This window comes from Maribacter thermophilus, from assembly GCF_001020565.1.
Taxonomy (GTDB): Bacteria; Bacteroidota; Bacteroidia; order Flavobacteriales; family Flavobacteriaceae; genus Maribacter; species Maribacter thermophilus.
This window is the reverse complement of record NZ_LDAS01000001.1, coordinates 2,589,563-3,050,935: the sequence shown is the minus strand read 5'-3', so window position 1 is coordinate 3,050,935 and position 461,373 is coordinate 2,589,563. Positions and strand designations below refer to the sequence as shown.

Here is a 461,373-nt window from a genome sequence, read left to right as displayed (position 1 = left end):
CTTACTTTTTTGTTTTTTCTCGCATGCCCAAGGCAAAAAATCCGAACAGGATATTAAGCCCATTCCTAAAGCAAAATCTTTTGTAACCACCCACGAAGGTGTTTTTGGGGGCAAAAGCCTTAAATATAAGGCAACGGCCAAAGAAACCTTTCTTGTTAACAAAGAAGGAGATTCCATTGCAACCATTTGGTCTGTAGCCTATACAAAAACACCTGTTGGCGATATTACCAAAAGACCTGTAACCTTTGTTTTTAATGGGGGTCCGGGCTCAGCCTCTATGTGGTTGCACATGGGTTTTTTTGGTCCTAAGATCATAAAAGTAGATTCAGATGCTAAAAAAGACGACGGTGCCGCCCCATATAATTTAGTAGACAACGAGCACGCCTTGTTAGACCTCACCGACCTGGTTTTTATAGATCCCGTAGGAACCGGTTATAGCCGTTTGGTAGGTAAAGGAAAAGGGGAGGATTTTTATGGCCTAAAGGAAGATGTAAATTCTTTCGCTCAATTTATTCGCACATGGGTTACAGAAAACCAACGTTGGTACTCACCTAAATACTTGGCAGGTGAAAGTTATGGGACCACAAGGGCGGCGGCATTGGGAAAAGCCTTGGAGGGTTCTGGCCAAAATATGGCCTTAAACGGTATGATTCTTATTTCACAGGCCTTAGATTATGCCGGGTCTACCTCGGTTGCCAATAACGTTACTTCCTTTATTACCTATTTGCCCAGTATGGCCGCCACGGCCTGGTACCACAAAAAAGCAGGACAAGGCAAAACATTGGAAGCTTTTGCACAAGAATGTAGAGCGTTTACCTATAATACATATACCCCCGCCTTGTACAAAGGCGAATTGCTAACGGCAAAAGAAAAGGATGCCATTGCAGAAAAACTGGCTTATTTTACCGGTTTGGACAAAACATATATTCTACGTTCTAACCTAAGAATATTAATGAGGCGTTTTCAAAAACAACTGTTAGCGGACAAAGGTTTGGCCATTGGCCGTTTAGACGGGAGGTTTATGGGCGACGAGGCCGACAAGGTTTCAGAAGGCCCACACTTGGGCGATCCGGCAAGCTATCAAATAAGCGCGGCCTATACCGCAAGTCTCAACCACTATTTTGCTTCTGTATTACAGGTTAAAATGGATAGACCCTATATAACCTCTGGTGGTGGCTCCAATTGGAGATGGAGAACGGTTCCCGATGGCCAATATTGGGAGCCTATGCCTGTAAATACCGCCCCAGATTTAGGGGAAACCATGAGACGAAATACCGCAATGAAGGTAATGGTCGCCTGTGGTTATTACGATTTGATTACCCCTTTCTTTGATGCTGAATATACCTTTGCCAGAAACGGTATCGTAAAAGACCGTGTACAAATGCACTATTATGAAGCCGGGCATATGATGTATACCCACCAACCCGATTTAATTATGTTGAGCAAGGATATACGTGAATTTTTAACTGCGGAATAAATGTTTTCAAGACCTGTTTTTTATGCTTTCACAATGCTGCTTCTTAGCTGCACACAAACCAAAAAAGACACTAATGAGGTTACCCAAAAAGAACCTTTAAAACCCAACACCGGTATTTCCCTTGTTGTACTAGGTAATGTACAGGATGCCGGATCTCCACATATTGCATGTAAAAAGGACTGTTGTAAGTCGTTGTTCGATAGCGAGGATCAATCCAGAAAGGTCGTTTCTTTAGGTTTAATAGACAATCTGGAACAAAAAACATTTCTATTTGAGGCTACCCCAGATATGACGTACCAATTGCACAGCCTAAAAGAAAGTACCGATTGGGCCACGAGCGACATTCCCAACGGCATTTTTATTACACACGCCCATATTGGACATTATACCGGTTTAATGTATTTAGGAAAGGAGGCCACCAACGCTAAGGATGTTCCTGTATATGCCATGCCCAAAATGAGCGACTTTCTTTCTACAAATGGTCCGTGGAGCCAATTGGTATCCGATAAGAACATTAAACTTGTTGCAATAGAAAATGAACAGTTACTGCCCTTAACAAATAGTATACAGGTACTACCATACAAGGTTCCCCACAGGGACGAATATTCAGAAACCGTAGGTTTTAAAGTTATTGGCCCCAATAAATCGTTTCTATTTATACCCGACATCAATAAATGGAATATTTGGAAAACAGATATAAGGTCTATAATAAAAGAAGTGGATTATGCTTTTTTGGATGCTACCTTCTTCGATGCCAAAGAAATAAATAATAGGGATATCTCTGAAATACCCCATCCTTTTGTAATTGAAAGCATGTCTCTTTTTGATTCCTTATCTCCACAAGACAAAAAGAAAGTATATTTCATTCATTTTAACCACACCAATCCCCTTTTGGACGAACATAGTGAAGCGACCAAACTGGTAAAGGAAAAAGGATTTTCCATCGCAAGAAAAGATATGAAGTTTACATTATAAACCTTTATGGACAAAGAACTGCTTGAGCATATTTCAACATTGCTTGGTGTTGTTTTAAAAAAGGTGGCTCCTTTGTCGGGTGGTGATGTCTCAGAAGTATACCTTCTAGAGACCGTAACAGATCGTTTTGTGTGTAAAGTAAATACCCTTGACAATACCCCGTTATTACATGCGGAAAAAATAGGTTTAGAGGTTATCGCGGCTTCTAAGACCATAGCAGTGCCCAAAACATATGACTGTGATCAAATAGGAGAAAAAGCTTTTCTACTAATGGAATTTATACAAAGTAGAACACCCACCACCTCCTATATGGCCATACTGGGACGGCAGCTCGCAGCTTTACATAAGTCTTGTGGAGTGAAAATATTTGGGGGTGAAAACGACAATTATATAGGCAGTCTACCACAATCTAACAGTACCCATAACGAGTGGGCTTCATTTTACGCTCATGAGCGCCTAATTCCACAATTAAAAACAGCCGTGGACAATGGCCACCTACCATATAAACAAATACCTTCTCAAGAATGGCTTTTAAAGCGTTGTGAACAACTCTTCCCCAACGTTACACCGGCGTTGTTGCACGGAGATCTATGGAGTGGTAATTACCTAATAAGTGACGACGGTATTCCATACCTTATAGACCCTGCCGTTTATTACGGACATAATGAAGTAGACCTTGCAATGACGAAGTTGTTCGGTGGATTTAGTAATTCGTTCTATGATGCCTACAATGAGTACTTTCCTTTAGAAAACGGTTGGAAGGAAAGACAGGATATTTACCAACTTTATTATTTGTTGGTCCATTTAAATATGTTCGGACCCTCCTATAAACCATCTGTACTCCATATTCTATCTGCCTATTTTACCTAAAAAACAGCCTAGGGTTGTTTTTTCTATCAATTTCTACTGTCGAAGGTAAAATTTCGTTGTAGATTGATCAAAGCTTCGTCCTCTTCCTTGAAAATTCTATTCGTCCTTAAATAGCGATTCAAATTATATTCGTCATAATTATCGGCCTCTTTGTCCATACTGCTGATTCGAACCCTATCAGAAGCATGAATAAATTCGTTGTTACCGATCCACATGCCTACATGTACCACCTTCTCTGCTGTTGAATCGGTCGCTTTTCTACCAAAGAACAACAAATCTCCTTTTTCTAAATTGTCGAAATTCTTAACCGAATCTATGGGTTTGCCCGCATGTACTTGTTGTGATGCGTCTCTTGGTATTACTACTCCGTTTAAAAAATACACCGTTTTGGTAAAACCACTGCAATCCATACCCTTTGTAGAAGTGCCTCCCCAAAGATATGGAACCCCCATTAACCCTTTAGAGGTCTCCACTAGGGCATCTACGTTCTTTTCCAATCTGTTGAGCCAGCTATTATAATTTTCCGCTTCTTCCTTTTCTACATAAGCCTCCCTGCCATCAGGAAACCTAACTTTATAGAATGTACTATCCTCTTCGACCAATTCCAATATGTTTCCTGCGACAAGGTCTGAAACCCTCTCTTTACTCTCCTTATTCGTATATGCGTGGCCATAGGTATGGGTATATATTATTTTATTCTTGTGCTGCCAAACTTTCAATTCCTTATTGTCCAACATATAAATTTCACCGGCATTCACCCAGGCCAAATATTTATCGGGCGTTTGTATATAGTACCATCCGCCTTCTTTTTTTAATACTTTAACAGGTGTGCCCAATGTTGCTTGGGTAGATAATTCTGCAGAATGTTTTGGTGCACTCCTAAGATTGGCCACCGAAATAGTTATTAGGGCATTTTCTTTTCCTTTTAAATCTTTAGAAGGCAATATTCGAACACTGTCTATAAAATCTATATTCTTAAGCGATAGTGTTTTCTTTAGTTGATCCACAGCTTCCTTCTTATTGCTTTCTCCCCTTAAAATATAAGTCCCATTGTCATTATATGCTTCTATATTAAAAAGTGCTACTCGCTTGTCCGGCGCAAATTGGTTCTTTATTTGGCCTATATACATTTGTAGATCGTTATTGTTCACGGTCTTATCTTGACATGCAAAAGTGATCGTTAGCAACAAAAAGAGAAGGGTTCTTTTAAAAAACATATACTTTTTTTAGTAAAAATACAGAATAAGACCTGTTTTCAATAAAATTACTGTTGGATCTCATTATATAAATTGGCTAACTTAGCCACGCATGAAAAAACTCAAAGTAATAGAACTTTTTGCCGGAGTTGGCGGTTTTAGATTAGGTCTGGAAGAAACAGGTAATTATGAGGTTGTTTGGAGCAATCAATGGGAGCCCAGTACTAAAACCCAACATGCATCTATGGTATATGAAGCTAGGTTTGGTTCTGAAAACCATATGAATTCGGATATTTCTGAAGTACCAACATCAATAATTCCAGATGCGGATCTATTAGTAGGCGGATTCCCTTGCCAAGATTATTCTGTTGCTACTACTTTACAGAATTCGAAAGGGTTGATTGGCAAAAAGGGAGTGCTTTGGTGGAGCATTCATCGTATTCTTTCTGAAAAGAAAAACCCTCCAAAATATCTATTTTTAGAAAATGTAGATCGTTTGCTCAAATCTCCGTCCAATCAAAGAGGACGAGACTTTGCCATAATGTTGAAGAGTTTGGACGAGCTTGGCTATGCCATAGAATGGCGGGTCATAAATGCGGCAGAATATGGTATGCCGCAACGAAGAAGACGTGTTTTTTTTCTGGGTTACCACAAAACCACCCAACTTTATAAAGAATTAAAGAAGACCGATCCTTTGAAGTGGATTCATACCAAAGGTACATTGGCCAAGGCCTGTCCAGTACAGGATCCTGTGAAAAGTGTCTCTTCTTTTACACTGGAAAACGACCTGGTCACCATCTCGGAGACCTTTAACAAAAACAAAAAATTGTCTCCTTTTGAGAATACGGGGGCGTTTATTGACGGAAAAGTAGCCACCATAAAAACAACCGCTTCTTACGACGGTGAAAAAATGGTGTTGAGAGATATACTTCAAAATGGCGAAGTAACACCCGATTTTTATATTTCTAACGATGATCTACCTAAATGGGAGTATCTAAAAGGGGCTAAAAAAGAGGTAAGGACAGCCAAAAACGGATATACTTATAATTATAGTGAAGGGGGTATGGTGTTTCCGGATGCCCTGGACAAAGCTTCCCGTACCATTATCACAGGAGAAGGAGGCAAAAGCCCATCTAGGTTTAAACATGTAATCAAAAGTGACAAGGGGTTAAGAAGGTTAACCCCGATTGAATTGGAACGTTTAAACATGTTTCCCGACGACCACACAAAATTAGAGGGCATTAGCGATGCCAAAAGAGCCTTTTTTATGGGCAATGCCTTAGTCGTAGGTATTGTAAACCGTATTGCCATTACACTTCATGAAAAAATAAGCACCAGTTGAAAAGTCATTTTAAATCGGACTTAAACAAAGAAAAACGGCTGGCGCTGCTTATAGATTCTTATTATTTAAAATATATACAATATTACAACTACCATCGCATTGGCGACATTGAAAAACAACTTGAAGGTATCGATGTGTTGTTTACCAATAAAATATCTGGAAAAATATATGCCATCGATGAAAAAGCACAGTTAGATTACATAAACGAAGATCTACCCACTTTTGCCTTTGAAATAAGCTATTTAAAAAATAATATAGCTAAAAAGGGCTGGTTGTTCGATCTTTCTAAAAAAACAGATTTCTATGCGCTTATTACAGCTATATATGAAGACGAACCCGACACCTTTACTTCTTGTAAGATAACCATTGTAAATAGAAAAAAACTTATTTGTCTATTGAAGGAAAAAGGTGTTTCCGAATTGTCCATTTCAAAAAGATGGAGCCACAGTAAAAAACCCCACGGCAAAATAATATTAAATGAATTAGACTCTAGATCAGAAGGTTACATTTATTATTCTAAAAATAACAAAGTAGAAAAACCTTTAAACCTTGTTTTAAAGTTAGATTTTCTAATTAACAACGGTATTGCAAAACGATTGTGTTGATCCTTTCTTGGTTTTATATGCTAATAATCCTCTTTTTTACTATTAAAAAGCTGTTAATCAGCATGTTTAGTTTGGATTTCTCTAAAAATTTTATATCTTATAGATTATGGTAAAATTAGATAAATCAGAAAATACGGAATTCATAGAAAAATCTATTAACTATTTGGAAGCCACCGGTTTTGAGAACATCAAAGCAGATATGGAAGGCTATGAAAAGCCCAAATCTTATAGTAGAAAAGGTGCTGGTGATAAGATTACACCTGATATTGTAGCTATAAAAAATGGTAGAAAGTATTTCTTTGACATTAGTCTTAAATCAGAAAAACCAAGGTTGTTAAAAAGTAAATGGTTGTTTTTGGATACTTTGAGCAGAATGAACTCTAATAGGTTTAGAATTATAACTACCAAGGGCCATTATAAATTCACCGATATGATGTTGGAGGATATTAACCTTAGTAACAAAGAACCTATTAAAATATAGTATTCAGAATTTCTTACTTAATAAAAAGGCATCTAAAAGATGCCTTTTTTATTCCCATATCATGGCAATGTGCGGTATACCGTCCTCCAAATACTCTTCACCGGTCTCCAGAAAACCTAATGAGTTATAAAACTTGGTCAAATATTTTTGTGCCGATATCCTTATTTTCTTTTCATTTAAATGTTCGTGAACAGCTTTAATAGAAGTTTTCATTATATCTATACCATAACCGAACTTTCTTTCTTCCTGACTTACTACTACCCTACCTATACTAGCTTCTTCGAAATAGTCGCCAGGTCCAAAAATTCTTGTATAGGCTACTATTCTCCCTTCTTTTTTACCTATAACATGAAGGGCTTTTTGGTCCTTACCGTCTACATCTTGGTAAACACAATCTTGTTCTACTACAAAAACAGCACTGCGCAGTCGTAATATATTATACAATTCAAGAGTATCAAGTTCATCAAATGTCTTTATTGTTATTGTTATCATTAATCTTGAACAATTATTTTTTTACTATCGCATTTTCCAAATTCCGGTTGAATGTTCACATGATTAATACCGTGTTTATGGTAAACCTCTTCTTCTATCTGCTCTAATATTTCATCAAACTCTGAAATTCTTATATCCGAAGTAAAATCTATGTGTGCCTCTAAATGAACTTCATCTTCATTTAGTTGCCAAACATGAACATGGTGTACATTTTTTATATTATCTATCTTACAAATAGTGGATACTATTTGTTGTACTTGTATGGTATTTGGTGTAAACAGCATTAGTACCCTGGTTGAATCCTTTAAAAGATCATACCCCATATATATCAAGTAAATTGCAATGGCAAATGTAAGGGCGGGATCTACCCAATATAATTGGTAGAATTTCATTAACAACCCACCTATTAAAACTGCTACAGAAGCCATCATATCGGTAAGAAGATGTAAATAGGCAGATTTCATGTTCATATTGCTATCCGCGTCTTTTTTTAATAGAAAAACACTGAATCCATTCGCCGCAATACCTAATAATGATAACCATATTACAAGGTTAGACTCCACAGGTTCAGGAGCCATAAAACGCTCTATAGCCTCTTTCACCAAAATAATGGCCACCACAATTAAGGCAGCAGAATTTACAAAGGCAGCAATGATTTCAGCTCTCTTATAACCAAAAGTTTTATTGGCAGAGGCCTTTTTTTTAGAAAGAACGTTTGCTATATAACTAATAATCAATGAAAGTACATCACTGAAATTATGAAGCGCATCAGAAAGTAAAGAGAGACTACCCGAAATAACTCCTCCTATTACCTGTGATACCGTAATGAGTATATTCAAGAAAATGGAAATGACCAGATTCTTTCCTTCTACTTTGGGGTGGCTATGTGCGTGCCCATGATGATCGTGTGCGTGCCCCATGATCTAAGAATACTATTTACAAGGTATTTTTTCTATACGTCTTTCGTGCCTACCGCCTTCAAAATCAGTATTTAAGAAAGTATCGACCATGTCCAGTGCTTGTGGTAAAGAAATATACCTTGCCGGTAAGCTAAGAATATTGGCATCGTTATGTTCTCTGGCCAACGCTACTATCTCTTTGGTCCAACACAGGGCAGCCCTTACTTTTTGGTGTTTATTGGCAGTCATAGAGGCCCCGTTACCACTGCCACATATAATAATGCCATAGTCCACTTTACCATCTTCTACATCTTGTGCGACCGGATGTACAAAATCTGGATAATCCACACTATCGGTACCATCCGTACCATAATTAACAATTTCAATGTTCTTTGATTTAAGAAGGCCTATTATTGCAAGTTTATATTCGGTTCCGGCATGATCGTTTCCAATAGCTATTTTCATTATATATTTCTTTAGGGTAAACCATTTATAGTAAGCATTTTCAAATGTTTACATATACAAGCAAAGGTACGATATACCAATGTTCACAACAAAAAACGAACGGTTCACAACATTAATTTAATACTTGGTTATATTGATTGTTTATTAGTGGTACAAATACTGCCTATAAATGTCTGAAAAAATGTTGACAAAAAAGTATTTAAAAATTTGCAAGTACAGTTTATAATTCTTCTACGACCAAATTTTATAATTAGCTAAAAATGATATTAGAACTAATTAGTTTATTGTAAAGGAATATCAATAGTTAGTTAACATTAATTTTACTTTTACTTATCAAAAAATACATGTTGAAATAGGTTATCAACCTTTATTGATAACTTTTTTAATCTTCTGATTATCATCTAAATTTTGTGCTAATACTATGTCAATAACTATTAGTATCTAATAAAAGCAAGTAAACTTAAAATTAGTTTTACCAGATATTAACAAACAATCATAATCATCATTTTATTTTTAAATTTTAAAAAAAGAAACAGTATTATATTATATATGTTGATAACCTTGGTAGTAAATGTAATAGTGCATGATTCTAACCCTAGCACTAAATTATAATTCGTAATTTTCCAATAAATTAAGATTGAATGTCCAAGAGAAACAAGAAGACGAAAAACCATAAAAGAAACGAGATTACCAAAGGTATATTCACTGTACTAGAGAAAGAACCCAATAAAAGTTTTAATTATAAACAAATAGCTGCCAAAATTGGTATAACCGATGCGCAGGATAGAAATACCCTAATTAAAAGATTGACCCAATTAAAGGAGAAAAAGCGCATACAAGAAGTTGATAGGGGCAATTATAAGGTATTAGAAGACACTAAAACCTACCATGAAGGGGTCGTAGATATAACAGGAAAAGGTAACGCCTATATTATTATAGATGGTATGGACAGTGATGTGTTCGTGCCTTATAACAAGTTAAATAAAGCCTTCCACAAAGATAAGGTCAAGGTATTTGTGCACCCAAAAAGGGGAAGCAAAAAATTAGAAGGTGATATTGTTGAAGTTATAGAAAGGTTTAAGTCCACTTTCGTTGGTATTGTGGACATGCAAAAGAGCTTCGCCTTTGTGAGACCTACCGATTTTAGAATGTATACCGATATTTTTGTTTCACAAGACAAATTAAAGGGAGCCAAAGATGGAGATAAGGTAATAGTAGAATTATTGGAATGGCCCGATGGGGTAGATTCACCTTATGGCAAAATTACAGAAGTGCTTGGAAAACCTGGAGAGCATGATACAGAAATACATTCTATCTTGGCCGAGTATGGTTTGCCATATGAGTTTCCTGTAGAGGTGCAGCGTTTTGCCGATAGTTTGGATACGAGTATTAAAGAAGAGGAAATAAGAAAACGAAGGGATATGAGAGATGTTCTAACATTCACCATAGACCCTAAAGATGCCAAAGATTTTGACGATGCACTATCTTTTTCCATCCTTGAGAACGGTAATTATGAAATAGGTATTCATATTGCGGATGTCTCGCATTATCTGCAAGAAAATACGATACTTGATGATGAAGCCTATGATCGGGCCACCTCTGTATATTTGGTAGATAGGGTAGTACCTATGTTACCCGAAGTACTTTCAAACAATGCCTGTTCTTTAAGGCCCAATGAAGAAAAATATACTTTTTCTGCAGTGTTCGAAATAGACGATAACGCTATAATACGTAACCAATGGTTTGGTAGAACCGTAATTAACTCTAATGAGCGTTTTGCCTACGAAGAAGCACAATATATTATAGAAACTGGTAAGGGCAATATACCTAAAGAGGTCTCTATAAGAGAAGATGCATATACAGTTGATGAACAGGTAGTTGAAGCCACTCTAACAATGGATAGGCTGGCAAAGATCATGCGTGAAAAACGCATGAAGCAGGGTGCTATTTCGTTTGATAAGGTAGAAGTACGTTTTAACCTGAACGATAATAACGAACCTGTAGGTGTCTATTTCAAAGAAGCTAAAGATGCCAATAAACTGATTGAGGAATTTATGTTGTTGGCCAATAGAAAAGTAGCTGAATTTATTGGCAAACAAAAACCTAAAAAGACTTTTGTTTATAGGGTACATGACGATCCGGATGAGGATAAGCTGATGGCATTGAACGGTATCGTTTCTAGATTTGGTCATAAATTGGATTTTAAGGATAAAAGAAGTATCAGTGCGTCTTTGAATAAGCTTTTAGAAGACGTAAAGGGTCAAAAAGAACAGAATTTGGTAGATACTTTAGCTATTAGAAGTATGAACAAGGCCATTTATACTGTAGATAATATTGGTCATTATGGATTGGCCTTTGATTACTATACACATTTTACTTCGCCTATTAGAAGATATCCAGATGTGATGGTCCATAGACTTTTACAGCATTATTTGAATGGAGGAAATTCTGTAAAGGCTGATAAGTTTGAAGAAAAATGCAAGCATTCTTCCGATATGGAAGGATTGGCGGCCAATGCCGAACGTGATTCAATTAAATATATGCAGATCAAGTTTATGCAGGATCATCAAGATGAAGAATTTGTCGGGGTTATAAGCGGAGTAACCGAATGGGGAATTTATGTAGAGATTATTGAGAACAAATGTGAGGGTATGGTACGTACCCGAGATATAAAAGGAGATTATTATATCTTTGATGAGAAACAATATGCCATTGTAGGTGAACGTACAAAAAAAACATATCAATTAGGTGACGAGGTTGTTGTTATGGTTAAAAACACCGATTTAATAAAGCGTCATTTAGATTTCTCTTTGATCGGTAAAAGAGAGTAATTTTTTTTGGAACGTATTTTGATAAATAGGGGTAGTAAAATCAGGGTTTTAAACAAATTAAACCTATAAATTAGATAGATGAAGCATATTCTATTATTGTTATTCCTTGTATTAGGGCAGACGATAGAGGCTCAAGATACAGAGATTACCCAAAAGCTAGAAAAATTTGTTGAACTAAAAGGTTTCGATGGATTATCGATCAATCTTATTAGGTCTACAGAAAATAAAGCGGTTATCAAAGGTGAAAATGTAGATAAGGTGGCTATTGTTAATAACGATGGCGTTCTTAAAATTAGAATGCAGATAGTAAAGATATTCAGTGGATATAAGACCTTTGTAGATGTGTACTACACAGATGATATAAAGGTTATAGATGTTAATGAGGATGCCAGAATTACTTCCGAAGGCGTTATAGTGCAGGATGTTCTTGAGTTAAAGGCGCAAGAGGGCGGTGAAATTATGGTATCTGCGGAGGTAGAGCAGATGCTTATTAAATCTGTATCGGGTGGTGTTATTAAGGCTTCTGGCATATCTAACCTACAAGATGTTCAGATCAATACCGGGGGTGTTTATGAAGGAAAAGACTTTAAGACTAAGTTTTCCACTGTGAATGTAAATGCTGGTTCTAGGGCTGAAATTTATGCGAGCGATTACGTAAAAGCAGCGGTAAAGGCCGGTGGCGAGGTTATAGTGTACGGCAATCCTCCTAAATTGGAGGAGAAAACCGTGTTTGGGGGTAGTATTAAAAGAATGTAGAATTAGATGATAGAAGATATACAGGCGGCAATTCCATTAGGCTTTTTATTAAGTTTTATGATTGGGCCTGTTTTTTTTGTACTACTTGAAACCAGTGCCATAAAGGGGTTTAGGGCGGCAATAGTTTTTGATTTGGGGGTTATAGTCGCCGATGTATTGTTTATAACCTTAGCTTATTTTAGTAGTTATCAATTACTTGAGAACTTAAGTAACCAACCTGGTCTTTATGTTTTTGGCGGTGTTATTCTTTTGATATATGGTATTACCGTTTTTTTTAAACAAGGGGTAAAACAATCTTCCGAAGTACCCATTAAGTCTAAAAAGGGAGATTATATAAGTCTTTTTTTTAAAGGTTTTTTGTTGAATTTTATTAACATTGGTGTACTTGTTTTTTGGCTTGGTGTCATTATAATAGTAGGTCCTACCCTAGAGAACGAACCATATAGGATTAGGGTATTTTTTACCTCTATGATATTGGCTTATTTCGTTACCGATATTTTTAAGATTTTGTTGGCTAAACAGCTTAAGAGAAAATTGACCAATACCAGAATTAGTTTAATAAAAAAGGTCATTTCCATAATATTGATAATTAGCGGTATAGTTCTAATAGTTAAAGGTTTTTTACCTAAGGATAAATTTAATATTGAAAATCAAATAGAACATATGGCACAGTAAATTAAAAAAGGCCGGGAATACCGGCCTTTTTTAATTGTATACTGAAGATGGTTCTACGATTAGTTTTTATATTTTTCGTTCAGAACCTTTATAATTTCATCTGTTAGATCATTGGCATCTTTGCCGTAAAGAACACTACCACCGTCTCCACCACCTAAGATGTAGCTATAACCATTGGATTTTCCGTAGGCTTCAATTTCTTTTTTAACTTTAGAAACAACACTGTCCATTTCTGTTTGTCCGGCCAATTGTAGTTGTTGGTCTTCCATTTGTAGTTGTTGCCCAATTTGCTGCCCTCTTTGTTGAAAAGCGGCATATTCTTGTTGTGCTTTTGATTGCGACATCTTTTGCGCTCTTTCTTGAAAAGCTTGTGCTTCCATTTGAAAGGCTTGTGAAATACTATCTCTTTTTTTGGTCAAGGCTTCCGCTTTAACTTTGAATTTGGATTCAACATCAATTTTTTCTTGATATTCATCCATAAGTTTAACATTGTCTACAAAACCAATTTTTTCTTGTTGACAAGCACTCATTGTTAAAATTGTCAAACCAAGGATTATTTTTTTCATCTTAATGGTGTTAAAAGTTGGGCAAAAGTAACAAAGCTTTTCTTAATCACATATTTATGTGACCGTTATTATTTTTAGATAAAATCAATTATATCAATATTATTTATTCTTTTTACATTTAATATCAATATAAATGATTAAACTAGATTCTATTTAATGGTATTTAAGAGTGTTTTAAAATTTTTACTAGTATTTCTATTATACATCCTTAAAAAGCCCCTGTAAAGGCTTTAAATTAATTTTTTATCCTTTTTAACACATAAATTAAGGAAGAATATTCACCAGAGTGTTTTGCTTTTATGTTAGACGTAAAACCTGTAATAAATGCGTTAAAATATTTTGAAGAGTTATGTTTGTATTTTTCGGAAAGCAGAGATACGTAAAATGAATCGAATATCATGGGTTTAATGTCAATGACCGACATATTGTGCTTTTCAAAAATTTTAGATATAGAGGTTTTGGAAAAATGATGAAGATGACGTGGTACGTCATAGGCAGCCCAATACGGTCCATATTTTTTTGCATCGTACGATTTGTAATTGGGTACAGCAATAATCAAAGTACCATTATTATCTAGTAATGAAATTATTTTTTTTATCTGCTGGTGCAGGTTCGGTAGATGTTCCAAAACATGCCATAGTGTTATGGCGTCGTATGTATTGTCTATTTTAGATATGTCGGATTGAAGATTTATACCTTTAAGTGCAGCATTTTTTCTAGCAAGGTCGTTAGGTTCTATTCCGGTTATCTCCCACCCTTTTGATTGTGCCGATAAAAGAAAATCTCCGGTTCCTGCACCGATATCCAATAGTTTATTCGACTCTTTTTTATATATATTCAGTAGGTCAACCTTTTTATTTAAACTATATCTCTTAACTATTTGATAGATTTTATCTATAATAGTTTTCTTCTGATCAGAGTGCGAAACATATTCTTCGCTGTTATAATAGATATCTAAATTATCGGGAATAGGATGCGTTGATAGCATATCGTACTCCTTGTTATATAACAGGTCAAACTCTTGTTGAGTATTAAAATAATCTTTTGTTTTAAGATATAGACTCATTTTAGATGTGAAATTTATTAGGGCTTTTTTATAATTGTTCCACGTGGAACAATATTTTTATCTACCTAAGTAAACTAATAGAACACTGATATCGCTTGGTGTTACGCCACTAATTCTTGAGGCTTGTGAAATGGTAACAGGTTGTATTGCTGTTAGTTTTTCTCGCGCCTCAAAGGAGAGTGATTTTAATTTGGTATAGTCAAAGTTTTCCGGAATTTTTACGGCCTCCAGTCTTTGTAATTTATCTGCATTTAGTTTTTCTTTTGCGATATATCCAGAATATTTGACCTGCACTTCTGTTTGTTCCAATACCTCGTTATCTAGATTATGCTCGTTTGCATAGTGGTTAACTTTTTCTAAAGTTAGCATGTGTTCCATGGTTACTTTAGGTCTGGAAAATAGTTTGAACATTTTATCCGATTGTTTTATCAGTGATGAATTAACGGATTCTAATATGGGGTTTATCTCATCTGGTAATACACTGGTTTCTTTAAAGAAATTTACGAAGGCACTTGATTTGGACAATTTTTCTTCCATACGTTGCATTCTTTCTTTTTTTGCTAAACCTATTTCAAAACCCTTAGGGGTTAATCTTAAATCGGCATTATCTTGTCTTAGCAGTGTTCTATATTCTGCCCTTGAGGTGAACATTCTATATGGCTCTTCTGTTCCTTTTGTAATTAAATCATCTATTAATACACCTATGTAGGCTTCATCTCTTGCAAGGGTAAAGGGTTCTTTTTCGTTTATTTTTAAATGAGCGTTTATACCTGCCATCAATCCTTGAGAAGCGGCTTCTTCATAACCGGTGGTGCCATTTATTTGTCCGGCAAAATAAAGGTTGTTAATGAGTTTTGTTTCTAAGGTGTGTTTTAATTGTGTTGGGGGAAAGTAGTCATACTCTATAGCATAACCAGGCCTAAAGAACTTCACATTCTCAAAACCTACTACAGACCTTAGTGCCTTAAATTGTATGTCTTCTGGTAATGAGGTGGAGAATCCATTGACGTACACTTCAACAGTATTCCATCCTTCTGGTTCAATAAACATTTGATGTGAATCTTTATCGGCGAACCTGTTGATCTTATCTTCAATAGATGGGCAATATCTTGGCCCTATACTTTTTATTCTTCCATTGAACATTGGAGATCTATCAAAACCTTCTCGTAGTATATCATGTACCAGTGCACTGGTATGGGTCATATGACAGTCTCTTTGTTCTTTTAAAATAGGAGTGTTTGTATATGAGAATTTATAAGGTTTGTCATCACCTGGCTGAACGATCATCTTAGAGTAATCTAGTGATCTTCCATCTACCCTTGGTGGTGTACCGGTTTTCATTCTTCCGCTATCAAAACCCAAACTTGTTAATTGTTCGGTTATTCCTGTTGCAGCTTTTTCTCCTGCTCTTCCTCCTCCAAATTGTTTTTCACCAATATGTATTAAACCGTTTAAGAAAGTTCCGTTAGTTAGTACAACAGACCTGCCTTTGATGTTTACTCCAAGGGATGTCTTTACCCCTACTACCGTATCTTTTTCTATCAGTAGTCCAGATACCATTTCTTGATAGAAGTCTACATTCGGAGTTCTTTCCAAAGCCAATCGCCATTCTTCAGCAAAGCGCATGCGATCACTTTGGGCCCTTGGACTCCACATGGCCGGTCCTTTAGATTTGTTTAGCATTTTAAATTGTATGGCCGACTTATCGGTAATAATACCGCTGTAACCACCCAGTGCATCTATCTCCCTTACTATTTGACCTTTTGCAATACCGCCCATTGCAGGGTTACAAGACATTTGCCCAATGGTTTGCAAATTCATGGTAACCAATAAAGTTTTGGAGCCCATATTAGCTGCGGCTGCGGCTGCTTCTGCACCTGCATGACCACCACCTACTACTATAACATCATAAATTTCTTCGAACATAACTTACTTGTGTTCCACGTGGAACATATTTATTTTTTCTTCTTCTTTTTTACGCATTTCTTTAATATCCTCTTTTTTCTTGTCCTTGTATCCCATTAAGTGAAGAATACCATGGGCCATTACCCGCAGCAATTCGTTCTCAAAAGATACATTAAAGCGGATACTGTTTTCTTTTACTCTTTCAACAGATATATAAATGTCTCCAGATAGAACTTTTCCGCTTGTATAGTCAAAAGTAATAATGTCGGTATAAGTATCGTGTTGAAGATATTGCTGGTTGATGTTCAATAAATATGCATCATCGCAAAAAATGTAATTAAGTTCACCCGAACTGTATTCTTCGCTTTTGCAAATTGAGTTTATCCAGCTGCTGTACTTATCCCTTTCTGATAGTGAAAAATCAGTTTCATAATGAAAATCAATCATTGCCTTTAAAATACGCTTTTACCTTGTTTTGGAAATTTTGGCGCAAAGGTAAGGCTTGTCTATTTAAAATTTCTACCTCATTTCGATAATTCTCTAATAATGAGGGTTTAGTAATTATGGGGTTACTAAAGTCTTTTTTGTTGGTATTACTTTCCCTTTCTTGCTTTCTGCCTTGTTTTAAAGCGGCATTTTCTAGCTTAAGCAGTTCGTATTGTATATTGTTGGCTTTGTTGATAGTGCGTTGGGTTATACCATTTTCTAATAAATCATTTTGAAAATCCTCCATTTGTTTCGCTAACTTCTCTCCCAATTTACGATCACCTTCATTGAGCATGTTTTTCAATTGCTTTTCGAGTTCTTGTCGTATACGTTGTTGTTCTTGATAGATTTCATAAATTTCTTGCAATTCAGATTCTGTCATGCCGCCTTCTCCACCACTGCTTCCATTTTTATTGTTTGTTTCTTGTTTGCCGTTTTTTCCTTCCCCATTTTGACCTTCTCCATTTTTTCCGGTATTTCCTTTTTGAGATTGCTTACCTTGATTACCTTTCCCTTCTCCTTTTTCTCCTTGGCCAGCTTTTCCTTCTCCCTTCTCGCCTTCGTTTCCTTGTTTTCCTTCACTTCCTTTTTGGCCCATTTTTTCACCTATAGATTCTTGTTGTTTTATAATATCGGGCAGTTGAAATCCTTGTTGGCCATCTCCTTTCCCTTTTCCCATTTGCATGCTTTGTTGCATATTTTCCAAAACGTTTGCCAAGAAATCCGCCAGACTGTTAGAGGCGGTCAATACATATTTCTGATATGATATACCTTGGTACATTTGACCGTCGGCCAAACTTTCCAATGATTTGTCTATGTTATAATATACCTCGGTAATTTGTTCGTTTACAAATTCTGATATTTCTGCCTGTCGTAAAGACAAAGCAAACAAGCTATCATCTACGTGCTCAAATAATCCTCTTAATTCTTGCTGGTTTCTTACGGTTTCAGAATATTTTGATATTTCTCCCCTTTCCTGTTCACTTAGTATGTCATATAAGTTTTCTTGTTTGAACGAGAAGATTATTAGGTTGTCTAGAATTTGTCGTAACATTTCTGCATCTTCCGCAACGGATGAACCTCCACTTGCTCCTGCAGAACTTTCACTGAGTTCTTCACTCATTTTTTTCATTTTGTCCGCGGCTGATTTCTGACTTTTCTTTGTCTGTGAAGCAGATTTCTCCATTTCTTGTTGACTCTGTTGCTTGGCCGAATTTTGATAGTTTTTAAGTTCTTCTGTTGCCTTTTCTTGATCTTCTTCTATACCTTGTTTTTTGTTATTGTCAATCTTAAGTTCTATAGGTTTCTTGAGTTCTTTATTGTCTTTTTTAAGCTCATCCAGTTTGTTGCTTATTTCCTTAAATTCTTCGTTCAACTTTTCCTGCGCTTTTTCTGAATTGTTTTCGCCCATATTTTCTTCGGACAGTTTTTCTTGTTTTTCAGAAAGTTTTTCTAATTCAGTGGCTAGTTGTGATGCCTTTTCTGTTACATAATACCGTTTGGTCAGTTCTACCAATTGTTCCAGGCTTCTTTGTGAATTTTGTTGTTTTTTACCGAGCTCCTCTAATCGTTGACTTAGCTCTTCCTTGTTTATTTTCTCTGCTATTTTGTTAAGCTCTTCTATCAGTTTTTGGTTTTTCTTTGCTTCTATCTCTTGTCTCTCAAGGCGCTCTTGAAGTAATTTGTTCAGCTGGTTATCGGTATCGTTTTTTTCAAGATTTTCTTTTAATTCTTTACTGAACTTTTGCATCAGTTCTTCTTGCTGTTCCTGTTTTTTAAGAAAGTCCTTTACTTGGTTTTTATCGTTATAGTTTAGTGTGCTTTTTTCTTTTTGCAGTTCATTTATTTCTTTAAGAGCCTCTCTTTGCTGAGCCGCTTTTTCCAACGATTTATCAAAATTCTTTATTAAGGTCTGTTGTTGTCGTAAATCATTGTTTTTCAGTTTGTTATCGTCTAATATTTGATGGTTAAATACTTGACTTTTAACCGATTTTCCTTTGTGTATGTCATCGTTATCGGTTACTAAGAAGTAAAAGGAATATTGTTTGTTCTCTTCAAGGTTTAATCCAGAGGGAAACGTATAATAAAAGCGGCTAAAACTTTCTTTTGGCGAAATGAGGTTAACCACTTTTTTATCATCCGAATTGTCGTTGCTATAATATACCAAATCTATTTTTTGTAATCCATAGTCATCGGCTGCTTCACCCGAATAGTAAGAGACATTGGGGTTTAGGGTATCTATGACCTGTACAACCTTTACCGTTGGGTATGCGTCTTTTATAATCTGAAAAGAATAGTCTAGTTTTTCATAAGCTCTTATCTCTGCATTAGACGTGGTCAGTTGATATCTTAAATTAGAGTATATTCTTTTTGAAAGTTCAAATTCATTTTCATTTTTAGAAAACAGCAAGCTTGTATCTTTACTTATTAAATTAATTTCTTCGGTGTCTTCTCCCCTAATACGCCACGTAACCTTTGTGCCTTCTGGTATTATGGCGTTACCCGTACTTTTTAATGTTTCAGATGGTTTGTTTAGATACTTCGGATACTCTAATACAAGATTAAAGTTGGTAATTGCCGGTGCTTTTAGCGAGGTTAATGAGTATTCTCTAGACCATACCTCGTTGCCCTTGAATCTAAATGTAGTGGAGTGTATAGGTGGCGAAAGGGTATATTGATAGATTCCATTTTCTTCTTGTAGCAATATTTCCTTGTCGTCCAATACAACATAGACGTTTTCTGGGCGTATATTGCCAGTGGTAGAGACTTTAAAAGTAAAAGGTTCGCTTTCGATAACCTTTAAATCGGATGCTAACAATTTAAATTGAAAAGGGGCCGGCGGCTCATAGGCCATATCAAAATTGACCACTCTTTCGTAAGAACCAAAAAAAGAGGACCAATTTCCCGAAATCCACAAAACTCCTATGACCAATATGGGTATTATCGTGTATTTTAAATATTTATAGGCATCTTTAAAAGTAATGGCATTGCTAAACGGAATGGTTTTTAATTGCTGCGAACGCTGGTCTATACTGGCCAGTAACAATTCTGATTTGGTAGTACTGTCGGCAAGATCTAAAAGATTATATAGTTTATCCCCCACTTCGGGAAAATGCTTGCCTATCATTAAGGCAGCATCTTTGGTAGAAATCCCCTTTTTAAATTTAAATAGATAGAACAGCGGGGTTAAAATATATTTAAAAAGTAGAAATAGCTCCACCCCCACAAAGAACAATAACAGCATCAACCTTCCGGTTGAATTTAGCCAAAGAGTGTATTCTATAGCCAAGACAATTAAAAAAAACAAAAGGCCCAATGCTACAAATAAAATAATTCCCTTTACAAGTTCTTGGGTATAATGCTTTCGGATAAACTCGTTGAGTTTTTCTAATATGTTGTTGTAAGACTGCAAATTGTGTTTTTTATACCAAGATAACAGTAATTCGATTTTTCGATCAGAAAAAACTGTTAAAACGGTATTTTAGGCCACCCCTCGTCCATTATAGAACGATAGACGAAATAAAATTTATCTTTAATACTTTTCGTCAATCTTTTTAGCATACAGTGCTTTTTATACCTTTGCGGCATGACAAAAAAAGTTCGTGTTAGGTTTGCGCCCAGTCCTACTGGGCCATTGCATATAGGAGGGGTCAGAACCGCTCTTTTTAATTATCTATTTGCCAAAAAAAATGGCGGGGATTTTATTCTTCGAATAGAGGATACAGACCAAAATAGGTTTGTAGAAGGTGCGGAAGAATACATTATCGAGGCTCTTAATTGGTGCGGAATTAGATGTGATGAAGGTCCGTCCGCATCCGCAGCTACCGCTGATCAAGGAAAATATGGCCCTTACAGACAAAGCGAACGCAAAGATCTGTACAGAAAATATGCCGAAGAGCTTGTGGCAAAAGGAAAAGCCTATTATGCTTTTGATACTTCCGAGCGTTTAGATTATCACAGAAAAGACCATGAGGCCAAGGGTAAAACGTTTATATATAATTGGCACAACCGATTAAAGTTGGACAATTCTTTGTCGATGAGCCCCGAAGACCTGAAAAAAAGATTGGATTCGGGAGACGACTATGTAATTAGATTCTTAACGCCACCGGACGAAAAGTTACACCTGAAAGATATTGTGAGGGGCGATATAGAAATTGACACCAATATTTTGGATGATAAAGTCTTGTTCAAAAGTGATGGTATGCCCACTTACCACTTGGCCAACATTGTAGATGACCACCTTATGGAAATCACACATGTAATTCGTGGTGAAGAGTGGTTGCCTTCATTGGCCCTGCACAAAGAGCTATATGATGCTTTTGGTTGGGAAGCACCAGCATTTGCCCACCTACCACTGATAATGAAACCTGTTGGAAAGGGAAAACTGAGCAAGAGAGATGGTGAAAAAGGAGGGTTTCCTGTTTTTCCGCTATCGTGGAAAGAATCTGAAGGATATAGGGAAGCAGGATATTTTCCTGAGGCGGTTGTTAACTTTTTGGCTCTTTTGGGATGGAACCCTGGAACCGAACAAGAGATTTTTTCTATGCAAGAATTGATAGAAAGCTTTTCTCTTGAACGGGTGAACAAATCGGGAGCTAGATTCGACCCAGATAAGACCAAATGGTATAATCAACAATACATGCATCAAAAGGAAGATGGTACATTGGCAACTTCCTTTATACAAGAGTTAAAAAACAAGGGAATAGATTTTATTTCAGAGGACTACGTTAAAAAGGTTGTGGGCCTCGTAAAAGAACGCGCCACATTTATAGCTGATTTCTGGAATTTAAGCGATTATTTCTTTATTGCACCAAAGGAGTACAACGAAAAGGCCGCCAAAAAGCAATGGAAAGAAGGCACTTCGCAGATCATGCAAGATTTGGTAAATGTACTGGAGCCGATTTCTGATTTTTCTTCTGAAAACGTAGAAACCATCGTTAAAGAGTGGATATCTGAACAAGAACTGTCTTTTGGCAAGGTAATGCCTCCATTAAGATTAGTTTTGGTCGGCGACATGAAGGGGCCGCATATTTTCGATATCATAAGCATGATCGGTAAGGAAGAGAGTGTAAATCGAATTAAAAACGCCATTTTAGCTCTAGGCTAAAATGGCGTTTATTCATAAAAGCTATAAATTTTCTTTTAAGCGGTTTTAGGCGTCTTTATGGCGGGTTGTGTGTTGTATCTTCCCCGCCCCCTAAACGGCCTATTCTTTGTGCACAATGCATTTTTTCGCTAATAGCGTCAAGTTGTAGCTGTTCTTTTTATTTATCCTTTAGAACGCCTTGTACGGCCCTTAAATTACCATCGACGTCGGCAGGTAAGTCCAGGTCTAATATTTCGCATATCAAAGGATAAATATGAATGTTCTTGGTGGGCGGAATGGTATGACCGTTTTTAAAAGCAGGGCCATTGGCATAAAAAATACCGTGCATTTCTTTATATGTTGGATCGTACCCATGTACACCATAAGAAGTTTGAGGTTTTTTCTTCTTAGCTGCGATAGCTTCTTTCGAAGAAAAATAATAGCCGAAATCGGGAATAACCTGAATAGAACCCCAGTCCTCGTTTTTCGGTGTATATTCGAAACCAGGGGTCTCTTCTGTTTTATATACCTTAAAATGGTTTTCTTTTTGTTTTAAGGAAGCAACGATTTCATTTGTTTGGCTTTTATCCTTGGGAAGTATAAACACAATGGCCCCGTTGTCTATGGTAGTATAGAGGTCATCGTTTTTAATGTCTTCAACGGCAATATAATGGTCCTTATTCACATTGGCCATACCGTGGTCAGAGACTATCAATATGTTCACGGGAAGCCCTGTGGCATTTACCCCATTATAAAGGTCACTGAGGTTTTTGTCCAGTGTCATAAGTGTTTCTTTGAGTTTTTCATCGGCATTGGGGCCAAAACGGTGTCCGGTATCGTCCATGTCAGAGAAATAGAGCGTAATCAGGTGGGGTCTTTCTTTTGGCGGTAGATCCAACCATTTCAATGCCTGTTGTACACGGGCTTCGTTTTTTATGCTTCCGTCATACTTTCGGTAATAGGTAGGTTTTATACCCTGTATGTTGGCTTCTGTTCCAACAAAGAAGTAGCTGGCAGTGACCATTCCGGCACGTGAGGCTTGCACCCAAATAGGGGTTCCACCATAAAACTCACCATCTTCCACCATTTTACGGTCTCGGATCCTATACATCTGCTTCTTTTTATGGCTATAGAAGGTATTTGAGATAAGACCATGGTTTTCTGGATACATACCAGTGGCAATAGTATAATGGTTGGGAAAAGTTTTTGAAGGAAAAGAAGGTATCAGAGACTCGGCCTTTACCCCGGTTTTTATAAAGTTACTTAAAAAAGGAGGATTAAACCGGTCTACATAATCCCAACGGAAGCCATCCAAAGAAATTAAGATAACATAAGGTTTTTGTAAGGTAGTTTCAGAATTAATGGAGGTAACGGATGACCGAATGTTAGATGTTGATTTGCAAGAAGATAAAATAAGGGTGATGGCCATAAAAACCAACACAAAAATACCATGCTGTTTTCTCATTGGTAAGATTTTTCGAGTATTTAAAATTTATAAAATGAACATCAATAGATAAATGAATAAATATAGGAAAACCATTTACTTAATACCTGTAGGTCTATAATTAATCAGTGATAAATTTTTAGAAAAATTTTAGCGGAGAACTATAATCAATAATCCAGGTTGCCCAATACATTTATAAGGGTTACAAGGCCTATTAGCAAAATGAGGACCAAAGATATTTTCTTAAACTTGTCTTGTGGTATGTAGTGTAAAATTCGTTTGCCCAGATAAGTACCAAGAATACCGATACCTAAAAGAAAAGGGATGTAGATAAGGTGCTCCGTTGTTATATACCCGTTGTTGAAGTAGACGAACGTACGTGTAAAATCTATAAAGAAATCTATAAAGGCCGAAGTGGCAATAAAGACACTTTTTTCTAGATTAAAGGCGGCCATTGTTAATCCTCGGATGGCTCCTCCGGTACCTAGAAGACCTGCTGAAAAACCGGAAAGAGCACCGCCCGTAATGGCATTTTTCTTGTTGGGCGCAATTATCAAATCTTTTTTTATCAGAAAAAGAAGGCTTAGGCCAACCAAGAACAGGGCGAGAACAATTTCTAAATAAGTGCCGTCCACCAGTTTTGTTAAGAGGCCTCCTACAATTACGAATATTACCGAAGGAACCCCTATGTTAACCAAAAGCTTTTTGTCCAACCCTTTTTTGAACAATAGAATTTTACTCATATTACTGGCCAAGTGAAACAAGGCCGTTAGCCCTAGGACATAATGGAAGTCGAAATAGAAATTGCCAATGGGCACAAAAAACACGGAAGACCCGAAACCTCCAATGGTACCAATGATCTCGGCAAGTAGGGCCAAAATCAAAAATATGTAGTTTAATTTATCCATCATTAAAGGTTGCGGCCATTGTAATACTAAAGTACTGTTTTATTAATGGAAACGATGTAATTGACCGTAATTTCAGATCACCACTTTTCTTTTGTACAAATTGGTATAATTTTTTGTCTTTCTGATATAGAAAGTGTTAAATCGCACACCTATGATTTAACAGTACCCGAAGTGTATAACCTTATGGTCTTGAAAAATAAAGATTCAAGGGTTTTCATAGGTAAATCTTTATTGGGGTCTAGTCTAAAAATTTTCATTTTAGACCTGTTTCCTGCTTCTAGCTTTGTATGTTCTATATGTTTGCCATCAACAAACAGAATGTAAGGTTCGTTGGTTTTTTTGTCTATCCAGAGATAGCAAAAGGCCTTTTTCTTGAAACAAAAGCAGGGCATGCCGTATTTTTTTGTTTCACTGATATTAGAATTCATCTTTATAATCATAGACCTTATAGCAAGCAAACAACTTCTATTGGGTTCCGCTTGATTTAAATAGAACGCTTCATCATTAGGTTTCATACCAAAAGGTTTTTAAAGACATAAGGCTGAATAAACCAGTGTTTTTAAAGGCAGCTGTAACGTTATCATGCTTCAAGGCCTTTTCGTTAAAAGTAAGTAAATAATGTACACCTATGGACTGTGGGGTGAAAGCCTTATTAAGGAGGTGTAACAAATAACGGCGAAACACTACATATATAGAAACGATTTTGTACATTGAATCAATAACTTAAATACTTTATTATGGGTGGATTTATTTGGATTCCGATTTTTATCTTTTTAGGACTGGTGCTGTTGTCCTTTGTTTTTATCGTAAAGCAACAAACAGCTGCGATTATTGAAACTTTTGGTAGGTTTAGTAGTATTAGGCATTCAGGACTTCAATTTAAAATACCTTTTGTGCAACGGATCGCCGGGAGGTTGAGCTTAAAAATTCAACAATTGGATGTTATAATCGAAACCAAAACATTGGACGATGTTTTTGTTCGCCTTAAGGTATCTGTTCAGTATAAGGTTATTAAAGAAAAAGTGTATGACGCTTTTTACAAATTGGATTATCCGCATGATCAGATTACCTCATATGTATTCGATGTGGTAAGGGCCGAGGTACCAAAAATGAAGCTGGACGATGTTTTTGTAAAGAAAGACGATATAGCGTTGGCAGTAAAAGCAGAATTGAACGACGCAATGCTCGATTATGGATTTGATATCATTAAGACCCTTGTTACAGATATCGACCCCGATGCACAGGTAAAAGCGGCCATGAATAGAATTAATGCTTCTGAGAGAGAAAAAATTGCCGCTCAGTTCGAGGGAGATGCGGCACGTATTCTGATTGTAGAAAAAGCAAAGGCGGAAGCTGAAAGTAAGAGATTACAAGGGCAAGGTATTGCGGATCAACGTAGGGAGATTGCCCGTGGATTGGAAGAATCTGTGGAAGTACTCAATAAAGTTGGCATCAACTCACAAGAGGCCTCGGCGCTGATCGTGGTAACCCAACATTATGATACCCTGCAAAGCATAGGGGAAGAAACCAACACCAACCTTATACTTTTGCCTAATTCACCCCAGGCAGGCAGTGATATGTTAAACAATATGGTCGCATCTTTTACGGCCAGCAATATGATCGGTGAACAGATGAAAAAATCGAGTGGAAAAAAGACAACGGACAAAAAAGAATAATTGGTATAATTTAAACGGATAATTTTCTAAACACTCAACTATTGCAACCTGAAGGCTCGCGGTTTTTAAAACGCGAGCCTTTTTGTTTTGAAAATAGGGTCTATGAGTGTAAATCGAAAGAAAACACCCGTCAAGGTTTTTTCTAGCACAAGAATATACCAACAGGTCTAACTTTGGAAAACCGCGCTTAAAACGCTTTTAAAAAGGCGAAACAGAATTGACTAAGACAATAGACAACGGCTTTACCCATAGATATTGTTTATTTCAAAAAATGGCAATGGCAGCGCTGTTCAAAAGGGCTTTAATTCTTTTGTTGAATCTTGGCCCAAGAATCGCGAAGACCTACAGTTCTGTTGAAAACCAATTTGTCTGAAGAGGAATCCTTGTCTACACAAAAATACCCGATACGCTGAAACTGGAAACGCTCACCAACAGAGGCACTTTTTAAACTCGGCTCTACATAACCGGTAATCGTTTTTAGAGAGTCCGGGTTAATAAAATCCATAAAGTCTTTATCCTTATGGGTATCCGGACTTTCGTCGGTAAACAAACGATCGTATAACCTTACTTCTGCCGCAACGGCATGTTTTATAGAAACCCAATGTAGGGTGCCCTTTACACGGCGTAGACTTTCTGGCGTGCCGCTTCCACTCTTACTTTTGGGGTCGTAGGTACACTGAACCTCAACAATATCCCCTTCGGTATTTTTTGTACAACTCTCGGCCTTAATAATATAACCGTTCTTAAGCCGGACTTCTCCCCCTAATTTTAGACGAAAGAATTTTTTGTTCGCTTCTTCCTTAAAATCGGCTTTTTCTATATACAGTTCTTTAGAAAATGGAACTTGTCTAGAACCCAAAGATTCATCTTCGGGACTGTTCTCGGCCTCTAACCATTCCTCTTGTCCTTCTGGATAATTGGTGATGACCAACTTTAATGGATCTAAAACCCCCATAACCCTTGGGGTAATTTTATTTAGGTGTTCGCGTACATGAAATTCCAACAGCGAAACATCTATTAAGTTATCCCTTTTAGCGATACCAATGGTATCTACAAAGTTACGGATAGATTCTGGGGTATATCCTCTTCTTCTTAATCCAGAAATGGTGGGCATACGTGGGTCGTCCCATCCATTAACTATGTTTTGTTCTACCAATTGGGCCAGTTTTCGCTTGCTTACAACGGTATGGCTCAAATTTCTTCTAGCGAATTCACGTTGTTTAGGTCTTAACTTATCGGGTGAGGTAACTTGATCTAAAAACCAGTCATATAATTCTCTATGTGGCAAAAATTCTAACGTACAAAGCGAATGCGAAACCTGTTCTATATAGTCACTTTCACCGTGTGTCCAGTCGTACATCGGATAAATACACCAATCGGTATTTGTTCTGTGATGTGCTTTATGAAGAATTCGGTACATAATGGGATCACGCATTAACATGTTGGTAGAAGCCATATCTATTTTGGCGCGCAATACATGGGTGCCTTCTTTATATTCACCATTTTTCATTCCTTCAAAGAGCGATAGGTTTTCTTCGACAGATCTATTTCTAAAGGGACTATCTACACCGGGTTCTGTCGGTGTTCCTTTTTGGGCGGCCATTTCTTCTGAAGTCTGGCTATCTACATAGGCCTTGCCATCCTTTATTAGCTGTACGGCCCAATCATATAATTGTTGAAAATAGTCAGAAGCATACCGTTCGGTATCCCACTTAAAGCCCAACCAAGTTACATCCTGTTTAATCGCATCGACGAACTCTTGTTCTTCCTTTGCAGGATTGGTGTCATCGAACCTAAGGTTTACCGGGGCATCATAACGTAAACCTAGCCCAAAATTCAAGCAGATGGAACTTGCATGCCCTATGTGCAAATAGCCATTTGGTTCTGGCGGAAACCTAAAACGCAAATCATTTTTTGAATACCCGTTACTTAGGTCTTCTTCTATAATTTGCTCTATAAAATTTAAAGACTTCGATGTCTCGCTCATAGTTTGATTTTTGAAGCTACAAAAGTAGCAAAATTGGCTTAATACCTTGAATTAAAATGTGCTCACACTGCATTAAATCACTTTCACAACATTTTTAAACTTGCCTACAACAATAAATTCAGTGCCCCCGTTATATATGACATATTTGTTTTGAGTACTAGGTTTTAATGAATCGACCTTCAACATTCATAAACATAGGGGCCCAAAACTACACATCACTATGAAAAATTTTTACAAATCTTACATCTTAACCGTAACCTTTATGTTGATTGGCTTCCTACAGCTATCAGCACAAGCAATTGTAATTAACGCACCACAACCGGCAGATAATCCTAATTTGGCCGGTAATTCACCATGGACTGCCATTTGTGCAGGTAATTCTGGTTTTAACGAGTACTTTGTAAATATCACATGGGCGGGTACCGCCAATGCTGGTAACAAGTTTATTCTTGAACTATCGGATGCGGATGGAAATTTTGATTCGCCTACCGAATTGGCAACTATTACCGATAAGAACACCAACAACGATTTTGACGTTAGCTTTTCTATATCTACCACTACAAGGGGCAATGGATATAAAATGCGCGTTAGAAGTACCGACCCGGAAAAGATAGGTGCAGAGTCCGATGCATACAATATGTACTATATGGACGTTACCTCCAACTTGAACATAAGTGAACTTGGAGACGGGGTACCCCCGGGCAGCGTATGTTCTATGGATCCGATTACCTTGCAGGTAGACAACATAGAGAATCCAGAAACCTATCAGTATATTTGGTATAAAAGCGGAACGCTTCTTTCTGGGGAAACAGGACATACGTTAACGGTTTCCGAAAGCGGAATGTACAGCGCCTTTATTGATTATGGACCCGTTTGTACAGGTTCTGGTAATACAGATTCTAATATAGTGGACGTAACTATTGGGGGTGCCGGTTCTGGTATTGCTATAAATACGCCTACGAAAACAGCTCTTTGTAATACTGATACCGAAACACTTTCAATTGATACTACTGATTCTTCATGGAGTTATCAGTGGTATAAAGATGGTACTGCCATTTCGGGCGCCACTTCCACTTCGTATACGATAAATGCTTCAAATACAGGTTTTGAAGGCGATTATGCAGTGGAAATATCTGGAAGTGGTATTTGTACCGAACGGTCCGAACCCGTAACAATTACAAATGCGGATGCCTTCACCGTAACAAGAAACAATGCGGAGAATGTTGTGGTATTGCCATCACAATCTCAAGTGCTCTCTGTTTCCACAACTGCCGTGAACCCTACTTATAAATGGTTTAGAAACGGAGTGGAAATTTCCGGTGAGACCAGTAATTCACTTAGTATTACCCAAGAAGGGGAATATTATGCGCAAGTATCACAAACAGGTGGTAGCTGTGCGGTTACCAGTAAAAATTCTGAAACTACTACAGCGGTATTGCCCGATTCGTTTGAGATAGTATTGGATTATGCCGATAGTTATACGGCTTGTCAAACGACCAATATTGTCTTAGAGGTAAATACGGTGAACGCCATTACTACCGATGGGACAAAAACGGATGTAACAGCCGATCTAATAGACGCCTTTACCTACCAATGGAAAAAGAACGGTACGGACATCGCTGGCCAGAACGGAAAATCAATAAGCTTGGCTTCCAATTCAGAGAACGGGGATTATAGCGTTAATGCATCGATCGACTCTTACAACGAAACATCTAATACCTTAACAGTACAATTATTAACGAGTGAAACAGTTACTATAAGTAGTACCAGTACTGTTTACTGTAGTGCTAGTGATCAAGTTTCTATTACGGCATCTCTTGATCTGTCTTCTGAAAGTTTTCAATGGCAGCTAGATGGAAGTACTGTAAGTACCACAGATGAAACATTGATTGCCACGGGCCCAGGAACATACCGATTGGTTTTAGATAAGGATGGTTGTGATTTGGTTTCTAACGAAATAGTCGTTACTACCCTAGATGAAAACTTGATAACATTAGATCCTGCCGGGGAAATAATTATACCGGAAGGCACTTCCAAAACGGTGGTTGCCACTGGTGGTACGGCCTATAGTTGGATGGATCCAAATAATGTGGAAATAAGCACTTCTGATAGTGCAACGGTGACAGAACCAGGAATTTATACCTTAATTGCAAATATTGATAATTGTGAAGTAGTTAAACAATTCGAAGTATCCATTTTGGACACCTTTAAAGTGCCCAATGTTATCACTGTAAACGGTGATGGGATAAACGATCAGTGGATCATCCCCAACTCTTATTCTAACAAAGCGGATGTAAACGTTATCATCTATAACGAGAATGGGGAAGAGATTTTAAATGTATTTGATTATAAGAATAATTGGCCGCAATCGTCGACGGCATTTACCAAACAAAACATGGTGTTCTATTATAAAATAAGGAACGCCAGTGAAGTGCTGAAACAAGGCACGATCACAGTAATACGCTAAAATTAACAATGCTACCTAAAAAACGTATATTATTCATTTTTGTTCTAGTTCTACTTGGGCTTACAAAAGCACGAGCTCAGGACGATAACCCGTATTTTGGTTATGAGGTACCATCTCAAAACCTTCTGAAGTACAATAGGTTTTTGATCAACCCAACGTTTTCGACCGTAAGGGAAGATAAATCATACATTAATCTATTGCACAGAAACCAATCGGTAGAATTTGATGATAACAATCAAAACTACTTTTTAAGCTATAGTGGTCGTATTAGTGATCGCACGGGATTGGGACTAAGTTTGTATACGCAAAGATTAGGGGCATTGAGCAATTATGGCGTGTTGGCGAATTATGCGTATGGTATAAAATTAAGTGATAAAAGTAACTTTACCTTTGGTGCCAACATTTCTTACTACAATAGTGGTTTTGACGAAAGTAGGGCTACCACGGTAGAAGAAGACCCATTCTTAGCAGGGTTCCAAGACCAGAATCTTTTATCGTTTCAACCTGGTTTCAACTTGTCATATGGCAACTTTGATATTGGGGTCTTTGCTGAAAACCTATTTGATTATAATCTAAAGACAAGTGAATCCTTAACTGAATTTGCCGATAAGACATATTCCGGCCACTTACAATATACCCATCAGTTTAATAAGTCTTCTGGCATTTTAGAATCCGGTAGATTAATGCCTCTGGCACGTGTAAGAATGGACGGTGAGGATGATAAAGTAACCCTTGGTGGTAGTTTAATTCTAGACTTGCCCAAGCTTGGCTGGGTACAGGCAGGATATGATAGTTTTTATGGTGCCTCTGCAGGTGTCGGGTTTAACCTTAACCAAAGAATTTCTTTGGGGTATACCATGGAAAAAGGCTTGTCCAACAACTTTGATACTTTTGGGCTGACCCATGAGATTTCTTTTGCATACTCCTTTACACCAAACCTTACGGAAGACAGGGTGATGCTAGAAGACGATACCGACGACTTGGTACAAAATGAGTTGGAGCCCAAAGATGTAACTACCAATGAGGAAATTGAGGAGCTAAAAAGAAAATTGGCGGAGAACGATGCCATTATCGAGGAGTTGATGTTTAGGCAAGACTCCTTGGAAATGAACAGACAGGCAGATTTGGAACGTAGGTTCAATATGGTTATGAGAATGGTTCGTAACGAAACCAAGGGAGAACGCCCAGACCTTGAAAAAAGAGCGGAACAGATATTCCGTGGCAACAACAGTACACCACAGACAGATGTGGCCAGTACACGTAATGTGAGCAATGATGGCGGTGGAGCAACAGCGACTGCTGTAAGCAACCAAAATCAGGTTAAGAAGGATGCTGTTCCCAACACTTCTGTGGCGCAAAATACTCCTAAAAGAAACGTTCAAAAATCAAAACCAAGTACTACTGTAGTACAGGACAAGATTACAACTAGAAAATTTAAGGATTTACCGGATGTTACAGATGGCTATTATGTAGTAGCCAATGTGTACAAGGGAACCCAATACTTGGACAAGTTTTTAAACCAATTGGAATCTAAAGGAATTAATGCCAATTATATAGACAATCCCAACAATGGTTTAAAGTATGTATATCTAGATCGTTACGATACATGGGAGGAGGCTGTTGAGGCCCATAAGAACAATATGGACGGTGCCTATACGGGAAAAACATGGATTATGAACGTGGAGAACCGTTATACCAATGAAGCATATGCCGATAATGTGAACAAGCTAAAAGAGAAGGCTTCAAAGTACGATACCGAAACATTGCGTAAAAACGTTATTGCCAAAGATAACCTGGCCAATAACGGTGTTGAACCCAAAAATTATAGAATAGAAGGTATCGGGGCCGGTTATTACATTATTGCAAATGTATTTGCCAACCCTAAAAATGCCAATCGCTTTGTGGATCTGTTAAACTCTTATGGGCTTAGTGCAAGCTATTTTATCAACCCAGAAAATAACTATAGGTATGTTTACCTAAAACGACACGACTCTTGGAGCAACGCCCTTATTTCCTATTACTCTAAACTCAATAATGCCTATGATGATAAGATGTGGATTATGAGGGTCGCAAACCATGAGCGGCAAGTAACATAATTACTATATTTAAAATATTCTTTTCCAAGTTTGAAGGATTGGAAATAGAGGATAAAAGTCCAAAAACCATATGCGGTTTTTGGACTTTTTTGTTTGTATATAAAGAATAAAAAAACCTTGAAAAAGGATTTTGAACAATGGTTTTTGGTCTTAAAAACGAACTATGTCAAAAAAAATTTACTGCTCATAAAGATCATTTCACAACACATTAACATGTTATAACAACATTAAATTTTACACCTCAATAGTATGGGTAATATTTGTTTTGGAGTGTCCTGTTCAGACTTTTCGAAAATGATAAAGGGCATATACTCAATATATAACCGAGCATGATCAAACATATTTCTTCTATGAGAACACATTTTTTTAAATGTACCCTGTTTATACTTTTTTTTGGATTGGGTTCTTTTACCGTTTTTTCTCAGGTAAAGAAGAACTTTGAAGTTAGATATGAAGCAGATATACGCGGAGAGCTGACTTTTGTAGGTAACAGCATTGTAGGGCCGCATATAGATCCATATTGTACTGGTTTTTGGATATGGAAAACTTGTTATCCCGAACAATTTCCAAACGACCCTTATAATCTTACGGGTAATTCTTCCCGGGCCAATGATGACCTCGATATGCAATATATTGATATTGACGGGGATGCATCTACTTTTAGTTCCAGTAGTGCGACATTGGAAATACCCGATATTAGCTGTGCCAAGGTAAGATACGCAGGTCTTTATTGGTCGGCCGTTTATAAGAATTCGGATAGAAGCAATATAGATAATATTAAGTTTAAGGTCCCAGGCGGAAACTATCAAGATATTACGGCAGATGAAATCCTATTTGACGGTAATGGCGATTCCGATTTTGGTGATTATAGCCCATATGCGGCATATAAAGACGTAACATCGATTGTATCCAGTTTGGCAAACCCGAACGGGGAGTATTTTGTTGCAAACGTAAGAGCTAGTAATGGTGTTGGTAGAGATCTTAATATTCCTGGTGGAATATCTGGAGGTTGGAATTTGGTCATCGTATATGAAAACCCCAATCTACCTGGCAGTAAGTTTATCACTACTTTCGACGGTTATGCAGGTATAAAGTCGGCTGAAAGCGTAGACATTCCTATTAGTGGTTTTACTACGTTGCCAGCTCCATTTCCTGTTATAGCCAATATGGGCGTTGCTACGCTTGAAGGGGACAATAATATTCCTGGAGACGGACTTAGCATCGATGCTTTTGGTGGAGGAGTATTTAGAACATTGTCCGATGGTGAAAACCCGGCAAACAACTTTTTTAATTCCAGTATTACCTTAAAAGGAAATCCTGTCACAACAAGAAACCCAAACAGTACCAACACGCTTGGATGGGATTTGGATTTAATAGAAATACCTAACGACAATAAGGACGTAATTCCTAATGGTGCTACCAGTGCTGTTTTAAGAGCTTCGTCTAGCCAAGATAAATACGACATTTTCTTTACCTCCTTTGATGTGGAGATCATTGCTCCAAAGATTGTTTTGGAGAAGAAGGTATATACGCCTGGTGGGGTAGATATTACCGGGGAAGGAGTTCATCTTGGTCAGGTCTTGGACTACGTGCTTACTTTTCAGAATCTTGGTAACGATGATGGTACCAATTATACGATACGAGATGTATTGCCAGTAAACGTTTCTCCTCCATACGGTAGATCGTATTTTATAGATTCAGATTTTGATCTTCCAGATGATTTGCCAGAAGACGTAACCTATAGCTATGACCCAACTACGAGAGAGGTCACTTTTTCGGTTCCAGATGGATATATAGAAGAAGGTGACCCACCGTATTCTATTCGAATGAGGGTTCAGGTTGCCGAAAACTGTTTTGATTTTATAGATGCCTGTTCAGATCTGATACAAAACTTGGCCTATGGAACGTATAGCGGAGTTGAAAACAGTGCCGTGGTTACCGATGACCCTAGTGTAACCGATTTTGATGCTTGTGGATTTGTAGTTCCAGGGGCCACAAACTTTTTATTGGACGACCTCTCAGATTGTAACTTTACCCGAACGGTAGAACTTTGTGGGGCAAACGCATTATTGGATGCCGGAGATGGCTTTGACGACTATATTTGGTATAGAGATAACAACGGAAACGGGGAAATAGACCCAGGGGATACCGATATTACCAACGTAGATGGCAATCCCGATAATGATCCAAGTACAATTCTGGTAGATGCAATAGGAACTTATATTGTAGATAAAATTGCAACGGACCCTTGTAAAGGCTTTAAAGAAATTATTAATGTGGAGCCCTACGGCTCGGGTAGTTTGCCACATCCTATCATTGAGTTTTACAATGCGGTAAACAGTGATACCGATCCATCAAATGATATATCGGGCGAAATAGTGACCTGTAGTGTGGATAATGACCTGTTGCCAAAAATTTTCCTATGTGGTATCGATGATTCCCATCAATTACAGGTAAACATCGTTGATGCCCAGAGTATTGTTTGGGAAAAGCTGGACGAAGGCAGTTGTTCTCCATCTGGTGATGATTGTGCCAACAAGGCCCTTACTTGTACTTGGAACGAAGTAGGAAGAGGCAAGAGTTATGTGTTGGATTCCGAAGGCCAGTATCGTTTATCGGTTACGTATCAAAATGGATGTACAAGCCGTTTTTACTTTAACGGTTTTCAGAACAATCTTGACATAGAGTATGATTCCTCTGATATTATTTGTAATACGGATGGAAACATAACCATAACCAACCTTGGTAATGGATATGGCTATCAGTTGGTAGATGATATTACTAGTAATATTTTGGTTCCATTTAGTGCTAACAATGGGCCTAGCTTTGATTTTAGTACAGGAGAAAGTGGATCTTACAGGGTTGAGGTAACCCAACTGGACACTAACGGAGACCCTATAGACAATGCTTGTATTTTTTCAACACCAGTCATAGGTGTACAGGAAAGAGACGTAACCTATGCCGTAAACGTAACATCGGCAACTTGTCTTGCTGCAGGCTCAATTAACATTCAAATAAACAATGCCGAACCTGTTTATGAGTATGAAATTAGACTGGATGATGGCAGTAATGGAGGCCAAGGAACCTTGGTGGACAATGAAACGGCCCAAGTGGACAATGATTTCACCTTTGAAGGTTTAACCCCCGGAGATTATATCGCTATTGTCCGTACCGCAGATGGGTGCTCTTATAGTGAGAACGTTACCATAATCGACGAAAACGACCTTGAGGTGACCGCAAGGGTGTCTCAACATATTTCTTGTGAGGATGGTATCATAACAATGGAGTCTTCTGGAGGGGTAACACCACATAGATACGCTATTTGGTCTTATGTGGACGATGGCGGAAATACGGTTACATCGTATGCTTCCCCTGAAGATATTCCTTCTTCTGAATTTCAGACAAGTACCGATTTCAGTATTGCCGATGCGGGAGACTATACCTTTGTTGTTATAGACAGAAGTGGTTGTTTTGCATATTCCAATACGGTAACCATAGAGTTTCAACCACCAGCAGATTTTGACCCTACGACAGTAACAGATGTTGCTTGTTTTGGGGAGGCCAGCGGTAGTATACATTATAACCTGATAAATGATAATGGAAATGTATTGACCTTTACGCTATTAGATGAAAATGATGTAGAAATTTCAGAAAATGGATCGGGTAATTTCACCAATTTATCGGCAGGGGATTATAAGGTAATTATAAACCAAAGCAGGGGTAATATCTCTTGTGATTACGAAGATACCTTCACGATTGCCGAACCGACCAGCGCAATTATAGGCACGGCCCAGTTGGTTCAAGATTATACCTGTCTGCAAGAGGGTATTATCGAAGTGATTGATGTAAGCGGAGGTACGGCTCCTTACCAGTATAGTATAGACGGAATCAACTTTGTTCCGGATACTACTCCAAATGCAAATAGGTTCGAAAACTTAACCGACGGTAGTTATACGATAAGTATAAGAGATGCCAGCGGATGTGTTTTTACGGCAGCACCTATTGTTATTGATGCTCCCAACCCGCCTACTGATCTAACAATAGTAGAATCGCAGATTACATGTCCTGCAGAAACGGTATCGTTGAACGTTACCGCGGTTGATGGTACGGCACCTTATACATTTGAAATTATTGCGCCAACAATGATCAACCCTTCCAGTGCTTCGGGCAATACGGCCGATTTTGACGGTCTTTCAGCAGACACATATACGATAAGGGTTACCGATGCGGACGGCTGTTTTTATGACGAAAACTATACGATAGCTCCTATTGTTCCCATTACCATGAGTGGATCCACCTTAACACCTGTAAGTTGTTTTGGTGCCGATGATGGTAGTGTTCAGTTTACTATAAATTATCAAACCGGACAAAACTTTACATATACGGTTACCGGACCATCGGGCGTAGAAGCGACAGGAGGGGTAGAAGCCTCTATCAACCTATCAAATCTTGAAGCAGGTGATTATACCTTGGATATAGTGGATACGGATACTAATTGTACTTATTCGGAAACCTATACATTAGAAGGTCCATCGACCGCATTGACCGTTTCGGACTTAGCGGTTACCCAACCTACATGTTTGGCGAATGGTAGCGTGGTGATTACTGCGACCGGAGGATGGGGAAGCTATGAATTTGATTTAACAAACCCGGATGGTTCTGCCTTTGGGTCTAATACGACCGGAGCTTTTTCTGGTTTAACGCAACCTGGTACTTATAACGGTACTATTACAGATGCCAACAATTGTATTTTACCATTTTCTTTTGTGATAAATTCTTCCGTTGCTCCTGTTTTAGAGTTGATTCCGAACAGTTTTTGTTATGATGATGCAGTAGGTTTAACGATTACTGCCAATGTAACTTCTGGAGGAGACGGAAACTTTGAGTACAACATAAATGGAGGAGCTTTTTCTTCCAACAATATATTTGCAGGGCTTTCCCCGGGTACATACACCATAGGGGTTAGAGACGGAAAAAGCTGTACCGCTACAGAAACTATAACTGTTAATCCAGAGTTGAGCGTATTGGCAAGTGCCTCTCCAATTTCTGCCTGTGACACCGACACCGATATCGATATTACGGCAGCTGGTGGTGATGGAAATTATGTGTATGCCGTAGTAGCGGACGGGGATACTCCATCAACAGGAGATTTTTCTGCTGCTAACAATCCAGTTTCAGGCATAACCGCAGGCGATTACGATGTTTATGTTAGGGATAATAATGGCAACACCGGTTATTGTGAGGCGGTTTATGATATTACTATACAACAAGACGCCCCACTTGCAATTACTGTTTCGAATACGCCTATTCTTTGTAGTGGTGAGAATCAAGCAACCATAACTATATTGGCATCTGGTGGCGAAGCTCCTTACAGATATAGTATAGATAATGGTGCTTCTTACCAAACAGCAAATACTTTTAATAATCTTGGAGCCGGAACCTACAGTATTAGTGTAAGGGATGTGAATAATTGTGAAGTTACCCAAACCTATAACATTACGGAGCCATTTACATTGTCAGCTTCTGCTGCGGTAACGCAATTGGTAGAATGTAACCCAAGCGACGGTGCAGAGGTAAGGGTAACCAATGCCCAAGGGGGTACGGCACCATATACATATAGTTTTGATGGGGGGTCTACTTATGATACAAGTGCTATAGGTTTCCTTTTACCGGGAACACATACGGTGTATATAAAAGACGCGAATGGTTGTACCTACCCAATGTCGGTTACCATAGAACAGGCACCCACACCACCGAATGTAACGTTGACACCATCGGTAGATTATTCTTGTGAAGGCACTGGTATTGTTACCATTGCTCCTGACAACCCTAATTTGGAATATATCTACTATTTAAACGGAAGTGTAAATTCACCTTCAGATTCCAATGTTTTTACGGACGTACCAGTGGGAACGCATACCGTAAGGGTAGATTATATAAGTGCTACACCACCTGCTAAAAGTGAGCTTTTGAAGGAAGATTTTGGAACAGGTCCTAATGTTTCCATTCCTCAGATAGATTCGGCATATTATTGTTATGAATCTCAAGATGCTTCTTTGGGAACATGTACCGATGCCAATTTTGAGATTAACGATTTACAATATAGTGTTACCAATACCATTGTCGATCCTTTTGGCACTTGGGTAAGCCCTATAGATAATTCCGGAGATCCTAATGGTAGATATTTGGCCATTAATGTTGGCGACCCGGGTGTAAACACTATTGTTTATAGCAAGACCGGTGTTGAAATTATTCCGAACAGGGATGTAGAGGTAGAGCTGGACGTAATCAATTTGGTAAAACAAGGTACTAATATTATAGAACCAAATATTTTGGTAGAAATCGTAGATCCCTTGGGCAATGTTATAGATAGTGGTACTACGGGCCTTATATCTGAAAATACGGGACCCAACGATTGGAGAAGTGTTAGTATTCCTCCATTGGATCCTGGAGCGAACAGTACAATCGATATTGTTATCAGAACTATTGCTACCGGAACTAACGGAAACGATGTTGCCATTGACAATATTGAAGCATATCAAAATCCGGAACAATGTTATCAAACAGTTACTTTAGATGTAACCGTTGAACCAGGAAATGCTTTTGCCGCCAATGTAATAGGCTTTACAGATGTAGATTGTAATGGGGCCAGTAATGGAGACATCACTTTTGAGGTCGATAATTTTGGAACTGGCGGTTATGAATATAGTTTAGATGATTTTACTACGATATTGGGTAGCTCAACGAGCTCTCCAGCAACAATATCATCACTTTCGGCAGGTAGCTATACTATTTATATTAGAGATGTAGACAACCCTGTTGCGGGATGTACCGTAACAATAAATCAAACTATAGGGGAACCGGATGCCGTGGTTGCCAGTGCTTCTATAACACAAGAATATACTTGTGATAATGGAGGGGCTACCATAACAGCCAGTGCCACAGGAGGTACACCAGGGTATGAATATCAATTGGAAGATGATTTAGGAAATGTTGTTACCGGATACCAGCCCAGTACAACATTTAACGGTGTTGCGGCAGGCGATTATATTGTAAGGGCAAGAGACACGAACGGATGTTCAGACCCTATAGATACGGCTATTACCGTTGTTGCTCCTGTAACCCCGGTATTTACCCTTACTCCTGTTGCCTGTTATTCCGGCAACAATGATGGTAGTATACAGGTAGATGTAACCGCAGGTAATGGAGATTATCAGTTTAGCATTAATTCTGGGCCTTGGTTGACACCAACACCTAGTAACTTAACTACCTATACTTTTGAGAACCTTGGCAGTGGTACCTATACCATTGATGTAAGGGATGGGTATGGCTGTGCTCCGGCACAACAGAGCGTTACCCTTGAGCCACAATTAACGGCGATTGTAGACGTTACGAACATCAGTAATTGTGCGGACGGTGACATTACGGTTACGGCAACAGGGGGCGATGGTAGTTACGCCTATGCTTTTGTGCCTACCACTACAGACCCGACAGGGTTGTTTGGACCATCAAATTCATTTACCGTGACTGCGGGCAATGAAGGCACCTACGATGTATATGTAAGGGATAATTCGGCGAGCACGCCTTTCTGTGAATACATGGAAACTGTTGTGGTTGAACCAGCGGTACCGCTGACGTTTACTGCAACACCAACAGACCCGATATGTCATGACGGATTTGGTTCTATTGAGGTGGATATTACCTCGGGTAATATTCCATATACGGTACAGATTATCGATTTGGATAATGGAGGAGCTTCCAATGAAACATTGACAAATGTTTTGGGGGCTACCACTAACTTCTATAATCTTGCGCCGGGTAATTATACGATTAATGTTTCGGATCCCGATGGTTGTATGGTTTCACAAACTCCTGTGAATATTGCAAACCCTGATGAGCTTACGGCAGATTTTGAAGCGATTGTACCTTCAGGGTGTGATCCCGACCCTAATCAGTACGGGTTTAGATTTATCAACTACCCAGCCACCTTGGGCACTCTAGAATTTAGTGCAGACGGTGGGGCCTCATGGCAATCGAGCGATACCTTTGTTGGGGTGGCATATGCATCCGGAACCGAGGTAGATCCCGTAGTGAGGGTTGTTGGAACCAATTGTCGTTTAGATTTGACAAGAGAGACCATTCCATATCCTTTAGACGACCTTAATATCCACCTTACAGCAAATCTTGTTAGCTGTAATAATTTAGAGGTTACCGTACAGGGAACGGAAGGTTTGGCTCCATATCAATATACGTATACCGACGATCCGGCCAATTTTGATGCGGCTACGGCTACATGGACCGCTTTTACCCCCGGCAACCATGTATATTCTAACCTTGTTCCAGGACGCACCTATGTTTTTTATGCACGGGACAGCAGCCCATGTATGAGACAAAGTAGTGTAAATGTAAACGACGTGGTACCACCACCGGTACAAATAGATGCTGAGGTGACCCCAACCTGCGATGGGCTTAGTAACGGGCAAATAACCTATACCGTAACAGAAGACACCCCAGGAGAACTTGGTGGTACGTTCGATTGGGATTTTTATCGTATAGAGAGCACTTTGCCCCATACGCTTGTCCAGTCTGGTACTGTAGCTGGATTTGTTTCTGGTGACAGTTTTGTAGTGCCTACACCGGCAAGTTTGCCAGAAGGCGACTATTATGTGGAAATTAGGGGTGCGGCACCTAATAACTGTATTATTGGGGGAGAAAATGTACGTGTTAGGGAACTAGACCCCATTACATATACGCCAAATGTATTGGAAGACATTACTTGTGCCGATCCGGGAATTATAGAGATTCAAAATATTCAAGGTGGTGGAGGCACTTATAATTACACTTTAAGCAGTGGTAATTTCACAGCTGATATTGTATCAACATCTAGCCCTATAGAGGTTCCTATTTCTAATATAGTGGATGTTACGGCTTCACCATTTAATATAGACATTGATGTAACGGACCAATATGGCTGTACGGTGGCAACACAGACCGTTTCAATGAATATAGCCCAAAGTCCGTCTATCGATAACATATCGGTTTCAAATTGTGCAACACCGCTAAGTTTAACGGTAAGTGCTAGCGGAGGAACCGGAACATATTTGTACTCCATTGATGGAGGAACTACTTATGTGGATAATGGAGGTGTATTCAACAACGTTGCTTCAGGGTCATATACTGTGGCCATCATTGACACAAACGGTTGTACCGATACCGATACTGTCGAGGTACACCCTGTTTTAGAAGCTGATGTCAGTCTTACTAAATTATTGGATTGTTCTACGCCACAAGATGCAGGTATTACCATCGAGGTGACCCAAGGTTCCAATAATTATGATTATGAAATTTCCGACGGAACGGGAACAGTGGTAGCCAGGACCAACCTACCTAGCAACCCTTATGTTTTTAATACGTTGATACCAGAAGATTATACGATCACCATATATGACAACAGTACCTCGTCACCAGAATGTAGCAGGGTGTTTACGGTAACGGTACCACCAGCGGTAGTGCCTGTATTGTCTATTGATGCCTATACAAATGCCACTTGTTTTGGTGTTGCCGATGGTACCATTGCGGTATCGGCAGAGGATAGTGGTATAGGACCGTTTACTTTTGAGATTATTTCAGGTCCGGGAAGTGGGGCAACTTTCCCTATTTCGGCATCATCAAATACGGATGTAACGGCAGTCTTTAATGGTTTGGAAGGAGCTGTAGCTCCCGGAATTACGTATACGATAAGAGCAACGGCCGCAAATGGTTGTTTTGAAGATATCACCCAAGTTATTTTAGAACCAGAAGCTATAGGTAACGTAATCGCTTCGGTACAGGAATTTGTTTGTACCACCGGAAACAATGGAAACAGCGCTACCATCACTATCGATGAGACCCTTATTACAGGAGGTTCGAGTTCGTATGTTCGATACGAATTTATTGAAGAGGACGATCCAAATACAGCAACGGTAGAAGCACCGGTTGTTGTTCAAAATGGAACCAATCCTGTTTATACGGAAACTGATATAGCAGGAGGTAGTTATACCATCAATGTTTATGATAGTAATGGATGTATGGGTACTACTACAGCGACAATCGAACCGTTTGACGAGCTGATATCCGCAACGGCCAATATTACCAATACGGTAACTTGTAACCCAGGTTTTGATGGTGAACTCACCGTAAATGTAACATCTACATTAGGTGATTCATCTAAATTCGAGTACAGTATCGATAATGGGACTACCTATCAAGCTTCCAATGTATTTCCAGGTCTAGTTCCAGGAGCATATACTATTTTGATTAGACATGTAGATACAGGGTGTGTAATCTCGGCTACCCAAACATTGTTGGAGCCAAATACATTTACTATTGATGTGGTAAAAACCAGCGATGTCGTTTGTTATGGTACCGCTACAGGTGCTGTAAACTTTGAATTGGTCGATGCAACATACCCAGGAGGGTTTACTTGGACCATCTATGACACCAATGGTACTTTGGCGAATACAGGGGACGATACTGTCGTTACTTCAGGTACTGAAGCAACAAATGGCCCAACAGCCGATATTAGCTTACCGGCTGGCAGTTATTATGTTTCTGTTGTACAGGACAACAATCCTTTCTGTACAAATAAAGAGGCGTTCTCTATAAATGGCCCAACGGCCGATATTACCGGAGCTACCGTAGTAACGGATATTACATGTGTCCCTGGCAACGATGGTTCTATTACCATTACCAATGTAACCGGAGGATGGGGCGGCTACACCTATTATGTAGGTGTTGGAGCTCCTGCAACTATAGATTTTGTGTCAGACGCTTCGTTTACAGGGCTTCTTGCCGGTACATACCAAGCTTGGGCACGTGACTCAGCAGGTTGCGAAAGATTGATTCAAGATAATATTGTACTTGATGTTCCTGCACCGATCGCGGCTACACTACAAATAAAGCAAGAAAATTGTACAAACCTAGAAGGGGAAATTGAAGTGAGCCTGCCAACAGGAGGACAAGGAAGTAACTATACCTATCAATTAATATTGAACGGATCCGATTTCCGAGCACCTCAGAACACCAGGGTATTCTCTGGTCTGGGCGCAGGAAGCTATGCGGTTCGTGTTACAGATCAGTGGGGCTGTTCTTTTACTACTCCTGCAGAACTGTTGTACGAGGAAATGAACCTAACCGCAACTGTGGTTAAGACAATCGATTGTACCGTGAATTCAGGAGGAGAAATTACCATTAATGTAAACGGAGGCTCTACAAACTTGGAATACACGGTTACCTACCCTGACGGTACCACAACTGCTACCAATACGGACGGTATTTTTACAAACCTTGACCAATCTGGCCTTTATAGTTTCTTGGTAAGGGATTTGGATACTGACAGTCCTATATGTGAGAGAACCATTACACAACGTTTGGAAGACCCTGTTCTGCCAGTACTGTTAAACGCAACGGTTACCGATGTTAGTTGTTTTGGTGGTAGTGATGGTAGTATAACGGCCACTCTTGATCCCGCGACCAACACCGATCCGGATTATGAATATGAGCTTTATGCCATTTCTGATTTGGTGAATCCGATAGCAGGACCACAAAATAGTCCATTGTTTAGCAATTTGGCTGCTGGTGAATACCAAGTAAAGGTTATTTCGGCAAAAGGTTGTGAAGCAACTAAGAACGAAACGGTAAACGAACCACAAGAGTTGAGAATAAACGCGACGGCGACGGCATTTGATTGTGCCGCCGACAATAGTGTCAATACGGCTACGATTACTGTTAATGTGTTAGATGGAGCGACCACACCAGGTGTTTCTTCGGGTACGGGGCCATACTTGTTTAGTTTGGACAATAGTACGTATCAATCATCGAACACGTTCAATATTGTTGATGACGGAAGCGTGCAGACCATAACGGTATATGCTAAGGACGATAATGGATGTACGACGACGGATACCGTTACCATTCAGCCTATAAACAAGTTTACGGCTACTATAGCTACAGATGTAGAGATATCGTGTACGTATGCCGAAACAATAACAATTACTGTTAACGATAATGGGTTGGCACATAACTACTCGTATGAATTGTTACCGATTGGTAACACCAATGCGACATTACAAGGTACTACTGCCAATACGGCTACATTCGACTTGCTTACTACAGGTTCTTATACCTTTAGGGTTACCGATACGGACACGGGATGTTATTTTGACACCCCTGCGTACGATGTAGAGCCGTTCGATTTTATAGAGGCAACGGCAGTGGCAACGACACCTGTAACATGTTACGGTGATAATAACGGGGCTTTATCAATAGATATTGACGGATATTCGGGCAGCTACCAATATGAGGTACTCGACAATGCAGGAAACATCGTTATACCTGCCACCGCTGCGGATACAAGTGTCAATCCTAGAACAATAGGAGGGCTGACAGGAGGAAGCTACTTTGTGCGTATAACGGAAACATCGGTTCCTCTTTGTTCAGAAGACACCAATATGGTTACCATAGTGTCTCCAGATATGCCTTTATCGGCTACTGTAACACCTGAGGAAGAAGCTACTTGTACCGATGATAAGGGAGAAATTCTTGTTGAGGTCACAGGAGGGTATGCTCCTTATGATATAGAGCTTACAAATACAACTACTGGTCAGAACTATAGTTTTACAGATGTACAGTCTATGTTGTTTACCAATCTTTCTGCAGGTGATTTCACTGTTGAGGTGACAGATAGCGTAGGATGTCTTGTTAGTTATAACGAAACCTTGGTTGCAGCTACCCCGATCATAGCGAATGCCACACCTTTGGTTACCAACTTAGCGTGTTATGGCGACACAGGAGCTACTGTTTCTGCAGTGGTTACCAGTGGAGGTAGCGGATCTTATCAGTACCAGTTAAACCAATATGATGCTACCGGTACAACGATTACATCCACTACAGGAGCACAATTCAGCCCTGATTTTAACGATTTGGGAGCTGGCATCTATAGTGTTACCGTTATCGATGGATGGGATTGTGATGTGACCACCAATACGGTAGAGATCATTGAGCCTACTCTTGTACAGGCACAACTTATAAGAACAGATCCATTGACCTGTGCCACGGGGGTAGAGTTTGAACTATCGGCTACCGGAGGTAGTGGTTCTTATGAATATAGTACCGACAATGTGGTATTCTTGCCTATGACGAGCAATCCGATGCCTTTACCCGAAACAGGAGTGTTGTCGGCAGGTACGTACCAATATTATGTAAGGGACACTAACGGTTGTGAAGCGGTGTTGTCCAACGCTATTACCGAAGATATGATAGACCCATTGGATTTGGAGGTAGATCTTTCTGCAGCGGTGATCAACTGTAACGGAGAAAGTACCGCAAGTATATATGCGGAAGCGTCGGGTGGTTTGGGCAACTATGAATATGAGTTGTACACAGATGCCTCTTTATCCGCCGCCAGTAGAATATATGGGCCTCAAACAAGAGGAGAGTTTAGAAATCTACCGGCAGGAACATACTATGTCTCTGTTACCAGTGAAGATTGTACAACCTTGCCAGAAGAGGTTATCATAACAGAACCAACGCCATTGTCGTACACAGAAGACATCGTAAATGTTACTTGTGCAGGAGAAGGCAACGGAAGTATTACTGTTACCTTATCAGGTGGATCGGGAGGTTATCAATATGCGATTTCTCCAAATTTAAGTCAGTTCGATACCATTAATACATTTACCGATTTAGAGCCGGGCGATTATACCATTATCGCACAGGATAAAAATGGTTGTTTCGAATACTTGACCTATACCATTACAGAGCCTAGTGCCCTAATGGTAGAGGCAGAGGTGACGCCAGAAATATGTGTAGATAGTCAAGATGGAACCATAACCCTGAACATTACCGGAGGTACGGCCCCATACAGTACTGCATTGAACTCAAATGACGATGCCGATTTTGTTCAAGACAGGCTTAGCTTTATGAACATGGCAGCGGGTAATTACCTATTGTTTGTTAGGGACGCCAATGGTTGTGAGACCAATGTTGTTGTAGACATTGATACAGGTGTAAATTTAAATGCAACTATAGAACCTGTATATGAATGTACCGGAGATGTGCCCAACAACTATATCAATATTACGTTGGAGGACGAAAGTGTAATAGGGGATGTATTATATGCGTTGGATTCTGTAGACCCTTCGGCAATGCAGTTGAACCCAGATTTTACTAACATTGCCCCGGGGAACCATTATATAGCAATAGCGCATTCTAACGGTTGCTTGGTTACTATAGACTTCTCCATTGAAGCATTTGATCCTTTGACTCTAGGTCTGGAGCAACAAAATCTGAACGAGATTACTGCAAACGCCCTTGGAGGAAGACCCGAATACACCTATTATTTTGACGGTATTGACAATGGAAACGATAATACCTTCTTTATCTCAAGAACGGACACCTATGAAGTGAGGGTGGTAGATGAGAACGGATGTGAGACTATAGCGTCTATTTATATGGAGTTCATAGATATCGAGATTCCTAACTTCTTTACCCCAGATGGCGACGGTAATAATGATTTATGGATTCCTAGAAACATGGAACAGTATCCAGAGATACTAATCAAAATATTTGATCGTTATGGTAGAGTGGTTTCCGAACAATCCTACGATGCAGCAGGATGGGACGGTAAATATGATGGCAAAGAGTTGCCAACGGGAGATTACTGGTATGTAATCCAATTGAACGGAGAAACCGACGAACGTGAATTTGTAGGTCATTTTACCCTATATAGATAAAAGAATTTAACCTAAAACAACTATGCGAAACAGACTATTGACCTTGGCTCTTTTTGTTAGTGCCTTTGCCCTAAGAGGTCAGGAGCTTACGATTCCACAATTATCGCAATATTTGGCGGACAACCCTTTTGTGATGTCCCCCACTTATGCGGGAATCGGAGATCATGTAAAAATCAGAGTTAACGGTCTAACCCAATGGGTAGGTATTAAAGATGCGCCGGACACCCAATCTTTGGCGGCAGATATGCGGATAGGGGAAAAATCCGGTATTGGGGCCTTGTTGTATAACGATAGTAATGGTGAGACCAAGCAACGGGGAGCCCGTGTTTCTTTTGCCCACCACCTTACGCTAGATAGATATGAGGACGAGTTTTTGTCTTTCGGTATTTCATATAACTTTAACCAGTTTAGAATAGATATCGAGAATTTTGACGCATTGGATCCAAGCGTTACCGATGACAGGGCAACTACCAACCATAACTTTGATGTAGGGCTATTATATCGTTATGATAAGTTTTATATCAGTGCAAACGCATCTAACATACTAAACAAGGACCTTACCAAGTTTAATCCTGTTTTTGAACCTAATAGATTACGTAACTATTATATTTACACTGGATATAGGTATACAAAAAATAGAAGAAGTAACTTAGAGATAGAACCTTCGGTATTCTTTCAGTTGTTCGAAAGTGATGGTAGATCTGTTACAGACTTGAACGTTAAGTTTAGATGGTATGATTTTGAAGATTATTACTACGCAGGTGTTACCTACAGGTTCTTAAATGACCAAATAGGAGACCCTTTGTATATTGCCCCTATAGTTGGTTTAAAAAAGAACAACTTCTATTTTGGATACTCATACCAGGTAATTTTGAACGAGATTTTGGGTTATAGTAGCGGAACCCATGTGTTAACGCTTGGGGTAGACCTTTTCCAAGGTATCAGTAATTGTAGGTGTACCTACTAAAGTTTGCTTTCTTTGTTTTAAGTTTGCCGTTTTAACTTAGCTTTTATAATGGGAACTGTAAGTGTAGACAATATTAGGGTTTATGCCTATCATGGCTGTCTTTCGGAAGAAACAAGAATAGGAAGTGATTATTTGGTGAACGTAACCGTTAAAGCAGACCTTTCCCAAGCCTCTGTAACGGACGAATTAAAAGACACGGTAGACTATGTCCATATAAACAAAATAGTGGCACAGGAGATGGCTATACCCTCCAAGTTATTGGAACATGTAGCCAAAAGAATTGGAGATAGGATATTTGATGAAATACCGATGGTAAAAAAGTCAAAAATATCCGTTTCTAAAGTAAACCCACCTATTAACGGAGATGTAGAAAAAGTTTCGGTAAAACTTAGTTTTCACCGATAAAGAACAAGGCATTTGTTTCGTTAAATGGTTGTTTTGCGGTAATTTTATAATGCTAAAAAGGCATTGTGGCTGAATGGTTAGGCAAAACCCCGCAAGGGTTCTCATAGTGGTTCGAATCCACTCGATGCCTCTAGTTTTCTTAAAATTTGTTTTTCCGGTTCTTGATCCTGTTCTGCCTACAAGGATTACTAAGTTTTAAACAAACTCATTTTTCTGATAAGCCGAAAGAATTTATTTTACTAAATTTGCACTCGATTTAAAACGGCATCGTGGCCGAGTGGCTAGGCAGAGCTCTGCAAAAGCTTGTACAGCGGTTCGAATCCGCTCGATGCCTCAAAAAAAGCCTTCCTTTTTCGGGAAGGCTTTTTTTATTATGCCTGTAAAAGAAAAATCAGAAAAACCGTCGGAATAAAATAAACTACGATCGTTCTGGCTCCTTCATAGTCTTTGGCCACTCTTTGCCCAAACAATAACATCAGCAGTGCCAAAGAACAAAGTAATGCCCCGTAAAGAGCCATAGAGGTAGTACCCAAAGCTAAAATGTTATAGACGCCAATGGTACAGAGGATACCTGCAACCACTTCGGTTACCAAGACAATAAACAATAAAAGAGGAACAACATCTTTAAAGAACGTTTTAGAAAAATGCTCTTTTAACCAAGACACATTTCCTTTCCAATCAAAAATTTTGTCGATACCACTTTGAAAAAAAGTGATGATCAAAAATATCAGCAATACTATTTCTGCCGCATAGTTCAGAAGAGTTTCCATATAATTAATTGGTTTGAGTTGCTTTTTTATGTAAAAGTCTTGTGAGCCTAATGGATAGATCGGTAAATATCAACTTCGCATTCCCGTTACGCTCTATATGGTAAATGGCATTTTCCAGTTCTTCCGTAATCGTTACAATGTTGTTCTCATGTATAAAGGGGGCAAATTTTGACAACTGAAACCCATCAGCATGAATTTTCATATAGGCCAGTTCATCGACCCCATAATTTAGCAATAATGCCTGTCTCATTACCATAATGCAGTAATGAAGAAATTTTTTTTGTGTTTCCCTACCTGTTCTCGACAGTTCGTCGCTCCAAAGTATAAGCTCGTGAATAACCCCTTTGTTTCCTTTTGCCTTAAAGGCACTTCTTACCCATTGTACAAACCATTTTTCGAAAACCAAGTCTTCAGAGTCTTTGTTGAGCAAGTCCAGTGCTTTGTTGAAATTGCCGTTGGCCTCATGGGCGATTTGTGCAGCTTCTTGTGCAGAAGCGCCATTTTTTATCAAGGCGTCTGTTATGGCATTTTCCGCTAAAGGCGGAAAATGCAAGATTTGACACCGAGAGCGTATGGTTTGTATAATCTGTTCCTCGTCTTGGCACAAAAGCAAGAAAACGGTTTGCTCGGGCGGTTCCTCAATTAGTTTCAATAATTTATTGGCAGCGGATAGATTCATTTTTTCGGCCATCCAAATAATCATTACCTTATAACCGCCTTCATAGGATTTAAGAGACAGTTTTTTTACAATGTCCTGAGCCTCATCAACACCTATTTGCCCCTGTTTTTTTTCAATTCCGATAAGTTGGTACCAGTCAAAAAGATTTCCGTATGGCTGTTCTTTCATGAAATCTCTCCATTCCTGTATATAATTATCGCTTACGGCATGCGATTTTGCTTTATCGGTGTTGGCTACCGGAAAGGCAAAATGTACATCGGGGTGCGAGAATGAATTAAATTTTAAGTTACAAGAATCATTGCCCCCTTCATTTTCGCCGTTCGTATTACCACAAACCAAGTATTGGGCATAGGCCAGGGCCATGGGCAAAACACCACAACCTTCTGGCCCCACGAATAGTTGCGCATGTGGAACCCTACCGGCGTCAGTGGTTGTTACCAAGTGGTTTTTTATATGTGAAAGCCCTAAAACATCCTTAAAAAACATAGATCCAAATATAGTTGTTTTTAACCCATTTTCGAATTATCACATAGACATATAAATTAACCCGTCTTAGTTTTTTCTCCCCCTATTAATCTTTACATTTGCGACTTACTTAAAATCAAGATCTCATGAAAATACTGGACGACTATAATTTTGCAAATAAGAAAGCATTGATCAGGGTAGATTTTAACGTACCCCTTAACGAAAATTTTGAGGTAACCGACACTAATAGGATAGAAGCAGCGAAACCTACAATTATAAAGGTGCTGGAAGACGGCGGAAGCGCTGTTTTAATGAGTCACCTTGGAAGGCCTAAAGGAGTTAGAAACCCCGACCTGTCGTTAAAACATATATGCTCAAAAGTTTCAGAAATTATAGGTGTTGCGGTAAAATTCGTTGACGATTGTGTGGGAGAAAAGGCAGAAAAGGCCGTTGCGGAACTCCAAAATGGAGAAGTTCTTTTATTGGAGAATCTTAGGTATTATGCAGAGGAGGAAAAAGGAGATGAGGCTTTTGCCGAAAAGCTTTCCAAACTCGGTGACATTTATGTGAACGATGCTTTTGGAACGGCCCATAGAGCTCATGCATCTACAACGATAGTGGCAAAGTTTTTTCCGAATGCCAAATGTTTTGGATACTTATTGGCAAAAGAGATCGATGCCATCGAAAAAGTAATGAGAACAGGTGAAAAGCCTATTCTTGCCATTTTAGGGGGAGCAAAGGTTTCGTCTAAAATCACGATTATAGAAAACATACTTGACAAAGTAGACGACCTCATTATTGGTGGTGGTATGACCTACACATTCATCAAAGCACAGGGCGGACAAGTAGGAGATTCTATTTGCGAGGACGACAAAATGGATTTGGCCATGGATATTTTAAAGCAAGCCAAAGAAAAAGGAGTAAACGTACATATTCCTGTGGATGTACTGGCTGCTGATGCCTTTGATGCCAATGCAAAAACACAAGTGGTGGATGTAGACAAGATTCCTGCAGGATGGCAAGGGTTGGATGCAGGACCAAAAACATTGGAAAACTTCAAAAAAGTAATACTAGGAGCCAAAACCATTCTTTGGAACGGCCCTGTGGGCGTTTTCGAAATGGAAAAGTTCTCAAAAGGAACCATTGCCATAGGAAACTATATAGACGAAGCAACTAAAAACGGAGCTTTTTCCCTTGTAGGCGGAGGAGATTCCGTGGCGGCCGTTAAACAATTCGGCTTTGAGCACAAGGTAAGTTATGTGTCTACCGGAGGGGGTGCCATGTTAGAAAGTTTAGAAGGTAAGACCCTACCGGGTATTGCGGCAATAAACGAGTAGTAAGGGCGTTATCGATTAACGGGGCCAAGGAGAATATCCGCATTTTAAGAAATAAAATTTTATTCTAACGGAAAAATGTACGATTTTCGTTGGTCCCGCTAAGAAATTTTACGCTACTATGATCAAGTTAAAATTAAACTACTTTATTTTTTCAGGGCTTTTTGCACTGCCATTTTTTATGATGGCACAGGAAAAAGACTCTATAGTCTCAACTAAAAAAGAAAAGCTCAATGTTGAAGAAATGGTTTCCGATACCATTGCTTTACAGGCCGAAGAGGTGATAGCCCTTTCTACAGTCGATTCTCTTCCGGATAACGATTTTGTCTTGATCAAATCTCCATTGACCAAAAAGTACAATCTTAAGGATAACGAGGTAGCGGCAAAGTACGACAGCCTATGGATGAAAGAGTTGATAGCCAATGCGCCTCTTTTTGATGAAATATACGAGGAGGTAACTACCCTGGATCCTGATTCTACCTATGTTTACGACCTGGATACCGATACATTAAAACTTCGTTTAGAAAAATTAAATCAAAAGACGCCTTTTAATATTGCCTATAATCCATCGTTAGAGAATGTGATCAAGTCGTTCTTAACAAGAAAAAGGGGGCTTATGCAACGTATGTTGACAGCAAGCCAGTTCTATTTCCCTCTTTTTGAACAACAAATGGACAATTATAATATTCCTTTGGAAATGAAATATTTGTCCATCATAGAATCTGCGTTGAACCCCAAGGCAAGATCACGTGTTGGAGCCACCGGGTTATGGCAGTTTATGTACAGTACGGGCAAGATGTATAACTTGGATGTTACCAGTTATGTAGACGAGCGTAGCGACCCCATAAAGTCGACAGAGGCGGCATGTAAGTATTTGTCAAAACTATATGATATTTTTAATGATTGGGATTTGGCCTTGGCGGCATATAATTCTGGTCCGGGCAACGTTAACAAGGCCATTAGAAGGTCTGGCGGATACAAAAATTACTGGAACATTAGAAGAAACCTTCCTAGGGAGACGGCTGGGTATGTACCTGCATTTTTGGCCACCATGTATATTTTTGAATATGCAGAGGAACATGGTTTAAAAGGTAAAAAGGTAGAAAGACCTTATTTTGAAACTGATACGGTACATGTAAAAAGCTTGATCACCTTTGATCAAATTTCAGAACTGGTGGGCATAGACAAGGAAGAACTTAAACTTTTGAACCCTTCTTATAAACTAAACGCGATACCCTACATTGAAGGAAAGAATTATGCTTTGAGATTGCCTGTGGACGTGATGGGAAAATTTGTTGCCAACGAAGAGGCGATCTACGCCCATGTGGAAAAAGAGCTAAAAAGTAAAGAAAGTCCATTGCCACAACTAGTTAAGCAAGCGCAGGAGAATAGAATTCGTTATAAGGTGCGTAGTGGAGATTATCTCGGAAAAATCGCAGAACGTTATGGGGTTAGGGTAAGTCAAATAAAGAATTGGAACGGTTTAAGGGGAAATAACCTTAGAATTGGCCAGCGGTTAACTATCTACCCTAGAAGAAACGCTACGGCCTCGGTACAGCCCAAAAACACTCCTTCTAAAACCACTGTTACCAGTAACACCAAGGTTCATGAAGTACGCAGTGGAGACTCTCTTTGGACAATTTCTAGAAAATATCCAGGAATTAGTATTGAAAATTTGCGAGAATGGAACGGTATTAGTGGGAATAATCTAAAACCGGGCACAAAATTAAAATTGTGCGATTGTTCATCGTAAATTAGAGATACAAAATGAAAAAAATCAGTACACTAATCCTATTAACCTTTTTGTTTCTTACAGGATGTAAAGAAGGAAGTAAAAAATCTTATTTACCAGAGTCTATCGGGGCATATAATACGCTTACCGTGGTCATTGACAATGAACTTTGGAAAAGCGATGTCGGAGACAATATAAGAGGGCATTTTGCCGTGCCGGCACCAGGGCTTTCATGGGACGAGGCTCAGTTTACCATTACCCAGATACCACCACAAATTTTTTCGGGTTCGGTTCGTAATACCAGAGCCGTCCTATATGTTATGGAAGATTCCTTGAACATTGCGCACATGAAAAAGGATATGTACGCAAAACCTCAATTGGTAGGGGTTATCAAGGGGAGAAACAAAAAAGAAATCATCGACAACCTTAACGAGAAAGCTCCCGAATTTATAACTGATTTTAAGGAGTTGGAACTTGCAGAGGCCCAAAAGAGGTTTTTAAAATCGTTAAGTAAAGAAAGGGCATTACAAGAGAAGTTGGGTATTTCGCTAGACCTACCATCCATTTATAAAGTAGGCCGTGAAGAAGATAATTTTGTATGGATCGATAGACAGATACAGAAAGGGAATATGAACATAATTGCCTATAGCGTACCATGGGACACTTTTAGCAACGACTCCACCTTTGTTCAGGATATTGTAAAAATGAGGGATTCTATCGGAAAAATGTTTATTCCCGGAGAAGATATTCCAGGAAAGGATAACCATATGATCACCGAAAAGGCATTTTCTCCATATGTCTTTCCTGCCGAGGTTTCAGGAAGAAAAGCCGCCGAGGTAAGAGGAAGATGGGAAATGTCGGCATATCCAATGGCAGGCCCCTTTTTAACCTATATAATCAACGACAAGCCAAACAATAGAAAATTGATTTTAGAGGGCTTTACTTTTGCACCCGCCACTAAGAAAAGAGATTATATGTTTGAGTTGGAAGCAATATTGAAGACGGTTCGTTTTAATGAGCCGTAGTACAAGGATATAAAGTAATGAAAAAGGGCTCGAGATATATCTCGAGCCCTTTTTTTATGTTTTTTGTTTCAAGTTGGTGGGTGTGTCGGGTTAAATAGTATCAACCCATAAATATTACTGTCCTATAGGTTACTAAAGGAAAACCCTGTGGAAACTCTAAAAACCAGTGCATATGTAGCAGCTAGAATCAAAAGAAAACAAAACCACGAAAACAACTTAAAATAATGCTCTAAAATGAAGTTCCTCCAATTTTTAAAAGCCTCAACATAAATCTCTTTAATAAGTAAAAATTTCTCCATACCTGATAATTATTAGTTCTTATGAGGCAAATATCAAAGGATATGGATCAAATACTCAAAATATCGGTTTAAAGGTGCGTTTTTACTATGAAGAGAGAACCTTATTTTAAAAAATCTACGAACGGTAAAAATTTACGATTTATAGCACCCCAATTATGCGCTAGGTCTGTTTTATATTAGGGCTATAAGCTTAAACAAGACAGGTGGATGTCAAGTGTCCTTTCAAAAAAGGAAGCAGGATATAAGCAAAAAAGCCACTAACATTAGTGGCTTTTTTTGCTTAGTTGGTTTTGCGATTTTTTACATATCCACTATAATGAATTCAGATCTACGGTTTAGATAATGCTTTTCTTCAGAACAAGGCACTGATCCATTACACTTGTTCAATAGTTTTTCTTCACCATAACCCAAGGCACTTTCAATTCTGTCGGCAGAAATACCTTGTGATATAATATAGTCTCTTGTAGCCTTGGCTCTTTTATCGGACAAGTATTTATTGTAGACGGCACTACCTCGTGAATCTGTGTGTGATTCAATCTTAATAACCATTTCTGGATACTCGTTCATAACGCTTACCAGCTTATTAAGTTCTTCGGCGGCATCGTTGCGAATATTGTATTTGTCAAAATTAAAGTGGATCATCTCCGTCTTAAGTTTTTTGACTCCGTTTTCCAAGGCAATCATTTCGTTCAGTTTTCTCATTTGAACTTTTGTTGTAATCGTGTCGTTGTCTACGGTAGCAACTTCTATTTCCTCGTTATGGAAGGTATCTTGTATAGTTCTGACCTTGTATGTGGTATTTGGTTCTAGATCATTAAAACTAAAGCTGCCGTCCTCGTCCGTTACCATTTCTTTCAATTTTATGTTGTTTTCGTCTAGTAGTTCAACTAATGCAGAAGGCATAAGGTCTCCGGTAACAAGGTCGGTAACTACACCTGCAATGACATTTTGGTTTGTTGGTACTTCTTCTACCATTAATCTTTTAAATGAGTATATGTCATCGTCTCCTTTTCCACCAGCCCGGTTAGAGGCAAAATAGCCCATTTGGGTTTCTTCGTTTACGATATAAGAAAAGTCATCTTTGTTACTATTTACCGGTTGGCCAACATTTTTGACCTCCTCGAAACCACCTTCTTCATTAAAAGACACCTCATATACATCAAGTCCGCCCATACCAACATGTCCATTGGAGGAAAAATATAGTTTTTCTTCGTTTACGAATGGGAACATTTCCTTTTGTTCGGTATTTATACCGGGACCTAAGTTTCTAGGTTCTGAAAACTGTCCGTTTTCCAAGATATCTACAACAAAAATATCCGTCTCTCCAATACTGCCCGGCATATCGGATACGAAATACATTTTTTTGCCGTCCGGGCTAATAGCCGGATGCCCAGTAGAATAGTTGTCACTATTAAAAGGCACTTCCGTTGCTTCGGTCCATTCTCCATCTACTAAGGTAGATTTGTATATTTTTAAATGATTTACGCCTTTATTGTCGCGTTTAAGCTTTTTACCATAGTTGTTTCTGGTAAAAAACATAGTCGTCTTGTCTGGAGTAAAAGCCACTGAGGCTTCATGGTATCTGGTGTTTACCTTTTTAGAAAGCTTTCTTGCATTTACCAACTCTTGGGATTCCTTGTTTAATCTAGCCGTATATAGGTCTAGATAAGGTTGGTTGTTCCACTTATATTTTCTGGTATTAAAAATAGAAGAATCTGCAGCGGAGGTATACACGATCTCTTCGTCTGTATAAAACACTGGTGAAAAGTCAGAATAAATAGAATTGATGTTTAGGTTTTTAATTTCAAACTGATTGGAAGCACTTAACAATTGGTCTAGAACAGCCTCTCTTTTTTCGGTATTTTCTTTAGAAACGACATGGTCGATTTTCTTGTTATATATCCGCATTAGCTTCTTAGATTTACCATACTTACCCGTTCCTTTTAGGGTATGTGCGTATTTGAAAATATTTTCGGCGGATAGATCTTCCCCATAATTTTTATATAGTATGTCATACCATTTATAGGCCTGTTCCATATTCGTATTATAGTAGTGGGCATCTCCTGCTTTTTGAAGAACTTCGGGCGAGTAATTGTTAGGGTCTTTGTTTAGGGCCTGCTCATAAAGTTCTGCGGCCTCTGCATACCACATTTTGTTAAAATACTCATCTGCCTTTGCTATAAGTTTGCTTTTGCTGGAGGGTTTGTCGGTATAGTTCCCTAAAGATTCTGCAGTTGTAGTTTTTTCAGTATCATCAACCACTTCTAGCATATCATAAGTAACATCTTCTAGGGCAATTGGCTCCTTTGGTTGTTCACTATTAATTACGTTTAGGATCCAAACATCTTTTGTGTACCTATTATCAAATTCAGAATTACAATCGGCAATGGCTTTTTGCCTAGAAGAGTATTGATTCAGATACACATAATAAAGGTCGTTTTCAGGGTTTTGTATGTACCCGGCTTCAAAACCTTCTTTTTTTAGTTTTTTTACTTGTTTGTCCAACTTGTTGGCGTTACTGAAAATACTGGATATCACATAGTATCCATTCTCTACTCCTTTAAGGTTGGACAAGGTTCTTTGTGGAATTTCATTTTCGTTGACGGCTTTTAAAAAATTTCCGTTATCCGAATCTTTTATAGAAGTTGATGAGATATTGTTGGCTGTTAAACCTATGTCCGTTTCTTTTGACGACATATTGTCTTCAAAATTCTGGGCACTTAGATTAAGAGCCATTAGAGAAGCGCAAACAAATAGTATATTTTTCATGTTTTGGAAATCAATCGACAAATGATGCCAATAGGCGACTGGTTTATAACGCCCTTTAGCTTAATTCATTATCGAAAATAGATCTAAAGATGATTTTGATTTATTTTTTGTTGTGAAAGACTTATTTTTTGTCGTGTAGTCTCGATTCTGGCCTAAATAGCTATTATGGTCTATATGAATTATAGGAGAAAGGGGAAAGAATTCTACTAAGAGGTAAAATATTGAAAAGCAGGTTTTTGGGCACAAAAAAACGCTAATTTGAGTTAGCGTTTCTTGTAAATTTTAATAGAATACGGTGTTATTCCTTTTTTGTTTCTTCCGAAACCTCGTCTTCTTTAGAAGCGTCTTTAAATTCTTTTATACCACTACCAAGGCCGCGCATAAGTTCCGGTATTTTTTTTCCTCCAAATAGAAGAAGAACCACCAAGACAACGATTGCAATTTGCCATGGCCCAATTGCCAAAAATATATTTGCTATAGTCATATGAATATCATTTAACGGATAACAAATGTAAGAAAAAGTTATTAGTTTGTTGTTAATATTAACCTTAAGTGTTTTTTTATTTGCAATAATAAAAAAGGCGGAAATTTAAACTTTGGGTTTTAACGAAGACCAATACAACATACCACTTGGTATTATTGTCTTTGGTATTGTTGAAAAATATAGGACTATTGTAGAAGACAACAATCAAAATCAGGTTGCTCATTAGGTGTTAAATTAACAACAGGCCCACTAATATGTTAGGGAGGTGTTTTTGGTATGTTTCTGATATTCAAATCATTATGTAATTATTGATTGAAAGTTCGTATATTTAAAATAGGAGGGTTCTAAAGACGATAACAGAAACACTATAAAATTTAGCATACTTACTTGGTGAACAAGCGAATGCTTTGTTAATTTTGACTATAGGTTTTTAAATCTACGGTCATATATAATTTCATTGTAGAATTTGCCTAGTTATCGAAGTTTGGCTCTGCGAATGCCGTAAAGGCATTAAAGACCATAGAAAATAATGATAGAAAGCTGAATTAAAAGCAAGACCGGTTAGTGGGTGTGATTAAAACCAAAAGCGAATAAAAAACGTACGTAAAGAATACCAAGACTTTACTTGATGTAATAAATCATTTCAAAGAAGGTCTTAATTAAATTCTAAGCTTATCTTTGTTTGGATGGCCAAAAAAGTAAAAAAAAGAAAGGAAATAAAACGAAAGTTACTTCATAAGTATCGTTTGGTAATCTTAAACGAAAGTACTTTTGAAGAAAAGATATCGTTTAAGCTCAGCCGGTTGAATGTTTTTGTGACCGGATCCCTCTTTATGATTGGACTTATTGGCCTAACAATTTTATTGATCGCCTTTACTCCCCTTAGGGAATATATTCCAGGGTATTCATCTACAAAACTTAAACGGCAGGCGACGGAGCTTACCTATAAAACCGACTCTCTTGTAAGAACATTAAATTATACCAATAAGTATCTTGACAATATTCGTATGGTCTTAAGAGGAGACATAGAGAATAATGAAATAAATAGAGATTCTTTGTTCGAGCAATTTAAGATAGATCCTTCTTCCGTAGACTTGACTCCTATAAAGGAGGATTCCCTTTTGCGGGCAGAAGTTGCTTTGGAGGATAAGTACAATTTGTTCGAAAGATCTACGAGCAAGAAAAACCTGGTCTTGTTTCCTCCGGTTTCCGGTATGGTGTCCATGGGTTATGATTTAGAGAAAAAGCATTATGCGGTAGATGTAACGGCCCCTACAGATACTCCTGTTAAGGCGGTGGCCAATGGCACGGTTATTTTTTCGGAATGGACTGCAGATACCGGCTATGTAATTATAATAGAACACCAAGGAGGTTTGCTAAGTGTATATAAACACAACGGCTCTTTGGCCAAGTTTCAGGGAGCGGTCGTTCGTGGAGGAGAAGTAATAGCATCTGTAGGAAATACTGGAGAATATACTACCGGGCCCCATCTTCATTTTGAATTATGGGAAGACGGAAACCCTGTAAATCCACAGGATTTCATTGATTTCAATTAAAAACATGTCGTTAAAATCTGTAGCAGCCAAAGTTTTTGCGCAATTTATAGCCCGTAAAACATCAAGGTGGGCCACCCACCCTTTTGACACCCAGAAAAAGGTGTTTAAAGAATTGATCAATAAAGGAGCAAGAACAAAATTCGGAAAGGATCATGAATTTGTTAGTATCCATAGTTATGAGGATTTTGCCGCCAAGGTACCGATAAGGGACTATGAAGAACTTAAGCCCTATGTAAACCTGGTAGTGGAAGGCCAACCGGATATATTGTGGCCCGGTAAACCCATCTATTTTGCGAAGACCTCGGGTACGACATCCGGGGCAAAATACATTCCTATTACGCAAGGATCTATAAAAATGCAAGTGGAGGCATCCAGAAATGCCATTCTTAACTATATACATGAGACGGGAAGAGCGGATTTTGTGGATGGTAAAATGATATTTTTACAAGGAAGCCCCCTACTTGAAGATAAAAATGGAATAAAATTGGGCCGCCTTTCAGGAATTTCAGCACATTACGTTCCCAATTATTTACAAAAAAATAGATTGCCCAGCTGGGAAACTAATTGTATTGAGGACTGGGAGACTAAAGTGAACCAGATTGTTGAGGAAACAAAGGATGAGGATATGACGGTAATCGCCGGAATACCTTCATGGGTTCAAATGTATTTTGAAAGATTAAAGGAAAAGACCAATCGCAACATTGGAGAGCTGTTCCAGAATTTTGAACTTTTTATTTTTGGAGGGGTCAATTATGAACCCTATAGAAAAAAGTTTGAGGAACTAATAGGCAGAAGGGTGGCAAGTATCGAACTTTTTCCCGCAAGTGAAGGATTCTTTGCGTATCAAGATTCACAGACCGAGAAAGGAATGCTGTTGCTTTTGAACTCTGGAATATTCTATGAATTCATTAGGGTAGATGAATTTTTTAACGAAGACAGAAAAAGACTTACCCTGCAAGATGTAGAGCTAAACGTGGACTATGTCATGATCATTTCCACCAATGCCGGTCTTTGGGGATATAACCTTGGCGATACCATTAGGTTTGTTTCCTTAAAACCGTTTAAAATAATTGTTTCTGGGAGGGTAAAGCACTTTATATCCGCTTTTGGCGAACATGTAATAGCGAAAGAAGTAGAGGAAGCTATGATGACGGCGACCCAAAAAACCGATGCAAAGGTAAACGAGTTTACCGTAGCCCCACAAATAACACCCGTAGAAGGAGAGCTTCCCTACCATGAATGGTTGATAGAATTTGAGAAAATGCCTTCTGACGTAGATCGGTTTGTTCAGATTTTGGACGAGGCGCTGCAAAAACAGAACAGCTATTATTATGACTTGATAGAAGGCAAAGTGTTGCAACGTCTAAAAATAACTCCTATAAAAGAAGGAGGGTTTAGGGATTATATGAAGTCTATCGGAAAGCTGGGAGGGCAAAATAAGGTGCAAAGATTATCCAATGACCGAAAAGTGGCTGATAAACTGTCCAATTTTAAAGTAAATTTGCCTAAAAACTAAAACAGAATATTAATCGTAATTTTGTTGGATATCTTAATATGGACAAAGCAATTACACCCACCAGGGCCCAAGAATCTACAAATGCCATAGAACGCATGTACATTACCATGCGCCACCTTTTTAATAGGGGCTTTTATAAGCCAAACGGTGTTTCTGGTGAAGCGCTAAAAAATGCATTGCTATTGCTAAGGCCAGAAATATATGGCTCTGTAGGCGAAGAAAGAACAGAGCTTAATGGTCTTTTGTATGTGTTGGATAGGTTGCCAGAAGGTATAGAGCAGTGTAGGTTTATAAATCTTACTTCGGACGAGGGTTACGGCATCTCACATATAACCCCTATTGTTCCACCAAAAAGAAGGCGTAATTGTTATCGTATAGATGACGAACAGATGAATATTGAGATTACCAGGGGTCGTTCGGACATCTACGATATACTTACCCACTTGACCTTCCTTTTTATAGAATCTGAAAAGATTTGTAAAAAGGTACTTATTCCTGAATCCAACAAAACGGTCAGGGATTGGCAAAAACTGGAAAATGCAGTTAAAAAAGAAGAATTGGAACAGTCCGAAAAAGAGATTGCCCTGATTCATACCGCCAATATTCTTGGCAGGTCCTTCGAAGAAATATTGGACGTTTACAACAAACTTAGCACAAAGGAAAATCCAGAGAGATTCCTAAAAATTATTTATTGGCTTGGTAAATTGGCCCTTGACGAAGAGCTGACCGGAGAAAAAAGAGCTATTACCTTTACATCGTTACTACGTGAGCGTTTGGGGCATCACATTCATGGCGAGATATGGGCAACGAATATCAAGAACATACTTAAAAAGAACAATCTTTTAGACAGGCCTATCCATATTATTTCGGCCAATATGCACAGTGTCATGAATTCTCTTTTTGCCCAAAAGGCCTTAAAAGATGAATTTCCCGATTCCGAACCTATAGAAATTTACGAAGCTTTGAGCAGTGCTGGCAACGGACATCTTAGAGACAAGGTAAAAGCCGTGGCAGAAGAAAACGGTATGATATCCATAGACGACACTTCCGGAACAAACATAGATGTGCAAATATTCGACACTTCTAAATTTAATACAGAAGTTTGCTCGTATGAATTTTCCAGCGGCAAAGATGTGGAAAAACCTGTTATATTTGTTATGGACTATGCATTTGGGGAACAGGCTTTTGAAACGATAGATGAGCTTCTAAAACCATTTGGGAACAAGAAAAAGAACGAATCCTTTTTAAATGTTTTATCTGTATCCATAATGGGCAAGGCGGGTATTTTAGAAGGGGGAAAAGGAGATATAATGATTCCTTCTGCCCATATTTTTGAAGGAACAGCGGATAATTACCCGTTTAAGAACGAGTTGTGTGCAAAGGATTTTGAAGGATATGGATTAAAAGTATTCGAAGGCACAATGGTCACCGTTTTAGGAACATCGTTACAGAATAGGGATATTCTTGACTTTTTTCACAAATCTACATGGAATGTGATAGGTTTGGAGATGGAAGGGGTGCATTATCAGAAAGCGATACAATCTGCCTCTAAAATCAGAAAAAGTATTAGAGAAGATGTAAAGGTCAGGTATGCCTATTATGCTTCTGACAATCCATTGGAAACCGGTAGCACCTTAGCATCTGGTGGATTGGGGACTACAGGGGTAAAACCCACTTATTTAATTACGGACAAGATATTAAAACAGATATTTAACTCATAACATGGCAGATAACAAACCAAACACCACCCCTAGCTCAGATGAGATAGATTTAGGACAGTTGTTCAAAATGATAGGAAAAGTGATTAACCGAATAGGAGTCGCTTTTTTAAGGGTATTCCTTTATTTTAAAAAGAATGCACTTATTCTAATTGGACTTCTGGTATTAGGTTTGGCTATCAGTTTTGCACTGAGTTTATTGGTGGATGAAAAATTAAAGACTGTGACTATCGTACGACCTAATTTTGACAGTGAAGATTATATGTACGATGCCGTTGCTGAAATCCAAGCAAATATCCTAAGTAAAGACACCGTGTTTTTTCAAAAAATGGGTGTTTCTTTCAAGGACGTAGAAGGTTTTAAAATTGAAATACAGCCTGTTACAGATTCGGAGGAAACAAAGGAAGAGGCAGAGCAGGAGTTGGAGTACTTAAAAATACTTCAAAACTTCAAGGAAGAAAACTTTGTTGTGGATATTATACGTTCTGAACTGACCAAGAAAAGTATAATACCACATCGTATCATCTTTACTTATACCGATGCCAAAAAAGGACCTATAGCGGCGCAAAAGATATTGGCATATGTAAATAATAATGCCTATTACGAGAAATTGATTACGATTTATAGGGAAAATGCACAAACCCGTATAGAGGAGAACACCGCGCTTATTTCACAGATAGACAACCTTATCGACAATTACACAAAAACACTTGTACAGGATGCCATTGAAAGACCACAGGGGTCGGTTTACATGGAAAATGAGAGCGCCCTTAATATAGGGACCTTACTTTCTTTAAAAAACAGGTTTTTAAAAGAAATAGAAGAGAAGAAAGCTGAACTTACGGAACAAACCGAGATTTTGAGTATTATAAACATGGGGAATCCCCAAGTCTTTAGAAAACCGTTTTTTGCCAATAAGTTTTTCTTGATTCCTACGGCTTTGGTGGTATTATTTTTCTTGATATCCTTCATTCGTTTCTTAAACAAGAGAGCTAAAGAGTTGCAGTTATAGAAAAGCACAAATGTCCAATAGAACAATTCTGATAACAGGGGGAGCTGGTTTTATAGGCAGTAACTTTATTCCGTTTTTTTTAGAAAAACATGATACTGTTTCAGTAGTAAATCTAGATAAACTGACGTATGCAGGGAACCTTGGGCATCTTGAAGAAGTTAAAAATAACGAACGGTATAAGTTTGTTCAGGGAGATATATGTGATGCAGATTTGGTAAGGGCGATTTTTAAGAATGAGCAAATTTCGGATGTCATACACTTTGCCGCCGAATCGCACGTAGATAATTCAATTGAAGGACCGGAAACCTTTATTAAAACCAATATCAACGGAACTTTTACCTTGTTGGAAGGTGCGCGGGAACATTGGTTGGATAATTCGAATAGTGCAAAGAAAGGGTTTGAAGCATCACGCTTCCATCATATATCAACAGATGAGGTTTTTGGCAGCCTTGGGGAATCGGGTTTTTTTGATGAGAATACTGCATACGCCCCAAATAGTCCATATAGTGCATCAAAAGCATCTTCCGATTTTTTGGTGAGAAGTTACTTTCACACTTATGGACTTAACGTAATTACTACGAACTGCTCTAACAATTATGGGCCTAAGCAGCATGATGAGAAATTGATTCCGACCATTATACGAAAAGCCTTGAAGGGAGAGGAAATACCTATTTATGGCGATGGAAAGAATGTGAGGGATTGGCTATATGTGCAAGACCACTGTCTGGGAATAGATTTGGCCTTTAGCAAAGGAAAGATTGGAGAAACCTATGTCATTGGAGGAAATAATGAACACAGCAATATTTTCATAGCGCAAAAAATATGTACTATTTTAGATGAGGTGTACCCGAAAAAGACGGGGAACTATAGCGAACAGATCACCTTTGTCCGTGATCGTTTGGGGCATGATTTCAGATATGCCATAGATGCTACAAAGATCAAAACCAAATTGGGTTGGCAATCTAAGTGGAATTTTGACTCCGGACTTCGGGAGACTGTTTCGTGGTACATGAACAAATATCAGCAAGGTTAATCGTATGAAAGGTATCATTTTAGCAGGAGGATCTGGAACGCGCTTACATCCACTTACATTGGCAGTAAGCAAGCAGCTTATGCCTATTTATGATAAGCCGATGATATATTACCCTTTGGCAACGCTTTTATCGGCAGGGATACAAGAAATATTGATAATTACTACACCACAAGATATTGCCTTGTTTCAAAAATTGTTGGGCGATGGTAGCCAATTGGGCTGTAGTTTTGAATACGCCGTACAAAAGAACCCGAACGGATTGGCAGAAGCCTTTATTATAGGGGAAAATTTTATAGGAAAAGAAAAAGTGGCCCTTATTTTAGGGGATAATATTTTTTATGGTTCTGGTCTTGCCAAATTGTTGCAAGCGAACAATGACCCCGATGGAGGTATCATTTATGGATATCATGTACAAGACCCAAAAAGGTATGGTGTCGTTGAGTTCGATAAGGAAGGAAAGGCCGTTTCCATTGAGGAAAAACCTGAAAACCCAAAATCGAACTATGCGGTTCCGGGCATCTATTTCTATGATAACGAAGTCGTGGAAATAGCCAAGGGCATTAAACCTAGTCCAAGAGGAGAGCTGGAGATTACCGACGTTAATAAAGTATATTTAGCAAAGAAAAAGTTGACTGTAAGTATTTTAGATCGTGGCACCGCTTGGTTAGATACAGGAACTTTTAGTTCTTTGATGCAGGCATCACAATTTGTTGAGGTTATTGAAGAGCGACAAGGATTAAAGGTAGGGGCTATTGAAGAAGTGGCCTATACCATGGGGTATATTTCACGAAAACAATTGCATAAACTGGCCAAACCACTGTTAAAAAGTGGGTACGGCAACTATTTACTAGAGCTATAATTAGCTGAAAACCATAATATGAAAATTACGGAGATTGGCTTAAAAGGCTGTTATATAATTGAACCGACACTGTTTAACGATGAGAGAGGTGTTTTCTTTGAACTGTACCAACAGAAAAAGTTTGAAGAAGCTATCGGAAAAAAGGTAAACTTTGTTCAAGATAATATTTCTGTATCAAAAAAAGGGGTACTACGGGGGCTTCATTTACAAACGGGAGTTCATGCCCAGGCCAAGCTGGTGCAGGTAGTTCATGGTGAGGTAATGGATGTAATAGTCGATTTAAGGCCGAAAAGTGCCACTTTTGGAGAGTATTACAAAGTTATTTTGTCCAGTGAGAATAAAACATCTCTTTTTATACCAAAAGGTATGGCCCATGGTTTTATTACTTTGAGCAAAGAAGCTACGTTTATGTATAAATGTGATGCTTTTTATAATGCAGCATCAGAAAGTGGTATAATCTATAATGATAAAGACTTAAATATAGACTGGCAAATCCCTGTTGACTCCCCTATTGTTTCTGAAAAAGACAGACAACTTCCCACTTTTAAAGAATTTTTTAAATGAAATCCGTACTCGTTACCGGTGCCAACGGTCAGTTGGGAAGAAGTATAAGGGATATTGTTGCCGATTACCCTGATTTACAGGTTACCTTTAAAGGAAAAGATACGTTCGACATAGCAAACGATCAAGAAGTAAAGAACACTTTTGATTCTTATAAATATGACTATTGTATTAATTGTGCCGCTTATACGAATGTTGAACAGGCGGAGATAAACCCGGAACTTGCTTATAAAATAAATACTGAGGGAGCTAAGAATTTGGCATTGGCCTGCAAAGACCATAAAACGGTTTTAATTCATATATCTACGGATTATGTTTTTGATGGCACTAAAAGTGAACCTTATACGATTATAGACGAACCAAACCCTATCAATGAATATGGCAAATCAAAGTTAGAAGGAGAGGTGGCCATTCAAGAAATATTGAATGAGTTTTTTATTGTTCGTACGTCATGGTTGTATCATAAAGTGCATGGAAAGAATTTTTATAAGAGTATTATGGAAAAAGCAAGGTTGGAGGAAGTCCTACAGGTGACCGATGCACAAAAAGGTTGTCCGACGAACGCCAGTAATTTGGCTCGGTATATTTTAGAGTTGATTGCCCAAAATAATAAGGCGTATGGTATTCTTCATTATACAGATAATGAAGCAATGACCTGGTATGATTTTGCAAAAAGGATACTTGAGGAAAATAATCTGAGCCACAAGGTGCAACTTGAGAAAGCGAAGAATTATCGTACTTTTGCTATAAGACCGGAGAATAGCATTTTAAAGAGCTGAATATCAATACATGAAATTAAAAAAAAAGATTCTAATTGTTTTTGGCACTCGGCCAGAGGCAATTAAGATGGCACCATTGGTAAAAGAATTCCAAAAACATACTGATGAGTTTGAAACCAAAGTTTGTATAACGGCCCAACATAGGGAAATGTTGGACCAAGTACTTTCCTTCTTTGAGATTAAGCCCAATTACGATTTGGATTTAATGAAACCCAATCAAAATTTGTATTCCTTAACTGCAGATATTATAACAGGGTTAAAGCCTGTTTTAGAGGAATTTGTGCCTGACTATGTTTTTATTCATGGTGATACCACAACCACTATGGCTACTAGCCTTGCGGCCTTCTATTCTGGTGCAAAGGTTTGTCATGTGGAAGCGGGGCTACGCACCTTTAATATGAAATCTCCTTTTCCAGAAGAGATGAACAGATGTGTTACAGGGGTAGTTTCACAAATTCATTTTTCACCAACAAAAACATCTAAAGAGAACCTACTTAAGGAGAATAAACAAGCGGAATCAATTGTTGTCACTGGAAACACTGTTATCGATGCCTTACAGTTTAGCGTTGGAAAAGTGACATCATCAGGTTTTAAGGACGCCGAAATACAAGAGCTAGAAAAGACTATAAAGGGAAGCAAAAAGACAATTTTGGTAACCGGGCATAGAAGAGAGAATCATGGGCAAGGATTTATTAATATTTGTGAGGCCTTAAAACAACTTGCGCTAGAGAATCCCGACATTGAGATTATATATCCGGTTCACCTTAATCCAAATGTTCAAAAACCAGTTTACGAATTATTGGGACATATAGAGAACATAAAACTCATAGCTCCTTTGTCATATCCGGCATTTGTATGGCTTATGGATCGTTCCTGTATCATAATTACTGATAGTGGAGGGGTTCAGGAAGAGGCTCCGAGTTTGGGCAAACCAGTTTTGGTCATGAGGGATACGACTGAAAGACCTGAAGCAGTACTTGCCGGTACGGTTATCTTGGTGGGCACCAATAAAGAGAAGATTGTATATGAAGCTACCCAACTTCTCAAAGACGAGCAATTATACGCTAACATGAGTAAACTTCACAATCCCTATGGAGATGGAAAGGCATGTTATAAAATTGTAGAGCATATACGAAATATAGAATAGACGATTTTTTAAACAGTCTATGAAGTCATTTAATGAATACAACCATATGAACGAACCAGAAGTAGTAATGATAGGTCTTGGCTATATAGGCTTACCGACAGCGGCCTTAATTGCTCAAAACAAAACCTATGTTCACGGAGTGGATATTAACCCTAGTGTAGTAGAGACGATAAATAAAGGGCAAATACACATTATAGAACCAGAGTTGGACGGGGCAGTGGCCAATGCTGTAAAAGAAGGTTATCTCAGAGCGGCTACTACACCTGTAAAAGCAAATATTTATCTAATAGTGGTACCTACTCCTTTTAAAGCCAAGAACGAACCGGATATTTCTTTTGTTGAGGCGGCTACCAAAGCCATTTTGCCCTTGTTGAAAGAGGACGACCTATATATCATAGAATCTACCTCCCCAATCGGAACTACCGAAAAGATGGCGGATATGATTTATGAGACGCGCCCAGAGTTAAAAGATAAATTGAATATTGCTTACTGCCCTGAACGGGTATTGCCCGGAAATGTAATGTATGAATTGGTGCATAATGATAGGGTAATAGGTGGTGTAAATGAACGATCTACCGAAAGAGCAGTTTCTTTCTATTCCCAGTTTATAAAAGGAGACCTTCATAAAACTAATGCCCGAACGGCAGAAATGTGTAAGCTAGTTGAAAACTCATCACGTGATGTACAAATAGCCTTTGCCAATGAACTTTCCTTGATCTGCGATAAGGCAGACATCAATGTTTGGGAACTTATTAATTTGGCCAACAAACATCCAAGGGTTAACATTCTACAACCAGGCTGTGGGGTAGGAGGTCATTGCATAGCTGTGGACCCTTATTTTATAGTGGCCGATTATCCTATGGAATCAAAGATTATCGGTACGGCCCGGGAGATTAATAATTATAAATCATTTTGGTGTGCAGAAAAAGTTCAAACGACCAAATTACAGTTTGAGCTCCAACACGGACGAAAGCCGAACATTGCATTGATGGGCTTGGCCTTTAAACCCAATATTGATGATTTAAGAGAATCTCCCGCAAAATATATTGCTCAAAAAGTATTACAAAACGCCAATAATGAAGAGTACTTTATCGTAGAGCCCAATATCTCTGAGCATAGGGTATTTAAACTTACAGATTATAGAGACGCCTTGGAAAAGGCAGATATTATCGTGTTTTTAGTGGCACATAATGAGTTTAAAACCGTTGAAATACCAAAACACAAGGTGGTTCTTGATTTTTGTGGGGTCATAAAATGATTAAAAGAATAGCTGCTGTTGGAGTATTGACGGGTATTGGGCATCTTACCACCTTACTCGCTTTAAAATACATATCTAAGCTCGTTCCAGATTCTACGATAGCTTTTATTGGCGAGATAGACTCTTTAACTTTGTTAATTGTGTCTATAGTTGCTTTTGGTTTACAATTGTCAGCAACAAGGAATATAGCTATTAAAGAAGATTGGAAAAAGGAACTTTATGAAACCCAATCAGCGAGGTTCATGCTGTCAATCCTTTTGTTAGTATTTGGTTTTACTGGGTTTTGGTACACAAAAAACTTTATGTTTTTTATGGCTCCAGTCATTAGTTTAAACGCCGACTATGCTCTTTATGGAAGGGGTAAACCTATATTCGGATCTTTTGTAGCGTTAATTAGAGTACTTATTCCATCGGTAACTTTGGTGATTTCTTCCCTTTTTTTCAAAGACCATATCGTTTTATTTTTTGCTTTTAGTCTTGTGCTCACCTATTTAGTTGCTGGTATATTGGTCGCAAATTCTTTGGGTGTCGACTATTTAGTCCGACCAAAATGGAGGTATATTAAAAAATATATATCAAACTTTAATATTGGTATAGCTAGTTTTTCCTTGTTTTTTATTGGAATAGGAATAATAAATGTACTTTCTTATTTCTATAATAATGAAACTATCGCGATTGCCTATATTGCATTAAAGCTATATATGATTTTTAAGGGAGTCAGAAGAATAATTGTTCAAGCCTTTTTTAGCGATCTAAAAGACACTGGGATATCCCTTAGGGTAGATCTTTTGGCTGTTTTGGGAGGTTTGGTGTTTCTAAACTCTTTACTGTTTTATCCCAAGGTAATAATCCCATTACTGTTTGATGAAAAATTTGTTTCATATACTACCACTTTCTTAGTCTTGGGTGTGGCTGGTTTAATATCTTCGTTTACAACTAGTTCTGGCACGAGATTATTATTGAAAAATCAAGATAAGGAATATAGTCGAAATTTGATTGTAGCAGCTATTCTAACGATTTCTGGGGGAGTACTGTTTTGGTATTTAATTGGAAATTATTCTTATTCGATCGCTTTGTCAATTCTTTTAGGTGAAATAACAATTTCAACATTAAATATATATTCCTTGAAGGAGAAGGATTATTTAAGAAAAAGATTAATTGTTTTTATACCCCTCCTAATTATATCCCTAATGTTTATGATTGTTAAATGGTTGTTTGGAGAAAGTATCTATACATTTGTCTTTTCAACTATACTGTTCGGATTATCGGGTATCGCATACTCGAAATGGAAATTAATTTAACTAATTTAGAGAATGATAAATATTGTGATAACTCATGGTTATTCTGATTCAAACAAAGGAGATTTAGCAATAACCTTGGCAACTGTTTTAGGGTTGAAAAAGGCGTTTCCTGTTTCAAGGATAACCTTACTTTCTACATTTAGGGCAGAGGATCCTGATTTTTGGTACCATAACAGGAAAATGAAAGAGATGGGAATAGAAATAATTTCAGGAGTTCTTCCTACACCTTATATTGGGAATCAGGCTTCCTTTTTGCATAATATTCAAGCTGTTTATAGACTTATAAAGGACGTTGCTCAACTGAAAATATCGTTGTTTTCAAATTTTTTGGGCCAGATTCTTGGCGGGAGTCAGTATAAAGCTGTTCATGTACTCAAAGAAGCGGATTTGATCGTTGTAAAAGGAGGTCAATTTATTTATAATGACAAGGAAGATTTAAGAGGAAACCTTTTTTTATGGAGAACCTTACAACCTATAAAGGTGGCTAGGCAATTAAACAAAAAAGTAATTCTTTTAGGTCAAAGTATAGGTGGATTTGCAAGTAGCAAAAGTGAAAAGGTTGCAATCAAGTATTTGTCCATGTGTGATAGGGTAGTTGTACGAGAGAGCTTATCTTATGATTTGTTGGAGAGTTATGGCATTCGGCATCTAGAGCTGCAACCAGATTTGGCGTTTTATATTGAACAGGGAAATAAAGATTTTGATTTTTCAATGGCCAACGGGAATGAAATTTTGGGTATAACTATTGTAAATTGGACATTTCCAGAAAAGAGTAATCCGAAAATGGCAAAAGAAAGTTATATTGAGAACTTGATGGATAGTATTGAAGATGCTTCCAAGAAATGGGGACTTTTTCCAGTTTTAATTCCCCAAGTTACTGTCCGTCATCATGGAAAGAGTGATTTGGATTTAATGGAAAAAATACATAAAGAACTTAAAACAAGAGGAATTGATTCACTTGTTCTTTCCGAAGATTTTTCCGTTGAAGAAATGGTAAATATATATTCAAAGTGTAAATTGCTAATAGGAACACGATTACATTCATGTATACTGTCGGCAGTTGCTGGAACGCCTGTTATAGCCATTAGGTACCAAGGGTTTAAAACCCAAGGGGTTATGCAGCAGTTAGGTTTGGGTGAATTTGTTCATGATATTAATAATTTGAAATCAAATGGTATAAGTCGTGATATTAATATTATAATGGAGACTTTTGATATTCAAAAAGACAATATTTCAAAGAGAGTTACAGAATTAAAGGAAGATTTGGAGAATGTCTTTCATGGATTAAGGGACTGGGTATAATATTATAGTTTAACTATAAAGCAACTTTATTTTGCTTAGAAATAAACTTACTAAAAATTCTATATTTACCGGCTTATTGCTATTATTGCTCTTGGCAGTGTCACTGGGCAATCCAATTGTTCAACTTTTTGGGATTGTTTTGTTCTCCTCAATCTCTCTTTTGTTCTTGGCCAAATCAACCATAATTGATTTCAAAGCACTATTTTATCTGACTATACTAATCATTACTTTTTTTCAATTTTTATTTGTTTGGAGGGATGACTATTCCATTAACTATCTTATGAACACTGGGATTATATGTGTTATGTGGATTCTGATGTTGCTTGTTTCTTTGTCGATTGCAGCTTTGTTCAAGAAAATTTCCTTGGAGAAAATACATGTAGTTTTAAAACTTTTTTTTAGTCTTAATGTTCTGATTGTAATAGTACAGTATGTGAATATAGCAATACAAAAAAAATCAATTTTTCCTCATATGGTAAGTATGGGTGCTGGGGACTTTATCAAAGGAGTTTTTACCAATTCTTCGGTGTCCATGATAATTTTTTCTTTTTACACTGTTTATTTTTTTTATCGAAAAGAGAATAAATTATGTGTGGCAGCTATTTTATGTATGTTGGCGTCTACATATATGAGTGGAATAGTTATTTTTTCTGCCATTGTCTTTTTATTTGCGTTCCTCTATTTTTCGCCCATGTTAAAGTTGAAAATTCTTATTGGATTATCTGTTGGAATATTTGTCCTTGCGCTTATTAGTCCAAAAAACATTGAGTATGTGAAACAAAATTTGACTGAAAAATTGGTAAGTAAGTCAGACCCGTTACGAAAAATCGTTTCTTTTAATCAAACTGTAAAGTATTTTGGTTCGGACCTAAAAAGAGCTCTTTTTGGTGCAGGTGGAGGGAAATTCTCTTCTAGGACAGCTTTTTTAACCTCTGCAGATTACGTTAGTTGGTTTCCAGAAAAATATAAGTATATGTCAAAAGAGTTTACAGAAAACCATTACACCTTGTGGAATTCTGAATTGTTAAAACAACCATATAAAGATGGAACCGCCAATCAACCTTTTTCTTTTTACAATAAAATTTTTGGTGAATATGGTGTTGTTGGGGCTCTGTTGTTTGTAGTTCTTTATCTTGGAAAATGGATTAAGAATTTTAACAAGCTAACTTTTGGCAAACTTATTTTTATGTTGATGCTTTCCTTTTTTGTGCTGGACTATTGGTTCGAGTATTTTACAGTGATTGCTTTTTTTGAGTTATTTATGGCTCTAGACCTTAAAACAAAACGAAATGGACATACGGGAGAAAAGGCTTAATCTCGTCCAATACTACCTTTTAGTAGGCACTGGTATATCCCTTTTGGCACCAATGATAATCAACAATATCTTTGTTGTTTTGTTGCTCCTGGTTTCCTTTTTCAAACTAGTGAGGCATGAATATAAAATAAATATATTGGCAGGGTTGTTTGGCACTTTGTTTTTGTTGGCCTTAATTAGTTTACTTTATTCTTGCGATGTTCCAAATGGCTTTAAAAAACTGGAGAAATGGTTGAGTTTTATAATATTCCCTATAGTTTTCGGAACTATGAACCTTACTAAAAAACTGTTTCGAAACCTATTGTTGTCATTTGCTTTTGCAACGATCCTCATGGTACTGGTGGCCTTAATTATCGCAACATATAAATCCTGTGTAAATGGCTCAATATTAATATTTAACAAAGAGAACCTAGTCATTGAAAATTTTTTCAGATATCATAGATTAAGTCAAAATATTAATTTTCATGCAACATATTTATCTATTTATCTGGCATTTAGTTTATTTGTTCTAATTTATTATTTCTTTTGGTCTAGGGATCTTTTACCCTTGAAACGAAATCTAAAATTTTTTATAATACTGTTTGGGATTCTGGTATTGGTTTTGTTGGATTCGTTTGCTATTGTATTTGCTTTTTTTTCTGGGCTTTTCTTGCTTATGTTTTTTTATTGGGATATTGGGAAAAAGAAAAAATACCTCTTATTGGTTGTATTTGGAATATGTGTCGGGTTTGTTTTTTTTAATAAGGTCCGAGGCAAGGTCGATCAAAGTACTTTTCAGTTCTCTTACAGTGATTCTCCGACAAGTACACGATGGAATTCTTTAAACGTTAGATTGGCTAAATGGCAATGTGCCTTAGAGGTGTATATGGATAATGCTCCATTTGGGGTTGGTACTGGGTGTAATCAATCAAAATTGCGACAAAAATATACTGAAAAAGGATTTATTTTAGCTTTAAATGAGAACTATACATCGCATAACATGTACCTTAGGTTTTTAACTGAAAATGGGATTGTCAGCTTCTTTGTTTTTTTGACACTTTTATCATATGGTTTTTATAGGGCATATCGTAGAAAGAAGTATTTTTTATTCGTTCTTTTATGGTTGTTGGCGATATCAAGTATCACGGAAGAGGTCTTGTCAATAAATAAGGGAATTGTGTTTTTTGCGTTTTACATATTATTGGCAAATACTTATTTAAATGAAAACAATGGAAAAACACGGTAGACATAAGATTTTGTTCCTTGTTCAATTACCCCCGCCACTTCATGGTGCCTCTCAAATGAATCTATATATAAAGGAGAGTAAGAGAATAAATAGAGAGTTTGAAACAAGTTATTTACCATTGAATTTTGTGAATCGACTAGACCAAATAGGCAAGTTTTCTTTTAGCAAGGTTTTAAAAATGTTAATATTTCCATTCTCTTTACTGGTCCGGATGTTTATGTTCCGACCGAATATTGTTTATTATACCTTGGCGCCATTCGGAGGGGCTTTTTATAGAGATTCTCTTTTCATCAATATTATTGGTTTGTTTAAATGTAAAATAGTTGTTCACCTTCATGGCAAAGGTATAAATGAAGAGCTTAGATCAGGAATTAAAAGAGCGGTGTATTTGAGGACCTTTAAATATTTTGACGGGGTAATTTTGTTGTCTGATTTGCTGAGATACGATATTGAAAAAGTATATACTGGTAGAGTTTTTATTGTGCCCAATGGTATTCCAGATCAAGAAATTAGTATCATAGATGAAGTCTCTAAAAATAATAACGACGAAACACAATTGATATACCTTTCCAATCTTGTTAAATCTAAAGGAGTACTAGAGTTTGTTAAAGCGCTCGAAATTCTTAAATCTAAATCCTTGCCATTTAAAGCATATATCGTTGGTGGAGGAGCGGATATTAATATTGAAGATCTTCGAAAAAAAGTGAAAAAGAAGTTTCCAGATGGATCGGTAGCCGTTTTAGGGCCAAAGTATGGTCAGGAAAAAATCGATATATTACATACGTCTGATGTTTTTGTTTTCCCTACATATTTTAAGAATGAATGTTTTCCGCTTTCTATTTTGGAAGCCATGAAAATGGGTAACGCAATTATCTCGACCGATAATGGAGCTATAAAGGACATAATTGATGGATGCGGATTAATTGTAAAACAGAGAGACAGCGATTCACTATCGGAAGCTATAGAGATATTACTTAATGATGATAAATTAAGGGAAGATTATAAAGTTTTGTCAAAAGAAAAGTTTAAAAAACACTTTACTATTTCAATGTTTGAAGACAATCTGATTAATGTTTTTAATAAGTTATAAACTATCTGAGAAAAATTAATAGTTTCTATTTGAAATGGCATACAAGAAAAGACGTTATAAAATCAGTTGTAAGGTTCTTGTCTAACTGATATAACATAAAATAATCACGTAAATAAATCAGTGGTAATCAATAAGTTAAAAAAGAAAAAAGATAGAAAAGTAATCATAAAATGGGAGAAGTCGATTTATTTAAAGAATCTCCTTTTAAAAAATAGAGATAGTACAATGCGATTATGAAAAAGTTTATACTTAACAATATATCTCGGCTGCCTATTTTTATTAATAAGCTTTTACTAAAGTTAAACCGTTCTCCGAGTTTAATTTATGGTCAGGAGTACGCGAATTTTTTTAAAAGTCTACAAGAAGAAGAGGAGTATGACAATGAAAAGGATTTAATTAACCTTATTAATAGGAGCATTGATGATGTGCCTTATTATAGTAAGTATCAGAAAATATCTACTATTAAAGATTTTGAATCCCAGTTTGATTTTATAGATAAAGATGTGGTGTCGCGTAATTTTGATATCTTGAAATCAAAGACTATGAATGAAGATGATTATGAAATTGTTACTACTGGAGGTACTGGAGGAAATCCTTTAAAGCTATTGGTGCCTAGAAATAGATATATCGTCGAACTTTCAGTTATGCATGATATGTGGTCAAGAGTAGAGTTCAGACATCATACGCGCGCCGTAATAAGGAATAGAAAACTAGAAGAAAGTCAGGAATATATTATAAACCCAATAACAAAAGAAGTTATTTTTGATGGGTTTAGGTTAAATAGTAATTATTTTCAAAAAATTTACGATATAATAAAATTTTTTAATATTCAATATATTCATGCCTATCCTTCTACGGCGTATGAATTTTCTAGGTTTATTTATGATAATAAATTAGATATTTCATTCGTAAAGGCATTTTTATCGGGCTCAGAGAATGTATACAAATATCAAAAAGAATTTATAACAAAAAAACTTGGGGTTTTATTTTATAATTGGTACGGTCATAGTGAGAAATTGGTGCTAGGAGGATATTGTAGTTATAGTGATAATTATCATATTGAGCCGAGATATGGTTACTTTGAATTGATTGATAGAGAAGGGAATCCAATCAATACTCCAGGAAGAGTAGGTGAAATAGTGGGCACAACTCTTAACAACTACGGCATGCCTTTAATTCGATATAAAACCGATGATTATGCGGAATATGTTGGAAACTACTGCGAAAAATGTGGTAGGCGGGTGACTCTAATAAAGAATATTGAAGGGAGAAGGAACGGAAACAAAATTTATGGGGCAGATGGAAGTACTGTTACAACTACAGCATTGAACTTTCACGACGATTTGTATATGGCCTTGGCAGGACTGCAATATATACAAAATGAAAAAGGAGTTTTAGATGTTCTGATTATAAAAAATAATTACTTCACAGAAAACCATGAAAAACGGTTGAAGGATCATTTCAAATCTAAATTTTCTTTGGGTACCAGAGTAAATATAAAATATGTGGATAAACTAATAAAAAAACCAAATGGTAAATTTGTTGAATTACTCAGTACCGTTAAATAGATGGTTTTTTTGAAAACCATAGGTAGTTTTTCATTATCTAGAAAATAAGTAAAGGAACTTGGTTAAGTTGCTGTTTTTGTTCATTTTAAACATCAATTTTTTATTTCTTTTCCTTGTTAGTTAATAAACTGTATTGGTAATGAGATAATCATATCTTTGTGCTTCTTTAATAAAAGAATCCAACCATAGTTTTTTTAAGAAAGAAATTAAAATATTTATGAAACAAGTAATACAAAACTTTAAAACGGGTGAGCTTTTCGTGGATGAAGTTCCATTGCCTTCTATTTCAAAAGGTATGGTTTTAGTGGAGAATAAATTTTCTCTTATAAGTGCCGGTACAGAACGAAGTACGGTGAGCGTGGGAAAAGCTAATTTATTGGGTAAGGCCAAACAACGTCCGGATTTGGTAGCGCAAGTTTTGCAAAACATAAAAAAGGAAGGATTAAAGGCAACGTTAGACAAAGTAAAAACAAAGTTAGACTCCCTAAAGGCCTTGGGGTATAGTACGGCAGGAGTAGTACATGCATCCATGGACACAAACGGAATATTCAAACCAGGAGATAGGGTAGCTTGTGCTGGTCAGGATTATGCCTCCCACGCCGAAGTAGTTGCGATTCCTCAAAATTTATTGGCCAAAATACCGGAGGGAGTTTCATTTGAAGAAGCTAGTTTCACAACATTGGGAGCAATAGCATTACAAGGTGTAAGGCAGGCAAATCCATCATTAGGAGAGAATGTTTGTGTAATTGGTTTGGGACTTCTTGGGCAAATTACCTGTCAATTGCTAAATGCCAATGGATGTAATGTATTCGGCATTGATCTTTCGGAAAGGCTTGTTAAATTATCAAAAGAAAATGGAGCCTCTGAAGCTATGCTTCGAAATGACCATAATTTGTTGAGTGCTATTGAGAACTTTACCAATGGTCATGGAGTTGATAGTGTAATAATAACTGCTGCTGCTCCGTCGAACGATCCTATTGAACTTTCGGCTGAGATTAGTAAAAAAAAGGGCAAAGTTATAGTTGTTGGAGCCGTAAAAATGGATGTTCCGCGTGATCCTCATTTTTATAGGAAAGAACTGGAATTAAAATTGTCCTGTTCTTATGGCCCTGGGCGTTATGACGTCAATTATGAAGAGGAGGGCCATGATTATCCTTACGCATATGTTAGGTGGACAGAGCAGCGAAATATGGAGGCTTTTTTACAATTATTAGCCAAAAAGTCTATTAACCTAAAACCATTGATTACACATATATTCGATATTGAGGAGGCGGAAAAAGCTTACGATATAGTTTTAGGTAAAACTAAACAACCTCATATAGGTATACTTCTAGGTTATCCTGAGAATGAAGCTAAATTAAAATCGTTATATAATGTCAATTCGACACCAATATCTTCTATTAATGCTGGATTTATTGGAGCTGGAAGTTTTGCGCAAAGTTATTTGATTCCAAATGTAAAAGCAGGTAATGGGTCATTGGACACTGTGGTTACAACTAAAGGTATTACGGCTAAAAATGTGGCCGAAAAATTTGGATTTAACAAGGCTTCTTCTAATGCTTCTGATGTGTATTCTAACCCAGAAATTAATACCGTCTTCATTGCTACCCCACACAATTCACATGCGAAATATGTTATAGAAGGTATTAAGGCCAACAAGCACATATTTGTAGAAAAACCTTTGGCCATGAATTATGAAGAACTCGAGGAAGTCAAAAAGGCCTATAGTGGGGGGGCATCAAAACTAATGGTTGGTTTTAATCGTAGATTCTCTCCTATTGCAAAAGAAATTAAAAATCGATTTAAAGGAGCTAATGAGCCATTAGTTATGAATATTAGAGTAAATGCGGGCTATATTCCAAAAGATCATTGGACGCAGTTAGAAGAAATAGGAGGGGGTAGGATTGTTGGGGAAATGTGTCATTTTATTGATTTGATGCAATTTTTTACTGATGAGAAGCCTGTTTCTGTTTATGCTGATTGTATTTCTACCGATAATTCTAAAATTAAGGTTGATGACAACATTAGTGTTGTTGTTAAATTTAAAGATGGCTCTATAGGAAATTTGATATATGTTGCAAATGGGGATAAATCGCTACCTAAAGAACTAATCGAAATTTATTGCGCGGGAAAAGTTGGGATTATAAATGATTTTAGAGGAGGAGTTTTTCATAGTAATAATAAGGTAGAAAAGTTAAAGTTAAGTGGTAAAGGTCATAAACAAGAGGTGACTGCATTCATCAATTCTTTAATCTCAGAAGATAATGGTCCGATTAGTTTCGATTCTATATATGATACTACTTTGATTACCTTTAAAATTCAAGACAGTCTAAAAACAGGACTACCACAAATAATCTAATTAAAAAGATTTATATGTTAATTATGTCTTACGTTCATTAATCGTTAAAGAAATAAAAAATAAATGCGCGTAAAAAATGCTGCCAATATTAAAAATAGTTTTGAGGCCTTAAAATCATTTTGTGAGGGAGAGGAATTTAAAGGATGGGACCCTTATGATGGTCTAAATAGTTGGGTTATTCAAAAAACCCCATTAGGAAAATCAAGTTTAATTAGGTTGGCTTGGATTCAGTTGTTTAAAAGAAACCCCTTAAATCTAAGGTATATATTTGGAATAAAAAAAGACTACAATCCGAAGGGCCTGGGTTTATTTTTAATAGGCTATTGTAATCTATATAAAATTAAAGCGAAAGAAGAATATCTTGAAAAAATAGATTTCTTATCGAACAAAATTCTCGAATTAAATACTACTGGATATTCGGGTGCTTGTTGGGGCTATAATTTTGATTGGCAGGCCAGGGCATTTTTTCAACCCAAGTTTACCCCTACTGTTGTAGCAACGTCATTTATTGGAGAGGCCCTAATAGAGGCTTATAATATTACCAAAAGAAGTGAATTATTGAAAACAGCCATAAGTTGCTCTGAATTTGTTTTAAATGATTTAAATAAGACTTATGATGATGATGGGGATTTCACATTTTCTTATTCGCCCTTAGACAGTACTCAAGTATATAATGCAGGCCTTTTAGGGGCTAAATTATTAATTTTGGTTTATTCTCAAACAAAAAATGACGAATTATTGGTGGCTGCCAAGAAAGTTGTATCGTATGTATGTAAAAGGCAAACAAATGATGGGGCATGGTCGTATGGAACTTTGCCTTTTCATCAATGGATTGATAATTTCCATACGGGGTATAACTTAGAGTGCATATTCAGGTATCAAGAGGTATCAGGTGACCTAACTTTCAAAAACTATATTGATAAGGGTTTAAACTACTATTTGAATACCTTTTTTACAGATAAAGGAATATCCAAATACTACAATAATAAAACTTTTCCGATAGATATTCATGCTCCTGCACAGCTTATTGTTACTTTGAGCAAATTGGGTGTTTTAAAGAAAAATAGGGAGTTAGTGGATAGAGTATTGTTTTGGACGACAGATAACATGCAATCGTCAAAAGGATATTTTTATTATCAAAAGAAAAAATGGGTGACGTCTAAAATACCTTATATTCGATGGGCGCAGTCTTGGATGTTTTATGCCTTTAGTTATTATCAATTAGAATGCAATTTACATGCAGGAAATCAAGATTCTTAATACTTGCATTCACAATTTCTCAATGCAAGAAACCATACAAATTGTGGATAACACGATTTCTGAAGGAAGACAGTTACACCATGTAGTGGTTAATGCAGGAAAAATCGTGGCTATGCAAAAGGATATGCAGTTACGACAGAGCGTGAATGAAAGCGATTTGATCAATGCAGACGGCCAAGCGGTGGTTTGGGCCTCTAAAGTATTGGGGAAGCCTTTAAAAGAACGTGTGGCCGGAATAGACCTTATGACAAACCTTGTTGAGTTGGCATATAGAAAGAAGTACAAGATGTTTTTCTTTGGAGCCAGAGAGGAAGTGGTAAAAAAGGTTGTAGATAAGTATTCAAATGAATATTCTCCTGAAATAATTGCTGGTTATAGAAATGGATATTTTAAAAAGGAAGAAGAGCAATCCATCGCTAAGGAAATAGGGGAAAGTGGCGCGAACATTTTATTTGTGGCCATTAGTTCTCCTACAAAGGAAAACTTTCTGTTTGAGAATAGAGGTTTGTTGAATAAGGTGAATTTTATAATGGGAGTAGGAGGTAGTTTTGATGTGGTAGCAGGGAAGGTAAAGCGCGCCCCGGTTTGGATGCAAAATATGGGATTGGAGTGGTTCTATCGCTTTGCTCAAGAACCAAAACGGATGTGGAAAAGATATTTGGTCGGGAACACCAAGTTCATAGGGCTAGTTATAAAAGAATTCTTTGTCAAAAGGTAGGGTGCTTTTTCTAATAAGAGTTATAGAGTATATAGAATGGGATTCTATAATGCAGTTTTATCGTTTTATTAATATTTAGAATTATCTTCGTATTTATCTTATAATTTTCTGTTTTAGATAAATGTTTTCTAAAAACCACCGTTATTCTAATTTTGTTACACCCATTTCTTATGGGTTGGATTTATTGGTGGTGAACCTATTCACTAATTTTCTTCCCATAAATTTTCAAAACCCAATTATATTCCACAGTTATATAACCATTGCGTGGGTCGTTTTGTCATTTAAGAACGAGTTTTATGAAGTTCACAGGTACTCTAAGGTTGTTGTAATACTTCGTAAGCTATTTACACAATTTGTTTTTTTCTTCCTGATACTGTATGCCTATATAGGTTTTTTTAAACAACCGTTGATGAGTAGGCTGGCCTTAGGAAAGTATTTTCTTTTGGTGTTCGCCGGTGTATCTGTCTTAAAGTTTTTGAGCTATACACTTTTGATGAAATATAGAGAAAGAGTCAAGGGTAATATTAGAAACGTTGTGGTTATTGGCAAAAGTAAGAAGGCGAACCAGTTAATAGACGTTTTTAATGAAAGACGTGAGTATGGATATCAGTTTATGCGACAGTTTTCCACAAAAGATGCCAATTTCGATTTAATAAGTTGTTTCAGGTATATCGCCAATAATAATATCGACGAAATATACTGTTCGGTATCTGAATTGAAAAACGAAGAGATTGCAGCCTTTATAGATTTTGCGGATAATAACCTTAAGACACTTAAATTTTTGCCTGACAATAAAAACATCTTTTCCAAAAAATTGAAATTCGAGTATTATGATTATCTCCCCATACTTTCGTTACGGGATATACCATTGCATAATTCATTGAACGCCTTTTTGAAGAGAATGTTCGATATCGTTTTTTCTTTGATAGTTATTTTTGGAATCTTAATTTGGTTCGGGCCCATCTTGGCCTTATTGATCAGGTTAGAATCCAAGGGTCCCGTGTTCTTTATTCAAAAACGTACAGGATTCGATAACAATGAATTTTATTGCTTTAAATTCAGGTCTATGGCCATGAACAAAGATGCGGATACGCTACAGGCCGGCAAAAACGATATGAGGGTTACGAAAATTGGTAAGTTTATACGAAAAACCAGTATTGACGAACTACCTCAGTTCTATAACGTGCTTTTTGGAAACATGTCCGTTGTGGGTCCAAGACCACATATGTTAAAACATACTGATGAGTATGCCAGTAGGGTCGATAAGTATATGTTACGGCACTTTGTAAAGCCAGGTATTACCGGACTTGCCCAGGTAAGGGGATATAGGGGAGAAATTGAACAGGACAGTGATATTCAGAACAGAATTAAGTTTGATATATTTTACGTGGAAAACTGGTCTTTTTTCTTGGATCTAAAGATTATTGTGCAAACGGTCATTAATGCATTTAAGGGAGAGGAAAAGGCTTATTAAATAATATGAAAAGAATATTAATAACCGGTGCAGCAGGCTTTTTAGGTTCGCATTTATGCGATCGGTTTATAAAAGAGGGGTTTTATGTGATTGGTATGGACAATCTCATAACGGGTGATTTGGACAATATTTCGCATTTGTTCCCATTAGAGAATTTTGAGTTTCACCTTCACGATGTAACAAAGTTTGTACATGTTTCCGGAAAACTGGATTACATTCTACATTTTGCATCACCGGCTAGCCCGATCGATTATTTAAAAATCCCTATAAAGACCCTAAAGGTTGGTTCTTTGGGTACATTGAACCTTTTAGGGCTGGCTAAGGAAAAGAATGCTCGTATTTTGGTTGCATCTACCTCTGAAGTGTACGGCGATCCTTTGGTACACCCGCAGAACGAAGAATATTATGGCAATGTAAACCCAATCGGACCTAGAGGCGTATATGATGAGGCCAAAAGGTTTATGGAGTCTATTACAATGGCGTATCATCGCCATCATGGACTAGATACCCGCATTGTACGTATTTTTAATACCTACGGGCCTAGAATGCGTTTAAACGACGGCAGGGTAGTACCCGCCTTTATGGGGCAGGCACTAAGGGGCGAGGGCTTGACGGTATTTGGTGATGGCTCACAAACACGTTCTTTCTGTTATATAGACGATCAGGTAGAAGGAATATACCGATTGCTATTTAGCGATTACACAGATCCTATAAATATTGGAAATCCGCACGAAACTACGATTAAGGATTTTGCGGAGGAGATAATTGCCCTTACAGGTACCAGTCAAAAGGTAATTTATAAACCATTACCTAAAGATGACCCTATGCAACGGCAACCAGATATAAGTAAAGCGAAAAAAGTGCTGGGTTGGGAGCCGAAAACGCCGAGGTCCGAAGGATTAAAAATCGTATACGATTATTTTAAATCGCTGTCTCCACAGGAGTTACAGAAAAAGGAACATAGAGATTTTACTTCTAAATAGTTTTATAATACAGCAAAGTTTATTTTTGCCAAAATCATTCTTATGAACATTCTTATACTTGGCTCTGGGGGTCGTGAACATGCAATGGCTTGGAAAATAAGTCAAAGTCAAAATTTATCTAATCTATATATTGCTCCTGGCAACGCAGGTACTGCTGAATTAGGTGAAAATATACCAATTGGTGTTAATGATTTTAAGGAGATAAAAAAAGTAGTCCTTTCCAAAAATATAGAACTTGTTTTGGTGGGGCCAGAAGATCCTTTGGTGAACGGTATACACGATTTCTTTTTGCAAGATACCGAGTTGAGCAATGTTCCTGTGATAGGACCTCAAAAAATGGCCGCGACCTTAGAGGGTAGTAAAGAGTTCGCCAAAGAATTTATGATGAGACATAATATTCCAACGGCACGGTATAAAAGTTTTACGGCTGAAACTGTGGAGGATGGTTTTCGTTTTTTAGAAGAGTTGAGTGCTCCGTATGTTTTAAAGGCGGATGGTTTGGCCGCTGGAAAAGGGGTGGTTATTTTAAACGATCTGCAGCAGGCCAAAGACGAGCTTAAGGCGATGTTGGTAGATCAAAAATTTGGAACTGCCAGTACCACTGTGGTCATAGAAGAATTTTTGGATGGCATTGAGCTGAGTGTTTTTGTGCTTACCGACGGGGAACACTATAAGGTTTTACCAACCGCTAAAGACTATAAACGTATCGGCGAAGGTGATACGGGGCTTAATACGGGCGGAATGGGGGCCATATCGCCTGTTCCTTTCGCTGATGAAGTGTTTATGGACAAGATAGAGGAGCGAATCGTTAAACCTACCGTAGAAGGTCTTAAAATGGATAATTTACCCTATAAGGGATTTATTTTTATCGGTTTGATCAAGGTAGGGGACGACCCTAAGGTAATAGAGTATAACGTACGCATGGGCGATCCGGAAACAGAAGTTGTTTTGCCAAGGATACAGAACGATTTCATTGAACTTTTAAAAACGGTAGCTGCGGGAACCTTGAACGATGTAGACCTGAAAATAGATGAACGTTCTGCCACTACGGTGATGACCGTATCAGGAGGGTATCCGGGTAGTTATGAAAAAGGAAAGGAAATTTCAGGAATCGAATCTATAACGGATTCTATTGTTTTTCATGCAGGAACTACCTTAAAAGAAGGAAAAGTAGTGACCAATGGCGGTAGAGTCATGGCCATAACTTCATACGGGGACAATTTTAAGGATGCCCTTAAATTATCCTACCAAAACGTGGAAAAATTGGATTTCGACGGAATTAATTACCGAAAGGATATAGGTTTCGACCTATAAAAAGATGATTCCGGATTAAAGAAACGAATGAGAAGTGCTAGACTTGTCCTCTTCTCCGTTATCGTTGAACTTTTTCAATTGTAGCATCCAATAAACGAAAGCAACAGAGCCGATCAACATAAACAACCAATTGATTATGTTTGAAAAGGCCCAACTATCCGCGAACCTGAAAAAATCCAAAGGGGCAAACAATACGTTTACGAACAAATCCTCTATACCTTCAAAAAATGACTTCATCTTATTGTTATATTTACACCCGCAAAAATATAAAAATCATACATGATTTCAAGCATTTTTGGAAAAACTAAACCGATCAACTTAATTATTGTTGTTGGGTTTGTTCTTTTTTTCTATTTAATAGTTCAGAATTTTTTGTTCGAACATAGTTTTTTAGGTGACGATCCGTTACAGAAAATTCTTGTGTTGGGTTCACTTTTGTTCAGTGTTTTTGTCATAGATTTTATCGTAAAAAAAAACAAACTTACCGGGGCTAATTCCTATGCAGTTCTATTTTTTGCCATTTTATTGGTGTTCTTTCCAGAATCTTTGGGCGACGATAATGCGGTGTTTTGTAGTTTTTTTCTACTCTTGGCAACTAGGCGTTTACTTAGTATAAAATCGCTAAAAAGTATTAAGTTGAAGATATTTGACGCTAGTTTATGGATTTTGGTTTCCAGTATCTTCTACGATTGGGCCGTGCTATATCTGATACTGGTTATGGTCGCTATATATGTTTATGATGCAAAGAACCTCAAAAATTGGTTGGCCATTTTTTCGGCCATTCTATGTTTTTCAATGATCTTGGTTAGTATCGTTCTATTGTTGGACAAGACTGATTTTCTTACGGACCACTACGATTTTAATATAGATATCCAAGCAATTTATCCCATACATTGGACTGCGAGTATTAAAGTTTCACTATATGTATTCATTAACATTGTCTTGTCTATTTGGACCTTTTTAAAACTTAGTAGTGCGGGATTGGGAAAAATGATCACCATCAGATTGATTACACTATCTTTTCTTTTGGGTTTGATCGTTAACCTCTTGGTTGTTTCCCGCGATGGCAACGCAATTATGGTTACTTTTTTTCCTTCGATCATATTGTTGACAAACTACGTGGAATCCATCAGGAAAGAAAAATTTAGGGAACTTGTTTTGTTGGGCTGTATATTGGTCCCCATAGTAGTTTTCGTGAGCCGCCTTTTAATTTGACAATAAGGGGTATCTTTGTGTAAAATTCTGATTATGTTTAGCGAGTTTGCATTTGATATTTTTGAAAAGAGCATTGAAAAATATCACGAAAAGGATGATGTATACCAATCTTTCGAAAATCCGTACCCCAAAGATGATATAGCCCATTTGCTATATCGAAAAAATTGGATAGATACCGTTCAATGGCATTATGAGGATATTATAAGGGATCCCGATATTGAACCGAACGCAGCACTAGACCTAAAACGTAAGATAGACGCGAGTAATCAAGATCGTACGGATCTAGTAGAGTATATTGATAGTTATTTTCTTAAAAAATACCAATCGGTAGAAGTAAGGAAAGATGCTACTATAAACACTGAAAGCCCTGCTTGGGCTATAGACCGCCTCTCTATTCTTGCCTTAAAAATCTATCATATGAGGGAAGAGGCCAATAGAACCGATGCCTCTACCGATCATTTAGAAAAATGCAATTCGAAACTTGCAATTCTATTGGAACAGAAGAAAGACCTTTCTACGGCTATAGACCAATTGTTAGATGATATTGAGGCTGGTCGTAAATACATGAAGGTATATAAACAAATGAAAATGTATAACGATGAGGAACTAAATCCCGTCTTACGTGGTCAAAAATAAGCCTCAACATTTATTGGTCATTAGACTTTCTGCCATGGGAGACGTGGCTATGACGGTACCTGTCTTATTGGCTTTGACCAAAGAGTATCCCGAACTTAAGATTACTTTTTTAACGAAGGCATTTTTTAAACCTGTTCTCGAAGATATTCCAAATGTTAAGGTCTTTGTTGCGGACGTTAAGGGAAGTCATAAAGGTGTTAACGGTTTATGGAAGCTTTATAAAGAACTTCGTAAACTGAATATTGATGCTGTAGCAGATCTGCACAATGTATTGCGCAGCAATATTTTAAAAATGTTCTTTCGCTTTGGTGGAACACCCTTTGTACAACTGGATAAGGGAAGAGCGGAAAAAAAGGCTTTGGTCGCGGAAAAGGACAAAAAGTTTGAGCCCTTAATGCCGATGCACGATAGGTATGTATCGGTTTTTAAGAAACTAGATCTTGAGTTTGAATTAGACAAAAATTGTATACGCAAGCCTCGGTCATTGACAGAAGATATAAAGGCGAAACTAGGATTAAAACCTATTAAGACTATTGGGATAGCTCCGTTTGCCGCGTTCGAAGGAAAGGTATACCCATTGCCCTTGATGGAGAAAGTTGTTTCTGAGTTGAATGCCTTAGCAAAGTGTCAGATCTTACTTTTTGGAGGAGGGAAGAAAGAAGCGGAAATACTTGAGGGATGGGAGCATACATATGAGAATTGTGTATCTGTCATTGGAAAACTTTCCTTTAAAGAAGAATTAAACCTAATTGGTAATTTGGATGTCATGATCTCAATGGACAGTGGAAACGGTCATTTGGCGGCCATGTACGGTGTTCCCGTGATTACGTTGTGGGGAGTTACCCACCCTTATGCGGGGTTCTACCCTTTTGGGCAAGATGAGAGCAATGCCCTATTGGCAGATAGGACTCGTTTTCCCTTGATTCCTACTTCGGTATACGGAAACAAATTCCCTCCTGGCTATGAAAAGGCCATGGAGACGATTCCTGCGGAGAAGGTGGTTCATAAAGTACAGGAAGTAATCGGCGGGTAATAAGTGATTTAGGCACTTACTGTAATGGGGTGTAGGGACCTAAAATATTGTTTTAGTTGTGACATAAACCTGTATTTTTTGGCACTTGGGGCTGCACCGACCATCAATGTTCTAATACCGAAATAAGCACTCATTAAGTATGTGGCTACAGCCTCACAGTCCACATGCCGGTCTATATATCCATTGAATTTTCCTTTTTGAAGGGTAGATACCAAGTTTACTTCCCAAATAGCGACTACATCGTTTAAATGTTTCATGATGTTCTCGTTCTTTCCTTGAAATTCGGTAAGAAAATTACTTAGAATGCAACCAAAATCCATTTCATTATGTACCGCCGTTTCCAAAGCGTCTTCAAAACAGTTGGTAATTAGGTCCAATGGGTTTTTATGCCCCTCTATGGGTTCTATCAAGGTGCTATAGACCTTTCTTGCAAGTAGGTTTTGCACGATTTGAATAAAGAAATCTTCCTTAGAATCAAAGTGATAGTAAAAGGCTCCTTTAGACAACGAGAGTCTTTTTAAAATATCATCGATACTTGTATTGTAATATCCTTTGGTATAAAATAATTCCAGACCAGTGGTCTGCATATTGTGCATGGTGGCCATGCGTTTTAGATTTTTGTCCATGATTTCAAGATTTGGGTTACCTGACTGTTTGGTCTGTACAAAGAACTTAACTATCTCTGTCCTCATTTGCGATAAACGTTATAGCGAAAGAAATAATCGGTAAAAACCCATAATGTCTACCATATTCAGCTTAAATCGTAAGACAAACGAACCGACTGGTCGGTTTAGGTGCAATTTTATTGGTTAAACGACAAGGTTGCTAGGGGCTCTAAACCGTAAAGACTGGGTCTAATAGAGGTATGGAACTTTAGAAAGAAGAATTTTTACCAAAAGTGGTAATGGTCATCCTATTCTTTTTAGGGTATAGTACCGAAAGGTATGACGGCTTAATTGATGGTAGGCCCCCGTTATGATATAAACATCAATCGGGGGTCCTATTTTCATGTTAGGCTACAGTGCCTTGGCAGCTACTTCCAGAGCCCGCTGTACAGCCATAACAGTGTTGTGAAATAATAATATTTCTGTTATTTAACAGCTCTTCGTTATAATCTTTTATATGTTTTACCTTACTGGCTACTTTTAAATCTAACATTTGGTTAAAATCACAATCGTATAACCATCCGTCCCAACTAATGGAAATGGTATTGGTACACATTACGTTGGCAACTGCGGCAGGGTTGTAAGCTTCGACCAGGGCATACATATAATCCTCATAATTTTCGGAAGCGATCAAATAATCTAGAAAACGGGCAATGGGCAGGTTTGTAATCGCGAACAAATTATGAAACTGAATATTAAAATCCTCCATCAAGGCTTTTTTAAAGTCTTTTTCCAAAGCAGCCTGATTTCCGGGCAGGTAGGCGCCGGATGGATTATAGACAAGATCTAGGCGAAGGTCGCTATCTGGCATACCGTACCCTCTTGCATTTAGTTCTTGTAGGGCCTTGATAGATTTGTCGAATACCCCGTTACCACGTTGTTTATCTGTTTTTCCCCTTGTATAGTGTGGCATAGAGGAAATAACATGAACATTGTGTTTTTTAAAGAAGTCGGGCAGGTCATAGTATTTTTTGTTGGCCCTTATGATGGTAAGGTTCGAACGAACAATAAAATCTTTGATGCCCGCCTTGGCGGCTTCTTCTACGAACCATCTAAAATTTGGGTTCATTTCAGGGGCACCACCTGTGAGGTCAAGGGTATGGGCCCCGGTATTTTTAATGACCTCTAGACACTGTTGCATGGTTTCCCGGGTCATTATCTCCTTACGGTCCGGACCTGCGTCTACATGGCAATGTTCGCAAACCTGATTGCACATATAACCTACATTGATCTGTAATATTTCCAATTTCTTTGGACGCAAGGGAAATTTGCCGATCATATTGATCTTATCCTTAAAGTAGGGGAGCTCCCCTTCTGCAAAAATGCCACCGTTCAAGATTTCCAATTGCTTGTTGGAAACCGCTAGTTCATCTCCTTGTGCTTTTAACGATTTTGTAGCCATATTTATAATTTAAGTAGCCAATAATTTGTATTCGGAAGTGATGGTTATAAACCGACTTATCCCAAATACGGTTTGCTACATGGATAATTTGTTATACTTGTTCATCATTTGCACCCCGTGTACCAAGGTAGCTCCACTTTCAATGGCCGCTCCAACATGAACCGCCTCCATCATTTCTTCCTTGGTAATTCCTTTTTGTAAACCGTCTTTGGTATAGGCATCGATACAATAAGGGCATTTCACCACATGTGAAACCGCAAGTGCTATTAATGATTTCTCTCTAGCACTTAGTGCACCTTCTTCGAAAACCTTACCATAATAGTCAAAAAATTTAGTTCCGAGCTCTTCGCTCCATTCGGTTATTTTACTGAATTTTCTTAAATCCTTTGGGTCGTAATAAGAATCTGCCATCTTTTTTTGTGTTTTTGTTTTTATGTTGTTTTTTATTGATTGGTCCAAAGCAATGGGAATGCCTTGTCCCATTTTCTCTATTTCAGGAAGTATTTCCATATTGTCCCATATACCGGACGATAGCGTATCTGCATACGCTTCGGGCAAATGGTTTTTGTACATTAATTGTTGTGCGGTCAAATAATCATATTCAAAAGACCGATAAGTATATTTTAGTTTGCCTTTTTCGGTGTCCATTAGCACATACCATACCCTTGTCGTACCATCATTGGCAGGCATACCTATAACACCCGGGTTCAGCCAAATTTTATCGTCAATGGATTGATGAAAGGGAAGTCCACAGTGACCGGCAATGATCAGATCACTGCCCGTTTCTTCGAAACATTGTTTTTTACTTTTGTTCGCATTGGATTTAAAGATGTATTCCGATACATTTTTATAATTTCCATGAACAACGGTAATCTTTTTATTGCCGTAATCAAAACGGATATTTTCCGGTAGATTCGATATCCATTCCAATGAACTTTTCGATAAATGGCCTTTGGTATAAGGGAACCACATTTTAGAAAAATCATCGCATCGTCCTCCGGCCCTAAAATCACAACCACAATCTTCGCTGTCATTTGCCAGTTGAATTTCTACGTTGCCGGCAATGGATAGGGCTCCCCATTCTCTAAATAAGGAAACCGTTTCTTCTGGCTGGGCACAGTAACCGGTAATATCACCGGTGCAAATGCAATTATCCGGTGCTACGCCTTCCGTTTCCGCAATGGACATCAACTTTTCCAGGGCCTGCAAATTGCTATAGACACCACCGAAAAGCAGCATTTTTCCACTTTTTGAGCCTATATATTCTATTTTTTTATCCATCTAGGTATTAAATAAAGAGTTGTACAACATAAAATGCCCCATAGGTTGACCCATAGTAGCGCGGCATATTTGCCTGTCGTAAAAATGAGTGCTTGTGGAAACGTCTCAAAAACCAGTAAAAAACCGAATATGATACCACAAAATACACTCAAGTGAAAGCTAATTTTGGTAGTCTTGTCTTTCCAGAAAAGAAAGATGGGTGTCAAACCTATTACCATAGTGCCGCTAATAGTAGTAGCAGAGAGTATTTCTGCATCTAAAAACACGGGAATGGTGCCCACTACGGCAATTATGACCATAGACCATCTACCAAAGGACAAAGTGTGTCCAAGATTTAGGTCAACGGACAGTAATTTTGAAAACGATGAAAATGTAGAATCCAATGTAGAAGCCGCAGAAGTGATCATAATAAAGTTGATAACCAATAAAATGAAAATGCCCAGCGCTTTACCGACTTCTACCGCTGCCTGCCCGACCATGCCCTCTGATTGCGCATAGATGCCGATAACGCTGAAGAAAACAATACACGCGGCACCTATTAGACTGGCCCAAATAAAACTTTTTAAAGTTGTTTTAGGGGAGCTTATGAATCCCCTATCGGTTAGAACCGGGTCATGAAAGGGATAGCTGAAAGATTGCAATAGCGCCGCAAACAATAGGTTAAGCCCGGTTTCAAAGGACCAAACCCCTGAGTTTACAGCTTCGTTTATGGTCAACGATTCCTTTCCAAAAATATTGAACAATATTATCATTAATAGTATGGAGAACAATCCCATTTGGATAATATCGGTAAAGATAGAGCTACTCATACCTCCTTTTAACACATAGGCCAATGTGAGCAGGGTGAACAATAGGATACTTCCATAATAGGCGTTTGTGCCCATATTTCCGAAATAAGACCCAATGACCATGGTGTTGCTCCATACCTCGTTGAACAACCTGATGGCAATAAGAATAGAAAAAACCGAAACAGCCGTTTTCCCAAACTTGGAGGTTAAAAAATCATGGATGCTGCTGTAATTTCCATATACCCTCATGCGGTATATGATAATACCTGCAATAGCAAAGGAAAGATAATAGCCGGCATAGGCAACACCCCCTACAATACCAAAATCGAGTCCTAAATTGGCGGCGTTGGTGATGCTCTTGGCAAATATCCAAGAGATAACCAAGCTGCCCATGAGCATAAAGGCGTTAGGGGATTTTTTTCTTTGCACCGCTTTAAAAAACTGATTGGTATCTTTTGCAAAGGGGGAAAGCAGAAATAGCACCAAACTTGATGTTATTATGAGTCCCCATTGCCAAAGCAAGATATCTTTCATAGTTACTGATCTTTGTGCCACCAGACTTTTACGTTAATACTGTTGCCGTTGGTATTACTGGCCGCTATACTATAATTGGTATTGTTCAATGCTTCTTCTTCTGGTGGGTAGGGCATACGAACGGGAATTTGGTCATTGTTTAAACTGGCAGAAACCTGTTTTAATCTCGGAAACCCGGTTCTTCTATATTCTATCCAGCCCTCATAACCATTTATCATATTGGCGATCCATTTTTGGGTGATAATGGTTTCTAATGAATTTTGAGGGCCGTAAGCTCCTTGGCCGGTTAGGTAATTGGAAGGTAGTTCTACCTGCCAATAATTAAATGCATGCTGTACCCCGGTTTCATAGAGTGTTTGCACCTCAGCATCTATATATCCTTTTAGGGCGGCTTCGGCCAGTAGAAAATGAGTTTCCATACTGGTCATAAAATTGGCGTCCAAGAGTCCGGTGTTTTCCCTAAAAATGGTCCCCGTTAAAGAATAGTCGGACAAGGAAACAGTGGTGGCCGAGGCATCTATTCCGTTTAAAAGACCGTTATATTCATCTTCTGTTATACTGTTGGCAAAAGGTCTGTAGAGTCTGGAAATTCTAGGGTCGTTTAATTCGGATAAGATATCGTGTATGGTCTCTGACATTACAAAATTGTTAAAATCGCCAATGCGCAACCGGGCCAATCTGAAGTTGTTCGGTTCACTATCGCTGAAATCAAAAACGGCATTCTCGCTGTTACTGTCGATAAAATTTCCTTCGTTTACAATTAATCGTAACTCTTGTGAAACGTCTACCTTGGCAGAAATGCGCATCAGGTACTTAATACGTAAAGAGTTTGCAAAACGTAACCATCCTTCTAAATTACCATTAAATAGTATATCACCTTCCAAAGCAATGGTGCCATCGTAGTTTTGTAAGGCCTCAATGCCCTTTGAGAGATTGTCCATGATTCCGTTTTCACCTATATAAATAGATTCTTGCGAGTCGTATTTTGGGGTTACTGTTGTATTATCTCCCTTAAAGGCTTCGGAATAGGGAACATCACCGAATAAATCGGTCAGACCTGCCGTCATATAGGCCTTCATAATTCTAGCGGGACCTTCATAGACAGCGTATGCCGGATTTTCTTCGGATAGTTTAAGGATAATTTCATTATCCCTAAGGTTCTGGTAAAATATAGGCCAAGGGTTTCCGCCCAATTGTGGGGACTTTAAATTATGCCTATCAAAAAGATTAAAGTCCAATGCGGTGGTATACTGTCCCAATAAATTGCCCGCCGTAAATCCTTCATACGACATTTGCTCGCCATAATCATAGATTACCTGTCGTAACAATAAACTGGGTTGAACGTTTACGGGAGAGTTGGTGTTGGTGTTGATTTCCTCGAAATCTTGTGTGCAAGCCGCCAAGAACAATAAACCGATTATGATATATAGGTATTTCATGTTTCCTTAAAAATTAAAACTTGCCTTAAGACCATAACTACGTGTAGTCGCATATGACATATCTTCTACACCGCTTATAAGCGATTGCCCTTGTACGGCAAGCTGTTCGGGATCAAAATGAGGATTCTCGGTAATAGCAAATAGGTTTTTTCCTATGAGCGATAGGTTTAAACTGGTTTCTTGGTTAAAAAAGCTTAGTTTATCAAAAGTGTATCCGATAGAAAATTGCCGTAATTTTAAAAAGGAAGCATCGTAGACATTGTTTTCTTCATGGTTGCGGTCATAAAATTGACGGTAATAGCTTTCTGCCGATATAGCGACCGTGTTTTGGGTGTAGATCGGGTTTTCTGTAGATCCGGTATTTACCACGCCATCCGCTACAATACCATTCTCTGGTCGGTATGCGGTTTCGGCCAGTTGACCGCCAACATTTCCGAGGGCCCTAGTTCTGGATACAATAATGCCTCCTTGCCTCCAATCGAACAAGAAACCAAGATTCCATTTCTTGTAGTTGAAACGGTTAGAAAAACCTAGCACAAAATCGGGATTGTAATTTCCTAGTTTCTGTAGGGTATTATCGGGGATATAGTTGCCTTGGTCTGTCAAAACAAAATCCCCGTTTTCATTTTTTAGGTATCCCGTGCCATATAGATCACCTATGCGCCCCCCTTCTTCCACTTGTAAATATACCGTTTGGTTTTGGCTGTCGTATATTCTAGAATAAGCAAGGGTTAACCTACCATCGTTTTGTGGCAGATCTTCAACAATGGCTTTGTTCGTACTAAAATTAAAAGTGCTGTTCCATATTAGGTTTTCGGTAACAATAGGTGAAATACCCAGAATGATCTCTACACCTTTAGAGCGTACACTGCCCGCATTAACCACTTGTTGGGTGTATCCCGAAGAGATACCTATGGGCAGTGAAATGATTTGATCTTTCGTTAAGGAGTTGTAATATGAAATATCAAAACTTAATCGGTCGGAGAACAAGCGGATGTCGGCACCTACCTCGAAAGATGAGGTTTGTTCCGGTCTTAGGTTGGGGTTGGCGATGGTATTTTGATTGCTGAATGTAGGTTGGCCATTGTACGGTGTCTGTGCTACAAACGCTCCGGTTGTTTGGTATGGATCGGTATCATTGCCAACCTGTGCCCAACTGCCCCTTAATTTTAAAAAAGAGATATAGTTTGGTAGATCTGTTACTTCCGACACTATAAAACTAGTGGATACCGAAGGGTAAAAGAAAGAGGTATTGTCAACTGAAAAAGGTGTTGCCAAGGCACTGGACCAATCGTTACGACCGGTAATGTCCAGAAAAAGAAAATCTTTATATCCCAATTTTGCCAATCCATATAAACTATTGATGCGCTTGTTAGATTCAAATTCGAATACCTCAATAGGTGAAGCGGCATTCGATAATTTAAAAATCCCCGGCTGGGCCAAACTGGTAGTTTGTGATTGCGAGGTAGATGCTTTTTGGTCCAATCTATTGCCTCCGAAAGATATATCAAGACTTATATTATCGAATCTCTTCTTGTAATTAATAAGAAAGTCGGTATTTATTTCCCTGAAAAAGACGTCGTGTTCCGCATAACCCCCATTTTGAAACCTATTGGAGCTAAAGGCCCGTCTTAACCTACGTCTTTCGTTTGAGTAATCCATGCCGGACCGAAGTGAAATGGTAAGATGGTCCGTAATATCATAACTTGTAGAGATATTTCCAAAAACCCGGTCCCTATTAAAAGAATTTCGGTTTTCGTACATGGTAAAGAAGGGGTTATCAAAATAGGTGTAGTTAAATGAGTATTGCTGTACCCCTTCCAAACCTGGTTGCCAATAATCTCGTAAGCTTTCAATATTTAGGGATCTAGGCCCCCATCCTACAAGGGCATAATTTACGTTTTCTGAGCCATATCCGTTAGAGGGCCTATTACTGCTTTTAGAATTTACATAATTTATAAAGGATCCGATCCGTAGATTTTTGGCAGGTTTAAAATCTAAACGAGCACCGATGGTCTGCCTATCCAGGTCAACACCGGGTATAATGGATTCACTTCTCAAATCTGTAAAGGACAGCCTGTAACTTCCTTTTTCAAACCCCGAGGAAACCGCAATGTTGTTAATAAGTGTCGTGCCCGTTCTATAAAAATCTTTCAGGTTATCGGGATTGGAAACAAAAGGAGTGGGTGTGATGGGAAGATTATTGTAGAGCGAGGTGTCACCACCTCTGACAACGGTGCCGTCCGCCAATATCACAGGACTATCGAATTGGGGAATAAGGTTGCCTACATCCAAGCGAGGTCCCCAGCTATATGAAATTAAATCGTTGGTTCCACCCCCTAGACCATCTACAAAGGCAAATTGCCCTGCATTTCCTTGCCCATATTCATTTTGAAAATCGGGAAGTTTAAAGGCAGTATCCACAAAAAAACTGGTGCTATAACTAATGCCCATACCTTTGGTATTGCCACCGTCCTTTGTTTCTATGACTATAACGCCATTCGCCGCTCGCGTACCGTAAAGGGCGGCAGCGCTAGGCCCTTTTAATACCGATACTTCCTTAATATCGTCAGGATTGACCTCCATGGCCCCATTACCAAAATCAATTTCTTGAAATCCTGCGGCGGCCTCATTGCTAAAATTGAAGACCGAATTGTTGTTTATAGGAATACCGTTTATAATGAATAACGGATTGTTATTTGAAAAGGAAGCTTCTCCCCTAATGATAATTTTTGATGAGGAGCCTACTCCTGTAGGGCCTTGATTGATTGTCACGCCTGCCAATTTTCCGGATAGGTTGTCCAAGAAATTGACCGACTTTACTTCGGTAATTCCCTGAGCGTCCAAGCTTTGAACAGCATAACCCAATTCTTTGGTTTCACGCTTTAGGCCCAAGGCCGTTAAAACCACCTCGTTCAGTTGTTCCGATGATTCTAATAAGGTTACATCTATAATTAAACGGTCTTTAATGGAAATTTTTTGCGACGTGTAGCCCAATACAGAGAATTGCAAGACACCTTGCGTGTTGGGAACAGTTAACGAATAAACACCATTTTCGTTGGTAGTAGCCCCTATATTATGATCTAACAGAATAATATTGACATAGGGTATAGGATTTCCTTCGGCATCCTTTACGGTACCGGAAATAGTATCTTGGGCTAATGTGGGTGCGGTCATAACAATGGCCATGACCAACATTATAAATTTCATGAGGGAGGTTATTTCATTAGTAATTGAGGTAGCATTGGCTACCGAAGGTGATTCAATTAGGAATGAAATATGAAGGGAGATCCTTTGTTGTAAGGATGTTGAACAAAGACACTTGAAAAATGTTCTATAAAGAAAGCGACACTATGTTTTTTACGATATAATAGCGAGGCCAATATTTTTATTAAAGAAGAGGAGATAGAGCCTGTAAAGGCAGAAAGTCTTTTTATATCTTTTACCGTATCTAGATCAAGAAGAAGCTGTAAGCGGTAAACATCACAATTTTTGGTTGCAAGTTGTCGCAACAGACTGCTCAAAAGATTAAAACGCTGCCAAGGCAATTGTTCAAAGGATACAGGGTCAAAATTAGACTTGTGAAGGCCTATCAAATAAAAGCCTCCATCTAACGAAGGGCCCACTACCGTCTTTTGCGACCTAAGTGCAGATGCCGCTTTCTTTAAATGGCTTGTTTTTAGTTGTGGGGTATCGTTACCAATGGCAATGACCTTATCGAATCCTTTACTGAAAACTGTATTTATTGCATTGGTAAAACGCTCTCCGAAAGAATTGCCTATTTGTTCTTTTTCAGTAAAATGAAAGAAGGGAAAATTCGTTTTTTCAACGGTCTTAAGGGTGTTTTTGGTAAGGGCATCAAACAGAATTTCGCCATTTTTGACAGGCTTGTGTAGCAACTCTTCTGAAGAAGAATTCGCAAATACCAAAATGGCCGTACTTTGCATTAGTTTCTGTTTAAGTTTCCTTTTCCGTTTAAACTTACAATAAAAATCGACATGGATTTTTCCCCTTTCTGGATTTTATCTTTCTCAGAATATAAGAAAAAAAACCGTCAATCGACAAAATGACATGAACATACCGTTGGGTCGGTAGGCTTACGTTCTGACAACCTTGTTTTTTAAAAGGCGCCCCTTCATTCCTAATAAAAAGTCGACAAAAAGCACATTCCTTTCAAAATTCAACATATTTTTTTTGCAAACGGACCGTACAGTCTAAAAAAGAACTTAAAAAAGTATGAAATTTTAAAAAATTTTTAGCACTGACTGTGGCCCAACTGGCATAGGGATTGACATAATTTTGTAGTAAAAACAAAAAAACGAAGATAGATATGAATACAAACAAAACAAAGAGTGGAAGTTTAAAGGTTTACTTCTTCTCTGCCCTTATTGCCCTGGTCGTTAGTTTAGGGGTAATAGGGTTCAACAGGCTAAACCAAAAAGAAGAAGTAAAAGGTGTAACCACCGTAGAAACGGTAAAAGGAAAACATGTGCTTTATACGGCGGATGATGAGGGAAATATTAAACCGTTGGATTTTACCGATACATCTAAAAAGGTGCTGGATGCCGTGGTGCACATAAAATCTACCCAAATGTCATCTGGTTATGACAATAGTAGGGCAAGGGAACTCCCCGATCCATTTAAAGAGTTTTTTGGGGATATGTTCAAGGGGCAAACCCCAGAAATACAATCGCAACCTAGGGTAGGTACCGGTTCTGGGGTGATTATTAATGACAAAGGCTATATTGTTACAAACAACCACGTTATAGACAATGCAGATGATATTGAGGTTACCCTTTACGATAACGAGTCGTATAAGGCAACTGTCATAGGAACAGACCCAACTACGGATCTGGCCTTGATTCAGATAAAGGCAGATAACCTTAAGACCATGTCTTTGGTGAATTCAGATGATGTTGAAGTAGGGGAATGGGTGCTGGCAGTAGGTAATCCATTGGGTCTGAACTCTACGGTTACCGCAGGTATTGTGAGTGCAAAAGCACGTAATATAAATATTAACCAAGATCGTTTTGCGGTAGAAAGCTTTATTCAGACCGATGCGGCGATTAACCCGGGAAATAGTGGTGGAGCCTTGGTTAATTTAGACGGTAATTTGGTGGGAATCAATACTGCCATCGCCAGTAGAACGGGTACCTATACCGGATACGGCTTCGCAGTACCCAGTAACATCGTTACAAAAGTGGTCGAGGATTTGTTGAAGTACGGAAATGTTCAAAGGGGAATGCTGGGCGTTACCATCCGTACGATGGACAGTAATTTGGCCAAGGAAAAAGATGTTGATTTTGCCAGTGGTGTATGGGTAGAGGAAGTTGGTGAGGATTCTGCTGCTGATAAGGCGGGGGTCGAATCAGGAGACATTATTCTAGAAGTGAATGGTATTGAAACCCATACGTCACCAAGATTACAGGAAATCATTGCAGGAAAAAGACCTGGAGATAAGGTCACCTTATTGGTAAAACGCGATGGTAAGGAAAAAGAAATTGAGGTTACCTTGATGAATAGGGAAGGTGGAACCGGCATCATAAAGAAAGAGCGAAAAGAAGTGTTTAATCTGTTAGGTGCCGATTTTGAAACTTTGGATAAGGACTTGGCCAAAAAATTGGATATTGATGGTGGTGTGCAGGTGAAGAAGTTGTATCCAGGTACTATAAAAAGGCAAACACAGATGCGAGAAGGTTTTATCATTACCCATATCGATGGTAAACGTGTTAAAGAAGTAGGAGATGTAGCCAAAATACTCGAGAATAAAAAGGGAGGAGTTATGTTGGAAGGTATCTATGAGAACGGTGATAAATATTATTATGCGTTCGGATTGGAATCATAAGGGAGTATTTGGTTAATTTTAATGCCGTATAGGAAGAACATAATCCTATACGGCATTTTTTATAGTATGCACGAACCAGAAAGTAACATATCGCTGAGGTCAAAAAGAATAGGATTGGTACTATCGGGGGGTGGTGTTAGGGGCATGGCCCATATCGGGGTTATCAAGGCTCTGCAAGAATTTGGTCTTGAGGCGGAAATAGTGGCAGGCAGTAGTATTGGAGCACTTGTAGGGGCTTTATATGCAAACGATACCCCTATCACCGATATGATCCGTTTTTTTAAAGAGACCCCATTGTTTAAATATAACTTCTTTACGATTGCTAAACCCGGTCTCTTAGATACCGATAGGTATGAAAATATATTTAAGACCTATTTTTCGCAAAATTCTTTTGAAGAACTAAGAAGAGACCTATATGTAGTTGCGACCGACCTCGAGAAAGGGGAAGAATTATTTGTAAACCAGGGAGAGCTAATAAAACCTTTGTTGGCATCTGCAGCATTGCCACCGGTATTTAGTCCTGTCCACTATAATGGAGGTTTGTATGCCGATGGAGGTATAATGAACAACTTTCCATTAGAACCGGTTTTGGGTAAAGCGGACTTTATAATTGGCAGCAACGTGTCCATTGTTTCTAAATTGGACAAGAAGCATTTAAAAAACTCCATTCAGTTGACCGGAAGGGTTACAGGTCTTATGATCTATGCCATTAATAGAGAAAAAATAAGCCAATGCGATATGGTCGTTGAACCCAAGGATTTGGAACATATCGGAATTCTTGATAGAAAGGGCATAGAGAAGGCATATACCCTAGGTTATGAAAATGCCATTGAACAACTAAAGTTGTTGCTTCCTTAAGCTATTCTAATAGGTTTTTGCGTAAATGGTGACAATAATGCTACTTGACAAGATAGCTATACATCATCGTAATCAACCTTTAGGGTCGGTGTTGTTGGGTGTGCTTGGCAGGTAAGAACAAAACCTTCGGCAATTTCACTATCGGTCAAAATCTGATTTACCGCCATCTCTGCCTTACCTTCCGTTACTCTTGCAATACAGCTGCTACAGACCCCTCCTTGACATGAATAAGGGGCATCGATGTTTTCTTTCAACACAGCATCGAGCACTGTTGTTTTCTTGTCCATGGTCAGTTGAAACTCCTCATCGTCCAAAACTACCGTTAAAGAAGTTTGTCCGTCCGGTAGGGTAGGCAATTCTTCTTTGATTTCGGTGGCCGTAAACAATTCAAAGAGAATTTTATTTTCTTCAATACCATTTTCCAACAAGGTGTCTTTTACGGTATGGATCATTTTCTCAGGACCACATAGGTAAAAAGCATCAAAAGAGGTGCCCGCATGTTTGTTTTTTAGGGCATAGTTGACGGTAGAAGTGTCAATACGTCCGAATAGCGCCTTGTCTTCCCTTGTTTGGCTATTGGTGAAATAAACAAAAAACCTATTGGTATAATCAAGTTCCAGTTTTACCAAATCGGTATAGAACATAGTCTCTTCATAGCTTTTGTTTCCATACACCAAAACAAAGGTGTTTTTGGGGTTGTCATCCAAAACGGATTTGGCAATACTCATAATCGGTGTAATTCCACTACCGGCAGCAAAGGCGGCTATATTTTGCACTTTACCGGTCGGTTTAAAGGAAAATCTTCCTTCTGGGGGCATTACTTCCAGTACATCCCCTACCTGTAATTTTGTATTTGCATAATGGGAGAAACCTCCATTATCCACTTTTTTGATTCCTATGGTAATATTCTCCTTTTTCGGTGATGAACAGATAGAGTACGCTCTTCGAAGTTCTTTTCCTTTTATTTCCTTTTTTATGGTAATGTATTGTCCGGCAGTAAAAACAAAGGTCTGAATTAGATCTTTGGGTATCTCCAATGTTACTGCAACCGAATTAGGAGTTAGTTTTTTAATGCTTTTGACCGTAAGTGCATAGAAATCTGCCATAGTATCTTTTCTTAAATAGATAGTCTACAAAATTAAGCATTGGTACATCGATATAAAATGGAAAGCCTTAAAAATATATACCTAAATAATTTATGCATAAGAAATTTATGTATATTAGTGGAGTATGTTTGTTGAATTTAACGTGCAATAGCATTCAATAATGGCGAATTCTAAACTATATAAAGGAAGTTTATCTACGATCATCTTAAAATTATTGGATGAAGAAGGAAAGATGTACGGGTATGAGATTACCCAAAAAGTAAAGGCTATTACCAAAGGAGATTTAAAAATCACTGAAGGTGCCTTGTATCCGGCACTTCATAAGTTAGAGGCCGAGGGTCTGTTGGACGTTGAGGTGGCCAAAGTGGACAATCGTTTGCGCAAGTATTACAAACTGACCGAGCAAGGCGAAAAGGAAACGGTGAACCGTTTGGCCGAGTTGGAAGAATTTATCAGAAGTATGCAGCAATTGGTTAAACCTAAATGGAGCATTCAATAAATTATGGCACTTACAAGTCATGAAATACAAAAGATAGAGCATTATTTGAATAGCAAGAATCTTACCCATTTAGATTTGAGGGTAGAGGTAGTTGATCATATGACGGAAAGTATCGATGAAGCTATGCAATCTCAAAAGGTAGATTTTGAAACCGCTTTTCGAAACGAAATAAGGAAATGGCATACCGATCTTGGGGAGTATTCCAGTTATTGGCTCGGAATGCTTTGGGTAGGCCCCAGAATCGTTATAAAAAAATGCGTCAAAAGAATCAAGGTCATCTATTTAAAGACCTTATTGTTCGCCTTTGCCATAACCGGGCTCTTCTTTTTGGCCGCAGATATGATTGCGATAGAAATGTTAAGGGCTTTGGAGGTTTTGGTAGGTTCGTTATACCTCTTGCTTTTTGCTATGTTGCTCTTTTTTAAATACCGGATCAAGGCTACCGGTTTTCAAACATCGTTCAGTTTTCTGTTCAATATAAACGCCATTGCTTTTTCGTTCATGTTTGTTTTGTACAATCCGCTGTGGACGGTATTTATGTCTTTGCTCCAAGATGGCGCCCTAAATCTTGTTTCCGTCTGGATGCATGCCTTTACCTTAGCCTTTTCATTTTTCTTTTTAGAGTTTTATAATGCACATATGGCAACCAATAAGCAGGTATTGATATGAAATTGAATCAAGCCCAAATACTGGAGATTGATAGGTTCCTCCAATTCTTAGGGGTGAAATTTATGGATGTTCGTTTAGAGCTTATAGATCACTTGGCATCTGAATTTGAGAACGATTCAAAATATGTGCTGTTAGGTGATTTTCTTAGGACGAAAGGCAATTTTGTGCGCTCGTATCAAAAAAATCTCCACAATAAAAGACATTGGGGTCACCAAAAAGCCCTGTTTAAACAAACCCTGCAATTTTTTACCGATTTAAGGTATTTGTGTATTTCGATTTTATTAGGGGCGGTTATCTATTTGGCGTTTCATGTTTTAGATAAAAACATATTACCTTATTTATTCATAGGAACCCTAGCTGTTCCACAAATAGTGGCGTATTACGTTTACCTTAGGCCCAAGGGCATGTACAAGAAAATACAATCCGCCCAATACTTGATGTCGATTATGTCCTTGCCTTCTTTGTTTTTATACACCAACGGAATCTATATAGGTTGGTTGAAAGAGCACCCCACTTATTTTATGGTCTTTTGGTTTTTTGTCATTATTTTCAACGTTGCCGGTGTTTTAGAGGTGTTAAGGAGTAAAAAGGGGATAGTAAAGCAATATAGAAACTTGATCTATAATTAAGAATGAAGCTTACTCAAGATCACATACAAAAGCTGTATAAATTTACCAGAGCACACCATGTAGAGCATTACGACCTGCAAACAGAGCTGGTAGACCATATGGCCAATGGTATAGAAGAGGAGTGGCAAACGAACCCGAACCTTTCTTTTGAAGAGGCCCTACAAGGCGAATTTAAAAAGTTTGGGGTTTTGGGTTTTATGGATGTGGTAGAAAAGCGGCAAAAGGCCTTGGGTAAAAAATACAGGTCTATTATATGGAGGTTCTTTAAAGAGTGGCTGCAGTTGCCAAAACTGCTTTTAACATTTTCTGCAGTAGCGATCGTGTATACCATACTACATTATACAAGTGGTATCGATGTAAAGGAATACGTTTGTTTCGGAATGGCTTTTTTACTGGTTGTTTTTTCTATGGGTTATCTTTTTGTTTCAAGAAAGGACAGAAAATTTAAAATGGCAGAGGGCGGTAAAAAATGGATGTTGAGGGAGATGATCTACAATCTTGGCAATGTGGTTGTTTATAATAACCTAGTACTGCAGATAGGATTATCCGTCCAAAATCTTGATCGATCTTTAATCGATAACATTTGGTTTGATCTGGCCTATGCCCTGCTGGTCGTAGCAGCTGCTTTGACTACCTATGTGGTTATGTTCGTTATTCCTTCAAAGGCCGAAGAATTGCTGGAGGAAACGTATCCGGAGTATAAAATTGCCTAGATACTGTAACAAATTTGATTTTCTAAATACCTATTGTCTAAATAATAGCAACCAACTAACTATGTTTAAGAAATTTGCTTCGTTACAATGGAAATCTTTTTTTAGGTCTCCCAACTTCGGAAAAAGTCTTGCGGTGAAGATTCTGATGGGCTTTTTTGCGGTCTATATGCTGATCGTATTAGCGGCCATGGGGGTCGCCAGCTATTTTATCCTAAAAGATATTTTTCCTGATCAAAGCCCTATGTGGTCTATAAGTCAGTATATGATCTACTGGATATTGATCGAGTTGTTCTTCCGTTACTTTATGCAGAAGCTTCCGGTTATGGATATAAAACCTTTTTTGACCACACCAGTTAAAAAAAGTACTATTGCCCACTATATTTTAGGTCGTTCGGCAGCATCGATCTATAATTTGTTGTCCCTTTTCTTTTTTGTTCCCTTTTGTATTGTCCTACTTTTTCAAGGGTATTCTTTTCTTAATGTAAGCCTATGGCTGGTGTCGATTATCGCCATTGTACTGGGCATTAATTATATAAATCTATTAATTAATAAAAGCGATAAGGCGCTTATTGCCCTAGGTACCATAATTGCAGTGCTGTATGGACTGGATTATTTTGGTCTCTTCTCGGTAAAGGACTTTTTCGCACCTATATTTCATGCGCTGTACGCATATCCAATAACTGTGCTTGTGCCCATAGCCTTGGCCGTGCTCATTTATTACCTTAACTACAAGTACCTGCATAACAAAATTTATTTGGATGCCAGTTTAAAGCCAAAGAACGTACAGGTGAATACGAGCGATTTGGCATGGACCAAGAAGTTAGGCGACATGGGAACTTTTCTTCAATTGGACCTAAAGATGATATGGAGAAACAAACGTACCAAGTCGCAGGTATGGATCTCTTTGTTGTTTGTTTTCTACGGATTAATATTCTACACGCAGGACATTTATGCCGAAATGATGCCTATGAAGGCATTTTTAGGAGTCTTTATGACGGGGATTTTCCTTAGCAATTTTGGACAGTTTATTCCTGCCTGGGATAGTAGTTATTATAGTATGATGATGTCGCAGAACATTCCATTACGAAAGTATTTAGAGTCCAAGGCCTTGCTTATATCGGTAAGTGTTGTTTTTATGTTTTTGCTCACCATACCCTATGTTTACTTTGGTTGGGAGGCATTGGCCATTAATTTTGGTTGTGCATTGTATAATCTGGGCGTAAATATACCGGTCATTTTATTTTTTGGCTCCTTCAATAAAAAACGAATAGAATTGGATCAGAGTCCGTTCGGAAATATGCAAGGTACCAGTGCCAATCAATTTTTGATCATGCTGCCCGTATTAATAGTGCCGATTCTCATATTCACCCTATTTTATTATTTAATCTCTGTAGAGGCCGCGGTAATCGTTTTATCGGTAATGGGCATTGCAGGGTTGGCCATGAGAAATTTCCTTTTGGACAAGGTGACCCAACAATACAGAAAAAAGAAATATGGCATGATCGCCGGATTTAAACAAAAGAATAGCTAACAATATAGACCATGATTATAACACAGAATTTAACGAAGAAATACGGTAAACAGACCGTTTTGAATATAGAACATTTAGAAATACCCACAGGACAGAGTTTTGGTCTGGTTGGAAACAATGGTGCGGGCAAAACTACATTTTTTAGTCTGCTGTTAGATTTGATACAGCCTACATCTGGCCATATCGATAATAACGGGGTGCAGGTAAATACCAGCGAAGAGTGGAAGCCTTTTACGTCATCGTTTATAGATGAAACATTTTTAATAGGTTATTTGACCCCTGAGGAGTATTTTTATTTTATCGGGGACCTACGTGGACAGAACAAAGCGGACGTTGATGCCCTTTTGGCAAAGTTCGATGATTTTTTTCATGGAGAAATTCTGGGGCAAAAGAAGTATTTGCGCGATCTTTCTAAGGGAAACCAGAAAAAGGCCGGTATTGTGGCTTCTTTTATAGGAAATCCGGAGGTTGTTATTTTAGATGAGCCCTTTGCCAATTTGGACCCTACCACCCAAATACGTTTAAAAGGCATCATCAAGGATTTGGCGGCTAAGGAAAATGTAACGGTCTTGGTGTCCAGTCATGATTTGATCCACGTAACCGAAGTTTGTGAACGTATTGTGGTTTTGAACAAAGGGGAAATGGTTAAGGACATTAAAACGTCCACTGAAACATTGAAAGAATTGGAAACCTTTTTTGCTGGTTAAACACCTTAAAATAGATTTAAAAAGACATAAAAACAAAAACCGACTCGTGAGTCGGTTTTTTGATATAAAAATCTCATTGTAATTTTGGAGACGATCGTTTTGTAACGACGAAACATCGATAAAAAGAGTAAAATCTTCATTTTTTTCAGGTAGATCTTCCTAAAACAAACTAACTGGTTTGTAAAAATGGAGGACGGGAAAAATAACTAGGGTGTAGCGGATGAAGATAAAATGACGTTTTGTCGATGAACAGTATAATAATATGGTTGTTTTTCAGTTATGCATACATACGTAGACAGTCTATTTTGAAGCTTAGAAACAAACTTATTTTATCCGGTCTTGTGGGAACATTGTTCTTTAGTGCATGTTCCACGAAAAAAGATGCCTTTATCAATCGCAATTGGCATGCCTTGAATACGAAGTATAACACTTTGTACAATGGCAATATTGCTTTTGAAGAGGGCAGGGCCACATTAAACGATACCTATAAAGATGATTATTGGGAAATTTTACCGATAGAGCGTCTCGAAGTATCTGGAGAGGTTAAGTTAGATTCCGAAGATAATAATCCCAACTTTATAATTGCCGAGGAAAAAGCCACTAAGGCCATCCAAAAGCATAGTATGGATATTAAGAACGAGGAGCGTAACCCACAAACCGATGAAGCTTTTCTTCTATTGGGTAAGGCCCGTTACTTTGACGAAAGGTATATACCTGCCCTGGAGGCCTTCAATTATATTCTGAACAAATATTCCGAAAGCGATAAGCTTAACGAGGCGAGCATTTGGAGAGAAAAGGTAAACATACGTTTAGAGAACGAAGAGTTGGCGATCAAGAACTTAAAACGTCTAATGAAGTTCGAAAACCTCAAAGACCAAGAATATGCCGATGCCCGGGCCATGTTGGCACAAGCCTATATAAATCTCAATGTACCAGATACGGCCATACAGCAGCTTAAGGTAGCTTCCTATTACACTAAAAAGAACCCCGAAAAAGGAAGGTATTACTACATAATAGGACAGCTTTACAATCAATTGGGATATAAGGACAGTGCCAACTATGCCTTTGACAAGGTGATAGAACTTAACAGAAGATCACCAAGGGTATATATGATCAATGCCGAGATAGAAAAGATCAAGAATACGAAGGTGACCGATGAGAACAAAGAAGAAATGCTAGAGTACCTTACGGATTTAGAGGAGAATCGTGAGAACAGGCCATTTTTAGATAAGATTTATAGGCAGATAGCCGAATACCATCTAGCGGAAGGCTCCGATAGTTTGGCATTGGTCTATTTTAACAGATCGCTACGAGCTACCCAGAACGAGCCCAAACTTAATGCCTTGAACTATGAAAACTTGGCGGAATACAACTTTGACCAGAACAATTATAAGTATGCGGGAGCATACTACGATAGTGTTTTGACCAACTTGGACGAAAACACGAAAAAGTATCGTACCATTAAAAAGAAGCTCGACAATCTAGAGGATGTTATTAAATATGAAGATATTGTACAGTATGCAGATAGTGTGATCAATCTATACTACCTGCCAAAAGATGACCAAATTGCATATTTTGAGAAGCATATAGAAGATCTAAAGGCGGCCAAAGAAGCAGCACAGAAAAAAGAAAGAGATAAACTAACCGATGGTTTTGCCGCATTTGCCAAAAGTAAGGGCGGAAAGGAAAACAAGGGTAAATTTTATTTTTACAATATTACCAGTTTAGGGTATGGCCAAAACGACTTTAAGAATAGATGGGGCAATCGTGAGCTGGAAGACGATTGGCGATGGTCCAACAAATCTGTTACGAATGTTTCTGCAGCAGAAGATGCAGTCGTGCAAGGCGATTTGGCGGACATTCCTATTTCTGAAGAAGAAAAATTTTCCCTTGATTTTTATATGGATCGGCTTCCAAAAGATGTTTCGATCATTGATAGTCTTAATACAGAACGCAACTTTGCCAATTATCAATTGGGGCTGATCTATAAAGAAAAGTTCAAAGAAAACATGTTGGCGGCCAAGAAACTAGAAGATGTATTGGCTTCTAATCCAGAGGAACGTTTGGTGCTTCCATCAAAATATAACCTGTATAAAATATACGAGGAAGAGAACAGTCCCTTAATGGCGACAATGAAAGCGGATATTATTGCCAACCATAAAGACTCTAGGTACGCAGAAATATTATTGAACCCACAAGCAGTGCTTGCCGATAGTTCGGACAGTCCCGAGAAAAGATATCAAGATTTGTTCAAGAAATTTCAGGAGCAAAAGTTCTTGGAGGTCATTACCGGTACCGAAGAGAATATTAATAGGTTTACGGGAGACCCTATAGTACCTAAGTTTGAGATGCTGAAAGCCAATGCTATTGGAAGGCTTCAAGGTTTTGAACCGTTTAAAGAGGCCCTGAACTATGTTGCATTGACCTACCCAAACAATCCGGAAGGCAAGAAAGCAGAACAAATGATAGCCGAACAACTGCCTAAGCTGGAATCTACACAGTTTTCACCAGAAACAGGCTCTCAAGGTACTTCCAATTGGAAAGTTGTTTTTCCGTTTAAAAGAAGTGATAACGAAAGGGCATTGGAATTGATGGAGTTGTTGGGAAAATCTATTGTAGATTTAAAATATAAGAATATTGTTTCCAAGGATATTTATAATTTAGAAGAGCAATTTGTGGTAGTACATGGCTTTAAATCCAAAGATTATGCCCTAGGATATGCCGAGCTTCTAAAAAATAACAAGGATTATAAGGTTGCTGATGAGAATTTCGTAATTTTATCTGACAACTATAAGATAATACAAGTACATAAAAATTTACAAGCGTACAAGAACACACTTTTAACCCCAAAACCTTGAACAATGTTTTCAGACAAACAAAAACCTAGATCTATGAGTGAAATTGGAGGACAACCCAACAGAATTGAAAAAAACACTAAGATTAAAGGAGATATCGTTTCCGAAGCGGATTTCCGTATCGACGGAAAATTGGACGGTAACGTAAAAACTTCCGGTAAAGTGGTCATTGGTAAAGATGGCTATATTCACGGTAAGGTAGAATGTGTAAATGCCGATATCGAAGGCAGTTTCAACGGCGAACTATTGGTTTCCGATCTACTATCGTTAAAGTCATCTGCAATAATCGAGGGTACGGTATCCGTTTCTAAATTGGCCGTTGAGCCTGGTGCTACCTTTAATGCATCATGTACGATGAAAGGAAAGGGCCTAGGCACTAATTCAGGAGGGTTCAAATCTTCCGTAGGAGGAAAAAATGAGCCGGCAAAAGCCTCATAACAACTCCGATCTGCTGCGTGCGGCAGCAAGCCTATCGGGTATTGCCATTCAAATGGGAGCAACCATTTATTTGGGTAATTTGTTAGGTTCTTGGTTAGATGAAAAATTTCAAAAAACATTTTTAGAGGATACAGTTACATTACTTGCCGTATTTTTGTCCATATACTTGGTCATAAAAAAAGTAATGGCCCTAAATAAATAGGTAGAATTGCTCAAAAAGATATTTTTATATACAACCGTGTTCACTTTGGTGGGCGCGGTCTCTTATTTCTTGCATAGTCTGTTTTTTCAAGACGACGGTCTAGAAATTAAATTGCTTTTGCAAAAAACATACCTGTTCCATTTTTTGTTCTCCTTACTATTGGTTATCGGGTTTGAAATTCTTTCAAAACAACGCAAAATATTTGAGCAATTAGGTTTTATATACATAGGCCTGTTGGTTTTTAAAATTGTCCTCTTTACCGCCATGCTTTTTCCACAACTAATGGGAGATCAAACACTTCCCCGTATTTACAGGGCTTTTATTCTTATTCCTATATTTATATTCTTGTCTATGGAAGTCTTTTTTGTTTCAAAAATCATGCAAAGAAAATAATCCAGAATTTTAAAGCTTTAAAATTCTTTGAATTACGGTAATATTAACTACTTTTGCGCAAATTTTCAGGAGCATAATTTTTGATAAAGAAATAATGAAGGACGTTTCAAAAGTGATTAAAAAGCTAGTGTTGTTTTTGGCAATAGGAAGTTCACTCCAAGGTTTTGCAGTCTCAGAGGGTCAAAAAGAAGGTACTGTTAGCAGTAAAGAAGATGTGGATGCATATATTCTGCACCACATTAAAGACGCTCATGACTTTCACCTGTTTTCTTATACGAACAGTGAAGGAGAGAGAAAGCACGTAGGTTTCCCATTGCCGGTCATATTATGGTCTAGCAATGGCTTGGTAACGTTTATGTCTTCAGAATTCCACCATGATGATAATGGTGAGGTTGTGGTCGAAAAAAATGGTTCTAAATTCGTTAAGTTGCACAGTAAGATATATGAGTTGGAAGAGGGTGCGACTTCTTTGAGTTTAGATGAGCATCACCATGCGGCCAATGCCCATAGGGTGTTGGATTTTTCTATCACCAAAAGCGTATTCGGAATTTTATTGGTGGGTCTTTTTATGTTATGGGCCTTTTCTTCTTTGGCAAAACAATATAAGAACAAAAGTGTTCCTACCGGTTTTGGTAGGGTTTTAGAGCCATTGGTGATATATGTACGTGACGAAATCGCCCGTCCTAACATAGGTGAGAAAAAATACAGAAAGTTTACCGGTTATTTGTTGACCGTATTCTTCTTTATTTGGATTTTGAATCTTTTAGGATTGACTCCATTAGGTTTTAACGTAACCGGGCAACTTGCGGTAACGGCAGCTTTGGCAATTTTTACATTGGTAATTTATACGTTTAGCGGAAATAAAGATTATTGGATGCACATGCTCTGGATGCCAGGGGTGCCTGTATTGATAAGACCTGTATTGGCTATTATTGAATTGGCCGGTGCATTTATCATTAAACCGTTCTCATTGTTGGTGCGTCTTTTTGCAAACATATCTGCGGGCCACATCGTAGTTATGAGTTTGATTGCTATTATGTTCACCCTTAAGGAAACCCTTACGGTCGGTGGGGCTACGGCCTTGTCTTTGGTGCTGTCGTTTTTTATCACATTGATAGAAGTATTGGTGGCTTTTTTACAAGCTTACATATTTACAATGCTTTCGGCTTTGTTTATTGGTATGGCGGTGGCGGAACATGAACATGAGCATGAACATGATGCGGAAGGGCATGTAGTACCGGATGCAGAAGATGTAAGGGGAGATTTTATTTAATAGGAGTTTTTTAATTTAATATATAAATCAGTTTACTATGTACAATTTAATTGGAGCAGGTTTAATCGTTATCGGAGCAGGTATTGGACTTGGTCAAATTGGTGGTAAGGCAATGGAAGGTATTGCCCGTCAACCAGAAGCGACCGGTAAAATTCAAACTGCGATGATTATCATCGCTGCACTTTTGGAAGGTTTGGCATTCGGTGCCTTATTCTTAGGAAAATAAGAATATTAACCAAAAAAGACATTTTCCTGCAACGGTTGGTTGCAGGAAATGTTTTAACTATTGATTCGTATTTTAATTTATAGACAAATAAATAAATGGAAACTTTATTAAACGATTTTTCGCCAGGTTTGTTCATAGTTCAGGTCATCTTGTTATTGGCCCTGATATTTTTGTTGGTGAAATTTGCCTGGAAACCTATATTAAATTCTTTGAACGAAAGAGAGGCCGGTATTCAAGATGCTTTGGCAGCAGCAGAAAAAGCAAAAGCCGATATGCAAAACCTTCAGGCGGACAATGACAGAATGTTGAAAGAAGCCCGTGCCGAGCGTGAGGCAATGTTGAAAGAAGCTCGTGAGATCAAAGATAAGATGATAGCCGACTCTAAAGAGCAGGCTAAGGCAGAAGGGGATAAAATGATCAAACAGGCACAGGCGACAATAGAGAGTGAAAAGAAAGCAGCCGTTGCCGATATTAAGAGCCAAGTGGCGGAACTATCCGTTAGTATTGCCGAAAAAGTATTGAAAGAAGAGTTATCCGCTAAAGACAAGCAACTTCAATTAGTGGAGAAAATGTTGGGTGATATCAAATTGAACTAAAAAGAAATGAGCGACTCTAGAGCAGCAATCAGATATGCGAAGGCCATTTTGGATTTGGCAGTGGAGAACAAGGCGACCGAAGCCGTTGAGAAAGATATGCGTACCATAGTGGATACCATTTCAGACAGTACGGATTTAAAAGAGATGTTGTCTAGCCCTGTTATTTCCGGAGACGTAAAAAAGAAAGTCTTGAACGAGGTTTTCAAAGGGTCTCATGCAATTACCGATGGAATGATAGGCATGTTGGTAGACAATAAAAGGGTTGCTATGTTGAACGAGGTAGCTTTAAAGTACATCATTCTAAACGAGCAATTGAAAGGAAATGATGTGGCATACGTAACTACCGCGGTTCCTATGGACGAGGCCTTGGAAAAAAAGGTTTTAAAACATGTAGCTTCCATTACAGGTAACGAGGTAACCGTTGAGAATAAAGTTGATGAGAGTATCATCGGTGGGTTTGTTTTAAGAGTGGGCGATTTGCAGTACGATGCTAGCATTTCGAACAAATTGAACAATTTAAAAAGAGAATTTACAAACAGTCTATAATAATTATTAGTAGAAAGAGAGGAGTAGAACTTCTCGTTTCAACACTTTATATCTAGAACATATGGCAGGAGTAAAAGCCGCAGAAGTATCGGCAATTTTAAAGAAACAATTATCAGGATTTGATGCAACCGCTACTTTAGACGAAGTAGGAACTGTATTGCAAGTAGGTGATGGTATTGCCAGGGTCTACGGCTTGGCAAATGCACAATATGGTGAGTTGGTAGAGTTCGAAGGCGGCTTGGAAGGAATCGTTTTGAACTTGGAAGAAGACAATGTGGGTGTTGTATTGTTAGGACCTTCCAAAGAAGTTGGAGAAGGGGCTACCGTTAAAAGAACCCAAAGAATTGCTTCTATCAATGTTGGTGAAGGAATTGTTGGTCGTGTGGTAGATACTTTGGGTAACCCAATAGATGGTAAGGGGCCTATTACCGGTGAGACCTATGAAATGCCATTGGAGCGTAAAGCACCAGGTGTTATTTATAGAGAGCCTGTAACAGAACCTATGCAATCTGGTATCAAGGCGATAGATGCCATGATTCCTGTAGGTCGTGGTCAAAGGGAGCTTGTAATCGGTGACCGTCAAACAGGTAAGACTACTGTTTGTATAGATACTATTCTAAACCAGAAAGAATTTTATGATGCCGGTGAGCCTGTATACTGTATATATGTAGCCGTAGGGCAAAAAGCATCTACAGTAGCCGGGATAGCGCAAATTCTAGAAGATAAAGGTGCAATGGCCTATACCACCATTGTTGCCGCGAACGCATCAGATCCTGCGCCAATGCAGGTGTATGCACCGTTTGCCGGAGCTTCTATAGGTGAGTACTTTAGAGATACAGGTCGTCCTGCATTGATCATATACGATGATTTATCAAAACAAGCAGTAGCTTATCGTGAGGTATCCCTTCTTTTGAGAAGACCACCAGGACGTGAGGCTTACCCAGGTGACGTTTTCTATCTACACTCTAGATTATTGGAGCGTGCGGCAAAAGTTATCAATGATGACGATATCGCAAAAGAAATGAACGATTTGCCAGAGGTATTAAAACCGATGGTAAAAGGAGGTGGTTCTTTAACGGCATTGCCTATTATCGAAACTCAGGCGGGTGACGTATCGGCCTATATACCTACCAACGTAATTTCTATTACAGATGGTCAAATTTTCTTAGAGCAAGATTTGTTCAACCAAGGTGTAAGACCAGCAATTAACGTGGGTATTTCGGTATCTCGTGTGGGTGGTAACGCACAGATCAAATCAATGAAAAAAGTGGCTGGTACCTTAAAACTGGATCAAGCACAGTTCCGTGAATTGGAAGCATTCGCGAAATTTGGTTCCGATTTGGATGCAGCTACATTAAATGTAATCGAGAAAGGTCGTAGAAACGTTGAAATCTTAAAGCAAGCACAGAACGATCCTTATACGGTAGAGGATCAAATCGCGATTATTTACGCAGGGTCTAAAAACTTATTGAAAGATGTTCCTGTTGAAAAGGTCAAAGAATTTGAACGTGATTTCTTGGAATTCTTGAATGCTAAGCATAGAGATGTACTTGACACTTTAAAAGCTGGAAAATTAACAGACGAGGTTACAGATACCTTAGCCTCTGTTTGTAAAGAGCTTTCTGCTAAATACAACTAAATTACAATCGAATTCTTAACTCGAAAGAATGGCCAATTTAAAGGAAATACGTAATAGAATAGCATCTGTTTCTTCAACCATGCAGATTACCAGTGCCATGAAAATGGTATCTGCTGCAAAATTGAAAAAAGCGCAAGATGCCATTACGGCAATGAGGCCTTATGCCGATAAGCTAACGGAACTTTTACAAGGTCTTAGCGCCAGTTTGGAAGGGGACTCAGGAAGCAAGTATGCCGATAATAGAGAGGTAAACAAAGTATTGGTGGTAGCCATAACCTCTAATAGGGGGTTATGTGGTGCGTTCAACTCCAATATTTTAAAACAGAGTACCGATCTTGTCGAGAATGTGTACGCTGGAAAACAAGTGGATTTTGTTGCCATTGGTAAAAAGGCCAATGATTTTCTCGGAAAGCGATACAATGTCATTGCAGAGCATAGTGCTATTTTCGATGACCTGACATTTGATAATGTTGCCTTGATCGCAGAGGATCTAATGGAAAAGTTTACAAACGGTACATATGACCGCATTGAAATTGTGTATAACAAGTTTAAGAATGCGGCCACACAAATTGTTATGACCGAACAGTTTCTTCCAATAGTGCCTGTTACAGGGGAAGATAGTGCCAATGTGGATTACACTTTTGAGCCATCTAAGGCAGAAATAGTGGAGCAATTGATTCCGAAATCATTAAAGACACAATTGTATAAGGGCATAAGAGATTCGTTTGCCAGTGAGCACGGAGCACGTATGACCGCTATGCACAAGGCTACCGATAACGCCACAGAATTAAGGGATCAGTTGAAATTGACCTATAACAAGGCAAGACAAGCAGCAATTACAAATGAAATATTAGAAATAGTTGGTGGAGCCGAGGCTTTGAACAACTAATTTCATATTAATAGTAGAATAAAAAACCTCACAGAAATGTGAGGTTTTTGTTTTTAAAGTCAGACCACTTCAATTTTTAACCGACTTTTGTCCCCGATATGAAATCGAAAAAAACGGCTTTACTTTTTATATTCATTACAATTTTGGTCGATGTTATCGGAATAGGGATCATTCTCCCTATCATTCCAGAACTGATAATGGAACTAACCGGTGAGGGCAATCATATGGCCATTATCTATGGAATGTGGCTTACCACCGCTTTTGCAGGTATGCAATTTTTGTTTTCTCCGGTTTTGGGGGAAATATCTGATAAATTCGGTCGGCGCCCTATTCTTTTATTGGCTTTGCTTGGGTTGAGTGTCGATTATTTGATTCACGCTTGGGCACCTACTATTACTTGGTTGTTTTTGGGGAGGTTTTTGGCTGGTATTACCGGAGCCAGTTTTACGGTGGCCTCCGCCTATATTGCCGATGTGAGTACCAAAGAGAACAAGGCCAAGAATTTTGGGTTGATAGGGGCCGCTTTTGGCCTGGGCTTTATTATTGGGCCTGGAATTGGCGGTTTTTTTGGTGAAATAGATATTCGTTTGCCTTTTTATATTGCTGCGGCCTTGACGTTTGCAAATTTTCTCTTTGGGTTGTTTTTTGTTCCAGAATCCCTATCTGTTGAGAACAGAAGGTCTATTGATATAAAGAAAATGATACCAGGGGTTTCACTGTTTGCTTTGCGTAACTATAAAGGGGTGTTGTTACTTATTTCCGCCTATTTTTTGGCTAATTTGGCCGGGCAGGCGCTTCCTTCCACATGGTCTTATTATGGAATTGAACGTTATGATTGGAGTCCAAAGGAAATAGGCATTTCATTAATGGTCGTGGGTTTATTGGTGGCTATAGTTCAGGGAGTTTTAGTCGGTTTTTTTGTAAAAAAACTAGGAAGAAAAAGGGTGGTTGTCTATGGCTTTTTATTATGGACGATAGGTATGTTCCTTTTTTCATTGGCATCGGAACCATGGATGTTGTATGCATTTTTAATTCCATATGCATTGGGTGGTATTGCAGGACCCACCGTTCAAGGAGTAATTTCCAACGAGGTTTCCGAAAAGGAACAGGGAAACCTGCAAGGGTCTATTACAGGTCTGGTCAGTGTCACGGCAATTTTAGGTCAATTGATATTCTCACCAGTCTTTTATTTCTTTATACGTCCTGAAACTAAGGTTTATTTTCCTGGTGCTCCCTATGCCTTGGCTGCATTTATGTTATTGCTGGCTTTTTTGTTGGCCTCTTTGGCAATGAGGAGAATGGATCTATAAAACAATTGGAATGTTATTTTGGTGGTTAAAACTAAGAGTTACATTTTGGACCTTAAATTAGGTCTAGACCTAATAACCTGAATAGGGTTAACGTACATTGATAGTTGTTAGGTATGTTCCGGTTTTGGCAACTCTTTCAAAAAAAATGGAATATTTTAAGATACGAGCTACAAAACTAACTTTGTTTAACCATCGTAAATAGGTACTTTTAACGTCTCAATCTAAGGTGTTTGAATCCGCTTAAAAAACTTTTTAAACAAACGGCTATATATGGCTTGGCGACTGTTTTGCCCAGAATGCTGTCATTCTTGCTGGTGCCTATTTACACTGCCGTAATGCCACCGGGAACGTACGGGGAGGTAACTCTTATTTTTTCGTGGTTTGCCATTTTAAATGTGTTTTTGGCATATGGAATGGAAACGGCGTTTTTTAGGTTTTATAAAGAATCGGAGCATCGAAAAAAAGTAGTGTCCACATCATTGATTTCTTTGGCGGGATCTTCTATGTTGTTCTTATTGCTTGGCTTGCTGTTCAAAGAAACTTTTGCAGCAGTTTTGAACATTGAGCCTAGGTACATGAACTATGTATTGGGTATTTTGGTGTTAGATGCTTTGGTAATAGTTCCTTTTGCCTGGTTAAGGGCAAATGAAAAACCTATGCGCTACGCCATTGTTAAAATTTTAAACGTAGCCATGAACCTTGGGTTGAACCTGTTCTTTCTAATTCTGTTGCCAAAATTGGCCGCCGCAGATACCCCGGGGTTCTTGGGCAAGGCATACACACCCAATTTTGAGATATCTTACATCCTTATATCCAATCTTATTGCCAGTTCCGTAACGCTGTTGTTGATGATCCGTGTTTATTTAAGAAGACCGTATGTGTTTGATATGGATTTGTGGCGGCGAATGTTAAAATATGCTATGCCGGTTATGGTTGCTGGTATCGCATTTACCATTAATGAGGTTTTTGATAGATACTTGCTATCAGAATTGCTTCCTGTCGATATTGCAAAAAGTGAGATGGGAAAGTATTCGGCTTGCTACAAGCTTGCTTTGTTTATGACTCTTTTTGCAACGGCTTTCCGAATGGGGATAGAACCCTTTTTCTTCAGTCATTCAGACACCAAGAACCCTCAAAAGGCATACGCCCAGATTACTAATTATTTTGTGGTGCTCGGTAGTATAATTCTCCTAGGAGTTGTTGTTTTTGCAGATGTACTAAAAAGGTTTATCGTTTTAGATGAATCTTATTGGGATGCCATGTCCGTAGTGCCCATTATTGTGCTGGCCAGCTTTTTTCTTGGCATCTACCATAATCTATCTGTTTGGTATAAAATTACCGACAGAACCAAATTTGGGGCCTATATATCCATGATCGGTGCTTTGCTCACGATCATTATCAACTTTGCATTTGTATCTTCCTATAGCTATATGGCTTCTGCATGGGCAACCCTGATCGCCTATGGCACCATGATGACCTTGTCCTTTTATTTCGGGCGTATGTACTACCCGATACCCTATAATTTTAGAAAAATTATATTTTACTTAGGAATTTCTATACTGTTTTCAATCATTTCCTTCTATATCTTTGATAGAAGTTTATTTGTTGGAATCCCTTTATTGATAATTTTCTTGGGCTTGGTGTATAAATTGGAAATAGACAATTTAAAAAAGGTTTTCACTAAGTAGGAAACAATAATTTTTAATCTATTATATTAATTTGAATGAAAGTAAAGATCATAAATAAATCAGGTCATGAGTTGCCTCACTACGAAACAGAGGCTTCTGCGGGAATGGATTTAAGAGCCAACATTGAAGAGCCGGTTACACTTAAACCTCTGGGGCGTGCCATTATAAAGACGGGTCTTTTTATAGAATTGCCCATTGGTTATGAAGCACAAGTAAGGCCAAGGAGCGGTTTGGCCGCCAAAAAGGGAATAACCGTATTAAATGCACCAGGAACGATAGATGCCGATTACCGTGGCGAGGTGGGCATAATACTCGTTAATTTGTCCAATGAGGACTTTACCATCGAAAACGGGGAAAGAATAGCGCAAATGATTATTGCCAAACACGAACGTGCAGAGTGGGTGGCGGTAGATGAGTTATCCGATACTACCAGGGGACAAGGGGGTTTTGGTAGTACCGGTGTAAAGTAAGTACACATGAGAACAAGAATCCTAATGCGGTTAATTTTTATGGGGATATACCTAATCCCCAAGGTGCTTAGTTCGCAAGAGGATAACAGGATCATGGTCGAAGAAAGTGCCGAAGTCTTTTTAGAGGAGTATTCCGATGATTTTCAGGTTAGCTTCTTTGAAGCCCTAAAACAGAAAGGGATTCAAAACTATGATAAAGCTATAAACGCCCTATTGAAATGTAAGGAAATGGGTCCTGAAAAGGATGTGGTTGCTTATGAACTTGCCAAAACATATTTGTTGGACAAACAATATATTAATGCACAGCAATTTGCCGAGGAGGCCGTAACAATAGACCCAGAAAATTATTGGTATGCACATACTTTGGCAAAAACCTTGGATGCCCAGAATTCTTCTATAGAGCTTGTTAAGAGCGAAATTCCGTGGAAAAACGAGACATTAAAGGCAAATATGGCCAAGGCCTATTTTAAGCTCGGCAAATATAGATTGGCCAAATCCATATTGGAAGAAGTAAAAAATATGGATGGATTGGATTATTTGAAGTCCAGAATAAACGACTCTATTAACAAGGAGCCCGAAAAAATTGTCGTCAAAAGTTTTACTACAGAAGTAGGTGCTTCTACCGAGGTAAAAAGTTTAATGGAGTATAAAAATCGATTAAAAGGGTTGATCAGTATAGAAAATTCCGCAACGTTGATTTTGCAGATTTCAGAGGATGCCTTGGAAAATTATCCGTCACAGCCCTATTTTTATTATGCCAACGGCTATGCCCTTAACAGGACCAGAAAGAATCGGCAGGCGATAGAATCTTTGGAAACGGCATTAGACTATTTAATAGGCGATGTTTCATTGGGAAATAAGATATACAAAGAATTGGCAGATGCATACAATGCTTTGAACAATCCTACAAAGGCAAATATGTATCTTCGTAAGATTAAACCCGGATTTTAGATTATGATAGGGAATTTATTAAAAAATAGTAGGTCGTTCTTTTTCTTTGCTTTTGTTTTTCTTGTAGTAGTATCCTGTAAAAGTACCAAGGTGATTTCGGATGGTACCGTGGATGATCGGTTGTCGTCAAAAGCGGTGGTCAAGGCCCATTATCAAAACGCACCTAACTTTAATAGCCTTAGCGGAAAGGTAAAAATAAATTATAGCGACGGTGAAGATTCGCAGAGTTTTACCGTGAGCCTTCGAATGGTAAAGGACAAGGGTATTTGGATGAGTGCTCCCCTAGGTATTGTAAAGGCCTACATTACTCCCGATCGGGTTTCTTTCTATAATAAGTTGGACAATGAATATTTTGATGGCGACTTTTCCTATTTAAGCAAACTACTGGGTACAGAGGTCGATTTTAGTATTGTACAAAATCTTTTATTGGGTCAAGCCCTATTTGATCTGAGAAAAGAAAAGTATGAGGTCTCCATTGCTGACGAAAGCTATCGTTTAATTCCTAGAAAGGCCGGCGAACTATACAAGACATTGTTTCAAATAGAACCTAGAAATTATAAAATGGCCCTGCAGCAACTATCGCAACCATTAAAGAAAAGATTATTGGAAATAAAGTACCAAAATTACCAGCAAGTGGGAAAGGAGGTAATACCCAATGAAATTAATATATTGGCCATAGAGGAAAATTCAGAAAGCAATATTTCGTTGGAATATCGGAGCATAGAATTAAATAGGCAACTAAATTTTCCGTATAAAATACCAAAAGGTTTTAAAGAGATAGTATTAGAATGATGCTAAAAAAACCATACACCTATTTGTTGTTTTTATTTGTTGCCCTTGCAGTACAAAATGCAATTGGGCAAACAAGTGAGCAAAAGGCATTGGAGGAAAAAAGGGCTCAACTGCAAAATGAGATTAGGAATATTAACCGGCTCTTATTGTCCGAGAAAAAGGAAAAGGGCAATGTTTTGGATCAAATGGAAGCCTTGGACAAAAAGATCAGTGTAAGGCAGCAATTGATAAGGGTAACCAACCAACAGACCAACCTTCTCAACCGACAGATCAATACCAATATTAGAAATATAAGTAAGCTTAAGGGCGAACTACAAGAGATCAAGGACGAGTATGCAAAAATGATCCAGAAGTCTTATCAGAATAAATCAAAACAAAACAGATTAATGTTCCTGTTGTCTTCTGAGAGCTTTTTTCAGGCCTTTAAAAGGCTTCAGTATATGAAACAGTATACCGACTATAGAAAGGAGCAAGGAGAGCAGATAATCGCCAAAACGGAGGAGCTTACACGCCTTAATATGGACTTGAACGAAGAAAGGAAGGTGAAAGAGGTGTTATTGGCCCAGAACAATAAGGCGAAAGATCAGCTTTTTAAAGAAATACAGGAGCAGAAAGCTTTATTGGGTACCATTCGTAAAAATGAAAGCAAATATGTCAAGGCCATAGAGGCCAAAAAACGGGAGGCTCGTAAAATAGATCAACAGATAGAGAAACTGATCAGGTCGGCCATTGCCGCATCCAATAAGAAAGCGGGTAAGACATCATCTGGCAGTTCCAGTAAATTTGTTTTAACGCCAGAAGCCACCATTGTTGCCAATAATTTTGCGGCCAATAAAGGGAAGCTTATATGGCCGGTGGAAAAGGGAATAAAAAGTCAAGGTTTCGGAATCTATAAAGATGCTGTTTACCCGGGAATAAAACATCAAAGCAACGGCGTGATCATTGCCACCGATCCCGGGAGTAAGGCAAGGGCTATTTTTGAGGGGGAAGTTATTGCCATATTGGCCGTGCCCGGGGGTAATAAAGGGGTACAGATCAAGCATGGTAACTTTATAAGTACGTACTATAACTTGTCCGAGCTTTTTGTAAAAAAAGGGGACAAGGTGAAAATAAAACAGGAACTGGGCACTATTTATACCAATCGGTCTAACAACCAGACCCGTTTAAAATTCTATTTGTATAAAGATACTTCTAGGTTAAACCCAGAGGAATGGGTATATCAACTATAATCAATATCTGATATGAAAGAGAACATTACAAATATTCAGGGAACCTTTACGTTACATAATGGTGTAAAGATGCCTTATTTGGGCTTAGGAACCTATCAGGCAGAAAACAACCAAGAGGTAATAGATTCTGTAAAATATGCGCTTGAAATAGGATATAGGCATATCGATACCGCTTCTATCTACAAAAACGAAGAGGGGGTGGGTACCGGTATAAAAGAAAGCTCGGTACCGAGAGAGGATATTTTTTTGGTTACCAAGGTATGGAATACCGATCAAGGTTACGATAGCACCTTAAAATCGTTCGAGGACAGTACAAAACGTTTGCAAGTAGATTATTTAGATCTGTTATTGATTCATTGGCCCGTAAAGGAAAAATATAAGGAAACTTGGAAGGCCCTAGAGTATTTGTATGAAAATAAAAAAGTAAGGGCTATAGGGGTCAGTAATTTTCTTCAGCATCACCTAGAGGATTTAATGGAGGACTGTAAGATTGTGCCAATGGTCAACCAAATGGAATTTCATCCGTACGTGGTACAGCAAGATTTAATAGACTTTTGCAATAAAAATACCATTCAGTATGAAGCATGGTCTCCATTTATGCAAGGTAAGGTCTTTAATTTGGATATCTGTAAAGAATTGGCTGTCAAGTACAACAAATCCATTGCCCAGATTATCTTACGTTGGGATTTGCAAAAAGGAGTGGTAACGATTCCTAAGTCAGTGCATAAAAATAGAATCCAATCAAATGCAGATATTTTCGATTTCGAATTATCGCAAGAAGATGTAGCGTATTTAGACAGTCTGGACAGGGATGAGCGAATTGGTCCCCACCCAGACCATTTCGATTTTTAGTCCTTGGTGAACAACGCTTTTAGTTCGGTGGCATCGTCCGCTTTCATTTTACCGGCCAATACCAAACTTAGTTGTTTGCGCCTTAAGGCCCCTTCGTATCTTTTTTTCTCTAAAGGTGTTTCAGGGCGTAAAGGAGGTACTTCGGTAGGTTTTCCGGTTTCATCTACGGCTACGAATGTATAAATGGCTTCATTGGCCTTTGTACGCTTTCCATTATACCTGTCTTCTATCCAAACATCTATATAGACCTCCATCGAAGTGGTATAGGCCCTAGAAACGGCAGCTTCTACCGTTACAACACTTCCTAATGGAACGGCAAGATTAAAAGCTACATGGTTTACAGAGGCGGTTACCGTTATTCTTCTACTATGCCTTCCGGCAGCTATACTTGCTGCACGGTCCATCCTGGCAAGTAGTTCGCCCCCAAAGAGATTTTGAAGGGCGTTGGTCTCACTTGGTAAGACCATATCGGTCATTGTGGTTCTGGATTCTGATGGAGTTTTTGCTGTCATACAGTAAAATTTTGCGCAAAGATAAGGGCAACAAAAATTTTAAAGGGAGCTAGACCCCTTTATTTTTCAGAAAGAAGCCATGCATCGGCCGATTGCGTACGCTTTATCTCCTTTAAGGCGGTTAAAGCCTCTTTAGGATCATCAAAGCGATCATAGGTAACAACATGAAGACCATAGGCATTGGTGCCATAATAGGCCGCATTGTCGTATCCTTTACTTTGAAGGGATTTAATTTTGCGGTCCGCATTTTTCTTAATTCTAAATGCCCCTGCTACAATGTGATGTTTTCCGGCAGAGACCGTTCTAGTTTTTGTAGCCGATATGGCATCGATGGTTACCGTAGGTAATTCTAGCGGGTCGGTATCAAAAAAGGTAGCTTCTTGTATTTGTCTGGTCACCTCTTTTTGGGCATCTTGTCTTACGATACGATCTGTTTGAATACGGTCGTTGTAGAAGCGGTAACCTGTAAGGCTCGTGGACAATGCGATTAAAAATATCGCCGCATATTTTAAATAAGGCCTAAAACTACCCTGTTCTCTTTTTTCAGGACTTATGATAAATGGAATCTGCTCTTCCATTTCTACCACCTCTTCTTTTAATATTTCCCTGGTCACAGGTAATGCCTTAAAGGAAGATAATCCAAACGAAGAAGTTAGATAATTTACCTCGTAATAGGGTTGAAACTGTATGCGCCCCTCATTATTGGCCCAAAGAAGCCCTATGTTTGGTAAGCTTATCTTTTCACCATCGGCCAATTGTCTTTTCCAATCTTTGGCTACCTCTTCGATTTTGGACAGGGTAGTTTCAAAGGAAGCTTTTTCTGCTTCCGCTATATGGGAAACCAACAAACCGTCATTAGAGGTAAGTTGCTCGTTAAAGGAAATCAATTTTGCAGGAGCATAAAAAGTATTCGTGATATCATTGATCCTTGCCGATGTCCTTTGTGTAAGGAATGCCCCAAAATTTGGGACTACCACACAGTTATATCTATAAAGTAATTCTGTGATATAATGTTCTACTACCATAAGGCACAAATATCAAAAAAATAAAGGGTCTTCAAAACGGATGGGATAACTTTTTATTAACATTATATTTGTGGTTTCTGGTTCATTACAATGATAGATTCACAACATACTGCTGATGAGTTGCTTGCAATTTTAAGATTACAGCACATACCTAACATAGGCGATGTCATCGCTAAAAAATTAATTGCACATTGTGGCAGCCCATCGGCTGTTTTTGACGAAAAAAGAGAAACGCTCTTAAAAATTGACGGTGTTGGAACACATACCATAAAATACTTGTTCGATTCGGCATATTTGAAAGCTGCGGAAGCGGAATACGGTTATATCATAAACAACAATATCCAATGCACATATTTTAAGGATATAGATTACCCTAAGCACCTTAAGCATTGCATAGATGCCCCGATTCTCTTGTTTAAGAAAGGGAAAATGGATTTTCGGGACCGTAAAATAATCAGTGTTGTAGGCACCCGTAACATTACCGGCTATGGCATGGCTTTTTGTGAACAGTTCGTGAAGGATATAGCCCCATTAAACCCAATAATTGTGAGCGGATTCGCCTACGGAGTCGATATTTGTATTCAAAAAGAAGCTATAAAGCACGGTTTGCAGACGATCGGTTGCTTGGCGCACGGCCTTAATCAGATTTATCCGAAAGTACATGCCAAGTATCAGACCGAAGTATGTGATAACGGTGGATTTTTTACAGAATTTTGGAGTACCAGTAATCCCGAGAGAGAAAACTTTTTAAAACGGAACAGGGTCATTGCTGGTATGAGCGAGGCTACCGTTGTAATAGAGTCTGCAGAGAAAGGGGGTAGTTTGGTTACGGCAGATATAGCCCATGGGTATAATAGGGATGTTTTTGCTGTACCAGGACGTAGTAGCGACAAATACAGTATTGGCTGCAACAACTTGATAAAGCAGCAAAAAGCGCATATGTTGACTTCTGCGGCCGATTTGGTGTATATGTTAAATTGGGATGTTGACGATCGGAAATCTAAAACCGTTCAAAAGCAATTGTTTGTGGACCTCGACGAAACCGAGCAGACTATTTATACTTATTTACAGCAAAATGGAAAGCAGTTGTTAGATGGCATAGCCCTAAATTGCCATATACCTGTTTACAAAACTTCGGCCATCTTATTGGCTATGGAAATGAAAGGCGTCATTAGGCCTTTGCCGGGTAAATTGTTCGAAGCTGTTTAAGATTTTACAGACTACCCGGTCTGTAGAAATGATTAAAAGTTGGTATGGGCCATTTTTTAGGCGCTATATCGATGAATTAACAAAATAAATCGATCTTTGGACTGGCAGTGAGAAGTTATAACAATAAAAAAACCGACCAAATGGTCGGTTTTAGAATATTAAAGCTATTGATCCGATGTAATCAATACCCTATTTTTTCTCGAACTCTCTGTAAGACGCCTTCGGCTACCTTTTTTGCTTTATCGGCACCTATAGCCAATGCTTCATCCACCTCGTTGAGGTTGTTCATGTAATAATCGTATTTTTCACGGGCTTCACCAAACCTGTCTATAATCACTTCGTACAACGCTTGTTTGGCATGGCCATAACCATAATTACCGGCAAGGTAATTGGCACTCATTTCCTCTATTTGTTCTTGGGAGGCCAATAGCTTGTACAAAGCAAATACGTTGTCGTTGGTAGGGTCTTTCGGATCTTCCATAGGGGTGCTGTCCGTTTGTATTCCCATAATCTGTTTTCTCAGTTTTTTGTCGGTCTGAAAAAGATTGATCAGGTTGCCACGGCTTTTACTCATTTTTTCACCGTCGGTACCAGGTACGTACATTGTATTTTCGTGTACCTTTCCCTCAGGAATTACAAAGGTTTCACCCATTTTGGCATGAAAACGGGAAGCTACGTCCCTGGTCATTTCTATGTGTTGCAACTGGTCTTTTCCTACGGGAACTATATTGGCATCGTACAAAAGAATATCTGCGGCCATTAGCATGGGGTATGTGAACAAACCTGCGTTCACATCTTCCAATCTATCTGCCTTATCCTTAAAACCATGGGCCAAGGTTAGTCTTTGATATGGAAAAAAGCAACTTAGGTACCAAGCTAGTTCTGTAGCTAAGGGCACGTCGCTTTGGCGGTAGAAAACCGTTTTTTCTATATCCAGTCCAAATGCAAGCCACGTAGAAGCAATGGAATAGGTGTTTCTTCTTAGTTCTTCGGCATTTTTTATTTGTGTGAGCGAATGTAGGTCCGCAATAAAAAGAAACGATTCGTTTTTTGGGTCGCTAGCCATCTCTATAGCGGGCATTATAGCGCCTAAAATGTTGCCCAAATGTGGTGTTCCGGTACTTTGGATTCCAGTTAAAATTCTAGCCATTTGTGTATAAAATAAGGGTGCAAAGGTAAAACAAATCAAAAAAATAAGCACAAATAACTATTTTTGATTTATGGTTAAATTACTTAAGCGAGTAGGGCAAACTTTGTATAGGATTTGGTTTTACGTTTTAGTCGCAGTACCAATATTTTTATGTTTTCCGCTTCTGCTGCTTTTTGCTTCTAGAGAGCAATGGTATCCCCAGTTTTTTTGGATGGCCCGTAACTTATGGGCAAAGCCCATCTTGTATGGCATGGGTTGCCCGCCTAGGGTGCTTTATGATCAATACTTGTTGCGGGGTAAGAGTTATATGCTGGTTGCCAACCATACGAGTATGTTGGACATTATGTTGATGCTCTACACTAGTAAGAATCCGTTTGTTTTTGTTGGAAAGAAAGAACTGGAGAAGATTCCTGTATTCGGTTTCTTTTACAGAAGGGTTTGTATTATGGTAGATCGCGATAGCGTACAAAGTAGGACAGGGGTTTATAGAAGGGCCCAAAGAAGATTAAAACAAGGGTTGAGTATTTGTATTTTTCCAGAAGGGGGGGTTCCCGATGATGAAAGTGTTGTGTTGGATACGTTTAAGGACGGTGCCTTTAAAATGGCCATAGCGCATCAAATTCCGGTAGTGCCGATGACCTTTTATGACAATAAAAAACGTTTTTCATTTACCTTTTTTAGTGGCGGACCCGGATTGGTCAGGGCCAGGGTACATCGATTTTTTGAGACCGAAGGGTTGGAAGAAAAAGATAAAAGTAAACTTCGAGAAGGTGTGAGGGAAGTTATTTATAAAGAGCTCATAGCTTAAAGCTTTAGAATTTAAAACTAAGTCCACTGTAAATACCTAATGAATATGGGTTGAACGAGCCATCTACATTAGAGAAGGTGTTTAGTTGATATTTAAAAACAGGTTCTATATTCAAACGAACTTTACGAGAAAATTTATAATCGAGACCTAAACCTATATTGGCACTAAAATTAACATCGTTAATGTTGTTGGCTTCACCCACCTCTGTGGTAAGGGCACCGGAAGTAAGTGAAACTTCGTTGTCAACTAAAAATAAAGAGCTAACACCACCAATGACATTGACTCCGAATTTATTGTTGATCAGTGCATAAGATAACTCCACAGGCACTTCGAGATACCCTATTTTTTGACCCATTTCGCCAGAAAGTTGGGCATTTTGGGCAGAGACGTCTAGCGTTTTACTAGTGGTACTTATGGTAGCATTGTTGTTCGAGACTATTAAATTGTCCGATTTTTTTGCGTAATCAATATTCGGAATTTGAGAATTTTCCATGGCAGCAAGAGAGGAGGTGAAATATATGTCGTTTGTATTATAACCATAATCTACTTTGTGTATTCCCGACCGTACCGAGAGCTTTGAACTGATCTCATAGGCCACTGCCACACCATAACTAAGGTTTATATCACCCGATTTTGAGTTGGAGGTGAACATGGGACTTACAGGTGACCCATTGCCTATTGCGTTGAAATATACGGGTGCCAGAGTAGGCCCCGCAGACCATCTTTTTTCAGATTTTTGTGCAATTTGATCTTCTTCTTGTTCTTCAACTGCTTCAAAAATCGATTTCTTTTTAGAATCGTCTGTAACAGATTCTTTTTGAAGGTCATTATTGGCTATGCCAGATGGCTCATTTGTTGGTACGGAGCCGTTGTTTTTTACGTCCGACAATTCTTTTTCAGAAGGTTGTTTGTCTTCAGCCTGTACTACGGTACTCTCTAAAATACCGGTGGTTATTGCCGTACCATCATTTTGGCCATGGGTCCCCGTTTCGGTACTTCTGTTAGACTTTTCTTGTGAAGAAAGGGCTGTAGTACTTGGTTGATCATATGTGGCGGTCGTATTTTTATGAATGGTATTTTCAGATGAATTTTCCTTTAATATTTCATTATGCTCGGTACTTTCTACCAATGTGTTTTGGTCGTTGCGCGAGTTTTTCTCTTTTACAACTACTTCTGTTTCATCTGGCAGGTCGGTATTTGTTTTTGTGCCGTTGGTAAAAGGTTGTTCCTCTTTCTTATCTAGATCGGTAATAGGGTTCTTATCGATGTCTTCTACATTTTCGAACGGATTAAAAATTAATAGTCCTAAGACCAATGCTGCAGCGATACCTCCCAGCTGCCACCAAAGGGGTATAATTCTTTTCTTTTTTTTCTTGTCCAACGAAGCTTCGATCGAAGACCAGACCTTATGATCGGGAGTTTCGTTGAAGTCCAGAAACTTTTCCTGGAATAGTTGGTCTATTTTCTTTTTGCTCATTTTTGTACGGCGTAATATTTTCTATTGATCCTTTTTAGGGTCATTTTTCTTTTCTATGATAACCATCAATCCAATAATGGATTGTGAAACTTTTCTTTCTATTTTTTCTTTTAATAGCATTCTGGCACGTGCAAGGTTAGATTTTGATGTGCCTACCGTGGTGCCCAGTAATTCTCCTATTTCTTTGTGCGTATATCCGTCCAATACATACAAATTAAAAGTGGCCCTGTATTTATTTGGCAGTTCTTGTATGTATTTTAATAAGGTTTGTAAAGAGATGTCGTCGTAAACGTTTTCTACCGTAACTTCTTCTTCAATATTGTCATTGACTACGTTAAGATATTCTTCTCTTCTGTATTTTTGTAATACCGTATTTATGGTAATACGTTTCATCCAACCTTCAAATGACCCCTTGGATTTGTACTGACCAATTTTATGGTAAATGGTCATAAAACTATCGTGAAGGTTGTCTTCGGCCTCGGTTTTGTTGCGCGAATATTTTAGGCATATACCATAGAGTACCCCTGCATAGTTCTTATACAGTTGTTCTTGAGCCTTTCTATCGCCCTTTTTGCATTTATGTATGAGTTCTTCTAAAGGCACTCGGTCGGTTATATTAAAATAGATATTATTCTACCGGAACGACAACTTCAAAAAACTCAGGTTCTCCTTCACTATTGTCCCCTTTATAAAACCTAAAGGTATATGGTTGATCGTATTTTACGATAAAATCAAAAGAAGCCTCTTCTTCTGCATTTACTTCGGTACAGGCTTCGTCATCTGTCATTGAATAGCCTATGGCGACTACGTTTCTAATCGTAGTGTCTTCTTTTGTAACATCAAGACCTTCGTAATGCGTACATTCGTCCGGTATGGTGTAAGTTACGTTTATTTTATATGTTTCGTTTAATTTAAACGACTCTGGCAATTCTGCACTATTTATGGTCAATGAGGTAAAATAAAAGTTGGGGTCGTCGTCGTCAAGCGAACAACCACTCAATAAAAGAGATATAAGTGCAGTCGCAAAAACAAATTTTCTCATCATCATCAATTCTTTTTGATAAAGATGGAAGTATAGAAAAAAGGTTGCGTTGGTCGACAAAAAATCGACCAACGCAGCTTATAGATTATTTATTGAGGGCATTAATGGCGTCCCTTATTTTACCGTCCAATTCTTCGAACAGTTCTGGATTGTCCAGCAATAATGTTTTAACGGCGTCTCTTCCTTGTCCTAGTTTTGTGTCGCCATAACTGAACCAAGAACCGCTTTTCTTTATGATTTCGTATTCAACGCCTAGATCAATGATCTCACCGACTTTTGAAATACCCTCGCCGTACATAATGTCAAATTCGGTAGTCCTAAAAGGGGGAGCTACTTTGTTTTTGACCACTTTTACCCGGGTTTTGTTTCCTTGTACATTGCCGTCGGTATCTTTTATTTGCGTAGAACGTCTAATATCCAATCGTACCGATGCATAGAATTTTAACGCATTACCACCGGTAGTGGTCTCTGGGTTTCCGAACATGACACCGATTTTTTCACGCAATTGGTTTATGAAGATTACCGTACAGTTTGTTTTACTGATAGAGCCGGTCAATTTTCTTAATGCTTGTGACATTAAGCGGGCATGTAGTCCCATTTTTGAATCTCCCATTTCCCCTTCTATTTCACTTTTTGGGGTTAGTGCGGCAACAGAATCGACAATAACGATATCAATAGCTCCGGAACGAATTAAGTTGTCGGCAATTTCGAGGGCCTGCTCTCCATTATCGGGCTGGGAAATGATCAAATTATCAATATCAACACCTAACTTTTGTGCATAAAAACGATCAAATGCATGTTCTGCATCGATAAAAGCTGCGATACCCCCATTTTTTTGTGCTTCGGCAATGGCATGTAATGTCAAGGTCGTTTTACCCGAAGATTCAGGTCCATAGATTTCTATGACCCTTCCACGGGGATAACCTCCTACTCCTAAAGCAATATCAAGGCCCAAAGAACCAGAAGGTATAACTTCAACATCTTCTACGATGCTGTCGCCCATTTTCATAACTGCACCTTTTCCGTAGGTTTTGTCCAGTTTGTCCAAGGTTAGTTTTAGGGCTTTTAATTTTGCTTCTTTTTCAGAACTCATTTGTTAAATTTTAGAGAAGCTAAATTAGCATTTCTTTTTTGAAAAAAAGAATATCGGGGGCTATTACGCAACCATTTGAACCTTTTACTATCTAATTAATAATTAGACATTGTTTATTGTGTTATAATCCATTGTTTTTAGTGTCAATGGATATTGGTGGCTATATCCTTTTTAATTTATTTTCTTGAAGAATGCTATGAAGAAGAACGAATTGGAATAGTCGAATAAAGAGTCTCGAAATATCGGGACTCTTTTTTATGCGCCAGAGCTAGTAATATACTAATCGTTATAATTTTTTTGTGTTTCCGTTATTTGTATTGTCAAGCTAGTTTATTGATAAGTTTTTGTGTACCCCGATTTTAACCAGAGGCCTTATATTTAGTGCGTTTGCATGATAATATTACCATATAATGTATCTTTGCTGTCCAGAAAACATAGCACCTTGTACTTATGACAAGAAATGGAAAGATAGAACTAATGGCCCCGGCCGGGAACTATGAGTCCCTACAGGCAGCTATTGATAATGGGGCCGATTCGGTATACTTCGGCGTAGAACAATTGAACATGCGGGCCAGGGCAAGTATTAATTTTACTTTGGAAGATTTGCCAGAGATTGCCAGGCGATGCGGAGAGAAGAATATACGAACCTACCTTACCCTAAATACGATCATATACGATCATGACCTTTCTATCATAAAAACCGTTTTGGATGCTGCCAAAGAAGCGGGTATTACCGCTGTCATAGCCATGGACCAAGCCGTAATTTCCTATGCAAGGCAGATAAACATGGAGGTGCATATTTCTACTCAGATAAATATTACGAATATAGAAACCGTAAAGTTCTACTCGCTGTTTGCCGATACCGTGGTATTGAGCAGGGAATTGAGTTTACGGCAGATAAAGAAGATTTGTTCTCAGATTGAAAAAGAAGAGGTAAAAGGACCTTCCGGTAATTTGGTGGAGGTAGAGGTATTTGGACATGGCGCCTTGTGCATGGCGGTATCCGGAAAATGTTATTTGAGCTTACACTCCCACAATTCATCGGCCAACAGAGGGGCCTGTAAGCAGAATTGTCGTAAAAAATATACGGTCATAGACCAAGAAAGTGGTTTTGAGATCGAATTGGACAACGAGTATATGATGTCGCCCAAGGATCTTTGTACGCTCGATTTCTTGGACCAGATCATTGATGCTGGGGTAAAAGTCTTGAAAATAGAAGGTAGGGGGCGTGCTCCTGAATATGTGGCCACGGTCATCAAAACCTATAGGGAAGCGATTGACGCCTATTACCAAGGCACATTTAATAAAGAAAAAGTAGACATTTGGATGGAAGCCTTGAAAAAGGTGTATAATCGCGGCTTTTGGGGTGGTTATTACTTGGGGCAGAAACTGGGGGAATGGAGTGATGGCCCTGGATCACAGGCCACGCAAAAGAAAGTCTATGTAGGTAAGGGAGTGCATTACTATCCGAAACCCGGAATAGCAGAATTTAAGATAGAGGCCTATGACATTAAAGTAGGGGACCAACTTTTGGTGACCGGTCCTACCACTGGGGTGAAGGAATTGCAATTGGACGAAATGATGGTAAACGACCTCAAGGCCGAAATGGCCGAAAAGGGAAACAATTGTACCTTCCCTACCGGCTTCAAGGTACGGCCCTCCGATAAATTGTATAAAATAGTTAAGCAATAATGGTCGTTGTTACCCTACAGCGAAAAAAGTGTATCGGGTGCAATTATTGTGTCGAATTGGCGCCCGAACAGTTCCAAATGTCCAAGAAAGACGGTAAAAGTGTTTTGTTGCATGCGGTAGAGAAAAAGGGCTTCCATACCATTAAATCACCTGATGACAGCATTTATGAACCGTGCAGGCAAGCCCAACAGGCCTGCCCCGTAAAGATCATTACTACCAAGATACGGTAATATTAACCTATCTTTGCCCGAATAGACTATTCTTTAACTTAACGATTGGTATAGCATGCAACTGTACAATACATTAAGTGCAAAGGAAAGGGAGGCCCTTATTAAAGAGGCCGGTCAAGAACGATTGACAATTTCTTTCTATAAATATGCACACATTGGCAATCCTGCCATTTTTAGAAATCATTTGTTTGTTCATTGGAACGAATTGGATGTTTTGGGACGTATTTATGTAGCCCATGAGGGCATTAACGCCCAATTATCTGTGCCGGCAGAGAATTTTGAAGCTTTCAAAAAACACTTGGACAGCATTTCTTTTTTGGAAAATGTACGGTTGAACATTGCCATAGAACAAGACAACCTATCGTTTTTAAAGTTAAAGGTCAAGGTAAGGCGAAAAATTGTGGCCGATGGCCTAAACGATGACGCCTTTGATGTTACCAATAAAGGAGTGCATGTCAATGCGGAGCAGTTCAATGAACTTATCGATGATCCGGACACCGTTTTGGTAGATATGAGAAACCACTACGAAAGTGAGATTGGGCATTTCAAGAATGCCATTACACCCGATGTAGATACATTCCGGGATTCATTGGACATTATAGAAAATGATCTTGCCGACCATAAAGAGGATAAAAAACTGGTCATGTACTGTACCGGGGGAATCCGGTGCGAGAAGGCAAGTGCCTATTATAAATACAAGGGCTTTAAACAGGTGTACCAGTTAGAAGGGGGCATTATAGAATACACCCGACAGGTAAACGCAAAAAAATTAGAGAACAAGTTCGTGGGCAAGAACTTTGTTTTTGACCATCGTAGGAGCGAACGTATTTCAGATGACGTCATCGCACAGTGCCATCAATGTGGTAAGCCCTGCGATACCCATGTAAACTGTGCCAACGAGGCCTGTCATCTTCTTTTTATACAGTGCGAGGAATGTGCCCAGAAGATGAACAATTGTTGTTCCGATAATTGCAAAGAGATCCACGCCCTTCCCTACGAAGAGCAAAAGGCCTTAAGAAAGGGGAAAACGGTAAGCAATAAGATCTTTAAAAAAGGAAGGTCAGAAGTGTTGAAATTTAAGAGGTAGGCTTATATTTCTTTGTTTCCGAATACCAAATGTAATAATAAGGTTGCGATAGAAAGGGAAAGACCAAGGACAGAAACCCCTGTCCATTGGTAATGTTGCCAGGCAAGGGCAGCTAAAACCGTTCCAAGGGCACCTCCCAAGAAAAAGATGACCATATAAACTGTATTCGTACGGTTTCGGGCATTTTCGTTTCTGGAGAAGATTATATTTTGGTTGGCTATATGCAGCGATTGTTGCCCCAGGTCTACCAAAATTACCCCGATAACAATACCGATTATGGAGTGGTCCGAAAACAAAAAGATTGTCCATGAAGCAATAAGTATAAGACTTGACGTAATAACAATGCGGTTTTTGCTCATGCGGTCACTTAGTCTCCCTACCACACTGGCCGCCAATGCCCCCACGACACCAATAAGACCAAAGGTTCCGGTAATACCGCTGCCGTATCCGAAATTTTCTTCCATTAAAAAGACCAAGGTGGTCCAAAAGGCACTTAATCCTGCAAAGGAAAGACCACCACGAACAGCTGCCAAACGCAGGGGTGGTTCCGTTTTAAAAAAATGCACCAACGATTTCATTAAATCCTTGTAACTGCCCGTATAAACAGGGTCTACCTTTGGTAATTTTATCTTTAAGAGAATAAAGAGGCCTAACATCATGGCCGTAGCGACAAAATACATGGTGCGCCAGCCAAATTGTTCGCCTATGAAACCACTGATTACCCTACTTCCTAATATGCCTATCAGCAATCCGCTCATGACGATTCCTATGGCACGACCCCTATTTTGGGGATTCGACAATTGCGCAGCCATGGGAACGAACAGCTGTGGCAGTGCCGAGGTACATCCTATAAAAAAACTGGCAACCACCAACAACCATAACGAAGAGGCCAACCCTGCCGCTATCAACGAGGCCAGCATGAGTACAAAATCTATTTTCAATATTTTTTGGTTAGAGACCATATCGCCCAGCGGAATCACAAAAAGTAACCCGAACGCATAGCCCAGTTGTGTAGCTAGGGCCACATTGCTGACAGCCGATTCGGTGACCCCGAAACTTACCGATATCAAATGTAGTAAAGGTTGGTTGTAGTAAAGATTCGCTGCTACTAAGCCCGCGGAGAGGCTCATGAGATAGAGAACGGCATCACTTAACCCTTTTTGTTTTTCCATAGGTAGATACATCCATTTTTTTTTGACACAGACAAAATCGGTGCAAAGGAACAAAGAACTGCCGTAAGTTGAGATAAGTTTTCAACACATTAAAAATTTAGTACCTTTACATATAAAATTAATACGAACCCAATTTGGTCCGGACTTTCCGGTTTAGATCAAATCAAGATATACTATATGAGCTGTAACAGTTGTTCGACCGGTAAGGACGGACAACCACGTGGGTGCAAGAACAACGGAACTTGCGGTACCGATGGTTGTAATAAATTGACTGTTTTTGATTGGCTTTCAAATATGGCTCTTCCTAATGGTGAAAGGCCTTTTGAGTACGTAGAAGTACGTTTTAAGAACAGTAGAAAAGAATTCTTCAAAAACACCGAAAATCTATCACTTTCTATAGGGGATATTGTGGCCACACAGGCACAGAGCGGTCACGATATTGGTATGGTTACCTTGACAGGAGAACTTGTGCGCGTTCAGATGAAACGTAAAAAGGTGGACTTTACCAAAGAGGAGCTGCCAAAAATATATAGAAAGGCCACCCAAAAGGATATAGATATTTGGCAGAAATGCCGAGACCGGGAAGAGGAAATAAAGAAACGTTCCAGAGAGATAGCCATTATTTTGAAATTACAGATGAAAATCTCAGATGTTGAGTTTCAGGGAGACGGTTCAAAGGCTACATTTTACTACACTGCAGAAGAACGAGTAGATTTTCGTCAGTTGATAAAAGATATGGCCAAGGCGTTCGGTATTCGAATAGAAATGCGCCAAATAGGATATAGGCAAGAAGCCCAGCGTTTGGGAGGTATTGGTTCTTGTGGCAGGGAATTATGTTGCTCCACATGGTTAACAGATTTTAGGTCGGTAAGTACTTCTGCCGCCCGTTACCAACAGCTTTCACTAAACCCCCAGAAATTGGCCGGGCAATGTGGTAAGTTGAAATGTTGCTTAAATTATGAATTGGATGTCTATTTGGATGCCCTAAAAGATTTTCCTTCGCAAGACACCAAGTTGTATACCGAAAAGGGATTGGCATTTTGCCAAAAAACTGACATTTTTAAAGAGAAACTCTGGTTTTCATACAAAGACGAACCTGCCAATTGGCACGTGCTATCTAAGGATCAGGTAATAGAAATTCTTGAAAAGAACAAGAAAAAAGAAAAAGTAGCGAGCCTAGAAGCCTATGCAGCGGACAATATTGATGAAGAAAAAGTGGTTTTTGAAAATGTAGTGGGCCAAGATAGCCTTACACGTTTTGATAAGCCTAAAAAGAGCAATAAGCGAAACAGAAATAGAAATAGAAAAAAGAACAACAGAAATAGAAACAGAAATAAGAAAAATGCGTCGTAGTTTTTTTGTTATAATGTTGGTTTTATGGTTTTCCGCCTGTAAAACCGATGTGGTTACTTCGGAGTACAAAAGCCTTAATGGGGCGGTGTGGAACAGAGATGATGTCATTAAGTTCAATTTTTCCGAAATCGATACGGTTCAGGAATATAACATGTTCATCAATGTCAGAAACGATAACACCTTTCCTTACAGCAACCTATTTTTAATTACCTCATTAACAACGCCCGAAGGTGAAGTGCTCCAAGATACGATGGAGTATGATATGGCTTTACCGGACGGAACATGGTTGGGCAAAGGCTCTGGAAGTTTAAAGGAAAATAAATTATGGTATAAGGAAAACATCGTTTTTCCTCTACCAGGCGTATATACTCTAGAAGTTTCGCATGCAATGCGTAAAAATGGAAATGTCTCTGGGATTATAGGACTTGAAGGCATTACCGATGTAGGTTTGGAAATAACAAAAAGTAATCCCTAAGCTTATGGCAAAAGCGGTTAAAAAGAAAAACAACAACAAGGGTTTTTCTAAATATATAAAATGGTTTTGGATCTTATTTGTATCCGGAGTGGCATTTGTTGCCTTGATCTTTCTTTCGGCTTCTTGGGGGCTTTTCGGGGAGTTGCCACCCTATGAATACCTAGAGAATCCTCAAACAAACTTGGCTTCACAGATAATATCGTCAGATGGCGAGCTTTTGGGCAAGTTTTATTTGGAGGACAACCGTACAGATGTAAAATACGAGGATTTACCGGATAATTTGGTGAATGCACTAATAGCAACCGAAGATGCAAGGTTTCATGATCACTCGGGTATAGATGCCCGAGGAACCTTAAGGGCTTTTTTCTTTTTAGGAACCCGTGGAGGGGCCAGTACTATCAGTCAACAATTGGCAAGACAATTGTTTGTCGGTGTAAGATCAAGAAACAAGATAGAGACGATTAAACAAAAAATAAAGGAATGGGTATTGGCCATTAGGCTAGAGCGTAGTTATACCAAAGAAGAAATCATAAGTATGTATTTTAATATTTATGATTTTGGAAACAATGCCGATGGTATAAGATCTGCCGCCCGTATTTATTTTGGAAAGGAACCAAAGGATTTAAAGACGGAAGAATCCGCCGTGTTGGTGGGTATGTTTAAGAACTCGTCTCTTTTTAATCCTTTAAGAAGGGAGGAAATGGTGAAGAACCGCCGTAATACGGTATTGGGCCAAATGGCCAAATACGGTTATATTACCGAAGAGGAGAAAGATTCTTTGCAGGCCCTGAAGATGGATATCAACTATAATCCGGAAAACCATAGGGAAGGTCTTGCCACCTACTTTAGAATGTATCTGCAGAGATTCATGAAAGATTGGATCGAAAAGAACCCAAAACCTGCGATGAAAGGTGAAAGGGACAAGTGGAACATATATTTGGATGGCCTAAAGATTTATACGACCATAGATTCTAAAATGCAGGCGAATGCCGAGGAAGCGGTATATGGACATATGAAAAACCTACAGAGAGAGTTTTTTAATCAAAATACGCCAGATAAGAACCCTACCGCACCATTTTTGGATCTGACTCCTGAGGAAACAAATCGAATTATGGAAAGGGCGATGAGAACTTCTGAGCGTTGGAGAAAAATGAAGGCAGCCGGAAAAACGGAAAAAGAGATCAGGGAGTCGTTTACCAAGAAGGCCGAAATGACCGTTTTTGATTGGAACAGCGAAACCAAAGAGAAAGATACCGTGATGACGCCATTGGACTCTATTCGCTACTACAAGACATTTTTAAGGGCCGCCATGATGTCCATGGAGCCCCAAACGGGTCATGTGAAGGCATGGGTCGGAGGAATCGATTACAAACATTTTCAATACGACAATGTAATACAAGGGGCTAGGCAGGCCGGGTCTACCTTTAAACCATTCGTATATGCGGCGGCGATCGATCAATTACGCCTTTCGCCATGTGAAACCTTCCCAGACACCCAGTATTGTATAGAGGCTGGTAAACACGGTAATGTAGAACCTTGGTGCCCGGATAATTCTGATGGTAAGTTCTCAGGTAAGGATATGACATTAAAATATGCCTTGGCGAATTCGGTAAACTCGGTAACGGCACAATTAATAGATAAGGTCGGGCCAAAATCGGTAGTGTCTATCGTGAAAAATTTAGGCTTGACAAGAGATATTCTTGAAGTTCCGGCCATTGCTTTGGGAACACCGGAGTTCAGTGTATACGAAATGGTAGGGGCCTATGGTGCATTTGCCAACCAAGGGGTATACGTTAAGCCGGTAATGGTTACCAGAATAGAGGATAAGAACGGTACGGTGTTATATGAATATGTTCCAGAAACAAAAGATGTATTGAGCAAAGAGGTCTCATACGCTATGATAGATTTGATGAAAGGGGTCACGCAAGGTGGTTCAGGAACAAGATTACGTCATAGTTACAACAAGAATAACTCTGTGTATAAAAAGATTATGACGGGGTACCCTTACGAGCTTACAAATCCGATAGCTGGTAAGACCGGAACTACCCAGAACCAAAGTGATGGTTGGTTTATGGGGGTAGTGCCCAATTTGGTCACAGGTGTTTGGGTAGGTGGAGAAGAAAGGTCTGTACACTTTAAGAGTATTACCTATGGTCAAGGGGCATCCATGGCATTGCCTATATGGGGGCTTTATATGAAAAAGAATTATGCCGACGAAGATCTTGGTGTTTCTAAAGATGACTTTGAAAAACCCGAAAATATGTCCATAGTAACCGATTGTACAAAATTCGAGGAAGAGAATAAAAGAGATACACATTTAGAGGATGACCTGGACGATTTGGACTTCTAAGAATAGGTAGAAAAATTTGTATATAAAACCCTGGCAAGCGCTAGGGTTTTTTTATGTTATCAAATTAAAAGCATTATTTTAGTAATATGATATTTAAACGAGGTTATGATAAAGAAAACGGTATCAAGTGTTGAGGAAGCACTGAAAGGTGTGCAGAACGGCATGACTTTTATGTTGGGAGGCTTTGGCCTCTGCGGTATCCCCGAAAAGGCTATTGCCGAATTGGTAAGGTTGGGAATATCGGATATTACCTGTATTTCCAATAATGCTGGGGTAGATGACTTTGGACTTGGTCTTTTACTTCAAAAACGCCAAATAAAAAAAATGATTTCTTCTTACGTAGGGGAAAATGACGAATTTGAAAGACAGATGTTAAGTGGTGAATTGGAAGTGGAACTAACACCACAGGGTACTTTGGCCGAAAAGTGCAGGGCGGCGCAGAGTGGTTTTCCGGCCTTTTATACGCCGGCCGGTTATGGCACCGAGGTTGCAGAGGGTAAAGAGACAAGGGAATTTAATGGTAAAATGTATGTTTTAGAAGAGGCCTTTAAGGCGGATTTTGCCTTTGTAAAAGCCTGGAAGGGAGATGAAGCCGGTAATTTAATATTTAAGGGTACGGCAAGAAATTTTAACCCGTGCATGTGCGGTGCCGCGAAAATAACGGTAGCCGAGGTGGAAGAATTGGTGCCTGCAGGCGCATTGGATCCGAACCAAATACATGTTCCCGGAATATTCGTTCAACGAATTTTTCAAGGTAACAACTATGAAAAACGTATAGAACAGCGAACCGTAAGAAAAAGAAATTAAAATGTTAGATAAGAACGGAATAGCAAAGCGCATTGCGCAGGAAGTAAAAGATGGCTATTATGTAAATCTTGGAATAGGTATACCCACCTTGGTGGCTAATTTTGTCAGAGACGATATTAGTGTAGAATTCCAAAGTGAAAACGGTGTTTTGGGCATGGGACCTTTCCCTTTTGAAGGAGACGAAGATGCAGATGTCATAAATGCCGGAAAACAAACCATTACCACATTGCCTGGCGCATCTTTTTTTGATTCTGCCACTAGTTTTTCGATGATCCGGGGGCAGCATGTAGATTTGACCATTTTGGGGGCTATGGAAGTAGCCGAAAATGGAGATATTGCCAATTGGAAGATTCCAGGTAAAATGGTAAAAGGTATGGGGGGGGCCATGGATTTGGTTGCATCTGCTGAGCATATTATAGTGGCGATGATGCATACGAACAGGTCTGGGCAGTCAAAGCTTTTAAAAAAATGTTCTCTTCCTCTTACAGGCGTACAATGCGTAAAAAAGATTGTTACCAATTTAGCGGTTTTAGAGGTAGGCCCTAAGGGTTTTGTTTTGTTGGAAAGGGCACCTGGGGTAAGTGTCGAAGAGATAAAGGATGCTACCGAGGGAAATTTGATAGTAAATGGAGAGATACCGGAAATGAGGATAGATTAAAATTGCACGGTTTTTTTGAATAAGGAAATACTTTCTATAGTTCACAACATTTTATAATGTCTTTACAACATTAATTGAAATATTTATTTGTTATTTTCCTATATTTATGACGAGTTACGAAAAACCCAACGGAATCGAATAAAATATAGCCTAATGAATACCCAAAACCACATCGCACCAGAAGAAAAAGTACAGGTATATCACAATGATTTTTTTAGTGGTATCGTGTTATTGACCAAAAAGCTATTTATGCTTTAGGCTAGTAACCTAGAACAAAGATTAAAAAAGAGCAACTTTTAAAGTTGCTCTTTTTTTTATACCTATACTTTAAAGACCTTTTTTATTGTTTTGTAATCATTCGCCATAGTATTAGTGTATTAGATAATATATTATTTTTATATTACTTTAATCGATAAAAAGTACACTTTTATCGCGTTATATAACAAGTTTGCCTGTCTACACATCGATAATAATAAGTTTTACCACAAAATATATATTTGTAGGAAAAATATTACATATATTTGAAATGTAAATTAGTAGTGAATCCCAAATCACTTCATAAACTTAACCGATCATGCGAACTTTATTTAATGGTGTACTGCTCTTTATTTTGATTAGTTCTTGTTCTAAAATTGAGCCGAATGATGACCCTGTCATCGGTATATGGGAACATAATGTGAAAGCCGCAACCAATATCAACAAGATGGTGGTGGATAAGGAAGAATGGATTTTTAATGACGTATATCTTGGACGCTTTCACGGATATAATAATGGGGAAATTACCTATTTAACCGATTTTAAATGGACCGTTGAGGGGAACATATACACCATATCTTACCCAGGAACAGATTTTCCGGACGATCAAGCAATACTAATCGAAAATGAAGAAGGGACACATCTTCAACGTTTAACAGGAGACACATTGGCTATCAAACAAAATTAAACATAGACTTTTAATACCTACTTATTATGCAAACCAAACATTATCAAAGTCCGGCTTTTAAACAAGAATCCCCATCAGAGGTTAGAATTCTATTAAAAGCCATGCTCATGCTTACCAAGAAGCTATTTATGTTCTAATAGGACTAAAAGCAAAAATCCCCCCAAGGAGCAAAGTAATTTGTTCCTTTTTTTGTGCCATATTTTCTGTAAACGGCATATGTGAAATGTAAACGACCGCTATGCTGTTCTGTAGGGCTATGCAAGTTTTGGTCTATATCGATATAATTTAGGAAGTCATTTAAAATTCGCTTAAAATATTCCTATTTTTAGCCTAGTATCTTAATAATAATATTTCTAACTAATTTGTACAAATAGGCTCATGATCAAGCGTACGTTCTATTTTTTGGTTTTTTTATTAAATGTGTTGCCACTGGTTGCCCAGCAATCAAATATTTCTTCATTGAAAATTGAAGAAATTATGAAGGGTGATGATTTTATTGGGCACAGGCCTTCCAATGTTTTTTGGGCCTCGGATCAATCTACTATCTATTTTAATTGGAATCCTGAAAAGGCCTTTAGCGATTCACTTTACGGCTATCAACTTGCTGACAAGCAAATTAAAAAAATAGGTTTTATGGATGCGGAGAAGCTTCCTTCTGCGAGAATGTTGGATCATCCGACCCAACAAAAAAGTGTGTATACCAAAAACGGGGATATATTTCTTTTTGATAAGACGACACATACATCCTTACCTATTACCAAAACCAAAGAAAGAGAATCCAACCCCCATTTTACAGAAAACGGTACAAAGGTAGCGTACGTAAAAGAGGACAATTTATACACCTGGGATCTTAAAACGGGAACTACCGAACAAATCACCGATTTTGTTGAAAGGGTAGAGAAGGAGCCTAAAAAAAGTTCAAAGGACGAATGGCTGTATCAAGACCAGTTGGGCTTGTTTGAAGTACTTCGCGAGAGAAAAGAGAAGAGGGATCAAGAAGAGGAAATACTTAAAAAATTAGAAGACCAAGCACCATTATCCTTGGAATACGGCAAAAAGCGTTTGGTAAATTTAAAAGTTGGTCCGGCAGGTCGCTTTGTTACCTATGTGCTAATGGAAACCAAAAAGAACAAACGCACCATAGTTCCCCACTTCGTTACAGAATCTGGTTATACCGAAGATCAGACCACTAGAACTAAGGTAGGAGACGAACTTCCGGTATATGAAATGTTTGTGTACGATAGAACAAAACGTAAAAATTATCAGGTTTCGTTCGAAAATTTAGAAGGACTAAACGACATTCCCGAATTTGCCAAGGATTATCCGGACAAACCATATGTGAACGACAATCCTGTTGGTAGAATTAGTAGCCCTACATGGCATCCAAACGGTTCAAAGGCCATTTTAGATGTTCAGGCCAGTAATTATAAAAATAGGTGGATCGTTTTGTTAGATGCGGAAACGGGTACAATAACCCAGTTAGATAGACAACATGATGAGGCTTGGATAGGAGGCCCAGGAATCACTGGATGGTTTAGTGGAGGAGCATTGGGCTGGATGCCCGATGGCAAGCATATCTGGTACATGTCTGAAAAAACAGGTTATTCCCACATCTACATGATGGACATGAAAGGGGGAAACAAAACCGCTCTTACCCAAGGAGAATTTGAAATATACGACCCCTTTATTTCCAAGGATAAAAAACGATGGTACTTTACGGCCAATAAAAACCATCCTGGAGATAGGCAATTCTATACCATGAACCTTAAGGGGGGTAAGCTAAGACAGTTAACGAGCATGGAAGGTAAAAATGAGGTTACATTGTCTCCCGATGAAAAGTATATGGCCATACTGTATTCGTATTCCAACAAACCAACAGAGTTATACTTGCAAAATAATCCTTTAAAGAGTAATAAGACCCAACCTGTTCGAATTACTAAGTCCAACACTCAAGAGTTTGATAGTTACCAGTGGAAAGATCCCGAAATAATTACTTTTCCGGCTTCTGATGGTGCTAAGGTGCATGCACGACTTTATACACCCGAAGCCGGCGTAAAAAACAACGCAGCCGTAATTTTTGTACATGGTGCGGGATATTTGCAAAATGCCCATAAATGGTGGAGTTCTTATCATAGGGAATATATGTTCCACAATCTATTGGTAGATAACGGTTATACCGTTTTGGATATAGACTATCGAGGTAGTGCCGGGTATGGACGCGATTGGCGAACGGGAATTTATCGTCATATGGGCGGTAAAGACCTATCGGACCAAGTGGACGGAGCCAAGTACCTTATGCAAAAATATGGAGTAGATCCCGATAAAATTGGTATTTATGGTGGTTCCTATGGTGGGTTTATTACCCTTATGGGAATGTTCAATGCTCCTGATATTTTTAGTGCGGGCGCAGCCATCCGTTCAGTTGGTGATTGGGCTGCCTATAACCATACCTACACGGCCCATATATTAAATACTCCGGTACAGGATAGTCTTGCCTATAGAAGAAGTTCTCCCATATATTTTGCAGAGGGGCTAAAGGGCAAACTGTTAATTCTACACGGAATGGTCGATGATAATGTGCATTTTCAAGATATGGTACGACTTTCTCAAAGATTGATAGAACTTGGTAAGGAAGACTGGGAAATGGCGGTTTATCCGGTAGAAAGACATGGCTTTGTAGAGCCAAGTAGTTGGACAGATGAATACAAACGTATATTTAAATTGTTTCAAGAGACGCTGGTCAAATAAATAAGGCTTTTTGTCAATATTTGTTTAAGGACCTAATTCTAAAATCATCATATTATGCGATAATTATGGAAATCAATTTCCAGAAATGTGGAGAGGAACATTTAGATACTTTGGTAGAGGTTTCTAAAGCTACCTTTATAACTGCATTCAAGGATCAAAATAATCCGGATGATTTTGATGCATATATAGCCCATGCCTTTTCAAGGCCACGATTGTATACGGAATTAAACAATGCAGAAACGGCGTTTTATTTTGTGTATGGCAATGGGGAGTTGGTAGGGTATTTTAAGTTGAATACCAATAATGCGCAAACAGATATTAAACTTCCCGAAAGTATGGAGCTGGAACGTATTTATGTCTTACGTAATTTTCAAGGCAGGGGATTGGGAGAAATAATCGTTGAAAAGGCCAAGAAGATGGCCAAAGACTTAGGAAAATCGTTTTTATGGCTTGGGGTCTGGGAAAAGAACCAAAGGGCCATAAAATTTTACGAACGCCAACAATTCTATCAGTTCGGAACGCACCCTTATTATATTGGGAACGATAAACAGACCGATTGGCTAATGCGTTCGGACCTTTAGTAATCAGAAAAATAAAATGTATGATACCTAGAATTGTAATTGCCCTTTTGCTCTTGTCGTGTTTTACGATTAGTGCACAGGATTATTATTTCCCTGAACGCAATGCGGATTGGGAACAAAAAGATCCCGAAAATTTTAAGGTGAACGGTAAAAAGCTGGACGAGGCGGTAGATTTTGCCATGAACAACGAATATTCAGGTTCACGAGATTTGCGTATTGCCATATTAAAAGGATTTGAAAAAGAACCTTATCATAAAATATTGGGACCTACCAAGAAAAGGGGTGGCCCGGCAGGTATGATTCTTAAGAATGGATATGTTGTTGCCAGCTGGGGCGATACCAAAAGGGTAGATATGACCTTTAGTGTTACGAAAAGTTTCTTGAGCACAACTGCTGGGCTGGCTTTTGACAAAGAGTTGATTGCAAGTACCGCAGATAAGGTGGCAGATTATGTATGGGATGGTACTTTTGAAGGTACCCATAACTCTGAAATTACTTGGAAGCATTTGCTACAACAAAATTCTGCATGGTCGGGTGAGCTTTGGGGTGGAAAAGATTGGGCCGATAGGCCACCAAGTACGGGTACTATAGACGATTGGAAATTTGCAACACCGAATAAGCCGGGTTCTGTAATGGAATATAACGATGTTAGGGTAAACGTTTTGGCTTACGCTTTGACCCATGTATGGAGGAAACCATTGCCCCAGGTTTTAAAAGAAAATTTAATGGATAAGATTGGGGCGAGTACCACTTGGAGATGGTATGGGTATGATCATGCATGGACGGTTATAGATGGTATAAAAATGAAGTCGGTTACAGGTGGGGGACATTCCGGGGCCGGTATGTTTATCAATACCGAGGATATGGCACGGTTTGGTCTGTTGTTCTTGAATAATGGAAAATGGAAGGGTCAGAGGTTACTTAGTGACAAATGGATACAAATGGCGATTGAACCATCGGAGCCCAACGTTAATTATGGTTATATGTGGTGGTTGAACAAAAAGGGAGATAGACATTGGGAAGGAATATCGGAAGATGTTTATTACGCAGCAGGTTTTGGTGGCAACTTTATTGTCATAGACAGAAAAAATGATTTGGTAGTGGTCACACGATGGTTAGAACCTAATAAGATCGGTGAATTTATGGGTAAGGTTACCGCTGCACTACCCTAAAATTTAGAAAGTATTTCTAGCGCTTTTGAAAGGGTTTCTTTCTTTTTTGCAAAACAGAACCTGAGCATTTTATCGTCTCTATGATTTTTATTAAACGATGAAATGGGTATGCATGCCACCCCATGTTCGGTAATTAATCTTTTGGCGAAATCTTCGTCATTTTCATCCGTTATATCTGAGTAGTCCAATAATTGAAAATAGGTTCCTTCGGCAGGTTTAAACTTAAAGTTGGTTCCGGACAGGCCTTTCAAGAAATAATTGCGTTTTTGCTCATAAAAATCGTTTATCGCCAGATAGTTTTCTTCACTGTTAAGATAGGTAGATAGGGCTCTTTGTTTAGGATGGTCTACACAAAAGACTGCAAATTGGTGGGTTTTTCTAAATTCTTGCATCAATTTGGCCGGTGCGGCACAGTATCCGATTTTCCATCCAGTTACATGAAATGTTTTGCCAAAAGAAGCACAAACGATGCTGCGTTGTACCAGGTCATCGAATCTAGAGGCACTTTCATGTTGTTGGCCATCAAATACGATGTGTTCGTATACCTCGTCGCTCAATAAAATAATGTTGGTGGGTTTTAGAATTTTCTGTAGGGTCAACATGTCTTTTTTGGTGAAGATGCGTCCACTAGGGTTATGGGGCGTATTTATGATCACCATTTTCGTCCTTTGGGTTATTTTTTGCTTAAAAACATCCCAATCTATCATGTAACCATTTTTGCTAAGTTGTAATGGCACGATAATACCGCCGTTTACCGTTATTGCTGGCTCGTAACAGTCATAGGCCGGTTTTATTACAATTACTTCATCTCCTGGTCGTATAAAGGCGGTAATTGCGGTAAAAATGGCTTGTGTTGCGCCAGTGGTAACGGTTATCTCTTTTTCTACATCGTAAAGATGGTTGTGTTGTTTTAGGATCTTTTTAGAAATGGCCTCCCTTAATCCGTGGTACCCTTGCATGGGGGCATATTGGTTGTGCCCTTCTAACATTGCTTTTGAAGCAAGGGATATCAACTTTGGGTCAGGTTCGAAATTTGGAAATCCCTGCGATAGATCTATAGCGTTATATGTTCTTGCCAGATTACCGACGGTAGTAAAAATAGTAGTTTTTACATCGGGTAGTTTTGAGATAATTGGAACCGTGGTGCTCATTGGTATAAAGATAGAGATTTATGGTCTTTGACCGGTCTAGTTTGGTTGCTCCAGTATGATCTTTTATTTAGGCCTTGTAGGCCATTAACGCATTCATGTTTCTTTGGGTCTTAAATGATCTATAACTTCTTGAAGACATCTATCGAGGTCTTTTTTGATTTCACTTTCCCAAAACCTGAAAATGGTGTATCCCATTTCTTTTAATTTGGCGTTTACTTCTTGGTCGCGTTGCATATTGCGTTCTATCTTGGCTATCCAAAATTCACGGTTGGTTTTAATTTTGGGTTTTCTTTCCTCCCAATTGTGACCATGCCAATATTCCCCATCAATAAAGATGACGGTTTTGTACTTGTTTAAGGCAATATCGGGCTTGCCAATGAGTTTTTTGTAGTCAACTCTATATCTGTATCCGGCGGCGAACAAAGCTTTTCTAAAAGCCATTTCCGGTTTTGTGTTCTTTCCTCGAATCTTGCTCATTATCTTAGAACGTTGTGGCGTGGTGTAAAAACCCGATTCCTCGTTAAAACGTGGAACTATAATACGTTCTTCTGGATATTCTTTGGGCATCTCCCTAAATTAAAAAATCCCACACCTTTCGGAATGGGATTTTGAAAATTTTATGATGTAATATTTTAATCTTTAATATGGGCCGATAGATATTCGCGGTTCATACGGGCGATGTTCTCAAGAGATATTCCTTTAGGGCACTCTATTTCACATGCACCGGTATTGGTACAGTTACCAAAACCTTCCAAATCCATTTGTGCTACCATGTTCTTAACGCGGTCTACAGCTTCTATACGACCTTGTGGAAGTAGGGCATATTGTGAAACCTTGGCACCTACGAACAACATGGCAGAGGCATTTTTACAACTGGCCACACAAGCTCCACAACCTATGCAGGTTGCGGCATCCATAGCCTCATCCGCAGCATATTTTGAAATAGGAATGGCATTGGCGTCTTGCGTATTACCGGAGGTATTTACAGAAATATAACCACCGGCATGTTGTATGCGGTCAAATGAACTTCTGTCTACCACCAAATCCTTAATTACAGGAAATGCCTTTGCTCTAAATGGCTCTATGGTTATGGTATCACCATCTTTGAACATACGCATGTGTAATTGGCAGGTGGTAACGCCCCTATCAGGTCCGTGGGCCTCTCCGTTGATGTACATGGAACACATACCACATATTCCCTCACGGCAATCGTGGTCAAAAGCAACCGGTTCTTCCCCTTTGTTGATCAGTTGTTCGTTTAAAACATCCATCATTTCCAAAAAGGACATGTGTTCGGATATATCCGTTACTTTATAATCGACCATTGAACCTTTATCTTTTGGTCCTTTTTGCCTCCAAATTTTTAACGTCAGATTCATATTTTTTCGTTTTGGTTGCTAGTTGTTCAAGTGGATTGCCCCAATCATTTTGAACAAACCATCAACTACTTGTAACTTCTTTGTTTTAATTCTATTTCATTGAACTCTAATTGTTCTTTATGTAAAACAGCTTCGGAAGGGTCTCCTTTATACTCCCATGCCGCTACATATGCAAATTCCGCATCGTTCCTTTTCGCTTCTCCTTTTTGCTCACCTTCAAGTTCTACTGATTCCTCCCTAAAGTGACCACCGCAAGATTCTTCTCTTAAGAGGGCATCTTTCGCGAACAATTCGCCCAACTCCAAGAAATCGGCTACACGACCCGCTTTTTCCAGCTCGCTGTTAAGTTCGTTGGCAGAACCAGGAACACTTACGTTTTTATAAAAATCTTCACGTAACTCCCTAATTTCAGATGCGGCCTCTTTTAATCCTTTCTCATTTCTAGACATACCACACTTGTCCCACATGATCTTACCTAGTTTTTTGTGGTAGTAGTCAACAGAGTGCTTTCCGTTGTTAGAAATAAAGAAATCGATTTTATCTTGTACCGATTTTTCTGCTTCGTCAAATTCTGGGGTATCGGTCGGAATTTTACCCGTTCTAATTTCGTTGGATAAATAATCCCCTATGGTATAAGGCAGTACAAAATAACCATCCGCCAAACCTTGCATTAGGGCCGAAGCTCCCAATCTGTTGGCACCATGATCAGAGAAGTTGGCCTCACCGATAGCATAGCAACCAGGAATGGTCGTCATTAAGTTGTAATCTACCCAAATACCTCCCATGGTATAGTGTACCGCAGGGTATATCATCATAGGTGTTTCGTACGGATTCTCATCAACTATTTTCTCGTACATCTGAAATAGGTTACCGTACTTGGCCTCTATGATCGCTTTTCCTAATTCATAGATTTTTGCTGCTGATGGATTTTGGATATTATGGATTTTTGCCTGCTCTTTACCATAACGTTCTATCGCAGAGGCAAAATCTAAGTATACCGCCTCGCCAGTGGCATTTACACCATAACCGGCATCACATCTTTCTTTTGCTGCCCTTGAGGCAACATCTCGTGGAACCAAGTTACCGAACGCAGGGTAACGACGTTCCAAGTAATAATCTCTTTCGTCTTCGCTTAAATCGGTAGGTTTTTTACGGCCTTCACGAATAGCTTTTACGTCTTCAATATTTTTAGGAACCCAAATACGTCCATCGTTACGTAAAGATTCTGACATCAGTGTTAATTTAGACTGATAATCTCCTGAACGAGGAATACATGTTGGGTGTATTTGTGTATAACAAGGGTTGGCAAAAAATGCTCCCTTTTTGTGAATTTTCCATGCGGCGGTTGCATTTGACCCCATGGCATTGGTAGATAGGAAATAAAGGTTTCCGTAACCACCGGAAGCAATTACAACAGCATGTGCAGAATGTCTTTCCAGTTCTCCCGTTACCAAGTTCCTGGCAATAATTCCGCGAGCTTTACCGTCCACTTTAACCACATCTAGCATTTCATGGCGGTTGTAAGGAACGATCTTACCCCTCGCAATTTGTCGGTTCATTGCAGAATAGGCACCCAATAACAATTGTTGGCCTGTCTGTCCTTTTGCATAAAAGGTTCTGGATACAAGTACCCCTCCAAAAGAACGGTTGTCCAATAATCCGCCATAATCACGTGCAAAAGGAACCCCTTGTGCAACACATTGGTCGATTATATTAGCGGATACTTCCGCCAATCTATATACGTTTGCTTCTCTAGAACGATAATCACCACCTTTTACAGTGTCGTAGAATAGACGATATACCGAGTCGCCATCACCTTGATAGTTTTTAGCTGCATTGATACCACCTTGGGCAGCAATGGAGTGGGCCCTACGTGGAGAATCTTGATAGCAGAAGGTTTTTACGTTATAACCTAATTCTGCCAATGTAGCGGCCGCAGATCCACCTGCCAAACCAGTTCCAACGACAATAATGTCGATGTTACGTTTATTGGCCGGGTTTACTAAATTAATATGATCCTTATAATCGGTCCACTTTGTTTTCAACGGACCCTTAGGTACTTTTGAGTCTAATACAGACATAAGTAAATGGTATTAATGATTAAAATGATGATAAAGGGCAATGATTATAAATCCTAACGGTATTATAATCGCATATGCCTTACCAAAAGTTTGTAGCTTTTTCTTTCTCATAGACGTTGCCCCTACTGATTGAAATGCAGAACTAAAACCATGCATTAGGTGCAATGACAAAAATATAAAGGCAACTACGTAGGCCCCTACACGTAACGGACTTACAAATTTATGGGTAAGCTCTTCGTAGTATCGGTAACCTTCTCCATCGGCCAATAGACCGGTCATGTCTCCTTGAATATATTTGGTGTTGATTTCTGGAATCCAGAAATCAATAAAATGCAATACCAAGAAAGCCAATATCGCAAGACCACTGTAAATCATGTTTCTGCTCATCCAAGATGAATTGGCACCACCGTTGTTTTTGGCATACTTGCTTACTCTTGCTCCTCTGTTTCTTGCCTCAAGAATAAAACCCATAACAAAATGGTAGATTACACCAAATATCAGAACTGGTTGTAAAAGATATTGTACCGCCCAAAAAGTACCCATGAAATGTGAGGTTTCGTTGAAGGCCTCCGGACTGAATACTGATAAAAAGTTAATGGCAAAATGCTGAAGAAGAAAAATCATTAGAAAAAAGGCAGAGAGGGCCATCGCATATTTTCTGCCAATTGAAGATTTAAAAAATCCGCTCATTAGTTGTTAATTTTATATGCGAATTTAAAGCACGGGCCAGTTATTAACAAGTTTTTAGGGGTTTAGTACTCTTATTTAGACCCATTTTAAGGATGTAAAGAAGGAGGTTCACGGTTTGTTCTAAAAAATTGGATACTGCCGTATGTCTTAGGCCTTAGAATTTAGTTTCTTTTAGAAAGAAAAATTATAAAATACAAAGGGATTGAGAACGTAAGACGAATAAGTTTCCGTTAAGTTCAAAATTACTTTTTAGACCTATAAACAGGAAGGTAATATAGCATTAAGAATAATTCCGAAGCTACCGTGTTCGGGTCAGTTTTCCATATTCTTCAGTTGAATTTCAAGAGCCTTTGTAGATAATTGTACTTCTATAAACGATAATATTAACGAAATCATTAAGGCAAGAAGGCTTACCCCGAAAACCATATTGGCCCAAAAACGAAGTTCTATATAGATTAGCGACATGGTTATAACGGCCAATAAAAAACTGAAAATAGCAGTGGCCTGCATGTTTTTTATGATCGTAAGGCGCTTTCGCAATTTTTTTACTTGAAGACCTACCGATTTGGACCCTGTTTCTTCATATTTTTGGTTTAATTGGCGAATTAGGGCAGCTATTGCCAAATAACGTGCATTGTAAGCCAACATGGTCAATGAAATGGCAGGGAAAAGCAAGGCAGGTATTCCTAAAGTAAGTTCCATAACTATCTATTTGTCAAGTAAAATAAAAACGCATCATAGAACTTACTCTATTTTGAACGTTTTGGTTTCAGTTTTTCCATTGCCCGATATTTCAACGGTATAAGTGCCTTTTGGTAAATAGGTCTTCCCGTCTTTTGACGCAACCAATGGGGTTTTGTGCTTTGTTTGGTAATTGTTTTTACCGGTCTTTGAAAAGGCTACGTCGAATGATAAGATATTGAAACCTTTGTCACCGTCAAGGGTTGTTTTGCTTACCTCGATACCATCTTCACTCTTGATGGTTGCTGTAAAAGAACCCGATTTTGAAGCGAAAAAGACAATATCAAGACCTGGTGTTCTGGGTTTTGACCATGAGCTTCTTGCATTTCCCCATCTTTTGGAATGTTTTATGTTTTCTAGATCGAACACACGCAATTTATCGTTCAGGTTTTCAGGGGTCATTTTTTGTAGTGGGGCAATGTCCGCCTTGTAAATACTGCGCCCGTGGGTGCCCGCCAATAAGTGTTTGGCCTTTGGTTGAATTACAAGGTCGTGGATGGCCACGTTCGGCATTCCATTTTGAAATACTTCCCAAGAAGCTCCTTGGTTAAAAGATACATAAAGGCCGTTATCGGTACCTACAAAAAGAAGGTTTTCGTTTTCAGGGTCTTCCAATAGTACGTTTACCGGAGATGCAGGTATGTTATTGGCAATGGATTTCCACGATTCTCCGTAATCTTCGCTTACATAAATGTAAGAACTAAAATCGTCCCATCGATAGCCGTTCAAGGTTACATACACCCTTTCTTTCTTATGTTTAGAAGCAGCAACACGGGTTACCCATAAATCTTTTGGGAAAGAGTTTGAGATTACACGCCAGCTATTTCCCCCGTTTTTACTTATTTGCACCAAGCCGTCATCGCTTCCTGTATATAACAATCCAAATTTTAATGGAGATTCGGAAATAGTGGTTAAAGTACCATAGGCCACATTGCCTTTTTTTCCGCCTTGGGTCAAATCTGGGGAAATGGTTTCCCATGTATCACCTTGGTTTAATGAACGGTGCAATTTATTGCCTCCCAAGTAAAGAATGTCTTGATTGTGTGGTGAAAGCAATATAGGTGTTTGCCAGTTAAAACGGTAAGGTGTTTCTCCTAGTTCGTGTTTGGGTTGTATGTATTTTCTTGTTTTGTTGGCGAGGTCTATCCTAAAATAATTTCCAAATTGAAATCCAGTGTATACAATATTGGAGTTTCTCGAATCTATCTGTACCTGCATACCATCACCACCTAAAATCGATTTCCAAGGGTAATCACCTGTTTGATGCCATTTGCTATTTTCTTCGGCGTTATGTGGCCCTTTCCAAACACCGTTGTCCTGCAGTCCGCCATACACATTGTATGGTTCCTCGTTGTCTACGTTGATGGCGTAAAATTGCCCTACGGTGGGGTAGTTGTTCTTGGTCCAGCTTTGGCCATCGTCGTACGATATATTAAGGCCTCCGTCATTTCCATTGATGAGGTGACCGGGCTTCTTGGGGTTTACCCAGAGGGCATGGTGGTCATCATGTACATTTTCCCCATGTATAGAGGTATAGGTTTTTCCCCCGTCATCAGATTTTATAATAGGTACCCCTCCGAGGTAAATCTTGTTCTTATTGCTCGGGTCTACGTTGATCTGTGCGAAATAATAACCATAACTATAGAAAAGTCCGTCTATATAATCCTCGTTCTGTTTGCTCCATGTTTTTCCTCCGTTATCACTTCTGTAAACCTCTGCACCTATAACGGGTGTGTCGAACAACTGTGAGTTGGCATTTTCTAAATATGCTGCCAGGTCCATTGGTTTTATGGCCCCATTGCTAACCATATGTTTTACATTTTTTGCCCGGTATTTTTCTTGAAAATTGTTGGTCTTTAGAAAGGTGTTGAGCTCTTCGTCAGAGAGTTTAAGAAAGTCTTTTGGAGACATGGTCTTAAAATCTTCTTTGGTAAGGCCTTTATTTTTTTTGTTCGCACCTTTTGTTCCAGGTCTTCTAAATTGGTTGTCATGAACGGCATACACTGTATTTTCGTCAAAAACGGCCAAGCCTATTCTTCCGACTCCATCTCCTGTTGGAAAACCACTTTGGGGGGTTGATATTTTTGTCCAGGTATCTCCTCCATCGGTACTTTTATAAATACCCGAAAGGTTGCCATTGCCTATAAAATCCCACGCTTTTCTATCTTTTTGCCAAGCGGCGGCATACATGATGTTATAATTTTCAGGAGCATGTGCTACATCTATTATACCAGTGTCCTCACTTATAAAAAGGGTGTTTTTCCATGTTTTTCCACCGTCTGTAGTTTTGTATATACCTCTCTCTTTATTAGTGGAGTACAAATGGCCTATTATCCCAACTACAACTTCATCGGGATTGTTCGGATTAATAACAATACGGCCTATATGATGTGAATCTGTCAGGCCTACATTTTCCCAACTTTTTCCGTTGTCCGTAGATTTTAAAATACCAATACCGGCATAAGTGGAGCGAGAGGCGTTGTTTTCTCCCGTACCGACATAAATGGTTCCAGATTTCCAATGTACAGCAATGTCGCCAATATTTTGTGTTTGGGCACTATCCATTATGGGTATAAAGGTGGTGCCATTATTGTTGGTGTACCACAAGCCACCGGTTGCGTACGCTACATAGAATTCGGTAGGGTTTTCGTCATTTACGGCCAAATCTACAACCCGACCGCTCATAATGGAAGGCCCAATATTTTGCAGGTTAATATTTTTTACGATGGACTGTTGCTCTAATAAGGCTTTAGAGGAAAGCGATTTGATGACTTCTTTTGCGTTGCTAGGTTGTACCTGTGCAGAAAGCACGCTTATGCCGAATAAAACAAAAAGGTAAAAGGATCTCATACGAAGTTATATTCAAATAATACCTCCGAAAGTTAGGGATTACTTTTACTGATGACAAATTTTGTCGAATATTGAAAACGACCTTTAAACCTCTTTAGCTCTCTCTTCCTATGTTGTGATTACTTCAGTCTTTTTATTTGAAGTTTGTTGAAATCTGAAAGTCTGTGTTGGGCATTTTCTATTTCTTGTGATAGCGTAACATCTTCCCCTAAATCTTTTAATGTTTCAAATGCATTTAAGTACCAGTCTTCCCAAGCTTCCAAAATCTGACGTTCTACAGCAACAGTTGAATTGTTGTTCAGGGCATTTTTACTAAGCTCAAACTCTTCCTTTAACCTTGCCATAGCTGTTTTTTCCATTGTGCTCAAAATATGGAGTGCAGTTTGTGAATTTCCGTTTACCAATTGCAATGCACTGGCCAAGGCGGCCGTACCTACGTTTTTTAGGGTTTCTTGCGAAACTTTGTCTATGCGGTCATTGTCTGTATGATAAAACTGGTCGGTAAAGTGCCATAACAAAAGACCGGGAATATTGGCTCTTAAAAAAGGGGTATGGTCACTACCGCCTTCAAAAGGGTTGGTGTTCACTTCCCAATGGGCGTATTTTCCTTGCTTTTTAAAATTTAGAATAATAAAATCGTTCAAGTAGTGGGGTTTCATTTGTTCTAAGGACAAAGGTTGTCCGCCCCATTCAGAATGCTTGTCGTTGCCTCGGGTCCAAATGGCACTGGGGTCGGGCATTTTTTCAATTAAGAAAGAACCACCTGTTAGGGCCGTGTTTTCACCTACCATATCTAAACTAATACCCCACTTTATGCCCTTGGCCCTCTCTTGGTTCTCTTGAATGTACCTGTGGGTAGAAGAAATTTCATCGCCCCATAGAAATGTTAGGGTCCTGTTGAAATCCACTTTTGCTGTTTTCGCCAAATTTGCGGCTACGACCGCCATCTCCAATTGCGCGCCTACACCACTGGCATTATCGTTGGCTCCAGGTTCTTGTATATGGGCACTGAACACCATTCTTTCAGAAGGTTTTTTCTCTCCTCTTATGTTTGCTATTATGGTAAGCTCCTCGGCATTATAAATTTTGGTCTGAATATTTACATGGACCTTAGTGGGGCCTTTTTTTAAGGCTTCATCTAACTTTTCTTTGGCTTTGTATGAAAGAGCGATGCCCCAAAAATTGGTGTTTGTCTGCGAAGGCAAACTCCTAAATTGAATAGAAGTCTTGTTTTTTTTCGGTTGAAGATAAGAAGGGTTGTCGTAGGTAATAACGCCCAGTGCACCATTGCTTACAAGTTCTTTATAATAATTACGAAACCCCTCTTCTACGTAGACGACTTTACCTTTTATCTGCATTGATGAAACATCTTCTCCGGGTTTCAGATATACAATATCCGCTGTGATTCCCGCCTTTGGGGTTGAAACAGAGTTTAGGTAGGTCATGTTTCGGTTACTGTCAGAAACAAGTAGGGGAGTATTTTCACCAACAATTTGCAATGAGGCCGAAACAGGTTCCCAAGTAGGTTTTTCCATGGGGCGTTTTTCTATACGATAGGTTAACCTGTCTGTAGGGGTAGCTTTTGTTTCTAGAACATAACCAGCATTTTCTAACGCGTCCGCTATCCAATACACACTATTATTAAAACCTGTGTTGCCTGGAACTCGCCAATATTGGGCAACATACTCGGTGGTTTTATAGGCAAGGTCGCCACTAAATTGTGGCCGGACCAAATTAAAGTACGTATCACTTGTTTTTTCTGGTTTTTGGGCGAAAGAAACAATAAGCCCTAATAAAAAAAACGGCAAAAGAGCGATAATTCTTTTGCCGTTGTTTGTTTTGTTAATCGTTATTTTTCCCATTTCCAGTCACCTCCGATAATCAATTTTTCTTTCAAGTTGTTTTTGATCATAAAATTTTTGGTCGTTTCACTGTCCATCTTGGTGGCGGGCAATGTATCGGCATTTGCCAAGGCATAGAGCATCATGGTACCAAATCTTGCGGTATTGGTCATATGTTCTTTGTTTACCAAATTAAAGTCATCACAATCGGAGTGGTAGCACCCATAGATAGAACGGTCTAAATTACTATGAACGGATAAAATGGGAACACCTTCTAACATAAACGGTTGGTGATCGCTATGCAAACCAGATCGGTTCGAAAATTTGTTTTGGTAAATGGAGTCTTGCTGTTGTATGGCGACTCCTAAATCTTTAAAAAATTGCTCGTTATCCAATTTTCCACCCGCATTCATACCTATGGGGTTTCCCGACATGTCTAGGTTCATCATGTATTTAATGTTGTCTATCGTATTGTTCGCGACAGCTTCCCCGACCATATGTTTAGATCCCAATAAGCCTTGTTCTTCCCCCATGAACATGACAAACTTAACCGTTCTTTTAGGTTGTAGGTTATTTGCTTTAAATGCTCTTGCGATATCCAACACGGCAAAGGAGCCAATACCATTGTCTATAGCACCGGTGGCAAGGTCCCATGAATCTAAGTGTCCGCCTAAGACAATCTCTTCTTGCGGAATTTCATGGCCAGGTAATGTAGCGATAACGTTTCTTGCCTTGATCATATCACTTTTGTTGGTCATATGGATGTCCGCGATCGCTTTACTCTCTTTTAAGGTTTCTTTTAATGCCATGCCATCTTCCTTGCCTATGCAAACGGCAGGTATTGGTATCAATTCGCCTGTAACGGAGGCCGTTCCTGTTAACAACACACCATTGTCCACTTGGTTAATGATGATAATGCCTATGGCACCATATTTTATGGCCAGGGCTGTTTTTTCACTACGGTGAAGATTGGTAAGTCCTTCGGGGCTATTGGGTAATATATTTATGTAAACTAGCGCAATTTTTCCTTTGACAGCATCCGGATTTGCTGTATAATCGGCTTCTAGACCATTGCCCATATCCACGATTTCGCCAGAAACATCGGCCTTTATGGGAGAGTGTCCCAAGGTTACTACCTTTACGTCTGCACCATTGATTTTTAAAGAAACTTCACCGCGAGACCATGCTTCAACCTCAAAAGTTTGGTAGGCCACATCTTCAAACCCATATTCTTTAAATTTGTTATAGGTATATTCTTCTGCTTTTGCACCGTTTTCAGAACCTGTAAGGCGATGACCAATAGTTTCCGTAGCTTCTTTTAGGGTGCTATAACCTTTTGAGTTTTGTTTTATTTCTGTGTCGATACGAGCAAATAATTCTGCTTGGGTCTCTTCTTTTTTTGTTTCTGAACATCCTGTCAAGAATAGAGCGGAAAGAAACAATGAGCTTAGTTTTTTCATGTTGTTTGATTAATTATTAATTGAGGTATGGTTTTGTTTTTATTGACACTGTCACAAGATAAGAAATTGAAAGTAGAAGAGGTAATTACAATACCACAATAATCCTATAAATATCATGGTGTTTTTCTGCTTAAACTATAAGGAATCCGTAATTTTATGGTCAAATTAGAAACTTATGAAGTACGAACAGATACCGAACACGCTCTTTATAAAAAACCGTAAAAAATTTATGGCTCGTATGAAGCCAAAAAGTATTGCGGTTTTCAATTCAAATGACATTTATCCGATCAGTGCCGATAGTACATTGCCTTTTGAGCAGCATAGAGATATTTTTTACCTCTCGGGAGCCGATCAAGAAGAAACTATATTATTGTTGTTTCCGGACGCGATGGACAAAAAGCACCGTGAAATTTTATTTGTTCGTGAAACAAATGAGCATATTGCCATTTGGGAAGGTGAAAAGCTGACCAAAGAAAGAGCGACCGAGATTTCGGGTATAGAAACGATTTATTGGCTGCAAGATTTCGACAAGGTCTTTTTTGATTTAATGACCGAGGCCGAAACTATATATTTAAATACCAATGAGCATTACAGGCAAGCGGTAGAGACGCAGACCCGCGAGGATCGCTTTATTCAAAAGTGCAAACAAGAATACCCTGCTCACCAAGTAGCAAAAAGTAATCCTATTCTTCAAGAAATAAGAGGGGTAAAAGAATCTGAAGAGTTGGCACTTATGCAAACGGCCTGCAATATTACCGAAAAAGGATTTCGTAGGTTGTTAGGTTTCGTAAAACCCGGGGTTTGGGAGTACGAAATAGAGGCAGAGTTGTTACATGAGTTTGTGCGCAATCGGTCAAAAGGGTTTGCTTATCAGCCTATTATAGCGTCTGGCAACAACGCCAATGTACTACATTATGTAGAAAACAACCAGCAGTGTAAGAGCGGTGAGCTTATATTAATGGATGTTGCGGCGGAGTATGCCAACTATTCCAGTGATCTTACCCGTACCATCCCTGTAAACGGAAAGTTCACCAAGAGACAAAAAGAGGTCTATAATGCGGTTTTACGCGTTAAGAACGAGGCGACGAAAATGTTGGTGCCTGGTACTATCTGGGCCGAGTACCATAAAGAATGTGGTAAATTGATGACGTCTGAATTGTTGGGCTTGGGACTATTGGACAAGGCCGATGTGCAAAATGAAAATCCGGATTGGCCCGCCTATAAAAAATACTTTATGCACGGCACCAGCCATCATATCGGGTTAAACACCCATGATTACGGCGAGTTAAAGACGCCTATGAAAGCGAACATGGTCTTTACCGTGGAGCCGGGCATCTACATTCCTGATGAAAATATGGGAATTCGTTTAGAGGACGACGTTGTTATCCAAGAACAAGGCGAACCTTTTAACCTGATGAAGAATATACCTATCGAGGTAGAGGAGATAGAAGAATTGATGAACCAATAATTGGCATTATGAAATTAGTATCATGGAACGTTAATGGAATAAGAGCCTCGGTCAAAAAAGGGTTTAGTGAAGTTGTATCGGATTTCGATGCGGATATTTTTTGTGTTCAAGAAACCAAGGCCCAAGATGACCAGGTAAAAGAGGCTTTGGCAGAAATCTCCGATTACGAACTATTTTGTAATAGTGCCGAAAAGAAAGGGTATTCCGGTACGGCGATTCTTTCTAAAGAAAAGCCGTTGTCATTTACCGTAGATATGGGAAAAGAGGAACACGACGCTGAGGGGCGCATTACCCATGCGGAGTACAAAGATTTCCATTTGGTAAATGTGTATGTGCCCAATAGTGGAAGTGGACTCAAGCGATTGGATTACCGAGCGGTTTGGGACAAAGATTTTACCGCCTATCTTAAAGAACTGTCACAAAGTAAGCCGTTGATTATTACGGGCGATTTTAATGTAGCCCATACGGAAAACGACTTGGCCAACCCTAAATCCAACTACAATAAAACCTCTGGCTTTACACAGGTAGAAATAGACGGATTCGACGCCTTGTTAAAAGAGCTGAACCTAGTGGATAGTTTTAGAACCTTGCACCCGACCACCTTTGACAAGTATACTTTCTGGAGTATGCGCGGAGGTGCCCGAGGGCGTAACGTAGGTTGGCGTATCGATTATTTTTTGGTCAGTGAGTCTATTTGGCCTAAGGTAAAGTCCGCTCAAATACATGATCATGTAATGGGCAGCGACCATTGTCCCATCAGTCTTGAAATAACGTTTTAAGGTATGCGTATGTTCCTATTGTTACAAGATGTGGCGGATATCGAAAAGAAGATAGAGGAGGCTCCTGACAGCGCCTATGAAATCGGGGTGGTCATCGGTACTTATCTTCCATTTGTGGTCTTGGTCTTGGTAGCCTATGCTTTTTACTACTATTCAAAAAAACGTGCCCAAGACTAACTAAGGTTGGGTTACTTGGTTACTCTTTTATCGAAAAATTGCCTATTTCTTTTTTGCTGTTTAAAGTAAGGATGTTTTTAAGAAATGGAGCCCTTTTGTGGGGTGAATAGGAGGTTAAAAATAGCAAATACCGCCAAAGCTGGTAGTAACCAACCTAAACTGTATTGTTGTAAAGGAATCCAAGAAAACATTTCTTCTGAGGGAGCAATGGCGCCTATACTTTCTAAAAAATCGGGGATACTAAAAATTATGGTGGTAATGGTGACCGCTTTAAAGATTATGGAGGAGGCATATTTGTCCGGAGTTATGTTCAATAGAATAAGAATTATGGTAATCGGGTAAATGAACATGAGCGCGGGCAAGGCTACCTTAATTATATAGGCGACGTTAAACTGACCAATGACGACTCCGAGAACACAGCCGATGATGGCGGTAATTAGATAGGCAAGCTTAGAATCGTTGAAGCGCGATTTTATAAAATCGGAGGTTCCGGCAACGATACCTACGGCCGTCGTAAAACAGGCCAATGCCACGAGTATGCTTAAAAATAGGTTTCCTACGTTTCCGAGGGCCATGGTGGCCATACCCGATAAAAGAGAAGTTCTGGAAATGGAAGCATCAAAGGAATCATGCACCAAAGAACCCGAAAGAATAAGTCCCATATATATGGCGAACAGGGCAAGTCCGGCAAGCCAACCAGCCTTTCTGATCAGATTTCTTTTGTATAGATAAGCTTTCTCTTTGTGCTTTATATTAATAGATACTATAATGACCCCACCAACAACGACCGCTCCAATGGCATCAAATGTTTGATATCCTTCCAAGAGACCATCGGTAAAAGGATTGGTGAATTCGGTGCCGGGAAAACTAAAATGAACCGTAAAGGTAATAATGCCTATCAGGCCAATTAAAATCAATATAATGCCAGGAGTCAATAGTTTTCCGATGAGGTTCAAAATTTTGGAACGGTTCATTACAAAAATGAATACCAGTAGAAAATAGACAATACTGGTAATCCATGAAGGAATGTCAAAATAAGGGGCAATAGCCATTTCATGGGTTACCGATGCGGTTCTTGGAGACGGTAAACTTATAGATACGGCATATATAATGATGGCATATGCCAAACCAAACGAAGAAGATACCTTTTTGCCAAAGTCAAAGATAGTCCCTTGTAATTTGGCATGGGCCATAATGCCCAAAATAGGGATCAATACCGCCGAGATACAAAACCCGATGGTTACCAGCCACCAAAATCCTCCCGATTTAAAGCCTAACTGTGGGGGCAAGATCAAATTTCCGGCTCCAAAAAATAGGGAAAATAGGGCAAAAGCCGTTACCAGTGTTTCTTTGGTATTGCTCATGGTTTTAAATATGGTCGAAAGATAGATTAAAATGCTGAAACTGTGTTTCTAAAAAAAGAAACCTATAAAAATGAAAAGTTGACCACAAGAATAGATCACATCACAACAAATTATAGTTCAGGTGATTAAAAAAATATAGTTTAACGTAAAATTTTACAAACACGCTGATTTATTGTATCGGCACAGGATAAATAAATTAATAATCAGGCATTTAACCATTTCCCAAATTGCACCAAATGCAACTTTAAAAAACCTACAGTATGAAAAAACTATTCTGTAACATTTTCGGCCACCACTACGCAGTTTCAAAAAAAGTAACTTCTCATATTAAGGAGTACAAGTGTATTCATTGCAACAAGGAAGTTACCACAGATGTAACTGGTAACCTGTCTATTCTTACCCCAGAACTCCAAGATATCAACAAGACCTTGGAACGTATCTATCAAAATAGACATAACCACCAAGTAGCTTAAGCCTAACAAACAAGAGAACTACTGGTTTCGGTCATAGATATGATTCGTAACAACCAACGTATTCCTGGAAATTTAGTAAGCACCTTTCTTCTTAACTGTCGTATGCCCCACAACGGATAAGATTTGGATCGCCCTATGTTTTCAGGATTTTTTCTTTAAGCTAAGAACCTTGAAAAGAATTCCAGCCTTGCGCCGTCAATGGAATTAAGGTATCTGCACGGGTCACCAAATTTGCACCGCCTTCCGCATCGGTCATATGCCCTATTACCGTTAAATTGGGATTGCCCTTTATTTTCGGAAAGTCTGCCTGGTCTATTGTAAACAATAATTCGTAATCTTCCCCGCCGCTCAAGGCCACCGTGGTACTGTCCATTTTAAATTCCTCGCAACTGTTAATTACCGTGGGGTCCAACGGAATCTTGTTTTCATACAAATGGCAACCCACCTTACTGTTTTTGCACAGATGTAAAATTTCGGAAGACAGACCATCACTTATATCTATCATAGATGTTGGTTTTACATCCAGTTTGCGAAGCAATTCGACCATATCTTTTCGTGCTTCCGGTTTCAGTTGACGTTCCACGATATATGAATAGGGTTCCAAATCTGGCTGGTTGTTGGGGTTTACCTTAAAAACCTCTTTTTCCCGTTCAAGTACTTGCAGTCCCATATAAGCACCTCCTAAATCGCCGGTTACGACCAAAAGATCATTTGGTTTGGCTCCAGATCTATAAGTGATATCTTTTTCTTCGGCCTCTCCGAGGGCGGTAACGCTTATGAGCATTCCCTTATTGGAAGAAGTGGTATCGCCACCGATCATATCTACATTATAGGTTTTGCAAGCCAATGCAATTCCTGCATACAGTTCCTCAATGGCCTCTAAAGGAAACCGGTTAGATACGGCAATGGAAACGGTAATCTGGGTTGCCTTCGCATTCATGGCATACACATCTGAAATATTGACCATAACGGCCTTGTACCCTAAATGTTTAAGGGGCATATAGCTTAGATCAAAGTGAATGCCCTCTATTAACAAATCTGTGGAAAGAACTGTTTTCTTGTTCTTGAAATCCAGCACGGCGGCATCGTCACCAACACCCTTGATGGTAGATTTGTGGTTAATGGTAAAATATTTGGTCAAATGATCTATAAGACCAAATTCACCTAATTTTTCTAATGAAGTTTTTTCGTTATTCTTGTCCTCTAACATGTTGCAAAAGTAAATAGGATATTTATATCGAGTATTCTATAATGGCAATATTTTTTATATAGATAACTTCTATTATATTATACGTTATAATAATGTTAGGATATGCAATAAAAACGTACTAATGAAGTATATTTGTAAACTGTTTATAATTAATCCATTTAAGAGATGATTCAAGTATCGGAAACGGCAAAAAAGAAAGTAATCGACCTTATGACAGAGGAAGGTTATGACGCTGCCAAGGATTATGTTCGGGTGGGTGTTAAAAGTGGTGGCTGTAGTGGCTTATCCTACGAGTTGAAGTTTGACGACAAAATGAATGAAACCGATAAGGTTTTTGAAGATAATGATATCCGCATTATTGTGGACAAAAAGAGTTTTTTATATTTAGTAGGTACCGTTCTGGAATATTCAGGGGGGTTAAACGGAAAAGGCTTTGTCTTCAATAATCCGAACGCGCAACGTACTTGCGGTTGCGGAGAAAGTTTTTCACTATAAATCGTAGTCGATTTTATCGGCTTACTTATTTGAGAGCATATGGCATATACTGAAGAGGAATTAAAAAAAGAACTGGAAACCAAGGAGTATGAATATGGTTTTTATACGGACATAGAATCGGATACTTTCCCCAATGGCCTGAACGAAGAAATCGTGACTGCCATTTCAAAAAAGAAAGAGGAGCCCGAGTGGATGACACAATGGCGTTTGGAGGCTTTTAAGGCATGGAAGGAAATGGAAGAGCCAGAGTGGGCCAACGTTCATTATAAAAAGCCCGATTTTCAAGCGATTTCTTACTATTCGGCACCCAACAAAAAGCCAAAATATAATAGTTTGGACGAGGTGGACCCGGAGTTGTTGGACACTTTTAAGAAGTTGGGTATATCCATCGATGAACAAAAGAAATTGGCAGGTGTGGCGGTGGATATCGTGATGGATTCCGTTTCGGTGGCCACTACCTTCAAGAAAACCTTGGCGGAAAAGGGTATTATTTTTTGCTCTATTTCTGAGGCGATCAAAGAGCATCCAGAGTTGGTAAAAAAATATATAGGAACGGTAGTGCCACAAAAAGACAATTTTTATGCGGCCCTAAACTCTGCCGTTTTTTCAGATGGTAGTTTTTGCTACATTCCCAAAGGGGTACGTTGCCCTATGGAGCTGTCCACTTATTTTAGGATCAACCAAGCAGGTACCGGGCAGTTCGAAAGAACTTTGGTGATTGCAGACGAAGGTAGCTATGTAAGTTATCTTGAAGGTTGTACCGCACCATCAAGGGACGAGAACCAATTACATGCCGCAGTTGTAGAATTAATTGCATTGGATGATGCCGAAATAAAGTATTCTACCGTTCAAAACTGGTTTCCTGGTGATAAGGAAGGAAAAGGGGGAGTGTACAATTTTGTTACCAAAAGGGGGCTTTGCGAGAAGAATGCAAAAATTTCTTGGACACAAGTAGAAACGGGTTCGGCGGTAACATGGAAGTATCCTTCTTGTATTTTAAAGGGAGATAACTCTATCGGTGAATTTTACTCCATTGCCGTTACCAACAATTATCAACAGGCAGATACGGGTACAAAAATGATCCATTTAGGAAAGAATACCAAGAGTACCATTATATCTAAAGGAATCTCTGCAGGTAAGTCGCAAAACAGTTACCGAGGGTTGGTACAGGTAAATAGTCGTGCCGAAAATGCAAGAAACTTTTCGCAATGCGATTCGCTTCTTATGGGCAATGAATGTGGGGCACATACTTTTCCATACATAGAGGCAAAGAACAAGACGGCTCAAATAGAACATGAGGCCACTACCAGTAAAATAGGTGAAGACCAAATTTTTTACTGTAACCAAAGAGGAATAGAAACAGAAAAGGCGATTGCCTTGATAGTAAACGGATTTAGTAAGGAGGTATTGAACAAGTTGCCGATGGAGTTTGCGGTAGAGGCGCAAAAGTTATTGGAAATAAGTTTAGAAGGCTCAGTAGGGTAATCAAGTTAAATGCATCCAATTGCTATGGTTATTGGGTGTGTTGAACGATAACTACATGTAATAAACGTACCGGGAATGAAAAAATATTTTTTGCTACTTACAATTCTTTTCACTGCTTTTTCTTGTAAACAAGAGAAGAAAGAAGCAGTGGCGAAGCGTGTGGAGAAGATCAAAACCGGTATAAAGCTATATACCTTTGATGGAGGTACCGTAATGGTGAACGATCTAGAACTTTTTTCTCAAGACACCACTTATCATGGTCAAAGCAAAGAATTCTCGGATGCGTTTTATGTTATTAGTCACCCTAAGGGAAATTTAATGTGGGATGCCGGTTTGCCAGAGATGTTGGTAGGGCAAGACCCTTATACAACGCCAAACGGGGCTTTTACGGTTTCTAGAAGAGATTCGGTAGTAAATCAATTAAAGAAAATAGGGATGACATTGGCCGATATTGATTTTCTCGCCCTATCACATACCCATTTTGACCATAGCGGTCATGCAAACGCACTCAAAGATGCCACATGGTTGGTGCAAGAGGCAGAGTATGACTTTGTGGCCAGTGAAGCAACGGCCGTATCAAATCCGGAGCTGTACAATGCAGTGAGAGATCTAAAGAATATAAAAAAAATCAATGGTGACTATGATGTGTTCGAAGATGGAAGCGTGGTTATCAAAGCTATGCCGGGCCATACACCGGGGCACCAAGTACTGTATTTAGAACTAGATGAGAACGGACCTACCCTGCTAACAGGAGATTTGTATCATCTGTACGAAAATAGAGAACATAAAAGAGTACCCATTTTTAATTATGATGTAGAAAAAACATTGGCAAGTATGGAGGCCTTTGAGGCTTTTGCCAAAGAAAAAGAAGCTAAAGTATACCTACAACATCAAAAAGAAGATTTTAATAAAATGCCTAAGGCACCAGAATTTTTAAAGTAAGATATTATGTTGAAAATTACAGACCTGCATGCACAGGTAGAGGATAAGGAAATATTAAAGGGGATAAACCTAGAGGTAAAAGCAGGTGAAGTACATGCGATTATGGGACCAAACGGTTCTGGTAAAAGTACATTGGCTTCCGTTATTGCCGGTAAAGAAGAATTTGAGGTTACCGAGGGTAGTGTAGCACTTGATGGAGAAGACCTAGAAGATATTGCACCGGAGGAAAGGGCGCACAAAGGTATTTTTCTGTCATTCCAATATCCGGTAGAGATTCCAGGGGTATCTGTTACCAATTTCATGAAAACGGCTATCAACGAGTCTAGAAAAGCCAAAGGGTTAGATGATATGCCGGCCAATGAGATGTTGAAAATGATTCGTGAGAAATCCGAATTATTGGAGATAGACCGTAAATTCTTGTCAAGATCTTTAAACGAAGGTTTTTCTGGTGGAGAAAAGAAGCGTAACGAAATCTTTCAAATGGCGATGTTAGAGCCTAAAGTGGCCATTTTGGACGAAACCGATTCAGGTTTGGATATCGATGCCTTAAGAATCGTGGCCAACGGTGTAAACAAGTTAAAGAGTAAGGACAACGCCGTAATCGTGATTACACACTACCAAAGATTGTTGGATTACATAGTGCCAGATTTTGTGCACGTACTTTATAACGGTAGAATCGTGAAGTCGGGAGGTAAGGAGCTGGCAATGGAACTAGAGGAAAAAGGGTATGATTGGTTAAAGCAAGAAGCTGCCGTTTAAAAGGTATGCAAGCAAGGTAAATGAACGCACCTTTTAATTTAAGCCGACTACTTAACACTAAAAAAAATGGATTTAAAAGATAAGTTGATATCTTCCTTTATGGCATTCGAGAACAATGTGGATGTAGACAACCCTGTTCACGATGTACGTATGGAAGCAATAAAGAATTTTGAGGAGAAAGGATTTCCCTCTAAGAAAGAGGAGGCCTGGAAGTACACTTCGTTAAACAGTATTCAAAAGATTGATTTCAGTATTTTCCCAAAAGAAGAAAATACAATAGAGTACAAAGACGTAAAGCGTTATTTTCTTCATGAAATAGACACCTATAAGATTGTTTTTGTAGACGGTATTTATAGCTCTTACCTATCTGAGACAACACATGATGGTGTGGATATTTGTCTTATGAGCGCTGCATTGACCAAGCCTATGTACAAACCGGTCATAGACGTCTATTTTAATAAGGTGGCTTCTAAGGAAGAATCTTTGACAACACTGAATACCGCTTTTAGTAGAGAAGGGGCCTATATCTACATTCCAAAGAACAAAATGCCCAAAAAGCCTATCGAGATTTTACATTTTGCGACAGGCAACGAGGCTGCTTTGATGTTACAGCCACGTAATTTGATAGTGGTAGAGGAAAATGCGGAAGTACAGATTATAGAGCGTCATCAGAGTTTAACGTCAAATGAGGTTTTGACCAATTCGGTTACCGAGATATTCGCCGCCGAAAATGGTATTGTAGATTACTATAAAATACAGAACGATGCTCCAGAATCATCTTTGATAGACAACACCTATATCAATCAAAAAGGTAAGAGCGTGGTAAAAGTGCACACCTTTTCTTTTGGGGGCAAACTTACCCGTAACAATTTAAACTTCTATCAAAATGGGGAGTATATAGATTCTACCATGAAGGGTGTTACCATATTAGGGGATAAACAACATGTGGATCACCACACCTTGGTGCATCATATAGAGCCTAACTGTGAAAGTCATCAAGACTATAAAGGTATTTACGGCGATGGTTCAACAGGTGTTTTCAACGGTAAAATTATCGTAGATAAGATTGCCCAAAAGACGAATGCTTTTCAGCAGAACAATAATATTTTGATCAGTGACAAGGCAACGATCAACACCAAACCACAATTAGAGATTTTTGCGGATGACGTAAAATGTTCGCACGGTTGTACCATTGGTCAGTTAGATGAAGATGCTTTGTTCTACTTGCAATCTCGAGGTATTCCTAAAAAGGAAGCGCGTGCTTTGTTAATGTATGCTTTTGCCAATAATGTATTGGAAAGTGTTCGTATACCAGAACTAAAGGCACGTATTAACAAGTTAATAGCTAAAAAGTTAGGAGTTAATCTTGGATTCGACCTTTAGAAAGGTATTAAAGAGTATACATAAATGGTTATATCAACCCTGGATATTAAAGCAATTCGAGAAGACTTTCCGATACTAAATCGTGAAGTGAACGGAAAACCTTTGGTGTATTTCGACAATGCCGCTACATCGCAGACCCCAAAACAGGTGATAGATGCCATTGTAGATTATTATGAAAACTACAATGCCAATATTCACCGTGGTGTGCACGCGCTTTCGCAAGAGGCTACAGATAAATATGAGATAGCACGGCAGAAAATTCAGAAGCACTTTAATGCAAAGAATTCATACGAAATCATATTTACTTCGGGTACTACCCATGGCATTAACCTGGTAGCCAGCGGATTTACTTCGTTGTTGGAAAAGGGAGACGAGATTATAGTTTCCGCCATGGAACACCACTCCAATATTGTGCCATGGCAAATGCTTTGCGAACGAACAGGTGCGGTACTTAAGGTGATACCAATGAACCAACAGGGAGAGTTGCTAATGGAGAAGTTTTCTGAAATACTCTCCCCTAAAACAAAATTGGTATTCTGTAACCATGTGTCCAACGCTCTTGGCACTATAAACCCAATTGAGAAAATTATTGATATGGCCCATGGGGTCGGTGCTGCGGTATTGATAGACGGGGCACAGGCAGCTCCACATATAAAGGCCGATGTACAAGCGTTGGATGTAGACTTTTATGTTGTTTCCGCTCATAAGATGTGTGGTCCTACGGGTGTTGGCATGCTTTACGGAAAAGAAGAGTGGCTCAATAAACTACCCCCTTATCAAGGAGGAGGGGAAATGATCGCCGAGGTTACGTTTGAAAAGACCACCTATGCAGAACTACCTCATAAATTTGAGGCGGGTACGCCCAATATCTGTGGCGGAATTGCCTTTGGTGCAGCCCTCGACTACATGAACAATATTGGCTTTGCCAATATTGTCGAGTACGAACACGAACTTTTAGAGTATGCTACGCAAGAGCTTTTAAAGATAGAGGGATTAAAGATCTACGGTACCGCAGCACATAAAACGGCCGTTATTTCATTTAATATCGAAGGGGTGCACCCTTACGATGTAGGCACTATTTTAGATAAATTGGGTATTGCGGTACGAACGGGACATCATTGCACACAACCTATTATGGACTTTTACGGCATCCCCGGAACGGTAAGGGCCAGTTTTAGCTTTTATAATACCAAAGAAGAAATAGATGTGCTCGTGGCCGGTGTAGAAAGAGCTAAAAACATGCTGGTGTAAGCTATTTTGTTAGCATAAGCCTAAACTTTTGATTCCCAAGAATTCCTATTGTACTTTTGTGTAAAAGCCACCCATGAAAATTAAAGAGATACAAGAAGAGATTGTAGATGAGTTTTCAATGTTCGATGATTGGATGCAGCGCTATGAATATATGATAGAGTTGGGCAAATCGCTTCCCATGATCGACGAAGAATATAAGACCGATGATAATATTATAAAAGGTTGCCAGAGCAAAGTATGGGTACATGCCGAGTTGGATGGAGACAAATTGGTGTTTACCGCCGATAGCGATGCGATCATCACCAAGGGGATCATTGCTATTTTAATAAGGGCCTTTAGCAATCAAAAACCCCAAGATATTATAGATGCAGATACCGATTTTATTGATGAAATCGGATTAAAAGAGCATTTATCGCCCACAAGGGCCAATGGTCTTGTAAGCATGATCAAACAGTTAAAACTATATGCGATCGCTTATCAGACGCAATTAAAAAATTAAGAGATATGAGCGAAGAAACACAAGAAAGGGACACCTCCGAATTGGGAGAGAAAATAGTAAAGGTCTTAAAGACTATTTATGATCCAGAAATTCCTGTAGATATATACGAACTAGGATTAATATATGACGTTTTGGTCAATGAGGACAATGAGGTAAAGATATTGATGACCCTTACCTCTCCAAATTGCCCTGTTGCCGAAACCTTGCCTACCGAGGTAGAGGAAAAAGTAAAGTCCTTGAACGATATAAAAGATGCTGAGGTAGAGATTACGTTTGATCCACCATGGACCCAAGATTTAATGAGCGAAGAGGCCAAATTAGAGCTAGGGCTTTTATAATTGCGCCTTCACCATTAGAATTGAATCGGTAAAAGCTATATGTCAGACGAAATAATAAATAGAGTATCACAAAGCAGGTTGGTTACTATTGACCTTGAAGATTACTATCCTACAGGCAATAGAATTGTTTTGGATATAAAAGATTGGCTTTTCGAAGGTTTTATTTTACGAGAAAAGGAGTTCAGGGCATATTTAAAAGAACATGATTGGGAGCAATATAAAGATGCATACGTTGTTCTGACCTGCGCTACCGATGCCATTGTACCGGGTTGGGCCTATATGCTTATTACCACAAAGCTTCATCCTTATGCAAAAAAGGTGGTTCAAGGTACCTTAGAGGATTTAGAAACCTTATTGTATCAATCTATTATCCAAAACATGGATGTCTCCGGTTATAAAAACAAACCGGTCATAATTAAGGGCTGTAGTGAAAAACCGGTACCTCCAAACGCCTATATTATGTTAGCCGACAAACTTCAGTCCGTAGCAAAATCCATCATGTACGGGGAGGCATGCTCCTCTGTTCCTTTGTATAAGGAAAAAAATCAATAGAAATTCCTGTAGGGGAAAAGTGACTATTCGTACATTTGCGTTTCTAAAAAAATAAACACTAATTATCATGAAGAACATTTTTTTAACTACAATGTTGATGTTGGCGTGTGCTTTTGGCTTTGCGCAGACAGAAGAGGAACTAAAGGCCGAAATGGCTTCTAAAAAAGATTCGATTGCAGCTATCCAAGGAAGAGTAGATGCAATAAAAGGTCAAATTGATGCACTTCCAGGTTGGAAGATAGGAGCTTTTGGTACCATAGGAGCCAATGTCAGTGGTTTTGATAACTGGTATGCCCAAGGTACACCTAACAACTCTACCGGTAATATCGGAGTTACGGTAAACGGTTATGCCAATTTACAGCAAGAAAAGTTTTTCTGGAGAAACTCTGGTAACTTAAACTTGGGATGGGTAAAATTTGATGATAAAGACGACCCTACCGATGATGATAGCTTTAGACAAGCTACCGATGTTTTCACCATTACCTCTTTGTACGGTCGTAAATTGAGTGAAAAGTTCGCTATTTCTGCATTGGGGGAATATAGAACCACCATTTTGGACAACTTTAACGATCCTGGTTATTTAGATTTAGGTATTGGTGCCACTTGGACACCGATAACCGATTTGGTAGTGGTAATACACCCTTTAAACTATAACTTTGTGTTTAGTAGCGAAGACGATATTTTCGAATCTTCTTTAGGTGCAAAGATCGTAGCCGATTATACCCGTAAAATTGGTAATATCAATTTTAAGTCAAACCTTTCTATGTTTCAAAGCTACAAGTCATCAGATTTGTCTAACTGGACTTGGATAAACTCTTTTGGTTATACTCTTTGGAACGGCATAGGGTTAGGTTTTGAGTTTGGCTTAAGAAATAACAAGCAAGAAGCTCTTAATTATGCTATAAACGATGCCGTAGTGCCCGATCCAAGTGCTACTTTTGATAGTATTGACAACGATTTACAGACGTATTGGTTGTTGGGATTGAACTACTCGTTCTAAGCAATAAATATAGTAGTATAAAAAAAGCCCTCTTTTTAGAGGGCTTTTTTGGTTAAGTAGGTATCGTAAAATTTGGGATTTTACTCATAGTTATAAGTTCAATATCGATTTGGGGTCAACACTATCACTTACGCACAGTGTAAAGTTACGGTGAGTGTTTCACTTGTGTGCAATTTATGTTGTGAACGCGACCTAAAATGTTGTGAAAGATATCAACGGTTCAAATTCATCGATGAATGGCACAGCAGGGTGTGCAGATGGTATTTTAATACTCGTCCAAATGTTCTGGATAAAGAAAATTATTATATGGAAAACGGGTGACATGAATGTCTCTTACCTCATCATAAACACGTTTTCTAAACTCGTCGAGGTTTTCTTTGTTCAGGGCAGAAATAAAGAGGGCCCTATCACCAACTTTTTCCATCCACGTGCTTTTCCATTCATCAATGGTAAAATGTTTTGTGGTGCGCTCGGTAATCAAATCGTCCTCGTCTATGGTCTCATGTTCGTACTGGTCTATCTTGTTAAAGACCATAATGGTCTTTTTGTCCGAACTTTCGATTTCCGACAGTATTTTGTTTACAGATTCGATGTGCTCCTCGAACTGGGGATGGGAAATGTCCACCACATGAAGCAGAAGGTCGGCCTCCCGCACTTCGTCCAAGGTGCTTTTAAAGCTTTCTACGAGCTGTGTGGGCAATTTTCGTATAAATCCAACGGTATCGCTTAAAAGAAAAGGGAGGTTGCCTATGACCACTTTTCTTACAGTGGTATCTAATGTGGCAAAAAGCTTGTTTTCGGCAAATACGTCACTTTTACTGATAACGTTCATTAAAGTAGATTTGCCCACGTTGGTATAACCTACCAAAGCCACCCTTACCAAAGCGCCCCTGTTGCCCCTTTGGGTCTCCATTTGCTTATCTATTTTTTGCAGCTTTTTTTTGAGCAGGGTTATACGGTCACGAACAATACGTCTATCTGTTTCAATTTCTGTTTCACCGGGTCCGCGCATCCCTATACCACCTTTTTGCCTTTCCAAGTGGGTCCATAGGCCGGTAAGTCTTGGCAATAGATATTGATATTGTGCCAGCTCTACTTGAGTACGTGCATAACTGGTCTGGGCCCTTTGGGCAAAAATGTCCAGAATTAAGCTTGTTCTATCGATTATTTTGCAGCGTAACTGTTTTTCGATATTTCGTTGTTGGGCCGCCGAAAGCTCATCATCGAAGATGACCGCCCCTATTTCGTTTTCTTCCACAAAACGCTCTACCTCCTGCATTTTTCCACTTCCTATAAGCGTTTTTGGATTGGGTATATCCATTCTTTGAACAAATCGTTTTACCACTTCGCCACCGGCCGTATAGGTGAGGAATTCAAGTTCGTCCAAATATTCGGTAACTTTATCTTCCGACTGTTCTTTGTTGATGATACCGATAAGAACGGCCTTTTCGTATTCTGTTGTTTTCTTTTCTAGCATTGAATCAATTAAAGTACAAATCTAAACAATGTTTCTAAAGCCAATTTTTACAAAAGTATTTTATTATGGACTTACATGTCTAAAATAATGAGATAGTTTCTATAATTTAGGCTTTTAGAACCAACCTAGACACCTAATGATACGTATTATTACCTTAATGGCGCAATGTAGTTTAATGAAAGACTATTTTTCTTATGGCCTGCTCTTGATTTTTATATTGACTTCCCTTAATTCTCGGGCACAAGTAGAAACGATTCCAACACCGGAAGATATTATTGGTTTTAAAGTAGGGGCCGATTTTCATTTGGCTACCTACGAACAATCTATAGCTTATTTTAAGGCGTTGGATGCAGCGAGCGATTTGGTAGAAATGCGTGAAACGGGAAAGACCTCTGAGGGGCGTACTTGGTATTATGTACTTATTTCCTCTAAAGAGAATCTTGCCAAAATAGATCATTATAAGGGTATTTCTCAAAAATTGGCCCATCCGGAAGGTATTGGTCGTGAAGAAGCAAGAAAATTGGCGGAAGAAGGTAAGGTCATTGTAGACCTTAGTGGAGGCCTGCATGCTTCTGAAGTTGCCGGGGCGCAACATATTATTACATTGGCGCATCAAATTGTCAGCGAGGCGGACACCAAAAAATTCAAACCTATTTTAGAAGATGTTATTTTGGTGTTATGGCCATCGTTGAACCCTGATGGGCAAGATATTATTGCAAATTGGTACATGTCCAATGTGGGTACCCCCTACGAAACCGCTAGAACCCCTTGGCTCTATCAGAAATATGTGGGTCATGACAATAATAGGGATGCCTATATGCTTAATATGTTAGAGTCTCGGGTGGTTGGTAGAACATGGAGGGAATGGGAGCCCAATATAATTCATGTACACCATCAATCATCGCCATTTCCAACAAGAATTTGGTTACCACCATTCGCGGAACCCATTGCCCCGCAAACACCACCTATAGTAGCAAGGGAAGTAAATATGATAGGTATGGCCATGGCGCAGGAACTAGAAACGGAAGGTTTGCCCGGGGCCGTTCATATGGGGAAAGGCTTTGACGCCTGGTACCCGGGGTACATTGATTATTTGCCCGCAATGCAGAACATACCTTCGTTTTGGACAGAAACCGCGCTATATAGGTATGCCACTCCTTATTTTTATACCATTCAAGATTTTCCTTCAAACAGAAAGGACCTTAGGGTAGAATCTCTTTATAATAGTCCCTGGAAAGGGGGTTGGTGGCGATTGAGCGATGCTATGAAATACATGCAGACGGCATCGATAGCTGTTTTGGATTACAGTGCCAAGTATAAAGAAACCTTGTTGTTCAATAAATATCAATCTGCGAGCAATACCATAGAAAAGTATAAGAAAGAACCGCCCTTTGCGTATATCATACCGCAAAGGCAACGAGATCCCGTTCGATCTGTAGAGCTATTAAAACGATTGGCATTTAATGGTGCCAAAATTTATGAATTGGATAGGCCTATGGAGTATGCAGGGGTTAATTATCCAAAGGGTACATGGGTGATACCTTTAGACCAAGAGTTCGGTGAAATGATACGGCAGGTTTTGGATGTACAAGAATATCCAGATTTGCGAGAATCTCCCGATGGACCTTTGGAACAACCTTATGATGCTGCGGGGTGGACCTTGCCTTTTCAAATGGAGGTAAAGGTCGTATCTGGTACGGTACCCTTGTCGGAAGAATTTAGGGAGGCATTGTCTTTGGTTCAAGGGACTCCTATAGAAACATCGGATGATGAAACGGAAGACCTCAATAAAGTGGACATGGCACCTGGTGCCGGTTTTGATACCGATAAGGTGGCGGCAGGTATAAGACCCTTGCCGGGAAGTCTAAAAGGTGGCGGTGGCACCCTATGGTTAGATCCTACCGAGAATAATATTTTCAGGATTTTGGGCGAAGCCCAAGAAAAGGGATATGGAATTGTCTATGATGCGGACCAAAGGAAATATGGGGTGAAAGGAATGGGTAAAGCAACAGCGCAAAGGTGGATCAATGACTATGCGGTTAATGGGGTTATGAACTCTAGGTCTGGCAGCGCTAAAGTAACCTCTAAGATTGCCGTATATAGACCATGGACGGCTAGTATGGATATGGGATGGACCCGGTGGTTGCTGGACAGTTTTGGTTTTTCTTATAGTTCTATACGAAATGCCGATTTTAAAACAGGAAATTTAAGAGACCGGTTTGATGTTATAGTTGTTGCTTCCGACAGGCCAAGTGCCATCGAAAATGGTATCCAACAAGGTGGGGCTCCAGCACAGTATACCAAAGGATTGGGCGATTTGGAAAAAAGAAACCTAGATGCTTTTATAAAAGAAGGAGGAACTTTGATTGCCTTAAATAGAAGTGCGGATTTTGCCATAGAAGCGTTGCATTTGCCCGTAGAAAATGTGGTAAAGAGAGTGGACCGAGCCGAGTTTTTTACCGGGGGATCCATCATGCAGGTACAGACTAGCCCTACACATCCTGTAATGGCGGGTATGCTAAAGAATGCCAATATATTTGTGTACGATAGCCCGGTATTTGAGGTTATGGATGATTTTAAAGGAGAAATCTTGGCAAAATACCAAGAGAAAGGGTCTCCGCTAATGTCCGGTTATTTGGTCGGAGAGGAGTATATGAACGGAAGGGCGGCCGCATTAGATGTGCATCATGGTAAAGGTCAAGTATTGTTGTTCGGTTTTCAGCCTCAATGGCGTGGTCAGCCCATGGGAACATATCGTACCCTGTTCAATGCCCTTTTGTACGCCAATGCCTTACCCGCATCCATACCCGAAGCGGGTGAAGGTTGGTTAGGGCAATTGACTGTAAACAACAAAGAACCTGAATAACGAGAGGCTTTTAAATACTCTTTTTATTTTTATCCATTGATATTAAAAGATTGCATGCGATTTCCATTATTCAGAAAAAAATATAAGAAACATCTATTTACCATAGCTTTCTATAATTTAGAGAACCTTTTTGATCCTGAGAACAATGAATTTACGCTGGATCAAGACTTTACCCCTAAAGGTTTTAAAAAGTGGACCCCTAAGAAATACCGTAGAAAACTGGCTAAACTGTCTAGAACTATATCAAAAATTGGTAGCTCGGCCAATAAATATCCTCCTGTCTTAATTGGGGTGGCAGAGGTTGAAAATAGATCTGTTATGCAGGATCTTGTTAAGACTAAGCCCATAGATCAGTACAACTATAGTTTTATACACTATGAATCGCCAGATGAACGGGGTATCGATACGGGGCTTATCTACAACGAAAAATATTTTGAGGTCATTACCTCAAAACCCATACCGCTTATCGTCGATAATTTGAATGGGGAAAGAGATACTACTAGAGATATTTTGTATGTATGTGGCAAATTAAATGGAGAAAAAATACATCTTTTTGTAAACCATTGGCCCTCTAGAAGAGATGGTAGCGATTCAACAGAATATAAGAGAATAAAAGCCGCACAGGTAATCAAAGATGAAATGAATGTCATTGAAAAAGAGGACCCGTCTGCCAATTATATCGTAATGGGCGATTTTAACGATGACCCAAGGTCTAAAAGTATTCAAACGCTACTGGAAAATTCTTCTTTGCACAACCCAATGGAGAAATTGCATGCGCCTGAGTTAAGGGGAAGTGCCAGCTATAAAAGAAAATGGAGTCTTTTTGACCAGATTATTCTCTCCCATAATTTCTATAACTATGAAAAAAAGAGTCATAGTTTTCATACCGCGAATATTTTTGATGATGAGTTCTTAAAGGAATTAAAGGGTAAATATAAAGGAAGCCCATACAGAACTTATGCTGGAAGAAAGTATCTTGGAGGATATAGTGATCATTTTCCTGTGTATATAATTCTAAAGTATAATTCTTGAAGATTTTACTTTTAAAAAAGTAAGAATAATCCTATACACATCAAAAATTGATGTTTTCACAACAACACTTGATATATCAGGGTGTATTTCGTCGAATAAATGGTGTTTTTCATCTGAATAGATATGTTGCCTAAATATATTTGTAGTCCAAATCTTACACATCTAACTAATGTATTATGGACTACCAAAAGCAATCATACCATAAGAGTGTTCTTTTGGGCCTCTTATTTCTTTTTTTACTGACAACCCCCTCCCTGACCGCCCAATCAAAGAAAATAAATGAAATCATAAACAAGGAATACGATTTTTCCAAAATCGGGTCTATGCAGGTCGACCTTGAATTTGATTACGAAAAGAACAGGGCCAAAACCATGGCAATGGCCAAGGCGAACAATTTGAAACTTAAAGAGGTATTGCCTAACGGTAAAAAGGTAGAACTGCAAGAAATTGGAGAAGACGGAAGTCTTATTTATTATGAAACATATTCCGACAATGCAAGTCAAACATGTAGGGCTACGGAATTGCACTTAAATGGTGCCTTGAACTTAGATTTGGACGGTACTGGCATGAAAGTAGGTGTTTGGGATTCTGGTGTGGCCCTTACAACACATCAAGAATACGACGATAGGGCCATGGTTGCCGATGGTAGTACCGAAGTGGATGCACACGCAACTATGGTTACAGGAAGCCTGATATCATCGGGTGTAAAAAAAGGAGCACAAGGGGTAGCCTATAATGCACAGGTGCTTTCGCATGACTGGACCCGTGATAAATTAGAAGTAATGGAAGCGGCGGCAAACGGCCTGTTACTTTCAAATCATTCTTATGGTATTAAATCGGATAGGGTTCCCGACTGGTATTTTGGCTCTTATATTAAGGTAGCCCAAGATTGGGACAAGATAATGTATAATGCACCGTATTATTTAATGGTGACAGCAGCAGGTAACGCCAGACATAGCAATGATAACGAAACGCCCATATTCGGTACAAGTGCGGATGGATTTGATTTATTGTTGGGCTTTACGGTTACAAAGAACGGACTTACCGTGGCCGGTTCCGATACAAAAATTGATGGTAATGGGAATTTAAAAAAGGCTACCGTTTCTGCTTATAGCAGTTACGGACCCGTAGATGATGGTAGAATTAAACCCGATTTGGCCGGTGATGGTTCTTCGATTCTTTCTACCGATGCAGATGGCAATACCAGCTACGATGTTTCTTCTGGTACTTCGATGGCAACACCAGGTGTTACGGGGGCTTTGCTATTATTACAACAGCACAATGAACAACTATACGGTTCTTATCTAAAGGCAGCTACCTTAAAAGGGTTGGCCTTGCATACCGCTGACGATGTAGATGCTCCGGGACCCGATTATAAAATGGGATGGGGTGTAATGAACGCAAAAAGAGCTGCGGAATTGGTCTATAATAAAGAATATAGTTCCTATGTTTCCGAGAATGAGCTTTTAGAGGGAGAAACTTTCTCTTTTACGGTCAAGGCAAATGGTAAAGAACCCTTGGTCGCATCCATTTCATGGACCGACCCCGAATCGGATTATGTAAATACCGGTGAACTGAACGCAAAGACTGCCGCACTCGTAAATGATTTGGATATACGTGTGGTACAGGATGGTAAAACATATTTTCCGTGGAAATTGAATCCAGCAAATCCGAAAGCGGCAGCTACCACAGGTGATAACTTGGTAGATCCTTTTGAACGAATAGATATACCCAACGCTAATGGATCATATACGATAACGGTATCCCACAAAGGAGACCTAAAGTATGATGTACAGGATTTTTCGTTGCTGATATCCGGTGTAGCCATTACTTCATGTAACCCAACGGCTCCTAACAGTTTGTCTTTAAGTAATGCTATGGAAAATAGTGTTACCCTATCATGGGAAGAAATGACCGATGCTTTGTACGAAGTACAATACAGGAATGAAAATGAAGATAATTGGATGACAGACTACAGCACGGAAGCTTTCAAAGTTTTAACAGGATTGCAATTGAACGAAGACTATATTGTGAGGGTGCGTACTTTTTGCTCTCAAAACGTTGCTTCCGACTATAGCATGGAGTATAAGTTTACTTTTGAGGGGGGCGAAACCGTAACAGGTGATTTGGGAGGTTACCAAACACTTAGTGCAGACGGTACGGTAAAATTCTCGGTATATCCGAATCCGGCGGTGGATCAGATCAATATAAATTCAGAAATGAGCGATGCGGCTATGTTTCGTATTATATCTTCCTCTGGGACTGAATTAAAAAGAGGAGATGTTCAAAATAATCAGGTCGATGTTGCCGATCTTGCCACAGGTCTTTATGTGATACAGGTTCAAGATATGGGCGTGAATAAAAGCGCTAAGTTTTATAAATATTAATATAGATTTTTAACCCTTCCCCCAACATTTATAGGTTTTTCCTTAGACCTGTCGTTTGTAAAACATGACAGGTCTTTTTTATGAAGGTATTGTTGTAATCTATTATAGATTATGTTTATGTTATAATAATACAAATCAAGAGTTTATCTATTGATATGAAAATTTCTTTCGGTAACTTTACTCTATTCACACCTAAAACGTATAAAAATGGACAATAAAAACAATCCCCATGGAGAAGCATGGGACGTAAACGAATCTAGCGCGGCCGGATGCCCTTTTTTAAATGGCGAGCTACATCAATCGGCCGGTGGAGGTACCACTAATAGAGATTGGTGGCCCAATATGTTGAACTTGAACATTCTTAGACTGCATTCTTCGAAATCGGATCCTATGGACGAAGATTTTAATTATGCAGAGGAATTTAAAAAATTGGATTTGGCCGCGGTCAAAAAGGACCTGGCCGATTTAATGACCGATAGTCAAGATTGGTGGCCTGCCGATTATGGCCATTATGGTCCTTTCTTTATCCGTATGGCATGGCATAGTGCAGGTACGTACCGTATTTCTGATGGGCGTGGAGGAGCTAGCTCCGGTAGTCAACGTTTTGCACCGTTGAACAGTTGGCCGGATAATGCCAATTTAGATAAAGCCAGACTATTGTTATGGCCCGTTAAACAGAAATATGGTAAAAAGATTTCATGGGCAGATTTGATGATTTTGGCAGGGAACGTTGCCCATGAATCCATGGGGCTTAAAATGTTCGGTTTTGCAGGAGGCCGTGAAGATATATGGCAGCCAGAAGAAGATATCTATTGGGGATCTGAAACAGAATGGCTAGGTAGCAAAGAACGTTATGATACCGAGGGAAATAAATTGGAGAATCCTTTGGGGGCCGCCCACATGGGATTGATCTATGTAAACCCCGAAGGGCACAATGGAAACCCAGACCCTGTGGAGGCCGCCCATTATATCAGGGATACTTTTGGGCGTATGGCCATGAACGATTATGAGACAGTGGCATTGATTGCCGGTGGCCATACCTTTGGAAAAACACATGGCGCTGCCAACCCAGAGGAGTACGTTGAGGCAGAGCCTGCCGCTGCCGATATAACGGAACAAGGTCTTGGATGGAAAAATAAGTACGGTAGTGGTGTAGGAGCCGATACCATTACCAGTGGATTGGAAGGTGCATGGAGCCAGACACCCACAAAATGGAGCCACAATTTCTTGAAAAACCTTTTTGGTTTTGAGTGGGAACTTACAAAGAGTCCGGCAGGAGCATGGCAATATAAGCCTGTAGGCGATGCAGGAGCAGGAACCGTACCCGATGCACATATAGAAGGCAAGAGTCATCAACCATTTATGTTGGTAACCGACCTTTCGCTACGTATGGATCCGGAGTATGAAAAAATCTCAAGACACTTCTTGGAGAACCCCGATGAGTTTGCCGATGCATATGCCAAGGCTTGGTTTAAGCTTACTCACAGAGATATGGGGCCAGTAGACCGTTATTTAGGTCCAGAAGTACCTCAAGAAGAGTTAATTTGGCAAGATCCCGTGCCAAAGGTAGACCACGAACTGGTAAATGAAGAGGACATAGCATCTTTAAAGGCTACTATTTTGGCTTCAGAATTATCAATCTCTGAAATGGTCGCTACGGCTTGGGCCTCTGCTGCTACGTATAGGGATTCCGATAAACGTGGTGGAGCCAATGGAGGGCGAATTCGTTTGGAGCCACAGAAAAACTGGAAGGCCAATAACCCAAAACAATTGGCAAAGGTTATCGCTGTTTTAGAGGGAATACAAAAAGAGTTTAATGATGCGCAGTCTGGAAACAAAAAGGTTTCTTTTGCCGACTTGGTAGTACTTGCCGGAACGGCTGCAGTGGAAAAAGCGGCCAAGAATGCGGGCTTCGATATTACGGTTCCGTTTGCTCCGGGTAGAACCGACGCCACACAAGAAAAGACCGATGTTGAAGCGTTTGAGGCATTAGAACCCATAGCGGACGGATTTAGGAACTTTACCAAAGAAAAGTATTCCGTTAAAGGAGAAGAGTTGTTGGTAGATCGTGCTCAATTATTGACCTTGACAGCTCCAGAGATGACCGTTTTAGTTGGGGGTATGAGAGTATTGAATACCAATACCGACGGATCTGAACACGGTGTATTTACCGATAAGAAAGACCAACTTACCAACGATTTTTTCTTGAATCTGTTGGATATGGGCACTACATGGAAAGCCATTTCTGATGACGACACCCTTTTTGAAGGAAGTAACCGTAAGACCGGTGAGAAGAAATGGACGGGTACCAGGGTAGATCTTATATTTGGTTCAAATTCTGAACTTAGGGCCTTGGCAGAAGTATATGCTACCTCCGATGCCAAAGAAAAGTTCGTAAAAGACTTTGCAAAAGCATGGACTAAAGTGATGAACTTAGATCGATTTGATTTGAAATAATAATCGAGCTAAATATCAATTGTAGAAAGGGCAGCTATTTAGCTGCCCTTTTTTTATTCGGTATTCCAAAATTGGCAATTTCAAAGCCGTAGCATAGTCATTTGCCCTGAACAACATTTATGTAGAAGGTCTAGATTCGACTTGTTTTAGTGTATTTCATCGATAAAATCACGCCTTTTATCGTTAAAAAAGAAAAACCTCCATTTTTATAAGGTTTTTCTTTAAAGAGCGTAATGTCGGTTTTTCTAACTTATATGGAAACCATTAATACTTTCATTGTGAAAAAACTTAGACCAACCGGGGTTTTAGCGTACAAAATGGATGAATTTATTAAGGAGAGTTTTATAGAAATAGGAGGACAGGCTACAAGAAGTGCTCCATTAGGTTGGTCAGGTGTTGTTAGGCAATATATAGAAGATTGGACAGGAACGGATAATTGTTATTAAAATGAAAGCTTATTCTTGTTTTTTACTAATATTCCTCATGAATTATCAAGAAATGAACATGGATTATACTTTTTTGGGTAAGTCTGTAAAAGAATTATTTCAAGGTCTAGAATATATTGAATGTAACAATGAAAATTTTAGAGAATGTTATTTCCCGGCAAGTAATTATAGCACTATCTCAGGAATACCAACTAACTATAATTTTTTAGGATTTCCCGTACAGAAAATGGGAGCTTATGTAAATACAAAAAATGAATTGAAAAAGTTTACAATATCAGTTGAAGTGCCGGATGCTGGTTTTTTTTATGATCAAGTGGTAAAAGAATACGGCATGCCTGAAACATCTAGCCTATCAAAATTTTATTTAGAAAAATACGGATATAAAACGCCCAATGAAATCAACAAGGATTCATTGGATGAGTACTATCAAAATCTGAACAAACCTGAAATTGATGATTTTTCTATTGTTAGAAGTACTACATGGTATGATATCGATAAAGGTTCCGGACGGACTCCAATAGGTATGATTGTTAGTAATAAAACTAGTCCTGAGGATATGTTTTCTAAAAGAGAAATATGGATAACCTTTATTAGGCAAAGACAATAGCCTTTTTTATGAACTATGAAAAATATCTTAACACTAGCAATTTTTTTTCTTTGCCTGAATCTTTTTTCTTGTAAAAAAGGACAAAAAAATAATTCTGAATTAGAAAAAAATAACCGAGATAAATGTTTTAATCGAATTGAAAAAGTAAATCTTATCAATGAAATTCTTAAAACTGATAATATTCAAACCTACCTACATCTAGATATCGAGGAAAGAAATCCAGTAAGGATAATTAAAAATGATTTCTTAATTGAACTCGATTCGTTTTTGCTTGATAAGCATAGATATGTTAAAATAGTGGATTCTTTACCATATAGTAAATTAAAACTCCAATTAGAAATATATCCAATGGATTCTTGTCGGTTTAGTAAAGGAAATTTTGTTTTCTATAGTCCCATAGAAAATGCAGAAGTAAATGGTAATATTGAATTAAAAGATTCGGTTTGGGTAATATCCGTTATTCAGGATATTGAATTTTAAACACAATATCCTTTATTGGCTCTACTGTTTTACATGAGTACACTCATTTAGGGGATTCAGTATTTGGAAATAATTTTTGGGGAAATGAATGGATTAATAGTGGTTTTAATTTGGAAACTGAGGCTGGACTTTTATTTGAAGAAATGATTTTTGGAGAAAAGGTTGAAATTTCAAATGCGGGTGTGATTCTTAAACGAAGTGGAGGTTTATGAAACATATATTAGTCTTACTCTTATACTTTAGTTTGTGTACAAATTGTTTAGCCCAAAAAACGGATGACTGTGATTTGTACGCCTCATCTATCAGTAAAATAAAAACATTTAAATATCATAAATTGGATATAAAGTTCAATTTAGAAATTTCGGAATCATTAAAAAAATCAATACTAAACTCTGAACTATTCGATAATCAGGAAAAGGTAGCTTTAGAAAAAATTCTTTCAGATTATAAAATTAAGAAAACGATGTATCCGTGCAAAAGGATAAGAGATTTGGTGATGAACATAAAAGGTAGAGAACTAAATAATGATGTTGACAAGGGCATTGTCATAAACTATTTAGAACCTGTGTGGATAGATAGTGGAAACGCATATCTTGTTATGGAGCAAATTTCAACGAGTAGCAAAACAGGAGTTACTGTAGGTGCAACTATAATGGAAATTTATGCTAAAATGGGGAGTGATTGGGTCGCTGAAGATAAACTAATTTTGGAGCAGTATTGAATTATAAAAAGATAATTTTCACATTTCTAGTTGTTTTTCCGAACATAAATCTTTATGGTCAAAAGAAGTTATGCCATGAACATCAATTTTTAGAACAGGCTTTTAGTTATATGATTCCTGTAGAAGGAGATACCTTAGTAATTGAGGTTGGTTTAATTCCAAGCCTAACAGCTATTACCGATTGGAAAAATCAGGGAATAATAACAAGCAAGGAAAAAAGAAAAATTGAATTGGCTTTTAAAAAAAATAAGGAGCCAGTTTGTATAAAAACTCAGCAGCTTGTGGACAGTATTAATAATTTAAGTAATAATTCTAAAAACAAGGAGTATACAAAAAAACTATTTTCCAGACCTATTAGAATTTCCAAGACTAGGGTGGTTGTTTTTCATGAGAATATATTGCAAAGCAAATATCATAGTGGAGGAAAAGCCGTAGGATGTTTAACCGGTATTTTCTTTGGAAATGAAACTGGGAATTGGAAAATAATTGAAAAAAAATGCCTCGAAATGTATTAAAAAAACACAATTTTCTCTGCAAAGTATAGGTGTCATTATTTTTAGAAAATTAGAAAAAATCATTCTAGATTAGCTTCCGAGGCAACAAATCAAACTTATAATGGTATAAACCCAGAAGGTGAACCATGCGAATAGCCAGCTTTAGAATTTTATTTATTTTCCTTGTCATAGGCTGTGGATCTACACTCTATTTCAAAGAACAATATTCAGTCTCATGAATGGTATATTGTCAATAAAGTCGTACATCTCATAGATTTAAAAAAGTTTAATGTATATAATGACATTGATGATATTTCCTTGATAAGATTTTTTAAAGATTATGGGGCTTTTGATAAATATGGATATTATGAAGATTTTGGACCCCTAAAAGAATGGATTCCAGATTCCATACTTAATAGGAGTTTCACAAAAACTAAGGTGGATGAAATGATTTTGAATTTAGAAAAAAGAACGGCTAAAAAATGGGCAGATACAGACTTAATTGATAAAGATTGGAAGTTAATTGAAAATGATCAAGATATATCAATGGAGACTAAAACAGCAAGATTGTCTTACCCAGTATTTCTTGGTGATAAGATATCACTTGTAAAATATAGTACAAAATCAGGATTTTATGACGAACATGGTTCATCTGGAACCCTTATATTTTGTAAAAATGCTGACGATTGGGAAATATTAATTCATTTACCTTTTTAATAATGGCTTTGACTATCCTGAAGAAGAAGGTGTAAAATTTGAAATTTCTGTTTATGGAGAAAATGTTCATCCGGATAGGGCAAAAATTGTATTAAATAGGGTAAATTAAAAATCATGAGGATTTCAATAATTATATTTTTTATGTCAATAATTTTTGGCTGTAAAGAAAATACGGCCCAAAAAATCAACACAAAAACACGGCTTGTTCAGCAACCTATGGTTCAAGATTGCATGGACAAAAAAGATAGGGAAAAAATTATTGAAGCCATAGTGTCAACACCAGATTTTCAGATGTTCCTGCATCCCAAGATTGAGGGTAGATTACCTGTTAAATTGGTCAAAAATGAATTTGTAACGTCTGACCTAATAATCTATTCAAACGGGCTTAAAGTTCAATTTGTTGATTCCCTTGAATTGCCGGAAGGAAGTCAGCACCGTATTACCATAGGTGACATTGACTGTTCTGGTTCCAAAATTTCATATTCCGTATATTATCCGATAGAAGGAGCAATTATATCTGGAAAGGTATATAAAAATCATAAGGAATGGGTTGCCACTGAAACAACCTGGGGTGAAATATAACTGACAACAATGCAGTAAGCTTTTTCCTTGGAACTACATAGTTTTTATTGTTAATGGTTAAGGTAAAAGAAGCTGTAGATAGTGGAGACACAAAATATATAACCCCAACGAATTCCAATGGGAGAGTTAACAGCTCCTCAGAAATTAAACCTACCAACTTATGAAAAGGACTATATTATTGATGATTTTCTTCACGTCGTGTTCTAAAACATTGGAGAAAGAGGTGATTTTTGATGGTTTTAAGAATGAAAATAGGGTCGTAATTGATATTCCATAGGAATATTCTGTGAGTAATGTGAATGTTTATTTTTCTGGAGAAACTTCGGATACTATTTATTTCTCTAGCTTTAATAATGACACGTTATTTCGTTTTAAGTAAGGCAAAAGAAAAGAGTTGAAAGTATTTCAAGATTTTTATGGGGGACAATATGAATTAAAGTCGTTGAAATCAAAAGCCACGGGAAAGATTAATATTGAGATACCTTACTATTAATTCTTATGTACGGCATTGCTAAGCAAGGGGAAAACACCTCTGCTGAGACAAGTATCCTGCTTATGCCTTGTACGAAGATTTTGTTTTAGAACAAGATTTTGAGTATGATGGCAATACCAAACCAAGAACCAATAACAATCAACTAAATTCTTCCTTTGGGATTAAAGGGTTTTATACCTTCTTTATTTGGTGGTCTTCCAATAAATCTTCATTGCGTAACTTTAAAAATACCTGTGCGGTGGTGACCACGTCCAGTTCGCAATAGGTGACGATACGGTCAATATCCTTTTCCAGATAATAAACATCCCTTACCATACTGCCGTCTATATCCTCTTTTGGGGAAGGTATGCCTAGAATGTTCGCCATTAGTTTTAAGGAAGTATAATGCTTGTAATCACCAAATTTCCATAGTTCCATAGTGTCCAAATGGGGAACTTCCCACGGTTTCTTTCCAAAAAGGTCTAGTTTCCAGGGTAAGGAAATGCCATTAATAATCATACGGCGGGCTATATACGGAAAATCGAACTCCTTGCCGTTATGGGCACAGAGTAGATGTTTGGCCTGGTTGTAATGGCCGTCGAGAAGGTTTTTAAAATCTTTTAGTAATTGGGTTTCCTCGCCATAAAAACTGGTGACCCTAAAACTATTTTCTACTCCGTTTATTTTGAAGTACCCGACAGAGATACACACGATCTTTCCGAACTCTGCCCAAATTCCGGCCCTGTCATAGAATTCTTCGGCGGTAAACTCTTCCTTGCGCTGGTAGTGCGATTTTTGTTCCCAGAGTTCTTGTTTTGCATCGTCCAGCTCTTCAAAATATTCCTTTTCCGGTACGGTTTCAATATCTAGAAACAGTAAGTTTTCTAAGTTTAATTTTTGAAGCATGTTGTTTTGTTGGATTTCTCGTTCCTCAATTTAATATATAAAATCCAATTTATGCAAAGAAGATGGTTTGTCCGTCAAAAATCGCAGAACCGACCCATCGGTCGGTTTTATAGGATGATTAATCTTATAATGGCATCTAAAGTCTAGTTTAACGGACGTTAAAACTCGCCGATTTGTCTATTAAATAGGTAAAAGGTGGGTTTTTTACAAAAGAACCGACCGTATGGTTTGTTGGCTTAGAACAAAGATTGTTGTTTTACCGGGTTTTCATGATCCAGCAACCATTTTTTGCGGTGCAGGCCACCGGCATAACCCGTTAAGGAACCATCGCTTCCAATGACTCTATGGCAGGGGACAACGATCCATAACGGATTTTTTCCGTTTGCAGCGGCAACGGCCCTAATGGCTTTTACATCTCCCAATGTTTTGGAAAGCTCCAAATAAGAAACGGTCTTTCCGAAAGGTATACTGGAGAGTGCATTCCATACACGTTTTTGAAAATCTGTTCCATCGGGGTTTAAGTCCAGGTCAAACTCTTTTCTGGTTCCCTCAAAATACTCGTTTAGTTGGTACACAGCATCTTCCAGTACCGTAGGTATCACATCTGTAATTTTTTCTTCCGAGTCCAGTACGGTAATGGAGGTAAGGCCATGTTCGTCACCCTGCAATTTGGTGTAGCCTAGGGGAGATCGTATTACAGCAGATTCCATACAACGTGTTTATTCTTGTTTTGGGGGCGTTTGCTCTTTCTTTTCGATGACGCCCGACCGTTGGGCCCTATTTTCCCAGTTCTTGCGCGCCAAGAGCTGTAAATCGGCTACATTGTCGCTTTCGTCCATGATTTCTAGACCCAATAAGGTTTCTATAACATCTTCCATGGTAACCAGACCACTTACCGATCCATATTCGTCCACGACCAAGGCAATATGTTCACGTTTGGCCACTAGGGTATCAAATAGTTGGGGTATGGGCGTGCTTCTACGGGTAATCAGAATGTCCCTTTTTATTTCTTCTAAGGGCATATCCCCGTTATTATTAATGATTTCCTCATAGACATTGTCCTTTAAGACAAACCCTATGATATTATCGATCTTATCTTTGTAAATAGGAATTCTGGAAAAACGTAGTTTTGGGTTCTCTTCAAAAAAGGTCTGAATAGATTTGTCGGCCGATGCTATTTTTACAACCGCCCTGGGGGTCATAACGTCCTTGACCAGAACTTCGTCGAATCTTAATAGGTTTTTGATAATGGTGGATTCCGATTTTTCGAAAACACCTTCTTCGTGTGCCATATCTGTCATGGCGGTAAAATCTTCCCTACTTAGAACGCTACCGTGATGGCCTTTACCGCCCACCAGTTTGGTGAACAGTTGCAAAAGCCACAAAAGCCCTGTGTATTTTAAACCCAAGACCATTATTTTAAGGGCTTTGGCGGTAAAATTGGCCAATTGTCTCCAATAGGTGGCACCTATTGTCTTTGGAATTATTTCCGAGGCCACCAAAATCAAGATCGTCATAATGGTCGAAACGACACCCACCATAAGGTCTTCTGTGAACTGTATGCCCAATACCGTTCTTTGGGTAGTGCCATAAAGCTCGCTATAGGCTACTTTTGCCTGTACCCCGACCAAAATGGCACCAACGGTATGGGCAATGGTATTTAGGGTCAGAATAGCTATTAGAGGCTTGTCTACGTCGTTTTTTAACTCTTCTAATGTATTGGCATAAGATTTACCCTCTCTCTTCTTAACGGTCACGAATGTTGGATTAATGCTCAACAGAACAGCTTCCAAAATGGAACACAGGAACGAAAAGAAGATGGAAATTAGGGCATAAAATATAAGTAATCCCATAGTTGTATTTTGAATAGACTAAGATACCAAATTAATCGATTTGCACCATTTATTTATAGATGGCGGTACATGTTATTAACTATTATTGTTTTTCGAAAGCACGATAAAAGACTTGTTGAACGGCAGAGCGTATATGCAGGTCGTAAAGGTTTCTATGGTCGCGGGTAGGGTATACCCTATTGGAAAGAAATATATATACCAATTGGTTTTTTGGGTCGGCCCACACAAAGGTGCCCGTAAAACCACTATGACCAAAACTTTCCGGACTAACTTCAGGTGCAGGGTAAGACGTGTCTAGACTTAATTTGGCATTATCTAATAGCGGTTTGTCGAAACCTAGGCCCCTTCTATTATCGTTTTGAGGATATTGTACACGTATGAATTCGTTTATGATTTTTTCGGAGATGTAACGCTTTCCGGCATAGATTCCCTTTTGCAAGAACATTTGCATCATAATGGCCAAGTCGTTTGCGGTACCAAAAAGCCCTGCGTTGCCAGATATGCCTCCCAATAAAGATGCATTTTCATCATGCACCCAACCTTGGGTCAGGCGGTGTCTGAATAAAGTGTCCATTTCGGTCGGAACAATCTTATTTAAAAAATTATGCCTGTTGGGTAGGAAACCAAAAGTTTTCATACCAAGTGGTTTGTAAAATTCTTCTTCGATATATTGTTCGTAAGGTACGCCTGTAAGCTGTGCAATCAATTCCGGAAAAATCAAGAAGGTAAGCCCCGAATATTTGTATTTCTTTTCAGCCGAAACGGCAGAACGGTTTATAATCCGGTACATTTTTTTATTGAAGTTATTTTTTACATAAATACCTTCAAATGCTTCATTTTTAAATCTTTTGTTTGGCTTTGAACGTAAAAATCTATTTTTAAACCGACCGTTATTTTTTAAGGTCTTGTTTAAGAAAACAATGTAGGGTTCAAGACCTGCCTGATGCGCCAAAATCTCCCTTAATGTGATATTTCTTTTGTCTTTTTCATGTTTCCAAGGAGTCCAATAAGAGCTAAAGGGCGTGTCCAGATCTAATTTGCCTTGATCGACCAATTTCATAATGGCCGGTAACGGACCCATAATTTTAGTGACAGAGGCCAAATCATAAATATCGTTTAAGGCGACAGGCTGAACACTGTCATAGGTATGAAAGCCATATGCTTCATGAAAAATGATATTTCCTTCTTTGGCTACCAAAATTTGTGCCCCTGGAAAGGCTTTGTTTTTTATACCATTTGTTATAATACTGTCAATTTGGTGGTAAATGGCAACCGAATCCAATTCATAGGCTGCCAAAGAGGATGTTTGCAAACTAGACCCCACAGGTAGCGCCAATGTTTGCTTTTTATCTTCTTGGGCAATAAGGGTGGTTATAAATAAACCAAATAGTATAAAAAAATATTTAAGCATCTAATTGTCGAAAGGGTGCCATTACCCCAATAGTTTTACCGCATCTTTGGCAAAATAGCTGGCTATAATACTGGCACCCGCGCGCTTAATGGCGGTCAATTGTTCCATCATTACGGCGTCGTGGTCCAACCATCCTTTTTCTGCGGCTGCCTTCACCATGGCGTACTCCCCTGAAACCTGATATACGGCTATAGGAACATCTATCTCGTTTTTAAGGTCTCGGACAATATCAAGATAACAAAGTCCTGGTTTTACCATTACAATATCGGCGCCTTCATCTATATCCTGTTCGGTTTCCCTAATGGCTTCCAACCTGTTGGCATAGTCCATTTGATAGGTCTTTTTGTCCTTAGGTACGTTTTTAATGTCTACAGGGGCAGAATCTAGGGCATCTCTAAACGGACCGTAAAACGCACTGGCGTATTTGGCACTATAGGCCATGATGCCGGTATTGGTATAACCTTCATCTTCCAATGCCTCTCTGATACTTAAAATACGACCGTCCATCATGTCGCTTGGAGCTACAAAATCGGCTCCTGCCTTGGCGTGCGACAAACTCATTTCTGTAAGTACTTCTACGCTTTCATCGTTCAATATTTCCCCGTCCGATATAATACCATCATGGCCGTATGAAGAATAGGGGTCCATGGCCACATCGGTCATTACCAACATCTGTGGACAGGCATTTTTTATCGTTTTTATAGCACGTTGCATCAGCCCGTCAGGATTTAATGCTTCGGTACCTTTGTTGTCTTTTAGGTTTTCTTCCACTTTGGCAAAAAGTAGCACAGAGCAAAGACCCATTTTCCATAGTTCCTTGACCTCTTTTTCCAACAGGTCCAAACTCAAATTAAAATAATTGGGCATGGACGGAATCTCTTTCTTTACCCCTTTGCCTTCGGTCACAAAAAGTGGCACCAAAAAATCGCTTGGTGTTAGGGTCGTTTCCCTTACTAAATTGCGTATTGCCTGTGAGCTTCTAAGCCGTCTGTTTCTAATAAGTGGGTACATGTCTTTTCTTTTTTACAAAGGTAAGGCAAGTGGGTTAAATCTCCTTGTTTCCCGCTGAAATCTATGATGTTTAAAAAGTATTTTGGGCTTGTGGACATGAAATGAGGGAATACCCTAAATATGGGTTCCATAAGGTTCGAAATAGGAGATTATTAGTAACCGGATAGGCAATGCAAAACACTGGGGCACTATGGCTTGAGCTAAGATTTCTTTGACTTGGCCCTTTCCATAATCGCCTTAAGCCGTTCTTTGCGCAAGGCCTCTTCCTTTCGAAGTTTGTTTTTCTTCTGCTGTACAAGCTTGGTGTGTTTTGCTTTGTTGACCGTATTTTTCGCTTTTCCCTTTTTACCCATAATCCACTAAACCCAGTCTTTAGGTTGTTTTAAGACCTTTAGTAGTTTTTCTTCTTCACTACCTTCTTTTGGGTGGTGGTCGTAACGCCATTGAACGTGTGGCGGTAGGCTCATTAGAATACTTTCTATACGTCCGTTGGTCTTTAGGCCGAACAAGGTGCCCTTGTCGTGTACGAGGTTAAACTCAACATAACGTCCTCTTCTTATTTCTTGCCAATCTCTTTGTTCTTGGGTGTAGGCAAGGTCTTTTCTTTTTATAACGATAGGTATATAACTGTTCAGGAAGCTGTTGCCGACCTCTGTAACAAAATTGTACCAATTTTGCATGGTCATTTCTGGCGTAGCCTTGCAGTAGTCAAAAAACAAGCCTCCAACTCCCCTGGCTTCATTGCGGTGAGTGTTCCAAAAATATTCGTCACACCTTTTTTTGTAAGTTTCGTAAAACGTGGGGTCGTGTTTGTCACAGGCGTCTTTGCAAACCGTATGAAAATGCAGGGCATCCTCCTCAAAAAGATAATAAGGGGTCAGGTCTTGACCGCCCCCAAACCATTGGTCTATAATTTCACCGTCTTTGCCATACATTTCAAAATAACGCCAGTTGGCATGTACGGTCGGCACCATAGGGTTCTTCGGATGCAATACTAAACTGAGTCCGCATGCGAAAAAATCAGCTTCTTCAACCCCAAAATAGGCCTGCATACTTTTGGGCAATTCGCCATGCACACCAGAAATGTTTACCCCTCCTTTTTCAAAAACGTTTCCGTTTTCTATGACCCTGGTTCTGCCGCCACCACCTTCTGGTCTCTTCCAAATATCTTGGTGAAAAGTGGCTTTACCGTCAATTTCCTCTAATTTATTGGTAATGGTATCTTGTAGGGTTTGTATATAATCGTAAAATTTATCTTTCATTCGTTTTAATGTATAGTTCCATATCCATTAATGCTTCCTGCGGTGGTTGGTGCTCATTGGGCAAGGTTTCTTTCCATATGTAACCACATTTTTCGGCTATGCGAACACTACCGATGTTTGTTTTATGAACAATGATTCTTAGTTGGTTCAGCTTTAATTTATCAAAAGACCAATTGGTCAAATGTTGTACTATTTTGGTGGTAATGCCCAATCCTTCGTATTGGTAACCGATACAATAGGCCAGTTCTGCCTCTAGCTTCTCGTAATCTAGACTTTTAACATATACCAAACCAGCCACGGTTCTTTCGATTTTGTTCTTTACAACAAACAGAAATTCGGTTTTATCTGCGAATTCCTTTACCTTTTGGGCTACAAAAATAGCTGAAAGTTCTGGTGTGAGGGTTGCCTCTAAAGTTTTGGGAAAGTACCGTTTTAATCGTGTAGCGTTCACCGTGGTAAAATCACAAATGCGCCAAGCATCTTTTTCTTGAACAGGGTTGATCTCGAAAATTCCTATATCAAAAGAATCCATACTGCAACTATCTAAGATTCGTTTATATTGTTAAAAGAGGTTTGATAGTAGGCTTTATGCCTTTGCGTTTTATAGGTAAGCCGAAGCTCAAACACACAATCTGCCGATAAACATAAGAATAATTAATATTACATTTTCTTAAATCGACTAGATTTCTGTAACCAAACCTGAGTACTCAAAACGAGTGGTTTCCCTAAATTACTATTTATATGGGCATAAACACCGTAAAAAGTAAAAAGATAGTGTTTGTAAAGACACACACTGTAACATACACCAGTCTATTTCCTTAATTGTGCTTTTATAAGGGTTTAAACTCCTTTACTGCATCAATGAAAGCTTTTGCGTTTTCTACGGGTACGTTAGGAAGAATCCCATGGCCAAGGTTCACTATATATTGGTCTTTTCCGAACTCATGGATCATTTGGGTGACCATTTTTTTAATTTCGGAAGGAGGCGATAGTAAACGTGCTGGGTCAAAATTTCCTTGTAGGGTGATCTTGCCTCCAGAAAGGTAGCGCGCGTTTCTTGCGGAGCAGGTCCAATCCACTCCTAAGGCGGCCGCCCCCGATTTGGCCATATCACCAAGAGCAAACCAACAGCCTTTTCCGAAGACAATTACAGGAGCTTCTTCTTTAAGGGCGTCTATGATCTGTTGTATGTATTGCCAAGAAAATTCTTTGTAATCTACTGGAGAAAGCATACCTCCCCATGAGTCAAAGACCTGCACGGCATCAACTCCTGCCTTTATCTTTGCTTTTAAATAAGCAATGGTGGTATCGGTTATTTTTTGTAAAAGTTGATGAGCTACCACGGGTTGGGTAAAGCACAATTCTTTTGCCTTGTCAAATGTTTTGCTGCCTTGGCCTTGTACGCAGTAACACAATATGGTCCAAGGGGATCCGGCAAAACCAATTAACGGTACTTCGTCTTCCAATTTCTCTTTGGTAGCGGTAATGGCATCCATGACATAGCCAAGGGTATCTTGTATGTCGGGCACTATAACACTGTCCAAATCTTTTTGTGTGCGTATGGGGTTTGGTAGATATGGACCAAAATTTGGTTTCATTTCCACATCAATGTTCATCGCTTGTGGGATAACCAAAATATCGCTGAAAAGAATGGCGGCATCCATACCGAACCTTCGAATGGGCTGTACGGTAATTTCCGAAGCGAGTTCTGGGGTCTGGCACCGTGTAAAAAAATCATATTTTTTTCTGATTTCCATAAATTCCGGCAAGTATCTTCCGGCTTGGCGCATCATCCATACAGGAGGTCTTTCAACCGTTTCGCCCTTTAAGGCACGCAAAAATAAATCGTTCTTTAAGCTCATTTTTCTTTGTAATCTTCATTTACCAATTCTATGACACTTTCCATGTCCGGAATTCTAGCAACTTTTACCTCATTAAAGTGTTTACGGGCTTCGTTGGCCGTTGTTTCACCGATACAATAGGCGATTGAATGAGGTTTGTTCTTCAACAGGTAACTTTCAATGGCAGAAGGGCTACAAAATATGATTCCTTCTGCCGATTCGTCTATCGCCTTGCTAGATAATTTGGTGCGATAGGCCTCTACCTTGTTAACGGTAATATTGTTTTCCTCTAAAACGGAGGGTAATTCCTCTAAACTTAAATTGCCATGAAAATAGGTTACCTCTGTTCCTTCAAGATATTCTACCAGGTATTTTGCCAGATCGGCGGCATTGTTTTCAAAATGGGCTACTTTACCTATTCTTTTTTGTATGAACCGTCTTGTTTTTCGGCCAACACAATATATGTTCTCAAATTGAAGTTCTGCCGCACTGATATTCGTTAAAAGGCTCTCTACGGCGTTCTTACTGGTAAAGACGACATTTTTGAGTTCTTTTTTGAGAATCAATGGAGAAATTCTATTGGGGCTGATCTTAATAAAATCCTCAGAATCTACTTTCAGGGAAATATTAAAACGCTGTAATTGTTCTTCGGTCAGTTTTTTGGTGGAAAAAATGTTCGTTTTAAGATCGGCTCCCTGCAGTTCGTTCATTAAGCGTTTTCCGCCCCTGCTCAAAATACTGTTGGCGGCATCTATACCCAACCTATCATGCTTTCCTACAGGGGCCGTGAGTGTGGCCTCTAGTTTCTTAGAGCCATCTACGGTCAATAATACTCCCTTGAAGTTTACTGTTTCTTCTTTGTCTATATAGGCGAGGGCTCCGATAGGGGCAGAGCATCCACCTTCCAGTTCCCTTAAAAAGTCGCGTTCAATTTTTGTACAAAGTTCTGTTTCTTTATGGTTCAACTCCGCACAAATCTCCCTGATCTCTTCATCATGTTCCATGGCAACCACCATAATCGCTCCTTGGGCAGGCGCAGGAACCATCCAAGTAAGTCCGATGGTGTTTTTTGGCTCTAGACCAATACGTTGTAGGCCGGCCGCGGCAAATATGGCCCCGTTCCAGTCATTATTCTGTAATTTTTCTAACCGGCTATTAACATTTCCCCGTAAATCTACCACGGTATGGGTCGGGTAGCGATTTAGCCACTGTGCTTTTCTTCTAAGACTGCCTGTGGCAATAACCCCTTCCGGAGAACCTAAAAATTCTTCATTGTCCTTAAAAGCAAGTATGTCCATATAATTGGCCCGCTTTAGAACGGCTGCCTGTACAATTCCTTTGGGTAGAGCGGTAGGCACATCTTTCATGGAGTGTACCGCAATATCTATATCGCCATTTAGCATGGCAATGTCCAATGTTTTGGTAAAAACGCCGGTGATTCCCAGTTCGTACAGAGGCTTGTCCAAAACAAGGTCGCCTGTAGATTTTACCGGTACAAGGGTTACTTTATGTCCTAATGATTGTAATTGGTCTTTAACCGTGTTGGCCTGCCAAAGCGCAAGTTCGCTATCGCGGGTACCTATTCGTATGGTTCTGCTCATTTAGTTTCTAGTTCTAATTGAAATACTTTTTGAATAAGCTCAAGACTAGAGTCGGAATCGATGGTCTCGTCCTTTAAATGATTTGCGAACTGCTTGGTAATTTTTTGAATGATACGATTAGAAATAATATCTGCGTGCTCGGTATCAAAATTGGCCACTTTTTTGGATTGATAATCGAGCTCTTCCTCTTTCATGGTCTTTAACTTCATTTTTAAAGCCTTGATCACAGGGGCAAACTTTCGTGTTTCGAGCCATTGGGTGAAGTCATTTTTAACCTCCTCTATGATTTGCTCCGCCTGTGGAACAAACAATTTTCTCTTTTCGAGTGTTTCGTCGGTAATCTGGGATAGTTGGTCAAGGTGAACCAATGATACATTTTCTAATTCCAGTACGTTGTCATCCACGTTTTTGGGTACCGATAGGTCTAAGATCAACAATGGATTTTTGGTATAGATAAGTTCTTTGCAAATGGTGGGCTTTTGTGCCCCGGTAGCGACTACCAGTACATCCGTTTTGCGTATTTCGGCTTGTAGGTCCCCATAATCCCTTACCGTAAGGTTAAATTTGCCTCCAATTTTATCCGCTTTCTCCTTGGTTCTGTTAATAAGGGTGATATTGGGGTTTTTGGTGTGTTTTATAAGGTTTTCACAAGTGTTTCTGCCTATTTTACCTGTGCCGAACAGTAAAATGTTCTTGTTGGTCACATCCGATACATTGTTTAGAATGTACTGTACGGAGGCAAAGGATACTGATGTGGCACCAGAAGATATTTCTGTTTCGTTTTTTATACGTTTACTGGCTTGTATGACAGAATTTACAAGGCGTTCAAGAAACGGATTCGCAATTCCTAATTTCTTTGATCGGCCAAAACTTTGTTTTAATTGACTAATGATTTCAAAATCTCCCAAGATTTGACTGTCCAAGCCGGTTCCTACGCGGAACAAGTGGGTGATGGCCTCGTTGTTCTTGTACACATAAGCTACTTCTTGAAACTCTTCTACGCTACCGTTAGAATAGTCGCAAAGCAACTTTATAAGTTGAAATGGGTGTTGGGCAAAACCATGTAGTTCTGTTCTATTACAGGTAGAGGTCGCCAAAAGCCCATCTATACCTTGCTGTTGGGCCTTTTTCAATAACTCGGTCATGGCAATTTCGTCCAAACTGAATTTACCACGCACTTCGGCATCGGCCTTTTTGTAGCTTAAACCTATGGTATAAAACGAGCTATGTTTTGAAATGTGATAATTTTTCATAGATGCGATGACAAAAATAGAGGCATCAAATCAATAAAAATAACGCTAGAGGAACTATAAGCATCGATTAAAGTGATTTTCGACCAAAATAGAGGCATTTCCGTTGAAATCCCTTAATTTTACTATGTTTAAGAAAAATTTAGACGTCATTATTTAGAAGGATTCTAAATAGAATTAATTTATAGATTCATTTTATGATGGGTAAAAATGTCGCCAAAGGTTCTTTTGAGGAAATATTGATCGATGACGGTTTTTATGTTCTTAAGATTCAGAACAATACTGCTGAAGTCAATAAGGTTATACGTGAAATTAACCGAACGTATATACAGTTTCATTTTTGCCTTAAGGGAGGGGGTAAATTTGTGTTCAACGATGGTAATTATGCTTTGGAAGTCTCTGAAGAGAACTCGTTGTTGCTTTATAACACACAATTGGATTTACCGTTGAATCTGATGTTGTCCCCAAATTCATGGATGGTTTCGGTTGTGATGAGCATACGTAAATTTCATTCGTTATTTTCCGATGAGGCCAGCTATATTCCCTTTTTGAGCAGTGAAAACCAAGAAAAGAAATATTACGCACAAGAACCGGTATCGCCCGCCATCGCTGTAGTGCTGAGCCAGATTATTAACTACAACCTAAATGCTACCATTAAAAAATTGTACGTTAAAGGAAAAGTGTATGAGCTTATTGCCCTTTACTTTAACAAAAATACCGATACCGATGTGGAGCAATGCCCTTTCTTGGTAGATGAGGACAACGTGAAAAGAATACGAAAGGCGAAAGAAATAATTATAGCGAATATGGCCGAGCCACCTTCGTTGGCAGAACTATCAAAAGAGATAGGCCTCAGTTTAAAAAGGCTGAAAGAGGGCTTTAAGCAGATTTATGGGGATTCGGTGTACAGTTTTCTCTTTGATTATAAAATGGAATATGCCAGAAGACTGTTGGAATCTGGGCAGTACAACGTTAATGAAATCGGCTTAAAAATTGGGTATAGTACCTCGAGTCATTTTATAGCCGCGTTCAAAAAAAAGTACGGAACTACGCCCAAAAAATACGTGATGGCTTTGGCGAGCGGCTAAAAATTTAGACCAAGTAGTCTGTTGGGTATTTTTATAGGTGTCTTAAATTGATATAAAACTTCATTTCAGCGATAAAAAAATACGGTTCTACGAGGGTGTTTATAGATTTATCACGTATTGGGTATTTATAAAATAGACCGGTGGGTCGGTAAACTCTTTTTTCTCTTAATTGGGGCGAGCTACTATGATTCCCGTATTCTTTTTGATGTTTTTAAGATATTCTGCAAGGGGTTTTGTGGAAACCTCCACTTCCATAGATCCTGTTGATGCATGTAGCAAATGTATTCTACCATCGGCTTCCAGGGTGGCAATGCCGGTATGGGTTACGTCCAAACCATTAATGGAGGTCGCCAAGGCAATAATATCACCCGATCGTATCAAGTGCTCGTTCTCGGTAATCTTATCTTGTGCCAAAACACATATAGGCCGGTTGTTCAAAAAACGTTCGGAGGCTTTTATCTTTTCATAATTTACATCATCCTTTAAAAAAGGATATAGGTCTCTGTGGGTACTCATAAAATTAATGTCCTTAGAAATCTCTTCTCCTCCAATTTCACTGGTAATGTCCTTTACAAGGCCTTTGGCCTCATTGTTGGCGATCCATTCGGTAAAATAGTGTAGACGAGAGGCATAGCCATTTAGTTTTCCGTCTTTATACCGAACGGTTTCTAAATTTTCAGTAAAGTCTTTAAAACTGTCCTGTTTGTTTCTGGCCATTAGGCTAAAAGCCAATACATTTTCTACAAACGTGGTGCAGTCCAGCCCTTGTAGGTTTACCACCAAGGTTTCTCTATCGCCTATTTCCAGTGTTTTGGCAACATAGGGTGTTTTTATAAATGTTTTTCCAATGGCTACCATTGTTGCTCCAAAATCTGGTTGTAGCAAAGTTGGTATTTGCTTTAACTTGGCATCAACGGCCTCTCTGTTCATTGGAGAACAGGTTAGGTTCTGGGCCTGTAAAAAAGTTAAAGTGATGGTTAGAAGGCCAAATAGAAGATATTTTTTCATGAATGTTAGTTTTTAGGCTGGGGTGTTTCGCCCATATTGTTGAGCAATATTCTATTATGTACAATACTATCAGGGTAGTTTTGCTGTAAGAAAGTGATTAGTTTTTCTCTGACCAATACACGCAAATCCCATGCCGTAGAAGAATCTTTGGCGCTCATAAGGGCTCTTATTTCCACACAGTTCGGTTTGCTGTCCGTTACTTGTAGCACATTTACCTGTTTGTCCCATAGGTCCGTGTTCTTTAAAATGCGCGTTAGTTCGTTTCGAATGGCATCAAAAGGTATGTTGTAGTCGGTATATAAGAATACCGTTCCCAAGATATCCGCCGAGGTTTTCGTCCAGTTTTGAAAAGGTTTTTCAATAAAGTAAGTGGTGGGTACGATCAATCTACGTTTGTCCCAAATTTTAACAACTACATAGGTCAAGGTTATTTCCTCGATGCGACCCCATTCTCCTTCCACGATGACCACATCATCTATTTTAATAGGTTGGGCAATGGCAATTTGAATGCCTGCCAATACGGTGCCTATTAATTTTTGGGCCGAAAAACCTATGATGATACCTGCTACTCCTGCAGAAGCAAATATACTTACCCCTATTTCGCGAATTTCGTCAAAACTCATAAGGGCAAGGCCCATGGCCAAAATGACTACGATAAATATAACAATACGCTCTAGAATGTTGAATTGGGTGTATATTTTACGGGCCTTAAGGTTGTTGGTCGTATGTACGTCATAATTGCGAATGATCAGCTGTTTAATAATTTTGAGGATTCCTATAATAAGCCAGGTCATGGCAAATATGAAGAGCAAGGTACTTGTCTTTTTAAACCAATATGCTTCATTCTCTAACCCCAAGAGTTGTCGTAACGAGGCCATTCTGATGATAATGGACAAAAAAATCAGGAAAAGGGGAAGGGCTATTTTTTTCATTACCCCTTTGGGCAACAAATATTTCGGATTTCGACCAAGCTTGCTCAATGTAAAGAGTACTGCCCAATATACAATCAGAAATACGCCCAAAGATAGGCTCAGGTATATAATGGATTCATTGGGGATGTCTTGAAAGATGGTCTCCATAGATTTTTAGTTTGGTACAACATACTAAAAAATTATGTGTTGCATAAAACAAATGGTAAAGATATCGATAGGCTTTATGGTAGAATAGAAAACTATTGCCCAAAATTAAAATATCATCGATTATCAAGTGTTATTTTTGCATTCGAACCCAACAAGAAAATCATGAAAGGAGTTTTATTGGTCAATTTAGGATCCCCAGATAGTCCTACAGCAAAAGATGTAAAACCTTATTTGGACGAGTTTTTAATGGATGAACGGGTGATAGATACTCCTAAATGGTTGCGAAACATTATTGTAAGGGGTATTATTCTTCAGACTAGACCCAAAAAATCTGCCGAGGCATACGCCAAAATATGGTGGAAAGAGGGTTCTCCTTTGATAGTACTTTCTGAAAGATTTACAGAAAAGTTGCGCAAACAAACGCAAATGCCGGTGGCTTTGGGTATGCGTTACGGTAGTATGACCATTAAAAATGCCTTACAGGAGTTAAAGGACAAAGGGGTGGATGAAGTACTTTTGGTACCCTTGTATCCTCATTATGCCATGTCTTCCTATGAAACGGTGGTGGTAAAGACCATGGAAGAAAAAGAGGCCCATTTTCCAGAGATGAACATAACAACGTTGCCCGCTTTTTATGACAATGAAGATTTTATCAGGGTACTTTCAGAATCTATAGCGGCAGAGTTGAACGATTTTGATTACGACCATGTGTTGTTTTCCTATCACGGTATTCCCGAAAGACATATCCGAAAATCGGACCCTACCAAATTTCATTGTAAGATAGACGGTTCTTGTTGTTCCACGAATTCTGTGGCCCATCATACCTGTTATAGGCATCAATGTTATAAGATGACAGAGCTGGTAAGGTCTTACCTGAAACTTCCAAACGATAAGGTAAGTGTCTCATTTCAGTCAAGGCTGCCCAACGACCCATGGTTGAAGCCTTATACCGACTTTGAGTTTGAACGTTTTCCAAAAGAAGGCAAGAAAAAACTAGCGGTAATAACCCCTGCCTTTGTGTCTGATTGTCTAGAAACCTTGGAGGAAATAGCAATGGAGGGTAAACACCAGTTTCAAGAGGCCGGTGGAGAGGATTATAAGCATATACCTTGCTTAAACGATAGCGATAGTTGGGTAAATGTGATGGCATCTTGGGTAAACAATTGGGAAAAAAGTGGGGTGCTGCCCAAGTAATTCTTTTTTTTATACAGTTTTTTGATTTTTAGGCGGCTATGCTCATTAATACATGGTGTGCCGGTGAAACTGTTAATAAAATATAGGAAAGACAACAAAAAAATAACAAAATTCTACAAACGGTCTTGGGAACATATTGTTAGTTTTGTCGCCGCTATTAGTAGGTCAAATAAAAGATTATCCAAAATAGGGCAAGGTGATAACCAAGGCCTTTTCGATATAATGCTATAATGTCAAAAGTCTCAGCGGAACAACTTGGAACACAACCTATCGGTAGACTTTTGATCAGTCAGGCCGTACCGGCAAGTATTGGTATTTTGGTAATGTCCTTAAATGTATTGGTCGATTCTATTTTCGTGGGCAATTGGATAGGTTCTATTGCCATAGCCGCTATTAATGTGGTATTGCCCGTTTCGTTTTTTATAAGTGCTTTGGGGATGTCCATCGGTGTAGGCGGTGCCAGTATTATTTCTAGGGCCTTGGGAAGTAACGATAGGGAGAAGGCATATATTACTTTTGGAAACCAGATTACCCTTACCTTGATCATTACCATTAGCATGGTCATCGCCGGATTCACATATGTTGAGTCCATTATTCCGGCTTTTGGGGGAAAGGGAGCCATTTATGAACCGGCAAAAATATATTATACCATTGTTTTGTTCGGAGTGCCTTTCTTGGCGCTTTGTATGATGGGAAACACTGTTATTAGGGCAGAAGGGAAGCCTAAATTTGCTATGATCGCCATGATCATACCTTCTATAGGAAACCTTTTAATGGATTATGTTTTTATTTATAAGCTCGATTTGGGCATGGAAGGAGCGGCATGGGCAACCACCATTAGCAATATACTGTGTTTTGCCTATGTTTTGTACTTCTTTGCCTCCCCAAAATCGGAAATAAAATTTAAGGCCAGGCATTTATTGTTAAATGCTCCAGTGGTAAAGGAGATCGGCTCTTTGGGTTTTGTTACCCTGGCAAGACAGGCGGTGGTAAGTATTATATACCTTTTAATGAACAATATTCTTTTTGGTCTGGGAGGTGAGGCAATGGTGGCGGTGTATGCCATTGTAGGCCGAATGTTGATGTTCTCATTGTTTCCCGTTTTTGGAATTACCCAAGCATTTTTACCTATTGCCGGATTTAATTATGGGGCAAGAAAATTTGATAGGGTCAAGGAATCCATAACAACGGCCATAAAATATGCGGCTCTTTTGGCAACAGTGGTATTTATTGGGCTTATGGTTTTTCCTGAGGCAATAACTTCATTGTTTTTAAGTGACAAGCCGGGTATGTCGGCCCATGATTTACAAACCAATGCCTTTGTTTTGGAAAATGCTCCCAATGCTATGCGATGGGTATTTGCGGCTACGCCGATCATCGCGTTGCAATTGATAGGGGCCGCATATTTTCAGGCAATCGGTAAGGCAGTTCCTGCTTTACTTTTAACCTTGTCAAGGCAAGGATTTTTCTTTATACCCTTAATTTTGATATTACCAAGGTTTTGGGGTGAATTCGGGGTGTGGTCGGCTTTTCCTATTGCCGATGTGTTGGCAACAATCGTAACCGGTTATTTTTTAAGAATGGAAATCAAAAGCACGTTGGAGTAATGTGCTTTTGCCACAAGGCCTTCTTTTGTAGTTTTTTTCGACATGTGAAAAATCTTCGCTGATTTCTGTATCAAGTTGATCTAAGTGGTTATTTTTAAGTTTTAAATTATATAGATGAAGTCTTTAAAAATCACTTTGGCCATAGTTTGTACAATGGTATTTATAGGATGTAGTATGAAAGAAGAGCAGCAATTAAATGAACTGTATGTGGGTACATATACCCAAGGTGATAGTGAGGGTATTTATCGTTTTCAATTCAATTCCCGTACAGGGGAACTCTCCCTGAAAGAATTGGCCGCACCATTAAACAATCCTTCTTATATAAAGTTCTCACCGGATAAAAAAAAGCTATATGCGGTTATGGAAACAGATAAGTTTGAAGATGGCACGGGTGGTGTTATGGCTTTTGATCTTGTGGATGGCACGTTAAAGGAGAAGGGCCCCAAGGCCAATGTTGGTGCGCATCCTTGTCATATAGCCATATCGGATGATGGTAAACAGTTGGCGGTCTCGAGTTATAGCGGTGGAAGTGTTTCTTTGTTTGCTTTGAACGATTCTGGAGCCCTATTGCCCGACCCACAATTTATAGACCTTAAAATTCTGGATACGTTGAAAACCTCACATGCACATTCAACGGAATTTACGCCCGACGGACTATTTATTGCCGATCTTGGTTTAGATGCCGTAAAACGTTATTCCTACAATGGCAAGGAGTTCATCCCTCATGAGCAGACCTCTTTGGATTTGCCCGACGGTGCTGGGCCTAGGCATTTTACCTTTGGCCAAAACAGACGGTTTTTATATGTCATTAACGAGTTAAACTCTACCATTACCGTTTTTGAGAAAACGGGAAAAGAATATAAAATGTTGGAAACCAAAACAACACTTGCCGATGATTTTAAGGGAGAAAGTTTTTGTGCCGATATTCACTTATCACCGGACGGTAAGTTCCTATATGGTTCCAATAGAGGGGAACAGTCCATTGTTATTTTTAAGGTAGATGATGAAACAGGTAAACTGACCTTGGTAGGCAGGGAAGATGTACGGGGAGATTGGCCACGTAATTTTACCATAGACCCTAGTGGTCAATTTCTTTTGGTCGCCAATCAAAAGAGCGATAATATCACGGTTTTTAAAAGGGATGCTATTACAGGTGTCTTAACCTATTTACATGAGACAAGCTTGCCCAGCCCTGTTTGTTTGGAGTTTATGGAGTAAGAAACAAAGAGGAGCGGTTTCTATTCTTAATAAATACATTCAAAGGCCAAGGTGCTACCACCATGTCGTAAAACATAGGCTGGCACCTTGGCGAAGTATCTTCCCGCTCGGTATTTGGCAAGTATTTTGTTACCTTTTCAGCTGACGGATTATTTCTTGCAATGCGGCATCGAGCTGAGGTTTTTTCCCATCTAAACGGTCCTTGAAATTTTCGGGTACTACAATGTCGGGGCTAACACCTGTTTTTTCAAGGTTCTTGCCGTCTAACGTAAAACATCCCCATGCCGGTAACCTATAGAACGAACCATCCACGAGTCCCTTGCCCGAGGTAAAAATAATCCAACGATAGGTTTCCGTGCCCATTATCGTACCCAATTTTAAGGCTTTGAATCCTGCAGCGGTCATTTCCGCATCGCTGAGCGATTGTTCGTTTATCAATAGGATAATTGGCTTCACGGCCGGGGCAAAATTAGGTTGAGGAGCTAGGTCGCCATCTCTGTATTTCCATTTTAAATATGGTTTTTGTGAAAGAAACTGTAAGACCTCGTTATGCACGTTTCCACCTGTATTGTAACGTAGGTCTAGTATTAGCGCATCTCTTTGATTGGTTTCGGAGACCATTTCCCTTTTAAAGTTTTCAAGTTCGCCTCGCCCCATATTTTTCATGTGCACATAGGCAATCTTTTTGTCGCTTTTGGTATCTACATATTCTTGGTTGTCGTCTACCCATTCATCGTACAGAAGGTTTCTTTGGGCATTGGTACTTATCGGGTGAATGTTTACCGATATTGTTTTGCCATTGCGCTTAAAATCTAACTGCATTTCATTGTCCAACGAAGGTTCGTTAAAATAAGATTCCCTGTTTTTTGATGGATCTACTTTTTTACCGTTTACGGCAACAAGCACATCGCCTTTTTTGATGTCTTTTCCAGCTACGTCTGCCGGGCCATCGGCAATAATGTGTTCAACGGTATAAGGGTGGTCGTTAGAGAATAGAATACCTGTCGCCAATGTCTTTGTCTTGTAAAATACTTTTTCTTCGTCTCCACTAGAACTAAAACCAAAATGCGACGTATTTAGCTCGCCCAACATATCGTTGAACAGGCGACGTAATTGGTTTCTACTGGTGATATAGGGCAGGTATTGTTCGTATTTTTTGCGGAGTGCTGTCCAGTCTTCCCCATGAAAATCTCCGTCGTAAAAGTTTTCCTCGAATCCGGCCCAAGCTTCATAAAACATTTGATGAAATTCTTCGGATAGGTTTCTACGGAAAGTGAAATCTATATCAATCTTTTCCGCCTTGTTGTTTTCTACATCAAAGGTGTGAATGTTTCCTTTGCTCAATAGGTAATAACTGTCTTTTGCATTCGCCAATTGATACCCATACAACTCATCGTCCAATACCTTTTCTATCTTGTTTTTTTCGAAAGGTTTTATGACGGTTTTCCAAAGTTTTGTTTTTCCTTCGTCATGGTTGCTCAAATAAAGCACGTGCATCGTCTCGTCTTTTTGAATGACAAAAGGACTTGTTTGTCTGCCAAAAGAAGGACTTATGGCCGTAATTCTTTCCATAATGCCATCCTCGTTGATTTTGATGGTTATGGGTTTTTTATCTTCTTTTTTCTTGTTCTTAGTATCCTTGTCTTTATCCTCTTTTTCTTCCTCTTTAAACAATTCTTCGTACTTGCCATAAGTAAAGGCATCTTCGTATTTACCCAAAGGCATCTGGTATATCTGGGATTCCGAAAGTCCGTATGGGTAAGAGGGTTCCGTTAGATTGGAAACCATGTACAGGTATTTTCCGTCGGGGGACCAAACGGGCGATCCTTCGGTAACACCGGTATTGGTCAGGTTCGTTATTTTTTTGTCCGACAGGCGAACGACAAAAACATCCGATTCAAAATTTCTTATGGCATTATATACGACATGGCTTCCATTGGGAGAAAAGTAAGGTTGCGGGGCATAAAGGGCCCAAAATTCATCCTTTACCAAGACCTCGCTTTTAAAATTGGAAAGGTCCAACAGGCGCAACTCGTCACGTCCGCTTATGTACAGTGCTTTTTTTAGGTCTGGGTCTAGCAGAATATTTACATTGTTTCTAAGGTCGTTGGTATGTTGTTTTTCTGGGCTACTTCCGTCCCCGGCGATGGTAAATAGATTGGTGTACCCATTATGGGTTCTATTGTACAACAATGTTTTATTGTCTTTTAGCCACACTACTTCAAGAACACGTTCTTTAGGGTTTGTAATGATGTGTTTAACAAATTTTCCTTTCACATCCGAAACAAACAATTCTCCCCTGGCTATAAATGCCAGTTTCTTATTGTCCGGAGACACCGAAAAATTGGTAATATTGCCTTGTACCTTAAAGTCTTGGGTCTTGGTCAAAGTACTGTTCTTTGTTATTTTGATAGGAACCTTCTTAGCGGTTTTGTTGCTTACATCGTAGCTGTAAATTTGATAGTCTTTTCCAAAAACGACCATTTTGCCGTTGGCACTCACTTGTGGACGGCCTATGGACGAGTCGAATGTGGTCAATTGATCTTTTGAGCCGTTTTCCAGTCGATATAGGTTGTACTCGCCATTAGCTCTGTCAGAAACAAAATAAAGGCTACCGTTTTGGTCTATCGTGGCCCAAAGGTCTTTTCCGTTATAAGTAGTGTATTCCTTGTATTCATTGGTAGCTGGGTTATATGATTTTACATTGGGGTTATAGGCGCCCTTGTATCTTTTTCTATGGGTAAAATTTTTACCCTCCCAACTCTCGTTAAAAAATATTTCTTCTGTCTTCGGATGAACTGCGATATTGGCGACGGTATTAAAGTAATTTTGGAAAAGGCGTTTTGGCGTACCCCCCTCAATAGATACTTCATAACCCGAATAGCGGTTGTTTCTAGAAGAGGTAAAGTAGATGTTTTTAGAATCCCAAGACCAGCTGTCCATGTCATCATCGGCATCGTTAAAGGTAAGTTGTTGGATGGTACCACCTTCGAGGGGCATTACGTAAATATCCTTATTGCCGAATTGTGTGGCACTAAAGGCCAACCATTTTCCGTCGGGAGATATTCTGGGCAATGATTCTTCTCCGTCCATAGCCGTAAGCCTTACGGCCGTTCCACCGGTAGCAGGAACACTCCACAGGTCAGAATCGTAACTAAAAACGATAGTTTTTGCATCTGGTGATACGGTGGGGTCCATCAAAAAATAGGACTCTTGGGCATTGATGCAATTGAAAAGAAATACGAAGAAAGGAATAAGAAGTTTCTTGAAGCTCATAGTGTATTGAATTGATGAATTTTGAGATATAAAAAAATGAACAACTATAAAAGCTGTCAATTTAATAATAATAGGGCGAAAAATCTTATAATGAAGGTATCTTTAAAAGCTTTTCACTAAATTTAAAGTGACTAATTTAACTAACAAACCAATGAAACCAAACTTCGCGTTCGTGGGCCTTTTGGCGCTCACCCTATTGTTATTTTCAAATTCTACAGAAGCCCAAAGAAGAAACAAATCCAATAAAGCTACGGTTCAGTATCCGGAAGAACTATATTCTAGTTTGGACTATAGGTTGATTGGGCCTTTTAGAGGCGGACGTTCCGCTGCGGTAACGGGTGTTCCCGGAGAACCAAACCTGTTTTATTTTGGTGCTACAGGTGGCGGTGTATGGAAAACAATGGATGGGGGTAGAACTTGGGAGAATATTTCGGACGGCTATTTCGGGGGGAGTATCGGTGCCGTTGAGGTAGCCAAAAGTGACCCCAATGTTATTTATGTTGGCGGAGGGGAGAAAACCCTAAGGGGAAATGTCTCTTCCGGTTATGGAATATGGAAATCTGAAAATGCTGGCAAAACGTGGGTTTCGGCAGGGTTAAAAAATAGTAGGCATGTACCCAGGATCCGTGTGCACCCTACGGATTATAACATAGTTTATGCCGCAGTTTTGGGTGATATCTATAAGCCTACAAAAGAAAGAGGTATCTATAAAAGTATTGATGGAGGTAAAAATTGGAAACAAATACTTTTTGTAAACGAACAGGCCGGGGCCGTAGATCTTACTTTTGACCCTAACAACCCGAGAATTTTATATGCATCTACTTGGATGGCACAACGAACCCCTTATAGCTTAATAAGTGGTGGAGAAGGATCGGCCTTATGGAAAAGCACCGATAGTGGGGAAACATGGACCGAGATTTCGAAAAATGAAGGTTTTCCAACAGATACATTGGGAATTATCGGGGTAACGGTATCACCAAAAAATTCAGATCGCGTATGGGCCATTGTTGAGAATAAGGAAAAAGGAGGATTGTACCGATCAGATGATGGGGGAAACAAATGGACCTTGGTGAACAGCGAACGTAAATTGCGTCAAAGGGCGTGGTACTATACGAGAGTATATGCCGATACCGAAGATGAAGATGTGGTCTATGTACTTAATGTAAGCTATCATAAATCTACCGACGGCGGTAAGTCGTTCAAATCTTTTAATGCGCCGCATGGAGACCATCATGATCTATGGATATCTCCCGAAGATGGAAAACGTATGATTATCGGTGATGACGGTGGAGCGCAGATTTCTTATGACGGGGGAGAAACTTGGAGTACCTATTATAACCAGCCAACTGCACAATTTTATAGGGTAACTACGGATAACCATTTTCCGTACCGTATTTATGCGGCACAACAAGATAATTCTACCGTGCGTATAAACCACAGAAGCGATGGTTCTGCAATCACGGAAGATGATTGGGAACCAACAGCCGGTGGAGAATCTGCATGGATCGCCGTGGATCCCACAAATGATGATATCGTATACGGAGGTAGCTATGGTGGGTTCTTAACGCGTGTGAACCACGAAACGGGAACGGTAAGAGGTATCAATGTTTGGCCCGATAACCCCATGGGTGCTGGGGCAGAGGCTATGAAATATCGCTTTCAGTGGAATTTCCCGATACTCTTCAGTAGACACGATCCCAAGAAACTATATACTTTTTCCCAACACGTTCATGTTTCGGAAAATGAAGGTCAGAGCTGGAAAGTGCTAAGTGGAGACTTAACCCGTAACGATCCTACCAAACTAGGTTCTAGTGGAGGGCCTATTACACAAGACAACACCAGTGTAGAGTATTATTGTACCATTTTTACGGCCAATGAAAGTCCGTTAAAAGAAGGTTTGTTGTGGGTTGGTAGCGATGACGGACTAATTCATGTCTCAAAAGATGGGGGCGGAACATGGGAGAATGTGACTCCTGCAAATATGCCAGAATGGAATATGATCAACAGCATAGAACCGTCCGCTTTTGACGAAGGAACTTGTTATGTTGCGGCTACACGCTATAAATTGGGCGATTTTAAACCCTATTTGTACAAAACTACCGATTATGGGCAGACATGGACTAAAATAACCAACGGTATCAATAATGAACACTTTACAAGGGTAGTACGTGAAGACCCAAAAAGAAAGGGATTGCTCTATGCAGGTACTGAGACGGGTATGTATATTTCTTTTGATGATGGTGCCAACTGGAACTCTTTTCAATTGAACTTGCCCATAGTCCCTATAACAGATTTGACCATTAAGGACGATAACTTGATCGTGGCCACGCAAGGGCGTAGTCTATGGATCATAGATGATTTAACGGTATTGCATCAATTGGACGATAGCAAAAAATCATCCAATGCCATTTTATACAAGCCAAAAGATTCGTATCGTACAAAAGGGAGAACAGCAAGAACACCTTCTAAAACTTCCGGTGAAAACCATCCAAACGGGGTAATTACCCATTTTTATCTTAAGGATCTTTCAGAAAAAGATAGTGTGTACCTAACATATACCTCTATGGCGGGCGATACCCTTGCAACATACAGCAATGTTGCCAAGGAAAAAGATAAAAAATTGAAGGTTGAAAAAGGAGGAAACACCTTTGTATGGGATACTAGGGGAAAAGGCGCCAAAAAGTTGAAAGGAATGATTTTATGGGGAGCCAACTTGAACGGAGCCAAAGCTGTTCCAGGAAATTATAAGGTGCTCCTGAACGTAAACGGTACATCGGTATCGGAGATTTTCAAGATTCTTCCCGATCCAAGGGCGGAAGTTTCTGTTGCCGATATGCAAAAACAGTTCGATTTTATCACCGATGTCAACAATACCATTGATAAGGCGCACACCTCTATCGAAAAAATAAGAAATGTAAACGGACAGTTAGATGCATTTATCAAACAGTATAAGAACAACGATAGTGTTAAGGACTTGATCGCCAAGGCCAAAACAATGAAAGAAAATTTAGGGGAGGTAGAGAAAGCCTTGTATCAAACCAAGAACAGGAGTAATCAAGATCCATTGAACTTTCCTATTAAGTTGACCAACAAGCTGGGACACTTGAATAGACTGGTGAGTATGGACGATTTTCCACCAACAGATCAAGATATTGCGGTAAAGAACGAACTAACGGCCAAGATCAACAGTGAATTGGAAAAGTTTGATGCCGTTATGTCAAAAGAGCTTCAAGAATTTAATAAATCTTTCAACGAACTAAACTTGAACTATCTGTTCGTAGAATAATTAAAACCTAATAGGTCAAGAAACCATGAAAAAGATTATAATAAACCTCATTTTTGGGTTCTTGGCCTTTGTTGGCTTTTCCCAAGCCGCAAATGAATATTTTAAACCAATGAAGTACCGTAACATTGGTCCGTTTAGAGGAGGACGGTCGGTAACTGCTTCAGGGGTTGTCGGTGACCCAATGACCTATTATATGGGCACCACGGGTGGTGGTCTTTGGAAAACGGAGACCGCAGGCCAAAAATGGGAGAATATTTCTGACGGGTATTTTAAAACTGGATCTGTAGGTGCGGTAACCGTTTCAAGATCTAACCCTAATATTGTGTATTGTGGAATGGGAGAGCACGCTCCAAGAGGGGTAATGACCTCCTATGGAGATGGCGTATATAAATCTACCGATGCCGGTAAGACCTGGAAACATATAGGTCTTGAAAAAACACAGCATATTTCTAGGATAATCATCCACCCTACGAATCCGGAGGTGGTGTATGTTGCCGCACAAGGGGCCTTGCACGAAGGCACTTCTGAAAGAGGCATCTATAAGTCTGTAGATGGTGGAAAAACGTGGAAAAACACCTTGTTCGTGAATAATTTGACGGGGGCCTCCGAATTGTCTATGGATGCCAACTACCCCGAAATAATGTATGCCGCTATGTGGGAACACCAACGTAAACCTCATAAGGTAATAAGTGGAGGGGAAGGCAGTGGTCTTTATAAATCTACCGATGGGGGCGAAACTTGGTTTAAGATACACAAAGGTCTGCCCGAGGAAAAAGGGAAGATGGCCATAGCGGTGAGTCCTTCAAACTCAAATAAGGTGTATGCCTTGATCGAGAGTGATTCCAATGCCGATAAAGGCGGATTGTTCGTTTCTTCAGATGCAGGTGCTTCTTGGTCTATGGTCAGTGGAGATAATAGGTTGGTGCAAAGGGCGTGGTATTACATTGAGGTTTTTGTTGATCCTAACGATGAAGATACGGTCTATGTGTTAAGTGCACCGGCATTGCGCTCTACCGATGGAGGCAAAACTTGGAAAACCATTAATATACCCCATGGCGATACACATGATTTGTGGATTAATCCGGATAATTCCAATAATATGGTGTTGGCCGATGATGGCGGAGCTACCATTTCTTTTGATTTTGGTAAAACATGGTCCACACAAAACAATATGCCAACGGCCCAATTTTATAGAATTAAAGTAGACAACCTGTTCCCTTATAATATTTATGGAGGTCAGCAAGACAATACCTCGGTCCGCATTGCTAGCCTATCTATGGGAAGAGGAAGTATTAACGAACAGGACTGGACATATGCCGCAGGAGGAGAAAGTGCTTTTTTGGCCTTTGACCCCGATAACCCGCGATATGTACTTGGAGGTAGTTATTTGGGCACCATAGAGGTGCTGGATATGGAAACCAAGGGGTCTACCAATATTATGGCGGCACCCATTCAATACTTGGGTCGTGAGGCCAGGAATATGAAGTATCTGTATAATTGGAACGCACCTATTATTGGCTCTAAACATGAACCCGGAACTTATTACCACGGCGCCCAATTAGTATTGAGAACAAGGGATATGGGAGTTACATGGGAAGAAATTTCTCCCGATCTTACAAGGGATATAGATGAAAAACAAGGTAATGGAGGTGGGCCATATACCAATGAGGCCGTTGGTGCTGAGAACTATGGCACCTTGGCCTATATGATAGAGTCTCCTCATGAAAAGGGTGTTTTTTGGACCGGTAGCGATGATGGTTATGTATATGTTACAAGAAACAATGGGGAACATTGGGAGAATGTAACCCCAAAAGGATTAAAAGAGTGTTTGGTCAATGCCATCGAGGTTTCTCCACACGATCCCGCAACCGCTTATATTGCTACGACAAGATATAAGTTTAACGATTATACCCCGGCAATCTATAAGACCACTGATTATGGGAAATCTTGGACAAATATCAGTGAAGGTATTCCATATGGTTCATTTACAAGGGTTGTTAGGGAAGACGAGAGCCGAAAAAATTTGCTTTACGCAGGTACCGAACAGGGAATGTACATTTCATGGAACGGAGGTAAGAAATGGGAGCCTTTTCAATTGAATCTGCCCATTACCCCTATTACGGACTTAAAAGTGCACAGAGGCAACTTGATCGTGGCCACTTCGGGTCGTTCTTTTTGGATATTGGACGATTTGGCCGCTTTGTCTCAATATCGGACAAAAGACCAGGAACTGAAAATTTTAAAACCTGGGGTAGCCTATGCCGGTTCTTGGGGGAGCCCTTTGAACAGTAGTTCAGAAAAAGTAACCGGTACCGATGATTTTGAAGGGGTGAATCCGGCAAATGGTATGGTCATTTATTATGAATTGCCCAAATTGGAAGATGGTACAAAACTATCTATGGAGATTAGGGATGCGAACGGAAAACTGATCAGAACTTTAAGTTCTGAAAAAGACCCTGATTATAAACCCCATAATGGAGGAGGTGCGCCACCGGCCCCTTTACTTGCGAAAAAGGAAGGGTTGAACCGTTTTGTTTGGGATATGGGACATGCTATAATACCTAGTATTCCAGATACCTATATCGAGGCTAATTTTAGGGGGCACAAGGCCATTCCTGGTGTTTATGACATAAAGTTGACCGTAGGTGAAAAAACAGTCTCCACGAAAGCAGAGATCAAGGCCGTGCCAACTTTTGAGGTCAAGGTGGGGCAATATGAGGAGTATGATGCGCTAATGACCGAAATGGAATCGAAGATCACCGATATGCATCATATGGTGAATCGTTTGTATGCTGTACAAAAGGACTTAAAAGAAGTTCTAAAATCTGTAAAGGACGAGTCTGTTAAAAAGCAAGGTGAGGCCTTGTTGGAAAAAATGGATGCATGGGACCATGATATGATTCAGCGGAAATCACAGGCCTATGACGATGTGGAGAACTTTCCTAATAAGTTTACCGCGGAGTACCTGTTTTTGTTGAACCAGACCAGTGGCAGTATCCCTAGGGTGAACCAATCTAATTTGAATAGAAAAAAAGAATTGGACCAACAATGGATACAACTAAAGGCCAGAGGAGAGGAAATAATGAACAAAGACTTGCCGGCGTACAATAAACTACTTTGGCAGGCAGGTATAGGGGCATTGAGAATATAGTGGTTTTGAATGGGTAGGTACAGGTTGGCATGTAATTAGTTTTGCTAACTTTGGTCTCTCTATTTACGTTGAAAGCATATATCGATGACCGAATACTATAACTATATAAAAGCCCTGCATTTAATCTTTGTTATTACATGGTTTGCAGGGCTTTTTTATATTCCAAGGTTGTTTATTTATCATATCGAAGCGAACCAAAAACCTTCGCCCGACAAGGAAATAATTAGCGAACAACTAAAGCTGATGACCAAAAGACTCTGGTATATCATTACTTGGCCATCGGCAATTTTGGCTACGTTTTTTGCTATTTGGTTATTGATATTGGCCCCACAATGGCTGAGCCAATCTTGGATGCATGTTAAACTATTGTTTGTAGTATTGCTCATTGCCTATCACCTTAGAAACCATAGTATATTTAAGAAGTTTCAGCGTGATGAGATCGTTTACAGCTCCAATTATATGCGTATCTGGAACGAAGTAGCTACCTTGATACTCTTTGCCGTTGTCTTTTTGGTGATATTGAAAAGTGCCTTCAATTGGATTTTTGGGGTCGTGGGAATCATCTGTTTAGGAGTATTGCTAATGTTGGGCATTAAATTATATAAGCGCATAAGAAACAAGAGCCCCGAAGCCTAATAGATACTATAACTATATCCGTTGGATGGCTATCTGGGCATGAACATCTAATTTTGGTGCGATATTTGCTAACTTTGATGAAACTTCGATCCTTTGTTCAGTAAATTTTCTCTAAGATCCCGGATTTTTATATCAATGATTCTATTGGTATTGGTCGCCTCTGTGCTGATCATGGGGGTTACTATATATCAGTTTAGGGAAATAAATATCGATTACCATCAAAATAGGATGGAAAGAAAGGAAGAACAGATCCGACAAAGTATTGATCTGGCGATTCAAAAAACGACCTATCCCGTAACCACAGAGAATTTAGGGTTAATTTTCAAGGATGAAATTTATGAAATTGCCGTAGTGCAAAACATGAATTTTAATCTGTATACCTTAGATGGTCAGTTAATAAAAAGTTCTAGGCCAAAGTTTGATAACGATCCCGTGCCTACTTGTTTGTCCCCTGAGGTTTTAAATCATTTGGAGGCCAGTGTAGATAAGCGGTATGTGGAGAAAAACTCTGCTGCCGGAGATCAATACCAAGCTTCGTATACTTATATTTCGGACAGGCAGTTTAAACCTATAGGCATTCTTAATTTACCATATTTTGAAGACAATTCGTTCAACGATAAAGAGTTGAAAGAATTTTTGGCCAGATTGGCAGGTGTGTATTTCTTGATGCTCTTATTGGCGATAGGTCTTGCGTATTTTGTTTCAAAATACATTACTCGGTCTTTGGAAACTATTTCGGGAATGATGGAGAGAACAGACCTTACCAGACGAAATGAAAAAATACATATTGACAAACCCGGCGAAGAAATCGAAAAATTGATCTCTTCCTATAATGCCATGATAGACGAACTTGGCCAGAGTGCCGCCAAATTGGCAAAAAGTGAGAGAGAGCAGGCATGGCGGGAAATGGCCAAACAAGTGGCACATGAAATAAAAAATCCTTTAACCCCCATGCGTCTGAGTGTTCAGAGTTTTCAAAGAAATTTTGACCCTAACGATCCAGATATCAATGAAAAAGTGGATGAATATTCAAAAACACTCATTCAGCAAATAGATACGATGAGCAGCATAGCGTCCGCTTTTTCCAATTTTGCCAAAATGCCGGCACAGCAAAACGAGACCCTGAACATTGTCGAAGTCGTGAAATTGGCCCTTGATATTTTTAATGAGGATTATATACATTTTATAACCGAAGAAGAAAAGATTATAGCCAAGCTAGACCGTACGCAATTGATCAGGGTAGTCACTAATTTGGTGAAAAATGCCATTCAGGCGGTTCCCGATGTTGAATCTCCCAGAATTTTGGTTTCTGTTGCCGTAGAGGACGATATGGTGAAAATATCGGTTGCCGACAATGGTGTAGGTATAGAAAAAGAGGTAGAAGATAAAATTTTCGAACCAAAATTCACCACTAAAACAAGTGGTATGGGCTTGGGCCTTGGTATGGTAAAGAATATTGTGGAAACCTATAAGGGAACTATTAAATTTACATCACAACCAGGTAAGGGTACCGTATTTTGTGTTAAGTTCCCTAGAGAAATAATGTCCAATTAATAAAATAGAGTTTATGTCTTACAATACGATTCTAGTTACAAAAAAAGATGTGGTGGCTACAGTTGTCATTAACCGTCCGAAGAAATTGAATGCCCTGAACAAAGAGACCATTCAAGAACTTCACCAGGCCATTTCAACATTAAATGATGATGAAGATGTGAAGGTTATTGTTCTTACGGGTAGTGGTGAAAAGGCTTTTGTGGCGGGTGCCGATATTTCTGAATTTGCGGATTTTTCTATGGAAGAAGGTCAAAAATTGGCCGCCAAAGGACAAGAGCTGTTGTTCGATTTTGTAGAGAGTATGTCTAAACCTGTAATTGCAGCGGTTAACGGTTTTGCTTTGGGCGGTGGATTGGAATTGGCCATGGCCTGTCATTTTAGGGTGGCCAGCGATAATGCAAAAATGGGATTGCCAGAAGTTTCCTTAGGTCTTATTCCCGGATATGGAGGTACACAGCGTTTACCACAGTTGGTTGGTAAGGGCAGGGCCATGGAGATGATCATGACCGCCGGTATGATCTCTGCCGAGCAGGCTAAAGATTACGGCTTGGTAAACCATGTAACTTCACAAGAAGACCTACTACCGTTGTGCTATAAAATAGCCAATAAAATTTGTAATAATTCTTCGGTGGCCATTTCATATGCAATAAAAGCTGTAAATGCGGGTTTTATGAATACTGTTAACGGTTATGAACAGGAAATAGAAGCCTTTGGAGCTTGTTTCGGAACGGACGATTTTTCTGAAGGTACCACGGCCTTTCTAGAGAAAAGAAAAGCTGATTTTCCAGGTTCGTAACACTAAACCGGATCAATTATGCTTAAGAAAATTATTGTCTTTTTATGTATCACAATGACCGTTGGTGCTTTTGCCCAACAAAATGATATAACCTATACCATAGGTGAAAAGTATAATGATAAATACAAGTATTCCAATCTGTTGGCCATTGCCGACGATGGTAATGGAGGTACGGTAATCGTTAGGTCATACTACACGGGTATCGTTCTTAAGCCAAAAGGGTATTTTGTAGAGCATTATAACCAGAATTTGGAGCTATTATCAGAGTTCAACTATAAGCTTAAAAATGCCAACTTTGTTAATGCCTATGTGAAGAACGGACAAGTATACCTACTTTTCTTAGAGTACAATTACAATAAACAGGCCTATGAATATCAGGTTCATAGAAGCCCCTATACAGATTATCATTTTACGAAGGAAACGATACTTAGTATTGAGTCTGAACCTGTAACACAGCCATTGGACCGTAATTATTACAACCGTAATTTTTCGTCTGGGTTTACTACCTCTGTGTTGTTCAACGATAAGAAATCGGCATTCGCCATTACGACGCATTTTAAGAAACGTAAAGAGAACAAACACTTTATATATGTTTTTGATGCGAGTCTTAATAAATTGGTAGAGCACGATTTCTCGGAAGAAGTAGAGGAAAAAAATTATGCCTTTGAGACCGTAACGTTTTCAGAAGACTTGAGCAATGTTTATTTGGTAGGTAAAGCTTATTTTAAAAAGAAAAGGTTCAATGCCACAGAACGTAAGTTTCAGTATGAAATGGTACGCGTTTCTGCTTCTGGAAGAAGTGTACAGTCTTTTTATACTCCGGGAAAATTCCCAGAGGCCCTAAAGCCAATCTTTAGAGAGAATGAGTTACTATGTCTAGGTTTTTATGCCGACAGAAAAGATAATCGGTACAATGGTATCGCTTATTTTAAGTTAGATCCCAATACACTTAGCATAGAATCTCAAAAATTCAACCCTTTTTCACAACAGTTTATGATGGACAAGTTTGGACGTGAAGAAGACAAGACTATAAAAAATCTCATTTTTAAAAGCATGGATATAAGTGCTACAGGAGAAATTCTTTTCAATGCGGAAGAGTATTTTACCAGTACCAGCACACAAGCGAATACCAGTGGGGGTAGGGTTATGGTAACCAGATATCATCACAACGATATCGTAAGTGCCAAACTACAGGCCAATGGAGACCTGATTTGGGCAAGAAACATTAATAAGACCGAAGTTACCCAAGGTGATGATGCCTACACCTCTTACAGTGCATATACCAAAGGGGGAACCACCTATTTCTTTATTAGTACCGCTTCTGAAAACCCGCAACAGTTAAGTGCTGAACGTATTATGTTTAAACAAGGGTTATCTCGTAATAGAAATATCTTTTTGATAAAATTGGACGGAAGCGGTAAAATGAGCTATGAAAAGGTAATAGATGATGGAGATGCCAGACTGCCTTTGATGGTTTCAAGACCTTACATAGATAAGTTTAAGGACGAACTTATGTTCTACGCCAAAAGAGGGTCTAAAAAGCAATTGGTACGCGTAACTGTTAATTAACATTTTTTATTGGATTTATTCCATATTTTTGGAATAAATCCAATAAAAATGAATATAAAAACCCCCTTAAAAGGAAGAGGGGCGCAAAAGAACACCCCTAATAAATTTCTTAACGACATTTATGAGACCAGAAACGATTTTCTGGAATATTGTAGGGTAGAGGGCGAAGAGGCAGATAATAACCGTACGCAATACATTCCTATTTTTCCTAAAACCATTGTTAACAAGGTCACCAGTGCCGATGTGGGCATGATGTATTCAATGAATCCTTATCAAGGGTGTGAACATGGCTGTATTTATTGCTATGCAAGAAATACACACGAATATTGGGGTTATAGTGCCGGATTGGATTTTGAACGTAAGATCCTGGTAAAAAAGGATGCTCCCAAATTATTGGAGGCAAAGTTAAAAAGTAAAAACTGGAAAGCCTGTACGATCGTACTATCCGGAAATACAGATTGTTACCAACCTGCCGAGAAAGAGAATAAAATAACACGCGCCTGTCTTGAGGTTTTTTTAAAGTACCGACATCCCGTAGGGATCATAACAAAAAATGCCCTTGTTTTAAGGGATTTGGACCTTCTTGTCGAATTGAACAAACATAGGTTGGTGGGTGTCAATATTTCGGTCACTTCTTTGAACGAGGAAACAAGACGCATTTTGGAGCCGAGAACTACGACGATTAAAAAGAGATTGGAAACCATAAAAGTACTTTCCGACAACGGTATCCCCGTAAATGCTATGTTGGCACCTATTATACCCGGAATCAATAGTCATGAAATATTGAACCTGGCAAAGGCCTTTTCCGATAATGGAGCAAGGTCCTTTGGCTTTACGGTAGTACGCTTAAATGGTGCTATCGGCGAAATTTTTACCGATTGGATACAAAAGACCATGCCCAACAAAGCAGATAAGGTTTTGCATCAGATACAAGAATGTCACGGGGGATCTTTAAACGATAGTCGTTTTGGCATACGAAACCGAGGGGAAGGTATTGTGGCCACTCAGATACATGATATGGTCCGCTTGGCCAAACATAAATACTTTAAGGGCAAAGAGTATCCAAAATTGAACACTGCCCTTCATGAAGCTTATAAAACAGGGCAAATGCGGTTGTTCTAACTAATTAGGAAATATTTGCTTAAGGTCTTGCCATGGAGGCAAACAAAAAAGCTACGACCAAGTCGTAGCTTTTTTTCGTATTTATCTTTATTAAGGCACTAGCTTAGTTCCCATCCTTTTCGGTAACTGCCTTTTACCCATTCATTGGCTTTGTCCCAATTGGTCACTTTCATATTATCACCGTCCCATAGAATTTTACGACGGCCTGGATATTCAAAAGGGTCCCAATCGCCCAATTTTTTACCTGGTTTCAATTTTTTGTACTGGAATGCTTTTATGGCCAAGTTACCCATTAAAACAGCTTCTGTCAATGGACCTGAGCGTTTAAAATCGGAGGAGGTTTCTTTTCCTTCCAAACATCCTTCTACGAAATTACGTTGGTGTCTGCCCGTATCACCTTCTATTCTTTTTAAATAGGGTTTTGGAGGGGTCAACAGTTCCATGGTACTTGAAGGTAATAATCTTGCGTTTCTAGAGTAGGTATCACATACCAAAATTCCTCTTGTGCCATAAAAAATACTTCCTCCTCCGCTATCACCGATAGTTTCGCCATCTTTTAACTCATCTGGAAGGTCTGGTAGTAAACCACCGTCATACCAGTTAAGGGCTACGTCACCGTGTTCGGCGGTATTGAATTTTAATCTTACTATTGAAGAAGCAGGGCAAGATTCACTATAGTCCGCCTCAACAAAATCGCCTACCCAGTTGGTGGTGCAACTTGCTTCTGCCTCGGTAGGGTAACCAAGATCTAGAACGCTAAAAGGAGTTTCCATGATATGACAGCCCATATCGCCTAGAGCACCTGTTCCAAAATCCCAGAATCCCCTCCATTTAAAAGGAAGGTAGGCATCGTTGTAATCTCTCATCTCCGCGGTACCCAACCATAAGTCCCAATCCAATCCTTTTGGAATACGGTCTTTGCCCGTGGGTAGTGGTACCCCTTGTGGCCATACGGGCCTGTTTGTCCAGCAATCTACCTTATATACCTTGCCTATAATTCCAGATTGTATCCATTCTTTGGCTTCGCGGCTGCCGTCGCTAGAGGCTCCTTGGTTGCCCATTTGAGAGATGATCCCGTTTTCTTTGGCCACTTTGGTCATGATCCTGGCCTCGTTTATATTATGTGTCAAGGGTTTTTCTACATAGGCATGCTTTTTGGCCCTCATAAAAGGGAGCGCAATACTTGCATGCATATGGTCTGGAGTGGCAACCATGATAGCATCAATATCTTTCAGTTGTTTGTCATAGACCTTTCTATAATCCTTATACCTATTTACATCCGGAAACTTTTTGTATGTTTCTGCGGCTCGCCTGTCGTCTACATCACAGAAAGAAACAAATTTCACTTTTTTGGTCTCGTGTAAACCCTGAATAACTCCTGCTCCACGGCCACCGACTCCAAAAGCTCCCATATACAGGGTGTCGCTAGGTGGTACGTGTGTTTTGCCCATAACAAAACTGGGTACAATGGTAAATGCCGCCGATGCTGTTGCGGCGTTTTTGATAAATTTTCTACGTTGCATGATTATTTAATTTGGTCTGAGGGATTAAGGTACAAAAAATAGAAATTCTTTAAAGAAATAAGGGATGTTTATTGAATTAATAATTTAAGACCTGTTTGTTTGCTTTTTAAACAATAGTATTGCGAGATCTGTTGCCATAGGCTTTTATGGGTGCTAAAAATGCATGTTTATGTTAAGAAATCATCTATTGTTTAAAATTGTCTTAAGATATGATCCAAATGAACTTTGGTAACGTATAACCCTTTAGAACAAAACACCATAGAACATATTTATGAAAACAGTAAACACACCATTACTTCAAAAAAAATCGAACGAAGACGACGATCAGGTTTCTCCGAATTTTAAAAACGGATTCTTACTAAAATCAAAAGTAAAATCGTTTCTAGAAAATGCCAATGCTTGGGGAGTATTTGTTATGGGTAGCACCTTTGTCTTAATGTTGGCCTCTATTTATGTCGTGTATGTTTTACAGACCGATTATGAACAGTTCAATATAGAAAGAAGAAGTACAACGTTCGGATTGATTTTTATGGCCATTGCTGGTTCTTTGTTTGTGTTTAAAGCCGGTTTTTTTGTTTATACATTATACAGATATTTTAGATACAAGCCTATTTCTTCCGTGAGTGACGATGAGTTGCCGACCTGTACGGTAATCGTACCAGCCTATAACGAGGGAAAACAAGTTTGGGACACCTTGATGAGTTTGGCGGAAAGCGATTTTCCTAAAGAAAAACTTCAGTTGCTTTCTATAGACGATGGTAGTAAGGATGATACTTGGTATTGGATGCAAGAGGCCAAAAAGAAGTTGGGAGATAGGTTGGCCATTTATCAGCAACCTGAAAATAAAGGCAAGCGCCATGCCCTTTATCGTGGTTTTAACGAGGGTACTGGAGAGGTGTTCGTGACGGTTGATAGTGATTCTATTGTCAAGAAAGATACGTTAAGAAATTTGGTGAGTCCGTTCGTAACCAATGAAAAATGTGGTGCCGTAGCCGGCAACATTCGAGTGTTGAACAATAAAGAAGCACTTATACCAAAAATGCTAGATGTAAGTTTTGTATTGAGCTTTGAGTTTGTTCGTTCGGCAGAAAGTAGTTTAAATTCTGTATTATGTACGCCAGGGGCATTGGCCGCATATCGTAGAACCGCCGTTTTTGCCTGCTTGCCAGAGTGGATCAACCAAAAGTTTATGGGGCAGCCTTCAGATATTGGGGAAGACCGTGCAATGACGAATATGATATTGAAACAAGGGTATCATGTGTTGTTTCAAAGAAACGCCTATGCATATACCAATGTGCCAGAAAAGTATAAAGGTCTTTATAAAATGTTTATCAGATGGGGCAGAAGTAATGTGCGTGAGAACATTGAGATGTCCAAATATGTATTTAAGAACTTTAGGGAAGGTTCTAAAAGTGGAACTAGATTGTTGTTTTTTAGTCAAGCTACAAAAATTGTAATGAGCTATCCTTTTTTATTGTTCATGATGTTCTTTGTACTTACACATCCTTTGCTTTTCGTAAGCACAACCTTGTTAAGTATTCTGATTCTATCAACGTTCCCTGTAATATTCTATGCCAAAAGATATAACTTCATGGAGTCTTTTTGGGCATACTCTTATAGTATACTATATACGTTCGGTTTGTTTTGGATTACCCCTTATGCTATAGCCACGGCAAATAGAAGGGGATGGTTGACAAGAGGTCTGCCAGAAAAGAAATAAACGAATAAAAACGTTTTAATAGGGGAGTTTGGTGTATAACCATGCTCCCTTTATTTTTTTAAGAAGGTCGATGAGGTGTTAAAGGGTCCCATTCCTTATAAAACTGCTCTAAAAAGTCTAGCATATATTGATGGCGCTGTTCGGCCAGTTTCTTGCCGGTTTCGGTATTCATCTTTTCTTTTAGCAATAGTAATTTTTCGTAAAAGTGGTTGATGGTCGGCGCTACCGATTTTTTATATTCTTCTTTTGTCAGGTCTAGTTTTGGGGCTATTTCAGGGTTGTAGAGAGGTCTGTTCTTAAAACCGCCATAATTAAAGGCCCTAGCGATACCAATAGCACCTATGGCATCTAAACGGTCCGCATCTTGAACAATTTTTAGTTCTATAGAGGAAAAAGGGTTCTCTTTATCCTTCTCCAAACTATTTTTAAAAGAGATATTCTCAATTATTTTAACTACATGGTCTATTGTCTCTTTTGAAACATTTAGTGAGGTTAAAAAATCGGTTGCCATCTTGGGTCCTAATTTTTCGTCGCCATTATGAAATTTGGCATCGGCAATATCATGTAGCAAGGCCCCCAAACTTACCACTAGGGTATCTACCTCTTCATCTTTCGCTATAAGTAACGAATTGTTGTAAACTCGCTGAATATGAAACCAATCATGCCCGCCTTCGGCATGTTTTAAGGTGTCTTTTACAAAATTGATGGTTTCTTCAACAATTGCTGTATCTGTCATTTAAAAGAATTTATTCCAGATACTACCGCAGCCTCTGTTTTGGCTATTAATTCATCGATATTACCTTTGTTTTCTATAGGTTCGTGTACATCAAAAGATACTTTGGCCCCAAGTCCCATGGGGAATTTTCCATAACGGACCAGTTTCCAAGAATTATTGATGCTTATGGGCACTATAAGGGCAGAAGGAGCTTTCTTTAATAACATTTTAAGCCCCATGGGTTTAAAAGGCTTGGGATGGCCGTCTCTACTTCTTGTGCCTTCTGGAAAAATAACAGCTGTTCTGTTATGCTTTTCAATATAAGAACCAAGTTTTGCTATTTCCATTAGAGAGGCTTTGGCATCTTTTCTATCTATTAAGACCGATCCCCCATGGACCAAATTGAAAGATACGCTTGGAATACCCTTTCCGAGTTCTTTTTTACTAACGAATTTTGGGTGGTTTTTACGCATATACCAAATTAATGGGGGAATGTCGTACATGCTTTGATGGTTGGTAACAACGATCAAAGGCCTGTTTTTGGGTATGGTATACGGATTTGTAAATCTATAGGTCGTGCCTAATATATTGGTACACCTCATTAAGGACCAGTTAAGTACACTCACCACTTTTTTTAGGCCTATGTAGCCAAATAGTTTTAGGCCCAACCATTGTAAGGGGTGAAAAATTGCCAAGCACAAGCCAAAGGCCAAAAAGAAAATAGGGGTAATAATGTATGATAAAACCTTGCTCATAATGCAAAAATAAAAAACCGCTCTTTTACGAGCGGTCATAAACTTTTAAAATAATCGAAGCAAAAATTCCTAGCAGAACTCGTTGTATGCTTGGATCAGGTTTTCGGCGATCATTTCGGCAGGTCTACCTTCAATATGATGGCGTTCGATCATGTGTACCAACTCTCCGTTTTTAAACAACGCCATAGAAGGTGAAGATGGAGGAAATGGAACCATTAAATCTCTTGCTGCATTTACAGCTTCGGTATCAACACCTGCAAATACGGTAACGGTGTGATCTGGAGTTTTTTCGTTTTGCAAGCTCATTTTGGCAGCGGGCCTCGCGTTGGCAGCGGCACAACCACAAACAGAATTCACTACTACCAATGTAGTACCTTCTTGTTTTATGGCTTTTTCGACCGCTTCGGCCGTGTATAGTTCTTCGAACCCGGCAGAAGCCAAGTCGTCTCTCATTGGTTTTACTAATTCCGCAGGATACATAGTCTTTTTTTTTAATTAAAAATCTGATTAACAAAGATAACCAATTAGAACTATTTCTTTGCCGACCTTAACTTTTCCTTAGTTCTATAATCTCTTGTTAATATTTTATCTTTGGCAAATATCAAAATAGTGAAATGATTAAATGGGTAGGAGCCTTGATAGGCTTTTTTATTAGAGGTCTTGCTGGGGCTATTCTTGGATTTTTTGCCGGTAGTGTATTGGATAGTATGTTCGGGTCAGGTACCGGGCAGGCACAAACGGTTTTTAAGGATTTTACCAGGCCTAATGTATCGCCTGCGGATTTTGAGCTCAATTTACTGTCGTTATGTTCGATTGTAATAAAGGCAGATGGTCAAATAAGTCGGCAAGAAATGGATTATGTACGACAGTATTTTGTTGTTACATATGGTAAAGACAAGGCCAATGCCATTTTTAGGACATTTAACGAAATCAATAAAAAAAGAGAGATTTCTGCGCAGCGTATATGTTCTTTTTTAACCCAGCGTACGCGTTATGAGGTAAGATTACAATTACTACATTTCTTGTTCGGTATAGCCCAGGCAGACGGTAACGTAAGTGCGCCAGAGATAAACAAAATACAAGAAATAGCAGGCTACCTTAGGGTTTCTTTAAACGATTTTGAAAGTATAAAGGCGATGTTCATCAAGTCTGCCGACAATGCCTATAAAATATTGGAGATAGACAAGTCTGCAACCAACGACGAGGTTAAAAAAGCTTATAGGTCTATGGCCAAGAAGTACCATCCCGATAGGGTAAATACACAAGATGCAGCTATTAAAAAAGGTGCCGAAGAGAAATTTAAACAGGTACAGTTGGCCTATGAGACCATTCAAAAAGAACGTGGAATAAATTGATTGTAATTTAAGTTTGCTATGGAAGATTTTTGGTTCTATTTAAAAATGGGGTTAAATCATGTTCTGGATCTGGGGGCATATGACCATATTTTGTTTTTATCGGCTTTGGCCATACCCTTTACCTTTAAAAGTTGGAAAAAGGTACTTGTTCTGGCCACCGTGTTTACCGTTACACATTGTCTTTCTTTAATGCTGTCTGTTTATGAAGTAGTGGTGGTGGATGTGTCCCTGATAGAATTTTTGATTCCCGTTACCATATTGCTTACGGCAGTCTTTAATATTATATATCAAAAAATGTTGGAGGGCAGTAAAAGTATAGGACTGCATGCGATAGCTACGGCATTTTTTGGTCTTGTCCATGGCTTTGGGTTTTCAAATTATTTTAAAATGTTGGTTTCTGGCGAAGATGAAAAGGTGACCCCACTTATAGGTTTCGCTAGCGGAATCGAAATTTCTCAGGTTACCGTCGTAATGATAGTTTTAATACTGGCCTATTTTGTTCAAACCGTTCTAAAAGTAAAACAACCCATTTTTGTGTGGGTGGCCAGTGGTATAGTGTTGTTGATTACAATACCGTTGTTATATCAGACGTTTCCTTGGTAAAGAGTTGTTAAAAATGTCTCTATCCTTTTGTAAAGGGACCAGAAAGCAGGTATATTAGATAAACCGTGGCTTATGTCACATCCGAGATGAATAAATCAAAACAGCAGAAATATGACAGGGCCTATTTAAGAATGGCCAAAGAATGGGGTAAATTATCCTATTGTAAACGAAAACAAGTAGGCGCCATTATTGTTAAGGACCGTATGATAATATCAGATGGTTACAACGGCACCCCTACCGGTTTTGAAAACTTTTGTGAGGATGAGGAAGGGTATACCAAATGGTACGTTTTGCATGCCGAGGCGAATGCTATTTTAAAAGTAGCTTCTTCTACACAGTCTTGCGAAGGGGCCACTTTGTATATTACACTTTCGCCCTGTAGGGAATGTAGTAAGTTGATTCATCAATCTGGCATAAAACGTGTAGTATATCAAGTTGGGTATAAAGATGACTCCGGTCTCAAATTTTTGGAAAGGGCAGGGGTAGAAATAGAGTATATGCCCCAAATAGACGATTAGGTCTTAATTTAAAATCAATGAAGAACAAGTATAGTTACCTAATACCAACCATAATAGCCATGGCTTTGGCGCTCGGTATCTTCCTAGGAGGTAAACTGAACTTCAATGATTCACCCGAAAAATTGTTTACTACGAATTCTAAAAAGGACAAACTCAATCGTCTTATAGATTATATAGATTATGAATATGTAGACGATGTAAATACGGATAGCATCGTAGATATAACCGTTAATAGCATTTTAGAGAAATTAGATCCACACTCCGTTTATATTCCTGAAGAGGAAATGACACGGGTCTCTGAGAACATGAAAGGCGATTTTGTTGGTATCGGCATTAATTTTTATCCTTATCATGATACCATCGCCGTAATTAGGGCGGTAAAAGACGGGCCAAGTTTTTCTAAAGGTATTGAGCCCGGTGACAGAATTTTAATGGCCGATAATGATACCCTCTATGGAAAAAGAATGCCCAGCGAGGTTATAGTGGATAAGCTGAAGGGCAAAGAAGGGAGTCCCGTAAAATTGACCGTATATAGAAAATCGGAGGATAGAACATTTGCCGTAACGGTAAATAGGGGGGTAGTACCCATAAAAAGTATAGAATCTTACTTTATGTTGACCGGCGATATGGGCTATATCAAGGTAAATAGATTTGCCGAATCTACTTATAAAGAATTTAAATCGGCATTGCGGGAATTACAAAAAGAGGGGGCTAAAAAATTGGTTTTAGATCTAAGGGATAATCCTGGTGGATACTTGGGTATAGCGGAACAAATGGCCGATGAGTTTTTAGAGGACGGAAAGCTTATTCTTTTTACGAAAAACAAAAAGGGAAAGATAGATAAAGTATATGCAACGGACGACGGCAGTTTTGAAGACAAGCCCGTTTATGTGCTGATCAATGAACGTTCTGCATCTGCCAGTGAGATCATAGCAGGGGCATTACAAGATAACGATATAGGTACCATCGTAGGAAGAAGGTCTTTTGGGAAAGGTCTTGTACAGCGAGAAATGGCCCTTGGAGACGGTTCTGCGGTTCGTTTAACGGTTTCTAGATACTATACCCCTACAGGTAGAAGTATTCAAAGAACATATGCGAACGGTAACGATGATTATTATCAAAGGTTTATGGATCGTTACCATAGTGGTGAAATGATTTCGGTAGACAGTATCAAAGTTGCGGATTCTTTAAAGTATACGACTCCAAAGGGAAAGGTGGTCTATGGCGGTGGTGGAATTATACCTGATGTGTTCGTGCCTATCGGGACCAATGAAGAGGAAGCCGTTGAAAGTATGGACAACTTGGGATTCTTGTCCTTTTTTATCTTTGAACACCTTGACAAGGAAAGGGATATGTATGCCGATTATACCAAAGAAGAATTCATTAACTACTATAAGGTAGATGACTATTTGTTCGAAAAATTCGTCAATTATTCGCTTGATCGCGATTTAAAAATGGATTTTTACGATTACGAGGATAGTATAAAACTGTACCTGAAGGCGGCATTGGCCGAGCAATTGTTCGATGCAAACGCACATGCAAAAATTAAAAGCGTCATTGACCCTATGCTTAAAAAGGTAAGGGAGTTAGATGGTGATTCTTTGGGTATAGGACAAGAGGAGGCCTTGCACGCCAACTACTGATCTTCGTCTATGTTCTTCTGTATTTTTTTGCTGGTATAAAAAATCAAGATCAGCACTATGGCGCATAAAGATGCCATAATACCTATAATCGCAACAATACTATTGCCTTCGAACGGGTCGGAGAAGTTTATCAATGTAATATTGTATGCGATTAGGGCAATTGCCACTACTACCAAGATAATATAAAGCGTCTTATTCATAACCTGTGATATTATTTACAAAAATACGCTCTTTTTTATTGGTTAAAAAGCTCATTTATGTTCGCGGCGAACAATTTAACGGCTATGGCCATTAGTATTACACCAAATACCTTTCTAATTACGTTGACTCCGTTTTTACCTAGAATCTTTTCCAGTTTTATGGATGACTTAAGAACTATGTAAACAAAGATTATGTTTATAACGATGGCAATGATTATATTTTCAACATTGTATTCGGCCCTTAACGATAGAATGGAGGTCAAGGTGCCGGCACCGGCTATCAAAGGAAAAGCAATGGGGACAATGGAAGCACTCTCGGGCTCATCATCTTTGTAGATCGAAATTCCCAATATCATTTCAATAGCCAAGAAAAAAATAATAAAAGCACCCGCTACTGCGAAAGAATTAACGTCTATACCTATTAAATCAAGTATTTCTTCTCCCAAAAAAAGAAACGCGACCATAATACAGGCGGCTACTACAGAAGCTTTTTCAGATTGTATATGGCCTACCTTTTTTCGTAAACCAATAATGATAGGGATACTCCCTAAAATATCTATAACCGCAAACAATACCATACTGGCCGTTGCGATCTCTCTTAAGTCAAAATTAAGGGTCATTTGAAAAATTTTTGCAAATCTACGTTTATAAATATGTCTTTGGATGTTTATTTGAAGAATATTATTGCAATCCCAATTTTAGAAATAACGTATCTTTCGGGCTTAAAATAAAATATGTTTCAGTTAGGTAAGAGCATAGTTTCCGAAGAAATTATTGAGAACGATTTTGTTTGTAATCTGAATGCATGCAAGGGAGCATGCTGTATCGATGGTGACGCAGGTGCCCCATTGGAAGAAGGGGAAACAGAAATAATGGTGGATATTTACTCAAAGGTAAAACCTTACCTTAGGCCAGAAGGCATTGCCGTTATTGAAGATCAAGGAGCTTTTGTAAAGGGGGAAGATGGTGAATGGGAAACTCCATTGGTAGATGGTAGCGAATGTGCCTATGTTATCTTCGATGAAAAAAATATCGCCAAATGTGGTATAGAGGAGGCTTATAATAATGGAGATATAGATTGGAAAAAACCTGTTTCTTGTCATTTGTACCCTATTAGAATACGTGAGTATACAGAGTTGACCGCCGTGAACTACCACAAATGGCAAATATGTGATCCTGCTTGTGCCCTAGGGGAAGAGCTTAAGGTGCCGATTTACAAATTTGTAAAGGAAGCCTTGATCAGAAAGTTTGGAGAATCTTGGTATAAGGAATTGGAAGAGGTAGCCGAAGAACACCTTAAATCGTAGGTATGTACAACATAATTTTGGTGCCTGATGGTTTGTTGTCTTTGTCATAAATATCTATGATTTCTACCTGGAAAGAGTTTTCGTAGTCTTTTGAGAAGTTGGCCAACCTTTCTTTGGTAATATCTATACCGATAGATTTTCGTTTTAAGACTTTACTGTTCTTTATTTTTTCTGCGGCATCACGTCCTACACCATCGTCCGTAATGGCTATTTTTATAAAACCGTCCTCGCCCTTGTTTATGTCAAGGGTAACGTTTTTTTCTCCTTCCTTTGATGAAAGACCATGCCATAGGGCATTTTCTAAAAAAGGTTGTAGTATGAGCGATGGTATTTTTACTACATGTACATCGATATCATCGTGTATGTTCACCTTAAAGTTTATTTCATTTGAAAAGCGTATGTTTTCAATGTTCATGTATAACTCTACGGTTTCTAGCTCTTCGGCCAACGAAATTTCTCTTTGTGAGGATGCTTCCAGTATTTTTCGCACCAGTTTAGAAAACTTGTTTAGATAATGAACGGCATTTTTCTTTTCATTGTTTATAATGTATAGCTTAATGGAGTTTAGTGAATTGAACAAAAAATGCGGGTTCATTTGGCTGCGAAGCATGGTTTGTTCCAGGGTCAAAAGTTTTTTTTCATTGTTCAGTTGGTATTGTCTATATAGAATGTATAGTATACCGGTGAGCAAGGCCAGACCGATACCGACAACCAGTAGCATTGTCTTGTTTTTACGCAGTCTTATCCTAACATCCTCGTTCTCTTTCGCCAATGTTTCTAACTGGTTTGTACGTTTTTCAGCTTCGTAACGTATGATCATATCGTTTACATACCTTAAATTAAGGTTGTTGGTTACTTGATCTTCATATTTTTTTGACTCTTTATAAAAGACCATGGCCTTTTTATAATCGTCCTTTTTCATCCAAAGTTCTGACAGAAACTTGTTGGCCTCGGCAATTTCTGAAGGGAAATTATATTTAGTGGCCACCGACAGCCCTTCTGTAAGATAGGTTTCTGCCAAAGTATAGTCGCCAATATTAAGGTAAGCCCAACCTAGATTGATCAATATGGTAGAGATGATGTCCTGGTCCCCAAGGGCTTTTGATCTTTCGAGGGCCGATTTGAGTAACTCAAGGGCCTCGTCTGTTTTTTTCTGATGTACATAAACATGGGCTATACTATACTGGCATATGATTTTGCCTTTTTCTGAATTTATCTTTTCGTTGTATTCCAAAGATTTTTTAAAATTTTCCAATGCCGGACCTAACTGCCCTTGGGCTTCATAGCATTCTCCGATGTTTTGGTAGTTTATTGCGAGACCGAGCATGTTGTTCAGTTCTTTTTCCAATTTCATGGATTGCTTAAACTTCTCAATGGCGAGGTCATATTGCTCTAGCAATTGGTAAATGTTTCCGATACTGTTCAGAGATACGTTGATACTTCGTTTAAGACCGTTAGAAGGGTTTTTTACCGTCTCGGCGAGCTCTAATGCCTCTTGACTGTAATCTAGAGCCGATTTGATCGCATCCGTTCTTCTAAAGACAACACTGATCATATTAAGGCTATATACCCTAAACTCTATGTTATCGGCTTCTGTGGCTATATATAATGCTTCTTGAAAAAGCTTTAAAGCTTTGGTGAATTGCGATATATCCCGGTATACCCTACCCATGTGGTTTAGGGCGTAGATCTGGCCCTCGGGGTAATGTTTGGTTTCAGACCTCTTTACAACGTATTTCATCAATGTAGTATCCTTTCGAAACTGACGAAGCACCTTGTCTATTTCCGAGTAGGTAATAGGAGCTACATGGATCAAGCTATCTACCGATTGTTTAAAGCTTTTGGTAACTTCTTGTGAATAGGAACTTTGAAATAAGAAAAAAGAAAATATGGAGACAAGTATACTTCTTAATAAAAAGAATAATCTTGATGGGTTTAAATACAATGGTCTCAGAGATTCATAGGATGTCATAAATTTCTCATAATAAATCTAAAAAATCTGATTTCTTTTGTCTTGAAACAGGAATTTTATGGTTAGATTTTAAGACAACATAACCATCTGTCTTAATAAATTCTTTGATTTTGTTGAGGTTAATGATGTAAGAATTATGGATTCTAAAAAATGAATCATCTGGGAGTATTGCATTTACTTCTTTTAGTTTTTTTGTCAAGACAATCTTTTGTCCGTCCGCTAGAAATATAGTGCTATAATTACCGTCCGACTCCGCATAAAGTATTTCATCACTTTCAAGAAAAAGAAGTTTTCCATCGGTATTAAGGGTAATTCTTTTGTTCACCGAGCGAGAATTGAAATTGATAAGGATCTGCTCCAATTTTTCTGCAGTAAAATTTTTGGCATTGAATTTTTTGATCTTTACGATAGTGTCCTTAAGATCGTCGGTGTCTATAGGTTTAAGTAAATAATCTATCGCCTCGTTCTTCAATGCCTTTATGGCATATTGGTTGTAGGCCGTAGTGATAACCACGGGAAAATTTTTGTTGGTCAGTTTTTGTATAAATTGAAACCCGTCCATTGTAGGCATCTCAATGTCTAAAAATAGGCAGTCTGGGGTGTTGATTTCTAGGTACTCCAATGCTTCGAACGGATTCGTGAAGGAAGCTGTCACATTTATTTCTTCACTAAAATTTGTGAGTTCCCATGAAAGACTCTGTAAAGCCTTTATTTCATCGTCAACTATAACTGCTTCTAACATAGATATATGAATATTGTACAATAAGGGAAGTTAAACAAAATTAAAGTTTACCTATTAGCTAATTATAATTTTTGTATCAATGGAAGCTAATCGAGTATAATTGGTATTAAATATATAGAATGTTGTATAAATATAATAAAATCAGATTCTTATAAGAAAAGTAGCACAAGAAGATAAGTTTTTCCGTCTGTTTAATTTTTCATTTCTCCGTTTACACAAAAAAAACAGCAGATTATACATGTTGGCGTTTACGATTTGATTCTTGCCCTAATTTAGTGATGTAATAATTTTCAATAAACAAGGCGTAGATGTGTTAAACCTGTAATTAATTAAGATTATGAAAAAATGTTTAATAATGTTCATGGTTTTTTTGTTTTTGATAATTATAGCGTCCAAACTGGAAAGTAGAACCAATAAAGAGCCCTATAAAGCAGAAATTGTAATGGAAACTACAAATGTGAAGGGGTTAATGACCATTGACAGTAAAAAATAAGATAATCTCGATAAAGTGATGTACCAATTTTTTATTAAAACTACAAAGTTCGTTGTGCTGGGATTATTGCCCTTTCTGCTTATTTCAAATTCGGGAAAGGAAATCGGGCTGGTAGATTTGGAATACGCCAAAACCTATTTGGCGGAAACGGCTTTAAAAGAGTATGTTGCTTATCCATCTAAAATTGAGTATCACACCAATCACGAGAAATTGGACCAAGGCGGATTTTACAATACGCTAGTGCTTAGCTTTGGAGAAGAAAAGGATGGCTCACATGCGACTATGGAATTTTTAATATCTGAAAAAGGTGCATCCAAAAAACTGTCCAAGGGCATTTATCCAATAAGTGAAATAGAAGGGTTTATAAATAATTTCGATGGTGTTTTCGGAGTCGCCAATGTAAATAGACTGGGAGAGAAACCATTCTTTGCCAAAAAAGGTTTTATACAAATTAATGAGTTGAATTTACAAGGTGTTAGTGGATATATGGACGTAACACTGGTAAATGAAATAGGAACGACTATCAGGATTACGGATAATTTTGATACCTATAAATAATATACGGCCCATAGAATATATGCATATTCTGGCCAATGTTTTGAGCGCCATAAAAGTAGCATTGACAGTATACTGTTAAGTTGCAAGTCTAATAAAAGGTTTCGGGGGAACTACCTTAGTTAGCACTTGGTGGGCATTTTCATTTATGAAGCATTGGGGGCCGTATTTTTTACAATTACTTCTGTATTATAAGGTCAAGGTGATATATCGCCTTGGCCTTTTTTTATGGGTATACAATGGTTAAAGACCGGTATATGTTTTGGTTTTCGCTACGTGGTCCTAGAAGAATTTTCTGATTGGTTTTAGTATGTGGTTTAGGTAAGCCAAGAATATGTGTCATGGACTACGGCGGTACATAGGAGCATGTTAACGTCTCTTCTTTTGAGAAGAAGGCAAATCAGCGATGTGTATTAGTGTTTTTAAGAGACTATTAAAGTAGTGGATTTAATAACATGTGGAAAGTGTCGTATATGAGGACTTTCGTTAGAGGTTCACCAATAGTAGCCCTATTCAATATCCAGTAACGGTACTTTTATCGCTGTAATTTACTGATAAACAGATTTTTATTGTTTTTGGCGCATCTGTGGTATAGTTGGTTACATACGTTGTATCTGTTTAGTGCGTGGTTTCATAGTTTCGATTTACAATCAAGAGAGAAAAATAAATTGAACAATTAAAGAATATGAAAATGGTGCAAAAAAAGGTAGACAGTATGTCATTGGTTTTTTTAGTGATGATGATTATGGCTTTGATGATGATAATAGCAGGCTTGGCCAAGAACGGGTTTTATGGCCTATAATGAGGAGTGCAGTTACGTGTAAAAAAGATAAAGTTTTGTTTTAACCAATATTAAAATTTAGAATGATGAAAACGTTAAGAAAAAATCGAGTAAAAAAAGCGTTAGTGGTTTGTGGCGCATCGGCATTGATGCTAATGGGATGTGACAAAGAAGACGCCATAAACCCATTAGGAGGGTGTTTTGGGGGTGCCGTGTGGACAGATAATATTTTAGATGAGTTGACAGAATGGGAGGCTGCAGCTCAGGCGTATTCCGATAACCCTACCGATGAAAATTGTAATAGATATAAGGAGGCCGCCAAAGATTATCTTGACTCTTTAAGAGGTATGGCCGATTGTGTACCTGGTACCAATAGGGCCGAATATGATCAGGCCATTAAGGAAGCAAAAGAAGAAGTGGACAGAGAAGGTTGTGATTAACATTGCAGGGCATTTTTGTAGTCGCACTACATTATACGATGCTGAGCAATGGTCCATTAAATGATGGAGTTGTTTGTTAGTGTTTAATAAGGTCGTTAATATGGGTTAGGTTCCATAAAAATGTTTTTATGGGATTTAACCTGTTAACGACAGAATTCGTCTTTTTCGGTCTACTAGTGTAGTTTAGCTTCTTTTTATAATAGTGATAACATATTTTGGAAGTACAAAACAGTGCCACGTATGCGATAAGTAGGTATAGATATGAGTACATATACCAAAGAAACGAAAAAGTAGTATAATTCTTACATTATAAGTAGCTTTTTGTGTATAAAAAAACTATTTTTTCGACGAAATACACTTTTTGCCTAGCCTTGAAGCCCGTAATAAGTAATGTACAACAAGGCTAGGTTTTATAAAATACCAGGTCTTTATTGGTTTTACAATAAATTTATAGGAAGCTATCTACCTTCATGTAGGCATCTATAACGGCTTGTTCCCCTTCTTTACCTGTTTTGGAATTACCGTGCTCCATACCCAGAACTCCATCAAATCCTTTATCATAAATCCATTTGAGTACGTTTAAATAGTTGATTTCTCCTGTTGTTGGCTCTTTACGCCCAGGGTTGTCACCTATCTGGATGTATCCAATTTCGTCCCAAGTAAGATCCATGTTATGGATCAGGTGGCCTTCGGTCTTTTGCATATGGTAAATATCGAACAAGATTTTACATGCGGGGCTATCGACTCCCTTGCATATCATATATGTCTGATCTGAATTTTGTAAGTACAGATCTGGAGAATCGGAAAGGGGTTCCAATACCATGGTAAGGCCATGGGGTTCCAAGATTTCTGCACCTCTTTTTAAGGTCTCGATAACATTACCATCTTGTATGCCAATAGGCAAACTTCTTTCATATGCGCCGGGCACAACGGTCATCCATTTTGCATTGACCCTTTTGGCGACTTCAACGGCACGTTTGCATCCATCTAAGAATATATCAACGTTTTCTTTTTTTCCGGCGGCCAAGGTATTCGCCATGTTACCTCCCTTGTCAATTACAAAAACGCCCATGGTCATTCCCCTTTTTACGAGGGTTTCGCCAATTTTGTTCTGCATGGCAACATCTCTTTTCATCATTCCATTATCTTCAAAGGCGGTAAAACCTTGATCGGCCATAAAATTGATCTGATCAATGGGGTCATTTCCGGCCAATTCTTTGAACATGCCCAAATGAGGGGCATATTTTAAATTGAATTTATGGGGTTCCGATTTTTTTCTGGTTTCATGGGCAAAGCTCAATGCCCCTCCGAATGATAAGGCTCCTCCTGTAAGTGCCGATTTTTGAATAAAACTTCTTCTTTTCATATGGTTGTTGAATAAGGTATTATTGGTTGTATTTACTTATGCAAAAGAAAAGAGTTAAAGGAGGTGATTACCGTCCTTTAACTCTTTATTGTACATGTGTTATTATTGTTATTTACAAAGACCAAGCTTTTCCTTGAGAAAGTTCTTGGGCATCCCCACAACCTATATATTCCCCAGGAACGGGAAGATAGGCCAAAACCTCTTCGCCAACATATTCAGAGGTTTTATAGCCCCAAATTGTTAGTCCACGCAGGTTATTTGCAAAAGCAAAAAGAGAAGTTCCTTCATCCAATGTGGCGGATTTTCCTTCTGCTACAGCTTCATTATAGGTGGTTATGGATTCTGACATCTTGGCTTGGTCCTCTTTAGAATGTTTAAGGGCACTTGCCAAGACAGGTTCTAGGTCTTCGGGAGTAAGATCCTGTGCATTTTCTTTTCCAGAATCTTTTAACGCCTTGTCTATAAATTTACCCATGGTCATTTTAAAGAAATCCTGATTTTCTTTTTCCATAACATCTTGGGAAAATTTGTCGATAAAAAGATCTACCTGTACCTCTGATGCTGAAAGTGTATCGGTCTTGGGGATGATGATATCCACCAGTTTGGTAATAACGCTGCCTTCGGCCTGCGTAAAAAATTCAGGCGTCCATTGGGCAACGGTTTCCCCCTTACAACTTTGCATGATACTTATAAGGGTAGGAGTCGCCACGGTATATCCCATGGCAAGTCCCATATTTTTGAGTGCTTTTCTTCTATCCATTATATATTTCCTTTTTTAAGTTCTTGAACTGCGTGGTTTGCCGCTCTAGCCGTAAAGGCCATATAGGTCAAAGATGGGTTTACGCAGCTAGAAGAGGTCATAAACGATCCATCGGTAACATATACATTAGGTACATCGTGTAATTGATTATGTCCGTTTAGTACAGATGTTTTTCTGTCCCTACCCATTCTTGCAGTTCCCATTTCATGTATTCCAAGACCAAGACCGGTTGGTCCATCATGTCCTTTTACATCTTTGAATCCGGCTTTTTCCAACATTTCAACAGCAGATTCCTGCATGTCTTTACGCATGTTGAATTCGTTTTCCTGAAGGTCTGCATCAAAAGTAACGGTTGGTAATCCCCATTGATCTAATTTGTCATAATCAAGGGTGAATCTGTTGTCCTGATATGGGAGTACCTCGCCAAATCCGCCAATACCCATTCGCCATCCTCCGGGCTTCAAAATACTTTCTTTCAAGTCTTTTCCATAGGCAAGTTCAGCAACAGTTTCTTCCCAGTTGCCTCTACTGGCACCTCCTTGATAACCGAATCCACGTTTATAGTCTTTTCTGTTCGAAGAACCACCAAGGTTTCTAAACCTTGGAATATAGACGCCATTAGGTCTTCTACCTTTGTAATATTTGTCGTCATAGCCTTCAAATATACCGCTGGCACCTACCCCTAAGTGGTGATCCATGATGTTACGGCCCAATTGATCGGAATCGTTGCCCATACCATTAGGGAAACGGTCGGATCTTGATTGCATTAAGATAGATGTAGAGGCAATCGCAGAAGCACAAAGGAAAATTACCTTGGCCTTGAACTCGTATTTTTCTTTGGTTACCCTATCTATGACTTTTACACCTGTTGCCTTTTTGGTATCGGGATCGTATATTACTTCGTGTACTATAGAATCTGGTCTAAGGGTCATGTTTCCGGTAGCTTCTGCAGCCGGAAGTGTAGAGGAAAGACTACTGAAATAACCTCCAAAAGGACAACCTCTAATACATCTGTTTCTAAATTGGCATTTTGTTCTTCCGTCAAAAGTTTTATCTCCTGTAATATGGGCTACTCGGCCCACGGTAACGGCCCGGTCATCAAAAGATTCCATTACCTTGTTCTTAAAGTGGTCTTCTACACAGTTCAGATCCATCGGTGGAAGAAAATCACTGTCCGGTAATTGAGGAAGATTAAGTGCTTCTCCACTAACTCCGATAAAATTTTCTACCTTGGAGTACCATGGGGCAATATCTTTATATCTAACCGGCCAGTCTACGGCAATACCCTCTCTTTGGTTTGCGGTGAAGTCGATATCGCTCCAACGATAACTTTGGCGACCCCATTGTAACGATCGTCCCCCGACGTGGTAACCGCGCATCCAATCGAAACGTCTTATTTCATTATAAGGATGTTCCAAATCGTTTACGAACCACATATGGCTGGCTTGGCTGGTGGTGTAGCCCGTTCTGTGTTGTTTGGGCTGTTTCTCTATGATTTCTTTAGTGGCAACCCCACCATTAGGAAAATCCCAAGGGTCTTTGTTGGCCGTGACATAATCATCGATATGCTTCACCATCCTTCCCCTTTCGAGAACAAGGGTCTTTAATCCGTTTTCACATAATTCCTTAGCGGCCCATCCTCCGCTAATACCTGTTCCGACAACAATCGCATCATACGATTCCTGTTCTTCGTTATAATAAAATTTGCTCATAGAAACTGTTTATTCCCTAAATTTATTAAATATTAAATTAATTCTATACATTTATTCCTTATTCTTCTTGCGAATATGGCATCATAAGGGGTGTTTGTTATATCTAAGATTCATTAGAAAAGGGGGATAAATAAAATTAAATCAATTAGTTAACAAATAGAATAACCAGCGATTAAATGAAAAGAAGAAATTTTATTAGAAAGACGGCCGTTGCCGGTGTAGGTGTGTCATTTTTGGGTGCCTATGCATGTAAAGAGGCAAAAAAGGAAAATAAAAATGAAGCAGAAACGGTAGAAGCTACAGAAATAGCCGAACCGTTTTTTGAATTGTCATTGGCCCAATGGTCTATGCATAGAATGATCAGGGAAGAAGGCGTAGATCCATATACCTTCGCTGAAAAAGCCAAAAAATGGGGGTTTACGGGGTTAGAATATGTTAGCCAGTTATACAACCCAGAGTTATCAGATGCCAATTATTCTGATGAAGCTATGGCCGCATTTGTAGAAAAATCAAATGCCGAAGCTAAAAAACACGGAATGAAAAATGTTTTGATCATGATCGATGGTCAGGGAAATTTGGCTGTCAGTGATGAGGCGGAAAGAAACGAAACGGTAGAAAAGCATAAAAAATGGGTAGATGCCGCAGCCGCTATGGGTTGCCATGCCATACGTGTAAACCTAAATGGTAGTAACGATCCCGAGGAATGGAAGAAGAATTCTGTTGATGGACTCACAAAACTAGCTACCTATGCCAAAGAAAAGAACATTAATATTTTGGTTGAAAATCATGGAGGTCTTTCTTCTAATGGGGCATTACATGCCGAGGTAATGGCCATGGTAGATATGGATAACTGTGGTACATTGCCCGATTTTGGTAATTTCTGTATCACCAGAAAACCCGATAGTTGGGACTGCGAGGTAATGTACGACAAATACAAAGGTGTTAAAGAGCTGATGCCGTATGCAAAGGCTGTAAGTGCCAAATCCAACGTTTTTGATGCGGAAGGCAATGAGGTGGAGATAGATTATGTTAAGATGTTGCAAATGGTGAAAGATGCGGGGTATACCGGTTTTATTGGTGTAGAATATGAAGGAAAAGAACTTAGCGAAGAAGAAGGTATAAAGGCTACACGTGATTTATTATTAAAAGCGGCCAAAGCAGTTGTTTAGTAAAGCTTTGATTTGTTATGAAAGTATTCTTTAATGAATTGTTCGACTACAATTTTTATTGTAACAAGAAAATTATAGACGAGTGTGTTAAACTAGGTAAAGCTCCTGAAAAAAGTCAGGAGCTTTTTAGTCACATTCTTAACGCACATCATATATGGAACTCAAGAATTTTGGGAAAACCCTCGGAGTATGATGTATGGCAAAAACATGACATTAAAGATTGGTCCGATATACATTATGAAAACCAAAGAAATTCATTTGAAATAACTACAAATGCAGATGAATTTGACAAACGTATCGACTATGAGAATTCTAAAGGTAGGTTGTTTACCAATACCTTACAGGATATGCTCTTTCATATTATAAATCACTCTACCGCCCATAGAGGGCAAATTTTAACTGATTTTAGGGATAATGGGATTGACCCCATTGTTATGGATTATATTTTTTACAAAAGATAAATAGATTATGAGTATTGGTGTAAGAGCACAACTATGTGTTATGATGTTCTTGGAATTTTTTATATGGGGAGGTTGGTTCGTAACCCTCGGTACCTTTTTAGGTAATAATATACAGGCATCGGACGGTGAAATCGCCTTGGCATTTTCTACACAATCATGGGGAGCTATTATAGCTCCTTTTATTATAGGTCTAATAGCCGATAGGTATTTTAATGCGGAAAGAATTTTGGGTGTTTTACACCTGTTGGGTGGCGTGTTATTATACCTTATGTACGGCACAGAATCTTTTAGTGTTTTTTACCCTTATGTGTTGGGTTATATGATTTTATATATGCCGACCCTTGCATTGGTGAATTCGGTTTCATTTAACCAAATGAACAATCCGGCCAAAGAGTTTTCTGTTATACGGGTCTTTGGTACCTTGGGATGGATAATTGCGGGCTTGCTGATCAGTTATTTGTTTAAATGGGATTCGGATGTCGGTATCTCCAACGGGCTTTTAAAGAACACCTTTTTAATGACGGCCATTGCTTCTTTGGTATTGGGCGTGTTTAGCTTTACATTGCCTAAAACACCTCCTAGGGCAACAAGTTCGGAGAAATTGAACCTGCAGGAAATTTTGGGGTTGGATGCCTTAAAACTGTTTAAGGACAAGAATTTTCTTGTGTTCTTTATTTCATCGGTATTAATATGTATACCGCTGGCCTTCTATTACCAGAATGCCAACCCTTTCTTAGTGGAGATAGGAATGCAGAACCCGACCGGAAAAATGACGTTAGGGCAGATTTCCGAAATTCTATTCATGCTTTTACTGCCTTACTTTTTTACCAAATTCGGATTTAAAAAAACCATAATGGTCGCTATGCTGGCCTGGGTAGTCCGGTATATTTTGTTTGCCTACGGTAATGTCGGAGAGCTTAGTTTTATGTTGTTGCTGGGTATTGCCCTGCATGGCATCTGTTATGATTTTTTCTTTGTTTCCGGTCAGATATACACAGATAGTAAGGCGGGGGAGAAATTTAAAAGTTCGGCGCAGGGGCTTATTACCTTGGCGACCTATGGCGTGGGGATGTTAATTGGGTTTTGGATTGCCGGTAACATTTCAAATAGCTATTTGTTGAGTGATGGTACACACGTTTGGGACGTTATTTGGTTGTATCCGGCCGGTTTCGCATTTATAGTTTTGATTTTCTTTTTGCTATTGTTCAAAAAAGAAAAAATAGACTATAAGTCTTAGAATTTTTATAAATTGAAAACTTCATAAAACTTAAAAATAAGATTACAACATGCCAAAGAAGATTAGATTAGGAATATTAGGAGGGGGCGGAGATTCCCTTATCGGGGTTTTGCACAGGGTAGCTTCACAAATCAACGATAATTACCAGATAACGGGAGCGGTATTTAATCCTGATTATGAAAAGAATTTGGCTTTTGCCAAAGAGATAGATGTTCCTTTAGATAGAATATATAAGGATTTTGATACCCTTGTAGAAGAAGAACTAAAATTACCGGAAGACGAACGTATACAAGTATGTTCTATTCTTACTCCCAATTTTTTACATTTTCCAATGGCCAAAAAACTGTTGGACAATGGGTTTCACGTGATATGTGAAAAACCTATGACCACGACTTTGGAAGAGGCAAAGATATTGTTGGAGGCACAACAAAAATCAGGGGCCGTTTTTGCTCTGACGCATACTTATACCGGGTATCCTATGGTACGGCAGATGAGAGAAATGATAAAGGCAGGTGAAATCGGTAAGATCCATAAAGTAGATGCGCGCTACTATCAAGGTTGGATAAACGAAATAATCCATGATAAGGATAAACGCAGTTCTGTATGGCGTCTAGATCCCAAAAAAGCAGGTATTAGTTCTTGTATGGGAGATATAGGGGTGCATGCCTTTAATATGGTAGAATACACCACTGGATTAAAAGTAAAATCTGTTCTTTGCGATTTTAATTACCTATATGATGACAACCAAATGGATGTGGATGGTACCGTGCTTATTAGAATGGGAGATCACGTCAAAGGGGTTATTCGTGGTAGCCAAGTAGCAACAGGGGAGGAAAATGGCCTTGCAATTGCTATTTATGGTGAAAAAGGGGCTTTTAGATGGGAGCAAGAAAATCCGAATTTTCTATATAAATTAAGTGATACCGAGCCGGTACAAATATACAAACCGGGCCATGCCTATAACTCTGAACTGTCATTGGACGGTACTAAGTTACCTGCAGGACACCCAGAAGGTATTTTTGATTCCATGGCCAATATTTACTTAGGCGCGGCACGTGCTATAAGGGGAGAAAAATACAATGATGGCGAGTTTCCGACCATTGTTGATGGTGTAAGGGGTATGGACTTTATTGTATCTACCGTAGAATCCAATAAGAACGGTAATACATGGGTCTCCTTGGAAGACTAAGGTCACACAACACAAGAATAAAAAAGGGGCGTTTTAAACGCCCCTTTTTTTATTTTAAAATACCTTTTTAAATTCTTGGCAAACGACGATCATACTGTCCCTTGGTTCACGCCCAAAAGAAGCCAGTTCTCTAGTAAAGTAGGCCCAGTGGGCTTTTTTCCAATAGGCAAGACTTTTGTCCCCTTCACCTTCCTTTTCGGCATATAACTCGTCAATATTAAAGTAAGGGCGTAATGTTACCGATGTTAATTGAATGATACATTGTGCTTCTCCCTCCCAATTTGTAATTACTATAAAGTCTCCTATTTTGGGCAATTTCTCTTTTCTGTGCTGTATGCCCAATAAAGAACTGGAAAAGGCCCCTTTAATACCTTTCTTCGTTAAATCGGCACAATTGTTGGCATCTTGTTCGTTATCATAAAAATGCATGGTCTTGGGGGCTTCGTGGAATGCATCTTCCAGATGTTTGTCCAAATAATCTCCCCACATGTTTCTTGCCGAAGTATTTTCCATAAAAGTTAGTGTTTACAACGCGTGTAATTTACTTTCAAAAAAAAGAAAATTCAAAACTTCCATTATAATTAAATCGATATTTTTTAATCTAATAACGTTTTATCGTTCTCTTGTTAAGAGAACTTGCCTGCTTTTAACTCATTTGCGGCATGGTTTGCAGCTCTGGCTGTAAACGCCATATAGGTCAATGATGGGTTTACACAGCTAGAAGAAGACATAAAGGCACCATCGGTAACATACACATTGGGTACGGTATGTATTTGGTTATGTTTGTTTACGATAGAGGTTTTTGGGCTATGGCCCATGCGGGCACCACCCATTTCATGAATTCCCAACCCTGGTCCATTAGATTCTTCATATGGTTGAACATCCTTAAACCCGGCTGCTTTGAACATTTTTACGATTTCTTTTTTAATGTCTTTTCGCATGTTGTATTCGTTCTCTTTGAACTCTACGTCAAAATCTAACTGGGGAAGACCCCATTTGTCTTTTTCGGTCTTGCTCAAAGTAACCCTGTTATCATCATACGGTAAGAACTCTCCAAAACCGGTGACGCCAATTTGCCATTTTCCGGGTCTTAAAATTTCTTCTTTCAGGCCTTTGCCATAACCAAGTTCTGCCACCGATTCGGACCAATCTTGGCGACTTGCCGTACCTTGGTAGCCAAAGCCCCTAAGGTATTCTTCTCTTTTTGTCTTCTCGTCGAGGTTTACAAATCTAGGAATATAGAACCCATTGGCTCTTCGGCCCTTATAGTATTTTTCTAAATAGCCATCTACTTTTGCCGTGGCCCCTAATTTATAATGATGGTCCATAATGCCTCTTCCCAAGGCATCGGAATCATTGCCGAGGCCGTTTGGAAAACGTTCTGATTTTGATTGTAATAGAATACCGACCGAGGCCATGGCAGATGCACATAGAAATATCACTTTTGCCTTAAACTCAAGTTTTTCATGTGTTTCTGCGTCTATTATCTTTACTCCTGTAGCTTTTTTTGTTGTGTCGTCATAAATAACTTCATAAACAATAGAGTTAGGTCTTAAGGTCATGTTTCCGGTGCGTTCCGCTGCGGGTAGCGTAGATGAGTTACTGCTAAAATATCCTCCGAAAGGGCAACCTCTAGAACATCGGTCGCGGTTTTGACAGGTTCCCCGACCTTCTATATTTGCGTTTGGATCTGTAATATGGGCCGTTCTGCCAATAGTAACCAATCGGCCATCATCAAATTTTTCGGCGGTAATTTTTTTAAAATCTTCCTCTACACAATTAAGTTTCATTGCAGGTTGGTACTTGCCGTCTGGTAGTTGTTTAAGGCCAAGGTTTTCGCCACTAACACCGATATATTCCTCTACTTTGTCGTACCAGGGCGAAATATCTTTGTACCTAACGGGCCAATCTACACCTATGGATTCTTTTTTGTTCGCTTCAAAATCAATATCGCTCCAACGGTAACTTTGACGGCCCCATGTAAGGGATCGTCCACCGACTTGGTAACCGCGGATCCAATCAAAACGCTTGGTCTCCACATAGGGATGCTCTAGGTCGTTAACAAAAAAATGCTTGTTGTCATCTTTTGGCGCCCATATAACGCGGCTTTGTACATGGTATTTCTTTTTATCTTCTTTAGATAGTTCTCCTTTATTAGGGTAATCCCAAGGGTCATCGTTCATAGTGGGGTAATCTTTGATGTGGGTAACCATAGGTCCACGTTCCAATACGAGGGTCTTTAGTCCGTTTTCGGTAAGTTCTTTGGCCGCCCAGCCTCCACTAATTCCTGTACCCACTACAATGGCATCGTATGTTTCATTCTGATTCATCCTTAAAATTTTATCTTTTTCTGATGGTATTTCCTATATTTATAAATTGTCGGCAGACAAATAAAGAAATACGTAAATATTTCTCTAAATATAGTGTTTATTCACATATTTATAATTGGCAGATTAACAACAACATATAATAATAGATAGTAATTTAAGCATGAAAACAATTAAGGGACCGGGAGTATTTTTAGCGCAATTTGTTGATAGTAAACCACCATTCAATAGCTTGGACGGATTATGTAAATGGGCATCGGATTTAGGGTATAAAGGAATTCAAATTCCTACATGGGAAAGTTTTTTGATCGATTTGGACAAGGCAGCCGAGAGCCAAGTATATTGCGATGAGCTAAAAGGTAAGATCAACTCTTATGGGCTTGAGATAACCGAATTGTCCACGCATTTGCAAGGGCAATTGGTAGCGGTACACCCAGCATATGATTTAATGTTCGATTCCTTTGCTCCAAAAAGTGTTCACAACAACCCTAAGGCAAGAACAGAATGGGCGGTAGAAACCGTCAAGAAGGCAGCAACGGCAAGTAGAAGACTTGGACTGTCGTCACATGCTACTTTTTCTGGTTCATTGTTATGGCATACCATGCACCCATGGCCTCAAAGACCTGCCGGATTGGTGGAGATGGGCTTTGAGGAACTTGCCAAAAGATGGATGCCGATATTAAACCACTTTGATAAGGAAGGTGTTGATGTTTGTTATGAAATTCACCCAGGAGAGGATTTGCACGATGGTGATACTTTTGAACGCTTTTTAGAGGCTACAAATAACCATAAAAGAGTAAATATACTCTATGATCCAAGTCATTTTGTTCTGCAACAATTAGATTATATAGAGTATATAGATTTCTACCACGAGTTTATAAAGTCTTTCCATGTCAAGGATTCCGAATTCAACCCTACGGGAAAAAAGGGCGCTTTTGGAGGATACAACGATTGGGGCAACCGTGCCGGCCGATACCGTTCTTTGGGGGATGGGCAAATAGATTTTAAAACCATCTTTTCCAAATTAACCCAATATGGTTGTGATGTTTGGGCGGTAATGGAATGGGAATGTTGTATAAAAAGCCCGGAACAAGGTGCTAGGGAAGGAGCTGTCTTTATTAAAGATCACATCATAGAGGCTACCGAAAAGACCTTTGATGATTTTGCCGGTGCGGAAATAGACAAAGAGATGCTTAAGAAAATGTTGGGAATTTAATCAAATCACAGATACATGAAAAACGTAGTAACGGCAGCCATGCTAGCCCTCTTGGTAATTGGTTGTAAAGAAAAACAAAAAGAGGCGGGCGCCGAGAAAGCGCCAGAAACGGTTTCTGAACAAAAAATGCCGTCCGCCGAAGATGAATGGACCATGCTTTTTGATGGCAAATCTTTTAATGGTTGGCATGAGTATCTTAAAGAGGGTGTTTCTGAAAACTGGAAGATAGAGGATGGCGCCATGGTTTTTTATCCGCCAAAGGAGCGAAAAGATGGAGAGCAATTTAATCTGGTTTCAGATACTGAATATACAGATTTTGTGCTTTCGTTGGATTGGCGCATTTCAGAAGCAGGTAACAGTGGTGTCATGTGGGGCGTTAAAGAATCTCCCGATTTGTCTCAACCTTATTTAACAGGACCCGAAATTCAGGTGTTGGACAACGATAAACATCCAGATGGAAAGAATGGAACCAGCCACCAGGCGGGCGCCCTGTACGATATGGTGTCGCCATCAAAAGATGTTACAAAGCCTGTTGGAGAATGGAATACGATGGTCTTTAGCGTAAATCATAAAACAAATGAGGGCAACGTAGTATTGAACGGAGTTGAAATAGTTAAATTTTCTGTGAACGATCCTGAATGGGGAGAAATGGTTTCAAAATCGAAATTTGCCGATTGGGAACATTTTGCTAAATACACTACAGGAAAATTCGCCTTGCAAGACCATGGTAATGAAGTTGCCTTTAAGAATATAAAAGTAAAAGAACTGTAGACATCTGTATTGAACCAAGCCAACCGAACATGAAAAATAATTACATGGCTATCTCATTGATAGCATTATTACTTGCCTCTTGTCAAGAAAAGGTAAAAGAGGAAATCAAGGAAGAAAAAAAAGAAGTAGGTAGTAAGGTCATTGTGCATGAAGAGTATAATGGCACAGAACCTACAAAACCTGAAGAAACCGAGTTTTATGAGCCAAAGGTGCCTATAGTTCATCCTACTTCGCAAAACGGAGTGCCTAGCGATGCCATAGTATTGTTCGATGGCTCCAATTTGGATCAATGGATTTCTAGCATAGATAGTACAGCGGCCAAATGGCATTTGAACGATGATGGTAGTATGACGGTAAAGGATAAAACCGGCGATATTCAGACCAAACAGAATTTTGGCGATATTCAATTACATATAGAGTGGAAGTCACCATTGCCGGTTCAAGAGGAAGGACAGCATAGGGCCAATAGTGGTGTCTTTTTAAATGGAATATACGAGGTTCAGGTGTTGGATCAAAATGATAATCCTACCTATGTAAATGGGCAAGTAGCTTCTATTTATAAGCAGCATGTGCCTTTGGCCATGGCATCGGTACCAACAGGTGAATGGAATACCTACGATATTATATACCATGCCCCTGAATTTAATGATCAAGGAGAAAAGATAAAGTCGGGAACCATAACGGTGATACATAATGGTGTTCTGGTTCAGGATCATGTAGAGATAAAAGGTACCACCCCTTATATAGGATGGCCCAAGAACCCTGCGCATGGTAAAGGACCGCTGCGTCTACAAGATCATAGAGACGATAGTCGTGTAAGTTATCGAAATATTTGGGTAAGAGAGTTATAAGACATGCCCGGTAATGGGCAAAACAATTACCTTTGCCAGAAATCTAAATTCATTCTATGATTCAATCCATGACTGGATTCGGGAAGTACGTAGTTCAGCTTCCAACTAAAAAAATTACGGTAGAAATAAAATCGCTCAACAGTAAGAGTATAGATTTGAACGCCCGCATGCCTTCAGCTTACCGTGAAAAAGAACTTGAAATAAGAAAACGTATTGCCAATTCGCTACAAAGGGGCAAAGTTGATTTTAACCTGTACATTGAGATTACCGGTGACGATACCTCGGCACAAGTCAATGAAACTGTAGTAAGGCAATATATGGAGCAGTTAAAATCTATTGCCGAGGGCACCGATATTCAGCTAATGGAAATGGCCTTGCGTTTGCCCGATGCCATGCGGACCGACAAGGAAGATATAGATGAGCAAGAGTATAAGGCAATATTGGAGGCCTTGAACGGTGCGTTGGAGGAAATAAATAAATTTAGAACTGAAGAAGGCAATGTTCTAGAAAAGGATTTTTTAGAACGAATACAGGTTTTAAAAGATTTATTACAGCAAGTCTTGGCAATGGACCCAGAAAGGCAAGCTAGTATCAGGGAACGTTTAGAAAGGGCCGTACAAGACCTAAAAGTAGAGGTCGATGCCAATAGGTTTGAACAAGAACTTATCTATTATTTGGAGAAATACGACATTACCGAAGAAAAAGTACGTTTGGCCAATCATTTGGACTATTTTGAAAAAACACTGAAATCCAACGATAGTAATGGTAAAAAACTAGGTTTTATTTCACAGGAAATAGGTAGGGAGATCAACACCATTGGATCCAAGGCCAATTATGCGCCAATGCAGCAGTTAGTGGTCCAGATGAAGGACGAACTTGAAAAAATAAAGGAACAAATGTTAAACGTGTTGTAATGGAAGGAGGAAAACTCATCATTTTTTCGGCTCCTTCAGGGAGTGGTAAAACTACAATAGTCAGGCATTTGCTACAGCGTCCGGAATTGAACTTGGCGTTTTCGGTTTCCGCAACCTCTAGACCTAGAAGAGGAAAGGAAAAGAACAAGGAACATTATTACTTCATGTCGGTTTCAGAGTTTAAGAATCACATAAAGAACGATGACTTTTTAGAGTGGGAAGAAGTGTATCGCGATAATTTTTATGGAACTTTGAAGAGTGAGGTAGAACGTTTATGGGCCCAAGGAAAGAATGTGATATTCGATATTGATGTAGCTGGAGGTTTACGAATAAAAAGAAAATTCCCGGAACGGACACTAGCGGTATTTGTAAAGCCCCCAAGTGTAGACGAGCTAAAGATCAGGCTTAAAAAGAGAAGTACCGAAAGTGACGATAAAATTAATATGCGTATTGCAAAAGCATCGGTAGAATTGGCTACCGCGCCCCAATTTGATAAGGTCATAAAAAATTATGATCTGGATGTGGCCTTAAAGGAAGCGGAAAAATTGGTGGCCGATTTTGTAGGGGCCGACATTAAGGAAGACTAGCTTTTATGTTCTTTTTTGATATTAGAAGTATAATTGAGAATAGATAGATGAAAAAGGTAGGACTTTACTTTGGTACTTTTAATCCTATTCACATTGGTCATTTGGTGATTTCGAACCATATGGTGGAGTTTTCGGAACTGGATGAGGTTTGGTTCGTAGTAACCCCACAAAGTCCTTTTAAGACCAAGAAAACGCTTTTGGACAACCATCATCGCTATCAAATGGTGCTGGAAGCTACCGAAGATTATCCAAAATTGAAACCGTCCAATATAGAGTTTAATTTACCACAGCCCAACTACACCATAAATACCTTGGTTCATTTGGCAGAGAAATATCCCACGGGACATCAGTTTTGTCTTATCATGGGCGAAGACAACCTAAAGGGCTTTCATAAATGGAAAAATTATAAGGCCATTTTGGAGGATTATGAAATATATGTGTATCCTAGGATCTCAAAAGGGGAAATAGACCATCAATTTAAAGAACATCCATCTGTTCATCGGGTAAATGCCCCCATTATGGAAATATCCTCCACTTTTATTCGAAGGGAGCATAAAAATGGAAAAAATGTTAGACCCTTATTGCCATTTGCCGTATGGAAATATATGGACGAAATGAATTTCTACCGGTAATCTAATTTAGCTCCGATACTTTTATAAGGGTGTCTGTGCCAAGATACTTATCATCGTTGTTGTAATACCAAGAACGCACTTTTGGCATTTTAATACCATTAATTTCCGTCGCTTCTTTCAACAGAATATACTCTCCGTCGTTTTTAGATTCGTCATGGTAAAATTGGTACACTTCCATGGCATAAGTGTCGGGGTCAAAATAAAAGTACCAAGTGTCTTTTCCGACATTTTCATCATAGTTTACCTTTAGTACGAAGTATTCTTTTCCTTTAAATGATTTTTTAACCACTTTCTGGTCTATAATGGTACCCGGATTTTTTAACTTCATGGGCAAGCCATAAAGGTAAGTGTAGTAGTTCTTGGTCATCTCGGCCCTTTCGCACGTGATTCTCAATTTTTTTATATCATCATCGTCAATGTCGGTACTTCCATTCAGTTTTAGAGTGCAGTCGCCATTGTTTAATTCAGATTCTATAACGTTGTTGTCTTTTGTAACGATGGATTTAAAGAAATTGACAGGAAAATTGATCTGTACTTCGGTCGTTCGTAAACTGCTGTTCGGGGTTTCCATTTCAATAAATAGTTTGCCCTTAAAAGAAGGCCAATTGTTGTTGGGGTCGTGAAAGGAAATGGCTTTTTCTAGAAGTTGATCACCGGTAAGATCTTGGCTAAATACGGCAATATGCAGAATAAGTGTCAGGGATAAAAAAAAGTACCTTGTCATATCGTTGTTTTATACTGACAAGGTACTTATAATTTTGGAGTTATGTACAACTCTTAGTTCTGAAGCTGATCAGCAATGGTCGCCGGTTCTACCGAGCTATCATGTTCGTCATGATACTGTTGTAGCAAGTTCATCGTAGAGGTCATTAAATCTTTTGTTTCAAGAAGTAACGAGAAGTATAGGGTAGTGTTCTTAGGGCTGGACTCCTCTGTACGTGTCCTGGCTACTTGGGTCTTGATTTTATCGGATACCATATCGAACAGTTCTTGTTTCTGTTCCAAGACCTTTCCAATTTCTTCAAAAGACTGATTGGCAAATGCCGCCTGTGTCTGGTTTAAGATATCTTCTAGCTTAAGGTCTATTTCCTTTAATTCCTTTATCTGGTTGTATTTAAGTTTTTTATGGTTGTTGTTTACGTGCTTGTGGCTAACCTTTCCGATATATTCCAATGATTGGGCAATATCTGTCAAATAACCAAGAACATTGATATAAAAATTACTTGCACCTACACTGTTTTCATCAAGGTTTTTTATAAAATAGAAAATATGATCACGTAGGTCGTCTATCTCGTTTGATAGTTTTTCACCTTGTTTCTTATTTTTCTTTAATAGGTTGACATCTTGTTTGGCAAGCCCGTTGATAGAGTTTTTGTATATTTTATTTGTTCTTTTAAGAACGTTTGAAATATTGTCGGCACTTTCTAGGATAACCCCTTGTATAGAACTGCTTTCGGCTCTGTTAAGTGAATCTTCTTCACGTAGTTCCTTATTCTTTTTATTGTGCGATATGTAGCTTCTTACCAATAACAAAATTGCGGCGAACAAGAGTATTGCTATAGCGGCACCTTTACCAAAACTGATTAGGGTAAGTATAATACCGGATGCTATAAACGCGATGATGGCGGTTCCGAACCATCCTCCGATAACATTTAATACACCGGCTACCCTATAAACGGCACTTTCGGCACCCCAGGCCCTATCGGCAAGTGAAGTGCCCATAGCCACCATAAAGGTTACATAAGTGGTAGACAGAGGTAATTTGTAAGAGGTGGCAATAGAAATCAATATTCCTGCTACCATCAAGTTTACGGCGGCACGAACCATATCAAAAGCAGGAAGGTCCTTTAGGTCTTTTTTCGAGATATTGTTAACGGGGGGCTTTTTAAACTGTTGGTCAATTTTATCTTGCCAGCTTTTTGGCAATATGTAGCTGGTCATTTCTGACATTGCTATGGCCAACCTAACAAATCCTCTTGAGAGGAAATTTGGTTGAAAACGCTCTTTGGTGTCTTCTTGGCTAGATAGGTCTATCGAGGTTTGCACCACTTTTTTGGCCTTACTGGAAAACAATAAGGTGATGACCATGACCATACCTGCGATGAACAGAAGCAATGTGGGTGTGGCCACTTTTTCTGCCAATATGCCCATGCTAAATTGCGTGGCATCCACACCTGAGGCAACCCATGCCTCATATGATTGCCATGCGGCAATAGGCACACCTATAAAATTCACCAAGTCATTACCGGCGAAAGCCAAGGCCAGGGCAAAGGTACCCACGCCAATAATCAATTTATAAATGTTTGTTTTGGCGAATTTCATTAAAATATACGATAGTGTAGACCATATCAAGAAATTCAATATAACCACCAACATTAGATTCTTCTGTAAAAATTCCTTAATGGTAACACCGCCGATTAGATCAAAGCTTTCGTTGGCAAACGAAGTTCCCCCGATACCTTTTATCAAGATAAAATAAGTAATGGCAGAAAGTGCAAATCCACCGAACATAGCTCCTACCCAAGTTGCTTTTTTTTGAAAATCATAGGATAGCAACAATCTTGAGACCCATTGGACAATTGCACCAATGGTAAAAGCCACTAGTACCGATAGTAATATTCCGAAGATTATCTGTATGGCCTTGTCGTTATTAATATACTTTACTACATCTATAAAGCTACCTTGGGCAGCCCCGATTTTGATCAATGACATAGCCACTGCGGCACCAAGAAGCTCAAATACGATAGAAACTGTCGTTGAGGTGGGCATACCTACGGTATTAAAGAAATCTAGCAACAAGATATCGGTAATCATTACCGCCATAAAAATGAACATGATCTCGTTGAAATAAAACTCACCGGGGTTAAATATGCCCTTTCTAGCCACTTCCATCATTCCACTGGAAAATATGGCTCCTGCAGCGATTCCAAAACTGGCAACAATCATTATGGTACGAAACGAAATGGCTTTTGAACCAATGGCGGAGTTTAAAAAGTTTACCGCGTCATTGCTAACTCCCACAACAAGATCTGCTATAGCCAAGACGGCTAAAGCGATAAGCATTAAAAAATAGATGTTATCCATAATTTGATTGTTCTATCAATTTGCAAATATCATTATCGTTGACCGCTATAATGTTACCATAAGGTTATTTTTTTTAGAAATGAACCTCGAGCTGTAATCGGTACATTAAATTGTTCTGGGCAGTTTCAACGGTTAGGTAACTTAGGTCTGTCTGGACTTTTAACTTATGTCCTGCCACGTATTTAGAAAGCCCTAAAGTATATTGTGTTCGGGAATTTGAATCGTTAAGCTCTTCATCGAACCCTATGTTCGTGTAGCGAGCCGATACTTCCCAATTGTTTCTAAACAAATATCCGGTTTGTAGATTTAGCCCTTCTCCTATTTGTACTTCATCTCCGGTAAGAGACCCGTCCGAGTTTTTCGCAAAGGGATCATCTGCCGTTCTGTTTGAATATTCTCCCATAAAAGAAAAGCCATTGTATTTGAACATGGCATCAATAAAGATGGTGCTGATATCGGTGGTATAAAACCCAATATCATTGAACATGTACGAGCCTTGGTTGCTTCTTGTCTTAACCGCATTTTTATTGTTGTCATAGGTGGCGGCAAGCATTAATCTCGGTTTTTTTTCGCGTTGAAGGTCACCACCTACATAATCACCTTTTTTTAAGAATTTGCCAAAAGGCAACAACTCTATACGAGTCGTGTATTGGTGGCCACCAAGGTTGCCACTGGTAATATTTCTTCCTTCCCCTTGTGAGACAGCGAATATTTCCCGTACTATAAAATTTTCTGAAATATTGAATTTATGCCTTAATTGAAAGCCTATGTCGCGATCTATATTAAAATTGCTGTTCAGCAAAGAGCGATCTACTTGTTGTAAGTTACCCGATGAAATTACACGTTCTATGTTTCCGGGCAGTTTGGCTTGACCGAACCATAACACAAAATTCTTGTAAAAATTCCATTTTACGACGGCGTCAAAAATATACCTTGGAGCGTTCCCTGTAAATTCTGATGCCCCCGAAAGGTCTCGATTGGAAACCCCAAGTTCTAGTTTATAGGTCAATTTTGGGGTGTAGGCAAATCCGTCAAATTTAAATCGGGCCCTTCTGACCAAGAAGTTCTGTTGTGGGTCTACCAAGCTTGTGTTTTTTGTGTTCCAGTCGGCAACCGCCTGTATTTGCATTCTAGCGCCAACTTTCATTGTCCAGGAGCTGTCTTTTCCTACTAAATTCAAAAGGCCTTTGCCAAAAGAAGGTGCGCCCGTTTCTTGGCCTACTATGTAACAAGAATTACATAGGAGTGCCAAGAGGCAGATAAGATTGATTTTCATCAATTATTGGTTTTTGTCGGATGCAAAATACTGAAAACAAACATTAACTCGATGATCTTTAAAAGTTAATTGGCGTCAATACTTTGATATTCTCAACGGAGATGTAGGGTAGGGGACTTTTAATCTTTTGTATGGGGGGATGTAAAGTTAAAAAAGCTACCTTGATCAAGGTAGCTTTAAGATTCCAAAAAAACTAGTCGACAAAAACCAATAGTATTTGAAATCGAATTTTTTAAAAAAGACGAACAGAGGTCAATGACCAACTACCATGCATGGGGTAGCAATAATCTTATTTTGAGCAATAGGGGTTATTGTTCGCTTTTAATAATTGATTTGGTCTGTTCCGATTTTGGGTTGACCTGGGCCAAATCTATGGTCTGCATGGTTTTTGCATGTAGACTGCATTGTATATATGTGGTATCGTCATAACTTATGGTTACGGGCAATTCCACTTCTTCATAACCCAAAAAATGGACCAGAAGGGTATACTCTCCAGGGGCGACGTCGGTAATCTCAAAATTACCATTAAAATTTGTGTAGGTAGACCAATCGGTATTTTTTAGGCTTACAGTGGCCATTAGCAAAGGTTCATTGTACATTTCTGCATCTAGAACTTTACCGTTGATGCTACCGGTGGACTGTGCATAGGTAAGAGAAGATATAAGGGATACAATGGCGATTAGCAGTTGTTTCATTATCAAATGTTTATTTGCTTGCAAATAAAGGTGTCATAGGTTAAGATAAGGTTAGGTACAGATTATTAGTGTATTTCCAAAAGGTTAAGATATGACATCAAGCTTGTAATTCCGATGGGATTTGAATGCTGTCTAACATCCAAAAAATGTATCTTGCATTCAACTAAACAAGTATGATGGATTGGGAACATTTACTTTCTTTACGTAGAAAGGGAGATACGAATAAAAGACTTCGTAACGAGCAAAACGAGACGAGATTGGGTTTCGATGTAGACTATGATCGTATCATTTTCTCTGCGGCGTTCAGAAGCTTACAGGATAAGACCCAGGTAATTCCACTTTCTAAAACAGATTTTGTGCATACAAGGTTAACCCACAGTTTGGAAGTGTCTGTGGTAGGTAGGAGCCTTGGGCGACTTGCCGGTAAAAGAATTCTTGAAAGACACCCTTACCTGAAGCAAATACATGGTTACAAATTCAATGATTTTGGGGCAATTGTGGCGGCGGCATCATTGGCACATGATATTGGCAATCCCCCTTTTGGGCATAGTGGCGAGAAATCCATAGGGGAGTATTTTAAGAGTGGCAAGGGTAAAAAGTTTAAGTCGGAATTGTCGGATAAGGAATATCAAGATATTATAGACTTCGAAGGTAATGCCAACGGATTTAAATTGTTGACCCAAGATAGGGCAGGTGTGCCCGGTGGCTTGCGTTTAAGTTATGCTACCCTTGGAGCCTTTATGAAATATCCAAAAGAATCATTGCCCAAAAAGCCATCTAGGCATATTGCCGATAAGAAATTTGGCTTTTTTCAAACCGAGAAGGAGGCATTTTTTGAGGTAGCAAAAGATTTGGGCTTGTTGCAGACCAGTGAGGGGTCGTCTATTTCATTCGCAAGGCACCCATTGACCTATCTTGTAGAAGCTGCAGATGATATTTGTTACACGATAATTGACTTTGAAGATGGTATTAACTTGGGGTTGATCTCAGAAGATTATGCATTGGAATATCTTATTAACTTGGTAAAAGACACTATAAATACTAAAAAGTATAATTCTTTAAAGTATAGGGAAGACAGGTTAAGTTACTTAAGGGCATTGGCCATAAATACCTTGATTCAGGATGCGGTTTCCATTTTTATGGAAAACGAAGATAAGATACTGAACGGTACATTTGATGTTTCGTTGTTGGATAAAAGCAAATACGAGGCTCAGGTCAAAGATATTATTAGCCTTAGTGTACAAAAGGTTTACCGGGCAAAAGAAGTAGTGGAGAAAGAGATAGCCGGTTATAAGATAATTGCAGATATTTTAGAGGTGTATACAGATGCTTTGGTTCAAAAGAAAAACCAAAGTGCATCAAATTATCATAATTTGATTTTGGAAACCCTGCCCGAGTTTTATCAACGAACAGAAATTTCTTTGTACGAAATACTATTGAACACTTGTTGTTATGTGGCTAGTTTGTCCGATAGTTCGGCAGTACATATACACAACAAGATAAGTGGTAAGCAACTTTAGAAATCATAGGCTATGCCTACTGCCAGTACTTGTTTAAATTGAATTTTGGGCTCTCCGGGGTCTATTACCGTGCCATCGTCGTTCTTTACTTCGTCAAATAGAATGTCGTCATCATAGATCATCTGGGTGCCAATGGTCGTTTGTATGTATTTGTTTACTTTGAGCGTAAGGTTTAGTTCCCAATCCACATCGACATTGCCAAAACTGTTCAGGTAGTCGGTGTATAAGTTTAGTCTACTTTTCATATCCACGTTCTTGGCAAGGTTTACCTGCCAGTTATGGGTAATAAGTATACCGAGCTCCATAAGAAGGTTTTCCCCTGGGGTTATTACATTGCCATTATCGTCCAAAACTGCTTTTTCTACACCAAAAGAACCTTTGTCGGCGAGGTCTTGATCTAATACAAAGGTAGATTTCATGGTCAATGGAGACAGGTAAAGATTAAACTTTTGATTTTTACTTATGTAAGAGGTACCCGCACCAAATAACAGATAACCAGGGGCCATAAACCTAGAGATGGGTGTTTCCCTATCGGGGTATTTATAACCATTGGAAAATTGAGTGTTGAAATTTAACTGAACCGAATAATACCAATTACTGATCGTATCACGTCTATAACCTAAATTTGAACTCAACCTAATGACATCCTCCGACTTTCGTAGCTTTCTGCCTTCTTGGGCGTTTAAACCATACCGTAATTCAATATTGTTGTCCCATTTGACATATCTAAATTTATAATTTCTAACAAATTTTAGAAAACCTAGGCCGCTTACCGCATTGTCTCCACCAGCATTCCAATTAACAAATGCCGCCTCGCTTATATTAAGGCCAAATGTATTTTCCTTTGTCCAAAACGAAGGAACCCTAAACCTGTCATACCTATCTTTTAGGGGTTTTGTCCTTTTAAAGGATATTACAGGATTGGTCAAATTTACGCCCCTTGGTATATGTTTTATTTTTTCTTGGGTTTTTCTGATTACGATGGTATCAATGGCCATGGTATCAATAACTATCGTATCTGGAACGATAGGGGAAGGAATGGAGTCTTGTGCAAAGACCATGAAGGTTGAAAGAAAGAAAAAACAAACCAATGATTTTGCCCAGTGTTCAAATGTGCTCATAAAATATTCTCTATGTATGATTTTATTGAATTTTTGTCCAAAGCAGCTATTTGATAAAGTTCTTCTTGGGTTCCATGGGGTAAAAATTTATCCTTGACGCCAAATATCTTAATATTTTTGTTTAATCCAAGTAAATTTGACAATTCAAGAATACTACTGCCAAACCCTCCGGTAGCACATCCGTCCTCTAAAGTTATAATATGTTCGTAGTGCTGAAATATTTTGGTCACCCTATCGGTGTCCAAAGGTTTTATAAAAGGAAAATTGTAATGCCCTATTGCATCGGTGTTACGTAGTTCTTTTGTAATTTCTTTTGCCATATTACCTATTGGTCCAGTACTAAGAATAGCTATTTTAAGTCCTTTTTTGAGCTCAAAAGATGTGCCGATCTTTAGTTTTTCGAAAGGTTGTTTCCAATTAAGTATATGTCCTCTGCCCCTGGGGTATCTTATAGCTATAGGGTGGTCTAACCCTAATTGGGCGGTATACATAATATTTCTTAGTTCTATCTCGTCCAAAGGTGAAAATACGATAAGGTTGGGAATACATCGCAGATATGCAATATCAAAAACCCCGTGATGGGTTGGGCCGTCTTGCCCAACAATTCCAGAACGATCCAGACAAAAAATTACAGGGAGATTCTGAAGTGCCACATCGTGTATGACCTGGTCGTAAGCCCGTTGCAGAAATGTGGAATATATATTGCAAAAGGGAATAAGGCCCTCAGCGGCCATTCCGGCAGAGAGTGTTACGGCATGTTGTTCGGCTATACCAACATCGAAGGCACGTTCAGGAATCTTTTCCATCATATATTTTAAAGAACTGCCCGTTGGCATTGCTGGGGTAATACCTACTATTTTTTCATTTTCTTCGGCCAGTTCAACAATAGTATGGCCAAAGACATCTTGAAATTTTGGAGGTTCGTGGGTCTCTTTTTTTGGGTATATTTCCCCTGTTTTTTTATCAAATTTACCTGGCGCATGGTAGGTTACCTGATTCTCTTCCGCTTTTTTGAGTCCTTTCCCCTTTGTGGTTATTATATGAAGCAGTTTGGGGCCGTTAACCAGTTTTAGTCTTTCTAGTTCTTGTACCAAGGCCTTAATGTCATGGCCATCTATAGGTCCACTGTAATTAAAGTTTAGGCATTCGAAAATGTTTTCGTCTTTGGCGGTGCCTTTTTTTACATTGGTCAAATATTTTTTTAGGGCTCCGACACTGGGGTCTATCCCAATAGCGTTGTCGTTAAGGATAATTAGGATGTTGGTATCGGTAACTCCTGCATGGTTAAGACCTTCAAATGCCATTCCGCTTGCGATCGAAGCATCGCCGATGACTGCAATATGTTGTGATGTGGTATCTCCTTTTAGTTTCGAGGCAATCGCCATTCCCAAGATAGCGGAAATGGATGTTGAGCTATGGCCGGTGCCAAAGGCATCATAGTCGCTTTCGGACATTTTTGGGAAACCACTGATACCATTCAATTGCCTATTGGTGTCGAAAACATCTTTTCTTCCGGTCAGAATTTTATGACCATAGGCCTGGTGTCCCACATCCCATATTAATTTATCTATTGGGGCATTAAATACATAATGTAATGCAACCGTTAATTCTACCACCCCCAAGCTAGCTCCCAAATGGCCTTCTTTTGTAGAAACAATATCAATAATAAAGTCTCTTAGCTCTTGGGCCAATATGGGCAATTGCTCTAACGTCAACTTTTTTAAGTCACTAGGCGTATCTATATGTTGTAATAGTTTGCTCACGTTATAGTGGTAAGGGACAAAAATACTTCTTTTAAACACAAAACAATTGTTTTTAAATACTAGCTGTCATAAGAAGCATATTGTATTTTTGAAGTATGGTTTTACCGTTCGACGATTCTTATTTTATGAAAAAGGCCCTGCAAGAGGCAGAGCATGCCTTTGAGAAAGATGAAATTCCCGTAGGTGCAGTGATCGTTGTTAAAGATCGTATTATTGCCCGTGCCCACAACCTTACGGAGCAATTGAACGACGTTACCGCACATGCAGAAATGCAGGCCATAACCGCGGCGGCAAATTTTCTTGGGGGTAAATATCTAAAAGATTGTACACTATATGTAACCTTAGAACCTTGTCAAATGTGTGCAGGAGCCTTATACTGGAGCCAAATTGGCAAAATTGTTTATGGAGCATCGGATCCTTCCAGGGGTTATAATGCAATGGGAACAAAACTACATCCGAGGACAACGGTACTAGGTGGTATTATGGAAACTGAGGCATCGGAATTATTAAAGCGTTTTTTTGATAAAAAGCGAAACTAGTTTTTAAAATAAAAAAACCACGCTAAGGCGTGGTTATAAGTTTTACAAAATGTAATACTGATAATTATAGGACTTTTACTTGTCCTGCAACTATTCCTTTTCTTCCTTCTTCTTCAACGTATTCTACTTTGTCCCCTTCTCTGATCTCGGTTCCGTTCAGAGCCGTCGCATGGACAAAAATGTCCTTTCCTGTGTCGTCGTTGGTAATGAAGCCATAACCTTTGGATTCATTAAAAAATTTTACCGTGCCAATCATTAAAATATAAATTAAGTATTAGTTACCTAATTTAATAATTTTAGGCCAAGTATAGAAGTGATTTTTAATTTTTGTTGTTTGGAACATGTTGATTGTCAGGCTCTAGTGGTGGCTTCCCCTGCATTTTACGAATGTTTTCTTCGGTAAGCATGTAGTCTTTCATTTTTTTGCCACGGCTTTCTTTTATTAAAAACAGGGGCATGGCAACTAAGAACAGACCAACGGTTCCGCCTCCGATATATTTATTGGCTTGCTCTTCTTGTGAGTCTTCTAGTGTAAACCCGTAAATGATTGCGCCAAAAGAAAGCAGTACTATTAATGTGATAAGGTACTTCATGGTACAAATTTAGTAAAAGTGGGCAATTTGATGCGGAAGTTACTTCGTGGTAGCTTATGAACCGGTGAAATTTATCAGTTCTCTTCTATATGCGGTCAATAATTTCGATTTAGAAACAAAACCGATGTATTTCCCCTTTTTTATAACAGGTAGGTTCCAAGCGCCACTATCTTGAAATTTTTGCATTATCTGGGTCGTTTTATCCTTGTCGATCTCAATAACCTCCGGAGGCATTTGCATAATATCATTTGCAAAAACATTATTGTACAATTTTTGGTTGAACATTATGGACCGAATGTCGTCCAGTAGAATAATGCCTAGTAGTTTTTTTTCTTTCGCATCAATTACTGGGAATATATTTCTATTGGAAGTAACAACGGCTTTGTTTACGATATCGCCCAACGACATTGTAGGGTATACAATGGCAAAATTGTTTTCGATTACCTTGTTTATATCCATGAGGGTCAAGACGGCATGGTCTTTATCATGGGTAATTAAATCGCCTCGTTTTGCCAACTCCATATTGTAGACGGAATGTGGGCTTCCATACTTGGTTATTGAATATGAGATGGCGGCGGTGATCATTAATGGTATAAATAGTTCATATCCACCAGTTACTTCGGCAATTAAGAAAATAGCCGTTAATGGAGCGTGCAATACACCTGCCATTAAACCTGCCATACCGACCAAAGTAAAATTACTTTCTGAAACCCTTAACTGAAACAGCCCTAGGTTGTTTATGATCTTGGCAACACAATTACCCATTATACTGCCCATAAAAAGCGAGGGGGCAAAAATTCCACCGACACCACCAGCACCAAAAGTAAGGGCACTTGCTATTATTTTGAATAGCACTAAGCCTGCTAACAATATAATGATGACCCAAACATTGGCGAGGTCAATTTGGAAAATGTTATTTTTCAATACTTTTTCTGGATTCCCTTGTACAAGGCTATTAATAACATCAAAACCCTCGCCATAGAGGGGAGGTATGAAGTATATTAAGATGCCAAGACCTATGCCTCCTACAATTAATCGCCTAATTGGAGAGTCAATGGTCTCAAAGTAGTTGTTGATCTGTACGTATACTTTCGTGAAATATATAGAGGTTAGCCCTGCTACGGTGCCAAGAACGATATAGAAAGGAATATCTTTTAACTCAAAGGCGTCCTCAATTTTAAAAGGAAGCAAAATGTCGTCACCGAAAAAAAAGTAAGAAGTTATTATTGCAGAAATAGAAGCCAATAATAAGGGTAGTAATGAAACGATGGTAAGGTCTAGGCTAAATACTTCGATTGCGAAGATTATGGCTGCAATAGGTGCTTTGAATATGGATGATAACGCCCCGGCAGCGGCACAACCGATCAATAGGTTACGTTGAGATTGGTTCACATGTAGCATTCTGGCAATATTGGAGCTTATTGCCGCACCTGTTGCTACGGTTGGTCCTTCTAGTCCTACCGATCCACCAAAACCTACTGTAAGAGGGGCGGTCAACAATGAACCGAACATTTGATATTTTCGAATAAGGCCTTTGTTCTGTGATATTGCAAAAAGGGTAGATGGAATACCGTGGCTAACTTTATGGCGCACAATATACTTTGCGACCAAATAGACCAGAATTAAGCCTATAATGGGAAAAACGAAATAAAAAGCTTGGTGGTAATATTGGATTAACTCTAATAAATGTTGAAATGTGTGAGTTAGATTTTTAAGTATAACGGCACCAACACCTGAGGTAAAACCAACCAGAATACTTAGAAAGTAAATGAATTGGCGTTCAGAGATGTGCTTAACCCGCCAAACCAAAAGTTTGGTAAACCAAGTTTTTTTACGTATTCCCATTTATCTTAAGAACCCCAAAATAGTTAGAGTTCTAAATTTACGCTTTTATATCGATTCTCAAATTCAATTCTTTTAATTGCTCGTCATCGATGGGGGCAGGAGCGTCGATCATAACATCACGGCCACTATTGTTTTTCGGAAATGCAATGAAATCTCTAATGGTTTCCTGTCCTCCTAAAATAGAGACTAATCTGTCTAGACCAAAGGCGATACCACCATGTGGTGGAGCACCGTATTGAAAAGCATCCATCAAAAACCCGAACTGCGCTTTTGCCTCTTCGGGCGTAAAGCCCAAATGTTTGAACATGATGGATTGGGTCTCCTTATCGTGTATACGGATAGATCCACCACCAATCTCGTTTCCGTTTAAGACCAAGTCATAGGCATTGGCCCTTACCGCACCTGGATCGGTATCTAAAAGTTCTAACTGACCGGGTTTTGGAGAGGTAAACGGATGGTGCATGGCATGGTAATGGCCAGTTTCCTCGTCCAGTTCCAATAATGGAAAATCTACCACCCAAAGAGGGGCGAATTCATCAGGATTACGTAAACCTAAACGTTCTGCCATTTCCATACGAAGAGCACTCAACTGTGCTCTTACTTTGTTTTTATCGCCACTTAAGACACATATGAGGTCTCCGGGTTTTGCCCCTGTAGCTTCCGCCCATTTGGCCAAATCGTCTTGATCGTAAAATTTGTCTACAGAAGATTTAAAGCTTCCGTCCTCATTACACCTACAGTACACCATGCCCAAGGCGCCCACTTGAGGTCTTTTGACCCAATCGGTAAGTTTGTCTATTTCTTTACGAGTAAAAGAGTTTCCTCCCGGAATGGCGATACCAACTACTAATTCGGCACTGTTGAATACGTTAAAATCTTTATGCTGTGCAACATCGTTCAACTCTCCGAACTCCATTCCAAAACGAATGTCAGGTTTGTCGTTACCGTATTTGGCCATGGCCTCGTCAAAGGTGATTCTTGGAAACTTATCAATTTCAACTCCTTTTATCTCTTTTAACAAATGCTTGGTAAGACCTTCAAAAACATCCAGAATGTCCTCTTGTTCAACAAAAGCCATCTCACAATCTATCTGTGTAAATTCAGGTTGTCTGTCGGCACGCAAATCTTCGTCCCTAAAACATTTTACGATCTGAAAATACTTGTCCATACCACCGACCATTAATAATTGTTTAAAGGTTTGTGGCGACTGGGGAAGTGCGTAGAACTGCCCTTCGTTCATACGGCTTGGCACTACAAAATCGCGTGCGCCTTCCGGTGTAGATTTTATTAGGTACGGAGTTTCTACTTCTATGAACTCTTGATCTGATAGAAATTTGCGGACCTCCATGGCAACCTTACTTCTAAAGATAAGGTTGTTTTTTACGGGATTTCTACGAATGTCCAAATACCTATATTTCATTCTAAGGTCTTCTCCACCGTCAGTTTCGTTCTCTATTGTGAAAGGAGGGGTTTTGGATTCGTTTAAAACAATCAGTTCAGACACCAGTACCTCTATATTTCCGGTAGGTATATTGGGGTTTTTTGAAGCTCTTTCTATCACCGAACCTTTTACTTGAATTACAAATTCCCTTCCAAGATTTCTGGCCCGATCCAACAGTTCGGAAGAAGAGCGGTCCTCATCAAAGACTAATTGTGTTATTCCGTATCGATCTCTGATATCTACCCAGATAACAAAACCTTTGTCCCTGGTTTTATGTACCCATCCGGATAATGTTACATTTTCATCGATATGGGTTTCCCTTAATTCTCCGCAATTATGGCTTCTGTACATAATGATTGTATTAATAAAGGGGCAAATTTAAGAAGAGTTAACGATTAAAGTTCCATTAATAAAAATCGATTTTATAGGGATTACATTCTAGCAAATACGAAAATACATATTAATTAAATGTCTAATAATAAGTTGTTTACAAGTTTAATGTAAATTTAATGTTAACTCAATGTTATTAAAACGTTTGTTTAAAACAAAAAAAAGGGTATATTTGTTAGTATAGTATTAAGTGAATATTAATTTTTATAAAAATATATACAATGAAAAAAATACTTTTAATCGCGGTTTTGGCCTTTTCTTTTGGTGCATACGCCCAAATAGAACCGAAATTCGAAAAAGATGGAAATATGATAAAGGCGACTTATTTTCATGCTAATGGGGAAGTATCTCAACAGGGATATTTTTTAAATGAGAAACTGCAAGGTAAATGGAAGATGTTTAATGAAGAGGGAGACAAAATTGCGGTTGGCAACTATGATAAGGGTGTAAAGACCGGTAAGTGGATTTTTTGGGAAGGAGACACCGTTAGAGAGGTAAGTTTTGATAACAATAAAATTGCCAGTGTAGCACAAATGGATTCAAAAAAATCGGTTGTTACAAATAGATAGTAATGATGTGATATTTATAAAAGGCCCGGTACCATTGGTACCGGGCCTTTTTGTTTACTTGGTTTTATTCCGTATTCGGTGTTACGCAACACTCTCTACGGTAGAGTTGTCTTTGTTCGGTTCTTTTTTACCCATGCTCCTAAGCTTTATTTTTATGCGGTACACAATATTGAATAATACCGGTACAATAATTAAGGTTAAGAACGTTGCTACGATCAAGCCGAAGATAACCGTCCAGGCAAGTGGCCCCCAAAAGACAACATTGTCTCCACCTATGTAAATATTGGCGTCGAATTCTGAGAAAAGAGAAAAGAAGTCGATATTTAAGCCTATAGCCAATGGAATGAGTCCCAGAACCGTAGTAATTGCGGTTAAGATTACGGGTCTAAGCCTGGCCTTACCACCTATGATCATGGTCTCCGTTGCGTCTGGCAAGGTAAGAAGGTCGCTATCGTCCATATCCAATTTCACTTTTTTACGATCTATGAGAATCTGGGTGTAATCTAACAATACTACCCCATTGTTTACTACGATACCTGCCAATGATATTATCCCCATCATGGTCATCATAATTACAAACGACCAACCTGTTAGCATTAAGCCGCCGAATACTCCTATAAAGCTCAAGAATATGGCGATCATAATGATCAGCGGTTTCGAAATACCGCCAAATTGGAAGATGAGAATCAGCATTATAAGTCCTAGACCTGAGAAAAAGGCACCAATTAAGAACATTTGTTGTTTCATTTGTTCTTCTAATTGTCCTGTGTAATCTATTTTGACCGTGTCTGGTAGACCTTTAAAGTTTTCCATTTCTTCTTGGATTTCCCCAACAATGGCCCCGGCGTCGGTAAAACCTGGTTTTAATCCAGAATAAATGGTTACGACCCTTTTGCCGTCCCTATGCTTAATGGAACTAAAGCCAGAGGTGTTTTTTTCGGTAGCCACGGCAGAAACAGGAATTTCCTTAATTTGGCCTGTAGCGGCATCCCTAAAAATAATCTTTTGGTTGAAAAGAGCACTTTTGTTATAGCGCAGATCTTCGTTAAATCGTACGTTGATATCGTAATCTTCGCCATCCTCTTTGTAAACACCTGCTTTTTCACCAAAAATGGAGCGCCTTAACTGGCTGCCTACTTGCCCTACGGCCACACCAAGTTCTCCTGCCTTTTTACGGTCCACTATCACCTCCATTGAAGGTTTTCCCTTGTTCACATCGATTTTTAGTTCCTCGATACCGGCAATATTTTTTGTGTTGATGAAATTTCTAATATCCTCTGCCGTATTGATCAGCTCATCATAATCCTTCCCTTCTAGTTCTATGTTTATAGGATATCCAGCCGGGGGACCGTTAACGTCTTTTTCAACAGAGATGGCAACACCGGGGTATATGCCTTCCAGTTCGGCTTGTACCCGTGCCCTTATGTCTTCTGTATTTATGCCTTCTCTGTATTTAAATTCGCTGAAGTTTACGGTAACCTTACCTTTATGGGGCATTTCTGCAGATGAACCGCCGTCCGTAAGAGGGTTTCCGGCTCCTTCGCCAACTACTGAAACAGCTGAGGACATCATAAAGTTTTCACCGTTCTTCTTATACTTGGGGTCGTCCATAATGGCATACACCCTGTCTTCTATCTTTTTGGTGATTTCATTGGTTTTTTCAATCGATGTTCCTTCCGGGTATTCTATATATACATAGATTTCGTTGGGTTTGTTGTCGGGAAAGAACTCTATTTTGGTTCTGCCACTGCCTACCGACATTCCGAATAACATGAATACGCCGATCAGCAATAAAAATGTGATGCCAAAGTACCAATATACATTGCTACCCCTTAGGGCATGTTTTAAACGACGTTCGTACCAGTTTTCAAAACGGGACATCGTGTTTTTTTGAAAACGTATGGCAGTACCTTTAATAATGTACTTGTAGGCCCAGAACATAATTGCCGTTACGATCAAAACAGTTCCCAACCCACGCATTGCACCACCAAATATTAATATCAGCAAGCCAATACCACCTAAAATGGCACTAAGCCTGATAAGTTGTTTTAAGGTGAGCTCTTTTTCTTCGGTACTCATGAATTTGGAGACCAACATGGAATTCATAAAAATGGCCACAAAAAGAGATGAACCTAGCACTACGGAAAGTGTAATAGGAAAGTATATCATGAACTGACCGAAAATACCGGGCCATAACCCTAACGGAACAAATGCTGCTACGGTAGTCGCCGTCGATATAATGATAGGGAAGGCTATTTCTCCTATACCTTTTTTTGCGGCTTCTATACGGGGCATGCCCTCATCCATTAAACGGTATACGTTCTCTACCACCACAATACCGTTATCCACTAACATACCTAGGCCCATGATCATTCCGAAAAGGATCATGGTGTTCAGGGTATAACCTAACCATGATAGTATTACGAACGACATGAACATAGACATGGGTATGGCGAAACCTACGAACAATGCATTTCTGAAACCTAAGAAAAACATTAGTACCGTTACCACCAAGATAATTCCGAAAATGATATTGTTGACCAAGTCATCTACCTGGTTCAAGGTTCTAGAGGAAGAATCGTTAGCAATAGAAATGTGAAGGTCTTTCGGAAAATAGTTTTCCTGTTCATATTTTACGAGCTCCTTGATTTTATCGGCCGCTGAAATGGCGTTTCTTCCTGCACGTTTTTTAACGTCCAACATAACTACGTTTTCGCCAAATTCACGGGCATAAGTAGTTTTGTCCTTTGCTCTAAAGTTAATCTCGGCAATGTCTTGTAGGTAAACTGCGCCATTCTCCGATTTTACTACAAAGTTCTCTAGTTCTTTAGGGTTTTCTATTTCTCCCAGAATACGTATGGTACGTCTTTGTTCGCTAGTTTTAAGATTTCCGGCAGACATGGTCATGTTTCCATTATTAATGGCGTTGATCACATCCTGAAAGCTTATTTTGGCGGCCATCATTTTATAGATGTCTACGGCCACTTCTACTTCTTTGTCCTGTGCTCCGCGAATATCTGCTTGTTTTATCTCGGGAAGATCTTCGATTTCATCTTGAAGATATTCTGCAAATTCCTTTAGTTTTTCTACAGGGTAGTCTCCTGTAAAGTTGATGTTCATTATAGGAACTTCTTCCGAAAAATTAAGGTCAAAAACATTGGGTTCTACCTTTGCCCCGTTAAAAGTAGGCCAATCTTCACTTGCTTTTTCACTGTCTACTTCGTCCTTAACCTTTTGCTTTGCTTGCTCTACGGTAATATCTTCATCGAACTCAACGGTTAAAATAGCATAGTCTTCTTGCGAGGTAGAGGTAATTTCTACCACATTACTAATGTTTTTTAGCCGATCTTCTAGAGGGTCTGTTATCAACTTTTCTATATCCTCTGCAGTATTGCCAGGGTAAGGGGTGCTTATATATATTTTGGTTTCTACAATTTCGGGAAAGTCCTCTCTAGGCATTGCCATGTATGCAGAAAAACCGAGCCATAGAAAAATAGCGATCATTACATAAATGACCGAAGGGTTGTCAATGGCCCAAGAAGATAAACTGAATTCCTTATCGGCGTTTTTCTTTATTTTGTTGCTCATCGAATTCTAGTTTTGAATTTTTACCTTTTGTCCGTCCTTTACACTTCTGGCCCCTTCTTTGATGACATGGCTGCCATTTTCCAGGCCTGAAAGAATTTCCACTTGCGATCCTTGAACCTTTCCGGTGGTAATGATGGTTCTTTTCACCATAGCTTCATTGTCATCGTTGGGTTCTTGGGCAACGAAAACATATTGCTCTCCATCGGCATTTTCAGATATAATGCTAGATGGCAAAAGAATGGCATTGTCACTTGTATAATCGTTCAGGTTTACCTTGGCCGTTAGGTTGGGCTTGATCTTGCCGTTTTTATTGGGTACAGGTATTTCTACACTAAAGGATCTGTTCGAAGGATTTATGAAATTGCCGGTTTCCCTAACCTTGGTCTGCACACTGTCTCCAAGTACAGGAAAATAGACCAAAGCCTTTTTGCCTTTTGAAATGGAGCCTATATAGGTTTCGGGTACGTCTACCTCTATATACATATCGCTTAGGTTTACGATCCTAAAAACTTCGGACCCGGGACCTGGGGAGACAACGGTACCTTGATCTTTGATGACATCATCTATAATGCCATTGAAAGGAGCACGAATAGTTGCTTTGTTCAACTGGCTTTCAGCTTGTCTTACAGCTTCTTGCCGAGCTTCATAATCTGCCTTGGCCGATAGAAACTCGATCTCTGAGCCTATTTGTTGTTCCCATAATCTCTTTCTTCTTTCGTAAGTGGTCTTGGCAAGATCTGCCTGTGTTTTCAGTTGGGACAATTGGTTGCCCATACCTCCATCATCGATAACCGCCAATGGTTGTCCCTTACTAACACGTTGCCCTTCTTTTACGTATACTTTTTGCAGAATACCGGACATTTCTGGATACACAAGAACGTTTTGTTTTGTGGTCACGTCTCCTTGAAGCTCCAAATAATGGTCGAATTTTTGTGATTTTACCGTTATGGTATTTACCAATGGCAATTTTTCGGTAACATCCATGGTAGAAATAGCTGAGTCCAATTGTTTAATTTGACTATCTAACAGTTTTTGTTGGTCAAGTATTTCACTCTTTTTGGCCCTTAAGGCCTCTATGTTTCCTTGTGCTATGACTCCTGCAACAGATTCATCTTTTCCACCTCCACAAGATAAAAATGCCAAGGCTATGGATAGGAATAATACTTTTCTCATAATGATTCTTTTAGTGATTGATTTTTTTAGGATTGTTCGTTTAAAATTGTTTCCAATTCCGTTTTCTTGTTTATTACCTCTACCATGTCCTGTAAATATTCTTGCTGGGCCGTATACAATTGTATCTGTGCTTGGCGCAATTCAAAACTAGTGGCAATACCTTCGGTGTACTTTATCTGATTTTTTCTTTCGATGCGTTCTGCCAAGGCCAGGTTGTTTTTAGAGGTCTGGTATTCCTCTATGGCCAATACGTAATTGCTACGTGCATTTTCTAATTGTAATTTGATTTGTTGTTCGGCCTCGGTAAGTTGGGTTTTTGCCTTTTCCAATGCAATTTTTGCACGCTGGGTGCTGGCGCTCCTTTTTAGCGAACTAAATATGGGTATGTTTAGATTAAAGCCCAATATGGAAGAGTTGTACCATTGTTGTTCACCGTTTAAAAAGCTGAAAGTGTCAGAATAGGCACTGGATCCATAGTTTACAAAGGCGTTTAAAGTAGGCAAGGCGCGGCTTTTGGCCAGTTTCCATTCAAAAAACCGTTGTTCGTTCTGGTTCAGGGCCAATTTATAGTCAACATTGTTTTCTATCTTGAAATCTGTTTCCAAAAGGGCGAAATCTATTTTTTTCTCTGTTAGGTCTTCAAGGTTTTCCTTTAATTGGGTAGGGTTGTCCAAGTCTAGTCCCATGACCACATTCAACATCTGTAGTGTAATTTTCTCTAATCGCAAGGCATTTTTTAATTGACTTTCAACAGAAGATAAGGTAATCTGGAGCTGCTCTACACTTTCTTCGTCGGCCAGACCATTCTCAAAAAGCTTTGAAGTTTCATAAAGATTTTTCTCTAAAGTCTCTTTGTTTTTGTTCAGTATTGCAACGCTTTCTTTTGCCAACAATACATTGCCGTACGACTCAACTACAGATTTTCGTACTTCAAGGGCCGTTTTCTCTTTGTTGTTTGCACTATAACTCAAAAAGGCCTTGGTCGCCTGTACGCCAACGATATACGAACCGTCAAAAATTTGCTGTGTCAACGTAGCCGTGGCTGTAGCACTTTGAGGTTGCGAAAAAACAACGTCTACATAAGTTCCGGGCTCTCCACCGAAAATTTCGGCAGGTATTACCGTTACAGGCTGTTTTAATTGATTTTGATAGCTGATTTCACCATTTATCTGTGGTAAACCTGCGGCAATCGTTTCCCATTTTTGCTTTTGGGCATCTATAAGATCCCTGTCGGCATTAATGGCGCTATAGTTGTTTGCCAAGGCATAGGCAATGGCTTCGTCTAAAGTAAAACTATTGGTCTGTTCTTGGCCATAATTGAACTGTAGAACTACAATAAAGAGAAAAATAAATAGTGGATGTCGCATTTATTGTTGGATTGAATTGATGATTCTATTTAAGATGTCTTCCCCTTTTTCGGTTACGATTCCACGTAAATGATATTCTAGAAAGTCGTCCATTAGTGTTGAAATTGGAAACCTCTCTATCGGAAAAAGCTTTTGATCTTTAATACTGTTAATGCCCGAAAAGTATATTCTGGCTATAAATTCCGGATTTAAATTAGGACGATATATTTCTTGCTCTATTCCTCGTTCTACATTCGATACTAGACATTTCTGCATTTTGTTCAACTGCATTGATTTCATGTTCTCATGAATTTTGGGATAATACTTCATGAGCTGAAATTGAGGGGATGTTTTCTCGTCTTTAAGATGAGACATTACATATCTTTTAATGTCGTACAATTCTTCGATGGGGTTTTTGCCCAATGCGATTAAAGAATCTATACCGTTGTTTATAGTGCAGATCTTGTTCATTACACAATCTTCTATAAGAGCGGTCTTGTTAGTGTACGAACTATAGATCGTTTTTTTAGAAATGCCAATGGCATTGGCTATATCATCCATGGTAACGCTCTTAAAACCATAGTTTAAGAACATATCCGTTGCCTTTTCCTTTATTTTTGTTTTCATAATCGGGGGCAAAGATAGGTTAGGAAACTTTTAAAACTATAAAAGTTTCTTAAGTTTTACATTTTGTTAACATAAGTATTGCCGGTTTATTGTGTTTTTTTGTGCAGCTTTTCTTTCTCCGGTTTGTCGGATGAATGCCCATGTCTAATAGTGGAGCTTTTGTTTAGGCTCCAGAAGAAGGCTTTGTTTTTTATGCTGTATTTTCTTTTGGTATTTTTTGTCTTGCTTTCCATAAGGTTTATTTTTTATTTCGTTCTAGGTAATTTTTGTACGCTTGTTCTCCTTCTTCTTTCCAGAATTCATCATAATGTTTCCAGTCAGAAAAGTCATTTTTCCAATCCTTACAATTGCTGCCAAAAAAACGTTTCTTCTTTGATTTTACTTTTTTATCGTGGCTTTTATCACCACTGCCTCCAAATCCGAATATAATTTTGGCGAGAATCAATATGCCCAATGCTTTCCAATAATCTACTTGGGGTAAACCAAATAGGTAGGGCATTAGCCAATTCCATAATAACATTACAATATATCCTACCAAGAATGCAATGGCTATTCCCAATATGATATACATGATTATTTTGAGAACTTTTTTAATAAATTTCTTTGCTTTTTTTTCCATATGTTTTTCCATGATATCTTTTGTTTCCATAGTTTTATTCTTTAAGTGACTCTAGTTTTTTTGTTAGAATGGACATTGCCCTATGCCTTCGAGACATGAGTGTGCCGGGCGATATACCCGTTTGTTCAGATATTTCCCTATAGGTATAATTTTCAAAATCGACCGCAATAATAATGTCTCTATAAGCAGGCTTTAGCTCTGTTATGGCTACTTTTAGTTTTTGTATTAGTTGTGTCGAATATTCCTCTGGGAGGTCTTCATAAAATTTGCTGGCAAAGTCGGTCCATAGCAATTCTACCGTTTCTTCATTATGAATTCTTTCCTTTTTGGTTCGCATTATGTCTATGATCCTATTCTTTATTGCGTTGTAAACGAAACCGCCAATATTATGTATTGGTAAAACATCTATTGGTCTAGAGAACAATCTTAGGGCAACATCTTGTATAATATCTTCCGCATCGCTTTCGGCCGTGTGGTTAATTTTTGAACGCACAAAGCTCTTTAACGAGTTGTATTCCTCTTCAAAGAAGTTGGTAAGGCTGTTATCTTGTTGTTTTTTAGAAACCATTAAAGGCTTTTCTTAGGTCTTCAGTATTAAAGACGATGGTTTTGGAAACTATTGCATTTTTTTTAAATATTTTTCTATAACATCTGACGGATATATAAGCTTTTTGTAACAATGGATGTATTTTTGAAAAAAAATGTGCTATGCATTCCATTGAATTTTATCGATCAGAATTCATCTCTTATTTAGACTCCAAATTAACGGCGAAAGAACCTGTTAACCTTTACGAGCCCATAAACTATATTCTCAAATTAGGGGGGAAAAGGCTGAGGCCCACTCTTGTTTTGCTTACGGCAGAAATTTTTGAGACCAATTATCAAAAGGCATTGGACGCGGCGTTGGCGGTAGAGGTTTTTCACAACTTTTCGTTGGTACATGATGATATTATGGATGCAGCGCCCGTGAGACGTGGAAAGGCCACGGTACACGAAAAATGGGATGTAAATACCGGTATTCTCTCTGGTGATGCCATGCTTATTTGGGCATATCAACTATTCGAGAATTACAAAACCCATATTTTTAGAGGGCTTGCCGAACTTTTTAGTACCACGGCCCTACAAGTATGTGAAGGACAACAGTACGATGTAGATTTTGAGACCCGTGATGATGTAGCTCTTTCAGATTATTTAAAAATGATTGAGTATAAAACAGCTGTCTTAGTGGCGGCAGCTATGAAAATGGGGGCCATTGTGGCAGAGGTTTCCGAAACATCGCAGCAAGACATGTATAATTTTGGGCTCAACCTTGGAATAGCCTTTCAAATTCAAGATGACTATCTAGATGCTTTTGGTGACCCCAAAACATTTGGAAAACAGGTGGGGGGCGATATTATAGAGAACAAAAAGACGTATCTCTTTATTAAGGCGATGGAATCGGGTTCTAAAACGGTTAAAAAAGAGCTTTTGGACCTATACTCCATTCAGCCTCAAGAACCGGAGGAGAAAATTGAGGCGGTAAAAACAATTTTTGAGGAAAGTGGTGCATCCATAGCAGCTCAGGAGGCTATTAAGGCCTACACGGAAAAGGCCTTCGTTATTTTAGAGAGTCTAGAGTTAGCGCAGGAGAAAAAGGATGTTCTGAGAAAATTTGGCGAAAATTTAATGAGGCGTACCGTTTAGAACAAGCGGCTAAAAAAAGCTTTGAGAAAAGGTTTCTTAGGGCAAGCCATTATAAAATGCACATCTTCCGGTAGGGAAGTCTCTTCATCTAAAAACTTAAAGATCAGTTGAGGTCTTCTTTTTTTGAACAGGCTTTGAAAAATACTATATCCGAGGGCATTGTTGCTATGTAAAACATCTAGGAACAATAGGTCGTAGAACCAGAACCTGTTTTTAAACTTAAAATCGGTCAAAGTTTTTCGGTTTTTTAAATGGGCGATTAAACGAGGAATTTTTTTGGAGGTGCTCATAAAGGTATAGCCGGTACTGGGTTTTGCCCAACCACCAGCGGTACCTATATTCAGCACGCTAGAAGTGTTGTGAGCATCAAAGTTATAACAGGTCATTGGTATATTGCCTTCTTCGGTTTCCAAGATTTCGTAATCGTAACAATGCAGGTGTTCTGATACATAATTTTTAATGGCGTTTTCGTACTCGCTTTTTGGTAATGTTTCTTCAGAAAACAAGGTATATTCTATTAAAGCTGTATTCTCTTTAAAAGGTAGTACGTACATGAATCTTGTATTCCCTTTTTGCGGAATGGAAAAATCCATATAGGTAGCTTGGTCTGTATCGAATGTTATGTCTTTGGCCTTTATCGTCCAACCTAAAAAATGCTGTCGTAGTACAGGATATTTTTGCTGGTAGGTCATGTGTGCATAATTGAAAATGCTATTAAAAACCTGTTTTGTGGTGTAATCGTTTTCAGGGGTCGTAACCGTGGCCCCTGTGTTGTTTTCCTTTATGCCGGTAACCGTTTCTTGTCTAAATGTTATATTCTTATATCTCTTTAACCGATTTATGTAGTGGGTATAAAAATCAATCCCCCGTACCATTTTATATACATAGGGAGAAATGGCAGAACGTGTTGAAAAATCTGGTCCCGAAAACAGGATGTGGTTCCATTTTTTAGAAACTATTTCATCGAAGGGGCCATCTTCTTTTTCCCAAAAACACCAGGTTCTGTCGTTGGTAGTTTTAGGGTCTTTATCCAATATAAGAATACACTTTTTGCTAAAATGGGCATCTTTGCCAATGGCATCCGCCAACATGAGCCCTGCGGCACCTGCGCCAACAATTATATAATCGAAATCGGTATCGGCCATGTCTCAAAAATAGTAATTAATACCAGCAAGATTAACGTATTTGATTATTAATTAATACGATAGCGTACGCCTAGAAACCCGCGTATACCTTGATTGGGCCCATAAACATAAGAGGGGTCAAAAGTTAGGGCATAGGGGTTGTTGGGGGTTGCCACGGGGCTGCCGTTGCTATCAAAAGTCACCTCTTTATCAAAAGGGTCGTTCGCCCTTGCGATTATAAAAGGGTTTCCTCGGTTCGGTGTCCAGTTCAGCAGGTTTTTGATGCCGCCATAAAACTCGAGTTTATCTAAGCCTTTATAGGTGAATTGTATGTTTTGAATACTCCATGCCGGAGAATAATCACTTCTAGGATCTAAGTCTCCCAATGTGGGCAGTCGCATGGGGCCATACAGGTTTCCTGTGTAATCTATGCTGAGGTGTAGATTTTTAAAAGTATATCCTAAATTCCAGGTTCCGGTATACGTTTCTGTTAATATTTGCCGTGTTGTAATACCGTTTTCTGTTTGACTGACATCTTGCAAGGTTGCTCCTAATAAGAATTTAAAACCACTTGGAAAAGAAACATCAACATTGGCGCTAATTCCTTTAGAAACCGATTTGCCCTTTAGGTTGTCATAGATAATTTTGTTGGGGTCTGTATCATAATCGGGTAAGATGGCATTGCTAAAATGAGTGTAGAAGAGCGATGCATCTATACTGGCAAATGTACCGTTGCCACCATATATTTTCTTAAGATAATTAAGGTTTACGTTAAAGGAGCGTTCCGGATCTAGGTCTTCTGTGACCACTACGTCCCTTGCTCCCGTTAGGGCGGCATGTTCTTCGGTAAAAAGATTTACGACCCTAAATCCCGTTCCGGCATTTAACCTTATGATATCGTTGTCCGTCATTTTCCATCTATAGGCCGTTCTGGGGGTAAAAATGCTACCATGTCTTTGGTCATAATCGTATCGTAAGCCTACCAGTAGCGAGTGTTTTTTTGCTATACTGATCTCGTCTTGAACAAATACACTCGGAATTACTACTTCATCTGCCGATACGGTCGCCGTCGTATTATCATTATAATAATTATATCTTATAGCCGTACCTATTAGCAGGTCGTGGGCATTTATCTTTTTGTCCCACGTAAGCTGCCCGAAGCCTATACGTTGATCGGCCAAATAGGCAACATCTCCATATACCGAGTTTTGATTATGGTCATTGTAAGAAAAGGAGAATAATAGTTTTTCTTTTACCGGTAATTGATATTTGCCCAGTATTTCCCATCGTCTTGTATAAATACTTTCTCCATAGATTTCATCTCCACCCCGATATTCAGGTGTCCATTGCAGTTCTCCTCCCCAACGGTCTTCGTAGAAGAAACGACCGGCCACGGAAAAGATGCGGTTTTCTTTTCTTTGAAAGCTCCATTTTTGAAAAACCGATATTCTGTCCTGTAGGGTAAGGTCTGTAAAATTATCGCCATTGTTATCTATTACTTGGTCAAAGTTGAAATAATTAACGCCCAATAGTAAATCGGTATTTTTGCCAATGTCGATTTTGGCACCTACATCCAGGTTATATTCTCCCCAGCCCGTTGCAAAAATATCAGCGGCAAAATCAGGGGCGTCCAAGGTGTTTTTGGTTATAATGTTTATGAGTCCGCCTACGGCCTCGCTTCCATATAGACTAGAGGCTGGACCTTTCACGATTTCGATTTGTTCAATTAAAGAGTTAGGTATACCAGATAGGCCGTATACCGTTCCCAACCCACTTACAATGGGCATGCCGTCTATTAACACAAGGGTGTAAGGGCCTTCCAGTCCGTTAATGTGTATATCTCCGGTATTACAGACATTGCAATTTATCTGAGGTCTTACTCCGTTTACATTTTGAAGAGCTTCGAAAACACTTGCCGTTGGATTTTTTTTAAGGAAAGTAGGACTATAAACTTCTACAGGAACAGGACTTTCTGAACGTTTTACCGCTTTGAGAGTGCCGGTTACCACCATTTCTTCTAGATTTTCGGTAGAGGGAACGAGGTTTATGTTCATGGTCTTGGATTGTCCGGGATTCAAAACTATTCTCAAGGCAGACGGTTCGTATCCTATAACAGAAGTTATTATAACATGCGCTCCGGGCGTCATATTGGTGAGTTCATAGAAACCGCTTTCATTAGAGGAGGTTCCTGTATCGGTGTCCTTAAGGTAGATGTTGGCAAAGGGTACAGGTTCGTTGCCCGACATAACCCTACCCGATACGGTTATGTTCTGTGCAAAAGTAAAAGAGCTGACAACCACTAAAAGTATAATGGATAATTTGATTTCTATATTTGTCAAAACGATATTTTATTAAACTAAATAAATTTTTAGACAAAACTAAATATTTGTTTTTATATATAAAAATGTATTTTTGTGTAGAATAAAAAATTAATAATGACACTTTCGGAAGAAGACTATATAAAGGCAATTTATCATTTGGGCAAAGGCATGGAGCAAGCGGTTTCTACAAATTCTATAGCCGAACAGATGGATACCAAGCCATCATCGGTGACCGATATGCTCAAGAAATTGTCCGAAAAGGATTTGGTGTTCTATAAAAAGTACAAAGGGGTTCTTCTTACGGAAACAGGAAGGTTATCTGCCTTGTCCATTATAAGAAAACATAGGTTGTGGGAAGTTTTTTTGGTAGATAAGCTGGATTTTGCCTGGGACGAGGTGCACGAGGTGGCCGAGCAATTGGAGCATATTAAAAGTGAGAAACTTATTGATAAACTGGATGCTTATTTAGGAAACCCCAAGGTAGATCCCCATGGAGACCCTATTCCTTCTAAAGACGGGGAGTTTAAAAAATCCGTAAAGAGGTTGGTTACCGAACTGCCCATTGGATCACAGGGCATATGTGTGGGGGTGAACGATTCTTCGGTGGCCTTTTTAAAGTTTTTGGACAAGAATAATATTTCATTGGGAGATACCCTTGAAATTTTGGATAAGGAAGATTTTGATGGATCTCTGAGCATTAGGATCAAAGGGAAAGAAATGAGGATTTCTGAACAAATAGGCTCCAATCTTTTTTTAGAGGTGCTTGAAAAGGATTAAATAAAATAGATATGCAAGAAGTTATAGATTATTTTGAATCGATCAACCCTGTTTTGGCGGCATTCTATGCCACGTTGTTCACATGGGGGCTTACAGCGGCAGGTGCGGCCTTGGTTTTTCTGTTCAAAACCATGAACAGGGCGGTTCTGGATGGTATGCTCGGTTTTACTGGAGGCGTAATGGTGGCGGCCAGTTTCTGGAGCTTATTGGCACCGGGTATTGAAATGAGCCCGGGAGAGGGTTTTCTAAAAGTGGTGCCTGCGGCAGTGGGGTTTCTTTTAGGGGCCGGATTTATATTTGGGCTGGATAAAATTCTACCTCATTTACACATTAATTTTAAAGAAAGTGAAGCAGAAGGGGTTAAAACGCCTTGGCATAGAACCACTTTGTTGACCCTAGCTATAACCTTGCACAACATTCCAGAAGGTTTGGCGGTAGGTGTGCTTTTTGGTGGTGTGGCAGCTGGTTTTGAAGGTGCTTCCATTGGTGGCGCGGTTGCCTTGGCCTTGGGTATAGGCCTACAGAATTTTCCAGAGGGTTTTGCTGTCGCGATGCCTTTAAGGAGGCAAGGGCTTAGTAGAACTAAAAGCTTTATGTATGGCCAGGCTTCGGCTATCGTAGAACCTATTGCGGCCGTTCTTGGTGCGTGGGCGGTGTTGACCTTTCAGCCAATATTACCATATGCCCTGTCTTTTGCGGCCGGGGCCATGATTTTTGTTGTAGTGGAGGAAGTCATCCCCGAAACCCAACAAGATAAATATACCGATATTGCTACGATGGGCTTTATTGGAGGCTTTATTATTATGATGACTCTAGATGTTGGTTTGGGATAAAAGCTGGTTATCCTATAAACTGTTCATGAAAAATAATTTTTTAAAATTTAAAGAGTTATTCTATCTACACGGGACATTTGATAAAGCAAATGCCCGATAATTTGTTCTAAATTAGTGGAGGTAAACCATAAGCAACATAGGTATGGGTAAAAAGGGTAGGCACTGGATATGGAATTTGTTATTGATCATTACAGTGATCGTATGCGTATCCGTTTTAACGATGCACTATAAAAATTGGGTAAAAGCTACATCTGATCACCTTGGTATCTTGTCTGGATTTTATAGCGAAAAAGTACCTTATGCCGAATTGGATAGTGTAGTGTTCGTTGAAAAAATTCCGCCTATGATACGGTTAAACGGTTTTTCTGCACTGGAGAAGGAAAAAGGAATTTTTAGGGAGTTCAAAGACTCTTTAACCGATAAGAGCATTCATGTTTTTGTGGACAATATTACACAGCCCAAGATAAAACTGGTGTATAAAGACTCTTTAAAACTATATTTTAATCTTAAGGACTCTCTAGAGACGGTAAATATGTATGACGCCTTGCAAGAAAGGCTGAAGCAAAATGAAAGTCCTGATTAGAAGGGGCGTGCCATAAAAAATGTATCTCTTTGTTTTGTTAAATATGCTTAATAAACCTGTGCCGTTTTTGTAGCCTTCAGATTTTCATTATTCATATATTTGATAAAAAGTTAAATGGTACTTCTTACTCAATTTATAGGTGCATTCTTTGGTCTGTTGGCAATTATTTTTGGCGCTTTTGGGGCCCATGCCTTAAAAAAGTCTTTTAATGCCGAACAGATAGCTAGTTTTGAGACGGGTGTAAAATATCAAATGTACCATGCCTTGGTATTGCTCATGATCGGTTTTAACCTAAATCTAGAGACTTCATTGGAAAAGTACATGGTGTATTGCTTTATAATGGGCACCTTTCTTTTTTCTTTTAGTATTTACGGTTTGTGCATTAGCGGTGCAAGGGGCAATAAATGTAGATTTTTAGGCCCTGTAACTCCTTTTGGAGGAATGCTCTTGGTTATAGGTTGGGGATTGTTAATGTATTCGTTTATTAAGAACTTTATATAGTCCACCATATCTACAGCTCGGTATTCTTTTGATAGGTGTTTTTTAACAACAGAGACTAGTATTCTGGTTGCACTTCCGATTTAAATTCTTTGATAGCGGTATTGGGAGCCATAATAGTGTAACCTTCCCAGAATTTGGGATCATAATCGGGCATGTACTGTGGAAGCACATCGTTTGTTTCTTTAAAGGCCGAAAATTGACTTTCTTTTATAGGTTCTTCGTCAAAAACTACCACTTCGTATTTATTGAGGCCACCAAAAGCGGCATCTATCTTAAGATGCAGTTCGTTCTGTTTTCGACGCCCCTTTACATTTTTGTTTTTTTCGATGATCTTAATAGGTCTTTTGAAGCCTACCCGATTCCCTTTGGTGATTTCATAATAACGTAAACTGTATAATCCGTCATCGCCCTTACCGAAAAGAATGCTGCCTTTGGCCAAATATTCGTTCAATGAGATACCCAAAAGGTTAAAGGTTCTAATGGGTTTTACGTTTTCGAAATCCATTTTTACAATGGCAAAGTCATTGGCATCTACATATAATTTTCCTTTGAAATCTTCTGAACGTTTGGGCTCGAACGCGATTACATATAGGGCCTTATCACCAATAAAGGAGAATTCTTCCAGAGATAGATGGTAACGGTTGGGTTTCCATATGATGTTATAATCCGAATCTTCAAAAATGGGTAGATTGGCATATAAATTTCCCAAGGTCCTTTTTTTGTAGTTGGCAAAGAACTTTTTTCTGTTCTTTTCTTCTTCCAAACGTTTGTTTACGGCGGCTACATCATTAGAGTCTACCTCGGCTTCAAAGAGGTCTTCCGCATCTACCTTGGTGCCGAACAAGCCAGATTTTACCTTAAAATATGAATCGGTCTTTACGTTCTTTTTAATGATCTGGTTAAAACGTTCTTCTAAATTGTCTACATCCAAGCGTTTGCTTTTGTCATATAGTTCAGAAGCTTTTATAAGACCTAGTTTTTGTTCGTCCTTATCGTTGGTTCCATAGAAATCTCCCAAAACTTCGGTGTAGTAGGTGTCACTTTTTGGAATAGAGCGCACTACACTGTCTAAAAAAGACCTATTAAGGGCGTCAATGGTAGATTCTTTGATCCGGTAATCCGTTTTTATAATGTTGTTCTGATAGGTTTCCCTTAAAAAAAGTCTTTTTTTCGTGAAACCATATCGATAGTTTTTTTGAAGATTTTCTTCTACAAGATCTATGATTTCTTCTGGGCTATAATTCTTGTTCGATACTATAACTCCATTAAGTTCAATGGCCTTTGGGCTCATCAGAATTCTATTTTCCTTAAACTGGTTCAGGGGTTTGGATATGGACTCATATCCGATGCAGGAGATAAACAAGGAATCTGTTTCTTTGACTTTCTCGTCTATCAAAAACGAAAATCTTCCCTCTTCATTGGTAATAACACCTTTGTTGTTCAATAATACGGTCGCGTAGGGGATAGGCTCTTGGGTAACGCTATCAAGTATTCTTGAGTTCAGGGTTTGTGAAAAAAGCAAAAAAGAGGAACAGGTGTAACATAAAAGAACAAGTACTACAGGAATTCTTTTCATATAATTGGTTGCTTACTTACAAACTAAAGTATACCCTGGCAGATAACCATACTCTTTTACATTTTATTGGGATGTTTTTATTGTTTTTTTAACGAAAGGTCTTCTAAATCAATGTGCTGTGTAAAAATCAATGACACCCGCAACCATCTTGTCCGCAAGTTTTTTTGCTTGGTTTTTTAGTAGTCAAAAAACTAGGGAGAAAGAATTTTTTAATAATATAACCTACGGCGATCGCTAGGGTTATATAAACTAATATTTGTTGAAGTAAATCCATCTCTATTTTAATAATTGATAGGCTATTAAAGCTACAATATAAGCAAAAAGGCTCATGAAAACCAGCTGACCTGCCGGCCATTTCCATGAATTGGTCTCTCTCTTTACAATAGCCAAGGTACTCATACATTGCATGGCGAAAGCATAGAACAATAACAGCGAGATACCTGATGCCAGATTAAACAAGGGTTCTTTTGTTATGGGGTTTACTTCGGCCGCCATTCTGTGCTTTATGGTTTCCTCTTCGTCGTTTCCAACACTGTAAATGGTAGCCAGTGTACCCACGAACACTTCTCTGGCGGCAAAGGACGTTAGCACGGCGATGCCTATTTTCCAATCATAGCCCAAAGGCCTTACGACAGGTTCTATAGCTCTGCCCATGATGCCCATATAAGAATGCTTAAGCTTGTAACTGGCGATTTCTTGGTTCAGGGCCCTTTCTTCCAAGACGACGGTATGAAGGGCTATGGAATCTTGGTACGCTGGGTCAGATTCGTGTAGCCCCATAATAGGTAAAGTAGCTTTGTATTCCGCTATTTTATTTTCGATATAAGACTCACTGAAGGTGTTAAAACCTTCGGCTTCTATTCTTTTTGTGACAATGGTTTCCGCATTTTTAAAATCATCGGAATGCCCATTAGAACCTAGAAACCATAGAATAATGGAAATCGCCAAAATGATTTTACCGGCACCAAAAACAAAACTCTTGGTTTTTTCCAGTACGGTGTAAGCTACATTTTTAAAAAGTGGTAGTTTATAATTCGGTAATTCTATAACGAAGAAGGTTCTGCTCTTTATTTTCAATATCTTGTTAAGCACCATGGCCGATAGTATGGCGACACCAAAGCCAAGTAGGTATAGTAGCATTAAGGTAAGGGCCTTAAAGCTTAAACCCAGTACGTTTCCTTCGGGAATTACAAGGGCGATTATTATAAGGTATACCGGTAGCCTGGCAGAGCATGTAGTGAAAGGTGTTACAAGAATTGTAATTAATCTTTCTTTCCAATTCTCGATGGTTCTGGTCGCCATCACGGCAGGTATGGCACATGCGGTACCCGATATTAAGGGCACTACACTTTTTCCGCTTAGACCAAAAGGTCGCATTATCTTATCCATGAGGAATACTACGCGGCTCATATAACCACTTTCTTCCAATAGGGAAATGAACAGAAACAAAAATGCTATTTGGGGAATAAAGATGACAATACCCCCAATACCTGCCAAGATACCTTCTGCGATCAAATTGGTGAACACTCCTGGAGGCAATGTTTCTTTTACCCATTCTGTGGCAGAGGCAAAGAAGCCGTCTATTAGGTCCATTGGGTATTCGCTCCATCCATAAATAGCTTGGAAGATGGTAAGCAGAATTACAAAGAAAATAAGGTACCCAAAGATTTTATGGGTCAATATTTTGTCCAAGGTAGCCCTGAATCCCTTAGCGGCATTCACATCTACCTTGTATGTTTCTTTGAGTATGCCGTTAATAAACTGATACCTAAGAATAGTTTCTTTTTGCTGTAGCCTTTTGAGTTCCGATTTGGATTTTGTTGCAAAAGAGGATGTGTCCGGAATCAGATTTTTCTGAATTGGCATAAAGTTTACATCCTGCGTTATCACCAACCATAACTTGTATACATCTTCTTTTGGAAAAGCGTTTTTTAACCGTTCAAAATAATCGGGCGCTATGGCCGTAGTGTCCACATTCGGAACTTTAGAAATGTTTTTGTAATCGGCAATTAACTCCTTTAATCTATCAATGCCCGTTCCCTTACGGGTACTTACCAAGGCAACTTTGGCGTTGAGTTTCTTTTCTAAAAGTTCAATATCTATACTAATACCTTTACGAGACATTCGATCGGCCATATTTATAACAAGTATGGCGGGTATTTTTAAATCTTTTATCTGTGTAAATAAGAGCAGGTTTCTTTTTAGGTTCTCAACGTCGGACACAACCAAGGCTACATCTGGGTGGTCTTTATCGTTTTTGTTGAGAAGTAGCTCTACCGCCACACTTTCGTCCAGAGAGGTTGTGTTTAAACTGTAGGTTCCCGGTAGGTCTATAATGTGGGCCTTTACGCCCCTTGGCAATTTGCAGATACCTTCTTTTTTTTCAACGGTAATACCCGGGTAGTTTCCTACTTTTTGATTGAGTCCGGTGAGTTGGTTAAATACAGAGGTTTTACCAGTATTGGGGTTCCCGATTAGGGCCACATTAATTTGTTTGCTCATAACACAACATCTTCTTCTTCAACAATATCCAATGCGATCTGTTCGGCCATGGAACGTCTTATGGCAATGTGCGAACCATTAACATTTATGTATATAGGATCTTTTAAGGGGGCTACTTGTACCAGTTCTATGACATTGCCCGGAAGGCAGCCCAATTCCAATAACTTTATAGGTAGTAGGTTTTCGGTAAACTCTTTGATAATGCCCTTTTGGCCCCGTTTTAAATCTGCGACAGTAGTTTCCAATCTTTATTTAGATTCATTATAAGTAATCAAAAATAACTCAAATATTTCAATTAAAAGAATTAATAAAAGTTAATTTAAATGGGTGTTCAAAGCATTGCCGAATATAACAAAACACCTATTCGGCATAACTGGCTTTCAGTATTTCTAGATCACTTAATAGTTTTTGTATTTCTTCTTCTTTGGTGCCATCATAGAAGCCCCTTATTCTCTTTTCCTTATCAACAAGAATAAAGTTTTCTGTATGGATCATATCAAACGGGCCACCATCGCCATCGGTTTTTACCGCCAAATACGATTTTCGGGCCAATTCATAGATTTGTTTCTTGTCTCCCGTCACCAAGTTCCATTTTGTGTCGTCCACTCCTTTTTCCAAGGCGTATTTTTTTAGTTGGGCCACCGAGTCTATCTGCGGGGTTACCGAATGCGAAAGTAATAGTACGTCATCTCCTACCTTGTCTTGTATAGAGGCCATATTCTTGGTCATAATAGGGCAAATGGTGGGGCAGGTAGTGAAGAAAAAATCCGCAATATATATTTTACCGTCATAATCGGCCTGTGTAATGGTTTTTCCGTTTTGGTTGGTGAGCTCAAAATCTGAGATAGTGTGGTATTTTCGTATGTGCTGGATCTCTTCTGCCACCAACTCGCTATTTACCATGGCCGGGGAATATATGGGAAGTATTTTTTTAGGCGTTAAGGCATTATAAAAAAGATATACGACCACCGATGAGATCAATAATAGTACAAGACCAAAAATCTTATATCCACTGAAGAAAGAGCGCATATTTATTTTTTTACAAAGGTACATTAGCTTTGTGAAGGTTTCAAGCGTATAAGAGTTAATACGTGCCAAAATATTCTTAAAATAGTGCGGGTGCAACGAGTTTCTTTTTTTAAGACCTTGTAAAAATGTACTTTTGTCAGATTTAAATTTTACAGAACGCTAATGAGTCCCATTTTAATTAAGACTATTCAATTTTTTTTAAGCCTTTCATTATTAATAGTGCTTCATGAGCTCGGGCATTTTATCCCTGCAAAATTGTTTAAGACCCGGGTAGAGAAATTTTACTTGTTTTTTGATGTGAAGTTCTCTCTTTTCAAAAAGAAAATAGGCGAAACAGTATACGGTATCGGTTGGTTGCCTTTGGGCGGATATGTCAAAATTTCGGGTATGATAGACGAAAGTATGGATACCGAAGCCATGAAAGAGGAGCCCAAACCTTGGGAGTTTCGAAGTAAACCGGCGTGGCAACGATTGATCATAATGTTGGGCGGGGTTACGGTCAACTTTATTTTGGCGGTGATTATCTATATAGGTTTGGCCTATGCGTACGGAGACCAGTTTATAGCCAACGATAGTTTAAAGGATGGTGTTTACGTGAACGAAACCGAAATAGGCGATAAAGTGGGTATAAAGACGGGGGATAAAATTTTGGCCGTTGATGGTAAGCCCGTAGAAGACTTTAATAAGATTTTTATAGAACTGGTAAACGGAAATACTTTTACGATAGAGCGAGACGGTGAGGTCATAGAAAAAGAAATTCCGGTAGACTTTATTGCAACCTTGTTGGAAGACGAGGATAAAATTAGGTTTTTAAGTCCGCGATATCCATTTGTGGTTGGATCCATACCGGAGGAATCCGCAAATAAAGATTCTGGCTTAAAGGTAAAAGACGAAATCGTAAGTATTGGTGGTGACTCTTTTACCTATTTTGATGAGGCCAAGGAGATTCTTCAAAAATACAAAGGACAAAAAGTAGACCTGTCGGTAAAAAGGGAAGGTAGTGGTCAAGTACAGATCCCTGTAGTTATTAGCGATTCTGCAACCATAGGTGTAGGCCTTGGTGGCTTAAGTTTCGCAGATCTTGAGGATAGGGGAATACTAAAAATTAAAACAAATACCTATTCGTTTGTAGAATCTATACCGGCAGGTATAGATAAGGGGGTAAGTACCCTAAGCGGCTATGTAAAGCAAATGAAGAAAATCTTCAACCCGTCTACAGGAGCTTATAAGGGAGTAGGAGGTTTTGCGGCTATCGGAGGTTTGTTTCCCAGTGGATGGGACTGGCCTGCTTTTTGGAATGCAACCGCGTTTATATCTATTATTCTGGCATTTATGAATATACTGCCCATACCTGCATTGGACGGTGGGCACGTGATGTTTCTGTTGTATGAAATGATTACCGGAAGAAAGCCGAGCGACAAGTTTTTAGAGTATGCTCAAATGATCGGATTCTTCTTGTTGATAGCATTGTTGCTGTTCGCAAATGGTAATGATTTATATAAATGGTTATTTAAGTAGAAAAACATCTTTTTTTGTTTGGGAGATTTTAAAAAACATTTATATTTGCACCCGCTTTAAAGGATTAAAGTAAGGTATTTTCCTCCTTAGCTCAGTTGGTTAGAGCATCTGACTGTTAATCAGAGGGTCCTTGGTTCGAGCCCAAGAGGAGGAGCAAAAAAGAAATCCAATCTAATTTATTAGGTTGGATTTTTTGTTTTAGGTCAATAATACTTAGGGGCGGTATTAAAAAGTATTCATGAGTCTAAGCATTGATTTTACTTAATATTTTTTTTCGATATACCTTCGATTGAACAAGATGAACAATACTGGTTTTACCTTATCTGAAAGTTTTTTGCGTAGAATCTTAAATCCTCTGGTAATTTGAGCTTCTACGGCCTTTACCGAAATCTCTAGATGTTCGGAAATTTCAATATTTGTTAGTCCTTCTTTTTTACTTAACATAAAGACCTGTTTGCATTTTGGAGGCAGATCTTCCATCATGTTTTTTACGTCGGAGATAAGTTTCTTTGTACTTTCCTCGTCTTCCCCTGCTACAATGGTGTTAAGGTGTTCAATATACTTTTTTTCAATCCGTAATAAAGATTGTGATTTTCTGTATTGATCTATAAACTCGTTATAGACAGATTTGTATAAGAAACTCTTTAGTGAATGACCTGGATTTAGCATGTTCCGTTTTTCCCATACGTTTATAAAAACGTTCTGTACAATATCATCTGCCAACATACTATTGTTCACAAGGCTGTTTGCGTAAACGCATAACCTATGGTGATAAGAGTCTACCAGAAAAGAAAATGCCTTCTTGTTATTCTGTTGAAGACATTTTATCAAAACTTTATTGTCCTTGAAATCCATCATTCTAAATCCATCGCTCTATAAAAATAGTATAAATATGAAATAAAATAGAAAAAAATTGCTGGACGCATAGGGTGTGTATTTTGAGAATCGTATTAGAAATATAATTAATTAGCTTAATGAAAGATAAAAGAATCGAAGAACTGATTGTAAAGTTTATTTCGAAGGCCATAACAGAACCTGAACTAGAAGAATTGTCCGATTGGTTTGACCAACAAGAGAATCAACAATTGTTCAAAGATTACATTCAGGTAAATTATGCCTTGGATTATAATCTGTCGAACTTTGATTCGGAAAGGGCAAAGCTTGTTTTGTTGGATAAAATAGGAGGGCCAGATGAAGCCAGCCCTGGAAAAATAAGAAAACTTAGGTTTTATAAGTATGCGGTTGCTGCGGCAATCGCTATTCTTGTTTCCCTAGCTGTATTTTATTCTAAAGAGGATTTAGACCCAACTACAGAAATCATCGCAAATACCGAAGCTTCTATTCTTCCTGGTACTGATAAGGCTATACTCACACTTGATAATGGTAAGCATATCACCCTGGAAAAGGGAAAACAGGTCCGTATTGATGAGGTAACCAGTAATGGAGAAAGTATTCGATATAAAAAAGGACAAAAAGAAAGTGAAGAAATAGTTTATAATTATCTGACTATCCCAAGAGGGGGGCAATTCTTTGTAGAGCTATCGGATGGCACCAAGGTTTGGCTCAACTCAGAGTCTAAATTAAAATATCCGGTATCTTTTGTTTCCGGAGCACCTAGAAGTGTGGAGTTAATTTATGGAGAGGCCTATTTCGACGTTTCTTCAAGTACAGAAAATAACGGAGCATCATTTCGTGTGCAAACAAGAAACCAAAATATAGAGGTACTTGGCACTGAGTTCAATATTTCGGCATACGAAAACGACCAAAGCATTCACACAACCTTGATAGAAGGAAGTATTGCGGTAAGTAATGGTGCAGAGGATAAAATACTTGATCCGGGGATGCAATCCATCTTATATATGGATGAGGCCGAAATTCAAGTGAAAAATGTTGATGTCAATTACGTTGCGGCATGGAAAAACGGACTGTTCATGTTCGATAAAAAACCTTTGGGGGAAATGATGAAAGTATTGGCTAGATGGTATAATATAGACGTAGAATTCGAAAACCTGGAAAAACGGGATTTGGAATTTTCCGGAATATTGAAAAGAGGAAATGAGATAAACGTATTATTGGAAAAAATAGAACATACGGGTCTTGTAAAATTTTCTTTACAGGACAATAAGATATTGATAAAGTAAAATAATAGGATATGATGAAATAAAATAAAAAAGGAATAAAGCTATCACCGTCCAAAGTAGCAGCTAAATTCCTTTAAGTAATCAATTAAACGAATTGTTTAACCAATACCAATACAAATATATGAAAATCGGAATGACCCCAGTCTTTGTATGTCGATTACAAAGGCTAACTAAACTAATCATGAGGACCTTTATTTTTTTGTTTTTGACTTCAGTTTTCGGTCTGAGCCCAAAATCCGGGTTTTCTCAGAATGCTGACATATTCATTAATACAGAAAAAGTAGTTTCTCTTAAAGAGGTTTTTGAACTTATCAAGGCCCAAACAGATTATGAATTCGTATACGCGGACGACCTTGTGAAAGATGCTCCGAAAATTCTTTTGAAAGAAGGGAGTGTTAAGGTGGGAACCATATTAAAGAGAGGCTTGGATCCTATTCTTTGTACTTATGAATTTACCAATAACACCGTAATCGTTAAACGAAAGATACACCCTATATTAGGTGTTCCCTTACAGGATACATTTTCTATTTCAGGTACGGTGAAGGATAAAAATGGAATGCCGATTCCTGCGGCATCTGTATATGTTGCCAGCAATGAACCGTCAAGGGATGCAGATCGATCCGATGACTTTATCGTAAGAGGTACAGTTACCGATTTCGATGGTAATTTTAAAATAGACGCAAGTCTCGATTATTATTTAGCTGTTTCTGCATTAGGTTTTGAGTTTAAATATCAGAAAATTACGACCAAACAGGATTTTTACGAAATTGTGCTTGATGAAAGCGCCAGTAGGCTCGATGAGGTTGTGGTCGTAGGTTATGGTACTACTGTAAAGAAAGACCTTACGGGTTCGGTAGGCTCGGTTAAGAGCGAAGAAATAGTACAATATAAGAGCCAGACGGTAGATAATGCCCTTGCGGGCAAGATTACCGGTGTAAATGTTATGAGTGCCGGAGGGCGCCCAGGGCAAGGTGGTGTTGTTCAGATCAGGGGACTCAGTTCACTTAGGGGTGACAACCAGCCGTTGTATGTGGTCGATGGGGTTCCTTTTGTTGTTAACCCTAGTGTCGACGATGGGTCTGGAACCAGTGGTCTTTTTAGTACGGGTTTGACAAGTGTAAATCCACTATCGGCCATTAATCCTGAAAATATTGAACGAATTGATGTATTAAAAGATGCTTCGGCCGCAGCTATATATGGTTCAAGAGCAGCCAATGGGGTTATATTGATTACTACCAAGAGGGGAAAAGCTGGGGAGCGTACCAAATTCAACTTTAGCGTTAGTTCTACTATAAGCAATCCGATCAAGACATATGATTTTTTGAATGCGGCCGAATACAAACAGTTTGCCCTTGAACAATCACAGAGTGTTCTGGACAATAGTGCTTATCCAGAGGCACAATGGTCCTATTTGCATCCAAAGGAATATGAGGTGGTCAACAACCCCGATTTTTTTGGAGATGGAGATACCGATTGGACGAAGGCCATTACCAATAGCAATGCCCTGTGGAGGCAATATAATCTAGGGGTTACTGGAGGTACCCAAAAGACTGCATATTCACTTTCTGCATCTATTGCCGATCAAGAGGGAATCGTGGTGAACAATGACGTAAAGAGATATAATGTGGCTTCTAATTTAGATGTGAATGTTACCAAGAAGTTACGGGTTGGAGGTTCTATCAACTATAACCATATGATAGATGAAATTTCCGGTATCACGGGCATCGGTCAAGGACGTTTTTCTTCAGCTACCGCTTTCCGACCTGATATTCCTATTTATGATGCGAATGGAAACTATACCAAAGCTTACAGTGATAGATATGGAGAAGTATTCAATCCGTTGGGTGATGAGGGTAGAATAACGAATAAGACGGTTTCGAAAAATCTATTTGGTGCCTTTTATGCAGAATGGGAATTTTTAAAAAACTTAAAATTCAAATCACAGGTCAGTATCGGGGTAAACGATATAAGCAATACTGTTTTTACCCCATCATTTACACAAGATGCCTTGTTTGAAGGGCTATATAGGGGGGCTCCAGGAGCCAATCTTGTCGATTTAGAGATAGACTCTTATAATACGGCATTCGAAAATACTGTCTCATACTCCAATCTAATTAAAGAGAAACATAAGATAGATGCAGTAGCGGGTATTTCGTTTAACAGAAGCAGGGATGATAGAACGTCGGTGAGGTATAGGGAGTTTCCTGATGATTTTATCTTAATTAATCCTGGGTCGGCCAATATTGTAGAGAATAATACATCGGATCACTTTGAGGCCGTACTGAATTCTGTATTCGGTCGAGTCAACTATGGATATAAAGAACGTTATCTTGCCACTTTTACCTTAAGGGCAGACAAGTCGACAAAATTTGGCCCTGGTAACCAAACAGGTGTTTTCCCTTCTGGGGCATTGGCATGGAACATGCATAATGAGTCTTTTCTGAAAGACAGCAAATGGTTGAATCAACTAAAATTAAGGGCAAGTTTGGGACGTACCGGTAGTGATAATCTTCCTGCGTTCACTTTTTTACCTACATTTTCGGCCACTGGTGGCTATAATGTTAGCAAAGGTACCATATCGAGCGATGTGCCCAACCCGGACATAAAATGGGAAACAACAGATCAACTAGACTTAGGTCTTGAATTGGGATTGTTCGATCAACGATTAAATGCGGAAATCGTTTATTATGAAAAAAATACTTCTGACCTCATACTTGTGGTCCCTATTGTAAATGAAACCGGTACGCTGCAGCAAAACCAAAACGTGGCGGACGTGACCAACAAAGGTTGGGAATTTTTGATCGGAGGCGATATAATCAGAACAGATAACTTCTCTTGGAATTCCTCGTTCAATATTAGTTTCATAAAGAACAAAGTAGAAAGCCTAAATGGTGGAAGCGTCAATTTATATGGTAGCCCAGGGGTTGTGGAAGGAGAGCCTTTTGGGGTAATACAAGGGTATAATGTGCTGGGTATTGCACAAACACAAGAAGAAATAGATGCTCTTAATGGCCAAGCGTCGGCCAATGGTGCACCAGGTGGACTTTACAGTAGTTTGCTGCAGGCACCAGGGGATTACATTATGGAGGATATTGATGGCAACGGTTATATTGATTCGGAAGATCGGGAGGCAATTATTGGCAATGTGAACCCCGACTATTATGGTGGCTGGTCCAATACGCTTACGTATAAGAACCTGGATTTCAGTTTTAATTTCCAATTTGTCCAGGGAAATGATAAAATCTTTGATTTATATAATAGGTTTGCAGAAGTAGATGTAACGCAAAATGTTGTTAAAGATCATTTGGACCTTGTATGGTCTCCCTCCAACACAGACGGAACCCTTGCCCGTCTATGGTCGCCATCCTATGATGGAGGCAGAACAAATTCTAGATCTATAGTAGATGGTAGTTATATAAGGTTAAGGTATGTAGGTTTGGGCTATCGGTTACCTCAAATGGCCTGGATGGATAAACTAGGAATAACCGGAACCAAACTATCGGTCAGTGGAAACAATCTCTTGACATTTACAAATTATCCAGGTCTTGATCCCGAAGATCAATCTGCCTATAGAAGTGGGAATATTAGCGATTTTTCTAGCTACGGTGATGATGGTACTGGATATCCCCAGGCAAGAAGTTTTACTCTTACACTAAACGTAACCTTTTAATAAAGAATATTATGAAACAATATATATATAAAGCATATGGGATGGGTGTCTTCATCTGTCTTTTAATTTTTAGTTCATGCGATCTTACTACGGCTGTCGATGATGTAGAACCATTATATACAATACCTGCCGACGAGGCTATTTATGATGAAAAATCAGCGGATCTGGCACTTTTGGGGGTGTATTCGGGGATGACACAATATGGGCTGGATTTCCCGACTGTATTTTTTGCTCCCGATATTTTTCTGGGTTATAGTAATGCCGGATTTTATGTTAATAGTGAGGAGCAATTGGGGTGGTCTTCAAACAACCCGATATTGACGGGCTCTATTCAGCATGGGGCATATACAAGATTTTACTCTTTGATCAATAACGCCAATTGGGTAATTGAACAAACTGGTTTGTTGTCCGATGATATATTCGATACCCCGGGGAGAAGGGCAGAGGTGATAGCAGAGGCTAGGTTAATGCGTGCTTTGGCTACTTTTTATTTACTAAGGGCTTACGGTCAATTCTATGATACCTCATCTGAATTTGGTGTGGTATTGCGTACAGACCCGGCCCGTTATGAAGAAGAATTGCCAAGAAGTTCTGTTCAAGAAACTTATACGGCAATTCTAGCAGATATAGAGGATGGTATTGCAAATGCGCCCGATAATAGAGGGAAAACGTTTACAAACAAAACATTTGCCAGGGCGTTCAAGGCCAAGGTATTGCTTTATATGGGTGATTATCAACAGGCGGCTTTCGAAGCAAAAGCGGTTATTGACAATCCAGGACCCGGTTTTGCCCTTGAAGCAGAGTATGCCAGTATTTTTGCCCCTCATGACAGTTCTACATTGTTCGAAAAGAGTGAGATTATCTTTGGTATACCGGGAGTGGAAACTCCTGAAGGCACTGGTGTTGGATGGGGCAATTTCTATAACGGCTTTTCGGCCGGGGTAGAACCTGCTTATTTTGATTTGGTAAATACGGGTACGTTGACCGTTGGAGGTCAGACAATTGCCCATGATGGTGGTCGGGTAGAATCGATTACCGATCCTTTTGGTAGTGCCTTCGGTACGGCATTAATGACCAAATACTCCGATTATACAACCGATTATGAAATGCACTACGTGATGCGTATGGCAGAAATATACCTGATTCATGCAGAAGCTGCCACTAGAGCTTCCGGGATGGTAACCCCAGAGGCGTTAAGCTCATTGAATGAGGTAAGAAAAAGGGCAGGGGCCACCACAACCGGAGGAGACGGTTTTGAAACTTACCCTGAAAGTATTTCGTTCTCAGAATTTTTGGAAGCTGTTCGAATAGAGAAGCTTGTGGAACTTTATGCCGAAAATGGCGAAAACTGGTTTGATGTGGTACGGTATGCCTATGAGGACGGAGGGTTTAGTTCCGGTTTTCAGGTTTCAGAGATAAAATCCACGGCTACCGATCCAAACAAGTTTATTTTTCCTATTCCCCAAACATCTATAGAATCTAATTCTTTATTAGTTCAAAATCCGGGGTATCAATAAAATTTTTCTGCTAGATAAATTGGTTGGATGAGGTTATGGAAGGGTGAACGACCCTTCCCATACCTCTTCAATAAAATTCAGTTTCTCAATAGGCATCAATATTGGTCTTATGGCTAATATCTGCCATAATCCCTTTTGAGTGCTTCTTGGTTTCAATTTTGGGCAAGTTTATAAAGTGGCCTTTTAGGAGACCTTATTCTTTAAACAATTAAAATATAGATCTTAAAATGAAAATATATATCAAAGTAACAATTATTGCCTTAACGGGACTTTTTTTTGTTACATCATGTAAAAAAACAGAAAAAACACCTCCTAATCAATTTACACTGGAAGGTGAAATACAAGGGTTAAAATCTCATTTTTTCTTTCGGCATCCCGATAAGGAATATACAAGGGAAACCCCTCCGGATACGATTCATGTAGTAAATGGGAAAATCAAATTTTCAGATACTATATCAAAACTTTCCCTGATCAGGGCCTATACCGATTATGAAGACAAGGATAACAAAATTTACAAGAAGGCTGCCGATGGAGGATATTTCCCTGTGAAATCAATGTACTTAATGTTTTTTGCATACCCAGGGGCCCATATTAAAATACAAGGGGAGGCCATTGATTTTATAGATGCCTATCCCAGTGGTGATGCATATAACAATAGTTTGGCCGCCATAAACAGACTCACCTTTCCGAACATAAACGAAAGCGCCAATCTTATGGTAAGGGCTACTTATGAGAAAGATTCCGTGGTTATAGAACAACTTCAAAAAAAAGCTGAGCAAATTGATGAAAAAGGAAGGCAGGCTTTAATTGAGCATTTTAGGGAACATCCAAAATCATTGGGGGCCCTGTGGTATTTAGAAGACATGATTATGCGTGGCCAAATAGAAGATACGGTTGCGATCGATCTATTTAATAACGTCTCTAAAGAACTCAGTGACCTAAGTTTTTATAAAACGGCCGAAACCCGTATTCAGGGTATAAAAGCTACTGCCGAGGGCATGCCAGTGCCGGCTGTTAAAACCAATGCAACCTTGGACGGTAGTGAGTTCGATATCGCATCTCTCAAAGGAAAATATGTGTTAATCGATTTTTGGGGTATTTGGTGCGGCCCTTGTGTCAAAGAAATGCCCGAGGTAAAGGCCTTTCAAGAACAATATGAGGACCAGCTAGTAGTACTGGGCATTAACTCAGGGGACACAAAAGATAAAATAGAAAAGTTCATTGCCGATAACGGCTACAATTGGCAACAACTAATGAGCGATAGAGAGAATACCCCCGATAACTTCGTAACCCGTTTTAATGTAAAAGGCTTTCCTACTAAGTTCATCATTGATCCAGAAGGTAAAATTGTGAAACGATATGTTGGTGGCGGTGAAGAAGCTTTTGAATTATTGGAGGAACTGTTAAACTAATAAGCGTCCATACTAAAAATTAAATTATGAAAATGTCTTTAAAAATAAAATCAGCATTAATACTTGGTTTAATAATGATATTACCTCTTACTAGCTGTAAAAAAGAAGCATCTTTTGAAGGTTATACCATATCTGGTGTAGTAAAAGGTTTAGATGAGGCCAAAGTAAAATTAATTGAAATGAATTTTACGGACAGAGGTGCCAAACCTAAGGTAATTGATAGTGCCCAAATGACAAATGGGGCTTTTACATTTAAAGGAATCGTTGAACATCCTGATCGAGTAATCATTAAGATAGGTGATGAATTTTACAGTGAATTCTTTCTAGAAAACAGTGACATTACTTTAGAATTTGATACGGCAGAGTCAAATCGTGGTCAGCTTAAGGCAAAAGTATCCGGTTCAGCGTTGCAGCAGGTTTATGAAGCGCAGGAAGCGAAAATAGACAGTATCATGAACCAAAAGAAATTTATGCCCTTGCAGGCTATAAGACCTAAAATGGAAGTGGCTTATAAGTCTGAAGATGAAGCTAAAATAAAAGCTTTTCAAGAATGGAGAGCCCAATTTAGCGACTTGGAAAGTCAACGACAAAATGAGCGTAGATCCTTTATGATTCAGTATGCAAAAGATTATCCTGAATCTCCGGTAGCTCCTTGGGTTTTGGCCTTTCAGTTTAGCGAAGGGCGTATGTCCAAAGAAGAAATGAAAGCTATTTACCCTCTCTTTAAAGGGGATGCCAAACACACGGCGATGTTCAAATATTATGAAAAAACATACAATGATATTTTTAAAAACCTTGGTGTTGGTAGTATAGCTCCAGATTTTACTTTAAACGATGTTAACGGAAAAGAAGTTTCCTTAAAAGGTGTTGAGGCAAAATATAAGTTAGTCGATTTCTGGGCATCTTGGTGTGTGCCTTGTAGGGCATCATTTCCACATTTAAAAGAATTATACAAAAAGTATAAAAAAGACGGATTTGAGGTTGTAGCCATTGGAACGGCAGATGCAGAAGCAAAATGGAGAAAAGCCATTGAAGAAGATCAAACACCTTGGATGCATTTAAACGATACAGGTGAAGACCATCAATATGGTATTGTTGCACGTAAATATGGTGTTCCATTTTTACCAACCACATTTTTAATGGATGAAAACGAAAAAATTATCCTTAGAAACCCTTCAAAAGAGGCGTTGGATGCAAAATTGGAAGAGCTATTTGGGTATTAAGAACCAATAAAATTAAAAATCATGAAAAAAATATTTAAAACAATACTGCCAATGGCCATAGTGCTGTTGGTAACTGCAAATTGTAAACAAAAAGTACCCTTTGATGGTTATACCGTTACAGGTACTGTTAAAGGCTTAGATACTGGCTGGGTCAAATTAACAGAAGCTGCAAACCGCAATAATGTTATAGTGCTGGATAGTACAGAGATAGTAAACGGTACTTTTAAATTTAAAGGAAAAGTAGGAGCCCCAGATATGGTGAATCTGGTTATTGAAAATAAAAGTGCACAGTTTTTTCTAGAAAACGGCGACATAAATATAGCTATAGATTGGTCTACAGTAAAGCCAGAAGATTGGCGATTTACTACAATCGTTTCAGGTTCAAAATCAAATGACGAGTACGAGCGGTTGGAAGCTGAATCTCAAGCCATCTTTAAAAATCCGAAATATGCCCCGCTCGATTCTGTTCGGGAAGCTTATGCGAAAGCCAAAAAGAGCAAAGATCCTAAATTGTTAGAAGAAGCAGAGGCGTTACAAAAAAAACTAAATCCATTGTCCGAAGAGCGCAGTGCTGAATATATTAAGGCAAAATATGATTACGCAAAGAATAATCCAAGTTCACCTGTAGCGGTTTATTTTTTAGGATATCAATATACAGAGGGACGAATGAGCAAGGGTCAGCTTCAGGAATTTTATAATCTTTTTCAAGGTGATGCAAAAAAAACTGGTTTTTATAGAAACCATATCACCAAAGTTTATAAAGATGTATTTGAGAATTTGGGAGAAGGTAATAAAGCCCCTGATTTCACTCTAAATACAGTTGATGGAACAGCACTTTCTTTGGCTGATGTTAAAGGAAAATACCGCTTAATCGATTTTTGGGCAAGTTGGTGCATACCATGTCGTGAATCATTTCCTCATTTAAGGGAATTAAGAAAAAAATATGGGACCGATAATTTTGAAATTATAGGTATAGGCACGGCCGATGAAGAAGATAAATGGAGAAAAGCTATTGAAGATGATCAAATTTCATGGTTACAAGTATATGATGATGCAGATATGGGCGATAAAAAGAGATCACCATATGGTCCGGTCGCCAGATTATATGGAGTGCCACATTTACCTACTACTTTTTTAATAGATGAAAACCAAACAATTCTACTACGTAATGCTACAAAAGAGGAGTTGGATGCAAAACTTATAGAACTTCTTGGTTATTAATAAAATGATATGAAAAACTACATTAAACTAATAGCAACGCTCGTCTTAGTACTATGTATAACGACCATAAAGGCGCAAGACATTGACAAACAAGATATAAGTGTATTATATGTTGGCTACAGTTCCGAAAAACCAATGCCCGAAAATTTAGAATCTTCACGAATAAGTGGAGGTATGACACCAGAGCGTTTTAAGGAGGAATATGGGAAAAGAATGCCTGCATTTGAAGAATTGTTGAACAAGTATTTCACAAAAGTGACCAGTGTGGACGCTAGGGATTATAACGAGGAAATGTCAAAAGCACATGACGTGACCATTTTTGACCAAGCTCCAGATATGATAAAGGATCGGGTTATACACAATGATCCCGAGACCGGAAAATTTATAAGTATGGAGCCAGCTAAATTCGTTAGTGACGATTTTGATAGCCCATCGGTCTTTATAGGGCATACTTCTTCTGTTATAGGCGCAAGCCTTGGGTCTAAATTAGATTGGTATTGCCTTTGTCTAGATCGGCATGCCCATCATATAAAAACAGAGCATGCTATTTTTAAAGGTCCCTATAAAACAGATATAACCCTTGAAAAAAAGGCAACTCCCAAAGGTGTTCTAAAGGCCTTCGATGGTCAAGATGTTCCAGAAGAAATTCCTATGTGGGAGGTAAACAGTGAAGGCTATAAAGATGGTAAAGGTTTTAGAGTGGGTATGGTAGCCCGTGGATGGGGTTTTGAAGATTCTCCCCATTCAGAGATTATTTCTAGCGGGGTCTGCACCAAACAAAAAACGGCGGTCGCCTTGGGGCGACATGGCAACTTTTTTTTATGGGGGTTTGCCGGTTCACCAGATTATATGACAGAAGAAGCTAAAAGGGTTTTTGTAAATGCTATTGTTTATACTCATGAACATGCGGATGATAAGATGATTGTTAGAAAGTATAATGAGCGTATTGCAACCAAACAGTACATAGATGAGATGATATTCTATACGACAGAAAAGTCCTATTTGTCGTATGTTGAATTCTTGAAAGATTTTAATGAAAATAGTCTTAAAGAAAAAGAAAAATTGAAAGAAAAGAAGGCTTCGGGTAAAGATTTGACACAAGTAGAAAAGATGATCTTGAATAGTCGGCCTCAAGAAATTTTAACAAGAGAGGGCTATCTTAAAAAGAATATAGGTCGAAATTCTTGGTCTTCCATTACCGGTCTAGATACACTTGCCATTAGAAAATACCTTAATGAAAACAGGGATTATTTTTATTCTGAACCAGATGCCTTTTACGAAATAAAAGTTGATGAGGACGTTAAAAGTCTAGGTGTTGCAAACACCAATATAGCAGTGCTAGACAAAGCGATAACAATGTTGGAAGACAATGCGGATGCGGATAAGGCATATAGAATTCTGATGAGATATACTTTGGAAGATTTTAAAACTGCCAAAGAATGGAGAACTTGGTTTAATACATACCGCGACAAGTTGTTTTTTACCGAAGTAGGGGGGTATGTGTGGATGGTCAATGATAAAAATGCCAACCCACGGGTCAGACCCAGAAGTGAAAGTGACATTGCCCTGAAAGAGTCTAAAAGGCAGCATAATTCTAAAATATAATCCTATGAAGAATCATGTCTTCTTATATATATTGTTTTTGATGGCCCAGATAGGGTTGGCACAAACAACAAAGGTATATCCTACATTAAGGGAAAAAGTTAAAAAAGAAGTACAGGGGCTTGCTACCGAGGTTACAAATCCCATGGATCCCGTAGCCATAAACGCGAAATTGGTTAGGTCAAATGACATGACCCAAATGGCGGTAATAATAAAAGCCAACATTGAAGACCAATGGCATATATACGCTTACGTGCCCGAAGGACAGCCTTATATCGTTTCTGAATTGCAATTGAAACTTCCAAAAGGTATTACCGCTATCGATGATTGGGAAATGCCAAAGGGTTCACCATATAACGATGGAATATATATTTATGAGGACACTCTTGTTTTTGTAAGATACTTTTCGGTTGGTGAGTTCGATAAAGAGGATGTAATTGTTACCGGTCTATATTATCAAACCTGTGACCGGTATAAGTGCTTTCCGCCTCAAAAAAAGACTAAAAACTTAAGTGTTCTATAATTAACATTTTTTTTTAATAGGGTGTAGACTTTTAAAATCGTATTACGCCTAGATAACCTATATAATGATGAAAATTTTAACGAAAACAAAAATAATTTCCTGCGCGATCGCAGCCATGGGGCTACAACAATTTGTAAATGCCCAGGATGTTGCCGATAAATTCTCGAAAGTGAAAGAATTGGGTGGCATCGAAGAATATATGTACGAACCAAATGGTATGAACCTGCTGTTGTTACAAGATAATGCGGCACCTGTAGTAACCGTGCAGGTGGTTTATAGAGTGGGGTCAAAACATGAAGTAACGGGTAATACGGGTTCTACCCATTTGTTGGAACACTTAATGTTCAAGGGAACGACCAAGTTTCATAAGAGTAAAGGAACCTCTATTGATAGTAAGTTGACGGGTATAGGTGCTCGGATGAATGCTACTACTTGGAATGATCGGACCAACTATTATGAAACCATACCCAGCGATCAATTGGAACTTGCCTTGGATATTGAAGCCGATAGAATGAGGAACTCTTTGTTGCTCAAAGAGGACAAGGATGCTGAAATGACCGTAGTCCGTAACGAGTTCGAACGTGGTGAAAATAGTCCGTTCAATGTTTTGAGCAAAGAAATTTGGGCTATGGCTTATATGGCACATCCCTATCATCATTCGACTATTGGTTGGCGATCGGATATAGAAAAAATGCCGATCGAGACCTTGCGCAAATTTTATGACACCTATTATTGGCCCAATAATGCAACTTTGACAATTATAGGAGATTTTCAGAAGGCCAATGTTTTTAAATTGGTAGATAAATATTTTGGTAAAATTCCGAAGGCACCCCATAAAATGCCTCAGCCTTACACTGAAGAACCGGAGCAATTGGGCCCAAGAAAGACCACTATAAAAAAGAACGGTCAACAAAGTATGGTTGCCATAGGGTATAAGATTCCTGGTAAATTACATGAAGACATGCCTGCCTTAACGGTTTTAGGTGAAATTTTGGGAAGTGGTACCTCGTCTGTATTAAGTAAAAAATTTAAAGATACAGGGTTGGCGTATTCAGTTATGGCAGGACCATCCACTTTCAAGGATGCGGGACTATTTACCATAGCCCTTATTTTTGACCCGGCCTCTAGCCATGAAGACCTAAACGATCAACTTTTGGCTGTAATCGATACGATTAAAAAAGAAGGGGTCGACCAAGTGGACGTAGATCGTGTTGTAGCCAAGCTGAAAGCTCAGACTATATTGGCCAGAGACGGTTCGGGAAGAATTGCGGGCCAACTTAATGAGGCTATTGCTGCAGGTGATTGGACAGATTATGTAACAGGTACCGAAAAACTTGCAAAAGTTACGGCAGAAGATGTAAAACGAGTGGCCGCTACATATTTATTGGAAAATCAGAGTACAACAGGTTACTTTGTAGCTGAGACAGGCGCAGGCATGGCCGATGTTGGTTCAAAGCCTAGCAAACATCATGAGGTTAATGGTAAATATTTTTACAGGAATCCGGATCATACAGATAATAAAACGGGTTATTCGGTAAATAACGAAGACACTGTCCTATCTGTTGCCACTAGCGAAATACCTGCTAATAAAGTGATCGAAAACAAGGCAAAGGATAAAAAATTCAATAGAAAGAATATTGAGGGTATCGATGTTGTTACCACCAAAACCGGTGTTAAGGACTTTATAACGGTCTTTGCGAGTTTTCCTATTGCAAATTACTTAAATACAAACGGGAACAATGTAGTGCCAATGTTGACAGTTCGAATGCTGGATAAGGGCACAATAAAACATAATAAGTTTGATTTTTCTCAAAAGTTGGACAAGCTAGGGGTTAATTTCAATATAAATACGGATACCCATCATATTCAAATTGGATTTAAATGCCTTAAAAAAGATGTAAAGGAAGTTATATCATTGCTATCGGAAGAATTAAGGTTTCCCTTATTTGATGCCAAGGAGTTTGATCTGCTCAAACAACAGGTGATAGGTAGTATTAAAAGAGGTATTTCAGACCCTACTACCCAAGGATCTATTGCCCTTGCACAGGCCATTTACCCAGAAGGGCATCCAAATTATAAACAGGATATCCAATCGACTATTGAAGATCTTGAAAAAGCTACCCTAAATGAATTGAAAGCATTTCACAGTAACTATTTCGGAACTAAAGGTATGCATTTGGTAGCCGTAGGCGATGTGGACACCAATGAACTGTATACTTCATTGAAAAAATCTTTTAAGGGATGGAATAGTGGTGAAATTTCTGCTGCCACTTATAAAGAACCATCAAGAGCGAGTGCTCTGGAAAAAGTGATAACTATTCCTCAAAAACCCAGTGCACAACTATATATAGGTCAATATACGGGTATCAAAAGAACCGACAAGGATTATGTACCATTTTACATGGCGACCAGTATTCTGGGGGGAGGTTTTTCCGGTAGGTTAATGCGAACGGTAAGAGATGTTGAAGGGTTGACTTACGGTATAGGGGCCGGCCACTCCGGTGATGAACAAACCGGAGGTCATTGGTTCGTCAGTGCCACGTTTAACCCTGACTTGTTCGAAAAAGGGATGAACTCGACCATGGTACAGATAAAAAAATGGGTGAACGAGGGGGTCACCGAAGAAGAATTGGCGGCTAAAAAGTCTAATATAACAGGTAGTTTCAAAGTAAGTCTAGAAACCACGTCTGGACTTTCAAGAACTATTTTGAGTTTTCTTCAAAGAGGTTTAGAGCCTGATTATATAGACCAATATCCAAAAGATGTAGAAGCCGTTACCCTAGATCAAGTAAATGACGCAATTAAAAAATACATAGATGTGGATAACCTGATTGTAATTAAATCAGGATCGTTGGATAAAGAGGGCAAACCACTTGAGCAATAGAACATTGTTTTAAACACTACGAGAGGTAGTTTTAAAATGTTCGAATTACGTAAAAATAAGATCATTAGAATTTTAAGGGGGTGTATTGTATAAAAGCCCCCTTTTAAACCAACCCAAATGAAAACGAAAACATTACTTTTTCTCGCCTTACTCATAATACAATCTTATGTGTCGGCGCAAATTCTTGATCCGGTGAAATGGTCGACTTCTGTTGAAAAAATCAGTGATACCGAATACAAATTAATATCCAGGGCATCAATTGATCCAGGTTGGCATTTATATTCACAAAACGTTCCGGAAGACGGCCCGATACCAACAACATTTAGTTATCTAAACGAAGATGCTTCCTTTAAACTTATAGGAGGCACTATCGAGGAGGAAGGCCATACGGTAGATGATCCGGTTTTTAATATGAAAATTAAATTTTTTGAGGACCAGGCCACTTTTGAACAGATTATAGAGGTATCGGAGTTTAAGAATATCTATAATGGTATTGTTGAGTTCATGGTTTGTGATGATCAAAGATGTCTTCCCCCGACCGAGGTAGATTTGGTATTTGAAATGCCGAACGGGAATAAAACAATAGTTTCAGATGAAAAAAACAGAATAATAGGCGATGGTACGGAAGTTGGTGATGCACCCGATTCAAAATCAGGAAGAGGGCTATGGGCAATTTTCTTTATAGCCTTTTTATCTGGTTTTGCGGCTCTTTTGACGCCATGTGTTTTTCCGATGATTCCTTTAACGGTGAGCTATTTTACCAAGCAGAGCAAGAATAAGGCGGTAGGGATTAAAAACGCCGTATTTTATGGAATATCTATTATAGTGATATATGTATTCTTGGGAAGTGCGGTAACGGCCATTTTTGGTGCAGATTCTCTCAATGCCTTGGCCACTAATGTCTGGTTCAATATCATCTTTTTTCTATTACTTGTAACTTTTGCGGTTTCGTTTTTAGGTGCCTTTGAAATTACCTTGCCCCATTCTTGGGTAAACAAGGTAGATGCACAATCTACTAAAAGTGGATTGGTGGGTATATTTTTTATGGCATTGGCATTGGCTATTGTTTCTTTTTCTTGTACCGGACCCATTGTTGGCACTCTTTTAGTCGAGGCAGCTTCAAAAGGAGGCACTGCTCCAATAATCGGAATGCTTGGTTTTTCGCTTGCTATTGCATTACCGTTTGCACTGTTCGCGGCTTTTCCTGGATGGTTGAACTCACTTCCAAAGTCGGGAGGGTGGTTAAACACGGTAAAGGTGGTGTTGGGCTTTTTAGAGCTGGCATTAGCATTTAAATTCTTATCGCAGGCAGATCTTGTTCTTCAATTACATTGGTTGGAGCGAGAGGTGTTCATTGCAATTTGGATTGCCATTTTTGGTGCCTTGGGGCTTTACCTTCTAGGTAAGATACATTTACCACACGATTCTCCCCTAACCCATATTTCTGTAGGTAGATTGGGACTGGCACTATTGACCTTAACTTTTACAATATATATGATTCCGGGCCTTTGGGGCGCACCATTAAATTTGATAAGTGCCTTTCCTCCTCCTTTAGAATATAGCGAATCGCCTTATGGAGTAGGGTATTCCAAAACAGTAGCGGGAACGGGGTCTGTAGAGCATGGGGATTTACCCGATGGAGCGCATCTTTTGGCTCCTCATGATATTTTGGCTTTTAATGATTACGATAAAGGGCTGGCATACGCCAAAAAAGTGGGTAAACCTATACTGATAGATTTTACGGGGTGGGCCTGCGTCAATTGCCGCAAAATGGAACAAAACGTATGGCCCAAGCCCAGAGTATTAGAGGTCTTAAAGAACAAAGTAGTACTTATTTCATTGTATGTAGATGATAAGCGGCCCTTGCCTGCGGGAGAAGAAATAGATTCTAAGTTAAAACCGGGTAAAAAATTAAAATACATAGGTCAAAAATGGAGCGAATTACAAACAGTAAGATATAAGGCAAATTCGCAACCTTTCTATGTGCTAATGGACCATAATGAAGATAATCTCATAGATCCCATAGGATATACACCCGATGCTGATGAATATTATCGTTGGCTAGAGGGTGGAATTTCCAAGTTTAAGGCATTACATTAACTTTTATGCTTTTTTTTATTTAATTTATGAATTAGCTATTGATAGAATCACTTTGGTGTTTAAACCAAAGTGATTCTTAATCATGAATCTGATTAAGAATATGAATGCAGTTGATAAAAACCAAGACAGAGGACTGTTGGAGGACTACTTTAGTGAGTTCAGAAAGCATATAATAGGTGTTGATGAGGAATTCCGATCCCCATATGGCAATCAGAAAATCTTATATGCAGATTGGACAGCTAGTGGTAGGTTGTATAGACCTATAGAAGAAAAACTGCTTAATGAAATTGGACCTTTAGTAGCGAATACACATACAGAAACCTCTTTTACAGGGGCGTCAATGACCAACGCATATCACCAAGCCCGCAATATTATTAAAGAGCATGTTAACGCATCAAAAGATGATATCCTTATTACTGTAGGTACAGGAATGACAGGGGCAATCAATAAATTTCAGCGTATTTTGGGTTTAAAGGTGTCCGAAAACCTAAAAGAACACACACATGTTCCGGAGGCTTTGAGGCCTATAATTTTCATTTCGCATATGGAACATCACTCTAACCAAACTTCCTGGTTAGAAACCATAGCAAAGGTTGAGGTTATTCCTGCCAATGAGAAGGGGTTACCATGTCTTAAAAAACTGGAGGCGCTACTTGAGGAATATAAAGATTGGCCTTTAAAAATAGCGGCTGTTACAGGGTGTTCCAATGTTACCGGAATTAGGACCAATTATCATGAAATAGCCGCATTGATGCATCAGAACAATGGACTGTGCTTTGTCGATTTCGCATGTTCGGCACCTTATGTTCAAATTGATATGCACCCAGAAAATGATGAGGAGTATTTGGATGCGATTACCTTTTCCCCACATAAATTTTTGGGAGGTCCGGGATCTTCGGGAGTATTGGTTTTCAATAAAAAATTATATAAGAATCTAGTGCCCGATAATCCAGGAGGGGGAACTGTATCCTATACCAATCCATGGGGAGACCATGATTACATAGATGATATAGAAACTCGTGAGGATGGGGGTACCCCGGGTTTTTTACAAACCATTAAAGTTGCTTTGGCCATTAGATTAAAAGAGAAGATGGGAGTTCAGAATATCTTGGATAGAGAGCATGAAATGAACTCATATATCTTTAAAAGGCTTTTGAACATAAAAAATCTACACATTCTTGCAGAACATCACAGAGATCGTTTAGGTATATTCTCTTTTTATATCGATGATGTTCATTACAATTTGATAGTTAAGCTTTTAAATGACCGTTTTGGTATACAAACAAGGGGTGGCTGTTCGTGTGCAGGTACTTATGGCCATTATTTGTTACATGTGGATCAACCCAAATCTAAGGCCATAGAACAAAAAATTCTAGAAGGATGTCTTATAGAAAGACCGGGGTGGATTCGTATGTCCATACATCCGACAATGACACAAGAGGAATTGACCTATATATGTGATGCCATTGAAGCTACGGCGAAAAATCATGAAGATTGGGGAAAAGATTATAAATACGATAGTACAAAAAATGAGTTTGTTCATATAGAAAAAGACAATTCGGAGAACGAAATTATAGCTGATTGGTTTAAACTATAGAACAAGATAGGTGTTGATATACGGCCATTTTAAACGACACAAAATCAACGATTAGCCCAAAACTTTAGCAAAGTTATAGGTAGACATGACCAAATTCACATAACTAGATTCCATGGCCTCTTGTAGTGTTGTAATACCTTGTACAATGGCCGTTACATAATCAAGACCCAATTGTTGTTGTTGGGCTACCGTAAGTTGTAGCGATCCACACAGGGCGGCTACCGGAATATTTTTTCTTTGCCCCGATATTACAACACCCTGAATGGTCTTGCCCGTTAGGGTCTGTGCATCGAGTTGGCCCTCACCGGTTATGATCCAATCGCAACCTTCAATGGCATTGTCAAAACCAGCCAGTTCTTTGATCAATTCAATACCCGATGTAAGTTCGCCGTTCAGAAAGGCTACGGCACCCCCACCGATTCCACCGGCGGCACCGGCACCCTTTATTTTTTGAAGGTCTATACCGTATTGCCCCAACACAATATCCGCAAAGTTGCGCAAGCCGTTGTCCAGCTGTTCAATCTCTTTATCGGTGGCTCCTTTTTGGGCGGCAAAAATAGGGGCCGCCCCTTCTTTACCGTATAGCGGATTGCTTACATCACAGGCTACTTTTACTTCCACTTCCCCAAGTCTTGGGTGTGCATTGGAGGCATCAATGCTCTGTACGGCCGACAAACTTCCGCCTATGGGTTTTAATTCGATACCGTTACCATCTAGAAATCGATAGCCCAAGGCAGAGGCCATGCCCATGCCTCCGTCATTGGTGGCACTACCGCCGATTCCCAAAATAATGTTTTTAGCGCCCTTGTCCAATGCATGTTTAATAAGCTCGCCCGTACCCAAACTGGTAGAACGCATGCAGTTTTTTTCATCGTCCTTTAGTAATTTGAGTCCCGATGCCTCGGCCATTTCAATATAGGCTACGGCATTTTCAGGGGCATATAGATAAGAGGACTCTATAGTTCTAAACAAAGGGTCTTGTACCTTTACGGATACTTTTTCTCCCTTAAGATAGTACTTAATGACCTCCATGGTGCCATCACCGCCATCGGCCAAGGGCATTTTTAATATTTCGGCATCCTTAAACACCATCCGGAGGCCTTCCTCTACTGCATTACAAAATTCGAAACCGGTCAATGAGCCTTTAAATTTATCGGGAGCTATTACGAATTTCATAGGTCGGATCAATTAAGAATGTTTGGTAAAGATATACTGAACAAGACAATTGCGATAAAGTAAACACCCAAGATGGCCACTTCTTTTTTGCCTGCATAGTAGACCACTTCAAGGCCTTTGTTAGCCTTTCGCTTTACCGTAAAGCTTACGGCCAAGGCTACGAGTATGGTGACCAAGCATCCGAGGGCATTCCACCAGAACCAAAATATCTGTGGAACATAAAGCCAAAGATAAATATTGAACAATACTCCTACGACTATACCAATATTGGCACCCAACGCATGTGTTCTTTTCGTTAAAATGGCCAAAATAAAGGCGGCGAGTATAGGTCCGTAGAAAACGGAACTGATCTTATTGATGACTTCTATAACCGTACCTTCTATATTGCCGGCAAAAAAGGCAAAGAACAAACATACGAGTCCCCAAAAAATAGACAATAACTTAGAATAGGTCATGTATTTCTTGTCCGGTATATTCGGATTGAACCTTCTGACAAAATCCTCCATGGTGACTGCAGAAAGGGAGTTTACGGTAGAGCTCAGGGTAGACATGGCCGCCGACATAATGGCTACGATCAATATTCCGATTACCCCGTTGGGGAGGTATTTTATAATAAATACGGGCACCATCAAATCTGCCTTTTTCCCTTGTAAAGAGCTAATGTTGGCTTGGTATACCGTTTCCATCTGTTCTTGAAAGCTTACATCCTGTAACAACAAGGTGCCCAGCACAAGGCCCATAATGCAATAGGTCAAGGTAAAGGGAAAACGAAGGAGCCCGTTGGCCATCATCAGTTTCTTCAGGTTGGGCATACTGCTCGAAGAAAGTAGTCTTTGCGATTGGGTTTGATCGGTTCCGTAATAGGAAGCATACAGAAAAAAGCCACCGATGACCATGGGCCAAAATCCGAATTCGTCGTTGCCATCGGCATTGTTGAAACCCCATTTGCTAAAATCGACCGCCGTAATCCTATCCGTATCTACATGGGTGAGAAAATTGTCTATGCCGCCCAATTCACTGAATCCGTAAAAAAGACAGATGATGATCCCCAAGAATAGGATACTCATTTGAATAACATCTCCCCAAATAACGGCTTTCATACCTCCTTGAAAAGAGTATAGCATGGTAATAAGACCGATGATCATAATAGAGATCCAAAAATCCAATTGAATGGTGGCCTGTAAAATAAGGGCCATTGTATAGACCATAACCCCGGTTGCCACCGAACGGCTTACCTGAAAGACAAAACTGATCAGAAGCCTGGAAGAGGCATCAAACCGTTTTTCCAAATATTCGTAAACACTTACGATCCCCGATTTGTACAAGGTGGGCATTATGGCAATAAGCAAGAAAGCCATGGCAAGGGGCACGCCAAACTCATAGGTCAACCATTGCATACCGCCCCCGTCTTTAAGGCCTACGAATGCAGGAGCCGAAATAAAGCTAATGGCCGAAAGTTGGGTAGCCATGGCCGATAAGCTCAAAGGCAACCATGAGGTTTTACGGCCTCCCAAAAAATAATCGCCTCCAGAGTTGTTTTCCTTGAACATAAACCCCAACCCTAAAAACCCGATCAGGTAAACAATGATGATAATGTAGTCGATGTAGTTCATACGGTTGGCTTATTTTTTAGTTATGATTTCACATTTTATCTCGATTCTTTTATGCTCATTGGTTAAACAAACAAGTTTTACGATACGTTTTGTGCGATCGATAGCCCTTAATTCTTCAAAAAATCGATTAGTAAGGCGGCGCTCCATGAAAAATTATTTCCCCCATACCCTACAGGTTCCTGTTCGGTATTATCTTTACGACAATCAAAATACTCATAAAAACCGTATCTCTCAATTAGTTCTATGCTGTCTTCCTTAATTCGAGATGCCGTATTTGTAAAACCATAGTTTTTGAGACCTAGGTAGAGCATCCAGTTCATATTGATCCATACGGGGCCTCTCCAATATTTTTTAGGATTAAAACGTTCATCTGTGGGGTCAAAAGAGGCACATAGATACTTGTCGTCACCACCAAATTTATCCATCATTGTTTTAACTATAACTTTTGCTCTTTCTGCACTTGGTATGTTGGCGAACAAGGGAGAAAACGATGACGAGGTAATATGGCGTATGGGCTTTTCGTTTCTTAGGTCGTAATGTACGTATGCCCCCAACTCTGTGTCAAATAGTTTTTTGTTAAAGCTTTTGATGCTTTTAGATTGCCATTTTAAAAGGGTCTTGACTTTATCTTCGTTTCCCCCTAATAGGCCGTATAGATCTATCAATGCCTGGTTCGACTTTATAAGCATCGAATTGAACAATGGGTCTTGCACCAAGAATGGTGAAAGCTCTGCTATTTTGGCATCGTCGTAATTGTTTTGCTTGGCTATGTCGATGATATAAAGGTAATGGTCGTATTCTCTTTTTGAGGGTCGTTGAGAGGCATCTACATGCGTCGTATCTTTTCTTTCAAAATTATATTCCGGGGGATTCATCGTATCCCAAATATCGTCCCACACAGGAGAATTGTCGGTGCCCGACTCCCAGTTGTGATAAATGTATACAAGCCCTTCGTTCTGCGGGTCACGGTTTTCGTAGAAATATACATGATTGTTGTACACCTTGTCTATCTCACTTTTGATAAAGAGGAGCATATCTTCCTTATCCTCTGCAATATGATACATTTCCTGTAAAACAAAACCGGATACAGGTGGTTGTGTCATACCTGTAGATCTATATTTTTTTGAGGACAATGGATGAAGTTCCGATTGATGAAAATCGGCACCAGGAAAATAAGAATCGTTTTCGGTATGAAAAACAATATGTGGTATAAACCCATTGCCCCATTGTGCATCTAGTAATGTTCGCATTTCTGTTTTTGCCTTTTCTACGTCGTAATGGGCAAAGCCAATGGCGATAAACCCAGAATCCCACTTCCATTGAAAAGGGTATAGCCCGGCGCTGGGTATAGTAAAACCGCCTTCTTGGTAATTGGCATCCAATATGGCAATGGCTTTTTTGTATAATTCTTTTTTCATGATAGGAGTTAAAAATGTATTTGCAATTTTCCAAGAACCAATATGTTTGCCCACTAAATTCAAACTAAACTCAAACTTCTTTATTGATTGATGTGGACGCAAATTCTTTACTTTTAATAGTCTGTCAATCAGAATTGAATAGTGTATTTGGTAATTGTTCAATTTGTAAACAGGGAAGTGAAATTATTTGAATATCATAATCGACCGACAAAATATTTATCAAATTCTTATGCAAACGTTTGCGAAAACGTTTGCAAAAAAAAGATTATTTTTGATTTTATTCCCTTTTAACCATGGCTAAGAAGAGAAATACAACCTTAAAGGAATTGGCACAAGAATTAAAGTTGTCTATTTCTACAGTTTCCCGAGCCTTAAATGAACACCCGGACATAAATCCGGATACTAGGGAAAAAGTAAAAAGATTGGCCAAAAAAATGCATTATGTGCCCAATTTGTTCGCCAGGGGGTTCCGGTCTCACGAAACCTATATTTTAGGGGTAATAGTACCCAATATTTCGCATATGTTTACCTCCACGATATTAAAGGGTATTCTGGAAGAAGCCGAGCTTAGGGGGTATCGGGTTATTATTTCCGAATCTAAAAACAGCGAGGCCAAACAAGTGGAAATGCTGGAGACCATGACCCAATTTGGGGTTGATGGAGTGTTAATGTCATTGGCCAGAAAAACTACGAGACTAGAGGAGTTGTTAGAAATTCTAGATAGATTACCTATTGTTTTGTTCGACAAAGTTTCTATAAAAATGCCCTGCACCCAGATCGTTATCAACGAAGAAGAAGCAGCCTTTAACGCGGTAGAGCATTTGATAGAATTAGGGAAAAGACGCATTGCCATTATCAAGGAAACGGAGAACAGTTATAACTCCGAAAAGAGGTATGTGGGCTACCTTAGGGCCTTGAACGCCCACGGGATTCCTGCATGTGACAAGATTATTTTAAGCACTGAAGATATATCTATAGACGGGGGCAAACACCTGACAAGAATTTTACTTAGTTTGAAAGAACGCCCCGATGCTATTTTTGCCATTACCGACAATGCGGCCATAGGGGCCATTCAGACCTTACATAGGTTCAAGGTGAAGATTCCAGAGGAGATTGCCGTGGTGGGCTTTAGCAACTCGGCCAACTCAACGATTATAAATCCTGCCCTAACCACGGTAGATCAGCCTGGGGATAGAATTGGCCGGACCGCCGTGAAATACTTGATCGATGAGATCAAGAATCCCAAAAACGAGATCGTTACCAAGACGGTCGAGATAAAAACCAATCTTATTGTAAGGGATTCCACTTTGGGTTCACAAGTTTAGGGTTAGTCATTTGATAATTAGGTACTTGCTATTTTATTTTGTTCTATTGGTAGGGTGTGGGCATATTTAATATGCTCTTACATATTTATTCAATAATTTTTATTTTCAAGACCATGATCAATCATTTTTTAAAGGTTAAAACCTTTATTGTGAGTAGATTTTTATTAGTTGTAATACTGTTTGTAAGTTTTCAATGTTACGTACAAAAACGTGTTTCCCAAATAAATTATTACTCCGTCGACAATGAAACAAACGAAGAAAATTTGATAAAGACTTTGGATTTTGTCTATACCGGTGAAAAATTGACAAAGATCAATGCCAAAGGGCATAACGGAAATAACCCCTATCATAACAATATTGAGTTTAAATATAATGGTGATGAGATAAAAGCATACTCGGGAGATGGGGAGAGGATGTTCGAATGCGTTTCAGAAAACGGGAGGCCTGTAAGGGTGTATTATAGATACTATGGCAGGGAATTGAATCTTGAATATGATGCCGATGTTAATGTTACATCTTTGATTATAGATAGAAGGTTAATTGACCATATGGTATATTGGAAGTACGACTACGATAAAAATAGGATTGTTGCCGCTGAGGACGGAAAAGGCAACGAAGATTTATATCTAGAGTATTAAGATGATGACTTATTTACCTATACCTTACAACCGCAATACAGTACCAAGTAAGTTGTTTAGCGGATGGCTTAATTTCTGATTACATCGTTTAACGGATAAATGCGAACGGCCTTTGGTTTCAAATAAGAAATGGGTCATTATAGTTTTGGTCGACAGAAATTATGGTCTCTGTTGAATGGAACCAATGCATTGGATTGGCGAGTGTGGTCCATACCAAAAAAGGTTAACTGAATTGTTTCATTAAATCGGAAACCACATTTTCTATTACTTTGTTCTTGTTCATTTTTTCCAAGATCTTTGGGGGTACTTTCCGTTCTTTACAATTAGAAATTGCGCAGCGCTCACAGGTGACCCCCACCATTTCCCGTTTAATTTTAGGGTCTTCCAAAAAGGATATTTTCTTTTTCAACTGCTTGTCTATAAGAAGTCCAATGCTAATGCTCCTGTATTGGTTGTCCTTAAAGGGGTCCTTGGTCGCCGAAGAAAACAACAGGTATGAGATATTGCCCGGATATTCTGAAATCTGAAAGTCGAAGACATGATCTTTTTCTGTCTTTGCAATGTCTTTTAATACCTTTAACGAGACCCATCTTCTACAGTAATGCTCATTGGTTTCGTTGCCATGTGGCGATTGCTGGCTTGGTAAATGTAATTCTTTGTTGAGGTAAAAATTAGAACTGCCCGCTTTATGGGTAAACCTTAAAAAGAATAGGTTCTGAATATTAAAATCTTTTGGCAACAGATTGGTCAACCGTTGGTAAAAGGTTTCCGGTGAGCTGGTAAACTCTGAAATTATTTTGATAAATACCCTTTTGTTAAAGGTTTTTTGTTGAAATAGTGTTTTGAGCTGATCGATCATGACTTCTCTGGGCAACACCAGTGCCCCTGCAAAATAAGAGGCATAAAAGTTATTGAGTACCTGTTCAAAGTTCTCGAACTTGATCCAGGGAAAAGTATATAGCCTTAGACTGTAGCCTAGGTAATTATAGGCTATTTCCTTAGCGTAAATAAAAATACGTTGCGCCTCATCTAGATGACTGGCAAGTAGTAATGTTTTGGTCTTGGGAACAAAGACCGAACGAAGATCGTACAGCTCTTTGTGTTTTTTTAGGTCCGAATTATTAATGTTGTACCCGTATTCCTCTACTAATATTTCCTCCAGCTCTTTTGCCGATACGGGCTTTTTTCTATCTACCTGGTATGCCTCGCAGAATTTAACTACCTGCTCCTCTAGCTCCTCAAAATAGTTGTAATTGGACTGTTGGTATGATCGTAGTGATGAAAGATAAAAACTCTCTCTGTTAAAGTTATAGTGTTTTGCTACCTCAATGATCGTTGTAATAAAGGCATTGACCTTTCCTGGGGCATTGGCGATAATATCTATAAGGTCGCTTTCCTTTATGCCAAAAAGCTCTAAAGGTATTTCCTTTAAAACTTTGGATTGTAAAATTTCTCCGATAGGAGCTAGGTTTTTATCTAGCTGTAAAGAGACCAAATGGTCGTAAGGCACCTCTAATTTTTCTGATAAAACGACAATTTTATCGGTTTTTGGATATTTTTTTCCATTCTCAATTTCGTTCAGATAAGACTTTGATAATCCTGTGAGTTTTGATAATCCGAACAAGGATAAATTCTTGTCAGTCCTTATCTGCTTTAGCTTCAGCCCAAATATAAGTTTAATATCATCCTCTTCCATAAAGGCAAATATACGCAATTTAGAGCGCTTTTATTTTTTGCGTAATTTAATATTTTGCGAACGTTCGCTTGTTTGGTAACGTTCTTTTTTTTAACATTGTTCTCGTAAAACAATTTAATTATGGAGAATTATAGCGCAACCATACAAAGCGAATGGCAGTTCAACAGAGAGGTAAGAAATTATTATCCGCAGTTATTGACCGATGAGGCAATGGCCTTTTTAACATCATTACATCGTCGTTTTAATACGGAGCGACTAGAACTCTTAAAAAGAAGGCGGCGTCAACAGGCCATATTCGATGAAGGTAAGTTTCCTCAGTTTCCAGTGGAGACAAAAGAGCTTCGGGAGTCGAATTGGAAGGCTGCTCCGATACCTTCAGATTTATTGGATCGCCGAGTAGAGATAACCGGCCCGGTGGATCGTAAAATGGTTATCAATGCACTAAACTCTGGGGCAAAGACCTTTATGGCAGATTTCGAGGACAGTAATGCCCCATCTTGGGAGAATTGTCTTGAAGGACAGCAAAACTTAATAGATGCCAACAATAGAACCATTACATACCACGATTCTAAAAGAAACAAGACTTATGCCCTAAAAGAAGATCCTTGTGTTTTATTGGTACGACCAAGGGGATTGCATCTGAACGAACGTCATGTTCTTATAGATGATACAGAAATGTCCGCAAGTCTTTTTGATTTTGGACTATACGTATTTCATAACACCAAAACACTAATGGCCAATGGTACTGCGCCCTACTTTTACCTTCCAAAACTGGAACATTATTTAGAGGCGCGTTGGTGGAATCAGGTATTTGAATTTGCTCAGGGGTACTTAGAAATTCCTTCAGGTACTTTCAAGGCCACGGTGCTTATAGAGACCATTACGGCCAGCCATCAATTGGACGAGATCATCTTTGAGCTTAAAGACCATATTGTAGGTTTAAACTGTGGTCGCTGGGATTATATCTTTTCTTACATAAAAAAGTTCAGAAACCATGAAAATTTTGTGGTGCCCAATAGGGATCAAGTGACCATGACTTCTCCTTTCATGGATGCATATTCAAAACTGGTAATACAAAGGTGCCACAAGCGCGGAATATTGGCCATAGGTGGTATGGCTGCACAGATACCTATTAAAAATAACGAAAAGGCCAATGCCCTTGCACTGGAAAAAGTGCGATTGGACAAGGAGCGGGAGGTAAAGAACGGTCACGATGGCACTTGGGTAGCGCACCCCGCCCTAATCGGCGTGGCCATGGAAGAATTTAATAAACACATGCCCACACCCAACCAATTGCATGTTACCAGAGACGATATCAATATTACCGAAAAAGACCTAGTAGAGCTTCCAAAAGGTACGGTTACCGAAGAAGGAATACGTAAGAATATCAATGTCGGAATCTTATATCTAGAAGCTTGGCTGCAAGGTAATGGGGCGGTTGCCCTGTACCACCTAATGGAAGATGCCGCAACGGCCGAAATTTCTAGAACACAGGTTTGGCACTGGTTAAACAAAAATGTGGTTTTAGAGGATGGTAGAAAATTCGATGTTGCTCTTTTTGATGCCATATTCAATGACGAAATGGAAAAGATCATTACCGAAACGGGTCCGGATAAAATAAAGGATACCCAGTTTCAAAATGCCTTCGACCTTTTTAAAGAACTGGTGTTGTCAAGAGAGTTTGTAGAGTTCTTGACCATACCGGCCTATAAACACCTATAGAAAAACAAAGTCATGAAATATTCTAAAAACAATCTATTGATTACCAATTGGGGAATAAACAATACGATTCGGTACATCAGCCCCACAGACGCTATATCATTAATAAAATAAACCCTTAATTCATTGCTGTTATGATAAATTATAATTCGGCCATCGACGTTGTTCGTAAAATAAAGGCCAAACACGGAAATACCTGGGCCTCTATAAGCCCGGAAAACGCGGCACGTATGATTGCCCAAAACCGCTTTAAAACAGGATTGGATATTGCCAAGTACACCGCCTCGATTATGCGAAAAGACATGGCGGAGTATGATGCCGACCCTACTAACTACACCCAATCATTGGGTTGCTGGCACGGTTTTGTGGCGCAACAAAAAATGATAGCGGTGAAAAAACACCACGGCACTACATCTAAGACATACTTGTATTTGTCCGGTTGGATGGTGGCCGCCCTTCGTTCAGAACTGGGCCCTTTACCGGATCAATCGATGCACGAAAAAACGGCAGTACCCAAATTGATAGAAGAGATCTACACCTTTTTGCGTCAGGCAGATGCGGTAGAACTCAACGATCTTTTCCGTCGATTGGATGCCGGAGAGGATGTACAAGATGAGATAGATAACTTTGAAACACATGTTGTGCCGATTATTGCCGATATAGATGCAGGTTTTGGTAATGAAGAGGCGACTTATTTGTTGGCAAAAAAGATGATAGAGGCCGGTGCATGCGCCCTTCAAATAGAAAATCAGGTGTCCGACGCCAAACAGTGTGGGCACCAAGATGGTAAGGTAACGGTACCGCACGAAGATTTTATTGCCAAGTTAAATGCCTTGCGCTATGCCTTTTTAGAGTTGGGTGTAGAAGAAGGTATAATCGTGGCCCGTACAGATTCTGAAGGTGCCGGTCTAACCCAAAAACTACCGGTATCTCAGAAAGAAGGTGACCTGGCATCTCAGTATATGGATTTTATAGAGGCCGAAGAAGTATCTGCCGAAGAGGTCAAGGATAATGATGTGCTGTTTAAGCGTAACGGTAAATTGGTGCGGCCGGTGCGTATGCCGAATGGCCTGTATAAGTTTAAGGAAAATTCCAATATAGATAGGGTAGTGCTAGATTGTATTACCAGCTTGCGTAACGGTGCCGATCTGCTTTGGATCGAGACCCCGACCCCACATGTAGGACAGATAGCCCACATGGTAAACAGGGTCAAAGAAGAAATTCCCGATGCTAAATTGGTTTATAACAACTCGCCTTCTTTTAATTGGACGATCAACTTTAGGCAGCAGGCCTATGATGCTATGAAAGAGGAGGGTGAAGATGTTTCAGGGTATGACCGTGATGCCTTAATGGATGCTAAATATGATGGTTCTGAATTAGCTGCTAGGGCCGATGAAATGATCCGTTCGTTTCAGTTGGAAGCATCCAAGCACGCAGGGGTGTTCCATCACTTGATAACTTTGCCAACATATCATACGACAGCGTTGCATATGAACGATCTTGTTGAGGGTTATTTTGGTGAAATGGGTATGTTGGCCTATGTAGATAGTGTTCAGCGCCAAGAAATACGTAAAGGTGTTTCCTGTGTTAAGCATCAGCGTATGGCGGGTTCTGACCTCGGTGATGACCATAAAACCTTTTTTGCTGGAGAAAAAGCCCTAAAGGCAAGTGGTGAAAAGAATACAAGTAATCAGTTCGAGTTCAATAAAAAAACCGCAAGACCAGAGCCGATACTTGCAAAGTAAGGTTCTCTGAACCTTGTTAAAAGGCGGCACTTTAAAAGGTCGCCTTTTAATCTTTAAATCAAATTTTTGGCATAACAAACAACCATTATATATTATCATGTTTACAACAGCGGACCTATGTGACGAGTACCCCGAACAGGTGCTATGTACAGATCCTATTTTTCGGGATTTTGGAAATAAAAAATCGTTCTTCGGAAGAATAACTACCTTAAAACTCTTAGAGGACAATACAAAGGTGCGTGAACAATTGGCATTGGACGGAACAGGAAAGGTGCTGGTGATAGACGGGGGGGCTTCGTTACGGTGTGCCCTAGTAGGTGATCGGTTGGCGGATTTGGCTATTAAGAACCATTGGTCGGGTATTATTGTCAATGGTTGTATTCGCGACAGCAGTCTTATCAACACTATGAATGTTGGTATTAAAGCCCTTAATACTTGTCCCGTGAAAAGTATTAAACGCAATAGTGGCGAAAAGGACATTCCCGTCAAATTTGCCGGAGTTACCTTTGTTACGGATCATTATGTTTATGTAGATTCCGACGGAATACTCTTAAGTGAACAAAACCTATTGGATTATAAAAAAAGATTATGAAACATAGAAAATTACTCATGATTCCTGGGCCCATCGAATTTGAGCCAGAAGTTCTACGAGCTATGGGGGTAGCTACTACCAGTCATATAGCACCTAATTTTATCGACGTTTTTGGAAATAGCCTCGAATTGATGAAAAAAATATGGAAGGCCCCAAATGGCCAACCTTTTATAGTTGCCGGAAGTGGTACGTTGGCTATGGATATGGCGGCGGCCAACCTTATAGAAAACGGTGATGCTGCCTTGGTGGTTTCTACCGGATATTTTGGGGAACGTTTTAAGGATATTTTAGACCGATATGGTGCGAGCACCACTCTCTTAAAGGCTCCTATCGGGGAGGTGGTTAGCATTGAAGCTATTGAGAACCAACTCAAACAAAAGCAGTATAAAATGATGGTCTTTACCCATGTGGACACTTCTACAGGAGTTTTGGTAGACCCCGTGCCTATGGCCCGATTGGCAAAAAAATACAGTGTTTTAAGTGTTATGGACGGTGTTTGTTCAGTCGGGGGAGAAGATATTAGACAAGAGGAGTGGGGAATCGATATTGTCCTCACGGGATCTCAAAAAGCCATTGGTGTCCCGCCGGGCCTTGCATTGTTAGTGGCTTCCCAAAAAGCTATCGGGGTTTGGAAAAATAGAAAAACACCGGTGTTCAACTACTATGCTGATTGGGGCAATTGGCTGCCGATAATGCAAGCCTATGAAGATAGGCGACCCTCCTATTTTGCGACGCCTGCCGTTAACCTGATCTTGGCCTTGGAGACAAGCTTAAATATTTTGGATAACGAAGGTATGGACAATAGGGTCAAAAGACATCAAAATTTGGCTCGGGCATTTCGGGAGGCTTTAAAGGCTTTAGATTTGAAGATTTTGCCCAAAACACCATCCATAGCAGCCAATACCCTAACGGCGGCATACTATCCCAAAGATATAAATGCAGCTGCGCTACGTAGTAGAATGGCCGAGAACAATGTAATTATTGCCGGAGGGCTGTTGCCCGAAATAAAAACCACTTATTTTAGGGTAGGTCATATGGGGTCGGTTTCCGCAAATGATCTAGTAGCGGTGTTAAGTGCCTTAGAGCGTGCTTTGGCGGAGCTAGACTATTCTTTTAAACCAGGGCAGAGCCTACAAGCATTTCAAAATGCGATTTTACGATGTGGGGAGTAAAATAAATAGTATAGATGATGTTTTTGACTATCGTGTCTCTAGAACCAAAAATCCCCGACGCTTGTCGGGGATATATATTTTAATGAACTATGGGGTAAGCTGTTGTTTTAGAAAGTCGGACTTGATCTTTTTTCGGTCCAGTTTGCCCGTTTCGTTCTTGGGGATGCTTTCCACAAAATAAAATTCGGAGGGAATCTTAAACTTGGCCAAATGCGTTTTACAAAAGCTTTTGAGCTCCTCTTTGTCGGGCTCGGGTTCCGCTACCAGAAAGGCCACGCCGCATTCGCCCCACTTGTTGTGTGGTACGGCGATCACCACGGCTTCCCGTATGTTCGGGTGCTGTAGTAAGGCCCGTTCCACTTCGGCAGGGTATACGTTTTCACCACCACTGATGTACATATTCTTTTTACGGTCCATAATATAGATAAATCCCTCATCATCCATTCTTCCGATGTCGCCGGTGCGCAGCCAATGGCCTATTTTTGCCGCCTTGGTGGTTTCAGGATTTTTCCAATATCCGGGCATGACCATAGGGCCGCCGATCAATATTTCACCGGGGGTGTCGGTAGGGGCTTCGTTTCCGTCTTCCCCCAAAATTTTTACATCCACATAAAAATTGGGCTTACCAATAGAACCTTGTTTTCTATGGGCATCGTCTTGGTGCAAAGAGGTCAGGTTGGGGCCGGCTTCCGTAAGTCCGTAACCCTGTCTGATAGGTACGTTTTTACGGTGGAAGGTTTCGATAAGGTTCAAGGGCATACTTTCCCCGCCTACTACAATATAGTGCAGGCAGCTTATGTCGGCCGTTGTAAATTCCGGTAGTTCAGCCATCATTTTTAACATGGTGGGCACGGCCATGAATAGATCTAACCGTTCCTCGACGATACAGTTGAGCACGGCAAGGGCATCAAACTTTTTGAACATGATTACCGTACCGCCCCGATGCAGCACGGGCGTTAAAAGTACGTTCCAACCGCCGGTATGGAACAGTGGCATGCAGTTGAGGGTAACGGTGTCGTTATTGATCAGCAAGCTTTGCGTGGTGTTTATGCTGTTCCAAAAAAGCATTTTGTGGGTATAGAGAATCCCTTTGGGAAGCCCCGTAGTGCCACTGGTGTATAGTATAAATACGGGTGCATCTTCAGTAAGTTGGGGCTCGCAGGCCAAAGGCGCCTCTTTCTCCGTAAAATTATACACCGATGCCAGGTCTATGAATTCGGTCTTGGTCGTAAGGTCTTTAAGGTCGACACAACCATCGGTATAGGCCAATTTGCACTGCGAGTCGGTCAGCAGCGCCTCCATTTCCTTGGGTGCCAATCTAAAATTTATGGGTACCAAGATGATGCCCGTCTTTTGGGCGACGGCAAAAAGAATCACTTGGGCCAGGTGGTTTTCGGCAATAATCGCCACCCGGTCGCCCATGGCCATTTGGTAACGTTCCCGTAGGTGTTGTGCCAAGGCATTCGCCGCTCTGTCTATTTCTTTGTAAGTGAGGCTCCTACCCGAAACGGGATCTTTAACTGCCGTTTTGTTAGGATGGTAGTCTGCCCACTTCTTAAACCAATCAAACGTATTTAACATAGGTATTCTTAAAGTATAAATGCATTTGCCGCAAAGGCCAGCCCTCCTCCAGACCCGATAAAAAACAAGGTGTCGCCCTCTTTTACCTTTTGTTTTTGCCATGCCTCGTGAAAGGCCATGGGTATACAGGCCGAACCTGTGTAGCCATAATGGTGCATCACCGTATGGGCCTTGTTCTGGTCCACATCCAAGATACGAAGGGTTTCTTTAATGGCATTGATATTGATCTGGGTAATAAGAAATTGATCTACTTCTTCCACGCCAATATTCATATTGCTGGCAAGTTCTTTGGCCAAACCGCTCCACATTTGGGGATTCAGTTCGGGCGGAAATTTCTTCACGAACTTCAACTTGTGGTCTTTTTGTTGCAATACCTTGTCCGAAATGGGGTTTTTGGTGCCTCCACCGTAAATGCCCATCCAATCGGTATACTGCCCTTGCGAGATGAGCTTTCCGGTTTGGTGCCCCTTATTCTTCTCGTCGGTAGCCGTAAGAACCACGGCTCCCGCTCCATCGGCAAATAAGGTCACGGTCTTCTTGTCCGTCTTGTCCAAGTATTTGCTCATGGCATAGGCCCCTACGACCAGCACGTTGTTTACCGATCCACTACGAATGTAGTGGGTGGCCGTTTCGGTGGCGGTCACAAAACCCGCACAGGCGGCATTTAGGTCAAAAGTACCAGCATTTTTGGCCCCCAAACGGTGTTGCAGTACTGCGGCCGTTGACGGTGAAATGTATTCCGGGGTATCGGTGGCTACGATAATAAGGTCTATTTTCGTTGCTTTCATTCCCGCATTCTGCAGGGCTTCCGAAGCGGCACCGTGGCATAGGTCGGCCGTAGACTCATTTTCATGGCACCATCTACGTTCGTATATCTGTACGTTTTCGCGCAACCAGGTATCCACGTCCTCGCCCAAAAGCTCGTTAAAATAGGCATTGGAAAATATTTTGTCGGGAACGTGCATTCCCGAGGCAATGATCTTTGCGTTCTTCATAAATCTTGTTTGTAAGGGGCTTTAATCCAAGTGAATTTTTGTTTCCAGAACATAGAGTCCGCGTGTGGGAGGTGCGGCGGTAAACTCGCGCAGCTCGTTGTTGAACAAGTTGGTGGCTGCCAAGGAAACGGTAACCTTGTCGCTTACCTTGTACCCGATATTCAGGTCCATGGTAACAAAGCCGCCCAAGGGGCCGTAGTTATAGGCATCTCCACTGGGTGCATCCTCAACAATGGGAACCCCTCTGTAGGTCATCCCCGGAAGGGTCTCGGAAGCGATCTGGAAACTGGAGAAGTAATTGTACTTCTGTACGGCCCTTCCGAAAACGGAACCGAAGAAGCGCGAACCGTAATAGTTGATACCGAGTCCGCCCTTGTTTTTCGGCGCATTGACCAAGAAATCAAGGAAGTTTACTTCTCCATCATTGTTAAAATCGTTGTCGGTATTGTTCTCGTCAAAGGAGTAATCGAAATAGGAATAATTGGCCGTCATGCTCCATTCCGGAGAAAAGGAATAGGTAAGGCTAAGGTCGGCCCCGTAGGTATTCACTTCCCCAAAATTGATGTAGGTGGCCACCAATCCGTTATACACCCCATAGGCCGCCTGCACTTCTTCAATAGGGGTATCACCGCGATGGGTGGTAACGCCCACGACGGTAACGGGACTCAAAAAGTCTTTGTTAATATTGTAATAGGCGTTGATATCGGCATACAGTTTATTGGCAAGGGCTCCACGGTATCCAATTTCATAGGTACTTACCTTTTCCACATCTTGAGGGTCTACTTTGGAACCATCCGCTAGGGTAAAGCCTTCGGCGTTACCCAGAATAAGTCCCCCAAAAAGGTTGCCGTACATATTTAGGATCGTTGGTGCGGCGATACCTTGCCCGTAGGTAAGTCTAAAACTTCCTTTTTCTAGCTCTTTTGAAATACCAAGCTTGGGAATAAAGTTGGTGCCATAGATTTCATGGTTGTCTACCCGCGCGGCGGCAAGGGCCTTGAATCCACTGCCAAAATCATAATTCAGGTGTAGATAGCCCCCCAATTGTGAAACATCGATGGTATCGTCTTCGTTCTCGTCCAAAAGATAAGTGCCCAAACTGTTGGCCATATCTTTTTGGTATTGGATGCCCGTAATCAGGTCCAACTTTTCGAACAAGGTATTGCTGTATTGTAGTTCGGCGTTCCATCTTTTTGAATCGTCCTTAAAACGGGCACCACTGAGATAGGAAAACTCCCCTGCGGCTTCTTCGGGACTCAACCCTGAATCGATACCCACGTAGTATTGCTTTGTGCGGTCGTCTATGGAATAGGTGTCGTCGGTCTTGCTCGTGGTTAAATAGGTCTGTGCAAAAAAGTTCTTGGTATTGAATCGCAGTTGAAAGACATTGATGCGCCAATCTATGATCTGGTTTCTACCCACATTGGTAGGTGAAAGGTAGGTACTGTTGCTATGGCCGTAGGTAGCGATAAGGTCGGTACCCGCCTTGGGTGTAAAATAGGCACTGGCCTCGGTCTTAAAGAATTCGACATTGTTGTCGAGCTCAAATTCTTCATAGGCCTCTTTGACACCGTCCATTCCCGGACTTCCATCGGCAAGTTTTCGGTCGATGTATACCGAATCGGCATAGTGGAATTCCTTGGCCTTGGTGTATTCGCCAGTGGCCTTGAAGGCCCATTTATCGTTGAATTTTTTAGCGAAACGCAACCTTCCCGAATAATAGGCGTCACCATCCCCGGTGACCCCAAGGTTGCCGGCAACCGTCAACCCTTGGTGTTTACGAGGGTCTTTGGTAATGGTATGGATAAGTCCGTTATGGGCATTAGGACCGTAGAGCGTGGCATTCGGGCCCAATATAAGTTCTACCTGCTCGGTATCTTCCTTAATGGTGGTAGTCAAAGGTCCCATGGGGAGTCCCGTGGCAACTAAAGACGAAAAGCGATTGTCTACGACCTGAAGGTTTTTGGAGTTGAAATTGGAATTAAAGCCTCGAATATTAAAGGCCGGTGCGGCAATACCCGCTCTAAAGTAATCGACCCCTTTTTTGCGGGCCAACAGCTCTGCAGGATTACCTGCATAACGGTCTATTTCACGGGCTCCGATGGTGATGACGGTGGCGGTGGAACTGGTCAATTTTTCGGCCTTCTTTGATCCGGAATATACTACTACCTCGTCGAGAAAACTAGCAGGGGACAGTACAAAATCGATCGTAGTGTTTTCGGAGACCTCCACATTTTTTGAGGAAGCCGAAAAACCGACATAGGAAGCCTCGAGCAAGACCTTGCCCGTAGGCAGGGTAAGTTCGTAGTTACCGTCCATATCGGCAGTGGTTCCCACCCCTAGTTCAATGGCGTATACGGTGGCGCCCGATAAACCTATGCCTTCCTCATCGGTGACCTTTCCGGTAACCGTGACTTCTTGTGCGTTCAGGGCTATACAGCCTACAAAGAACAGCATCATTACAGCTAAATGTTTCATTTTCGTTTGGTTTTATGAGTTAATTAATTTTAAGCGTTGTTATCGTTTTTTTTGTATTGCTTCTGATTACTTGTCTTCCAATGTTTCTATAATACAGGTGTTTACGGCATCACTTTGGTCCCAGAGCACAAAATGCCCGGCTTTGTCCAACAGTGTTGTTTTAATCTTTGGATAATCTGCGCGTAGTTTTTCCAAGAGGTCATCCAAGCTAAGCTGCGGATGGAGGATCTTGTTCGGTATCAGCATATCGTTTTTGCCATAAATGACCTGTATCGGCACCTTTATATCCACTATCTTATCATATACCGGTTCGGCCAGCATGGCATGGATGCTTTGTACGACGGTAGATACATAGGTCTTGTATTTTTCGGTGTCCTCTTTGATTTTGAACCGATCGTTGACCATAAATTGGGCGTCATCGGGAACCTTGGCTCCATAAAAATTGATATCGAAGTTTTGTTGGATCTGCGCATCTGTAAGATTAAGGTACAGCTGATCGTTGACCACGGCTTGGAACCAGTTTTTGTCCTCTTGGGTAAATTGCTCCAGTCCGGCGGGGGCCAACAATACCATGTTTTTTAACCACTCGGGTTGTTGTGAAGCGGCCAGCTGCAAGGCTATTTGCCCTCCCATGGAATGTCCTACCAAGGTTACATGGCTATATTTTTTTAGAGTGATAAATTCTGAAACAACCTTGGCATAATTATCTATTCCCGGTACAAAGTCTCCCAATGTGGTATTGCCAAAACCGGGAAGGTCCAAGGCGACCACCCTTGCTTTTTGAGACAAGGCGGGAATATTCTTTTGATAGGCCTTGGTGTTGCTGCCCAAACCATGGATCAATATCACGGTGTGGTCCCCGTTGCCCGCTTCTTGGTAATTTAGTGTGATATTACTGGTTGGCAACAATAGTTCCGATGACTGTATTTCTTGGCTCATAAGCGTAGAAAGGGTTAAAAAAATGAAGGTCGAACACAAAAACTTAACTTTCATGGGGCATGGTTTTTATGGGTTTAACTAAATAAATGACCGTACCCACCGCGGTAGAAACCATCAGGGCAATGGCCGATGCAATGGCGGGATTTTTTACCGCAGCCCCTTCCATATAAGGTGTTAGTTCCAGGTAATAAATCCCAAAATGGATTACTACCGCCACAATAGAGGAAACAATGGGGATGTACCTATTGGTGGTCTTTGTGAAAATGCCGAAAAATACGGGTACGAAGGCGGCCGAGAAAAAGGCATAGACGCCATTTTGGGCAAAAATGCCCACGCTTAAACTGGGGTTTACCAATTGCCCGTATGAGAGTACAACGGCCGCTACCGCTACCAAAAAGGTAATGATCCAATTAATATGTATGGCGTTGACGTTCTTTTTGTATTTGCCCACGATCGGCATGATCAAATCGTTGGTCAAGGTGGTGGGGATGGACTGTATCAATCCTTCCAAAGTAGAAAGTCCGGCTGCAATCAATCCCAAAATCACAAGAATACCTACGTAGATGGGAAAACGGTCTACCACGTAGGCGGGTATGATGCCGTCCATTGTCAATAATTGGCCGCCATCCATAAGGTCAGGAAAGTTAAGACGGGCGTAAAACCCGGTAATGACGACCGAAAAGAAGATCACCAATAACAAGATTGAATAAACCAAAAACCGATTTACCTGTTTGTCTTTTTTGATCAGTAGCGATTTGGTCAAAATATGGGGTTGACAGACAATGGCGATACCTACAATGGCATTGCAGACGACCACTTCAAAGAAATCGCGAAAAAGGGGGCTGGACTCGTTAAAGGTTTTTGTAAGGTTGGGGTCTATAGCATTTAACTTGGAAAGTATCGACTCACCACCGCCCGTAAAAAAGTAGTCTGCCCCCGAACCCAACAACAATACGGCTACAATGATCATCATAATGGCTTGCAAGGAATTGGTGTAGACCATAGAGTTGGCTCCACCGGCCAGCATATAGGAAAACACCACGGCCACCAGAATAATTAAAATGGTAAGTTCATCTGCAGACACTGCCTTGGCGATGACTTTGGTGATGCCCACACAGATCAATACAATAAACGTTATCAAAAGGGTACTTAAAAGTCCGAAAAACAGTTTTAGAAAAGGAGACCCGTAACGTTTGCCCACCCAATCGGCAATGGTCAGCGATTTTACGTTAATACCGTACTGGCGGAACCTTTTCATTAGAACTATTAGGGCTACAAATATGGCCAAGGGCATTACGACCCCAAAGGCCAGATAGGCACTTAGGCCGTACAAGGAAATAAAACCCGGGTTGATGATAAATGTGGCCGCACTGGTCAAAGAAGCCGCCAATGAAAGGGCCACCGAGAACGAAGAAAACGATTTACTGCCCAAAGCATAGGTTTCTATACTTTCATCCTTTATTCTTGACTTTATGACCAAATAACATAATATAGCCAAGAATGCTAGTAGTGATATAAGTGTTATTTGTGGGTAATATTCGTTCATTCGTAATTTATCAATATATTTTTTGAGTAATTCTTATTTTGAATATGACTAAATATAGAAACAAAGAATTTTAATATGGATGTTTATTTTTGAAATTTATAGGGTAGACTTTTTTAATCAATAAATGTGGGTAGGTGCTTTTTTGTGGTTATAAAAATGAATTTTCATCAAGGAATTAATAACGGTAATATTCTTTATAACCCCTATTTATATTGATATAAATTATATAAAACGCAAATGAATTATGAGATTGAAAAAAATGATTTAAAAGTCGCTATGAAGCGATATGTATTAAAATTAATGATGCATGCTTTTAAATTCAATAAAAAGTCAATATCTAAAAATTAATATGTAATTAATTGAATTTAAAGTAATTATTATTTATAATTATGTTTAAAATAATATAGTCAATATTGTATAATTGAATTTTTGTAATTTTATCTTGTAAATAAAACGATAGCTTTGGCCTAAAACATACAAGATGAAGAGATTAAAGGACAAAGTTGCCGTAGTTACCGGAGGGGCCAACGGCATAGGAAAGATAACCGTTGAGAAATTTTTAAAAGAAGGCGCTAAGGTCGTCTGTTGGGACATTAACCAAGATGCAGGAGAAAAATTGATTGCGGGACACAAGGGAGAAAACTTAAAGTTTCAACAGGTAAACACGGTAAATAGATCCGAGGTGGACGAAGCCGTATCGAGTATTGTCAAAACATATGGTGGCATTGACATCTTAATCAACAATGCGGGTATAACAAGGGACGCTACCTTACGAAAAATGACCCAAGAGCAATGGCAATCGGTATTGGATGTGAACCTAACCGGGGTATTTAATTGCACGCAGGCCATATCGGAACACATGGTAGAAAAGGGCAGTGGAAAGATCGTCAGTGCATCTTCGGTAGTGGGACTATATGGTAACTTTGGACAAAGCAACTATGTAGCGACAAAGAGCGGCGTTATTGGCCTTACCAAGGTATGGGCGCGTGAATTGGGCCGTAAGGGCATCAATGTAAATGCGGTAGCCCCCGGATTTATTGCAACCGAAATGGTAGAGACCATTCCCGAAAAAGTAATCAAGGACCTGGAATCAAAAACTCCCTTAGGTCGTTTAGGAAAACCGGAAGATATTGCCGATGCCTATGTCTTTCTATCATCGGAAGAGGCAAGCTTTATCAATGGGGCGACCCTGAGCGTTGACGGGGGACTCGTAATGTAATGAAACTGAAAAAATTTTCGAAGTTTGTCGACTCGCTTTTACCACATGAGGTACAGTTGTTGGAGTGTTGTGCCCAATTTCAGGATGTGGACCGCATCGAAATTTTTGAAACCGTAAGGCACAATGTTCTAAACCAGGACCAAAAGAAAGCGTTTTCACTGACTTGCGACAAGCGGAAATACTCGCACATGATGAATTGGATGCAGGCCCGCCTCGACGAGCATTGTACCGATAATTATTACGAACGGCTTAACTATTTCGACAACAAAATAAAGACCGATGCCCTATCATCGGAAGAGGAACGGATCTTGCTAAAGCTCATTAAAAACTACGAGCCCCACCATTTTCATTTTATCCGGTTTTATGAGGTGGTTAAAAACTACCTGAATTTTTTACTGGTACGGGTGCGGCTGAACGATTACGAGCTGATCAACAAGTTTGTGCACAATTACCATGACGACTATATCCGCAGTAAGAACATAGGCGACAGAATGACCCAGGCTACCTCCGATATCGTTACCGATTATCATAGCGGGCGTCTTACCCAAAATTCACTCAAATGGTCCCCTTGGCTGGAGCGGCTTTTTCAGGATGAGTCCATAGACGGATTCAACCGCTACCAAACCTTGATTCTTTTATCGTACCTGGCCCTCTTAAAGAGCGATTTATTGGAACCCGCCATTGGGTATTATGATCAGCTCGAAGCACGGTTAAAGGACGGGTCGTACTACTCCAAAAAGCTCTTGCTCAATTTTTACGGCAACCGGCAGTTGATACTAATGAAACTGCACAAATACGACCAAGCCCTATATTACGGGCGTTTGTCCATTAGCGAGCAAGGGCACGATTACATTATGTACCTCAATAATTACTGCTTTAACCTATTAAAGTTGGGGCGGGCAAAGGAGGCCTTGCAGTTGCTGAAGGATGCCCTGCCCTTCGCCCGACAAATGTCGAACAAATACAACAAATCGCTCTTTATTTCTTCTTTGGTGAAATGCTACAACGACAACGGACAATATAGAAATGCACGCCAGTATGCCGAAAACCAACTGGTTCAGTATGAAAAGGACATTTTGGAACACAACTGGAACAAATTTTTCAGGACCTATCTGGAAACCCTGTTGCACCTAGGGGATTACAAGCATGCCAAAAAGACCATAAAGCGCTACGGACTTTTAGATCGAGAAAGTGCCCAACTCAAGGCTTATGCCGGCTTTCCTTACTTTAAATGGTTTATGACCCTGATAGATTTTAAACAAGGAAACATCAATGGGGTGCGATTTAGAAAATTGATCCTGCGCGAAAGGGAGCATTTGACCCATTCGCAAAACATACGACCTTCAGAAAGTGTAATGGTATTACTGGAGGATGCGTTAAAGGATGGGTTATAAGTCTTTTAAAATATAGGCACCTTGAAAAGTGGCCTTCGGTCATATTATTCTTTTGCCTTTATCCAAGCTTCAAATCTTTCTTTGTTTTTGTTATTAGTGAGAGGGTAGAGACCAATAATGGCTTCACCTTTTTGAACGCTTTCCATAACAAATTCCTCATATAGGGTCATTTGTAGGCACTCGTCGGCTACACTTTCGGCCATATGCGCTGGTATTACCATAACCCCATCGTCATCACCTAAAATAATATCGCCGGGAAATACGGCAACATCACCACAACCTATGGGGTCGTTTATAGATATGGCTTGGTGAAGGGTAAGATTGGTAGGCGCCGAAGGTCGGTTGTGATAAGAAGAAAAATCCAATGCTGCAATCTCGGCCGCATCCCTAAAACCCCCGTCGGTAACTATGCCTGCAGCTCCCCTGACCATTAATCTTGTAATTAAAATAGAACCTGCCGAAGCAGCTCTGGCATTTTGTCTACTATCGATTACCATTACGGCACCGGGCGGACACTGTTCCATAGCTACCCGTTGTAGGTGTTTGGGGTCTTTAAAAACTTCTATCGGGTTTAAGTCTTCTCTGGCTGGTATGTAACGTAATGTGTAAGCTTCGCCGACCATGGTGGGCCTGCCTGGCTTTAACGGGCGTACATTTTGTATAAATTGATTTTTAAGTCCTCTTTTGAAAAGGCAGGTAGCGACCGTTGCTGTACTAACTTTTTTTAGTTTTTCTTTTATGGTCATAGTTGTATGGTTTGTGTTCCGTTCCTCTTAAGAGAGGTAATGATACATAGTTGTAAAAAGGATTCAATTCAGGATCCTTTATTTTTTAGACCTACTTTGTGTGTATATCTCAGTTTTGTGTTAATAAATTTGGAGGTTCTACAAATATATGTATTTTTGGTAAACCAAATTGGTTAACCAATTTATTAAAATATAAGATAAACACATATATGAAGTTGGAAATCCTATCTAATAATGGTCATAAAGAAGTTCTAAGCAACAAAATTTCCAAGATCCGTGATGTGATAAATTATAAAAAACTGGATTCTGGCTATAAATTTCCTTCAGAAAGAATGCTGTCCGAAAAAATCGGTGTGGGCAAAAGTAATATTGGGGAGGCCATTCAAAAACTGGGAAGCTTTGGTATTGTAGAATTAAGGACACCGAAATTTAAAACATTGTATCTGTACTGTTATAACACTCAAAATAAAACATGAACGGAGGGACAAGAATGCACGTTTTTGTCTTTCCGTATAATAAACGAAGGGAAGTAATACTGGACTATGCTCTATAAATTATGATATACTTAATACTCGTTAAGTATTTTTCAAATTTTTGGTCAAGGTTTAAGTATTTGGAATAAAGGGGATATTGTCTTCTGTGTATACCACATATGGTGTGCAAATACAGAAGACATATTCAAGTTAGCTTTTTTCAAAATAAAGAAATATGAAAGTAAAAGGTTTAAGATGGTGGATAATTACGTTGATCTGTTTGGCAACGGTTATCAATTATATAGATAGGACGGCATTTGGTGTCATGTGGCCAGAAATGGGTAAAGATTTGGGAATGGACGAGTCTGATTATGGCATAATGCTGAGTATTTTCATGGGTACGTATGCCATTGGTAAATTCCTCTCGGGTAAATTATATGACATCATAGGAACAAGAATGGGGTTTGTAGTATCGATCGTTGTATGGTCGGTAGCCTCGGTATTTCATGCTTTCGCCAGAGGATTGGTGTCCCTTACCATTTTTAGGGCGCTTTTAGGGTTGGGCGAAGCGGGCAATTGGCCTGGTGCCGTAAAAAGTAACGGAGAATGGTTTCCCGTTAAACAACGGGCCATCGCACAAGGTATATTTAATGCCGGCGCCTCACTTGGAAGTGTTATAGCACCTCTTTTAATCGCTTATTTATATGGCCATTTTGGATGGCGTACAACCTTTATTATAATTGGGGTCGTAGGTTTGCTATGGGTAATTCCGTGGTTGTTCATTAATAAATCCAAACCAGGTAAACACCCCTGGATTACAGAAGAAGAATTAAAGTTTATAAATTCTGACAGCATAGGTGATTTACCTAAGGAAGACGAAGCAAAAGGATTGTCGGTCCTTGAAATTCTCAGTTATAAAGAATCATGGGGCGTACTGGCCTCCAGATTTTTTATAGAACCAATATGGTGGTTGTTCGTAGGTTGGATGCCCCTTTACCTAAATTCTAAATTCGGCTTTAGTGTAGAAGAGATCGGCTCAACCATTTGGATATCTTATTTGGGAGGAATGGCAGGTAGTATCATTGGTGGATGGTACAGTGGCAAATTGATGGAAACAAAATCAGTAGATGCTGCAAGAAAAATAACCATAACCATTGGCGGGGTTCTGATATTTCTAGGTTTGTTGGGCATTATATTCTTGGTAAACGAGAATAACCCCATGACTTTTATTTATATCGTGGCCATTGTTCTCTTCGGTTTTCAGTTTGCCATAGGCAACATTCAGACTATATCCAGCGATTTGTTCAGGGGTCCGTCGGTAGGTACATTGGCGGGACTCGCAGGAACCGTGGCAGCGGTATCGGTAATTATCATGAACTCATTGATACCGATGATCGCGCAAGTGTCCTATACACCTGCATTTATTGTAATAGCGGTATTGGCCCCAATGGCCGTACTATCCATTTATACATTGATAAAAAGAATTAGACCAGTAGAAATTGAATCAGCATAACGAGGTTAATATTTAAATAATTATGAGTTTAGAGAAAAAAGTAGCAGTAATTACAGGAGCGACCGGAGGTATTGGTTTTGAAGTAGCAAAAAGATTGGGACAAGACGGTTATATTGTTATATTGAACGGTATTGATGATGAAGCGGGTGCAGAAAGGTTAAAGGAACTTTCCGCTGAGGGCATTACTGCGGCGTACTACAGTTTTGACGTTACCAACGAAGAAGCTGTAACTTTCAATATTAAGACGATAGGCGAAAAATACGGAAAAATAGACGTACTCGTAAATAACGCAGGGGGATTGGGCGGAAGGTCCAGATTCGAAGAAATGACAACGGAATTTTACAGGTCGGTGATGGCATTGAACCTAGACTCTGTATTCTTTGCTTCAAGAGCGGCCATTCCATTTCTTAAAAAAGGGGATCTTCCTACGATTATCAACTATACATCTATCGCAGCATGGAATGCCGGTGGACCGGGAGCAGGAATTTATGGTACTTCAAAGGCAGGAGTACATGCCATAACAAGGGCTTTGGCAAAAGACCTTGCCGAGTATGGTATTAGGGTGAACGCGGTATCTCCGGGTACGATAGACACACCTTTTCATGCACAGATAAAATCAACAAAACCGGAAGTGTTCGCCTCTTGGAAGAATAACATCTTGTTGGGAAGATTGGGTCAGCCAGAAGAAGTAGCCTCCGTTATTTCATTTTTAGCAGGCAAAGATGCCGCTTTTCTTACGGCGGAAACCATTCAAATTGGTGGAGGTCAAGGTCTTGGAATTTAAAATAGAGAAACCAGTCAATAAAAATTAATATTGTTTAGTATGAAAAAAGTAGTAACATTCGGGGAAATTATGCTAAGATTGGCGCCTAAAGGATTTTTAAGGTTTTCCCAAGCCACAGAATTTGATGTAGTTTACGGAGGAGGGGAATCCAATGTAGCCGTATCGTTGGCAAATTATGGTATTCCCGTAGATTTTGTAACACGATTGCCAAAAAATGATATTGGTGAGTGTGCGTTAATGGAAATGCGCAAACGTGGGGTAAATACACAAAATATCATCTATGGAGGTGACCGTTTGGGTATTTATTTCTTAGAAACGGGAGCGGTAAGCCGTGGCAGTAAAGTGGTGTATGATAGAGCGCATTCGGCCATTAGTGAAATTAAGCCCGGCATGATTGATTGGAAAAAGGTTTTTGAAGGGGCCGGTTGGTTTCATTGGACCGGTATTACACCCGCTATTTCTCAAGGAGCTGCCGATGCATGTTTAGAAGCGGTAAAAGTAGCCAGCGAAATGGGAATTACTATTTCTACCGATTTAAATTACAGGGCAAAACTGTGGAATTATGGTGGGGACCGCGAAGCAATAATGACAGAACTTACGTCGTACTGCGATATCATTTTGGGGAATGAGGAAGATGCCGAAAAACATTTCGGTATTAAACCGGAAGGGTTGGACATTACCACCCAAGGAGAACACGTAAAGGCAGAGGCATTTTTATCGGTCTGTAAACAGATGATGAAAAAATTCCCTAAAGCCAAAAAGGTGATAACTACTTTAAGAGGTTCTATTTCAGCTTCTCACAATACATGGGCGGGTGTTTTGTATGATGGTTCTACCATGTATAAAACACGCGAATATCAAATTACCGATATCGTAGACCGTGTAGGTGGAGGCGATTCGTTTATGGGAGGTCTTATCTATGGTCTATTAACGTATCCGGGCGATGATCAAAGCGCGTTGGACTTTGCGGTAGCAGCTTCTTGTCTTAAGCATACTATTAAGGGAGATGCGAATTTGGTTACCGTAGACGAAGTAAACAAGTTAATGGGTGGCGATGCCTCTGGTAGGGTTTCTCGTTAAAAAACAATAATCAATATGAGTCTTCCTTAATCAAAAGAGCATGTCAAAAAAGTCCATATTAATTCTTTGTGGTGGTGGTCCTGCTCCTGGTATAAATTCTGTAATCAGTACGGTCGCAAAGGCTTTTTTAAAAGATGATTATCGGGTATTAGGGCTACATGAGGGGTTTAAGGGACTGTTTGATACACATCCGAAGATTAAGGAATTCGATTTTTTTCATGCTGACAGAATTTTCAGTAGAGGCGGTTCAACTTTAATAATGAGTCGTTTTAAGCCCAAGAACGAAAAGCTAAACACTAACCTTTTTAGCGAGAATAATGTAAAACTGTTGGTTAGTATCGGTGGGGATGATACTGCTTCTACTGCCAACAGAATTACGGGCTATTTAAAAAAAGAAGGAATCTCCATTTCCAATATTCACGTTCCTAAGACGATCGATAATGATTTGCCTTTGCCCGATAGAAATCCCACATTTGGTTTTCATTCGGCCAAAGACGAGGGAGTTCGAATTGGGAATACTACCTATGAGGATGCGCGTACCAGTCAAAATTGGTTTGTAATGTCCACTATGGGGAGATCGGCAGGTCATTTAGCATTCGGTATTGCGGCAAGTTGTCATTTTCCAATGATGGTTATCCCCGAAATGTTTCAAGAAACCAATATCACTTTCGATAAAGTGGTGCGTATGGTCATTTCTTCGATGATAAAAAGAAAGATCAGGAATATAGATTATGGCGTAGCCCTCATTAGCGAAGGGGTCTTTCATAATATGCCCAAATCGGAGCTGAATAAATGCGGTATCAATTTTACGTACGATGCGCACGGTCATCCCGAATTGGGAAATGTAAGCAAGGCCCACATATTTAATATGCTGGTACAACAAGAATTGAAAGAACTGGGTATCGATATTAAAAGTAGACCGGTAGAACTTGGTTATGAACTTCGTTGCTGTAGGCCTATTGGTTTTGATCTAACATTATGTACCTTGTTGGGGCTTGGGGTTAAAAAAATATTTGATGAAGGAAAAAGCGGTTGTATGGTCACCGCAAATTCCAGAGGAGAGGTTGCCCCTCTTTTTTTGTCGGATATGCAAGATGCCTCAGGTAAAATACCCCCCAGATTGGTAGATGTAGATTCTGAATTTGCAAAACTGTGTTTTCAAAATCTATATTACCTGAATACCGAAGATTATGAAGAGGCCAAAGAGTATGTAGACAATCCTTCGAAATATGATTTCAATAAAATTTTAAAAGAAAAATAAGAGTATAAATGGCACAATTTTCAAGAATAGAAGTAGCACAGGTTATGAAAGAATCTGGAATGGTTCCTTTGTTTTACCATCCTGACGTAGCGTTAGGAAAAAAAGTACTCAAAGCCTGTTATGATGGCGGAGCAAGATTGATGGAGTTTACCGCTAGAGGTGATTTTGCTTTCGAGGTGTTTTCCGAACTTAATAAATACGCGATCAAAGAACTTCCGGGTATGATCATGGGCGTAGGTTCCATTACCGATGCCGCAGCGGCAAGTATGTTTATGCAAATGGGAGCGAATTTTATAGTGACTCCTTCTTTGCGTGAAGACATTGCAATCGTATGTAATCGTAGAAAGGTGTTGTGGTCGCCTGGCTGTGGTTCATTGACCGAAATTAATAGGGCTGAGGAATTAGGCTGTGAAATCGTAAAATTGTTTCCAGGGGCCCTATATGGACCTGGTTTTGTAAAAGGGATCAAAGGCCCACAACCATGGACAAGCATTATGCCTACAGGTGGGGTAAGTACAGATGAGGAGAATCTTAAGGGGTGGTTTGATGCTGGTGTTACCTGTGTTGGAATGGGTTCAAAACTTATCAGTAAAGAAGTTTTGGCGAAGAAAGATTTTGTTGGGTTGGAGAATACCGTTAGAGAGACTTTGGCGAAAATCAAAAAAATGAGAAACTGAACATAGCCTGGTACTTAAACCTATACCGATTATACGTCGGTATCAACTGACTATATTGGATGTAAAAAAATAGGGATCAGCACTGCACTGGTTGAGGTAATCAATAAATGAATCTTAAAAGAGCTTGTTTTCTTCTATGAACACAAGCTTTTTTGCGTTACTATTTTATGGTAAATGTGCCGTATTTATGACATTTCTTTAAATCTAAAAGGTAAAATCGATAATTATAAGTGTGCTATAGATTTAGTTGTAATAGCTTTATGTTATCACTGATTATTTGAGAACGGAATCTTTTTATGATCGCAAACAATTGTTTGTCAATTATTTTTGAATGATTTTGGACCTGTTTTTTTGATTGTTAAACAGGGCAAAATTCTTATAAAGTGCCAGGTTTTCTATATTAGAAAGGTTGAGAACGGTATGTAAGATGGTTATAAGGCCTAAAACTGAAAAACTAGTTGTAAAAAATTATCTATACCGTTTACCGAAGGCTCAAACCATGGATGGTATAAGATAAAGGAGTGGGGGGCCGTCTCAAATGAAATAACCTCTGAATATATATTATAACCACGAAGCATTTCTATAAAGTCTTCCCTGCCGGCATGCATATGCGATACCGAGCTATTAATAAATAAAGAAGGGGGAGTTTTAGAACTTACATGGGTAAGTGGAGATGCCAACTTCCACAATAGGGGATTTTCTTTTTTATTATATCCGAACCAATGGGTGGCAGCAGAAATATGATCATTATCCTCGCCACTGTCCGGATGTACAAATGAAAGGGTACCGTCTATATCTATAATGGCGTTTACATGTGATGATACTTCTGAAAAACAGCCCTCATTCTCAAATATCGCTTTGTTGGCCGTGGTACCTAAAAAGGCGGCCAATTCACCACCTGCCGAAAAACCGGAAACAACAATTTTTTCTGGATCTATGTTGTAGGTTTCTGCATTTGCCCGTACCCATCGTATAGCTGCTTTTAAATCATAAATGGCGGAAGGAAAGAGAGCCTCGGTAGAAAGTCTGTATTCTGGAGTAAAGCAAACATATCCCCTATTCGCTAGTTGTTGAGCCAAAGGATGGTGTTGGCTTCTGTGTCCCGAACGCCAACCACCACCATGAATTATGATAATGGCCGTTTTTAAAGCAGGTGCAGCTGTTGTGTTCTTAAATACATCCAATTTAAGCTCTCGTTCTCCCCATGAACAATAGGTAATATCATGGAGTTCTTTTACGGTTTCTAGATTGAACTCTTTTACGACTTTAATGTTTGGATGTTTTTTTACATCGTTCGCATAGGCAGATGCTACCGTGAAAGAGGTATCTCTAATGCCCGTTATGCCATCAAAACTTTGTGAGTAAATGGTACTTGAGAATAACACCATAAAGGCAAAGAAAGCAAATAACGAAACTTTTAAATTCATAGACTTTCCTTATTTGACGGAGCTAGGGTTGTTTGCTTTTCTCTCTCCTTATTATTTTGCCCTAAAAACATAGGGTTTTTAAGTCGTATAATTTTTCGTCTTGCCACATTTTTAATGGGACAATAGACTCTTTATCACTAACAAAAATAGACCCGTCTATAAATAGACCTGGTATAAAATATTTAATGTAGGTCAAATATTTAAGTGCAAATATGGAAAATATGAGGTTAAAAACCTTGTTTTTTTTCTTTTTACAGTTTTTCTTTTGTGAAATTCCCATCTACTAATCGCCATATATTCAAAGGGTTTTCATCTTTTAACTCTTTTGGTAATAATGCCTGCGGATAATCTTGGTAGCAAACAGGGCGTACAAAACGTTTAATGGCGTTAGTACCTACCGATGTGGAACTTGGTGCGGTAGTTGCCGGAAAAGGCCCTCCATGTACCATTGAATGGCAAACTTCTACGCCCGTGGGAAAACCATTGATCAACACTCGACCTACCTTTTGTTCCAATATATCAAACAATTCACTGTAATTTTCTAAATCTTCCTCGGTGCCATGTACCGTAGCGGTTAAGTGGCCTTCTAACTCTTTTGCTGCTTGTAAGAGCTTTTCTTTAGATACGTCGGCTACGACTACCGAGGAGGGACCAAAATTTTCTTCGGCAAGAGTACCGTTTGATAAAAAAGTTTCAATATTGGTTTTAAACACGGTGGAAACTGCTTTATTGGCGCCTTCATCATTTTTTCCTTTCGCTACAATTTCCAGACTTTCTTGTGATTCAAAATATTCAATTCCTTTCTTATAGGAAGATTGAATGCCCGAAGTTAACATGGTTCCTGCCTCTTGGGCATTAATTCTGTCTTGTAATGTATTAATAAAACCATTTGTGGTACCATCGGAAAGAAAGGTAAGTCCGGGATTGGTGCAAAATTGACCTACTCCCATGTTAATGGAGTTGGCCAAGCCTTCCGCGATTTTTTCTCCACGCTCTTTAAGGGCTTGCGGTAAAATAAATACCGGGTTGCTACTACCCATTTCAGAGAATACGGGAATTGGAACAGGTCTGTTGTTCGCATATTCGAAAATAGCCATGCCTCCACGGTAAGAACCGGTAAAACCTACCGCTTTGATACCTTCGTGTTTGACCAAAACTTCACCTACTTCTATGGAGTTGCCCTGTAGCAATGTAAATGTCCCTTTTGGCATTCCTGTTTTTTCTATGGCCGTTTCAATTGCTTTTGCAACCAATTCTGTGGTACCCGGGTGTGCTGGGTGCCCTTTGTATACTACTGGGCAGCCCGCTGCCAAAGCAGAGGCGGTATCGCCACCCGCTGTGGAAAAAGCCAAAGGAAAATTACTGGCGCCAAATACGGCAACGGGACCTAAAGGAATAGTCATGTGCCTAATATCCGATTTGGGTATAGGTGTCCTGTCCGGTTGCGCCTTATCTATTCTTGCATCTACCCAAGACCCTTCTCTTACAACATTTGCAAATAGTCGTAATTGGTTCATGGTCCTACCTCGCTCTCCTTGTAAACGCCCTACGGGCAATGCGGTTTCCAAATTACCGCGTTCTATGAGTGCATCTCCCAAATTTTCAATTTCGGTAGCTATCTGTTCTAAAAAGAGTGCTTTTTGTTCGTTTTCGGCTTTTCTATAGGTCTGAAACGCTTCTGTAGCCTTGTTTACGGCTTTATTTATATCTGATATGGTCGCATTTTTAAACTCACCTTCCAAAACTTCATTGGTGGCCGGATTCACTGCTTTAAAACAATCTTTTTCGCTGCTCATAGTAATTCTTTAAATTTTGTATTGAAAAAATACACGATAAAAATAACGAGATTATATTAGGCTTAAACCCTTTTTATTGACCTTTTTTCAGGTTCTTTCCCTAATGGATAATATATTATAACCTGTGGTTAATATACTATAATCTGTATAGCACCATTTGTATCGCACGAGGCAATCAAAATCTCCGATTGATCCTTAAAGTGTATCCGTAGATCTATGGTTTGGGTGCAAAATGCTTTTATAGATCGAACAAACTTGGTAACCACAAGCTCAATTCTGGAATATAAGTAACCAGAAACAAAGCCAATATCATTGCTACGAACAATGGCAATAGTGGTTTAAACACTTTTTGTATGCTTGTTTTTGCCACACTTACACCCACAAAGAGTACCGAACCAACAGGTGGTGTACAAATACCTATGCAAAGGTTTAAGATCATGATAATTCCAAAATGAACAGGGTCTAATCCTAATTTAGTGACCACGGGCAAGAAAATGGGTGTAAAGATCAATACGGCCGGCGTGATATCCATAAAAATGCCCACGAACAACAATAGTAGGTTTATAATCAATAGAATTACGATTTTGTTATCGCTTAAGCTCAATAACCCTGTACTAATATCCTGTGGAATATTTTCGTATGACAAAGCCCATGACATGCACATAGAAGACCCTATCAATAACATTACAATCGCCGTTGTGGCAGATGAATCCAATAGTATTTGAGGTAATTTAGGAAATGATATTTCTTTATAGATAAAGCCAAGGATCAAACTGTACAACACGGCAATGGCCGATGCTTCGGTGGCCGTAAATATACCGGAGACGATACCGCCAATGACTACTACCAACATAAATAGACTGGGGAGGGCGTCAATGAATGTTTTTCCTACTTCTTTTAGACTGCTTCTTTTGCCAACTTTATACTTTTTCTTTTTCGCCCAGAACATGGCCACGATCATCAAGAAGAGTCCTGTCAATATCCCCGGAATATATCCCGCTAAAAACAAGGTGGCTATAGAGGCACCACCACTGGCCAGGGAATATACTATTAATATATTACTGGGGGGTATGATCAGCCCCGTAGTGGCAGAGGTGATGTTTACAGCTGCACCAAATTCTTTTGAATACCCTTCTTTTTCCATTTCTGGCCCTAGAATACTTCCCATGGCAGAAGCAGAGGCCAGGGCAGACCCGGCAATGGCACCCATTAACATAGCGGCGATTACATTGATCAAGGCCAATCCTCCAGGAAGGGAGCCGACCAGTGTTTTTGCAAAAGCAATGAGCCTATGGGCAATACCGCCTTTGTTCATTAGCTCGCCAGAGAGTATAAAAAAAGGTATGGCCAAAAGAGCAAAGCTGTCCAGACCGGTAGCCATTCTTTGTGAAACCGTTGTGAAAGCGGGCATTGCAGGAATACTTACCAACATGGTTAAAAGAGATGATATTGCAATGCTCCAAGCAACCGGTGTGCCAATGGCCAATAAGCAGATGAAGCTTATGACCATTACTAAAATAGGTATATGTTCCATCATGGTTTACGTATTAATAGATCTGATATTTTATAGTATATGATCAACAGCCCACTTATGGGAATAATCATATATACCACTGCCAAGGGCAATTGTAAAGCGGGAGATTGTTGCCCGAGCACATAAGAAATATAGACCAAGCGTGAACCTCCTATCACAAAAGCAAAGAATACAAAAAGAGTAACCAGTATAGTAACCACGGCCTTAAATTTGTTTTGTGTTTTTACATTGTAACGTGTTGGCAGAATATCAATGGTAACATGTAAATTTTTGCCAGAAACATAGGCAGCGCCCAGCACGCCGATCCAGATCATAAGGTAACGCGCCAGCTCATCGGTAAACGAACTTGGGTTTCCTGTTATGTACCTTGTGAATACCTGCCAAAGTACATTTATGACCATAACGGACATGATAAGGACCAGTGTTTTACTTATAACACTATCAATTTTTGATCGTAATGTCATTGTCTTATTGGTTAGTTGGTTTTGTATCTTGTATTTGTTTGATCAAAGGGTAGATATCTGTGTCATCTTTGTACGATTCATAGATTTCTTCCACTTTATCCGCAAATGCCTTTTTCTCGGGTCTTATAATTTGTACCCCCGCTTTTTCTACTTCCCTCAGTGCTTCTGCTTCTGCCTCGGCCCATAATATTCGTTGGTATTTTACCGATTCTTTTACCGATTCTTTCAACCAAGCTTGTTCTTGTTCGGTTAATTTGTTCCAAGCATAGGTACCTATTAATAAGGCGTCTGGCAAAACGGTATGTTCATCTAACGAATAGTATTTGCATATCTCGTAGTGTCTAGATAGGTAAAAACTGGGAGGGTTGTTCTCGGCGCCATCTACTACACCTTGTTGTAGAGAGGTATATAGTTCTCCCCAAGAAATTGGAGTAGGAGACCCGCCCAATGCTTTTACCATGTTTACCGCAGTGGCACTTTCCATGACCCTTATTTTTTGTCCTTTTAGGTCCGAGGGTTTAAGAATGGGCTTTTTCATGGTATAGAAGCTTCGGCTGCCCGCATCATAGAACCCCAAACCTTTTAGCCAGTATTTTTCACCTTCGTTTAAAAGTGCTTCTCCTATAGGGCCATCTAAAACATCAAAAGAATGTTGGCGATCTCTAAACAAGAAAGGTAGGCCCAGTACTTTTGTTTTTGGAGCAAAGTTTTCTAAAACGCCTACAGATACTTTGGTCATGTCTAAACTTCCGATTTGTAAAAGCTCTAAACATTCTCTTTCCGTACCTAATTGTTGACTGGGGTAGATTTCAAGTTTTAACCGACCTCCAGAACGTTCAAAAAGATCTTCGCCCATTTTTACCATAGCTTTATGTACAGAATGGCTTACATCAAGACCATGCCCTAAGCGTAGGATCTTGACATCTGAGTGCGTTGAACACCCCATGATGAAGATGAAAAGGGACAACAAGGGGAATACCATGGTATTTTTCATAATAGTTGCGTATTGACCAAGTTTGTTGATAAACACCATGCGGCACTATGGGCCATATTGGAATTAATGGGTCGGGTATATTCTACAAATCTCTTCGTTGCCAATATGGGTATGGTTTTTCTGTACGTTGTTACTTTCTTCATGGTCGGTTATATGGTTGGTCTGTTAAAAATTGAAATATTCTTTGGCATTGTTGTAGCAGATATCTTGAACGATCTTACCTACTAGATCAAAATCTTTTGGTATTTCACCTTTCAACATTTCTTTTCCGAAGAGGTTGCAAAGTATTCTTCTAAAATATTCATGTCTAGGATAGGATAAAAAGCTTCTAGAGTCGGTCAACATTCCTATAAAACAACTTATGAGCCCCATATTGGAAAGTGCGTTCATCTGTTTGGTCATACCATCTTTTTGGTCTAAAAACCACCAGCCGGAGCCAAATTGTATTTTGCCCTTGGTGCTACCGTCGTTGAAATTGCCGATCATAGAGGCCAATACCTCGTTATCGGAAGGGTTTAGGTTATAGAGAATCGTTTTGGTCAGTTTATCTTTTGAATCCAACCTATTTAAAAACCGAGAAAGCGTATAGGCCTGTGGGTAATCTCCAATAGAGTCCCATCCGGTATCAGGACCCAACAAACGGTGCATTCTTTCATTGTTGTTTCTTAGTGCGCCCAAATGAAATTGTTGTATCCAGTTACGGCTATGATATTGTTCGCATAAATATAACAGAAGGGCCGTTTGAAATTTCTCTTCCTCTGCTATCGTAACTACTTTATGGGTCCTTCTGTTTTGAAATATGGTTTCTATTTCAGCATCCGTATAGACTCTGTATGGAATGTTGCTTAAACCGTGATCGGATAACTTACACCCATTGGCATCAAAATAATCCAATCTTTTAGAGAGTGCATCACAGAGCGATTTGTAGGTGGTAATTTCTACACCACTGGCTTCCGCTAATTTATCTAGATATGAATTGTAGTTCTCGTCGCCGATTAATAGGGCTTTATCGGGCCTGAACGATGTACTTATTTTTACCCCAAATCCATTTTTTGCAATATGTTGATGATGTACCAGATCATCGATAGGGTCTTCGGTGGTGCACACCACCTTGACATTCATTTTTTTTATCAGATTCTGGCAACTATATGCGGTGGTTTGCAGTTTTGTGGTAGCTTCGGTATAAATATCATTCGCTGTAGAGGTATTCAGCAATACATCTATGTCAAAGTATCGTTTTAGCTCTAAATGTGTCCAATGATATAGTGGGTTTCTCAGGGTATAGGGCACTGTTTTTGCCCATTGCCCAAATTTTTCATGGTCGGGGGCCGTACCGGTAATATACTTTTCTTCGATTCCGAAGGTACGCATGGCCCTCCATTTGTAATGATCTCCGTTGATCCATATTTGTGTAAGGTTGTCGAATATGCGATTCTCCGCTATTTCTTTTGGCGGAAGGTGGCAATGGTAATCGATAATGGGCATTGTAGCGGCAAATTCATGATAAAGTCTTTGCGAAAAGTTATTTTCCAGCAGATAGTCTTCATGAATAAATTTTTCTGTATTCGGAGTCGATGTGTTCATTGATTTTCGGTTGTAATCGGCATTTTATTTTCTTTCAACGATATAGCGGTCGTACATTGGTAGGCTGGCTAGATACATCTTTTTTTACGGACCGTTTTGTGGTTTACAAACTATATGTCTCATTTGGGTTTCATTAGCGCTGGTATGTACTAGGTGAGATGTGTATATGTGTTGTAGGTATATCATTCTAATTTTATGTAATCGATTGCGTTATTGTAAATTAATTTGAACGATTGTCAATTAAATGGTTTTTCTGATGAAATATATTGTATAAAACTAATTATTTTTTGTTTGTTCTGTAATTTACAAGATTACGGGCTGTAATTAGAAATTATATTTGTTACAGGTATCACAGGTTTTATGATTTGTTATTGTTACTTGTTGGTAATTAGGTGAATAGGTTGTGGATTGTTTCTTTGTGCCGTTGGTAGTTGTCCTATTTAACAACCCAAGGTGATTTATGTTTATTTCAGTTATGGAATGGGTTGGTTGGAGTTGGTTTTCAGTCATTTCACATAATTAGTGCCATCTGCAAGAGAAGTGTTGGCCTACATTTGTCCTCAAATAATATTTAATAAAATCAAATAGTATATATCATGAAAAAAATAACAGGCCTATTGGGAATAGGATTATTGGGCGCATTGCTAATTTCCTTTACCGGATTTGACAAAACATCGAACAAAGAAGATCATGGAAGCGTAGATTTTCTTGAGGAAATACATAACCCTTTTGCAGAGGGCTTAAGAATGGAAATGGAATCTGCCAACATGAAGGCCGATGATCTCGTGTTGGTAGAAGAGGAAGAAGAAATTGTTTTAGGTTTTGACACGGCCGATTATTTACCTTTTGGGTTTAATGCGTACAAGGGTATGGAGGTGGATCCAGACGATATTATAGTATTAGAGGAAGAAGAGGAAGTAGAGTTGGGTTTTGACGTAGCCCCTTATCTACCCGAGAACTTTGATGCATTTGCCAAGTAAAAGAATCCAAGGCTTATTTTCTTTACAGGTCTTTAATTTACTGAAGGCCTGTGATAGAAAAGGATTTTTGTAAAAATCACCAACTAAAATTGACGTAAATTTGAGATACTGCCAAAGAACAATCCAATGATGATAAAACAGGTAAAACATACCCAGATAATAAGGGTAGCTCTATTATTGGCACTTCTTATATCCTTACCTAGAACCATTTATCTATATAATATGATAACGGAGGGAGCCATTGATTTCTCTGGTAAATGGGTTGTTGATTTTTTATACAGGTATGTTCTTTTTTTCTTCTTTTCTTGGGTAATATTGGAGCTGAACACAAACGTAGGATACTTAAAATTTAAAGGATCGCACATTGCAAGAATGGTGTTAATGCTTGTTGCCGATATTGTTGTTCTCATATTGTTTTTAAAATTGTTCGGTCACTTTTTCTACTATGTCATGGGAATAGAAATGGATTCTAAAGAAAGAGGATTTACCAAGTTTAATTACATTTTTTTCTTGATAGTACTGTTCTTTATTGCCCGTGTTCTTAGGTTACAGGTAGACCAACAAGAGAGTAGAATAGAAAACGAAAGGCTAAAGCAGCAAAACCTGCAGAATGAGCTTAACGCCTTAAAAAACCAAATAGACCCCCATTTTTTGTTCAATTCGTTGAACTCGTTGACATCATTGATAAGAGATAATAAAACGGCGACACAGTTCGTGAAAAAATTGTCTTATATGTATCGCTATATACTGCAGAGCGGTGATTCTGATTTGGTAAGTATTCGTGAAGAACTTAAATATTTGGATAGCTATGCCTATTTAATGGAAACCAGGTATCGGGATCGGTTGCATATAGATGTAAACATAAATGAACATTGCCTAGAAGAGAAAGTACCACCTATGGCACTGCAATTATTGGTGGAAAATGCGGTAAAACACAATGAGATTTCAGGATCTAATCCATTGACTGTAAATATTTTTGATAAGAATGGGTCTCTTTTTGTAGAAAATGTAATAAGACCTAGGACCAACCTGGCGGACGGTACAAAGAACGGACTGGCAAACCTGCAAAAACGGTACGAGATTTTACTAAAAGAAAAGTTGACCGTGCGAACCGTAGATAATGTTTTCAGTGTAGAACTTCCTTTAACCAAAGAATTATGAAAGTTGTAATCGTGGAAGATGAACTTGCGGCCAGTGACAACCTTGCCTATTTACTTCAGGGGGTAGATAGCGATATAGAGGTTGTTGATGTGTTGGATTCCGTTAAAAGTGCAGTGGAGTATTTTAAAAAACCATACGAAGCAGAATTGATTTTTATGGACATTCACTTGGCGGACGGTATTTCTTTTGAAATATTCGAAAAAGTCAATATAACCACTCCCGTTATTTTTACGACCGCCTATGATCAATATGCCCTGAGAGCTTTTAAAGTAAACAGTATAGATTATTTATTGAAACCCATAGACGAAGATGAACTGAAAGACGCTTTAAATAAACTTAAAAGCCATGTAAAAGAGCCCGTGATCGCCGAGAATCAGATTAAGGGTTTACTCAGTTTGATAAACAGAAAAGTAAAAAACTACAAAACAACTTTTTTGGTAGGGCACCGTGATCAATTAATTCCTTTGAAAGTAGCTGATATCGCTTATTTTAAAATAGATACCGGTGTCGTAAAGGGGATTGCCCTAAGTGGTCAATCTTATGTGGTGGACGGTAAGCTCGAAGAGATTGAAGAAGAATTAGATCCAGAGAAATTTTATAGGGTGAACAGGCAATTTATCATTAGAAAAGATGTCATAGAAAACATCAATTATTACTTTAACGGAAAATTGATCGTAAACGTAAGGCCAGAGGCCGATGAGCGCATTGTGGTAAGTAAGGCCAAGGCAACAGATTTTAAAAACTGGGTAAATTCGTAAAGATCATTGTGGTAGATCTAGAAAGATGGGTATGAGAACAGATAAACTGTTTTTATATTGCGAAAAAATACCCGACCATCCATAGAGGAATAAGTCGGGTACCTTAACAAACCAACCAACTAAGTTTATTTTGTTCCGTAGGTTACAGATAGGGTTAAATAATCTCCAGAATCATTGTAATAGCTGGTCCATACATCGGTTAACGGCAAGTTTTCCGAAATAGAGACAATATCACCCAAGCTTTGCCCTGTTAATTCACAAAGTTTTAGGGCTTTTGCCTTTGCATCTGCCAAGGCTGTTTTTAGTAATGAGTCCATTGTTTTTTGGTCTATCGTAGTTTTAAACAGGTATTGGTGTACCACACCGTTCATCTTTACGGACAATAATTTTTTTGCAATATCTTCAGAAGAGGTTTCAAACTCTAACACCGTACCTTCTTTTTGATATCCAGAGGTAAGAAATTCCATTTCTTTCTCCACAAAGTTTTCAGGGTCGATACCGACTTTTTTCAAAGCTTCGAAATACTTGTCCTTAAATTCTTGTAGCGACTTAATTTGTGGGTCCGAATAATACAATTGATCCATGTTCAAGGTAGCTTTTACCTTGTGGGTAGATACGTTTCTTTCTACTTGGGCCATACCTGTAACAGAAACTGTTTTTTGAAGATCTTTGTTCTGTGCATTTACGGCGGTAGCACCTATAACGGCACACAAAATGATAAATTTTTTCATGATTTTGATATTTTATTGTTTTAAAAATTAAAGGGTAAAAAGAAAAGAGGCAACTATCATCCATCCACCTACAACAAGACCTAAGATGCCTAATTTACCTTGTTTTGGGGCAATTTTGCTTCTTAATTCGGCGGCTTTTTCTTGTGCTTCGGTGTTTTTTGACATAAAGAGTTTGTTTATAAGTCCAAAGCCTAGCATAAAACCTAAAGTTGCCTGTACAAGGCTTCCTGCGGCTAAGGTAATCCACCAAATGGGAGCTGTTGTCAACCAGCCGATATTTAAGATGGCGGTAATAATGCCCCATATGCCAAGAATACAGAAAATTAGGCCTATCCATCCTTGGTAGGGTTCAATTTTTTCCAATAGCTCTTTTGCGTTCGGTTTTTTTGAAAGTACTAATGATGGTACTGCTATGATACTTAACAATACTAAGGTAATTCCGTTGATCATAATTTTGGTTTTAAATATTTTACGGTGTAAAAGTATTGTGGTAAAATGCCATAAACAGCCCATTATTCCGTAGAAATTACTCCCTGAAAACAGGGGTATTATTCTACCAAGCCTAATTTAATGGCGTATTTTGTAAGCCCGGCAAGGTTTCGGACCCCTAGCTTTGAGATGAGGTTTTTACGATAACTTTCAATGGTGTGTTTACTTAAAAATAGCTCATCGGCAATTTCTTGGGTCGTAAATTCCTGTGCTATTAATTTTAAGACTTCTTTTTCTCGTTTCGATAACGAATCTTCCATGTTTTTTTCATTCGAGAACATGCCTTTCAAGTACACGTCCTTTATGGATTGGGAAAAATATTTATCGCCTTTTAAAATGGTTTCAATAGCCAATAAAAGCTCATCTTTTTCGGCATTTTTTGGTATGTAGCCATCTACATTGTCTTTTGTCAATGTTTGTACGCTTTTAGTGTCGTGTAACATACTTACCACCAAGGTCTTTATGCTTGGGTGGTTCTTTTTGATATAACTGTTTAGTTCTATACCGCTAAATTCTGGCATGTTTATATCGGTTATAACAAGGTCGATTTCGTCATCCTTATTAATATCAAGATACTTGGCTACATTTTTACCGTTATTGGCGGTCAATATAATTTCATACGTTTCTTTATGTGCCAAAATACTCATTAGGCCGTCCAAAAACATCTTATGGTCGTCTGCAATGATTATCTTATACTTTCTCATCGATATCTTTTATGGGTATGGTTATGGTAAAGGCAGAACCTCTTCCGGGTGTGCTATCTAGAACGATGTTTCCGTGCAATTGTTTTATTCTGGTGTTAATATTGGTAATGCCGATTCCTTCATGGCTCTTTTTCATATCAAACCCTATTCCATCGTCCTCAAATAACAATTGAAGTGTATTGTTATAAAAACCTAGGTGTAGTTCTATAGAGGTCGCATTTGCATGTTTTAAGGTGTTGGTGGTCAATTCTTGTATAGTTTGATAGAGTTCCACTTTGATCTTTTCGGACAATCCGTTTATTTTTTCTTCCGGATGGGCAGAAAAGGCAATACTTAAATTAGAACTGGTTTTGATTTTTTCAAGATAATCGGTAAGTAACATGGTAAACGCATTTTCGTTGAATTTCTTGGGAATTAGGTTATGCGATATTTCACGAACCAGTTCGTAGGTCTCGTTTACCTGTTTCATGATGCCAACTTGGGTATCGTTGGGTTTTTCGACGTTTGATAATTGTAACTTTATGCCAGCTAGGTTACCACCAATACTATCATGTAATTGTTGGGCAATTCTTGAGCGTTCTTCTTGCTGCGCGCTCAATGCGGTTTTTGCTATTTTTAACTCTTGCTCGTTTAGCAAAGAAGTTATTTTTCTATTGTTTAGTTCTTGCTGTTTGGCCGCCAATAGGCTTTGTGCCTGTAGTTTCTGATAATAAACGTATAACAAGGTGATAATAGGAATTAGAAGAACAAGAAAACCATATAGAACGGCCTTTTTAATGGTTTTTTGACGTTCTATTTCATTTTGTTTCGCCAATTGGGTTCTTTTAAGTTCTACTATTTCCTTTTCTTTTTGCAGTGTCTTATACTTGTATTCCAGGTCCTTTATGGTTTTTAAGTTCTGGTTTTCCAGTATTTCTTCGGAAATGGAATTGTAACGGGTCATTAAATTATAGGCGTTCTTATAATCGCCTTTGGCAACATATACATTTCTTAGGCCCTGGATTATACTTTTTTGTAGTTCTAGACGATTCCAGTTTATAGCATTTGCATATGCCATTGACAAGACCATTTCCGCCGTTTCAAACTCACCAAGCTCACTGTAGGCGTCTCCATAATTTAATACGGCATTGGTGTATAGCCCATAATATTGTTTTTCCATGCTGGCCCTCATTACATGTTCAAAATTTACCAATGCCTTGTCATATTTTTTACGGTTAAGAAAAATAGCTCCCTCATTTAATTCGATCTTAAGTAAAAGCCTGTCCATTGATGGTTTTTGGGCCAATGATCTTGCCTTTTCATAATAAGATAACGATAGATCGTAATCCTCATATTCCATGGTCGCCAGTACCCCCAAAAGGTAATAGGCATTTGCCTTGATCTCTTCATTGACGGTTTCTTGAACACATTTTTCAAAAATGTTCTTGGCACTGGTGTATTCCCTTTTTCTTAAATATACCTTTCCTAGGCCGAGCCTCAGCCAAATGACCTCTTTAGAGGTAAGGGCAAGAGAGTCAGAAACGGTAATACCTTCTAAATACTGCTTTAGGGCCTCATCGTCGAACCCTGTTATGAATTTGCCATCGCCCAACAACTTTTTCATTCTTAGAATGTGTAACAGACTATCTTTTAAGTTGCTGCCATTTAAGACGCTATCCATTTTATTTCCGTAAAAATTTACAGAATCCGCATTACCGTGTTTAGCGTATTGTTCACCTATTATATAATATAAGTGAAGTCTTTCATTGTCGGTTTTTGTCTGTTTTAAACGGGTGTACAATGAATCGGGAATCGTTTTTGGAATATGCCCAAAGGCTGTTATCCTTATCTCTTCTTGAGCAAAAACATAGAAACAAGAAAACAGCAGGACTAAAAATAGACATGCGTTTTTTATGAACGGAGACAGAGGCTTTATGAGGCTCCGATTACAGAAAATATGATAGGATGTTTTAATTGACAATATGCTAAGATTTATTTAGGTCAAAAATAAGGCATTTATAACCTCGGTAACACCCTGTTTACAGGGAGCCTTTTTCTTGTTGATACAGAGATGGGTATATTTTATTGGTTAATGAAATTATATTCGACAGCTCGTTATGGTAAACGTTTTTAAGTATGACAAATAACAACACTGATCTTATTGTATCTTTGATATGCGGCTGTCTAAAAATATCCCATATATATTTTTAGCATTGTTCAAGTTGTCTTTTGAATACAAAATTTATGGCTTAAGATGAAAAACGATACCCTTTTTAATGAGTTTCCTGAAATTTCTGCGAAGGCATGGAAACAAAATATTCAATTTCAATTAAAAGGTGCTGATTATAACAAAACATTGGTTTGGGAGTCTCCCGAAGGTATTAAGGTAAAGCCCTTTTACCATAGTGATGATGTTGCTGGAGATACAGGAAATGGCCCAGTTATAAACCATACTTGGACTATTGGCCAAACAATTTATGCCGGCAATGCCGAGCATGCGAACAAGAATGCGATACAAGAATTGAACAGAGGTGCTGAAGCACTCTTGTTTACCGTACCCACAGAGAAGATTCAGGTGCAGTCTCTTTTTAAAAATCTGGATACGGAAAAAAATACCATGTATTTCGATTTTCGATTTTTATCCGGTGACTATATTAGTTCTATCGTGGCCTTGCCCCGTTACAAGGAGAGTAAAATGTTTTTTAATGTAGATATCATTGGTAATTTGGCACGATCGGGCAATTGGTATTTTAATCTTACAAAAGACCATGAAATATTGAATGGTCTACTGCGGGGTTCTGGTGAAAATATTTTGAGTGTTGATGTTTCGTTATATGAAAATGCAGGTGCCAATATAACCCAGCAATTGGGCTATGCCATGGCTCATGCCAATGAGTATTTGAACCATTTGTCTGAAAATGGCCTTTTGGGGCAATTAAAGAATATCACTTTCAATTGTGCTATAGGGGGTAATTACTTTTTTGAGATAGCAAAATTTAGGGCATTGCGCCTGTTGTGGAAAACATTGGCCGAGGAGTATGGGGCAGACATAGATTGCCATATTACTGCTTTTCCGTCCAAGAGAAACAAGACTCTTTACGACTATAATACCAATATGTTGCGCACAACTACCGAATGTATGTCGGCCGTTTTAGGTGGAGCCAATACCATATTTAATCTACCGTATGATGCCATCTATCATAAAGACAACGAATTTTCTAAACGTATTTCTCTAAATCAGTTACTACTGTTAAAAGAGGAAAGTTATTTTGATAAAGTCTCTAATGTAGCCGATGGGGCCTATTATATCGAAAATATAACCGGACAGCTTGCAGAAAAGGGGTTGCAATTATTTAAATCTATTGAAAAGGGAGGTGGTTTTTTAAAACAATTAAAAACACATACCATACAACAAAAGATAAAGGAATCGGCGCAAAAACAACAGAATAGATTCGATGCCCAAGATGAGGTGCTGGTAGGAACCAACAAATACATAAACGAATCTGACAAAATGAAAAATGATCTTGAGCTTTATCCTTTTGTTAAGCACAAACCTAGAAAAACGTTGATAGAGCCAATTATGGAGCGTAGATTGGCGGAAGCTATAGAACAAAAAAGAATTGGAAATGAGTAGGAAGGATATTCAGCATATTCATATAAAGAAAACCAATGGTCGTCTTGGCAATGGCAATGTTGAAACGGACGAAACTTTTGTGACGGCCGAAGGGATCGCATTAAAAAAGAACTATACCGATCAAGATATTGGGGGGGTGGAACATTTAGGTTTTTCGGCTGGCATGCCTCCCTTTTTGCGCGGGCCATACGCCACCATGTATGTTCAACGACCATGGACGATTCGCCAATATGCAGGTTTTTCCACTGCCGAAGAAAGCAATGCTTTTTACCGAAGAAACCTGGCGGCCGGCCAAAAAGGACTGTCTGTTGCATTTGACCTCCCTACCCATCGAGGATATGATAGTGATCACGAGAGGGTTGTCGGCGATGTTGGAAAAGCAGGTGTCGCCATAGATTCGGTAGAGGATATGAAGATACTTTTTGATGGTATTCCATTGGATAAAATGTCGGTGTCCATGACCATGAACGGTGCTGTTATACCGATACTGGCATTCTTTATAGTTGCGGCGGAAGAGCAGAATGTTTCCAAAGAAAAATTAATGGGAACCATTCAAAATGATATACTTAAAGAATTTATGGTGCGTAATACCTATATCTATCCTCCAAAACCTTCCATGCAATTGGTAGCGGATATTTTTGAGTATACCAGTAAATATATGCCCAAGTTTAATAGTATAAGTATATCGGGGTACCATATGCACGAAGCGGGTGCACCGGCACATCTAGAGTTGGCCTATACCTTGGCAGATGGTTTGGAGTATATTAGAACAGGTTTAAGTGCCGGACTCAAAATAGATGATTTTGCTCCAAGGCTATCTTTCTTTTGGGGTATAGGTATGAACCATTTTATGGAAATTGCCAAAATGAGGGCGGCCCGAATGCTATGGGCAAAATTGGTAAAACAATTTGATCCGCAGAACCCTAAGTCCTTAATGTTACGAACACACTGCCAAACAAGTGGTTGGAGCCTAACGGAACAAGACCCGTTTAATAATGTGGCACGCACTACAATAGAAGCCGCCGCCGCGGTATTCGGAGGTACCCAAAGTTTGCATACCAATGCATTGGACGAAGCTATTGCCTTGCCAACGGATTTTTCGGCCAGAATTGCCAGGGAAACACAGATATTTCTTCAAGAAGAAACTAAAATAACCAAAACGGTAGACCCATGGGCGGGCAGCTACTATGTAGAAAAGCTAACGGATGAATTGGCCCATAAAGCCTGGGAGTTAATAGAGGAAGTAGAGGAATTAGGAGGCATGACCAAAGCTATAGAGGCAGGTATTCCCAAAATGAAAATAGAAGAGGCGGCAGCAAAGAAACAAGCGAGAATAGATGGTGGTAGGGATACTATCGTGGGGGTAAACAAGTATGCTTTAGCCCAACAAGACGATCTGAGTATTCTGGAGGTGGACAATGAAAAAGTTCGAAAAAAACAATTAGATCAGTTGGCCAGACTTAAGAAAAACAGAAATAAAGAAGCCGTTGACCAAGCGTTGAAAAATATTGCTACAGCTGCAGAGCTAAGATTAAATGGAAATAAAGAGGCCGACAATTTATTAGCTTTAGCGGTAGAAGCTGCAAAAGTCCGGGCTACCTTGGGCGAAATAAGCGATGCGTTGGAAGAGGCTTTTGGTCGGCACAAAGCAATAACAAATACTATTACAGGCGTGTATTCTAAAGAAATTAGTAAAGATGACAGCTTTAAGAAAGCAAAGGGGTTAGCCGATCGTCTTGCAGAACAAGAAGGGCGGAGGCCGCGAATCATGATTGCAAAAATGGGGCAAGATGGGCATGACCGTGGGGCAAAGGTAGTGGCTACCGCTTATGCAGACTTGGGTTTTGATGTAGATATAGGTCCATTGTTTCAAACCCCACAAGAGGTGGCCAAACAAGCCGTTGAGAACGATGTGCATGTTTTAGGAGTTTCATCGTTGGCTGCAGGCCACAAAACATTGGTGCCGGCAGTGATCAAAGAATTGGAGAAATATGGCAGAGACGATATTATGGTAATAGTAGGTGGTGTGGTACCTAAACAAGATTATCCGTTTCTTATAGAAAAAGGGGTGACGGCCATATATGGGCCAGGTACTAAAATTAGTGAAGCGGCCATTGAAATTTTAGAGATTTTGATGGATTGACAAGAGGTTTCAATAAGCAAAAAAAAGGATCGCCTTGAGCGATCCTTTTTTTGCTTGTGGAGATGCAATTTATGCTGCCGCCACTTCTTTTGATTTTTTGTTTTTCATCCAAAAATATAGAAAGGTAAAAAGCACGATCAATATAATTGGAAAGATGGTGATGGTCCGCATTGTTTCTTGGCCTGCGACCAACTCCAACTCATCACCGGTTAATCCTCTGGCGGCTACGGCCTCTAAATCGTTATCTATCCATCTTCCCGTAATAGGTTGAAAAATGGTTTGCGAAAACATCCCTACAGCTCCTATGATAGACATGCCCAAAGCACCACTCTTAGGAATTTTATCGGCAACAAAACCAATCATATTCGGCCAAAAATAAGCAACCCCAAGAGCAAAGAATACAGCAGCTACATAGGCCATGGCCCCTGTTTGCGTACTAAATAAATAGATGCCTACCGTCGCCAGTACGGCAGATCCTAAAAGAACGCCCGTTTGGTCGAACCTTTTGACCATATTTCCACCAAAATACCTGGCAACGGCCATAATACCCGTTACCAATGCCAATATCAACATGGGTTGTGCACCGCTTTTAGAAAGAATTATACTGGACCATTGTTGTGGAATAAATTCTGATGCGGCCGTTAAAGACATACAGATAATCATAAATATGAAAAGCGGAGAGATCATGGCTTTTAAATTACCACTTAAAGTTGCCCCTTCCTCTACCTTGGCCTTAGGCCAAGATTGTCCGAAGAAAAGATAGCCGTAGATGATAGTTGGTACCAAGATGATCCAAATTTGGGTTTCCCAACCTAGTCCCGCATCCGTCATAAATTTAGAGACCAAACTTCCTATAACGATACCTCCAGGAAACCACATGTGAAATTTGTTCAGCATGGTACTCATACGTGTGCCCTGGTATGCATCTGCAATCATGGGGTTACAGGCAGCTTCTGTACAGCCGTTGCCCAACCCGATCAATAAGGTAGATATTAAAAGCCCGATATAGCTTCCAGAATATATGGTCAATATGATTCCTACGGCATGGGCAAAAAATGCAAATTGCATAATTGCCTTGCCACCTACTTTGTGGTAGATGAGTCCCCCAATGACCATAGATATCGGAAAACCTAGAAACCACATAGAGTTGATGAAGCCCAATTGTTCGGCGGTTAAACTTAATTCTTCGCCAAGTTGGGGTAAAATACCGGCTCTTATACTAAAGGAAAAAGCGGTGGTAATAAGCGCAAAACAGCTGGCATAAAATAACCTGTTCGCGTTAACAGTTGATGTCGAAGTTGAACTCTCCATATTTTGTTGGTTTTGTTGTTATGTTTTTGGTTAATATGCTAAACTAACAAAAATGAAATAATATCAACACTTTTTTAATAAAATCGTACTTTGATTACAATTTTGTGTAAAAAATATGCTGTTTGTCTATTTTTTGGTGTTATTTGTGAAATTTCAGGCAGGTATTTTGGGGATACCAAGTTGATAATGAGTTGTTAAGTAACTTTTAATATACCATACAGACCACTATGAAAATGTTCGGTAAAAAAATTATTTATGGTTTTATAAGCTTTGCGATTTTAAGTTGTACGGACCTAGAAAGAAAAATCGAGGAAAAGGAAACAAACAACAAAGTTCTTTCCAATATAAATTACAACCCAGAGGCCAATGTAGCCGAATTGGGAATTACGTTCAGGAATCCGGGAAATCCTGTAGCAAACTATGTGCATGCCGTACAAAGCGGCAATTTATTGTTTCTTTCCGGTAAAGGACCAAAACAGGCCAATGGAGAAAATGTTGTTGGTAAGTTGGGGGCGGACCTAACTATAGAGGAAGGGTATGCCGCTGCACGCGAGGCGGCAATAAATCAATTATCGGTGCTAAAGACCGAATTGGGCGATTTAAGAAGGGTAAAAAGAATCATAAAAGTAAAAGGGATGGTAAATGCCATTCCAGAATTTAAGGATCATTCAAAAGTGATCAATGGATATTCCGATTTAATGGTCGCTGTTTTTGGAGAAAACGGAAAGCATACGCGAGCAGCGGTAGGTATGGGGTCTTTGCCGGGTAATATGGCGGTTGAGGTAGAAATGGTCGTGGAGCTTTGGGAAGATTAGGCGTGTTTGTTTACACAATATTTTATCTTTTAGGAGCAGATTTAATGGAGCTCTTTTTTTATCTTAGATTAAAATTAATTAATCTACCGGGTGTGTGCGATAGAGGCAAAGGTTTTTTTGGTCGTTCGTCTATTGCCCCCTTTGTTTTATGAGACTTTACATTAAACGCAATATATGTATGGTATTTTTATTTAATACGTAAAATGACATACCTAAATAATACAATATCGCAATAGTTACTTTTTTTTGTCTATAAAATGAAAATAGAACGCTTAAAATAAAGAGTCGGGTCATATATGTAAACCAAAAATAACCAAGACATATGCAAGAGCGTGGTGAAAGGGCGTTGGAATCCAATACTAGTTTTAATGCTGATCATGGGTATAGCACTACTAATGGGGAAAGTAAACTGAGGATAGTAAAAACTTCTGAAAAGGCTATTTGGAATAATCTGAAGAAGGGTGATGAAGGAGCTTTGGGAGAATTGTATAATTTACATGTAGAAGACCTTTTTTCTTATGGTATTCGTCATTCACAGGATAGAAATTATGTAATGGACTGCATACATGATGTTTTCCTTGACCTCTACAAATACAAGAAGAGTATACCGGCTTTAGAGGATGGTAAATACTACCTTTTTAAATGTTTAAAGCGAAAAATAAACAAGAAGTACCAACATAGAATAGTGGTCTTGTCCGAAGAAAACGACTACCTTTTAAAAGACAGCCTTAAGAACCACATCAAATCTCACGAGGATACCATAATAAGGGCCGAACGAAAAACGGAAAAGAACGAAAAACTTTCGGCCGTCTTAGATACCCTGACCCAAAAACAAAGAAGGGGTATATATCTTAGGTTCAATCAAGAGAAGAGCTATGAGGAAATTTCCGAAATAATGGGAGTAACCGTGCAAACGGCCAGAACAATCGTCTACAGGGCTCTCAAGGCGTTACGTTCATAGAATCAGAGTTTTTTTAATAAATACAACAACAAATACTGTCTATATAATGTGCGAATGCTGCTTTATATGTGTAAGAAGATTAGACAAGTATAGTCCCAAATTAATATAGAAGATCAAACAAATAATGAAGGATAAAAGATCGGATAGAAAAATAAAATATTTGCCAATTACATTTTCAGAAAAGAAAGACTTGGAAAATAGGATACTTAATTCGGTACAAAAATATAAGTACAGAAAAAGAAGAGTCAGGTTTTTGGCTGCCTTTGCCGCATCGTTATTATTCTTGGGCGGTATCGGGTTTTATTTTAATCGGTCTACCTCTCAGCCTATGTCCATTACAGATTATGTAAACTCCAATGTTTCCGGCCATGATGGAAATACCGATAAGGTGACATTGATTCTTGGTAAGGAAAACGAAATAAAGATTGATGAGGATGGTGCTATGGTAACCTATTCTAACACTGGCCAGGATATTTCGGTAGGGTCGACCAAGACCATTAGCCAAAAAACGAGGATAGAAGATGAGCCAGTTTACAATACACTATTGGTGCCTTATGGTAAAAAGTTGAAAACCAAGCTTTCTGATAATAGCGTAGTATGGTTAAACTCGGGCTCAAAGTTGGTTTATCCGGCAAAATTCAGTGATGATAAAAGAGAGGTTTATATAGAGGGAGAAGCCATTTTTGAAGTGGCCCATAACAAAGAAAAACCATTTTATGTGGTTTCTGGAAACCAACGGATAAAAGTATTGGGTACCGTATTCGGGGTTACTAATTACCAAGACGAAGGTTCTATAAATACAGTGCTTAAAAGCGGTAGTGTAGAAATTAGTTATCTGGGCAATTCTGAAACGTCGGAACCGATGGACAAATTTAGGATTACCCCCGGTACCAAGGCCAGTTACGATAAAAACACCAAAAGTATTATCTCTGAAAAGGTGGACGTGGAGTCGTATTTTTCTTGGAGGGAAGGTTATTTGATATTTAAACAAGATGACCTAAGACATATAATAAAAAAGATATCCAGATACTATAACCTGAACATTGTGGGTATCGAAAAAATATCGTCCGATGAGACGTTCTCGGGATATTTGGATTTGAACGAGGATATTAAGAAAGTAATGGAAAGTATAAAAGAAAGTTCAGTTATAGATTACGAGCTTTCCGAAAACGAAATAATAATCTATTAACAAAAACCCACTATATGAAGTAAAAAGTAAATTATTTGAATTAGTAAAAAAAGCCAGAAGGTGTTCCAGCATCTTCTGGCAATTAAAACAACATTGCTGTGGTGAACAGCAACATTCTATAACCAAAACAAAAGTATGAAAAAAACCTTAAGTACGGCCATATTGGTCATTATGAGAACATTTTTGCTATTTATTGGTATTGGGCTCACGTCTGTTTATGGTAATATTATTTTGGCTCAAAATGAGGTCCAAATAAATGTTAGGAATATTACTATTGAAGAATTTTTTGAGGAAATTCAAAATAAGAGTGATTTTGTCTTTTTCTATAACGATGATGTTCTTAAGACCAAGAAGAAAATTTCGTTAAAGTTAAAGAAGGCTAAAGTGTCTACGATTCTCGATAGGGCACTTTCAAATACGAGTTTAACCTACAAGATCATTGGCAAGCAAATAATTGTCAAGGAAAGAAAAGACGAATCTGACAATACCCCAAAAGAAGAAGAGGTAAAAGTCGTACAACAAACCATTACGGGTGTTGTATCTGATGAATCGGGGATGCCGCTTCCTGGGGTGAACGTAGTCGTGCAAGGAACCACCACTGGAACACAGTCCGATTTTGATGGAAACTATGCCATTAATGCAGGGGATGATGATGTATTGGTATTCTCATATTTAGGGATGGTTACCCAGAAAGTTAATGTTAATGGCAAAACTAGCATTAATGTAACATTAAAAGAAGATGTAGCCGCTTTGGATGAGGTTGTGGTAGTGGCATATGGTACTCAGACAAAGGAGTCCGTTACAGGATCTGTCGGAGTCGTAAAAAGTGAAGAACTAGAGCAAGTGCCGACTTCGAGTTTTGAACAGTCTCTTAGGGGTAATGTAGCGGGATTACAGGCATCTGCCTCCGATGGTGCTCCTGGTGCCAATACCCAAATTAGAATTAGGGGTATTGGGTCTATCAATGCCTCTAGTGAGCCATTATATGTGATAGATGGTATTCCTTTGCAATCAGGTAGTCAGGCGCTCAATGATAATGATGGAGCCAGTTCAAATATTATGGCTTCCATAAACCCAAACGATATAGAAAGTATAAGTGTGCTAAAAGATGCAGCCTCTACTGCAATTTATGGTTCCAGGGGAGCAAACGGTGTTATTTTGATTACTACCAAAAAAGGTAAGTCTGGTAAAGCTACTATAGAATTAAAAACACTTACTGGCTTTAACTCACAAGCTTCAAAGAATATACTAAAACCCTTAAATGCAGCTCAGTATAAAGAATTGTTTATAGAAGGGTACATGAATCAGGGAGATACTTATGAAGAGGCTGTAGACCGACTAAATTCCAGATACACCCAACAAATAGACCCATCAACAGGTGAACCTACCGATACCAATTGGTTGGATGCCATTACGCGCACCGGTGTTACCCAAAGCTACGACTTAAGCGTAAATGGTTCAAAAGACAATTTAAAATACTTTATGTCTGCCGGGTACATGGATCAAGAAGGATATATTATTGGTTATGGCTTTAAAAGATATAGTACCCGTGCCAACCTAGAGTACAAAGCAAGTGACTATTTAACCATATCTAACAACATATCAATTTCTGATATTACTTCCAGTACGGCACCTGATGGAGGTTCTTGGAACAACCCATTTAAAAGTACTTTAGAATTATCACCACTTATTCCTATTTATGATGAAGAAGGTGAATATAATGCAGAACATGTAAATTATTTCCCAATCGGTAGTAACCCAGTGGGTAGTTTAAGTGGTGATGATACATGGTTGACCAAGACCACCCGTATTATCGACAACTTTGCTGTTTCGGTTACCCCCGTGAAAGATTTGGTGTTTAAGACGCAATGGAATTTTGACGTATATAATATTAACGAATCACAATACGATAACCGTCGTTACGGATCTGGATACGATTATAACGGATATGCTTATGAAGGTACGGTTTCCGGAAAAACTTGGGTGGGTACCCAAACGGTGAACTATAATTTAGTTTTAAATAACGATCATTATTTTAATTTCCTTGGTGGTTATGAAGCACAACAGACCATAAAAGAATCTCATTGGGGTTCTGGCACCAATTTCCCAAACGACATAGTTAAAACTTTAAGTAGCGCATCTTCCGAATTTACAGTAGGGGGAACTAAGTCTGAATATACTTTTAGCTCCATGTTTTTAAGGGCCAATTATAATTATGCAAGTAAATATTATTTGTCTGCAAGTATAAGGCGTGATGGGTCTTCAAGATTTGGTTCAGGAAACAGATATGGTACTTTTTATTCTGTTGGAGGTAGTTGGAACATAAACAGAGAGTCTCTGTTCGATGATGTTACTTTTATCGATATGCTTAAATTAAGAAGTTCGTTTGGTGTTACAGGTAACGCGGCCATTGGCGATTTTGCCTCTTTAGGATTGTATACCTACGGAGAGGATTATGACGGCGCGCCAGGTGGTAGTCCTTTACAATTAGAAAACTCCGATCTTACTTGGGAAACGCAAGAGAACTTTAACGTTGGCTTGGACTTTGGTTTGTTCAACAGGATAAACGGTACTGTTGAATATTTTAAAAGAGTTTCTTCCGACCTTATTTTAGATGTGCCTATTTCCAGAACTACTGGTTTTACGGAACTTACACAAAACTTTGGAGAAATGACCAATTCCGGTTTGGAACTTTCTTTAAATGCCGATGTCATCAATAAGAAAGATTTTAGATGGAGCCTTGGGTTCAATACTACTTTCTTGAAAAACGAAATCACCAAGCTTACAGAAGATTATACCGATGGGGCCTATAGAAGACAGGTAGGTCAAGATTTTCAATCTTTTTATCTGTATGATTGGGCAGGTGTAGACCAAACGAACGGTGATCCACAATGGTACACCGATGAGACTAGAACTACCATAACCAACGATATTGGGGAAGCAGAGCGCTTTTTGGTAGGAAAATCCGCTACTCCTGATTTCTATGGTGGGTTTAACACCGCTGTATCCTATAAAGGAATTAGTCTAAGTGCCAATTTCATGTACTCATATGGTAATTATCTCTTTGATAGTAGGGCCAGAGGAACATTGGGAGATGGTAGGTTGGCACCAAGAAGTACGGCAACTTATTTGTTCGAAAACAGATGGGTAGAAGGAAAAACCGATGCCTTGTTTCCAAAATTCGTTTGGGGAGGGCAATCTGGTAGTAACGAGGCAAACCAGTCAAGATGGCTATATGATGGTAGTTATATCCGTTTAAAAGACTTGACTGTATCTTATAACTTTCCCGAGAAAATCGCATCCCTATTACATATCAGTTCAATGAGAATGTATGCAAGGGGTACCAATATCTTAACATTCACTAAGGATAAGGATCTGTATATAGATCCAGAACAAGCAATAAATGGAAGCTATGTTGGTACCACTCCAGCAATGAAAACAATTTCTTTAGGCTTAGATATTAAATTATAAACTAAAAAAAGACTAATGAAAAATTATAGCAAAATATTAGTAATGATCGTGATAGGGTTTTTCTTGTCATGTTCAGAATCGTTCTTAGAGGTTAGTCCACAGAGCTCTGTTTCAAATGAAGAAGCTTTAACAAACTTAGAAGATCTAGAGACTTCCATTTCTGGGGTTTATGATGAACTGCAAAGTGCTTATTACTACGGTAGATATATGTTCTTGATTCCTGATGTTATGGCTGATGATGTCAAACAAAATGAACAGGCCAATAGGATCGTAGATTATGCACAGCATGTACAAAGTGTTTCCGATGCCCAAGCAGAAAGCTTATGGACCGGATTGTACTATACCAATAATGCTTTGAACAATATTATCAATTCCGATGTAGAAGTGTCAGAAACGTCGCAAGATGATAAAAATCGAATTTTAGGTGAAGCTTATGCACTAAGAGGCCTAATTTATTTTGATTTGGTACGACTTTTTGCAAATCATTATACCTATACGGCCGATGCCGATCACTTAGGTGTGCCTATTATTTTGGATTTTGATTATACCTTGGAACCATCAAGAAATACGGTTGCCGAAGTGTATGATCAGATCATATCCGATATGACTACAGCATTGACTTTAATGGACGATGCGTCAAGAACCGGGAATTCCAATACACTTTCGTCTACTTCGGTAAAAGCCTTGTTGTCAAGGGTATATCTGTATATGGAAGATTGGGAAAATGCCGAAGCAATGGCTACCCAGGTTATTGAAACAGGAGGATATAGCTTGGTGGACAATGCCGATTATTTAAACTTATGGTCTTTGGACAACACCTCAGAATCCATTTTTGAAATATCACAGACCGAGTCTGATAACCAAGGAGGTAACAATTTGGGCGCAATGTACGTGGTGGATGGTTACGGGGATTATCTGCCTTCGGATGATGTAATCTCTTTATATCAAGAGGATGATGCCCGGTTACAGGTGTTTATAGAAGATGATCTATTGGTAGGGGACTATGCTCCTTATAGAATGAATAAGTATCCGGATGTTCTCGGGTATGATAACATAAAGGTAATACGTCTTGCTGAAATTTACTTGAACAGGGCAGAGGCAAGAGCTCAAATAGGTACCAATATTTCCGGGGCTCAAGAAGATCTAAATACGGTTCGCCAAAGAGCCCTTCCTTCCGCACCCGATGTTACTGCTACCGGAGACGAGCTTATAGAGGAAATATTATTCGAAAGAAGATTGGAACTATGTTTTGAAGGACAAAGGTTATGGGATTTGATGAGATATAAGAAAGATATCCAAAGAGACCAATGTACTGCAAGCATCTGTTATATACCTTATGGTGATGACAGTAATATTTTACCGATTCCACAGAGCGAAACGGATGCAAATCCGAACATAGAGCAAAATTCGGGTTATTAGTAGTTGACACGATACGTGTAACCTTCAAAAATGAAGGTGGTTATTTATAAAGTTGTATACATTGGAGAAGCATCATGTTTATATGGTGTGTTTCCCCCTCTCCAATGTATTTCAATTTGTCTTTAAAATTTTGCCGGAAATGGTATATAAATCCAACTTAAAAAGTTAATATTTTGGATAAAAACAGAAGAAACATTGCAAAGTTGTTATCTCTTGGAACCTTGTTGCCAAGTCAGATGGCATATTCCTTTTCGTCGATCATGGAGTCCATACCTGCCAGTGGCAAGGGGCCCATTGGAATGGGATTGGAGCATCCAAAGAAAAACATAGAAAAGCTATATAACAACGCCATTGTCAACGATGGCCTGATCATTTCACGTAACTGGAACGAGGATTCTTTCAAGGCGCTTGCCGAATCGGGTTATACAGGATTCAACGCTTCCGTTGATTCGGGAAATTTAGAGAAAGGACTGCGGAACTTGAACAACTGGCAGACCATCATAAAGGAAAACCCCGACCGGTTGATCTTGGGTACGAGCGCCGATGACTATGAGCGGGCCAAAAAGGAAGGGAAGGTCGTGGTGATGCTCGGTTTTCAAAACTCCACGATGGTGGGCAGGTCCATCAAAAATTTGGACAAGCTCTACGATGCCGGAATGCGCTGGATGCAGTTGACCTACAATGAGCGAAACTATTTGGGCGATGGAAGTACTGAACGTACCAATTGCGGCCTGTCCGATTTTGGCGTAGAGGTCGTTGAGCGTATGAACGAGCTGGGCATTATGGTCGACCTGTCGCACTGTGGCAAGGAGACCACCAACGATGGTATAGCGTACAGTAAAGCACCGGTCTCCATAAACCACTCCATGTGCGAGGCCTTGCACAAAGACCATCCACGTGCGAAAACGGACGATCAGATCAAGGCCATGGCCGATAAGGGAGGTATTATCGGTATTATCTGCTTGGGCTATATGATCGGTCCGAACCTTGGAACGGACACGACCTTGGAGACCTATGTGAACCATATCGACCATGCGGTCAAGATCGGAGGGATCGATCATGTCGGCCTGGCATCCGATTTTGCCATCCAAGGCTTGGAGGCCACGGGGGCCACGCGCGAAAATTGGTACGTGCCAAGGTTGACACGTTTTAAACCGTCCTATAAGGTACAATGGCCGCCATGGATCCCCGAGCTCGATAAGCCGGATAGATATCTTCAAGTGGCCAAAGTCTTGGACAAAAGAGGATATAGCACCGGGGATATCGAAAAAATATTGGGACAGAACTGGCTTCGGTTCTATAAAGAAACCTTAAAGCCTTGATAGTTCTTGGCGCTTTATCGCACACATTTTTAATGAACCCTATTTTTTAATATCCATCTATGAAATATCCTGTTGGAATAATTGTTTTGGCGGTAAGCCTGCTGTTCTCGTGTAAAGATGTAAAAGAGCAGGACAAGACCGTTTACGATGTGGTGTTCCGGGAAAGCCTAGCGGGCACTTATGAGAAATGGCAGACATCGGACCATGGTTATAAATATTACTACACCTATACCGATAGAGGCCGCGGACCGGAATATAACGAGGAAATATCGCTTAGCGACGAAAACTTTATTACCGCCCAGACCGTAAAGGGGATCAATTATTCCAAGGTGGCGATAGATGAGAGTTTTTTGGTGGCGGATGGGACGGCAACCATCAACAATATGTTCGGTACTTCCAAGGATGATTTTGAAGGGGGGCAACTTTATTTTCGCTTTGATGGTTCCCCCGCGGTATATGAAATTCTTGCCCAACTTGCCCTGAAATCGGAAACGGGGAAAGTGGCACTGTATCCGACGGGCGAGGCGGAGTTGACAAAAAAGACACCGTTAGAACTATCCAATGGAGATACGCTTGACCTACTTATCATGAAGGGCTTGGACCTGAGTCCGACCTATATCTGGATGCAAGGGGGCCAAATGGTGTGCAAAATAGCCGGAAACCTCCACATTGTCAGAAAGGACTTTAGCGATCTTCGATTGGAGATGAAGAAGATGCAGGATTCCATAGAGGACCAAGGTCTCGCCGAAGTCGCTAAAGACCTTACCCATGCCATGGATAGGGTAGTCGTTAAAAATGTAAATGTATTTACCAAGGAAGGATCTTTGCTTCCGAACCAAGATGTTTTCGTAGACGGCGAAACCATTGAGGCAATCGTACCAACGGGTCAAAAAACTATTTCTGGCGATGTTCAGGTCGTTGATGGTACAGATAAGACCCTTATGCCGGGCATGTTCGATATGCATACCCATAATTCGAAGTTCAGGGGGGCGTTATATCTTGCCGGAGGGGTGACTTCCGTCAGGGATCTGGCCAATAACAAACAGTTATATCGGTTAAGGGACCAGTTCGAGAACAATGAGATTATTGGGCCGCACATCGTAACCTTTTGTGGTATCATCGATGGTCCCGGTCCGTTCGCGAACCAAAGGAACGTGGTGGAAACACTGGAAGAGGGATTGGCGGAGATAGAGGATTATAAAAGATTGGGCTATCAGCAGATCAAATTATATAGCTCCATAAAACCCGAATGGGTGGCCCCTTTGACGGAAAAGGCCCATTCCCTTGGTATGCGGGTGAGCGGACATATTCCTGCGTTCATGAACGCAACACAGGCCATTGAGCAGGGGTATAACGAGATCCAGCATATCAATATGCTGTTCCTTAACTTCTTATCGGACACCATAGATACCAGAACCCCGCTGCGATTTACGATGCCTGCACAATATGGGGCCGATCTGGATCTTAAATCAAGGGAATATACCGATTTTATCGACCTTCTCCTTGAAAAGGATATCCTGGTGGACCCTACGGCGGCCATTTTCGAAAACAAGTTTTTGGCCCAATTGGGAGAGGTAAGCCCGACCTACGGCATGGTCGAAGATAGGTTCCCGGTCATATACCAGCGTAGTTTTTATGCCGGTGGGCTGCCGCAAGAAGGGGAGCAGATCGCGAGGTACAGGGCGAGCTATGATAAAATGTTGGATGTAATTTCAGATCTGTACCACAAAGGGGTGGATATCGTTCCCGGTACCGATGGGCTTCCCGGGTTTTTGTACCATCGCGAGCTGGAACTTTATGTAAAGGCCGGTATCCCGATCAATGAGGTGTTGAAATTGGCGACCATAAAATCTGCGGAAATAACGGGGGTCTCCGACTCCTATGGTTCTATTGAGCCTGGAAAGAAAGCGGATTTGATTTTTATAGACGGAAACCCTTTGGAAGATATCAGCGACATCCGTAGGGTGGAATGGACCATGAAGGGCGGTAACCTTTACTATGCCAAGGAACTGTACAATAGCGTGGGCATCGATCATTTTAAATAGATCCGTAATAACGGGCAAACTCACCAATCATACATTTAAAAAAATAATAATGAAACAGATATATATATTTCTTTTTTCACTTTTTGTAGCTACAGGTTATAGTCAGTCTTCTGAGTTCTTTACCAGTGGCAGGTTAATTTTAGGTACCTATAAAGAGCGTACGGCATCTATGGGCTTGGGAGATATAGACAAGGATGGAGATGTGGATATACTCGTGGCCAACGGTCGCCATTGGCCAGGTCAAAATAGGGTTTTCTTTAATAATGGCAGGGGCGTATTTACCGTTTCACAGATTTTGGGTGACGAGCAAGAAACCAGTTATTCCACCGAGCTTGCCGATTTTGACAACGATGGCGATTTGGATATAGCCGTTGGTAACGATATGGCGCCCAATTACATCTTTATCAATGATGGAAATGGGAAATTCACAAAAGGTTCTAGGTTCGGTGAAGCGTATGCACCCACTAGAAATATCGTAGTTGCGGACATCGATGGTGATGGTGATATGGATATTCTAATAACCAACCGTGGAAAGGAAAATGAGATATGCCTTAATGATGGAAAGGGAAACTTTACCAAATCTATAGGTTTTGGTTCTAAAAAAGACTCTACAATAGATGTTGAAGTGGCGGATATGAACGCTGATGGCCATAATGATCTTATTCTGGCCAATAGGGACGAGCAGCCCAATTATGTGTATCTAAATGATGGCAAGCTTAATTTCTCTAAAAGAATACCCTATGGTACAGGTACGGACAATACCAGATCTGTTGCTATTGCCGATATGGACAAAGATGGATATTTAGATATTGTAACAGCTAATATAGGCGAGCCTAACGTGATTTATTTTGGAAGTAAAAAAGGGGATTTTAATAGAAAAATGGTATTCGATGCCAGTTCCGATAAATCATATTCCCTGTCGGTTGCCGATATGGATATGGATGGCACTATGGATATTGTCATAGGTAATGTAGCGGCGCCCAATACTGTTTTTCTAAATCAGGAAGATGGTAAAAGTTGGAAAAAAATAGTGTTGAGCGATAAAAAATTCAACACCTATGATATCATGGTCAGTGATTTGAACGGGGACGAAAAACCAGACATTATCGAGAGTAACTCTGATGAGCTGAACCTCTATTACTTTAACAAATACGTTCCAAAGTTTCCTTGATATAAGGTGAATTATGGTTCAATAAAAAATGGAAGAAAAACTATAAGATCAATGATAAGTATTAGCAAATACACAAAATCACTATGTACGGGGCTGTTCCTGTCCATATCGTTGGTTTCATGTACATCGGAATCGTCAAAGTGGGACAATTTCACCGATGATGGAACATTCATAGTGCACAGAAGGCAATCCCCTATCGGTGAGGAGACCTATGAGGTGTACACCGAGAACGATACCATATATGTAAAATCGCTGCAGGGCGAAAACGAGCGGGGACGCATTTCGGGGGTGTTGTCGGAATTGCGGCTTACCAAAGATTTGGAACCTGTTTATTACAGCAGCAAAAGAATCTCCAAGGATACCACCAATATTCTTGAAGTGGAGAAAATAGGTCCCGAAGAGATTACCGTTTGGGAAAAACATTTTGACAAGGTAACGCAAAAGGTGTCCGGCCATTTCTTTCCCCTCCACAGTAATATTCCTGCGGGCATAGAGATGATGCTGTACCATTGCTATTTTAAATATGGGCAAGAAAGCCTGCCCACCTTCCCCAGGGGAGAGGTAACGGTGACCCATAGGGGCAAGGATACCGTGACGATAGGTGGTGAGCAAAGGGTATTGGACAGATATGTTACTACCGGTGTCAACTGGGGCGGTAGAACCATTTGGTTGGACGAGTCGCAGAATTTGGTCGCCTTGGTGAAGGCGAACACCCAGATCAGGGAAATGATCAAAGAGGAATACGAAGAGGCATTACCCACCTTTATCCAGGGCAATGTAGAGGAACAAATGGCCCAGCTGGCCGAGTACACCCAAGACCTGAAAGGCCCGGAATACCCGGTGGTAGCCTTGGTAGGGGGCGATGTTGTTGATGTGGCCGGTGAAGGGGTCAGAAAGGATATGACGATCATTGTCGAAGAGGGCAAGATCGTCGAGATCGGCAAAAGGGAGTCCGTAAAGGTACCGAAAGGGGCCAAGGTGATCGATGTAAAAGGGAAGACCCTGATCCCAGGGCTATGGGACATGCACGCCCACTCCAACCAGGTACAATGGGCACCCGCTTATTTGGCCGGTGGGGTTACCACGATCCGGGACAATGGAAACGAACTGGAGTTCGCGACCGCATTTAGGGACGCCATTGCCAAGGACGGGGCATTGGGACCCGATATCCTTTTGGCGGGTATGACCGATGGCCCAGGCATAAAGGGCAACGGTGTAATACGTGCAAGGTCGGTAGAGGAGGCAAAGGAAACAGTGGCACTGTACCATAAGAACGGTTACAAGCAGATCAAGATCTATACCTCCATAGAACCCGAAATGTTAAAAGTATTGGCGGAAGAGGCCCATAAAGTGGGCATGACGGTCACCGGTCATGTGCCCGCCCTGGTGAACGATGCACGGTTGGCGGTAGAAGATGGTATGGATATGTTGAGCCACTACAATAGGATTTTAGGGGCTTTGTTTACGGACAAGAAAATATCGGATCTAGGCCCTTATTTCATGGTGGACAATGAAGTTACGGACGAAATGGTGAACGATGCCATCGCCTTTTACCTAAAGCACGGTACCGTTCTGGACGTTACCCTTGGGTTGGGCGTAATACGTACATTGCCCAAAGGCGAACCCGTGGAAACCCTGGAGCCGGAAGCCTATAGGATGGCCTACGAACTCTTCGAGGGCAAAAGGTTCAGGGCGGGAGCGTCCGAAGCCCGTGCCGAAAAATTGAAACAGAATATTATTAAGTCCGCGGAGGTGATCGGCAAGTTCTATAAAGCGGGTATTCCGGTAGTTGCCGGTACCGACAACTTTGCACCGGGATTCGGGCTCTTTTTAGAGATAGAGACCTATAACAAGTTAGGGGGGCTAACTCCGTTGGAAGCCATCAGAACGGCGACCATAGTGCCTGCCAAGGCCATGGGCATGGATGATGTAACGGGGACGTTGGAAGTAGGCAAAGAGGCGGATATCGCCATTTTGGACAAGAACCCGTTGGAAAACATAGACAATATTAGGACGGTGTCCGCGGTAATGACCAACGGAAATTATTATGAAAGCGAAGGTTTGTGGACAGCGGCGGATTTTACACCTAATAGGGATACACAGAATTGAGAATGGAACACAAAGTCTACGATCCGGAAGCCAGGTTGGCGGAACTTGGCATAGAGCTGCCCAAAGCCCCTAATCCGGTGGCAAATTATGTGAACGGGGTACGTACGGGAAACCTTGTTTTTTTGGCGGGAAAAGGACCAAGGTACGCCAATGGGGTAGAGATAACGGGAAAATTGGGAGCTGATATTTCCATAGAAAAAGGCTACGAGGGGGCACGTTTAACGGCCATCAACCAAATCGCCGTCCTTAAGGAAATGTTGGGCGACCTAAAAAAGGTAAAACGTATCGTAAAGGTGTTGGCCCTAGTGAACTCCACACCTGATTTTATAGAGCAACCCAAGGTGATAGATGGTTTTTCCGACCTAATGGTAGCCGTTTTTGGAGAAAGGGGCATCCATGCCAGGGCGGCCATCGGTGTAGCAACATTGCCAAGGGCACAGGCCGTAGAAGTGGAATGCGTGGTTGAAGTGGAAGATTAAAAAACACTGAAATGATTAAATTGAAATCGATTCTCGTTAAATATATCGGTCTTTGTTGCGTATTGGTGAGCGCCCAAAATTTGTTGGGTCAAGAAGTGCATATGAAATACCTGGGGGTCGCTGGTTGGGAAATTACAAACGATAGCCTTACCATTTTGGTGGACCCTTATATTTCTAGGGTCAAATTAAAGGGAAACCCTCGTTTTTATGGAGAGGGAGATGACCGTAAGGTATATGATGGTGATGATATTTACGAATCGGATACCGTGGCCATAAATAAAGTAATTACCAAGGCAGATTATATTTTGGTCCATCATTCCCATACAGATCACTTGGCGGATGTACCCTACATTGCCAAAAAAACGGGAGCAGTTGTTATTGGGACAGAAACTACATCCACTATCTTAAAGGCTTATGGTATAGCACAAAAACAATTGATTACCGTTAAAGGAGGGGAAGATTATCAGTTCGATGGTTTTTCGGTAAGGGTGGTACCTTCCATTCATTCGGCTTTGGGCGATAAGCGTTACTTTCAATCAGAAACATATTCAGATCCCGCTAAGTTAAATGTTCCTTTGAGGGTAGGGGAATTTATAGAAGGGGGGTCCCTTATGTTTTTGTTGCGTATCGATTCGCATAAAATACTTACCTCCGGATCAATGAATTTTATTGAAAGGGAAGTAGCCGGACTACGACCTGATGTCCTTGTGCCGGGCATCAATCTTTCACGGTTGGAAATCTATAAATATACGGAACGTTTAATGTCGCTAACAGGTTTTCCAAAAACCATTATACCAGTACATTGGGATAATTTTAGGGTTCCCTATGGCTTTTCCCAAGAAGATCCTATCAAGAGAAAAGTAATGCCTTTTATCGACGAAGTAAAAGCGGTATCGCCCAATGCAAATGTTATTGTCCCTGTTCATTTGGAAACTATAGTAATCAAATAAGGTACGAGTATTCATAAAGTGCAGATTTACCTATATAAATAAGAATTTTTAATGATGAAAGAATCCCTCACCAATCCACTTTGGAAAGAAAGCAAGATCAAAAACTACTTGCCACACATGACAGTGCCCGAAGTGGAGGATTTTTTAAAGAAATCGGATCTGGCCATTATTCCCATCGGGGCATTGGAACAACACTCGAGCCACCTGCCCATTGGAACCGATTTTATAAACGGAATAGAGCTTTGTAAGCTTATAGCCCAAGAGCGCGATGTCTTGGTGGCACCGGTGTTAATGGCAGGCCAGTCCCCTTATCATATGGCCTTTGCGGGCACCATTACCCTAAGTGCGGAAACCATACTGCGTGTACATATGGAAACCGTAGAGAGCCTTATAAAACATGGGTTCAAGCGGTTTATGTTGATGAACTCGCACGGTGGCAACACGGCGATCACCACCTTTTTGGTGGATCAGATAAACCAGAAGACCTCGGCCGTTGCGGTAGATTTTGGCGTTGCCGTGAAGCCTTATCTACAAAGTGGGGAAGAAAAAGAGACTCGGGCACTGGATCGCCATGCCGGTACGGGAGAAACATCCAATTCCCTTTACCTGATGCCAAGCTTGGTACAATTGGACAAAGCCAAACCGACTAAATTATCGTTGCCCAAGCATTTGGCGGATATGGTGCCCGCAGTCATTAATGAAGAACCTACCGAAAAGCTGTTGTTTCTCTCCGAAGGTTTAAAGGCCGAGGAAACGGGTAAAGGGACATCTACCCTCGAAATGACGAAGACGGGCGTATGGGGGGAACTGGACCCCAAGGAGGCCACCGTGGAGAGAGGGGAAAGGAACACAAAAAATATGGTAAGGGCCTGTGTCGATTTTATTGATAAATGGAATGAATTGATCACGGTTTAATGTGTGCGACAATGGCCTGTAGAACCGAACACCGATATAGCGCTATGAAAAACCATTTGTTGCTGACCGTTTTGTTTTTATCCCAATGCGTTTGCTCCTTTGCACAGGAACCCGGCTTGTTCCCGGCACCCAATACGGTGCTGGAAGTGAAGCCTTCCGCGACCGACCCCAGGATAGAAAAAGCCGATACACCCCATTTTGTGGCCTATGACCCAAGCAACGAACAGGGAAAGTTGTTGCTTTTTATCCCGGGTACGAACGGTATAGCCCTGAAGGGACCGAAAAATCTCTTTTATACCGCGGTGCGGCAAGGGTATGCGGTGATCAACCTTTCGTATATAAACACTCCGGCGATCGCCCGGATATGTAAAGGGGATGCGTTGGTAGCGAACTCTGATTGTGCAAAGGAATTTAGAAATAGAAGGGTGTATGGCGATACTACGTTCAAGTTGATAGATGACAGACCCTATGATGCCATAGTTAACCGTCTTACAAAGCTTTTGGAGTATTTGTCCGAGAACGATAAAAACTGGGACTGGGGCCGTTACTTGGAAGACGGCGAACCCAAATGGAGCAAAATAGCACTTGCCGGACAGTCGCAAGGAGGAGGGATGTCGGCCTTTATAGCAAAGACCCATGAGGTGGCCAGGGTAATCGATTTTTCTGGGGGATGGGACTATTCCTCCAAGGACAAAATAGCCAAATGGTATTTTCAAGAAAGCAAAACGCCCCTGGATCGTTGGTACGGCACCTACCATGTAGAGGAGCCTACCGCGGCGACTATTGTTGAGACCTATAGGGCGATGGGCATTCCCGAAGATCATATTTATGCGTTTGACCTAGAGGTTCCGGAAGGAAAAAGGGCGCACTCCAACGGGGTTCGTAATACGGGGTACAGAGATCAATGGATCGCGTTGCTCGGTAAAGGAAATTAATGACAATAAAAAGAAACGTGTGCATGAGGAAATATTTGTATTGCCTATTAACGGTAGGTCTTGCCTCGTGCAATGAAGCGGTAGAGGAAAAAATGAAAGATAAGAATGATCCAAAAACAAGAAGATTCCGAAATGAACGTATTGGGCTTGATCGGGGGAACATCATGGCATTCCACCATAGAATATTATAGCATGATCAACCGATCGGTGAACGATCATTATGGTAACAATACCAATCCTCCCTTATTGGTCTATACGGTCAACCAGGCAAGGGTACATCGCTATCAGATAGAGAACAAATGGGACTCCATCGCCCATATGTTGGTAGAAGCCGGACAGGTCCTTGACAAGGCAGGTGCCAAAACGGTTCTTTTCTGTGCGAACACCCCGCATAAAGTGTATGATGCCGTCCAGGAAAAGCTGGATGTCCCGATCATACATATCGCGGATGCCACCGCGAATGCCATCAAGGAAAGAGGTTTGAAAAAAGTACTTTTTATAGGTACCAAGTACAGCATGGAGGAGACCTTTGTCACAAAAAGAATCGAGGCCCATGGTATCGAGGTATTGGTTCCGGAAAAACACGGGGTGATCGATGAGCTTCATAGGATCATTATCGATGAGCTTACCTATGGTGAAATAGTGCCATCTTCAAAGGATTATGTGATGGGGGTCATAGAAAATGCGAGGAAACAAGGGGCCGAGGGGGTGATTCTGGGGTGTACGGAGTTTCCTTTGATGATTTTGCAGGAAGATGTGGACATCCCTGTTTTTAATACCACCGAGATTCATGCGAAAGCCGGGGTCGATTATATTTTAAAAAGATAAATTATGCGAATAACCAAACAAAAGATAGGTCTGGTCCTAGGGCCGTTGACTTTTTTTTACATTCTGTTTTTCTTTCATCCCGAGGGGCTGAGCGATCAGGCCAATGCAGTTTTGGCATCGGTTGCCTGGGTGGCGATTTGGTGGGTCACGGAGGCCATTTCCATTATGGTCACGGCCTTGATGCCCATTGTGCTGTTTCCCTTGTCGGGGGGTCTGGAGCTGAGTGCCACCACGGCATCCTATGGCCATAAGTACATCTATCTTTATATCGGGGGCTTTATTCTGGCCATTGCCATCGAAAAATGGAACCTGCACAAGAGGATAGCCCTGTCCATAATCAAACTGGTGGGCACTAATATCAATAGGATCATTCTTGGTTTCATGGTAGCCACGGCCCTGTTGTCCATGTGGATCTCCAATACGGCCGCGGCGGTAATGATCTTGCCCATGGCCATGGCCATCGTTACCCAGTTAAAGGACAACCCGAACACCATAGAGAACGAGAACATCCTTTTTGGAAAGGCCCTGATGTTGGCCATTGCCTATAGTGCCTCTATCGGAGGGATCGCCACTTTGATCGGTACCCCTACGAACCTGGTACTGGTGGGGGTGGTCCAGACCACTTTCGATAAGGAGATAACTTTTGCCCAATGGTTCGTTTTCGGTTTTCCCATTGCGGTACTGTTGTTGTATGTATGTTGGAAGTATTTGACCAGCTTTGCGTTCAAGTTCAGGCAAAAGGCATTTCCGGGCGGAAGGGAAGAGATAGAATCGCAATTAAGGGCCCTGGGCAAAATGACCTACGAGGAAAAAGGGGTGCTTGTGGTCTTTTTCATTGCGGCATCGGCATGGATTTTACGCTCCTTTCTACTTCAAAAAATAATGCCGTCACTGGACGATACGATCATAAGTATCATAGCGGCTGTTCTTTTGTTCATAATACCTTCCGGTAACAAGGGGGAACCCTTGCTTACCTGGAAGGATGCCGTTAAGCTCCCATGGGGAGTGGTATTGCTGTTCGGGGGCGGTTTGGCCTTGGCATCCGGATTTGAAAGTAGCGGATTGGCCTTGTGGATCGGATCTAAGTTAATGGCGTTGAAGACGGTTCCCTTTATTGTCCTGTTGTTGATCTTGATAACAACGGTGAACTTTTTAACGGAAATGACCTCCAATATAGCCACCACGGCCATGTTGTTGCCCGTATTGGTGTCATTGGCCCCGGTCTTGGGCGTACATCCGTACTACTTAATGATCGGTGCGACCGTGGCGGCATCCTGTGCTTTTATGTTGCCGGTGGCCACACCTGCCAATGCCATCGTATTCGGGTCGGGCTACCTGAAAATAAGCGATATGGTCAACAAGGGAATCTGGTTGAACCTCATTTCCATAGCGCTGTTGACCGCGTTCGTTTATTTTCTCCTTCCACTGGTGTGGGACCTGGGCTCAATAGGGTGATTTTAGATGTATCTTAGAGTGTAGTATATATAGGTAATAAATTAATAAATGTAGATTCTCTAAAAATTTTTAATTGTAGGAAATATTTTAAACCAAAAAAACAGCACCTATTTACTTTAAATAGGTGCTGTTTTTTTTGTGTAATGCGGTTAAAAATAAAAAAGTAGCCTCGGCAAGAATCGAACTTGCATCTAAAGTTTAGGAAACTTCTATTCTATCCATTGAACTACGAGGCCAAATAGGCACGCAAAAATATAATTTTTTATCAATCTACACCACATCAAGGTTGGTGTTTTGTTGATATGTTCAATTTCTTTTGGCCCAAATCTCGTACATAGGTTCGCCTTTGCTATTTTTACCCGTGTGGTGCCAATCGTTTCCTTTGATCTCGTAATTAAAATTAAGGCTGGCCCCTACGCGAGAATTGTCTCTGGAAAAGAATTCGATGTTCTCTGTGTAAACACCATTTTCGGCCGTATAGCTACCACCTCCTGTTCCAGAGAACCTCATAGTTTCGGTATGATAGGCGATCCATTGAAAATGCCCGTCCATTAAAAATTTCAATGTTTTTCTTGGGTTTTCCTCACCTCTTCTCTCTTGTCCGGTATCTGGTCCTCGGGTGGCAAATAACCATTGTCCGTCCAAATCTTGCTGAAGACTTTCCAGTTTTAAGAATACGAGAGATGGTTCATCATTTAACGTCAATAACTCGTTATCTATCGTAAAGGGAATCTCCAATTGTTTAAGTTGATCTTTTTCATAGTCCGAATTAAATTCCAAAGTTACTTTTAGCACATCGGAGTCGGTGGTAAAGAATCCGCCTACGGTCTTTATAAAGGTAGCGGGCGAAGTTTTGTATATATTATAGATCATATAGTCGCCGTCAATTTTAAGCTCGTGTCGTTCATTTCCAGTGTCGGAAACATAGATGCCGGACGGAATTTGCGCTTGTAGAGCGACCGTAAATAGTAAAAAGACGATAAAATAGCCTATAAAACGTGGTTTTGAATATTTCATGAGTGTTGTTTTAAGATTAAAAATAGCTAATTAGGGCGTTGATAATAAACATTTTATCTAAATTTTTAACCTAGGATTGTTAATGTTTGCATTTTTTTTGCCCATTTGGCGTATTTTAATTGAAAACGGTTGTTTTTTCATTTTTTTTGTTTTCATTTGTTCCTCTAAATTAGAGGATACTCTAACTTTAAGTTTTAGGCTTTTAGCTGAACATAATGCAATTTGTTTCTATGTTCGGGCTTTTGGGAATTAGGAAGTCAAACCCAAGGGCAGCTTATAAGATGAGCGACCGAATTTTAAAGCTAACTTCCGATTTTAAAACTTCGATTGTGCAAAGTCAGCACATCTATTTCTTCATTCCTACGACCCAGGAACAGATTCTTATTTGATTTTGATCAAATCCATCATGTTTTCTTAACATAAAGGGAGTCCAATACATCAATTTTTTAAACGAATTTTCAATCTTAATAATTATCGTTCTTAAATGAATACTAAATATATTGATCTGATCGATCAAACCTATTTTTTTCCTCAAGAAGAATTTAATCTTGACGGGGACCAGCTGAGATTTCATAATATTCCACTAAACCAATTGGTGGAAGAATATGGGAGTCCATTGAAATTTACTTATCTGCCCAAGATATCAGAGAATATAAGCAGGGCCAAAAATTGGTTCGCCAATGCCATTGAAAAAAATAATTACAAGGGCAAGTACCATTATTGCTATTGTACAAAAAGCTCGCATTTTCAGCATATACTACACGAGGCCCTAAAGAACGACATACATATAGAAACCTCTTCGGCCTTTGATATAAATATAGTAGAGCAGTTAAAGAGAGATGGAAAACTAAAAGACAACGCTTATGTAATCTGTAATGGTTTTAAAAGGGACCAATACATAGACAATATTGCAAGATTGATTAACCATGGGCATAGTAACTGCATTCCGGTCATAGACAATTATGAAGAGATAGAATTACTTTCCGATGTTATAGACGATACCTTTAAAGTTGGTATCCGTATCGCATCGGAAGAAGAACCTAAATTCGAGTTTTATACTTCAAGGTTGGGTATAGGTTACAAGAATATCGTACCTTTTTATGAAAACCAGATAAAGGATAATGATAAAGTAGAGTTGAAAATGCTGCACTTTTTTATTAATACCGGTATACGCGACAATGCCTACTATTGGAACGAATTGGCAAAATGCCTTAAGGTATATGTGCGCCTTAAAAAAATATGTCCTTCTTTAGATAGTTTAAATATTGGAGGAGGCTTTCCTATAAAAAATTCATTGGCTTTTGAGTACGACTATCAATACATGGTAGATGAGATTTTAAACCAGATCAATATTGCTTGCGCAGAGGCAGATGTACCCGTTCCGAACATATTTACAGAGTTCGGCAGTTTTACCGTTGGGGAGAGCGGAGGTGCCATTTATGAAATTCTATATCAGAAACAACAGAACGATAGGGAAAAATGGAACATGATAGATTCATCTTTCATTACCACCTTGCCCGATACTTGGGCCATTAACAAACGTTTTATTATGCTGCCTATAAACCGTTGGCACGATGAGTACGAACGTGTGCTATTGGGCGGCCTTACTTGTGATAGTGATGATTATTACAATAGTGAGCAAAACATGAACGCTATATATCTGCCAAAATACAAAAGGGACAAACCTTTGTATATCTGTTTTTTTAATACCGGTGCGTACCAAGAAACAATAGGCGGCTATGGAGGTTTACAACATTGTTTGATACCACAGCCTAAACATATTCTTATAGATAAGGATGAAAAAGGCAATATGACCACAACACTCTTTAACCCACAACAAAAGGCGGAAGATCTATTAAAGATACTTGGCTATGAAAACAATGGGGAAAAAGTGGAAGAACCCCTGACAATAGAAGAAATACCAGTCCAACTTTAAACTAGTTTAAATTTTTAGCAATGAGTACATCCAAGAATTATGCAGGTATTCCTGATAAATTCGCACAATTAGAAACCGCCAAGGTTATTTTGATACCTGTTCCATATGACGGAACAAGTACGTGGGGCAAGGGAGCCGATAAAGGTCCCGATGCATTTTTAGAGGCTTCCGAGAATATGGAACTTTACGATATAGAAACCGGTACCGAAGTATATGAGCAAGGGGTTTACCTAGCAGATGCCATTACCGAAGATAGCTCACCGGAAGCCATGGTCAAGGCAGTACATAAGGTGACCAAAGATTACATTAAACGCAATAAGTTCGTAACACTGTTCGGAGGTGAACATTCTATCTCTATAGGAAGTATAAGGGCCTTTAGCGAATGTTTTGACAACCTTACGGTATTACATATCGATGCCCATGCCGATTTACGTGAATCTTATGACGGTACCAAGTTTAACCATGCCTGTGCCGTGCACGAAGCAAGCCAAACTACCAATTTGGTGCAAGTAGGGATACGCTCTATGGATGCGATCGAGAAAACGTTTATGGATGAGGAAAAAACCTTTTTCGCCCATGATATGGTAGCCGATGAGTATTGGATGGACAAGGTAATAGATGCCATGACGGACAATGTCTTCATTACCTTTGATCTAGATGCCTTAGATCCCTCTATTATGCCTTCTACAGGAACACCTGAGCCGGGGGGTCTTTTGTGGTATGAGTCATTGGAATTTTTGAAACAAGTGTTCGAAGAAAAAAATGTGGTAGGTTTCGATATTGTTGAACTTTGCCCGAATCCTTCCGATAAGTCGTCCGACTTTTTGGCGGCCAAACTATACTACAAAATGCTAAGCTATAAGTTTATGGGACAACAAGTGGAGGACAATTACGACAATACCTATGATGTAGATTATAAACCCAACAATAGTTTAAAATTTAATGACGATGAAGAATAAGGGAGCTATCTCTAATTTTATAGAAAAGTACTATTTGCACTTTAATGCAGCTACATTGGTAGATGCCGCCAAGGCGTACGAAGCCCAATTGGCCAATGGGGCCAAAATGTTGGTGTCGTTGGCGGGTGCGATGAGTACGGCCGAATTGGGGAAAATTTTTGCAGAGATGATCCGTCAAGATAAAGTGCATATTGTTTCATGTACCGGAGCTAATTTAGAGGAAGATATCATGAATCTGGTGGCTCATTCACATTACAAACGTGTACCTGAATATCGTGATCTTACCCCGCAGGACGAATGGAATTTGTTGGAAAAAGGGTTGAACAGGGTTACCGATACCTGTATCCCGGAAGAAGAAGCTTTTCGCAGGTTGCAAAAACATATCTTCAAGATTTGGAAAGATGCCGATGATAAAGGGGAGCGTTACCTGCCACATGAGTTTATGTACAAGTTATTACTTTCCGGCGTTCTGGAAGAGTATTACGAAATAGACCTTAAAGACTCTTGGATGTACGCCGCTGCCGAGAAAAATTTACCGATCGTATGTCCGGGATGGGAAGACAGTACCATGGGCAATATTTTTGCATCTTACGTAATGAAAGGGGAATTAAAGGCAAGTACCATGAAATCTGGCATTGAGTACATGACCTTTTTGGCCGATTGGTATACCGATAATTCTGAAAAAGGAATAGGTTTCTTTCAAATAGGAGGTGGTATTGCCGGTGATTTTCCAATTTGCGTAGTGCCTATGTTATATCAAGATATGGAACGTACAGATACTCCTTTTTGGAGCTACTTCTGTCAAATAAGCGACTCCACTACCAGTTACGGATCTTATTCCGGAGCTGTGCCCAACGAAAAGATCACTTGGGGAAAATTGGATATCAATACCCCAAAATTCATTATCGAGAGTGATGCAACCATTGTTGCGCCTTTAATTTTTGCTTACCTTTTGGACTTATAATTATGGACAAGAACGCACATTTAAAAAGAGTCATTGTTGATTTTAAGAAATTGACCCCCGAAGTGTTGAAACTTTTGGTAGAAAGATATCCTGATGGGTATGATGACAGAAATATAATCTCTTTCAAAAATGCCCAAGGCGAACGAATCGAAGCAGTGGAGGTTTTGACCGAGGATACCAAGTATTTGGTGAAGATCAGCGCCAAGCTGGAGTATACCATGGAAAACTATGACGAGGATGACTACGAGGATTTTGACGATGACGATCCAGATGCAGTGATAGAACCCGACCCAAAAGACATGGTAGATGGTGACGATGAGGACTAACACAGGCCGCCATCGCTATAAAATAATATACGCATAAACATATTTATGGGCCCTAGGTTTCTAGGGCCATTATCCGGGCAATTTCCAAATAGTGTTTTGGTCACGGCCAATACATTTATTGTTAGTTATGAAAATTGAGGAAATTGAAAACATAGAATTAAAGTACTTGAGCTTAGCCGATTATAAAGAGCTCAAGGCTGCCATGGTTTCTTCGTACCTGAACATGCAAAATGCTTTTTGGAAAGAGAGGGAAATAGGCAGGTTGATAAAATTGTTCCCCGAAGGCCAAGTGGTGATCAAGATCAATGGCAAGTTGGCGGGTTGCGCGCTTTCTATCATTGTTGATTACGATAAGTTTGAGACCGGGCATACTTATAAAGAGGTAACGGGTAATTATACTTTTAGCACCCATACCGATGAGGGCGATGTGCTCTACGGTATAGATGTATTCATAAGTCCTGATTTTAGGGGTATGCGATTGGGGCGCAGGTTGTACGACTACCGAAAAGAGCTGTGCGAAAAACTGAACCTGAAAAGTATTGTATTTGGCGGACGTATGCCCAATTATCATAAGTATGCCGATAAACTTACGCCAAAAGAGTACATAGAACAGGTTCGTAGAAAAGAGATACATGACCCCGTACTTAATTTTCAGATCAGTAACGATTTTCATCCGTCTAAGGTGATGAAAGGTTATTTGGAAGGGGATAAGGACTCCAATGATTTTGCCATTCTAATGGAGTGGGACAATATCTATTATCAAAAACCCTCAAAAGTGGCGGCAAGTACCAAAACGGTCATTCGTTTAGGACTTATTCAATGGCAAATGAGGCCCTATAACGATATAGAAGAGCTGTTACAGCAAGCTGAGTATTTTATAGATGCCGTTTCTGGATATCGTTCCGATTTTGCACTGTTTCCAGAATTTTTCAATGCACCTTTAATGGCGGGCAACAACCATATGTCTACCCCAGATGCCATTAGGGAGCTTGCCAAACATACAGAAGTCTTGGTACAACGGTTTTCAGAGTTTTCAATTACCTATAATATTAATATTATAACAGGTAGCATGCCAGAGGTTATAGATGGTATGTTGTATAATGTTGGATATCTATGTCGTAGGGACGGTAGTACGGAACGGTACGAAAAATTACATGTAACACCCGATGAGGCAAGGGTGTGGGGTATGCAAGGGGGTACAAAATTACAGGCCTTCGATACCGATTGTGGTAAAATAGGTGTGCTGATCTGTTATGATGTAGAGTTTCCGGAACTCAGTAGGTTGTTGGCCGAAGAAGGTGTGGATATCTTGTTCGTTCCCTTTTTGACCGATACCCAAAACGGCTATTCCCGAGTGCGTAATTGTGCTCGCGCAAGAGCTATTGAGAACGAATGTTACGTGGCCATTGCAGGTAGTGTGGGCAATCTTCCGAATGTTCAGAATATGGATATACAGTTTGCACAAAGTATGGTGTTTACACCTTGCGATTTCTCTTTTCCGACTAACGGAATTAAAGCGGAAGCTACGCCCAATACAGAAATGATATTGATCGCCAATGTGGATATAGGTCTCCTACGAGAACTGAATCAATTTGGGGCGGTACGAAACTTGAAGGATAGAAGAAAAGATTTATTTGAACTCAGAAAAAAATAACATTGGAAAATTTAAGGATTATTGGGAGCGAAGAATGGTGTGTTTTTAAAGAGCTGGGGATTCCCGGTATTAAAGCTAGGGTAGATTCGGGTGCCAAAACCTCTTCTATACAAGCGGCCAACATAAAAGTATTTAATAAGGGCACCCAAGAATGGGTAAAATTCGAGGTAAACCCATTGCAGGAAAATAGAAGTATTGCCATTGCCTGCGAGGCAAGATTGGTAGATCGCCGTATGGTAAAAAGCTCTTCGGGCATAGCTGAAGAGCGATTGGTGGTAAAAACACCGGTGACCTTGGGCGATGAGACTTTTGATATAGAACTTACCTTGGCGAACAGGGATACCATGGAGTTTAAAATGCTCTTGGGAAGAGAGGCCATAAATGAAAGGTACATGGTAAACCCTGCAGTGAATTATCAGATCCAAGATTTTTCCGAAGAGGAAATAAACAAGAAGTACAAACCCTACTTTAAGGCAAAGACCGGTCTTAAGATAGCCCTTTTGGCAAGTAACCCCAATCTGTATAGCAATAAACGCTTAATGGAAGCGGCCAAGGCCCGAGGACATGAGATCGTGTTCTTGAACGTTGAACTGGCCTATATGAAACTAGATGCGCATTCACCCGAAATACGGTATCGTGGAGGCAATATCTTAAAAGAATTCGATGCGGTGATACCGCGGATAAAACCGGCCGTAACCTTTTATGGTTGTGCCTTGATCCGACAGTTCAATAATCTGGGGGTCTATTGTCAAAATTCTGCGGAGTCCATCACACAATCCAGAGACAAGCTTTTTGCTTCACAATTGTTTGCCAAGAACGATATTCATATCCCCATTACCGGTTTTGCCAAATCTCCGATGGATACCAAAGACCTTATTAAAATGGTCAACGGGGCACCTTTGATCATAAAGTTGTTGGAGAGCACCCAAGGCAAGGGCGTAGTGCTGGCGGAGACCAATAAGGCAGCAGAAAGTGTGATCAATGCTTTTAAAAGTGTAAATACCAATATTTTGGTACAAGAGTTTATAAAAGAGGCCAACGGGCAAGATATTCGCTGTTTTGTAGTGAACGGTAAGGTGGTGGCCAGTATGCAACGACAAGCGGAAAAAGGGGAATTTAGGGCCAATATTCACCAAGGAGGCAAAGCTTCTATCATTAAAATAACTTCTGATGAAAAAAAGCTGGCCATAAAAGCGGCAAAGGTATTGAACTTGGCCGTGGCAGGGGTAGATATCATCCGATCCAATAAAGGCCCTTTGTTGTTAGAGGTAAATTCTTCGCCAGGGTTGGAAGGGATAGAAAATGCTACGGGAAAAGATATTGCCAACGAAATGATCGTGGCCATTGAAAAGAAATTAAAGTTTAAGGCATAGAAAGAGTTGTATTGATGTTTATTGTTCTCCTGTCATTTTTGTGGTCGATTGTTAGAGGAGCAATCATGTAATTGCCTAACTTTGACAATCGTTTTATGAAATTCGTTCGCAAACATATCAATCTACGCTTGTTTTGGTTTTTGATGGCACTGCACATCCTCAACCTTAGTGTAGATTCGCCCGATCCCCAGCCAAATTATATTCCCGAGGATTTGAGTTACAATGATATGGAAAGCATCGTAGAGATTGTGCTAGAGGAACTGTTGGGTATTGAAAACGCTGTCCCAGAACAGGAAGATGACGACACCAACAATAGTTTGATGGTAAAATTGAACTTTCAACCTGTTTTGTGTCAAGAGAGGTCGCTATCCGAATTTATGTTCGCTTCTGACGATATCGCCGTTCGGCACTCCATATTCTTCTATCACGATGCCTATGCCGAACAATTTCATCCCGAAATAATACCCCCACCGCCCAAGGTGTAATTCTTCATTTTTATTTGCATTAAACCTGGTTCGCAGACCAAGGCTTCCCTTTGCTTTTATGAAGTGATGTAGTAGTCCATTGTTTTGCCGTACCGGGTCCGATATTTCCGTTACGGGAGTTTTATCCTCCCCTATTTTAATTTAAAATCTAAAAACAATGAAGAATTATATATGGTTTTTGGGGGTGTTCGCTATGATGTTAGCCGCATCATGTACATCTAAAAAAGAACAATCAAAAAAAGAGGAACATTTTAAAGTGGTTCGGCCCTTGGTAAAGGACACCGTATCTACCAACGATTATGTAGCTGACATAAACGCTTTTCAACATGTAGAGATCCGTGCACGTGTAGGCGGATTTATAGAGTCTATTTTGGTCGACGAGGGACAGGAAGTCCGCAAGGGGCAGGTGCTTTTTACCATCAACACCAGCGTGTATCAACAAAACCTGCAAAAGGCCAAGGCTGCCACCAAGAGTGTTTCGGCCGGACTCAATGCGGCAAAAATAGAGTTGCAAGGCTCAAAAAAGTTATTGGACAAAAATTTCATCTCTCGATCAGAGTACGATTTGGCAGCGGCCAAATTGGAGGCATTGGAGGCAAAATATAAGGAAGCCCTAGCGGAAGAGGCCGAAGCGGAGCTCAATCTTTCCTTTGCCCAGATAAAGGCTCCTTATGATGGTATTATCAACCGCATTCCCCAAAAGGAAGGGAGTTTGGTCGAAGAGGGTACCTTGCTCACCACTATTTCCAACAACAAGGCCATGTTCGCCTACTTCAATATTTCAGAGGTCGATTATTTAAAATATATGGCTTCTATGGATGTTAATGAAATAAAGGAAGTTTCCTTAATTCTGGCAGATGGCAATCGCTACCCGTTTAAGGGTGTTATAGAGACTACTGAAAGTGAATTTGATCGTAATACCGGAACCATTGCCTTTCGTGCCAAGTTTCCCAACCCCGATAATGTATTAAAACATGGGGAAACGGGAAAGGTGCGGATCAGAAATAAGGTAAGGAATGCCTTGTTCATTCCCCAAAAAGCAACTTTCAATCGTCAAGAACACTTGTGTGTTTTTGTGGTGGGCGATGACCATACGTTAGAAGTACGGAAAATATCCCCCTCATTGCGAATGCCCCATCTTTTTGTTGTTGAAACGGGACTGGGTCCAAAAGACCGTATTCTTCTAGAAGGGGTGCAGCATGTAAAAGAGGGGGATAAGATCATTCCTGAAACAGTTTCATTTTCTCAAGTTTTTAACCATTAATCATTAGAAACCATGAAAGTGAATATTATAAATCGCCCTGTGTTGGCGATAGTCATCTCGTTGATTATTTTGTTTCTGGGCATCTTGTCCATCTTTCAATTGCCTATGGCCCTTTTTCCCTCGGTGGCCCCTCCAGAGGTGAACGTAGAGGTAGAGTACCAAGGAGCCAATGCCGAGACGGTTGCCAAATCTGCCATAGAACCCTTGGAGCGCGCCATTAACGGTGTGCCCGATATGAAGTATATGAGCAGCAATGTGGGCAGTGACGGTGTGGGTGTGGTTCAAGTCATCTTTGAAACCGGAACCGATATCAACGATGCCGCTGTGAACGTGCAGAACCGGATTACCGACGTAATGGGTGAACTTCCCCCCGAAGTAATAGAGCGTGGTGTCTTAATAGGTAAGGAGACAAATGCCATTTTAATGTACATCAACCTGTTCAGTGACGACCCTGAAATGACCGAGAAGTTCATCCATAATTTTGCCGATTTAAATGTGCTGTCCGAATTAAAACGGGTCAAAGGCGTCGGGTATGCGAATATCTTGGGAGCTAAGGAGTACGCCATGCGTATTTGGTTGAAGCCGGACAGGATGTTGGCCTATGATATTACAACACAAGACGTCCTTAACGCCTTGGAGGAACAAAACCTAGAGGCTTCCCCAGGTATTATCGGAGAGAATTCGGAAAGAACCAAAAACGCTATCCTACAATATATTTTGAGCTACGCCGGAAGGTTCAACTCTGAGAAAGAGTATGCAAACATCCCTATAAAAGCTACTGCTCAAGGGCAGATATTACGAATAAAGGACATTGCAGATGTAGAGTTTGGCACCGAATATTTTGATGTGGAGGCCAAGTTCAACGAAAGGCCGGCGGCTTCCATTATTTTGAAACAATTGCCGGGAACCAATGCCAAAGAGGTAATCGATAATGTTAAGAAACGTATGGAAGAACTTAAGGAATCCATGTTTCTTGAGGGTATGGATTATGAGGTTAGTTATGATATATCACGTTTTATGGACGCCTCTATCCATGAAGTCATCAAAACCTTTATCGAGGCCTTGCTTTTGGTAACCTTGGTCGTTTTCGTATTTCTTCAAAACTGGCGTGCTACCTTAATTCCGGCCCTGGCCGTACCCGTATCCATTGTAGGTACGTTTTTCTTTATGCAGTTCTTTGGATTTTCACTTAACCTGATTACACTTTTTGCCTTGGTGATCGTAATTGGTATTGTGGTAGATGATTCCATTGTTGTGGTAGAGGCCGTTCATGCGAAAATGGAACGCCATAACCTAAATGCGAAAGAAGCCACACAGGCGGCCATGAAAGAAATTAGCGGGGCCATTGTCGCCATTACCTTGGTGATGTCGGCCGTATTCGTTCCGGTAGCCTTTATGAGTGGGCCTTCGGGGATTTTCTTCCGACAGTTTGCCCTCACCATGGCCATTGCCATTGTCTTATCGGGGCTTGTGGCCCTTACCTTGGCGCCCGCTTTGTGCTCCTTGCTGTTGAAACATCCCGATAAGGAGAAAAAAACTTTTCTCGACCCCTTCTTTTCGCGCTTCAATTGTTGGTACGAAAATTTGGAAGACCGGTATAAAAACCTGTTGAACCGTATTGTTAACAGAAAGGTGGTGACATGGGGTATCTTGGTGGCCTTTGTAATAGGTACGGGTATTTTTAGCAAGGTTTTACGTACCGGTTTTATTCCGAATGAAGACCAGGGCATGTTCTATGTAAACGTGTTGACGCCCCCGGGTTCTACCTTGGAAAGGACCAAGACGGTAGTAGATGCTTTTGCCGCGGAAATTCGAGATATGAAAGATGTGGAAAGTATTTCATCCCTAGCGGGGACCAATATACTTTCTGACGGTACTGGAGCTACTTATGGCAGTTTTTTGGTGAACCTAAAGGAATGGAGCGAGCGAAATGCCACGGTAGACGATGTTATAGCGGAAATGAAGGAGCGGACGGCCCATATCAAGGATGCCGAGATAGAGTTTTTTCCTCCACCCCCCGTTCCGGGTTACGGAAATGCCAGTGGGTTCGAAGTAAAACTATTGGACAAATCGGGCCATGGTGATTTAAAGACTTTGGAATCCGTTACCTATACCTTTATCAAGGCCTTGGAAGACCGTCCCGAAATAGGCTATTGTTTTACCACCTTTAACGCCAACATACCACAGTATATCTTAAAGGTAGATTACGACAAGGCCGCACAAAAGGGCGTAACGGTCAACAATGCCATGGGTACCCTTTCTACCTTGGTAGGAAGTGAATATGCCTCTAACTTTATCAAGTTCGGAAAGACCTACAAGGTAATGGTGCAGGCCTTACCGGAATACAGGGCCGACCCAGAGGATATCTTGCAGTTCAGGGTAAAAAACGACAGGGGCGAAATGGTTCCTATTTCCACCTTCATCACTCTAGAAAAATCGTACGGAGTGGACCAAATAGAGCGCTACAATATGTACAACGCCGTAGCCCTTAACGGAGAGGAAGCACCGGGCTATAGTAGTGGCGACGCCCTAAAGGCGATAAGGGAGGTAGCAAGGGAAGAACTACCTAAGGGCTATGATATCGCCTGGTCGGGAATATCGTATGATGAAGCCAATGCCGGAAACGAGGGTACTGTTATTTTCTTTATTTGTCTTTTGTTCATCTATCTCATCCTGTCCGGACAATATGAAAGTTTCCTGTTACCCCTGCCCGTAATTCTTTCGTTGCCCACAGGAATTTTCGGTGCCTTTATGTTCCTAACGGTCCTAGGGCTTGAGAACAACATTTATGCCCAGATCGCCATGGTGATGCTTATTGGGCTGTTGGGCAAAAATGCCATTCTAATCGTTGAGTTCGCTACCCAAAAGCACAGGGAAGGTAAAACGGCCCTAGTGGCCACCATCGAAGGGGCCCGATTGCGCCTTAGGCCAATACTTATGACATCTTTTGCCTTTATAGCGGGACTCTTGCCGTTGGTGTTCGCCTCGGGCGCGGGGGCCGTGGGCAGTAAGACCATTGGTGCCGCCGCCTTTGGGGGAATGTTCGTGGGAACCCTTGTCGGGGTCGTCATCATTCCCGGACTCTACTTCGTATTTGCCAAATTGACGGAGAAATACGGACGAAATCCAAAAAACGAAAAATCTATTCTTGAAAAAGTATATAATGAAAAAGTATAAAACCATATTTGTGCTGTTCCTTATCTTGATTGTGGGCAGCTGTAAAACAATGAAAACCGATATTTCGGCCAAGCACAAACCGCTGCCCGAAAAATACGGTACCGCCCAGAGCGATACTACGACCGTTGCACGTATCGACTGGAAAGAATTTTTTGCCGATGACTATTTGATACAACTTATCGATACGGCTCTTACCAATAATCTCGACTTACAAATGGCGCTGCAGCGCATTGAGGCCGCCCGTTCGGGACTTCGCTTTGCCAATGGTGAACTGTTTCCGAAAATAGAAGGGACCTTTACGGCCGCGACCACCAAGTACGCCAAGTACACCGAGGGCTTTGCAGGGAATTCCACTACCGAATTCGAGGGAAGGACAATACCCAATCCCGTACAGGATTATTTTGCTGGATTGACAGCTACATGGGAAATCGATATTTGGGGAAAACTGCGAAATAGCCGTAAGGCGGCCCTTTCTAGATATCTGGCTAGTATTGAAGGGAAGAATTTTGTGGTGTCGAACCTAGTGGCCGATATTGCAGCCTCGTATTACGATCTGCTGGCCTTGGACAATGAGTTGGACATTGTACGGCAGACCCTGCGAAAACAGCAGGAAGCGTTTGAGGTGGTAGAGTTGCAAAAAGAAGTGGGCAAGGCGAACGAATTGGCCGTGCAACAGTTTCTTGCCCAATTGCTAAATACCCGCGCACTTGAAAAGGAAACCCTGCAACAGATCGTGGAAACCGAAAACAAAATCAATTTTCTGATGGGCAGGTTTCCACAACCCATACCAAGGGAAAAGGGGTCTTTGTTCAAAGAGCTGCCTCGGCAGATAGCATCGGGCGTTCCGGCACAGTTGCTTGCGTACCGCCCCGATATACGGGAAGCCGAACTAGAGCTACGTGCCAGTAAGTTTGATGTTAAAACGGCTAAAGCGGCTTTTTTTCCGAGTCTTGCTATCGAAGCCACTGGGGGGTATCAAGCTTTCGATTCAAAGTTTTTGTTCCGTTCGCCCACCTCTATAGGCTATTCGGCCATAGGCGGACTCGTGGCGCCCTTGATCAACAGAAAGGCTTTAAAAGCGGAATTCCATAATGCGAAGGCCCAACAATTAACGGCCATGTACCAGTACCAAAAAACCATTTTAAACGGGTATATGGAAGTGGCCAATGGGCTTTCGAACCTTCATAACCTACAAGAGACCAAGGAAATAAAGGAACAGCAAAACCAAGTATTGGAAAATGCCATAGAGGCATCCGCAGAATTCTATAGAATGGCCAAGGCCGATTACTTGGAGGTGTTGATGGCGCAGCAAAATTCGCTACAGGCCCAACTGGAACTGATTGCCTTAAATAAACGCCAGCAATTGGCTACCGTATCTATTTACAAAGCCCTAGGTGGCGGTTGGCAATAATACGGGTAAAACAAGCATATACTCCCCGAGAATCGGGGAGTTTTTTTAGAATTATTTGGAAGGGTTAAAAGATTATAATTCCGTTCTTATTCCCGAAACCTGCACATTTTATTTATGTGCAACATTCTCGATATTTCCAGTTGCTGTAACTTTGGTTTTACAATAATAGGTCAAATAGGAAAAAGATTTCCAGAGAAAGCACCCCACTTGATTCATTAAAAAAATCACTAACTTTCGTTCTAACAAATAACAACCCGCTGTAAATCATAGTAGTACGGTAGGGTGCATCAGATAAAATCATTCCTATGAAATTTAAGAGTAAGAAAGACACCTTGTTCAGTTTGGTGATATTAGGTACGTGCGGTTTAATGCTGGTATTAACGGTTACAGGTATTCTAAAGGGAGAAATGGATCCCGATGAATATTGGACCTTACCTATTGTAATCGGTGTTTGTTTGGCTTTACTGTGGTTTTACTTTGGCACCTATTACGAACTGGGTAAAGAAGGTCTTACTTACAGAAGCGGACCGATCCGCGGAAAAATCCGTTTAGATCGCATTACCGAAATTGTAGAAGGAAAGACCCTCTGGGTAGGTTTTAGGCCGGCAACATCTAGAAAAGGACTCATTGTTAAGTACGATACCTATAACGAAATTTATATAAGTCCGCAGACCAATGAATCCTTTATCAGAAAAATGTTGGAGTTGAAAAGTGATATTAAAATAAGTGAATAAACGGCACCCTTGCTTTTGGTCGGGTACCGTTTTCTTATTATGCCTTAATCATTTTTAGGTTTTTCAGCATGGTGGATGTAGTGTTTTCCATATCAAAATCAGCTTTCCAACCCCAATCTGCGCGAGCATCCGAATCATCGATACTGCTGGGCCAAGAATCCGCGATGGCTTGCCTAAAATCGGGTTCGTACGTAATGGTGAAATCGGGAATATGCTGTTGAATGCTTTTGGCGATATCTTCGGGTTTAAAACTCATGGCGGCCAAATTATAGGACGACCTTACTTTAATGTCGTCGGCGTCTGCTTCCATAATCTGTAGGGTTGCTTTTATGGCATCGTCCATATACATCATGGGCAGTACAGTGTCTTTCTTTAAAAAACAGTTGTAGGTACCTTCTTCAAGTGCTTTATGGTAGATCTCTACGGCATAATCTGTAGTGCCGCCCCCGGGCATGGTTTTCCAGCTGATCAGGCCGGGGTAGCGAATGCTACGTACATCTACATCAAATTTTTTAAAATAATACTCACACCAACGTTCTCCAGACTGCTTGCTAATGCCGTAAACGGTACTAGGTTCCATAATCGTGTTTTGCGGGGTGGCTTCTTTGGGCGTATTGGGGCCAAAAACCGCAATACTGGAAGGCCAGAATATCTTGTCCACTTTCTTTTCCTTAGCCAAATTCAGCACATTGAAAAGAGAGTTCATGTTTAGGTTCCACGCACGCATCGGAAATTTTTCTGCGGTGGCACTCAACATTGCCGCCATCAGGTATATTTCACTTATTTTGTAATAGGCGATTATCTCTTCCAAGGCATTGGAATCGGTAGCGTCCAATATCTCAAAAGGTCCCGAATTCATTAGCGTTTCGTTGCCTTCCCTAATGTCGCTTGCTATAACATAATCGTTTCCGTACTTTTTTCGTAGGGTCATTGTCAACTCCGTTCCTATTTGTCCACATGCACCTATAATCAAAATGTATTTCTCCATTAAAAAAAGAAGTTAAATAGCTTATTCGGTAAAGATAACTTTTCTTAAAATTTGTACATTCGTTCTATGCCTAAAATCTACTTTTTTATTTCTTTGGCACTCCTTTTAGGGTCGTGCAAAGAGTCTGCTTCAGAATCTGTCGTCGGACAAACCTCCGATTGGAATGTGATGGTGGAGAAATTCCAAAAAAAAATCACCTTAAGTCCTAAGGCCATAGAGCTGGTTGCAGAGTGGAAGGAATACAACGAATTGGAAAGAAGTTTTGATCGTTTATATACGGTTGAAAATGCGGAAGACCTGATATTGGTAATTGAAGAACTGATAGAGAAACAGAAGTTGATGGAGAAAAGTGTATATCCTAAAGAATTGGATATGCCTCAGGTGAAGGGCAGACAAAAGGTTTTTAAGACCTATCTTCTTAAGATAAAGGGAAATTTGGCATATAGGCAGGATCCCCAAAGCAGCATTAAAGAAATGATCGATGCCTTTAATATTATGCGAGATCAGTTTAATGTAGTCGTAAATAATACGTTGCCCCAAGATTTAATTTCAAATGAAGAAAATTAGCTGTTTACTATTTTTATGCGGTATGCTTGCGACCGCCCAGGATAATAGCAAGGTTGAAGTTGCGGAAACTCTGGATGCATGGCATTTGGCTGCCGGCAATGCTGATTTTGACACCTATTTTGGGCTCATGACCGATGATGCTGTATTTATAGGTACCGATGCCATGGAAAACTGGGGGTTAAAGGAGTTCAAGGCCTATGCAAAACCCCATTTTGATAAAGGAAGAGCGTGGAGTTTTAAGGCTGTAGCGCGTAATATATATTTAAACGATACCCATGACCTTGCTTGGTTCGATGAGCTTTTAGATACCCAAATGAAACTATGTAGGGGGTCTGGAGTGTTGCGAAGAGAGAATGGTACTTGGAGAATTGCCCATTATGTACTGTCTATTGCCGTACCCAATGAGTATGTGGACCAGCTGGTAGAAATTAAAGAGAACAAGGATAATTTACTACTAAACGAATTGACTAAAAATTAAAAAGCGAGCCAAGGCCCGCTTTTTTTAGTAGGTTTCCCAACAAATTATTTTTTAGGTTCTTCGGCAGTTTGTTTTCTGTTTAACAAAGCTTGTTTGCTAAGACTTGCCAGATTAAAGTTCGGGTCTATGGCCAAGGCTTCGTCTATGGTCGCAACGGCAGCATCAATATTATCTTTGTCCTTATTAAACTGTACCAAGGCCTTTAGGTGAAGAAAAGCGGCCTTTAATGGTACTTCGTAAGGTTGTTGGCGCTCATAAAAGGCATATTTCATATCGTCTTTTGAGTTGGTTATACCATACTCAATATTGGTCATGGCCCCGTCGTTATCTCCTAACTGAATTTTTAAATCTGCCAGTTCATAGGCCAAATAGGCATTAGGGTTTCTCTTGTTCAAAATCTCAAACTGCTCCAAAGCCCTTTTAGGTTGGTTCAGTGCCTTTAGTGAGATTGCTTTTACCTGTACCGCCAAATCGGAATCGGTCTCCAATTTTTCTATACCTATGGTGTTTAGAGCCTGTAAATGTTGATTGTCGTTGGCGTAGATATAGGCCAAGGTGTCCATTCTTTCCTTTGAAGGAGAAAGTACGTTTAGGTGGGTAAGTGCATTTATGACTCCGTTTATATCTCCCTGAAGCCTCATTTGACGATAAAATTCTTCGTAGTGCTTTTGTAGTTCACTTTTGGTTTGTGCACTTCCGGCAAAGCTTACCATTAAAATAAGCGCAAAAATCAGTTTTTTCATTGTTCAGTGTTTTTTAGGTAGGCTAAACTATTAAAATATTCCGAACGAACTTGTTAACGAAAACATTAATTGGAATAAAAAGAAATAGGCGTTAAAAAACGCCTATTGAATTCTATGATGACCATATGTTCACACCAATACCTGGTGCCTTTTCTTATTGGTGGTCACATTTAATAATTGGGCATAAAAACCAATGCTTTTGTCATCTTTTTCTATACATGACCGTAAGAAGGTGCGTAAGTTTCCAAAAATGAGATTGGCATGCAAAATAGGAAGGTTTATGTTTAGCTTTCCTGTCTTGTAACTCTTGTCGTCCATTATAATATCCATATTAATACGATGTCTATGATAATCTATAGATACATGGGCCGCATTGTAATATTTTTTGAGAAGTGCAACATGTAATTGACGGTATTTCAATGATTTTATCGGGTTATTGCAACTTTGGGAAATAAGACTTTCAAATTCCATGAGAATCCTTTTTCTAAGATTAGACTTTTTCATGATTTTTTATTTTGAAGTTACTTAAAGATATAAGTTAAAAATGTAACTATCTAAAAATCAATTAATTATTATATAAAATAAGACGATTTATGTTGTAAAAACTAAAGTAGGAGTGGTAAACTATCCGTGCAATGGTGTTAAATAAGTGAATTTTTCGACCATAAACGGGTGATTAGAGGTGATTTTTTTAGGATTTTTTGTGTTAAATGATTGGTATTCGGGTGGTACTATGTTTCTTTTAAGGGCTTCGTTAGAATAGTATTGTTGCTTTGTTGGATGGTGGGGGTAAGCCCCGTGCAACAGTGTTCCCCAGATATTTTCTGTTATAACGGCTTGTATAAGGCGTATACAATCGTTTAAGTGAATGAGGTTTATAAGGGCATTTCCATTTTTTAGGTCTTTTCGGCCAGAGAGCATGGTTACCGGGTGTCTATTGGGGCCTATTAAACCTCCGAACCTTATGATGGTGCTTTTAAAGCTTGTGTTTTCTGTAAAAAGATTTTCTGTTTGTAATAGTTGTTTGCCCGATTCCGACGAAGGTTGGGGTGTGGTTTTTTCGTGGACTTCACCTTGAGAATCACCATAAACAGCCGTGCTGCTGATAAAAATGACCTTTTTAATGAACGATTTGTTAAGTTCGGTCACCAAAAACCGCATCTTTTTTACATAACTCTCCTTTTTTCCTTTGCCACGTAGGCCGGGTGGTATATTAATGATCAATATATCCATATCGGACAAAAAATCCTGTATGGGGCCTGTTATGCCTTCTTCAGAAATTTTTATGTGATAGGGAGTAATGTTCTCATTGGTGAGTAACGCCAATTTATCAACGGATGTAGTGGTACCCTTAACAGAGAAACCTTCTTTAATTAAGTTTTTTGCTAATGGTAGGCCTAACCAACCACACCCTATTACCCCTATTTTTTTAGTCAAACGTTAGTTTTTGAACGGTTAAAATGGCATCGTTGAGTACAAAAGGCATCGGAATATTGTTTTCTGGCCTTTCCGGAACGGTAAACAGGTCATTGTTAAGCAGGTCGTTGGATGCTTCATAAAAGGTTAATTCCAAAGAATCGTCGTTAGAAAATTCCAAACTTAACTCTGTATAATGGTTGTCGCTAATGTAATGGGTTATTAATTTTCCGTTTCTTCTGTTTTTTAAATAATGATTCGAAAGTTCAATGCCGTTTACTATGGCTTTGTTTATGTCCATATCGTTCGTAAATATTTCTAGTCTATTTACATGGCGTTTGGGGGTAACACAGATTTGCAACTTTCTTGTCTCCCCTATAAGGGTATCTCGCAAGATCTCAATGGTCGGTGGTGTTATATTTTTTAACGGTGCCGCTGCGGTGAAACTAAAACCTGATCCGTACTTACTGCTTAAGGTATTTGCAGATGGTTTTTCTGGGGTGTTTTTTTTGGGGTCTATGTATTGTTTTGTCCAATTGGAGGGGGCTTTTTCATACGTTGCCCATTTTGCCTGGTTTTTGTCTACGTCCAGCAAGTAGACCAGACTGGTAGGTTTGGCGTTTTCTGGGGTAAAGTCAACATTGAAATGTGCAGAAACCATGAAACCTATAAAGAGTAGAAAACTAATAAAGGCCATACTTCTTTTGTTTTTGTATCTGGTGAACAATGGTAAAAGAAGGTAGAAGGTAAGGGTCGTAAATACAGTAGATGCAACCATCATCTTTAAGCCTAGAGCAATAGGAAACAATTGTATCAATGGGGCGAATATAAAGATTGCCGGTAACGCCAAGAACAATAGTAAAAACCCATTGGGGTTTTTCTGGTTGATCACGATATAAAATGCAGCCAATGCCCCATATACGGGAATAATAAAAAATGCAGCCCCGTCTAAATATAGGCACAACAATGTGCAGATTACAAGCCATATAAAAAGGGGAGCTACCAATAAATTTGGGGTTTTAACTATTTGGAATTTATGATAGGCATAAAAGCTAACACTTACCGAGAAAAAGACAAAAGCTAAAATATAGGCATGTCCGTTATAGGTGAAACCATGTAAGATATCTGCATATTGCGGGTACAAGGATTTTAATGCCGACCAAGCAAAATAGCCTACGATACCATTAATTAAAAGAGAGGTCAATAGAGGAAGAAAACCTTTTAAGATGTCTTTTCCGTTCAATACATTTTTGTTGAACCCAAGGACCAATAATAACAAAAACACCACACAACCCAATAGTAACATGGGCCAGATCCACTCAAACGGGTATGAAATCAATTTAAAGAAGGGGATATTAAAATAAACAGAGTCTTTTAGACTTCTGACCGTACTTAAATCTATATTACTGAAATGGTCTAAAAGGGCAACCAAATAACTTCCTTGGTGCGCTAGAGTATTACGGTCCAATCGTTCATAGGTGTCGTGCGCCGTATGGTAATCAAAATGATCGTCTATGAACGCAAAGTTGAAGCCGTCTATATCTGCATTTTCCCTAAAAACGGTCAAATCGGTATCGTTGGGCAATAGTTTGTAGATACTGTAGGCCAAAGAATTGGCAACGGGGTATTCGGGATCGGCTTTTATAAACTCTTTGATAAGGTTGTTGTTTCCTCTGTTGGTTTCCAAGAGCATGATTCCGGGGCCTCCACTGCCACGGGCCTCAAAATTTAATACCAATCCTACGTCTTTGGTCCATGGGTGTTCTTTTACAAACAGATCGGCCCCGTTAAGACCAAGTTCCTCTGCATCGGAAATAAGAATGATAATATCGTTTTTGGGAGCTTCATTTTTTGCCAAAAAGGCCCTGATGCCCTCTATAATTGTCGCTACTCCACTACCGGCATCGCTTGCTCCCAAAGAGGAGTGGGGGTTGCTGTCGTAATGACTTAATAGCATAAGAGCCTTTCCTGCTTCGGTACCCTTAATACGGGCAATAATGTTCACCGCCTTGCTCAAATTGCCCCAGTCACCGGCTGTGTACCCTTCTTGGGTCTCTGTTTTCAACCCTAGTTTTTCCAGTTCGGAAACAATATAAGACCGCACTTTTTCGTGTCCTGGAAAACCTACTCCATGTGGTTCTTTCGAAATGTTTTTAACATGCGATAAAGCCCTGTCTGTTGAAAAAGAGGTCGTATCTACCTTTTCATTTGGTGTATAGGTAGGAGTCATGCTCTTAAAACTCCAATAAATGGCTAAAATTATAAGCAGTAGGGTGGTTACGGTCGTGGTTTTTTTCATAAGTCTTCGATTCTTGCTAAAATTATAAAATATTAAAGTAATGACACGTTACAACGAATTTTTTTAATAAATACATTATTTTTTAATATATTTATTAATTAACCTTCAATATAAACGTTATGGGAATCAAAAGCTTTCAAGGAATTCGTAAGAATGTTAAAAAAGAGTTTGACGCTCCAATTCTTGTTGCGGATTATATGACCAAGAAATTGATCACCTTTAGGCCAGACCAATCAATTCTAGAGGTTATGGAGCAATTTGCAAAACATCATATCTCTGGTGGGCCTGTTATCGATGATAACGGATTTTTGGTAGGTATTATATCTGAGGCCGATTGTATGAAGCAAATCTCGGAAAGTCGTTATTTTAATCAGCCTATCTTAGATAAGAGCGTTGAACGTTATATGACAAAAGAAGTAGAAACTATTCCACATGATATTACCATTTTTGATGCCGCGGGTATTTTTGACAGGCATAACCGTAGAAGGTTGCCCGTGATGCAGAACGATATATTGGTAGGGCAGATCAGTAGAAAAGACATTGTGGTCGCCGCACTTAATTTAAGCGGGCACAATTGGAAATGATTTTTTTTTTTTCAATTTAGTTAGTAATAGTAGATTACGGAAAATGCTTCTATAGGAAGCATTTTTTTTGTGACATTTTTTTACGGGATTTGGGGTTATTCCCTTTTAACTATCATATAATAATCGTTATCTAAGGGTAGATAACCCAAATCATATATAAAAAAATAGGTAGTTCCTTTTTTAGTGGTATAAAGATTGGTGATGAAATCAAAGTCAAAACCTTTATGGAGCAATTGGGTTCGAGTGGTCTTGGTTTTGCCATCGGTTAGTTTAAAACTGTCTAGAATACGATAATTTTTTCGCAAACGATTGTTTATGTTGCGCATTAGATTTTTACTGTCTTTGTTGACCTTGTTGTTATAGGCATTTCTACAATGGTCGTTACAGTATTTTTTATCTATTCTGCCTATAATTTCATTGCCACATTCCAAGCATTTTTTTTTCATGCTATTGTTTTTTGTAGTTGAATTTTACTTCTTCTTCCGTACCGTCTTTGTGTCCTATAACTACGTAAATGTTTACCTCTTTTTCAGAAATGCGCTCCATGGTAAAACCATCGAAATATATTTTGTTATCCTCTAATTTTACTAGTTTAAAGTCTACCGTGTTTTCTTTCTCTTCCCAACCGGTAAGGTCTCCGTTAAAGTGTTTTAGTTGTAATAAAAGGGTGTTTTCTGTCTCTTTTATGTGGCCGAGTTCATAGAAAGTTACCTTGCCATCGGCAACGTGTTTAAAGGAAAACATCATGCTGCCGCCCAGAGGAGGACTCCAAATTTCTTCGGTGATACCACCAAAAGCTTCGCCTTTCCAATGACCCGTCATCCATGCTACTTGGTCTATGGTAGCTTTGGGGGAATCGGAGCCTTCCTTGAAAGAAAGCGTGTGTTGTGAGTAAAGAGAGGTGCAAAAAATCAATAATGTTGGCAATAGTAATTTCATGGTCAGAGTTTGTAACAAGTTACAAATTATCTGTTTACAAAAAATACCCGTCTATTGCTCGTAAAATTCTATAGGTAAATTATCGGGATCGGCGATAAAAGTAAATTTTTTTCCGGTTGCTTCATCGATACGAACGGGTTCTATCGGTATTTTCTGTTTTTGGCAATGGTCCATTACTTCAACAAGATTTTCTACAGCAAATGCCAAGTGCCTTAAACCAAGGGCCTCTGGTCTAGATACTCGCTTTGGTGGATCGGGAAAAGAGAAGAGTTCAACTACGTATTTTCCGTTAAGGGCCAGGTCCAATTTGTACGATTGCCGTTCTTCCCTATAGACCTCCCTTATAATCTGTAATTGCAAAACCTGCGTGTAAAAGAATTTAGATCTTTCGTAATTAGAACAGATAATGGCTATATGGTGAATATCTTTAAGCATTATATGGTGACTTTTATCTTGTGTTTTACCAAGAGGCCCGGTAAGGCCTCCAAACTAAAATGGGCATTGGTCAATTTATTTTTTTCAGGATCCAGGACAATGTTGTAAGATGAACTTAAATCTGCTTTTATTAGGCTGGTGCCAGAAAAAATAGCTTTCTCCAAGTCACAATTTTCAAATTTCGAATTGTTCAAGATGGTCTTGCTAAAATCTACAGAAATTAATTTACAATCGGTAAAGCACTGGTTTTTTAAAGTAAGTTCATAGAACGAGGTAAGGTTAAGAATGCAGTCTACAAAAGAAAAGTTCATCAAAAAATCATTACAGTCCTCAAATTTCAATCCCATCATTTTACAATGCTTAAAATCAACTTCGTTAAAAGTGGTATTCGTAAGATTGGCATTGCTTAAATTACAATCTATAAAGGTACACTCCATAAAATTCTGACTATCTAGGTAACCATTGGAAAAATCGCAACCTTCAAAAGTACAGTTTTCATAGGATGCCCGTGGTAATGGACTTTTGGTGTAATTTTTTGGTCTAAAAATCTGATCACAAATGAAGTCTGACATGATGTGGTTTTATTTAAATAAGTTTTTGTCTTTGGCAAGGTATTGGTCATGAATTTCGAAACTGTTCATAATTCTCATTTATTGCACTTGGTCAAGATACTAAAACCAATGAGTTTTCTTAGAAAACGAAAATTATTAAAACAGAGCTTCTTTGGGGTATATGTGATTTGGGCGATTGTTGTAAAAGCAAGTGATATTTGTGGATTTTCTTAAAATATGGCGGGCATTTTGCTAAAATGGTTTTAATGGTGCCTATGTTTCGGTTTTCGGTTAAAACTTAATAAGTTAGTTGGCCTTATTTGGGTATAAAAGACATTGGTTTTTGGGAGAAAGTATGCATATTGAACGATTAAAGGAGTATTTTCCGGAAGGCAAAGCTACCGCATATTTAAAGGATCATATAATTTGTGATATACATAAGAAAGTAAAGACCTTTCGGTGGCTTATAGAGGGTAGCGTAGATTATTATATTGCTGTAGAGAATCCGGACAACGATATTTTGGTCTGTACCATTACCGAACCTTATACAACGCTTGGGCTTAATGGGTTTAATCAGCGAAAGCGCTATACCTATAAGGGCGTTATAGCGTCGCCAAAGGCCATTTTTTATGAGATACCCCTTAAAAAATTGGAGGATTTTATTCGTAACGATACCCAAAACTTGTTGCTTAAAAGTATTGGGGTAAAACTTTATCATCAATTAAGGACGGCACTTCTAAAACAAACGGAGTTATTGAGCCCGGTAAGGTTTCAGCCTTTTGTAGAAGACCGTGAATTTTATATTACTCCCGATACGGAACAGTCTGAAATAGTATCGTTGATGAGACGATCGCCCTTTCTTGATTTTTTTGAAGAAAAGTATCTTAAATCTATGGCCAATATAGCCGAGAGAAGAGAATATGAACCGGATGAGGTGCTTTATGTACAAGATGGGTCTAGTAACGGCCTTTTTATATTGATTCATGGTGAAGTGGCGATAAAAAGGGTAGAGAATAATATAGAAATCAGGCAACGTTCCATTAAAAATTCGGGATTTATTTTTGGTTGGTCATCGTTGTTGGAAGAGAAGGATATTTGTTCGGCCATAACAACCCAAAAGACCTCGGCGTACTTTGTTCCCCAAAGGGATCTAATTGCATTGTTTGTCAGGGACAGGGCTTTTGAAACTCTTTTTTATGAGAAGTTGCTTTGGCTTATGGGGAATCAGATGAATGCGGCCTTTGTACGGTATGTAGGGCTTTTGGGAAAGCATAATCTTCAGGCAGTATATCAACTGATCAACAATAATAAATCTAGAATTAAACTGGCATCTCCGCTGCATCAAGTACCACATTTGTTGGCAAATATAAATACCAAGCCTTTTGCCTATTCGGCATTGAGAAATATATTGAACAGTGGTACCGCCTTGGAACGGCACTTGGCATCGCTGAGCTTAGAGTTACTTGCCGAAGACAAAAAGGAACTTACATTTATTAACGGACTTCGCCATATATATGAAGTGGTGGCCGAACGTGACAATGTGGATCCAGAAATGAGCAGAAGGGCCTGTGCGGAAGTAACTTTAAAAGTTTTTGAAAAAGTACCCCATGTTGTAGAGGGTTGGGAGAATCTACCGGATAATTCGGGGAATATTTTTATTTACAATCATCTGGTAAACGATACTTATTATACTCTTAACAATAACTTTCAAATTACCCTCGATTCTCATTTTTTAAGTGCTATGGTTCTCTATAAAAAATACGGGGAACCGGGTATAAGAACCGTTAGGATAGGGAAGGGGCAAGAGTATGGGCATCAAAATTATTATGATCGATTGGGCTATATAAATGTTTATACAAAAGAGTCAGAAGAGACTACGGCAGAAGAAAAGAAAGCATCTCGAAGCATCTTTTATAGCAAGGCTTCCAAATATCTTGAGAACAACTATAACCTTATTATAAGCCCCGAAGGTACTTCGTATAGAACCGAAGAATCTCCCGGACCTTTTAAATTGGGGAGTTTTAAGTTAGCGATGAATTCTTTTCCCGAACCTTTTATAGTGCCGGTAGTTATGGTTAATTTTGATCATAGAATAGGAAAATCGCTGTACTATTGCTGTATAAAAAAGCCTTTTAAGTTGAGCGATAAAGTGCCCTCTAGAAAAGTAGAGGACCTTGTCAATTTTGTAAATGAGTATCAGTTGCAATACAAGAAAGATGTTAAACAGGCGATAGACAGGGCAGAAAATTTATTTATGGCACCTACCAGATCAGATGGTCAAGAACCCCCAGAAATTTGGAGAAACGAGATCAAGCGGTTAAAAAGAAGAATTGCACAATTAAGTTCGCAAGAAAATTTAATCGCATTTTATGGTAGTTCTTCTGTTCGTTTATGGGTAAACATGCAACGAGACCTTGCACCCATGAATGTAGTGAACCTAGGTTTTGGCGGCTCTTCGTTTGCATGGTGTATTCACTATTTTGAAGAAGTGTTCAAAGATGCCCACCCTTATAAAATTGTGTTGTATGCGGGCGAAAACGACTTAAACGAAGGCAAGACCCCGCAAGAGGTCTTGGCGGACTGTAAAGAGCTCGTGCAGTTAATTTACAATAAGTACCCAAATATAGAACTGGCCCTAATAAGTCTAAAACCAAGTGTAGAAAGAGAGGCCCTTATTCCATTGATCATGGAAACGAACCTCTTACTTTCAAAATACATTATATCGGAGCTTAATGGGCAATATATCAATGTTTTTGGGCAAATGATCACCACCGAAAACAGGCCTATTCCCGAACTTTATATGTCAGACGGACTGCATCTGAACAAAAGCGGTTACGCCCTGTGGAGCAATGCCATTAAAAAAGCGCTGCAGGCCACGGATAATCAAGAAATTTGGGATCAATAAAGCCACGATACGCAAATAGGGTCTTTTTAATCTAGACCACCTCTTCTGTTCGGGCTTCTTGGGGTCGGCCATTCTCGTTGTTCGCCCGTTCTAGGGTTAGTGCCCAATACCGCTTTTTCGCGCGATGTTCTTTCTGGATCCTCACAGGCCATATAAGTTAATATAGCTGTTAGAATGGCATTGTTACGAACATCGTCAAAAACTATTTTATCATACGTGTCCAAATTTGTATGCCAGGTGTAATTCCAATAATCCCAGCTTAAAGAGCTTAGCGAAAATGCGGGTGCCCCTGCTGCCACAAAAGAGGCATAATCGGATCCCCCACCTCCTGGAGCACCCGGGAAAGTGGTCTCAATTTCATTTTTATAAGCTTTAGGTACGGCCTCTAACCATTTTCCTAAATAGGCATATGAGTGTAAAAACCCTTGACCGGATATTCTAACAACTCGGCCTGTTCCATTATCTTGGTTGAACAAAGCCTGTAGGCCGGCAACAATTTTGGGATTGTCCTCTACAAATGCCCTTGATCCATTTAAGCCTTGTTCTTCACTTCCCCAATGGCCGATGATAATGGTTCTTTTAGGGTTTGGGTATACCTTTTTAAGAATGCGGGCCGCCTCTAACATGGTAATGGTTCCGGTACCATTGTCGGTAGCACCTGTTGCCCCGTCCCACGAGTCGAAATGAGCGGAAAGTATCACATACTCGTCCGGTAGTTCTGTACCGGGTATGGTAGCAATGGTATTAAAAGTAGGTACCTCGCCAAGCTCTTTGGACTCCGCAACGATTTTTATTTCTGGTTTTGCCCCATGTTCTACCATACGGTACAACATTCCGTAGTCTTCCAAAGAGATATCTACCACGGGTATTTTGTCGGTTCCGGCACTGAATATCTTATTGGCGCCAAAACCTTTTGACCATCTAGATTGGGCAATGCCAACAGCTCCGGCTTTTTCCAGTGCTTTGTTAATGGTTCTGCTGGAGTATCCGGTATTTTCCATGTTCTCACGCCATTCTTTTTCCAATGCCTCTCTTTCTTTTTTCATTTTGGCAAATGAAGCTTCGGTCGCGAATTTTTCCCAATTTTCATCAGGTCTTCCCGTGGGTTGTGGCATGCTTACCATTACGATCTTACCTTTTACGTTCGGCAACCATTTTGCGAAGGCCAGTGAATCCGAAACCTTGGGTAATATTATCAGTTCGGCAGTAACTCCTTTTTTGCCTGTGCTTGGGTTCCAGGCCAATTGTGTGGCATGTAAAGAGGCTACTCTAGGCGAAACCATGTCTACATGGGTAATGCCACGTTCCCAACCACGCCATGTTCCCCATTGTTGGTTTTCTGCACTAATGCCCCATTTTTTGTAGGTGTTAACGGCCCAATCATGTGCAGATTTCATTTGGGGAGTACCTACCAATCGAGGTCCGTTATAGTCCATTAGTTCGTAAGCCAATTGTTCTAGTTGAGAATTTTCGATGGCTTCTTTCTCTATGGCAGCAACAATTTCTTCGGTAGTCTGTGACCAACCGATGATGGCTGTAAATAAAAAACAAAAGAATGTTAGAAAGCTCGATTTTTTCATTTTCATTGGTGTTTGGAATTAGCTAACAAGTTAAGGAATATAGGTCGAAAATAGAATATTGCTTCTTTGTTTTAATTCATCTTTTTATCCAAGGAAAGAAGGGTGTTCAATAATACATTGGCACCGTTGGCCATATCTTTAGTAGTTAGTGCAAAATCTAAAACGCGTAGCTCTAACAGATCTTGATCTATTATTAGTTGTATATGGCCTTCATAAGAACCGATAAGTAAAAAGGGTAATGGTTTGTAGTTTTAATTTATAATGGTGAATCGTTTATTTTTTCAACTCTTGTTGATTAAAAATGCAGTTGTTCGCAGGTTTTTCGTTTCTTAAGATTGCGATGGTGTTTTTTACCGTCAGCATACACATATGGTTATAGGTAGTCTTTGTTAAACTGCCTATATGGGCCGTTATACATGTATTTGGTAAATTTAATAATGGATTGTTTGGTATTGGGGGTTCCTCGGCCAAAACATCCGCTGCAAAACCTCCTATTTTTTTATTGTGAAGGGCTTCGTAAAGAGCCTCTTGGTCTATTATCTTACCTCTTGCGGTATTGACCAATAAGGCAGATGGTTTCATTTTGGCCAAGGCATCTTTATCTATTAATTTTTCTGTCTTTGGCGTTAAGGGTAAATGTAGGCTGATGCAGTCGGCCGTACTAAGAACTGTGTCAAAAGACCTAAAAGGGTAGGGGACATCTTCTTTTTTTGAGCTCCAATAAATAACGTTCATGCCGAATGCATCGGCTATTTTAGCAACCTTTTTACCAATATTCCCAAGGCCCAAGATGCCCAATGTTTTTCCATGTAATTCATCACCGATATAGCCTCCACGTTCTGTCCATCGGTTTTCTTTTACCATGGTAATGGCATTATAGAGATTGCGTTGCAACATTAACAATAAAGAGATGGTATGTTCTGCAATGGTATTGGCGTTGGAGTTGGGGGCGTTTACTACTTTGATATTTCTTTTGGTAGCTTCGGCAACATCAATATTATCTAGCCCTACACCGCATCTTGAAATAACCTTGAGGTTGGGGCAGGCATCCATAAGTTCGGACCTAACCTGACCTTTTCCCCTGGTAATGATGGCATCTATTTGATGTTCTTTTATATGTTTCTGTATCGAAGGTTCGTCGTAACCCTGTAAAATGATCAGGTCTTTGTCCGATGTTAGCAAATGCATCGCATCATCTGCAATGGTTTCTAGAAGTAAAATTGTTTTAGACATCTATTTATTATGGTATAGTGTTGCGTCTTTGGTTTTGTAACCTCTAAAATCATTTCTTCCAGAGACATAGATGCCATCTTTATAGAGTTCGTCTTCAAATATTTTAGGATCTATATAGGCGCCGGGTTCCGATGATAGTTCAACCAAATTTCCAGAGGGGTCGCGTACAAACATCTGAATGGCCCCATCGGGTAATTGTCGGACTTTTCCCCAAGGTTTAACATCTATGATGCCTAATTCTTTCATACGAAAAAAAAGAGCATTGATGTCATCGACCTGTACACATATATGACCTCTAAAAGAGTAGTTGTCTTCCCATTCCGTTAGGTGTAACTGTTGTTCTTCGTTGAATTTAAAGAATGCCGTAGGGTAGTCGAACAAAAATGCGGGAATGGGCTCTAGTCCCAGTTCATTTTCGTAAAACCTACAAGCTTCCTCTAAGTTGCTAACGATCAATGCTACATGATTTATTTTTAGTGCTTTTGCCATGGTTTATTGTTTAAATTCTTTTACAAAGTCCCAATTAGGGTTTAATCCCAATCCGGGCTTATTGGGAGCTGTAATCATACCTTTGTCGTCTACACTAATTTGCTCTTTTACCAGATCGTACATCATGGGGTTTCCACCCAATGAAAATTCAATAACGTTGGCCGATGGAGATGCAAATGCCACCGATACTCCTGCCATAAAAGAAAAAGCAGAACCCCAGCAATGTGGCGCTAGCTCTAATTGATAGGTATGTGCCAATTGAGAGACCCGCATGGCTTCGGTAATACCACCAATAATGGCGCAATCTGGTTGTAGAACATCCAGTGCGCGTTCCGATATCATGTCTCGTATATCGAAAGCGGTGTATTCACTTTCTCCCGCCGCTATAGGAATATCTGTACTTGCCCTAACTTCGGCAGTTCCGATTCTGTTGTCAGGGCTTATAGGTTCTTCAAACCAGTACAGGTTGCAATCGGCAACACCTCTACAAAATTGTTTTGCTTCAGGTACGCTGAAAGTTCCGTGGGCATCTGTCATTAACTTAATGTGGTCCGGTAGAGCTTTGCGTGCCGCTTTTACCCTTTCTATACTGGTCTTTACATTCTCGTCCATTACGCCTACACGCATTTTTACGCCCGAAAACCCTTTTGAGGTATAACTTTTTAATTGTTCGCCTATAGCATCGACTTTTGCCCATCCACCACTGGCATAGGCAGGCATTTTATCTCTACAACTACCGCCTAAAAGTTCCACTACCGGAACTCCTAACGATTTTCCTTTAATATCCCATAGTGCGGTATCTATACCGCTTAGTGCAGAAATGGTAAGTCCCCTTCTTCCCAAGATAGGGAACTTACGGCCCCTAGAAAGGGCATAATGGTCTCTAGTGCCGTTGTAGGCCTGTTCCCATATTCGAGAAATATGTCTGGCGTCCTGGCCGATCAATTGTGGTTTTAATTCGTTTTCGATACAACTGACAATACTGGCGCAGGAACCTGAGGAGCCAACGGCCGCTTTTGCTTCTCCAAAACCTTGAAGGCCCGATTCTGTGGTAACGACTACCAAGGTCATGTCAAAATTGGTGAGAAGTCCGTAATCGCTAAAGTGTTGTTTTTCTTTTGGAATGGGACATCGCAACCAAAAAGCTTCTATGTTGGCTATTTTCATGCTTTTATATCAATTTGGTTAAGGTTTCTATGGATTTTTTTGTCAGCATGGTATAAAATTCATCGGTAATGGCAGAGCTTCCATGATCTTCCAAAAATTTCTTTTGTTCGGCAGATAGCCCTTCTGGGTTGGTGTCTATAGAATTTGGATAAGGATTTGCGGGCGTACGGTCTAAAGGGGCACAGAACTCCACGGAAAGTACCTTGTCATAACCTATCTCTTTAAGCGTGGTGATAATTTTGTTCCAATTTAAATGGCCCATTCCCGGGGCCATACGGTTGTTATCGGCAACATGAAAGTTTACCAAGCGTTTGCCTACTTTTTTTATCGTTTTGTAAAGGTCTTCCTCCTCCAGGTTCATGTGAAATGTATCTAGGCAAACCCCACAATTACTGCCTACGGCCTCTGCCAAGGCAAGGGCCTGTTCACCACGGTTGATAAAATAGGTTTCAAAACGGTTAATGGGTTCAATACCAATTTTTAGACCAAGGTCTTCGGTATACCTATATATCTCCTGTATGCCCTCCACGGCCCATTCCCATTCTTGGTCGGGGGTAGCATCGGGAATAATCTTGCCCACGGTCGCCGGTACCAACGATATCACCGATCCGCCAAGTTCTGAGACCATTTTTGCAATATCCTTTACATACTGAACCGACATTTTTCTTTGTGCAACATCTTTTGCCAAAAGGTTACGGTCTTCCAACATCAATGTCACGGACCCCCAACATTTAATGCCATATACGTCTAATAATAATTGCACTTTTTGGGTGTCGTAATTTTCAGGGGTGCCCTGTATTTCTATATATCCGTAATCTAATTTTGATATTCTGTTGAGGGTATGTTCTAGCGTTTCGGCCCTCATCCAATTGTGTATGGCTAATTCCATAAGTTATTTTTGATCGGTGGTGTTAATGATGTGTGTGTTATTGAAGTTGCGGTGCTGTGATAATAAAATGTGATAGCAGTTTTTTATTCTGTATTAGCATCTTGTATGACTAATTTATTCCATTCCGGATACCGTTGTAGATAAGAAGCAACAAAAGAACATAGAGGTATCAGTTTTAATTGTTTCTGCTCTATGTCTTCCAAAACTTTGGATATCAATTTAGAGCCAATTCCTTTTCCGGCCAAAGATTGGGGTACCTCGGTATGGGTCAAATATATTTTATCCTCTTTTTTTGTGTACTCGATTTTTGCAATGGCATTTTCGACCCTTGCTTCGTAGCGGTTTTGAGAGGGATTGTCTGTTACTTCAAAATCTGTTTCCATAGAGATTCTCTTTAAACTTTTAAGGTAGCAAAAAAATGCTTGTGATGCGAAAATAGGAGATAAGCGTTTTTTGATAGAAAACTTAAAATTATATAAACAACTGTATTATAGATGTTTAAAAGTTTTTAAACGACTGTAAACGATTACAAACGAAATTAAGTGTTTTGTTACCGACTCGTGTTCGACGATGGTTTTAGGTTTGCAGTGTCGGATCAAGGAGGTTCGATAGTATTAACTGTTTAACGATAAAAAAATAATTATGAACGCACTTAAAAACAAAGTACAGTTGATTGGAAACTTGGGACAGGACCCAGAGATCATTACCATGGAAAATGGTACCAAACTTGCCAAATTTTCTTTGGCCACCACAGAGAGTTATAAAAACGCAAAAGGAGAAAAGGTAGATGATACCCAATGGCATAACATTGTTGCTTGGGGCAAGACCGCAGAAATTGTAGAAACGTATTTGCTAAAGGGAAAACAAGTTGCGGTAGAAGGTAAGTTGACGCATCGTTCTTATGAAACTAAAGAAGGTGAAAAGCGGTACATTACCGAGATACGGTGTAACGAGCTTTTAATGCTAGGAAAGTAATAGCTTATATAAACCCCGGGCAACCTAATGTGTTCGGGGTTGTTTTATGCCAAAAAGACAAAGATTTTTTTTGGTGATGCTGCATAAGCCATTACCTTTTTATTTTACGAATTAGTTTTTCAACGTTTTTTTTGTCGGGTACGGTAGTCACTTCTTTTTCCAACGCTTTTTCAAAATAATCCAAGGCCACCCGGTCGTATCCTTTTTTGTAATTGTAAAGACCTACTAAATAATAGGCTTCCCAGAAATTGGGGTTTAGTTCAATAAGTTGGTGCAAAACAGGTTTTTCTATTCTTGCTTCATCGGCAATGGCGTCTTGTACTTGGTTTCTCAATACCCGATATTGTTCGTAGTTTTTATATTCTTTGCTCTGTAAGAAAGGGTCTTTTGCTATGTTGAGGTCGTTTTTTGCCACATCGTGCTTAGGGTCTTTTGCGGTATTGAAAATCTCGTTTAGGTCATATGCTACAAATTCCCCTAATTGATATGGGTTGCTTGAAACCCATACCAATAGTTCTTCTGGTTTAAAAACGATGCCATGGTGTGCCAACAATTGATTCAGTGCTTTTTCGTTGCCATAACCGATTTTCTTTTCGTTCAATCCTTCTTTGTCCCTTAAGATAGACACTACTTTCTCGGGTGTTACCTTTTCCGTTTCCTCTAAAAGTTCTTCCATACGCTCATACCTATATTGCGAATGGCTTTCTAAAATATGTTTTTGGTTCTTTTTGTCATTTGAATAAGCGGCACTTTGAAAATGGTTGGCGCAGATCAATTGATTGGAATTTTCAACTTGGTAAACACCGAAGTTATTTGGTGAAACCTCAATGAGGGCCGCTTTTTTATCTTTTGCACTACCTACAAAAATGGCTTCAGATACAAATACTTCCCTCTTTTTTGCAATTTCGATAGCCTCGTCTATCGTAGAGGCATATTGTAAAATTTCTCTTGTCACCAAAGAAACAGGGGTTTTGGCAACTAAGGGAAATTGTGATTTTCCTGCGTTTATGGTGACGGTAAGCCCTTGGTCGTTCATGCCGGATACAACCCCGATCATTCCGCCCCAGGTAACGGACATAAAGGCATGGCCGTCGTCTGGTTTAATAAATGAGATAATTTTGTTTTTCGAAAAGTCGTCCCCTGCGTAAAAGTCGAAATTACGACCTATTAATAATTTACCATCTGCGGTGTGGTCTCCCCATGCCGCAAAAGAAGAACAGCCTACTAACGCCAAATCTTGTAAGGCATGGCCGATATCATGGGCTCCATGAAAGTACATGACCCTTTGGTAAGGTTTGGCAATATAGTCGTAATTAGGGGACGCATAACGTGATACACCATAAAGCTCCGCCTTAAACTTTTCGTCAATGTTCAGATACATCTTGCGGTTAAACCAAGCTAAAAATTTTCGGAGTAGGTTCTGGTACCCTTTCGAAGGCACCAGCTCGTCGATTTTTTTTATGAAAACATCTTCTTGTTCATTAAACAATTCTTGTGTTAGGCTGCCTGTTTTTAAACCAAGTTCTAAGGGGTTTCCGGTTACATATAGCTCCCAAAGACCCTGCTGGTTCTTTCGTAAAAAGTTATTGGCTATGGTATAGGTAGTATCATTGATCTGTACCCGATCTGGAATTTCTGTTCGATATTGTGAAACATCGATTTCTTCTTTTAATGATTTGGATACACCGCACGAAACCATGCAGCCCATGAACAGGAAAAGAACAATAAAACGATGTGCGGTATTTAGGTATTTCACTTAAGAATGTTTGCTAGGTTTTTATGTGTTTTTTTTATGGCCAGTTCATCTTTATGATTCAGCCACTTTTGCCCCCAATGCTTTCTTGTAAAATTATCGAAATGACGCATGATCATTACGTTATATAGCATTTGGATGAATTTTTTCGGTTTTCTGGGCAAGGCCCGTAGCGTCATAGAGAAACCACCGTCCAAATACTTTATGTAATGCCAATAGCCACTGGGCATATAAAGAGCATCGCCATGTTCCATCTGTGCGGTAATACCTTGCGCATATTTAAGTGCCGGATAGGTATCAAAATCAGGATTGTCCATATCTATGGACTCTAAATTATGTATGGAATATGGCACCCTGTACAGGTATTTTGTCTGATCTGGAGAAAATAAGGTTACATGCTTATGGCCATCAAAATGAAAATGCATACTGTCGGGTAAATCAATATCATAGTGCATGAACACTTTCGATTCTCCACCACCAAAGAACAGGGCCGGAAGTTTTTTGAAAAACTTGAGCCCTATATCGGGGTATTCAAAGTCTTGGGCAAGATCGGGCATCTTTTTTAGGATCTCATAAAAGAAAATCCTTAAGTCCGTAGGTTTTGTTTTTAATATTTCTATATACTCGGCCAGTTTCATTTCCTTAACAGGTTCGTATACGCTTTGTTTGTCTTTTGCGGGTTCGTTGTTGTATAAAGGAACTATTTGGTCACCGGCTTTTTTTTGAATGTAATTTAGGGTCCATTTTTTATAGGCGGGCCAGTTTTTGGTCATACCCTTGATCAAGACCGGTTTTTGGGGACGGTAATAGTTTTTTATGAAATCTTGTTTCGAAATGTTTTCTAGAACGGTGATAGGTGTAGTCTTAAAAGTTCCCATTAGACTATGGTTTTATTGTTTTCTTTCTTTAAAAGCTTTTCCTTGATCTTGTTGACCAAGTAGGGGCCTCCCAAAATTTCCGAACAGGTAACCACGCCACTTATGGTAACACCTAAAATACCGTGCATGTTTAGGCTTTGTCCTGTCAAGAATAGGTTTTCGATTTTTGTTTTGGGCGATATAAACGATTTTAAAGGATCGTTTACATCTTTTACATAACCGTACATAGAACCTTGGTGGTTGCCAATGTAATCTCTATAAGACAATGGTGTAGATGCATGTACGGATTGTATGCACTCTCTGATATTAGGGAACTTTTTTTCTAATTCTTTTAAAAATATTTCTGTTTTTCTTTTTTTAAAGGCTTGGTATTCGGCACCTCTATCATTTTTTTGAGAAACGGTGTTAAAGGTGTCATCCCATTCCATGACTTCTTCATATTTCATATAGGTGATGGCCGTAAGCTGCTCTCCCCATTCATCTTGGTTTTTTCTGGCGCCCATACAAACCATGTATGTTTCTGGCCAGGTTTCCTCCGTATACTTATGGCCCTCCCAAACTTTTTTATAATCTTTAAAATGGTAATAATTCTTGTTAAGGTATTTAAAGGTTTTGGGCTTTAGCACAATGTGGATACTAAATGCAGAAATGATACTTTCCATTTCCTGTATTCGGTAGTTGTACGATTTTCTAAAATTCTCTTCACCTACCAATTTTAGGGTGTATTTGGGTTCAATGTTAGATATGAACAGATCTCCGTATACCACTCTGCCATCTTTTGTCGTGGCAGATACCAATTTTTTGTTTTCGCAGGTGATGTCTACAACTTCGCTATGTTTATAGGCTTCTCCTCCATTTTCTTTTAATTTTCTAACCAGCAGTTTTGTGATCTGGCTACCCCCGTCCGCACATCTATAGGCACTTTCTATATAAGAATTAATAGATAGTGCATGAACGTATAGCGGGGTTTTGTCGGGGTCGCCGGCATACAAAAGATTTGAGCCGGCCAATACGGCCCTAAGTTTCTCGTTTTTGGTAATACTGTCAATATATCCCTTGGCAGTTTGTTGAAATAGTTCTGGATCGTTGCCATAAGGTTTGCCCTGCTCTAGTTTGTATAAGGGGAATTTATGACAGATTTCCTGCAATTTAGCACTATACGCTTCTATGGCCTCACCTTCTTCAGGAAATTTTTTGACCAATTGAGCTATAAAATTATCATATCCTTGGGCATGCGGATATACGTCGTCATCATTGCCAAAAGAAATAATGTCGTAACCGTCTTCATCTAATTTTTTAAAATGGAGTCCGTCTAAAATATCCAGATAATCAAAGTACTTATAAAGGTTCTGACCTTCGGAGAGTCCTCCTATATAATGCACTCCGGTGTCAAAAATAGTTCGCTCGCGAACAAATGTCTGCAGGTTGCCACCGTACTGGTTGTTCTTTTCTAAAACACAAACACTACGACCTTCACTTGCAAGAATATTGGCCGCAACAAGCCCGCCCATTCCACTACCTATAATAACCACGTCGTAATGTTTTTTCAATGTTGCGTTTTTTTGTTTAGTACAATAAAATTATCACTTTGGTCACTAATGGAGAAATCTGTATGCAAAACTTCTTCCGAATCAAGATTTCCCTCGGGCTTCAATAGAATAATGGTGTGAATGTCAAGGTTTTTAATTTTTAGTAATTCTACTTGGTCAAGATTGATAATGAGTAAGTTGGCCGGTTGAGACAAAGCTTCTTCCATAGTGTCGTGTACCGTGATCTTACTATGGTTCTTTGTTAGAAAGTTTTCCTTTAAAGCTTCTCTAGATAGTGTGTTTGATAAATACGTGTGTATTTTTCTGTCTAAGGAGTCCAACGACAATAATAGGTCTAACTGCCCATCATCTTGAGAAAGGTGAACGATTTTTTCTTTAAGGGCTATTGATCTAATGATCTTAAGGTATATTTTGCTGTGTTGTTGTAGGTCGGTCTTTACCCTTTTGTAAATGGCATCGCCTTTATAACGGTAGTTTTCAAGCAAGGTTTTTTTCCAATAATCTTGGCTTTCTTTCTGCTCGCGTAATCTTCTAAATTCGTTTCTAAAATAAGCTCCTACCAATTTACCTTTTTTGGTGTAGTCCTCTCCATATTCTTTGGAAGAGACCGGTATTCTTGGTAATAGCTCTACAGTGATACTGCCATCCCTGATTACAAAACTACCTTTGGGCAAAACTTCAGAGTTGCCATGAATTAATACGGGCAGTAAATCCAAATTTAATTTTTCGGCCAGGTAAAAGGCCCCTTTGTGGAATCTTTTTATTTTATTGGTCGTGGAACGTGTTCCTTCGGGAAAAGCAATAAAAGAAAAGCCTTGTTCCAGTTTGTTCTTTAAATAGACCTCTCCGTTTTCTATTCCTCCCGAAACGGGATAGGCTCCCGCTAGCTTTGCCGCCCTTCCGAATATAGGTGAGTTGTATACCCAATCGTTGACCAAAAAGACAATTTTAGGGTGAAGCATACCAATGCATAGAATATCTAGAAAAGAGGTATGGTTGGCAATGATCATTACCGGTTTTTCAAAGGTTTCGTTATGTGGGTTTACAACTTGTTTTTTTACAAAGGGATTGGTGTACAGTACCGATTTCATTAATTTGGAGACCGCTTTGTGAAATCGAATATTTTCTTTTTGAGCTTGGTCGGGGTTTATTTTGGTTGCTATCCATGCATAAATAGAGAATAGAATGCCGCCAAGGCCAAAATAGATGAAAGACAATACGGAATGAATGAAATATCGTAATGAAATAGGCCTTTTATCCTTATTTCCTATAAAAAGACGAAATAACTGTGGCTGCAATGTAAAGGCAACAAAGGCGGCAGAGAATATTCCGATAAGGGAGACCCTTGAGATGGCATAAAGTGCGGGGTGTTTTGCAAAGACCATGACTCCCACACTGGCAATGGTGGTAATAATGGATAGCAATATAGAGGTCTTATGTGTGGGTAGTGTTTTAACGCCGGTCCTATGCTCGGTCAAAAGACCATTGGTGACAAAGATGCTATAATCTACGCCCAAGCCAAAAATAAAGCTACAGATTATAATATTGAAAATATTGAATTCTATATTCAGCAACCCCATGATGCCAACGGTTAAAAACCATGTAAGAAATATGGGTATCGCGGTTACCATGGTCAACGATAGGCTTCTGTAAAACAAGGCAAGAATAACAAGTACCGTAATCAACGATAGCATCAACAAACGGTTAAAATCATTCTTTAGAGTACCCAAGAACGACTCGTTCACCTGTTTTCTGTTTATAAGCAAAGTATTCTGCTCATCTTTGAATCTATTTTTTAAAACATCAAATTGGTTATCGTTCAGTTTTACCAAAGTGGTGGCCGTAGTGCCAGAGGTATCCGTAACTATATAGTCTTCGATGCTCAACAATGGTACTTTCTCAAAATCGGAAAGCGACATTGGGGTAAATTCGCCATTGAGCCAGTTGTAAAAATTTTGAAAAGTGCTTTCTTTGAATCCTAGTTTTTTTGAAGAACTATTCAGATTTTTTTCTAACGAATCTATTTTTATGGATGTCCAGAAGTTGCTCCAAGATTCTATTTTCCCTTTTTGGGTCTTAGAGGATTTGGCAAGACTGGAGACCGAGGTAAAATTGATAATCTCGTTTTTTTTCTTTAGTTGTTGAAGGTCCTCATAAATGGCATCGTTTCTCTGTAAAACCTTTTCCCGATCTTCTCCGTATGTGGAAAGGTATACCGATTTTGATTCTAGATCTGTAAGGTTTTCAAGCTTTTTCTTAGCTTCTGAAAGTACTTCGGATTCGTAGTTTAGTTTACTTATATCTTGGTTAAAAGTTACCTTGTTGTAATAAAAGGCACTTATGACCATACCTATGATCAAAAGCCCTATGGCCCATTTGTTTTTATGAAACTCAAATGCGGCCAAGTGTTCCAAAAAACTGGTTTTCTGTTTTAGACTTTCTTTGTATGCATACACCTGAGGAACAAATATCAAGGCGAAAAGTGAAGCTCCGGTAACACTTACAGAGGCAAAAACACCCAGATCCTGAAGGGCCTGTGAATCTAAAAACAAGAGGCACAAAAATGCGGAGGCAGTAGTAAGACTGCTCATTATAATGGAGGGCGCTACCTCGTTGTAGAGCATTTTTATAGTATGTCCTTTTCTAATATGGGTAAGTATATGCAGGGCATAGTCTAGGGTGACTCCCAATAATATAGCTCCGATACCCAATGAAATTGCCGAAATATACTCACGTACCAACGATAAAAACGCCATTGCAAGGAGCGCGCCGAAAACAGTGGGGGCAAACAGGATAATAGGTAAAGTTATTTTCTTGTAAAAGGCTATTAATAAAACCAGTAAAAGTATCATGGCGATACTTACCGTAAACAAAATATCGGTTTTTACCTGTTGTGCATTTGCCACCGCGACCATGGCGGCACCAAAAAAAGATACTTCTATATTGTTTTGGTATTTGGACTTGAATTTGTTTTCCAGTGCATACAGACCGTCTGATAAGGGTTTGTTTTCTACCGTGGCGCTAGAGGGGTGTACAGGCGTTAAAAAGAGTAGAATGTTTGTTTCTTCCTTATTCAGTAAAAACCCATTATGAAGTTTAAAATCTTCTGCTACGCCTAATTTCTGAAGTTTTTTTAATGCAATAAAAGATAGCCCTAAAGGATCTTTGAGTATACTTTTTTTAGATACGATACCGGACGGTGATATAAGCGACCGGTAATTTTGTTCCATTTGGTGCTGTATACTGTCTTTTGACAATTTAAGGGCTATGGTCTTATAGTCTTTCTGTTCAAGAAAAAGGGGAAGGTTTTCGTAGACCAGGTCCAGCATCTGAAAGACTTCGGTATCGTTTACCTTGCCCTGAACCTTTTTTACATAGGGCGAATAGTCTTTTAAAATACTATCGGTAAACTCAGAGGCATATTGGGTGAGTTGGTCTAGAGAAGTATTGGGACCTCTTTCAATATTAACAATGATCTTGTCGGTAAATGAAATGGACTTCAGTACTTTTTGAATTCGCAATGTTTCCTTGTTCGAAGGAATTAAAGCGGTGATATCATCCTTAAAATTGACTTTGGAGGCTAAAAACAAAAGAACGGATACCATTACCAAAAGTAGCGATATGCTAAGGCCCTTATGGTTTTTGATACTATGATATGTTTTCAGAAAAAAATTACCCATTATTAACGGCTATTTTCCGCTTTCCCCAATATGTAAGGGTAAGATAGCCAATTCCCCCTAAAATCAATGCGCTGGCCGTTGCGAATAATAAGCTTCCGATGATATATGCTTTTAGATGCGTTAAGAAGTTGAAATTTTGATGAATGCCCTCTAAAGAGAAGGTGAAAGTCTCACCAAGTACCCAGCTGCCTATTTGTAAGCTTATTAGCACTACGAAAGGAATAAATGGCGGTAGGCTTACATTGGAAAAAGCAAAGGCAATGGGTTTGTTCAATTTGAATAAAACGGCCAAAAACAAGACCAGTAATGTGTGAAGCCCCCAAAACGGACTTAGGCCAATAAACACGCCCAAAGCAATGGAAAGTGCTTTTTTTAAAGGAGAGTCGGTGCTTCCCATTACATCTTCCAAAAGAAATTTTTTAAACCCTTTTTTTTTAAGCTTCCTGAAAAAATTACGAGGCTTAATATAGAAAATGGTTACCAGAACAAACCAAGTGTTCAAAATGCTTATACGTGTAAAATCGGGTACGGTCCTAAAATGTGATACGCGATCTTTATCGTCATATAATATTTTAACCGGTACGTTTTTTACCAATGTTCCGTTCCAAGAAGCCTTTACGATAACCTCTATTTCAAACTCGAACTTAGGGGTGTACAGTTTAAGTTTTTGTATTTCTTTTAATGGGTACAAACGATAGCCGCACTGCGTGTCGGTAAGCCAAGTTCCTGTTTCGAACCAGAACCAAAAATTAGAGAACTTGTTACCGAAGCTGCTTTTTCCGGGTACGTCCGATTGCGACATGTTGCGGGCACCGATGTATAACACATTCTTAGTTTTCTCTGCTTCAAGTGCATCTAAAAAAACAGCGATATCCTCTGCAAAATGTTGCCCGTCGGAGTCTATGGTGATCGCAAATTCATATCCTTGCTCAAGTGCCGTCTTAAAACCAATTTTTAAAGCGTTGCCCTTACCTTCATTTTTTTTTAGGTGCACCTGTTCTACCTGTGAAAAGGTTTTTAGTATTTCGGGGGTGCTATCGGTGGCCCCATCGTTCACGACAATAATATTGCAGGTGTACCCTAAGACACTGTTCAAGACCTTTGCCAAGGTCTTTTCATTGTTGTATGTGGGTATTATGACACAGCAACGATGTTGTTGCATTCGCTCTTGTATGGTGGTGATGGCAGGCACGTTTCTAAGATAGGTGTTGTTTTTTGATTAGTGGGTGTTGATTTGGACAAAGATACACATTAGAAAGAGCTAAAAAGTGGCCTTTTCTACTTCGGTAAAAAGTTTTGATGTGCGAATATAATCTCGGATCAATGTTTTTACCGAATTGTTATCCAATTTATCCAGGTTCTTTAAAATGAAATTTTTGTCCTCTTCGGTCTTGGTATTGTACTTAACTATTTTTGGGGCGTTTTCTTGAACGCTTAACCTAATAAAACGAAGTTCTATATTGTCGGGGTTCGATGCCAAGGCAGACTCTATAATGCCAACACCTTCTTTAAAGAAATTTTTCTTTTCCTTGATGCTCTTTGCGTGTTTGGCCTTTAAGGTCAAAATGGCACCTTTATACCCGTAGAGGATAATATTATCCGCTTCGGAGACATTTGATAGATCTTTGTAAAGTTCATCTGTAATACCCGAATCTTCCATGGCCAAGGGGTACATCTTACGTACCTCTTTTAAGTTTGTCGAGAAAAGAAGCAAAAAAAACAAAGAACCGAAGAGTAATGATTTCATACGTTTTTTATTTTAAACGTAGCATTCAACTTTAATGCCAAGGTATCGTCAAAACTGACCGTATTTTTCACTTTAATGTCGCCATCATTTTCTGAAAGCGCCAAATCTACCTTTATGACTTCGTTTTTTTGAGGATTGATAATGGCCATGAACTTTACGTTGGAGGCAACGGAGAGCGATAGGCTTTTGTTCAATGATTTTTCGGTGAGCTCCTTTATAATTTGAATAATACAGACGCCTGGCATAACTGGGTGTCCAGGAAAATGGCCTTTAAAAATATTATGGTCTTTGTTCAATTTGATTGTGGCCTCGACCCGTTGCTGTTCATGCTCATATTCCAATATTTCGTAAAGACCGTCAATTAACATATTAGTTGTTTTGTATTCCCCAAAAGAAGCTGTTTTTAAATGGCAGTTAATCTAATTTGGAGTTTTATGTTACTATGTGTGATTTGTATATAATCTACAATGTTATTACTTATTTTCGAGAATTTGATAACTACTTTTTCTTTTTGATTTGCAATGCGTGCAATTTGGGTCAAAGTATCCGATTCATATAGATAGTAGTATTTTTTAGATCTGTTTTGGGTCTTGATCAAACTTTTGTTTTCGTTTTTATAGATGTCTATAGGGGTTATATGTTCTTTTATAAGACTTCTAAAATCCTTTTCTAAAATATTTAGCAATAACTTACGGTCCATTTCTTTAAGAATTCGGTTTACCTTAAAATCATCGTCTTTAAAAGAAAAATCGAAAATAGTATTGCCAAATTCGGTGGTGAAGACTACCCGGTGATTGTTTTCCTTTATTTTTTTAATTACTAGAATACCGCCAAATTGTTTGTCAAAAAAAGTAATGCCGGCTTTATAGACATAATCATGGTCTGCATCGGAAAAATAAGGATTGGTAATTTGAACAGATGTAGAGGTCGACTGGTCGTAACCCATTTTTTTTGGATATGGGGTACAGCCTATGAGTATTATGAAAGTACTACTGAGAAAAAACCGCATCTGGTATTGCTTTATTTTCTATTCTGTTGTAAAAAATGATCAAGGTATAATCGTTACTGGGTTCTATCATTTTTACCCTGGTAACTTCCCCGGTCTTGGAAAAGGAAATATGAAATGTCTTTATAAACTCAGCAAACTGTGCGTCTTTCGGGGTAAAATGGACAATGTTGGAATCATCTGTCTTAAAATAATCGATCTCAAACTCGTCCGAAATAAACATATCTCCGTTAATACTAGCGGTAATTAGCTGATTTAATTGTTTAAACAGTTTGTTGGAGCCAACGTTAAGATCGCTCTTGTTTCCATTGTCGTTTATGTAAAGCTTTTCGTTCTTAAAAAGTATCGAATACGAAAAAGGGGCGGAGTATTGCCACAATACCTTGTCGGGTGCCTGAAAAGCAAGTTTACCGTTAGATTCGATGTCGTTGGAAAGAAAATCTAAATGTTTGTACTGGGTAAAATCGCTCAAAATGGTTTTGGTGAGAGCGGCCTTTTCTTTAACCAAGGTCCGTAGAGCCTGTGCTTCGGCAGATGTCATCTCTGTTTGTGCCGTAACCGCTTTTACGAGAAAGAGCATTATTACCAAAAATTTATTCATAGGCTTTGATCTGTAGTATTTGGTCTACTGTAACCGATTTTAGTTTTTTCTCTTCCAAAAATAACAATAACCGTTCCAAAACACGCACACTTTTTTCACTGGTATCATGTAATAGAACAATGTCGCCTTTTGAAATTTTCGAAGTAATTCTCTTTAGGACCATACTTTCGTTTCTCGGGGTAGTATCCAAAGAACGTACGTTCCAGCCAATAGAGGTAAGGTTCAATTTTTTTACACTTTTTGCTATGCTGGGGTTGGTTACCCCAAAAGCAGGGCGATACAGTTTCATTTGTAAACCACTGATACTTTTTATCAAATCGATGGTCTTATAGAGTTCTTTACTTACTTCTTCCTCGTTAAAAAAACCAAAGGATCTGGCGTGTGAAAAGGTGTGGTTTCCGACGGTGTGGCCGTCGTCGATGATTGCCTTAAAAAGATTGGGGTGTTGCTCGACATTTTGGCCAATGCAAAAAAAAGTGGCCTTGGCGTTGTGTTTTTTTAATAGGTTCAATACTTGGGGCGTGTATTGTGGGTGAGGGCCATCGTCAAAGGTTATGGCGACAAAATTGTTTGTAATGTTTTTATTGCTGTGTAGCGATTTGTAGTGATAGTTCCATCGTATGAAAAAAGAACCGCATATGGTAATCAATAACCAAAAGAAGAAAAAAAGGAAATATACTATTAGGGGAACAACAGTAAAAAAAGAGAGCCCTAACAACAATACCGTTAGAAGTATGAAAACAGTATTTACGGTCTTTCGCCTTAGCATTTTTCCAGCAACACCAGGCTATGGTTTCGTCCTCGGTATTGATTATATAATAATAACCTTTTCGGTTCGGTTATGTTTTTATCGTTTAATTTTACTATTTCCGGTACAATACCAGTTTTGAATATTTTGTTGGCCAGCCAGAAGCCAAAACCGGTAGCGGTATCAAATTCGCCCGAAAGATGTTTAAAAACTAGTTGAGGTGTATTCTCAAAAATCGAAGAGCACAGGTCGGTGTAAAAGTGGTCGTACTCAATATCGCCATTATTGCCCAAAATAACGCCGTCGATATCTTTTAACAGAAGGTGGTTGTCTTTTAGAAAACCGGTAATTACTTCTGCGATGTTTTCTTTTTTCAGTGTGTTGTAAATATTTAGGGCCGTTAATTTGGAATAGGTAGATTTCCCTTTTTTATTCGACAGTACAAAAAAATGAGAGCCTTCACCGATGACGGCACCTTTTGTATGCGAAGAAAGCACCTCTTCCATGGCCACGGGCTTATCTTTTACGTGACCTATGAACCTATGTGTATCTACATGATGGTCCACCATTTCATCTACACCGCCAACCAAAATATGGGTAGCTTCATTTGCCTGTAACTGCAATTTTGCATCCCATAGGCTAGACTCAAAGGAAATAGAGGTATTAACGTATGTGAAATTGTACCCTTTACAGCCCATATCCAATGCTATGGAACCGGCGACCGTATTATGTGAGGACTGTATAAATCTCGTAGGGGTCAAATACTGTTCATCGTTTTTGATGATGTCGCTTACGAATTTTTCAGAATCCCCAAGGCAGCCCAACCCCGTGCCAACAATAATGGCGTCTACATTTTGTAACCCTGCCTCTTTCATGGCATTTTTTGAGCTTACAGCACTCATTTTAATGCCTTTGGCCATTCTGCGAGCCGCCGCAGGCGGAATATATTCCTTATAGTTAGGGTCCACTACTTTTAACGTAGTGTCGTTATAAGTGACGATATCTTCCAAAAATTGAGTGCTGTCAAATGTTTTTTGAACAGATACAGAACCTATACTATTGATGTAAACTTCCTTTTTCATGCCTCTTTGGTAAAAATAAGGGTAGAACAATTACCTCCAAAACCAAAAGAATTAGAAAGTACCGTATTAATTTCTTTATGCTTTAATATTGTTTCAGGTACAAGATCAAACTCGCTCATGGGAGTTTTAAAACCAAGGTTGGGATATATTATATTGTTTTGAAGTGCCAAGACCGAATAGATGGCCTCAACACTGCCGGCTGCGGCCAAGGTGTGTCCCGTAAAAGCCTTGGTAGAACTAAATTCAGGAACGTTGCCGTTGAAAATGCGTATTAGGGATCTTCCTTCAGAAAGGTCGTTGTTTGGGGTTGCGGTCCCATGGGCATTTATATAATCTATATCCGAAGGTTCTATCCCTGCGGTCTGAAAAGCCTTTTCCATTGCCAAAACAGCACCGTCACCATTTTCTGAAGATGCCGTTTGGTGAAAGGCATCGTTGGCATTGCCGTACCCTTTTACATAGGCCAGTACTTTTTTGTTCTCCCTTAAGACAATTTCGTCCGATTCCAATACCAAAAAGGCTGCCGCTTCCCCTAAATTTAATCCCTTTCTGTTTTCGTCGAAAGGCGTGTTGTAGGTGTCGGAAAGTATCATAAGGGTTTTAAAACCGTTTATCGTGAATTTTGATAAACAATCGGATCCCCCTACAATGACACGGTCAAGTTCGCCGGCTTTTATCATTCTTGCCCCTAACATAATTGCATTGGCCGATGAAGAACAGGCCGTGCTTATGGTAGTCACAAAACTCTCGGTAAGCCCAAGGGCATCGGCTATTTTTTGGGTGGAGTCGCCAGCATGTAGGCCATTGATATGGTTCCAATGATCGTCACTTTCAAAATAATCATAGAAGTATTGTTCGGACTTGTCCATACCTCCGACAGTGGTGCCCGATATAAGGCCCGTCTTACAATCCTTTATATTGCTGATGCCGGCTTGGGCAATAGCTTCTTTGGCGGCAACAATACCCAAAAGCGGTGTTCTTGAATAGGAATTGGGGGCCAGGCCCAACTTTTTTTCGAGCATATCGTTGGTTTGGGATATTTCCCCTACCATAATATCGTTCTTATGAACCGTGTTTATTTGGGTAATACGCGAAATACCCGTTTTGTTGGATGTTAAAGAAGCCAAATTTTCTTCTACATTGTTTCCAATGGAAGAAATTAAACCCATCCCGGTAATAGCAATTCCTCGGTTCATTGAAAGTAATTAAAATTACTGCTGATCGCTTTTAAATGAGATCAGATATAACTGTCCTTATGCTTTGTTGGCAGAAATGTAAGCGGCCATAGTATCTATGGACTCAAAAATTTTTCGTCCCTCTTTAGGGTCGGCCAATTTTATACCATAATCTTTATCCAGCATTACGATAAGTTCTAAGGCATCGATCGAGTCTAGCCCTAGACCGTCGCCGAAAAGTGGATCATTGTCCGCAATTTCATCAACGGATACATCCTCTAAGTTTAATTGCTCTATGATCTTTTCTTTTAATTCTAATTTCAAATTACTCATTGGTCTCTAGTATAATCGGTTTATTTCGGCTTCGGAGTGCACAAAAGTACCCTTCTTTGCCACAACATACAAAAATGCATTATATTTTCCATTATCCACATCTACCCAACCACATAATGCTTTTCTCGCCTTATTGCTCTCCAATAATTCGTTTGCATAAGTGCTTAAGGTTTTTGGTGTAAACTCGTCCGTTACAAAAAAGCAATTCTCCGAGTACAATTTATGCTTTATACTTATTTCCCCCATGCATATGTTGGGCAGCGTGTATACGAACACTGCAGGACTTGGATAGTACTGCTCGACATTTTTTATGGATTCTTGATACGTACGATCCGTGTCTAAACTCGATGCTTTGTTAGATAGGATCAGGGCTATGTTCTTTTCTTTTTCGTTTTCTAATAGTACATGCGCGGCCAAGAACCCCAGTTTGCTAAGATTGTCCATTTTAAAGAACTTGGGGTGGTCTATGATCAATTTTTTGTAGGCCGCTTTCATGACCAACTTAAAATCGGTTTCCGATGTTTTAAAAACGGTTTTTCCGTTTACGGACACTTCCCCGTTTTTAACATGGCTATAGCTTTGTATGTAGAAATCGTTTTTCAAAAATTCTATTTCTTTTTACAGACGAACAAGGTATGGAATTCCCCTAAATTAACATCTTCTTTAACACTCAATCCTGCTTGGTCGGCTAGTTCAATAAGCTCGGTGGCCTTGTACATTTTACTGTTGCCATTGGCAAGGGCGGTAAAATATAAAGAGGTTGCTTCTAATGTGAATTTCGCGTTGTCGAATTTTTGGCGGTCCGTAAAGGTTTCTATGATGATAAGCTCGGTTTCAGTATCCATTGCCTTTACAGTGGTTTTGAGAATTTTTAAAATTTCCTCTTTTGAAAAGCAATCCAAAAACTGGCTCATCCAAATGGTGTCCGCACCATGGGGAATAGAGGGTTTTTCCGAAAGCCAATCTATTTCGGTGCCACTTACCCTATCGCCAAAACCTTTGTCAGCTGTATTCTTTAATGCCTTTTTTAATTGGCCCGGTAAATCAAAAATGCGCACATTTATGTCATCATTGTAAGAACAACATTGAATGGCGAATTTACCAGTGTTGCCTCCAATGTCAAATAGGAGCTTTGGTTTGTGCTTAAAAACAATCTTCAGGGCTTCATCGAAAATACCATCGGAATAAAAATGGTCGAAATCGAACCAAGATTTTTGAATTTTGGGGTTTAATTGAGAAAGCCCCTCGTAGATGGTTTTCCAATTGCCCAATTCTTTTAGACCCGCCGGTTTTTGTTCTTCTATGGCTTCTTGTAAATGAAACAACCCTTGGTAGCAGACATCTTGGGTGAAATTTAGGTTTACCTCGGTCATAGGGTTGTAGCTCAAGAAGTATCCGATTTTACTAAGTTCGTATTTTCCGTTTTCGTCTACATAAACAATATCGGCACTTTCGGCGATTTCTAATAGTACGCTAAGGCCATATTCGCTTATAGAAAGGGCTTGGGAGATTTCTTTGAGCGTAACGCCACCTTTGGCATTGTTCGCAAAAATATAATCGAAGATACCAAGGTTTTTTAGGGAAACTGTTGTTTGAAAAACAAAAGGGGCAAAAGCTATTTTTTGAGCCTCTTGTAATGCATCAATAGCTTTGATGTTCTTTTTTGACATTACGTTCTTTCACAAAATTAAAATGGCGAATTTAATACTATCCCATTTATTATCAACTATACTTGGGCTTTTTGAAAAACGACGGCGGTATTAGAGCCTCCAAAACCGGAAGCCGTTTTTAAAAAAGTGTTTATATTTTTAGAGGTGGTCTCTTTAATTATGTTCAATGGTCGTGACACCCCCAATTCTTGAAAACCCAAGGATGCAAATAAAGTGTTTTGATGCAGCGAATGCATGCCAATAATCGTTTCCAATAGGCCGGAAGCCCCTAAAGTGTGTCCAAAATATCCTTTTAAACTGTTCAATGGCGTGTTTGATAGGTTTGCTCTTTCAAAAGCAATGGATTCCATTTCATCATTGTACATGGTTGCTGTGCCATGGGCCGAAATGTAATCGATATCGCCAGATTGTAGTTCCGATTGTTTTATGGCTGCCTCTACACTTCTTAGTAATCCCTCGCCTGTTCGCGATGGACCCGAAATATGATTGGCATCGTTACAAGAACCTTCCCCAAGCACTATTACCGACTCATCGGTTGTTTTAGATGGGTCGTTGGTTACCAAAACACTGCTTGCTACTTCACCAATGTTTATTCCGGTTCTGGTCTTGCAATAAGGCCTACATGGCTCTGTGCTCAGTGCCTGAAAAGCATTAAAGCCAGAGAGTATAAATGGTGTTACCAAGTCGCCAGCTACAATAAACACATCATCGTATAAACCCTGTTTTATAAAGCGTTTAGCGGCTGCTATTGCCAGTATGCCCGAAACACATGCATTGGATATGATAATGGGCTTGTTGCCAAAACCAAGGAATTGCCGTATTTTTTCTCCAAGAACGGGCAAATAGGCCCTACTTTCAGGATACTTACTTTCGTTTTCCAGAACATCGATATTGCCCTTGGTGGTCGAAATGATCAACCCGGTTTTTTCTGTCAATTTTATATTAGCCTTCTTTAGGCAATCGGACAGGGAGACCAACATCATTTGTTCTAAACGTGTATGCTCTTCGTTCGGGGACAATGCACTGTAATGTTCCTGTAGTTTTTCTTGATGTATCCTTGACGAACAAAAAGGAGTGCCAAGAATCTTTTTGTCCTCGTAGAGCGAAAGCCCACTAACCTGGTTGCGAATACCCTCTATTGCAGAAATACTGTTAAAACCAAAGGAAGAAACAATGTTGTTATGTGACAAATAAATTTTACTCATTAATTAAACCTACTTTTTTCTTCCATTTTAAAAAGAACTCTGGGATGACCAAAGATAGTTCCCCTTCTAATTCTACAAATACCTGAACCGTTTCCCCGATGCATACTACCTCGCCATCAGGATTGTATATTTCGTATTTAAATATCATTTTGGCGGCCGGGGAGTCTATATAGGTCGTTTTTATTTCTGCTACATCACCATATCGTAACGGAAGCTTGTGTTCGCAGGTAGATTTTACGATAGGGGTAGAAAAATTATGTTTTTTTTGGTCTAGATATGAAATTCCATGGTGCCGCCCAAAGGCTTCCCTTCCATCCTCAAAATATTGGATATAATTACCGTGCCATACGATACCTAGGGGATCTGTTTCGGTAAAACGAACCCGTATCTTACTAAGATGGCTAATTTCTTTTTGGTTGCTAGACTGCATTTTTTCTTTCGTTATATAGAATTGCGATTACAGTTGTGGCTATAAAAAACAGTAGAAGTAATGACAGCTCCGGAACAATTTCTTTGAATCCTACATTGCGTAAAAATACGTCATAAAAGGCATTTAGACCCCAATTCATAGGAGATAGCTTAGAAATTGTCTGCATAAAGGGAGGCATGGCAAAAACAGGAACCCAGACTCCTCCGATAGCTGCTAAAATTACTACAAATGTAGCTCCGAAAGGGGCGGATTGTTCTTGAGATTTGGCAATGGTACCTAATAATAAGCCTAATCCCACGGCGGCCAAGCCTGCAAAAAGGGCCACGAGCATGAGAAGCGGTATTCTTCCCGAAACATCTAGCTTAGGAAGTCCTAATAAGGGAAATAGGTATATTCCTAACAACAACATCAATACAAACTGTAGTATCGATACGGTCAAAAAAACCAAGGCTTTTCCTCCCAGTACCGTAGCATACTTTACCGGCAGTGTTCTTAAACGTACAAAGGTACCCTGGTTTTTTTCGTTCACCATGTTGATCGACAATGGTAATATGATAAAGAATATGGCAAACAAGGTCCAGGCGGGTATATTGTGCTGTGTTGAGTTGGGTATTGTTTCTTTTTTGTGTTCGTTGGGTATTATTTCCTTGAAAGAGATAAAACTTTTAGTATCAAATAAGGGCTCGCTTGGGTCTTCGCCCAATTCTTCTTGAAAAGCCTGATATATGGATTGGCTTTCTATTTGCGCGATCATCTTGTCCACATTGTTTCTTACCGAGCTTTTGAAGGTTTGTTGTGCGGCAGGGTCAAAATATAGCCTGATTTCTTTTTGGGATATGGGGCTATCGGTGATAGGGGCATTTTCCTCTTCTACCCCAAATTTGGCCAGAATGTCCGTTACATTTTGCCTAATTTTTAAATTAAGGTCTTTGGTGAGGTCATTGGGTAGTATGATGGCCAATTGATAGGCTCCTTTTTGGACCAGGTCTTGAGCTATGGATTCTTCTTGTTCCTGAACTATTTCAAAAAGATTAGAGTTCTTTAAGCTTTGCTTTACCTGGTTTGAAACATCTCCCTTGTCCATATCTACCAAAAGCACAGGTATTTTATTTTCCTGTATGATCTTAAAAGTATTGTCTTGTATAATGGTAATGGTAATTACCAATAGCAACGGCATTAAAAACAATACGGCCAAGCCTCCAAGATCTCGGGTGAGCAACAATAGCTCTTTATGTGCGGACACCAACAGCTTATGCATGATCACGTAGAGCTTTACCTGTTAATGATAAGAAAACACCTTCTAGGTCGGTAATGCCTTCCTCTTTTTGTATTAATTCTTGGGGAGTTCCCATACAAACAAGTTTGCCATGGTCTATGATGCCCACGGTAGTGCAAAATTGTTCTGCTTCATTTAAATGGTGCGAGGTGTAGATTATAGTAGCCCCAGCCTTGTTCAGAGTTCGCAAAAATGCTATGATTACGGTTTTCGATTGCACATCTACCCCAACGGTAGGCTCGTCAAGAAACAGTACTTTGGGCTGGTGCAACACACCGGCAATAAGATTCACGCGACGTTTCATGCCACCGGAAAATGCCTTTACCTTTTTATGTGCAAATTCATGAAGGCCCAATATTTTAAGATGAGAGCGTATGCTTTCTTTTAGGGAATTTCCTTTTAACCCGTACATGCTTCCAAAATAATATAGATTTTCGTAAGCTGTTAGGTTAGGGTATAGGGCATACTCTTGTGGAACGATACCTATAAGGTGTTGTAATTCATTTTTATTGGAACTAAAATTTAGGTTATGGATGCTAAAATTGCCAGATGACGGTTTTAAAAGACCACATAACATAGAGATAAGGGTAGTTTTACCGGCGCCATTGGGACCTAAGAGACCAAAAATTTCCCCTTCGCCAATTTTCAAGTCCAGATTGGAGACAGAAAAATGTACTGCATCCTTATACTTTTTTGAAAGTTGGTCGATTTGGATCATGGAATAAAAATCAATTTAAGAATGTTTTATACCGATTTCTTTAAGGTCTTAAAAAAAGATTCCTCCCTAGCGGCCAATGCTTCTAATTGGGCGGCAACATCATCGTAGCCACTGCTCTCTGCGTTCCTGTTTTTGTAAATTCTAGATGCATCTACGGCAAAATCGCGCCAAGCATCGCCAATAGAGGTCATTTCTTTTGACAGTTCCATCAACTGATCGTTTTTCAGAATTTCACTGGCCTCCTGCAAAAAGGCACCATAAATATATCTAAAACCACCGCCGCCGGTTCCTATTTCCTCTTGCATTCTAACAATTTGACCTAGGTAGTGGTTGGCTTTCTTTGTGCCCAGTTTTTTTGGCCATTTTCTAATGTTCTTAGCTACCCATTTCATGGCCTTAACACCAACAATAGGTACGGGGGCGGTCATATCGCGCGAGGTTTGTTTAATACCTTTTACAATAGCACTTTTAAGTTCTAGCTCTTCGGGAAATGCCGTGGGGTAGTACATATGCCCCTTTGGAGCAAAAGCTCCCTTGGCGAAGCGTACTTTCTCTAGTTCTTTGCTTGTGAGACTGGTGACATCTTCCATAACGGGATCGCTTATTAAATAGCGATCACCCTCTTTGCCGTATACCACCATATTATGGGCATTGAAATGAAAGCGGTATTCGTCGGGGAAATAGATTAAGTTGTATACCCCCACCTGTAACCCCACAGGGTTGTTGTTGGCCAGGTTTTGGTCCAATCTTTTTTTAGCAAGTTCTGGGTTGGTGAACTTTTCTCGTTTCATTTTAATGCCCGTACGCTTAGCGAATTTATTAAAGATAAAACCAGGCATGGATCGGTATGTAAAGACCGGGGCATAATTAACTTTTAAAAAAGGGAGGTAGCTGAACAGCAGTCCCGACCCAATGCCAAAGACCATTGGTTCGCTTATTTCAAAGCCATTATGTCTCATTAAGTTAGATACCACGCCATTTTCGCAATGGGCAGCCTGATTATGGGTAAAGTCTATTTTAAGATGCTCCGCCATTAAATGTTTTTAGTTGATTGATACTGATGTCGAACACATCCGCATATTTTTGTAACGTTTTGTCGCTCAGTTTATTAAAGACAGATGGTTTAAAGTGTCTTTTGACTCTCCATTTCCACAGTCCTACATAACTTGCAAGTACGGTAAGATCCATTTTGTGCAGTTCCATATAGTATTCTATGGGGCTGGTCTGGTTGTTGGCTACACGTTCTTTGGCCAGGGCAATACGTTCTTCTATTTCCTTGATGGCATTGTCAAGCGCAATGGTCTTGGGGTCCCAACCCGTGCTTAACGAGGTAGTGTATTTGCCATTCTCATCAACGGCATACATCATTTCACGAATGTTGGCGGACGCAAGGTTACTTTTGTCTTGAGGTACTTCCTCTTTTTTCATAGTTACACTTCTTGGATCAGACAATTTAAAGTACAATCTACGATTAAATCATCATTTCTAAAAGTACTGGAACTCATGGTGCAGATACTTAAACCTTCTGTATCGTATCTAGAAATAAGTCTTGCTTTCGTAACTATGGTGTCGTTGACTTGGGGCAAGCCAAAGATTTCTACTTTTTTTATGGCACTTATATAGCCTACAAGCTTGTTGCTGGTGCCTTCTAAATCCTCCTTGTCAAAATAACTTTGGCCTACAATGGCAGAACAAGTTTGTGCGGCATTTTCTATAAGGCCGGCTTCAACAAAATAGTTGTTGTCAATAAAAATACAATCGGAGGTGATATCGAATTCGGTGATTACGGATTCTGGACCTATAAAAGGCATGTTGCTTACCAAAAGCATAGGAGGTCTGTGCGGCAAGAACTTTTTGATGTCTATTTTATAACGGCCTTCTTCCATAGTAGTTAGGCTAAAACTGTTTTAATTTCGCTGTTCGCTACTAGTTTTTGGTTGCACTCTATCTTGGCTTTTACCAGTGTTACTCCCATAATATCATGCAGAATATCGACGGTGGTCACCAATTCATCCCCTAGTTTGGGCAGTATAAAAATCTCCGCCTTTTTTATTGCCCCGATATAGCCAATGGGAGCTGGTTCGTTTTTTAGATAATATTTATAACCTGTATGCATGGCCACTGTTTGTGCCATATTTTCAATTAGTCCGGGTTCGTTAAAGACATTGTCTTTGCAAAATAGATTATCTTCTTTGATGGTAAAGCCAGAGGTGATTTGCTCTTCGCTAAAATGATGCAATTTATCCACCATTATAAAGGGCCATTTCTGGGGTATTAGGTCGATTATGAAATCGAAATTTACAATGGGTGGTTTTAATAGGCTCATTTAACAAACGGTTAAATACGCATACATATACGAAAAACGGGCACTTTCGGGAACATGTAAAAGTATTCTGTCTCCTTTTTTTAATTTACCCGAAGCTACTAATTCTTCTAACATTACGTATATGGATGCGGCTCCGATATTTCCAATATGTTCCAGGTTAAGAAACCATTTTTCCCAAGGCATTGGAATTCCTTGTTTTTCCATTTCCTCATAAAGGCCTTCTTTAAAATAGTAAGAAGAAATATGGGGTAGGTAATAATCTACGTCATCAGGGCCAATGCCGTGTTTTTCGTAAGTCTGCTTTAAACTGTCCACACCTTTGACAAGTATGTTGTTGCCTAATAGCCTAGTGTCTTGTTTCATGGCGAAGAGGGACATTTTGCCCCATTCAGAGGCAGGAAACTCGCTCCAAGGTTTTAAATTGCCGTCTTCGTTTTTTTCTGCCCCGGCGTACATACATGCATCCATTTCAAAGGCATATGAATAACCGTCCATCCACTCTATTTTCAAAGGTGTGGGCCCGTTGGGCTTACTTTCTAAAAGCACCGCTCCTGCACCATCGGACAACATCCATCTTAAAAATTCTTTATTGAAGGCCAGCATGGGGTTGTCTTCCAAGCTTTTTAAATGCTCCACTTCGTTTTCGAACACATCGTTCTTCATCCAAGATGAGGTTCTTTCGGATCCTGCGCACACTGCGTTCTCCACTTGGTCGGTCATAACCGATAGATATCCATATTTTAAGGCGTTCATTCCAGAACAACAAGCACCTGACGGAGAATTGATTTCCATGTTGGTGTTTTTTAAATACCCATGTACCATAGCGGTATGTGATGGTAAAATCTGATCGGGGCTAGAGGTGCCACATGACAATAGCTGAATGTCTTTTGTCGTAAAATCGTCGTCGCACAATTTTTCTACCACTTCTTTGGTCAATTGGGCATTGTTGTGTGTTGGATTGCCATTTTCGTCGATTGCGTAATAGCGTTGTTTAATCTGGTTGTTTCTGAGAACTATACGACGGGCTTTGGAGGCCTTTCCGTTGATAACCCCTAGTTTTTTCTCCATTTCTTCATTGGAGACAGGCTTGTTTGGTAAAAATTTGGCAATTTTTGTTATAAATACGTCTTTCATTAATTCTCTTTTAACTCAACCGATGAAAAATAAGCTATGTCTTTTTTTCTTCGTTTATAGCTCGGTAAATAAGCTATCAAAAATACGATAAAAACTATAGGGGCTATGACCCATATGGCAAATAACAAATAAATTTTGAACAAACCAATCCATTTCAGGCGTTTAGGGGTTCCTGGCGCACCTTTCTTTATAATTAGATTGGCCCATTTGTTAAAGAGTATATTGCCGCGCTCGTCGGTCTTTATTAAAAAAGGATTAACGACCACTCCTCCCATTTTAACCAATTTGTCTTGTAGGTGGGTAAAATCATTGGAAAGCAATGCTTCTTTTATCGGGGTTCCAAACCGTGAGGCCTCTTGTATGTCTTTGTCGGACACCCCTGGTTTTGGAAAAATACCTAAATAGCGGTCTTTTTTTCCCGATAGCATCCAGTGTGCAATGGTAATTACACTGATGTTATTCATGTTTCTGTCCACTAGGGCTACATGGCCTACTAAATTTGCTCCAACATCACGTAACAGACGTTTCATCTTTTCTTGGGCCATGAGCCACATATTTCTGCAGGCGACTGCCGTAATTACTGGGGTGTCCTTTAATATTTTTTTCGCGGCTTCCGATTTTAAAAATGAGTTTACCGGAATGGACGGCGTCAGGTACCAAACCTGATAGCCCAGCAATACAAGGTCATATTTCTTATCCAATACCTCTTGGGGCGGAAGCTGGTAATTACGGGGTATTTGTAAAAATGACTCAGGAAAGACATCATAGAATTTCTTGTTTTCCCACGGAAATTCGAAGATGGGGTCGGGGATTATTTCGAAGTAATTAATGTTTATACCTTCTCCATGTATTTCTTTGGCCATATTTTCCAATATGGTCAAGAGTTGACCTGTTTGGGTGTAGTAAACAATTAGTACTTCTTTCATTTTTTTAGGCTGTCTTTCCAAAAATCAAAATAATTAAACCATTGTAGGGGGTATTTTTTCAATATCCATTCCATGCTAAGGGTATATTCTTTTAGCAGCGCCTGGGGGTCCCTGGCCTTTGCTACCGCCTTTCTAGCATATAAGTGGTACTCTCTTTTCGGTCCTTTCATAACATATACGAAAAGTACCGGAACTTTTAAGCGAGACGCCAAAACATAAGGTCCCATAGGGAATTCCGCTTCGCTTCCCAAAAATTCTTGCTTTAAGGTTTTGGTTCCGGGAAGATAGCGATCTCCTGTAAAAACTACTAATCCTCCTTTGTCCAATGCCGCATGAATTTCAAAAATATGTGACATGTCGTCTTTGACAACTATGAACTCCATAGATGATTCCGACACTTGGCTTTCCATGTACTCTTTGATGTTTTCCCTTTCGGCATGGGTGGTTACCATATGTATTTTTGAAATGGAGTATCGACTTTCCAAAAAATAATGAGACACTTCAAAGTTGCCTATGTGGCCACTAATAAGAATGCCTCCTTTATTTTGTTTTAACAAATGGTCTATATGTTCAATTCCGTCATGTGTGTAGGTGAACTTATCCTTAAATGCGGTGGATATGGCAAACCGGTCGGTGAGTACTTTGCCCAACATATAATAGTTCTTATATATGCACAAGATACTTTTTGATGTAGAATACTTTAATCGTTTTTTAAAGTAATAGTAGATGGCCTTTGAGCTTTCGAAAGAAAACAGAAAATAGTAAAGGACAATAAACCTAAGTATAAAATAGGCGGTACCTATTCCAAAAGTTTTAAGGAAAAAAATGTACAGTTTATATCCTAGGAGAGTACCTTTTGATTTTCCTTTCCACTCGGTTGCCATTGAATTTTGGTTCTTGGAATTTTGCTTAGTCCAGTTTTCTTTCTATTAGGTCATAGAAATCTTGCAGTGTTACGATGTTGACAAAATCCTCACCTACCAACTTGACCCCAAAATTACTTTCTACGGCGACCACTAAATCCACAAAATCAAGGCTGTCAAGGCCAATGGCCTCTTTAAGGTTGGCACTAGGCTCCAATGCTTCTTCCTCTACCTCAAAGTCATCTATGAGAAAGTCGTTAATTTTTTCGATTATGGTTTGTTTGGTCATCATTATTGGTCAACACTTTTTACGATCAAAGCGGAATTTGTTCCGCCAAATCCAAATGAATTGGACAAAAATACGTCAATTTTTTTATCTATCGTTTTACGGGCAATGTTTAGTTTGGCAGAATCTTCGTCTGGATTTTCCAAGTTAATATTCGGAGCTATAAAACTGTTTTGCATCATTAACATTGAATAGACCACTTCGCTGGCCCCTGCCATCCAGCACTCGTGGCCTGTCATTGATTTTGTAGAACTTACAAATGGTTTATTCTCTCCGAAAACTTCATGAATGGCCTTTGCTTCATTGGCATCGCCAACGGTCGTAGAGGTTGCATGGGCGTTCACATAATCTACATCAGAGGTTTTAAGGGTAGCGTCCGCTAGTGCTTTTTTCATGGCTCTTGCTGGACCGTCAACATTAGGTGTAGAAATATGGTCGCCGTTGGAAGAGAAGCCATACCCAACTACTTCTGCCAAGATGGGTGCCCCGCGTTTTACCGCAGATTCATAACTTTCTAAGATGACGGTGGCCGCGCCGCCACTGGGTATTAGTCCGTTTCGGTCCTTGTCAAAAGGCCTAGATGCCTTAGTGGGTTCGTCGGGTCTAATGGCGAATACGCCCAAACCGTCAAAACTGGCCATGGATATATGATTGGTTTCTTGCGCGCCACCTGTAATAATACAGTCCTGTAGGCCACTTTTTATTAGTTGGTAGGCTAGCCCTATTGAATGTGATCCACTGGCGCATGCGGCACTTAAGGTGAGGTTAATGCCCTTTAGTTTAAAAATGGTTGAAAGGTTCATGGTCACCGTAGAGTTCATGCCCTTGAAAATGGCTCCTGAGCCCACCAGTGTTGTGTCTTTTTTTTCTTTGATGGTATCTATGGATTCTACAACGGATAGGGCCGTACTATCGTTACCGTAGATAATGCCCACTTCGTTTTTATCAAAAAAAGCCTGGTCTATTCGGGCATTTTGCATTGCTTCGAGAGATGCTACATAAGCATATCTGCTTTCCTCTCCCATGCTTATACGTTGTCTGCGGGAAAGTAATTTTTTGAGGTCAGGGTCTTGAACAATACCCGTTAATGGAGATCTATAGCCGAATTCGGTACGAACTGGGTCAATGGATATTCCGGACTTTCCTTCATAAAGAGATTTTTTTACTTCGTCTAGATTCTTGCCTATACAAGAATAGATGCCCATGCCGGTAATTACTACTCGCTTCATCATCCTCTTCTTTTCTATGAATAAATACCTCCGTTAATATTTATTACCTCTCCTGTAATATAAGACGCCTTTTTAGAGGCTAAAAATGAGACTACCGCGGCCACCTCTTCTGGTTTGCCAAACCTGTTTGCGGGTATCATTTTTTTAAGTTCCGACTCGTCTAATTCTTCGGTCATGTCGGTTTCTATAAACCCCGGTGCCACTGCGTTTACGGTTACATTTCTTTTGGCTACTTCTTGCGCCAAGGCTTTGGTGGCACCGATTACGGCGCTTTTCGCTGCAGAATAGTTGGTCTGTCCCGGAGTGCCTTTTAATCCGGATACGGAAACTATGTTAATTATTCTTCCGTATTTATTAACCAATAATTTTTGTATCAAGGCATTGGTTACATGGTAGAAGCCGTTAAGGCTGGTGTTGATGACAGAAGACCAATCTTCTGGGCTCATCCACATAAAAAGACCATCTTTTTTTATTCCCGCATTGTTTACCAACACTTCGATGACCGCATTTTCGTTTTCTTTATGCCAATTGTCTAGGCTGTATTTGACACTTTCGTTATCGGTAACGTTGAATTGCAGTATTTCTCCAGATCCGCCCGCCGCTTCCACTAAGGAAAGTGTTTCTTCGGCGGCTGTCTTATTAGTGTTGTAATTTATCAGTAATTTATAATCGAGGTCTTTGGCCAATTGTATGCAAACAGCTCTTCCAATTCCTCTAGATCCGCCTGTTACCAGTGCGTACTTGGTCTTTTCCTTTCCCATGTAATTTTTTAAGTTCCTTTTTAATTCTTTACGAACGGTTCCGCATTTTGAAACCATTTGTTACCTAAAAGCTCTCCTTTTGTATTAAAGAAGCCCCATCCTTTTTTGGATTTTAATCTGGCATAGTCGCCTAAAAAACCTTTGTCGTTATTACCTGCTAAAAATGCCAATCCTGCCGTAATACTGTAATCTGTCGGAATTATCATGTTACCCGAAGTATCAATAAATCCCCAATTTTTTTCTTTTACCGGGGCAAATCCATTCGCAGAAAATACCTCTGCATCCTTATATTGAAAATCTATGACCGTTTTACCTTCTGTATCTATATATCCCCATTCTTTGTCTTTGGCAACGGGTGCCAGTCCATTTGAGAATGCCCTGGCTTTGCTATATGTAGGTGGTATAACCCATTCTCCCTTTGAGTTGACGAAACCCGTTTTTTTATCTTTTCTGGCATAAGTGAGACCAGAATCGCCATGGAAGTTCCATACTTTGTCGGCTCCATCGATGATGTTGAAAGATCCATTGTGTATAATGCCAAAATCATTTCCTTTTTTACCGTACACACCAGAGGCGTTATAGGTGTTTCCAATCTCTTCATATTCAAAGGGGATGATTATTTCTCCTTTATTGTTGATCATGCCCCATAGCTCTCCTTTTCTGGCTTTGGCGTAGCCATCCCTAAATTTTTTTATCTCATCATAGGTGGGTTCTAGAATGGTCTTGCCATCGGTACCCATAAGGCCTATTTTGTCGTTTTGTCGAATTAGGGCCACACCCTCCTCAAAATCGTAATATTTGTCCGCTGCAGGGGTGTTCAGTTCTTTCCCGTTCTTGTCTATGTATTTCCATTGATCATCTTTAAGAACCAATGCATAGCCCGAATTGTAGTATTTTACCTTATCGTACGTGGGTTCAATGACCCATTCCCCTTTTGTGTTGATAAAACCCCAGGCTTTATCTTTCTCTGCTGCGGCCAAACCTTCAGAGAAGCTTTTGGCTACCTTGTATTGGGGCTTTATAACATATTCCCCGGACTTGTTGATGTATCCGAACAGACCGTCTTCACGTACCAAGGCCAATTCTTGGGCAAAGGACATTGTGACGCATAATACCAGTAATAACGAGAAAGCTTTTTTCATGACTTTTTATTTTGATGGTTTATAATATAGTTCTTTACTTCATTTACATAAGGGTACATTACCTTATCTTTTTTGAATGGGGGAACTATTTTACGAACAGCATCGTACATTTTTTTGGTTTTCGAGGAAACTTTGTCCTTTACTTCCAAGTATTCTATCGCCTGTACAATAGTTATCATTTCTATGGCAACTATCTCGAACGCGTTTTCAATTACTTTTTTTGTAATTAGGGCCGCATTGGTACCCATACTTACAATGTCTTGATTGTCATTGTTGTTTGGTATGCTATGCACGTACATGGGGTTGGACAGCATTTGGTTTTCTGCTGCTGTCGATGTAGCCGTGAACTGTACACCTTGCATTCCGAAATTTAATCCTAATGTACCTAAATTAACGAAAGGAGGCAAGATATCGTTTAACTTAGAGTTAAGAAGGTAATTAAGTTGCCTTTCGGCCAACATACTCATTTTTGTAACGACTATTTTAAGTTTGTCCATTTCCAATGAGACGTAATCGCCATGAAAATTACCGCCATGGTATACATTTTGTTTTTCGATATTTACGATAGGGTTGTCGTTGGCAGAATTTACTTCCTCTATCAAAATTCGTTCAACCTCGTTCAAGGTGTCCAACACGGGCCCTAAAATTTGAGGTACACAACGAATAGAGTAGTATTCTTGTACTTTTTCTTCGAATACGGCAACATCATTGTTGGCATTGTATAAATGATGTTCTCTTTTTCTGGTTAAAGTACTATCCTCTAAATGGCTGCGCATTGATCGTGCGATCTCTCGTTGGCCTTTGTGTCTTTTGGTTTGGTTGAGTTCAAAAGAGAGGTGGTCGTCATAGGCCTGCATAATTTCATTGATGGCAGAAGAGCAGGCAATGGCCCATTCTAACAATCTACGGGTATAGATGATGTTTACGATACCTATACCGGTCATTACCGAAGTACCGTTTATTAGCCCCAGCCCTTCTCGCAATTCTACTTTTATAGGTTGTATGCCTTCTATTTTAAATACTTCTGATGTAGGTCTTCTTTCTCCTTTGTAGAAAACTTCGCCTTCACCGATAAGTACAAGCGCCAAGTGCGCCAATTGGACCAGGTCTCCGCTAGCCCCAACACCTCCATGTTCATAAATTAAAGGGGTGATGTCTTTGTTCAGCAATTCTGCCATTACCTTGATGACCGATACATGAACTCCAGAATTGCCCAAGCTTAAAGTGTTTAACCTTGCCAGCATGGCCGCCTTTACATATTTGGGTGGAATGGGGTTTCCCGTTCCGGAGGCATGGCTGCGGATAAGGTTGTACTGTAGCTCCAATGTTTCGGAGTCTTTTATCTTGTATTGGGCCATAGGGCCAAATCCGGTATTTACACCGTAAATGACTTTATTTTTTGAAAATTCTTTTAAGAAGTTATGGCTTTCTTCTACCGTGCTTAGAAGTTTGTCCGAAAGTTGAATGTCTTTTTTGTCAAATATGACATCGTAAAATTCCTTAATTCCTAAGCTTCCTGTAATTTCTGGCATGTATGGTTGATTCTGTAAGGTTTATATAATACCTTAGTCTTGATAAAAAAAGATTTTTGTTGCGCAAATTTAAAATAATTAGCGAATTAGGGTACTTATTGTCAGGGAAATAATCCAATGGAGAAAAAAGAAAAAGTAGATGTGTTGATTATAGGAGCCGGACCTTCTGGTTCGGTAGCGGCTTCTTATCTGTTTAATGAGGGCTTTTCGGTTAAAGTAGTCGAGAAGAACAAGTTTCCTAGATTTGTTATCGGTGAAAGCCTTATTCCCAGGTGTATGGATCATTTTGAGGCTGTAGGGCTATTGGATTGCCTAAAGGAAAAAGGTTTTGAAATTAAGACTGGAGCCCGATTCTTACAGGGAGCCAAAGCCTGTGAATTTGATTTTAGCAAAAAACATACCGATGGTTGGAGCTGGACTTGGCAGGTGCCGCGTGCCGATTTTGATAAAACCTTGACAGACGAACTAACAAATAGGGGTGTTGATATCGATTTTGAAAAAGAGGTTACTGAGGTCGATTTTGTTGACGGTAGTTCCATTACCACTATTCTGGACAAAGAGGGGAACACATCAAAAATCGAAGCTAGGTTTATAATAGATTCCAGTGGTTTTGGTAGGGTATTGCCCAGATTGTTAGATCTGGACAAACCTTCGGAAATACCCAAGCACTCTTCTATATTTACCCATGTAAAGGATGTAAATAGACCGGAAGGTTGGGAGGGACATAGAATTACCTTTGATATCGTAAGTAAGGAAACTTGGCTTTGGGTGATTCCTTTTTCTAACGGTTATACCAGCATTGGGTACGTAGGGCCAACCGAATATTTGGCATCTTTTAAAGGTACCAATACAGAGAAACTTCAAGAAATGATGAAGCTGTCCGACCATTATTATGAAAGGTTTAAAGACTTACCTTACGAGTTTGAGCCTAGGGTGGTAAAGAATATAGCCAAATCTGTTAAACAGTTATATGGGGATGGATATGTACTTACGGGTAACAGTGCCGAGTTTTTAGATCCGGTATTTTCGTCAGGGGTGGCTTTTGCCACGGAATCTGCACATTTGTCGGCAAAACTGATAGCAAAAGAACTAAGAGGGCAATCGGTTGATTGGGAAACCGAATATTCGGAGTATATATTAGAAGGGGTGCGTGTTTTTTCTACCTATGTGAAAGAATGGTATACGGGGAATTTGCAGAAAATTTTCTTTGCCGATTCTGAAAATCCTGTTATCAAGTCACAGATATGTGCAGTGCTTGCAGGTTATGTGTGGGACAAAACGAATCCGTTCGTTAAAAACCATCACAGGTTGGTGAAAACAGTGGCGCATATAACCGATATGGAAAAAGAAAACGCCAACAGTTAACTGTTGGCGTTCAGGTAATTCAATTATTTTCGGTCTTTATTTTAAAACCTTTTTCTTAATTACACTGGCAATGTTCTTGGCCAGTTTGGCATAGCATTCGGCAATTCTGTCGCCAGAATTGTAATCATATCCCATTGAACCATAGCCTTGTACATCTTTATATTTACCTTCGAAAAGTATGTTTGATGGGTCGTTCGTCTTATAAATAGTGAACGTAGCGTCGATTTCGGCATTGTGTCTTACAATACCAACATTATATCCAGGGTAAATTTTTGAAGTATGTATTTTCATGGTGTAATCGGCGGCATCTTCGGTGACCGAAACAACCCCGTCATCAAACCTTTTGTTGAACGATTCAATGAATTTAGGATGGTAACGATTGGGACGATCACTAAACCAATCATTTTTAAAACGCTCGCCATCTCCAGCTTTTTTCTCTTCCCTTTTGTCCATTTTATCTTTCAAGAACGCTTCTTCATTGTCAAATTTCGGAATTTGTACATCGGTATAGTCAAATACCAAACTATAGGTGTCTATCCCTTTTAAATTTTTATAATCACCTTCCTGTATTTTTAATTTTTGGGCAGATGCGCTTACGATGACCAACATGGCAAAGAATGATAGCAATTGTTTTTTCATGATTTTGTGTTTAATTATGTATTTGATTTTTATGTATACAGGATATAGGCTTGTTTTTTTGTTCAGCAATCCCAAGACTGAACGTATTTAAATGGTTTTTATTCTAAATGTTCTATTTGGGCATCTATTGCGGCAAAAATCATTTGCCTAAATTTCCATGTGGTATCGATATCGATATTGACTTTTAAATAAAAGCAAAGTGGGCAGAACTTAAGGTAAAATAATAAATGCCTCATTTAAAAGTAGTTTTGTATAAATGTAACAAAAGTTTTTTTTATTTAATCTGTAATATGTGAACAGTAATTCTGTATGTATTATATTAGAGGCCGTCATTTTATATTGTTTTCATAATTTTTTGTTCTACGTCGAATATTTAGGCGTGCTGTTTGTTATATGGGCGATATAAATATTATTGTGATTTCAATTAACCAAGAATATAATTTCTAATATGGATTTTCTCTCAATATTTTCTTTTTTGGGCTTTACTTTACTAGTGGCTGTCATTGCATGGTATGCAACACGTTCTACCAATGAGAAATCATCTGATGGATATTTTTTAGGGGGTAGGAGTCTAACAGCGGGTGTAATCGCAGGTTCTTTGTTGTTGACCAACCTTTCTACCGAGCAGATTGTAGGATTAAACGGTAGTGCATATAAAGACGGACTATCTGTTATGGCTTGGGAGACCTTGGCCGCTATGGCTATGGTGGTCACCGCAATTTTTCTATTACCCAGGTATTTAAAAGGAGGATTAACAACAGTGCCCCAATTTTTGGCGGATAGGTTTGATGTATCTACAAAAACAATAACCTCCGGATTGTTCTTAACAGGGTATGTAGTAGTATTGCTTCCGGTAATATTATACTCTGGTTCTGTGGCTATCAGTGGAATGTTCGATGTGCCGGGTATGTTCGGAATATCAGAATCTTCCGCCCTTATCTATTGTATATGGGGTATTGGGGTTATAGGTTCTATTTATGCTGTCTTTGGAGGTTTAAAGGCGGTAGCCGTATCGGATAGTATTAATGCTGTAGGTTTGATAATAGGAGGTATTCTGATTCCTATTTTTGGTCTTATGGCTATTGGCGACGGTAGTGTTACCCATGGTTTGGATGTTTTGATGAGCGCCAATCCCGAAAGGTTTGATTCTACAGGGGAGAAAGGGCAAGAAGTACCGTTTGTAACCATTTTTACAGGAATGATGTTGGTTCAACTTTTTTACTGGGGAACCAACCAACAGATCATACAAAGGGCTCTAGGAGCCAAAAACTTGGCAGAGGGGCAGAAAGGATTGTTGTTGGCCGCCTTTTTAAAGATTTTAGGACCTATTATTCTAGTATTGCCGGGTATGATAGCCTATTACTATTTTGATGGTGGGTTGTCATCGAGTGATTTGGCATATCCAGAATTGGTACGTGCCGTTCTACCAAAAACCTTGGTCGGGTTTTTTGCGGCTGTTTTGTTCGGTGCAATATTGAGTTCTTTTAATAGTGTTCTAAACAGCTCTGTAACCCTTTTTGGTATAGATATCTATAAACAACATATAAATAAAGATGCCTCTGAGGTAACCGTGGTAAAATACGGTAAAATATTTGGTATATGTTTGGCCTTGGCGGCAATGTTCATAGCTCCTTTGATTGCGAATGCGGGAAGCCTTTTTAATTACCTGCAAGAAATTAACGGTATTTACAGTATCCCTATTTTTACAATTATCGTCATTGGTTATTTAACAAAAAGAGTACCTGCCATAGCAGCTAAAATTGGAATTTTTTCAGGTTCTGCCCTGTATATTCTAAGTCAGTTCATAATGAAACCTCATTTCGTTGACAAAGCTTTGGAAGAAGCTAAAAATGCGGGTATTACCGATCCGGCCCAATTAAATTTGGTAGAGGCGGATGCGTATCCGCACTATTTACATGTTATGGCTATTTTATTTGTAATGAATTGCATCATAATGCTCGTGATTGGTAAGTTTTGTCCAAGAAAAGAAGCTTTTGAGTTAAAGTATACAGAGCAAGTCGATATTTCTCCTTACAAATATGTAAAAGAGGTAGGTATCGCCATTGTGCTTATTGTTGTGGGTATCTACATTTACTTTGCTAAGTAGATTTAGAGGTCAAAACTGAATTTGAAGACCTACCTGTCCAGGTCCGAAACTGAGGTTCCAAGCCAATTTTTTGTTGTGATCATTGTATTTTTCGTCGTATCTGCTGTCTAGATAGCGGTCTATGGATTCTACCGTAAAAATGCTTATGGCAACACCAAGTGCTACATCTGACAGCCAGTGCTTGCCTTCCCAAAGTCTTGATATGGCTGGTATGGAGCCCAAGGTATATATGCCTGTCTTTACCCAGACATTGCTAAATTGTTTGGCAATTGCATGTGCATTGGTCATTGCTAATATCGCATGGCCCGAAGGGAACGAATGATAATTTTTGTCTCCTGACCAAAATGGATTAAAAGTGTCTTTGCTCTTGCCGCTCAGGGGTCTTGCACGACCTACGGCAGATTTTAGTATTTGCTGCAATAATCCGGCAGATGAGGCAGAAGCGATCAATAAGACTCCCGTTCTTCTGAGTTTTTCGTTTTTAATGACAAGTCCTGTTACGTAGACACCTCCGGTTACCATATAATTGTATGTAGGGCTTCCATATTCAAATCCATAATCACGTATTACCTCGGGTACATCTTGTTTGATACCTACAAAATAGTCGCTTACCGGGGTATCTACAAGATAGATGATAGCTGTGCCCCCCATAGTGTAGCCAAGATTGCCCCAATCTTTACCCTGCCAGTGCAGGGGTCTGGTATAAGAATGTCCAATGCCTTTAAAAATACTTCCCATATCGTAAGTGAACATTTCCCAACGGGTATCAATACTGTCATTTATTACACTTTGACCTTGCGTATAAAATGAAATAAGAAGTAAGAAAATGATAAGATGTTTCAATGGTTTTATTTAAAAGGGTTCATTTGTGTAGGGTGTTTTAGTTATCTAAAAACTAAATGGGGGCAAGATTACATAATATATTTATTGTTTTATCCATAATCTTGTTTTTTAAAAATCTTAATGGTTTATAAGTTGAAGGGTTACATATTTCAGGAAAATTATTTGTGCAATTTTAACTGAATTCGTTTCCTAGAGATATCTACCGCCAATACTTTTACAATTACCTGTTGGTGTAGGCTTACGTGTGCGTTTACATCTTTTACAAACCCGTCGGAGAGATTGGATACGTGTATAAGTCCACTTTCCTTTATACCAATGTCCACAAAGCACCCAAAATTGGTAATGTTGTTTACAATGCCAGGTAACAATTGACCTTCCCTTAAATCGGTAATCGATTTTATGTTTTGGTCAAAAGAGAAAACTTTTGCTTTTTCCCTACGGTCCAATCCTGGTTTTTCCAATTCTGAAATAATATCCTCTAAGGTAGGTATGCCAATGGTGTCGGTACAATAACGGGTTAGTTCAATTTCTTTTAACAAGGCCTTGTTTCCTATAAGTTCAGGTACTTGTTTGTTTTTGTCCGAAGCCATTTTATTTACTATGGCATAACTTTCTGGGTGAACCGCAGAGTCGTCTAAGGGGTTTTTAGCATCTTTGATGCGTAGAAACCCGGCCCCCTGTTCAAAAGCTTTTCCTCCCAATCGGGGCACTTCTAAAATTTCTTTTCTGCTGGTATAAGCTCCAATTTCTTTTCTGTAAGATACAATGTTTTCTGCAAGTTTGGGGCCAATGCCAGAGACATAGCTTAATAAAGAAACGCTGGCAGTGTTGATATTTACCCCAACAGAGTTTACACAGCTTTCTACGACCATATCCAAAGATTTTTTTAGTTTGGTCTGGTCCACATCATGCTGATATTGCCCCACACCTATAGATTTGGGGTCTATTTTTACCAGCTCGGCCAATGGGTCTGCCAACCGTCTACCGATAGATACGGCTCCCCTAACGGTTACGTCGTAATTGGGGAATTCTTCTCGGGCGATTTTTGAGGCCGAGTAGATAGATGCACCTGCTTCACTGACCACAAAAACTTCTATGGGCTGCTTAAAGGATACTTTTTTTACTAACCTTTCCGTTTCCCTAGAGGCTGTTCCATTACCTATCGCAATGGCTTCTATCTTATAGGCATCGGCTAAAGAGCTTAATTTTTTGATGGCCCCCGATACATCGTTTTGCGGTGCGTGGGGATAAATGGTTTCGTTATGTGCCAAGTTGCCTTGAGCGTCTAAACACACTATTTTACAACCAGTTCTAAATCCGGGGTCAATGGCCAAAATACGTTTTTCTCCTAGGGGAGCCCCTAATAATAACTGCCTTAGATTTTTAGAGAAAACGGCAATGGCATCGTCATCGGCTTTTTCCTTGGCTTTCTTTAGCAGTTCATTTGACAAAGAGGGAAACAACAATCTTTTATATGCGTCGGCAATGGCTATTTTGATATGACTGGCACATTCATTGTTCGTTTTGATAATTCTACGTTCAATGCGATCTAACAGTCTTTCTTCGTCGAGTTCGATCTTTACTCTTATGAATTTTTCGGATTCGGCTCTTAAAATTGCCAATAAACGATGCGACGGACACCTGTTCAAAGGTTCGCTCCAATCAAAATAATCACGAAATTTCTGTGCTTTTTCATCTTCTTTTTTCGTGGAGATTACCTTGGTGGTTATCAAAGCAAAGCGTTCTAGTTGCGTACGTATTTGGTCGCGGATATCGGTTCTTTCATTGATCCACTCGGCAATAATATGCCTGGCGCCTTCCAAGGCATCGTCTTCATTTTCGATTTGGGGACCTAGATATTTGGAAGCAATAAACTCTATTTCATCCGAACGTTGGGCCATGATAATTTTCGCCAAGGGTTCTAAACCTTGTTTTCTGGCAATTTCGGCTTTTGTTTTTTTGCTTTTTTTGAATGGAAGATATAGGTCTTCCAATTTGGTCAGGTCATCGGCCGCTTCAAATTTAGACCTTAATTCGTTGGTTAATAGGCCTTGTTCCTCAACCGCTTTGAGAATAGCTTTCCTTCTTTTTTCAATAGCTTCGAACAGCTCTTTGTATTGTACGATTGCCCCGATCTGTACCTCGTCCAGGCCGCCTGTTTTTTCCTTTCTGTAACGGGCTATAAAAGGTACTGTACAATCTTGGTCTAAAAGTTCTATGGTGTTTTGTATGTTCTTTTCCGCAAGTTCGGTACGTTGTACAACATACTTGACCAAAGTGTTTTTTTTGGTAATCGTCATCTAAAAAAAATTAAAAGCTATTTGTTTAGCTTATCGTTGATCCATTGTTTACCCCGTCTTCATCAGGATTAACAAACACCAATTTGCCTTCTGGGTTTTCGGTCATTAAGATCATACCTTCACTTTCAACACCTCGTAAAGCCCTTGGGGCCAAATTTACAAGTACGGTAACTTTTTTTCCTACTATTTCTTCTGGCTTAAAGCTCTCTGCAATGCCCGAGACAATGGTTCTGGTATCTAGACCGGTGTCTACCTTCAGTACAAGCAATTTCTTGGCTTTCGCCATTTTTTCAGCCTCCACTATGGTGCCAACACGCATGTCCAGTTTTGAAAAATCATCGAAAGTAATGGTGTCTTTTTGTGGTGTAACCACCTTGTTTTCTTGCTCGTTCACTTTTTTTGTAGCTTCTAGTTTGTCTAATTGGGCCTGTATTTCAGAATCTTCAATTTTTCTGAACAATAGCTCGGCTTTGTTTATTTTATGGTCGGCGGGTAGTAATGGCCCTTCATTGGACACACTGTCCCATGTTAGGTCTTGGTCTGAAATTGCTAGAATGTTCTTTAGTTTTTTAGAGGTAAACGGTAAAAAAGGCTCACTTAAAATAGCAAGGCCCGTAGCAATTTGTAAAGCTACGTACATAATTGTTTTTACCCTTTCCTCATCTTGTTTTATAACTTTCCATGGTTCTTCGTCCGCCAAGTACTTGTTGCCAAGACGGGCCAGGTTCATTAATTCTTGTCCCGCTTCCCTAAAGCGATAGCGTTCCAAAGAACTAGAGATTATCTCCGGGAATTTAGTTAGTTCTTCCAAGGTTTCGCGATCCACATCGGAAAAAGTATTCGCAGCAGGTACGGATCCATCATAATACTTATTGGTGAGCACTACGACACGATTAATGAAATTACCGAAGATGGCTACCAATTCATTGTTATTTCTTGCCTGAAAATCTTTCCAAGTAAAATCGTTGTCCTTTGTTTCCGGTGCATTTGCCGTGAGGGTGTATCTTAATACATCTTGCATGTCTGGAAAATCTACAAGATATTCATGTAACCAAACCGCCCAGTTTTTGGAAGTGGACAGTTTGTTCCCTTCCAAATTCAAGAATTCGTTCGCAGGAACATTGTCCGGAAGTATATAATTGCCGTGCGCCTTTAATATGGAAGGGAAGATAATACAGTGAAAAACTATATTGTCTTTACCTATAAAGTGTACCAGTTTGGTCTCTTTGTCCTTCCAGTAAGGTTCCCAATCCTTGTTATTTTGCTCGGCCCATTCCTTAGTTGAGGAAATGTACCCGATTGGGGCATCGAACCAAACATATAAAACTTTGCCTTCCCCACCTTTTACGGGTACCGGTATGCCCCAATCTAGATCTCTGGTCACGGCCCTGGGTTCTAACCCACCGTCTATCCATGATTTGCATTGGCCGTAAACGTTGGGTTTCCAGTCGTCTTTATGTCCTTTTAATATCCATTCCCTTAAAAAATCTTCATACCTGTTCAGGGGTAAAAACCAATGGGTGGTTTCTTTGGTCGTAGGTACGGTACCTGTGATGGTAGATTTTGGGTTTATAAGGTCGGTAGCATTTAAAGACGAACCACAATTTTCACATTGGTCGCCATATGCTTCTTCGTTTCCACATTTGGGGCATGTGCCTACCACAAAACGGTCCGCTAAAAACTGCTTTGCTTCCTCATCATACAACTGTGCGGTGGTCTCCTCTATAAAATCACCTTGCTCATAAAGCTTTTTAAAGAAAGCGGAGGCTGTATCGTGATGAATTTGAGCCGATGTTCTGGAGTAATTGTCAAAAGCGATACCGAAGTCGGAAAAAGACTGTTTTATAATGCCATGGTATTTGTCTATGACATCTTTCGGGGAAATACCTTCTTTTTTGGCCTTCATTGATATGGCTACACCATGTTCGTCACTGCCACAAACAAAGACAACATCTTTACCTGTTAATCTCAAATAGCGCACATAAATATCTGCAGGCACATATACACCTGCCAAATGTCCAATATGTATAGGGCCATTGGTATAGGGCAGTGCTGCGGTAATCGTATATCTTTTGGGTGTTTTTATTGTGGACATCTAAATTTTTATTAGGGCACAAAAATAAAGATTTTTAAGGCGGGGCAATGCCTGTTTTTCAAAAAAGAGAAAACCTTCGGTGTACCAGTTAAGATACTGCCGAAGGTCAAGTTGCATAGTGGGGAAACAGATTAAGCCACCATTACCGACTTACTCATTTTCTGATTCTGTACACTTATTCTATAAATGTACTTGCCGGTAGATAGGTGCTTTGGTATGCGCTCTCGTATGTTGATCTCTGTGGAGCCCTCTAGCATCATTTCGTTAAAGACGGTGCCTATATGTTGTCCGAGAATGTTATAAAGTTGAATATCTACTTGTGCCGTAAAGGGCATTTCCAAATAAATATGTGGAGTGCTATCCGTAGGGTAAAAAGGTTTATGTACTATAGCGTTTAACAGATCGGGGTTAAACGGATCTGTGCTTTCTTCCCCTGGTTGTGTAGGTGGGGTTACCTCACCATCACTATATACAATATCGGGGAAATCGGTGCCACTACAATTAAAGCCTAGGTTGACCGGTGCATAGGGGTGGTTCAATAAATGTTGTTCCACCAACGGAATATCTACACACAGCCATTCTGCCAAAACGGTGGCGTACAGATCCCTAAAATCCATTGTGTATTCGAGGTTTCCTCGTCCGTCGGGGTTATCCAATGTTGGGTGGTCGCCAACAAAGGCGCTACCATTTAATCCTGACCCAAAGAATAGGGTAGGGGCCGCTTTACCGTGGTCGGTTCCGTTAGAACCATTTTCAAAGATTCTACGACCGAATTCAGAGAAGGTCATGCTTAAAACCTTGCTGTCTTGTTGTGTACAGGCCAAATCTTCATAAAAGTTGTTAATTGCAATAGAAAGGTTGGTCATTAATCTTTCATGTACCAAAGGTTGGTTGCCGTGAGTATCGAAGCCCGACATAGAAATCATATATACTTTGGTGCCTAAGTTGCCCTTTATTAATTTTGAGATAACGGATAACTGTCTGGCGAAAGAATTGTCTTGGTATTCAACACCACAACCTAGGGCTTCTCCTCTTTCATATGCTTCATGTATCATACCAGAGTATTCATAGGTAGTGTTTGCAACACCACGCAAAAATTTTAATTGGTCACCATACATACAATCGTTAAAAAGCGTATCGTCTAAACCGTAAACAACACCCGATTCCGCTATTTCCTCAAGTTGGTCGACATTAGAGGTCACAAAGGCATAGTTGGTTTCCTCCCCTTGAAAAACCAAACTACCAAATTGGCCTATTTGAATGGCCGCAGGTGCTGCTGGTGGGTTTACCAAATAATCTGGATAAATGTTTTCGAAGTGCCTTCCCATCCATCCGGTATTAAGGCCACTAAAACCGGTTGTGGTAAGGTCTGTATTGGCAAATATGTCGGATCCCGTAAAGTGGGAAAGGCTTTGCCCTTCATATCCTACCCCGTGTACCGCTTTAAATTGCCCATTTCCCCACATAGGTTCCAATGCACTCATGTAGGATGGAACGCCAAATTCGTCCGTAAGTTTTAATACCTTACTTTCTGGAATATAGATATTAGGCCTTGCGTTGGCATAACTGTCGTACTGTTCTATGGGGATAACGGTACTTAAGCCATCGTTGCCACCTGCAAGTCTAATTAGTATTAGAATGTTGTCCGTTTCGGCAGCCGCAATTCCGGCAGATAATGGAGAAGGGGCGGAAGCGGTAAGCATATTGGCACCTAACATCATAGAGCCTGATCCGGCTATTCCGAGTGCTTGTAAAAAAGAACGGCGACTCCAATACTGGTGTTCGTGATCATGACCATCGTGTTCTAGTCCTTTGTGGGGTGAATGAGGTTTATTGCACATAGTAGTAGGTGTTGTTATTTTAATTGAAATTCTGGTTGCCTTGCTAAATATTGAAGTAATAAGTATACTTGGTACGGCGCTTGGGGCCAAGTACTTAATGTCCAAGACTCTTGGTTGCCACCTTCGTAGTAAACGTCTTCTACATCGCTTCTAAAAATAGCGAAAGCTTTTTCGTATTCGGCTTCGTTAAGAAGGCCTTTAGGTAACACAAAATCTATAATTTGCCGAGCAATAACATCCGGGTTGGCACTGGTCATTCCAGAGGTTTCGGTAATTTCTAATCCAAAAGTTCTAAATTGCTCATTATCGTCCTGGTAAAAACTTTGTAATATGCTTTCTATGGTAAGCCATCTACCTATTAAAAAGTTTGTGTTTATCCAGGTTCTATCTCGTTGCCAGCCGTTAACGTCAAATGGGTTGAACAGTTTTTGACTCAACAATTCACTGTAATAGACCATTCCGCTTACAGTGGTATCGTCATATGCAAAACTGGTTTCCTTTAGGGTGTTAAAGTAAAAATCGAACGGACTTTTTATAATAACCCCTATAGCTTCATCGTCAAAAAAGTGTTCACTTTTAAAAAGCTGCCTTAGTACCGGTGCTATTTCAAAATCGTTGGAAACAAAGGTCGCTGCCATACCATCTATGATGGTTTGGGCATTGTTCATCTCATCTTGTGAGTCTGGATGTACAAAGAACTCGTAGAGTTTTCTGCAAATGAATTCGGCAACTTGGCTGCCTCTTTGTTCAAAAAGAATATCAATTACATCATCGTAGCCCCAGTTACCGGTCTGGCCTAAAATGGTTTTGGTGCCGTCATCATGTTTTGTAGGGTCAAAGGTCACTTGGGTACAGCCTTCTTCGCCACGTTCTACATAACCACTTAAGGCTTTGGCGGTTTCTACTATATCTTCTTCCGTATATCCGTTACCTTCACCTAGCGTAAAAAGTTCATACAATTCTCGGGCATAATTTTCATTTGGATTGTTACCATTGTTATAGGCACCATCCAAATAGTACAACATAGCACTGGTGAGGCCTACTTCCCTTACAAATGTTTTAAAATTGCCAATGGCATAAGTTTGTAGGCAGTTGATATAATGGTATAGAAATGAGTTACAATTGTATACTTCTATTTGGGTAACAAAGTGATTGCTCCAAAAAAAGCTTAAACGATCTCTTAGATTGTTGTTTAAAAGACTATTGGCATAGTCCAATGTAAACTGTGACCGCTGTTCGTTTATAAGTTGATTTCTAGCATCGACGTCAGCTGGGTAATCGGCATTGTTCCAGTCCGCCCACGTAGGGGCCGGTAATGGAGGCATGCTAATTGCTTGGTCTACAAGTGTGTCTACCAATGTTCCGGAATTTTGTCCTATCGCTTGTTTTATTGTTTGTACAGATGCACTAAATCCTAACCTTCTGTACAAATGCGAAGCTCTTAGCTGGTCTAAGGGAGCGTTATAGGGTGCAAGAGTAGAAGTATTACAATTAATGAAATATTCCATAGTCTTAGTAAGGCGTTAATAAATTACGTTCTATAGAGTTGGGGCTTCTATTTAACGATACGAAATTTTGGATAGTATATAAATCCGTATATTTTCGTTGACCGGCAGTCGAAATTAGCTTCTTAATTCAAAAAAACCGTCAAATAACATATTTTTTCGACGAAATACATGTTTTAACTTAATATTATGGGGAGACATAACGAGTTTGGGAAGGAAGGGGAAGAAATCGCAAAGAATTTCTTAGAAAAAAAAGGATACTCCATACGTTATAGAAATTATAGGTACTTACAGGCGGAAATAGATATAATAGCGCTTAAAGACAACGTGTTGGCTATTGTAGAGGTGCGTTCTAGAAGTTCTGAATTTATAGAGAACATTGCAGAGACCATTACCCCCAAAAAAATTAAGTTATTGGTGATGGCTGCCGATCATTATGTTACTTCCAAAGATTTGGATGTGGAAATACGATTTGATGTTATTACTATTTTAAAGAATAAAAGCGTCTTTAAAATAGAACATTTGGAGTCGGCTTTCTACCATTTTTAATACTCTAGTATATTTATAGGATAAATTTTAAAAACATTTTGTTTTATTTGTAACAAGTTGTTATATTTGCATAACAACTAAATGCTTATGAAAACAATATCGTCTGTTGTAGAACAATACATTAAGAAAAAGCCTTTTTTGCAAAGTGCTTTGGCTCAAGGTATTATAAATTTGACTTCGTTGTCTAGAATCGTAAAACCTGAGATCGAGTCCGAATTAGGAAAGGAAATTCGAAATGGCGCCATTGTAATGGCGTTAAAAAGACTATCGGACGATCTAGAGTTTAGGGCAACCCATAAGATTTTAAAGGTTCTAAAGAATATTGGTGAAATTACGGTGCGGTCATCGCTTACTGATTATACCTTTTTGGCCTCGGACCATATTTTGGTACAACAGGCCAAATTGTTAGAGGAGATAAATGACAATCAAGATGTTTTTTACACTTCGAGCAGAGGTGTAAATGAGATCAATATTGTTATTAGTAATATAATGGACAAAACCGTAGAACAGCTTTTTAAGAACGAGAAATGTACTCAAAAGGCTGAGGATCTATCCTCTATAACGGTAAAGCTCCCGGCAGAGAATGTTTCCGTACCGGGAATTTATTACTTTATTTTTCAGCGCTTGGCTTGGGAAGGTATTGTGCTTTACGAAGTTATTTCTACCACCAACGAGTTTACTATTCTAGTAAACGATGAGCAGGTAGATATCGCCTTTAAGACTATTAAAGACCTTAAATCTTTATAAACTAACTTTTCTTTTTAAGAAAGTCTATTACCTCTTCTGCAGATTCGGGTTTGGCAATAAATCTTTTATTGTTGTCCAGAATAAAATAAGTCGGGGTCTTTTGTATGGCAAAAGTTTTGGCGTATTCGCTTTCCCATTTACCCAAAGCGATGGCATGGTGAAAATCGGATAACCTTGGTATGGTGGCTTGCCAGTTTTCAGTGCTGTCCTCTAGGCCCACGGCCACTACTTTTACTCCGTCAAATTTTTGTAGTTCTTTGTGAAGCCCAGGCAATTCGTTCAGACAGTGAGAACAGGTGCTGCTCCAAAATACAAGTACGTATTTAGATGCTCCGTTTAGCGCTGAAAGTGATTTTGTGGCACCATTTTCTTTCCAGGTTATTTCGGGTGAAACGGCACCTATTCGTAACCTGATATTTGTCTCTATTTCGGCTACCAAATCATTGTTGCCGGCTTCTAGGGCAAACCCTTTTAAGTAGTTGTCAAAAATATAATCGGAAACCTCATATACACCGTCGTTACTTGCTTTTGTCCAAGCTTGGTCTAAAATCTGTACTTTAAGGTTTAGGGGAATGTCTCCTAATTTAGAAGCTACATCTGTCACATTTTCGTTAATGGCCTTTACCAAAACGTCTCTTTCGGTAGCATCTGGGGGTATGGCCCAAAAAATATAACTAAGTATTTTGTCCGAGAAGAAATCTGAAGATTGTAAGGTGCCGTCCGTAAAGTCTATAGCATCAAAATAATGTTCCTTTTTTTCTTTAAGGAAATCGTTCAAAGGAAGAAATTTTTCTGGCAGATAATGTTTGTTGGCTTTTATAAAATGGTTGGCGATCGTTCCTTTGGATGCCTCTTCATATTTGGTCTGGGCCTTTTTAAGGTTGTCCGTGATCTGCTTGTACTCTTTCTCTGAAGGGTTTTCTTTCTGATAAAAATCCATTAACCTGTTTTTTAACATGTCAATTTCCGAAAAGTAACTATTGTAAAGCTTGTTTTCTATCGAACTCACAAAATTTAGTCCCGATTCCAGATCAAAATTAAACACGATATCTTCTTCACAATTGTATATAAAATCTATATAATAGGTGTCTTGTGGTACGGCATAGACCACTCTGTACATTCCTGGCGATACCGAATTTGATAAGGTGAATTCGAAATGCCCATCTTTTACGGCCGTATCGGTTACATAACTTTGTCCATTTGAATTTAAATGGTATACCATAAGCCATTTAAAGGATTTTGCAGGCGATAGGTTGCCCGATACGGTATGTTGCGATTTGGCTCCAGTGCTAATGAGCAGTAAAAATATAAAGGCAAATAATCTCATAATATCAGATTTCAATTTTATGTCTTGGTGTCCTTTTTATGGGTTGTTAAATGTGGTTCTTATCCAAACATTCAATACACGTCTTTTCTCTTTTTGTAAATAAATTCCATTAAGAAGCAGCTAAAGATAACTGAAATTGAAACGATTACCCCCAATCTATTGTCGGAATATTGCTGTGCGATAAGGACTATCGTCGCTATAATACATAGTATAAAACCTAGAAATGTAATGGTTTTATTGGCATTTATCTTTTTAAAAAGTTTGAAAGCACTATAATTTACCATAGCAAAGATGAGGAGAAAACCCACGCTGCCCGATGTGGAAATACTTTCAAGGTTCAGGGTGTTTACCAGAACCAGGGTTAATATGGCTGTAATAAGCAGACCTATGGGTTGGTTCCATAACCTACTTGTTAACTCGTGGGGCAATTCATCATCTTCGGCTATTTCATAGCTTACTCTGCTGCCACCGTACAAAGAGGCATTAATCGCGGAAAAGGTGGATATAAGGGCAGCTATCGTCATAACCGTAAAACCCAGTTCGCCAAGCATAGGTTTGGCGGCTTCGGCCAATACATAGTCTTGTGCACCGGATATTTCCGAAAAGGATATGGAACCAATGGTAACCGTTGCGATGACCATATAAAGGGCGATTACAAAAAGTACCGACCAATAATAGGCTCTTGGAATATTCTTTTCTGGATCTACAATATTGGAAGCTGAATTGGCAATAAGCTCAAAACCTTCATAGGCCACAAAAATCACCATACCACCGGTCAATAAATTCAAGGGGCTTTCCCAATGCTCAGGTGTTAATTGGTTGAGGTTAGGGTTGCCGATCAGGCCATAGGCGCCAATTCCTACAAAGACCAATAAGATTATAAGTTTTATAATAACGGCATACGATTCTATTTTGCTCACGACCGTTATACTGTAGTAATTTATGGCCGTAGCAAAAACAACGATCATACTGGAGTATAGGTGACTATCGATACTGGTGTCGCCTGTAATAGAAAGCAAATTTGGGGCATACGAGCCAAAAGCGGAGGCATAGAGCCCGAGCATAATAATATAGCTTACCCATAGTAAATTATTAAGACCACCGCTACATATGTTTTTGCCAAGGGCTTGGTTCAAAAATTTTACGGTACCTCCACTGTCCGGATACACCAAAGATAGTTTTACATAACTATAAGAGGTAATAAGTGCTAGAGAACCGGCTATTACAAAAGCAATGGGCGTGCCACCTTGGGCCAAAGAGACAGCCAGTCCTAAAACGGCGAAGATGCCGCCTCCGACCATACCACCGATACCAATGGACATAGCTTCTTTAAGCCCTATTTTATTGCTCATTTAAAACTGGTATTTAAAATAATGGGCGTTTCCCGCATTGCACAAAATTATCTCTTATGGCCAAAAGAAATAGCCCCATCAAAATTAAAGGAACTTAAGGTAGGTGTTGTATTTAGATGCCATTTTTTAAATAGCCCCTAAAACATGTTCTATTATCTCTATTTCTTTGTGGTGCACAAACCCATCAGATTGTGCTACTTCTTTCATACGTGTAGAAAGAAATTCTTTTTTTTCGAAAGATAATTTTTTAAGTAATTCAATACTTTGTTCCCTATCCAAATTTCTGGCCTGAATAAGAAAATTTGTATCAAAATCCAACACTTTCATAAGTTGGCCAAAAGCATTTATCTCTCCCTTGTGTACGTGTCCGTCCGCATAGATTACAGCATCGATAACATTTACAATAGCTAGTTTTTCCGATATATCAAATTCCACTTTATGCTGTTTGTTTTTCTTTTGTTTCAAAAGGTTGTAGTGCCAATAAAGCCCTGTCTACAGACCTAATGTTGTCAAAGACCAATAATAAACGCAACCCTTTACGGGTCTGTTTTTCTTTGATCTTGCATTCCTTTACATGTGATTGCACATATTGTAAAACTCTGGTAAATGTGCTGGTTTGATAAAATTCGGATTGTTGGTCGCTTAAGAAATAACCGATCATCTTACCTTGTTTCATCACTATTTTTTCTAACCCTATGCTGTTGGCGATCCATTTGATACGAACAGAATTTAATAGGTCTTGGGCCTGGTCCGGTAGTTCGCCAAAACGGTCTACCAATTGTGCTTCAAATTTTTGAAGTGCTTCCTCATCCTTTACTTGGTTAAGGTCTGTGTACAAGGTAAGCCTTTCTGTGATGTTATTGATGTAATCATCCGGGAACAACAACTCAAAATCCGAATCGATCTGTGTTTCCTTGACAAATATTTTTTTGTGATCACCTTCTACTTCATCGTATAAATCCTTAAATTCATTTTCTTTGAGTTCTTCTATGGCTTCGGCCAAGATCTTTTGATAGGTCTCAAAACCTATTTCGTTGATAAAGCCACTTTGTTCACCGCCCAGAAGGTCTCCAGCACCTCTAATTTCCAGGTCTTTCATAGCAATGTTAAAGCCACTGCCCAATTCTGTAAATTGTTCCAGTGCCTCTATACGTTTACGGGCATCGGTGGTCATCACCTCATAGGGGGGCGTAATAAAATAGCAGAACGCTTTTTTGTTTCCACGTCCTACACGGCCCCGCATCTGGTGTAGGTCGCTAAGGCCAAAGTTATTGGCATTGTTTATAAAAATGGTGTTGGCATTGGTTACGTCCAGGCCACTTTCTACAATTGTGGTGGAAACCAGAACATCAAATTCACCATTGATAAAGCCTAGCATTAGGGCCTCCAGTTTTTTACCATCCATTTGTCCATGGCCGATCCCTACTTTGGCATCGGGTACGAGACGTTGGATCATTCCGGCTACCTCTTTGATATTTTCTATGCGGTTGTGAATAAAGAAAACCTGTCCGCCCCGTTCAATTTCATAACTAACGGCATCTCTGATGGTTTCTTCGTTAAAACGAATTACCTGACTTTCTATAGGGTATCTGTTTGGTGGGGGAGTGGTAATCGTAGAAAGGTCCCTTGCGGCCATTAAACTGAACTGAAGTGTTCGGGGAATAGGGGTAGCCGTTAATGTAAGTACGTCTACATTTTCTTTTATGGATTTTAATTTATCCTTTACCGATACTCCGAACTTTTGTTCCTCGTCCACGATCAAAAGCCCAAGATCATGGAATTTTACATTTTTGTTTACCAACTGGTGCGTGCCGATAATGATATCTACTTTGCCCGCCGCTAAATTTTCGAGGGTTTGTTTTTTTTCTTTTGCAGTTCTAAATCTATTTAAATAGTCTACCGTAACGGGCATTTCCTTTAATCTTTCGGAAAAAGTGCGATGGTGCTGAAAAGCCAATATAGTGGTAGGTACCAGTACGGCTACCTGCTTGCCGTTGTCCACCGCTTTGAACGCGGCCCTAATTGCAACTTCTGTTTTGCCAAAACCAACGTCTCCGCAAATTAAACGGTCCATGGGGCGTTCGCTTTCCATGTCTTTCTTTACGGCTTCGGTGGCGGTACTTTGGTCGGGAGTATCCTCGTATATAAAGGAAGCCTCCAGTTCGTTTTGCAAGTAACTGTCAGGACTGTACTGGAATCCTTTTTCCAGTCTTCTTTTGGCATACACCTTTATTAGGTCGAACGCAATTTTTTTGACACGGGTCTTGGTCTTATCCTTTATTTTTTTCCATGCCCCAGAACCCAGTTTGTATATTTTTGGAACAGCTCCATCCTTTCCATTGAATTTAGAGATCTTATGTAAAGAATGTATGCTCACGTACAAAATGTCTCGTTCTCCGTACATTAATTTAATGGCCTCTTGTTTTTTGCCATC

General features: G+C 39.4%; 388 protein-coding genes, 4 tRNA genes and 1 pseudogene (2 of these 393 only partly in view). 215 read left to right on the top strand and 178 right to left on the bottom strand.

What is annotated here, in order from left to right; genetic code table 11:
* The 3 genes in view from AB657_RS13110 to AB657_RS13100 are tightly spaced (at most 6 nt apart) and all read left to right on the top strand, a layout consistent with a single transcriptional unit that may run on beyond the window.
* Positions 1-1,477 carry the 3' portion of a S10 family peptidase gene (locus AB657_RS13110; protein ID WP_232304882.1) on the top strand. 101 nt of this gene lie to the left of the window's left edge, so 1,477 of the gene's 1,578 nt are visible here — the last part of the coding sequence; the start codon falls outside the window, past its left edge; the stop codon is at positions 1,475-1,477.
* On the top strand, positions 1,478-2,452 hold the full coding sequence (locus AB657_RS13105) for an MBL fold metallo-hydrolase (RefSeq protein WP_052958707.1): 975 nt from the start codon (positions 1,478-1,480) through the stop codon (positions 2,450-2,452).
* Between the two features lie 6 nt (positions 2,453-2,458).
* Complete coding sequence (locus AB657_RS13100) at positions 2,459-3,322, top strand: fructosamine kinase family protein (RefSeq protein WP_052958706.1); 864 nt, start codon at positions 2,459-2,461, stop codon at positions 3,320-3,322.
* A 26-nt stretch (positions 3,323-3,348) separates the two neighbouring features.
* Here AB657_RS13100 and AB657_RS13095 read toward each other — a convergent pair whose 3' ends face one another.
* Positions 3,349-4,539 (bottom strand): SH3 domain-containing C40 family peptidase, encoded by a 1,191-nt coding sequence (locus tag AB657_RS13095; protein ID WP_047246900.1) that lies wholly within the window; start codon positions 4,537-4,539, stop codon positions 3,349-3,351.
* A gap of 91 nt (positions 4,540-4,630) precedes the next feature.
* Between AB657_RS13095 and dcm the strand changes: the two genes are divergently transcribed.
* The 3 genes from dcm to AB657_RS13080 all read left to right on the top strand — a co-directional run bounded on the left by dcm (position 4,631) and on the right by AB657_RS13080 (position 6,946).
* Positions 4,631-5,860: a DNA (cytosine-5-)-methyltransferase gene (gene dcm, locus AB657_RS13090; RefSeq protein ID WP_047246899.1), complete on the top strand. Its 1,230-nt coding sequence runs from the start codon at positions 4,631-4,633 to the stop codon at positions 5,858-5,860.
* Positions 5,857-6,465, top strand: coding sequence for a hypothetical protein (locus AB657_RS13085; RefSeq protein WP_047246898.1), 609 nt, complete (start codon positions 5,857-5,859; stop codon positions 6,463-6,465). The genes dcm and AB657_RS13085 overlap by 4 nt, the downstream gene beginning before the upstream one ends.
* Before the next feature lie 106 nt (positions 6,466-6,571).
* Positions 6,572-6,946, top strand: coding sequence for a hypothetical protein (locus AB657_RS13080; RefSeq protein WP_047246897.1), 375 nt, complete (start codon positions 6,572-6,574; stop codon positions 6,944-6,946).
* A gap of 48 nt (positions 6,947-6,994) precedes the next feature.
* On the opposite strand, the gene AB657_RS13075 is transcribed toward AB657_RS13080, so the two are convergent.
* The 3 genes from AB657_RS13075 to rpiB are packed head-to-tail and all read right to left on the bottom strand — an operon-like array spanning position 6,995 to position 8,802.
* Complete coding sequence (locus tag AB657_RS13075) at positions 6,995-7,438, bottom strand: GNAT family N-acetyltransferase (protein WP_047246896.1); 444 nt, start codon at positions 7,436-7,438, stop codon at positions 6,995-6,997.
* Entirely contained in the window at positions 7,438-8,358 is a 921-nt protein-coding gene (locus AB657_RS13070; RefSeq protein WP_047246895.1) for a cation diffusion facilitator family transporter, read from the bottom strand. The genes AB657_RS13075 and AB657_RS13070 overlap by 1 nt, the downstream gene beginning before the upstream one ends.
* 12 nt (positions 8,359-8,370) lie before the next feature.
* Positions 8,371-8,802: a ribose 5-phosphate isomerase B gene (gene rpiB, locus AB657_RS13065; RefSeq protein ID WP_047246894.1), complete on the bottom strand. Its 432-nt coding sequence runs from the start codon at positions 8,800-8,802 to the stop codon at positions 8,371-8,373.
* A 641-nt stretch (positions 8,803-9,443) separates the two neighbouring features.
* Between rpiB and rnr the strand changes: the two genes are divergently transcribed.
* From rnr to AB657_RS13050, 3 genes are all read left to right on the top strand, one after another.
* On the top strand, positions 9,444-11,633 hold the full coding sequence (rnr, locus tag AB657_RS13060; protein ID WP_047246893.1) for a ribonuclease R: 2,190 nt from the start codon (positions 9,444-9,446) through the stop codon (positions 11,631-11,633).
* Between the two features lie 78 nt (positions 11,634-11,711).
* Entirely contained in the window at positions 11,712-12,389 is a 678-nt protein-coding gene (locus AB657_RS13055; RefSeq protein ID WP_047246892.1) for a head GIN domain-containing protein, read from the top strand.
* A 6-nt stretch (positions 12,390-12,395) separates the two neighbouring features.
* Entirely contained in the window at positions 12,396-13,064 is a 669-nt protein-coding gene (locus AB657_RS13050) for a LysE family translocator (RefSeq protein WP_047246891.1), read from the top strand.
* Between the two features lie 59 nt (positions 13,065-13,123).
* On the opposite strand, the gene AB657_RS13045 is transcribed toward AB657_RS13050, so the two are convergent.
* The 5 genes from AB657_RS13045 to AB657_RS13025 form a co-directional block, all read right to left on the bottom strand.
* On the bottom strand, positions 13,124-13,630 hold the full coding sequence (locus AB657_RS13045; protein ID WP_047246890.1) for an OmpH family outer membrane protein: 507 nt from the start codon (positions 13,628-13,630) through the stop codon (positions 13,124-13,126).
* A 235-nt stretch (positions 13,631-13,865) separates the two neighbouring features.
* On the bottom strand, positions 13,866-14,696 hold the full coding sequence (locus tag AB657_RS13040; RefSeq protein WP_047246889.1) for a class I SAM-dependent methyltransferase: 831 nt from the start codon (positions 14,694-14,696) through the stop codon (positions 13,866-13,868).
* A gap of 57 nt (positions 14,697-14,753) precedes the next feature.
* Positions 14,754-16,622: a tRNA uridine-5-carboxymethylaminomethyl(34) synthesis enzyme MnmG gene (gene mnmG, locus AB657_RS13035; RefSeq protein ID WP_047246888.1), complete on the bottom strand. Its 1,869-nt coding sequence runs from the start codon at positions 16,620-16,622 to the stop codon at positions 14,754-14,756.
* A gap of 3 nt (positions 16,623-16,625) precedes the next feature.
* Positions 16,626-17,048 (bottom strand): rRNA maturation RNase YbeY, encoded by a 423-nt coding sequence (gene ybeY, locus AB657_RS13030; protein ID WP_047246887.1) that lies wholly within the window; start codon positions 17,046-17,048, stop codon positions 16,626-16,628.
* The gene (locus AB657_RS13025) at positions 17,041-20,499 is read right to left on the bottom strand and encodes a DUF4175 family protein (RefSeq protein WP_047246886.1); all 3,459 of its coding nucleotides are present in this window, start codon (positions 20,497-20,499) and stop codon (positions 17,041-17,043) included. Before AB657_RS13025 ends, ybeY begins: the two co-directional genes overlap by 8 nt.
* A gap of 174 nt (positions 20,500-20,673) precedes the next feature.
* Here AB657_RS13025 and gltX point away from each other — a divergent pair, with 174 nt between their 5' ends.
* Positions 20,674-22,194, top strand: a complete 1,521-nt coding sequence (gltX, locus tag AB657_RS13020) for a glutamate--tRNA ligase (protein ID WP_047246885.1) — start codon at positions 20,674-20,676, stop codon at positions 22,192-22,194.
* Between the two features lie 157 nt (positions 22,195-22,351).
* Here the strand turns inward: gltX and AB657_RS13015 are convergent, their stop codons facing one another.
* From AB657_RS13015 to AB657_RS13005, 3 genes are all read right to left on the bottom strand, one after another.
* Complete coding sequence (locus AB657_RS13015) at positions 22,352-23,638, bottom strand: alkaline phosphatase family protein (protein ID WP_047246884.1); 1,287 nt, start codon at positions 23,636-23,638, stop codon at positions 22,352-22,354.
* A 146-nt stretch (positions 23,639-23,784) separates the two neighbouring features.
* Complete coding sequence (locus AB657_RS13010; RefSeq protein ID WP_047246883.1) at positions 23,785-24,528, bottom strand: sulfite exporter TauE/SafE family protein; 744 nt, start codon at positions 24,526-24,528, stop codon at positions 23,785-23,787.
* A 146-nt stretch (positions 24,529-24,674) separates the two neighbouring features.
* Positions 24,675-25,040, bottom strand: coding sequence for a DUF1801 domain-containing protein (locus tag AB657_RS13005; protein ID WP_047246882.1), 366 nt, complete (start codon positions 25,038-25,040; stop codon positions 24,675-24,677).
* Between the two features lie 222 nt (positions 25,041-25,262).
* Here AB657_RS13005 and AB657_RS12995 point away from each other — a divergent pair, with 222 nt between their 5' ends.
* Positions 25,263-26,201: an SPFH domain-containing protein gene (locus tag AB657_RS12995; protein ID WP_047246880.1), complete on the top strand. Its 939-nt coding sequence runs from the start codon at positions 25,263-25,265 to the stop codon at positions 26,199-26,201.
* A 301-nt stretch (positions 26,202-26,502) separates the two neighbouring features.
* On the opposite strand, the gene AB657_RS12990 is transcribed toward AB657_RS12995, so the two are convergent.
* Positions 26,503-28,188: a glutamine--tRNA ligase/YqeY domain fusion protein gene (locus tag AB657_RS12990; RefSeq protein WP_047246879.1), complete on the bottom strand. Its 1,686-nt coding sequence runs from the start codon at positions 28,186-28,188 to the stop codon at positions 26,503-26,505.
* 220 nt (positions 28,189-28,408) lie between these two features.
* Between AB657_RS12990 and AB657_RS12985 the strand changes: the two genes are divergently transcribed.
* The 7 genes from AB657_RS12985 to AB657_RS12960 all read left to right on the top strand — a co-directional run bounded on the left by AB657_RS12985 (position 28,409) and on the right by AB657_RS12960 (position 49,228).
* Positions 28,409-30,655, top strand: coding sequence for a T9SS type B sorting domain-containing protein (locus tag AB657_RS12985; RefSeq protein WP_047246878.1), 2,247 nt, complete (start codon positions 28,409-28,411; stop codon positions 30,653-30,655).
* A gap of 8 nt (positions 30,656-30,663) precedes the next feature.
* Positions 30,664-32,751 carry a PorP/SprF family type IX secretion system membrane protein gene (locus tag AB657_RS12980; RefSeq protein ID WP_047246877.1) on the top strand — a complete coding sequence of 696 codons (2,088 nt, stop codon included), beginning with the start codon at positions 30,664-30,666 and terminating at the stop codon, positions 32,749-32,751.
* A gap of 350 nt (positions 32,752-33,101) precedes the next feature.
* On the top strand, positions 33,102-47,522 hold the full coding sequence (locus tag AB657_RS12975) for a T9SS type B sorting domain-containing protein (RefSeq protein ID WP_047246876.1): 14,421 nt from the start codon (positions 33,102-33,104) through the stop codon (positions 47,520-47,522).
* Between the two features lie 22 nt (positions 47,523-47,544).
* Complete coding sequence (locus AB657_RS12970) at positions 47,545-48,489, top strand: PorP/SprF family type IX secretion system membrane protein (protein WP_047246875.1); 945 nt, start codon at positions 47,545-47,547, stop codon at positions 48,487-48,489.
* A gap of 48 nt (positions 48,490-48,537) precedes the next feature.
* On the top strand, positions 48,538-48,894 hold the full coding sequence (gene folB, locus AB657_RS12965; RefSeq protein WP_047246874.1) for a dihydroneopterin aldolase: 357 nt from the start codon (positions 48,538-48,540) through the stop codon (positions 48,892-48,894).
* Positions 48,895-48,953: 59 nt separating this feature from the next.
* A tRNA-Cys gene (locus tag AB657_RS18005) sits at positions 48,954-49,024 on the top strand.
* 133 nt (positions 49,025-49,157) lie between these two features.
* Positions 49,158-49,228: transfer RNA gene (locus tag AB657_RS12960), tRNA-Cys, on the top strand.
* A 37-nt stretch (positions 49,229-49,265) separates the two neighbouring features.
* Here the strand turns inward: AB657_RS12960 and AB657_RS12955 are convergent.
* Positions 49,266-49,664 (bottom strand): DoxX family membrane protein, encoded by a 399-nt coding sequence (locus tag AB657_RS12955; RefSeq protein ID WP_047246873.1) that lies wholly within the window; start codon positions 49,662-49,664, stop codon positions 49,266-49,268.
* Between the two features lie 4 nt (positions 49,665-49,668).
* Positions 49,669-50,829: a DNA polymerase III subunit gene (locus AB657_RS12950; RefSeq protein ID WP_047246872.1), complete on the bottom strand. Its 1,161-nt coding sequence runs from the start codon at positions 50,827-50,829 to the stop codon at positions 49,669-49,671.
* A gap of 125 nt (positions 50,830-50,954) precedes the next feature.
* On the opposite strand from AB657_RS12950, the gene AB657_RS12945 reads away from it, so the two are divergent.
* The 3 genes from AB657_RS12945 (at position 50,955) to AB657_RS12935 (ending at position 54,899) form a co-directional block, all read left to right on the top strand.
* On the top strand, positions 50,955-52,145 hold the full coding sequence (locus AB657_RS12945; protein WP_047246871.1) for a phosphoglycerate kinase: 1,191 nt from the start codon (positions 50,955-50,957) through the stop codon (positions 52,143-52,145).
* A gap of 118 nt (positions 52,146-52,263) precedes the next feature.
* A complete protein-coding gene (locus AB657_RS12940) occupies positions 52,264-53,895 on the top strand; it encodes a LysM peptidoglycan-binding domain-containing protein (protein ID WP_047246870.1) in 1,632 nt (543 codons plus the stop codon).
* 14 nt (positions 53,896-53,909) lie between these two features.
* Positions 53,910-54,899 carry a DUF4837 family protein gene (locus AB657_RS12935; RefSeq protein WP_047246869.1) on the top strand — a complete coding sequence of 330 codons (990 nt, stop codon included), beginning with the start codon at positions 53,910-53,912 and terminating at the stop codon, positions 54,897-54,899.
* A 122-nt stretch (positions 54,900-55,021) separates the two neighbouring features.
* Here the strand turns inward: AB657_RS12935 and AB657_RS18245 are convergent, their stop codons facing one another.
* The 3 genes from AB657_RS18245 to tatA all read right to left on the bottom strand — a co-directional run bounded on the left by AB657_RS18245 (position 55,022) and on the right by tatA (position 58,451).
* On the bottom strand, positions 55,022-55,198 hold the full coding sequence (locus AB657_RS18245; protein ID WP_316933223.1) for a DUF6747 family protein: 177 nt from the start codon (positions 55,196-55,198) through the stop codon (positions 55,022-55,024).
* A 300-nt stretch (positions 55,199-55,498) separates the two neighbouring features.
* Positions 55,499-57,967: an OmpA family protein gene (locus tag AB657_RS12930; RefSeq protein ID WP_052958705.1), complete on the bottom strand. Its 2,469-nt coding sequence runs from the start codon at positions 57,965-57,967 to the stop codon at positions 55,499-55,501.
* Between the two features lie 298 nt (positions 57,968-58,265).
* Entirely contained in the window at positions 58,266-58,451 is a 186-nt protein-coding gene (gene tatA, locus AB657_RS12925) for a twin-arginine translocase TatA/TatE family subunit (protein WP_047246868.1), read from the bottom strand.
* A 686-nt stretch (positions 58,452-59,137) separates the two neighbouring features.
* On the opposite strand from tatA, the gene AB657_RS12920 reads away from it, so the two are divergent.
* The 22 genes from AB657_RS12920 to purD all read left to right on the top strand — a co-directional run bounded on the left by AB657_RS12920 (position 59,138) and on the right by purD (position 85,799).
* Entirely contained in the window at positions 59,138-60,007 is an 870-nt protein-coding gene (locus tag AB657_RS12920) for a M23 family metallopeptidase (RefSeq protein ID WP_047246867.1), read from the top strand.
* A 4-nt stretch (positions 60,008-60,011) separates the two neighbouring features.
* Positions 60,012-61,523 (top strand): GH3 auxin-responsive promoter family protein, encoded by a 1,512-nt coding sequence (locus AB657_RS12915; RefSeq protein WP_047246866.1) that lies wholly within the window; start codon positions 60,012-60,014, stop codon positions 61,521-61,523.
* 38 nt (positions 61,524-61,561) lie between these two features.
* The gene (locus AB657_RS12910) at positions 61,562-63,244 is read left to right on the top strand and encodes a DUF6909 family protein (protein ID WP_047246865.1); all 1,683 of its coding nucleotides are present in this window, start codon (positions 61,562-61,564) and stop codon (positions 63,242-63,244) included.
* Position 63,245: 1 nt separating this feature from the next.
* Positions 63,246-64,253, top strand: coding sequence for a hypothetical protein (locus tag AB657_RS12905; RefSeq protein ID WP_047246864.1), 1,008 nt, complete (start codon positions 63,246-63,248; stop codon positions 64,251-64,253).
* 10 nt (positions 64,254-64,263) lie between these two features.
* Positions 64,264-65,286 carry a dTDP-glucose 4,6-dehydratase gene (gene rfbB, locus AB657_RS12900; protein ID WP_047246863.1) on the top strand — a complete coding sequence of 341 codons (1,023 nt, stop codon included), beginning with the start codon at positions 64,264-64,266 and terminating at the stop codon, positions 65,284-65,286.
* 4 nt (positions 65,287-65,290) lie between these two features.
* A complete protein-coding gene (rfbA, locus tag AB657_RS12895) occupies positions 65,291-66,145 on the top strand; it encodes a glucose-1-phosphate thymidylyltransferase RfbA (protein WP_047246862.1) in 855 nt (284 codons plus the stop codon).
* Positions 66,146-66,163: 18 nt separating this feature from the next.
* Entirely contained in the window at positions 66,164-66,709 is a 546-nt protein-coding gene (gene rfbC, locus AB657_RS12890) for a dTDP-4-dehydrorhamnose 3,5-epimerase (RefSeq protein ID WP_047246861.1), read from the top strand.
* Positions 66,706-67,485 (top strand): dTDP-4-dehydrorhamnose reductase, encoded by a 780-nt coding sequence (gene rfbD / locus AB657_RS12885; protein WP_047246860.1) that lies wholly within the window; start codon positions 66,706-66,708, stop codon positions 67,483-67,485. Before rfbC ends, rfbD begins: the two co-directional genes overlap by 4 nt.
* 10 nt (positions 67,486-67,495) lie before the next feature.
* Positions 67,496-68,632 (top strand): non-hydrolyzing UDP-N-acetylglucosamine 2-epimerase, encoded by a 1,137-nt coding sequence (gene wecB, locus AB657_RS12880; protein WP_047246859.1) that lies wholly within the window; start codon positions 67,496-67,498, stop codon positions 68,630-68,632.
* A 46-nt stretch (positions 68,633-68,678) separates the two neighbouring features.
* Entirely contained in the window at positions 68,679-69,890 is a 1,212-nt protein-coding gene (gene wecC / locus AB657_RS12875; protein ID WP_047246858.1) for a UDP-N-acetyl-D-mannosamine dehydrogenase, read from the top strand.
* Entirely contained in the window at positions 69,887-71,191 is a 1,305-nt protein-coding gene (locus tag AB657_RS12870) for a hypothetical protein (protein WP_047246857.1), read from the top strand. The genes wecC and AB657_RS12870 overlap by 4 nt, the downstream gene beginning before the upstream one ends.
* Before the next feature lie 12 nt (positions 71,192-71,203).
* The gene (locus AB657_RS12865; RefSeq protein ID WP_047246856.1) at positions 71,204-72,493 is read left to right on the top strand and encodes a polysaccharide pyruvyl transferase family protein; all 1,290 of its coding nucleotides are present in this window, start codon (positions 71,204-71,206) and stop codon (positions 72,491-72,493) included.
* Between the two features lie 31 nt (positions 72,494-72,524).
* On the top strand, positions 72,525-73,808 hold the full coding sequence (locus tag AB657_RS12860) for a hypothetical protein (protein WP_047246855.1): 1,284 nt from the start codon (positions 72,525-72,527) through the stop codon (positions 73,806-73,808).
* A complete protein-coding gene (locus AB657_RS12855; RefSeq protein WP_084696429.1) occupies positions 73,783-75,033 on the top strand; it encodes an O-antigen ligase family protein in 1,251 nt (416 codons plus the stop codon). Before AB657_RS12860 ends, AB657_RS12855 begins: the two co-directional genes overlap by 26 nt.
* Positions 75,008-76,123: a glycosyltransferase family 4 protein gene (locus AB657_RS12850; RefSeq protein ID WP_047246853.1), complete on the top strand. Its 1,116-nt coding sequence runs from the start codon at positions 75,008-75,010 to the stop codon at positions 76,121-76,123. Before AB657_RS12855 ends, AB657_RS12850 begins: the two co-directional genes overlap by 26 nt.
* A gap of 233 nt (positions 76,124-76,356) precedes the next feature.
* Positions 76,357-77,691 carry a phenylacetate--CoA ligase family protein gene (locus tag AB657_RS12845; protein WP_047246852.1) on the top strand — a complete coding sequence of 445 codons (1,335 nt, stop codon included), beginning with the start codon at positions 76,357-76,359 and terminating at the stop codon, positions 77,689-77,691.
* A 217-nt stretch (positions 77,692-77,908) separates the two neighbouring features.
* On the top strand, positions 77,909-80,050 hold the full coding sequence (locus AB657_RS12840) for a bi-domain-containing oxidoreductase (RefSeq protein WP_047246851.1): 2,142 nt from the start codon (positions 77,909-77,911) through the stop codon (positions 80,048-80,050).
* A 63-nt stretch (positions 80,051-80,113) separates the two neighbouring features.
* Entirely contained in the window at positions 80,114-81,310 is a 1,197-nt protein-coding gene (locus AB657_RS12835; RefSeq protein ID WP_047246850.1) for a hypothetical protein, read from the top strand.
* A 22-nt stretch (positions 81,311-81,332) separates the two neighbouring features.
* A complete protein-coding gene (locus AB657_RS12830; RefSeq protein WP_232304881.1) occupies positions 81,333-82,028 on the top strand; it encodes a WecB/TagA/CpsF family glycosyltransferase in 696 nt (231 codons plus the stop codon).
* A gap of 121 nt (positions 82,029-82,149) precedes the next feature.
* The gene (locus AB657_RS12825) at positions 82,150-83,502 is read left to right on the top strand and encodes an undecaprenyl-phosphate glucose phosphotransferase (protein WP_047246848.1); all 1,353 of its coding nucleotides are present in this window, start codon (positions 82,150-82,152) and stop codon (positions 83,500-83,502) included.
* Between the two features lie 5 nt (positions 83,503-83,507).
* Positions 83,508-84,485: a UDP-glucuronic acid decarboxylase family protein gene (locus AB657_RS12820; protein ID WP_047246847.1), complete on the top strand. Its 978-nt coding sequence runs from the start codon at positions 83,508-83,510 to the stop codon at positions 84,483-84,485.
* A 42-nt stretch (positions 84,486-84,527) separates the two neighbouring features.
* Positions 84,528-85,799: a phosphoribosylamine--glycine ligase gene (purD, locus tag AB657_RS12815; protein ID WP_047246846.1), complete on the top strand. Its 1,272-nt coding sequence runs from the start codon at positions 84,528-84,530 to the stop codon at positions 85,797-85,799.
* A 15-nt stretch (positions 85,800-85,814) separates the two neighbouring features.
* Here purD and AB657_RS12810 read toward each other — a convergent pair whose 3' ends face one another.
* A complete protein-coding gene (locus tag AB657_RS12810; protein WP_047246845.1) occupies positions 85,815-86,036 on the bottom strand; it encodes a DUF6341 family protein in 222 nt (73 codons plus the stop codon).
* Between the two features lie 42 nt (positions 86,037-86,078).
* On the opposite strand from AB657_RS12810, the gene AB657_RS12805 reads away from it, so the two are divergent.
* Genes AB657_RS12805 through AB657_RS12795 form a run of 3 tightly spaced genes read left to right on the top strand, consistent with a single transcriptional unit; the run spans position 86,079 to position 88,683 of the window.
* Positions 86,079-87,014 carry a DUF6427 family protein gene (locus AB657_RS12805; protein ID WP_047246844.1) on the top strand — a complete coding sequence of 312 codons (936 nt, stop codon included), beginning with the start codon at positions 86,079-86,081 and terminating at the stop codon, positions 87,012-87,014.
* Between the two features lie 33 nt (positions 87,015-87,047).
* Positions 87,048-87,650 carry a DUF4254 domain-containing protein gene (locus AB657_RS12800; RefSeq protein ID WP_047246843.1) on the top strand — a complete coding sequence of 201 codons (603 nt, stop codon included), beginning with the start codon at positions 87,048-87,050 and terminating at the stop codon, positions 87,648-87,650.
* The gene (locus tag AB657_RS12795) at positions 87,637-88,683 is read left to right on the top strand and encodes a glycosyltransferase family 9 protein (protein WP_316933222.1); all 1,047 of its coding nucleotides are present in this window, start codon (positions 87,637-87,639) and stop codon (positions 88,681-88,683) included. The genes AB657_RS12800 and AB657_RS12795 overlap by 14 nt, the downstream gene beginning before the upstream one ends.
* A gap of 8 nt (positions 88,684-88,691) precedes the next feature.
* Here AB657_RS12795 and AB657_RS12790 read toward each other — a convergent pair whose 3' ends face one another.
* The 8 genes and pseudogenes from AB657_RS12790 to AB657_RS12760 form a co-directional block, all read right to left on the bottom strand.
* Complete coding sequence (locus tag AB657_RS12790) at positions 88,692-89,375, bottom strand: TetR/AcrR family transcriptional regulator (protein WP_232304880.1); 684 nt, start codon at positions 89,373-89,375, stop codon at positions 88,692-88,694.
* Between the two features lie 319 nt (positions 89,376-89,694).
* Complete coding sequence (arsS, locus tag AB657_RS12785; RefSeq protein ID WP_047246841.1) at positions 89,695-90,750, bottom strand: arsenosugar biosynthesis radical SAM (seleno)protein ArsS; 1,056 nt, start codon at positions 90,748-90,750, stop codon at positions 89,695-89,697.
* 75 nt (positions 90,751-90,825) lie between these two features.
* Positions 90,826-91,161, bottom strand: coding sequence for an arsenosugar biosynthesis-associated peroxidase-like protein (locus AB657_RS17875; RefSeq protein ID WP_084696481.1), 336 nt, complete (start codon positions 91,159-91,161; stop codon positions 90,826-90,828).
* A gap of 234 nt (positions 91,162-91,395) precedes the next feature.
* A pseudogene (locus AB657_RS12780) lies at positions 91,396-91,989 on the bottom strand (metallophosphoesterase family protein); the annotation flags it as partial.
* A gap of 26 nt (positions 91,990-92,015) precedes the next feature.
* Positions 92,016-93,353, bottom strand: a complete 1,338-nt coding sequence (locus tag AB657_RS12775; protein ID WP_047246840.1) for a sodium:solute symporter family transporter — start codon at positions 93,351-93,353, stop codon at positions 92,016-92,018.
* A gap of 2 nt (positions 93,354-93,355) precedes the next feature.
* Entirely contained in the window at positions 93,356-94,792 is a 1,437-nt protein-coding gene (locus AB657_RS12770; protein ID WP_047246839.1) for a SusD/RagB family nutrient-binding outer membrane lipoprotein, read from the bottom strand.
* Positions 94,793-94,798: 6 nt separating this feature from the next.
* Complete coding sequence (locus tag AB657_RS12765) at positions 94,799-98,002, bottom strand: SusC/RagA family TonB-linked outer membrane protein (protein ID WP_047246838.1); 3,204 nt, start codon at positions 98,000-98,002, stop codon at positions 94,799-94,801.
* Positions 98,003-98,058: 56 nt separating this feature from the next.
* Positions 98,059-98,739 (bottom strand): TIGR04282 family arsenosugar biosynthesis glycosyltransferase, encoded by a 681-nt coding sequence (locus AB657_RS12760; protein ID WP_047246837.1) that lies wholly within the window; start codon positions 98,737-98,739, stop codon positions 98,059-98,061.
* 383 nt (positions 98,740-99,122) lie between these two features.
* On the opposite strand from AB657_RS12760, the gene AB657_RS12755 reads away from it, so the two are divergent.
* On the top strand, positions 99,123-100,637 hold the full coding sequence (locus AB657_RS12755) for a Do family serine endopeptidase (protein ID WP_052958704.1): 1,515 nt from the start codon (positions 99,123-99,125) through the stop codon (positions 100,635-100,637).
* Between the two features lie 66 nt (positions 100,638-100,703).
* A complete protein-coding gene (locus AB657_RS12750) occupies positions 100,704-101,495 on the top strand; it encodes a patatin-like phospholipase family protein (protein WP_047246836.1) in 792 nt (263 codons plus the stop codon).
* Between the two features lie 56 nt (positions 101,496-101,551).
* Here AB657_RS12750 and AB657_RS12745 read toward each other — a convergent pair whose 3' ends face one another.
* Positions 101,552-102,601, bottom strand: a complete 1,050-nt coding sequence (locus AB657_RS12745) for a ferredoxin--NADP reductase (RefSeq protein ID WP_047246835.1) — start codon at positions 102,599-102,601, stop codon at positions 101,552-101,554.
* Between the two features lie 160 nt (positions 102,602-102,761).
* On the opposite strand from AB657_RS12745, the gene AB657_RS12740 reads away from it, so the two are divergent.
* From AB657_RS12740 to AB657_RS12630, 23 genes are all read left to right on the top strand, one after another.
* Complete coding sequence (locus AB657_RS12740) at positions 102,762-103,100, top strand: PadR family transcriptional regulator (protein WP_047246834.1); 339 nt, start codon at positions 102,762-102,764, stop codon at positions 103,098-103,100.
* Positions 103,101-103,103: 3 nt separating this feature from the next.
* Positions 103,104-103,769 (top strand): hypothetical protein, encoded by a 666-nt coding sequence (locus tag AB657_RS12735; RefSeq protein WP_047246833.1) that lies wholly within the window; start codon positions 103,104-103,106, stop codon positions 103,767-103,769.
* On the top strand, positions 103,766-104,398 hold the full coding sequence (locus tag AB657_RS12730; protein WP_047246832.1) for a hypothetical protein: 633 nt from the start codon (positions 103,766-103,768) through the stop codon (positions 104,396-104,398). The genes AB657_RS12735 and AB657_RS12730 overlap by 4 nt, the downstream gene beginning before the upstream one ends.
* A gap of 2 nt (positions 104,399-104,400) precedes the next feature.
* On the top strand, positions 104,401-105,111 hold the full coding sequence (locus tag AB657_RS12725) for a hypothetical protein (RefSeq protein ID WP_047246831.1): 711 nt from the start codon (positions 104,401-104,403) through the stop codon (positions 105,109-105,111).
* A gap of 61 nt (positions 105,112-105,172) precedes the next feature.
* Complete coding sequence (locus AB657_RS12720; protein WP_047246830.1) at positions 105,173-106,642, top strand: DUF5687 family protein; 1,470 nt, start codon at positions 105,173-105,175, stop codon at positions 106,640-106,642.
* Positions 106,643-106,653: 11 nt separating this feature from the next.
* Entirely contained in the window at positions 106,654-107,349 is a 696-nt protein-coding gene (locus AB657_RS12715; protein WP_047246829.1) for an ABC transporter ATP-binding protein, read from the top strand.
* Between the two features lie 305 nt (positions 107,350-107,654).
* On the top strand, positions 107,655-110,207 hold the full coding sequence (porW, locus tag AB657_RS12710) for a type IX secretion system periplasmic lipoprotein PorW/SprE (RefSeq protein ID WP_047247984.1): 2,553 nt from the start codon (positions 107,655-107,657) through the stop codon (positions 110,205-110,207).
* Between the two features lie 3 nt (positions 110,208-110,210).
* Positions 110,211-110,642, top strand: a complete 432-nt coding sequence (locus tag AB657_RS12705) for a bactofilin family protein (protein WP_047246828.1) — start codon at positions 110,211-110,213, stop codon at positions 110,640-110,642.
* The gene (locus AB657_RS12700; protein WP_047246827.1) at positions 110,620-110,844 is read left to right on the top strand and encodes an AtpZ/AtpI family protein; all 225 of its coding nucleotides are present in this window, start codon (positions 110,620-110,622) and stop codon (positions 110,842-110,844) included. The genes AB657_RS12705 and AB657_RS12700 overlap by 23 nt, the downstream gene beginning before the upstream one ends.
* 6 nt (positions 110,845-110,850) lie before the next feature.
* Positions 110,851-111,237, top strand: coding sequence for a DUF6168 family protein (locus AB657_RS12695; protein WP_157491733.1), 387 nt, complete (start codon positions 110,851-110,853; stop codon positions 111,235-111,237).
* Positions 111,238-111,331: 94 nt separating this feature from the next.
* Positions 111,332-112,510, top strand: a complete 1,179-nt coding sequence (gene atpB, locus AB657_RS12690) for a F0F1 ATP synthase subunit A (protein WP_047246825.1) — start codon at positions 111,332-111,334, stop codon at positions 112,508-112,510.
* 37 nt (positions 112,511-112,547) lie between these two features.
* A complete protein-coding gene (atpE, locus tag AB657_RS12685; RefSeq protein ID WP_013993139.1) occupies positions 112,548-112,736 on the top strand; it encodes an ATP synthase F0 subunit C in 189 nt (62 codons plus the stop codon).
* 95 nt (positions 112,737-112,831) lie between these two features.
* Positions 112,832-113,332 carry a F0F1 ATP synthase subunit B gene (locus AB657_RS12680; RefSeq protein ID WP_047246824.1) on the top strand — a complete coding sequence of 167 codons (501 nt, stop codon included), beginning with the start codon at positions 112,832-112,834 and terminating at the stop codon, positions 113,330-113,332.
* Between the two features lie 6 nt (positions 113,333-113,338).
* Positions 113,339-113,878, top strand: coding sequence for an ATP synthase F1 subunit delta (atpH, locus tag AB657_RS12675; protein WP_047246823.1), 540 nt, complete (start codon positions 113,339-113,341; stop codon positions 113,876-113,878).
* 61 nt (positions 113,879-113,939) lie between these two features.
* Positions 113,940-115,517, top strand: a complete 1,578-nt coding sequence (gene atpA, locus AB657_RS12670; protein ID WP_047246822.1) for a F0F1 ATP synthase subunit alpha — start codon at positions 113,940-113,942, stop codon at positions 115,515-115,517.
* Positions 115,518-115,545: 28 nt separating this feature from the next.
* The gene (gene atpG / locus AB657_RS12665; RefSeq protein ID WP_047246821.1) at positions 115,546-116,406 is read left to right on the top strand and encodes an ATP synthase F1 subunit gamma; all 861 of its coding nucleotides are present in this window, start codon (positions 115,546-115,548) and stop codon (positions 116,404-116,406) included.
* 98 nt (positions 116,407-116,504) lie between these two features.
* Positions 116,505-117,716 carry a TCR/Tet family MFS transporter gene (locus AB657_RS12660; protein ID WP_047246820.1) on the top strand — a complete coding sequence of 404 codons (1,212 nt, stop codon included), beginning with the start codon at positions 116,505-116,507 and terminating at the stop codon, positions 117,714-117,716.
* A gap of 230 nt (positions 117,717-117,946) precedes the next feature.
* A complete protein-coding gene (locus AB657_RS12655; protein ID WP_047246819.1) occupies positions 117,947-119,404 on the top strand; it encodes a lipopolysaccharide biosynthesis protein in 1,458 nt (485 codons plus the stop codon).
* 35 nt (positions 119,405-119,439) lie between these two features.
* Positions 119,440-119,874, top strand: coding sequence for a dUTP diphosphatase (gene dut / locus AB657_RS12650; protein WP_047246818.1), 435 nt, complete (start codon positions 119,440-119,442; stop codon positions 119,872-119,874).
* Between the two features lie 6 nt (positions 119,875-119,880).
* On the top strand, positions 119,881-120,825 hold the full coding sequence (locus tag AB657_RS12645) for a tetratricopeptide repeat protein (RefSeq protein ID WP_157491731.1): 945 nt from the start codon (positions 119,881-119,883) through the stop codon (positions 120,823-120,825).
* A gap of 3 nt (positions 120,826-120,828) precedes the next feature.
* The gene (locus AB657_RS12640) at positions 120,829-121,617 is read left to right on the top strand and encodes a DUF4292 domain-containing protein (RefSeq protein WP_047246816.1); all 789 of its coding nucleotides are present in this window, start codon (positions 120,829-120,831) and stop codon (positions 121,615-121,617) included.
* Complete coding sequence (locus AB657_RS12635; protein ID WP_047246815.1) at positions 121,614-122,846, top strand: murein hydrolase activator EnvC family protein; 1,233 nt, start codon at positions 121,614-121,616, stop codon at positions 122,844-122,846. The genes AB657_RS12640 and AB657_RS12635 overlap by 4 nt, the downstream gene beginning before the upstream one ends.
* A gap of 12 nt (positions 122,847-122,858) precedes the next feature.
* Positions 122,859-123,698, top strand: coding sequence for an aldo/keto reductase (locus tag AB657_RS12630; RefSeq protein WP_047246814.1), 840 nt, complete (start codon positions 122,859-122,861; stop codon positions 123,696-123,698).
* Here the strand turns inward: AB657_RS12630 and AB657_RS12625 are convergent.
* Together AB657_RS12625 and AB657_RS12620 are read right to left on the bottom strand one after the other, a co-directional pair.
* The gene (locus tag AB657_RS12625) at positions 123,695-124,210 is read right to left on the bottom strand and encodes an acyl-CoA thioesterase (RefSeq protein WP_047246813.1); all 516 of its coding nucleotides are present in this window, start codon (positions 124,208-124,210) and stop codon (positions 123,695-123,697) included. The genes AB657_RS12630 and AB657_RS12625 overlap by 4 nt on opposite strands.
* 59 nt (positions 124,211-124,269) lie before the next feature.
* Positions 124,270-125,235, bottom strand: a complete 966-nt coding sequence (locus AB657_RS12620) for an HU domain-containing protein (RefSeq protein ID WP_047246812.1) — start codon at positions 125,233-125,235, stop codon at positions 124,270-124,272.
* 90 nt (positions 125,236-125,325) lie between these two features.
* Here AB657_RS12620 and dprA point away from each other — a divergent pair, with 90 nt between their 5' ends.
* A complete protein-coding gene (gene dprA / locus AB657_RS12615; protein WP_047246811.1) occupies positions 125,326-126,444 on the top strand; it encodes a DNA-processing protein DprA in 1,119 nt (372 codons plus the stop codon).
* Between the two features lie 181 nt (positions 126,445-126,625).
* Here the strand turns inward: dprA and trpS are convergent, their stop codons facing one another.
* A complete protein-coding gene (gene trpS / locus AB657_RS12610) occupies positions 126,626-127,594 on the bottom strand; it encodes a tryptophan--tRNA ligase (protein ID WP_047246810.1) in 969 nt (322 codons plus the stop codon).
* A gap of 70 nt (positions 127,595-127,664) precedes the next feature.
* Between trpS and AB657_RS12605 the strand changes: the two genes are divergently transcribed.
* Positions 127,665-128,402, top strand: coding sequence for a lysophospholipid acyltransferase family protein (locus AB657_RS12605; protein ID WP_047246809.1), 738 nt, complete (start codon positions 127,665-127,667; stop codon positions 128,400-128,402).
* Between the two features lie 4 nt (positions 128,403-128,406).
* Here AB657_RS12605 and AB657_RS12600 read toward each other — a convergent pair whose 3' ends face one another.
* From AB657_RS12600 to recA, 4 genes are all read right to left on the bottom strand, one after another.
* Positions 128,407-129,879: an outer membrane beta-barrel protein gene (locus AB657_RS12600; RefSeq protein ID WP_047246808.1), complete on the bottom strand. Its 1,473-nt coding sequence runs from the start codon at positions 129,877-129,879 to the stop codon at positions 128,407-128,409.
* Positions 129,880-129,900: 21 nt separating this feature from the next.
* Positions 129,901-130,482, bottom strand: a complete 582-nt coding sequence (locus tag AB657_RS12595) for an RNA polymerase sigma factor (protein ID WP_047246807.1) — start codon at positions 130,480-130,482, stop codon at positions 129,901-129,903.
* A gap of 25 nt (positions 130,483-130,507) precedes the next feature.
* Positions 130,508-130,927 carry a hypothetical protein gene (locus AB657_RS12590; protein WP_047246806.1) on the bottom strand — a complete coding sequence of 140 codons (420 nt, stop codon included), beginning with the start codon at positions 130,925-130,927 and terminating at the stop codon, positions 130,508-130,510.
* Positions 130,928-131,006: 79 nt separating this feature from the next.
* On the bottom strand, positions 131,007-132,014 hold the full coding sequence (recA, locus tag AB657_RS12585) for a recombinase RecA (RefSeq protein ID WP_047246805.1): 1,008 nt from the start codon (positions 132,012-132,014) through the stop codon (positions 131,007-131,009).
* A 450-nt stretch (positions 132,015-132,464) separates the two neighbouring features.
* Between recA and AB657_RS12580 the strand changes: the two genes are divergently transcribed.
* Genes AB657_RS12580 through trhO form a run of 3 tightly spaced genes read left to right on the top strand, consistent with a single transcriptional unit; the run spans position 132,465 to position 135,023 of the window.
* The gene (locus AB657_RS12580; RefSeq protein WP_047246804.1) at positions 132,465-133,706 is read left to right on the top strand and encodes a peptidase U32 family protein; all 1,242 of its coding nucleotides are present in this window, start codon (positions 132,465-132,467) and stop codon (positions 133,704-133,706) included.
* Complete coding sequence (locus AB657_RS12575; RefSeq protein ID WP_047246803.1) at positions 133,706-133,936, top strand: ferredoxin; 231 nt, start codon at positions 133,706-133,708, stop codon at positions 133,934-133,936. Before AB657_RS12580 ends, AB657_RS12575 begins: the two co-directional genes overlap by 1 nt.
* A 55-nt stretch (positions 133,937-133,991) precedes the next feature.
* The gene (gene trhO, locus AB657_RS12570) at positions 133,992-135,023 is read left to right on the top strand and encodes an oxygen-dependent tRNA uridine(34) hydroxylase TrhO (protein ID WP_047246802.1); all 1,032 of its coding nucleotides are present in this window, start codon (positions 133,992-133,994) and stop codon (positions 135,021-135,023) included.
* A 2-nt stretch (positions 135,024-135,025) separates the two neighbouring features.
* Here trhO and AB657_RS12565 read toward each other — a convergent pair whose 3' ends face one another.
* Positions 135,026-136,195: an MFS transporter gene (locus AB657_RS12565; protein WP_047247983.1), complete on the bottom strand. Its 1,170-nt coding sequence runs from the start codon at positions 136,193-136,195 to the stop codon at positions 135,026-135,028.
* A gap of 177 nt (positions 136,196-136,372) precedes the next feature.
* Between AB657_RS12565 and AB657_RS12560 the strand changes: the two genes are divergently transcribed.
* From AB657_RS12560 to AB657_RS12520, 9 genes are all read left to right on the top strand, one after another.
* On the top strand, positions 136,373-137,548 hold the full coding sequence (locus tag AB657_RS12560) for a PSP1 domain-containing protein (protein ID WP_047246801.1): 1,176 nt from the start codon (positions 136,373-136,375) through the stop codon (positions 137,546-137,548).
* Complete coding sequence (locus AB657_RS12555; RefSeq protein ID WP_047247982.1) at positions 137,538-138,023, top strand: gliding motility lipoprotein GldH; 486 nt, start codon at positions 137,538-137,540, stop codon at positions 138,021-138,023. The genes AB657_RS12560 and AB657_RS12555 overlap by 11 nt, the downstream gene beginning before the upstream one ends.
* Positions 138,024-138,027: 4 nt before the next feature.
* Positions 138,028-140,373 (top strand): penicillin-binding protein 1A, encoded by a 2,346-nt coding sequence (locus AB657_RS12550; protein WP_047246800.1) that lies wholly within the window; start codon positions 138,028-138,030, stop codon positions 140,371-140,373.
* 105 nt (positions 140,374-140,478) lie between these two features.
* Positions 140,479-141,180, top strand: a complete 702-nt coding sequence (locus tag AB657_RS12545; protein ID WP_047246799.1) for a CoA transferase subunit A — start codon at positions 140,479-140,481, stop codon at positions 141,178-141,180.
* Position 141,181: 1 nt separating this feature from the next.
* Positions 141,182-141,838, top strand: coding sequence for a 3-oxoacid CoA-transferase subunit B (locus AB657_RS12540; protein ID WP_047246798.1), 657 nt, complete (start codon positions 141,182-141,184; stop codon positions 141,836-141,838).
* A gap of 574 nt (positions 141,839-142,412) precedes the next feature.
* The gene (locus tag AB657_RS12535) at positions 142,413-142,781 is read left to right on the top strand and encodes a lipocalin family protein (protein WP_047246797.1); all 369 of its coding nucleotides are present in this window, start codon (positions 142,413-142,415) and stop codon (positions 142,779-142,781) included.
* A 378-nt stretch (positions 142,782-143,159) separates the two neighbouring features.
* Positions 143,160-145,529, top strand: a complete 2,370-nt coding sequence (locus tag AB657_RS12530) for a prolyl oligopeptidase family serine peptidase (protein WP_047246796.1) — start codon at positions 143,160-143,162, stop codon at positions 145,527-145,529.
* Positions 145,530-145,594: 65 nt separating this feature from the next.
* A complete protein-coding gene (locus AB657_RS12525; protein ID WP_047246795.1) occupies positions 145,595-146,110 on the top strand; it encodes a GNAT family N-acetyltransferase in 516 nt (171 codons plus the stop codon).
* Between the two features lie 20 nt (positions 146,111-146,130).
* Positions 146,131-147,282 (top strand): serine hydrolase domain-containing protein, encoded by a 1,152-nt coding sequence (locus AB657_RS12520; RefSeq protein WP_047246794.1) that lies wholly within the window; start codon positions 146,131-146,133, stop codon positions 147,280-147,282.
* Here the strand turns inward: AB657_RS12520 and AB657_RS12515 are convergent.
* The 9 genes from AB657_RS12515 to AB657_RS12475 all read right to left on the bottom strand — a co-directional run bounded on the left by AB657_RS12515 (position 147,279) and on the right by AB657_RS12475 (position 159,475).
* Positions 147,279-148,433, bottom strand: coding sequence for a methionine aminotransferase (locus AB657_RS12515; protein ID WP_047246793.1), 1,155 nt, complete (start codon positions 148,431-148,433; stop codon positions 147,279-147,281). The genes AB657_RS12520 and AB657_RS12515 overlap by 4 nt on opposite strands.
* 93 nt (positions 148,434-148,526) lie before the next feature.
* Positions 148,527-149,000, bottom strand: coding sequence for a very short patch repair endonuclease (locus AB657_RS12510; RefSeq protein ID WP_047246792.1), 474 nt, complete (start codon positions 148,998-149,000; stop codon positions 148,527-148,529).
* Positions 149,001-149,065: 65 nt separating this feature from the next.
* Positions 149,066-149,812 carry a succinate dehydrogenase/fumarate reductase iron-sulfur subunit gene (locus AB657_RS12505; protein WP_047246791.1) on the bottom strand — a complete coding sequence of 249 codons (747 nt, stop codon included), beginning with the start codon at positions 149,810-149,812 and terminating at the stop codon, positions 149,066-149,068.
* Positions 149,813-149,877: 65 nt separating this feature from the next.
* Positions 149,878-151,893: a fumarate reductase/succinate dehydrogenase flavoprotein subunit gene (locus AB657_RS12500; protein ID WP_047246790.1), complete on the bottom strand. Its 2,016-nt coding sequence runs from the start codon at positions 151,891-151,893 to the stop codon at positions 149,878-149,880.
* Between the two features lie 12 nt (positions 151,894-151,905).
* Entirely contained in the window at positions 151,906-152,583 is a 678-nt protein-coding gene (locus AB657_RS12495; RefSeq protein ID WP_047246789.1) for a succinate dehydrogenase cytochrome b subunit, read from the bottom strand.
* 312 nt (positions 152,584-152,895) lie between these two features.
* The gene (locus tag AB657_RS12490; RefSeq protein ID WP_047246788.1) at positions 152,896-153,285 is read right to left on the bottom strand and encodes a DUF2721 domain-containing protein; all 390 of its coding nucleotides are present in this window, start codon (positions 153,283-153,285) and stop codon (positions 152,896-152,898) included.
* Between the two features lie 42 nt (positions 153,286-153,327).
* Positions 153,328-156,174: a VPS10 domain-containing protein gene (locus tag AB657_RS12485; protein WP_047246787.1), complete on the bottom strand. Its 2,847-nt coding sequence runs from the start codon at positions 156,172-156,174 to the stop codon at positions 153,328-153,330.
* Between the two features lie 119 nt (positions 156,175-156,293).
* Complete coding sequence (locus AB657_RS12480) at positions 156,294-158,036, bottom strand: M28 family peptidase (RefSeq protein ID WP_047246786.1); 1,743 nt, start codon at positions 158,034-158,036, stop codon at positions 156,294-156,296.
* Positions 158,024-159,475 carry a M20/M25/M40 family metallo-hydrolase gene (locus AB657_RS12475; protein WP_047246785.1) on the bottom strand — a complete coding sequence of 484 codons (1,452 nt, stop codon included), beginning with the start codon at positions 159,473-159,475 and terminating at the stop codon, positions 158,024-158,026. The genes AB657_RS12480 and AB657_RS12475 overlap by 13 nt, the downstream gene beginning before the upstream one ends.
* Positions 159,476-159,650: 175 nt before the next feature.
* Here AB657_RS12475 and AB657_RS12470 point away from each other — a divergent pair, with 175 nt between their 5' ends.
* From AB657_RS12470 to AB657_RS18090, 3 genes are read left to right on the top strand one after another with little or no spacing between them, the layout of a single operon-like run.
* Entirely contained in the window at positions 159,651-160,943 is a 1,293-nt protein-coding gene (locus AB657_RS12470) for an aminopeptidase P family protein (RefSeq protein ID WP_047246784.1), read from the top strand.
* Positions 160,944-160,951: 8 nt separating this feature from the next.
* Positions 160,952-161,722 (top strand): exodeoxyribonuclease III, encoded by a 771-nt coding sequence (locus AB657_RS12465; protein WP_047246783.1) that lies wholly within the window; start codon positions 160,952-160,954, stop codon positions 161,720-161,722.
* A 9-nt stretch (positions 161,723-161,731) separates the two neighbouring features.
* A complete protein-coding gene (locus AB657_RS18090; RefSeq protein ID WP_198146906.1) occupies positions 161,732-161,899 on the top strand; it encodes a hypothetical protein in 168 nt (55 codons plus the stop codon).
* Positions 161,900-161,976: 77 nt separating this feature from the next.
* On the opposite strand, the gene brnQ is transcribed toward AB657_RS18090, so the two are convergent.
* A complete protein-coding gene (gene brnQ / locus AB657_RS12460) occupies positions 161,977-163,263 on the bottom strand; it encodes a branched-chain amino acid transport system II carrier protein (protein WP_047246782.1) in 1,287 nt (428 codons plus the stop codon).
* Between the two features lie 260 nt (positions 163,264-163,523).
* Here brnQ and AB657_RS17870 point away from each other — a divergent pair, with 260 nt between their 5' ends.
* Complete coding sequence (locus AB657_RS17870; protein ID WP_084696428.1) at positions 163,524-163,736, top strand: hypothetical protein; 213 nt, start codon at positions 163,524-163,526, stop codon at positions 163,734-163,736.
* Positions 163,737-163,896: 160 nt separating this feature from the next.
* Here AB657_RS17870 and thiL read toward each other — a convergent pair whose 3' ends face one another.
* Positions 163,897-164,946: a thiamine-phosphate kinase gene (thiL, locus tag AB657_RS12455; RefSeq protein ID WP_047246781.1), complete on the bottom strand. Its 1,050-nt coding sequence runs from the start codon at positions 164,944-164,946 to the stop codon at positions 163,897-163,899.
* A gap of 165 nt (positions 164,947-165,111) precedes the next feature.
* Between thiL and AB657_RS12450 the strand changes: the two genes are divergently transcribed.
* The 10 genes from AB657_RS12450 (at position 165,112) to AB657_RS12405 (ending at position 173,650) form a co-directional block, all read left to right on the top strand.
* Positions 165,112-165,441: a HesB/IscA family protein gene (locus AB657_RS12450; protein ID WP_047246780.1), complete on the top strand. Its 330-nt coding sequence runs from the start codon at positions 165,112-165,114 to the stop codon at positions 165,439-165,441.
* 39 nt (positions 165,442-165,480) lie between these two features.
* Positions 165,481-166,926, top strand: coding sequence for a Fe-S cluster assembly protein SufB (gene sufB / locus AB657_RS12445; protein WP_047246779.1), 1,446 nt, complete (start codon positions 165,481-165,483; stop codon positions 166,924-166,926).
* 75 nt (positions 166,927-167,001) lie between these two features.
* Positions 167,002-167,868, top strand: coding sequence for an N-acyl homoserine lactonase family protein (locus AB657_RS12440; RefSeq protein WP_047246778.1), 867 nt, complete (start codon positions 167,002-167,004; stop codon positions 167,866-167,868).
* 6 nt (positions 167,869-167,874) lie between these two features.
* A complete protein-coding gene (sufC, locus tag AB657_RS12435) occupies positions 167,875-168,627 on the top strand; it encodes a Fe-S cluster assembly ATPase SufC (protein ID WP_047246777.1) in 753 nt (250 codons plus the stop codon).
* 66 nt (positions 168,628-168,693) lie between these two features.
* The gene (sufD, locus tag AB657_RS12430) at positions 168,694-170,010 is read left to right on the top strand and encodes a Fe-S cluster assembly protein SufD (protein ID WP_047246776.1); all 1,317 of its coding nucleotides are present in this window, start codon (positions 168,694-168,696) and stop codon (positions 170,008-170,010) included.
* 24 nt (positions 170,011-170,034) lie between these two features.
* Positions 170,035-171,261, top strand: coding sequence for an aminotransferase class V-fold PLP-dependent enzyme (locus tag AB657_RS12425; RefSeq protein ID WP_047246775.1), 1,227 nt, complete (start codon positions 170,035-170,037; stop codon positions 171,259-171,261).
* Between the two features lie 73 nt (positions 171,262-171,334).
* Positions 171,335-171,760 (top strand): SufE family protein, encoded by a 426-nt coding sequence (locus AB657_RS12420; RefSeq protein ID WP_047246774.1) that lies wholly within the window; start codon positions 171,335-171,337, stop codon positions 171,758-171,760.
* 5 nt (positions 171,761-171,765) lie between these two features.
* Entirely contained in the window at positions 171,766-172,098 is a 333-nt protein-coding gene (locus AB657_RS12415) for an SUF system Fe-S cluster assembly protein (protein ID WP_047246773.1), read from the top strand.
* Positions 172,099-172,137: 39 nt separating this feature from the next.
* Positions 172,138-172,650 (top strand): DUF2480 family protein, encoded by a 513-nt coding sequence (locus AB657_RS12410; protein ID WP_047246772.1) that lies wholly within the window; start codon positions 172,138-172,140, stop codon positions 172,648-172,650.
* Between the two features lie 67 nt (positions 172,651-172,717).
* On the top strand, positions 172,718-173,650 hold the full coding sequence (locus AB657_RS12405) for a DUF3078 domain-containing protein (protein WP_047246771.1): 933 nt from the start codon (positions 172,718-172,720) through the stop codon (positions 173,648-173,650).
* A 265-nt stretch (positions 173,651-173,915) separates the two neighbouring features.
* On the opposite strand, the gene hflX is transcribed toward AB657_RS12405, so the two are convergent.
* Positions 173,916-175,127, bottom strand: a complete 1,212-nt coding sequence (hflX, locus tag AB657_RS12400; RefSeq protein ID WP_047246770.1) for a GTPase HflX — start codon at positions 175,125-175,127, stop codon at positions 173,916-173,918.
* 136 nt (positions 175,128-175,263) lie between these two features.
* Between hflX and AB657_RS12395 the strand changes: the two genes are divergently transcribed.
* The 11 genes from AB657_RS12395 to AB657_RS12345 all read left to right on the top strand — a co-directional run bounded on the left by AB657_RS12395 (position 175,264) and on the right by AB657_RS12345 (position 187,916).
* Positions 175,264-177,993: a M14 family metallopeptidase gene (locus AB657_RS12395; protein WP_052958702.1), complete on the top strand. Its 2,730-nt coding sequence runs from the start codon at positions 175,264-175,266 to the stop codon at positions 177,991-177,993.
* Positions 177,994-178,047: 54 nt separating this feature from the next.
* A complete protein-coding gene (locus AB657_RS12390) occupies positions 178,048-179,025 on the top strand; it encodes an endonuclease/exonuclease/phosphatase family protein (RefSeq protein WP_047246769.1) in 978 nt (325 codons plus the stop codon).
* Between the two features lie 176 nt (positions 179,026-179,201).
* On the top strand, positions 179,202-181,412 hold the full coding sequence (locus AB657_RS12385) for a S8 family serine peptidase (protein WP_047246768.1): 2,211 nt from the start codon (positions 179,202-179,204) through the stop codon (positions 181,410-181,412).
* A gap of 207 nt (positions 181,413-181,619) precedes the next feature.
* Positions 181,620-183,869 carry a catalase/peroxidase HPI gene (gene katG, locus AB657_RS12380; RefSeq protein ID WP_047246767.1) on the top strand — a complete coding sequence of 750 codons (2,250 nt, stop codon included), beginning with the start codon at positions 181,620-181,622 and terminating at the stop codon, positions 183,867-183,869.
* 278 nt (positions 183,870-184,147) lie between these two features.
* Positions 184,148-184,315 (top strand): hypothetical protein, encoded by a 168-nt coding sequence (locus AB657_RS12375; RefSeq protein WP_157491728.1) that lies wholly within the window; start codon positions 184,148-184,150, stop codon positions 184,313-184,315.
* 37 nt (positions 184,316-184,352) lie between these two features.
* On the top strand, positions 184,353-184,922 hold the full coding sequence (locus tag AB657_RS12370) for a hypothetical protein (RefSeq protein WP_047246765.1): 570 nt from the start codon (positions 184,353-184,355) through the stop codon (positions 184,920-184,922).
* A 15-nt stretch (positions 184,923-184,937) separates the two neighbouring features.
* Positions 184,938-185,402 carry a hypothetical protein gene (locus tag AB657_RS12365; RefSeq protein WP_047246764.1) on the top strand — a complete coding sequence of 155 codons (465 nt, stop codon included), beginning with the start codon at positions 184,938-184,940 and terminating at the stop codon, positions 185,400-185,402.
* Between the two features lie 334 nt (positions 185,403-185,736).
* Entirely contained in the window at positions 185,737-186,123 is a 387-nt protein-coding gene (locus AB657_RS12360; protein WP_157491726.1) for a hypothetical protein, read from the top strand.
* 110 nt (positions 186,124-186,233) lie between these two features.
* Positions 186,234-186,638 carry a hypothetical protein gene (locus AB657_RS12355; protein WP_157491724.1) on the top strand — a complete coding sequence of 135 codons (405 nt, stop codon included), beginning with the start codon at positions 186,234-186,236 and terminating at the stop codon, positions 186,636-186,638.
* Positions 186,639-186,812: 174 nt separating this feature from the next.
* The gene (locus tag AB657_RS12350) at positions 186,813-187,334 is read left to right on the top strand and encodes a hypothetical protein (RefSeq protein WP_047246761.1); all 522 of its coding nucleotides are present in this window, start codon (positions 186,813-186,815) and stop codon (positions 187,332-187,334) included.
* A 114-nt stretch (positions 187,335-187,448) separates the two neighbouring features.
* Positions 187,449-187,916, top strand: a complete 468-nt coding sequence (locus AB657_RS12345; protein ID WP_157491722.1) for a hypothetical protein — start codon at positions 187,449-187,451, stop codon at positions 187,914-187,916.
* Between the two features lie 664 nt (positions 187,917-188,580).
* Here the strand turns inward: AB657_RS12345 and AB657_RS12340 are convergent.
* The 11 genes from AB657_RS12340 to hemA all read right to left on the bottom strand — a co-directional run bounded on the left by AB657_RS12340 (position 188,581) and on the right by hemA (position 199,526).
* Positions 188,581-189,294 (bottom strand): 3'-5' exonuclease, encoded by a 714-nt coding sequence (locus tag AB657_RS12340; protein WP_047246759.1) that lies wholly within the window; start codon positions 189,292-189,294, stop codon positions 188,581-188,583.
* A 236-nt stretch (positions 189,295-189,530) separates the two neighbouring features.
* Positions 189,531-190,004 carry a methylated-DNA--[protein]-cysteine S-methyltransferase gene (locus AB657_RS12335; protein WP_047246758.1) on the bottom strand — a complete coding sequence of 158 codons (474 nt, stop codon included), beginning with the start codon at positions 190,002-190,004 and terminating at the stop codon, positions 189,531-189,533.
* A gap of 9 nt (positions 190,005-190,013) precedes the next feature.
* The gene (locus AB657_RS12330; RefSeq protein ID WP_047246757.1) at positions 190,014-191,147 is read right to left on the bottom strand and encodes a CNNM domain-containing protein; all 1,134 of its coding nucleotides are present in this window, start codon (positions 191,145-191,147) and stop codon (positions 190,014-190,016) included.
* Positions 191,148-191,229: 82 nt separating this feature from the next.
* Positions 191,230-192,558, bottom strand: coding sequence for a serine hydrolase domain-containing protein (locus AB657_RS12325; RefSeq protein WP_047246756.1), 1,329 nt, complete (start codon positions 192,556-192,558; stop codon positions 191,230-191,232).
* A gap of 21 nt (positions 192,559-192,579) precedes the next feature.
* Positions 192,580-193,569, bottom strand: coding sequence for a porphobilinogen synthase (hemB, locus tag AB657_RS12320; protein WP_047246755.1), 990 nt, complete (start codon positions 193,567-193,569; stop codon positions 192,580-192,582).
* Positions 193,570-193,769: 200 nt separating this feature from the next.
* Complete coding sequence (locus AB657_RS18085; RefSeq protein ID WP_198146905.1) at positions 193,770-193,922, bottom strand: hypothetical protein; 153 nt, start codon at positions 193,920-193,922, stop codon at positions 193,770-193,772.
* Positions 193,923-193,928: 6 nt separating this feature from the next.
* Complete coding sequence (gene hemF / locus AB657_RS12315) at positions 193,929-194,831, bottom strand: oxygen-dependent coproporphyrinogen oxidase (protein ID WP_047246754.1); 903 nt, start codon at positions 194,829-194,831, stop codon at positions 193,929-193,931.
* Complete coding sequence (locus AB657_RS12310) at positions 194,821-195,363, bottom strand: GNAT family N-acetyltransferase (RefSeq protein WP_047246753.1); 543 nt, start codon at positions 195,361-195,363, stop codon at positions 194,821-194,823. The genes hemF and AB657_RS12310 overlap by 11 nt, the downstream gene beginning before the upstream one ends.
* A 298-nt stretch (positions 195,364-195,661) precedes the next feature.
* A complete protein-coding gene (gene hemE, locus AB657_RS12305; RefSeq protein ID WP_047246752.1) occupies positions 195,662-196,693 on the bottom strand; it encodes a uroporphyrinogen decarboxylase in 1,032 nt (343 codons plus the stop codon).
* Complete coding sequence (gene hemC / locus AB657_RS12300) at positions 196,690-198,273, bottom strand: hydroxymethylbilane synthase (protein WP_047246751.1); 1,584 nt, start codon at positions 198,271-198,273, stop codon at positions 196,690-196,692. The genes hemE and hemC overlap by 4 nt, the downstream gene beginning before the upstream one ends.
* Complete coding sequence (gene hemA, locus AB657_RS12295; RefSeq protein ID WP_047246750.1) at positions 198,270-199,526, bottom strand: glutamyl-tRNA reductase; 1,257 nt, start codon at positions 199,524-199,526, stop codon at positions 198,270-198,272. The genes hemC and hemA overlap by 4 nt, the downstream gene beginning before the upstream one ends.
* Before the next feature lie 194 nt (positions 199,527-199,720).
* Between hemA and AB657_RS12290 the strand changes: the two genes are divergently transcribed.
* Positions 199,721-200,611, top strand: coding sequence for a helix-turn-helix domain-containing protein (locus AB657_RS12290; RefSeq protein ID WP_047246749.1), 891 nt, complete (start codon positions 199,721-199,723; stop codon positions 200,609-200,611).
* Positions 200,612-200,776: 165 nt separating this feature from the next.
* Here AB657_RS12290 and AB657_RS12285 read toward each other — a convergent pair whose 3' ends face one another.
* Both AB657_RS12285 and AB657_RS12280 read right to left on the bottom strand, forming a co-directional pair.
* Entirely contained in the window at positions 200,777-201,619 is an 843-nt protein-coding gene (locus AB657_RS12285; RefSeq protein WP_047246748.1) for an N-acetylmuramoyl-L-alanine amidase-like domain-containing protein, read from the bottom strand.
* A gap of 5 nt (positions 201,620-201,624) precedes the next feature.
* Complete coding sequence (locus AB657_RS12280; RefSeq protein WP_052958701.1) at positions 201,625-202,698, bottom strand: mechanosensitive ion channel family protein; 1,074 nt, start codon at positions 202,696-202,698, stop codon at positions 201,625-201,627.
* Between the two features lie 162 nt (positions 202,699-202,860).
* On the opposite strand from AB657_RS12280, the gene hemH reads away from it, so the two are divergent.
* The 3 genes from hemH (at position 202,861) to AB657_RS12265 (ending at position 206,717) form a co-directional block, all read left to right on the top strand.
* The gene (gene hemH, locus AB657_RS12275; protein ID WP_047247979.1) at positions 202,861-203,892 is read left to right on the top strand and encodes a ferrochelatase; all 1,032 of its coding nucleotides are present in this window, start codon (positions 202,861-202,863) and stop codon (positions 203,890-203,892) included.
* Positions 203,893-204,122: 230 nt separating this feature from the next.
* Positions 204,123-205,499 (top strand): MATE family efflux transporter, encoded by a 1,377-nt coding sequence (locus tag AB657_RS12270; RefSeq protein WP_047246747.1) that lies wholly within the window; start codon positions 204,123-204,125, stop codon positions 205,497-205,499.
* A 114-nt stretch (positions 205,500-205,613) separates the two neighbouring features.
* On the top strand, positions 205,614-206,717 hold the full coding sequence (locus AB657_RS12265; protein ID WP_047246746.1) for a lactonase family protein: 1,104 nt from the start codon (positions 205,614-205,616) through the stop codon (positions 206,715-206,717).
* A 129-nt stretch (positions 206,718-206,846) separates the two neighbouring features.
* On the opposite strand, the gene AB657_RS12260 is transcribed toward AB657_RS12265, so the two are convergent.
* Complete coding sequence (locus tag AB657_RS12260) at positions 206,847-209,993, bottom strand: S41 family peptidase (protein ID WP_047246745.1); 3,147 nt, start codon at positions 209,991-209,993, stop codon at positions 206,847-206,849.
* A gap of 151 nt (positions 209,994-210,144) precedes the next feature.
* On the opposite strand from AB657_RS12260, the gene AB657_RS12255 reads away from it, so the two are divergent.
* From AB657_RS12255 to AB657_RS12225, 7 genes are all read left to right on the top strand, one after another.
* Positions 210,145-213,279, top strand: coding sequence for a WD40/YVTN/BNR-like repeat-containing protein (locus AB657_RS12255; protein ID WP_047246744.1), 3,135 nt, complete (start codon positions 210,145-210,147; stop codon positions 213,277-213,279).
* Positions 213,280-213,304: 25 nt separating this feature from the next.
* Entirely contained in the window at positions 213,305-216,430 is a 3,126-nt protein-coding gene (locus AB657_RS12250) for a WD40/YVTN/BNR-like repeat-containing protein (RefSeq protein ID WP_047246743.1), read from the top strand.
* Between the two features lie 84 nt (positions 216,431-216,514).
* Positions 216,515-217,066 carry a CopD family protein gene (locus tag AB657_RS12245; protein WP_047246742.1) on the top strand — a complete coding sequence of 184 codons (552 nt, stop codon included), beginning with the start codon at positions 216,515-216,517 and terminating at the stop codon, positions 217,064-217,066.
* Between the two features lie 135 nt (positions 217,067-217,201).
* Positions 217,202-218,620 carry a sensor histidine kinase gene (locus AB657_RS12240; RefSeq protein ID WP_047246741.1) on the top strand — a complete coding sequence of 473 codons (1,419 nt, stop codon included), beginning with the start codon at positions 217,202-217,204 and terminating at the stop codon, positions 218,618-218,620.
* Positions 218,621-218,633: 13 nt separating this feature from the next.
* On the top strand, positions 218,634-219,416 hold the full coding sequence (locus AB657_RS12235) for an enoyl-CoA hydratase/isomerase family protein (protein WP_047246740.1): 783 nt from the start codon (positions 218,634-218,636) through the stop codon (positions 219,414-219,416).
* A gap of 18 nt (positions 219,417-219,434) precedes the next feature.
* Complete coding sequence (locus AB657_RS12230) at positions 219,435-220,985, top strand: hypothetical protein (protein ID WP_047246739.1); 1,551 nt, start codon at positions 219,435-219,437, stop codon at positions 220,983-220,985.
* A gap of 48 nt (positions 220,986-221,033) precedes the next feature.
* Positions 221,034-222,107 carry a PA0069 family radical SAM protein gene (locus tag AB657_RS12225; protein ID WP_047246738.1) on the top strand — a complete coding sequence of 358 codons (1,074 nt, stop codon included), beginning with the start codon at positions 221,034-221,036 and terminating at the stop codon, positions 222,105-222,107.
* A 98-nt stretch (positions 222,108-222,205) separates the two neighbouring features.
* Here the strand turns inward: AB657_RS12225 and AB657_RS12220 are convergent, their stop codons facing one another.
* Positions 222,206-223,630 (bottom strand): Gfo/Idh/MocA family protein, encoded by a 1,425-nt coding sequence (locus AB657_RS12220; RefSeq protein WP_047246737.1) that lies wholly within the window; start codon positions 223,628-223,630, stop codon positions 222,206-222,208.
* 271 nt (positions 223,631-223,901) lie between these two features.
* Between AB657_RS12220 and AB657_RS12215 the strand changes: the two genes are divergently transcribed.
* Positions 223,902-225,350 (top strand): glycosyltransferase, encoded by a 1,449-nt coding sequence (locus AB657_RS12215; RefSeq protein WP_047246736.1) that lies wholly within the window; start codon positions 223,902-223,904, stop codon positions 225,348-225,350.
* Between the two features lie 58 nt (positions 225,351-225,408).
* On the opposite strand, the gene AB657_RS12210 is transcribed toward AB657_RS12215, so the two are convergent.
* From AB657_RS12210 to AB657_RS12200, 3 genes are all read right to left on the bottom strand, one after another.
* The gene (locus AB657_RS12210; protein ID WP_047246735.1) at positions 225,409-226,086 is read right to left on the bottom strand and encodes an HD domain-containing protein; all 678 of its coding nucleotides are present in this window, start codon (positions 226,084-226,086) and stop codon (positions 225,409-225,411) included.
* Positions 226,083-226,820: a lysophospholipid acyltransferase family protein gene (locus tag AB657_RS12205; RefSeq protein ID WP_047247978.1), complete on the bottom strand. Its 738-nt coding sequence runs from the start codon at positions 226,818-226,820 to the stop codon at positions 226,083-226,085. The genes AB657_RS12210 and AB657_RS12205 overlap by 4 nt, the downstream gene beginning before the upstream one ends.
* 69 nt (positions 226,821-226,889) lie before the next feature.
* Positions 226,890-227,300 (bottom strand): BrxA/BrxB family bacilliredoxin, encoded by a 411-nt coding sequence (locus tag AB657_RS12200; RefSeq protein ID WP_047246734.1) that lies wholly within the window; start codon positions 227,298-227,300, stop codon positions 226,890-226,892.
* A gap of 134 nt (positions 227,301-227,434) precedes the next feature.
* Here AB657_RS12200 and AB657_RS12195 point away from each other — a divergent pair, with 134 nt between their 5' ends.
* The 4 genes from AB657_RS12195 to AB657_RS12180 all read left to right on the top strand — a co-directional run bounded on the left by AB657_RS12195 (position 227,435) and on the right by AB657_RS12180 (position 230,939).
* A complete protein-coding gene (locus tag AB657_RS12195; RefSeq protein WP_047246733.1) occupies positions 227,435-228,175 on the top strand; it encodes a TerB family tellurite resistance protein in 741 nt (246 codons plus the stop codon).
* 45 nt (positions 228,176-228,220) lie between these two features.
* A complete protein-coding gene (locus AB657_RS12190; RefSeq protein WP_316933220.1) occupies positions 228,221-228,778 on the top strand; it encodes a HupE/UreJ family protein in 558 nt (185 codons plus the stop codon).
* 86 nt (positions 228,779-228,864) lie between these two features.
* Positions 228,865-229,296, top strand: a complete 432-nt coding sequence (locus AB657_RS12185) for a deoxycytidylate deaminase (RefSeq protein WP_047246731.1) — start codon at positions 228,865-228,867, stop codon at positions 229,294-229,296.
* A 17-nt stretch (positions 229,297-229,313) separates the two neighbouring features.
* Entirely contained in the window at positions 229,314-230,939 is a 1,626-nt protein-coding gene (locus tag AB657_RS12180) for a S41 family peptidase (RefSeq protein WP_047246730.1), read from the top strand.
* Here the strand turns inward: AB657_RS12180 and AB657_RS12175 are convergent.
* Both AB657_RS12175 and AB657_RS12170 read right to left on the bottom strand, forming a co-directional pair.
* On the bottom strand, positions 230,933-231,139 hold the full coding sequence (locus tag AB657_RS12175) for a hypothetical protein (RefSeq protein ID WP_047246729.1): 207 nt from the start codon (positions 231,137-231,139) through the stop codon (positions 230,933-230,935). The two genes, AB657_RS12180 and AB657_RS12175, sit on opposite strands and share 7 nt — an antisense overlap.
* Positions 231,140-231,174: 35 nt before the next feature.
* Positions 231,175-231,759, bottom strand: a complete 585-nt coding sequence (locus tag AB657_RS12170; RefSeq protein WP_047246728.1) for a MarC family protein — start codon at positions 231,757-231,759, stop codon at positions 231,175-231,177.
* A 114-nt stretch (positions 231,760-231,873) separates the two neighbouring features.
* Here AB657_RS12170 and AB657_RS12165 point away from each other — a divergent pair, with 114 nt between their 5' ends.
* Positions 231,874-232,446 carry a DUF3109 family protein gene (locus AB657_RS12165; RefSeq protein ID WP_047246727.1) on the top strand — a complete coding sequence of 191 codons (573 nt, stop codon included), beginning with the start codon at positions 231,874-231,876 and terminating at the stop codon, positions 232,444-232,446.
* On the opposite strand, the gene AB657_RS12160 is transcribed toward AB657_RS12165, so the two are convergent.
* Complete coding sequence (locus AB657_RS12160) at positions 232,436-234,418, bottom strand: tetratricopeptide repeat protein (RefSeq protein WP_047246726.1); 1,983 nt, start codon at positions 234,416-234,418, stop codon at positions 232,436-232,438. The two genes, AB657_RS12165 and AB657_RS12160, sit on opposite strands and share 11 nt — an antisense overlap.
* A 7-nt stretch (positions 234,419-234,425) precedes the next feature.
* Positions 234,426-235,160 (bottom strand): LytR/AlgR family response regulator transcription factor, encoded by a 735-nt coding sequence (locus AB657_RS12155; RefSeq protein ID WP_047246725.1) that lies wholly within the window; start codon positions 235,158-235,160, stop codon positions 234,426-234,428.
* 337 nt (positions 235,161-235,497) lie between these two features.
* On the opposite strand from AB657_RS12155, the gene AB657_RS18000 reads away from it, so the two are divergent.
* The 3 genes from AB657_RS18000 (at position 235,498) to AB657_RS12145 (ending at position 237,429) form a co-directional block, all read left to right on the top strand.
* Positions 235,498-235,653 carry a hypothetical protein gene (locus AB657_RS18000; protein ID WP_198146904.1) on the top strand — a complete coding sequence of 52 codons (156 nt, stop codon included), beginning with the start codon at positions 235,498-235,500 and terminating at the stop codon, positions 235,651-235,653.
* A 54-nt stretch (positions 235,654-235,707) separates the two neighbouring features.
* A complete protein-coding gene (locus tag AB657_RS12150; RefSeq protein ID WP_157491717.1) occupies positions 235,708-236,211 on the top strand; it encodes a hypothetical protein in 504 nt (167 codons plus the stop codon).
* 861 nt (positions 236,212-237,072) lie between these two features.
* A complete protein-coding gene (locus AB657_RS12145) occupies positions 237,073-237,429 on the top strand; it encodes a hypothetical protein (RefSeq protein WP_157491715.1) in 357 nt (118 codons plus the stop codon).
* A gap of 448 nt (positions 237,430-237,877) precedes the next feature.
* On the opposite strand, the gene AB657_RS12140 is transcribed toward AB657_RS12145, so the two are convergent.
* The 3 genes from AB657_RS12140 to AB657_RS12130 all read right to left on the bottom strand — a co-directional run bounded on the left by AB657_RS12140 (position 237,878) and on the right by AB657_RS12130 (position 241,267).
* Entirely contained in the window at positions 237,878-238,795 is a 918-nt protein-coding gene (locus AB657_RS12140; protein WP_047246722.1) for a hydroxypyruvate isomerase family protein, read from the bottom strand.
* 112 nt (positions 238,796-238,907) lie between these two features.
* Positions 238,908-239,555 (bottom strand): gluconate 2-dehydrogenase subunit 3 family protein, encoded by a 648-nt coding sequence (locus AB657_RS12135; protein ID WP_047246721.1) that lies wholly within the window; start codon positions 239,553-239,555, stop codon positions 238,908-238,910.
* Positions 239,555-241,267: a GMC oxidoreductase gene (locus tag AB657_RS12130; RefSeq protein ID WP_047246720.1), complete on the bottom strand. Its 1,713-nt coding sequence runs from the start codon at positions 241,265-241,267 to the stop codon at positions 239,555-239,557. The genes AB657_RS12135 and AB657_RS12130 overlap by 1 nt, the downstream gene beginning before the upstream one ends.
* A 176-nt stretch (positions 241,268-241,443) precedes the next feature.
* On the opposite strand from AB657_RS12130, the gene AB657_RS12125 reads away from it, so the two are divergent.
* The 4 genes from AB657_RS12125 to AB657_RS12110 are packed head-to-tail and all read left to right on the top strand — an operon-like array spanning position 241,444 to position 245,323.
* Positions 241,444-242,436 carry a sugar phosphate isomerase/epimerase family protein gene (locus tag AB657_RS12125; protein ID WP_047246719.1) on the top strand — a complete coding sequence of 331 codons (993 nt, stop codon included), beginning with the start codon at positions 241,444-241,446 and terminating at the stop codon, positions 242,434-242,436.
* Positions 242,437-242,453: 17 nt separating this feature from the next.
* Positions 242,454-242,897, top strand: a complete 444-nt coding sequence (locus AB657_RS12120) for a DinB family protein (protein ID WP_047246718.1) — start codon at positions 242,454-242,456, stop codon at positions 242,895-242,897.
* A 7-nt stretch (positions 242,898-242,904) separates the two neighbouring features.
* A complete protein-coding gene (locus tag AB657_RS12115) occupies positions 242,905-244,134 on the top strand; it encodes an MFS transporter (protein WP_047246717.1) in 1,230 nt (409 codons plus the stop codon).
* Positions 244,135-244,183: 49 nt separating this feature from the next.
* Positions 244,184-245,323 (top strand): Gfo/Idh/MocA family protein, encoded by a 1,140-nt coding sequence (locus AB657_RS12110; RefSeq protein WP_047246716.1) that lies wholly within the window; start codon positions 244,184-244,186, stop codon positions 245,321-245,323.
* Positions 245,324-245,377: 54 nt separating this feature from the next.
* Here AB657_RS12110 and AB657_RS12105 read toward each other — a convergent pair whose 3' ends face one another.
* Both AB657_RS12105 and AB657_RS12100 read right to left on the bottom strand, forming a co-directional pair.
* Positions 245,378-245,836: an ASCH domain-containing protein gene (locus AB657_RS12105; RefSeq protein WP_047246715.1), complete on the bottom strand. Its 459-nt coding sequence runs from the start codon at positions 245,834-245,836 to the stop codon at positions 245,378-245,380.
* A 113-nt stretch (positions 245,837-245,949) separates the two neighbouring features.
* Positions 245,950-247,653 (bottom strand): GMC oxidoreductase, encoded by a 1,704-nt coding sequence (locus AB657_RS12100; RefSeq protein ID WP_047246714.1) that lies wholly within the window; start codon positions 247,651-247,653, stop codon positions 245,950-245,952.
* 160 nt (positions 247,654-247,813) lie between these two features.
* On the opposite strand from AB657_RS12100, the gene AB657_RS12095 reads away from it, so the two are divergent.
* The 6 genes from AB657_RS12095 to nadD are packed head-to-tail and all read left to right on the top strand — an operon-like array spanning position 247,814 to position 252,621.
* Positions 247,814-248,866 (top strand): sugar phosphate isomerase/epimerase family protein, encoded by a 1,053-nt coding sequence (locus AB657_RS12095; protein ID WP_047246713.1) that lies wholly within the window; start codon positions 247,814-247,816, stop codon positions 248,864-248,866.
* A 15-nt stretch (positions 248,867-248,881) separates the two neighbouring features.
* Positions 248,882-249,637 (top strand): 3-keto-disaccharide hydrolase, encoded by a 756-nt coding sequence (locus AB657_RS12090; protein WP_047246712.1) that lies wholly within the window; start codon positions 248,882-248,884, stop codon positions 249,635-249,637.
* 29 nt (positions 249,638-249,666) lie between these two features.
* Positions 249,667-250,488: a 3-keto-disaccharide hydrolase gene (locus AB657_RS12085; RefSeq protein WP_047246711.1), complete on the top strand. Its 822-nt coding sequence runs from the start codon at positions 249,667-249,669 to the stop codon at positions 250,486-250,488.
* Between the two features lie 56 nt (positions 250,489-250,544).
* Positions 250,545-251,402 carry a YicC/YloC family endoribonuclease gene (locus AB657_RS12080; protein ID WP_047246710.1) on the top strand — a complete coding sequence of 286 codons (858 nt, stop codon included), beginning with the start codon at positions 250,545-250,547 and terminating at the stop codon, positions 251,400-251,402.
* Positions 251,402-251,989: a guanylate kinase gene (gmk, locus tag AB657_RS12075; protein ID WP_047246709.1), complete on the top strand. Its 588-nt coding sequence runs from the start codon at positions 251,402-251,404 to the stop codon at positions 251,987-251,989. The genes AB657_RS12080 and gmk overlap by 1 nt, the downstream gene beginning before the upstream one ends.
* A gap of 47 nt (positions 251,990-252,036) precedes the next feature.
* On the top strand, positions 252,037-252,621 hold the full coding sequence (gene nadD, locus AB657_RS12070) for a nicotinate (nicotinamide) nucleotide adenylyltransferase (RefSeq protein WP_047246708.1): 585 nt from the start codon (positions 252,037-252,039) through the stop codon (positions 252,619-252,621).
* A gap of 1 nt (position 252,622) precedes the next feature.
* Here the strand turns inward: nadD and AB657_RS12065 are convergent, their stop codons facing one another.
* The 4 genes from AB657_RS12065 to AB657_RS12050 all read right to left on the bottom strand — a co-directional run bounded on the left by AB657_RS12065 (position 252,623) and on the right by AB657_RS12050 (position 257,676).
* A complete protein-coding gene (locus AB657_RS12065) occupies positions 252,623-253,345 on the bottom strand; it encodes a DUF6503 family protein (protein ID WP_047246707.1) in 723 nt (240 codons plus the stop codon).
* Between the two features lie 53 nt (positions 253,346-253,398).
* On the bottom strand, positions 253,399-255,705 hold the full coding sequence (locus AB657_RS12060) for an inorganic phosphate transporter (protein WP_047246706.1): 2,307 nt from the start codon (positions 255,703-255,705) through the stop codon (positions 253,399-253,401).
* Positions 255,706-255,778: 73 nt separating this feature from the next.
* A complete protein-coding gene (locus AB657_RS12055) occupies positions 255,779-256,981 on the bottom strand; it encodes a porin (RefSeq protein ID WP_047246705.1) in 1,203 nt (400 codons plus the stop codon).
* Positions 256,982-257,289: 308 nt separating this feature from the next.
* Complete coding sequence (locus AB657_RS12050; protein ID WP_047246704.1) at positions 257,290-257,676, bottom strand: carboxypeptidase-like regulatory domain-containing protein; 387 nt, start codon at positions 257,674-257,676, stop codon at positions 257,290-257,292.
* A 176-nt stretch (positions 257,677-257,852) separates the two neighbouring features.
* On the opposite strand from AB657_RS12050, the gene dgt reads away from it, so the two are divergent.
* Positions 257,853-259,196 (top strand): dGTP triphosphohydrolase, encoded by a 1,344-nt coding sequence (dgt, locus tag AB657_RS12045; protein ID WP_047247977.1) that lies wholly within the window; start codon positions 257,853-257,855, stop codon positions 259,194-259,196.
* Here dgt and AB657_RS12040 read toward each other — a convergent pair.
* Positions 259,193-260,317: a DUF3078 domain-containing protein gene (locus AB657_RS12040; RefSeq protein WP_084696427.1), complete on the bottom strand. Its 1,125-nt coding sequence runs from the start codon at positions 260,315-260,317 to the stop codon at positions 259,193-259,195. The genes dgt and AB657_RS12040 overlap by 4 nt on opposite strands.
* Positions 260,314-262,080, bottom strand: coding sequence for a 1-deoxy-D-xylulose-5-phosphate synthase (locus tag AB657_RS12035; RefSeq protein WP_047246703.1), 1,767 nt, complete (start codon positions 262,078-262,080; stop codon positions 260,314-260,316). The genes AB657_RS12040 and AB657_RS12035 overlap by 4 nt, the downstream gene beginning before the upstream one ends.
* A 95-nt stretch (positions 262,081-262,175) precedes the next feature.
* On the opposite strand from AB657_RS12035, the gene AB657_RS12030 reads away from it, so the two are divergent.
* A complete protein-coding gene (locus AB657_RS12030) occupies positions 262,176-262,619 on the top strand; it encodes a nucleoside deaminase (RefSeq protein ID WP_047246702.1) in 444 nt (147 codons plus the stop codon).
* A gap of 64 nt (positions 262,620-262,683) precedes the next feature.
* On the opposite strand, the gene AB657_RS12025 is transcribed toward AB657_RS12030, so the two are convergent.
* From AB657_RS12025 to aspS, 4 genes are all read right to left on the bottom strand, one after another.
* Positions 262,684-262,875, bottom strand: a complete 192-nt coding sequence (locus tag AB657_RS12025; protein WP_047246701.1) for a cold-shock protein — start codon at positions 262,873-262,875, stop codon at positions 262,684-262,686.
* A 64-nt stretch (positions 262,876-262,939) separates the two neighbouring features.
* Positions 262,940-263,212, bottom strand: a complete 273-nt coding sequence (locus tag AB657_RS12020) for a hypothetical protein (protein ID WP_047246700.1) — start codon at positions 263,210-263,212, stop codon at positions 262,940-262,942.
* Positions 263,213-263,266: 54 nt separating this feature from the next.
* Positions 263,267-265,057 (bottom strand): chloride channel protein, encoded by a 1,791-nt coding sequence (locus AB657_RS12015; protein ID WP_047246699.1) that lies wholly within the window; start codon positions 265,055-265,057, stop codon positions 263,267-263,269.
* A 37-nt stretch (positions 265,058-265,094) separates the two neighbouring features.
* Positions 265,095-266,849 carry an aspartate--tRNA ligase gene (gene aspS / locus AB657_RS12010; RefSeq protein WP_047246698.1) on the bottom strand — a complete coding sequence of 585 codons (1,755 nt, stop codon included), beginning with the start codon at positions 266,847-266,849 and terminating at the stop codon, positions 265,095-265,097.
* Between the two features lie 260 nt (positions 266,850-267,109).
* On the opposite strand from aspS, the gene AB657_RS12005 reads away from it, so the two are divergent.
* On the top strand, positions 267,110-267,457 hold the full coding sequence (locus tag AB657_RS12005; protein ID WP_047246697.1) for a toxin-antitoxin system YwqK family antitoxin: 348 nt from the start codon (positions 267,110-267,112) through the stop codon (positions 267,455-267,457).
* Between the two features lie 81 nt (positions 267,458-267,538).
* Here the strand turns inward: AB657_RS12005 and AB657_RS12000 are convergent, their stop codons facing one another.
* From AB657_RS12000 to AB657_RS11975, 7 genes are all read right to left on the bottom strand, one after another.
* Positions 267,539-271,045, bottom strand: coding sequence for an efflux RND transporter permease subunit (locus AB657_RS12000; RefSeq protein ID WP_047246696.1), 3,507 nt, complete (start codon positions 271,043-271,045; stop codon positions 267,539-267,541).
* Positions 271,046-271,051: 6 nt separating this feature from the next.
* Positions 271,052-272,218: an efflux RND transporter periplasmic adaptor subunit gene (locus AB657_RS11995; protein ID WP_047246695.1), complete on the bottom strand. Its 1,167-nt coding sequence runs from the start codon at positions 272,216-272,218 to the stop codon at positions 271,052-271,054.
* A gap of 26 nt (positions 272,219-272,244) precedes the next feature.
* Entirely contained in the window at positions 272,245-273,585 is a 1,341-nt protein-coding gene (locus tag AB657_RS11990; RefSeq protein ID WP_047246694.1) for a TolC family protein, read from the bottom strand.
* Positions 273,586-274,191, bottom strand: coding sequence for a TetR/AcrR family transcriptional regulator (locus AB657_RS11985; protein WP_047246693.1), 606 nt, complete (start codon positions 274,189-274,191; stop codon positions 273,586-273,588). It abuts the gene before it with no gap.
* A gap of 86 nt (positions 274,192-274,277) precedes the next feature.
* A complete protein-coding gene (locus AB657_RS17995; protein ID WP_157491713.1) occupies positions 274,278-274,424 on the bottom strand; it encodes a hypothetical protein in 147 nt (48 codons plus the stop codon).
* A gap of 5 nt (positions 274,425-274,429) precedes the next feature.
* On the bottom strand, positions 274,430-274,840 hold the full coding sequence (locus AB657_RS11980) for a hypothetical protein (RefSeq protein WP_052958700.1): 411 nt from the start codon (positions 274,838-274,840) through the stop codon (positions 274,430-274,432).
* A gap of 4 nt (positions 274,841-274,844) precedes the next feature.
* Entirely contained in the window at positions 274,845-275,378 is a 534-nt protein-coding gene (locus tag AB657_RS11975; RefSeq protein ID WP_047246692.1) for an RNA polymerase sigma factor, read from the bottom strand.
* 140 nt (positions 275,379-275,518) lie between these two features.
* Here AB657_RS11975 and AB657_RS11970 point away from each other — a divergent pair, with 140 nt between their 5' ends.
* Complete coding sequence (locus AB657_RS11970) at positions 275,519-276,493, top strand: polyprenyl synthetase family protein (protein WP_047246691.1); 975 nt, start codon at positions 275,519-275,521, stop codon at positions 276,491-276,493.
* Here the strand turns inward: AB657_RS11970 and AB657_RS11965 are convergent.
* Positions 276,490-277,638: a lycopene cyclase family protein gene (locus AB657_RS11965; RefSeq protein WP_047246690.1), complete on the bottom strand. Its 1,149-nt coding sequence runs from the start codon at positions 277,636-277,638 to the stop codon at positions 276,490-276,492. The genes AB657_RS11970 and AB657_RS11965 overlap by 4 nt on opposite strands.
* Before the next feature lie 47 nt (positions 277,639-277,685).
* Positions 277,686-279,947 (bottom strand): TonB-dependent receptor, encoded by a 2,262-nt coding sequence (locus tag AB657_RS11960; protein ID WP_394332531.1) that lies wholly within the window; start codon positions 279,945-279,947, stop codon positions 277,686-277,688.
* Positions 279,948-280,052: 105 nt separating this feature from the next.
* On the opposite strand from AB657_RS11960, the gene AB657_RS11955 reads away from it, so the two are divergent.
* The 4 genes from AB657_RS11955 to AB657_RS11940 all read left to right on the top strand — a co-directional run bounded on the left by AB657_RS11955 (position 280,053) and on the right by AB657_RS11940 (position 282,632).
* Positions 280,053-280,715, top strand: coding sequence for a metal-dependent transcriptional regulator (locus AB657_RS11955; protein WP_047246689.1), 663 nt, complete (start codon positions 280,053-280,055; stop codon positions 280,713-280,715).
* Between the two features lie 11 nt (positions 280,716-280,726).
* Positions 280,727-281,548 (top strand): ZIP family metal transporter, encoded by an 822-nt coding sequence (locus tag AB657_RS11950; protein ID WP_047246688.1) that lies wholly within the window; start codon positions 280,727-280,729, stop codon positions 281,546-281,548.
* Between the two features lie 142 nt (positions 281,549-281,690).
* Positions 281,691-282,131, top strand: coding sequence for a hypothetical protein (locus AB657_RS11945; RefSeq protein WP_047246687.1), 441 nt, complete (start codon positions 281,691-281,693; stop codon positions 282,129-282,131).
* A gap of 114 nt (positions 282,132-282,245) precedes the next feature.
* Positions 282,246-282,632 carry a DUF423 domain-containing protein gene (locus AB657_RS11940; RefSeq protein WP_047246686.1) on the top strand — a complete coding sequence of 129 codons (387 nt, stop codon included), beginning with the start codon at positions 282,246-282,248 and terminating at the stop codon, positions 282,630-282,632.
* A 55-nt stretch (positions 282,633-282,687) separates the two neighbouring features.
* Here the strand turns inward: AB657_RS11940 and AB657_RS11935 are convergent, their stop codons facing one another.
* The 4 genes from AB657_RS11935 to AB657_RS11920 form a co-directional block, all read right to left on the bottom strand.
* Complete coding sequence (locus AB657_RS11935; protein ID WP_047246685.1) at positions 282,688-284,208, bottom strand: carboxypeptidase-like regulatory domain-containing protein; 1,521 nt, start codon at positions 284,206-284,208, stop codon at positions 282,688-282,690.
* 276 nt (positions 284,209-284,484) lie between these two features.
* Positions 284,485-286,710: a ferrous iron transport protein B gene (gene feoB, locus AB657_RS11930; RefSeq protein WP_047246684.1), complete on the bottom strand. Its 2,226-nt coding sequence runs from the start codon at positions 286,708-286,710 to the stop codon at positions 284,485-284,487.
* Positions 286,707-286,955, bottom strand: a complete 249-nt coding sequence (locus tag AB657_RS11925; protein ID WP_047246683.1) for a FeoA family protein — start codon at positions 286,953-286,955, stop codon at positions 286,707-286,709. The genes feoB and AB657_RS11925 overlap by 4 nt, the downstream gene beginning before the upstream one ends.
* Before the next feature lie 115 nt (positions 286,956-287,070).
* Positions 287,071-287,739, bottom strand: coding sequence for an SCO family protein (locus AB657_RS11920; RefSeq protein WP_047246682.1), 669 nt, complete (start codon positions 287,737-287,739; stop codon positions 287,071-287,073).
* A 162-nt stretch (positions 287,740-287,901) separates the two neighbouring features.
* Here AB657_RS11920 and rseP point away from each other — a divergent pair, with 162 nt between their 5' ends.
* A complete protein-coding gene (rseP, locus tag AB657_RS11915; protein WP_047246681.1) occupies positions 287,902-289,257 on the top strand; it encodes an RIP metalloprotease RseP in 1,356 nt (451 codons plus the stop codon).
* Positions 289,258-289,337: 80 nt separating this feature from the next.
* Positions 289,338-289,411: transfer RNA gene (locus AB657_RS11910), tRNA-Asn, on the top strand.
* Positions 289,412-289,518: 107 nt separating this feature from the next.
* Here the strand turns inward: AB657_RS11910 and AB657_RS11905 are convergent.
* Positions 289,519-290,115 carry an RNA polymerase sigma factor gene (locus AB657_RS11905; protein WP_232304877.1) on the bottom strand — a complete coding sequence of 199 codons (597 nt, stop codon included), beginning with the start codon at positions 290,113-290,115 and terminating at the stop codon, positions 289,519-289,521.
* A 116-nt stretch (positions 290,116-290,231) separates the two neighbouring features.
* Between AB657_RS11905 and AB657_RS11900 the strand changes: the two genes are divergently transcribed.
* The 11 genes from AB657_RS11900 (at position 290,232) to AB657_RS11850 (ending at position 309,147) form a co-directional block, all read left to right on the top strand.
* Positions 290,232-291,398 (top strand): FecR family protein, encoded by a 1,167-nt coding sequence (locus AB657_RS11900; RefSeq protein WP_052958699.1) that lies wholly within the window; start codon positions 290,232-290,234, stop codon positions 291,396-291,398.
* A gap of 181 nt (positions 291,399-291,579) precedes the next feature.
* The gene (locus tag AB657_RS11895) at positions 291,580-295,068 is read left to right on the top strand and encodes a SusC/RagA family TonB-linked outer membrane protein (RefSeq protein WP_047246680.1); all 3,489 of its coding nucleotides are present in this window, start codon (positions 291,580-291,582) and stop codon (positions 295,066-295,068) included.
* Positions 295,069-295,079: 11 nt separating this feature from the next.
* Positions 295,080-296,585, top strand: a complete 1,506-nt coding sequence (locus AB657_RS11890; RefSeq protein ID WP_047246679.1) for a RagB/SusD family nutrient uptake outer membrane protein — start codon at positions 295,080-295,082, stop codon at positions 296,583-296,585.
* A 227-nt stretch (positions 296,586-296,812) separates the two neighbouring features.
* The gene (locus tag AB657_RS17725; protein ID WP_052958698.1) at positions 296,813-297,997 is read left to right on the top strand and encodes a TlpA family protein disulfide reductase; all 1,185 of its coding nucleotides are present in this window, start codon (positions 296,813-296,815) and stop codon (positions 297,995-297,997) included.
* A gap of 26 nt (positions 297,998-298,023) precedes the next feature.
* A complete protein-coding gene (locus AB657_RS11880; RefSeq protein WP_084696425.1) occupies positions 298,024-299,220 on the top strand; it encodes a TlpA disulfide reductase family protein in 1,197 nt (398 codons plus the stop codon).
* Between the two features lie 21 nt (positions 299,221-299,241).
* Positions 299,242-300,441: a TlpA disulfide reductase family protein gene (locus AB657_RS11875; protein ID WP_047246677.1), complete on the top strand. Its 1,200-nt coding sequence runs from the start codon at positions 299,242-299,244 to the stop codon at positions 300,439-300,441.
* Positions 300,442-300,450: 9 nt separating this feature from the next.
* On the top strand, positions 300,451-302,046 hold the full coding sequence (locus AB657_RS11870) for a hypothetical protein (RefSeq protein WP_047246676.1): 1,596 nt from the start codon (positions 300,451-300,453) through the stop codon (positions 302,044-302,046).
* Positions 302,047-302,050: 4 nt separating this feature from the next.
* Positions 302,051-302,566, top strand: coding sequence for a protein-disulfide reductase DsbD domain-containing protein (locus AB657_RS11865; RefSeq protein ID WP_084696424.1), 516 nt, complete (start codon positions 302,051-302,053; stop codon positions 302,564-302,566).
* 64 nt (positions 302,567-302,630) lie between these two features.
* Positions 302,631-305,450: a M16 family metallopeptidase gene (locus tag AB657_RS11860; protein WP_232304876.1), complete on the top strand. Its 2,820-nt coding sequence runs from the start codon at positions 302,631-302,633 to the stop codon at positions 305,448-305,450.
* Positions 305,451-305,567: 117 nt separating this feature from the next.
* On the top strand, positions 305,568-307,550 hold the full coding sequence (locus AB657_RS11855) for a protein-disulfide reductase DsbD family protein (protein WP_047246674.1): 1,983 nt from the start codon (positions 305,568-305,570) through the stop codon (positions 307,548-307,550).
* A gap of 82 nt (positions 307,551-307,632) precedes the next feature.
* Complete coding sequence (locus AB657_RS11850; protein ID WP_232304875.1) at positions 307,633-309,147, top strand: aminotransferase class V-fold PLP-dependent enzyme; 1,515 nt, start codon at positions 307,633-307,635, stop codon at positions 309,145-309,147.
* Positions 309,148-309,198: 51 nt separating this feature from the next.
* On the opposite strand, the gene AB657_RS11845 is transcribed toward AB657_RS11850, so the two are convergent.
* From AB657_RS11845 to AB657_RS11835, 3 genes are all read right to left on the bottom strand, one after another.
* A complete protein-coding gene (locus AB657_RS11845; protein WP_047246673.1) occupies positions 309,199-310,323 on the bottom strand; it encodes a glycerate kinase in 1,125 nt (374 codons plus the stop codon).
* Between the two features lie 8 nt (positions 310,324-310,331).
* Entirely contained in the window at positions 310,332-311,936 is a 1,605-nt protein-coding gene (locus AB657_RS11840; RefSeq protein WP_047246672.1) for a sodium:solute symporter, read from the bottom strand.
* 107 nt (positions 311,937-312,043) lie between these two features.
* Positions 312,044-313,354, bottom strand: coding sequence for an amylo-alpha-1,6-glucosidase (locus AB657_RS11835; RefSeq protein ID WP_047246671.1), 1,311 nt, complete (start codon positions 313,352-313,354; stop codon positions 312,044-312,046).
* Between the two features lie 293 nt (positions 313,355-313,647).
* Between AB657_RS11835 and AB657_RS11830 the strand changes: the two genes are divergently transcribed.
* Positions 313,648-314,679 carry a LacI family DNA-binding transcriptional regulator gene (locus tag AB657_RS11830; protein WP_047246670.1) on the top strand — a complete coding sequence of 344 codons (1,032 nt, stop codon included), beginning with the start codon at positions 313,648-313,650 and terminating at the stop codon, positions 314,677-314,679.
* A gap of 149 nt (positions 314,680-314,828) precedes the next feature.
* On the top strand, positions 314,829-315,317 hold the full coding sequence (locus tag AB657_RS11825; RefSeq protein WP_157491711.1) for a hypothetical protein: 489 nt from the start codon (positions 314,829-314,831) through the stop codon (positions 315,315-315,317).
* Positions 315,318-315,540: 223 nt separating this feature from the next.
* Here the strand turns inward: AB657_RS11825 and AB657_RS11820 are convergent, their stop codons facing one another.
* Positions 315,541-317,013, bottom strand: a complete 1,473-nt coding sequence (locus tag AB657_RS11820; RefSeq protein WP_047246668.1) for a helix-turn-helix domain-containing protein — start codon at positions 317,011-317,013, stop codon at positions 315,541-315,543.
* A gap of 120 nt (positions 317,014-317,133) precedes the next feature.
* On the opposite strand from AB657_RS11820, the gene aceB reads away from it, so the two are divergent.
* The 4 genes from aceB (at position 317,134) to AB657_RS11800 (ending at position 322,241) form a co-directional block, all read left to right on the top strand.
* Positions 317,134-318,735, top strand: a complete 1,602-nt coding sequence (gene aceB / locus AB657_RS11815; RefSeq protein ID WP_047246667.1) for a malate synthase A — start codon at positions 317,134-317,136, stop codon at positions 318,733-318,735.
* Between the two features lie 131 nt (positions 318,736-318,866).
* Positions 318,867-320,477 carry an isocitrate lyase gene (locus tag AB657_RS11810; RefSeq protein ID WP_047246666.1) on the top strand — a complete coding sequence of 537 codons (1,611 nt, stop codon included), beginning with the start codon at positions 318,867-318,869 and terminating at the stop codon, positions 320,475-320,477.
* Between the two features lie 97 nt (positions 320,478-320,574).
* Positions 320,575-321,069 carry a ribonuclease E activity regulator RraA gene (gene rraA, locus AB657_RS11805; protein WP_047246665.1) on the top strand — a complete coding sequence of 165 codons (495 nt, stop codon included), beginning with the start codon at positions 320,575-320,577 and terminating at the stop codon, positions 321,067-321,069.
* On the top strand, positions 321,066-322,241 hold the full coding sequence (locus AB657_RS11800; RefSeq protein WP_047246664.1) for a pyridoxal-phosphate-dependent aminotransferase family protein: 1,176 nt from the start codon (positions 321,066-321,068) through the stop codon (positions 322,239-322,241). The genes rraA and AB657_RS11800 overlap by 4 nt, the downstream gene beginning before the upstream one ends.
* An 87-nt stretch (positions 322,242-322,328) precedes the next feature.
* On the opposite strand, the gene menE is transcribed toward AB657_RS11800, so the two are convergent.
* The 5 genes from menE to AB657_RS11775 form a co-directional block, all read right to left on the bottom strand.
* Positions 322,329-323,822: an o-succinylbenzoate--CoA ligase gene (gene menE, locus AB657_RS11795; protein ID WP_047246663.1), complete on the bottom strand. Its 1,494-nt coding sequence runs from the start codon at positions 323,820-323,822 to the stop codon at positions 322,329-322,331.
* An 8-nt stretch (positions 323,823-323,830) separates the two neighbouring features.
* Positions 323,831-324,817: a 3-oxoacyl-ACP synthase III family protein gene (locus AB657_RS11790; RefSeq protein ID WP_047246662.1), complete on the bottom strand. Its 987-nt coding sequence runs from the start codon at positions 324,815-324,817 to the stop codon at positions 323,831-323,833.
* A 21-nt stretch (positions 324,818-324,838) separates the two neighbouring features.
* Positions 324,839-327,295, bottom strand: a complete 2,457-nt coding sequence (locus AB657_RS11785; protein ID WP_047246661.1) for a TonB-dependent receptor — start codon at positions 327,293-327,295, stop codon at positions 324,839-324,841.
* Positions 327,296-327,361: 66 nt separating this feature from the next.
* Positions 327,362-328,234, bottom strand: coding sequence for an alpha/beta fold hydrolase (locus AB657_RS11780; protein WP_047247968.1), 873 nt, complete (start codon positions 328,232-328,234; stop codon positions 327,362-327,364).
* A 43-nt stretch (positions 328,235-328,277) separates the two neighbouring features.
* On the bottom strand, positions 328,278-329,780 hold the full coding sequence (locus AB657_RS11775; RefSeq protein ID WP_047246660.1) for a sodium:solute symporter family transporter: 1,503 nt from the start codon (positions 329,778-329,780) through the stop codon (positions 328,278-328,280).
* Between the two features lie 481 nt (positions 329,781-330,261).
* Here AB657_RS11775 and AB657_RS11770 point away from each other — a divergent pair, with 481 nt between their 5' ends.
* The gene (locus AB657_RS11770) at positions 330,262-330,999 is read left to right on the top strand and encodes a beta-ketoacyl-ACP reductase (protein WP_047246659.1); all 738 of its coding nucleotides are present in this window, start codon (positions 330,262-330,264) and stop codon (positions 330,997-330,999) included.
* On the top strand, positions 330,999-332,393 hold the full coding sequence (locus tag AB657_RS18185; RefSeq protein ID WP_047246658.1) for a tetratricopeptide repeat protein: 1,395 nt from the start codon (positions 330,999-331,001) through the stop codon (positions 332,391-332,393). Before AB657_RS11770 ends, AB657_RS18185 begins: the two co-directional genes overlap by 1 nt.
* Before the next feature lie 44 nt (positions 332,394-332,437).
* Here the strand turns inward: AB657_RS18185 and AB657_RS11760 are convergent, their stop codons facing one another.
* On the bottom strand, positions 332,438-333,139 hold the full coding sequence (locus tag AB657_RS11760; RefSeq protein WP_047246657.1) for a ribonuclease activity regulator RraA: 702 nt from the start codon (positions 333,137-333,139) through the stop codon (positions 332,438-332,440).
* A 209-nt stretch (positions 333,140-333,348) separates the two neighbouring features.
* On the opposite strand from AB657_RS11760, the gene AB657_RS11755 reads away from it, so the two are divergent.
* From AB657_RS11755 to AB657_RS11730, 6 genes are all read left to right on the top strand, one after another.
* Positions 333,349-333,615, top strand: coding sequence for a GntR family transcriptional regulator (locus tag AB657_RS11755; protein WP_047246656.1), 267 nt, complete (start codon positions 333,349-333,351; stop codon positions 333,613-333,615).
* A 232-nt stretch (positions 333,616-333,847) separates the two neighbouring features.
* Complete coding sequence (locus tag AB657_RS11750) at positions 333,848-335,125, top strand: MFS transporter (RefSeq protein WP_047246655.1); 1,278 nt, start codon at positions 333,848-333,850, stop codon at positions 335,123-335,125.
* 22 nt (positions 335,126-335,147) lie between these two features.
* Positions 335,148-335,909: an SDR family NAD(P)-dependent oxidoreductase gene (locus AB657_RS11745; protein ID WP_047246654.1), complete on the top strand. Its 762-nt coding sequence runs from the start codon at positions 335,148-335,150 to the stop codon at positions 335,907-335,909.
* Positions 335,910-335,948: 39 nt separating this feature from the next.
* A complete protein-coding gene (locus tag AB657_RS11740) occupies positions 335,949-336,989 on the top strand; it encodes a sugar kinase (RefSeq protein ID WP_047246653.1) in 1,041 nt (346 codons plus the stop codon).
* Positions 336,990-337,029: 40 nt separating this feature from the next.
* Positions 337,030-338,250: a 6-phosphofructokinase gene (locus AB657_RS11735; protein ID WP_047246652.1), complete on the top strand. Its 1,221-nt coding sequence runs from the start codon at positions 337,030-337,032 to the stop codon at positions 338,248-338,250.
* An 8-nt stretch (positions 338,251-338,258) separates the two neighbouring features.
* A complete protein-coding gene (locus AB657_RS11730) occupies positions 338,259-338,927 on the top strand; it encodes a bifunctional 4-hydroxy-2-oxoglutarate aldolase/2-dehydro-3-deoxy-phosphogluconate aldolase (protein WP_047246651.1) in 669 nt (222 codons plus the stop codon).
* Positions 338,928-339,367: 440 nt separating this feature from the next.
* Here the strand turns inward: AB657_RS11730 and AB657_RS11725 are convergent, their stop codons facing one another.
* From AB657_RS11725 to uxaC, 6 genes are all read right to left on the bottom strand, one after another.
* Positions 339,368-340,354 (bottom strand): alpha/beta hydrolase, encoded by a 987-nt coding sequence (locus AB657_RS11725; RefSeq protein ID WP_232304874.1) that lies wholly within the window; start codon positions 340,352-340,354, stop codon positions 339,368-339,370.
* Positions 340,355-340,605: 251 nt separating this feature from the next.
* Positions 340,606-342,150: an aldehyde dehydrogenase (NADP(+)) gene (locus tag AB657_RS11715; protein ID WP_047246648.1), complete on the bottom strand. Its 1,545-nt coding sequence runs from the start codon at positions 342,148-342,150 to the stop codon at positions 340,606-340,608.
* Between the two features lie 238 nt (positions 342,151-342,388).
* Positions 342,389-343,684 carry a TRAP transporter large permease gene (locus tag AB657_RS11710; RefSeq protein WP_047247967.1) on the bottom strand — a complete coding sequence of 432 codons (1,296 nt, stop codon included), beginning with the start codon at positions 343,682-343,684 and terminating at the stop codon, positions 342,389-342,391.
* Positions 343,684-344,148, bottom strand: a complete 465-nt coding sequence (locus AB657_RS11705; RefSeq protein WP_047246647.1) for a TRAP transporter small permease — start codon at positions 344,146-344,148, stop codon at positions 343,684-343,686. The genes AB657_RS11710 and AB657_RS11705 overlap by 1 nt, the downstream gene beginning before the upstream one ends.
* A 4-nt stretch (positions 344,149-344,152) precedes the next feature.
* Positions 344,153-345,142, bottom strand: coding sequence for a TRAP transporter substrate-binding protein (locus AB657_RS11700; protein ID WP_047247966.1), 990 nt, complete (start codon positions 345,140-345,142; stop codon positions 344,153-344,155).
* A 165-nt stretch (positions 345,143-345,307) separates the two neighbouring features.
* On the bottom strand, positions 345,308-346,726 hold the full coding sequence (uxaC, locus tag AB657_RS11695) for a glucuronate isomerase (protein WP_047246646.1): 1,419 nt from the start codon (positions 346,724-346,726) through the stop codon (positions 345,308-345,310).
* 596 nt (positions 346,727-347,322) lie between these two features.
* Between uxaC and AB657_RS11690 the strand changes: the two genes are divergently transcribed.
* From AB657_RS11690 to AB657_RS11680, 3 genes are all read left to right on the top strand, one after another.
* Positions 347,323-347,706, top strand: coding sequence for a hypothetical protein (locus AB657_RS11690; RefSeq protein ID WP_047246645.1), 384 nt, complete (start codon positions 347,323-347,325; stop codon positions 347,704-347,706).
* 126 nt (positions 347,707-347,832) lie between these two features.
* Entirely contained in the window at positions 347,833-348,867 is a 1,035-nt protein-coding gene (locus AB657_RS17720) for a sensor histidine kinase (RefSeq protein ID WP_052958695.1), read from the top strand.
* Positions 348,864-349,625, top strand: a complete 762-nt coding sequence (locus AB657_RS11680; RefSeq protein ID WP_047246644.1) for a LytR/AlgR family response regulator transcription factor — start codon at positions 348,864-348,866, stop codon at positions 349,623-349,625. Before AB657_RS17720 ends, AB657_RS11680 begins: the two co-directional genes overlap by 4 nt.
* Positions 349,626-349,750: 125 nt before the next feature.
* Here AB657_RS11680 and AB657_RS11675 read toward each other — a convergent pair whose 3' ends face one another.
* The 4 genes from AB657_RS11675 to AB657_RS11660 form a co-directional block, all read right to left on the bottom strand.
* On the bottom strand, positions 349,751-350,356 hold the full coding sequence (locus tag AB657_RS11675) for an SIMPL domain-containing protein (protein ID WP_047246643.1): 606 nt from the start codon (positions 350,354-350,356) through the stop codon (positions 349,751-349,753).
* A 27-nt stretch (positions 350,357-350,383) separates the two neighbouring features.
* Positions 350,384-350,806 carry a hypothetical protein gene (locus AB657_RS11670; protein WP_047247964.1) on the bottom strand — a complete coding sequence of 141 codons (423 nt, stop codon included), beginning with the start codon at positions 350,804-350,806 and terminating at the stop codon, positions 350,384-350,386.
* Positions 350,807-350,904: 98 nt separating this feature from the next.
* Positions 350,905-351,549, bottom strand: a complete 645-nt coding sequence (locus tag AB657_RS11665; RefSeq protein ID WP_047246642.1) for a response regulator transcription factor — start codon at positions 351,547-351,549, stop codon at positions 350,905-350,907.
* Positions 351,536-353,209 carry a tetratricopeptide repeat-containing sensor histidine kinase gene (locus AB657_RS11660; protein ID WP_157491709.1) on the bottom strand — a complete coding sequence of 558 codons (1,674 nt, stop codon included), beginning with the start codon at positions 353,207-353,209 and terminating at the stop codon, positions 351,536-351,538. The genes AB657_RS11665 and AB657_RS11660 overlap by 14 nt, the downstream gene beginning before the upstream one ends.
* 573 nt (positions 353,210-353,782) lie before the next feature.
* On the opposite strand from AB657_RS11660, the gene AB657_RS11655 reads away from it, so the two are divergent.
* Entirely contained in the window at positions 353,783-355,162 is a 1,380-nt protein-coding gene (locus tag AB657_RS11655; RefSeq protein ID WP_047246641.1) for a methylmalonyl-CoA mutase subunit beta, read from the top strand.
* Positions 355,155-357,305, top strand: coding sequence for a methylmalonyl-CoA mutase (gene scpA / locus AB657_RS11650; protein ID WP_047246640.1), 2,151 nt, complete (start codon positions 355,155-355,157; stop codon positions 357,303-357,305). Before AB657_RS11655 ends, scpA begins: the two co-directional genes overlap by 8 nt.
* Positions 357,306-357,374: 69 nt before the next feature.
* On the opposite strand, the gene AB657_RS11645 is transcribed toward scpA, so the two are convergent.
* Positions 357,375-358,616: an MFS transporter gene (locus AB657_RS11645; RefSeq protein WP_047246639.1), complete on the bottom strand. Its 1,242-nt coding sequence runs from the start codon at positions 358,614-358,616 to the stop codon at positions 357,375-357,377.
* Positions 358,617-358,849: 233 nt separating this feature from the next.
* On the opposite strand from AB657_RS11645, the gene AB657_RS11640 reads away from it, so the two are divergent.
* The 15 genes from AB657_RS11640 to AB657_RS11570 all read left to right on the top strand — a co-directional run bounded on the left by AB657_RS11640 (position 358,850) and on the right by AB657_RS11570 (position 378,680).
* Positions 358,850-359,431 (top strand): RidA family protein, encoded by a 582-nt coding sequence (locus AB657_RS11640; RefSeq protein ID WP_052958762.1) that lies wholly within the window; start codon positions 358,850-358,852, stop codon positions 359,429-359,431.
* A gap of 322 nt (positions 359,432-359,753) precedes the next feature.
* On the top strand, positions 359,754-360,392 hold the full coding sequence (locus tag AB657_RS11635) for an RNA polymerase sigma factor (RefSeq protein WP_047246638.1): 639 nt from the start codon (positions 359,754-359,756) through the stop codon (positions 360,390-360,392).
* A 124-nt stretch (positions 360,393-360,516) separates the two neighbouring features.
* Positions 360,517-361,581: a FecR family protein gene (locus AB657_RS11630; protein WP_047246637.1), complete on the top strand. Its 1,065-nt coding sequence runs from the start codon at positions 360,517-360,519 to the stop codon at positions 361,579-361,581.
* A 135-nt stretch (positions 361,582-361,716) separates the two neighbouring features.
* Positions 361,717-365,052, top strand: coding sequence for a SusC/RagA family TonB-linked outer membrane protein (locus AB657_RS11625; protein WP_047246636.1), 3,336 nt, complete (start codon positions 361,717-361,719; stop codon positions 365,050-365,052).
* Between the two features lie 15 nt (positions 365,053-365,067).
* Positions 365,068-366,471: a RagB/SusD family nutrient uptake outer membrane protein gene (locus AB657_RS11620; RefSeq protein WP_047246635.1), complete on the top strand. Its 1,404-nt coding sequence runs from the start codon at positions 365,068-365,070 to the stop codon at positions 366,469-366,471.
* A 173-nt stretch (positions 366,472-366,644) separates the two neighbouring features.
* Positions 366,645-367,793 (top strand): dipeptidase, encoded by a 1,149-nt coding sequence (locus AB657_RS11615; protein WP_084696423.1) that lies wholly within the window; start codon positions 366,645-366,647, stop codon positions 367,791-367,793.
* Positions 367,794-367,852: 59 nt separating this feature from the next.
* Complete coding sequence (locus AB657_RS11610) at positions 367,853-369,838, top strand: amidohydrolase family protein (RefSeq protein WP_052958693.1); 1,986 nt, start codon at positions 367,853-367,855, stop codon at positions 369,836-369,838.
* A 49-nt stretch (positions 369,839-369,887) separates the two neighbouring features.
* Positions 369,888-371,009 (top strand): FG-GAP repeat domain-containing protein, encoded by a 1,122-nt coding sequence (locus AB657_RS11605; RefSeq protein ID WP_047246633.1) that lies wholly within the window; start codon positions 369,888-369,890, stop codon positions 371,007-371,009.
* A 51-nt stretch (positions 371,010-371,060) separates the two neighbouring features.
* Positions 371,061-373,118 (top strand): amidohydrolase family protein, encoded by a 2,058-nt coding sequence (locus AB657_RS11600; RefSeq protein ID WP_157491707.1) that lies wholly within the window; start codon positions 371,061-371,063, stop codon positions 373,116-373,118.
* 2 nt (positions 373,119-373,120) lie between these two features.
* The gene (locus tag AB657_RS11595; protein ID WP_047246631.1) at positions 373,121-373,597 is read left to right on the top strand and encodes a RidA family protein; all 477 of its coding nucleotides are present in this window, start codon (positions 373,121-373,123) and stop codon (positions 373,595-373,597) included.
* An 11-nt stretch (positions 373,598-373,608) separates the two neighbouring features.
* Positions 373,609-374,547 (top strand): MBL fold metallo-hydrolase, encoded by a 939-nt coding sequence (locus tag AB657_RS11590; protein ID WP_084696422.1) that lies wholly within the window; start codon positions 373,609-373,611, stop codon positions 374,545-374,547.
* A 51-nt stretch (positions 374,548-374,598) separates the two neighbouring features.
* A complete protein-coding gene (locus AB657_RS17715; protein WP_084696421.1) occupies positions 374,599-375,462 on the top strand; it encodes a creatininase family protein in 864 nt (287 codons plus the stop codon).
* Between the two features lie 11 nt (positions 375,463-375,473).
* On the top strand, positions 375,474-376,397 hold the full coding sequence (locus AB657_RS11580) for a BPSS1187 family protein (protein ID WP_157491698.1): 924 nt from the start codon (positions 375,474-375,476) through the stop codon (positions 376,395-376,397).
* A gap of 105 nt (positions 376,398-376,502) precedes the next feature.
* The gene (locus tag AB657_RS11575) at positions 376,503-377,225 is read left to right on the top strand and encodes an aspartate/glutamate racemase family protein (protein WP_052958690.1); all 723 of its coding nucleotides are present in this window, start codon (positions 376,503-376,505) and stop codon (positions 377,223-377,225) included.
* A 3-nt stretch (positions 377,226-377,228) separates the two neighbouring features.
* Positions 377,229-378,680 (top strand): SLC13 family permease, encoded by a 1,452-nt coding sequence (locus AB657_RS11570; protein ID WP_047246629.1) that lies wholly within the window; start codon positions 377,229-377,231, stop codon positions 378,678-378,680.
* Between the two features lie 164 nt (positions 378,681-378,844).
* Here the strand turns inward: AB657_RS11570 and AB657_RS11565 are convergent.
* Both AB657_RS11565 and AB657_RS11560 read right to left on the bottom strand, forming a co-directional pair.
* Positions 378,845-378,916: transfer RNA gene (locus AB657_RS11565), tRNA-Arg, on the bottom strand.
* Between the two features lie 70 nt (positions 378,917-378,986).
* Positions 378,987-379,697, bottom strand: a complete 711-nt coding sequence (locus AB657_RS11560) for a hypothetical protein (RefSeq protein ID WP_047246628.1) — start codon at positions 379,695-379,697, stop codon at positions 378,987-378,989.
* Between the two features lie 484 nt (positions 379,698-380,181).
* On the opposite strand from AB657_RS11560, the gene AB657_RS11555 reads away from it, so the two are divergent.
* From AB657_RS11555 to AB657_RS11505, 11 genes are all read left to right on the top strand, one after another.
* Entirely contained in the window at positions 380,182-381,633 is a 1,452-nt protein-coding gene (locus tag AB657_RS11555) for an arginine decarboxylase (RefSeq protein ID WP_047246627.1), read from the top strand.
* 20 nt (positions 381,634-381,653) lie between these two features.
* The gene (gene speB / locus AB657_RS11550) at positions 381,654-382,592 is read left to right on the top strand and encodes an agmatinase (RefSeq protein ID WP_047246626.1); all 939 of its coding nucleotides are present in this window, start codon (positions 381,654-381,656) and stop codon (positions 382,590-382,592) included.
* Positions 382,582-383,556 (top strand): deoxyhypusine synthase family protein, encoded by a 975-nt coding sequence (locus AB657_RS11545; protein ID WP_047246625.1) that lies wholly within the window; start codon positions 382,582-382,584, stop codon positions 383,554-383,556. Before speB ends, AB657_RS11545 begins: the two co-directional genes overlap by 11 nt.
* 2 nt (positions 383,557-383,558) lie before the next feature.
* Positions 383,559-383,882 carry a hypothetical protein gene (locus AB657_RS11540; protein WP_047246624.1) on the top strand — a complete coding sequence of 108 codons (324 nt, stop codon included), beginning with the start codon at positions 383,559-383,561 and terminating at the stop codon, positions 383,880-383,882.
* A 127-nt stretch (positions 383,883-384,009) separates the two neighbouring features.
* Entirely contained in the window at positions 384,010-385,536 is a 1,527-nt protein-coding gene (locus AB657_RS11535; protein WP_047246623.1) for a bifunctional GNAT family N-acetyltransferase/carbon-nitrogen hydrolase family protein, read from the top strand.
* A gap of 2 nt (positions 385,537-385,538) precedes the next feature.
* The gene (gene rimK, locus AB657_RS11530; RefSeq protein ID WP_047246622.1) at positions 385,539-386,909 is read left to right on the top strand and encodes a 30S ribosomal protein S6--L-glutamate ligase; all 1,371 of its coding nucleotides are present in this window, start codon (positions 385,539-385,541) and stop codon (positions 386,907-386,909) included.
* Positions 386,910-387,004: 95 nt separating this feature from the next.
* Positions 387,005-387,394, top strand: coding sequence for a hypothetical protein (locus tag AB657_RS17710; RefSeq protein WP_052958689.1), 390 nt, complete (start codon positions 387,005-387,007; stop codon positions 387,392-387,394).
* Between the two features lie 157 nt (positions 387,395-387,551).
* Positions 387,552-388,658 carry an efflux RND transporter periplasmic adaptor subunit gene (locus tag AB657_RS11520; RefSeq protein WP_047246621.1) on the top strand — a complete coding sequence of 369 codons (1,107 nt, stop codon included), beginning with the start codon at positions 387,552-387,554 and terminating at the stop codon, positions 388,656-388,658.
* Positions 388,659-388,670: 12 nt separating this feature from the next.
* The gene (locus tag AB657_RS11515; RefSeq protein ID WP_047246620.1) at positions 388,671-391,835 is read left to right on the top strand and encodes an efflux RND transporter permease subunit; all 3,165 of its coding nucleotides are present in this window, start codon (positions 388,671-388,673) and stop codon (positions 391,833-391,835) included.
* On the top strand, positions 391,822-393,246 hold the full coding sequence (locus AB657_RS11510; protein ID WP_047246619.1) for an efflux transporter outer membrane subunit: 1,425 nt from the start codon (positions 391,822-391,824) through the stop codon (positions 393,244-393,246). The genes AB657_RS11515 and AB657_RS11510 overlap by 14 nt, the downstream gene beginning before the upstream one ends.
* Before the next feature lie 305 nt (positions 393,247-393,551).
* Positions 393,552-393,980: a PH domain-containing protein gene (locus AB657_RS11505; protein WP_047246618.1), complete on the top strand. Its 429-nt coding sequence runs from the start codon at positions 393,552-393,554 to the stop codon at positions 393,978-393,980.
* A 37-nt stretch (positions 393,981-394,017) separates the two neighbouring features.
* Here AB657_RS11505 and AB657_RS11500 read toward each other — a convergent pair whose 3' ends face one another.
* A complete protein-coding gene (locus AB657_RS11500; RefSeq protein WP_047246617.1) occupies positions 394,018-394,968 on the bottom strand; it encodes an NAD-dependent epimerase/dehydratase family protein in 951 nt (316 codons plus the stop codon).
* Positions 394,969-395,034: 66 nt separating this feature from the next.
* On the opposite strand from AB657_RS11500, the gene AB657_RS11495 reads away from it, so the two are divergent.
* Together AB657_RS11495 and AB657_RS11490 are read left to right on the top strand one after the other, a co-directional pair.
* The gene (locus AB657_RS11495; protein ID WP_047246616.1) at positions 395,035-395,535 is read left to right on the top strand and encodes a hypothetical protein; all 501 of its coding nucleotides are present in this window, start codon (positions 395,035-395,037) and stop codon (positions 395,533-395,535) included.
* Entirely contained in the window at positions 395,522-396,013 is a 492-nt protein-coding gene (locus AB657_RS11490; RefSeq protein ID WP_047246615.1) for a nuclear transport factor 2 family protein, read from the top strand. Before AB657_RS11495 ends, AB657_RS11490 begins: the two co-directional genes overlap by 14 nt.
* Before the next feature lie 44 nt (positions 396,014-396,057).
* On the opposite strand, the gene AB657_RS11485 is transcribed toward AB657_RS11490, so the two are convergent.
* From AB657_RS11485 to AB657_RS11470, 4 genes are all read right to left on the bottom strand, one after another.
* Entirely contained in the window at positions 396,058-396,756 is a 699-nt protein-coding gene (locus AB657_RS11485) for a hypothetical protein (protein WP_047246614.1), read from the bottom strand.
* Between the two features lie 129 nt (positions 396,757-396,885).
* Positions 396,886-397,260 carry a hypothetical protein gene (locus AB657_RS11480; protein ID WP_047246613.1) on the bottom strand — a complete coding sequence of 125 codons (375 nt, stop codon included), beginning with the start codon at positions 397,258-397,260 and terminating at the stop codon, positions 396,886-396,888.
* A 120-nt stretch (positions 397,261-397,380) separates the two neighbouring features.
* Positions 397,381-398,193: an NAD(P)H-binding protein gene (locus AB657_RS11475; protein WP_047246612.1), complete on the bottom strand. Its 813-nt coding sequence runs from the start codon at positions 398,191-398,193 to the stop codon at positions 397,381-397,383.
* Positions 398,186-400,471, bottom strand: coding sequence for a M28 family peptidase (locus AB657_RS11470; RefSeq protein ID WP_047246611.1), 2,286 nt, complete (start codon positions 400,469-400,471; stop codon positions 398,186-398,188). The genes AB657_RS11475 and AB657_RS11470 overlap by 8 nt, the downstream gene beginning before the upstream one ends.
* 119 nt (positions 400,472-400,590) lie before the next feature.
* Between AB657_RS11470 and AB657_RS11465 the strand changes: the two genes are divergently transcribed.
* The gene (locus AB657_RS11465; RefSeq protein WP_047246610.1) at positions 400,591-401,055 is read left to right on the top strand and encodes a CBS domain-containing protein; all 465 of its coding nucleotides are present in this window, start codon (positions 400,591-400,593) and stop codon (positions 401,053-401,055) included.
* A gap of 95 nt (positions 401,056-401,150) precedes the next feature.
* Here the strand turns inward: AB657_RS11465 and AB657_RS11460 are convergent, their stop codons facing one another.
* From AB657_RS11460 to AB657_RS11445, 4 genes are read right to left on the bottom strand one after another with little or no spacing between them, the layout of a single operon-like run.
* Positions 401,151-401,501, bottom strand: a complete 351-nt coding sequence (locus AB657_RS11460; RefSeq protein ID WP_047246609.1) for a hypothetical protein — start codon at positions 401,499-401,501, stop codon at positions 401,151-401,153.
* Position 401,502: 1 nt separating this feature from the next.
* Entirely contained in the window at positions 401,503-401,994 is a 492-nt protein-coding gene (locus AB657_RS11455) for a DUF6265 family protein (RefSeq protein ID WP_047246608.1), read from the bottom strand.
* A 51-nt stretch (positions 401,995-402,045) separates the two neighbouring features.
* Positions 402,046-402,429, bottom strand: a complete 384-nt coding sequence (gene gloA2, locus AB657_RS11450; protein ID WP_047246607.1) for an SMU1112c/YaeR family gloxylase I-like metalloprotein — start codon at positions 402,427-402,429, stop codon at positions 402,046-402,048.
* Positions 402,429-403,001: a pentapeptide repeat-containing protein gene (locus AB657_RS11445; RefSeq protein WP_047246606.1), complete on the bottom strand. Its 573-nt coding sequence runs from the start codon at positions 402,999-403,001 to the stop codon at positions 402,429-402,431. The genes gloA2 and AB657_RS11445 overlap by 1 nt, the downstream gene beginning before the upstream one ends.
* Before the next feature lie 322 nt (positions 403,002-403,323).
* Here AB657_RS11445 and AB657_RS11440 point away from each other — a divergent pair, with 322 nt between their 5' ends.
* Positions 403,324-405,885: a cyclic nucleotide-binding domain-containing protein gene (locus AB657_RS11440; protein ID WP_047247956.1), complete on the top strand. Its 2,562-nt coding sequence runs from the start codon at positions 403,324-403,326 to the stop codon at positions 405,883-405,885.
* A gap of 26 nt (positions 405,886-405,911) precedes the next feature.
* Here AB657_RS11440 and AB657_RS11435 read toward each other — a convergent pair whose 3' ends face one another.
* The 6 genes from AB657_RS11435 to AB657_RS11410 all read right to left on the bottom strand — a co-directional run bounded on the left by AB657_RS11435 (position 405,912) and on the right by AB657_RS11410 (position 411,626).
* On the bottom strand, positions 405,912-407,465 hold the full coding sequence (locus AB657_RS11435; protein WP_047247955.1) for a M20/M25/M40 family metallo-hydrolase: 1,554 nt from the start codon (positions 407,463-407,465) through the stop codon (positions 405,912-405,914).
* Positions 407,466-407,738: 273 nt separating this feature from the next.
* Entirely contained in the window at positions 407,739-408,698 is a 960-nt protein-coding gene (locus AB657_RS11430) for a 2-hydroxyacid dehydrogenase (RefSeq protein ID WP_047246605.1), read from the bottom strand.
* Positions 408,699-409,187 carry a VOC family protein gene (locus AB657_RS11425; RefSeq protein WP_047246604.1) on the bottom strand — a complete coding sequence of 163 codons (489 nt, stop codon included), beginning with the start codon at positions 409,185-409,187 and terminating at the stop codon, positions 408,699-408,701. It lies immediately after the preceding gene.
* Between the two features lie 3 nt (positions 409,188-409,190).
* A complete protein-coding gene (locus AB657_RS11420; protein WP_047246603.1) occupies positions 409,191-410,354 on the bottom strand; it encodes a mandelate racemase/muconate lactonizing enzyme family protein in 1,164 nt (387 codons plus the stop codon).
* Positions 410,355-410,358: 4 nt separating this feature from the next.
* Entirely contained in the window at positions 410,359-411,243 is an 885-nt protein-coding gene (locus tag AB657_RS11415; protein ID WP_047246602.1) for a sugar phosphate isomerase/epimerase family protein, read from the bottom strand.
* Between the two features lie 83 nt (positions 411,244-411,326).
* Entirely contained in the window at positions 411,327-411,626 is a 300-nt protein-coding gene (locus AB657_RS11410) for a GNAT family N-acetyltransferase (protein ID WP_047246601.1), read from the bottom strand.
* Between the two features lie 259 nt (positions 411,627-411,885).
* On the opposite strand from AB657_RS11410, the gene AB657_RS11405 reads away from it, so the two are divergent.
* Complete coding sequence (locus AB657_RS11405) at positions 411,886-412,218, top strand: single-stranded DNA-binding protein (protein ID WP_047246600.1); 333 nt, start codon at positions 411,886-411,888, stop codon at positions 412,216-412,218.
* Between the two features lie 91 nt (positions 412,219-412,309).
* Here AB657_RS11405 and AB657_RS11400 read toward each other — a convergent pair whose 3' ends face one another.
* The 31 genes from AB657_RS11400 to AB657_RS11250 all read right to left on the bottom strand — a co-directional run bounded on the left by AB657_RS11400 (position 412,310) and on the right by AB657_RS11250 (position 442,269).
* Positions 412,310-413,926, bottom strand: coding sequence for an acyl-CoA--6-aminopenicillanic acid acyl-transferase (locus AB657_RS11400; RefSeq protein WP_047246599.1), 1,617 nt, complete (start codon positions 413,924-413,926; stop codon positions 412,310-412,312).
* A 44-nt stretch (positions 413,927-413,970) separates the two neighbouring features.
* Complete coding sequence (locus AB657_RS11395) at positions 413,971-414,849, bottom strand: cupin-like domain-containing protein (RefSeq protein WP_047246598.1); 879 nt, start codon at positions 414,847-414,849, stop codon at positions 413,971-413,973.
* Positions 414,849-416,399, bottom strand: a complete 1,551-nt coding sequence (locus AB657_RS11390; protein WP_047246597.1) for a phytoene desaturase family protein — start codon at positions 416,397-416,399, stop codon at positions 414,849-414,851. The genes AB657_RS11395 and AB657_RS11390 overlap by 1 nt, the downstream gene beginning before the upstream one ends.
* Positions 416,396-420,079 carry a 1-acyl-sn-glycerol-3-phosphate acyltransferase gene (locus tag AB657_RS11385; protein ID WP_047246596.1) on the bottom strand — a complete coding sequence of 1,228 codons (3,684 nt, stop codon included), beginning with the start codon at positions 420,077-420,079 and terminating at the stop codon, positions 416,396-416,398. The genes AB657_RS11390 and AB657_RS11385 overlap by 4 nt, the downstream gene beginning before the upstream one ends.
* Entirely contained in the window at positions 420,072-421,241 is a 1,170-nt protein-coding gene (locus AB657_RS11380) for a DUF2062 domain-containing protein (RefSeq protein ID WP_047246595.1), read from the bottom strand. The genes AB657_RS11385 and AB657_RS11380 overlap by 8 nt, the downstream gene beginning before the upstream one ends.
* Positions 421,242-421,340: 99 nt before the next feature.
* Positions 421,341-421,826 (bottom strand): hypothetical protein, encoded by a 486-nt coding sequence (locus AB657_RS11375; RefSeq protein WP_047246594.1) that lies wholly within the window; start codon positions 421,824-421,826, stop codon positions 421,341-421,343.
* On the bottom strand, positions 421,823-422,194 hold the full coding sequence (locus AB657_RS11370; RefSeq protein WP_047246593.1) for a hotdog family protein: 372 nt from the start codon (positions 422,192-422,194) through the stop codon (positions 421,823-421,825). Before AB657_RS11370 ends, AB657_RS11375 begins: the two co-directional genes overlap by 4 nt.
* 35 nt (positions 422,195-422,229) lie before the next feature.
* A complete protein-coding gene (locus AB657_RS11365; RefSeq protein WP_157491691.1) occupies positions 422,230-422,772 on the bottom strand; it encodes a hypothetical protein in 543 nt (180 codons plus the stop codon).
* 43 nt (positions 422,773-422,815) lie between these two features.
* Positions 422,816-423,433, bottom strand: coding sequence for a LolA family protein (locus AB657_RS11360; protein WP_047246591.1), 618 nt, complete (start codon positions 423,431-423,433; stop codon positions 422,816-422,818).
* Positions 423,426-424,202, bottom strand: coding sequence for a polysaccharide deacetylase family protein (locus tag AB657_RS11355; RefSeq protein WP_047246590.1), 777 nt, complete (start codon positions 424,200-424,202; stop codon positions 423,426-423,428). The genes AB657_RS11360 and AB657_RS11355 overlap by 8 nt, the downstream gene beginning before the upstream one ends.
* Positions 424,196-425,263 (bottom strand): beta-ketoacyl synthase N-terminal-like domain-containing protein, encoded by a 1,068-nt coding sequence (locus AB657_RS11350; RefSeq protein WP_047246589.1) that lies wholly within the window; start codon positions 425,261-425,263, stop codon positions 424,196-424,198. Before AB657_RS11350 ends, AB657_RS11355 begins: the two co-directional genes overlap by 7 nt.
* Positions 425,260-426,459: a beta-ketoacyl-[acyl-carrier-protein] synthase family protein gene (locus tag AB657_RS11345; RefSeq protein WP_047246588.1), complete on the bottom strand. Its 1,200-nt coding sequence runs from the start codon at positions 426,457-426,459 to the stop codon at positions 425,260-425,262. The genes AB657_RS11350 and AB657_RS11345 overlap by 4 nt, the downstream gene beginning before the upstream one ends.
* A gap of 57 nt (positions 426,460-426,516) precedes the next feature.
* Entirely contained in the window at positions 426,517-426,771 is a 255-nt protein-coding gene (locus tag AB657_RS11340) for a phosphopantetheine-binding protein (protein WP_047246587.1), read from the bottom strand.
* A gap of 6 nt (positions 426,772-426,777) precedes the next feature.
* Positions 426,778-427,374, bottom strand: coding sequence for a hypothetical protein (locus AB657_RS11335; protein WP_047246586.1), 597 nt, complete (start codon positions 427,372-427,374; stop codon positions 426,778-426,780).
* A gap of 5 nt (positions 427,375-427,379) precedes the next feature.
* A complete protein-coding gene (locus AB657_RS11330; protein WP_047246585.1) occupies positions 427,380-428,441 on the bottom strand; it encodes a methyltransferase in 1,062 nt (353 codons plus the stop codon).
* 56 nt (positions 428,442-428,497) lie between these two features.
* A complete protein-coding gene (locus AB657_RS11325) occupies positions 428,498-429,646 on the bottom strand; it encodes a beta-ketoacyl synthase N-terminal-like domain-containing protein (protein WP_047246584.1) in 1,149 nt (382 codons plus the stop codon).
* Positions 429,639-430,076, bottom strand: a complete 438-nt coding sequence (locus AB657_RS11320) for an acyl-CoA thioesterase (RefSeq protein WP_047246583.1) — start codon at positions 430,074-430,076, stop codon at positions 429,639-429,641. The genes AB657_RS11325 and AB657_RS11320 overlap by 8 nt, the downstream gene beginning before the upstream one ends.
* On the bottom strand, positions 430,066-431,334 hold the full coding sequence (locus AB657_RS11315; RefSeq protein WP_047246582.1) for an ABC transporter permease: 1,269 nt from the start codon (positions 431,332-431,334) through the stop codon (positions 430,066-430,068). Before AB657_RS11315 ends, AB657_RS11320 begins: the two co-directional genes overlap by 11 nt.
* Positions 431,327-432,070, bottom strand: coding sequence for an ABC transporter ATP-binding protein (locus tag AB657_RS11310; protein ID WP_047246581.1), 744 nt, complete (start codon positions 432,068-432,070; stop codon positions 431,327-431,329). Before AB657_RS11310 ends, AB657_RS11315 begins: the two co-directional genes overlap by 8 nt.
* Before the next feature lie 26 nt (positions 432,071-432,096).
* A complete protein-coding gene (locus tag AB657_RS11305) occupies positions 432,097-433,104 on the bottom strand; it encodes a BtrH N-terminal domain-containing protein (RefSeq protein ID WP_047246580.1) in 1,008 nt (335 codons plus the stop codon).
* Positions 433,088-433,498, bottom strand: coding sequence for a hypothetical protein (locus tag AB657_RS11300; RefSeq protein WP_047246579.1), 411 nt, complete (start codon positions 433,496-433,498; stop codon positions 433,088-433,090). Before AB657_RS11300 ends, AB657_RS11305 begins: the two co-directional genes overlap by 17 nt.
* Positions 433,499-433,500: 2 nt before the next feature.
* Positions 433,501-433,956, bottom strand: a complete 456-nt coding sequence (locus AB657_RS11295) for a hypothetical protein (RefSeq protein WP_047246578.1) — start codon at positions 433,954-433,956, stop codon at positions 433,501-433,503.
* 5 nt (positions 433,957-433,961) lie between these two features.
* Positions 433,962-434,396, bottom strand: a complete 435-nt coding sequence (locus tag AB657_RS11290; RefSeq protein ID WP_047246577.1) for a hypothetical protein — start codon at positions 434,394-434,396, stop codon at positions 433,962-433,964.
* The gene (locus AB657_RS11285; protein WP_047246576.1) at positions 434,397-435,530 is read right to left on the bottom strand and encodes a beta-ketoacyl-ACP synthase III; all 1,134 of its coding nucleotides are present in this window, start codon (positions 435,528-435,530) and stop codon (positions 434,397-434,399) included. It lies immediately after the preceding gene.
* Positions 435,530-436,456, bottom strand: coding sequence for a hypothetical protein (locus AB657_RS11280; RefSeq protein ID WP_047246575.1), 927 nt, complete (start codon positions 436,454-436,456; stop codon positions 435,530-435,532). The genes AB657_RS11285 and AB657_RS11280 overlap by 1 nt, the downstream gene beginning before the upstream one ends.
* A complete protein-coding gene (locus AB657_RS11275; protein ID WP_047246574.1) occupies positions 436,453-437,340 on the bottom strand; it encodes an LpxL/LpxP family acyltransferase in 888 nt (295 codons plus the stop codon). Before AB657_RS11275 ends, AB657_RS11280 begins: the two co-directional genes overlap by 4 nt.
* Positions 437,341-437,365: 25 nt before the next feature.
* Complete coding sequence (locus AB657_RS11270) at positions 437,366-437,608, bottom strand: acyl carrier protein (protein WP_047247954.1); 243 nt, start codon at positions 437,606-437,608, stop codon at positions 437,366-437,368.
* Between the two features lie 2 nt (positions 437,609-437,610).
* On the bottom strand, positions 437,611-438,837 hold the full coding sequence (locus AB657_RS11265) for a beta-ketoacyl-[acyl-carrier-protein] synthase family protein (protein WP_047246573.1): 1,227 nt from the start codon (positions 438,835-438,837) through the stop codon (positions 437,611-437,613).
* An 11-nt stretch (positions 438,838-438,848) separates the two neighbouring features.
* On the bottom strand, positions 438,849-439,595 hold the full coding sequence (gene fabG / locus AB657_RS11260) for a 3-oxoacyl-ACP reductase FabG (protein WP_047247953.1): 747 nt from the start codon (positions 439,593-439,595) through the stop codon (positions 438,849-438,851).
* Between the two features lie 20 nt (positions 439,596-439,615).
* A complete protein-coding gene (locus AB657_RS11255) occupies positions 439,616-440,737 on the bottom strand; it encodes a WG repeat-containing protein (protein WP_047246572.1) in 1,122 nt (373 codons plus the stop codon).
* A complete protein-coding gene (locus AB657_RS11250) occupies positions 440,734-442,269 on the bottom strand; it encodes an HAL/PAL/TAL family ammonia-lyase (protein WP_047246571.1) in 1,536 nt (511 codons plus the stop codon). Before AB657_RS11250 ends, AB657_RS11255 begins: the two co-directional genes overlap by 4 nt.
* A 117-nt stretch (positions 442,270-442,386) precedes the next feature.
* Between AB657_RS11250 and AB657_RS11245 the strand changes: the two genes are divergently transcribed.
* Positions 442,387-443,634, top strand: a complete 1,248-nt coding sequence (locus AB657_RS11245) for an NAD(P)/FAD-dependent oxidoreductase (protein ID WP_047246570.1) — start codon at positions 442,387-442,389, stop codon at positions 443,632-443,634.
* Positions 443,635-443,670: 36 nt separating this feature from the next.
* Here AB657_RS11245 and AB657_RS11240 read toward each other — a convergent pair whose 3' ends face one another.
* Positions 443,671-444,273 (bottom strand): hypothetical protein, encoded by a 603-nt coding sequence (locus AB657_RS11240; protein WP_047247952.1) that lies wholly within the window; start codon positions 444,271-444,273, stop codon positions 443,671-443,673.
* A 448-nt stretch (positions 444,274-444,721) separates the two neighbouring features.
* Here AB657_RS11240 and AB657_RS11235 point away from each other — a divergent pair, with 448 nt between their 5' ends.
* On the top strand, positions 444,722-446,380 hold the full coding sequence (locus AB657_RS11235; RefSeq protein ID WP_047246569.1) for a solute:sodium symporter family transporter: 1,659 nt from the start codon (positions 444,722-444,724) through the stop codon (positions 446,378-446,380).
* Between the two features lie 9 nt (positions 446,381-446,389).
* Here the strand turns inward: AB657_RS11235 and AB657_RS11230 are convergent, their stop codons facing one another.
* The 5 genes from AB657_RS11230 to AB657_RS11210 form a co-directional block, all read right to left on the bottom strand.
* The gene (locus AB657_RS11230; protein ID WP_232304873.1) at positions 446,390-447,223 is read right to left on the bottom strand and encodes a phosphatase PAP2 family protein; all 834 of its coding nucleotides are present in this window, start codon (positions 447,221-447,223) and stop codon (positions 446,390-446,392) included.
* Between the two features lie 158 nt (positions 447,224-447,381).
* Complete coding sequence (locus AB657_RS11225; protein ID WP_047246567.1) at positions 447,382-449,523, bottom strand: Tex family protein; 2,142 nt, start codon at positions 449,521-449,523, stop codon at positions 447,382-447,384.
* A 25-nt stretch (positions 449,524-449,548) separates the two neighbouring features.
* Positions 449,549-451,618, bottom strand: a complete 2,070-nt coding sequence (gene metG / locus AB657_RS11220; protein ID WP_047246566.1) for a methionine--tRNA ligase — start codon at positions 451,616-451,618, stop codon at positions 449,549-449,551.
* A 131-nt stretch (positions 451,619-451,749) separates the two neighbouring features.
* A complete protein-coding gene (locus tag AB657_RS11215; protein WP_047246565.1) occupies positions 451,750-453,459 on the bottom strand; it encodes a DUF1501 domain-containing protein in 1,710 nt (569 codons plus the stop codon).
* A 14-nt stretch (positions 453,460-453,473) separates the two neighbouring features.
* On the bottom strand, positions 453,474-454,967 hold the full coding sequence (locus AB657_RS11210; RefSeq protein WP_047246564.1) for a DUF1800 domain-containing protein: 1,494 nt from the start codon (positions 454,965-454,967) through the stop codon (positions 453,474-453,476).
* A 186-nt stretch (positions 454,968-455,153) separates the two neighbouring features.
* Here AB657_RS11210 and AB657_RS11205 point away from each other — a divergent pair, with 186 nt between their 5' ends.
* Positions 455,154-455,513, top strand: a complete 360-nt coding sequence (locus AB657_RS11205; protein WP_047246563.1) for a YraN family protein — start codon at positions 455,154-455,156, stop codon at positions 455,511-455,513.
* 87 nt (positions 455,514-455,600) lie between these two features.
* The gene (locus AB657_RS11200) at positions 455,601-456,260 is read left to right on the top strand and encodes an aspartate kinase (protein ID WP_047246562.1); all 660 of its coding nucleotides are present in this window, start codon (positions 455,601-455,603) and stop codon (positions 456,258-456,260) included.
* A gap of 1 nt (position 456,261) precedes the next feature.
* On the opposite strand, the gene AB657_RS11195 is transcribed toward AB657_RS11200, so the two are convergent.
* The 4 genes from AB657_RS11195 to mfd all read right to left on the bottom strand — a co-directional run.
* Entirely contained in the window at positions 456,262-457,587 is a 1,326-nt protein-coding gene (locus AB657_RS11195) for a TlpA disulfide reductase family protein (RefSeq protein ID WP_047246561.1), read from the bottom strand.
* A 71-nt stretch (positions 457,588-457,658) separates the two neighbouring features.
* Positions 457,659-458,939, bottom strand: a complete 1,281-nt coding sequence (locus AB657_RS11190) for an APC family permease (protein WP_047246560.1) — start codon at positions 458,937-458,939, stop codon at positions 457,659-457,661.
* A gap of 126 nt (positions 458,940-459,065) precedes the next feature.
* Positions 459,066-459,374, bottom strand: a complete 309-nt coding sequence (locus AB657_RS11185) for a TerB family tellurite resistance protein (RefSeq protein WP_047247951.1) — start codon at positions 459,372-459,374, stop codon at positions 459,066-459,068.
* Position 459,375: 1 nt separating this feature from the next.
* Positions 459,376-461,373, bottom strand: the 3' portion of a protein-coding gene (gene mfd, locus AB657_RS11180; protein ID WP_047246559.1) for a transcription-repair coupling factor. 1,371 nt of this gene lie beyond the right edge of the window; only the last 1,998 of its 3,369 coding nucleotides appear in the window; the start codon falls outside the window, past its right edge — the gene reads right to left on this strand; it ends in the stop codon at positions 459,376-459,378.

Excerpts from the sequence above, each read along its gene's own strand:
- AB657_RS13105 (WP_052958707.1), top strand. The coding sequence starts at position 1,478 with ATGTTTTCAAGACCTGTTTTTTATGCTTTCACAATGCTGCTTCTTAGC.
- AB657_RS13100 (WP_052958706.1), top strand. The coding sequence starts at position 2,459 with ATGGACAAAGAACTGCTTGAGCATATTTCAACATTGCTTGGTGTTGTT.
- AB657_RS13095 (WP_047246900.1), bottom strand. The coding sequence starts at position 4,539 with ATGTTTTTTAAAAGAACCCTTCTCTTTTTGTTGCTAACGATCACTTTT.
- dcm (WP_047246899.1), top strand. The coding sequence starts at position 4,631 with ATGAAAAAACTCAAAGTAATAGAACTTTTTGCCGGAGTTGGCGGTTTT.
- AB657_RS13080 (WP_047246897.1), top strand. The coding sequence starts at position 6,572 with ATGGTAAAATTAGATAAATCAGAAAATACGGAATTCATAGAAAAATCT.
- AB657_RS13075 (WP_047246896.1), bottom strand. The coding sequence starts at position 7,438 with ATGATAACAATAACAATAAAGACATTTGATGAACTTGATACTCTTGAA.
- AB657_RS13070 (WP_047246895.1), bottom strand. The coding sequence starts at position 8,358 with ATGGGGCACGCACACGATCATCATGGGCACGCACATAGCCACCCCAAA.
- rpiB (WP_047246894.1), bottom strand. The coding sequence starts at position 8,802 with ATGAAAATAGCTATTGGAAACGATCATGCCGGAACCGAATATAAACTT.
- rnr (WP_047246893.1), top strand. The coding sequence starts at position 9,444 with ATGTCCAAGAGAAACAAGAAGACGAAAAACCATAAAAGAAACGAGATT.
- AB657_RS13055 (WP_047246892.1), top strand. The coding sequence starts at position 11,712 with ATGAAGCATATTCTATTATTGTTATTCCTTGTATTAGGGCAGACGATA.
- AB657_RS13050 (WP_047246891.1), top strand. The coding sequence starts at position 12,396 with ATGATAGAAGATATACAGGCGGCAATTCCATTAGGCTTTTTATTAAGT.
- AB657_RS13045 (WP_047246890.1), bottom strand. The coding sequence starts at position 13,630 with ATGAAAAAAATAATCCTTGGTTTGACAATTTTAACAATGAGTGCTTGT.
- AB657_RS13040 (WP_047246889.1), bottom strand. The coding sequence starts at position 14,696 with ATGAGTCTATATCTTAAAACAAAAGATTATTTTAATACTCAACAAGAG.
- mnmG (WP_047246888.1), bottom strand. The coding sequence starts at position 16,622 with ATGTTCGAAGAAATTTATGATGTTATAGTAGTAGGTGGTGGTCATGCA.
- ybeY (WP_047246887.1), bottom strand. The coding sequence starts at position 17,048 with ATGATTGATTTTCATTATGAAACTGATTTTTCACTATCAGAAAGGGAT.
- gltX (WP_047246885.1), top strand. The coding sequence starts at position 20,674 with ATGACAAAAAAAGTTCGTGTTAGGTTTGCGCCCAGTCCTACTGGGCCA.
- AB657_RS13015 (WP_047246884.1), bottom strand. The coding sequence starts at position 23,638 with ATGAGAAAACAGCATGGTATTTTTGTGTTGGTTTTTATGGCCATCACC.
- AB657_RS13010 (WP_047246883.1), bottom strand. The coding sequence starts at position 24,528 with ATGATGGATAAATTAAACTACATATTTTTGATTTTGGCCCTACTTGCC.
- AB657_RS13005 (WP_047246882.1), bottom strand. The coding sequence starts at position 25,040 with ATGAAACCTAATGATGAAGCGTTCTATTTAAATCAAGCGGAACCCAAT.
- AB657_RS12995 (WP_047246880.1), top strand. The coding sequence starts at position 25,263 with ATGGGTGGATTTATTTGGATTCCGATTTTTATCTTTTTAGGACTGGTG.
- AB657_RS12990 (WP_047246879.1), bottom strand. The coding sequence starts at position 28,188 with ATGAGCGAGACATCGAAGTCTTTAAATTTTATAGAGCAAATTATAGAA.
- AB657_RS12985 (WP_047246878.1), top strand. The coding sequence starts at position 28,409 with ATGAAAAATTTTTACAAATCTTACATCTTAACCGTAACCTTTATGTTG.
- AB657_RS12980 (WP_047246877.1), top strand. The coding sequence starts at position 30,664 with ATGCTACCTAAAAAACGTATATTATTCATTTTTGTTCTAGTTCTACTT.
- AB657_RS12975 (WP_047246876.1), top strand. The coding sequence starts at position 33,102 with ATGAGAACACATTTTTTTAAATGTACCCTGTTTATACTTTTTTTTGGA.
- AB657_RS12970 (WP_047246875.1), top strand. The coding sequence starts at position 47,545 with ATGCGAAACAGACTATTGACCTTGGCTCTTTTTGTTAGTGCCTTTGCC.
- folB (WP_047246874.1), top strand. The coding sequence starts at position 48,538 with ATGGGAACTGTAAGTGTAGACAATATTAGGGTTTATGCCTATCATGGC.
- AB657_RS12955 (WP_047246873.1), bottom strand. The coding sequence starts at position 49,664 with ATGGAAACTCTTCTGAACTATGCGGCAGAAATAGTATTGCTGATATTT.
- AB657_RS12950 (WP_047246872.1), bottom strand. The coding sequence starts at position 50,829 with ATGTTTTTTAAGGATGTTTTAGGGCTTTCACATATAAAAAACCACTTG.
- AB657_RS12945 (WP_047246871.1), top strand. The coding sequence starts at position 50,955 with ATGAAAATACTGGACGACTATAATTTTGCAAATAAGAAAGCATTGATC.
- AB657_RS12940 (WP_047246870.1), top strand. The coding sequence starts at position 52,264 with ATGATCAAGTTAAAATTAAACTACTTTATTTTTTCAGGGCTTTTTGCA.
- AB657_RS12935 (WP_047246869.1), top strand. The coding sequence starts at position 53,910 with ATGAAAAAAATCAGTACACTAATCCTATTAACCTTTTTGTTTCTTACA.
- AB657_RS18245 (WP_316933223.1), bottom strand. The coding sequence starts at position 55,198 with ATGGAGAAATTTTTACTTATTAAAGAGATTTATGTTGAGGCTTTTAAA.
- AB657_RS12930 (WP_052958705.1), bottom strand. The coding sequence starts at position 57,967 with ATGAAAAATATACTATTTGTTTGCGCTTCTCTAATGGCTCTTAATCTA.
- tatA (WP_047246868.1), bottom strand. The coding sequence starts at position 58,451 with ATGACTATAGCAAATATATTTTTGGCAATTGGGCCATGGCAAATTGCA.
- AB657_RS12920 (WP_047246867.1), top strand. The coding sequence starts at position 59,138 with ATGGCCAAAAAAGTAAAAAAAAGAAAGGAAATAAAACGAAAGTTACTT.
- AB657_RS12915 (WP_047246866.1), top strand. The coding sequence starts at position 60,012 with ATGTCGTTAAAATCTGTAGCAGCCAAAGTTTTTGCGCAATTTATAGCC.
- AB657_RS12910 (WP_047246865.1), top strand. The coding sequence starts at position 61,562 with ATGGACAAAGCAATTACACCCACCAGGGCCCAAGAATCTACAAATGCC.
- AB657_RS12905 (WP_047246864.1), top strand. The coding sequence starts at position 63,246 with ATGGCAGATAACAAACCAAACACCACCCCTAGCTCAGATGAGATAGAT.
- rfbB (WP_047246863.1), top strand. The coding sequence starts at position 64,264 with ATGTCCAATAGAACAATTCTGATAACAGGGGGAGCTGGTTTTATAGGC.
- rfbA (WP_047246862.1), top strand. The coding sequence starts at position 65,291 with ATGAAAGGTATCATTTTAGCAGGAGGATCTGGAACGCGCTTACATCCA.
- rfbC (WP_047246861.1), top strand. The coding sequence starts at position 66,164 with ATGAAAATTACGGAGATTGGCTTAAAAGGCTGTTATATAATTGAACCG.
- rfbD (WP_047246860.1), top strand. The coding sequence starts at position 66,706 with ATGAAATCCGTACTCGTTACCGGTGCCAACGGTCAGTTGGGAAGAAGT.
- wecB (WP_047246859.1), top strand. The coding sequence starts at position 67,496 with ATGAAATTAAAAAAAAAGATTCTAATTGTTTTTGGCACTCGGCCAGAG.
- wecC (WP_047246858.1), top strand. The coding sequence starts at position 68,679 with ATGAACGAACCAGAAGTAGTAATGATAGGTCTTGGCTATATAGGCTTA.
- AB657_RS12870 (WP_047246857.1), top strand. The coding sequence starts at position 69,887 with ATGATTAAAAGAATAGCTGCTGTTGGAGTATTGACGGGTATTGGGCAT.
- AB657_RS12865 (WP_047246856.1), top strand. The coding sequence starts at position 71,204 with ATGATAAATATTGTGATAACTCATGGTTATTCTGATTCAAACAAAGGA.
- AB657_RS12855 (WP_084696429.1), top strand. The coding sequence starts at position 73,783 with ATGGACATACGGGAGAAAAGGCTTAATCTCGTCCAATACTACCTTTTA.
- AB657_RS12850 (WP_047246853.1), top strand. The coding sequence starts at position 75,008 with ATGAAAACAATGGAAAAACACGGTAGACATAAGATTTTGTTCCTTGTT.
- AB657_RS12845 (WP_047246852.1), top strand. The coding sequence starts at position 76,357 with ATGAAAAAGTTTATACTTAACAATATATCTCGGCTGCCTATTTTTATT.
- AB657_RS12840 (WP_047246851.1), top strand. The coding sequence starts at position 77,909 with ATGAAACAAGTAATACAAAACTTTAAAACGGGTGAGCTTTTCGTGGAT.
- AB657_RS12835 (WP_047246850.1), top strand. The coding sequence starts at position 80,114 with ATGCGCGTAAAAAATGCTGCCAATATTAAAAATAGTTTTGAGGCCTTA.
- AB657_RS12830 (WP_232304881.1), top strand. The coding sequence starts at position 81,333 with ATGCAAGAAACCATACAAATTGTGGATAACACGATTTCTGAAGGAAGA.
- AB657_RS12825 (WP_047246848.1), top strand. The coding sequence starts at position 82,150 with ATGTTTTCTAAAAACCACCGTTATTCTAATTTTGTTACACCCATTTCT.
- AB657_RS12820 (WP_047246847.1), top strand. The coding sequence starts at position 83,508 with ATGAAAAGAATATTAATAACCGGTGCAGCAGGCTTTTTAGGTTCGCAT.
- purD (WP_047246846.1), top strand. The coding sequence starts at position 84,528 with ATGAACATTCTTATACTTGGCTCTGGGGGTCGTGAACATGCAATGGCT.
- AB657_RS12810 (WP_047246845.1), bottom strand. The coding sequence starts at position 86,036 with ATGAAGTCATTTTTTGAAGGTATAGAGGATTTGTTCGTAAACGTATTG.
- AB657_RS12805 (WP_047246844.1), top strand. The coding sequence starts at position 86,079 with ATGATTTCAAGCATTTTTGGAAAAACTAAACCGATCAACTTAATTATT.
- AB657_RS12800 (WP_047246843.1), top strand. The coding sequence starts at position 87,048 with ATGTTTAGCGAGTTTGCATTTGATATTTTTGAAAAGAGCATTGAAAAA.
- AB657_RS12790 (WP_232304880.1), bottom strand. The coding sequence starts at position 89,375 with ATGAGGACAGAGATAGTTAAGTTCTTTGTACAGACCAAACAGTCAGGT.
- arsS (WP_047246841.1), bottom strand. The coding sequence starts at position 90,750 with ATGGCTACAAAATCGTTAAAAGCACAAGGAGATGAACTAGCGGTTTCC.
- AB657_RS17875 (WP_084696481.1), bottom strand. The coding sequence starts at position 91,161 with ATGGCAGATTCTTATTACGACCCAAAGGATTTAAGAAAATTCAGTAAA.
- AB657_RS12775 (WP_047246840.1), bottom strand. The coding sequence starts at position 93,353 with ATGAAAGATATCTTGCTTTGGCAATGGGGACTCATAATAACATCAAGT.
- AB657_RS12770 (WP_047246839.1), bottom strand. The coding sequence starts at position 94,792 with ATGAAATACCTATATATCATAATCGGTTTATTGTTCTTGGCGGCTTGC.
- AB657_RS12765 (WP_047246838.1), bottom strand. The coding sequence starts at position 98,002 with ATGAAATTTATAATGTTGGTCATGGCCATTGTTATGACCGCACCCACA.
- AB657_RS12760 (WP_047246837.1), bottom strand. The coding sequence starts at position 98,739 with ATGCAAAGTACGGCCATTTTGGTATTTGCGAATTCTTCTTCAGAAGAG.
- AB657_RS12755 (WP_052958704.1), top strand. The coding sequence starts at position 99,123 with ATGAATACAAACAAAACAAAGAGTGGAAGTTTAAAGGTTTACTTCTTC.
- AB657_RS12750 (WP_047246836.1), top strand. The coding sequence starts at position 100,704 with ATGCACGAACCAGAAAGTAACATATCGCTGAGGTCAAAAAGAATAGGA.
- AB657_RS12745 (WP_047246835.1), bottom strand. The coding sequence starts at position 102,601 with ATGGCAGATTTCTATGCACTTACGGTCAAAAGCATTAAAAAACTAACT.
- AB657_RS12740 (WP_047246834.1), top strand. The coding sequence starts at position 102,762 with ATGGCGAATTCTAAACTATATAAAGGAAGTTTATCTACGATCATCTTA.
- AB657_RS12735 (WP_047246833.1), top strand. The coding sequence starts at position 103,104 with ATGGCACTTACAAGTCATGAAATACAAAAGATAGAGCATTATTTGAAT.
- AB657_RS12730 (WP_047246832.1), top strand. The coding sequence starts at position 103,766 with ATGAAATTGAATCAAGCCCAAATACTGGAGATTGATAGGTTCCTCCAA.
- AB657_RS12725 (WP_047246831.1), top strand. The coding sequence starts at position 104,401 with ATGAAGCTTACTCAAGATCACATACAAAAGCTGTATAAATTTACCAGA.
- AB657_RS12720 (WP_047246830.1), top strand. The coding sequence starts at position 105,173 with ATGTTTAAGAAATTTGCTTCGTTACAATGGAAATCTTTTTTTAGGTCT.
- AB657_RS12715 (WP_047246829.1), top strand. The coding sequence starts at position 106,654 with ATGATTATAACACAGAATTTAACGAAGAAATACGGTAAACAGACCGTT.
- AB657_RS12705 (WP_047246828.1), top strand. The coding sequence starts at position 110,211 with ATGTTTTCAGACAAACAAAAACCTAGATCTATGAGTGAAATTGGAGGA.
- AB657_RS12700 (WP_047246827.1), top strand. The coding sequence starts at position 110,620 with ATGAGCCGGCAAAAGCCTCATAACAACTCCGATCTGCTGCGTGCGGCA.
- atpB (WP_047246825.1), top strand. The coding sequence starts at position 111,332 with ATGAAGGACGTTTCAAAAGTGATTAAAAAGCTAGTGTTGTTTTTGGCA.
- atpE (WP_013993139.1), top strand. The coding sequence starts at position 112,548 with ATGTACAATTTAATTGGAGCAGGTTTAATCGTTATCGGAGCAGGTATT.
- AB657_RS12680 (WP_047246824.1), top strand. The coding sequence starts at position 112,832 with ATGGAAACTTTATTAAACGATTTTTCGCCAGGTTTGTTCATAGTTCAG.
- atpH (WP_047246823.1), top strand. The coding sequence starts at position 113,339 with ATGAGCGACTCTAGAGCAGCAATCAGATATGCGAAGGCCATTTTGGAT.
- atpA (WP_047246822.1), top strand. The coding sequence starts at position 113,940 with ATGGCAGGAGTAAAAGCCGCAGAAGTATCGGCAATTTTAAAGAAACAA.
- atpG (WP_047246821.1), top strand. The coding sequence starts at position 115,546 with ATGGCCAATTTAAAGGAAATACGTAATAGAATAGCATCTGTTTCTTCA.
- AB657_RS12660 (WP_047246820.1), top strand. The coding sequence starts at position 116,505 with ATGAAATCGAAAAAAACGGCTTTACTTTTTATATTCATTACAATTTTG.
- dut (WP_047246818.1), top strand. The coding sequence starts at position 119,440 with ATGAAAGTAAAGATCATAAATAAATCAGGTCATGAGTTGCCTCACTAC.
- AB657_RS12645 (WP_157491731.1), top strand. The coding sequence starts at position 119,881 with ATGAGAACAAGAATCCTAATGCGGTTAATTTTTATGGGGATATACCTA.
- AB657_RS12640 (WP_047246816.1), top strand. The coding sequence starts at position 120,829 with ATGATAGGGAATTTATTAAAAAATAGTAGGTCGTTCTTTTTCTTTGCT.
- AB657_RS12635 (WP_047246815.1), top strand. The coding sequence starts at position 121,614 with ATGATGCTAAAAAAACCATACACCTATTTGTTGTTTTTATTTGTTGCC.
- AB657_RS12630 (WP_047246814.1), top strand. The coding sequence starts at position 122,859 with ATGAAAGAGAACATTACAAATATTCAGGGAACCTTTACGTTACATAAT.
- AB657_RS12625 (WP_047246813.1), bottom strand. The coding sequence starts at position 124,210 with ATGACAGCAAAAACTCCATCAGAATCCAGAACCACAATGACCGATATG.
- AB657_RS12620 (WP_047246812.1), bottom strand. The coding sequence starts at position 125,235 with ATGGTAGTAGAACATTATATCACAGAATTACTTTATAGATATAACTGT.
- dprA (WP_047246811.1), top strand. The coding sequence starts at position 125,326 with ATGATAGATTCACAACATACTGCTGATGAGTTGCTTGCAATTTTAAGA.
- trpS (WP_047246810.1), bottom strand. The coding sequence starts at position 127,594 with ATGGCTAGAATTTTAACTGGAATCCAAAGTACCGGAACACCACATTTG.
- AB657_RS12605 (WP_047246809.1), top strand. The coding sequence starts at position 127,665 with ATGGTTAAATTACTTAAGCGAGTAGGGCAAACTTTGTATAGGATTTGG.
- AB657_RS12600 (WP_047246808.1), bottom strand. The coding sequence starts at position 129,879 with ATGAGCAAAAAGAAAATAGACCAACTATTCCAGGAAAAGTTTCTGGAC.
- AB657_RS12590 (WP_047246806.1), bottom strand. The coding sequence starts at position 130,927 with ATGATGATGAGAAAATTTGTTTTTGCGACTGCACTTATATCTCTTTTA.
- recA (WP_047246805.1), bottom strand. The coding sequence starts at position 132,014 with ATGAGTTCTGAAAAAGAAGCAAAATTAAAAGCCCTAAAACTAACCTTG.
- AB657_RS12580 (WP_047246804.1), top strand. The coding sequence starts at position 132,465 with ATGACAAGAAATGGAAAGATAGAACTAATGGCCCCGGCCGGGAACTAT.
- AB657_RS12575 (WP_047246803.1), top strand. The coding sequence starts at position 133,706 with ATGGTCGTTGTTACCCTACAGCGAAAAAAGTGTATCGGGTGCAATTAT.
- trhO (WP_047246802.1), top strand. The coding sequence starts at position 133,992 with ATGCAACTGTACAATACATTAAGTGCAAAGGAAAGGGAGGCCCTTATT.
- AB657_RS12565 (WP_047247983.1), bottom strand. The coding sequence starts at position 136,195 with ATGGAAAAACAAAAAGGGTTAAGTGATGCCGTTCTCTATCTCATGAGC.
- AB657_RS12560 (WP_047246801.1), top strand. The coding sequence starts at position 136,373 with ATGAGCTGTAACAGTTGTTCGACCGGTAAGGACGGACAACCACGTGGG.
- AB657_RS12555 (WP_047247982.1), top strand. The coding sequence starts at position 137,538 with ATGCGTCGTAGTTTTTTTGTTATAATGTTGGTTTTATGGTTTTCCGCC.
- AB657_RS12550 (WP_047246800.1), top strand. The coding sequence starts at position 138,028 with ATGGCAAAAGCGGTTAAAAAGAAAAACAACAACAAGGGTTTTTCTAAA.
- AB657_RS12545 (WP_047246799.1), top strand. The coding sequence starts at position 140,479 with ATGATAAAGAAAACGGTATCAAGTGTTGAGGAAGCACTGAAAGGTGTG.
- AB657_RS12540 (WP_047246798.1), top strand. The coding sequence starts at position 141,182 with ATGTTAGATAAGAACGGAATAGCAAAGCGCATTGCGCAGGAAGTAAAA.
- AB657_RS12535 (WP_047246797.1), top strand. The coding sequence starts at position 142,413 with ATGCGAACTTTATTTAATGGTGTACTGCTCTTTATTTTGATTAGTTCT.
- AB657_RS12530 (WP_047246796.1), top strand. The coding sequence starts at position 143,160 with ATGATCAAGCGTACGTTCTATTTTTTGGTTTTTTTATTAAATGTGTTG.
- AB657_RS12525 (WP_047246795.1), top strand. The coding sequence starts at position 145,595 with ATGGAAATCAATTTCCAGAAATGTGGAGAGGAACATTTAGATACTTTG.
- AB657_RS12520 (WP_047246794.1), top strand. The coding sequence starts at position 146,131 with ATGATACCTAGAATTGTAATTGCCCTTTTGCTCTTGTCGTGTTTTACG.
- AB657_RS12515 (WP_047246793.1), bottom strand. The coding sequence starts at position 148,433 with ATGAGCACCACGGTTCCAATTATCTCAAAACTACCCGATGTAAAAACT.
- AB657_RS12510 (WP_047246792.1), bottom strand. The coding sequence starts at position 149,000 with ATGCCCAAAGAATATCCAGAAGAACGTATTATAGTTCCACGTTTTAAC.
- AB657_RS12505 (WP_047246791.1), bottom strand. The coding sequence starts at position 149,812 with ATGAATCTGACGTTAAAAATTTGGAGGCAAAAAGGACCAAAAGATAAA.
- AB657_RS12500 (WP_047246790.1), bottom strand. The coding sequence starts at position 151,893 with ATGTCTGTATTAGACTCAAAAGTACCTAAGGGTCCGTTGAAAACAAAG.
- AB657_RS12495 (WP_047246789.1), bottom strand. The coding sequence starts at position 152,583 with ATGAGCGGATTTTTTAAATCTTCAATTGGCAGAAAATATGCGATGGCC.
- AB657_RS12490 (WP_047246788.1), bottom strand. The coding sequence starts at position 153,285 with ATGGAACTTACTTTAGGAATACCTGCCTTGCTTTTCCCTGCCATTTCA.
- AB657_RS12485 (WP_047246787.1), bottom strand. The coding sequence starts at position 156,174 with ATGAGATCCTTTTACCTTTTTGTTTTATTCGGCATAAGCGTGCTTTCT.
- AB657_RS12480 (WP_047246786.1), bottom strand. The coding sequence starts at position 158,036 with ATGGGAAAAATAACGATTAACAAAACAAACAACGGCAAAAGAATTATC.
- AB657_RS12475 (WP_047246785.1), bottom strand. The coding sequence starts at position 159,475 with ATGAAAAAACTAAGCTCATTGTTTCTTTCCGCTCTATTCTTGACAGGA.
- AB657_RS12470 (WP_047246784.1), top strand. The coding sequence starts at position 159,651 with ATGAAGTACGAACAGATACCGAACACGCTCTTTATAAAAAACCGTAAA.
- AB657_RS12465 (WP_047246783.1), top strand. The coding sequence starts at position 160,952 with ATGAAATTAGTATCATGGAACGTTAATGGAATAAGAGCCTCGGTCAAA.
- AB657_RS18090 (WP_198146906.1), top strand. The coding sequence starts at position 161,732 with ATGTTCCTATTGTTACAAGATGTGGCGGATATCGAAAAGAAGATAGAG.
- brnQ (WP_047246782.1), bottom strand. The coding sequence starts at position 163,263 with ATGAGCAATACCAAAGAAACACTGGTAACGGCTTTTGCCCTATTTTCC.
- AB657_RS17870 (WP_084696428.1), top strand. The coding sequence starts at position 163,524 with ATGAAAAAACTATTCTGTAACATTTTCGGCCACCACTACGCAGTTTCA.
- thiL (WP_047246781.1), bottom strand. The coding sequence starts at position 164,946 with ATGTTAGAGGACAAGAATAACGAAAAAACTTCATTAGAAAAATTAGGT.
- AB657_RS12450 (WP_047246780.1), top strand. The coding sequence starts at position 165,112 with ATGATTCAAGTATCGGAAACGGCAAAAAAGAAAGTAATCGACCTTATG.
- sufB (WP_047246779.1), top strand. The coding sequence starts at position 165,481 with ATGGCATATACTGAAGAGGAATTAAAAAAAGAACTGGAAACCAAGGAG.
- AB657_RS12440 (WP_047246778.1), top strand. The coding sequence starts at position 167,002 with ATGAAAAAATATTTTTTGCTACTTACAATTCTTTTCACTGCTTTTTCT.
- sufC (WP_047246777.1), top strand. The coding sequence starts at position 167,875 with ATGTTGAAAATTACAGACCTGCATGCACAGGTAGAGGATAAGGAAATA.
- sufD (WP_047246776.1), top strand. The coding sequence starts at position 168,694 with ATGGATTTAAAAGATAAGTTGATATCTTCCTTTATGGCATTCGAGAAC.
- AB657_RS12425 (WP_047246775.1), top strand. The coding sequence starts at position 170,035 with ATGGTTATATCAACCCTGGATATTAAAGCAATTCGAGAAGACTTTCCG.
- AB657_RS12420 (WP_047246774.1), top strand. The coding sequence starts at position 171,335 with ATGAAAATTAAAGAGATACAAGAAGAGATTGTAGATGAGTTTTCAATG.
- AB657_RS12415 (WP_047246773.1), top strand. The coding sequence starts at position 171,766 with ATGAGCGAAGAAACACAAGAAAGGGACACCTCCGAATTGGGAGAGAAA.
- AB657_RS12410 (WP_047246772.1), top strand. The coding sequence starts at position 172,138 with ATGTCAGACGAAATAATAAATAGAGTATCACAAAGCAGGTTGGTTACT.
- AB657_RS12405 (WP_047246771.1), top strand. The coding sequence starts at position 172,718 with ATGAAGAACATTTTTTTAACTACAATGTTGATGTTGGCGTGTGCTTTT.
- hflX (WP_047246770.1), bottom strand. The coding sequence starts at position 175,127 with ATGCTAGAAAAGAAAACAACAGAATACGAAAAGGCCGTTCTTATCGGT.
- AB657_RS12395 (WP_052958702.1), top strand. The coding sequence starts at position 175,264 with ATGATACGTATTATTACCTTAATGGCGCAATGTAGTTTAATGAAAGAC.
- AB657_RS12390 (WP_047246769.1), top strand. The coding sequence starts at position 178,048 with ATGCGATTTCCATTATTCAGAAAAAAATATAAGAAACATCTATTTACC.
- AB657_RS12385 (WP_047246768.1), top strand. The coding sequence starts at position 179,202 with ATGGACTACCAAAAGCAATCATACCATAAGAGTGTTCTTTTGGGCCTC.
- katG (WP_047246767.1), top strand. The coding sequence starts at position 181,620 with ATGGACAATAAAAACAATCCCCATGGAGAAGCATGGGACGTAAACGAA.
- AB657_RS12370 (WP_047246765.1), top strand. The coding sequence starts at position 184,353 with ATGAATTATCAAGAAATGAACATGGATTATACTTTTTTGGGTAAGTCT.
- AB657_RS12365 (WP_047246764.1), top strand. The coding sequence starts at position 184,938 with ATGAAAAATATCTTAACACTAGCAATTTTTTTTCTTTGCCTGAATCTT.
- AB657_RS12355 (WP_157491724.1), top strand. The coding sequence starts at position 186,234 with ATGATTCCTGTAGAAGGAGATACCTTAGTAATTGAGGTTGGTTTAATT.
- AB657_RS12345 (WP_157491722.1), top strand. The coding sequence starts at position 187,449 with ATGAGGATTTCAATAATTATATTTTTTATGTCAATAATTTTTGGCTGT.
- AB657_RS12340 (WP_047246759.1), bottom strand. The coding sequence starts at position 189,294 with ATGCTTCAAAAATTAAACTTAGAAAACTTACTGTTTCTAGATATTGAA.
- AB657_RS12335 (WP_047246758.1), bottom strand. The coding sequence starts at position 190,004 with ATGGAATCTGCTGTAATACGATCTCCCCTAGGCTACACCAAATTGCAG.
- AB657_RS12330 (WP_047246757.1), bottom strand. The coding sequence starts at position 191,147 with ATGGGATTACTTATATTTTATGCCCTAATTTCCATCTTCTTTTCGTTC.
- AB657_RS12325 (WP_047246756.1), bottom strand. The coding sequence starts at position 192,558 with ATGCTTAAATATTTTTTTATACTATTTGGTTTATTTATAACCACCCTT.
- hemB (WP_047246755.1), bottom strand. The coding sequence starts at position 193,569 with ATGTACCCACTTATTAGAAACAGACGGCTTAGAAGCTCACAGGCAATA.
- AB657_RS18085 (WP_198146905.1), bottom strand. The coding sequence starts at position 193,922 with ATGGGTAAAAAGGGAAAAGCGAAAAATACGGTCAACAAAGCAAAACAC.
- hemF (WP_047246754.1), bottom strand. The coding sequence starts at position 194,831 with ATGAAAGATAAATTTTACGATTATATACAAACCCTACAAGATACCATT.
- AB657_RS12310 (WP_047246753.1), bottom strand. The coding sequence starts at position 195,363 with ATGGATTCTTTTGATATAGGAATTTTCGAGATCAACCCTGTTCAAGAA.
- hemE (WP_047246752.1), bottom strand. The coding sequence starts at position 196,693 with ATGAGCTTAAAGAACGATTTATTTTTGCGTGCCTTAAAGGGCGAAACG.
- hemC (WP_047246751.1), bottom strand. The coding sequence starts at position 198,273 with ATGAGCAGAACCATACGAATAGGTACCCGCGATAGCGAACTTGCGCTT.
- hemA (WP_047246750.1), bottom strand. The coding sequence starts at position 199,526 with ATGAAAAATTATCACATTTCAAAACATAGCTCGTTTTATACCATAGGT.
- AB657_RS12290 (WP_047246749.1), top strand. The coding sequence starts at position 199,721 with ATGATGGGTAAAAATGTCGCCAAAGGTTCTTTTGAGGAAATATTGATC.
- AB657_RS12285 (WP_047246748.1), bottom strand. The coding sequence starts at position 201,619 with ATGAAAAAATATCTTCTATTTGGCCTTCTAACCATCACTTTAACTTTT.
- AB657_RS12280 (WP_052958701.1), bottom strand. The coding sequence starts at position 202,698 with ATGGAGACCATCTTTCAAGACATCCCCAATGAATCCATTATATACCTG.
- hemH (WP_047247979.1), top strand. The coding sequence starts at position 202,861 with ATGAAAGGAGTTTTATTGGTCAATTTAGGATCCCCAGATAGTCCTACA.
- AB657_RS12270 (WP_047246747.1), top strand. The coding sequence starts at position 204,123 with ATGTCAAAAGTCTCAGCGGAACAACTTGGAACACAACCTATCGGTAGA.
- AB657_RS12265 (WP_047246746.1), top strand. The coding sequence starts at position 205,614 with ATGAAGTCTTTAAAAATCACTTTGGCCATAGTTTGTACAATGGTATTT.
- AB657_RS12260 (WP_047246745.1), bottom strand. The coding sequence starts at position 209,993 with ATGAGCTTCAAGAAACTTCTTATTCCTTTCTTCGTATTTCTTTTCAAT.
- AB657_RS12255 (WP_047246744.1), top strand. The coding sequence starts at position 210,145 with ATGAAACCAAACTTCGCGTTCGTGGGCCTTTTGGCGCTCACCCTATTG.
- AB657_RS12250 (WP_047246743.1), top strand. The coding sequence starts at position 213,305 with ATGAAAAAGATTATAATAAACCTCATTTTTGGGTTCTTGGCCTTTGTT.
- AB657_RS12245 (WP_047246742.1), top strand. The coding sequence starts at position 216,515 with ATGACCGAATACTATAACTATATAAAAGCCCTGCATTTAATCTTTGTT.
- AB657_RS12240 (WP_047246741.1), top strand. The coding sequence starts at position 217,202 with ATGATTCTATTGGTATTGGTCGCCTCTGTGCTGATCATGGGGGTTACT.
- AB657_RS12235 (WP_047246740.1), top strand. The coding sequence starts at position 218,634 with ATGTCTTACAATACGATTCTAGTTACAAAAAAAGATGTGGTGGCTACA.
- AB657_RS12230 (WP_047246739.1), top strand. The coding sequence starts at position 219,435 with ATGCTTAAGAAAATTATTGTCTTTTTATGTATCACAATGACCGTTGGT.
- AB657_RS12225 (WP_047246738.1), top strand. The coding sequence starts at position 221,034 with ATGAATATAAAAACCCCCTTAAAAGGAAGAGGGGCGCAAAAGAACACC.
- AB657_RS12220 (WP_047246737.1), bottom strand. The coding sequence starts at position 223,630 with ATGCAACGTAGAAAATTTATCAAAAACGCCGCAACAGCATCGGCGGCA.
- AB657_RS12215 (WP_047246736.1), top strand. The coding sequence starts at position 223,902 with ATGAAAACAGTAAACACACCATTACTTCAAAAAAAATCGAACGAAGAC.
- AB657_RS12210 (WP_047246735.1), bottom strand. The coding sequence starts at position 226,086 with ATGACAGATACAGCAATTGTTGAAGAAACCATCAATTTTGTAAAAGAC.
- AB657_RS12205 (WP_047247978.1), bottom strand. The coding sequence starts at position 226,820 with ATGAGCAAGGTTTTATCATACATTATTACCCCTATTTTCTTTTTGGCC.
- AB657_RS12200 (WP_047246734.1), bottom strand. The coding sequence starts at position 227,300 with ATGTATCCTGCGGAATTAGTAAAACCAATGAGAGACGACTTGGCTTCT.
- AB657_RS12195 (WP_047246733.1), top strand. The coding sequence starts at position 227,435 with ATGATTAAATGGGTAGGAGCCTTGATAGGCTTTTTTATTAGAGGTCTT.
- AB657_RS12190 (WP_316933220.1), top strand. The coding sequence starts at position 228,221 with ATGGGGTTAAATCATGTTCTGGATCTGGGGGCATATGACCATATTTTG.
- AB657_RS12185 (WP_047246731.1), top strand. The coding sequence starts at position 228,865 with ATGAATAAATCAAAACAGCAGAAATATGACAGGGCCTATTTAAGAATG.
- AB657_RS12180 (WP_047246730.1), top strand. The coding sequence starts at position 229,314 with ATGAAGAACAAGTATAGTTACCTAATACCAACCATAATAGCCATGGCT.
- AB657_RS12175 (WP_047246729.1), bottom strand. The coding sequence starts at position 231,139 with ATGAATAAGACGCTTTATATTATCTTGGTAGTAGTGGCAATTGCCCTA.
- AB657_RS12170 (WP_047246728.1), bottom strand. The coding sequence starts at position 231,759 with ATGACCCTTAATTTTGACTTAAGAGAGATCGCAACGGCCAGTATGGTA.
- AB657_RS12165 (WP_047246727.1), top strand. The coding sequence starts at position 231,874 with ATGTTTCAGTTAGGTAAGAGCATAGTTTCCGAAGAAATTATTGAGAAC.
- AB657_RS12160 (WP_047246726.1), bottom strand. The coding sequence starts at position 234,418 with ATGACATCCTATGAATCTCTGAGACCATTGTATTTAAACCCATCAAGA.
- AB657_RS12155 (WP_047246725.1), bottom strand. The coding sequence starts at position 235,160 with ATGTTAGAAGCAGTTATAGTTGACGATGAAATAAAGGCTTTACAGAGT.
- AB657_RS18000 (WP_198146904.1), top strand. The coding sequence starts at position 235,498 with ATGAAAAAATGTTTAATAATGTTCATGGTTTTTTTGTTTTTGATAATT.
- AB657_RS12145 (WP_157491715.1), top strand. The coding sequence starts at position 237,073 with ATGATGAAAACGTTAAGAAAAAATCGAGTAAAAAAAGCGTTAGTGGTT.
- AB657_RS12140 (WP_047246722.1), bottom strand. The coding sequence starts at position 238,795 with ATGAAAAGAAGAAGTTTTATTCAAAAATCGGCACTTACAGGAGGAGCC.
- AB657_RS12135 (WP_047246721.1), bottom strand. The coding sequence starts at position 239,555 with ATGGATAGAAGAAAAGCACTCAAAAATATGGGACTTGCCATGGGATAT.
- AB657_RS12130 (WP_047246720.1), bottom strand. The coding sequence starts at position 241,267 with ATGAGCAAATTTTATTATAACGAAGAACAGGAATCGTATGATGCGATT.
- AB657_RS12125 (WP_047246719.1), top strand. The coding sequence starts at position 241,444 with ATGAAAAGAAGAAATTTTATTAGAAAGACGGCCGTTGCCGGTGTAGGT.
- AB657_RS12120 (WP_047246718.1), top strand. The coding sequence starts at position 242,454 with ATGAAAGTATTCTTTAATGAATTGTTCGACTACAATTTTTATTGTAAC.
- AB657_RS12115 (WP_047246717.1), top strand. The coding sequence starts at position 242,905 with ATGAGTATTGGTGTAAGAGCACAACTATGTGTTATGATGTTCTTGGAA.
- AB657_RS12110 (WP_047246716.1), top strand. The coding sequence starts at position 244,184 with ATGCCAAAGAAGATTAGATTAGGAATATTAGGAGGGGGCGGAGATTCC.
- AB657_RS12105 (WP_047246715.1), bottom strand. The coding sequence starts at position 245,836 with ATGGAAAATACTTCGGCAAGAAACATGTGGGGAGATTATTTGGACAAA.
- AB657_RS12100 (WP_047246714.1), bottom strand. The coding sequence starts at position 247,653 with ATGAATCAGAATGAAACATACGATGCCATTGTAGTGGGTACAGGAATT.
- AB657_RS12095 (WP_047246713.1), top strand. The coding sequence starts at position 247,814 with ATGAAAACAATTAAGGGACCGGGAGTATTTTTAGCGCAATTTGTTGAT.
- AB657_RS12090 (WP_047246712.1), top strand. The coding sequence starts at position 248,882 with ATGAAAAACGTAGTAACGGCAGCCATGCTAGCCCTCTTGGTAATTGGT.
- AB657_RS12085 (WP_047246711.1), top strand. The coding sequence starts at position 249,667 with ATGAAAAATAATTACATGGCTATCTCATTGATAGCATTATTACTTGCC.
- AB657_RS12080 (WP_047246710.1), top strand. The coding sequence starts at position 250,545 with ATGATTCAATCCATGACTGGATTCGGGAAGTACGTAGTTCAGCTTCCA.
- gmk (WP_047246709.1), top strand. The coding sequence starts at position 251,402 with ATGGAAGGAGGAAAACTCATCATTTTTTCGGCTCCTTCAGGGAGTGGT.
- nadD (WP_047246708.1), top strand. The coding sequence starts at position 252,037 with ATGAAAAAGGTAGGACTTTACTTTGGTACTTTTAATCCTATTCACATT.
- AB657_RS12065 (WP_047246707.1), bottom strand. The coding sequence starts at position 253,345 with ATGACAAGGTACTTTTTTTTATCCCTGACACTTATTCTGCATATTGCC.
- AB657_RS12060 (WP_047246706.1), bottom strand. The coding sequence starts at position 255,705 with ATGGATAACATCTATTTTTTAATGCTTATCGCTTTAGCCGTCTTGGCT.
- AB657_RS12055 (WP_047246705.1), bottom strand. The coding sequence starts at position 256,981 with ATGAAAATCAATCTTATCTGCCTCTTGGCACTCCTATGTAATTCTTGT.
- AB657_RS12050 (WP_047246704.1), bottom strand. The coding sequence starts at position 257,676 with ATGAAACAACTGCTAATCGCCATTGTATCCCTTATATCTTCTCTTACC.
- dgt (WP_047247977.1), top strand. The coding sequence starts at position 257,853 with ATGGATTGGGAACATTTACTTTCTTTACGTAGAAAGGGAGATACGAAT.
- AB657_RS12040 (WP_084696427.1), bottom strand. The coding sequence starts at position 260,317 with ATGAGCACATTTGAACACTGGGCAAAATCATTGGTTTGTTTTTTCTTT.
- AB657_RS12030 (WP_047246702.1), top strand. The coding sequence starts at position 262,176 with ATGGTTTTACCGTTCGACGATTCTTATTTTATGAAAAAGGCCCTGCAA.
- AB657_RS12025 (WP_047246701.1), bottom strand. The coding sequence starts at position 262,875 with ATGATTGGCACGGTAAAATTTTTTAATGAATCCAAAGGTTATGGCTTC.
- AB657_RS12020 (WP_047246700.1), bottom strand. The coding sequence starts at position 263,212 with ATGAAGTACCTTATCACATTAATAGTACTGCTTTCTTTTGGCGCAATC.
- AB657_RS12015 (WP_047246699.1), bottom strand. The coding sequence starts at position 265,057 with ATGGGAATACGTAAAAAAACTTGGTTTACCAAACTTTTGGTTTGGCGG.
- aspS (WP_047246698.1), bottom strand. The coding sequence starts at position 266,849 with ATGTACAGAAGCCATAATTGCGGAGAATTAAGGGAAACCCATATCGAT.
- AB657_RS12005 (WP_047246697.1), top strand. The coding sequence starts at position 267,110 with ATGAAAAAAATACTTTTAATCGCGGTTTTGGCCTTTTCTTTTGGTGCA.
- AB657_RS12000 (WP_047246696.1), bottom strand. The coding sequence starts at position 271,045 with ATGAGCAACAAAATAAAGAAAAACGCCGATAAGGAATTCAGTTTATCT.
- AB657_RS11995 (WP_047246695.1), bottom strand. The coding sequence starts at position 272,218 with ATGAGAAAAGTATTATTCCTATCCATAGCCTTGGCATTTTTATCTTGT.
- AB657_RS11990 (WP_047246694.1), bottom strand. The coding sequence starts at position 273,585 with ATGCGACATCCACTATTTATTTTTCTCTTTATTGTAGTTCTACAGTTC.
- AB657_RS11985 (WP_047246693.1), bottom strand. The coding sequence starts at position 274,191 with ATGAAAACAAAAATAAAGGAAAAGGCAACGGATATGTTCTTAAACTAT.
- AB657_RS17995 (WP_157491713.1), bottom strand. The coding sequence starts at position 274,424 with ATGGAAAGCAAGACAAAAAATACCAAAAGAAAATACAGCATAAAAAAC.
- AB657_RS11980 (WP_052958700.1), bottom strand. The coding sequence starts at position 274,840 with ATGGAAACAAAAGATATCATGGAAAAACATATGGAAAAAAAAGCAAAG.
- AB657_RS11975 (WP_047246692.1), bottom strand. The coding sequence starts at position 275,378 with ATGGTTTCTAAAAAACAACAAGATAACAGCCTTACCAACTTCTTTGAA.
- AB657_RS11970 (WP_047246691.1), top strand. The coding sequence starts at position 275,519 with ATGCATTCCATTGAATTTTATCGATCAGAATTCATCTCTTATTTAGAC.
- AB657_RS11965 (WP_047246690.1), bottom strand. The coding sequence starts at position 277,638 with ATGGCCGATACCGATTTCGATTATATAATTGTTGGCGCAGGTGCCGCA.
- AB657_RS11955 (WP_047246689.1), top strand. The coding sequence starts at position 280,053 with ATGACACTTTCGGAAGAAGACTATATAAAGGCAATTTATCATTTGGGC.
- AB657_RS11950 (WP_047246688.1), top strand. The coding sequence starts at position 280,727 with ATGCAAGAAGTTATAGATTATTTTGAATCGATCAACCCTGTTTTGGCG.
- AB657_RS11945 (WP_047246687.1), top strand. The coding sequence starts at position 281,691 with ATGGGTAAAAAGGGTAGGCACTGGATATGGAATTTGTTATTGATCATT.
- AB657_RS11940 (WP_047246686.1), top strand. The coding sequence starts at position 282,246 with ATGGTACTTCTTACTCAATTTATAGGTGCATTCTTTGGTCTGTTGGCA.
- AB657_RS11935 (WP_047246685.1), bottom strand. The coding sequence starts at position 284,208 with ATGAAAAGAATTCCTGTAGTACTTGTTCTTTTATGTTACACCTGTTCC.
- feoB (WP_047246684.1), bottom strand. The coding sequence starts at position 286,710 with ATGAGCAAACAAATTAATGTGGCCCTAATCGGGAACCCCAATACTGGT.
- AB657_RS11920 (WP_047246682.1), bottom strand. The coding sequence starts at position 287,739 with ATGCGCTCTTTCTTCAGTGGATATAAGATTTTTGGTCTTGTACTATTA.
- rseP (WP_047246681.1), top strand. The coding sequence starts at position 287,902 with ATGAGTCCCATTTTAATTAAGACTATTCAATTTTTTTTAAGCCTTTCA.
- AB657_RS11905 (WP_232304877.1), bottom strand. The coding sequence starts at position 290,115 with ATGATGGATTTCAAGGACAATAAAGTTTTGATAAAATGTCTTCAACAG.
- AB657_RS11900 (WP_052958699.1), top strand. The coding sequence starts at position 290,232 with ATGAAAGATAAAAGAATCGAAGAACTGATTGTAAAGTTTATTTCGAAG.
- AB657_RS11895 (WP_047246680.1), top strand. The coding sequence starts at position 291,580 with ATGAGGACCTTTATTTTTTTGTTTTTGACTTCAGTTTTCGGTCTGAGC.
- AB657_RS11890 (WP_047246679.1), top strand. The coding sequence starts at position 295,080 with ATGAAACAATATATATATAAAGCATATGGGATGGGTGTCTTCATCTGT.
- AB657_RS17725 (WP_052958698.1), top strand. The coding sequence starts at position 296,813 with ATGAAAATATATATCAAAGTAACAATTATTGCCTTAACGGGACTTTTT.
- AB657_RS11880 (WP_084696425.1), top strand. The coding sequence starts at position 298,024 with ATGAAAATGTCTTTAAAAATAAAATCAGCATTAATACTTGGTTTAATA.
- AB657_RS11875 (WP_047246677.1), top strand. The coding sequence starts at position 299,242 with ATGAAAAAAATATTTAAAACAATACTGCCAATGGCCATAGTGCTGTTG.
- AB657_RS11870 (WP_047246676.1), top strand. The coding sequence starts at position 300,451 with ATGAAAAACTACATTAAACTAATAGCAACGCTCGTCTTAGTACTATGT.
- AB657_RS11865 (WP_084696424.1), top strand. The coding sequence starts at position 302,051 with ATGAAGAATCATGTCTTCTTATATATATTGTTTTTGATGGCCCAGATA.
- AB657_RS11860 (WP_232304876.1), top strand. The coding sequence starts at position 302,631 with ATGATGAAAATTTTAACGAAAACAAAAATAATTTCCTGCGCGATCGCA.
- AB657_RS11855 (WP_047246674.1), top strand. The coding sequence starts at position 305,568 with ATGAAAACGAAAACATTACTTTTTCTCGCCTTACTCATAATACAATCT.
- AB657_RS11850 (WP_232304875.1), top strand. The coding sequence starts at position 307,633 with ATGAATCTGATTAAGAATATGAATGCAGTTGATAAAAACCAAGACAGA.
- AB657_RS11845 (WP_047246673.1), bottom strand. The coding sequence starts at position 310,323 with ATGAAATTCGTAATAGCTCCCGATAAATTTAAAGGCTCATTGACCGGT.
- AB657_RS11840 (WP_047246672.1), bottom strand. The coding sequence starts at position 311,936 with ATGAACTACATCGACTACATTATCATCATTGTTTACCTGATCGGGTTT.
- AB657_RS11835 (WP_047246671.1), bottom strand. The coding sequence starts at position 313,354 with ATGAAAAAAGAATTATACAAAAAAGCCATTGCCATATTGGATGCCAAT.
- AB657_RS11830 (WP_047246670.1), top strand. The coding sequence starts at position 313,648 with ATGGCTAAGAAGAGAAATACAACCTTAAAGGAATTGGCACAAGAATTA.
- AB657_RS11820 (WP_047246668.1), bottom strand. The coding sequence starts at position 317,013 with ATGGAAGAGGATGATATTAAACTTATATTTGGGCTGAAGCTAAAGCAG.
- aceB (WP_047246667.1), top strand. The coding sequence starts at position 317,134 with ATGGAGAATTATAGCGCAACCATACAAAGCGAATGGCAGTTCAACAGA.
- AB657_RS11810 (WP_047246666.1), top strand. The coding sequence starts at position 318,867 with ATGATAAATTATAATTCGGCCATCGACGTTGTTCGTAAAATAAAGGCC.
- rraA (WP_047246665.1), top strand. The coding sequence starts at position 320,575 with ATGTTTACAACAGCGGACCTATGTGACGAGTACCCCGAACAGGTGCTA.
- AB657_RS11800 (WP_047246664.1), top strand. The coding sequence starts at position 321,066 with ATGAAACATAGAAAATTACTCATGATTCCTGGGCCCATCGAATTTGAG.
- menE (WP_047246663.1), bottom strand. The coding sequence starts at position 323,822 with ATGTTAAATACGTTTGATTGGTTTAAGAAGTGGGCAGACTACCATCCT.
- AB657_RS11790 (WP_047246662.1), bottom strand. The coding sequence starts at position 324,817 with ATGAAGAACGCAAAGATCATTGCCTCGGGAATGCACGTTCCCGACAAA.
- AB657_RS11785 (WP_047246661.1), bottom strand. The coding sequence starts at position 327,295 with ATGAAACATTTAGCTGTAATGATGCTGTTCTTTGTAGGCTGTATAGCC.
- AB657_RS11780 (WP_047247968.1), bottom strand. The coding sequence starts at position 328,234 with ATGAGCCAAGAAATACAGTCATCGGAACTATTGTTGCCAACCAGTAAT.
- AB657_RS11775 (WP_047246660.1), bottom strand. The coding sequence starts at position 329,780 with ATGAACGAATATTACCCACAAATAACACTTATATCACTACTAGCATTC.
- AB657_RS11770 (WP_047246659.1), top strand. The coding sequence starts at position 330,262 with ATGAAGAGATTAAAGGACAAAGTTGCCGTAGTTACCGGAGGGGCCAAC.
- AB657_RS18185 (WP_047246658.1), top strand. The coding sequence starts at position 330,999 with ATGAAACTGAAAAAATTTTCGAAGTTTGTCGACTCGCTTTTACCACAT.
- AB657_RS11760 (WP_047246657.1), bottom strand. The coding sequence starts at position 333,139 with ATGACCATAAAAGAAAAACTAAAAAAAGTTAGTACAGCAACGGTCGCT.
- AB657_RS11755 (WP_047246656.1), top strand. The coding sequence starts at position 333,349 with ATGAAGTTGGAAATCCTATCTAATAATGGTCATAAAGAAGTTCTAAGC.
- AB657_RS11750 (WP_047246655.1), top strand. The coding sequence starts at position 333,848 with ATGAAAGTAAAAGGTTTAAGATGGTGGATAATTACGTTGATCTGTTTG.
- AB657_RS11745 (WP_047246654.1), top strand. The coding sequence starts at position 335,148 with ATGAGTTTAGAGAAAAAAGTAGCAGTAATTACAGGAGCGACCGGAGGT.
- AB657_RS11740 (WP_047246653.1), top strand. The coding sequence starts at position 335,949 with ATGAAAAAAGTAGTAACATTCGGGGAAATTATGCTAAGATTGGCGCCT.
- AB657_RS11735 (WP_047246652.1), top strand. The coding sequence starts at position 337,030 with ATGTCAAAAAAGTCCATATTAATTCTTTGTGGTGGTGGTCCTGCTCCT.
- AB657_RS11730 (WP_047246651.1), top strand. The coding sequence starts at position 338,259 with ATGGCACAATTTTCAAGAATAGAAGTAGCACAGGTTATGAAAGAATCT.
- AB657_RS11725 (WP_232304874.1), bottom strand. The coding sequence starts at position 340,354 with ATGAATTTAAAAGTTTCGTTATTTGCTTTCTTTGCCTTTATGGTGTTA.
- AB657_RS11715 (WP_047246648.1), bottom strand. The coding sequence starts at position 342,150 with ATGAGCAGCGAAAAAGATTGTTTTAAAGCAGTGAATCCGGCCACCAAT.
- AB657_RS11710 (WP_047247967.1), bottom strand. The coding sequence starts at position 343,684 with ATGGAACATATACCTATTTTAGTAATGGTCATAAGCTTCATCTGCTTA.
- AB657_RS11705 (WP_047246647.1), bottom strand. The coding sequence starts at position 344,148 with ATGACATTACGATCAAAAATTGATAGTGTTATAAGTAAAACACTGGTC.
- AB657_RS11700 (WP_047247966.1), bottom strand. The coding sequence starts at position 345,142 with ATGAAAAATACCATGGTATTCCCCTTGTTGTCCCTTTTCATCTTCATC.
- uxaC (WP_047246646.1), bottom strand. The coding sequence starts at position 346,726 with ATGAACACATCGACTCCGAATACAGAAAAATTTATTCATGAAGACTAT.
- AB657_RS11690 (WP_047246645.1), top strand. The coding sequence starts at position 347,323 with ATGAAAAAAATAACAGGCCTATTGGGAATAGGATTATTGGGCGCATTG.
- AB657_RS17720 (WP_052958695.1), top strand. The coding sequence starts at position 347,833 with ATGATGATAAAACAGGTAAAACATACCCAGATAATAAGGGTAGCTCTA.
- AB657_RS11680 (WP_047246644.1), top strand. The coding sequence starts at position 348,864 with ATGAAAGTTGTAATCGTGGAAGATGAACTTGCGGCCAGTGACAACCTT.
- AB657_RS11675 (WP_047246643.1), bottom strand. The coding sequence starts at position 350,356 with ATGAAAAAATTTATCATTTTGTGTGCCGTTATAGGTGCTACCGCCGTA.
- AB657_RS11670 (WP_047247964.1), bottom strand. The coding sequence starts at position 350,806 with ATGATCAACGGAATTACCTTAGTATTGTTAAGTATCATAGCAGTACCA.
- AB657_RS11665 (WP_047246642.1), bottom strand. The coding sequence starts at position 351,549 with ATGAGAAAGTATAAGATAATCATTGCAGACGACCATAAGATGTTTTTG.
- AB657_RS11660 (WP_157491709.1), bottom strand. The coding sequence starts at position 353,209 with ATGGATAGCGTCTTAAATGGCAGCAACTTAAAAGATAGTCTGTTACAC.
- AB657_RS11655 (WP_047246641.1), top strand. The coding sequence starts at position 353,783 with ATGAAAAACGATACCCTTTTTAATGAGTTTCCTGAAATTTCTGCGAAG.
- scpA (WP_047246640.1), top strand. The coding sequence starts at position 355,155 with ATGAGTAGGAAGGATATTCAGCATATTCATATAAAGAAAACCAATGGT.
- AB657_RS11645 (WP_047246639.1), bottom strand. The coding sequence starts at position 358,616 with ATGGAGAGTTCAACTTCGACATCAACTGTTAACGCGAACAGGTTATTT.
- AB657_RS11640 (WP_052958762.1), top strand. The coding sequence starts at position 358,850 with ATGTTCGGTAAAAAAATTATTTATGGTTTTATAAGCTTTGCGATTTTA.
- AB657_RS11635 (WP_047246638.1), top strand. The coding sequence starts at position 359,754 with ATGCAAGAGCGTGGTGAAAGGGCGTTGGAATCCAATACTAGTTTTAAT.
- AB657_RS11630 (WP_047246637.1), top strand. The coding sequence starts at position 360,517 with ATGAAGGATAAAAGATCGGATAGAAAAATAAAATATTTGCCAATTACA.
- AB657_RS11625 (WP_047246636.1), top strand. The coding sequence starts at position 361,717 with ATGAAAAAAACCTTAAGTACGGCCATATTGGTCATTATGAGAACATTT.
- AB657_RS11620 (WP_047246635.1), top strand. The coding sequence starts at position 365,068 with ATGAAAAATTATAGCAAAATATTAGTAATGATCGTGATAGGGTTTTTC.
- AB657_RS11610 (WP_052958693.1), top strand. The coding sequence starts at position 367,853 with ATGAAATATCCTGTTGGAATAATTGTTTTGGCGGTAAGCCTGCTGTTC.
- AB657_RS11605 (WP_047246633.1), top strand. The coding sequence starts at position 369,888 with ATGAAACAGATATATATATTTCTTTTTTCACTTTTTGTAGCTACAGGT.
- AB657_RS11600 (WP_157491707.1), top strand. The coding sequence starts at position 371,061 with ATGATAAGTATTAGCAAATACACAAAATCACTATGTACGGGGCTGTTC.
- AB657_RS11595 (WP_047246631.1), top strand. The coding sequence starts at position 373,121 with ATGGAACACAAAGTCTACGATCCGGAAGCCAGGTTGGCGGAACTTGGC.
- AB657_RS11590 (WP_084696422.1), top strand. The coding sequence starts at position 373,609 with ATGATTAAATTGAAATCGATTCTCGTTAAATATATCGGTCTTTGTTGC.
- AB657_RS17715 (WP_084696421.1), top strand. The coding sequence starts at position 374,599 with ATGATGAAAGAATCCCTCACCAATCCACTTTGGAAAGAAAGCAAGATC.
- AB657_RS11580 (WP_157491698.1), top strand. The coding sequence starts at position 375,474 with ATGGCCTGTAGAACCGAACACCGATATAGCGCTATGAAAAACCATTTG.
- AB657_RS11575 (WP_052958690.1), top strand. The coding sequence starts at position 376,503 with ATGATCCAAAAACAAGAAGATTCCGAAATGAACGTATTGGGCTTGATC.
- AB657_RS11570 (WP_047246629.1), top strand. The coding sequence starts at position 377,229 with ATGCGAATAACCAAACAAAAGATAGGTCTGGTCCTAGGGCCGTTGACT.
- AB657_RS11560 (WP_047246628.1), bottom strand. The coding sequence starts at position 379,697 with ATGAAATATTCAAAACCACGTTTTATAGGCTATTTTATCGTCTTTTTA.
- AB657_RS11555 (WP_047246627.1), top strand. The coding sequence starts at position 380,182 with ATGAATACTAAATATATTGATCTGATCGATCAAACCTATTTTTTTCCT.
- speB (WP_047246626.1), top strand. The coding sequence starts at position 381,654 with ATGAGTACATCCAAGAATTATGCAGGTATTCCTGATAAATTCGCACAA.
- AB657_RS11545 (WP_047246625.1), top strand. The coding sequence starts at position 382,582 with ATGAAGAATAAGGGAGCTATCTCTAATTTTATAGAAAAGTACTATTTG.
- AB657_RS11540 (WP_047246624.1), top strand. The coding sequence starts at position 383,559 with ATGGACAAGAACGCACATTTAAAAAGAGTCATTGTTGATTTTAAGAAA.
- AB657_RS11535 (WP_047246623.1), top strand. The coding sequence starts at position 384,010 with ATGAAAATTGAGGAAATTGAAAACATAGAATTAAAGTACTTGAGCTTA.
- AB657_RS17710 (WP_052958689.1), top strand. The coding sequence starts at position 387,005 with ATGAAATTCGTTCGCAAACATATCAATCTACGCTTGTTTTGGTTTTTG.
- AB657_RS11520 (WP_047246621.1), top strand. The coding sequence starts at position 387,552 with ATGAAGAATTATATATGGTTTTTGGGGGTGTTCGCTATGATGTTAGCC.
- AB657_RS11515 (WP_047246620.1), top strand. The coding sequence starts at position 388,671 with ATGAAAGTGAATATTATAAATCGCCCTGTGTTGGCGATAGTCATCTCG.
- AB657_RS11510 (WP_047246619.1), top strand. The coding sequence starts at position 391,822 with ATGAAAAAGTATAAAACCATATTTGTGCTGTTCCTTATCTTGATTGTG.
- AB657_RS11505 (WP_047246618.1), top strand. The coding sequence starts at position 393,552 with ATGAAATTTAAGAGTAAGAAAGACACCTTGTTCAGTTTGGTGATATTA.
- AB657_RS11500 (WP_047246617.1), bottom strand. The coding sequence starts at position 394,968 with ATGGAGAAATACATTTTGATTATAGGTGCATGTGGACAAATAGGAACG.
- AB657_RS11495 (WP_047246616.1), top strand. The coding sequence starts at position 395,035 with ATGCCTAAAATCTACTTTTTTATTTCTTTGGCACTCCTTTTAGGGTCG.
- AB657_RS11490 (WP_047246615.1), top strand. The coding sequence starts at position 395,522 with ATGAAGAAAATTAGCTGTTTACTATTTTTATGCGGTATGCTTGCGACC.
- AB657_RS11485 (WP_047246614.1), bottom strand. The coding sequence starts at position 396,756 with ATGAAAAAACTGATTTTTGCGCTTATTTTAATGGTAAGCTTTGCCGGA.
- AB657_RS11480 (WP_047246613.1), bottom strand. The coding sequence starts at position 397,260 with ATGAAAAAGTCTAATCTTAGAAAAAGGATTCTCATGGAATTTGAAAGT.
- AB657_RS11470 (WP_047246611.1), bottom strand. The coding sequence starts at position 400,471 with ATGAAAAAAACCACGACCGTAACCACCCTACTGCTTATAATTTTAGCC.
- AB657_RS11465 (WP_047246610.1), top strand. The coding sequence starts at position 400,591 with ATGGGAATCAAAAGCTTTCAAGGAATTCGTAAGAATGTTAAAAAAGAG.
- AB657_RS11460 (WP_047246609.1), bottom strand. The coding sequence starts at position 401,501 with ATGAAAAAAAAATGCTTGGAATGTGGCAATGAAATTATAGGCAGAATA.
- AB657_RS11455 (WP_047246608.1), bottom strand. The coding sequence starts at position 401,994 with ATGAAATTACTATTGCCAACATTATTGATTTTTTGCACCTCTCTTTAC.
- gloA2 (WP_047246607.1), bottom strand. The coding sequence starts at position 402,429 with ATGCTTAAAGATATTCACCATATAGCCATTATCTGTTCTAATTACGAA.
- AB657_RS11445 (WP_047246606.1), bottom strand. The coding sequence starts at position 403,001 with ATGTCAGACTTCATTTGTGATCAGATTTTTAGACCAAAAAATTACACC.
- AB657_RS11435 (WP_047247955.1), bottom strand. The coding sequence starts at position 407,465 with ATGAAAAAATCGAGCTTTCTAACATTCTTTTGTTTTTTATTTACAGCC.
- AB657_RS11430 (WP_047246605.1), bottom strand. The coding sequence starts at position 408,698 with ATGTCTAAAACAATTTTACTTCTAGAAACCATTGCAGATGATGCGATG.
- AB657_RS11425 (WP_047246604.1), bottom strand. The coding sequence starts at position 409,187 with ATGGCAAAAGCACTAAAAATAAATCATGTAGCATTGATCGTTAGCAAC.
- AB657_RS11420 (WP_047246603.1), bottom strand. The coding sequence starts at position 410,354 with ATGAAAATAGCCAACATAGAAGCTTTTTGGTTGCGATGTCCCATTCCA.
- AB657_RS11415 (WP_047246602.1), bottom strand. The coding sequence starts at position 411,243 with ATGGAATTAGCCATACACAATTGGATGAGGGCCGAAACGCTAGAACAT.
- AB657_RS11410 (WP_047246601.1), bottom strand. The coding sequence starts at position 411,626 with ATGGAAACAGATTTTGAAGTAACAGACAATCCCTCTCAAAACCGCTAC.
- AB657_RS11405 (WP_047246600.1), top strand. The coding sequence starts at position 411,886 with ATGAACGCACTTAAAAACAAAGTACAGTTGATTGGAAACTTGGGACAG.
- AB657_RS11400 (WP_047246599.1), bottom strand. The coding sequence starts at position 413,926 with ATGGGCTGCATGGTTTCGTGCGGTGTATCCAAATCATTAAAAGAAGAA.
- AB657_RS11395 (WP_047246598.1), bottom strand. The coding sequence starts at position 414,849 with ATGGGAACTTTTAAGACTACACCTATCACCGTTCTAGAAAACATTTCG.
- AB657_RS11385 (WP_047246596.1), bottom strand. The coding sequence starts at position 420,079 with ATGGGTAATTTTTTTCTGAAAACATATCATAGTATCAAAAACCATAAG.
- AB657_RS11380 (WP_047246595.1), bottom strand. The coding sequence starts at position 421,241 with ATGCAACAACATCGTTGCTGTGTCATAATACCCACATACAACAATGAA.
- AB657_RS11375 (WP_047246594.1), bottom strand. The coding sequence starts at position 421,826 with ATGAAATCATTACTCTTCGGTTCTTTGTTTTTTTTGCTTCTTTTCTCG.
- AB657_RS11370 (WP_047246593.1), bottom strand. The coding sequence starts at position 422,194 with ATGTTAATTGACGGTCTTTACGAAATATTGGAATATGAGCATGAACAG.
- AB657_RS11365 (WP_157491691.1), bottom strand. The coding sequence starts at position 422,772 with ATGGGTTACGACCAGTCGACCTCTACATCTGTTCAAATTACCAATCCT.
- AB657_RS11360 (WP_047246591.1), bottom strand. The coding sequence starts at position 423,433 with ATGAATAAATTTTTGGTAATAATGCTCTTTCTCGTAAAAGCGGTTACG.
- AB657_RS11355 (WP_047246590.1), bottom strand. The coding sequence starts at position 424,202 with ATGCTAAGGCGAAAGACCGTAAATACTGTTTTCATACTTCTAACGGTA.
- AB657_RS11350 (WP_047246589.1), bottom strand. The coding sequence starts at position 425,263 with ATGAAAAAGGAAGTTTACATCAATAGTATAGGTTCTGTATCTGTTCAA.
- AB657_RS11345 (WP_047246588.1), bottom strand. The coding sequence starts at position 426,459 with ATGAACCGAGGAATTGCTATTACCGGGATGGGTTTAATTTCTTCCATT.
- AB657_RS11340 (WP_047246587.1), bottom strand. The coding sequence starts at position 426,771 with ATGAGTAATTTGAAATTAGAATTAAAAGAAAAGATCATAGAGCAATTA.
- AB657_RS11330 (WP_047246585.1), bottom strand. The coding sequence starts at position 428,441 with ATGTCAAAAAAGAACATCAAAGCTATTGATGCATTACAAGAGGCTCAA.
- AB657_RS11325 (WP_047246584.1), bottom strand. The coding sequence starts at position 429,646 with ATGAGTAAAATTTATTTGTCACATAACAACATTGTTTCTTCCTTTGGT.
- AB657_RS11320 (WP_047246583.1), bottom strand. The coding sequence starts at position 430,076 with ATGCAGTCTAGCAACCAAAAAGAAATTAGCCATCTTAGTAAGATACGG.
- AB657_RS11315 (WP_047246582.1), bottom strand. The coding sequence starts at position 431,334 with ATGCATAAGCTGTTGGTGTCCGCACATAAAGAGCTATTGTTGCTCACC.
- AB657_RS11310 (WP_047246581.1), bottom strand. The coding sequence starts at position 432,070 with ATGATCCAAATCGACCAACTTTCAAAAAAGTATAAGGATGCAGTACAT.
- AB657_RS11305 (WP_047246580.1), bottom strand. The coding sequence starts at position 433,104 with ATGGCGGAGCATCTTAAAATAGACTTTACCCATAATCAGGCTGCCCAT.
- AB657_RS11300 (WP_047246579.1), bottom strand. The coding sequence starts at position 433,498 with ATGAAAAAAGAGGAAGTACCTCAAGACAAAAGTAACCTTGCGTCCGCC.
- AB657_RS11295 (WP_047246578.1), bottom strand. The coding sequence starts at position 433,956 with ATGGAAGAAGGCCGTTATAAAATAGACATCAAAAAGTTCTTGCCGCAC.
- AB657_RS11290 (WP_047246577.1), bottom strand. The coding sequence starts at position 434,396 with ATGAGCCTATTAAAACCACCCATTGTAAATTTCGATTTCATAATCGAC.
- AB657_RS11285 (WP_047246576.1), bottom strand. The coding sequence starts at position 435,530 with ATGAAAGACGTATTTATAACAAAAATTGCCAAATTTTTACCAAACAAG.
- AB657_RS11280 (WP_047246575.1), bottom strand. The coding sequence starts at position 436,456 with ATGAAAGAAGTACTAATTGTTTACTACACCCAAACAGGTCAACTCTTG.
- AB657_RS11275 (WP_047246574.1), bottom strand. The coding sequence starts at position 437,340 with ATGGCAACCGAGTGGAAAGGAAAATCAAAAGGTACTCTCCTAGGATAT.
- AB657_RS11270 (WP_047247954.1), bottom strand. The coding sequence starts at position 437,608 with ATGACCAAACAAACCATAATCGAAAAAATTAACGACTTTCTCATAGAT.
- AB657_RS11265 (WP_047246573.1), bottom strand. The coding sequence starts at position 438,837 with ATGATGAAGCGAGTAGTAATTACCGGCATGGGCATCTATTCTTGTATA.
- fabG (WP_047247953.1), bottom strand. The coding sequence starts at position 439,595 with ATGGGAAAGGAAAAGACCAAGTACGCACTGGTAACAGGCGGATCTAGA.
- AB657_RS11255 (WP_047246572.1), bottom strand. The coding sequence starts at position 440,737 with ATGAAAAAAGCTTTCTCGTTATTACTGGTATTATGCGTCACAATGTCC.
- AB657_RS11250 (WP_047246571.1), bottom strand. The coding sequence starts at position 442,269 with ATGCCAGAAATTACAGGAAGCTTAGGAATTAAGGAATTTTACGATGTC.
- AB657_RS11245 (WP_047246570.1), top strand. The coding sequence starts at position 442,387 with ATGGAGAAAAAAGAAAAAGTAGATGTGTTGATTATAGGAGCCGGACCT.
- AB657_RS11240 (WP_047247952.1), bottom strand. The coding sequence starts at position 444,273 with ATGAAAAAACAATTGCTATCATTCTTTGCCATGTTGGTCATCGTAAGC.
- AB657_RS11235 (WP_047246569.1), top strand. The coding sequence starts at position 444,722 with ATGGATTTTCTCTCAATATTTTCTTTTTTGGGCTTTACTTTACTAGTG.
- AB657_RS11225 (WP_047246567.1), bottom strand. The coding sequence starts at position 449,523 with ATGACGATTACCAAAAAAAACACTTTGGTCAAGTATGTTGTACAACGT.
- metG (WP_047246566.1), bottom strand. The coding sequence starts at position 451,618 with ATGTCCACAATAAAAACACCCAAAAGATATACGATTACCGCAGCACTG.
- AB657_RS11215 (WP_047246565.1), bottom strand. The coding sequence starts at position 453,459 with ATGTGCAATAAACCTCATTCACCCCACAAAGGACTAGAACACGATGGT.
- AB657_RS11210 (WP_047246564.1), bottom strand. The coding sequence starts at position 454,967 with ATGGAATATTTCATTAATTGTAATACTTCTACTCTTGCACCCTATAAC.
- AB657_RS11205 (WP_047246563.1), top strand. The coding sequence starts at position 455,154 with ATGGGGAGACATAACGAGTTTGGGAAGGAAGGGGAAGAAATCGCAAAG.
- AB657_RS11200 (WP_047246562.1), top strand. The coding sequence starts at position 455,601 with ATGAAAACAATATCGTCTGTTGTAGAACAATACATTAAGAAAAAGCCT.
- AB657_RS11195 (WP_047246561.1), bottom strand. The coding sequence starts at position 457,587 with ATGAGATTATTTGCCTTTATATTTTTACTGCTCATTAGCACTGGAGCC.
- AB657_RS11190 (WP_047246560.1), bottom strand. The coding sequence starts at position 458,939 with ATGAGCAATAAAATAGGGCTTAAAGAAGCTATGTCCATTGGTATCGGT.